General features: G+C 63.5%; 413 protein-coding genes, 12 tRNA genes, 1 other RNA gene and 9 pseudogenes (2 of these 435 running past the window's edge). 273 read left to right on the top strand and 162 right to left on the bottom strand.

The features are described from left to right. Positions 1-469: the 5' portion of an IclR family transcriptional regulator gene (locus tag ACTX90_RS06795; protein ID WP_424572180.1), read on the bottom strand. It extends 227 nt beyond the left edge of the window; the window shows 469 of its 696 coding nt (coding positions 1-469); its start codon is at positions 467-469; its stop codon lies off the left edge, out of view. Positions 470-748: 279 nt separating this feature from the next. On the opposite strand from ACTX90_RS06795, the gene ACTX90_RS06800 reads away from it, so the two are divergent. Continuing rightward, on the top strand, positions 749-2,119 hold the full coding sequence (locus ACTX90_RS06800; RefSeq protein ID WP_053797810.1) for an MFS transporter: 1,371 nt from the start codon (positions 749-751) through the stop codon (positions 2,117-2,119). Positions 2,120-2,238: 119 nt separating this feature from the next. Here ACTX90_RS06800 and ACTX90_RS06805 read toward each other — a convergent pair whose 3' ends face one another. Together ACTX90_RS06805 and ACTX90_RS06810 are read right to left on the bottom strand one after the other, a co-directional pair. Then, positions 2,239-3,252, bottom strand: a complete 1,014-nt coding sequence (locus tag ACTX90_RS06805) for a LacI family DNA-binding transcriptional regulator (RefSeq protein ID WP_113608144.1) — start codon at positions 3,250-3,252, stop codon at positions 2,239-2,241. 111 nt (positions 3,253-3,363) lie between these two features. Then, positions 3,364-5,043 (bottom strand): glycoside hydrolase family 13 protein, encoded by a 1,680-nt coding sequence (locus ACTX90_RS06810; RefSeq protein WP_113608151.1) that lies wholly within the window; start codon positions 5,041-5,043, stop codon positions 3,364-3,366. Positions 5,044-5,310: 267 nt separating this feature from the next. Here ACTX90_RS06810 and ACTX90_RS06815 point away from each other — a divergent pair, with 267 nt between their 5' ends. From ACTX90_RS06815 to ACTX90_RS06845, 7 genes are all read left to right on the top strand, one after another. Further along, positions 5,311-6,573 (top strand): sugar ABC transporter substrate-binding protein, encoded by a 1,263-nt coding sequence (locus ACTX90_RS06815; RefSeq protein WP_443443583.1) that lies wholly within the window; start codon positions 5,311-5,313, stop codon positions 6,571-6,573. A gap of 129 nt (positions 6,574-6,702) precedes the next feature. Beyond that, positions 6,703-8,298, top strand: a complete 1,596-nt coding sequence (locus ACTX90_RS06820; RefSeq protein ID WP_443443585.1) for an ABC transporter permease subunit — start codon at positions 6,703-6,705, stop codon at positions 8,296-8,298. Continuing rightward, positions 8,298-9,191 carry a sugar ABC transporter permease gene (locus ACTX90_RS06825; RefSeq protein ID WP_053797814.1) on the top strand — a complete coding sequence of 298 codons (894 nt, stop codon included), beginning with the start codon at positions 8,298-8,300 and terminating at the stop codon, positions 9,189-9,191. The genes ACTX90_RS06820 and ACTX90_RS06825 overlap by 1 nt, the downstream gene beginning before the upstream one ends. Positions 9,192-9,275: 84 nt before the next feature. After that, the gene (locus ACTX90_RS06830) at positions 9,276-10,265 is read left to right on the top strand and encodes an HAAS signaling domain-containing protein (RefSeq protein WP_424572183.1); all 990 of its coding nucleotides are present in this window, start codon (positions 9,276-9,278) and stop codon (positions 10,263-10,265) included. Between the two features lie 52 nt (positions 10,266-10,317). Beyond that, the gene (locus ACTX90_RS06835) at positions 10,318-11,061 is read left to right on the top strand and encodes a TetR/AcrR family transcriptional regulator C-terminal domain-containing protein (RefSeq protein ID WP_047118788.1); all 744 of its coding nucleotides are present in this window, start codon (positions 10,318-10,320) and stop codon (positions 11,059-11,061) included. Between the two features lie 173 nt (positions 11,062-11,234). Beyond that, positions 11,235-12,692 (top strand): MFS transporter, encoded by a 1,458-nt coding sequence (locus tag ACTX90_RS06840; RefSeq protein ID WP_443443588.1) that lies wholly within the window; start codon positions 11,235-11,237, stop codon positions 12,690-12,692. 85 nt (positions 12,693-12,777) lie between these two features. Then, positions 12,778-13,155 (top strand): META domain-containing protein, encoded by a 378-nt coding sequence (locus ACTX90_RS06845; protein ID WP_443443590.1) that lies wholly within the window; start codon positions 12,778-12,780, stop codon positions 13,153-13,155. A 22-nt stretch (positions 13,156-13,177) separates the two neighbouring features. On the opposite strand, the gene ACTX90_RS06850 is transcribed toward ACTX90_RS06845, so the two are convergent. The 4 genes from ACTX90_RS06850 to ACTX90_RS06865 form a co-directional block, all read right to left on the bottom strand. Next, on the bottom strand, positions 13,178-14,275 hold the full coding sequence (locus ACTX90_RS06850; protein WP_443443592.1) for a fatty acid desaturase family protein: 1,098 nt from the start codon (positions 14,273-14,275) through the stop codon (positions 13,178-13,180). A gap of 122 nt (positions 14,276-14,397) precedes the next feature. Next, entirely contained in the window at positions 14,398-16,038 is a 1,641-nt protein-coding gene (locus tag ACTX90_RS06855) for an ABC-F family ATP-binding cassette domain-containing protein (protein ID WP_443443594.1), read from the bottom strand. Between the two features lie 32 nt (positions 16,039-16,070). Further along, complete coding sequence (locus tag ACTX90_RS06860) at positions 16,071-16,736, bottom strand: phosphoribosyltransferase (protein WP_443443596.1); 666 nt, start codon at positions 16,734-16,736, stop codon at positions 16,071-16,073. A gap of 44 nt (positions 16,737-16,780) precedes the next feature. Continuing rightward, complete coding sequence (locus ACTX90_RS06865) at positions 16,781-17,257, bottom strand: HD domain-containing protein (RefSeq protein WP_424572188.1); 477 nt, start codon at positions 17,255-17,257, stop codon at positions 16,781-16,783. A gap of 140 nt (positions 17,258-17,397) precedes the next feature. Between ACTX90_RS06865 and ACTX90_RS06870 the strand changes: the two genes are divergently transcribed. Beyond that, positions 17,398-17,691 carry an META domain-containing protein gene (locus tag ACTX90_RS06870; RefSeq protein WP_047118795.1) on the top strand — a complete coding sequence of 98 codons (294 nt, stop codon included), beginning with the start codon at positions 17,398-17,400 and terminating at the stop codon, positions 17,689-17,691. A gap of 112 nt (positions 17,692-17,803) precedes the next feature. Here ACTX90_RS06870 and hpaD read toward each other — a convergent pair whose 3' ends face one another. The 6 genes from hpaD to ilvD (ACTX90_RS06900) form a co-directional block, all read right to left on the bottom strand. After that, positions 17,804-18,901, bottom strand: coding sequence for a 3,4-dihydroxyphenylacetate 2,3-dioxygenase (hpaD, locus tag ACTX90_RS06875; RefSeq protein ID WP_047118796.1), 1,098 nt, complete (start codon positions 18,899-18,901; stop codon positions 17,804-17,806). Positions 18,902-18,934: 33 nt separating this feature from the next. Continuing rightward, the gene (hpaE, locus tag ACTX90_RS06880) at positions 18,935-20,440 is read right to left on the bottom strand and encodes a 5-carboxymethyl-2-hydroxymuconate semialdehyde dehydrogenase (protein WP_047118797.1); all 1,506 of its coding nucleotides are present in this window, start codon (positions 20,438-20,440) and stop codon (positions 18,935-18,937) included. Between the two features lie 52 nt (positions 20,441-20,492). Then, positions 20,493-21,152, bottom strand: coding sequence for a GntR family transcriptional regulator (locus ACTX90_RS06885; protein ID WP_047118798.1), 660 nt, complete (start codon positions 21,150-21,152; stop codon positions 20,493-20,495). Continuing rightward, complete coding sequence (locus ACTX90_RS06890; RefSeq protein ID WP_113607875.1) at positions 21,152-22,654, bottom strand: fumarylacetoacetate hydrolase family protein; 1,503 nt, start codon at positions 22,652-22,654, stop codon at positions 21,152-21,154. Before ACTX90_RS06890 ends, ACTX90_RS06885 begins: the two co-directional genes overlap by 1 nt. Before the next feature lie 1,156 nt (positions 22,655-23,810). Next, the gene (locus ACTX90_RS06895) at positions 23,811-25,394 is read right to left on the bottom strand and encodes an HNH endonuclease signature motif containing protein (protein WP_113607874.1); all 1,584 of its coding nucleotides are present in this window, start codon (positions 25,392-25,394) and stop codon (positions 23,811-23,813) included. Positions 25,395-26,220: 826 nt separating this feature from the next. Beyond that, positions 26,221-28,149: a dihydroxy-acid dehydratase gene (gene ilvD, locus ACTX90_RS06900; RefSeq protein WP_053797826.1), complete on the bottom strand. Its 1,929-nt coding sequence runs from the start codon at positions 28,147-28,149 to the stop codon at positions 26,221-26,223. Between the two features lie 84 nt (positions 28,150-28,233). Between ilvD (ACTX90_RS06900) and ACTX90_RS06905 the strand changes: the two genes are divergently transcribed. After that, positions 28,234-29,013 carry a helix-turn-helix transcriptional regulator gene (locus ACTX90_RS06905; RefSeq protein WP_113607871.1) on the top strand — a complete coding sequence of 260 codons (780 nt, stop codon included), beginning with the start codon at positions 28,234-28,236 and terminating at the stop codon, positions 29,011-29,013. A gap of 21 nt (positions 29,014-29,034) precedes the next feature. On the opposite strand, the gene ACTX90_RS06910 is transcribed toward ACTX90_RS06905, so the two are convergent. The 3 genes from ACTX90_RS06910 to ACTX90_RS06920 form a co-directional block, all read right to left on the bottom strand. Beyond that, positions 29,035-29,292 (bottom strand): hypothetical protein, encoded by a 258-nt coding sequence (locus ACTX90_RS06910; protein ID WP_047118804.1) that lies wholly within the window; start codon positions 29,290-29,292, stop codon positions 29,035-29,037. Continuing rightward, positions 29,292-29,975 carry a hypothetical protein gene (locus tag ACTX90_RS06915; RefSeq protein WP_146956132.1) on the bottom strand — a complete coding sequence of 228 codons (684 nt, stop codon included), beginning with the start codon at positions 29,973-29,975 and terminating at the stop codon, positions 29,292-29,294. Before ACTX90_RS06915 ends, ACTX90_RS06910 begins: the two co-directional genes overlap by 1 nt. A gap of 131 nt (positions 29,976-30,106) precedes the next feature. Then, positions 30,107-30,811 (bottom strand): alpha/beta fold hydrolase, encoded by a 705-nt coding sequence (locus tag ACTX90_RS06920; RefSeq protein WP_181728167.1) that lies wholly within the window; start codon positions 30,809-30,811, stop codon positions 30,107-30,109. Positions 30,812-30,991: 180 nt separating this feature from the next. Here ACTX90_RS06920 and ACTX90_RS06925 point away from each other — a divergent pair, with 180 nt between their 5' ends. From ACTX90_RS06925 to ACTX90_RS06945, 5 genes are read left to right on the top strand one after another with little or no spacing between them, the layout of a single operon-like run. Then, entirely contained in the window at positions 30,992-31,732 is a 741-nt protein-coding gene (locus ACTX90_RS06925) for an NUDIX hydrolase (RefSeq protein WP_047118806.1), read from the top strand. A 58-nt stretch (positions 31,733-31,790) separates the two neighbouring features. Further along, positions 31,791-33,092: a quinolinate synthase NadA gene (nadA, locus tag ACTX90_RS06930; RefSeq protein ID WP_443443601.1), complete on the top strand. Its 1,302-nt coding sequence runs from the start codon at positions 31,791-31,793 to the stop codon at positions 33,090-33,092. After that, a complete protein-coding gene (locus ACTX90_RS06935) occupies positions 33,089-34,768 on the top strand; it encodes an L-aspartate oxidase (protein ID WP_443443602.1) in 1,680 nt (559 codons plus the stop codon). The genes nadA and ACTX90_RS06935 overlap by 4 nt, the downstream gene beginning before the upstream one ends. Continuing rightward, positions 34,765-35,631, top strand: coding sequence for a carboxylating nicotinate-nucleotide diphosphorylase (gene nadC / locus ACTX90_RS06940; RefSeq protein ID WP_443443603.1), 867 nt, complete (start codon positions 34,765-34,767; stop codon positions 35,629-35,631). Before ACTX90_RS06935 ends, nadC begins: the two co-directional genes overlap by 4 nt. Next, the gene (locus ACTX90_RS06945; RefSeq protein ID WP_424679179.1) at positions 35,628-36,773 is read left to right on the top strand and encodes a cysteine desulfurase family protein; all 1,146 of its coding nucleotides are present in this window, start codon (positions 35,628-35,630) and stop codon (positions 36,771-36,773) included. Before nadC ends, ACTX90_RS06945 begins: the two co-directional genes overlap by 4 nt. An 11-nt stretch (positions 36,774-36,784) precedes the next feature. Here the strand turns inward: ACTX90_RS06945 and ACTX90_RS06950 are convergent, their stop codons facing one another. Both ACTX90_RS06950 and ACTX90_RS06955 read right to left on the bottom strand, forming a co-directional pair. Further along, a complete protein-coding gene (locus tag ACTX90_RS06950; RefSeq protein WP_443443605.1) occupies positions 36,785-38,062 on the bottom strand; it encodes an MFS transporter in 1,278 nt (425 codons plus the stop codon). Continuing rightward, complete coding sequence (locus ACTX90_RS06955) at positions 38,038-38,442, bottom strand: MFS transporter (RefSeq protein WP_443443607.1); 405 nt, start codon at positions 38,440-38,442, stop codon at positions 38,038-38,040. The genes ACTX90_RS06950 and ACTX90_RS06955 overlap by 25 nt, the downstream gene beginning before the upstream one ends. 404 nt (positions 38,443-38,846) lie before the next feature. Between ACTX90_RS06955 and ACTX90_RS06960 the strand changes: the two genes are divergently transcribed. Next, entirely contained in the window at positions 38,847-39,356 is a 510-nt protein-coding gene (locus ACTX90_RS06960) for a GNAT family N-acetyltransferase (RefSeq protein WP_053799371.1), read from the top strand. Positions 39,357-39,384: 28 nt separating this feature from the next. Here the strand turns inward: ACTX90_RS06960 and ACTX90_RS06965 are convergent, their stop codons facing one another. Continuing rightward, a complete protein-coding gene (locus ACTX90_RS06965; RefSeq protein WP_443443609.1) occupies positions 39,385-39,990 on the bottom strand; it encodes a dihydrofolate reductase family protein in 606 nt (201 codons plus the stop codon). 123 nt (positions 39,991-40,113) lie between these two features. Between ACTX90_RS06965 and ACTX90_RS06970 the strand changes: the two genes are divergently transcribed. Continuing rightward, positions 40,114-40,590: an SRPBCC domain-containing protein gene (locus ACTX90_RS06970; protein ID WP_120990363.1), complete on the top strand. Its 477-nt coding sequence runs from the start codon at positions 40,114-40,116 to the stop codon at positions 40,588-40,590. Between the two features lie 78 nt (positions 40,591-40,668). Here ACTX90_RS06970 and ACTX90_RS06975 read toward each other — a convergent pair whose 3' ends face one another. The 6 genes from ACTX90_RS06975 to ACTX90_RS07000 all read right to left on the bottom strand — a co-directional run bounded on the left by ACTX90_RS06975 (position 40,669) and on the right by ACTX90_RS07000 (position 45,639). Then, entirely contained in the window at positions 40,669-41,127 is a 459-nt protein-coding gene (locus tag ACTX90_RS06975; RefSeq protein WP_231735968.1) for a MarR family winged helix-turn-helix transcriptional regulator, read from the bottom strand. Further along, positions 41,111-42,247: an LLM class flavin-dependent oxidoreductase gene (locus tag ACTX90_RS06980; RefSeq protein ID WP_443443610.1), complete on the bottom strand. Its 1,137-nt coding sequence runs from the start codon at positions 42,245-42,247 to the stop codon at positions 41,111-41,113. Before ACTX90_RS06980 ends, ACTX90_RS06975 begins: the two co-directional genes overlap by 17 nt. Positions 42,248-42,469: 222 nt before the next feature. After that, positions 42,470-42,844, bottom strand: a complete 375-nt coding sequence (locus ACTX90_RS06985; protein ID WP_047118814.1) for a flagellar assembly protein FliW — start codon at positions 42,842-42,844, stop codon at positions 42,470-42,472. Beyond that, a complete protein-coding gene (gene flgL, locus ACTX90_RS06990) occupies positions 42,841-43,716 on the bottom strand; it encodes a flagellar hook-associated protein FlgL (protein ID WP_047118815.1) in 876 nt (291 codons plus the stop codon). Before flgL ends, ACTX90_RS06985 begins: the two co-directional genes overlap by 4 nt. A gap of 9 nt (positions 43,717-43,725) precedes the next feature. Continuing rightward, positions 43,726-45,138, bottom strand: coding sequence for a flagellar hook-associated protein FlgK (gene flgK / locus ACTX90_RS06995; RefSeq protein WP_443443611.1), 1,413 nt, complete (start codon positions 45,136-45,138; stop codon positions 43,726-43,728). Between the two features lie 9 nt (positions 45,139-45,147). Next, positions 45,148-45,639 (bottom strand): flagellar protein FlgN, encoded by a 492-nt coding sequence (locus ACTX90_RS07000; RefSeq protein ID WP_047118817.1) that lies wholly within the window; start codon positions 45,637-45,639, stop codon positions 45,148-45,150. A 257-nt stretch (positions 45,640-45,896) separates the two neighbouring features. Here ACTX90_RS07000 and ACTX90_RS07005 point away from each other — a divergent pair, with 257 nt between their 5' ends. The 30 genes from ACTX90_RS07005 to csrA all read left to right on the top strand — a co-directional run bounded on the left by ACTX90_RS07005 (position 45,897) and on the right by csrA (position 70,625). Next, positions 45,897-46,715, top strand: coding sequence for a sigma-70 family RNA polymerase sigma factor (locus ACTX90_RS07005; protein ID WP_424679184.1), 819 nt, complete (start codon positions 45,897-45,899; stop codon positions 46,713-46,715). Positions 46,716-46,828: 113 nt separating this feature from the next. Further along, on the top strand, positions 46,829-47,695 hold the full coding sequence (locus ACTX90_RS07010) for a flagellin N-terminal helical domain-containing protein (protein ID WP_053797838.1): 867 nt from the start codon (positions 46,829-46,831) through the stop codon (positions 47,693-47,695). 147 nt (positions 47,696-47,842) lie between these two features. Continuing rightward, positions 47,843-49,147 (top strand): flagellar filament capping protein FliD, encoded by a 1,305-nt coding sequence (gene fliD, locus ACTX90_RS07015; RefSeq protein ID WP_443443613.1) that lies wholly within the window; start codon positions 47,843-47,845, stop codon positions 49,145-49,147. Next, positions 49,147-49,560 carry a flagellar export chaperone FliS gene (fliS, locus tag ACTX90_RS07020; RefSeq protein ID WP_047118821.1) on the top strand — a complete coding sequence of 138 codons (414 nt, stop codon included), beginning with the start codon at positions 49,147-49,149 and terminating at the stop codon, positions 49,558-49,560. Before fliD ends, fliS begins: the two co-directional genes overlap by 1 nt. Further along, entirely contained in the window at positions 49,553-49,876 is a 324-nt protein-coding gene (locus tag ACTX90_RS07025; protein ID WP_443443614.1) for a hypothetical protein, read from the top strand. The genes fliS and ACTX90_RS07025 overlap by 8 nt, the downstream gene beginning before the upstream one ends. A 123-nt stretch (positions 49,877-49,999) precedes the next feature. Further along, complete coding sequence (locus ACTX90_RS07030) at positions 50,000-50,341, top strand: flagellar basal body rod protein FlgB (protein WP_047118823.1); 342 nt, start codon at positions 50,000-50,002, stop codon at positions 50,339-50,341. Beyond that, the gene (locus tag ACTX90_RS07035) at positions 50,338-50,733 is read left to right on the top strand and encodes a flagellar basal body rod protein FlgC (protein WP_047118824.1); all 396 of its coding nucleotides are present in this window, start codon (positions 50,338-50,340) and stop codon (positions 50,731-50,733) included. The genes ACTX90_RS07030 and ACTX90_RS07035 overlap by 4 nt, the downstream gene beginning before the upstream one ends. Continuing rightward, on the top strand, positions 50,733-51,038 hold the full coding sequence (gene fliE, locus ACTX90_RS07040) for a flagellar hook-basal body complex protein FliE (RefSeq protein WP_052772314.1): 306 nt from the start codon (positions 50,733-50,735) through the stop codon (positions 51,036-51,038). The genes ACTX90_RS07035 and fliE overlap by 1 nt, the downstream gene beginning before the upstream one ends. An 8-nt stretch (positions 51,039-51,046) precedes the next feature. Beyond that, the gene (gene fliF, locus ACTX90_RS07045; RefSeq protein WP_443443996.1) at positions 51,047-52,639 is read left to right on the top strand and encodes a flagellar basal-body MS-ring/collar protein FliF; all 1,593 of its coding nucleotides are present in this window, start codon (positions 51,047-51,049) and stop codon (positions 52,637-52,639) included. Then, entirely contained in the window at positions 52,636-53,658 is a 1,023-nt protein-coding gene (gene fliG / locus ACTX90_RS07050) for a flagellar motor switch protein FliG (RefSeq protein ID WP_113607855.1), read from the top strand. The genes fliF and fliG overlap by 4 nt, the downstream gene beginning before the upstream one ends. Next, the gene (locus ACTX90_RS07055) at positions 53,648-54,256 is read left to right on the top strand and encodes a FliH/SctL family protein (RefSeq protein WP_443443617.1); all 609 of its coding nucleotides are present in this window, start codon (positions 53,648-53,650) and stop codon (positions 54,254-54,256) included. The genes fliG and ACTX90_RS07055 overlap by 11 nt, the downstream gene beginning before the upstream one ends. Next, positions 54,253-55,581, top strand: coding sequence for a FliI/YscN family ATPase (locus ACTX90_RS07060; RefSeq protein WP_443443619.1), 1,329 nt, complete (start codon positions 54,253-54,255; stop codon positions 55,579-55,581). The genes ACTX90_RS07055 and ACTX90_RS07060 overlap by 4 nt, the downstream gene beginning before the upstream one ends. Beyond that, positions 55,581-56,003: a flagellar FliJ family protein gene (locus ACTX90_RS07065; RefSeq protein ID WP_424572211.1), complete on the top strand. Its 423-nt coding sequence runs from the start codon at positions 55,581-55,583 to the stop codon at positions 56,001-56,003. Before ACTX90_RS07060 ends, ACTX90_RS07065 begins: the two co-directional genes overlap by 1 nt. Further along, positions 56,000-56,821 (top strand): C40 family peptidase, encoded by an 822-nt coding sequence (locus ACTX90_RS07070; protein ID WP_443443621.1) that lies wholly within the window; start codon positions 56,000-56,002, stop codon positions 56,819-56,821. Before ACTX90_RS07065 ends, ACTX90_RS07070 begins: the two co-directional genes overlap by 4 nt. A 17-nt stretch (positions 56,822-56,838) precedes the next feature. Then, positions 56,839-58,281: a flagellar hook-length control protein FliK gene (locus ACTX90_RS07075; RefSeq protein WP_443443623.1), complete on the top strand. Its 1,443-nt coding sequence runs from the start codon at positions 56,839-56,841 to the stop codon at positions 58,279-58,281. A gap of 17 nt (positions 58,282-58,298) precedes the next feature. Next, positions 58,299-58,841: a flagellar hook assembly protein FlgD gene (locus tag ACTX90_RS07080; RefSeq protein ID WP_443443625.1), complete on the top strand. Its 543-nt coding sequence runs from the start codon at positions 58,299-58,301 to the stop codon at positions 58,839-58,841. A 57-nt stretch (positions 58,842-58,898) separates the two neighbouring features. Next, positions 58,899-60,077, top strand: a complete 1,179-nt coding sequence (locus ACTX90_RS07085; protein WP_047118830.1) for a flagellar hook protein FlgE — start codon at positions 58,899-58,901, stop codon at positions 60,075-60,077. Positions 60,078-60,144: 67 nt separating this feature from the next. Beyond that, positions 60,145-60,384, top strand: coding sequence for a flagellar FlbD family protein (locus tag ACTX90_RS07090; RefSeq protein ID WP_047118831.1), 240 nt, complete (start codon positions 60,145-60,147; stop codon positions 60,382-60,384). A gap of 15 nt (positions 60,385-60,399) precedes the next feature. Continuing rightward, complete coding sequence (locus ACTX90_RS07095) at positions 60,400-61,212, top strand: motility protein A (protein ID WP_113607847.1); 813 nt, start codon at positions 60,400-60,402, stop codon at positions 61,210-61,212. After that, on the top strand, positions 61,209-62,048 hold the full coding sequence (locus tag ACTX90_RS07100; RefSeq protein ID WP_443443627.1) for an OmpA/MotB family protein: 840 nt from the start codon (positions 61,209-61,211) through the stop codon (positions 62,046-62,048). The genes ACTX90_RS07095 and ACTX90_RS07100 overlap by 4 nt, the downstream gene beginning before the upstream one ends. A gap of 97 nt (positions 62,049-62,145) precedes the next feature. Then, positions 62,146-63,063, top strand: a complete 918-nt coding sequence (locus ACTX90_RS07105; RefSeq protein ID WP_231735967.1) for a flagellar motor switch protein FliM — start codon at positions 62,146-62,148, stop codon at positions 63,061-63,063. 2 nt (positions 63,064-63,065) lie between these two features. After that, positions 63,066-63,812: a flagellar motor switch protein FliN gene (gene fliN, locus ACTX90_RS07110; protein WP_047118835.1), complete on the top strand. Its 747-nt coding sequence runs from the start codon at positions 63,066-63,068 to the stop codon at positions 63,810-63,812. A gap of 2 nt (positions 63,813-63,814) precedes the next feature. Further along, positions 63,815-64,333 (top strand): FliO/MopB family protein, encoded by a 519-nt coding sequence (locus ACTX90_RS07115; RefSeq protein ID WP_047118836.1) that lies wholly within the window; start codon positions 63,815-63,817, stop codon positions 64,331-64,333. Next, entirely contained in the window at positions 64,330-65,163 is an 834-nt protein-coding gene (gene fliP / locus ACTX90_RS07120; RefSeq protein ID WP_047118837.1) for a flagellar type III secretion system pore protein FliP, read from the top strand. The genes ACTX90_RS07115 and fliP overlap by 4 nt, the downstream gene beginning before the upstream one ends. 3 nt (positions 65,164-65,166) lie before the next feature. Next, positions 65,167-65,442: a flagellar biosynthetic protein FliQ gene (locus ACTX90_RS07125; protein ID WP_047118838.1), complete on the top strand. Its 276-nt coding sequence runs from the start codon at positions 65,167-65,169 to the stop codon at positions 65,440-65,442. Beyond that, positions 65,442-66,206 carry a flagellar biosynthetic protein FliR gene (fliR, locus tag ACTX90_RS07130; protein ID WP_053797854.1) on the top strand — a complete coding sequence of 255 codons (765 nt, stop codon included), beginning with the start codon at positions 65,442-65,444 and terminating at the stop codon, positions 66,204-66,206. Before ACTX90_RS07125 ends, fliR begins: the two co-directional genes overlap by 1 nt. After that, entirely contained in the window at positions 66,203-67,294 is a 1,092-nt protein-coding gene (locus tag ACTX90_RS07135) for an EscU/YscU/HrcU family type III secretion system export apparatus switch protein (RefSeq protein ID WP_443443629.1), read from the top strand. Before fliR ends, ACTX90_RS07135 begins: the two co-directional genes overlap by 4 nt. A 15-nt stretch (positions 67,295-67,309) precedes the next feature. After that, entirely contained in the window at positions 67,310-69,361 is a 2,052-nt protein-coding gene (locus tag ACTX90_RS07140; RefSeq protein ID WP_443443630.1) for a flagellar biosynthesis protein FlhA, read from the top strand. Then, positions 69,345-70,316, top strand: coding sequence for a hypothetical protein (locus ACTX90_RS07145; RefSeq protein ID WP_443443632.1), 972 nt, complete (start codon positions 69,345-69,347; stop codon positions 70,314-70,316). The genes ACTX90_RS07140 and ACTX90_RS07145 overlap by 17 nt, the downstream gene beginning before the upstream one ends. A gap of 48 nt (positions 70,317-70,364) precedes the next feature. Continuing rightward, the gene (csrA, locus tag ACTX90_RS07150; RefSeq protein ID WP_047118843.1) at positions 70,365-70,625 is read left to right on the top strand and encodes a carbon storage regulator CsrA; all 261 of its coding nucleotides are present in this window, start codon (positions 70,365-70,367) and stop codon (positions 70,623-70,625) included. A gap of 477 nt (positions 70,626-71,102) precedes the next feature. On the opposite strand, the gene ACTX90_RS07155 is transcribed toward csrA, so the two are convergent. Then, positions 71,103-71,351 (bottom strand): hypothetical protein, encoded by a 249-nt coding sequence (locus tag ACTX90_RS07155; RefSeq protein ID WP_053797858.1) that lies wholly within the window; start codon positions 71,349-71,351, stop codon positions 71,103-71,105. A gap of 531 nt (positions 71,352-71,882) precedes the next feature. On the opposite strand from ACTX90_RS07155, the gene ACTX90_RS07160 reads away from it, so the two are divergent. After that, a complete protein-coding gene (locus tag ACTX90_RS07160) occupies positions 71,883-72,806 on the top strand; it encodes a PRC and DUF2382 domain-containing protein (RefSeq protein ID WP_424572225.1) in 924 nt (307 codons plus the stop codon). A gap of 54 nt (positions 72,807-72,860) precedes the next feature. Next, positions 72,861-73,622, top strand: coding sequence for a hypothetical protein (locus ACTX90_RS07165; protein ID WP_443443635.1), 762 nt, complete (start codon positions 72,861-72,863; stop codon positions 73,620-73,622). 77 nt (positions 73,623-73,699) lie between these two features. Here ACTX90_RS07165 and ACTX90_RS07170 read toward each other — a convergent pair whose 3' ends face one another. Further along, positions 73,700-77,158, bottom strand: coding sequence for an efflux RND transporter permease subunit (locus ACTX90_RS07170; RefSeq protein ID WP_443443636.1), 3,459 nt, complete (start codon positions 77,156-77,158; stop codon positions 73,700-73,702). A 215-nt stretch (positions 77,159-77,373) separates the two neighbouring features. Between ACTX90_RS07170 and ACTX90_RS07175 the strand changes: the two genes are divergently transcribed. Together ACTX90_RS07175 and ACTX90_RS07180 are read left to right on the top strand one after the other, a co-directional pair. Continuing rightward, the gene (locus ACTX90_RS07175; RefSeq protein WP_443443637.1) at positions 77,374-77,841 is read left to right on the top strand and encodes a hypothetical protein; all 468 of its coding nucleotides are present in this window, start codon (positions 77,374-77,376) and stop codon (positions 77,839-77,841) included. 1 nt (position 77,842) lies between these two features. After that, positions 77,843-78,133 (top strand): hypothetical protein, encoded by a 291-nt coding sequence (locus ACTX90_RS07180; RefSeq protein WP_047118849.1) that lies wholly within the window; start codon positions 77,843-77,845, stop codon positions 78,131-78,133. A 90-nt stretch (positions 78,134-78,223) separates the two neighbouring features. Here ACTX90_RS07180 and ACTX90_RS07185 read toward each other — a convergent pair whose 3' ends face one another. The 3 genes from ACTX90_RS07185 to ACTX90_RS07195 all read right to left on the bottom strand — a co-directional run bounded on the left by ACTX90_RS07185 (position 78,224) and on the right by ACTX90_RS07195 (position 82,768). Then, the gene (locus ACTX90_RS07185) at positions 78,224-79,714 is read right to left on the bottom strand and encodes a malate:quinone oxidoreductase (RefSeq protein WP_443443639.1); all 1,491 of its coding nucleotides are present in this window, start codon (positions 79,712-79,714) and stop codon (positions 78,224-78,226) included. Between the two features lie 87 nt (positions 79,715-79,801). After that, the gene (locus ACTX90_RS07190) at positions 79,802-81,658 is read right to left on the bottom strand and encodes an ABC transporter substrate-binding protein (protein ID WP_443443640.1); all 1,857 of its coding nucleotides are present in this window, start codon (positions 81,656-81,658) and stop codon (positions 79,802-79,804) included. A gap of 177 nt (positions 81,659-81,835) precedes the next feature. Next, complete coding sequence (locus tag ACTX90_RS07195; protein ID WP_424572231.1) at positions 81,836-82,768, bottom strand: 2-hydroxyacid dehydrogenase; 933 nt, start codon at positions 82,766-82,768, stop codon at positions 81,836-81,838. Between the two features lie 172 nt (positions 82,769-82,940). Between ACTX90_RS07195 and ACTX90_RS07200 the strand changes: the two genes are divergently transcribed. From ACTX90_RS07200 to ACTX90_RS07230, 7 genes are all read left to right on the top strand, one after another. Continuing rightward, positions 82,941-83,013: transfer RNA gene (locus tag ACTX90_RS07200), tRNA-Lys, on the top strand. Between the two features lie 47 nt (positions 83,014-83,060). Continuing rightward, positions 83,061-83,133, top strand: a tRNA-Lys gene (locus ACTX90_RS07205). 352 nt (positions 83,134-83,485) lie between these two features. Then, positions 83,486-87,598, top strand: a complete 4,113-nt coding sequence (locus ACTX90_RS07210; protein ID WP_443443642.1) for a LamG-like jellyroll fold domain-containing protein — start codon at positions 83,486-83,488, stop codon at positions 87,596-87,598. A gap of 246 nt (positions 87,599-87,844) precedes the next feature. Next, a tRNA-Lys gene (locus tag ACTX90_RS07215) sits at positions 87,845-87,917 on the top strand. A gap of 64 nt (positions 87,918-87,981) precedes the next feature. Then, positions 87,982-88,476: a thioredoxin-dependent thiol peroxidase gene (gene bcp / locus ACTX90_RS07220; protein ID WP_424572233.1), complete on the top strand. Its 495-nt coding sequence runs from the start codon at positions 87,982-87,984 to the stop codon at positions 88,474-88,476. Between the two features lie 90 nt (positions 88,477-88,566). After that, positions 88,567-88,651, top strand: a tRNA-Leu gene (locus ACTX90_RS07225). Positions 88,652-88,807: 156 nt separating this feature from the next. Next, positions 88,808-89,398 carry a MarR family winged helix-turn-helix transcriptional regulator gene (locus ACTX90_RS07230; protein ID WP_113607832.1) on the top strand — a complete coding sequence of 197 codons (591 nt, stop codon included), beginning with the start codon at positions 88,808-88,810 and terminating at the stop codon, positions 89,396-89,398. On the opposite strand, the gene ACTX90_RS07235 is transcribed toward ACTX90_RS07230, so the two are convergent. Both ACTX90_RS07235 and ACTX90_RS07240 read right to left on the bottom strand, forming a co-directional pair. Further along, positions 89,395-90,873 carry an SDR family oxidoreductase gene (locus ACTX90_RS07235; protein WP_047118855.1) on the bottom strand — a complete coding sequence of 493 codons (1,479 nt, stop codon included), beginning with the start codon at positions 90,871-90,873 and terminating at the stop codon, positions 89,395-89,397. The two genes, ACTX90_RS07230 and ACTX90_RS07235, sit on opposite strands and share 4 nt — an antisense overlap. Then, on the bottom strand, positions 90,870-91,682 hold the full coding sequence (locus ACTX90_RS07240) for a TspO-related membrane protein (protein WP_443443644.1): 813 nt from the start codon (positions 91,680-91,682) through the stop codon (positions 90,870-90,872). Before ACTX90_RS07240 ends, ACTX90_RS07235 begins: the two co-directional genes overlap by 4 nt. A gap of 111 nt (positions 91,683-91,793) precedes the next feature. Between ACTX90_RS07240 and ACTX90_RS07245 the strand changes: the two genes are divergently transcribed. The 8 genes from ACTX90_RS07245 to idi all read left to right on the top strand — a co-directional run bounded on the left by ACTX90_RS07245 (position 91,794) and on the right by idi (position 98,109). Next, the gene (locus tag ACTX90_RS07245; RefSeq protein WP_053797870.1) at positions 91,794-92,300 is read left to right on the top strand and encodes a MarR family winged helix-turn-helix transcriptional regulator; all 507 of its coding nucleotides are present in this window, start codon (positions 91,794-91,796) and stop codon (positions 92,298-92,300) included. A 7-nt stretch (positions 92,301-92,307) separates the two neighbouring features. Next, complete coding sequence (locus ACTX90_RS07250) at positions 92,308-93,402, top strand: polyprenyl synthetase family protein (protein WP_443443646.1); 1,095 nt, start codon at positions 92,308-92,310, stop codon at positions 93,400-93,402. Between the two features lie 2 nt (positions 93,403-93,404). Next, complete coding sequence (locus ACTX90_RS07255; protein WP_443443997.1) at positions 93,405-94,382, top strand: phytoene/squalene synthase family protein; 978 nt, start codon at positions 93,405-93,407, stop codon at positions 94,380-94,382. Further along, on the top strand, positions 94,372-95,970 hold the full coding sequence (gene crtI, locus ACTX90_RS07260) for a phytoene desaturase family protein (protein ID WP_443443648.1): 1,599 nt from the start codon (positions 94,372-94,374) through the stop codon (positions 95,968-95,970). Before ACTX90_RS07255 ends, crtI begins: the two co-directional genes overlap by 11 nt. Beyond that, the gene (locus ACTX90_RS07265) at positions 95,967-96,314 is read left to right on the top strand and encodes a lycopene cyclase domain-containing protein (RefSeq protein ID WP_113607829.1); all 348 of its coding nucleotides are present in this window, start codon (positions 95,967-95,969) and stop codon (positions 96,312-96,314) included. Before crtI ends, ACTX90_RS07265 begins: the two co-directional genes overlap by 4 nt. Continuing rightward, a complete protein-coding gene (locus ACTX90_RS07270; RefSeq protein WP_047118859.1) occupies positions 96,304-96,651 on the top strand; it encodes a lycopene cyclase domain-containing protein in 348 nt (115 codons plus the stop codon). Before ACTX90_RS07265 ends, ACTX90_RS07270 begins: the two co-directional genes overlap by 11 nt. Continuing rightward, entirely contained in the window at positions 96,648-97,508 is an 861-nt protein-coding gene (locus ACTX90_RS07275) for a prenyltransferase (RefSeq protein ID WP_424572242.1), read from the top strand. The genes ACTX90_RS07270 and ACTX90_RS07275 overlap by 4 nt, the downstream gene beginning before the upstream one ends. Before the next feature lie 79 nt (positions 97,509-97,587). After that, complete coding sequence (gene idi / locus ACTX90_RS07280; RefSeq protein ID WP_443443651.1) at positions 97,588-98,109, top strand: isopentenyl-diphosphate Delta-isomerase; 522 nt, start codon at positions 97,588-97,590, stop codon at positions 98,107-98,109. Between the two features lie 82 nt (positions 98,110-98,191). Here the strand turns inward: idi and ACTX90_RS07285 are convergent, their stop codons facing one another. After that, on the bottom strand, positions 98,192-98,581 hold the full coding sequence (locus ACTX90_RS07285) for a hypothetical protein (protein ID WP_161449410.1): 390 nt from the start codon (positions 98,579-98,581) through the stop codon (positions 98,192-98,194). A gap of 91 nt (positions 98,582-98,672) precedes the next feature. Beyond that, entirely contained in the window at positions 98,673-100,184 is a 1,512-nt protein-coding gene (locus ACTX90_RS07290; RefSeq protein WP_443443653.1) for a putative bifunctional diguanylate cyclase/phosphodiesterase, read from the bottom strand. A 274-nt stretch (positions 100,185-100,458) separates the two neighbouring features. Here ACTX90_RS07290 and ACTX90_RS07295 point away from each other — a divergent pair, with 274 nt between their 5' ends. The 3 genes from ACTX90_RS07295 to ACTX90_RS07305 are packed head-to-tail and all read left to right on the top strand — an operon-like array spanning position 100,459 to position 105,978. After that, entirely contained in the window at positions 100,459-102,366 is a 1,908-nt protein-coding gene (locus ACTX90_RS07295; RefSeq protein ID WP_443443655.1) for a cellulose biosynthesis cyclic di-GMP-binding regulatory protein BcsB, read from the top strand. Continuing rightward, entirely contained in the window at positions 102,356-104,059 is a 1,704-nt protein-coding gene (locus tag ACTX90_RS07300; protein WP_443443657.1) for a hypothetical protein, read from the top strand. The genes ACTX90_RS07295 and ACTX90_RS07300 overlap by 11 nt, the downstream gene beginning before the upstream one ends. Then, the gene (locus tag ACTX90_RS07305; RefSeq protein WP_443443659.1) at positions 104,056-105,978 is read left to right on the top strand and encodes a glycosyltransferase; all 1,923 of its coding nucleotides are present in this window, start codon (positions 104,056-104,058) and stop codon (positions 105,976-105,978) included. The genes ACTX90_RS07300 and ACTX90_RS07305 overlap by 4 nt, the downstream gene beginning before the upstream one ends. A 103-nt stretch (positions 105,979-106,081) precedes the next feature. Here the strand turns inward: ACTX90_RS07305 and ACTX90_RS07310 are convergent, their stop codons facing one another. Further along, positions 106,082-106,543 carry a hypothetical protein gene (locus ACTX90_RS07310; protein ID WP_053797881.1) on the bottom strand — a complete coding sequence of 154 codons (462 nt, stop codon included), beginning with the start codon at positions 106,541-106,543 and terminating at the stop codon, positions 106,082-106,084. A 512-nt stretch (positions 106,544-107,055) separates the two neighbouring features. On the opposite strand from ACTX90_RS07310, the gene ilvD (ACTX90_RS07315) reads away from it, so the two are divergent. The 12 genes and pseudogenes from ilvD (ACTX90_RS07315) (at position 107,056) to ACTX90_RS07370 (ending at position 123,104) form a co-directional block, all read left to right on the top strand. Continuing rightward, positions 107,056-108,759, top strand: a complete 1,704-nt coding sequence (ilvD, locus tag ACTX90_RS07315; RefSeq protein ID WP_443443661.1) for a dihydroxy-acid dehydratase — start codon at positions 107,056-107,058, stop codon at positions 108,757-108,759. A gap of 299 nt (positions 108,760-109,058) precedes the next feature. Further along, on the top strand, positions 109,059-110,942 hold the full coding sequence (locus ACTX90_RS07320) for an acetolactate synthase large subunit (RefSeq protein WP_047118869.1): 1,884 nt from the start codon (positions 109,059-109,061) through the stop codon (positions 110,940-110,942). A 3-nt stretch (positions 110,943-110,945) separates the two neighbouring features. Beyond that, positions 110,946-111,464 (top strand): acetolactate synthase small subunit, encoded by a 519-nt coding sequence (ilvN, locus tag ACTX90_RS07325; protein WP_443443663.1) that lies wholly within the window; start codon positions 110,946-110,948, stop codon positions 111,462-111,464. A gap of 143 nt (positions 111,465-111,607) precedes the next feature. Next, entirely contained in the window at positions 111,608-112,639 is a 1,032-nt protein-coding gene (ilvC, locus tag ACTX90_RS07330) for a ketol-acid reductoisomerase (protein WP_047118871.1), read from the top strand. A 231-nt stretch (positions 112,640-112,870) separates the two neighbouring features. After that, positions 112,871-112,981 (top strand): annotated as a pseudogene (locus ACTX90_RS07335) (SAM-dependent methyltransferase); the annotation flags it as partial. 59 nt (positions 112,982-113,040) lie between these two features. Beyond that, complete coding sequence (locus tag ACTX90_RS07340) at positions 113,041-113,172, top strand: class I SAM-dependent methyltransferase (protein ID WP_368733727.1); 132 nt, start codon at positions 113,041-113,043, stop codon at positions 113,170-113,172. Between the two features lie 24 nt (positions 113,173-113,196). Next, positions 113,197-113,370 carry a hypothetical protein gene (locus tag ACTX90_RS07345; protein WP_237562356.1) on the top strand — a complete coding sequence of 58 codons (174 nt, stop codon included), beginning with the start codon at positions 113,197-113,199 and terminating at the stop codon, positions 113,368-113,370. 135 nt (positions 113,371-113,505) lie between these two features. After that, a pseudogene (locus ACTX90_RS07350) lies at positions 113,506-113,782 on the top strand (IS5/IS1182 family transposase); the annotation flags it as partial. 1,305 nt (positions 113,783-115,087) lie between these two features. Beyond that, complete coding sequence (locus ACTX90_RS07355) at positions 115,088-117,490, top strand: helix-turn-helix transcriptional regulator (RefSeq protein WP_443443665.1); 2,403 nt, start codon at positions 115,088-115,090, stop codon at positions 117,488-117,490. Between the two features lie 2,120 nt (positions 117,491-119,610). Continuing rightward, positions 119,611-119,919, top strand: coding sequence for a response regulator transcription factor (locus ACTX90_RS07360; protein ID WP_237562368.1), 309 nt, complete (start codon positions 119,611-119,613; stop codon positions 119,917-119,919). Between the two features lie 332 nt (positions 119,920-120,251). Continuing rightward, a complete protein-coding gene (locus tag ACTX90_RS07365; RefSeq protein ID WP_443443999.1) occupies positions 120,252-121,700 on the top strand; it encodes a sugar transferase in 1,449 nt (482 codons plus the stop codon). Between the two features lie 238 nt (positions 121,701-121,938). Continuing rightward, positions 121,939-123,104 (top strand): annotated as a pseudogene (locus ACTX90_RS07370) (IS256 family transposase). Between the two features lie 774 nt (positions 123,105-123,878). Here the strand turns inward: ACTX90_RS07370 and ACTX90_RS07375 are convergent. Then, positions 123,879-124,892 carry a sulfotransferase gene (locus ACTX90_RS07375; protein ID WP_443443667.1) on the bottom strand — a complete coding sequence of 338 codons (1,014 nt, stop codon included), beginning with the start codon at positions 124,890-124,892 and terminating at the stop codon, positions 123,879-123,881. A 1,652-nt stretch (positions 124,893-126,544) separates the two neighbouring features. On the opposite strand from ACTX90_RS07375, the gene ACTX90_RS07380 reads away from it, so the two are divergent. From ACTX90_RS07380 to ACTX90_RS07405, 6 genes are all read left to right on the top strand, one after another. Beyond that, positions 126,545-128,101, top strand: coding sequence for a hypothetical protein (locus ACTX90_RS07380; RefSeq protein ID WP_443443669.1), 1,557 nt, complete (start codon positions 126,545-126,547; stop codon positions 128,099-128,101). Between the two features lie 127 nt (positions 128,102-128,228). Next, positions 128,229-129,626, top strand: coding sequence for a lipopolysaccharide biosynthesis protein (locus tag ACTX90_RS07385; RefSeq protein ID WP_443443671.1), 1,398 nt, complete (start codon positions 128,229-128,231; stop codon positions 129,624-129,626). A 153-nt stretch (positions 129,627-129,779) separates the two neighbouring features. Continuing rightward, positions 129,780-131,357, top strand: a complete 1,578-nt coding sequence (locus ACTX90_RS07390; RefSeq protein ID WP_161449422.1) for a glycoside hydrolase family 26 protein — start codon at positions 129,780-129,782, stop codon at positions 131,355-131,357. Positions 131,358-131,721: 364 nt separating this feature from the next. After that, positions 131,722-132,348 (top strand): hypothetical protein, encoded by a 627-nt coding sequence (locus tag ACTX90_RS07395; protein WP_443443673.1) that lies wholly within the window; start codon positions 131,722-131,724, stop codon positions 132,346-132,348. Then, entirely contained in the window at positions 132,345-132,818 is a 474-nt protein-coding gene (pssD, locus tag ACTX90_RS07400; protein WP_368733724.1) for a PssD/Cps14F family polysaccharide biosynthesis glycosyltransferase, read from the top strand. Before ACTX90_RS07395 ends, pssD begins: the two co-directional genes overlap by 4 nt. Further along, entirely contained in the window at positions 132,815-133,390 is a 576-nt protein-coding gene (locus tag ACTX90_RS07405) for a glycosyltransferase (protein WP_161449424.1), read from the top strand. Before pssD ends, ACTX90_RS07405 begins: the two co-directional genes overlap by 4 nt. Before the next feature lie 6 nt (positions 133,391-133,396). Here ACTX90_RS07405 and ACTX90_RS07410 read toward each other — a convergent pair whose 3' ends face one another. From ACTX90_RS07410 to ACTX90_RS07430, 5 genes are read right to left on the bottom strand one after another with little or no spacing between them, the layout of a single operon-like run. Continuing rightward, positions 133,397-134,317, bottom strand: a complete 921-nt coding sequence (locus ACTX90_RS07410) for a glycosyltransferase family 2 protein (protein WP_443443676.1) — start codon at positions 134,315-134,317, stop codon at positions 133,397-133,399. Beyond that, complete coding sequence (locus ACTX90_RS07415; RefSeq protein ID WP_443443678.1) at positions 134,310-135,134, bottom strand: YveK family protein; 825 nt, start codon at positions 135,132-135,134, stop codon at positions 134,310-134,312. Before ACTX90_RS07415 ends, ACTX90_RS07410 begins: the two co-directional genes overlap by 8 nt. After that, on the bottom strand, positions 135,131-136,000 hold the full coding sequence (locus ACTX90_RS07420) for a sulfotransferase family protein (protein ID WP_443443679.1): 870 nt from the start codon (positions 135,998-136,000) through the stop codon (positions 135,131-135,133). Before ACTX90_RS07420 ends, ACTX90_RS07415 begins: the two co-directional genes overlap by 4 nt. Next, entirely contained in the window at positions 135,993-137,216 is a 1,224-nt protein-coding gene (locus ACTX90_RS07425; protein ID WP_161449428.1) for a hypothetical protein, read from the bottom strand. Before ACTX90_RS07425 ends, ACTX90_RS07420 begins: the two co-directional genes overlap by 8 nt. After that, positions 137,213-138,481: an O-antigen ligase family protein gene (locus ACTX90_RS07430; RefSeq protein WP_161449429.1), complete on the bottom strand. Its 1,269-nt coding sequence runs from the start codon at positions 138,479-138,481 to the stop codon at positions 137,213-137,215. The genes ACTX90_RS07425 and ACTX90_RS07430 overlap by 4 nt, the downstream gene beginning before the upstream one ends. 616 nt (positions 138,482-139,097) lie before the next feature. Between ACTX90_RS07430 and ACTX90_RS07435 the strand changes: the two genes are divergently transcribed. Both ACTX90_RS07435 and ACTX90_RS07440 read left to right on the top strand, forming a co-directional pair. Continuing rightward, positions 139,098-143,909, top strand: a complete 4,812-nt coding sequence (locus ACTX90_RS07435; RefSeq protein WP_443443682.1) for a PKD domain-containing protein — start codon at positions 139,098-139,100, stop codon at positions 143,907-143,909. A gap of 196 nt (positions 143,910-144,105) precedes the next feature. Beyond that, a complete protein-coding gene (locus ACTX90_RS07440; protein ID WP_443443684.1) occupies positions 144,106-145,872 on the top strand; it encodes an SLC13 family permease in 1,767 nt (588 codons plus the stop codon). Positions 145,873-145,942: 70 nt separating this feature from the next. On the opposite strand, the gene cysC is transcribed toward ACTX90_RS07440, so the two are convergent. Next, positions 145,943-146,818: an adenylyl-sulfate kinase gene (gene cysC / locus ACTX90_RS07445; RefSeq protein WP_443443686.1), complete on the bottom strand. Its 876-nt coding sequence runs from the start codon at positions 146,816-146,818 to the stop codon at positions 145,943-145,945. Between the two features lie 453 nt (positions 146,819-147,271). Between cysC and ACTX90_RS07450 the strand changes: the two genes are divergently transcribed. The 4 genes from ACTX90_RS07450 (at position 147,272) to serA (ending at position 152,064) form a co-directional block, all read left to right on the top strand. Further along, entirely contained in the window at positions 147,272-148,021 is a 750-nt protein-coding gene (locus ACTX90_RS07450) for a 3'(2'),5'-bisphosphate nucleotidase CysQ (protein WP_443443688.1), read from the top strand. Between the two features lie 37 nt (positions 148,022-148,058). Continuing rightward, positions 148,059-148,982, top strand: a complete 924-nt coding sequence (cysD, locus tag ACTX90_RS07455) for a sulfate adenylyltransferase subunit CysD (RefSeq protein WP_443444001.1) — start codon at positions 148,059-148,061, stop codon at positions 148,980-148,982. A gap of 1 nt (position 148,983) precedes the next feature. Beyond that, positions 148,984-150,234 (top strand): sulfate adenylyltransferase subunit CysN, encoded by a 1,251-nt coding sequence (gene cysN, locus ACTX90_RS07460; RefSeq protein ID WP_443443690.1) that lies wholly within the window; start codon positions 148,984-148,986, stop codon positions 150,232-150,234. 234 nt (positions 150,235-150,468) lie between these two features. Continuing rightward, positions 150,469-152,064 (top strand): phosphoglycerate dehydrogenase, encoded by a 1,596-nt coding sequence (gene serA / locus ACTX90_RS07465; protein WP_443443691.1) that lies wholly within the window; start codon positions 150,469-150,471, stop codon positions 152,062-152,064. A 328-nt stretch (positions 152,065-152,392) separates the two neighbouring features. Here the strand turns inward: serA and ACTX90_RS07470 are convergent. Both ACTX90_RS07470 and ACTX90_RS07475 read right to left on the bottom strand, forming a co-directional pair. Further along, positions 152,393-152,634: pseudogene (locus tag ACTX90_RS07470) on the bottom strand (integrase core domain-containing protein); the annotation flags it as partial. A gap of 81 nt (positions 152,635-152,715) precedes the next feature. Beyond that, a pseudogene (locus ACTX90_RS07475) lies at positions 152,716-153,867 on the bottom strand (DDE-type integrase/transposase/recombinase); the annotation flags it as partial. Positions 153,868-154,241: 374 nt separating this feature from the next. On the opposite strand from ACTX90_RS07475, the gene istA reads away from it, so the two are divergent. From istA to ACTX90_RS07490, 3 genes are read left to right on the top strand one after another with little or no spacing between them, the layout of a single operon-like run. After that, positions 154,242-155,513, top strand: a complete 1,272-nt coding sequence (gene istA, locus ACTX90_RS07480) for an IS21 family transposase (RefSeq protein WP_443444003.1) — start codon at positions 154,242-154,244, stop codon at positions 155,511-155,513. After that, positions 155,510-155,824 (top strand): hypothetical protein, encoded by a 315-nt coding sequence (locus tag ACTX90_RS07485; RefSeq protein ID WP_443443693.1) that lies wholly within the window; start codon positions 155,510-155,512, stop codon positions 155,822-155,824. The genes istA and ACTX90_RS07485 overlap by 4 nt, the downstream gene beginning before the upstream one ends. Continuing rightward, complete coding sequence (locus ACTX90_RS07490; protein ID WP_443443695.1) at positions 155,817-156,584, top strand: ATP-binding protein; 768 nt, start codon at positions 155,817-155,819, stop codon at positions 156,582-156,584. The genes ACTX90_RS07485 and ACTX90_RS07490 overlap by 8 nt, the downstream gene beginning before the upstream one ends. Before the next feature lie 286 nt (positions 156,585-156,870). Here the strand turns inward: ACTX90_RS07490 and ACTX90_RS07495 are convergent. Then, positions 156,871-157,329, bottom strand: a pseudogene (locus ACTX90_RS07495) (IS110 family transposase); the annotation flags it as partial. Between the two features lie 577 nt (positions 157,330-157,906). Between ACTX90_RS07495 and ACTX90_RS07500 the strand changes: the two are divergent. Next, a complete protein-coding gene (locus ACTX90_RS07500; RefSeq protein ID WP_443443697.1) occupies positions 157,907-158,917 on the top strand; it encodes an NYN domain-containing protein in 1,011 nt (336 codons plus the stop codon). Between the two features lie 57 nt (positions 158,918-158,974). After that, positions 158,975-160,525: a methionine--tRNA ligase gene (metG, locus tag ACTX90_RS07505; protein ID WP_443443699.1), complete on the top strand. Its 1,551-nt coding sequence runs from the start codon at positions 158,975-158,977 to the stop codon at positions 160,523-160,525. A gap of 88 nt (positions 160,526-160,613) precedes the next feature. Here metG and ACTX90_RS07510 read toward each other — a convergent pair whose 3' ends face one another. Beyond that, positions 160,614-161,306 (bottom strand): response regulator, encoded by a 693-nt coding sequence (locus ACTX90_RS07510; RefSeq protein ID WP_443443700.1) that lies wholly within the window; start codon positions 161,304-161,306, stop codon positions 160,614-160,616. A gap of 6 nt (positions 161,307-161,312) precedes the next feature. Further along, positions 161,313-162,533 carry a sensor histidine kinase gene (locus ACTX90_RS07515; RefSeq protein WP_443443702.1) on the bottom strand — a complete coding sequence of 407 codons (1,221 nt, stop codon included), beginning with the start codon at positions 162,531-162,533 and terminating at the stop codon, positions 161,313-161,315. A gap of 202 nt (positions 162,534-162,735) precedes the next feature. Between ACTX90_RS07515 and ACTX90_RS07520 the strand changes: the two genes are divergently transcribed. From ACTX90_RS07520 to thiL, 12 genes are all read left to right on the top strand, one after another. After that, positions 162,736-163,794, top strand: coding sequence for a 3-isopropylmalate dehydrogenase (locus tag ACTX90_RS07520; RefSeq protein WP_443443704.1), 1,059 nt, complete (start codon positions 162,736-162,738; stop codon positions 163,792-163,794). Between the two features lie 114 nt (positions 163,795-163,908). Then, complete coding sequence (locus ACTX90_RS07525; protein WP_443443706.1) at positions 163,909-165,003, top strand: branched-chain amino acid aminotransferase; 1,095 nt, start codon at positions 163,909-163,911, stop codon at positions 165,001-165,003. Positions 165,004-165,078: 75 nt separating this feature from the next. Next, positions 165,079-166,146 (top strand): UDP-glucose 4-epimerase GalE, encoded by a 1,068-nt coding sequence (gene galE, locus ACTX90_RS07530; RefSeq protein ID WP_443443708.1) that lies wholly within the window; start codon positions 165,079-165,081, stop codon positions 166,144-166,146. A 47-nt stretch (positions 166,147-166,193) separates the two neighbouring features. Next, positions 166,194-166,958, top strand: a complete 765-nt coding sequence (locus ACTX90_RS07535; protein WP_443443710.1) for a fumarylacetoacetate hydrolase family protein — start codon at positions 166,194-166,196, stop codon at positions 166,956-166,958. A gap of 161 nt (positions 166,959-167,119) precedes the next feature. Then, on the top strand, positions 167,120-168,625 hold the full coding sequence (gene gltX, locus ACTX90_RS07540) for a glutamate--tRNA ligase (protein WP_443443712.1): 1,506 nt from the start codon (positions 167,120-167,122) through the stop codon (positions 168,623-168,625). Positions 168,626-168,642: 17 nt separating this feature from the next. Further along, positions 168,643-169,407 carry an HAD family hydrolase gene (locus tag ACTX90_RS07545; protein ID WP_443443714.1) on the top strand — a complete coding sequence of 255 codons (765 nt, stop codon included), beginning with the start codon at positions 168,643-168,645 and terminating at the stop codon, positions 169,405-169,407. 109 nt (positions 169,408-169,516) lie between these two features. Beyond that, a tRNA-Gln gene (locus tag ACTX90_RS07550) sits at positions 169,517-169,588 on the top strand. A 49-nt stretch (positions 169,589-169,637) separates the two neighbouring features. Next, a tRNA-Glu gene (locus tag ACTX90_RS07555) sits at positions 169,638-169,713 on the top strand. A 34-nt stretch (positions 169,714-169,747) separates the two neighbouring features. Further along, positions 169,748-169,823 (top strand) — tRNA-Glu (locus tag ACTX90_RS07560). A gap of 95 nt (positions 169,824-169,918) precedes the next feature. Beyond that, positions 169,919-171,688, top strand: coding sequence for a dynamin family protein (locus tag ACTX90_RS07565; RefSeq protein WP_443443716.1), 1,770 nt, complete (start codon positions 169,919-169,921; stop codon positions 171,686-171,688). After that, a complete protein-coding gene (locus tag ACTX90_RS07570) occupies positions 171,685-173,328 on the top strand; it encodes a GTPase (protein WP_443443718.1) in 1,644 nt (547 codons plus the stop codon). Before ACTX90_RS07565 ends, ACTX90_RS07570 begins: the two co-directional genes overlap by 4 nt. 75 nt (positions 173,329-173,403) lie before the next feature. Further along, the gene (gene thiL, locus ACTX90_RS07575; protein ID WP_443443719.1) at positions 173,404-174,366 is read left to right on the top strand and encodes a thiamine-phosphate kinase; all 963 of its coding nucleotides are present in this window, start codon (positions 173,404-173,406) and stop codon (positions 174,364-174,366) included. Positions 174,367-174,385: 19 nt separating this feature from the next. Here thiL and ACTX90_RS07580 read toward each other — a convergent pair whose 3' ends face one another. Then, positions 174,386-175,111 carry an IclR family transcriptional regulator gene (locus ACTX90_RS07580; protein WP_443443721.1) on the bottom strand — a complete coding sequence of 242 codons (726 nt, stop codon included), beginning with the start codon at positions 175,109-175,111 and terminating at the stop codon, positions 174,386-174,388. A 113-nt stretch (positions 175,112-175,224) separates the two neighbouring features. Between ACTX90_RS07580 and leuC the strand changes: the two genes are divergently transcribed. From leuC to ACTX90_RS07610, 6 genes are all read left to right on the top strand, one after another. Next, positions 175,225-176,673: a 3-isopropylmalate dehydratase large subunit gene (gene leuC / locus ACTX90_RS07585; RefSeq protein ID WP_443443723.1), complete on the top strand. Its 1,449-nt coding sequence runs from the start codon at positions 175,225-175,227 to the stop codon at positions 176,671-176,673. Between the two features lie 14 nt (positions 176,674-176,687). Next, positions 176,688-177,293, top strand: coding sequence for a 3-isopropylmalate dehydratase small subunit (gene leuD, locus ACTX90_RS07590; protein WP_161449935.1), 606 nt, complete (start codon positions 176,688-176,690; stop codon positions 177,291-177,293). A gap of 301 nt (positions 177,294-177,594) precedes the next feature. Next, entirely contained in the window at positions 177,595-178,914 is a 1,320-nt protein-coding gene (murA, locus tag ACTX90_RS07595) for a UDP-N-acetylglucosamine 1-carboxyvinyltransferase (protein WP_443443725.1), read from the top strand. A gap of 13 nt (positions 178,915-178,927) precedes the next feature. Beyond that, complete coding sequence (locus tag ACTX90_RS07600) at positions 178,928-179,692, top strand: lysophospholipid acyltransferase family protein (RefSeq protein ID WP_443443727.1); 765 nt, start codon at positions 178,928-178,930, stop codon at positions 179,690-179,692. 63 nt (positions 179,693-179,755) lie between these two features. Next, positions 179,756-180,757, top strand: coding sequence for an NAD(P)H-dependent glycerol-3-phosphate dehydrogenase (locus ACTX90_RS07605; RefSeq protein ID WP_443444004.1), 1,002 nt, complete (start codon positions 179,756-179,758; stop codon positions 180,755-180,757). Next, a complete protein-coding gene (locus ACTX90_RS07610) occupies positions 180,757-181,869 on the top strand; it encodes a D-alanine--D-alanine ligase family protein (RefSeq protein ID WP_053797935.1) in 1,113 nt (370 codons plus the stop codon). The genes ACTX90_RS07605 and ACTX90_RS07610 overlap by 1 nt, the downstream gene beginning before the upstream one ends. 109 nt (positions 181,870-181,978) lie before the next feature. On the opposite strand, the gene ACTX90_RS07615 is transcribed toward ACTX90_RS07610, so the two are convergent. Further along, complete coding sequence (locus ACTX90_RS07615) at positions 181,979-182,500, bottom strand: DUF3515 domain-containing protein (protein ID WP_443443729.1); 522 nt, start codon at positions 182,498-182,500, stop codon at positions 181,979-181,981. A gap of 66 nt (positions 182,501-182,566) precedes the next feature. Between ACTX90_RS07615 and ACTX90_RS07620 the strand changes: the two genes are divergently transcribed. Genes ACTX90_RS07620 through rsmD form a run of 4 tightly spaced genes read left to right on the top strand, consistent with a single transcriptional unit; the run spans position 182,567 to position 187,406 of the window. After that, positions 182,567-183,625, top strand: coding sequence for an LCP family protein (locus ACTX90_RS07620; RefSeq protein WP_053797937.1), 1,059 nt, complete (start codon positions 182,567-182,569; stop codon positions 183,623-183,625). A 21-nt stretch (positions 183,626-183,646) separates the two neighbouring features. Further along, positions 183,647-184,615, top strand: coding sequence for a DAK2 domain-containing protein (locus ACTX90_RS07625; protein ID WP_053797938.1), 969 nt, complete (start codon positions 183,647-183,649; stop codon positions 184,613-184,615). Continuing rightward, the gene (locus ACTX90_RS07630; RefSeq protein ID WP_053797939.1) at positions 184,605-186,794 is read left to right on the top strand and encodes an ATP-dependent DNA helicase RecG; all 2,190 of its coding nucleotides are present in this window, start codon (positions 184,605-184,607) and stop codon (positions 186,792-186,794) included. The genes ACTX90_RS07625 and ACTX90_RS07630 overlap by 11 nt, the downstream gene beginning before the upstream one ends. 18 nt (positions 186,795-186,812) lie before the next feature. Next, complete coding sequence (rsmD, locus tag ACTX90_RS07635) at positions 186,813-187,406, top strand: 16S rRNA (guanine(966)-N(2))-methyltransferase RsmD (RefSeq protein WP_053797940.1); 594 nt, start codon at positions 186,813-186,815, stop codon at positions 187,404-187,406. Here rsmD and ACTX90_RS07640 read toward each other — a convergent pair. Continuing rightward, positions 187,374-188,156, bottom strand: a complete 783-nt coding sequence (locus ACTX90_RS07640) for a spermidine synthase (RefSeq protein WP_053797941.1) — start codon at positions 188,154-188,156, stop codon at positions 187,374-187,376. The genes rsmD and ACTX90_RS07640 overlap by 33 nt on opposite strands. Continuing rightward, a complete protein-coding gene (locus tag ACTX90_RS07645; protein WP_053799388.1) occupies positions 188,153-189,361 on the bottom strand; it encodes an aminotransferase class I/II-fold pyridoxal phosphate-dependent enzyme in 1,209 nt (402 codons plus the stop codon). The genes ACTX90_RS07640 and ACTX90_RS07645 overlap by 4 nt, the downstream gene beginning before the upstream one ends. Positions 189,362-189,473: 112 nt before the next feature. On the opposite strand from ACTX90_RS07645, the gene coaD reads away from it, so the two are divergent. The 10 genes from coaD to ACTX90_RS07695 all read left to right on the top strand — a co-directional run bounded on the left by coaD (position 189,474) and on the right by ACTX90_RS07695 (position 198,714). Further along, a complete protein-coding gene (gene coaD / locus ACTX90_RS07650) occupies positions 189,474-189,944 on the top strand; it encodes a pantetheine-phosphate adenylyltransferase (protein ID WP_053797942.1) in 471 nt (156 codons plus the stop codon). Positions 189,945-190,028: 84 nt separating this feature from the next. After that, entirely contained in the window at positions 190,029-190,928 is a 900-nt protein-coding gene (gene galU, locus ACTX90_RS07655; RefSeq protein ID WP_053797943.1) for a UTP--glucose-1-phosphate uridylyltransferase GalU, read from the top strand. A 159-nt stretch (positions 190,929-191,087) separates the two neighbouring features. Further along, positions 191,088-192,110 carry an LCP family protein gene (locus tag ACTX90_RS07660; protein WP_053797944.1) on the top strand — a complete coding sequence of 341 codons (1,023 nt, stop codon included), beginning with the start codon at positions 191,088-191,090 and terminating at the stop codon, positions 192,108-192,110. A 102-nt stretch (positions 192,111-192,212) separates the two neighbouring features. Then, positions 192,213-193,100 carry an ABC transporter permease gene (locus ACTX90_RS07665; protein ID WP_443443735.1) on the top strand — a complete coding sequence of 296 codons (888 nt, stop codon included), beginning with the start codon at positions 192,213-192,215 and terminating at the stop codon, positions 193,098-193,100. A gap of 148 nt (positions 193,101-193,248) precedes the next feature. Then, positions 193,249-193,968 (top strand): ABC transporter ATP-binding protein, encoded by a 720-nt coding sequence (locus ACTX90_RS07670; RefSeq protein ID WP_443444005.1) that lies wholly within the window; start codon positions 193,249-193,251, stop codon positions 193,966-193,968. 7 nt (positions 193,969-193,975) lie between these two features. After that, positions 193,976-195,013, top strand: a complete 1,038-nt coding sequence (locus ACTX90_RS07675) for a glycosyltransferase family 2 protein (RefSeq protein ID WP_053797945.1) — start codon at positions 193,976-193,978, stop codon at positions 195,011-195,013. Then, entirely contained in the window at positions 195,013-195,831 is an 819-nt protein-coding gene (locus ACTX90_RS07680; RefSeq protein ID WP_053799391.1) for a CDP-alcohol phosphatidyltransferase family protein, read from the top strand. Before ACTX90_RS07675 ends, ACTX90_RS07680 begins: the two co-directional genes overlap by 1 nt. Before the next feature lie 41 nt (positions 195,832-195,872). Beyond that, positions 195,873-196,763, top strand: coding sequence for a glycosyltransferase family 2 protein (locus tag ACTX90_RS07685; RefSeq protein ID WP_082344727.1), 891 nt, complete (start codon positions 195,873-195,875; stop codon positions 196,761-196,763). A 63-nt stretch (positions 196,764-196,826) separates the two neighbouring features. Continuing rightward, positions 196,827-197,288 carry an FAD synthase family protein gene (locus tag ACTX90_RS07690; protein ID WP_443443738.1) on the top strand — a complete coding sequence of 154 codons (462 nt, stop codon included), beginning with the start codon at positions 196,827-196,829 and terminating at the stop codon, positions 197,286-197,288. A gap of 61 nt (positions 197,289-197,349) precedes the next feature. Continuing rightward, positions 197,350-198,714, top strand: coding sequence for a stealth family protein (locus ACTX90_RS07695; RefSeq protein WP_082344728.1), 1,365 nt, complete (start codon positions 197,350-197,352; stop codon positions 198,712-198,714). Between the two features lie 154 nt (positions 198,715-198,868). Here ACTX90_RS07695 and ACTX90_RS07700 read toward each other — a convergent pair whose 3' ends face one another. Together ACTX90_RS07700 and ACTX90_RS07705 are read right to left on the bottom strand one after the other, a co-directional pair. Beyond that, entirely contained in the window at positions 198,869-201,574 is a 2,706-nt protein-coding gene (locus tag ACTX90_RS07700; RefSeq protein ID WP_443443740.1) for a bifunctional glycosyltransferase/CDP-glycerol:glycerophosphate glycerophosphotransferase, read from the bottom strand. Positions 201,575-201,899: 325 nt separating this feature from the next. After that, a protein-coding gene (locus ACTX90_RS07705; protein WP_443443742.1) for an IS3 family transposase occupies positions 201,900-203,110 on the bottom strand; the annotation gives its coding sequence in 2 pieces (ribosomal slippage) (positions 201,900-202,864 and positions 202,864-203,110; 1,212 coding nt in all). A 565-nt stretch (positions 203,111-203,675) separates the two neighbouring features. Between ACTX90_RS07705 and ACTX90_RS07710 the strand changes: the two genes are divergently transcribed. The 6 genes from ACTX90_RS07710 (at position 203,676) to mutM (ending at position 209,577) form a co-directional block, all read left to right on the top strand. Next, positions 203,676-205,349, top strand: a complete 1,674-nt coding sequence (locus tag ACTX90_RS07710) for a stealth family protein (protein WP_443443744.1) — start codon at positions 203,676-203,678, stop codon at positions 205,347-205,349. A gap of 61 nt (positions 205,350-205,410) precedes the next feature. Continuing rightward, a complete protein-coding gene (locus ACTX90_RS07715; protein ID WP_053797950.1) occupies positions 205,411-207,024 on the top strand; it encodes a LicD family protein in 1,614 nt (537 codons plus the stop codon). Positions 207,025-207,206: 182 nt separating this feature from the next. Then, a complete protein-coding gene (locus ACTX90_RS07720) occupies positions 207,207-207,728 on the top strand; it encodes a YceD family protein (RefSeq protein WP_082344730.1) in 522 nt (173 codons plus the stop codon). 2 nt (positions 207,729-207,730) lie between these two features. Further along, complete coding sequence (rpmF, locus tag ACTX90_RS07725; RefSeq protein WP_013348816.1) at positions 207,731-207,934, top strand: 50S ribosomal protein L32; 204 nt, start codon at positions 207,731-207,733, stop codon at positions 207,932-207,934. A gap of 3 nt (positions 207,935-207,937) precedes the next feature. Beyond that, a complete protein-coding gene (gene rnc, locus ACTX90_RS07730; protein ID WP_053797952.1) occupies positions 207,938-208,636 on the top strand; it encodes a ribonuclease III in 699 nt (232 codons plus the stop codon). A gap of 11 nt (positions 208,637-208,647) precedes the next feature. After that, positions 208,648-209,577, top strand: a complete 930-nt coding sequence (gene mutM, locus ACTX90_RS07735; RefSeq protein ID WP_053797953.1) for a bifunctional DNA-formamidopyrimidine glycosylase/DNA-(apurinic or apyrimidinic site) lyase — start codon at positions 208,648-208,650, stop codon at positions 209,575-209,577. A gap of 3 nt (positions 209,578-209,580) precedes the next feature. Here the strand turns inward: mutM and ACTX90_RS07740 are convergent, their stop codons facing one another. After that, positions 209,581-210,396 (bottom strand): serine hydrolase domain-containing protein, encoded by an 816-nt coding sequence (locus ACTX90_RS07740; RefSeq protein WP_443443747.1) that lies wholly within the window; start codon positions 210,394-210,396, stop codon positions 209,581-209,583. Between the two features lie 151 nt (positions 210,397-210,547). Here ACTX90_RS07740 and smc point away from each other — a divergent pair, with 151 nt between their 5' ends. Further along, positions 210,548-214,123 carry a chromosome segregation protein SMC gene (gene smc / locus ACTX90_RS07745; RefSeq protein ID WP_443443749.1) on the top strand — a complete coding sequence of 1,192 codons (3,576 nt, stop codon included), beginning with the start codon at positions 210,548-210,550 and terminating at the stop codon, positions 214,121-214,123. Positions 214,124-214,224: 101 nt separating this feature from the next. Here smc and ACTX90_RS07750 read toward each other — a convergent pair whose 3' ends face one another. Continuing rightward, entirely contained in the window at positions 214,225-215,463 is a 1,239-nt protein-coding gene (locus ACTX90_RS07750; protein ID WP_443443751.1) for an MFS transporter, read from the bottom strand. A gap of 167 nt (positions 215,464-215,630) precedes the next feature. Here ACTX90_RS07750 and ftsY point away from each other — a divergent pair, with 167 nt between their 5' ends. Together ftsY and ACTX90_RS07760 are read left to right on the top strand one after the other, a co-directional pair. Next, entirely contained in the window at positions 215,631-216,821 is a 1,191-nt protein-coding gene (ftsY, locus tag ACTX90_RS07755) for a signal recognition particle-docking protein FtsY (protein WP_443443753.1), read from the top strand. A gap of 133 nt (positions 216,822-216,954) precedes the next feature. After that, positions 216,955-219,087 carry an acyltransferase family protein gene (locus tag ACTX90_RS07760; protein WP_443443754.1) on the top strand — a complete coding sequence of 711 codons (2,133 nt, stop codon included), beginning with the start codon at positions 216,955-216,957 and terminating at the stop codon, positions 219,085-219,087. 30 nt (positions 219,088-219,117) lie between these two features. On the opposite strand, the gene ACTX90_RS07765 is transcribed toward ACTX90_RS07760, so the two are convergent. Then, the gene (locus tag ACTX90_RS07765) at positions 219,118-219,768 is read right to left on the bottom strand and encodes a DNA-3-methyladenine glycosylase (protein WP_443443756.1); all 651 of its coding nucleotides are present in this window, start codon (positions 219,766-219,768) and stop codon (positions 219,118-219,120) included. A gap of 126 nt (positions 219,769-219,894) precedes the next feature. On the opposite strand from ACTX90_RS07765, the gene ACTX90_RS07770 reads away from it, so the two are divergent. Together ACTX90_RS07770 and ACTX90_RS07775 are read left to right on the top strand one after the other, a co-directional pair. After that, positions 219,895-220,539: a hypothetical protein gene (locus ACTX90_RS07770; protein ID WP_443443758.1), complete on the top strand. Its 645-nt coding sequence runs from the start codon at positions 219,895-219,897 to the stop codon at positions 220,537-220,539. Positions 220,540-220,807: 268 nt separating this feature from the next. Next, entirely contained in the window at positions 220,808-222,028 is a 1,221-nt protein-coding gene (locus tag ACTX90_RS07775) for an ammonium transporter (protein WP_204677260.1), read from the top strand. Between the two features lie 859 nt (positions 222,029-222,887). Here the strand turns inward: ACTX90_RS07775 and ACTX90_RS07780 are convergent. The 5 genes and pseudogenes from ACTX90_RS07780 to ACTX90_RS07800 form a co-directional block, all read right to left on the bottom strand. After that, positions 222,888-223,817 (bottom strand): GT-D fold domain-containing glycosyltransferase, encoded by a 930-nt coding sequence (locus ACTX90_RS07780; RefSeq protein ID WP_443443760.1) that lies wholly within the window; start codon positions 223,815-223,817, stop codon positions 222,888-222,890. A 206-nt stretch (positions 223,818-224,023) separates the two neighbouring features. After that, positions 224,024-225,063: pseudogene (locus tag ACTX90_RS07785) on the bottom strand (IS110 family RNA-guided transposase); the annotation flags it as partial. Positions 225,064-225,476: 413 nt separating this feature from the next. Then, the gene (locus ACTX90_RS07790; RefSeq protein WP_443444062.1) at positions 225,477-225,710 is read right to left on the bottom strand and encodes a transposase; all 234 of its coding nucleotides are present in this window, start codon (positions 225,708-225,710) and stop codon (positions 225,477-225,479) included. 81 nt (positions 225,711-225,791) lie between these two features. Next, positions 225,792-225,848: pseudogene (locus ACTX90_RS07795) on the bottom strand (hypothetical protein); the annotation flags it as partial. Between the two features lie 39 nt (positions 225,849-225,887). Then, positions 225,888-226,610, bottom strand: coding sequence for an IS110 family transposase (locus tag ACTX90_RS07800; protein WP_443443761.1), 723 nt, complete (start codon positions 226,608-226,610; stop codon positions 225,888-225,890). Positions 226,611-227,724: 1,114 nt separating this feature from the next. On the opposite strand from ACTX90_RS07800, the gene ACTX90_RS07805 reads away from it, so the two are divergent. From ACTX90_RS07805 to ACTX90_RS07820, 4 genes are all read left to right on the top strand, one after another. After that, positions 227,725-229,209: a M23 family metallopeptidase gene (locus tag ACTX90_RS07805; protein WP_443443763.1), complete on the top strand. Its 1,485-nt coding sequence runs from the start codon at positions 227,725-227,727 to the stop codon at positions 229,207-229,209. A gap of 167 nt (positions 229,210-229,376) precedes the next feature. After that, on the top strand, positions 229,377-230,939 hold the full coding sequence (ffh, locus tag ACTX90_RS07810; RefSeq protein ID WP_443443765.1) for a signal recognition particle protein: 1,563 nt from the start codon (positions 229,377-229,379) through the stop codon (positions 230,937-230,939). After that, positions 230,926-232,152, top strand: a complete 1,227-nt coding sequence (locus tag ACTX90_RS07815; protein ID WP_443443767.1) for a hypothetical protein — start codon at positions 230,926-230,928, stop codon at positions 232,150-232,152. The genes ffh and ACTX90_RS07815 overlap by 14 nt, the downstream gene beginning before the upstream one ends. A gap of 99 nt (positions 232,153-232,251) precedes the next feature. Next, positions 232,252-233,442: a hypothetical protein gene (locus ACTX90_RS07820; RefSeq protein ID WP_443443769.1), complete on the top strand. Its 1,191-nt coding sequence runs from the start codon at positions 232,252-232,254 to the stop codon at positions 233,440-233,442. A gap of 85 nt (positions 233,443-233,527) precedes the next feature. On the opposite strand, the gene ACTX90_RS07825 is transcribed toward ACTX90_RS07820, so the two are convergent. Next, complete coding sequence (locus ACTX90_RS07825) at positions 233,528-235,240, bottom strand: AMP-binding protein (RefSeq protein ID WP_424679301.1); 1,713 nt, start codon at positions 235,238-235,240, stop codon at positions 233,528-233,530. Between the two features lie 171 nt (positions 235,241-235,411). After that, the gene (locus ACTX90_RS07830; protein ID WP_443444006.1) at positions 235,412-237,121 is read right to left on the bottom strand and encodes an AMP-binding protein; all 1,710 of its coding nucleotides are present in this window, start codon (positions 237,119-237,121) and stop codon (positions 235,412-235,414) included. Between the two features lie 230 nt (positions 237,122-237,351). Between ACTX90_RS07830 and ACTX90_RS07835 the strand changes: the two genes are divergently transcribed. Further along, positions 237,352-238,221 carry a VOC family protein gene (locus ACTX90_RS07835; RefSeq protein ID WP_424679303.1) on the top strand — a complete coding sequence of 290 codons (870 nt, stop codon included), beginning with the start codon at positions 237,352-237,354 and terminating at the stop codon, positions 238,219-238,221. An 87-nt stretch (positions 238,222-238,308) separates the two neighbouring features. Here the strand turns inward: ACTX90_RS07835 and ACTX90_RS07840 are convergent, their stop codons facing one another. The 3 genes from ACTX90_RS07840 to ACTX90_RS07850 all read right to left on the bottom strand — a co-directional run bounded on the left by ACTX90_RS07840 (position 238,309) and on the right by ACTX90_RS07850 (position 241,054). Then, positions 238,309-239,889, bottom strand: coding sequence for a glycosyltransferase (locus ACTX90_RS07840; RefSeq protein ID WP_443443772.1), 1,581 nt, complete (start codon positions 239,887-239,889; stop codon positions 238,309-238,311). 9 nt (positions 239,890-239,898) lie between these two features. After that, on the bottom strand, positions 239,899-240,105 hold the full coding sequence (locus ACTX90_RS07845) for a hypothetical protein (protein WP_443443774.1): 207 nt from the start codon (positions 240,103-240,105) through the stop codon (positions 239,899-239,901). Between the two features lie 163 nt (positions 240,106-240,268). Continuing rightward, entirely contained in the window at positions 240,269-241,054 is a 786-nt protein-coding gene (locus ACTX90_RS07850; RefSeq protein ID WP_443443775.1) for a hypothetical protein, read from the bottom strand. On the opposite strand from ACTX90_RS07850, the gene ACTX90_RS07855 reads away from it, so the two are divergent. Further along, entirely contained in the window at positions 241,035-241,292 is a 258-nt protein-coding gene (locus ACTX90_RS07855; protein ID WP_053797969.1) for a hypothetical protein, read from the top strand. The two genes, ACTX90_RS07850 and ACTX90_RS07855, sit on opposite strands and share 20 nt — an antisense overlap. A gap of 227 nt (positions 241,293-241,519) precedes the next feature. On the opposite strand, the gene ACTX90_RS07860 is transcribed toward ACTX90_RS07855, so the two are convergent. Continuing rightward, positions 241,520-242,578 carry a thermonuclease family protein gene (locus ACTX90_RS07860; RefSeq protein WP_443443777.1) on the bottom strand — a complete coding sequence of 353 codons (1,059 nt, stop codon included), beginning with the start codon at positions 242,576-242,578 and terminating at the stop codon, positions 241,520-241,522. 243 nt (positions 242,579-242,821) lie between these two features. Between ACTX90_RS07860 and cls the strand changes: the two genes are divergently transcribed. After that, positions 242,822-244,309: a cardiolipin synthase gene (cls, locus tag ACTX90_RS07865; RefSeq protein ID WP_443443778.1), complete on the top strand. Its 1,488-nt coding sequence runs from the start codon at positions 242,822-242,824 to the stop codon at positions 244,307-244,309. A 3-nt stretch (positions 244,310-244,312) separates the two neighbouring features. Here cls and ACTX90_RS07870 read toward each other — a convergent pair whose 3' ends face one another. The 4 genes from ACTX90_RS07870 to efeU all read right to left on the bottom strand — a co-directional run bounded on the left by ACTX90_RS07870 (position 244,313) and on the right by efeU (position 248,983). Next, entirely contained in the window at positions 244,313-245,497 is a 1,185-nt protein-coding gene (locus ACTX90_RS07870) for a thiolase family protein (RefSeq protein WP_443443780.1), read from the bottom strand. Between the two features lie 136 nt (positions 245,498-245,633). After that, on the bottom strand, positions 245,634-246,899 hold the full coding sequence (gene efeB / locus ACTX90_RS07875; protein ID WP_443443782.1) for an iron uptake transporter deferrochelatase/peroxidase subunit: 1,266 nt from the start codon (positions 246,897-246,899) through the stop codon (positions 245,634-245,636). Positions 246,900-246,909: 10 nt separating this feature from the next. Beyond that, a complete protein-coding gene (efeO, locus tag ACTX90_RS07880; RefSeq protein WP_443443784.1) occupies positions 246,910-248,061 on the bottom strand; it encodes an iron uptake system protein EfeO in 1,152 nt (383 codons plus the stop codon). Positions 248,062-248,107: 46 nt separating this feature from the next. Then, positions 248,108-248,983, bottom strand: coding sequence for an iron uptake transporter permease EfeU (gene efeU, locus ACTX90_RS07885; protein WP_443443786.1), 876 nt, complete (start codon positions 248,981-248,983; stop codon positions 248,108-248,110). Positions 248,984-249,437: 454 nt separating this feature from the next. Here efeU and ACTX90_RS07890 point away from each other — a divergent pair, with 454 nt between their 5' ends. From ACTX90_RS07890 to ACTX90_RS07905, 4 genes are all read left to right on the top strand, one after another. Beyond that, positions 249,438-249,623, top strand: a complete 186-nt coding sequence (locus ACTX90_RS07890) for a hypothetical protein (protein ID WP_443443788.1) — start codon at positions 249,438-249,440, stop codon at positions 249,621-249,623. Beyond that, a complete protein-coding gene (locus ACTX90_RS07895; protein ID WP_424679314.1) occupies positions 249,616-250,446 on the top strand; it encodes a hypothetical protein in 831 nt (276 codons plus the stop codon). The genes ACTX90_RS07890 and ACTX90_RS07895 overlap by 8 nt, the downstream gene beginning before the upstream one ends. Beyond that, a complete protein-coding gene (locus ACTX90_RS07900; protein ID WP_443443789.1) occupies positions 250,439-251,266 on the top strand; it encodes a hypothetical protein in 828 nt (275 codons plus the stop codon). Before ACTX90_RS07895 ends, ACTX90_RS07900 begins: the two co-directional genes overlap by 8 nt. 68 nt (positions 251,267-251,334) lie before the next feature. Further along, positions 251,335-253,266, top strand: a complete 1,932-nt coding sequence (locus ACTX90_RS07905) for an HNH endonuclease signature motif containing protein (RefSeq protein ID WP_443443791.1) — start codon at positions 251,335-251,337, stop codon at positions 253,264-253,266. Positions 253,267-253,339: 73 nt separating this feature from the next. On the opposite strand, the gene ACTX90_RS07910 is transcribed toward ACTX90_RS07905, so the two are convergent. Continuing rightward, complete coding sequence (locus ACTX90_RS07910; protein WP_053798023.1) at positions 253,340-253,969, bottom strand: LysE family translocator; 630 nt, start codon at positions 253,967-253,969, stop codon at positions 253,340-253,342. Positions 253,970-254,229: 260 nt separating this feature from the next. Here ACTX90_RS07910 and rpsP point away from each other — a divergent pair, with 260 nt between their 5' ends. The 16 genes from rpsP (at position 254,230) to ACTX90_RS07990 (ending at position 268,062) form a co-directional block, all read left to right on the top strand. Further along, positions 254,230-254,640 carry a 30S ribosomal protein S16 gene (rpsP, locus tag ACTX90_RS07915; RefSeq protein WP_047118964.1) on the top strand — a complete coding sequence of 137 codons (411 nt, stop codon included), beginning with the start codon at positions 254,230-254,232 and terminating at the stop codon, positions 254,638-254,640. Between the two features lie 2 nt (positions 254,641-254,642). Continuing rightward, positions 254,643-254,885, top strand: a complete 243-nt coding sequence (locus ACTX90_RS07920) for an RNA-binding protein (protein ID WP_047118965.1) — start codon at positions 254,643-254,645, stop codon at positions 254,883-254,885. 143 nt (positions 254,886-255,028) lie between these two features. After that, positions 255,029-255,571, top strand: coding sequence for a ribosome maturation factor RimM (rimM, locus tag ACTX90_RS07925; protein ID WP_053798022.1), 543 nt, complete (start codon positions 255,029-255,031; stop codon positions 255,569-255,571). Next, positions 255,571-256,395: a tRNA (guanosine(37)-N1)-methyltransferase TrmD gene (gene trmD, locus ACTX90_RS07930; protein WP_053798021.1), complete on the top strand. Its 825-nt coding sequence runs from the start codon at positions 255,571-255,573 to the stop codon at positions 256,393-256,395. The genes rimM and trmD overlap by 1 nt, the downstream gene beginning before the upstream one ends. A 259-nt stretch (positions 256,396-256,654) precedes the next feature. Next, on the top strand, positions 256,655-257,014 hold the full coding sequence (rplS, locus tag ACTX90_RS07935; protein WP_053798020.1) for a 50S ribosomal protein L19: 360 nt from the start codon (positions 256,655-256,657) through the stop codon (positions 257,012-257,014). A gap of 13 nt (positions 257,015-257,027) precedes the next feature. Then, entirely contained in the window at positions 257,028-257,675 is a 648-nt protein-coding gene (gene lepB, locus ACTX90_RS07940; RefSeq protein ID WP_053798019.1) for a signal peptidase I, read from the top strand. A gap of 483 nt (positions 257,676-258,158) precedes the next feature. Beyond that, complete coding sequence (locus ACTX90_RS07945; protein ID WP_443443792.1) at positions 258,159-260,240, top strand: hypothetical protein; 2,082 nt, start codon at positions 258,159-258,161, stop codon at positions 260,238-260,240. A gap of 437 nt (positions 260,241-260,677) precedes the next feature. Then, positions 260,678-261,379 carry a signal peptidase I gene (lepB, locus tag ACTX90_RS07950; protein ID WP_053798017.1) on the top strand — a complete coding sequence of 234 codons (702 nt, stop codon included), beginning with the start codon at positions 260,678-260,680 and terminating at the stop codon, positions 261,377-261,379. Between the two features lies 1 nt (position 261,380). Continuing rightward, the gene (gene rnhB, locus ACTX90_RS07955) at positions 261,381-262,124 is read left to right on the top strand and encodes a ribonuclease HII (protein ID WP_113607993.1); all 744 of its coding nucleotides are present in this window, start codon (positions 261,381-261,383) and stop codon (positions 262,122-262,124) included. Further along, positions 262,124-262,444: a DUF2469 domain-containing protein gene (locus tag ACTX90_RS07960; RefSeq protein WP_047118974.1), complete on the top strand. Its 321-nt coding sequence runs from the start codon at positions 262,124-262,126 to the stop codon at positions 262,442-262,444. Before rnhB ends, ACTX90_RS07960 begins: the two co-directional genes overlap by 1 nt. A 96-nt stretch (positions 262,445-262,540) precedes the next feature. Beyond that, entirely contained in the window at positions 262,541-262,906 is a 366-nt protein-coding gene (locus ACTX90_RS07965) for a YraN family protein (protein ID WP_113607992.1), read from the top strand. Further along, a complete protein-coding gene (locus tag ACTX90_RS07970; RefSeq protein ID WP_443443795.1) occupies positions 262,903-264,444 on the top strand; it encodes a YifB family Mg chelatase-like AAA ATPase in 1,542 nt (513 codons plus the stop codon). The genes ACTX90_RS07965 and ACTX90_RS07970 overlap by 4 nt, the downstream gene beginning before the upstream one ends. 37 nt (positions 264,445-264,481) lie before the next feature. After that, positions 264,482-265,738: a DNA-processing protein DprA gene (dprA, locus tag ACTX90_RS07975; RefSeq protein WP_443443796.1), complete on the top strand. Its 1,257-nt coding sequence runs from the start codon at positions 264,482-264,484 to the stop codon at positions 265,736-265,738. A gap of 31 nt (positions 265,739-265,769) precedes the next feature. Then, positions 265,770-266,762 carry a tyrosine recombinase XerC gene (locus ACTX90_RS07980; protein WP_047118977.1) on the top strand — a complete coding sequence of 331 codons (993 nt, stop codon included), beginning with the start codon at positions 265,770-265,772 and terminating at the stop codon, positions 266,760-266,762. A 141-nt stretch (positions 266,763-266,903) separates the two neighbouring features. Continuing rightward, entirely contained in the window at positions 266,904-267,407 is a 504-nt protein-coding gene (locus ACTX90_RS07985) for a DUF3145 domain-containing protein (RefSeq protein ID WP_047118978.1), read from the top strand. Between the two features lie 415 nt (positions 267,408-267,822). After that, positions 267,823-268,062 carry a VOC family protein gene (locus ACTX90_RS07990; RefSeq protein WP_342352859.1) on the top strand — a complete coding sequence of 80 codons (240 nt, stop codon included), beginning with the start codon at positions 267,823-267,825 and terminating at the stop codon, positions 268,060-268,062. A gap of 14 nt (positions 268,063-268,076) precedes the next feature. Here ACTX90_RS07990 and ACTX90_RS07995 read toward each other — a convergent pair whose 3' ends face one another. The 6 genes from ACTX90_RS07995 to aceE form a co-directional block, all read right to left on the bottom strand. Continuing rightward, a complete protein-coding gene (locus ACTX90_RS07995; RefSeq protein WP_047118980.1) occupies positions 268,077-268,652 on the bottom strand; it encodes a dihydrofolate reductase family protein in 576 nt (191 codons plus the stop codon). Between the two features lie 151 nt (positions 268,653-268,803). Then, the gene (fabF, locus tag ACTX90_RS08000) at positions 268,804-270,051 is read right to left on the bottom strand and encodes a beta-ketoacyl-ACP synthase II (protein ID WP_047118981.1); all 1,248 of its coding nucleotides are present in this window, start codon (positions 270,049-270,051) and stop codon (positions 268,804-268,806) included. Between the two features lie 129 nt (positions 270,052-270,180). Beyond that, positions 270,181-270,426: an acyl carrier protein gene (locus ACTX90_RS08005; protein WP_047118982.1), complete on the bottom strand. Its 246-nt coding sequence runs from the start codon at positions 270,424-270,426 to the stop codon at positions 270,181-270,183. Between the two features lie 218 nt (positions 270,427-270,644). Continuing rightward, positions 270,645-271,568 carry an ACP S-malonyltransferase gene (locus ACTX90_RS08010; protein ID WP_047118983.1) on the bottom strand — a complete coding sequence of 308 codons (924 nt, stop codon included), beginning with the start codon at positions 271,566-271,568 and terminating at the stop codon, positions 270,645-270,647. 165 nt (positions 271,569-271,733) lie between these two features. Further along, complete coding sequence (locus ACTX90_RS08015; protein WP_113607974.1) at positions 271,734-272,942, bottom strand: PucR family transcriptional regulator; 1,209 nt, start codon at positions 272,940-272,942, stop codon at positions 271,734-271,736. Between the two features lie 133 nt (positions 272,943-273,075). Beyond that, on the bottom strand, positions 273,076-275,865 hold the full coding sequence (gene aceE / locus ACTX90_RS08020) for a pyruvate dehydrogenase (acetyl-transferring), homodimeric type (protein ID WP_443443797.1): 2,790 nt from the start codon (positions 275,863-275,865) through the stop codon (positions 273,076-273,078). A 319-nt stretch (positions 275,866-276,184) separates the two neighbouring features. Between aceE and ACTX90_RS08025 the strand changes: the two genes are divergently transcribed. From ACTX90_RS08025 to ACTX90_RS08065, 9 genes are all read left to right on the top strand, one after another. Beyond that, positions 276,185-276,601, top strand: a complete 417-nt coding sequence (locus tag ACTX90_RS08025) for a DUF3052 domain-containing protein (RefSeq protein ID WP_231735959.1) — start codon at positions 276,185-276,187, stop codon at positions 276,599-276,601. After that, the gene (locus ACTX90_RS08030; RefSeq protein WP_053798012.1) at positions 276,602-277,051 is read left to right on the top strand and encodes a redoxin domain-containing protein; all 450 of its coding nucleotides are present in this window, start codon (positions 276,602-276,604) and stop codon (positions 277,049-277,051) included. A 97-nt stretch (positions 277,052-277,148) separates the two neighbouring features. Beyond that, positions 277,149-277,224: transfer RNA gene (locus tag ACTX90_RS08035), tRNA-Val, on the top strand. Then, a complete protein-coding gene (locus ACTX90_RS08040) occupies positions 277,188-277,520 on the top strand; it encodes a hypothetical protein (protein ID WP_113607973.1) in 333 nt (110 codons plus the stop codon). The genes ACTX90_RS08035 and ACTX90_RS08040 overlap by 37 nt, the downstream gene beginning before the upstream one ends. A gap of 56 nt (positions 277,521-277,576) precedes the next feature. Beyond that, complete coding sequence (locus ACTX90_RS08045) at positions 277,577-278,710, top strand: AI-2E family transporter (RefSeq protein WP_113607972.1); 1,134 nt, start codon at positions 277,577-277,579, stop codon at positions 278,708-278,710. A gap of 98 nt (positions 278,711-278,808) precedes the next feature. After that, positions 278,809-278,884, top strand: a tRNA-Val gene (locus tag ACTX90_RS08050). Positions 278,885-279,081: 197 nt separating this feature from the next. Beyond that, entirely contained in the window at positions 279,082-279,264 is a 183-nt protein-coding gene (locus ACTX90_RS08055) for a hypothetical protein (RefSeq protein ID WP_146956155.1), read from the top strand. Between the two features lie 176 nt (positions 279,265-279,440). After that, on the top strand, positions 279,441-279,662 hold the full coding sequence (locus tag ACTX90_RS08060; protein ID WP_146956153.1) for a hypothetical protein: 222 nt from the start codon (positions 279,441-279,443) through the stop codon (positions 279,660-279,662). 43 nt (positions 279,663-279,705) lie between these two features. Then, a complete protein-coding gene (locus ACTX90_RS08065) occupies positions 279,706-279,900 on the top strand; it encodes a CsbD family protein (protein ID WP_047118988.1) in 195 nt (64 codons plus the stop codon). 171 nt (positions 279,901-280,071) lie between these two features. Here the strand turns inward: ACTX90_RS08065 and trhA are convergent, their stop codons facing one another. Next, on the bottom strand, positions 280,072-280,764 hold the full coding sequence (trhA, locus tag ACTX90_RS08070) for a PAQR family membrane homeostasis protein TrhA (RefSeq protein ID WP_082123887.1): 693 nt from the start codon (positions 280,762-280,764) through the stop codon (positions 280,072-280,074). Positions 280,765-281,073: 309 nt separating this feature from the next. On the opposite strand from trhA, the gene ACTX90_RS08075 reads away from it, so the two are divergent. Beyond that, positions 281,074-281,997 (top strand): HNH endonuclease family protein, encoded by a 924-nt coding sequence (locus ACTX90_RS08075; protein ID WP_235359897.1) that lies wholly within the window; start codon positions 281,074-281,076, stop codon positions 281,995-281,997. 84 nt (positions 281,998-282,081) lie between these two features. Here the strand turns inward: ACTX90_RS08075 and ACTX90_RS08080 are convergent, their stop codons facing one another. Further along, complete coding sequence (locus ACTX90_RS08080) at positions 282,082-282,345, bottom strand: GlsB/YeaQ/YmgE family stress response membrane protein (protein ID WP_047118990.1); 264 nt, start codon at positions 282,343-282,345, stop codon at positions 282,082-282,084. Between the two features lie 318 nt (positions 282,346-282,663). Between ACTX90_RS08080 and ACTX90_RS08085 the strand changes: the two genes are divergently transcribed. Together ACTX90_RS08085 and ACTX90_RS08090 are read left to right on the top strand one after the other, a co-directional pair. Next, complete coding sequence (locus ACTX90_RS08085) at positions 282,664-283,182, top strand: gluconokinase (RefSeq protein ID WP_053798009.1); 519 nt, start codon at positions 282,664-282,666, stop codon at positions 283,180-283,182. A 52-nt stretch (positions 283,183-283,234) separates the two neighbouring features. Next, positions 283,235-284,656: a GntP family permease gene (locus tag ACTX90_RS08090; RefSeq protein WP_047118992.1), complete on the top strand. Its 1,422-nt coding sequence runs from the start codon at positions 283,235-283,237 to the stop codon at positions 284,654-284,656. An 88-nt stretch (positions 284,657-284,744) separates the two neighbouring features. Here the strand turns inward: ACTX90_RS08090 and ACTX90_RS08095 are convergent, their stop codons facing one another. Continuing rightward, positions 284,745-285,476, bottom strand: a complete 732-nt coding sequence (locus tag ACTX90_RS08095) for a FadR/GntR family transcriptional regulator (RefSeq protein WP_443443801.1) — start codon at positions 285,474-285,476, stop codon at positions 284,745-284,747. A 208-nt stretch (positions 285,477-285,684) separates the two neighbouring features. On the opposite strand from ACTX90_RS08095, the gene gnd reads away from it, so the two are divergent. After that, the gene (gene gnd, locus ACTX90_RS08100; protein WP_113607970.1) at positions 285,685-287,124 is read left to right on the top strand and encodes an NADP-dependent phosphogluconate dehydrogenase; all 1,440 of its coding nucleotides are present in this window, start codon (positions 285,685-285,687) and stop codon (positions 287,122-287,124) included. Positions 287,125-287,305: 181 nt separating this feature from the next. Then, entirely contained in the window at positions 287,306-288,856 is a 1,551-nt protein-coding gene (locus ACTX90_RS08105) for a carbohydrate-binding domain-containing protein (RefSeq protein ID WP_443443803.1), read from the top strand. 2 nt (positions 288,857-288,858) lie between these two features. On the opposite strand, the gene ACTX90_RS08110 is transcribed toward ACTX90_RS08105, so the two are convergent. After that, positions 288,859-289,443: a TetR/AcrR family transcriptional regulator gene (locus ACTX90_RS08110; RefSeq protein WP_053798004.1), complete on the bottom strand. Its 585-nt coding sequence runs from the start codon at positions 289,441-289,443 to the stop codon at positions 288,859-288,861. A 100-nt stretch (positions 289,444-289,543) separates the two neighbouring features. On the opposite strand from ACTX90_RS08110, the gene ACTX90_RS08115 reads away from it, so the two are divergent. The 4 genes from ACTX90_RS08115 (at position 289,544) to ACTX90_RS08130 (ending at position 292,453) form a co-directional block, all read left to right on the top strand. Continuing rightward, positions 289,544-289,930: a DUF1304 domain-containing protein gene (locus tag ACTX90_RS08115; RefSeq protein WP_047118997.1), complete on the top strand. Its 387-nt coding sequence runs from the start codon at positions 289,544-289,546 to the stop codon at positions 289,928-289,930. 68 nt (positions 289,931-289,998) lie between these two features. After that, a complete protein-coding gene (locus tag ACTX90_RS08120) occupies positions 289,999-291,009 on the top strand; it encodes an NADP-dependent oxidoreductase (RefSeq protein ID WP_047118998.1) in 1,011 nt (336 codons plus the stop codon). A gap of 43 nt (positions 291,010-291,052) precedes the next feature. Further along, positions 291,053-291,661 (top strand): class I SAM-dependent methyltransferase, encoded by a 609-nt coding sequence (locus ACTX90_RS08125; RefSeq protein ID WP_047118999.1) that lies wholly within the window; start codon positions 291,053-291,055, stop codon positions 291,659-291,661. A gap of 429 nt (positions 291,662-292,090) precedes the next feature. Then, positions 292,091-292,453 carry a hypothetical protein gene (locus ACTX90_RS08130; RefSeq protein ID WP_113607967.1) on the top strand — a complete coding sequence of 121 codons (363 nt, stop codon included), beginning with the start codon at positions 292,091-292,093 and terminating at the stop codon, positions 292,451-292,453. Between the two features lie 139 nt (positions 292,454-292,592). Here ACTX90_RS08130 and ACTX90_RS08135 read toward each other — a convergent pair whose 3' ends face one another. The 3 genes from ACTX90_RS08135 to ACTX90_RS08145 all read right to left on the bottom strand — a co-directional run bounded on the left by ACTX90_RS08135 (position 292,593) and on the right by ACTX90_RS08145 (position 295,811). After that, positions 292,593-292,892 carry a hypothetical protein gene (locus tag ACTX90_RS08135; RefSeq protein WP_443443806.1) on the bottom strand — a complete coding sequence of 100 codons (300 nt, stop codon included), beginning with the start codon at positions 292,890-292,892 and terminating at the stop codon, positions 292,593-292,595. A 130-nt stretch (positions 292,893-293,022) separates the two neighbouring features. Next, the gene (locus ACTX90_RS08140) at positions 293,023-293,550 is read right to left on the bottom strand and encodes a GNAT family N-acetyltransferase (RefSeq protein WP_443443808.1); all 528 of its coding nucleotides are present in this window, start codon (positions 293,548-293,550) and stop codon (positions 293,023-293,025) included. Beyond that, positions 293,550-295,811: an ATP-binding cassette domain-containing protein gene (locus ACTX90_RS08145; protein ID WP_443443810.1), complete on the bottom strand. Its 2,262-nt coding sequence runs from the start codon at positions 295,809-295,811 to the stop codon at positions 293,550-293,552. Before ACTX90_RS08145 ends, ACTX90_RS08140 begins: the two co-directional genes overlap by 1 nt. Before the next feature lie 139 nt (positions 295,812-295,950). On the opposite strand from ACTX90_RS08145, the gene ACTX90_RS08150 reads away from it, so the two are divergent. After that, positions 295,951-297,231, top strand: a complete 1,281-nt coding sequence (locus ACTX90_RS08150) for a dicarboxylate/amino acid:cation symporter (protein ID WP_443443812.1) — start codon at positions 295,951-295,953, stop codon at positions 297,229-297,231. A gap of 79 nt (positions 297,232-297,310) precedes the next feature. Here the strand turns inward: ACTX90_RS08150 and epsC are convergent, their stop codons facing one another. The 3 genes from epsC to msrA all read right to left on the bottom strand — a co-directional run bounded on the left by epsC (position 297,311) and on the right by msrA (position 299,619). After that, positions 297,311-297,895: a serine O-acetyltransferase EpsC gene (epsC, locus tag ACTX90_RS08155; RefSeq protein WP_053797996.1), complete on the bottom strand. Its 585-nt coding sequence runs from the start codon at positions 297,893-297,895 to the stop codon at positions 297,311-297,313. Positions 297,896-298,058: 163 nt separating this feature from the next. Further along, positions 298,059-298,994, bottom strand: a complete 936-nt coding sequence (cysK, locus tag ACTX90_RS08160) for a cysteine synthase A (protein WP_047119006.1) — start codon at positions 298,992-298,994, stop codon at positions 298,059-298,061. Positions 298,995-299,091: 97 nt separating this feature from the next. Next, positions 299,092-299,619, bottom strand: a complete 528-nt coding sequence (gene msrA / locus ACTX90_RS08165; protein ID WP_113608000.1) for a peptide-methionine (S)-S-oxide reductase MsrA — start codon at positions 299,617-299,619, stop codon at positions 299,092-299,094. A 131-nt stretch (positions 299,620-299,750) separates the two neighbouring features. Here msrA and ACTX90_RS08170 point away from each other — a divergent pair, with 131 nt between their 5' ends. Both ACTX90_RS08170 and ACTX90_RS08175 read left to right on the top strand, forming a co-directional pair. Continuing rightward, positions 299,751-300,701, top strand: a complete 951-nt coding sequence (locus ACTX90_RS08170) for a Nif3-like dinuclear metal center hexameric protein (protein ID WP_082344738.1) — start codon at positions 299,751-299,753, stop codon at positions 300,699-300,701. Positions 300,702-300,711: 10 nt separating this feature from the next. After that, on the top strand, positions 300,712-301,104 hold the full coding sequence (locus tag ACTX90_RS08175) for a VOC family protein (RefSeq protein ID WP_443443814.1): 393 nt from the start codon (positions 300,712-300,714) through the stop codon (positions 301,102-301,104). A gap of 7 nt (positions 301,105-301,111) precedes the next feature. Here ACTX90_RS08175 and ACTX90_RS08180 read toward each other — a convergent pair whose 3' ends face one another. Then, positions 301,112-301,900 (bottom strand): YaaA family protein, encoded by a 789-nt coding sequence (locus ACTX90_RS08180; protein WP_053797994.1) that lies wholly within the window; start codon positions 301,898-301,900, stop codon positions 301,112-301,114. Positions 301,901-302,026: 126 nt separating this feature from the next. Here ACTX90_RS08180 and ACTX90_RS08185 point away from each other — a divergent pair, with 126 nt between their 5' ends. From ACTX90_RS08185 to ACTX90_RS08215, 7 genes are all read left to right on the top strand, one after another. Further along, positions 302,027-303,454: a dihydrolipoyl dehydrogenase family protein gene (locus ACTX90_RS08185; protein WP_047119010.1), complete on the top strand. Its 1,428-nt coding sequence runs from the start codon at positions 302,027-302,029 to the stop codon at positions 303,452-303,454. A 61-nt stretch (positions 303,455-303,515) separates the two neighbouring features. After that, an RNA gene (gene rnpB / locus ACTX90_RS08190) (RNase P RNA component class A) lies at positions 303,516-303,872 on the top strand. A 186-nt stretch (positions 303,873-304,058) separates the two neighbouring features. Next, positions 304,059-305,516 (top strand): glyceraldehyde-3-phosphate dehydrogenase, encoded by a 1,458-nt coding sequence (locus ACTX90_RS08195; RefSeq protein WP_443443816.1) that lies wholly within the window; start codon positions 304,059-304,061, stop codon positions 305,514-305,516. 184 nt (positions 305,517-305,700) lie between these two features. Next, the gene (locus ACTX90_RS08200; RefSeq protein WP_443443818.1) at positions 305,701-306,429 is read left to right on the top strand and encodes a hypothetical protein; all 729 of its coding nucleotides are present in this window, start codon (positions 305,701-305,703) and stop codon (positions 306,427-306,429) included. A 49-nt stretch (positions 306,430-306,478) separates the two neighbouring features. Further along, on the top strand, positions 306,479-306,880 hold the full coding sequence (locus tag ACTX90_RS08205) for a hypothetical protein (RefSeq protein ID WP_113607960.1): 402 nt from the start codon (positions 306,479-306,481) through the stop codon (positions 306,878-306,880). A gap of 55 nt (positions 306,881-306,935) precedes the next feature. Beyond that, on the top strand, positions 306,936-307,562 hold the full coding sequence (locus ACTX90_RS08210; protein WP_443443819.1) for a hypothetical protein: 627 nt from the start codon (positions 306,936-306,938) through the stop codon (positions 307,560-307,562). 12 nt (positions 307,563-307,574) lie between these two features. Beyond that, a complete protein-coding gene (locus ACTX90_RS08215; protein WP_443443821.1) occupies positions 307,575-308,618 on the top strand; it encodes a winged helix DNA-binding domain-containing protein in 1,044 nt (347 codons plus the stop codon). On the opposite strand, the gene def is transcribed toward ACTX90_RS08215, so the two are convergent. The 9 genes from def to ACTX90_RS08260 all read right to left on the bottom strand — a co-directional run bounded on the left by def (position 308,615) and on the right by ACTX90_RS08260 (position 316,446). Then, positions 308,615-309,187: a peptide deformylase gene (gene def, locus ACTX90_RS08220; RefSeq protein WP_047119016.1), complete on the bottom strand. Its 573-nt coding sequence runs from the start codon at positions 309,185-309,187 to the stop codon at positions 308,615-308,617. The genes ACTX90_RS08215 and def overlap by 4 nt on opposite strands. 26 nt (positions 309,188-309,213) lie before the next feature. After that, the gene (locus ACTX90_RS08225; RefSeq protein WP_047119017.1) at positions 309,214-310,362 is read right to left on the bottom strand and encodes an acyl-CoA dehydrogenase family protein; all 1,149 of its coding nucleotides are present in this window, start codon (positions 310,360-310,362) and stop codon (positions 309,214-309,216) included. 448 nt (positions 310,363-310,810) lie between these two features. Continuing rightward, positions 310,811-313,486, bottom strand: coding sequence for a LuxR C-terminal-related transcriptional regulator (locus tag ACTX90_RS08230; RefSeq protein ID WP_443443823.1), 2,676 nt, complete (start codon positions 313,484-313,486; stop codon positions 310,811-310,813). Between the two features lie 288 nt (positions 313,487-313,774). Then, positions 313,775-313,999 carry a hypothetical protein gene (locus ACTX90_RS08235; RefSeq protein ID WP_424572421.1) on the bottom strand — a complete coding sequence of 75 codons (225 nt, stop codon included), beginning with the start codon at positions 313,997-313,999 and terminating at the stop codon, positions 313,775-313,777. After that, positions 313,897-314,289, bottom strand: coding sequence for a DUF2306 domain-containing protein (locus ACTX90_RS08240; RefSeq protein WP_424572412.1), 393 nt, complete (start codon positions 314,287-314,289; stop codon positions 313,897-313,899). Before ACTX90_RS08240 ends, ACTX90_RS08235 begins: the two co-directional genes overlap by 103 nt. 22 nt (positions 314,290-314,311) lie before the next feature. Continuing rightward, on the bottom strand, positions 314,312-315,298 hold the full coding sequence (locus tag ACTX90_RS08245; protein ID WP_443443826.1) for an NAD(P)-dependent alcohol dehydrogenase: 987 nt from the start codon (positions 315,296-315,298) through the stop codon (positions 314,312-314,314). A 107-nt stretch (positions 315,299-315,405) separates the two neighbouring features. Beyond that, entirely contained in the window at positions 315,406-315,636 is a 231-nt protein-coding gene (locus ACTX90_RS08250; protein WP_120990825.1) for a helix-turn-helix transcriptional regulator, read from the bottom strand. After that, complete coding sequence (locus ACTX90_RS08255) at positions 315,636-316,058, bottom strand: hypothetical protein (protein ID WP_113607952.1); 423 nt, start codon at positions 316,056-316,058, stop codon at positions 315,636-315,638. Before ACTX90_RS08255 ends, ACTX90_RS08250 begins: the two co-directional genes overlap by 1 nt. Before the next feature lie 312 nt (positions 316,059-316,370). After that, positions 316,371-316,446 (bottom strand) — tRNA-His (locus ACTX90_RS08260). Between the two features lie 151 nt (positions 316,447-316,597). Between ACTX90_RS08260 and orn the strand changes: the two genes are divergently transcribed. From orn to ACTX90_RS08285, 5 genes are all read left to right on the top strand, one after another. Then, positions 316,598-317,209, top strand: coding sequence for an oligoribonuclease (orn, locus tag ACTX90_RS08265; protein ID WP_443443828.1), 612 nt, complete (start codon positions 316,598-316,600; stop codon positions 317,207-317,209). Between the two features lie 160 nt (positions 317,210-317,369). After that, a tRNA-His gene (locus ACTX90_RS08270) sits at positions 317,370-317,445 on the top strand. 227 nt (positions 317,446-317,672) lie between these two features. Then, positions 317,673-319,310, top strand: coding sequence for a polyprenol phosphomannose-dependent alpha 1,6 mannosyltransferase MptB (gene mptB / locus ACTX90_RS08275; protein ID WP_231735957.1), 1,638 nt, complete (start codon positions 317,673-317,675; stop codon positions 319,308-319,310). After that, entirely contained in the window at positions 319,256-320,893 is a 1,638-nt protein-coding gene (gene mptB / locus ACTX90_RS08280) for a polyprenol phosphomannose-dependent alpha 1,6 mannosyltransferase MptB (protein WP_146956149.1), read from the top strand. The genes mptB (ACTX90_RS08275) and mptB (ACTX90_RS08280) overlap by 55 nt, the downstream gene beginning before the upstream one ends. Then, positions 320,880-322,199, top strand: a complete 1,320-nt coding sequence (locus ACTX90_RS08285; RefSeq protein ID WP_053797978.1) for a glycosyltransferase family 87 protein — start codon at positions 320,880-320,882, stop codon at positions 322,197-322,199. The genes mptB (ACTX90_RS08280) and ACTX90_RS08285 overlap by 14 nt, the downstream gene beginning before the upstream one ends. Positions 322,200-322,289: 90 nt before the next feature. Here the strand turns inward: ACTX90_RS08285 and ACTX90_RS08290 are convergent, their stop codons facing one another. Both ACTX90_RS08290 and ACTX90_RS08295 read right to left on the bottom strand, forming a co-directional pair. Then, entirely contained in the window at positions 322,290-323,744 is a 1,455-nt protein-coding gene (locus tag ACTX90_RS08290; RefSeq protein WP_443443831.1) for an HNH endonuclease, read from the bottom strand. A gap of 129 nt (positions 323,745-323,873) precedes the next feature. After that, a complete protein-coding gene (locus ACTX90_RS08295; RefSeq protein WP_443443832.1) occupies positions 323,874-325,340 on the bottom strand; it encodes a DUF2079 domain-containing protein in 1,467 nt (488 codons plus the stop codon). 214 nt (positions 325,341-325,554) lie between these two features. On the opposite strand from ACTX90_RS08295, the gene ACTX90_RS08300 reads away from it, so the two are divergent. From ACTX90_RS08300 to ACTX90_RS08310, 3 genes are all read left to right on the top strand, one after another. Then, complete coding sequence (locus ACTX90_RS08300) at positions 325,555-326,655, top strand: VanZ family protein (RefSeq protein WP_443443833.1); 1,101 nt, start codon at positions 325,555-325,557, stop codon at positions 326,653-326,655. Between the two features lie 150 nt (positions 326,656-326,805). Beyond that, positions 326,806-327,576 (top strand): DUF2637 domain-containing protein, encoded by a 771-nt coding sequence (locus ACTX90_RS08305; protein ID WP_053798028.1) that lies wholly within the window; start codon positions 326,806-326,808, stop codon positions 327,574-327,576. A 129-nt stretch (positions 327,577-327,705) separates the two neighbouring features. Further along, positions 327,706-328,800, top strand: coding sequence for a GTP pyrophosphokinase (locus tag ACTX90_RS08310; RefSeq protein WP_047119046.1), 1,095 nt, complete (start codon positions 327,706-327,708; stop codon positions 328,798-328,800). On the opposite strand, the gene ACTX90_RS08315 is transcribed toward ACTX90_RS08310, so the two are convergent. Then, on the bottom strand, positions 328,776-328,943 hold the full coding sequence (locus tag ACTX90_RS08315) for a hypothetical protein (RefSeq protein ID WP_443443835.1): 168 nt from the start codon (positions 328,941-328,943) through the stop codon (positions 328,776-328,778). The two genes, ACTX90_RS08310 and ACTX90_RS08315, sit on opposite strands and share 25 nt — an antisense overlap. Before the next feature lie 179 nt (positions 328,944-329,122). On the opposite strand from ACTX90_RS08315, the gene abc-f reads away from it, so the two are divergent. Then, complete coding sequence (gene abc-f, locus ACTX90_RS08320) at positions 329,123-330,724, top strand: ribosomal protection-like ABC-F family protein (RefSeq protein WP_443443836.1); 1,602 nt, start codon at positions 329,123-329,125, stop codon at positions 330,722-330,724. Between the two features lie 12 nt (positions 330,725-330,736). Continuing rightward, positions 330,737-331,168, top strand: a complete 432-nt coding sequence (locus ACTX90_RS08325) for a hypothetical protein (protein WP_443443838.1) — start codon at positions 330,737-330,739, stop codon at positions 331,166-331,168. 62 nt (positions 331,169-331,230) lie between these two features. Here the strand turns inward: ACTX90_RS08325 and ACTX90_RS08330 are convergent, their stop codons facing one another. Genes ACTX90_RS08330 through ACTX90_RS08340 form a run of 3 tightly spaced genes read right to left on the bottom strand, consistent with a single transcriptional unit; the run spans position 331,231 to position 332,801 of the window. After that, positions 331,231-332,130: an SURF1 family cytochrome oxidase biogenesis protein gene (locus tag ACTX90_RS08330; RefSeq protein ID WP_443443839.1), complete on the bottom strand. Its 900-nt coding sequence runs from the start codon at positions 332,128-332,130 to the stop codon at positions 331,231-331,233. After that, complete coding sequence (locus tag ACTX90_RS08335) at positions 332,131-332,376, bottom strand: hypothetical protein (protein ID WP_047119050.1); 246 nt, start codon at positions 332,374-332,376, stop codon at positions 332,131-332,133. Then, positions 332,376-332,801: a DUF3099 domain-containing protein gene (locus ACTX90_RS08340; RefSeq protein ID WP_047119051.1), complete on the bottom strand. Its 426-nt coding sequence runs from the start codon at positions 332,799-332,801 to the stop codon at positions 332,376-332,378. The genes ACTX90_RS08335 and ACTX90_RS08340 overlap by 1 nt, the downstream gene beginning before the upstream one ends. 216 nt (positions 332,802-333,017) lie before the next feature. Between ACTX90_RS08340 and ACTX90_RS08345 the strand changes: the two genes are divergently transcribed. Both ACTX90_RS08345 and ACTX90_RS08350 read left to right on the top strand, forming a co-directional pair. Continuing rightward, positions 333,018-333,740 (top strand): beta-ketoacyl-ACP reductase, encoded by a 723-nt coding sequence (locus ACTX90_RS08345; protein WP_047119052.1) that lies wholly within the window; start codon positions 333,018-333,020, stop codon positions 333,738-333,740. Positions 333,741-333,784: 44 nt separating this feature from the next. Next, positions 333,785-334,534, top strand: coding sequence for an SDR family oxidoreductase (locus ACTX90_RS08350; protein ID WP_082124051.1), 750 nt, complete (start codon positions 333,785-333,787; stop codon positions 334,532-334,534). 71 nt (positions 334,535-334,605) lie between these two features. Here ACTX90_RS08350 and ACTX90_RS08355 read toward each other — a convergent pair whose 3' ends face one another. Next, entirely contained in the window at positions 334,606-335,061 is a 456-nt protein-coding gene (locus ACTX90_RS08355; protein ID WP_120989482.1) for a MarR family winged helix-turn-helix transcriptional regulator, read from the bottom strand. Positions 335,062-335,129: 68 nt separating this feature from the next. Here ACTX90_RS08355 and ACTX90_RS08360 point away from each other — a divergent pair, with 68 nt between their 5' ends. Next, positions 335,130-335,762: a maleylpyruvate isomerase family mycothiol-dependent enzyme gene (locus ACTX90_RS08360; RefSeq protein ID WP_443443841.1), complete on the top strand. Its 633-nt coding sequence runs from the start codon at positions 335,130-335,132 to the stop codon at positions 335,760-335,762. A gap of 16 nt (positions 335,763-335,778) precedes the next feature. Next, positions 335,779-336,189 (top strand): DUF1304 family protein, encoded by a 411-nt coding sequence (locus ACTX90_RS08365; protein WP_443443842.1) that lies wholly within the window; start codon positions 335,779-335,781, stop codon positions 336,187-336,189. 73 nt (positions 336,190-336,262) lie between these two features. Here the strand turns inward: ACTX90_RS08365 and ACTX90_RS08370 are convergent, their stop codons facing one another. Both ACTX90_RS08370 and serB read right to left on the bottom strand, forming a co-directional pair. Further along, the gene (locus ACTX90_RS08370) at positions 336,263-338,008 is read right to left on the bottom strand and encodes a VanW family protein (protein WP_443443843.1); all 1,746 of its coding nucleotides are present in this window, start codon (positions 338,006-338,008) and stop codon (positions 336,263-336,265) included. 162 nt (positions 338,009-338,170) lie between these two features. Next, positions 338,171-339,091, bottom strand: coding sequence for a phosphoserine phosphatase SerB (gene serB, locus ACTX90_RS08375; protein ID WP_161448269.1), 921 nt, complete (start codon positions 339,089-339,091; stop codon positions 338,171-338,173). A 176-nt stretch (positions 339,092-339,267) separates the two neighbouring features. On the opposite strand from serB, the gene ACTX90_RS08380 reads away from it, so the two are divergent. The 7 genes from ACTX90_RS08380 to ACTX90_RS08410 all read left to right on the top strand — a co-directional run bounded on the left by ACTX90_RS08380 (position 339,268) and on the right by ACTX90_RS08410 (position 345,859). Further along, on the top strand, positions 339,268-340,053 hold the full coding sequence (locus ACTX90_RS08380) for an ABC transporter ATP-binding protein (RefSeq protein WP_161448268.1): 786 nt from the start codon (positions 339,268-339,270) through the stop codon (positions 340,051-340,053). 31 nt (positions 340,054-340,084) lie between these two features. Beyond that, positions 340,085-340,891 carry a sulfite exporter TauE/SafE family protein gene (locus ACTX90_RS08385; RefSeq protein ID WP_047119060.1) on the top strand — a complete coding sequence of 269 codons (807 nt, stop codon included), beginning with the start codon at positions 340,085-340,087 and terminating at the stop codon, positions 340,889-340,891. Then, the gene (locus ACTX90_RS08390) at positions 340,884-341,729 is read left to right on the top strand and encodes a TrmH family RNA methyltransferase (protein WP_443443844.1); all 846 of its coding nucleotides are present in this window, start codon (positions 340,884-340,886) and stop codon (positions 341,727-341,729) included. The genes ACTX90_RS08385 and ACTX90_RS08390 overlap by 8 nt, the downstream gene beginning before the upstream one ends. Positions 341,730-341,873: 144 nt before the next feature. Beyond that, positions 341,874-342,131: a type B 50S ribosomal protein L31 gene (locus ACTX90_RS08395; protein WP_047119068.1), complete on the top strand. Its 258-nt coding sequence runs from the start codon at positions 341,874-341,876 to the stop codon at positions 342,129-342,131. Positions 342,132-342,426: 295 nt separating this feature from the next. After that, on the top strand, positions 342,427-343,401 hold the full coding sequence (locus ACTX90_RS08400) for an MDR family oxidoreductase (protein WP_443443847.1): 975 nt from the start codon (positions 342,427-342,429) through the stop codon (positions 343,399-343,401). 52 nt (positions 343,402-343,453) lie between these two features. Then, positions 343,454-344,509, top strand: coding sequence for a lipoate-protein ligase LplAB (gene lplAB / locus ACTX90_RS08405; RefSeq protein ID WP_113606216.1), 1,056 nt, complete (start codon positions 343,454-343,456; stop codon positions 344,507-344,509). Between the two features lie 600 nt (positions 344,510-345,109). Next, on the top strand, positions 345,110-345,859 hold the full coding sequence (locus tag ACTX90_RS08410) for a Fic family protein (RefSeq protein WP_443444007.1): 750 nt from the start codon (positions 345,110-345,112) through the stop codon (positions 345,857-345,859). Positions 345,860-345,925: 66 nt separating this feature from the next. On the opposite strand, the gene pepN is transcribed toward ACTX90_RS08410, so the two are convergent. Continuing rightward, a complete protein-coding gene (gene pepN, locus ACTX90_RS08415) occupies positions 345,926-348,571 on the bottom strand; it encodes an aminopeptidase N (protein WP_443443849.1) in 2,646 nt (881 codons plus the stop codon). A gap of 174 nt (positions 348,572-348,745) precedes the next feature. On the opposite strand from pepN, the gene ACTX90_RS08420 reads away from it, so the two are divergent. Genes ACTX90_RS08420 through ACTX90_RS08430 form a run of 3 tightly spaced genes read left to right on the top strand, consistent with a single transcriptional unit; the run spans position 348,746 to position 350,224 of the window. Further along, positions 348,746-349,312, top strand: coding sequence for a hypothetical protein (locus ACTX90_RS08420; RefSeq protein WP_443443851.1), 567 nt, complete (start codon positions 348,746-348,748; stop codon positions 349,310-349,312). A 29-nt stretch (positions 349,313-349,341) separates the two neighbouring features. Continuing rightward, positions 349,342-349,752 carry a VOC family protein gene (locus ACTX90_RS08425; protein WP_443443853.1) on the top strand — a complete coding sequence of 137 codons (411 nt, stop codon included), beginning with the start codon at positions 349,342-349,344 and terminating at the stop codon, positions 349,750-349,752. A 7-nt stretch (positions 349,753-349,759) separates the two neighbouring features. Next, positions 349,760-350,224 carry a hypothetical protein gene (locus ACTX90_RS08430; RefSeq protein WP_443443855.1) on the top strand — a complete coding sequence of 155 codons (465 nt, stop codon included), beginning with the start codon at positions 349,760-349,762 and terminating at the stop codon, positions 350,222-350,224. 12 nt (positions 350,225-350,236) lie between these two features. On the opposite strand, the gene ACTX90_RS08435 is transcribed toward ACTX90_RS08430, so the two are convergent. Further along, positions 350,237-350,668: a hypothetical protein gene (locus tag ACTX90_RS08435; RefSeq protein WP_113606220.1), complete on the bottom strand. Its 432-nt coding sequence runs from the start codon at positions 350,666-350,668 to the stop codon at positions 350,237-350,239. Positions 350,669-350,725: 57 nt separating this feature from the next. Continuing rightward, the gene (locus ACTX90_RS08440; RefSeq protein ID WP_181727994.1) at positions 350,726-351,283 is read right to left on the bottom strand and encodes a GNAT family N-acetyltransferase; all 558 of its coding nucleotides are present in this window, start codon (positions 351,281-351,283) and stop codon (positions 350,726-350,728) included. Positions 351,284-351,407: 124 nt separating this feature from the next. Here ACTX90_RS08440 and ACTX90_RS08445 point away from each other — a divergent pair, with 124 nt between their 5' ends. After that, positions 351,408-351,866: a VOC family protein gene (locus tag ACTX90_RS08445; protein WP_443443856.1), complete on the top strand. Its 459-nt coding sequence runs from the start codon at positions 351,408-351,410 to the stop codon at positions 351,864-351,866. 516 nt (positions 351,867-352,382) lie between these two features. On the opposite strand, the gene ACTX90_RS08450 is transcribed toward ACTX90_RS08445, so the two are convergent. Next, entirely contained in the window at positions 352,383-352,601 is a 219-nt protein-coding gene (locus tag ACTX90_RS08450) for a hypothetical protein (protein ID WP_146955786.1), read from the bottom strand. A gap of 7 nt (positions 352,602-352,608) precedes the next feature. Between ACTX90_RS08450 and ACTX90_RS08455 the strand changes: the two genes are divergently transcribed. Both ACTX90_RS08455 and ACTX90_RS08460 read left to right on the top strand, forming a co-directional pair. Then, positions 352,609-352,908, top strand: coding sequence for a hypothetical protein (locus tag ACTX90_RS08455; protein ID WP_113606223.1), 300 nt, complete (start codon positions 352,609-352,611; stop codon positions 352,906-352,908). Beyond that, positions 352,898-353,083, top strand: a complete 186-nt coding sequence (locus ACTX90_RS08460; RefSeq protein ID WP_146955788.1) for a hypothetical protein — start codon at positions 352,898-352,900, stop codon at positions 353,081-353,083. Before ACTX90_RS08455 ends, ACTX90_RS08460 begins: the two co-directional genes overlap by 11 nt. Before the next feature lie 297 nt (positions 353,084-353,380). On the opposite strand, the gene ACTX90_RS08465 is transcribed toward ACTX90_RS08460, so the two are convergent. Beyond that, complete coding sequence (locus ACTX90_RS08465; RefSeq protein WP_161448251.1) at positions 353,381-355,402, bottom strand: acyl-CoA dehydrogenase family protein; 2,022 nt, start codon at positions 355,400-355,402, stop codon at positions 353,381-353,383. A gap of 55 nt (positions 355,403-355,457) precedes the next feature. Next, on the bottom strand, positions 355,458-356,111 hold the full coding sequence (locus ACTX90_RS08470; RefSeq protein WP_244910769.1) for a TetR/AcrR family transcriptional regulator: 654 nt from the start codon (positions 356,109-356,111) through the stop codon (positions 355,458-355,460). 66 nt (positions 356,112-356,177) lie between these two features. Here ACTX90_RS08470 and ACTX90_RS08475 point away from each other — a divergent pair, with 66 nt between their 5' ends. Genes ACTX90_RS08475 through ACTX90_RS08485 form a run of 3 tightly spaced genes read left to right on the top strand, consistent with a single transcriptional unit; the run spans position 356,178 to position 359,668 of the window. After that, complete coding sequence (locus ACTX90_RS08475) at positions 356,178-357,473, top strand: acetyl-CoA C-acetyltransferase (RefSeq protein WP_443443859.1); 1,296 nt, start codon at positions 356,178-356,180, stop codon at positions 357,471-357,473. Continuing rightward, positions 357,473-358,810 carry a 3-oxoacyl-ACP reductase gene (locus ACTX90_RS08480; protein WP_443443861.1) on the top strand — a complete coding sequence of 446 codons (1,338 nt, stop codon included), beginning with the start codon at positions 357,473-357,475 and terminating at the stop codon, positions 358,808-358,810. The genes ACTX90_RS08475 and ACTX90_RS08480 overlap by 1 nt, the downstream gene beginning before the upstream one ends. Next, entirely contained in the window at positions 358,811-359,668 is an 858-nt protein-coding gene (locus ACTX90_RS08485; protein WP_443443863.1) for a MaoC family dehydratase, read from the top strand. 60 nt (positions 359,669-359,728) lie between these two features. Here the strand turns inward: ACTX90_RS08485 and ACTX90_RS08490 are convergent, their stop codons facing one another. Together ACTX90_RS08490 and ACTX90_RS08495 are read right to left on the bottom strand one after the other, a co-directional pair. Further along, a complete protein-coding gene (locus ACTX90_RS08490) occupies positions 359,729-360,919 on the bottom strand; it encodes a glycosyltransferase (RefSeq protein WP_443443865.1) in 1,191 nt (396 codons plus the stop codon). Positions 360,920-360,981: 62 nt separating this feature from the next. Further along, positions 360,982-361,962 (bottom strand): alpha/beta fold hydrolase, encoded by a 981-nt coding sequence (locus tag ACTX90_RS08495; protein ID WP_443443866.1) that lies wholly within the window; start codon positions 361,960-361,962, stop codon positions 360,982-360,984. 279 nt (positions 361,963-362,241) lie between these two features. Between ACTX90_RS08495 and ACTX90_RS08500 the strand changes: the two genes are divergently transcribed. Further along, positions 362,242-362,326, top strand: a tRNA-Leu gene (locus ACTX90_RS08500). A 168-nt stretch (positions 362,327-362,494) separates the two neighbouring features. Here ACTX90_RS08500 and ACTX90_RS08505 read toward each other — a convergent pair. The 3 genes from ACTX90_RS08505 to ACTX90_RS08515 form a co-directional block, all read right to left on the bottom strand. Continuing rightward, the gene (locus tag ACTX90_RS08505; RefSeq protein WP_443443868.1) at positions 362,495-364,006 is read right to left on the bottom strand and encodes an FAD-dependent oxidoreductase; all 1,512 of its coding nucleotides are present in this window, start codon (positions 364,004-364,006) and stop codon (positions 362,495-362,497) included. Between the two features lie 112 nt (positions 364,007-364,118). Next, positions 364,119-364,760, bottom strand: coding sequence for an NADPH-dependent F420 reductase (locus tag ACTX90_RS08510; protein ID WP_047119086.1), 642 nt, complete (start codon positions 364,758-364,760; stop codon positions 364,119-364,121). 119 nt (positions 364,761-364,879) lie between these two features. Further along, on the bottom strand, positions 364,880-366,163 hold the full coding sequence (locus tag ACTX90_RS08515) for an Nramp family divalent metal transporter (protein ID WP_047119087.1): 1,284 nt from the start codon (positions 366,161-366,163) through the stop codon (positions 364,880-364,882). Positions 366,164-366,418: 255 nt separating this feature from the next. Between ACTX90_RS08515 and ACTX90_RS08520 the strand changes: the two genes are divergently transcribed. The 5 genes from ACTX90_RS08520 (at position 366,419) to ACTX90_RS08540 (ending at position 372,053) form a co-directional block, all read left to right on the top strand. Beyond that, positions 366,419-367,084, top strand: coding sequence for a response regulator transcription factor (locus ACTX90_RS08520; protein ID WP_047119088.1), 666 nt, complete (start codon positions 366,419-366,421; stop codon positions 367,082-367,084). Then, a complete protein-coding gene (locus ACTX90_RS08525; RefSeq protein WP_443443871.1) occupies positions 367,081-368,511 on the top strand; it encodes a sensor histidine kinase in 1,431 nt (476 codons plus the stop codon). Before ACTX90_RS08520 ends, ACTX90_RS08525 begins: the two co-directional genes overlap by 4 nt. A 1-nt stretch (position 368,512) precedes the next feature. Then, the gene (locus tag ACTX90_RS08530; RefSeq protein ID WP_443443873.1) at positions 368,513-369,469 is read left to right on the top strand and encodes a TAXI family TRAP transporter solute-binding subunit; all 957 of its coding nucleotides are present in this window, start codon (positions 368,513-368,515) and stop codon (positions 369,467-369,469) included. Between the two features lie 86 nt (positions 369,470-369,555). After that, the gene (locus tag ACTX90_RS08535; RefSeq protein WP_047119091.1) at positions 369,556-370,872 is read left to right on the top strand and encodes a M20/M25/M40 family metallo-hydrolase; all 1,317 of its coding nucleotides are present in this window, start codon (positions 369,556-369,558) and stop codon (positions 370,870-370,872) included. A gap of 41 nt (positions 370,873-370,913) precedes the next feature. Beyond that, a complete protein-coding gene (locus tag ACTX90_RS08540) occupies positions 370,914-372,053 on the top strand; it encodes an acyl-CoA dehydrogenase family protein (protein WP_424573699.1) in 1,140 nt (379 codons plus the stop codon). Positions 372,054-372,086: 33 nt separating this feature from the next. On the opposite strand, the gene ACTX90_RS08545 is transcribed toward ACTX90_RS08540, so the two are convergent. Further along, entirely contained in the window at positions 372,087-372,326 is a 240-nt protein-coding gene (locus ACTX90_RS08545) for a DUF5703 family protein (RefSeq protein WP_443443875.1), read from the bottom strand. 44 nt (positions 372,327-372,370) lie between these two features. Between ACTX90_RS08545 and ACTX90_RS08550 the strand changes: the two genes are divergently transcribed. From ACTX90_RS08550 to mshC, 3 genes are all read left to right on the top strand, one after another. After that, on the top strand, positions 372,371-372,580 hold the full coding sequence (locus tag ACTX90_RS08550; protein ID WP_047119094.1) for a hypothetical protein: 210 nt from the start codon (positions 372,371-372,373) through the stop codon (positions 372,578-372,580). A 79-nt stretch (positions 372,581-372,659) separates the two neighbouring features. Continuing rightward, on the top strand, positions 372,660-373,484 hold the full coding sequence (locus ACTX90_RS08555; RefSeq protein ID WP_047119095.1) for an undecaprenyl-diphosphate phosphatase: 825 nt from the start codon (positions 372,660-372,662) through the stop codon (positions 373,482-373,484). A gap of 127 nt (positions 373,485-373,611) precedes the next feature. Next, a complete protein-coding gene (gene mshC, locus ACTX90_RS08560) occupies positions 373,612-374,877 on the top strand; it encodes a cysteine--1-D-myo-inosityl 2-amino-2-deoxy-alpha-D-glucopyranoside ligase (protein WP_053798062.1) in 1,266 nt (421 codons plus the stop codon). 36 nt (positions 374,878-374,913) lie between these two features. Here the strand turns inward: mshC and ACTX90_RS08565 are convergent, their stop codons facing one another. Then, positions 374,914-375,822: a proteasome assembly chaperone family protein gene (locus ACTX90_RS08565; RefSeq protein WP_120989441.1), complete on the bottom strand. Its 909-nt coding sequence runs from the start codon at positions 375,820-375,822 to the stop codon at positions 374,914-374,916. A gap of 95 nt (positions 375,823-375,917) precedes the next feature. Here ACTX90_RS08565 and ACTX90_RS08570 point away from each other — a divergent pair, with 95 nt between their 5' ends. From ACTX90_RS08570 to ACTX90_RS08645, 16 genes and pseudogenes are all read left to right on the top strand, one after another. After that, positions 375,918-376,631, top strand: a complete 714-nt coding sequence (locus ACTX90_RS08570; RefSeq protein ID WP_047119098.1) for an HAD family hydrolase — start codon at positions 375,918-375,920, stop codon at positions 376,629-376,631. Further along, positions 376,628-377,755 (top strand): site-2 protease family protein, encoded by a 1,128-nt coding sequence (locus tag ACTX90_RS08575; protein WP_443443878.1) that lies wholly within the window; start codon positions 376,628-376,630, stop codon positions 377,753-377,755. Before ACTX90_RS08570 ends, ACTX90_RS08575 begins: the two co-directional genes overlap by 4 nt. 27 nt (positions 377,756-377,782) lie before the next feature. Then, positions 377,783-378,880 carry a tRNA (adenine-N1)-methyltransferase gene (locus ACTX90_RS08580; RefSeq protein ID WP_113606237.1) on the top strand — a complete coding sequence of 366 codons (1,098 nt, stop codon included), beginning with the start codon at positions 377,783-377,785 and terminating at the stop codon, positions 378,878-378,880. A gap of 181 nt (positions 378,881-379,061) precedes the next feature. After that, positions 379,062-380,696 (top strand): proteasome ATPase, encoded by a 1,635-nt coding sequence (gene arc / locus ACTX90_RS08585; RefSeq protein ID WP_443444008.1) that lies wholly within the window; start codon positions 379,062-379,064, stop codon positions 380,694-380,696. Further along, the gene (gene dop, locus ACTX90_RS08590; protein WP_113606238.1) at positions 380,693-382,306 is read left to right on the top strand and encodes a depupylase/deamidase Dop; all 1,614 of its coding nucleotides are present in this window, start codon (positions 380,693-380,695) and stop codon (positions 382,304-382,306) included. Before arc ends, dop begins: the two co-directional genes overlap by 4 nt. A 149-nt stretch (positions 382,307-382,455) precedes the next feature. After that, positions 382,456-382,560: pseudogene (locus ACTX90_RS08595) on the top strand (ubiquitin-like protein Pup); the annotation flags it as partial. A 70-nt stretch (positions 382,561-382,630) separates the two neighbouring features. Further along, positions 382,631-384,004: a Pup--protein ligase gene (pafA, locus tag ACTX90_RS08600; RefSeq protein ID WP_443443881.1), complete on the top strand. Its 1,374-nt coding sequence runs from the start codon at positions 382,631-382,633 to the stop codon at positions 384,002-384,004. A 118-nt stretch (positions 384,005-384,122) separates the two neighbouring features. After that, positions 384,123-385,055, top strand: coding sequence for an FKBP-type peptidyl-prolyl cis-trans isomerase (locus ACTX90_RS08605; RefSeq protein ID WP_120989439.1), 933 nt, complete (start codon positions 384,123-384,125; stop codon positions 385,053-385,055). A gap of 37 nt (positions 385,056-385,092) precedes the next feature. After that, positions 385,093-385,488 (top strand): FKBP-type peptidyl-prolyl cis-trans isomerase, encoded by a 396-nt coding sequence (locus tag ACTX90_RS08610; RefSeq protein ID WP_053799402.1) that lies wholly within the window; start codon positions 385,093-385,095, stop codon positions 385,486-385,488. A gap of 99 nt (positions 385,489-385,587) precedes the next feature. Further along, positions 385,588-387,591, top strand: coding sequence for a helix-turn-helix transcriptional regulator (locus ACTX90_RS08615; RefSeq protein ID WP_047119104.1), 2,004 nt, complete (start codon positions 385,588-385,590; stop codon positions 387,589-387,591). After that, entirely contained in the window at positions 387,592-387,951 is a 360-nt protein-coding gene (locus tag ACTX90_RS08620) for a hypothetical protein (protein WP_047119105.1), read from the top strand. Positions 387,952-387,983: 32 nt separating this feature from the next. Beyond that, the gene (tatA, locus tag ACTX90_RS08625; RefSeq protein ID WP_047119106.1) at positions 387,984-388,199 is read left to right on the top strand and encodes a Sec-independent protein translocase subunit TatA; all 216 of its coding nucleotides are present in this window, start codon (positions 387,984-387,986) and stop codon (positions 388,197-388,199) included. Positions 388,200-388,274: 75 nt separating this feature from the next. Next, positions 388,275-389,075 carry a twin-arginine translocase subunit TatC gene (gene tatC / locus ACTX90_RS08630; protein ID WP_082344748.1) on the top strand — a complete coding sequence of 267 codons (801 nt, stop codon included), beginning with the start codon at positions 388,275-388,277 and terminating at the stop codon, positions 389,073-389,075. Positions 389,076-389,151: 76 nt separating this feature from the next. Next, positions 389,152-391,938: a DEAD/DEAH box helicase gene (locus ACTX90_RS08635; RefSeq protein WP_113606242.1), complete on the top strand. Its 2,787-nt coding sequence runs from the start codon at positions 389,152-389,154 to the stop codon at positions 391,936-391,938. Between the two features lie 69 nt (positions 391,939-392,007). Next, positions 392,008-393,615 (top strand): amidohydrolase, encoded by a 1,608-nt coding sequence (locus ACTX90_RS08640; protein ID WP_443443884.1) that lies wholly within the window; start codon positions 392,008-392,010, stop codon positions 393,613-393,615. Positions 393,616-394,011: 396 nt separating this feature from the next. After that, positions 394,012-394,740: a polyprenol monophosphomannose synthase gene (locus tag ACTX90_RS08645; protein ID WP_047119110.1), complete on the top strand. Its 729-nt coding sequence runs from the start codon at positions 394,012-394,014 to the stop codon at positions 394,738-394,740. A gap of 149 nt (positions 394,741-394,889) precedes the next feature. On the opposite strand, the gene ACTX90_RS08650 is transcribed toward ACTX90_RS08645, so the two are convergent. The 6 genes from ACTX90_RS08650 to zapE form a co-directional block, all read right to left on the bottom strand. Then, on the bottom strand, positions 394,890-395,237 hold the full coding sequence (locus ACTX90_RS08650) for an RNA polymerase-binding protein RbpA (RefSeq protein ID WP_047119111.1): 348 nt from the start codon (positions 395,235-395,237) through the stop codon (positions 394,890-394,892). A 188-nt stretch (positions 395,238-395,425) separates the two neighbouring features. Beyond that, on the bottom strand, positions 395,426-396,352 hold the full coding sequence (locus ACTX90_RS08655) for an SPFH domain-containing protein (RefSeq protein WP_113606244.1): 927 nt from the start codon (positions 396,350-396,352) through the stop codon (positions 395,426-395,428). Between the two features lie 64 nt (positions 396,353-396,416). Beyond that, the gene (locus tag ACTX90_RS08660) at positions 396,417-396,890 is read right to left on the bottom strand and encodes an NfeD family protein (RefSeq protein ID WP_047119113.1); all 474 of its coding nucleotides are present in this window, start codon (positions 396,888-396,890) and stop codon (positions 396,417-396,419) included. Between the two features lie 104 nt (positions 396,891-396,994). Next, on the bottom strand, positions 396,995-397,843 hold the full coding sequence (locus ACTX90_RS08665; RefSeq protein ID WP_047119114.1) for a putative RNA methyltransferase: 849 nt from the start codon (positions 397,841-397,843) through the stop codon (positions 396,995-396,997). Further along, the gene (locus tag ACTX90_RS08670) at positions 397,843-398,481 is read right to left on the bottom strand and encodes a peptide deformylase (protein WP_047119115.1); all 639 of its coding nucleotides are present in this window, start codon (positions 398,479-398,481) and stop codon (positions 397,843-397,845) included. Before ACTX90_RS08670 ends, ACTX90_RS08665 begins: the two co-directional genes overlap by 1 nt. A 2-nt stretch (positions 398,482-398,483) precedes the next feature. Beyond that, positions 398,484-399,521, bottom strand: coding sequence for an AFG1/ZapE family ATPase (gene zapE / locus ACTX90_RS08675; protein ID WP_160309082.1), 1,038 nt, complete (start codon positions 399,519-399,521; stop codon positions 398,484-398,486). Positions 399,522-399,848: 327 nt separating this feature from the next. Between zapE and ACTX90_RS08680 the strand changes: the two genes are divergently transcribed. Then, complete coding sequence (locus tag ACTX90_RS08680) at positions 399,849-400,205, top strand: ArsR/SmtB family transcription factor (RefSeq protein ID WP_060617011.1); 357 nt, start codon at positions 399,849-399,851, stop codon at positions 400,203-400,205. A 305-nt stretch (positions 400,206-400,510) separates the two neighbouring features. On the opposite strand, the gene ACTX90_RS08685 is transcribed toward ACTX90_RS08680, so the two are convergent. From ACTX90_RS08685 to ACTX90_RS08695, 3 genes are all read right to left on the bottom strand, one after another. Then, positions 400,511-401,101, bottom strand: a complete 591-nt coding sequence (locus ACTX90_RS08685; protein WP_443443888.1) for a dihydrofolate reductase family protein — start codon at positions 401,099-401,101, stop codon at positions 400,511-400,513. Between the two features lie 181 nt (positions 401,102-401,282). Continuing rightward, a complete protein-coding gene (locus ACTX90_RS08690; protein WP_120989432.1) occupies positions 401,283-401,846 on the bottom strand; it encodes a dihydrofolate reductase family protein in 564 nt (187 codons plus the stop codon). An 86-nt stretch (positions 401,847-401,932) separates the two neighbouring features. Further along, positions 401,933-402,925 carry an arsenic resistance protein gene (locus tag ACTX90_RS08695; RefSeq protein WP_424677886.1) on the bottom strand — a complete coding sequence of 331 codons (993 nt, stop codon included), beginning with the start codon at positions 402,923-402,925 and terminating at the stop codon, positions 401,933-401,935. Positions 402,926-403,041: 116 nt separating this feature from the next. Between ACTX90_RS08695 and ACTX90_RS08700 the strand changes: the two genes are divergently transcribed. After that, a complete protein-coding gene (locus tag ACTX90_RS08700; protein ID WP_053798079.1) occupies positions 403,042-403,425 on the top strand; it encodes a DUF3054 domain-containing protein in 384 nt (127 codons plus the stop codon). Here the strand turns inward: ACTX90_RS08700 and ACTX90_RS08705 are convergent. After that, positions 403,405-403,947, bottom strand: coding sequence for a hypothetical protein (locus ACTX90_RS08705; RefSeq protein WP_052772366.1), 543 nt, complete (start codon positions 403,945-403,947; stop codon positions 403,405-403,407). The genes ACTX90_RS08700 and ACTX90_RS08705 overlap by 21 nt on opposite strands. Before the next feature lie 5 nt (positions 403,948-403,952). After that, positions 403,953-404,546 carry a sigma factor-like helix-turn-helix DNA-binding protein gene (locus ACTX90_RS08710; RefSeq protein WP_053798081.1) on the bottom strand — a complete coding sequence of 198 codons (594 nt, stop codon included), beginning with the start codon at positions 404,544-404,546 and terminating at the stop codon, positions 403,953-403,955. A 162-nt stretch (positions 404,547-404,708) separates the two neighbouring features. Here ACTX90_RS08710 and ACTX90_RS08715 point away from each other — a divergent pair, with 162 nt between their 5' ends. Continuing rightward, positions 404,709-404,990: an Lrp/AsnC family transcriptional regulator gene (locus ACTX90_RS08715; protein WP_047119123.1), complete on the top strand. Its 282-nt coding sequence runs from the start codon at positions 404,709-404,711 to the stop codon at positions 404,988-404,990. 81 nt (positions 404,991-405,071) lie between these two features. On the opposite strand, the gene trpD is transcribed toward ACTX90_RS08715, so the two are convergent. After that, complete coding sequence (trpD, locus tag ACTX90_RS08720; protein ID WP_053799403.1) at positions 405,072-406,139, bottom strand: anthranilate phosphoribosyltransferase; 1,068 nt, start codon at positions 406,137-406,139, stop codon at positions 405,072-405,074. Between the two features lie 287 nt (positions 406,140-406,426). Here trpD and ctaE point away from each other — a divergent pair, with 287 nt between their 5' ends. The 5 genes from ctaE (at position 406,427) to ACTX90_RS08745 (ending at position 410,986) form a co-directional block, all read left to right on the top strand. Beyond that, complete coding sequence (gene ctaE, locus ACTX90_RS08725) at positions 406,427-407,065, top strand: aa3-type cytochrome oxidase subunit III (RefSeq protein ID WP_082123897.1); 639 nt, start codon at positions 406,427-406,429, stop codon at positions 407,063-407,065. Between the two features lie 76 nt (positions 407,066-407,141). Next, on the top strand, positions 407,142-407,936 hold the full coding sequence (gene qcrC / locus ACTX90_RS08730; protein WP_047119124.1) for a cytochrome bc1 complex diheme cytochrome c subunit: 795 nt from the start codon (positions 407,142-407,144) through the stop codon (positions 407,934-407,936). A 70-nt stretch (positions 407,937-408,006) separates the two neighbouring features. Further along, the gene (gene qcrA / locus ACTX90_RS08735) at positions 408,007-409,059 is read left to right on the top strand and encodes a cytochrome bc1 complex Rieske iron-sulfur subunit (RefSeq protein WP_047119125.1); all 1,053 of its coding nucleotides are present in this window, start codon (positions 408,007-408,009) and stop codon (positions 409,057-409,059) included. 2 nt (positions 409,060-409,061) lie between these two features. Beyond that, positions 409,062-410,732 carry a cytochrome bc1 complex cytochrome b subunit gene (gene qcrB / locus ACTX90_RS08740; protein WP_047119126.1) on the top strand — a complete coding sequence of 557 codons (1,671 nt, stop codon included), beginning with the start codon at positions 409,062-409,064 and terminating at the stop codon, positions 410,730-410,732. A gap of 116 nt (positions 410,733-410,848) precedes the next feature. Then, positions 410,849-410,986 carry a hypothetical protein gene (locus tag ACTX90_RS08745; RefSeq protein ID WP_157359282.1) on the top strand — a complete coding sequence of 46 codons (138 nt, stop codon included), beginning with the start codon at positions 410,849-410,851 and terminating at the stop codon, positions 410,984-410,986. Between the two features lie 264 nt (positions 410,987-411,250). Here ACTX90_RS08745 and ACTX90_RS08750 read toward each other — a convergent pair whose 3' ends face one another. From ACTX90_RS08750 to ACTX90_RS08775, 6 genes are all read right to left on the bottom strand, one after another. Beyond that, positions 411,251-412,033, bottom strand: a complete 783-nt coding sequence (locus tag ACTX90_RS08750; protein WP_443443894.1) for a GntR family transcriptional regulator — start codon at positions 412,031-412,033, stop codon at positions 411,251-411,253. 112 nt (positions 412,034-412,145) lie between these two features. After that, positions 412,146-412,547: a cytochrome c oxidase subunit 4 gene (locus ACTX90_RS08755; protein WP_047119128.1), complete on the bottom strand. Its 402-nt coding sequence runs from the start codon at positions 412,545-412,547 to the stop codon at positions 412,146-412,148. A 2-nt stretch (positions 412,548-412,549) separates the two neighbouring features. Further along, entirely contained in the window at positions 412,550-414,268 is a 1,719-nt protein-coding gene (gene ctaD, locus ACTX90_RS08760) for an aa3-type cytochrome oxidase subunit I (protein WP_047119129.1), read from the bottom strand. A 5-nt stretch (positions 414,269-414,273) separates the two neighbouring features. Further along, positions 414,274-415,161, bottom strand: a complete 888-nt coding sequence (gene ctaC, locus ACTX90_RS08765) for an aa3-type cytochrome oxidase subunit II (protein WP_047119130.1) — start codon at positions 415,159-415,161, stop codon at positions 414,274-414,276. 212 nt (positions 415,162-415,373) lie between these two features. Further along, complete coding sequence (locus tag ACTX90_RS08770) at positions 415,374-415,748, bottom strand: HesB/IscA family protein (RefSeq protein ID WP_047119131.1); 375 nt, start codon at positions 415,746-415,748, stop codon at positions 415,374-415,376. A gap of 134 nt (positions 415,749-415,882) precedes the next feature. Beyond that, entirely contained in the window at positions 415,883-417,292 is a 1,410-nt protein-coding gene (locus tag ACTX90_RS08775; RefSeq protein WP_047119132.1) for a dipeptidase, read from the bottom strand. A gap of 69 nt (positions 417,293-417,361) precedes the next feature. On the opposite strand from ACTX90_RS08775, the gene ACTX90_RS08780 reads away from it, so the two are divergent. After that, the gene (locus ACTX90_RS08780; RefSeq protein ID WP_047119133.1) at positions 417,362-417,955 is read left to right on the top strand and encodes a DUF3043 domain-containing protein; all 594 of its coding nucleotides are present in this window, start codon (positions 417,362-417,364) and stop codon (positions 417,953-417,955) included. A gap of 537 nt (positions 417,956-418,492) precedes the next feature. Here ACTX90_RS08780 and ACTX90_RS08785 read toward each other — a convergent pair. After that, entirely contained in the window at positions 418,493-419,557 is a 1,065-nt protein-coding gene (locus ACTX90_RS08785; RefSeq protein WP_443443898.1) for a quinone-dependent dihydroorotate dehydrogenase, read from the bottom strand. 60 nt (positions 419,558-419,617) lie between these two features. On the opposite strand from ACTX90_RS08785, the gene ACTX90_RS08790 reads away from it, so the two are divergent. Then, positions 419,618-420,649, top strand: a complete 1,032-nt coding sequence (locus ACTX90_RS08790) for an alpha/beta hydrolase (protein ID WP_443443900.1) — start codon at positions 419,618-419,620, stop codon at positions 420,647-420,649. Here ACTX90_RS08790 and ACTX90_RS08795 read toward each other — a convergent pair. The 3 genes from ACTX90_RS08795 to leuA form a co-directional block, all read right to left on the bottom strand. Then, the gene (locus ACTX90_RS08795; RefSeq protein WP_047119136.1) at positions 420,646-421,452 is read right to left on the bottom strand and encodes an isoprenyl transferase; all 807 of its coding nucleotides are present in this window, start codon (positions 421,450-421,452) and stop codon (positions 420,646-420,648) included. The two genes, ACTX90_RS08790 and ACTX90_RS08795, sit on opposite strands and share 4 nt — an antisense overlap. After that, positions 421,449-422,198 (bottom strand): DNA repair protein RecO, encoded by a 750-nt coding sequence (recO, locus tag ACTX90_RS08800; RefSeq protein WP_443443902.1) that lies wholly within the window; start codon positions 422,196-422,198, stop codon positions 421,449-421,451. The genes ACTX90_RS08795 and recO overlap by 4 nt, the downstream gene beginning before the upstream one ends. A gap of 103 nt (positions 422,199-422,301) precedes the next feature. Further along, entirely contained in the window at positions 422,302-424,044 is a 1,743-nt protein-coding gene (gene leuA / locus ACTX90_RS08805) for a 2-isopropylmalate synthase (RefSeq protein ID WP_443443903.1), read from the bottom strand. A 199-nt stretch (positions 424,045-424,243) separates the two neighbouring features. Between leuA and ACTX90_RS08810 the strand changes: the two genes are divergently transcribed. Beyond that, a complete protein-coding gene (locus tag ACTX90_RS08810) occupies positions 424,244-425,515 on the top strand; it encodes an FAD-dependent monooxygenase (protein ID WP_443443905.1) in 1,272 nt (423 codons plus the stop codon). An 82-nt stretch (positions 425,516-425,597) separates the two neighbouring features. On the opposite strand, the gene era is transcribed toward ACTX90_RS08810, so the two are convergent. From era to ACTX90_RS08830, 4 genes are read right to left on the bottom strand one after another with little or no spacing between them, the layout of a single operon-like run. Next, on the bottom strand, positions 425,598-426,560 hold the full coding sequence (gene era / locus ACTX90_RS08815; protein WP_047119140.1) for a GTPase Era: 963 nt from the start codon (positions 426,558-426,560) through the stop codon (positions 425,598-425,600). After that, positions 426,550-427,839, bottom strand: a complete 1,290-nt coding sequence (locus ACTX90_RS08820) for a hemolysin family protein (RefSeq protein WP_047119141.1) — start codon at positions 427,837-427,839, stop codon at positions 426,550-426,552. Before ACTX90_RS08820 ends, era begins: the two co-directional genes overlap by 11 nt. Before the next feature lie 5 nt (positions 427,840-427,844). Continuing rightward, a complete protein-coding gene (gene ybeY, locus ACTX90_RS08825; protein ID WP_047119142.1) occupies positions 427,845-428,318 on the bottom strand; it encodes an rRNA maturation RNase YbeY in 474 nt (157 codons plus the stop codon). 11 nt (positions 428,319-428,329) lie between these two features. Then, positions 428,330-429,358 (bottom strand): PhoH family protein, encoded by a 1,029-nt coding sequence (locus ACTX90_RS08830; RefSeq protein ID WP_443443908.1) that lies wholly within the window; start codon positions 429,356-429,358, stop codon positions 428,330-428,332. 302 nt (positions 429,359-429,660) lie between these two features. On the opposite strand from ACTX90_RS08830, the gene ACTX90_RS08835 reads away from it, so the two are divergent. Next, entirely contained in the window at positions 429,661-430,587 is a 927-nt protein-coding gene (locus ACTX90_RS08835; protein WP_443443910.1) for a GerMN domain-containing protein, read from the top strand. Between the two features lie 81 nt (positions 430,588-430,668). Here the strand turns inward: ACTX90_RS08835 and ACTX90_RS08840 are convergent, their stop codons facing one another. The 3 genes from ACTX90_RS08840 to hrcA form a co-directional block, all read right to left on the bottom strand. Next, positions 430,669-431,442, bottom strand: a complete 774-nt coding sequence (locus ACTX90_RS08840) for a 16S rRNA (uracil(1498)-N(3))-methyltransferase (protein WP_443443912.1) — start codon at positions 431,440-431,442, stop codon at positions 430,669-430,671. A 3-nt stretch (positions 431,443-431,445) separates the two neighbouring features. Further along, positions 431,446-432,567, bottom strand: coding sequence for a molecular chaperone DnaJ (dnaJ, locus tag ACTX90_RS08845; RefSeq protein ID WP_053798093.1), 1,122 nt, complete (start codon positions 432,565-432,567; stop codon positions 431,446-431,448). A 66-nt stretch (positions 432,568-432,633) separates the two neighbouring features. Further along, positions 432,634-433,647, bottom strand: a complete 1,014-nt coding sequence (gene hrcA, locus ACTX90_RS08850; protein ID WP_443443914.1) for a heat-inducible transcriptional repressor HrcA — start codon at positions 433,645-433,647, stop codon at positions 432,634-432,636. Between the two features lie 127 nt (positions 433,648-433,774). On the opposite strand from hrcA, the gene ACTX90_RS08855 reads away from it, so the two are divergent. Further along, positions 433,775-434,644, top strand: a complete 870-nt coding sequence (locus ACTX90_RS08855) for a DUF3097 domain-containing protein (RefSeq protein WP_443443916.1) — start codon at positions 433,775-433,777, stop codon at positions 434,642-434,644. A 145-nt stretch (positions 434,645-434,789) separates the two neighbouring features. Then, positions 434,790-435,137 (top strand): DUF4870 domain-containing protein, encoded by a 348-nt coding sequence (locus tag ACTX90_RS08860; RefSeq protein ID WP_231735948.1) that lies wholly within the window; start codon positions 434,790-434,792, stop codon positions 435,135-435,137. Positions 435,138-435,166: 29 nt separating this feature from the next. On the opposite strand, the gene hemW is transcribed toward ACTX90_RS08860, so the two are convergent. Further along, positions 435,167-436,396 (bottom strand): radical SAM family heme chaperone HemW, encoded by a 1,230-nt coding sequence (hemW, locus tag ACTX90_RS08865; RefSeq protein WP_113606264.1) that lies wholly within the window; start codon positions 436,394-436,396, stop codon positions 435,167-435,169. 4 nt (positions 436,397-436,400) lie between these two features. After that, positions 436,401-438,245, bottom strand: a complete 1,845-nt coding sequence (gene lepA / locus ACTX90_RS08870) for a translation elongation factor 4 (RefSeq protein ID WP_047119150.1) — start codon at positions 438,243-438,245, stop codon at positions 436,401-436,403. A 110-nt stretch (positions 438,246-438,355) separates the two neighbouring features. On the opposite strand from lepA, the gene ACTX90_RS08875 reads away from it, so the two are divergent. Further along, the gene (locus ACTX90_RS08875) at positions 438,356-438,946 is read left to right on the top strand and encodes a type II toxin-antitoxin system PemK/MazF family toxin (RefSeq protein ID WP_443443917.1); all 591 of its coding nucleotides are present in this window, start codon (positions 438,356-438,358) and stop codon (positions 438,944-438,946) included. A 169-nt stretch (positions 438,947-439,115) separates the two neighbouring features. Beyond that, a complete protein-coding gene (gene rpsT, locus ACTX90_RS08880) occupies positions 439,116-439,376 on the top strand; it encodes a 30S ribosomal protein S20 (RefSeq protein ID WP_047119152.1) in 261 nt (86 codons plus the stop codon). A 159-nt stretch (positions 439,377-439,535) separates the two neighbouring features. Here the strand turns inward: rpsT and holA are convergent, their stop codons facing one another. The 5 genes from holA to leuS are packed head-to-tail and all read right to left on the bottom strand — an operon-like array spanning position 439,536 to position 447,038. Next, on the bottom strand, positions 439,536-440,528 hold the full coding sequence (gene holA, locus ACTX90_RS08885) for a DNA polymerase III subunit delta (protein ID WP_443443920.1): 993 nt from the start codon (positions 440,526-440,528) through the stop codon (positions 439,536-439,538). Between the two features lie 33 nt (positions 440,529-440,561). After that, positions 440,562-442,832: a ComEC/Rec2 family competence protein gene (locus tag ACTX90_RS08890; RefSeq protein ID WP_443443922.1), complete on the bottom strand. Its 2,271-nt coding sequence runs from the start codon at positions 442,830-442,832 to the stop codon at positions 440,562-440,564. A gap of 10 nt (positions 442,833-442,842) precedes the next feature. Next, positions 442,843-443,562 carry a ComEA family DNA-binding protein gene (locus tag ACTX90_RS08895; RefSeq protein WP_120989419.1) on the bottom strand — a complete coding sequence of 240 codons (720 nt, stop codon included), beginning with the start codon at positions 443,560-443,562 and terminating at the stop codon, positions 442,843-442,845. Between the two features lie 15 nt (positions 443,563-443,577). After that, a complete protein-coding gene (locus ACTX90_RS08900) occupies positions 443,578-444,516 on the bottom strand; it encodes a DegV family protein (RefSeq protein WP_443443924.1) in 939 nt (312 codons plus the stop codon). A gap of 32 nt (positions 444,517-444,548) precedes the next feature. Continuing rightward, positions 444,549-447,038: a leucine--tRNA ligase gene (leuS, locus tag ACTX90_RS08905; protein ID WP_443443926.1), complete on the bottom strand. Its 2,490-nt coding sequence runs from the start codon at positions 447,036-447,038 to the stop codon at positions 444,549-444,551. A gap of 274 nt (positions 447,039-447,312) precedes the next feature. Between leuS and ACTX90_RS08910 the strand changes: the two genes are divergently transcribed. Both ACTX90_RS08910 and ACTX90_RS08915 read left to right on the top strand, forming a co-directional pair. After that, positions 447,313-447,816 (top strand): hypothetical protein, encoded by a 504-nt coding sequence (locus ACTX90_RS08910; protein WP_443443927.1) that lies wholly within the window; start codon positions 447,313-447,315, stop codon positions 447,814-447,816. 88 nt (positions 447,817-447,904) lie between these two features. Beyond that, a complete protein-coding gene (locus ACTX90_RS08915; RefSeq protein ID WP_443443929.1) occupies positions 447,905-449,719 on the top strand; it encodes an HNH endonuclease signature motif containing protein in 1,815 nt (604 codons plus the stop codon). A 76-nt stretch (positions 449,720-449,795) separates the two neighbouring features. Here ACTX90_RS08915 and glpK read toward each other — a convergent pair whose 3' ends face one another. The 3 genes from glpK to ACTX90_RS08930 all read right to left on the bottom strand — a co-directional run bounded on the left by glpK (position 449,796) and on the right by ACTX90_RS08930 (position 453,818). Next, complete coding sequence (gene glpK, locus ACTX90_RS08920) at positions 449,796-451,316, bottom strand: glycerol kinase GlpK (protein WP_047119160.1); 1,521 nt, start codon at positions 451,314-451,316, stop codon at positions 449,796-449,798. 31 nt (positions 451,317-451,347) lie between these two features. Then, positions 451,348-452,076 (bottom strand): MIP/aquaporin family protein, encoded by a 729-nt coding sequence (locus ACTX90_RS08925; protein WP_443443931.1) that lies wholly within the window; start codon positions 452,074-452,076, stop codon positions 451,348-451,350. A 65-nt stretch (positions 452,077-452,141) separates the two neighbouring features. Then, entirely contained in the window at positions 452,142-453,818 is a 1,677-nt protein-coding gene (locus tag ACTX90_RS08930; RefSeq protein WP_443443932.1) for a glycerol-3-phosphate dehydrogenase/oxidase, read from the bottom strand. A 107-nt stretch (positions 453,819-453,925) separates the two neighbouring features. Here ACTX90_RS08930 and ACTX90_RS08935 point away from each other — a divergent pair, with 107 nt between their 5' ends. The 4 genes from ACTX90_RS08935 to ACTX90_RS08950 all read left to right on the top strand — a co-directional run bounded on the left by ACTX90_RS08935 (position 453,926) and on the right by ACTX90_RS08950 (position 457,392). Continuing rightward, the gene (locus ACTX90_RS08935) at positions 453,926-454,933 is read left to right on the top strand and encodes a sugar-binding transcriptional regulator (RefSeq protein WP_082123902.1); all 1,008 of its coding nucleotides are present in this window, start codon (positions 453,926-453,928) and stop codon (positions 454,931-454,933) included. Between the two features lie 10 nt (positions 454,934-454,943). Continuing rightward, complete coding sequence (locus ACTX90_RS08940; RefSeq protein WP_047119164.1) at positions 454,944-455,813, top strand: alpha/beta fold hydrolase; 870 nt, start codon at positions 454,944-454,946, stop codon at positions 455,811-455,813. A 280-nt stretch (positions 455,814-456,093) separates the two neighbouring features. After that, positions 456,094-456,843, top strand: coding sequence for a glycosyltransferase family 2 protein (locus tag ACTX90_RS08945; protein ID WP_443443935.1), 750 nt, complete (start codon positions 456,094-456,096; stop codon positions 456,841-456,843). A 6-nt stretch (positions 456,844-456,849) separates the two neighbouring features. Continuing rightward, on the top strand, positions 456,850-457,392 hold the full coding sequence (locus ACTX90_RS08950; RefSeq protein ID WP_443443937.1) for a hypothetical protein: 543 nt from the start codon (positions 456,850-456,852) through the stop codon (positions 457,390-457,392). Here ACTX90_RS08950 and ACTX90_RS08955 read toward each other — a convergent pair. The 3 genes from ACTX90_RS08955 to coaBC all read right to left on the bottom strand — a co-directional run. Next, positions 457,389-459,353, bottom strand: coding sequence for a primosomal protein N' family DNA-binding protein (locus tag ACTX90_RS08955; protein WP_443443939.1), 1,965 nt, complete (start codon positions 459,351-459,353; stop codon positions 457,389-457,391). The genes ACTX90_RS08950 and ACTX90_RS08955 overlap by 4 nt on opposite strands. Positions 459,354-459,358: 5 nt before the next feature. After that, on the bottom strand, positions 459,359-460,564 hold the full coding sequence (gene metK, locus ACTX90_RS08960) for a methionine adenosyltransferase (protein ID WP_047119167.1): 1,206 nt from the start codon (positions 460,562-460,564) through the stop codon (positions 459,359-459,361). Positions 460,565-460,640: 76 nt separating this feature from the next. Further along, on the bottom strand, positions 460,641-461,373 hold the 3' portion of the coding sequence (gene coaBC / locus ACTX90_RS08965) for a bifunctional phosphopantothenoylcysteine decarboxylase/phosphopantothenate--cysteine ligase CoaBC (protein ID WP_424572888.1). 494 nt of this gene lie beyond the right edge of the window; the window shows 733 of its 1,227 coding nt (coding positions 495-1,227); the start codon falls outside the window, past its right edge — the gene reads right to left on this strand; it ends in the stop codon at positions 460,641-460,643.

Raw genomic sequence — 461,373 nt, forward strand, 5'->3', positions numbered from 1 at the left:
TCTCTGTATCCAGCGCCTGCCACTGTTCCTTGGTGTACATAGACTGGATGGCGATGCCTGCGGCGCCGACGTCCATGCCGTGCACGGATCCGGGCCGGTGCACGATGGCGCTGTGCGAATGCAGCGGTTCCACGGATTGCAGCGTGGTGCACAAATCGTGTTCCCACACCGCGAGGAACGCGGTCATGGAGAGCTTGTTGGCCAGCGTGGTCAGTTCGGGCGTCGCCGCGGCCTGCAGATCGCGCTGCACCGAACGAGCCAGCACGGCAAGTCCGGAGGCGGGTCGGATAAGCCCGGCCTCGTCCCGGCTCAGCAACCGGTGGTTTTCCAGCGTCCGGATAATGCGGTAGGCGATCGAGCGGTGCACTTCGAGCTCGGCGGCGACCTCGGCGATGGACAGGTAGGTCGATGAGGCGGCGACGATTTCCAGCACGCGAATGCCTCGGGAAAGTGTCTGTGAAGTTGGCATGTCGATAGTCATTCTGGCGCGGGGCGGACCAGGGACAGGGCCGGGCACCGTTGGTTCGAGCGAATGGGGATTCTGGTCCTCGTGTTCTCTATTAGAACAGATTGTCCGGACGGTGCGGTAATTTCGCGGGTAACCCGGGGATTTATCGTGACCCGGACCTCGCTGCCATGAAATATGCATCACTCCATGTTGTGAGGTGATTCACTTGTCGTTTATAGTGTTGTCTACGTAACTGTCCGAACGGTCGGTAACTTAATTCGCATCAAGGGATCATTCACTATGTCTCAGAACGTTTCGCGCACTCAGGAGGAGCGCCGGGTCCTTGCCGGCACCCTGGTGGGCACCACGATCGAGTGGTACGACTTCTTCATCTTCGCCCAGCTGACGGCAACGCTGCTGACTCCGCTGTTCCTCGCCCCGCTGGGCGAATCGAACCCGGGTCTGGCACAGATTCTCTCCTTCGCCATGATCGGCATTTCCTTCTTCTTCCGCCCGCTGGGCGCCATCGTCGCCGGACACCTCGGTGACCGCTACGGACGCAAGCGCATTCTGGTCCTGACACTGATCCTGATGGGTGTAGCCACCGCGTTGATCGGTGTGCTGCCGACCTACGCTGCCGTGGGCATCGCGGCACCGATCATGCTCGTGGCGCTGCGCATCATCCAGGGCTTCTCGGCCGGCGGCGAGTGGGGCGGCGCGGCCCTGATGGCCGTTGAGCACGCCCCGAATAACCGTCGTGGCTACTTCGGTGCCTTCCCGCAGATCGGTGTGCCCCTGGGCATGATCCTGGCGACCGGTCTGCTGTACGTCCTGCGCATTTCGATGACTCCCGAGCAGTTCCAGGCATGGGGCTGGCGCATCCCGTTCCTGATGTCCGTCGTGCTGATCATCGTCGGCTACATGATCCGCCGCGCGGTGGAGGAATCCCCGATCTTCAAGCAGATGGCACTGCGCAAGGCTTCGGAGCACACCCCGCTGAAGGAGCTCATGCGGAGCAACTTCAAGCAGGTGATCCAGGCCGCACTGATCTTCATCTCGAACAACGCCGCCGGCTATCTGGTGATCGCGTTCTTCATCTCCTACACCACGTCCGTGCTGAAGATGCCGGTCGCGCCGGTCCTGCTTGCGACCACCATCGGCTCGTTCGGCTGGCTGATCTTCACCTTGGTTGGCGGTTGGCTGTCCGACGTCATCGGCCGCCGCGCGACATTTGTGATCGGCTACGCGCTGGTGTTCGTCTGGATGATCCCGATGTTCCTGCTCGTGAATACCGGCAACATCATGCTCTACGGCGTGGCGGTCTTCGTATTGACCATCGGTCTGGGCCTGTCCTACGGGCCGCAGTCGGCCATGTACGCCGAGATGTTCCCGGCGCACATCCGCTACTCGGGCATCTCCATTGGCTACGCGCTGGGTGCGATCCTCGGCGGCGCGTTCGCTGCCACCGTGGCGCAGATCCTGCTCGAAGCCACCGGCAACTCGATCTCCATCGCCATCTACATCATGGTGCTGACCATCATCTCGGTGGCGGCTGTGCTGTGGGTCGGCGAGACCCGCGGGCGCAACCTGCACGTGGAGGACATCGACGAGGAGCTGGCGGCCGCGGCCGCCCACGAGGCAGAGGTCGAGCGCAAGCACCACTCGAACTAGTCTCAGCCGCCGATGCCGGCGCAGCTATCCAAGGCCCAGGCGGCCCGCGTTCGACGCGGGCCGCCTGGCCCTTTTCGGGACGTAAACCTGGGAGCAGATAGGGCTGCTTCCAGGAGTGGCTAATGGTCGGCCGGCGGCCGGCTGGTGGAGTTGCGTACGATCAGTTCGTGGCCCAGCGTGTGGGCCCGTGCTGGTTCCTCCTTGCGGATGGCGCGCAGCAGCATCGCAACGGCGAGTTCACCCTGCTCGTGCGGAAGCTGCCGGATGGTGGTCAGTCCGAAGAACTCGGCCAGTTCGTGGTCGTCCACGCCGACCACCGAAAGCTCGCGGGGCAACTGCATCCCCAGATCCCTGGCAGCTAGGATGGCGCCGATAGCCATTTCGTCGCTGGCTGCGAAGATGGCGGTGGGACGGGCATCCGGGTTTCCCAGCAGCTGCTTGGCCACCGTGTATCCCTGGGCCATCGTGAAGTCTGCGCCGACGCACAGAGCCTCATCGAGGTCGATGCCAGCTTCGGCCAGCGCACGTTCGTAGCCGATGCGCCGGTGGGAAGGGACACGGAAATCCACATCGGTTTCCGATGAACCACCGATGTAGCCCACCCGGGTGTGCCCCAGGGACAGCAGGTGCGCAGTGCCCAGCGCGGATACCGCTTCGTCGTCCACCTGCAACGTCGGGACACCCGGCAGCGGACCACCTACTCCGACCAGCGGCTTGTCCAGTGCGTGCAGGGCCACCACTTCGGTCTCGCTGAGTTCGACGTTCACTGCGATAACTGCGTCGACCCGTTGGCGCTGCAGGAAATCGGAGAAGATCTGGTGCCGCTGTGCGGGATCCTTGGTCAGCTGGTAGAGCGTGGTGTCGTAGCCCTCGCGCATCAGGGCCGTGCAGATGCCCTCCAGCACGCTGGCGTAGAACCAGTGGTTGATTACCGGTACCAGCACGCCGATGTTCCGGGTGCGCCCGGAGGCCAACCCCGAGGCGGTGGAAGATACCACGTACCCCAGATCGTGGGCGGCCTGCTGGACCGCGGCCAGCGCGCTAGGGGAAACGTTGCCGCGTCCGGAAAGCGCGCGCGAAACGGTCGCCACGGAGACGCCCGCGGCTCGGGCTACGTCCTTGATGCCGGCCAAGAAATTCCTTCCGACACAGTGGTGGATGAAAATACAATATAGGTTTGACTGGGCGCGACGGAACCGGGAAGGCCAGTCGCGCCCTGTTCACCAGACTACCTGCTGGGGCGATCAGCCGCGTAACCATACAGTGGATTCCGCTGCGATCTGCCGTTCCGACGGCTGAGGTGCGCTGGAGGCGATGACGGTCAAGTCTATGGTGCAGGCAGGCAGCTCGCGCTCGGAGCCTGCGAAGCTGGAGACCACCACCACGTCATTGTTCTTGAAGGCCAGAACGTCGGGGTCGCCGGTGTCCAGCCATTCCAGTGTCCCCAGCCCCAGATCGTGATTGCGGCGCAGTCGGAGCAGAGATATGTAGAGGTTCAGGGTGGAGTCGGGGGTCGCGCTTTGAACGTCCCGGGCGTAGTCTTCCCACCCCGCGGGCTGCGGCAGCCAGCTGTTTCCAGTAGGGGAGAAGCCCGCAGCGGGTGCTCCTGTTTCCCACGGAATCGGCACCCTGCACCCGTCCCTGCCGTAGCGTTTGCCGTTGGTGCGGAACCACGTGGGGTCCTGGCGCGCCTCGTCGGGCAGCTCGACGACTTCCGGGAGCCCGAGTTCCTCGCCCTGGTACAAGTAGGCTCCGCCGGGCAACGCGAGCATCAGCGTGCTGGCGGAACGGGCGCGGCGCAGGCCGATGGCGGGATCCGGGAGGTTCGGTGTCAGTGGGCCTATGCCCTCGCCTTGGGGATTGTCCTCAGTTAGCGCGAGCCTAGTTGCATGGCGGACCACGTCGTGGTTCGAGAGCACCCAGGTGCTCGGTGCGCCGACTGCTGCGAACTCCTGCAGCGATTCGTCGATCGTCGCGCGGATTTGAGCGGCGTTGAAGCTACAGGACAAGTACGGGAAATTGAAGGCCTGGTGCATTTCGTCGGAACGAACCCATTTGGCCATCAGGGATAACGGGCTGACCCAGGCTTCCGCGCAGAGCACGCGATCACCTTCGTATTCATCCAGCACCTTGCGCCAGTCGCGGTAGATTTCATGCACTCCATCTTGGCCCCACCACGGGGCCAGCTCCTCGGTGCCGCCCATCGACGCAGCGGCCGGGTCTACCACGTAATCCGGCAGCCCATCGGATTTGATCAGTCCATGGGCTACATCCACCCGGAAGCCGTCCGTTCCGCGGTCCAGCCAGAACCGCAGCACGTCGCGGAACATCTCCCGGACCTCATCGTTGTGCCAGTTGAAGTCCGGCTGCGAAGAATCAAAGATGTGCAGATAATATTGCCCCGGGGTGCCATCTGGGTTGACTGTCTGCGTCCACATGGGACCGCCAAATACCGATTCCCAGTTGTTCGGAAGCCCCGCATCCGGCGCATCGTGGAAAATGAAACGTTCACGCTCCGGGGACCCCGGTGCGGAGGCTAACGCTTTCTGGAACCACGGATGCTGATCCGAACAGTGATTCGGCACCAGATCCACGATGACGCGCAGCCCCAGCTCGTGGGCGTGGGCAATCATGGCATCGAAGTCTTCCAGCGTCCCGAACAGGGGATCCACATCGCAGTAGTCGGAGACATCGTAGCCGGCGTCTTTCTGGGGGGATTTGAAGAAGGGGGACAGCCAAATGGCATCGACCCCGAGGTCTGCCAAGGATTGCAGCCGTGCAGTGATTCCTGGTAGATCACCCATGCCGTCGCCGTTCGCATCAGCGAAGGAGCGCGGATAGATCTGGTAGATCACCGAGGAGCGCCACCAATCGGTAGCCGCCTCGGGCTCTCGGGTCTCTGCGAGGGAGCGGATTTCAGTCATGACGGTAACCATAAACGAATTTTCGGCATATGTAAACGCTTACATTATTGGCCTAGTAGACGCCGCTAGGTGTTGCCTGTTTTGGGGAATCTGGCGCGAAAATGACTGATTTACATGAATTTCTTGTCAAAAAGCATGATCTATGCCACTCTGGAAACGCTTACATTCGAGTTGTCACTCGCACTCGAAAGAACCGACCGGCCCATACCGCGGTGACTCGCAGTCGATCCGGTCCTCTGGACAAAGTTGTCACGAAAGGACACCCCCATGATGGTGAACAAGCGCTCCCTTCTTCTGGGTGGGGCGGTGACCGCAATTGCGGCGCTATCCCTGACCGCCTGCGGTGGTTCGAACAGTTCAACCCCGCAGCCTTCGGAAACGGCTGCGCAGTCCTCGCCGGCCGCCGCCGAAGCAGGATCGCTGACCGTGTGGGTCGATGCCAACCGCGAGCCGGTCCTGAAGGATGCCGCAGCGGATTTCCAGGCCAAATCGGGCGTCAAGGTCGATCTGGTGATCAAGGACTTCTCCAAGATCCAGGAAGACTTCCTCAAGCAGGTACCAACCGGCAAGGGCCCGGACATCACCATCGGTGCCCACGACTGGCTGGGCAACCTCGTCAACAACGGCGTAGTCCAGCCGGTCGAGCTTGGCGACAAGAGCGCGGACTTCCAGGATGTCGCCATCGACGCGATGAGCTATGAGGGCAACACCTATGGCGTCCCGTACGCAACGGAGAACCTCGCACTGCTGCGCAACAAGGATCTCGCCGACAAGGCCCCGGCAACCTTCGACGAGATGATCGCCGAGGGAGAGAAGGCGGGCACCGAATTCCCGTTCCTGGTACAGGTATCGGAGCTGGGCGACCCGTTCCACGCCTACCCATTCCAGACCTCCTTTGACGCTCCGGTGTTCGGAACCGATGAAAACGGCGCCTACGACGCCAGCGACCTGCAGATCGGCAACGAGGGCGGCCTGGAGTTCGCCCAGTGGCTCGCCGACCAGGGCGAAGCGGGAACCTTGAAGACTTCCGTGGACGCTGACATCGCCAAGGAGAAGTTCATTTCCGGCGATTCGCCCTTCCTGCTGACCGGCCCGTGGAACGTGGAAGCGGCCGAAGACGCCAAGATCGACCTGGCCATCGACCCGATCCCAAGCGCCGGCGGCGACGAAGCACAGCCATTCGTGGCAGTCCAGGGCTTCTTCGTCTCCTCCAAGACCGAGAACCTGCTGGCAGCAACGGAGTTCCTGACCAATTACATCGGCACCGCCGAGGTCCAGACCAAGCTCTACGAAGTGGGCAACCGTCCGCCGGCCAACAAGGAAGCCTTCGAGGCGGCCAAGTCCGATGAGACCATCGCGGCCTTCGGCGCGGTCGGCGAAGACGGCGTTCCGATGCCGAACATCCCTGAAATGGCAGCCGTGTGGGAATTCTGGGGCGTCGCCGAAGCAGAGATCATTTCCGGCAAGGCCGAACCGGCCAAGCGCTGGAAGCAGATGACCGCCGATATCGAAAAGTCCATCTCAAAGTAACACCGCCGCACGTGCGCGTGCCGGACGTGTCGGGGCGGCAATTTGCCGTCCCGACACGCGACCACATCCTCGGCACGGCCTACGCCGTACCGCAAGTTCGCCGACCTCCGACCCAGGAACAAGCCACAGATGTCACTGACCCACCAGAAGCCGCCGCACAGCAGCGAGCCTGAGCAGGCCGACGCGCTGTCCCCGGCCGCCAAGCGGCTGTCCACCGCAGCATCAACCTCCACCGGCTTGATCCTGGCCAAGATCGCGATGATCGGCATCGTGGACGCCACCGCCATATTCGCGCTGTTCACCGCGATCGGCCGCGAAGCCTGGGCGATCGCCGCGGTGGTCGCCGTGATCACCGCGGCCATCAACGTCGTGTATTTCAAGCGGGGCTGGCTGCCGGCCAAGTACCTGCTGCCGGGCACCATCTTCCTGCTGATTTTCCAGGTGTTCGTGATCGGCTACACCGGCTATATCGCCTTCACCAACTACGGTTCGGGCCACAACTCGGACAAGGACGACGCAGTCATGGCGCTGCTCCAGTCCAACCAGAGCCGCGTCCCGGACTCCCCGGGGCTGCCCGTGACGGTGCTGGATGACGGCGGTGAATTGTCGCTGCTGGTCGAGCGCGACGGGGTGCAGATGGCAGGCACCACGGAGCAGCCGCTGGAGCCGATCACCGCGGATGAGCTTGCCGGATACACGCAGCTCAGCTTCGCCGACCTGCTCGGCCGCCAGCAGGAAGTCACCTCCCTGGCGGTGCCGATGAGCGATGACCCGGCCCAGGGGTCGCTGCGCACCTCCGACGGGCGCACCGCCTACCAGTACACGTCGAACCTGGTCTACGACGAGGCCGCCGGAACCATGACGGACTCCACCACCTCGGTGGTCTACAGCGACACCGGCGTCGGCGCCTTCACCGCCCCGGACGGCACCCAGCTGATGCCCGGCTGGTCGATCAACGTGGGCTTCGACAACTTCGCCAAGGCCTTCACCGACTCCTCCATTCGCACCGCCTTGGGATCGGTGACCGCATGGACCTTCGCCTTCGCCCTGCTGTCGGTGGCCACCACCTTCTTCCTGGGCCTGTTCCTGGCGCTGGTTTTCAACGACCTGCGTATGAAGGGCCGCAAGATCTACCGAGTCATCTCGATCCTGCCCTATGCCTTCCCGGCGTTCCTGGGCGGCCTGGTCTGGGCAGGCATGCTCAACAAGGATTTCGGCTTCGTGAACCAGGTGCTCTTCAGCGGTGCGCCGATCCCATGGCTGACCGATCCGTGGCTGGCGAAGTTCTCCGTGCTCTGGGTCAACCTCTGGCTCGGCTTCCCCTACATGTTCCTGGTCTGCACCGGGGCGCTGCAGTCGATCCCGGATGAACTGGCCGAGGCGGCCAAGATCGACGGTGCCAAGCCGTTCCAGGTCTTCCGCCTGATCAAGCTCCCGCTGCTGCTGGTCTCTGTGGCCCCGCTGCTGATCAGCTCGTTCGCGTTCAACTTCAACAACTTCAACGTGATCTACATGCTCACCGAGGGAGGACCGCGGCTCGAAGGGGCAGGGCTCAACGTGGGCTCCACCGACATCCTGATCTCCATGGTCTACAAGGTCGCCTTCGTCGGCTCCCAGCGCGACTACGGCCTGGCCAGTGCATTCTCCATCATCATCTTCGTGCTGGTCTCCGTCATCGCGGTCATCAGCTTCAAGCAGACCAAGGCTCTGGAGGAGCTGAACTAATGTCGACGCAAACTCCCGTCCAGCAGCCCGCAGCACGCCGCAGCTTCGGAAAATGGTTCGCTACTACCGGTTGGCGCCACCTGATCGGCGTGGCGCTGTGCATCTACGCGGCGTTCCCGCTGCTCTACGTGCTCTCGGCGTCGCTGAACCCCAACGGAACGCTGCTCTCATCCAACGGGTTGTTCACCCAGCTCGGCCTGCAAAGCTATGTCGACCTGTTCCGCAACGAGCAGCGGCCCTTCGCCGCCTGGTTCGGAAACACCCTGCTCATCGGGTTGACCACCGCCGCCGCTTCGGTATTCCTCGGCGCACTGGCGGCCTACAGCTTCTCGCGCATGCGTTTCACCGGGCGCCGTTTCGGATTGGTCAGCCTGCTGGTCGTCCAGATCTTCCCGCAGCTGCTGGCAGTCGTGGCCATCTTCATCCTGCTGACCTCGCTGGGCGATGTGTACCCGGCCCTGGGGATCGACAACAAGATTGCACTAATCATGGTGTACCTGGGCGGAGCGCTCGGCGTGAACACCTACCTGATGTACGGATTCTTCAACACCATCCCGGTGGAGATCGACGAAGCCGCCAAGATCGACGGCGCCGGCCACGCCAGGATCTTCTTCACCATGATCCTGCGCCTGGTCGCACCGATCCTGGCCGTGGTGGGGCTGCTGTCATTCATTTCCAGCACGTCGGACTTCGTCATCGCCTCGGTTGTGCTCGTCTCGCCGGAAAACCAGACACTTGCGGTGGGGCTGTACTCCTACGTGTCCGAGGAGTTCACTTCCAACTGGTCGGTGTTCGCCGCCGGGGCGGTACTGGCGGCGCTGCCGGTCATGGTGCTCTTCCTCTTCCTGCAGAAGTACATCGTGGGCGGTTTGACCGCCGGCGCGGGAAAATAGCGCGTCGCCCCCGTGCAGCTGGAGCGCGCCGCGCGAACCGCCAGACGATCGCCAACTCTCAGGCTGGCCACGTAAGCTGGATGGATGCAATCTCATCTGCCGCGGGCCGCGCGCAACTATCTTGAACAGCTGCGTCGGGAATTGAGTTTTCTTTCCGACGCCGAGCGCACCGAGATCCTTGCACATACCCGCGAACAGATATCCCGGCTACCCGGCAAGGGCCGGCGCAAGTCCGAACTGCTGCGCCGCCTGGGGGAGCCGGCTGCGGTCGCCGCCGGGTTCACCCCTACCGAACCAACGGAGCTGAAGGTCAGCAGCGGCCGCCAATTCCTGACCCGCATTCTGGCCTGGCCGATCTTCGCGCTGTCGGTGCTCACCGCCGCGCTGCTGGTGCTCGGTTCGCAATTTGTTGCGCTCGCCGAGCCGTTGTCCTTCGGCTACGTCGACGGCACGATCTTCGGCACCCTAGCCGAGCTGGAATTGTCGCTGGGCTCCGCGGTGATGATTTTCGCCTTCATCCCGGTGCTCTTCAGCCTGCTGCCGCTGGTTGTCCACGGAATTCCCGGCCTGATCCTGCAGGTCATTGGAGCGTTGGCGACCACCGCCGCCTGCGTACTGGGACTGGCGAGCCTGGGCGCGTTCCTCCTCCCGCTGGCGGTGCTGCTCTGGGCGCAGGTGTTTACCCCGCTGCTGATGATGCGCGGATCCATGGCCAGCCCCGGTCCGGCCTGGCTGATCTGCGCTTCCGCGGCCCTGCTTGCGGCCATCGGCTACACGACCTACCGTGGCCTACAGGGCTTCACCGGGAATGCGTGGCTGATCCTTGTTCCGGCGGCGGCGCTTGCGGCCCTGGCGCTGCTGCTTCCGCTGCGGCGGCGCTGGAGCCACATCGCATTGATCGCCACCGGCCTGCTGGTCATGGTCGCGGGCTTCATCGCGGCGCTGCCGACCACCTACGAAGCGCCGCTGCTGTGGCCGTGGCTTGCCGGGGCGATGTCCTTCGCCGGCGGCCACCTGGCCCTGGCCGCCGGCATGTGGCATGAACGGGCGCGAAACCTGCTGGCGCTGTTGTAACCAGGGGTCGTTGCCGGATGATGGACGATGAACACCGTGAAAGGGAAGCCAGATGAGCGACGTGGATCGCACTGAAGACGATACTCCGGTGAAGCGGGGGCGGGGACGCCCGCGCAAGGACGCCTCCCAGGTTCCCATCACCAAGGAAGCCATCGCTTCCGAAGCGTTGAAGATCATCGGTTCCGAAGGCTTTACCGCGCTGACCATGAACGGCCTGGCGGGACGGTTCGGGGCCACCTCGCGGGCGTTGTACAACTACGTGAGCGACCGGCAGGAGGTCGTGAACATGGCGGTGGAGCTTTTCATCCGCAGCACGCCGTTGCTGGAGTTCGACCCGGTCAATTGGCGTGACACCGTGCGCAAGTTCTACCGGGTCAGCCGAGCGCTGTACCGCACCTATCCGCTGGTTGCGGTGGTTCCGATCTCCGAGCGCGTGGAGGTGGACGGCGGACCGCGCTACATCGAGATGATGGAACGGCTGCTGCGGTTCTACACGGACATGGGCTTCGAGATGCCGCAGGCGCTGACCCTGATCCGGGCGTTCAGCCGCGACATCATGTCATTTGCCCTGCAGGCGGACTACTTCCTGGACCGTGTCCCGGAAGGCCGGAACGACTACATCTCCCGTGTGGTGCCGCAGGCTTGGCTGGAGCGCTACCCGGAGGCCGAGGCCCCGCTGGTACGCGAATCCCTGAAACAGCCGCGCATGGACAGCGACGACCTGTTCGAAGAGCTGCTCCAGCTGCGCATCCTCTCCATCCAGGGAATGCTGGACGCGCTGCCAGCCGCTGACTGACCAGAGCAAACGCCAGCCCCGCAGCAGGTGCGGGGAATATCCCGGTGCCTCCGGACGCTATACCCAGCGCGTGCCATGAACCGCCCGGCGGCTTCGGCGCGCACCGAACCAGCTCCGCCAGCCGTTGTCCGAAAGTTGCCATGCCTGCCATCCAGCCCCCGCAAGACCCCCCGTTGGCTGCCGAGGTTGCGCCCGCCGCAGCCGCCATTCCGGCGCCTGGGGCGCTTTCGCCGGCCGGACGCTGGAAGCTGCTCGGTGTGCTGCTGGCCGTCATGTTCATGTCGCTGGTCTCGGTCAGCATCGTCAACGTGGTGCTTCCCTCGATCGAAACCACCCTGCAAGCCACCGAGGCCGACATGCAGTGGGTGCTCGCCGGCTACGCGCTGACCTTCGGCGTAGTGCTGGTAGCCGCCGGGCGTGCCGGGGACCTGCTGGGCCGCGGCATGATGTTCATCGCCGGCGTCGTGATCTTCACGCTGGCTTCCGTGCTGGCCGGGCTGGCCGCCGACCCGCTGATGCTGAACATCGCCCGCTTCGTCATGGGCGTCGGCTCCGGCCTGCTCAACCCGCAGGTCATGGGCCTGATCCAGCAGCATTTCACCGGCGCGGAACGCGGACGGGCCTACGGGCTGCTGGGCACGGTCATCGGATTCTCCGTGGCCATCGGCCCGGTGATGGGCGGGGCGCTGATCAACTGGCTGGGGGCCGAGGCAGGCTGGCGCTCCACGTTCCTGATCAACGTGCCGATCGGGATCATCGCGTTGCTGCTGGCAGTCATCTGGCTGCCGCGTCCGCTGTTCACCAAACCCTCCGGTCGGCTCGATCTGGATCCGGTGGGCGGGCTGCTGCTGGCGCTGGGCATCTTCGCCTTCCTCTTCCCGTTCGTGCAGGGTCGCGAGAACCCGTGGCTGTGGGCCCTGCTGCCGGTGGCGCTGCTGTTCATGCTGCTGTGGATCGCATGGGAGAAACGCTACAAGGCGCGCGGCGCGGCCCCGATGGTGGACCTGGCGCTGTTCAGGGTGCGCAGCTTCACCAACGGCACAGTAATCGCCGGCCTGTACTTCATGGGCGTGTCCAGCGTCTGGGTGCTGGTGGCCGTCTACACCCAGCAGGCGCTGGGCTTCAGCGCGCTGCAGGCAGGGCTGATCGCGCTGCCAGCGGCCTTGCTCTCGGCGCTCAGCTCGAACGTCGCCGGCCGCTACGTGATGACCGCCGGGCGCCGTCTGGTCATCGGCGGCACGCTCAGCGCGCTGTTCGGGCTGGTCGCCACGGTGGCCGTGGTCGAGCTGGAAGCGCGCGGGATCGTGAGCATCTGGTGGATGCTGCTCTCGCTGGCGTTCATCGGCGCCGCCCAGGGCTTCATCATCTCCCCGAACCAGGCACTGACCCTGATGGAGGTACCCGTTCAGAACTCTGGCTCCGCCGGCGGGCTGATGCAGACCTCGCAGCGCGTGGGCACCGCCGTGGGCATCGCGGTCATCACCGCCGTGTTCTACGGCATGAACCAGGTTGTCGGCTACCCCCTGGCGATGACGCTGTCCTTCGCCGCCACGGGCCTGCTGGTGATCGCCACGCTCTGGGTCGCCGTGGCCGACTGGCGCCACGACCATCACGGAGCCCAGCCTCAATAGCAGGGCTGGCACCGCAGGCCGAAACGACGCTCCGGGTCTGCGATTGCACTGGTCAGCGCGCTAAGCGTGGCTTAAGCTGGAAGACATGAAACGACTTGCAGGATTGATGGCAGCAGGAGCGCTGGCGCTGAGCCTGGCCGCATGCGGATCGAGCAGCGGCCCGGCCGAACAGGCCCCGGCGAGTCTGGACGGCACCTGGGGCGCGGAGGCCGAAGGCCAGCCGTGGCTGAACCTCGGCTCCGACGGCAAGATCAGCGGCAGCGACGGGTGCAACAACCTCATCGGCCAGTGGACCGAAAAGGACGGCACCGTGGACTTCGGCGCCATGGGCAGCACCCAGATGTACTGCGAGGGCGTCGATTCCTGGCTCGGCGGGGCCGCCACCGCCACGATCTCCGGCGACAAGATGACCTTCTCGGATGCCAAGGGCGACCAGATCGGCACGCTCACACGCGGCAAGTAGCCGGACCGGAGCCAGCCGGTCCCTAGCTGCTGCGGTATCCGGAAATCATGGGGCACTCGAACGGGTCGCGGCCCGAAAGCCCGACCTTGTTCAAGTAAGAGATGACCTGGGCGTAGGACTCGCGGACGCTGGCCACGGTGTAGGGGATCCGGTGCTCGGCGCAGTAGCTGCGCACGATCCTTGAAACCCCTGCCAGATTGGCGCGCGGCATCGAGGGGAACAAGTGGTGCTCCACCTGGTAGTTCAACCCGCCGTAGACGTGCGAAAGCACGCTGTTGCCGAAGCTGGAGCGAGCCAACACGTTGCGTCCCGTGAGCACCTGGCGCGAGAAGAAGTCGATGCGGGCGTCCGCGGGCACCAGCGGCATGCCCTTGTGGTTGGGCGCGAACGAGGCGCCCATGTAGATGCCGAAGACAGCCAGCTGCACGCCGAGGAAGGCGAAGGCCATGCCCATCGGCAAGAGGAAGAAGACGGCGCCCAGGTACAGGGCAATGCGCAGGCCGATCGAGATCAGTTCGCGGCGGCGGTGCTTCACCCGCCGGCCGACGAACAGGTACTTGATCGACTGCAGATGCAGGTTCAGCCCTTCCAAGGTCAGCAGCGGGAAGAACAGGTAGCCTTGGCGCTGGGTGATCCACTTGAGCAGGCCGCGCTGGCGCTTCGCGTCGGCCGGCTGGAACGAGATAGTGTCCCATTCGATGTCCGGGTCCTTGCCGATGGTGTTCGGAGTTGCATGGTGTTTACTGTGCTTGTTCATCCACCACTGATAGCTGATACCGACCACGAAGTTGGCCAGGAAGCGGCCGAGCTTGTCGTTGGTTTTGCCGGAAGCCAGGATCTGGCGGTGCGCCGCTTCGTGGGCCAGGAAGGCGAACTGGGTGAGCAAGAGGCCAAGCGCGGCGGCCATGAGCAGCTGGAACCAGCTCTCGCCCAGCAGCAGCATGCCTGCCACGGTGCCCGCCAGCAACGCGGCAAGCACGATGCCGATGCCCAGGTAATGCCCGGGCCGGCGCCGGATCAGCCCGGCATCGCCGACCAGTTTCTTGACGTGGAAAAAGCTTTTGGGGTCTCCGGGCCGCACCGAGGGAGCGGGCGATGGTAAAACGGGAGTGCTACTCAAGTTGGATCCTTGGGTGTGGCAGCTGTCGACGTCTCAGTCGTAAAGAACTGAAAGTCTCGGCTCCTCTGCGTTTCACTGTACGGCAGATTGCTGAGCGCCCGCTGGTCGATGACGCAGCCGAGCTAGAAGGCGGCGGACAGCTGCCCGTCCAGCACCTGCCAGCGCGCGTCCAGCCGCACGTTTTGAAGCATGCGCCGGTCGTGGGTCACCAGCAGCAGCGCGCCCTGGTAGGCCTCCAGCGCTTCTTCGAGCTGCTCGATGGCGGGCAGGTCAAGGTGGTTGGTGGGTTCGTCGAGCACCAGCAGGTTCACCCCGCGCGCCTGCAGCAGCGCCATCGAGGCGCGGGTGCGTTCGCCGGGGGAGAGCTTGCCCACCGCGGACGCCGTCTGCTCCGCCTTGAGCCCGAACTTGGCCAGCAGCGTGCGGGCCTCCGCCGAGGAGTACTCCGGCACCGCCGCTTCGAACGCCTCGCCCAGCGGCAGCTGCGCCGGCAACTGGCTGCGCGCCTGGTCGATCTCGCCGATCAGCACCGAGGCGCCCAGCACCGAGCTTCCGGCGTCCGGGGCCAGCCGGCCGAGCAGCAGGTTCAGCAGCGTGGACTTGCCCGCGCCGTTCGGGCCGGTGATGCCGATCCGGTCACCGGCGTTGACCTGCACGCTGGTAGGGCCGAACGCGAAACCGCCCAGCGAAACCTGCGCCTGGTTCAGCGTGCACAGCACCGAGGAGCCGCGCGGGGCGTCGGCGATGGAGAACTGCAGCACCCATTCCTTGCGCGGTTCGGCCACCTCGTCCAGCCGGGCAATCCGCGATTCCATTTGGCGCACCTTGGCTGCCTGCTTCTGGGAGGATTCGCTGTTGGCGCGGCGGCGGATCTTGTCGTTGTCCGGGGCCTTGCGCATCGCGTTGCGCACGCCCTGCGAGGACCATTCGCGCTGGGTCCGGGCGCGCGCCACCAGATCCGCCTTCTTCCCGGCGTACTCGTCGTAGGCCTCGCGCGCGTGCCGGCGGTTCACGGCGCGCTCCTCCAGGTAGGAGTCGTAGCCGCCCTCGTAGACGGCGACCTGGTTCTGCGCTAGGTCGAGTTCGATGATCCCGGTGGTGCAGCGGGCCAGGAACTCGCGGTCGTGCGAGACCAGCATGACCGGGGCGCGCAGCGCCATGATGAACTGCTCCAGGCGCTGAAGCCCGGCCAGGTCGAGGTCGTTGGTCGGCTCGTCGAGCAGCACCACGTCGAAGCGGGAGAGCAGCAGCGCGGCCAGCGCGACGCGCGCCATCTGCCCGCCGGACAGCGCCGCGGTCTGGGTGTCCAGCGGCAGCGTGAAGCCCAGCTCCGCCAGGGTCTCTGGGATCCGGTCCTCCAGGTCCATGGCGCCGGAGGCCATCCAGGTCTCGAAGGCCGCCGCGTAGGCGTCGTCCGCCCCTGGTTTGCCCTCGGCCATGTCCTGCGCGGTGGCTTCCATGGCCCCGGTCGCCTGGGCGCAGCCGGTGCGCCGGGCCAGGTAGGCGGCGATGTCCTCGCCTGCGAAGCGCTCGTGCTCCTGGGGCAGCCAGCCGATGAACGCGCCGTCCGGGGCGGTGGACACCGAGCCGCCCTGGGGTTCGTCCACCCCTGCCAGCAGGCGCAGCAGCGTGCTCTTGCCTGCGCCGTTCACCCCGACCACCCCGTACACATCTCCCGGGGCGGCGGTGAAATCCAGGTGCGCGAAGAGGGTACGGTGGGCGTGGCCGCCGGCGAGGTCCTTGGCGACGAGCGTTGCAGTCATGGACTCAATTCTAGGTGGGTTGCCGGCACTGCCTAATTCCCTGCCGCGCGCAGCAGCCGCAGCGCCTCCTCGCGCTGCACCGGGGCGAAGTCCTGGTAGTGGGCGCCGACCGCCCGGAAGTCCGGCGGCTGCCAGGCGATCACCACCTGGTCGGCCGGATAAGCCAGGTTCTGCACCAGGTCCGACGGGGCCACCGGGGCCGCGACCACCACCAGCTTGGGCTTCAGCCGCCACACCAGATCCAGCGCGGCCAGCATCGTGGAGCCGGTGGCGATGCCGTCGTCGCACACCACCACCTGCTGCCCTGCCAGATCCGGGGCGTAGGGCTTGAACTCCCCGGCCAGCTCCATCAGCTCCCGGGTGGCGCGGAATTCCACGGATTCCAGTTCGGATTCACCGAAGTAGCGCAGCGCCCGCCGGTGGATCTCCTGGTCGAGGTAGCGTCCGGACGCCAGCCCGTAGCTGGCGATCGCGCCGAAGGCGATTTCCGGGTTGCTCGGCACCCCGAGCTTGCGCACCGCCAGCGCCCCGAGCCGTCCGCCCAGGCTGCGCGCGACCTCGGACGCCACCGGCACCCCGCCGCGCAGCAGCCCGAGCACCGTGTAGTTGCCGGCGGGCAGCTCGCTGGCCAGCGCCATGCCCAGCGCGGCGCCGGCATGGCTGCGATCCCGGTATCCCTCGTGCGATTGCTGGGCCATGCTCCCAGTCTTGCCCAAAGCATCACAAAGTCAATGCTCCTGCGTCAATGTTCCGGCCGAACACCCAGCAGCTGCGCAGTGCGCGCGTACTTGGCCGCCAGCCGCGCCCGGGTGTGTTCCGGCAGCAGGCTGGTGCGTTCCGGGTCGGTGTTGTCGGCCAGGTCGGCGCGCTTGACCAGCATCGCCAGCGGGTTGGCCAACACCCCGGTGCAATACTCTTCCAGGCTCTGCCCGGGCCGTTTGCTCAGCAGCACCACGGCATCGCAGACCTCCCGGGGGATGCCGGCTGCGGAAAGGTCCGTGGCGCTCACCTCGCAGTCCTCGATGACGTCGTGCAGCCATGCCGCGGCCACCGCGTACTCGTTGCCGCCAAGGCGCCGGGCATGCTCGGCGACCCGGGCCGGGTGGCCGATATAGGCGGCGCCGAGCTTGTCCGTCTGGCCCTGGTGGGCCTTGGCGGCGATGGCGCGGGCCAACGCCACCACGTCTTCCCGGCTTGTTGCCGGCTGCCGGTTGTCCATTGCGCTCCTCTTGGGTTGCCCGGGTTTGGGATGCCGGGGCTTGGGATGCAGAATTTCTCCTGGGTCCCACGCTAGCAAGTCGGTGCGACACCCGGGGTCGATTCGGCGGAAGCCCGGGCACGGGGACTACCCTCGGTGGTATGGATGAAAAGATGATCGCGCAGTGGGGGAGCGAGGCCGCAGGACAGCCCTCGCTGGTGCTCTGGGAAGACGGCCGGGCCAGCGGTTCGGATGGCTGCAACCGGCTCATGGGCTCGTGGAGCCGTGAGGGGGACGGCTATCTGTTCTCGCAGATGGCCAGCACCATGATGTATTGCCAGGGGGTGGACACCTGGCTCTCAAGATTGGCCAGCGCGCGTCAGGTCGACGGGCAGCTGGTCATCAGCGACGCGCAGGGCCGTCAGATCGGGCGGCTGGCCCCGCTGGAATCCTGAGCCGCCCGGGATTGCGGGCCCCGGGATGCAAAAAAGAACTGCGGTTCGCACAGTGTGCGAACCGCAGTTCTTCACGTAGCAGCCAGGGAAGGGCTGCATTCGCGCGAAGGGTTTAGAGCTGGTTGCCCAGCTTGAAGCCCTTCGAAGCCTGGCCGTGGTACGAGCCGTCCTCGTCGCCGGCGCGGGTGTAGGAGAAGCCGTCGGCGCCGATGGTGACTTCCAGTTCGGAGTCGTCGGTGCGCTCGATGATTTCCTGCACGTTGCCGTCCAGGTCCAGGACCTTGGAGGCCTCGGTGTACCACGAAGGCACAACCGGGTTGCCCCACCAGTCGCGGCGCTGGTTATCGTGGACGTTCCAGGTGATGGTCGGGTTGTCCGGATCGCCGGTGTAGTAGTCCTGGGTGTAGATCTCGATGCGGTGGTCGTCAGGATCCAGGATGTACAGGTAGAACGCGTTGGACACGCCGTGGCGGCCCGGGCCGCGCTCGATGCGGTCCGAGATGCGCAGGGCGCCCATCTTGTCGCAGATCTGGATGATGTTGTGCTTCTCGTGGGTGGAGAAGGCCACGTGGTGCAGGCGCGGGCCGTTGCCGCCGGTCAGCGCGGTGTCGTGCACGGTGCCCTTGCGGTGCATCCAGGCTGCGTAGGTGGTGCCCTCGTCGTCCTGGATGTCCTCGGTGACGCGGAAGCCCAGGTCTTCGAGGTACTTGCGGCCGCGCGGAACGTCCGGGGTCACCTGGTTGAAGTGGTCCAGGCGGACCAGCTCGCCGGCCGAGTACAGGTCGTAGCGCATGTGCAGGCGCTCGACGTGGGTGGTCTCGAAGAAGAACTCGTACGGGAAGCCCAGCGGATCCTCGACGCGCAGGGCGTCGCCGATGCCCTTGACGAAGCCGTCCTTGCGGCGCTCGGTGCGGCAGCCCAGCTCCTGGTAGTAGGCCTCGGCCTTGTCGACGTCCTCAGGGGTGCGCACGCGGAATGCCATGGCCTTCAGCGCGGCCACCGGGCCCTTGGTCAGCACCAGGTTGTGGTGGATGAACTCCTCGAAGGAGCGCAGGTAGATCTGGTTCTCGTCCTCGTAGGACACGTGCAGGCCCAGGACGTCCACGTAGAAGTTGCGGGACTTGGCCAGGTCGGTGACGACCAGTTCAGCGTAGGCGCAGCGCAGGATATCCGGTGCTGGTGCGACTGGCTTGGGGATTTCGTTGCTCATTGGGTTGCTCCTTTGCAAGCAGAAATTTTGTGGTTAGGCGCCGAACTTCGGGGTGTGGACATCGCCCAGGGTGATGTGCACTGCCTGCTGGTCGGTGTAGAAGTCGATCGAGCGGTAGCCGCCTTCGTGGCCCAGGCCCGAAGCCTTCACGCCGCCGAACGGGCTGCGCAAATCGCGCACGTTGTGCGAGTTCAGCCAGACCATGCCGGCTTCGATGTCCTGCGCGAAGTTGTGCGCGCGCTTCAGGTCGTTGGTCCACACGTAGGCAGCAAGGCCGTAGCGGGTGTTGTTCGCCAGCTGAAGGGCTTCCTCGTCGGTGTCGAACGGGGTGATGGCGACAACCGGGCCGAAGATCTCTTCCTGGAAGATGCGGGCATCCGGGGCGACGTCGGCGAACACGGTCGGTGCGACGTAGGAACCGTTCTCCTGGCCCTCGGGCAGGTTCTCCGGGCGTCCGCCGCCAGCCACCAGGCGGCCTTCGGACTTGCCGATCTCGACGTAGCTCATGACCTTGTCGTAGTGCTCAGGGTGCACCAGCGCGCCGACCTGGGTGGCCGGATCGTGCGGATCGCCGACCTTGATGTTCTTGGCGCGGGCCGCGTAGGCCTCCACGAACTTCTCGTAGATGCCGCGCTGGACGAGGATGCGGCTGCCGGCGGTGCAACGCTCGCCGTTCAGCGAGAAGACGCCGAACAGGGTGGAGTCGATGGCCGCGTCGAAGTCGGCGTCGTCGAACACGATGGCAGGGGACTTGCCGCCCAGCTCCATCGACATGCCCTTGAGGTTCTCGGCGCAGTTTCGGAAGATCAGCTGGCCGGTGGAGGACTCGCCGGTGAAGGAGATCAGCGGGACGTCCGGGTGCTTGACCAGCGCGTCGCCTGCGTCTTCGCCCATGCCGTTGACCAGGTTGAAGACGCCCTTCGGCAGGCCGGCTTCCTCGAAGATGGTGGCCCACAGCGAAGCGGACAGCGGGGTGAACTCGGCAGGCTTGAGCACGACTGTGCAGCCCGAAGCGATCGACGGGGCGAGCTTCCAGGACTCCAGCATGAACGGGGTGTTCCACGGGGTGATCAGGCCTGCGACGCCGATCGGCTTGCGGTTCACGTAGTTGATCTGGGTGCCCGGCACCTTCAGCGCGGTGTCGTGCTGGGCGACGATCAAGTCGGCGAAGAAGCGGAAGTTCTCCGCGGCGCGCTGGGCCTGGCCCTTGGCCTGGGTGATCGGCAGGCCGGTGTCGAAGGTTTCCATCTCGGCCAGGCGGTCCTGCTGGGCAACGACCGCGTCGGCGATCTTGTACAGCACGTTGGCGCGCTCGCGGGCCTTCATCTTCGGCCATGGGCCGTTCTTGAATGCCTCGGTGGCAGCGGCCACGGCGGCGTCGATGTCGGCCTTCTGGCCGGCTGCGGCGGTGGTGTACGCGGTGTTGGTCACCGGGTCCAGGACCTCGAAGGTCTCGCCGCCAATGGAATCGACGAATTCGCCATTGATGTAGTGCTGGATCTTGGCCGGCAGATTTTCTGGAACGAAGTGCTTGCTCATCAGCGGGCATTTCCTTTCGTGCGGTGTGAAAAATTGGTGCGGGATAAGTTTTCTAGATGGCGCTGGGCGGCATTCCGGCCGAAGCCAGGTACGCGTTCAGCGTGTTCGCGCGGTGCGCGCGGCATGCAGTCTCGATCTGCGCCGGGGTGGCGTGGTTCGCGATCAGCTCCAGCAACGCCTCGTGCTCCTGGACACTGGCCTTGGCCCGTGACGGGATGTGAGTGAAGGAGCTGGCCCGCATGGCCGCCAGTCGGCGCCAGCCGCGCTGGACCAGGTCCAGGATGTGCGGGTTAGGGCACTGGCCGTAGAGCAGCTTGTGGAACTCGGTGTTCATGCGGGTGAACGCGACCGGATCGAAGTCCTCAAGGCACTGGCGCATCGCATCGTTCAGCTTGCGCGCTTCGGCCAGCCACGCGGCGTCCATCGCGTCGGCTGCCAGTGCGGTGGCGGCCGGTTCGATGATCATCAGCGTCTGCATGGTGTGCAGGTAGAGCGTGGAATCCACGTGGGCGACGGTCGCCCCGACGTTGCGGGTGAAGTGCACCAGCCCTTCAGCCTCCAGCCGGCGGATCGCCTCGCGCACCGGGACCACGGAGCAGCCCAGTTCGTCGGCAATGGTGCCCAGCACCAGGCGGTAGCCCGGGGAGTAGGCGCCATTGACGATGCGCTCGGAGACCAGCTGGTAGGCGGCCTCGGACTTGGAAGCGGTCATTACAGCGCCCATGAGTCCAGGTCCGGGCTGCCTGCATCCTTCCAGGCATTGAACTTGGTCTTCCACTCGGCGTTCATCGGGAACAGGCCCTCGATGCCGTGGCCGCGCTTGACCATAGCGAAGATGAACTCGTCGTTCTCCTCGGTGGCCGCCGCCTCGGCGGCGATCTGCTCGACCATGGCCGGCGGGATCACCACGATGCCGTCGGAATCGGCCACGATCACGTCGCCCGGCTGCACCGAGACTCCGCCGCAGGCGACGGTGATATCGCGGTCCCAGGCCACATGCTTGCGGCCGAGGACTGCCGGGTGCGGCCCGTTGTGGAAGACCGGGATATCCAGGTTGCTCACGGCATCCAGGTCGCGCACGCCGCCGTCGGAGATGATGGCCGCGGCGCCGAGCTGCTGCGAACGCAGTGCCAGGATGTCGCCCAAAGTGGCCGAACCGGTCTCGCCGCGGGCCTCCATGACCAGGATCTCGCCGTCCTTGACCGCGTCGATGGCCTGCTTCTGCATGTTGTAGCCGCCGCCGTGGGCCTTGAACAGGTCTTCGCGGTTCGGGATGTAGCGCAGGGTGGCGGCGGTGCCGATCACGCGCTGCATGCCCTTGGTGGCGCCGGAAACCTCGATGTTCACGTTGTTCATGCCGTGCTTGCGCATGGTGCCGGACAGGGTTGCGGTCGCGACGGAGGCCAGCTGCTCGCGGATGGCGTCGGTCAGCACGTCCTTGCCGGTCAGCTTCGGAGCCAGGCCGGCGGACTCGCGGTCGCCGTAGGCGTCTTCCTTGTCCTTTTCGTTGACCTTTGGCTGGTTGCCAAAGTCAGCGAAGGTAGCGGTGCCTTCCACTGCGGTGGTCTTCAGCTTGCCGGTGGTGGCACCGGAGACGAGGTCGGTGACCTCAACCTCGACGATGTCGCCCGGGAAGAAGACGGTGGACCCGGCAGGGGTGCCGGTCAGGATGATGTCGCCGGGCAGCAGGGTCATCTGCTGGGACAGGTCTGCAACGATCTGCGCGAAGGAGAACAGCAGCTCGGAGGTGTCTGCGTCCTGGGCGATGACGCCGTTGACCCAGGTCTGCACGCGCAGCTTGGCAGGGTCGACCGAAGCGGCGTCAAGTGCCATAGGACCCAGCGGGGTGTAGCCGTCGCCGGACTTGGAGCGGATGTTCGATCCCTTGTCCGCGTACTTCATGTCGTGCACGCCCAGGTCGTTCGATGCGGTGATGGAGCCGACGTAGCTCCAGGCATCCTCGACGGAGACGCGGCGGGCTGCCTTGCCGATGATCAGTGCGATCTCACCTTCAAAAGCCAACAGCTCGGTGCCGGCCGGGCGCTCAACGGTGCCGTTGGTGGCAGCCAGGGAGCTGGAAGCCTTCATAAAGTAGCTCGGGAACTTCGGGGTGCGACCGCGCTGCGCTGCACGCGAAGAGTAGCTCAGGTGTACGGCCAGAACCTTTCCTGCCTGGCTGAAGGTTTCCTCGGTGACCGGAATCGGAGTGCTCATCGGTGAATTGCCCACTTTCGTCGTACATGATCTCGTACATCAAATCGTATACGATCAGTGTGCTCTCAATCTCAGGGACTGTCAAGATGGCAATCCACAATTGTTTTCCGGGACCGGACCAAGGGCTCCCAACTCCAGCGATTCCGCGGGTTTCGACAAGTGATTTAATTCTTCGCGGTGCCGTAACGCGAGGAGCTAGAGGCATACGATCCAAACGTCGATTGGGCACTGGTAAATATCTCGGTTTGTGTGCGATTTCCACGGTGTTCATCTCAGTTTGCCCGTGCCTGCCAAGATGCTTTTATCGTGGCGTGGCGGATCGAATACGTGGAGACGTCGCCATGGACCACAAGCGAACTGCCGGTGAAAAATGAACAGAAAATGTGTTCAGTTCCTGTAGGAGCGCTTCGCTGACCGGCACGACGCCCGAATATCAGGTATCCCTCGTAGCACCTGAAACAGGCGATGCGCAGGGCGGGTGGGGAAAGCCAGCGCCCGAGCTGCCGGTTCGCCGTGCATTCGAGACGCTCTGGGGAACGTCCGGCAATTGGCGATCCGAGAGCCCCGTCCTGCCGATGAACAAAAATAATGCTCATGCTGCAATCCGCTGTTGCCAGGGAGTTGGATTTACGCGGTGCATCTACTTACTTCTGGATCTCAGCACTCCGGACCTATCTTTCAGGAATCCATGCGACCCGAACATGACGATAATTCAAATCCAGAGCGCGTGATGGCGGAAAGTGAACAGAATAATTGTTCACAACAGTGCCGGCGGGGGATGTGGGTGGATGGTGTGCCGTGCTCTTAAAGCGGCGAGTTGTCCAACCTGATATTGGTGAACCCCTGCAGGGTTGCGGCAAATGACTAGAGTCGGCGACAACTAATAACGCGGTGGAAATGAACAGAATTTTTGTTCATTTAGCAGGTCGCTTTTGCTCGATCAGAGAAAATGCAGAAACCGTAGGCGAACTGCCGCCGTCCATTGAATCAATAATTCGTTCATGCGAGGATGGCAACTACTCGCGGCGCTGAACCGAATCCAAAGCACACGAACATGTCAATTGACATGTTGTTTTCTGCCTTGAATCCATACGTAGGCTCGACGATGTGAGGCTGTGGAACGGGGCAACAATCCTGTTTTGGAAACTCGCAAGAGCTAGTTCGCGTCTACTTCAGGCGGTTCTTCGAATTCGTACCCCAGAACTTTCCTTACGCGGTCTGTGAGCTCGATGTCGAGACGTTGCGGGGTGCGATCTGCGTTGAAATCGAAGTTCTGAACGCTCGTCACTGATCCTGGAATTTCGATGCATGTCTGCCCATGAGGAGTGCGCCACATGACTGAGCCATCGGGGAGGTAAGTGTAGTTCCAGCCCAAAGCGTGCTTGAACATCTGATGTCGTTTGCAGCAAAGCTTGGTGTTGGTGCGGTTGGTTCCGCCGCCTTTGGCCCAGTCATCGATGTGTTCAACTTCGGATCGCTCTGGCAAGCGGTTGCATCCCGGGAACTGGCACTGCGTATCCCGGAATCTAAGCAGGTCTCGAAGAGCTTGCGGTGGGCGGTACTTCTTGCGGTCGACGTCGATAACGGCGCCGCTCCACGGGTCAGTCAGCAATCGAAGCATCGACGGGGCATCCGCCGCCAGCTTCAAAGCCGTTCCAATCGGGATTGGACCGTATCCTTCGAGGTCTGCCAAGGCCTTTCGAGGATCTGCCAGCATCTCGACAGCCGGAATCGTTACGGCCACCTTGGTTTTCAGCGTACTGCCGCCGCCCTCCGGCCAACCGTCCAGCAAGGCGTCCCTCAGTGTGTCGTATCTTAATTGACCGCGTGTTCGGGGATCTTCGGGATCGACGTTTGAAACGACATGATGTTCGACGGTGTTTACCACTGAAATGATATCTTCCGCTGGGCCGCGAAGTTGCGCGACCGCCATACCGTCTTTCTCCATCCACCAACGCAGATCCCGGGTTTCTTTTGCATCTTTGTGGCGTTCGTCGATTGGCTTCGGGTGCATCTTTTCGTGAAGCCGGCGTGCCCGTTGCCGGACGGCCGAATCGCTGGCGTGTTTGGCAAATGGCAGCAGGAGTTCTTCCATGCGGTGCACGTCTTCAGTTTCGAGGTCCTGAGCATTTTTGATGATCTCGCGCGCGGTCTGAGTTGTAATTTCACCGGCGCTCAACGCATTCAAGGTTTCAAGGCATAGATGCCGCAAACCTTCAGCCATGATGAGTTTATTGGAAATGTGATTGTCTGTATCTCTCATGGCGATGGATGCTTCGGCAACAAACGAGGAGCGTGCTATTTCTTGGTCATGTGGGGTGACGCGATAGTAGCCTGCAGACAAATTCGCCAGAATGTCGTCGGCGAAGACACCCATTTCCGCAAGTTGTTCAGGGGTAGGTTCGTCCTCTGCTTGAATGCGGTTGTCGCCGTTGGATTGGAGAGCGACACCTCGCGCGAAGAGTTCGTAGGTGTCCGCCATGAGGACTGCCTCGCTAGCATCCAGCATGCTGCGGAGCCTGCTAAGCATGGCCAGTTGGTCTAGCCCGACGGCCAGGTCTTGGGCAGGCATCTGCTTATTGAGTTCGGTCAGCACTTCCAGGGGACCGGTGAAGTACTTCTGACGCTGAATAGCCGCGCCCCATGTACCTGTCGTTTGGACGGTGTCCCTCAACCCCGGTGCTTCAATCGGGAGGCGGTGGGAGTCGTCGTCATTCTCGAAAATATCTCTGATACCCATAACTTAATTGTCCTCCGTCTTCCGACAGTATGGGTAAGTATCTACGACTTCGGGATATCTCATTCCTGATCGATAGGGATCAGGTTCGATTCAAAATCATGGTGGTGGCGTCGGTCTTCGCCCTGGAACACCCAAGGGCCTAATCGTGACTGGATGCCTCCGAAGAGAAGCTTCCGATTGTATTTCGACATCCCCGTCACGATCTTGGCCGAATCCGCTCTTAACTCATGTCGGGCGAAGTTATCTGAATCCGTGAACCACTGCCATGGGGTGACCATGGAACCGTAGGCCTCGGTGGGAAGCATTCAGGTGGCTTCGCTCGACGTCTTTCTGGAGGAATGCCAGAACGATGAAGCTCAAAAATTCGTCAAGGACTGAATCCTGCGAGAGTTATTCTTGGTGGAATTTCGAAAGACTCTCCTATCCGCAAAAGAGTTCTGACATGCATTTTTATCGGACAGTGGTGCGGAATCATTCCCAAGGAAAGAGTTATTTTTAGAAAACCGCGTCACGAAGCGGCAGTGAAGCACTCTTAACTGGTGAAAGACGAAATCAGCCGCACAACGAACTCATGCCATGGGGATGGCGCAGTTCAGGAATTGCACTTGGGGGTGCGCGGAGAGATTTTGTCTTGTTGGATGCATGCTCACTTGGGGGTGGGAAAGTATCTCGACAGGCCTGGGACTCACAATGGATGAGTCCCAAGTCATTTGTCGTTTCTGGGCCTGTCGGCATCATGCAGCCGAGCTAACGGGCCCGCAAATGCGCGAAGGGCTCGGAGCATTCGATCTGAATGCTCCGAGCCCTTCGCGGCTGTCAGTACGGGTTAGGCCTGTGCGGTTGCTGCCGTACGTTCTGCTGCAGCAGCGCGCTCGTCGGCCTCGCGCAGGGCGCGCTCCACGCGGTCGACGTCGCGCACCGCGCCCTTGTCCGCAGACAGGGCCATAGCGGCGTAGGCGCGCAGCGCAGGGGAAACCACGCGCTCGCGGTTGGCCGGGCGGTAGCCGGTGGTGGCCAGCAAGCGCTCGCGGCGCTCGGCCAGGACGTCGTCGGAGACATTCAGGGTCAGGCCGCGGGTCGGGATGTCGATCGAGATCGAATCGCCGTCCTCAACCAGCGCGATGAGTCCGCCGGAGGCCGCCTCGGGGGAGACGTGGCCGATGGAGAGGCCGGAGGTACCGCCGGAGAAGCGGCCGTCGGTGATCAGCGCGCATTCCTTGCCTAGGCCGCGGCCCTTGAGGAACGAGGTCGGATAGAGCATTTCCTGCATGCCCGGGCCGCCCTTGGGGCCCTCATAGCGGATGACGACCACGTCGCCGGCCTTGACCTGCTTGTTCAGGATCTTTTCGACGGCCTCGTCCTGGGACTCGCAGACCACTGCCGGGCCGGTGAAGGTCCAGATGGAGGGATCCACGCCGGCGGTCTTGACCACGGCGCCGTCCACGGCGATGTTGCCGCGCAGCACGGCCAGGCCGCCGTCCTTGGAGTAGGCATGCTCGACCGAGCGGATGCAGCCTTCGGCGGAGTCGGTGTCCAGGTCCTCCCACTGGGCGGACTGGGAGAACGCGGTGGAGGAGCGCACGCCGCCTGGGGCTGCGTGCCACAGGGCGAGGGATTCCTCGGTGGCCGCACCGCCGCGGATGTCCCAGGCGTCCAGCCATTCGCCCATGGTCTTGGAGTGCACGGTGTGCACGGTCTCGTCCAGCAGGCCGCCGCGGCGCAGCTCGCCGAGGATGGCGGGGATGCCGCCGGCGCGGTGCACGTCCTCCATGTAGTAGATCTTGCCGGCGCCTGCCGCGTTCGGCGCGACCTTGGCCAGGCACGGCACGCGGCGGGAGACCGCGTCGATCTCGTCCAGGCCGAACTCGACGCCGGCCTCGTGGGCGGCGGCGAGCAGGTGCAGGATGGTGTTGGTGGAACCGCCCATGGCGATGTCCAGGGCCATGGCGTTGCCGAAGGCCTGCTCGGTGGCGATGCTGCGCGGCAGCACCGAGTCGTCGGATTCGCCGTAGTAGCGGTTGGAGATCTCGACAACCAGCTTGCCGGCGTTCTCGTAGAGGTCCTTGCGGGCGGTATGGGTGGCCAGGGTGGAGCCGTTGCCCGGCAGCGACAGGCCCATGGCCTCGGTCAGGCAGTTCATCGAGTTCGCGGTGAACATGCCGGAGCACGAGCCGCAGGTCGGGCAGGCCGATTCCTCGATGCGCAGCAGGTCCGCGTCGGAGACGTTCTCGTTCACCGCCTCGGAGATGGCGTCGACCAGGTCCAGGGTGCGCACGGTGCCGTCCACCAGGGTGGCGCGGCCGGATTCCATCGGGCCGCCGGAGACGAACACGGTCGGGATGTTCAGGCGCAGCGCGGCCATCAGCATTCCCGGGGTGATCTTGTCGCAGTTGGAGATGCAGATCAGCGCGTCGGCGCAGTGGGCGTTGACCATGTATTCGACCGAGTCGGCGATCAGGTCGCGGCTGGGCAGCGAGTACAGCATGCCGCCGTGGCCCATGGCGATGCCGTCGTCCACCGCGATGGTGTTGAACTCGCGCGGGATGCCGCCGGCGGCGGTGATCGCCTCGGAGACGATGCGGCCCACGGGCTGCAGGTGGGTGTGGCCCGGAACGAATTCGGTGAAGCTGTTGGCCACGGCGATGATGGGCTTGCGGCCCAGATCTGCGCCGTTGACTCCAGCCGCGCGGAACAGGGCGCGGGCGCCTGCCATATTGCGGCCATGGGTGACGGTGTGGGAACGAAGTGTGGTCATTGCATAATCACATCACAGGTTTTGCCGCAGACCCAGACGGTGACAATACTAGTAGTACTACTACCAGATGACGATGGGACGCCGATGAACGCTAGTCAGCGCCGCAGGGAGGAGCTCGCCGGTTTCCTCAAGGACCGACGTGCCAGGGCGGACCGCGCCGCGCACGGCCTGCCGGCGGTGGGCCGCAGCCGGCTGCGCGGGCTGCGCCGGGAGGAAGTGGCCACGCTGGCCGGCATCAGCGTCACCTGGTACACGTGGCTGGAGCAGGCCCGAGACATCAACCCCTCGCGCCAGGTGCTGGACTCGCTGGCCAGGCTCTACCGCCTGACCCCGGTGGAGACCACCTACCTGCTATCGCTCGGCGGACACCGCGACACGATTCCGGCGGCCTCCGAGGGCATGACACCCGCGCTGCAGCGGCTGCTGGACGCGCTGGACTTCCCTGCGTTCCTGCTCTCCGCTGACTGGACCATCATCGGATGGAACGTGCACTATGCGCAGCTGTACCCGCGGATTCAGGCGCTCGACGAGGAGGACCGGAACCTGCTCTGGCTGGTATTCACCGACGCGGCGCTCCGGCAGATGCTGCCGGACTGGGCGGAGCAGAGCCGCGGGTTCGTGGGGAGTTTCCGCGCCGAGACCCGCGGTTGGCTGAATCCGGCGGGGGAGAGCGGCATCGTCGCCCGTGTGTCGGCGGCCTCGCCGGAATTCGCGGCGATCTGGAAGGAGCGCGACGTGGCCGGCTTCGGCACCCGCGAGCGGCTGTTCAACCACCCGGCCAAGGGGCTGACCCGCTACGAACAGCACAACCTGATTCCGGCGGAAGCCTCGGACTTGACGCTGCTGTTCTACGCGCCGCTGTAGCGTCGCTTGTGGCAAGTGGGACTATTCGCCTGGAATTTGGTACTTGATCAGAGCCTTCATATTAGGGCTCAACGTGATGGTCGGCGAGAAAGCCACCGCATTTTTCGCGTGCTGCCTGGCTGCGAACATGGCCAGATAACTGAGCACTTTTGAGTGCACGTTGTCATCTGGATCGACAATGATGTATTCGTCATCGCCGCGTTTTTCGACGTGCAGATCTGGGGCGGACACTTCGTCTTCGACGATGATTTCAGCATTCCGATTTCGTCGTGTGGCCATTATTTCCACCGTTTTCTAGATGCTCTTGTCCTAAGTCTAGCTTTCGTCCGAACGTCACGTAAGCCGGTGAGTATGCCGTCCCAGACCGGTTCGCGCGCATCGACTGTTGCGCTGTTGTTCGAATTTTCAGGCGAGGTTGTAGACTTCCCTGGCCCTGAGATGTCATCCGAAATGATCCGGGACATAGCTCCCAGCATGGCGGCCTCACTTCGCGATACGAACCAGCCATCACGATGTGATTTCTTGAAATGGCGAAATGCCCTGAGGCGTCCCAGCACACTGCTTGATTCGTCAGGCAACGATGAATGCGGCTCGACTGGCTTCGCTGTCAATGGCGGCTCAGGTTGGGCCGACGGGCCATTGCGGTTATTCGAATAGCGAGGATTCTTGAACACCCATGGTTTTTGGGGGCCGTCAAGAGTTCCTAGTATCAGGGAACCCAATGCCTGATCCGTGGTGGAATCACTTTTTGCCAGTTCGATTCCGTATTGGACGCGCTTCCGCCACTGACCCGCATGGTCGACCCTTGTGCGGAGCTTGAATGTCCGGAGTGCGGCCAAGGCTGCGATAAATCCAACCAAGGCCGGCAAAATGGCGCCCCAGGAAGCCAAGGCCGAAATGCCTGGTGTCATCCAAATCCAAGCGGAATTGAAGAATTCCTGCAGCCAGCTGAAGAAGTCCATATGGCGACGATAGTCGTGACCAGCGGATCAACGGTGAATCGCGCTTCGAGAAGTGGAGAACCCTTTTGGCCGCGGACCTCGCTCGACAGGTCGTGAGGTCCGCGGTCAAGGTGCCAGCGTTTCGACGTGGGTTAGGCGCCCAAGAACTCCAAGGTCTTTTCCTTGAATTCCCGGCTCGTGACGGCGTTCGCATGGTTGCGTCCGGCCAGCCAGAGCACCTCGTTGCGGGTGCCGGCGTTCTTGAGCAGGCGGCGCAGCTGCGGCATCGTGGTGGCCAGGTCATCGAGGTCGCCGGCGACCAGCAAGGTGGGGGTGGAGGGGATCTTGCTTTCGGGTTCGAAAGGCTCGGTCTTGATGCCCTCGATCAGCTTGAACAGCGCTTCGGCATCGTTGGACGGCTCGGCGGCGACGATCTGCATGATGGACGCGGTGAGGTCGTCGTTGATCTCCTCGCCGCTGGCAAGGAACTTGCGGGCCTGTTCGATCTCGAAGCCGGCGAGCATGTCGTTGGCGCCCGGGCCGCCCATGACCAGGTGCTCGACCAGATCCGGGTTCCACGCGGCGAATTCCCATGCAAGGCGCGAGCCCAGCGAATAGCCCAGCACGTCGACTGGACCTTCGTCCAGGTCAATCACGATGGCTGCCAGCGCCTGGCGGATCTGGCTCGGAGCCCAGCTGCCTTCGTTGCGGTGCGGGTCGGTGCCGTGGCCGGGAAGGTCGACAAGCAGGACGTTGCGGCCATGGTCGGTGAAATAATTCGTCCACCGGGCCCGTTCCCAATTCGATTCGCCGGATGAGGCGAAGCCGTGGATGAGCAGTACGGATGGTCCGCTCACCTCGGAGTTTGTGCGAATGACGCGGAGATTCAGATCAAGGGTCATGCTACCGATCATAGGCCACAAAACAGGTAAACATCGTCTTGCGCTAGCGCGACGAGGTAGTTAATGTCAGAATGACTCTAACGCGGTCCGGACCGCGGAAACTGCTGGAAAACCTGAAACGGGGCATCACACCTGATGACATCGGTACCAAGCTGGGCAAACGTCGACGAACGGCGGAACATGCCGCCGACGCTGGCGGTGTCCACGGTGATCCTCGGCATCCGCGAGGGCGTCGAGGGCGGGCCGGACAAGCTGTGCCTGCCGCTGGTGCGCCGCATCCGCCAGCCGCACGCGGGATTGTGGGCGCTGCCCGGCGGTCCGGTGGGGGCGCGCGAGTCGCTGGGCCAGGCGGCCGGGCGCACGCTGGCCGAGACCACCGGGCTGCGTCCGAACTACCTGGAGCAGCTGTACACCTTCGGGGACATCGACCGCTCGCCCACGCACCGGCTGGTGACCATCGCCTACTTCGCGCTGATGCACGTGGACCAGGTGGGTGCGACGGTGCGGGACGAGAACGTTGCCTGGTTCGACATCGATGATCCGCAGATCGCGCGGATGGCCTTCGACCACCGCCAGATCGTGGACTACGCGCTGTGGAGGCTGCGCAACAAAACCGAATACGGGCAGATCGCGCACCGGCTGCTCGGCGAGCGCTTCACCCTCGCGGCGCTGCGCGGGGTGTACGAGGCGATCCTCGGTCGCCGACTGGATCCGGCGAACTTCCGGCGCACGCTGAACTCGACCGCCAGCGTCGAGGCGACCGACGAATACCAGGCCGGCGGCAAGCACCGCCCGCCGCGGCTCTACCGCTACGTCGGGCACGGGCCCGATCCGCTGCAGGTCGACCCCCTGCAGGTCGAGCCGCCGCAGGGCTGAAAAGCAACTTCACCACACTTTTTCAACTAGACCGTTGAATCCCTGAAGGGGGAGCACCATGAGCACCAACACCATCTTCACCGACGCGGCTTCGGCCCAGCACAACGCCTCGGTCGCGCAGAACATCGCGCGGCTGAACCTGCTGGCCCCGGGCTCCACCTGCTCGGACGATTTGAAGTCCAACCCCTGGGACACCCCCGGCGGCTACGGCCCTGGCGCCTCGGAAGCGGACGAGGTGCCTGCAGGCTACCCGGTGCAGGGCAGCATCCCGCAGGAGTACCTGAAGGCCAGCGATCAGGAGCTGGACGCGCGCATCCTGGCGGCCAAGGAAACCCTAGGCGAGCGCGCGGTGATCCTGGGCCACTTCTACCAGCGCGACGAGGTGGTGAAGTACGCGGACTTCGTCGGCGACTCCTTCCAGCTGGCCAACGCGGCGCTGACCCGCGAGACGGCGGAGGCAATCGTCTTCTGCGGCGTGCACTTCATGGCGGAGACCGCAGACATCCTCACGCGCGATGACCAGGCGGTCATCCTGCCGAACCTCGCCGCGGGCTGCTCCATGGCGGACATGGCCGACGGGCCGAGCGTCCAGCAGTGCTGGGACGAGCTGACCGAACTGTACAAGGACGAGGAGGACGACGGGCGCCTGCCGGTCATCCCGGTCACCTACATGAACTGCTCGGCTGAGCTGAAGGCGTTCGTGGGCCGCAACGGCGGGCTGGTGTGCACCAGCTCGAATGCCGCCACGGTGCTTGAATGGGCGTTCGAGCGCGGCCGGCGCGTGCTGTTCTTCCCCGACCAGCACCTGGGCCGCAACACCGCCAAGGCCATGGGCGTGCCGCTGGAGCAGATGCCCATGTGGACCCCGCGCAAGGCGCTGGGCGGCAATGACGAGATGACCCTGCGCGATGCCAAGGTCATCTTGTGGCACGGCTTCTGCTCGGTGCACAAGCGCTTCAACCCGGGCCAGATCGCGAAGGCGCGCGAGGAGTACCCCGGCGTGCGCGTGATCGTGCACCCGGAATGCCCGATGGAGGTCGTGGACGCGGCCGACGAGGCCGGCAGCACCGACTACATCCGCCGCGCGATCGCCGACGCGACCGAGCCCACGGTGTTCGCGATCGGCACCGAGATCAACATGGTCAACCGGCTGGCCGCCGAGTACCCGCAGCACACCATCTTCTGCCTAGACCCGGTGATCTGCCCGTGCTCGACGATGTACCGCATCCACCCCGGCTACCTGGCCTGGGTGCTGGAGGAGCTGGTCGCCGGGCGCGTGGTCAACCGGATCACCGTGCCCGCCGAGCAGCAGGGCGACGCGAAAATCGCCCTGGAACGCATGCTGGCCGCCCGGCCATGAGCGCCGCGGGGGAGAAGCAGCTGGTCATCATCGGGTCCGGGGTCGCCGGGCTGACCGCGGCGCTGCAGGCGGCGGCCGCCGGGGCGCACCCGGTGCTGCTGACCAAGGACCGGCTGGGGGACTCGAACAGCGAGCTGGCCCAGGGCGGGCTGAGCGCCGTCACCGCGCAGTCCATCGCCGCCGGGGACTCGGTGGCCGCGCACGCGGCTGACACGCTGGCCGCCGGCGCCGGGCACTGCGGGGAAACCGCGGTGGACTTCATGTGCGCCTCGGCCGCCGAGCTGGTCGATGCGCTGGAAGGCCACGCGGTCGCGTTCGACCGCACCGAGGGCGGCGGCTACCAGCTGGGCCTGGAGGCAGCGCACAGCGCCCACCGCATCCTGCACATCCACGGGGACGCCACCGGGGCGGGGCTCGTTGCGGCCCTGTCCGCCGCGGTGCTGCGCGCCCGCGACGCCGGCGAGCTGACGGTGCGCGAGCATGCGCTGGCCACGTCCTTGGTGCTCGACGAGCGCGGTGCGGTGGCCGGGGTCGAGGTCCTGCAGCACGGCACGTCGCACCGGATCGAGGCCGACGCGGTCCTGCTGGCCACCGGGGGACTGGGCCGGCTGTACGCCGCGACCACCAACCCGGCATGGGCCACCGCGGACGGGATCGGGCTGGCGGCCCGGGCCGGCGCGGTGATCGCCGACGCGGAATTCGTGCAGTTCCACCCCACGCTGGTCGACCCGGCGGCCTACCCGGAGGCCGGCATGATCTCCGAGGCGGTGCGCGGGGAGGGCGCGGTGCTGGTCACCGGCGCCGGCGAGCGCTTCATGCCCGCCGAGCACCCCGATGCCGAGCTGGCCCCGCGCGACGTGGTGGCCCGCGGCATCCACCGCCAGCTGCTGGCCGGGCGCCGGGTGTACCTGGACGCCCGCGGCCTGGACGCGCAGCGTGGCGCCGGCTTCACCGCACGGCGCTTCCCCTCGATCACCGCACGGCTGGCGGCCTGCGGGCTGGATCTGGCCGCGGACCTGGTCCCGGTGGTCCCTGCCCAGCACTACGCCATGGGCGGGATCACCACGGACACCAGCGCGCGCACCACCGTGCCCGGGCTCTACGCGGCCGGCGAATGCGCCAACACCACGGTGCACGGCGCCAACCGGCTGGCCAGCAACTCGCTGCTGGAGGCGATGGTGTTCGCCCGCACCGCGGTGCAGGCCATGCTTTCCGACGATCCCGGGGCCTGCGCGGACCTCGATGGGCTCGACGGGATGGCCGTCGCCCAGCTGCCGACGGCGCTGTCCGCGCACGGCGCGGCCGAGGCCCCGCTGGACCTGGACACCCTGCAGCGCGAGGCCAGCGAGGCCATCGGCGTGTACCGCACCGGCGAGCAGCTTCAACGCTTCGCCGAGCTGCTGAGCGCCTCCGCTCCGGTGGCCGAGTCCCCGCGCGGGCAGCTGGAGCTGGAGAACCTGTGGCTTGCAGCCCGCTTCACCACGGCCGGCGCGCTGGCGCGCGGAGGATCGCTCGGCGCCCACCATCGGCTGGACTCGGCGCCCGGGCAATCGCAGCCTGCCATCCGCTACGGCTGGCAGCTGAATTGTGCCGAACGAACCGCCGAACGAACCGCAGAGCAACTTTCCGCACCCCTGAGCACTTCAAGCACGAGCAGCAAGGAACACACCGCGTGAACGCACCCATCCATCCCGTCCCGCTGCGCGTGATCGACCGCATCATCCACCTCGCGCTGGAAGAGGACAACCCCCGCGGGGACCTGACCGCCGACACCATCGTTCCGGCCGGGGCGGTCGCCACCTGCCGGGTGCGCGCCCGCCAGCCCGGAATCCTGGCCGGCGGCACGGTCTTCGCCCGCGCCATGCACGCGGTGGACCCGGGCATCGCCACCACCCAGCTGGTCGCCGAGGGGCGCACCTTCGCGGCGGGGGACACGCTGATCGAGGTCAGCGGCCCGGCGGCCTCCATCCTCACCGCCGAGCGCGTGGGGCTGAACCTGCTGCAGCGCCTGAGCGCCATCGCCACCGCCACCGGTGAGCTGGTCGCCCTGGTCGCGCACACCAAGGCGCGCATCGCCGACACCCGCAAGACCACTCCGGGGCTGCGCGCGCTGGAACGCTACGCGGTGCGCTGCGGCGGCGGAGTGAACCACCGCGACAACCTTTCCGACGCGTTCATGGCCAAGGACAACCACCTGGCCTTGTTCGATACCCCGCAGGCGCTGACCGAGGCGCTGCGCGGCGTGCGCGCCAGGCTGGGGCACACCACCGCCATGGAGGTGGAGGTGGATTCCATCGACCAGCTGCCGGCGGTGCTGGAGGCGGGGGTGGACGTGATCATGCTTGACAACTTCGACCCCGCTGACATCCCGGCGGCCATCGAGCTGATCGCCGGGCGCGCGATCGTGGAGGCCAGCGGCAACATCAACGCCGGCACGGTCGCCGCGGTGGCCGAATCCGGGGTGGACATCATCTCCTCGGGCGCCATCACCCACTCGGTGGCGGCGATCGACCTGGGACTGGATATGGTTGTCGAATGATCTACATGGACGCCGCCGCCACCGCCCCGCCGCGCCAGGAGGTGCTGGACACCGTCTCGCCGCTGCTGACCCGCGACTTCGGCAACCCCGCCTCGCACCATGAGGCGGGGCACCAGGCCCGCCGGGCCGCTAACTGGGCGCGCGCCCAGGTCGCCGCGCAGCTGGCGGTGCGCGACGAGGAAATCTACTTCACCTCCGGCGGCACCGAGGGCGCGAACACCGCGGTGATCGGCGGCGCGCTGGGCAATCCGCGCGGCCGGGTGGTGGTAGCCAGCGCCATCGAGCACCCCGCGGTGCTCGAAGCCTGCCGCTACCTGGTGGACTTCCACGGTTTCACGCTGCGGCTGATCAACGTCACCGCCGGCGGGCTGGTGGACCTGGAGCATGCGGCGCAGCTGATCGACGACGACGTCGCCGTGGTCTCGGTGATGGCGGTGAACAACGAGGTCGGCACCATCCAGCCGGTGGCGCAGGTCGCCGCGCTGGCCCACGCGGCCGGCGCGCTGATGCACACCGACGCGGTGCAGGCCGCCGGATGGCTGGACCTGGCGCCGCTGGCCGCCGCGGTGGACGCCTTGAGCATCTCCGGGCACAAGATCGGCGGGCTGAAGGGCAGCGGGGCGCTGTACCTGTCGGGGAAGGACCGCTTCGTGCCGCTGCTGCATGGCGGCGGGCAGCAGTCGGGCATGCGCTCGGGCACCGAGAACCCGGCGGCCGCCGCCGGCATCGCGGTGGCCCTGCAGGTCTGCGCTTCCCAGCGCGCGCAGGGGATGGGCGAGGGCTTCGGCAGCTACCTGATCGAGAAGATCACCCGCGGACTGGAAGCCAAGCACCCGGGCAGCGTGCAGCTGACCGGCAGCGGGCAGCAGCGCATCGGCGGCATCGTGTCCTTCGTGTTCCCGAAGACCGCGGGGGAGACCGTGCTGATCGAACTGGAGCGCAAGGGCGTGCTGTGCTCCTCCGGGTCCGCCTGCGCGGCGGGCTCCACCGATCCCTCGCCGGTGCTCACCGCCATGGGGTACCAGGAGCAGCTGGCGCACACTGCGGTGCGGCTGTCCTTCGGGCGCGGCATCAAGGAGAACGAGCTGAGCCAGGTGGCCAACGCGGTCATCGCCGCGGTCGGCGGGCTGCTGGCCGCGTAGGCAGGTGCATCCTAGCGATCACTTGCCGCGGCCAGCCGGGTGGCGACCCGCTGGGCAAAGAGCAGGCGCCAAGCGCCCACGGCGCCGAGCAGCAGGAAAAACGCCGCGGCCAGCATCGACAAGCGGGTCGCATCGGAGAAGCCGGCGGAGAGGGCGTCGATGGTCGAAGCGGTGTCTTGCCCTCCCGGGGGCTGCAGGCGCAGCTGGGAGATGGTGGTGCCGGCGCTCTGCCGGGTCGACTCGGCCAGCTGCGAGGCCTGGTCGGCGGGAACCAGGGCGTCGTCCAGCCGCGAGGGCAGGGTGATGGCCAGCGCCGCGGAGAGCACGGCGCCGGAGATCGCGGTGCCCAGCGCCGAGCCGATCTGGCGCACGGTGCTCTGCGTGGCCGAGCCCTGGCCGGAAATCTGCACCGGAACCTCGGCCAGCACCGTGCCGGTCAGCTGCGCGGAGGCAAGTCCCAGGCCCAGCCCGTAGACCACCAGGGTGACCGCCACAGCCCACACCGACACCCCGGCGCTGAGCACCAGGGCCAGCACCAGCACACCGGCGGTTTCCAGTCCCAGTCCCAGCAGCACGGTGCCGGCAGGCGAGAGCACCGCGGCCAGGTGCCGGGCCGAAGCTCCGGAGAAGAAGGCGCCCAGCGCCATCGCGGCCAGGATGAAGCCTGCATGCAGCACGCTCAGCCCCAGCGCATTGACCAGGAACAGCGGCAGCACAAACAACAACGCGAATTCGCCGATGGCAACACTCGCGGCCGTCAGGTTGCCCCAGGAGAACGTCTTGTGCTCGAACAAGCGCAGTTCCAGCAACGCGGCGCGGCCGTTGCGGGCACGGTGCCGCTCCCAGAAGATGAACAGCGTGATGGCCGCAACCGAGACCAGCAGCGCGATGCCGGGCAACGATACCGCCGCATCGGCCGGCCAAGTGAACGAGCCGATTTTCAGTTCCTTGGTGGGGGTGATCCAGCCGGCGTCCGGTCCTTCGATGATCGCGAACACCAGCGCGCCCATGCCCAGCGCGCTGAGCAGCGCCCCGTCCACGTCCACGCCGCGGCCGGTGGTTCCGCCCTTGGTTTCGGGCACGAAGATCAGTCCCAGCACCAGCAGCACGGCGCCCAGCGGCAGGTTCACCAGGAAGATCCAGTGCCAGGAGGCGTATTCGGTGAGCAGGCCGCCGGCCAACGGGCCGATGGCCGCGGCGCCGGAGATCACCGCGCCCCATACGCCGAAGGCGGCGGCGCGCTGCTTGCCCTGGAACAGCGAGTTCACCGTGGACAGGGTGGAAGGCATGATGCTCGCGGCGCCGATGGCCTGTACCGCGCGGGCGGCCGCGGCCCGGCGGCATCCGCATTGGCCGCCAGCAGCGAGCCGCCCATGAATACGAGCACGCCGAGAATGAACATCTTCTTGCGGCCCCAGCGGTCGGCCAGGCTGCCGGTGGACAGCAGCAGCGCCGCGAGCACCACCGCATAGAGGCTGTTGACCCACTGCGCGTCGCCCAGATCCAGGCGGATGTCGGCGATGATGGTCGGCAGCGCCACGCCGACGATGGTGCCGTCCAGCACCACCAGTCCAAGGCCTGCGGCCAGGATGCCCAGCGCCGCCCACGGGTGCGCTGCGGAGCGGGGGACGGCGCCGGGTGCGGTGTTTCGTGTTTTGTCTGTCGTCACGTCTCTGGCCTCTGGTGGTTGCTGGTGCGCCGGCGTGCTGCCGTGCGGTGTGCCTTTAATTCCTGATCGTAATCCGGGAAACCGAACTGGTCATCCACCAAATGGTTGAATGTGGACAACGTTCGGGTCCTCTTACAGAGCGGCAGCCAGCGCTGCGGCCCGGCACCAACGCAGCGCGCCGCGCGGTGCGATGCACGGACATGGCCAACCTCCGGATGGTGCGCTGATGGTGAACGCCTCATGGCACCTGCCGGCCGCTGCGCACAAGGGCAGGCCGCCAGCGGATGTGCGTTGTGGCCTGCAGGAATCCGGGCGGGACGGGTGCGGAAGGAGCAGGGGGAGCAGGCCGGGCAGTAGCAAGATTCGATTTACCAAGACGATGCTGGTTTGGTAGGTTGGCGATCATGCAGATTCGTCCAGAGGGCTTCGATGACCGGGCCGCAGTCTATGCGGTGACGCATGCGGCTTTTGCCGGAATCGATCCGATGGTCGAGCCCGAGGAAGTCGGGCTGCTGCAGCAGCTCTTCGACTGCGAGGGCTACGATGCGCGCTTTTCCATCGTCGCGCTCGACGACGCCGTGGTGATCGGCCATGTCATCGCCACCTGGGGAAGGGTCGATGGGCAGCAGATGCTGGGCCTGGGCCCGCTGGCCGTGGCTCCGGAGTACCAGCACCGCGGTGTCGGCTCGATCCTGATGCAGCAGATCCACGACGCCGCGGAGAACGCGCAGCTCAGCGGTATCGTGCTGCTCGGCTCGCCGGGCTACTACCACCGCTTCGGCTACGAACCGGCGTCCCGCCGCGGCATCATCCCTAGCGACCCGACCTGGGGCGAGCACTTCATGGTGCGCGTGTTCGACGAGAGCGCACTGCCACGCGGCGACTACCGGTACGCCAGCCCCTTCGGCTGCTAGGGCACTCGGCTCCGAAGCCTGTGCCGGGTCAGGCGGATTCCCGCGGTGCGAGATCGTAGATCACGTGGGTGACCAGCCCGGTGCTGCGCGAGGAGCGCGGGATGAACTCCTGCCCTGACACGCCCTCGAAGAGGCGCTCGCCGGAGCCCAGCAGCTTCGGGGAGATGTGCAGCCGCAGTTCGTCCAGCAGCCCCGCGTCCAGGAACTGGTTGATGGTCGACGCTCCGCCGGCGATCGCGACATTCTTCCCGCCGGCCGCCTCGCGCGCCAGCTGAAGCGCCTGGCGGATCCCGCCGGTCACGAAGTTGAAGACCGTGCCGCCCTCCATGGCCAGCGGTTCGCCCTCGTGGTGGGTGAGCACGAAGACCGGTGCGTGATACGGGGGATCCTCGCCCCACCAGCCGCGCCAGCTGCCCGAGGGCGCCCCGCGCTCGGGGCTGAACATGTTCCGGCCCATGATGTAGGCGCCTGCCTCCAGGATTCCGGCGCGCTCCGCGGCGTCGTCGTCCCGGGCTTCGAACTGCCATTGGTGCAGCTGTTCGCCGCCGCGGCCCAGCGGCTGTTCAAGGCTCTGCTCCGGCCCGGCCACGAAGCCGTCCAGGGAGATCGTGACGTCGCAGGTAACCCGTGCCATGATGCGCTCCATCAGCAGGTCGAGAATCCGATGGCGACAGGATAGCAGGAGTCATGGACACTGCGGCTGGGAATACGCGACGGGCTCTTGCCCCGCTGGGAGCACGAGGTGTAGAAAAGTGCCGTGAGTCACGACCCAGCCCCCAGCCAGCTGTCCTTCAGCGTTTCGGGACACATCGCCAAGACCTGCACCCAGGTGTACGAGGCGGTGGCAGATCCCGAGCAGCTCTCCGCCTACTTCACGACCGGCGGCGCCAAGGGCCGCCTGGAAACCGGCGCGACCGTGAGCTGGGACTTCCACGACTTCCCGGGCGCCTTCCCGGTCAAGGTGCTGGAAGCCGAGGTTCCGCGGCGCATCGTGCTGCAGTGGGAAGCGAACCATTCCGCGGCGCCTGACGCGCAGAACACCGTCACCTTCGACTTCCAGCCCCAGGACGACAACTCGCGCACCAAGGTCGTGATCACCGAATCCGCGTGGCAGGACACCGCCGAGGGCGCCACGGCGGCCTTCGGCAACTGCGAGGGCTGGACCGGCATGCTCGCGGCCATGAAGTGCTGGCTGGAATACGGCATCGTGCTGCGCGAGGGCTTCTACAAGTAGCGGCGGCCGGACGAATAACGCGGCAACGCCGGCGGAACCGCCCCGCAGGACTGGATCCGCCGGCGTTCGGCGTGCGCGCTACTGGATGGCGCTGCGCAGCTTGGAGGTCAGCTGCTGCAGCTGGATGAACTCGTCTTCGCTCAGCGCCGTGCCGATCTGCTCGTAGATGTGCTTGACGTGTTCCCGGCCGATCTCCTGCTGGACCGCCAGCCCCTTGGGAGTCAGCGACAGCTGCATCGCGCGCTGGTCGGTCGGGTCGGCCTCGCGGGTGATCAGGCCCTTGTCCTCCAACCGGGTGACCATGCGGCTCAGGCTCGGCTGCGAGATCAGCAGGTAGCGGTTCAGGTCGACCAGGCGGCTGCGGCCGCCCGGGCAGATGCGAAGGTTGAACAGCACATCGTATTCGCGCATGGAGAGCTTGTGGAACTCCGGCTTGGCGCTGACCTTCCTCATGACGGCCACCTGCGCCCGGAAGAGCGACTCCCAGGCGTCGATGGTGACCTTCACGGGGGCGGGGGTGTTACTGGTCCCGGTCACTGACTTCAGGCTCCTTTGGGGCGTTGGCTTGCTCAGCCTTCAGTTTAGCCTCACGAGCGGCCACGAGGCCTGCATGTGTCGGTGCCGGGGTCAGGTCCTTCGGCGCGCGGGCGTCCATTTCCCTGCGCAGCTCGGGCAGCACGTACTCGCCGAACATGTCCAGCTGGTTCAGCACGGTCTTCAGCGGCAGGCCCGCATGGTCAATAAGGAACAGCTGGCGCTGGTAGCTGCCGAAGTACTCCTGGAAGCTCAGCGTCTTCTCCAGCACCTGCTGCGGGGAACCGACGGTCAGCGGGGTCTGGGCGGTGAAGTCCTCCAGCGACGGGCCGTGGCCGTAGACCGGGGCGTTGTCGAAGTACGGGCGGAACTCCTTGACCGCCTGCTGCGATTCCTTGGCCATGTAGAACTGCCCGCCCAGGCCCACGATCGCCTGGTCGGCGCGGCCGTGACCGTAGTGCTCGTAGCGCTCGCGGTACAGATTGATCAGCTGCTGGTAGTGCTCCTTCGGCCAGAAGATGTTGTTCGCGAAGAAGCCGTCGCCGTAGTAGGCGGCGATTTCCGCGACCTGCGGGGTGCGGATCGAGCCGTGCCAGACGAACGGGGCCACGTCGTCCAGCGGGCGCGGGGTGGAGGTGAAGTTCTGCAGCGGGGTGCGGAAGCGGCCTTCCCAGTTCACCACGTCCTCGTCCCACAGGCGGCGCAGCAGGTTGTAGTTCTCCACGGTTAGGTTGACCGAGTCCTGAATGTTCTTCCCGAACCACGGGTAGACCGGGCCGGTGTTGCCGCGGCCGAGCACGAGGTCGGTGCGGCCGTTGGACAGATGCTGCAGCATGGCGAAGTCTTCGGCGATCTTCACCGGGTCGTTCGTGGTGATCAGCGTGGTCGTGGTGGACAGGATGATGCGTTCGGTCTGCGCCGCGATGTAGGCCAGGGTGGTGGTCGGCGAGGAGGAGAAGAACGGGCGGTTGTGGTGCTCGCCGATGGCGTAGACATCCATGCCGATTTCCTCGACCTTTTTGGCGATGGCGACTTGGGCGTCGATGCGTTCCTTCTCTGTTGGCACACGACCGGCGGTGGGATCGCGGGTGATGTCACTGACTGAGAAAACTCCGAACTGCATGCCTACTCCTATTAGCTGGTGAAACGTCGCATCGTGTGCTCGTCTCCAATTTATATTCATATGCATGTAACAACAAGTTGAGGCGTCAATTATTCCCGAGGTGGGAAGCTGCGATGCAGAGACCAAATCGGATTCCGCCTGAATCGCTACTGGGCAGTATCCAGGCGGAAAAGAAAACTCCGCCGGAAGGAAAGTAAACAATCCTTCCGCCGGAGTTCGAGGCTAGGCGCTCAGGTCATGGCGCAAAGGCCAATCCTGCGATTCAAGCAGGACCTGGGCGCACTGCCCGGTGTCGTCGTTGACCAAGAGCGGCGCGAAGAGGTTGGCGCTGGGTCGCTGGTCGGCGGTGTTGACCACGGCAAGGACCAATCGCGCGTTCTGCGCCGGCCGGCCGACCGCCGCCAGGTGGTCTTCGGAGAACTGCGGTGTGTAGTGCGGCAGGTGCACTGCGGTCTCGAGGACGAACCAGCGCAATGATGGCGCCTCGGGGGATGACAGCGCAAAGAGGCCCGGGGCGCCGTCGACAGCACAAAGCTCCAGCGTTTGCGCCTGCGGGAATCCGGGCAGGGCGGAGGACGGGATCAGTTTGCGGCTCATCGCAGGAAGTCCATGAGTGAAGGCTGCAGGGTGCGGGCCGCGGCGGACAGCGCCGCCTGGTAGGCGACCTCTTGGCTCTTGAGCTCCAGGATGGCGGTGGCGAGGTCGATGTCCTCGGTGCCCGCGCGCCGGGCCTCGAGGTTGACTGCATCGCCCAGCAGGCTCTGCTCGGCCGTGCGCACCGTGGCGTGGCTGGCGCCGACGGAGGCCTGGGTGGCAAGGATGTTCTGCAAGTGGGCATCCACCGTTTCAAGTCGTGAGGACACATTGACGCCATTGCGCAAATCCTGCGCGATGGAGGAGATGAGGCTGAAGACGCTGTCCGGGCCTTGGCCGAAGGCGGCAGCGCCGTCGGCGTCCACGCGCACCGAGGAATTCGGCCCGATCCGGCGCAGGACCTCGCTGCCCTGGGAGAACTGCAGGTTCTCATCCAGCGCGCTGCCGGCATCCGAGGTGCCGGCAAACAGGAAGCGCCCGCGGTACTGGGTGTTGGCCACCCCGACCATCTGCTCACGCAATTGGTCGAGTTCAAGGGCGATCGCTTCCCGGGCCTCCGGTCCGAGCGCTCCGTCGTTGGCTCCTTGGGCAGTCAGGTCGCGCACCCGGTGAAGCAGGCTGGTCGCGGCGGACAAGGCGACGTCCGTGGAAGACAGCCAGCCATTGGCATCCGCTGCGTTCCGGGAAAACTGCGCGTTCTGGCGCTGCTCGGTGCGAACCGCCATCGCCTCGGCGGCCCCCGCCGGGTCGTCGCTGGGCCGGCTGATCTGCTTGTTGGAGCCGATCTTGTCCTGGATCGTGGCCAGCCGGGCGGCCGCGGCGGCGAGGTTGCGTTCGGCATTGAAGCTGAGCGCCGACGTGGTAATGCGTGTCATCTGCAGGTCCTATCGTCCAACACGGCCGGTGCCATTGATCAGGGTGTCCAGCATTTCGTCCAGTGCGGTGAGCACTCGGGCAGCGCCCTGGTAGGCATGCTGGTGGCTGAGCAGGGCGATGTTCTCCTCGTCCAACGACACCGCGGAGGCGCTGTGGCGCGCGGTGACGGCACCGTCCGCGGCCATCGCGCTGGACAGCGCCTGGGTTGCCTCGGCGCGGCTCGTGGTTCCCACCTCGATCACCAGCCGCGACCACAGCGCGTCGGCGCCGTCCGGTGCCTTGCCCAGCTCGGCCAGCTTCTGGGCGTTCGAGCCGTCCAGCGCGCCGCCGCCGGGCAAGCCGGTGGCCAGCTGGGACCCGTCGTGGAGCAGCACCTTGATGCTGCCGGCTGGGTTTGCCGGATCGATGCCGAAGAAGTCGCCGCCAGGCGTGCCGGCACTGGTCAATCCCGAGTGGTGCACCTGGTTGACCGCCTCGGCAAGGCGCAGGGCGATCCGGTCCAGCTGCGCGGCAGCCTGCGCCAGCGGCCCCGAGCTGTAGGAACCGGTGGCGGGGGAGAGCACCGCGAGCCCTGCCGCGATGCTGCCGGCATCCAGCGACACCTGGTCGTCAGGCCGGTGCGACCAGCGCACGGAGACCGCGGCGTCCTCGCTGTTCCGGCCTCCGGACAGCTGCAGCGAGCGGGCAGTAGTCCCGGTGACCAGGGGGCTGCCCTCCAGCAGTACGTCCACGGTTCCATCGGGCAGCTCGCGCACGCTCGCGCCGGACAGCTCGGCCAGGCGCTCGACCAGCTGCGAGCGCTGGTCGAGCAGCGCAGCGGGCGAACCACCGGCGGCGGTGAGCGAACGGATCTGCCCGTTCAGCGCCGCGACGCCCTGCGCGGTGGCATTCAGATCGTCGATGCGGGTGCTCAGGTCCTGGCGCTGGGAGGTCCACTGGCCGTTGATCTCGTCATCCATCTGGACGATGCGGTCGACCGCCGACTGCGCGCGCTGGAGCAGCACGGCCCCCGCGGCGGCGTCGCCTGGCTGGCCTGCCACGTCTTCCCATCCGGCCCAGAAATCGTTGAGCAACGCGGAGAGGCCGTTCTCGCCCGGTTCGCGCAGGATTGATTCGAGATCTGCCATCGCATCGGCGCGCACCGAGCTCTGCGAGGCCAGCGCGACGGTGCCTCGGACGCGGGCGTCCAGGCTGGCGTCGGCCAATCGGGCGATGCCGGTGAACACGACGCCTTGGTCGATGCGCCCGGACGAGGTGATCTTGCCGGTGGAGGCCACCGCCCCTGCGGATTGGAACTCGGCACGCTGCCGGGTGTATCCCGGGGTGGCGACATTGGCCAAGTTGTTCCCCGCAACCTCCATGGCAGCTCGCGCCGCGTTGAGCCCCGACAGGGCGGTATTCAGGCTCCCGAAGGTGCTCATCTGGATTCCTTAGACATTGGTGTCGAGTATGCGGGCATCGGTGCCTGGAACATCGGCCGCTCCGCTGCGGCCATAGGTCGATGCCGAATCGCCGAGGTTCGCAAGGGTTTCCTGGGCCGAGCGCTGAGCGGCTCGGAGGAACTGCTCATTGGCGTCGCGAGTCGCCGCGATGACGTTGGTGTATTCATGGATCGCCGTCAGATGGGAGGTGAGGATCTCTCCCCACGGCCCCACTGGCGCGAGCGCAGCCAATTCGGAGAGCGACGAGTCCGGGTCGCCGCCCCAACTTTCGGCCACCTCGCGGGCGACCAGCGTGCGTTCCAGGCTGGTATGGTGCATGCGTTCCAGCACATGTTCGATTTCTCGAGTCGCTGCCGAAAGCCATTGCGTTTTGCCGGCAATGAGCAGTAAATTCTGTTCCTCGAGTTTGAAATGGAGCAGTTCAAGGCATTCCCGTTCCTTGAACAGGAGCGTCGACAGCTCATTTACCCGATTGGTCATGATTCTCCAATTCTGGCATTTCCCCAAAATGCCTCGATAACCAATAGTATCGGCGGCGAGTGGAAGACGGTTAGCGGCGCCGGGTCGCCAGGCGCCTACGAAGGCCCGAAAAACTGGAGACAATACGTCCGAAAACGCCTCATAAATAGCGTTTGTCAAAAACCCTCATGTAGTTCTAATGTTAGTTCGCGTGGCCGATTGTCTAGTTGGGGTAGACACATAGCCAATCGCACTCTGAGATAAAGGACTCCGGCACAGTGGAGCTTGAAGCACGCAATGAATTGGTTTTGGCAAACCTCCCCCTTGTCGGATATCTAGCAGCTGAACTTTGCTCGAAAGCGACGCATCTTTCGCGCGAAGATCTCGTCTCCGTCGGCACCATCGCGATGATCAGCGCTGCCGAATCATTCGACCCCTCCCGTGGAGTGCCTTTCGGCGCCTTCGCCCGCCGCCGGATCATGGGTGCCTTTGCCGACGATATGCGTTCGAACGATTGGGCGACCCGTGGGGCGCGCCAGAAAATCACTGCAACCCGCAACGTCCAGGAAGCCTTGACCGGTGTTCTGGGACGCCAGCCATCGGAGCATGAGTTGGCCGACGCCATGGGCGTGAGCAGCGCGGACGTGCGCGCGGTGATGGCCGATGCCGAGCGCAGCGTGGTGGCGCTGGAGGAAACCATGCATGACAGCCTCCTGTCCGAGATGGGAATCCCGGAGGAAAACATCCTGCACCGCGAACGCATCAGCGTGATCCATGCGGCCGTGCAGTGCCTGCCCCAGAAACTCCAGATCCTGATCCGCCGACTCTTTTTCGAAGGCGCCACGGTCAAGCAGATTGCTGCCGAGGCGGGCGTGACGCATTCGGCAATCTCGCAGCAGCGCACCGTCGCCCTCAAGCTGCTGCACGAAGCCATCCAGACGCATTACCTCACCGACCGGCCGCCCGTCGTGCAGCCCAAGCTCACGAAGTCCGCCCAGGCGCGGCGCGACAGCTACCTCGACGAGTTTGCCCACCAGGCAACAGGCGGACGCTTGGACGACTGGACCGGTCCGCCGATGACAGCGGATATTGCGTGATGTTCGAGGTGGAAGCATCCCGCTAACCGCTCGCGGAGTACGGCCGATAGTTGTTCACGAGGTCCATGGACGGACCTAGGTAAACAACACCCGTTCTCACGGAGGAAAACATCATGGGTATGCAGATCAACACCAACCTCGCGGCGCTGAATGCTCACCGCAACCTGTCCAACACCCAGAACGACCTGTCGAAGTCGCTGGAAAAGCTGTCCTCGGGCCTGCGCATCAACCGCGCGGCAGACGACGCCGCCGGACTTGCCATCTCCGAAGGCCTGCGTTCGCAGGTCAATGGCCTGAACGTTGCCGCCCGCAATGCCCAGGACGGCATCTCTGTCATCCAGACCGCTGAAGGCGCGCTGACCGAGGTCCACTCGATCCTGCAGCGTGTGCGTGATCTGGCAGTACAGGCCGGCAACGACTCGAACAATGCGGAATCCCGCAAGGCCATCACCACCGAAGTCACCGCCCTGGTCGACGAATTGGGACGCATCGGCGACACGACCAACTTCAACGGCATCAACCTGCTTGATGCCACTGCCGGCTCAACCGGCAACGGCGTCATGTCCTTCCAGATCGGCGCCGGCACCGGCGGCGACAGCCAGATCTCGCTGGATCTGAGCCAGGGCGGCATCGACATCAAGACCCTGGCCACCGATTTGAAGGCCGCGATCGTGACCACCGACGGGTTCGCGTCGGCCTCGGTTGCGGCAGCGACCATCGGCACCGTCGACACCGCCATCACCAGCGTGTCCAGTGGTCGCGCGGCCTTGGGCGCAGTGCAGAACCGCTTTGAATCGGCGATCAACTCGCTGAATGTGTCGCGCGAAAACCTGCAGGCGGCCGAGTCCCGCATCCGCGACGTGGACATGGCCGGCGAGATGGTGAACTTCACCCGCTCGAACATCCTGTCCCAGGCTGGTACCGCCATGCTTGCTCAGGCCAACCAGTCCAACCAGGGCGTCCTGAAGCTGCTGGGCTAACCACCCGCTGGCTAGCCGCTGCCGGCCACGCGCGTCGGCGCGCCGGAATCCGGCAGCCTGGCGCCCCGCGCCCGGAAAGAGGCCGAAAGGCCCTTTCCGGGCACGCGGGCACGTACATCATCTTTCACAGTCCGGGAGGCAGTATCCGTGGGAATTTCTCTTGATGGCCTGGCCAGTGGATTGGACACCGCCGCCCTCATCAAGTCGCTGATGCAGGTCGAAGCGATTCCCCAGACCATGCTGAAAAATCGGGTCACCGCAACGCAGACCATGGTCTCGGCGCTCCAGTCGCTGAATACCCGCGTCGCGGACGTAGCCAAACTTTCGGCCACCCTGGCCAAACCCGAGGCGCTGCAGAAATTCACCTCGGTATCCAGCTCAAACTCGATCACCGTGAAGACCTCCGACGGGGCCGCGACTGGATCTCTGGAATTGACCGTCGGCCAGCTCGCCCAGCAGCAGGTCACCGTCACCGGACCGCTCACCGAATGGGACAGCTCCTCCTTCACGCTGAGCTCGGCCGGCAAGGACTACAGCATCACCGCCGTCTCCGCGTCCCTGGACGACGTGATCACCGCGGTCAACGCTTCCGAGGCGGGAGTCAAGGCCGTCAAATTCGCGGTCGGCGACGGAACGTACCGCGTGCAGTTCACCGCGGACGCCAGCGGAGCGGCGAATTCCTTCTCATTGGCCGGCACGGCCGTTCCCTTCACCCAGATCCGTGCCGCGCAGGATGCCACGGTCACGCTCTGGGCCGGCAGCGCCGCGGAGCAGACAGTCAGCTCCGCGTCGAATACCTTCGCCGGGCTCATGCCGGGTATCGACGTGAGCGTTTCCAAGACGTCGAGCGATCCGGTCACCCTCACCGTGCAGCGCGACATGGCAGCCGCCGCCAAGGAAGCCTCCTCCCTGGTGGACTCGCTGAACGGACTGCTGAACTTCATCTCCGCCAACTCCTCGGTCACCATCGGCACCGGTGGCGCCACCAGCGGCATGATCTTCACCGGCGACAGCATGGTCCGAAGCATCACGCAGCGCCTCACGGATGCGGCGATCAGGCCGGTGGACGGGCGTTCGCCATCGGAAATCGGCATTTCGATCACCCGAGAGGGAAAACTCGATTTCGACGAAGAGAAATTCACCAAGGCGCTGAACGCCGACCCAGCGCGGGTGCAGTCGGCCTTCGCCACCCTGGCCAAGCGCGTGGAAACTGTCAGCAGCGAACTGTCCGACAAGTATTCCGGGGACATCAGCTCGCGCATCAAGGGGCAGGAAACGACGATCACCCGGCTCAATGACCAGATCTTGAATTGGGACCGCCGGCTGGAAAGCCGGGAAGCGAGCCTGAAGCGCATCTATTCAGCCCTGGAAGTGCAGCTGAGCAACATGAACGCCCAGCAGTCCTACCTCGCTTCGCAACTTGCCTCGCTGCCGAGCACCAAGGAGAAATAATGCTCAATCCTGCCCAGAAGATCGCGCAACTAAACCGGGAGGCGATCCTTTCCGCCAGCCCGGCCAAGCTGCTGACCATGCTCTACGACCGGCTGATGGTCGACCTGCATCGGGCCAAGAGCGCCCAGGACTCGGCGAACTGGGGCGCAGCGGCAGAGAACCTGCTGCACGCCCAGGCGATCATTGCCGAGCTGTCCTCCAGCCTCGACGACTCGGCGTGGTCCGGCGGCGCGGGGCTGCGATCCCTCTACGTTTTCGTCACCCAGCTGCTCATCGATGCGAACATCCAGCGCAACATCCAGCTCACCGCCCAGGCCATCGAGTTGCTCAAGCCGCTGCAGGAAGCATGGCACGAGGCCGCGGCTTCCCCAGGCGGCCCGGCAGTGCAGCACGCGGGGGTCAACGTTGGCTGAAGTACTTGCATCGCAGTGCAGCACCTGGGACCAGCTGCTCGACGAACTTGAGGCCCGCTGCGCCCGTCTGGCCGCCGCGCTGCACGTGGACGCACAGCTCGTCGACCTGGACATCGCCGCCTGGAAGGCCCCTGAATCCGGAATGCCGCTTCCAGCCCGGCTTCGCCAGCGCGCCGCCGAGGTCCTGGGGCAGCTGGGCGAGCTGATCGATGCCTACGCCCGACGCAAAAACGACATCGCCGCCCAGCTCAGGGCCGTTGACAGCGTGCCCCGTCCGCCAGCGGACGCCGCCGTGTACCTTGACGCGGTTGGCTAGGGAATTCGGCTAACCGGGCCCGCAAAGCAACCGATAGTTGCTTCTGTCATGGGGGAGCATGGATCGCTCGCAAGCCCCGTTGCCCACGGATGGGCCCAGCTGAAGACTCTGGAGCGACACGTCTTGTTTGAATCTGTGACCTCTGCAGCGATGGAGAGCGCCCTGAACGCGCTCTCCCTGCGCCAGCGCGCCATCGCGAATAACATCGCGAACGTGAACACCCCGGGGTACCAAGCCCGTCGGGTGGACTTCGAGTCCGCGCTGGCCGCATCGATTTCGCAAGGCAGCGGCGAGGCCGTCGCCAGCACCAACCGGTCCCTGGAACCCACGCGGCTGGACGGCTCGAATGTCAACCTTGACACCGAGACGCTGTCCAACGTGGACACCATGCTGCGCTACCAGTTCGCGACCCAGGCCGCTTCGGGCACCTTCAGCTCCATCCGCACCGCATTGAAGGGCAGCTGATGTTCGACGCCATCGGAATCGCCGGAACCGGCCTGACCGTCCACCGCAAGTGGCTGGACGCGGTGTCGGACAACCTGGCCAACGCCAACACTGCGCGCAGCACCGACGACGAGGCTTTTCGCGCCCAGTACGTCCTGGCGCGGGCGGGGGACGACGCCAACGGGGTGTACGTCGCGGGCATCGAACGCGGCGACGCCGAGGGCCGGATCGTGCACGAGCCCGACCACCCGTTGGCCGATGCCGATGGCAACGTGCGTTATCCCGATATCGACCTGTCGGAACAGATGGGCTCCCTGATCCTTGCCCAGCGCGGCTACCAGGTCAACGCCGCCGTGGTCGACCGCGCCCGTGAAAGCTATCAAGCCGCCCTGCAGATTGGACGTGGCCAGTAATGAACTTCGAGATCACCCCCGTGTCGGCCACCACCCCGACAACCCCTGCCGGCTACCGCCAGGCGGAACCCCGCAGCAGCGACGGCTCGGCCTTTGCCGCCACGCTGGGCAGCGCGCTGGCCGAGGTGCAGCAGCTGCAGTCGACCTCCAACGACCTGTCGCTCAAGGCAGTCACCGGCGAACTGGCCGACATCCATACCGCGACCCTGGCCTCCGCGCGCGCCTCGCTGGCCCTTGAAACGGCAGCGACCTTCCGCAACCGCGGCGTGGAAGCCTTCAACGAGATCATGAGGATGCAAGCCTAGTGGCAACCATGCCCAAAGCCCTGGTGAAGCTCGGAGAAAGCATCCGCGGTTTCACCCTTGCCCAGCGCACCATCGCCGTCATCGGCCTGGCCATCGTGGTGCTGGGAACCGTCGCGCTGGTGAGTTTCGCCAGCCAGCCGAAGATGACGCCGCTGTTCACCGGGCTCTCCGCCGAGGACGCGTCGGGCATCGTCGAGCAGCTGCAGGCCGACGCGGTACCCTATGAAATCACCGGCGCTGGCGGAACCATCCTGGTCCCGCAGGAGAACGTGTACGAAGCGCGGCTGAAGGCCGCCACCGCCGGCCTGCCCACCGCGGGCGCCGGCGGCTATTCGCTGCTCGACCAGATGGGTGTCACGGCCTCCGAGTTCCAGCAGGACGTGACCTACAAGCGGGCGCTGGAGGGCGAACTGGCCTCCACCATCATGGCCCTGGACTCGGTCAGCATGGCGTCGGTCAAGCTCGCCATCCCGGAGCAGACGGTGTTCGTGGACTCCGCGACCACCCCGACCGCGTCGATCTTCGTCCAGCCCAAGCCGAACACCACGCTCACCGCCGACCAGGTGCAGGCCATCGTGCACCTCACCTCCGCCGCGGTGGACGGATTGAAGCCTGCCGACATCTCCGTCGTCGACTCGAACGGCACCCTGCTCTCGGCCGCCGGCGTTGGCGTGGAGGGATCTGCCGGCAAGCAGGCCTCGGAGTACGAGCAGCGTGTGGGCTCCATGATCCAGACGATGCTCGACCGCGTGGTCGGCCCCGGCAACGCGACCGTGGCGGTGGCCGCCGATGTGTCGCTGGAATCCGCGGAGCGGACCGAGGAAAGCTTCAGCGCACCCAAGGACAACCCGGTATTGGCTGAAAAAAGCAAGAAGGAAGACTACCAGGGCAGCGGCAACGGCAGCGGCGAAGCGGGTGTCCTGGGTCCGGACAACATCGCGGTGCCCAGTGATGAGGCCAAGGACGGGACGTTCACCTCCTCCGAAACCGACCGGACCAACGCGGTCAACAAGGTCACCGAGAACCGGCTGGTGCCTTCCGGGAACCTGAACCGGCAGAGCGTTTCGGTTGCGCTGGACGCGCAGGCCGCCTCCGGCCTGGACGTGCAGGAGCTGACCGCCATGATCAGCGCCGCCGCCGGAATCGACACCGGGCGCAAGGACACCATCAACGTCTCGGTGCTGCCGTTCAGCACCGAATCGGCGACCGCGGCGCAAAACGCGCTGACCGAGGCCTCCGACGCCGCGAAAGCCGCACGGGACGCGGAGCTGCTGCGCACCCTGGTCATCGCCGGATCGATCGTGCTGGTGCTGGTCCTGCTGGCCGTCTACCTGCTGCTGCGCCGCCGCAACCGGCACAGCAGCGAGCTGGTGGATTTGGGCGAGCTGCGCAGCCTGCGCGAGCCCAGCGCGGCGGTGTCCGTCGTGGCCGACACCCCGACCACCACCATCAGCCAGATCCCCGCCACCGTCAGCACGCCGCACGTTCAGCAGCTGGACGCCCAGACCAAACGCGAAGAACTGAGCGCGCTGGCCGCGCAGAACCCCGCCAAGATGGCCCAGCACCTGCGCAGCCTGATGGATTCAAAGGGTGATGCATGAGCCAGGAAACAGATAGCACGCCCCGTGAACTGAGCGGAATCCAGAAGGTCGCAGTGGTGCTGATGCAGCTGGACCAGGATCAGGCCGCCGAGGTGATGCGCCAGTTCAACGAATTCGAATCCGAGGAGATCGCCGCCGAGCTGCTGCGCCTGCGGCGGGTGGACGACGAGGTCATCCAGCGCACCTTGGGGGAAGTCCACGAGCTGGCCACCGCGAGCCTGGTCGGCGGCCGTGACGCGGCCTCCGGCCTGCTGGAAGCGTCGTTCGGCAACGAGAAGGCGACCATCGTCATGAACCGGCTGTCCTCCTCGACCGCCGGCAGCAGCTTCGAGTTTCTCGAAGGAACCGATGCGGCCCACCTGATCTCGCTGCTGGACGGCGAGCTGCCGCAGACCGCGGCCCTGGTGCTGGGCTACCTTCGCCCCGAGGTCGCCTCGCAGGTGCTCGCCGGGCTGCCCTCGCAATTGCGCACGCAGATCGCCGCGGCGCTGGCGACCATGGGTACCGCGGTTCCCGAAGCTGTCCGGGTGGTCTCCGAGGAGCTCAAGCGGCGCACCGGCAGCCTGGTCGCCCGCCACGAACCGGTGGAACAGGTGGGAGGCATCCAGCCGCTCGTGGACATCATCAACCGTTCGGATATCGCCGTGGAAAAGGAGATCCTCGCCTCGCTGGGCCAATTCGACGCCGCGCTGGCCGAGGAGGTCACTTCGCGGCTGCTTTCCTTCGCCGACCTGCTGCGTTTCGAGCGCCGCGACATCCAAAGGGTGCTGCGCGGAGTCAACGCCACGACGCTGGCGTTCGCACTCAAGGGCGCGGCCGACGAGCTGGAGGCGGTCATCCGCGAGAACATCTCCGAACGCACCGCCGAGCTGTTGGACTCGGAAATCGCGGTCATGGACCGGGTGCGGGTCTCCGAAGTCGAGGCGGCCCGTGCCGATATTGTGCAGCAGATCCGCGCGCTGGAAGCCAGCGGCGAAATCACCGTCCGACGCGGCGACGGAGACGACTTTGTCTCCTGAACAGAATTTCCGTCCCGTGGCCTTCCGCTCCCTGGACTCCGCGCCGCAGGAACAGGTCCTGGCGCACGCGCGTTCCACCGGCTACGCCGAGGGCTACGCGACGGGGATCCGGGCCGCGGAACAGGCGGCCCGGGCCCAGCGCGAAGCCGTTGAGCTGCAGGCAGCCCAGGCCCAGGCCCGGCAGGCCGAGGAACAGGCCCAGGCCTTGGCCGCCCTGCGCGCCGCCGGCCGGGCCGTCGCCGCGCTGGCAGTTCCGCCGGTGCAGGAATCCGCCGCTGCGCTGACCGCGGCGGCCGTGGAACTGGCCGAAGCGATCATCGGGCAGGTGCTGTGCGATGAGCAGTTCGCCGCCCGCGCGGCGATGGAACGCGCAGCGAAGCTGTCAGGCACCGAGCCGGTGTGCGCGGTGCGGCTGAACCCGCAGGACCTGCAGCTGCTGGGACGGAAGACACTTCCCGGCACCGGGATCGAGCTGCGCGCGGATGCGGCGCTGTCCGCCGGGGACGCCGTGGCGGAGCTGGAGCACGGATTCCTGGACGCGAGGATTTCCACCGCGCTGCGCCGGGCCAAGGACGCGCTGTGCGGCGGTGCGCCATGAGCGCGCCGGCGCACCACAACCTGCTGCAGCCGCACTGGGCGCAGGCGCTGTCCGCCGCGGCACCCGAACGCGTTGGGGTGGTGAGCGAACTGATCGGGCTGGGCCTGGGCGTGCAGGGACTGGACGCCCCGGTCGGGTCGGTGCTCAGCGTCGGCACGGAGGAAGTTGCGGTCGACGTTGTTGCGGCCACCGGCCGCGGGCTGCACTGCATGCCGCTGGCCTCGCTGCAGCGGATCCGGCTGGGGGACCCGGTGCGCCGCGGACGCCACGGGCACTTGGTGCCCGCCGGGCCGGGGCTGCTGGGCCGCGTGCTCAACGGCCTGGGCCAGCCGATCGACGGACTTGGCGCACTGGGCGAGCACGAGCTGGTCCCGATCGAGAATAACAGCCCGCCGGCCATGGAACGCCACCGCATCACCCGGCCCCTGCCGCTGGGGGTCAGGGTGCTGGACACCCTGTGCACGGTGGGCGCCGGGCAGCGCCTTGGGCTTTTCGCCGGATCCGGCGTCGGCAAGTCCTCGTTGCTGTCCATGATCGCCCGGGGGACTACGGCGCAGCTGAACGTCATCGCGCTGATCGGTGAACGCGGACGCGAAGTGCGCGAATTCCTCGAAGACGACCTGGGCCCCGAAGGCCTGGCCCGGTCGGTGGTGGTGGTCTCCACCGCGGACGAACCCGCCCAGATGCGGCTGCGCGCGGCGCTGGCCGCAACACGCATCGCCGAGCATTTCCGCGCCTGCGGCATGCAGGTGCTGCTCATGATGGACTCGCTGACCCGCGTGGCCATGGCGCAGCGCGAGATCGGGCTGTCGGCCGGCGAGCCCCCGGCGACCCGCGGCTACCCGCCCTCGACCTTCTCGCTGCTCGCCCGGCTGCTTGAACGGGCGGGCACCGCGCAGCAGGGAGCGATCACCGGAATCTATACGGTCCTGGTGGACGGCGACGACCACAACGAACCGGTGGCCGACGCGGCGCGCTCGCTGCTGGACGGGCATGTGGTGCTGGACCGCGCCTTGGCGGTGCAGGGGCATTTCCCGTCCATCGACGCGCTGGCCTCGGTCTCCCGGCTGGCCTCGAAAATCAACGATCCCTCCCGCAAGGCCGCCTCGGGGCGGCTGCGCCAGGTGATGGCGGCCGGGCGCAGCGTACAGGACCTGATCGACGTGGGGGCGTACCAGAGCGGCTCGAACCCGCTGGCCGATGCCGCGGTGGAGCATCGGCTGGCCATCGACGCCTTCCTGCAGCAGCCGCTGGATGAAGGCTGCCCGGTCGACGAATCATGGGCGCAGCTGACAGCGCTGCTTGCCCGGTTGGGAGTTGAATGATGAGCCGGAAATTCTCGTTGGCATCCCTGCTGCGGTTGCGGCAGATCGGCGAACGCCAGGCGGCGCGCGCCCTGGCCGAGGCCAACCAGGCGGTGCGCGCCCACACGCTGCAGCGCGAGCAGACCCTGCAGGAACTGCACGGCAGCGCCAACGATCCGGTGGACAGCGCATCGCTGCTGGCCATTGCCGCCGCCCGGTCTGCCGGGCGATCGGCGCTGGCGGACCTCCAGGCGCTGGAAGCCCAGCTGGACGAGGACCGCGAGTTGGCGGCCGAGGCCTACCGCGCACAGCGCCGCGGGGTGAAAGCGCTGGAAAAACTCGAAGCCCGCCATCACCAGGCGGTGCAGCACGCAGATCTTGCCCGGGAGCAGCACCTCCTTGACGATCTGGCAGGAACCGCTCGGGAAAGGACTCGACAGTGAGCTACGCTGACGTCGCCGCGCGTATCGGGGCCATCGAATCCAACTTGGCCCGGGTGACCGGCTTTCCGACGCCCGCCGCGCCTGAAACCAGGTCTGCCGCCACCGCGGGCAACGTTCTGGGCGGATCCCTGCAGGGGACGGCGAATGCCGCGGCGAACAGCACCAATGCGGGCGTCACGTTCGATTCCCCCGCCGGAACTGAGTTCCAGCAGGTGCTCCAGAATGCCCTGGATGCCTCGGCGAACGGCGCCGCGCCCGCAGCTGCCGGCGCCGGACCTGCCAGGGAAGCGGAGCGGGGACAGCGCGAGGCAGTTGGCAAGACTGCAGCTACCACGCGTGCGCAGGGCGCCTCCGAACCTGCGGCCGCAGGGGGCATCGACGGCGCCAGGGTGGTCGCCGCGTCGAAAAAGTACTTGGGAGTGCCCTATGTCTGGGGAGGCAACAACCCGAAGGTGGGCCTTGACTGCTCCTCCTTTGTCCAGCACACCTTCCGCGATCTGGGGATTCAGCTCCCGCGCGTCGCCAGGCAGCAAGCCAAGGAAGGCACCGAGGTGCCGTCGTTGGCCCAGGCCAGGCCCGGCGACCTGATTGTCACCCGCGGTGGCGGGCATATCGGCATCTACCTGGGTGGGAACAAGATGATCCATGCCCCGCGGCCGGGCGAGAGCGTGAGCATCCGCGAACTGTTCGAAACCGACAAGGACATCATGACCATCCGCCGCATCGTGCCATCGGAGGCAGCCGCGAACTCCGGTCCAGCTGACGCGCGGGCCGCGCAGCGGGCACTGTTCGACAGCGCGCGGGCGGTTTCACGATGACCAGGATCCCCTCCACCTTGCCGCTCCAATTGGCGGACTCTCCGGCACCTGTCGCGCAGATGCCGCCGGGCCAGGCTTCGGGAGCGCAGCGTTTCGCCGGGCTGCTGGCCCGGGCCGGGGATGAGCCGGCGGCCGCACTGGATCCTCGGACCCTGCCCGTGCCGGAGCCGGATCATCGCGCACTACCTGCAGAAGCCGCAGTCCCGCCCGCCGCGCCGGAATCATCAATGCCGCCGGTTCTCGCGCAGAACCTGTTGCTGACCATCGAGCTGCCTCCCGAAACCAGCGGGGGAGCCGGGCCTGGGTCCTTGCCGGTGCTCGACCGCGCGTCCGGAGGGACCGAATCCTCCGGGGCAGCCGAGCAGCAGGGCAAGGTCCCTGTCTGGATCCAGCCGATGGACGGCCCCGCCGCAGGCTTTACGCTGCCGGTGGAGCCTTCGGCTGTTCCTGCTTCCACGGGGCGCATCGCCCGGACCGAGATGCCGCCCGGCGCGGCAATACCGAGCGCCGTCCCGGGGTCCGCCGTGCCTGCAGTGACCGCCCCCGCCGGCGCGCAAGCGGCAGGGCGGATGCCTGCCGGCACCCTGATTCCGGGTGCTGTCGGGACGATTCCTGTGCAGAACCCCGCGACCGCGACCGCAACCGCGCTGCCGCAGAACGCTGTTGGCGGCGGGAGAGAAGCAGATGCCGCCCCGCTCGAGGTTTCCGAGGGCCAAGTTCCCCGCGCGCTCCCGCACCAGCATGCACCCCAACTGCCCGAGGTTGCCGTGGCCGGTGAGCCGAAACCAACAGGTGCGGTCGCCGCAGGAGCAGGGGAGCGGCTTGCGCAGGCCCCGCCCGAATCGCCGCTTCCCGCGGTGGCGCTGGCGAGCGCTGGCAACCTGCAGGGAACCGCTCCGCCGCAGCGGGCTGACGGCCTGCCACCGCTGGAAGAGGTCCCGACCGCACGCCCGGCATCCGTGCACCCGCCCTTGCTGAAGCAGCTCACCGCGCCGCTCGTGACCGTCCTCAGTGCCGTCCCTGGCCAGCGAACCATGAATATCCATGTGGCACCGGAAACGTTGGGACCGATCACCGTCAGCGCTCAGCTGGGTCCCTCCGGACTTCGGGTCGACTTGTCGGCACCGACCGATGCGGGAACCCACGCCTTGCGTGCCTTGCTGCCGGAACTGCGCCGTGAGATGGCAGCGCTCGGGCAGGGCAGCGTGCAGGTGCTCTCGCCAGAGAATGCCGCGTCCACGGGGAACACCGGTTCCGGTGCGGGCCAGGGATTCGCCGGCTCCGGCCAGGGGCACTTCCAGCAGCGTCACCCCGACAACGCTCCCGCCCGGCAGCATCCGAGCCCTGGAATCCCACTGGCCGAGGGCGCGGATACCGCCCCTGCAACGGAGAATCCAGCCCTGCCTGGCACACCCGCTCCACCCGCTCGCCCCGTCGCCAGGCTCGACCTGCTGGCCTAACCGAAAGACCTCCGACGATGACTATCAGCCCCCTCGACGCATCAGGCGGCACGGCAGCCGCCGCCGCCAGGCAGCGTGTTCCCAAACAGACCATGGACTCGGAAGTGTTCCTGCACCTGCTGGTCACCCAGTTGGCGAACCAGGATCCCAGTGCGCCCATGGACACCAATCAAATGATTTCCCAGACCGTGCAGCTGGCGTCCATGGAACGGCTCAACACGCTGACTGCCGCGCAGCAGACCTCGCTGGAAGTCCAGCAGCGCACCGCGGCCTCGTCCTTCATGGGACAGCACGTGACCTCGGCTGACCAGCCGCCGGTGGAAGGAATCGTCACCGCGGTCACCTTCACTGCCAACGGACCGGTGCTCAGCGTGGGGGAGAAGCAGATTGCGTTGACCACCGTGATTGCGGTCCGGGACCCGCAGAAGACCGAAGCCCCCGCTGCGGCGCCGGACAACGATCTTCCCGAAAACACCAGGTCTCCTGAGGAAGCTGCCCCCGCGAACCCCAACGCGGCGGCCTCCTTGCCAAACTCGTTGCCCAACGTATTGCCCAGCTAGGCCGCCGCCGAGCTGCCCCATTAAACAATTAAATTCCACTCACAGAAAGCCCCCCTCATGCTGCGTTCACTTTATTCGGGAATCTCCGGCCTTCGCGCCCACCAGACCATGCTGGATGCCACCGGCAACAACATCTCGAACGTCAACACCACCGGGTTCAAGTCGTCCTCGGTGCAATTCCAGGACACCCTCTCGCAGCTCACCCAGGGCGCCACGGGCCCGGCCGCCAACCAGGGCGGATCCAACCCGGCCCAAGTGGGTCTGGGCGTGCAGGTCGCCGGCATCTCCACCAATTTCGCCCAGGGGTCCAGCCAGAACACCGGCCGATCCACGGACATGATGATCTCCGGCGACGGATTCTTCATTACGCGCTCGGGCGGCACGACCTCGCTGACCCGCGCCGGCGCCTTCGACTTCGACGCCAACGGGCGGCTGGTCAGCCCGGACGGCGGACTGGTCCAAGGCTGGATGGCCGGGGCCAACGGGCAGCTGGCGACCGGTGGGGAACTGAGCGACATCACCCTGCCGAACAACCTCATCGCTCCGGGCACCGCGACCGGCAAGGCCAGCGTCGGCGGCAACCTGCCCAAGGACACCGCAGTGGGCGAAAGCCTGGTCCGCGATGCCCAGATCTTCGCCGCCGACGGATCCGAGCACACCCTGACCCTCACCTTCACGCGGACCGCCACCGGCTGGAGCGTGGCAGGCAAAAACGGCGCCAGTGGAGCGACCGCCACCCAGAACCTGACCGAAGACGCCTCCGGGAACCTGTCCGACGCTGTGCTCAGGGTGGGCGCGGTGGCCGTGGACCTGGGCAGCCTGACCAGCTTCGCGGAACTGAACACCGCGAGCATCTCAGGGGTCGACGGCAACAAGGCCGGCACCCTGGAAGGATTCACCCTGGGGGCAGACGGCACCCTCACCGGCAGCTTCTCCAACGGCGCGCAGCAGGTGGTTGCGCAGATCGCCATCGGCAACGTCACCAATCCTGCCGGGCTGGAAAAGGCCGGCGGGTCCTCCTACACACTGACGGGCAACTCCGGCACCCTGCAGTTGGGAACCGCCGGCAGCCCGGGTTTCGGAAAGTTGGCCGGCGGCATGCTGGAGATGTCGAACGTGGATCTGTCCCAGGAATTCACGAACCTGATTGTCGCCCAGCGCGGGTTCCAGGCCAACGCCCGGATCATCACGACCAGCGACGAGCTGCTGCAGGAGCTGTCGAACCTCAAGCGCTAAGCGCTCCGGCTAACGTCCGGCGCCCGGGCGCCGACAGTTGACAGTGGACTAATGAGGTGAGGGCACCATGATCGTGTTAACCAGGTTGAACTCCACCCGGCTGGCCGTGAACGCGGACCTGATCGAACGGATCGCGCAGTCGCCGGACACCGTGGTGGTGATGGCCAACGGCGCCCAGTACGTGGTGCGCGAAACCCTGGACGAGATCATTGCCCTGACCGTCGACTACCGGGCCCGGGTGCTCACCGCGGCCCGCACCGCAGCCGCTCAGGCTGCCGGTGCGGCGCCGGCTCCCGGAGCGCCTTAATAAGGGGAGATATCCATGGATCCGGCAACAATTATCGGCTTGCTGCTCGCCTTTGGCGCGATGTTCACCATGCTGTTCATGGAGGGCGCCAGCCTGTCCTCCATCCTGTTGCCCGCACCGATGATCATCGTGTTCTTCGGGACGATCGCGGTGGGCATCGCCAGCGGTACCATCAAGGACATGCTCGCGGCGTTCAAGGCGCTGCCGCAGGCGTTCCGAGGCAAAATCGGCAACCCCCGGGATCTGGTCGAGCAGCTGGTCCACTTCGCCGAGGTGGCGCGGCGCGACGGGCTGCTGGCCCTGGAAGCCGAGGTGGCCAAGGCCAAGGACCCGCTGGTGGCCCGCGCCCTGCAGGCGATGGCCGACGGGGTCGACGCCGACGACCTGCGCGACATGCTCGAAGACGACATCGACACTCAGGAGCGCGAGAAATCCGTGGCCAGCAAGTGGTTCGCCACTCTGGGCGGGTACGCGCCCACGGTGGGGATCATCGGCACCGTGGTGTCCCTGACCCACGTGCTGGAAAATCTGTCCAAACCCGACGAGCTGGGGCACATGATCGCCGCCGCTTTCGTTGCGACCCTCTGGGGACTGGTCTCGGCGAACTTCATCTGGCTTCCCATCGGGGCGAGGCTGGGACGGCTGGCCGAACTTGAATCCGAGCAGCTGAACCTCGCCGTCGAGGGGCTCATGGCCATCCAGTCCGGCACCCCGGCACTCGTGCTGCGTGAAAAACTCGAAGGCATGCTCCCGGCCGACTCGGCCAAGGCTTCGGGATCCAAGGACTCCATCAGGTTGGCTGAGCAGGACTTCGAGGAAGCCGCATGAGCCGTCCCGGATCATCCCGTGCCGCGGGGCGTTCGCGCCGCCGCAGGCGATCGGCGCAGCAGGGCCATTCCGAGAACTCCGAGCGCTGGATGGCCTCCTACATGGACATGGTGACCGTGCTGATGTGCCTTTTCATCGTGCTGTATGCGATGTCCACGGTGGACCAGGACAAATTCGCGGCCTTACGCAATTCGCTGGCCACCGGCTTCGGCGTCCAGGAAACCCAGTTCGCCGATACCGCCGAAGGCATCGTGGTCCCGGCCGATATGGCCGGCGCCCAGGGGCTGCTCAGCACCGGCACCGGTGAGGAACTGACCAGCGAGCAGCTGGAAGCCATGGCCAGCGCGGAAACCCGGAAGCTGCTCAAGCTCAAGGAGCAGATCCAGGACGCCCTGGTCGAGCAGGGCTACCCCGATGCCGCGGTCTACCGCATCGACCAGCGCGGCTTGACGGTGCGGCTGGTCAGCGCCGAAACCTTTTTCGTCCCCAACAGCGCCGAGCTGACTCGCCATGCGGGCCGGATCATCGACGCCATCGGACCGGTGCTGAAGCAGGCGAACCTGAACATCGCCGTGGAGGGCTTCGCTGACGTGCGCCAGCCGGTCCATCCGTATCCGACCAATTGGGAGCTTTCGGCGAGCCGGGCCACCGGCGTCCTGCGGGTCCTGGTGGAGGACGGCGGCATCAAGCCGGGCAGGATCTCCTCGGTGGGCTACGGCGACGCTCGGCCGCTGAAGGACCGGGGGGACTTGTCGCTGAACCGCCGGGTGGACATCGTGGTGCTGTCCAACAAGAGCGAGGCGGTTCGCGAGAAACTCCCGGAACTCGATGGATAGCACCCCTGGGCGATGACAAAACTATGTCGGGGGCTGGCTGTCAATTGCCTGCCGAAACCGGCTAACGATCAGCGCCCGGCTGCCGAGAGTAGCCACCGTGACATCTTTGCCTTTGGGAGGCCCGGGCTACGGCGTGCCGCGGGATACCACGTCCGCGCATGCGCTGGCCGAAGTGTACGACTTCCGCCGCCCCACGACCCTTGCCCGTGAACACGCGCGTGTGCTCGAACTTGCCTTCGAGACCTTTGCGCGCCAGTGGGGTACCCAGCTGACCGCCAAGATCCGGGTGATGTCGCAGGTCAGTTTCGAATCGGTGCAGATGCAGACCTATGACGACTACGTCGCAGGATTGCCGCCACTGACCACCATGGTGCTCTGCGCCGCCGAAAGCACCGAGGCTCGCAGCGTGCTGCAGTTCCCCGCCAGCGAGGCGCTGAGCTGGGTCTGCCACATGCTCGGCAGCCATGCCCCCGGCGACCTGCCGGACCGGGCGTTCACCCGCATCGAAGCGACGCTGATCCGCTCGTTGATGGGCGAGGCGCTGGAGGACCTGCACTATTCGCTGGGAACGCTGCTCTCCGAACGGCTTGTCGTTGCCTCCATCGCCCACCAGTCGCAGTTCGCCCAAGCCGCCGCGAAGTCGCAGGTGATGATCGTCGCCCGGCTGGGGATCAGGGTGGGCGAGCGCAGCGCCGGCGCCTCGGTGGCGCTGCCGGCCGAGCTGCTGCTTGAACAGCTCGGCGAGGCCAACCCGCGGTCCGACGCGGAGAACTCCGAAGAGCTGCTGGCCCAGTCCCTGGGGACGGTCCCGCTGCAGGTGCAGCTGTCCACCGTCCCTAACCTGGTGAAGCCCCAAGCAATCCTGGAGCTTGCGGTGGGAGACGTGCTGCCCCTGGGCCACCGCGTGCACCAGCCCTTTGACTTGCTCGCCGGCGGGCACCGCGTCGGTACCGCCGCCGCGGGATCGCGCGACGGCCGCGCAGCCGCCGTCATCGTCACGAATCAGGAAAGTTAACCATGCCAGCCTTCAACGAGACCTCCGCGGTCCTCCACTCCACCGCGCTGTACACCTCCGCCGCCCAGGCGCTGGCCGCGATGCTGCCCACCGCCACCTCGCTGAGCGCGGTGCTGCACACCGGGCCGCGGCAGGACTGGGTCGCCTCGGCTGCCGGGGCTGTGCTCTGCGCGACCTTTGTCGGGGAGCAGTCAGCCGACGTGGTGCTGCACGTGGCCGAGCGCGAGCTTGGAGGCTCCTCCGAACGCCGCACCGCCCGCGTGGGCACCGAGGACCTGCTGCGCCCCGCGCTGGAAGCTGCAACCGGCGTGCTGGGCATCGGGGTGCTGAGCCTGGAATCCGGCGAGAACGCCCAGGGCACGCTCTCCGCGGCAGACACGGTGGGCTTCATGCTGCGCACCCAGTCCGGGGAGAACGCCGGTTTCTTCGCCCTGCGCCTTCGCGAAACCGCCCCGGTCTCCGGCCCGGCCCCCTCCGCCGAGGAGCCGGAGGACATGGCCAGCCGGCTGGGCCGCATCTCGAATGTGGAGATGGCGCTGACCGTCCAGATTGGACGCACCAGATTGTCGGTGCGCGATGTGCTGAACCTGGAACCGGGCGCCGTCATCGAGCTTGACCGTTCCGCCGGGGCCCCGGCGGACGTACTGCTCAATGGACGGCTGATCGCCCAGGGCGAGGTGGTAGTCATGGACCAGGACTACGGCGTACGCATTACCAAGATCCTTGACATGGATTCGGCGGGCGCCTGAGCGTGGACGGCATTCTCCTGTTCCTGAGGGTAGTGCTCTCGCTCGCCGCGGTCTTCGGCCTGCTGCTCTACCTGCGAAGGAAATTCTCCACCCGTCTCGGCACCCCGGGCAGCTCGCTGTTGTCAGTGGTGCAGCGGCAGCCGCTGGGCCCGAAATCCTCGGCGGTGCTGATCGACGTCGAGGGCCGGCGCTATCTGCTGGGCGTCAGCGAAGCCGCGGTCAACGTCATCGACAGTTATGACGCCCCCGCGGCAGCGCAGGTCGCCGAATCGGCCACGCAGCCCGGGCAGCCTGCCGCCGGCCCGGTGCTGGTTGACGATCTGCCGGACGGCGAACAGGACCGCGACACCCCGCCGGCGGCGCCCACCCGCAAGAGCCTGCGCGCAGTGAACGCGTTCGAAGCCGAGCTGCGCCGCAGTTCCCAGGCCTCCACGCGCCCGGGTATGCTCTCCGGCTCCATCCTGGACGTCCAGACCTGGCGCGACGCCCAGCATGCGCTGCGCCGAGGGCCGCGCCGGTGAGGCGCCCCCGGGCGAACCGGGGTGCTGCCGGGTCCGGGAACCAGCTGCGGCTGCTGGTTGCCGCCGTACTGGCCGCCGCCTACCTGGCCTGGTTGCTGCTGGCCGCCCCGGCGGCCTTGGCGACCCCCGCCACCCCGGAGCCTGCCGTGCCCGGCGGCGGCATCTCGGTGGACATCAACGGCCCGAACGGCACCCCGAATTCCGCGATCGTCACGCTGATCGCCATCACGCTGCTGTCGGTGGCCCCGGCGTTGCTGCTCATGATGAGTTCATTCACCAAGATTTTTGTGGTGCTGGCGCTGACCCGCAACGCGCTGTCGCTGCCGAGCATCCCGCCCAACCAGGTGCTGGCCGGGCTGTCCCTGTTCTTGTCGTTGTTCATCATGGGGCCGGTCCTCGGCCAGATGAACGAGCTGGGAGTGCAGCCGTACCTGTCCGGGGAGCTGGATCTGAATGGAGCGCTGGACATCGGCATGGAGCCGCTGCGCGACTTCATGCTGGCCCATACCCGGGAAGCGGACATCGCGCTGATGACGCGCGCCGCCCAGCTGCCCAACCCCGCAAGCCCCGCCGATGTTGACTTGACCACCCTGATCCCGGCGTTCATGATTTCCGAGCTGCGCGCAGCATTCATCATCGGCTTCGTGATTTTTGTGCCATTTTTGGTCATCGATCTGGTTGTCGCCTCCGCGCTGATGTCCATGGGCATGATGATGCTTCCTCCGGTGATGATCTCGCTGCCGTTCAAGATCCTGCTGTTTGTGCTGGTCGACGGGTGGTCGCTGATCATCACCGCTTTGGTCGGTTCCTACCAGATTGCAGGCGGGTGAGCCATGGATTCCAATGCAGTGCTGGACATCGGGCTCTCCGGGCTGATGCTGGCGGCCAAGCTGGCCGCCCCGGTGCTGATCACCTCGCTGGTGGTCGGCTTCGCCATCTCGCTGTTCCAGTCGATGACCCAGATCCAGGAAGTCACGTTGTCCTTCGTGCCCAAGGCGGTGGCAGTGGCGGTGGCGCTCGTGGTCTGCGGGCACTGGATGATCTCCGAGGCAGTGCTGTTCACCCACGAGCTGTTCGGCAAGCTGCCCCTGCTGCTGGATGGCAGCTGATGCATTTCACTCTGCAGCTGCACTTCCTTGAGGTGCTGATGCTCGCCGCCGTGCGCATCACCGCCTTCCTGATGCTCGCCCCGCCCTTTTCCCACAACTCGATCCCGCTGCGCATCAAGGGCATGCTCGGCGTGGCCCTGGCCCTGACGGTGACCCCGAAACTTGCCCCGGACTACGTGTCGCCGAACACCGCCGGGTACCTTGGCCTGCTGGTGCTGGAGCTGGCGGCCGGGGCCTGCATGGGATTCATGATCCTGCTGGTTTTCGCCGCGGTGCAGTCCGCGGGCAACCTGATCGACCTGTTCGGCGGCTTCTCCATGGCCCAGGGCTTCGACCCGCAGTCCATGGTCAACGGCGCCCAATTCGCCCGCTTTTTCCATTTCGCCGCGCTCGCGCTGCTGGTTGCCTCCGACGGCTACCAGTTGGTGTTGGCCGGGGTGTTCACCTCGTTCTCCGCGGTGCCGCTGGGCGCCGGGCTGGCCTTGTCCGGCGCAGCGCAGTCCCTGGCCGCCGCGGTGCCGCAGATGTTCGTGGCGGCCGTCCAGATCGCCGGTCCGCTGCTGGTGGTCCTAGTGCTCGCGGATTTCGGGCTGGGGCTGCTGACCCGCGCCGCACCGGCGCTTAACGCGTTCGCCATGGGCTTTCCGCTGAAGATCTTTATCACCCTGGCCCTGGCCGGAACGGTGTTCGTGGTGCTGCCCTCCATCGTCTCCGCGCTGGTGCGCGATGGGCTGGAACTGCTGCCGGCGATGGTGCCGCGATGACGCAGGACTCGGGGGAGCGCAGCGAAAAGGCGACCAGCCAGCGGATGAAGGAAGTCCACTCCAAGGGCAAGATGAGCCGCTCGCAGGACCTGGCCGCCTGGCTCGGACTGGGCGCCGCGGCCCTGATGGTGCCAGGAGTGCTTGGACGGGCCAGGGAAGCCGGGGCAGTCCACTTCGCCGCGCTGCGCCCGCTGGCCGCGCACCCGGACCCCGAGGCAGCGGTGGCGCTGCTTGCCCAGTCGCTGGGATCCATGGCTGCGACAGTGGGCCCGCTGTTCCTCGTGGGCCTGGTGGTTGTGATCGCGGTATCCGCGCTGCAGGGAGGCATTCGTTTCCGCCAGTTCCGGTTGGATCCGTCGAATCTCAATCCGGTTGCCGGGCTGTCCCGGGTGTTCGGCTTCGCGGCACTGTGGCAGGGGATCAAGGCGCTGCTGAAGGTCGCGGTGATCGGGCTGGTGCTGTGGCTGGTGGTGCAGTCCCTGATGCCGATGCTGCTGCAGTCCGGGGCGCTGCCGTTGTCCTCCCTGCTGAGCACCGGAGGACAGGGGGCCGGCTGGTTGATCCAGGCTTCGGTGGCCGCCGGGCTGGTGCTGGCCGCCGCGGACGTGCTGGTGGTCATGCGGCGCAACCGCAAGCACACGCGGATGACCCGCAAGGAACTGACCGACGAGCACAAGCGCAGCGAAGGGGACCCGCTGGTGAAGTCCCAGCGCCGGGCCCGGCAGCTGGCGCTCAGCCGCAATGCGATGATCGCCGCCGTGGCAGATGCCGACGTGGTGATCGTGAACCCGACCCACGTGGCGGTCGCCTTGCGTTATCAGCCAGGCATTTCGGCGCCCACCGTGGTGGCCAAGGGGGCAGGGGACATCGCCGCCCGACTGCGCGAAGTGGCCGCCGAGCACCGGGTTCCGATGATCCGGGACATTCCGCTGGCGCGCGGCCTGCACGCGCAGTGCGACGTCGGCGAGGAAATCCCCGCTGACAGCTACACCGACGTGGCCAGGGTGCTGGCATTCGTCATGAAACTCAAATCCCGCGGCGCCTCCTCCGGCATTCATACCGCACCCGCCGCCGGATCCGGCAGCTAGCACAGGAAGACCTCGATGAACTACTCGCAATTGTCCAAGATCGCCGTGCCGGTGGGCGTGGTGGGCATCGTGCTGCTGCTCGTGGTGCCCATCCCCGCGGCGCTGCTCGATATCCTCTTTGCCACCAGCATCCTGCTGTCCCTGGTAGTCCTGCTGCTGACCATGTTCGCCAAGCGCCCGCTGGACTTCTCGGTCTTCCCCTCGTTGCTGCTCGTGGCCACGCTGCTGCGCCTGGGGCTGAACGTGGCCTCCACCCGGCTGGTGCTCGGCCAGGGCTATGCCGGCGAGGTGATCGAGGCCTTCGGGCACATCACCATCGGCGGATCGCTGGTCATCGGGTTCGTCATCTTCCTGATTCTGGTGGTGATCCAGTTCGTGGTGGTCACCAAGGGCGCCGAACGCGTGGCCGAGGTGGGCGCGCGGTTCACGCTGGACGCCATGCCGGGCAAGCAGATGGCCATCGACGCGGACCTGAACGCCGGGCTGATCACCGACAGCCAAGCGCGGGAGCGCCGCGCGGAAGTCGCCGCGGAAGCCGACTTCTACGGGGCGATGGACGGCGCGAGCAAGTTCGTCAAGGGCGATGCGATCGCCGGCCTGGTGATCATTATCATCAACCTGCTTGGCGGCATCGGCATCGGCATGCTTTCGCGCGGCATGGAGATCGCCGACGCGTTGAACACCTATGCGCTGCTGACCATCGGCGACGGCCTGGCCACCCAGATTCCGGCCCTGCTCATGGCGGTCTCCACCGGTATGATCGTCACCCGCTCCAACTCGGCCGACGACATGGGTGCCACCGCGTCGGCGCAGCTGGGGCAGTCGCGGGCGGCGCTGCTCATTGCCGGGGGCTGCGCCGTGGCGCTGGCGCTGGTGCCGGGCATGCCCAAACTGCCTTTCGTATTCATCGGAGGGCTGCTGCTCTGGTTCGCCGGCAGGATCAAGGCCCGGGACGAGAAAGAGGCGCAGGCCGCCGCGCAGGCGGCGGCGGAACCGCAGGGCGCCGCCCCGGAGACCCCGGCCGAACTGCTTGAACGCATGAAGGTCCATGCCATCGAGGTGCAGCTGGCAGCAGACCTGGTGGACGTGGTCAACGGCGGCGGAGACGACCTGTTGGCCCGGGTGCGCGCCCTGCGCCGGCGCATCGCCATGGACCTGGGCATCGTGCTGCCCCCGGTGCGCACCCGCGACAACGTGGAGCTGCCCCCTGCCACCTACGCGATCCTGATTGCCGGGGTGGAAGCCGGGCGCGGCACCGCTCCGCGCGGCAAGGTGCTGGCCCTGGGCGACCAGCTGGATTCGCTGCCCGGACAGCTGGTCCACGAGCCGGTGTTCGGGCTGGCCGGCAAATGGGTGCCCGCCGAATTAAGGCATACCGCGGACATGGCCGGAGCTACGACGATCGACCGGATCTCCGTGATCATCACGCACCTGTCGTCCATCGTGCAGGAACAGGCCCCGCGCCTGCTCACCCGCGAGGACGTGCGTGTCATGACCGACGCGCTGCGCGAGCAAAGCCCTTCCGCAGTCGAAGAGCTGGTGCCCTCGTTGCTCTCTCTTGCTGAAGTGCAGCGCGTGCTGCAGGGGTTGCTGGGCGAAGCCGTGGCCATCAACGACTTGGCGCGCATCTTCGAAGCCCTGTCGCTGCAGGCGAAAACCGGCACCGCGCCGGAAAACCTGATCGAGGCTGCCCGCGAGGCGCTGGGTCCGGCGATCGCCGCGAAATACCTGCAGGGATCCACGCTGCGGGTCGTCATGATCGACCCGGTGGTGGAGCAGGGAATGCTGGAAGCCCTGCGCCCGGGGGACGCCGGAAGCCAGATCATGTTCGATGCGCGGAGGCTGGAAGCGGTGCTGGACTCGGTCAAGAAGATCGCAGCCGACCTGCAGAACCGCGGTGTGTCAGCCGTGCTGGTGTGCGCGCCGGCGCTGCGGCCCGCGGTGCGTCGGCTGATCGGCCCGGCCTCTGGGTTGGACGCGGTGCTCTCCTACCAGGAGGCCACCGCCGGCGGGGCCCAGATCGAGACGGTAGGGGTGGTGCGCGGTGCCGATGCAATATCTGCTTAAGGGCCGCAGCCTGCAGGAGCTCCAGGACAAGGCCATTGCGGACTTCGGTCCGCAGGCCTATCTGGTCTCGGCGGAAAAAATCACAACCCCGCGCGCAGGTGGCCTGCTGCGCGAATTCCACTACGAAGCGGTGATCCAGGTCCGTGAGGAACCAGTCCCGGCACCGGTGCGCCGCCATAGGCTGGTCCCGGTGCGCCGAGGTCCGTGGAAGCCCGCGGAGCCGGCTCCTGCCCGTCAGGCGCCGGCCGCTGCCCAGACCGTGGTGGGCCAGCTGCTTGAACGCGCCGAGGCTGCCGAATTGCAGCTTGCCGGTCAAGGATCCGAACCCGCAAAGGCCGTGGATTTCGACGCGGTGCTCGATGCCCAGAGTTTTTCCCTATACCCGGCGGCGGGCCGGCGGGCGGCGAACCCGGAACCTGCTGCACCTGCCCGGCAGCCGCAACGCAACGCTGCGACGACCACGACGAATCAGCAGGTCTTCCGGGGACAGCCGGGGGATCTGGTGCTGCTGATCGGCAAGGACGCCGACGCTCTCACCGCGTCCATGCTTCTGGACGACGGGAGCAACCTGATCGCCCAAACCGAGCCGATGGCTTCCGGCGGCCCTGCGGCGCCCGGAATCGGCCAGGGCCGTCAGGTGCGGATAGTTGCCGGCCGACGAGCGGCGCTGGAGGCCCGGGCCGCGGCGGTGGCCGAGGAAACGTGTGTGCTGCTTGCCATGCAGCTCGCGGCGGCAGGTAGCCAAGCCGAGCAGGAGAAGATTCGCAGTGTGGGCGCGGATCAACTGGTGCTGGTGGTCGATGCACGCCTTAAGGCCGAGGACACCGCCATCTGGGTGGGGCAGGTGGCCGAACATCACGCGGTAGCGTGCATTATCGCGTTGTATTCGGACCAAACTTCCACTCCTGAAACCGTCGAATCGCTGGGGTACCCGGTGCTCAGGCTGCCCGACTGAGGGCTTCGTGGTGACACCCGAACTCTTTCGGACGGATATGATAGTCAGGTGCTGGTACTCACTCGGAAAGTCGGAGAACAGGTCCTGATCGGCGAGGGCATCGTAGTGACGATCCTTGAGTCGAAAGGCGATTCGATCAAGGTAGGAATTGACGCGCCCAAGGGTGTGAAAATCCATCGTGCCGAAGTCCTGGCCGCAGTGATCGAGGAGAACCAGAAGGCCTCGGCCAGCGATCATGCCGCAGCCGCCCGGCTTGCCAACCTGCTCGCCGCCCCAGCTTCCCGGCCGCCCGCCGGCGAGACTGACTAGCGCCGGCAAAGGCCGCGCATGCGACACCTTCGCAGTGGCGATGACATAGCCCGTCGCCGTGGCCTCCATGATAACCCTGGGTGCCGCGATTTCGACGTTCGAATTGCCCGAACCGTGCCGGACCAGCACCTCAAGTTCGCGTCCGGTCAAGGTTGCGACAAATGCAGCGGGCAAGGCTAGGTCGATGTAGTCTTCCTCGCCGAAGGCCGTCAGGATCAGGACCGTGGCTGCGTTGCCTTGGGTGCGCTGTCTTGGGTTTGCCGCTTCTCAAGCACCGAGGGCCCGTCAAACTGGGGCATGCGGAGGTCCAGCAGCATGACATCCGGTTCCAGACGCTGGGCATGCCCGATGCAGCGGTAGCCGTTTTCCAACCCGTGACGATCTGCACTGTATTGTCCGTGCACAGGACTGTGCGCAACCCGGCACGGATCGAGTTGTTATCCTCGGCAACGAGGACGCGGACGGGATCGGTTTCGTTCAGGGGCATCGGCAGTTCTCCTTCAAGGGATGAAGATGCTCTGCGGAAACCAGCACGTAGCTCAGCAGCCTGGTGCGTGCCGCGTAGTAGCAACAGGTGGATTCCGACGGTGCCATGGTCGAGGAGATGGTGAAGAACGGCTTTTCCAGTCCCGGCGCGTCAACCGACCGCGCAACCTCGGAACAGTCCATGCCCACCGAGATGTTACAGAAATCTTCCACGGACAGGGCCACGACCTTGTTGTCCACATTTTGCAGGGCGTGAAAACCGCTGAACTAGAATCTTCCGAAGAACGCCGCCACCTTCATGGCCACTGGTGCGGCCGGGTCCTACGGTTCAGGACCGCGCTTTAGATAATTGTCGCCTGGGGCGCTTCTGGCTGCCGGGACGGCCCGATTCGCCCGCCGCGATGCCTGAAACAAACGGCCGAGAACGAACGGCAAAATATGGCACCGAACCGGTGGCGATGGCAGAAGATTTACAAGTTCACAGTCGTTGCCAAGGCATCGTCCATGCGGCTGCAAGACAGCGGACCCGGCCAGAACGCAGGGTGCAATAGTCGTACCTGCCGGTGCTTCCTGCTGAAGGGAAAACGGTGGCCCAAGGGCATCAACGCCGCCTTGGGTACGAAATATCCACGCTCCGGCTGCCGCGCAATCCGCGGCGCCGGATGGATCGATGGTACGACGTCACGCCCGGCATGGGCGCAGGATCATCCGTGAAGCCAACGCTTTCCGGAATATCGAACTACCGAATACCGCAACGGGAGGAACGAAATCATGATTGACAAGCACCAGATTGACGAATTGCTGCACCACGACGGAACAGTCGTAGGAGCCGACGGGGAGAAGATCGGCAAGTTCGGCCAGGTCTTTTTGGATGACCAGACCGGAGAACCGCAGTGGGTCACCGTGCGCACGGGGTTGTTCGGACTTTCCGAGAGCTTCGTCCCGCTGGATGAGGCCAGCGTGGACGGCGACACCGTGACCGTGCCATTCGACAAGCAGACGGTCAAGGGCGCACCGCGCATAGACGACCAGGACGGGCATTTGAGCCCGGCAGACGAACAGGAACTCTACCGCTATTACAACCGCGCCTACGATGCCACGGGGCCTGAGGGAATCGAAGCAGACCGCGGCACGGGAATGGATCGCGAGTCCGGCATGGACCGCACCGCCGACGATCCATTGGGCGGCGGTGTCGGCACCCTGGCACCAGGCGAGAGCGCGGGCGTCCAAGACGAGATGGACCCGGTTCGCGGACAGGACGAGCCAGTGGCGGGCCATGGCGCGGACCAGTCCATGACCCGCTCCGAGGAACAGCTGCGTGTCGGGACCGAGTCGGTGGAGACCGGGCGAGTCAGGTTGCGCAAGTACGTGGTCACCGAGGACGTCACGACCACGGTTCCGGTCAGCCACGAGGAAGTCCGGGTGGAACGTGAGCCGCTGGCCGGAGACGGCGCCGCAGGCGTGGCCGGCGAGACCGAGCTTGGCGAGCAGGAAGAAGAAGTCACCCTGCATGCCGAACGCCCGTTCGTGGAAAAGGAAGCCGTTCCGGTGGAGAAAGTCAGTTTGGGCACCGAGACGGTCACCGAGGATGAGCAGGTGACCGAGCGGTTGCGCAAGGAAGAAGTGGAAACCGAGGGGGATTCCGGACGTGTGGATCCGGCGAACCGCGACCGGTCCCGGGATGACGGGATCTAGCCCGGGCCGCCTGTCGCAGGGCGACGGCCCAGGCCAAGTCAGCTAGGAGGAATCATGAGCACCAGTGCAGGAAACGATCCGCGCGGCGAAGGCGCGTCGGAACCAGCGCACCGCAAGCCGATGGACGACGACAGGATGCGGCCCCGGGACCGGGACGCGGCCGAAGGTCGGAATCTCGCGGGCAGCGAACGGTACGAGCCGGACGCGACGCCTCGCTCTGACCGGCCCGGGGCGCAGGATCCGCCGCGAGGCCTGAATGCGGCACTGGAAAGGGAAAAGCACCTGTACGGCGGGATGAAGATCGGCTCGGCCTTCTTCGGCTGGCTGAGCGCCACCGGCATGGGCGTGGTGCTCACCGCCCTGGTGGCCGCGGCCGGGGCGGCGGTCGGGGTCAGCACCGGAACCAACCCGGATGAGGTGGCCCAGAGCCTGAACCAGGACCCGCAGACCGTGGGAATGCTCGGGATCATCGTGCTGGCCGCCATCGTCCTGGTCTCCTACTACTGCGGCGGCTACGTGGCGGGGCGGATGGCCCGCTTCCACGGAGCCCGGCAGGGTGTGGCGGTCTGGTTGTGGGCGCTGGTGATTTCCGCTGTTGTCGCCCTGCTGGGCTGGATCGGCGGCAGCCAGTACAACGTGCTGGCGCAGGTCAACAGCTTCCCGAGGATTCCGGTGAACGAGGGCACGCTCAGCGCGGCGGGCATCATCGCCCTGGTGGTCGTCGCCGCGGTGGCGCTGCTGGGAGCCGTGCTCGGAGGGCTGGCAGGCATGCGCTTCCACCGCCGGGTCGACAAGGCGGGGAGCCAGGTCAGCTAGGCCCAGGATCGGTGCACGGCAAAGCCGGGGCGGGAGCATCAGTCGATGCACCCGCCCCGGCTTCTGCGCGCCGCGGCCTAGCGGCTCGTGCGCGGTTCCCCGGAAGCGCCGGGATCCCCGGAATCCGGCTGGTCCTGCGCGGATCCGCGCAGCATCTGCTCGAATTCCTTGCGCTCCTTGCGGGAGAGTGGCAACTGGCCGGTCGCCGGGTTCACGATCTGGCCGCTGTCCTTGGCCGCCTCGGAAGCGGGCTTCGGCGCGGGAACCGCATCCGCGCCGGACTGCTTCCTCGGCTGCTTCGGGGCCTTGGCCGGCTTGGCGGGCTTGTCTGACTTGCCGGGCCTGGCCGCGACGCCGAGCTGGCCGGACTCGCTGTCCCGACCCGGCGCGATGATGCGCGCGGTCGCGCCGTCCATGGCAGCTGCCAGGTCCTCAGCCGAGGTCGCCTGGCGCTGCGCGTCGCGGCGGGCAAAACGGCGCTGGGCGGAGCGCTCCTTGCGGGATTCGACCAGGTGGTAGAGCACCGGCACCAGCACCAGGGTCAGCAGGGTGGAGGAGACCAGACCGCCGATGACCACCACGGCCAGCGGCTGCGAGATGAAGCCAGACTGCCCGGTGAGGCCCAGCGCCATCGGCACCAGCGCGAAGATGGTGGCCAGCGCGGTCATCAGGATCGGGCGCAGGCGCTGGCGGGCGCCGTGCGTGATCGCGTCTTGCAGGCTCATCGCCGCGCGTTCGGGCGTCGCATGGCGGTACTGGTTGATCAGGTCGATCAGCACGATCGCGTTGGTGACCACGATGCCCACCAGCATCAGCATGCCGATCAGCGACGGCAGGCCCAGCGGGATGCCGGTGGCCAGCAGCAGGCCGATCGCGCCGGTGGCGGCGAACGGGATGGAGACCAGCAGGATCAGCGGCTGGACCAACGACTTGAAGGTCGCCACCATGATCACGTAGACGATCGCCACGGCCGCCAGCAGCGCCAGGTAGAGCTGGTTGAAGGACTCGGCCTGCTCGGTGGCCGCGCCGCCGATCTCCGCGGTCGCGCCCTCGGGCAGTTCCACGTCGGCCAGGCGTTCGGTGACCTGCTTGGAAACCGAGCCGAGCATGTTCTCCTGCGGCGTCAGCGACACCGTGGCGATGCGCTGGCCGTTGGAGGTGGTGACCTGGCGGACCACGTCGGCGCGTTCAACCGTGGCCAGGTCCTGCAGCTGCTTGACCCCGGTGGCGGTCGGGATCGGCAGTTCCTGCAGCTCCTTCAGCGAGGTCAGATCCAGCCCCTCGCCGATCAGCACCTGCATGTCGGTGAATTCCAGGCGCAGCGTGCCGGCCGGCACGGGGGAGACCTGGGAGGCCACGATGCCGGACAGCTCGGTTTCGGTCAGCCCGGCCGCGGCGGCCTTCTTCGCGTCGATGTCGATGCTGACCTGCTCGCGCATCGCGGAGAGGTTGTCGCTGAGCTGGGTGACGTGCTCGGTGCCTTCCATGGCGGAGCGCACCGCGGCGGTGGCCTCGCGCAGGATGTCCTCGTTCGGGGCCTTGACCTCCACGGTGACGTCGGAGGACATCATGCCGCCGGAGCTGCCGGAGAAGCTCAGGGTCGAGTCCTTGGGCAGGGCCAGCTGATCCAGCTCGGCGCGCACGGTGTCGGCCAGCGCCAGCTGGTCCGCGTCGGGGTCGGTGATCGCGGTGAAGTTCGCGGTGTCCGAGCCGGAGGAGAACATCGCCGCGAAGCCGCTGGCCGAGCCCACGGTCATCTGCACATCGGTGATGCCCTCGGTCTCGCGCAGCACGGCCTCGACCTTCTCGGCCTGCTTGCGGGTGGCGTCCAGCGAGGTGCCCGGGGCCATCTTCTGGGTGATGGAGATCGAGTTCTCGCCGGTGTTGCCCAGCAGGTTGGTCTGCAGCAACGGGGTCATCGCCACGGTGCCGGCCAGGATCAGCACGGAGGCCAGCAACGTGATGACCGGGTGCTTCTGCGTTCCGCGCAGCACCGGGGCGTAGGCGCGCTGCATCCAGGACTTGTCCTCGGCCAGGTGCACGGTGTGGGTGGCGGCGCTGCCCGGGCGGTGCGGCAGGAACCAATAGGCAAGCACCGGCACGATGGTCAGCGAGACGACCAGCGAGGCAAGCAGCGCGATGGTCATGGTCATCGCGAACGGGCGGAACAGCTCGCCGGCCATGCCGCCGACCAGCGCGATCGGCAGGAACACCGCAACGGTGGTCAGCGTGGCGGCGGTGATGGCCCCGGCGACCTCCTTCACCGCCAGCAGGATCGCCTGCGACTTGGATTCGCCGTGCGCCAGGTGGCGCTTGATGTTCTCGATGACCACGATCGAGTCGTCCACCACGCGGCCGATCGAGATGGTCAGCGCGCCCAGGGTCAGCATGTTCAGCGTGTAGCCGCCGGCGTTCATGCCGATGAAGGTCACCATCAGGGACAGCGGGATGGAGATCGCGGTGACCAGGGTGGAACGGATGGAGAAGAGGAAGACCAGGATGACCAGCACCGCGAAGCCCAGGCCCAGCGCGCCCTCGGTGGTCAGCGACTCGATGGAGGACTCGATGAACGGGGCCTGGTCGAAGATGGTGGTGATCTTGGCGTTGGAGCCCAGCTCCGCCTGCAGCTCGTCGAGCATGCCGGTGATCTGGTGGGACAGGGCCACGGTGTCCCCGTCCGGGGTTTTGGTGATCGCCACCGAGAGGGTTTCCGCGCCGTTGGTGCGGGTGATGCTGGTGGCCGCATCGGCCTGGACCGACACCTTGGCGACATCCTGCAGCAGCACCGGGCCGTTGTCTGCCGGCAGCGGGATTTCCTTGATCGCGGCCAGCGTATCCGGGGCGGAGCCGGCGATCACCGGCAGGGTCAGGCCGTCCACGTCCATGGTGCCGATGGGCATCGGGGAACCGGCGTTCTCGATGCCGTCCTTCAGGTCGGCGACCGTCAAGCCTTCAGCGCGCAGCTTCGCGTCATCCGGGATGACCGCGATGTGCTGGGAGGAACCGCCGGAGACCGAGGCTTCGCGCACCCCGTCGATCTTCTGCAGCTTAGGCAGCATGATGCGCTCGACGTCGTCGTTCAGCGCCTCCAGCGACTTGTCGGAGGAGACCGCCATCTGCATGATCGGGAAGTCCGCGATGGAGCCGGCGAAGGCCGTGGGTTCGACGTCCTCGGGCAGGCTCGACTTGGCGTTGGCGATCGCCCGGTCCACCTGGGAGCGGGCGCGGTCCATGTCCGTGCCGTACTCCAGCATCAGCGAGATGCGGGTGAATCCGGTCTGCGAGGTCGCGGTCGAGGATTCAAGGCCCTCCACCGCCTGCAGGGCAGTCTCCAGCGGGCCGGCGACCTGCTCGTCGATGACCTCGGGGCTCGCACCCATCTGGGTGGCCATGACTGCGATCTGCGGGAATTCGAGGGAGGGAATGAGCTCCTGCTTGAGTGAACTCATGGAGATGACGCCGAAGACGGCGGCAAAGACCGTGACCAGCGCGATGAGCGCACGGTTTTTCAGAGACAAGATGGCCAAGCGCTGCATGCGGGTATGGTCCTAGCGGTGTCGCGAAATGGGGTGGATCAACTTAACTCTAGTTCGTTGGCCGAAAACAACCGAAAATCCACGAGGGTTTGAGCCGAAGATCATCCGAATGGAGGATACTTGCGGCGACGGGTTGCCTAGCCAGCCGGGCGTTCGGCACCGGCTGCTGTGGATAAACAATTTCCGGGTGCCAATTATCCGAATACCATGCAGGGATGGAGATCGATTCTCTCTGGGAATGGATGGGGCCCGGCATTGAGGGCCTGGGCGAGTTTGCGCCGGCGGTTGCCCCGATAGTTGCGGCAGCCGCGGCGTGGGCCGCCGTTCGTACCTTGCGACTGCGGACTCGCGTGGATCATGCTGACCAATGGTGGAAACGTGTTGAATATGCGATCCTGCTTCTCGATAGCGAGAACCAGGCCTTGCATGCCACGGGAATAAGCTTGTTGAAGGTCCAGGCCGGAACTGCTGCGCCTGAGCTTGCGTGGAAAAACGGCAAGGACATCGTGAAATACGGATGGAGGGCAAGAACCCGGTGGCATGTGAACCGGGCGGAGCTGGCGATAGTCAGGTCGCTGGCTTCCGAACTGATTGCGGCTGAGTTCGTTGTTGAAGACCTGAGCAACCCGTCAGCGGAAGGCCACAGCCGAACTGACCATCAGCGCGAAACTGAAAAGGAATAACATGGAAGCACATGAAGAAGGTGAGTGGGCCATGACCTCACGATCAGTGGGCAATACCGATACGCCGGAGCTGGCGCTGACATTGGACGAAGTCGAGCCCGGCATCTTCGTGGTGCTGGATAGCCGTGGTGTTCAGTTGAGCAAGCCGCTTCCGATTTCGAGATTGCGCAGCCTGGCGAAAGATGCGGAATTCGTGGCCGACCTCAACAAGAGGCTGAAAATGCCGAATGAGAACTATATCGATGTACTGCTCCAGCTGCGGCCGCAGCTGGAATACCGGCGTGCTTCCTGAATTTGTTGTCTTCCGAGCAATGCGGTGCTGGCGGAAACGACTGATGGCCCACACACCAGCTGGTGTGTGGGCCATCAGTTGAGGCGGCGACTAGTTCAGTCCCAGCGCCTTGTCGGTGGCTGCCTTGACCTCGGCGTACAGTGCCGGGTTGTCGTTCAGCTTCTGGCCGTAGGAAGGAACGATGTCCTTCAGCTTCGACTCCCAGCCGGCGAACTGCTTCGGGAAGCAGCGCGAGAGCAGGCCGATCATGATCGGGGTGGCGGTCGATGCGCCTGGTGAAGCACCCAGCAGGCCCGAGATCGTGCCGTCCGAGGAGGTGATGACCTCGGTGCCGAACTGCAGGACGCCGCCCTTCTTGGCATCCTTCTTGATGACCTGCACGCGCTGGCCGGCGGTGATCAGCTCCCACTTGGAGCCGTCGGCCTGAGGGAAGTACTCTGCCAGCGACAGGTCCTTCTTGGCGCGGGACTTGAGCACTTCCTTGATCAGGTAGGTGGTCAGGTCCATGTTGTCCTTGGCCACTGCAAGCATCGGGATGATGTTGTGCGGGCGCAGCGACAGCGGCAGGTCCATCTGCCCGGTGGACTTCAGGAAGTTCATGGAGAAGCCGGCGTACGGGCCGAACATCAGCGAACGCTTGCCGTCGACGAAGCGGGTATCCAGGTGAGGAACCGACATCGGAGGGGCGCCGACCGAAGCCTGGCCGTAGACCTTGGCGTGGTGCTGGTTGATGATGGTCTCATCGGTGCAGCGCAGGAACTGGCCGGAGACCGGGAAACCGCCGAAGCCCTTGATCTCGTCGATGCCCGACTTCTGCAGCAGCGGCAGCGCACCGCCGCCGGCGCCGACGAACACGAACTTGGCCTTCACGGTCTTGACCGCGCCCGAGGCCTTGTCCTTGACAGTCAGTTCCCAGCCGGCGCCGTCGCGCTTGAGGTTCTTGACCTTGTGGCCGAAGTTGATCGAAGCGCCAGCTGCGCCCAGCGAGTTGGTCAGGTCGGCGGTGAGTCGACCGAAGTCAACGTCGGTGCCGGAGACTACGCGGGAAGCTGCAACCTTCTGCGACTGGTCGCGGCCCTTGGCGACCAGCGGGGTCCACTCGTTGATGGTGTCCAGATCGTTGGTGATTTCCAGTTCGTCGAACAGGACGTTCGGCTTCAGGGCGTCGTAGCGGGTCTGCAGGTACTTGGAGTGGTCTTCGCCGATGACGAAGGACATGTGCGGCAGGGCGTTGATGAAGCCGTTGCCTGCCACGCGCTTGTTCTCAACTGCCCACGCGTAGAACTGGCGGGATATCTGGAACTGCTCGTTGATGCCGATGGCCTTGGCGGGATCCACGGAACCGTCGGCCTTCGCCGCGGTGTAGTTCAGCTCGCACAGTGCCGAGTGGCCGGTGCCTGCGTTGTTCCACGGGGAGGAGGATTCCAGCCCGGCCTGGTCAAGGTTTTCGAAAAGTCCGATAGACCAGGTTGGTTCCAGCTGGTTGATCAGGGTGCCCAACGTGGCACTCATGACGCCGGCTCCAATTAGTACTACGTCAAAAGATTCGGTTGACGTTACAGAAGGCACGAGGATCTCCATCGACAGTGATACTTTGCTCTAACCCAGAGTAGACCTATATCCCCGCCGGTTAGAAATCCTTAACTGACTAAGATGGGTCAGTGGTGGCTAACTTGAGATAGCCGGTGAATTGCTCATCTGGACATCGGCGTAGCACTCGTTGAGCATCGGCGAGGACGGGTAGAAGGCCACGTTGGGGTTGAAAGCCAGCGCCGAAATGGGGAATACCAGTGGAAGCAGCGGCAGGTCGTAGTTCAGCGTCTGCAGGATTGCGGCATAGGCGGCAGTGCGCTCCTCGCCCCGATCCAGCGAGCGGGCGGCGAGGATTTGTGAGTCAAGTAACGCCGAGCTGTAGCCGAATTCATTGGCCTTGCTGGACAGGATGCCCGATAGGAAATCATCCTCGCTGCGATAGCCGCCGGAATAGCCCAGCAGGTGCAGGCCGGTGAACCGGTTCGAGCGCACGGTGTCCACGTAGCCTTCGGTCCACGGAATCGGGCGCGGACGGATCCGGATGCCGACCTTGGCCAGGTCCTCGGCCAGCTGGGCGAAAACGCGCTCGGGCAGCGGCAGGTAGTTCCGCGAGACGCGCAGCGGGTAGGCGAACTCGATCTCCTCGCCCCGGTAGCCGACCTGTTCCAGCAGCTTGAGGGCGGTGTTCTCGTCGTGGTTGTAGCGCGCCTCGGGTTCCGGCACCGACAGCGCCGGCGGGATGATGCTCGCCGCGGCCTTGGTGCCCTGGATGAACAGCTTGCCGGCCAGCTGGCCGCTGTCCACGGCGTGCGCGATGGCCTGGCGGAACTCGCGCTTGGCCAGCCACTTGTTGCGCAGGTCCATGCCCAGGTAGAGCACCGAGAACGGGTCGCGCTGCACCACCAGCTTGGCGCTGCGCACCAGGTCGCGCATGACGTCCACGGACACCAGGTCGAAGCCGTCGATCTCGTCCGCGCTCATGGCGTTCTCGCGGTTGTAGGGGGAAGGCACGGAGGAAATGAGCGCCACCTGCGGGTGATGGCTGTTCGCCTCAAGGCGTCCGCGGTTCCAGTAGTCCTTGAAGAGCTCCAGCCGCACCGTCTGGTCCTTGTGCGAGATGAAGCGGTAGGGGCCGGTGCCCATCGGTGCGGTCAGCAGGGACTTGGCAGGGTTCGCCTTGGGGCCGCCGGTCAGCGTGGACGGGGCGGCGATGGCCATGCCGGGCAGCGACAGCGCGTCGATCAGCATGGGCAGGCGGCGGCGCAGCGTCAGCGTCACCAGGTACTTGCTGGTGGCCTTGACCGAGCCGAAGTAGCTGGCGCTGCCGGCGGAGGACTTGCCGGTAAACAGCTCCTGCTCGAAGATCGGCTTCAGTGCCGCGAGCTGCTCCAAACGCTGCTGTTGCGCGGCCAGGTCGCGTTCGGTGGGTGGGTTCTCATCGTCGACCTTGAGCTGCAGGTCCTTTTCGGAAGGGAGCTTGGGGATGTCGTCCACGTGGTGGAAGACGTCGGTGAAGCCCTGGCTGGAGTAGTCCGAGAGCTCCCGGGGCAGCGAGGCCCAGCGGGTGAAGTTCGCAACCACCGCTTCGGCGTCCATCTCGGTGCCGTCGTGGAAGAGGACTCCCCGGCGCAGGGTGAAGGTATAGGTGAGCCCGTCCTGGGACTGGGTCCAGGATTCGGCCAGGCCGGCGATCGGGCTGCCGGTGTTGGCGTCGATGGAGATCAGCGTTTCGTAGATCTGCCGCGAGATGCGGAAGGACTCGTTGTCACCGGTGATCGCCGGATCGAGTCCCGACGGGGGAGCGGGGGCCGCCAGGCGCAGGGTGCGCAGAACCTCGGAGGCCGCCTCGGTGGCCGTCGGCGAAGCCGTCGCGGAGCTGTTCGGCGACGGGGTGCAAGCGGTGAGGGCCAGGGCTGTGCTCGCCAGGGTGCCGGTCAACAATGCGCGTCGTGAGACGAGGTTTTGCGGCTTTTCGGGCACGATGCGGCTCAACTTCCTAATCTGGCAGGCAGGGCTCCCCGAGGCGCACCGCGACGGCATTGTGCGAGTGCGCAAGGACCGCGGGATGCTCAGGGATATCTATCAAAGATAGCGCAACGAACTGGCGGCACCCCGTGAACCTGCCGGGGATGCCGCCAATGAGATCAAAATGTTAGCAATAGCTCGTGGCTAGGGGCGGTGCACCAGATTCTCGCCGTCCTGCCCCTGGGACCAGGCCTGCAGCTGGCGCTTGAGCAGCTTCACCATCCGCGGGAAGAACGCCTGGGTGTTGCCGCCGTTGTGCGGGGTGATCAACGCGTTGGGGCACTTCCACAGCGGGTGGTCCGACGGCAGCGGCTCCGGGTCGAAGACATCGGAGGCGACGTTCAGTCGTCCGCTGGAGACTTCGGCGACCAGCGCGTCGGTGTCGACCACCGGTCCGCGGGCGACGTTGACGATGGTCGCCCCGTCCGGCAGCTTCGCCATGAGCTCGGCGTCGACCAGGTGATGGGTTGAGTCGTTCAGCGGAACGATGAGGATCAATACCTCGATCTGGCCTGCGAAGTCGGCCAGCTGCTCCGTGCTGTAAACCTCTCCGTGCTCGTCGGTGCGCGCGGTCGAGCCGAAACGCAGCAGGTTCACCTCGAAGGGGTCCAGCCGCTTGCGGATTTCCTCGCCGATGCCGCCGACACCTACAAGGCCGACGGTGCGGTCGGCCAAGCCCGGCCAGCGCATCGGATTCCACTGTCCATGGTCCTGGTCGCGGACGGAGGTCGGGAATCCGCGCAGCGATGCGAGGGCCAGCCCGAGGGCGATCTCCGCGGTCGCTGCGGCGTGCACGCCCGATGCGGTATTGATTTTCGCGCGGTCGCCGATCATGTCGACCATTCCGTCATAACCGGTCGTCTGGGTCTGCACTACCGAGACATTCTCGGCTCTGCGGACATTCTTCAGGAATTCCGGATCTGCCATATAAGGGAAGATCGCGATGTCGATGTCTTCCAGCGGTGAATCCGGGTCTGATTCGAGGTCCCAAATAACCGGTTTCAGGTTCGCGGGCAGTTCTCCCACGGCGTCGAGCAGCTCTTGGGTGGGGAAGGAAACCGTGCGTTGGGTAGTCATGAATTCACTCTACAAAGTCCGTGGTCGCGGTGGTAGTAACCCCTAGTCATCTCATGTAATGAAGCTCACCGCAGAAAAGAGGGCTCTCGATTTGCACGAAGCTCAAAAGCTGGTAGAGTTTTATCTCGTTGCGAAAGCGCGAAGCCCAAAAGCTTCTAGAACATCGCAGCGGGCGCCTCTAGCTCAATTGGCAGAGCAAATGACTCTTAATCATTAGGTTCCGGGTTCAAGTCCCGGGGGGCGCACGAACAATTTCTTTGTTCTAGAAGTCATTGTTTACACAAATGAATATGCGCCTTTAGCTCAATTGGTAGAGCAAATGACTCTTAATCATTAGGTTCCGGGTTCGAGTCCCGGAGGGCGCACAAGCAAGGTCAGACTTAGGTCTGGCCTTTTGTGTTATCTACCCGAGGTTCTCCTTGGGGCGACGACTTGCAGGTTGCGTTGTTTCCCGCCATCGGCCACGCAGCGGTGATGCCCGTGAAATTAACAATATTCTGATCAAAAATAACAGTTTTCATTGACTCTTCCGCAGAACTTCAGGAAATTTTCGGAATGAATCTCCAATTCACTTCGCACTTTAAGTGCACAGGTAGTGCTCGTTAGTGAAGATTAATCGTTAAGTCACTCGATATTCGTGAATTAACATCTTGAGTTCGATTGGCCTCCGTAGCTTTGCCAAGGTACCCGGCTCGTACCTCGTAAAGAAAAGAGACCATGAAAACTCAATCTACGACTCTCGCTTCGTTGCTCGTAGGCGCTTCGGTGCTGACTACTGGTGTGGGGCTGGCTCCCGCTGCATGGGCGGCACCGAGCACGGTGACAGCTGACCTATTGAATGTCGACTTCTCTACGAAGTCCGCTGAGGATCAGGCCCAGGGAAGAATTCTGCGTACTTTTGGTGCACCGTCGCTACAGGTCGACGAGCAGAACGGCAGAATAAGCGCCGATTTCGACGGTGCTGATGATGCCTACTCCTACGAGTTGGCCGAGGCGGATTACGACAAGCTTGCTGATTCGTTCTCCGTTGAGTGCTCCGTGAAATTCGATGGAGAACTGCCTTCCAAGGAAGTGACCTTTTGCGGCAACAAGCAGGGTGGCGGTTTCGCCCTGACTGCCAAGAACAGCAAACTCGACTTCATGCTGCATGTGGATGGCTCCTATAAGCGTGTTTCCACCTCGCTGCGCACTGACCAGTGGTATCACGTGGTGGGCTCCTTCGACGGCAAGTCCATCAAGCTCTATGTGGATGGCCAGATGGTGGCTGAAACCCCCGCAGTCGGCACCATGACTCCTGTCGATCCGCGGGCGCAGAATATGGTGATTGGAGCGGATAGCGCCGTCGGAAAGAGCGAGGCTTTCGCCGATGTCGTGCTGGGGCAGGCGCGACTTTACAGCGAGGCGTTGCCAGCCGCCCAAGCTCTGTCACTAAGCGATGAATTCCACACCATGCCCGAAGCGCCTGAGGCAGACGTATTGAATATCGATTTCGCGGACGGTTCAAGCATCGATAGTTCCCGCGGTGTGAAGGCGGACATCTATGACGAGCCGGTCATTGCGAAGGACGGCGCGATGGGCAAGCACGTGGCCAGCTTCGATGGGCAAAATGACGCACTGGCCTACCCCCTGGGAGACCAATATGAATCGCTCTCCCAGGGGATGACCCTTGAATGCGTCTTCCGCTACGACGGCGACACCACGGCTACCGGTGAAAAGAACCTCTGCTCCAACAAGGAAGCAGGGGGATTCTCGCTGAGTCTGGTCGGCGACAAGCTGTCCTTCATGCTGCATACCGGCGCCTATCGCTCGGCGACCGCAGCGATTGAGAGCGGTCGCTGGTACCACGCAGTCGGAGTCTTCGACGGCAAGCAGATCAAGCTTTACCTCAACGGAAAGCTCGTCGCGGCCCAGGAAGCCAGCGGTTCCACCGTCACCTGGCCGCCGAAACCCGAAGCGCACAACTTCGTGCTGGGCGCCGATTCATCCAATGGCAACGTGCAGTTCCACGGCAAGTCGAAGATTGCTGCAGCCCGCATCTATAGCCAGCCGTTGGCGCCGCCGCATATCGCTTCGCTGAATGCGCAAGCGCTCGGCCACTCAAAGGGTCTGGCTGCAGGGATCGAGTCCAGCACTCCGGCTGCCGGCTCCAACATCACCAAGGCCTCGGAATTCCAGGTTGAATGGAACATCCAGGATCTGGTTGGCGCGAACGTGGAATACACGCTGGATGGAGAGCCGATTGAACCCGGCGATCCGATTGCCGGAATGACTGAAGGCAAACACCTCATTGAGGCTTCAGGAACCGATGTGTTCGGCCGTGGCATCTCGCAGCAGATCGAATTCACCTCCGGAAGCATCCCCGAAGGCAACGGCACTCAGACCGGTCAAGGCAAGGGCACTGTGACCTTGTCGGCCAACGCCACCAATCCCGACGGCGGCGATGTGCATTCCACTTTCTACGCCGGCGAAACGAGCATCGCCAAGGGCGGCACCTCCGGGGTCATCTCGCAGCTGCCGGAGACGCTGGACTTCGCTGCCGGGGACAAGTCTCGGACGCAAAGCATCGAGGAAGCGCTTCTTCCCGGAGATGAATCACTCTTCTCCAGCGAAGCGACCAGCGAAGGCTCGATTCCATACCAGCGTTTCGCTGTGGCAGCCGATGCGAAGGCGGCGGAGCAGAGCGTGCGCTGGAGCGGGCAGCTTGACCCGCAGCGCGAAGCGCAATTGCGCGTCTGGAACCAGCAGAACTCGGCCTGGGACCTGGTGGCCAGCGGCCGCGGTGTCAGCGATGGCCTGTTGACCTTGGACGGAGGGATCTCCGCCGAGCACGTAGCGGACGGCGAGGCACAACTGCTGGTCACGGCCCATGATCCGTTTGCCGACGACCTCGATGAGCCGGTGCGCGGAGAATTCGAAGACCCCGACGGCTACGACTTCTCCATGGTTCATTTCACCGACACCCAGTACCTGGCCGAAGGCGCAGTAGAGCAGGAGTACTCGGCGGAACAGCAGAAGGTCTGGGCTGAAGCCTACAACGCGATTCCGCGCTGGATCGCCGAAAATGCCGAACAGCGGAAGATCGAATACGTCAGCCATACCGGCGACATCGTGGAGAACTGGCATAAGGACGTCTACGCCGACGAAGAAACGCAGCGCCGCATCGCCGAACGCGAATTCGAGTTCACCTCCGAAACGCAGCGCATTCTGGACGAGACCGGCATACCCAACGGCGTACTGCCGGGCAACCATGACAATCGATCGGGCAAGGATGTAGGCCCGGACAACTTGTACAACCAGTACTTTGGTCCGGAACGCTACGAGTCCTTGGAAAACAGCCAAGGGTGGAAGCAGGCGCAGGCCAGCTACCAGTCCTGGGCGCCTGGTGATAACGACAACCACTACGATCTGTTCAGTGCCGGAGGGTTGGACTTCATCGCCCTGTACCTGGGCTTTGATGTGACCGAGGCGGAAATCGCCTGGGCCAACGACGTGCTTGCGCAGTACCCGGACCGCAATGCGATGCTCATGACCCACGCCTACAACAAACCGAGCATCAACGCCGACGGGCGAGGCGCCGCTTACTCGCACGACGGCAAGCGCATCTCCGAAGGAATCCTGGAGAAGAACAAGAACATCTTCCTGGTGCTTTCCGGCCACGAGCATGGGGTGAGCATCCAGGTTCGCAAAGACGTGGGGCAGGCTCAGAACAACGTCGTCGAGTTGCTCGCCGATTACCAGTTCTACGAAGTCGACGCCGAACAGCTCGGCCTCGCGGGCATCGACGGGCGCAACCCGCAGGACATGCTGCGTTTCGGCTCCAGCTACCTGCGTATGCTCCAGTTCGACGTTGAGCGCTCCGAGCTGGCAATCGACACCTACTCGCCGATGCTCGGCGATTTCGGTGCCACCGAATACGACGATGAAAACCGCTACGACGGCACCGAGGACGAGCTTCGCCTGCCGATCCAGTTGCAAACGCGCCAGACCAGCTTCAGCACCGATGCCGTCATGTCCTTGGCGCCCACGGGCGAGGTGATCGGTGAAGCGACGGCGCGTTCCGGCTGGCCGGCGTCGGTCGTCTGGGCGGGGCTCACCGAGGGAGAGGTCTACTCCTGGTACGTCACCAGCGTCGATGCGCAGACTCAACAGGATCTGGCTCCGGGGCAGGTGCGCCAGACGGGTGTGTTCACGGCCAGTGCGGCAGGTACCGACACCGTCGCTCCGGAGCTGACCATCCCGGAAGGAACCACGCTCGCAGTGGGAGATGCGTTCGACCCAATGGACTCCGTGAGCGCCGTGGACAACACGGATGGCGATGTCACGGGGAATATCGAAATAGTCGGATCTGTGGATACGGGCGCGCCGGGCAGCTATGCGCTGACCTACACGGTCCAAGATGCCAACGGCAACCAGGCCATTGCTTCGCGTGTGGTGGTCGTGGAAGGCTCGCCGGCTCCGGAGCAACCGGAGAATCCTGAAGACGGCCAGGGCAGCGGCATGGACGAGGATGGCGCCGACGTACCGGACCTGGAGCAGCCGTCGCCGACCCATCCCGCCGTTCCGGAGTCCGGAGACCCGGCGCCGGATGAAGAGCAACGGCCGTCCCAAGAACCGTCGGCGGATCCATCCGCCGATCCTTCGGGAAACGCCGTGGAAGGAACTCAGAACGGAGAGCAGGACTCCGGACAGGAACCCGAGGGCGGGGAAGATGAGCGCGACTCTCTGGCCGCGACAGGAGCCTCCGTGGTGTGGACCTTGCTAGGTGCTCTGGTTCTGACCGCCGCTGGAGCTGCCGCGCTGCGACTACGCCGCCCGACCGGCCGCCGGTAGTGTTCCGGGCATTCGGCCGCTGGGAGGTCGGGCCCCCAGCGGCCGAATGTGCTCCAAGACACGGGATGACATTTGGGCGTTTACCGTTGCCGAGCGCTGGTGGCGGAAGCGGGAATAATGATCTGACTAGTGGTTTCATGTCGACCAATGGGTGTTGCTGTACGATTTTTGATTTTCTGCGACTTCTGCGTATGATTATCTACGTCGCAAAGACCGGTTCGAAAATAACTAGTCAGAGTGAAGTTAGCGCCTTTAGCTCAATTGGTAGAGCAAATGACTCTTAATCATTAGGTTCCGGGTTCGAGTCCCGGAGGGCGCACAGCAGATCCGGCCTGATTCATCAGGCCGGATTTTTTGTATAGCTACGAAACGAGGTTTAACCGATGAGCACCGCCGCAGCACCAACCGAACGACTCTCCGTCGGAGATCTGGCCCCGAACTTCACCCTGAATGACTCGAACGGCAACGCTGTCTCGCTGTCCGACTACCGAGGCAAGAAGACCATCGTGTACTTCTACCCGGCCGCCTCCACCCCGGGCTGCACCAAGCAGGCGTGCGACTTCCGTGATTCCATCGAGTCACTCACCGGCCTCGGCTACCAGGTGCTGGGAATCTCCCCGGACGGCGTCGCCAAGCTTGAAAAGTTCGTGGCCAAGGAAGAACTGAACTTCCCACTGCTGTCTGACGAGGACCACGCTGTCGCCGAGGCCTATGGAGCCTGGGGCGAGAAGAAGAACTACGGCCGCGTCTACGAAGGTTTGATCCGCTCGACCATCGTGGTGGACGAAGACGGCAAGGTCCAGCTCGCGCAGTACAACGTGCGAGCCACCGGGCATGTCGCAAAGCTCCGCCGTGACTTGGGAATTGACCCCAAGTAATAGCCGGTGCAGTCGATTTCTTATCGACTGGCACTTCCGCTACACTAAATGAGGTCGTCATTCGGAAATCCGTTTTCCGGTGTAGCGCGAGCGAGTATGGCGGAATTGGTAGACGCGCTGGATTTAGGTTCCAGTGTCTTCGGACGTGAGAGTTCAAGTCTCTCTACTCGCACCAATGAAAACCCTGCGAACCGATTTCGGTCGCAGGGTTTCCGCATTTCACCGCAGTCTTCAGCATGCCCGGAAGCCTCAGGGCTTACCATCGAAGAAACGCCGGTAGGCCGCGGCCGAATAGGAGACTGCGCGGGAAATGAATTGGATAGGGGGAACGGTGAACGAGCGAAAGCTGCCCACGATGTATGGTCTGGCGGAATCCGACCCGGACCAGAACCTGATCAAGCGCGAGGGAGTGAGCCCGGAAGCCTTGGAGCAGATCGACCGCATCATGGCCGAGATGGGACGCATGCGCCAGCTTGAACGCCAAATCATGCGCAATTCCCAGAGCTTCATGAAGCTCAATGAGACCGACATGCGCGCCCTGCGCATGCTGATTTCCGCCAAGCACGCCGGCACCGCAGTCACCCCCGGCCAGCTCGCCCGCTATCTGGGTATTTCCAGCGCATCGGTCACCAAGATGATCGACCGGCTGATCGAGGGCGAGCATGTCGCACGCCGCCCGCATCCCACCGACCGCCGCTCCTGGTGCATCGAAGTCACCGGGCCGACGCACCTGATGGCCCGCCAGCAGGTGGGGCGCCACCATGCGCAGCGGTTCGAGGTGGCGCGGGAGTTCACCGACGCCGAGCGCGAGGTGATTATCAGGTTCCTCGCCCGGACCTCGGATGCCATGGAGGACAGCATGAACGGCGCGCAAACCGCTCTCGATGATCAGGGCAAGGAACCTGAAGCCGGTCAATCCTAGGGGCTCGTTCCCTCGGCCTGCTGCACGATGCTCTTGAGCATGCCGGAGAAGATGAATGCGTGGAACGGGCTCACCGACCACCAGTAGGCCCGCCCGGCCAGCCCGCGGGGCACGAAGATCGCCCGCTGGGTGACCTGGACCCGCTCGCCGGGCCGCTGCTCCAGGCGGAATTCAAGCCAGGCCTGGCCTGGAACCCGCATTTCCGCGCGCAGCCGCAGCAGTTGGTTGCGTTCCAGCGCTTCGACGCGCCACCAGTCGACGACATCTCCCAAGGCCAGGGTGCTGCGCGAGCGGCGCCCGCGCAATAGGCCCACCCCGCCGCTAAGCTTGTCCATCAGCCCGCGGATCCGCCACAGGCTCGGGAACACGAAATAGCCTGATTCCCCGCCGATGCGTCCGATGACCTGGTAGAGGTCTGCGGGATCAGCCTGTGTTTCCATGGTCCGCTGGTCGATGTAGATCTTGCGTCCGGCCCACTGCGGATCCGAGGGCAGCGGCTCGGCCGGCGCCGAGACCGGATGCGCGGTGGCCCAGCTGGTCTCCACCGAATCGGAGGCGATCTTCTCCAGGGCCAGGCGCACCGCGTCCGGGTAGTCGGTCAGTCCGCCCTCGGGTGGGGGGATCAGCTGATCGATGCGGTGCGAACCCATGACGCAGTCGTGCTGCAGCGAGCCGACCAGTGCGGTGGCCAGGGTGTGCGGCAGGGGAGTGACCAGGTTGACCCAGTGCGACGCCAGCTGCGGGGTGAGCACCGGCAAGGCCCAGATCCTCGGCTCGCGCAGCCCCGCCACCTTGGCGTAGATGCGCATGAGGTCCGCGTAGCTGTAGGCGCGCGGCCCGCCGATGTCGAAGGTGTCGTTCACCGGAGTGTCCAGCTCGGCACAGGCAGCCAGATAGTGCAGGGTGTCGCGCACCGCGATCGGCTGCACCCGGTTTTTCACCCAGCGCGGGGCCGGCATTACCGGGAGCACGTCGCTCAGGTGTCGGATCATCTCGAAGCTTGCCGAGCCTGACCCGATCACCAGCCCCGCCTGCAGGATCAAGGTATGAAGCCCGTCCGGATCCGGGTTCCTGTCCTGGAGCACCTCGCCCACCCGCACCCGGGATGCGAGATGCTCGCTCAGTTCGCCCTCCGGGTGCAATCCGGAGAGGTAGATCAGCTGGGCCACGGATTCTTTCCTGGCGCAATCGGCCATGGTTTGCGCGCAGCGCTCCTCGTCGGACATGAAGTTTTTGGTGCCGGACATTGAATGCACCAGGTAGTAGACGGTGTGGGCCCCGCGGCAGAATTCGGCCACCGCGTTGGCATCCTGCAAGCTGCCCTCGACCACCTCGACCTGGTCCCGCCACGGCACATCGCGCAGCCGCTGGGCGTCGCGGGCCAGCACCCGGACGCGGTGTCCTCGGCGCAGCAGCAGCGGAACCAGCCGTCCGCCGATGTAGCCGGTGGCTCCGGTGACGGCTATCAGCTTCACGGCAGGCTCCGTTCCTTGCGGGCGCGCACCGCGACGGCGAGCGCCGCCAGCAGCACCAGGCCGGCGATGGCCAGTGCCGAGATGCCGACGAGCGTGGATTCATTGGTTCCCGACAGCCGGCTGGCCCCGATCCATGCCAAGCCCCAGGCGATAGCCGCCGCGGGAGCCAGCTGGCCCCGGGTGTAGCCGGTCAGCGCCACTGCGATGGCGGCGGCCACGATCAGCAGGACGATTGCGGCCGCAACGGGCCAGGAGGCGTTGGCGCCGATTCCCAGCGAAGAAAGCCACGCGGCGGTGTTCGCCAGGCTGGCCACGCAGACCCAGCCCAGGTACACGCCGAAGGTGATCCACATGATCCAGTGCTCGGTCCGCGTCGCGCTGCCGTGGGTGCGCAGGAGCATGACGACCCAGACCAGCGACGCCAGCAGGATGAAGATGACTGCGACGCTCACGGCGAGCCATCCGGCCTGGGCGGTCAGGATCCAAGCCGCGTTCAGCAGGGCCGACAGCGAGGCCGGGCCGCGCAGCCGGTGCAGGGTTTCGGATCGGGTGCCGGCGGGAGTGAATTGGTATACCGCGAAGACGGCAAGGCCTGCATAGACCAGGGACCAGATGGAGAAGGCGGGGCCGGCCGGTGCCAGCAGGGTGGCATCCGCGCTGAGGTATCCGCCGGCGGCATTCTGGATGGGGGTGCCGCCGGCGGCGCCGCTGCCCAGGAATGATCCGTAGATGGCCAGCGCAATGGCGAGCGCGGTGCCTATTTGGGCCGCCAGGACTGGCCGGCGGGGGACTGCTATCGACTGCTGCATGATCCATCTCCTTGGGTGTCAGCTGAGAAACTTTCCGGGAAGAGTCGACAAATCCGAATACTTAAACCATGATGTATCTAGACAGGCTAAATATCAACCAAGTGAGATACCATGCCAGAGAATTCACAAGTTCCGCCCGACCCTCAGGTCTCCACCGGGGACCTCTTCCGGCTGGTCCAGCAACTGTGCCTGTCCTACGACCTGGCTCAAAATCGTTACCGTTCCCAGCTTGAGCTCAATGATTCCGACCTGCGGGCACTGAACCTGCTGCGGACGGTGGATCCGGTGAGCCCCGGGACCCTGGGGCGCTACCTGGGCCTTTCCTCGGCCGGCTCAACCACCGTGCTCGACCGGCTTGAATCGCGCGGGTTCGTCTCTCGGCATGCGCATGGCGCAGACCGCCGCCGAACCGTGATCGGGCCCGGGGCCAACTATCCGCACTGTACAGGTCCGGGGTTGGCGTTGCTGCGCAATCTGCATAGACTCTGTGAACAACTCGACGAGCCCGGCCGCGTCCGGGTTGCCGACTTGCTGCGGCAGGCCAGCGAAGAGCTTGCCGCATCCTCCCTGCCGGCCGCCGGGCCGGCACCGACGCAGACCGATGAACCAGCGAAGTAGGGACACCATGACCACACATGCAGACCGCACGGACACCCAGTCGGCGCAGCGCAGCGTCGCCTTCGCCGATGACGCGACGCTGTCGGAAATCTCCGGCCATCTAGGACACCTCACCGCATCGGCTCGCCAGCGGACCGCCAACTACTCGCGGCACGCGGCGCAGCTCTGGGACCAGCTGGGCGAGCGGCTGGCTACCGGCAAGCTGGCCAGACCCGGCCTGGTAATGCTCGGCTACGAGGCTTTCGGCGGGCGCAACCGCCGCCGGGCGCTGGACCTGGCCTGCGCGTTCGAGCTGCTGCACAACGCGCTGATCATCCACGACGACATCATCGACCGCGACTTCCTGCGCCGCGGGGCGCCGACCATCTCCGCGGTCTACCGCGACGAGGCCTCCGGCTACGGGCGCAGCCGCACCGATGCCGAGCACGTGGGCAACAGCGCCGCGCTGATCGCCGGAGACCTTCTGCTGACCGAAGCCATCAAGGTCGCGGCCCGGGCCGCTGCGGGGCTGGACAACGAGGAGCAGGTCGAAGCCTGCTTCTTCCAGGCCATCGAGCAGGCCGGCGCGGGGGAGCTGGAAGACCTGCTCTACTCGCTGCACCCGCACCCGGCCACCACGGCCGATGTGCTGCACATGGAGGAGCTGAAAACCGCAGCCTACTCGTTCCAGCTGCCGCTGCAGGCCGGAGCGCTGCTGGCTGGGGCCGATGCGCTGCAGGCGCAGCTGCTCGGAGCCATCGGGTCCAAGCTGGGGGTCGCCTACCAGGTGATCGACGACGTGCTGGGCACCTTCGGCGATCCGCAGGATACCGGCAAGCCCGTCGATTCGGATCTGCGCGAATTCAAAAGCACCATCCTGCTTTCGCTGGCTGCGGAGAATCCCGGTTTCGCGGTGCTGCTGCAGGAATTCCGCGCCGGCAACGTCGCAGCGCAAGAGGTGCGCCAGGCGATGGCCGAGCAGGACGCGGAGGCCTTCGCCCGCCAGCTGGCCCGCCAGCTGTGCACTTCAGCCACCCGTTCGGCGGCCTTTTTGCGCCTGCCCGAAGACGCCCAATACCGGTTGCACCACTGCACCCGGCTGATCCTGGAAAGGAGCTGGTGAGCATGGCCGCGGCCCGCCCCACCGCCCTGCAGACCTACTCCCGCACCGCGGCCCGCAGCGCCCGGCTGGTGCTCGGGGAGTACTCCACCTCCTTCTCGCTGGCCTGCCGGATGCTGGATGCCGCCAGCGCCGCGCATATCGCGAACATCTACGCCCTGGTCCGCCTCGCCGATGAGGTGGTGGACGGCGTCGCCAGCCAGGCCGGCCTGAACCCGCAGGCGGTATGCGACTGCCTGGACGAGTTGCAGGCGCAGACGGCCCTGGCCCTGCAGCGCGGCTACAGCACGAATCTGGTGGTGCATGCCTTCGCGCTCACCGCCCGCGAGACCGGCATCACCGAAAAGCTCACCGACCCGTTTTTCGCCTCGATGCGCGCGGATCTGAGTGTGCACCGGCACAGCGAGCAGAGCCTGCGCGAATACATCTACGGCTCCGCCGAGGTGGTCGGGCTGATGTGCCTGCAGGTGTTCCGCGCCATGCCCTCGGCCCCGGCCGAAACCCCCGCGCAGGCGCAGCTGGCCGAGCGCGCCGCGCGCAGCCTGGGCGCAGCCTTCCAGAAGGTGAACTTCCTGCGCGACCTGGCCACCGACAGCCGGCAGCTGGAGCGCGTGTACTTCCCGGGGATCGATCCCGAGCACTTCACCGAAGCGCGCAAGCGGGAGCTGGTGGCTGACATCGAGACGGACCTGGCCCATGCCCGCGCCGGGCTGCCCTATCTGGCGCCGGCCGCGGCCCGCGCGGTGCGCATGGCCCACGACCTGTTCGCCCGGCTGAACCGCCAGCTGGACAAGGCCCCGGCAGAGCAGCTGCTCACCGCGCGCATCTCGGTCTCCGCACCGCGCAAGGCGCTGATCGCCGCCCGCGTGCTTGCCACGGGGCACCGCTGGCGCGCCCCCGACCCCGGCCCCAATCCCGGGCCCGCCGGGCAAGCCCCGCACGTGGCGCAGCTTCCGTTGAGCGGGGGACCGCATGCAGCCTGAACCCAAGCACGTCGTGGTCATCGGCGCCGGATTCTCCGGCCTGGCCAGCGCCGGCCTGCTCGCCGCGCGCGGCCACCAGGTCACCGTGCTCGAACAGCACGAGCACGTGGGCGGGCGCTCCGGGCGCCTGGAACGCGAGGGCTTCCGCTTCGACACCGGACCGTCCTGGTACCTGATGCCCGAGGTTTTCGAGCACTGGTTCGCCCTGATGGGAAGCAGCGTGCAGGAGCAATTGCAGCTGCGCCGGCTGCCGGTGGGCTACCGCACCTTCTTCGAGCACGACGCCGAACCGGTGGACGTGGGCACCGGCCAGGCGGCGCGCGAGCTGTTCGAGCAGCTGGAACCCGGCAGCGGCGCGAAACTGGACACCTACCTGGCCCGCGCCGCGACCGGCTACCAGCTGGCCTTGGAGCACTTCCTCTACGACGACTTCCACCACCCGCGGGGCCTGCTGCGCCCGAGCATCCTCAAGCACCTGCCGCAGCTGCTTCCGCTGCTGGCCGGCAGCCTGCACGGGCACATCGCCCGGCGCTTTTGCAGCACACCCGCCCGCCAGATCCTGGGCTACCCGGCGGTGTTCCTGGGCTCCAGCCCGCGGCGCACCCCGGCGCTCTACCAGCTGATGAGCCACCTGGACCTGAGCCAGGGGGTGCAGTACCCGCTGGGCGGGTTCGCCGCCGTGGCCGACGCGATGGCCGACCTGGCCCGCAGCCACGGGGCACGCATCGAGCTCGGCGCCACGGCCACCGGGATCGACACCGGCCAGAATCGTGATGGACACAATCCTGCGGTGCGCGCGGTGCGCTGGATCGACGCCGAAGGCCGGGAACAGCACACGACGGCCGACGTGGTGATCGGGGCCGCCGACGCCCGCCACCTGGATTCCACGCTGCTGCCGCAGCAGCTGCACACCCACACGGCCAAGCGCTTCGAATCCCTGGACCCGGGCCCCAGCGCGGTGCTTCTCTGCTTGGGAATCACCGGCACGCTGCCGCAGCTGGAACACCACAACCTGCTGTTCACCAAGGACTGGGACGACAACTTCGCCCGCATCCGCGAAGGCCAACCGCTGCGCGGGGAAACCAGCATCTACGTGTGCAAACCCAGCGCTACCGACCCCGGCGTCGCGCCGGCCGGATGCGAAAACGTGTTCATCCTGGTTCCCGCCCCGGCCGCGGCCGCCTGGGGAACCGGCGGACCCGACGGGCAGGGGGACCCGGCCGTGGAGCAGGTCGCGGACGCAGCCATCGACCAGCTGTCGCGCTGGGCGAAGATCCCGGACCTGCGCGAGCGGATCATCGTGCGCCAGAGCATCGGCCCCGAGGATTTCGCACAGCAGTACGGCGCCTACCGGGGCGGAGCCCTGGGCCTGGCGCACACCCTGCGCCAAAGCGCCATGTTCCGCCCGTCCAACCGCAGTTCCACCGTCGACGGGCTCTACTATGCAGGCAGCACCGTCCGCCCCGGCGTCGGGGTGCCCATGTGCCTGATCAGCGGCGAGCTGGCGGCCAAGGCCGTCGAGGGGATCAGCGCCCCGGGCGCGCTGGACCCGGCAGGCTTCGCGACCCGGGACAGGACGGCCCCATGATCTACCTGCTCATTCTGATCGCCCTGCTGGGTTGCATGCTGCTGTGCGACGCGAAGGGCAAACTGTTCATCTTCCGCCACCCATTGCGCGCGGTGATCGCCCTGGCCGCAGGCACCGGCTTCTTCGTCCTGTGGGACGTGCTGGCCATCGAGCGGGGCATCTTCCTGCACCGCGAGTCCGAGCTGATGACCGGTCTGATGGTGGGGGACCAGTTCCCGCTGGAAGAAGTCTTTTTCCTGCTGTTCCTGTGCTATTCATCGATGATCGTGGTCACCGGCTGGCCGGTGGCCACCACCTGGCTGCGCCGCACACTGCAGCGGAAGGGAGCGGAGAATGTTTCTTGAACTCAGCCTCTGGTTCACCGCCGCCGCAGCGCTGACACTGGCCGCCGCCCTGCTGGTCCGCCGGATCCCGTTGCGCCGGGTCGCGGGCCAGCTGGGAGCGGCGCTGGCCGTCATGGTGGTGCTGACCGCCATCTTCGACAACCTCATGATCTACGCCGGGCTCTTCGACTACGGCCAGCACACGCTGACCGGCGTGCGCATCGGCCTGGCGCCGATCGAGGATTTCTTCTACCCGGTGTGCGCGGTCCTGTTCGTCTCCGGGCTCTGGTGGCTTCTCTCAGCCGCCCCGCGCGACCAGGACACGAGACCGGAACCCACCGCGAGGAGCGCACGATGATCAAGGAACTGCTGCTCACCTCCCGCCCGATCTCCTGGGTGAACACCGCCTACCCCTTCGCCGCCGCCTACCTGCTGGCCGGCGGCGGAATCGACTGGAAATTCGTGGTCGGCACGCTGTTCTTCCTGATTCCCTACAACCTGCTGATGTACGGGGTCAACGACGTGTTCGACTACGAATCGGACCTGCGCAACCCGCGCAAGGGCGGTGTCGAGGGCGCGCTGCTCGCGAAGGAATCGCACACGGCGGTGCTGCGCTGGTGCCTGCTGGCCACCGCGCCCTTCGTGCTGGTGCTGGCGCTCGCCGGGACGGCTGCTTCGAACCTGGTGCTGCTGGTGTCGCTGGCCGCGGTGCTCGCCTACAGCGCGCCGAAGCTGCGTTTCAAGGAACGCCCGGGCCTGGACTCGGTGACCAGCGCGGTGCACTTCGTCTCCCCGGCGGTGTACGGCTGGGTGCTGGCCGGCACCGCCCTGGGCGCCGCGCAGTGGCTCGTCTTCACCGCCTTCCTGTTGTGGGGCATTGCCAGCCACGCGCTGGGGGCCATCCAGGACATCATCCCGGACCGCGAGGCTGGGCTGGGATCCATCGCCACCGTCAGCTCGGCAAGGACCACGCTCTATCTGGTGCTCGGCGCGTACCTGACGGCGGGCATCCTGCTGTTCGCCTCGCTGGACGGGCTGCCCGCGCTGGCCGGCTTGCTGGCCATTCCCTACGTGCTTAATGTCCTGCCCCACCTGGGTGTCACGGATGAGACCTCGGGGAGCGCCAACAAGGCCTGGAAGCGGTTCCTGTGGATCAACTACGTCTGCGGGTTCCTGCTGACCATGCTGATCATCGCGGTGCTGAGTTTTGGGTGAGCTACGCGGCACCGCCGCGTCCGGCAGCCCTGGCGAGCCCGGGCCCCGTGGCCGCGAAAGCTCGGGTACGGTTGAGATCATGGACGTAATCCTGCTTTCAGAGACCGGCGAACCCATCGGCACATGTCCCAAGGAACTTGTACACACTACCGACACGGCCCTGCACCAGGCGTTCTCCTGCCATGTTCTCAATACCGAGGGACAGGTGCTGGTCACCCGCAGGTCGCTGGACAAGAAAACCTGGCCCGGGGTCTGGACCAATTCCTTCTGCGGCCACCCGCAGCCCGGCGAGTCCTTCGAGGACGCCATCAGCCGCCACGCCCAACGCGAACTGGGCATGAAGATCAGCGGCCTGTCCGTGGTGCTGCCCGACTTCCGCTACCGGGCGGTTGATGCCTCGGGCATCGTGGAAAACGAGATTTGCCCGGTGTTCACCGCGGTGATCGACTCGGAGCTGGCTCCGGCGCCCGATGAAGTCATGGACTACCACTGGGTGGATCCGCTGCAACTGGGCAGGGCCATGACCGCCACCCCCTGGGCGTTCAGCCCGTGGCTGGTCACGCAGGCCCCGGACATGGACCTCTACGGCCTTCGCGGCTGAACCGCCATTACTCCGCCGTGCTTGCAGCTGGCCCCGGACACGACGTCCAGTCGTGTCAGGGGCCCAGCGGCGTTGCGGCGGCTCAGCGCTGGCCGAGGTACGCCAGCGCGGCGGCCCGTGCGGTGAAGTAGCGCGAGGTGATCGCGTCGTCCAGCTCGGGCAGGATGAAGCCGGCAAGCACCTCGTCCATCAGGCTCTCGCCCAGGAAGGCCAACCGTGTGGGTCGTGAATTGGAGGACAGGACCCCTGCGACCTCAGGGCAGACATTGCTCAGGCCCGAAACGTTGATCAGCACCCGCGCTGGATGGCTGCCCGAATGATGCTGCAGGCTCTGCACCAGACGCGCGGTGTCGTCTGCGCCGAGGCTCATGCCCGGGCTGAAGGTGACTTCGAGAAGTTTTCCCGGTAAGCGCGTGATGCTCCACGCCCGCGCGGATGTGCCGGTCGCTCCGGCCATTGATGATTGATTCATAGATCCCCATATGCTCAGTGTGAACGGGGCCCCGCCGGGTGCCGCGAGTGCGAGTCAGGCCACCGGGGGATTGCTCCCGCATATGCCCAGTCTACCCACGCTCAGGAGGGAGCGAAGCACGTTTCGCCGAGGCGCCGACGTGGTAGCCCTGCGCTGTGCCCACTCCCAGTGCCCGCAGCGCCTGCGCCTGCTGGTCGGTGCGCACCGCCACGGCAATGCAATCCAGTGCCAGGGCATCGGCCATGGCCACGATCGCGCGCAGCACCTCGTGCTTGACCCGATCCGTCTCGATGCCATTGGTCAGGGACTTATCGAGCTTGATGCCGCCTAACGGCAGTCTCGCGAGATAGCCGAAGGACGAGTATCCGGCACCGAACTTGTCGAGATACACCTGGATGCCCAGCTCCCTGAGCTTGCGCATGGTGCGCAATTCCGCGCCGTCTTCCGAGATGAAATGCCCCTCGGTGACCTCCAGGACCAGGTTCGCGGCGGGCATTTGCAGTACAGCCAGCTCCTTGGCCAGCTGCGCGGCGAACGCATCCTCCCGCAAAGCGATGTGGTTGATATTCAGATGCAGGCGGCAGTCCGCGGAAATTTCCCCGCTGCGGCGCCACGAGGAGAAATCGTCCAGTGAATTGCGCACCATGCGGTGGCGCACCGCCGGCAGCAACCCGGACTGCTTCGCCAGAGGTACAAAGATCTCAGGCGGGATCAGGCCCTTCTCCGGATGATCCCACCGGGCACGGGCTTTATACGCCAGGACGCGTGAGGTTTCAAGATCGACGATCGGCAGGTAGTCCGCGTAAATCTCCTCGGTGCGCACCGCACTGCGCAAGTCCGCGATCAGCTGGGACTTGGTGACGCGCTCGACGAGCATGTGCTGCGCGAAACGCTGGACCTTGTCGGTTTTGGAACGCTTGGCCTCGTACATGGCGGTGTCGGCCTGCTGCATCCATTGCTCGGCATCCAATGACGCATCCGCCTGGGCGTAGCCGATGCTCACCCCGGGATTGATGACGATTGACTCCAGAACCATCGGCTGGTTCAGCTCGGCCAGCAACCGTGCGGCAAAGCCCGGGGCATCGGAGGAGTCCAGATGCACCAGCAGCGCGAATTCGTCCCCGCCCAGGCGCGCCGCGACATCGGTGTCGCGCACGATGCGCCGCAGACGGGTGGTGATCTCCTGCAGGACCAGGTCGCCCAGATGGTGGCCGTGGGTGTCGTTGATGAGCTTGAAGGAATCGAGGTCCAGCACGAACAAAGCGCTGGCAGGCTCACCGCGGGACACCTCGGCAAGCTGGGAATCAAGATGCCGGCCCAGCTCCGCCCGGTTGGCCAGCCCGGTCAGCGGATCGCTGTAGGCCAGGATCCGCAGCTGCTCTCCGGCCGATTCGAGCTGGGCGGTGCGCCGGACCACCTGTTCGTCGAGCCGGCCATAGAGTTCGGACAGCCGCGCGGACATGGCGTTGAACCCCACGATAATCGCATCGATGCCGTCGCGCCGGCTGCTGGGTTCCAGAAACGTCCTGAAATCCCCGGTAGCGGTGCGAAGGATTGCGTCGATGAGCTCTTTGATCCTCGGGTCATCGGCCGACTCATGCACAGGTGCGTCCCTTCATTGTCCGGCTTGTGTCCAAGCCAACTAGAGTTCTAGCACATTATTTTTTGTTTTTGCCCATAACGGTCAGTAGTTTTAGAGTGCGGAGTTTGACAGGCCGGTCCGGAAACGGTCCCGGCGGCAGCCACGACGTGCACACTGCTCTGGGGATTGCAGCACGCTGGATCGGGATTGCCGGGTCTTTCTAGGTGGGGTACCGCAGCTGTCTGTGTCCTAGCCACCGGTCTCGAAAATTTCGGGCCCGGCCCTTTGGAGAAATGTGAACCGAAAAATCCTGGTCCCTGTCCTCGGCTCCGCGCTCATGCTGAGCCTGCTGCCTTCGGCACCTGCGCTGGCCGATGAATCCGTGAAGGTCAGCCAGCCGGCCTCCACCAGCGACACCGGAGCTTGGGCAACCGTTACGGTGCCCGTGGCACAGGGGCTGAAGCCTGCGTCGATCAAGGGCCGGGTCTCGACCACGGCCACGGACGGGCAGCTGCAGCTACGCGTCGGCAAGGACATCATCAAGTCCCTGCCGGTCGCCCAGTCCGGCGCATTCGACCTGCCGCTGAACGCGAAGCACGCGGCGGAGAACGGCACCTTGGATGTTGCGGTCCGCTGGCTTCCCGAGTCCCGGGAAGGCCGCTGCCTGAGCGTCGAACCGCAGCAGGTTGAGCTCTCCCAGGTACAGCTTCAGGCTGCGGGCGAGGCCAAGGCCCCTGAATCGGTGGCGCAGTTTTTTGCAAGCTCGCCCGGCTCGGTGTCCATCCAGGGTGAAGGCGAAGCCTCGCAGGCTGCGCTGAGCGCGGTCCCCGCTCTGGCCGCTGCCTTCCCGTCCGCCGATATCGCCTGGAATGCCGCGGATGCGGATTACACCGTCGCCTTCGAGCTCGCAGAGCAGGGCATGAAGCTTGCCCTGGATCGCGCCGGAACCACCTTGCGGATCAGCGGGACCGCGGAGCAGCTGGCAGAGCTCGACACCGTGATCCGCAGCCGGGCACTCACCCTGGCGGTCGGCCGCCACGTAGACGCCGAGTCAGCGCCGGTCCAGGGCGAGCGCTGGACCCCGGCGGAGGTGATGAGCTTCGCGGATCTCGGCGCCACCGCACCGAAGCTGGAGGGCTACGGCCAATCCTCGCTGTACATCGGAGTGGACGAGGCCCAGCTCGGTTCAAGCCTAGACGGAGCCCAGGTGCATCTGTCCGGGACGCACAGCGCCATCCCGGAGAATACCGAAGCGGCCCTGAACGTGTATTGGAACGACCAGCTGGTCGATTCCTTCGTGCTGGATCAGAGCACCGCGCTCAACGCGGACATCCAGATCCCGCAGTCGCTGGTCACCTCGCGCAACGGCTTGCGCCTCCAGCTGGATGCCGCGGCGCAGGGCGCAAACTGCGCCATCGCCGGCACTTTGCCGGTCCAGGTGCATCTGGATGGTAGCGCCAGCACCGTGACCCCGCAGTACGGCGCGGGCCGCGCCGCGGGATTCGAGATGCTGCCGCAGCAAACCGCAGGCGAAGTGGGCCTCGCCCTGGGCGCCGGGACTTCCGCGGAGACGGCAAATGCGCTCGCCACCAGCCTGCTGGCCTCGTTGCAACAGGCCAGCGCCGTGCCGTTGCACGTGCAGAACCTTGCCATCGAGGATGTGGCCGGCTCGCCGCTGAGCACCGTGGTGGTGGGAGGCGAAGCGCAGCTTGCCGATGAGCTCGGCGCGCCGTTGCGCCTGGAACGTTTCCGCACCATCGAATCCTCCGTGCTCTCCGCGGGGGTGGGCACCGAGGAGCCGTACGCCGCGCTGCAGGCCTTCGAGGATTCGGGTCGCGCCGTGCTGCTGGCCGGCGGCTGGTCGCCAGACGGAACAGCCACCGATGCGCTGTATCACGATCTAGCCGACCGGGTGGCGCCAGCCGCCGGCGGCTGGTCTTCGCTCTCGCGCAACCTGCTGGTCGCGCAGGAGGGCGCCGCGCCGGTCCTGGTGGAAAGCAATGCGTTGATCCCGCAGGATTCGCTCACCGACGACTACCGCCCCTACGCCTGGTGGGCGGCCGGCGGCGTCGCGGCCCTGGTCCTGGCCGGTCTGGCTGGCGCGTTCGCCTTGCGCAGGTCCAACCGCCGAGCCAAGGCGCAGGCGGCCGCGGAGGCGGCAGCCGGCGGCCCGCAGTCCGTAACCTCATCCAATGAGCGCTAGCACCGGCACGGCCCCGAAACAATCAATAGTTTCGCGGCTGCAGCGTGCCTGGCGGCTGCTGGGCGCCCCGCCGGAGGTGCGCAAGGTGCCCGGCTCCGTGCTGGTGGCGCTTGCCGCCGGGCTGCTCGGACTGGCGGCCAGCGCCGTCACCGTGCCCAGCGGCTGGGCCATGGCCTACTCCGACGCCCAGAGCCACCTGACCATCGCGCGACGCGTGATCGACTCGATGGCTCCCGGCTTCGAACAGCTGGGCACCGTATGGCTGCCGGTGCCGCACCTGCTGCTGATCCCGCTGGTGGCGATCGACCCGCTCTTCCATACCGGGTGGGCCGCGGCCCTGCTGGGAAGCGCCGCCTTGTCCGGTACCGCCGCGGGACTCTACCGCATCGCGGCCCGTCTGGGCATCGGCCGTGCCGGCCGCCTGGCGATGCTGGTTCTGCTGCTGGCCAACCCCAGCGTGCTGTATCTCTACACCACGGCGCTGACCGAACCGGTGCTGCTGCTGTTCCTCGTCGCCGCACTGTCCGGATTGAGCCGCTGGGCGCTGGCGCCGCGCAGGATGAGCGCCGGGGAGCTGGCGGTCTTCGCCGGAATTCCCACCGCGGCGGCCATGCTCTCGCGCTACGAAGGATGGATGCTGGCGCTGACCGGCACCATTTTCGTGTGCGTGGTGACCCTGCGACGTACCCGTTCGCTCCAGCAGATGATCATCATGGCCGCCGGATACGCATGGATTCCCGCGCTGGCGGTGTGCTGGTGGCTGGCCTACAACTGGGGGATCTACGGGGACCCGTTGGAATTCATGTTCGGCCCCTACTCGGCCGGCGCCCAGCAGTCCTCTATCAGCAGCAGCGGCCTGCTACCCACCAAGGGCAATTTGGGGCTGACCCTGCTCACGTTCCATTCCTCGGTGCTGGGCACCGCCGGAGTGCTGCTGCTCGTGCTCGCCGGTGCGGGCCTGCTGGTCGCCGCCTACCGGTGGCGCCTGCAAACGCCGGGGCTGGTGCTCTGGCTGACCTCCAGCGCCTATGTCTTCGCGGTGGTGAGCATGTACTTGGGCCAGACCGCGATCAACAACGCGCATTCGCTGCCCAGCACCTGGTGGAACAACCGCTTCGCCATGACCGCCATGCCGTTTTTCCTGCTGGCGGCGGCGCTGGCAGTGGACGCCGGCGGGCAGTGGCTCACGCGGAAGGACAACTGGCGACTTCAGGCGCGGCAGGTGCTGCGCGCGGGCGCGGCGGCCGGGCTCGGCGCGGCAGTGCTGCTGCAGCTTGGCTGGTGGATTGCCGGTCCCGTCGATCGCGCGCCGGTGCTGGCCGAGGCCGCCATGAGCGCCGGCTCCACCCGGTATTCCACCGAGGCGGCGCAGTGGCTGGCGCAGAACTACGACGGCGGCGGGCTGCTGCTTGATGAAAGCGCCCGAGGCAACGCGATCGTGCCGCTGCTGGGCATCGATATCTCGCAGATCTTCCTGCGCGCCTCCGGGGACAACTTCACCCAGGCCCTGGACAACCCGGCGGCGCATGCCCGCTGGGTGCTGCTGAATGTCGAAAAGGACGGGGCGCCGGTCAATTCAGGGCCGGTGGACCTGGTCGACCAGGCGTTCATCGCGCGGCCCTCTGCGCGGGCCAGCTACCGAACCGTCTACACCTCGCCCACGCACGCCGTGCTGCAAAGGATCGATCGATGAACTCCGCCTACAAGCCCTTGGGGCAGCTGCTGGTGGATCAGCATCTGGCAACCCAGTCCGACATCGACCGGGCCTTGGAAGACCAGCGCCGCGAAGGCGGACTGCTCGGCCGCCACCTGCTGCTGGCCGGGGCCGTGCAACGCCGCGACATGTACGCCGCGCTCGCCGGACAGTGGGGCACCACGCTGGTTGACCTGGTCGAAGATCCGCCGCAACCGGATCTGCTGGCGGAACTCGACCATGAATGGGCATTGTCTTCGGCCTGGCTGCCCTACCGGCGGCAGGATGACGGGCGGATCACGATCGCTACCTGCACTGCGCCGACCCCTGCCGTCCTGGCGGAAGCCCGGCAACTTCTCGGCGCGCCGGTGGATGTCGTGGCGACGACCGACTGGGACATCCAGCAGGCGCTCCAGGCGAGCTTCCGCCGGGAAATGCTCTATGACGCGGCGGACCGGCTGTCCGTGGACGATCCCGCCCAGTCAGCGAAAGTCGCATTGACAATTTGGCAAATGGTCCTTCCCGCGATCCTGCTGGCGGTGTTCATCGCCGGACTCGTGGTGGACTTCCGCCGGACGATGATCGTGGTCCTCTTCGCGGCGAACATCAGCTTTGCCACAAGCATCCTGTTTAAGACGGTTGCCAGCATCAATGCCCCGATCCAGCGCGCCCGCCGCCGGCTGGCCGCGCGCAGGCTCGGGCTGTGGCGGAAGCGCTACGGGGTCAAGGCACCGAGCACGGATCGCATGCCCGACGACGAACTGCCGATCTACACCATCCTGATCCCCGCGTTCCACGAGGCGAACATCATCGCCAAGCTGCTGGAGAACATCGGCGCGCTGGACTACCCGAAATCCAAGCTGGAAGTGTTGCTGCTGCTGGAAGAAGACGACCAGGAAACCATCGCCGCGGCCAAGGCGGCGGCCCCGCCGAGCAATGTGCGCATCCTGGTGGTCCCGCGCGGGGTGCCGCAGACCAAGCCCCGTGCCTGCAACTACGGATTGGCGATGGCCAATGGAGAGTTCGTGGTGATCTATGATGCGGAGGACCGGCCGGAACCGGACCAGCTTCGCAAGGCGATCGATGCGTTCCGCGAAGACGAGCGGATCAGGTCGCAGGTTGACGGCACCGTGCGCCCGCTCGTGTGCGTGCAGGCGGCGCTGAACTATTTCAACGCGGAGCACAACGTGCTCACCAAGATGTTCGCGGTCGAGTATTCGCATTGGTTTGATTCCATGCTTCCCGGCCTTGAAGGCACGGGGATTCCGCTGCCTCTGGGCGGCACGTCCAACCACTTCCGTGCGCGCCAGCTGCGTGAATTGGGCGGCTGGGATCCGTGGAACGTGACCGAGGACGCCGATTTGGGGCTTCGCGCCAGCGTGCGCGGCTTCCGGGTGGGCATCATCAATTCGACCACTTGGGAGGAGGCCTGTTCGAAGGTCCCGGCGTGGATCAGGCAGCGCACCCGGTGGATCAAGGGCTACATGGTGACCGCGGCGGTCAACATGCGCCGCCCGCTGCGTTTCGCCAAACGCACCGGGCTGGGCGGCGCCGTCGGCATGATCGGGTTGATTGCCGGAACCCCGCTGGCGTTCTTGGCGTATCCGCTGGTGCTTGGTTTCACCATCGTGACCTACATCGGCGTGCAGTTCATCGGCCTGGATCTTCCCCAAGGCCTGCTCGCCCTGGGCTGGGGCACCATGATCTTCGGCAACGCCATGATGATTGTGGTCTCCGGTATCGTCGCGTGGCGACGCTACGGTGCGCGGGTGGCGGCCTTCGCGCTGCTGAACCCCGCTTATTGGGTCTTGCATTCCATCGCGGCATGGCGCGCGGCCTACCAAATGGTCCGTACCCCGCACGTGTGGGAGAAGACCCCGCATGGACTGGATGAAGAGGACGAGTTCCTGGCCAGCTGAGCAGCCGCGGTGCGCAACAGCCCCGGCATCCTGCCCCCTTTGGGGTGCGGGATGCCGGGGCAGTGGCGTCGGGGTTGTTCTTTCCAGGCCTAGGTGCGGGCTGTTAAACGAAGTTCTCGGTGCCCTCGATGGTGTTCATGAAGTGGTCCATGAAATCCGCGAAGTCCTTGGCATCGTCTTCCTGGTCGATGACCGCCGACAGCGAGACGGCGTCATCGAGCTGCAGATCGATGCCCGGGTGCAGCGGGATGGAGAATCGGAATACCCGTCCGGTGGAGGTCGCTACCTCGTACTCGCCGTCATTGAGCAGGGCGAGCTGGTTGACGTTTGTGTTGTTGATCGTGATGGCGTCTTCGGAAGCGGTGAGATCGCTGGAGTTGACCGGCGCGAGGACCAGCTCGGCCGGCTGCCGGCGATAGCCGATGACTTTGAGCCCCCCGGAGCCGGCGATGCCGGTTCCAGCCACCAGGTTGTAGCTGGCGAAATTCGGGATCTGCGAGTCGAAGACATGGTGCAGGCGGGTCTTGACTTGCTCGGTCGGGTTCTCGGCTGGGCTGGTGTCCATGTATCTCACTCTACTAAGTAATACCTACAGGTCGGTGAGGCAGCGGGCTGGCCACATGGAATTCTCAGGTGAACGACACCAGATCAGCGGTTAGTGGCCCGAGCGCACCGAGAATATTTCGTGCCGTTGCGCTCCGCTTGCCGTAGCACCGAGGGGCCCTGCCTACGTGCCTGCAGGTGGTGTACCGGGCGCACGCAAGGCAGCGGTGGCGATGGGGGCGACACGACGTTGGGCTTGTCCCATCGGAGCGGAATAGAGTGCCACGGCCCATGAATCCTTCACCGGGAACAGGGAGGCAGGAGGGGTTGGAGGACGGGGAGGAGGAAGTGCGTCAGCATTTTCCGCTTGCCGGCCGGGCATGCGTGCCACCGCAACAAGACCAGGAGAAGCGGCGTACCTTCCCGGAGTGCAGCGTTTTGGGCAATCTGATCAGTGCTTTCGGCAACCTATTTGTGTCATGTGCGCGTCATGGGTTGCCCAAGTGGTCATATTGACTCCTAGAATGATGTTTTATGAGCCATGACTCCAGCCCGGACATCAAGCCGCGGTCGCGTGCAGTGACCGACGGCATCCACGCTGCTCCGTCGCGCGGCATGCTGCGCGCGGTCGGCATGGGGGATGAGGACTTCGCCAAACCGCAGATCGGCATCGCCAGTTCGTGGAACGAAATCACCCCGTGCAACCTTTCGCTGAACCGCCTGGCGCAGGGCGCCAAGGAAGGCGTCCACGCCAGCGGCGGGTTCCCAATGCAGTTCGGCACCATCTCCGTTTCCGACGGCATCTCCATGGGCCACGAGGGAATGCACTTCTCTCTGGTTTCCCGCGAGGTCATCGCCGACTCGGTGGAAACCGTGATGATGGCCGAACGCCTCGACGGCTCTGTCCTGCTGGCCGGCTGCGACAAGTCGCTGCCCGGCATGCTGATGGCCGCCGCCCGGCTAAACCTTTCGGCGGTCTTCCTCTACGCCGGCTCCATCATGCCCGGCTGGGTAAAGCTGGAGGACGGCACGGAAAAGGACGTCACCCTGATCGACGCCTTCGAGGCGGTGGGCGCCTGCGCCGCCGGCAAGATGAGCGAGGCCGACCTCGAGCGCATCGAGAAGGCCATCTGCCCGGGCGAAGGCGCCTGCGGCGGCATGTACACTGCCAACACCATGGCCTCCATCGGCGAGGCGCTGGGCATGAGCCTTCCGGGCTCCGCCGCCCCGCCCTCGGCCGACCGCCGCCGCGACATGTTCGCCCGGCGTTCCGGCGAGGCCGTGGTCCAGATGCTGCGCCAGGGCATCCGCGCCCGCGACATCATGACCAAGCAGGCCTTCGAGAACGCCATTGCGGTGCTCATGGCCTTCGGCGGCTCGACCAACGCGGTGCTGCACCTATTGGCCATCGCCCGCGAGGCGGGGGTGGATCTGCAGCTGTCGGACTTCAACCGCATCGGCGACAAGGTGCCGCACCTGGCGGACCTGAAGCCTTTCGGCCGCTACGTCATGAACGACCTTGACCGCATCGGCGGCGTCCCGGTGGTCATGAAGGCGCTGCTGGATGCAGGGCTGCTGCACGGGGACTGCCTGACAGTCACCGGCAGGACCGTGGCGGAAAACCTCGCGGACATCGCCCCGCCCGATCCGGACGGGAAGATCCTGCGCGCCATGCGGGACCCGATCCACCAAACCGGCGGCATCGCGATCCTGCACGGGACGCTGGCCCCCGAGGGAGCCGTGGTGAAGTCCGCTGGCTTCGACGCGGATGTCTTCGAGGGCACCGCCCGCGTCTTCGAGCGCGAGCAAGGCGCCCTGGATGCGCTGGACCGCGGCGAGCTGCAGGCCGGGGACGTGGTGGTGATCCGCTACGAGGGGCCCAAGGGCGGGCCCGGCATGCGTGAAATGCTCGCCATCACCGGCGCCATCAAGGGGGCGGGCCTGGGCAAGGACGTCTTGCTGCTGACCGACGGCCGGTTCTCCGGAGGCACTACGGGCCTGTGCATCGGGCACGTGGCTCCGGAGGCCGTGGACGGGGGACCGATTGCGTTCGTGAAGGACGGGGACCGGATCCGCGTGGACATGCAGGCGCGCAGCTTCGACCTGCTGGTCGACGAGGCGGAACTCGAAGCCCGCAAGGTCGGCTGGGAGCCGTTGCCCGCCAAGTTCACCTCCGGCGTGCTGGCCAAGTACGCCAAGCTGGTGAAGTCGGCCTCCACAGGCGCCTATTGCGGTTAGCGGCCGCGGGGAAAATCAGAAGTTCGTCCGCGGGTGGGCGTGTCATGCGTCCACCCAATGGACATTCGTCTCATATAATGAGATAGCACGGGGTGCGAGTTGATCTTTACCACTAGGTAAAGAAAGATTAGACACATGCAAACAACCACCGATGTACTACTAGTTATCAGGCGCGGAGCCTGAGAACAGTTCTGCCGCCAAGCAGGACGTCGGTGACGCGCAGCCCCCTTTCGTCAGCAGTGACGGCCGTGGGGCGTTTTTTATGCGCAGATGAAGAGATAGAAATGGAAAGGATCCAGATGAGCAACTCCACACCCGCCAATCCGGCGTCGGTTGCGAAGTCAATTAGTCGACCCAAGGATGCCGCCGCCGCTGTCTCTTCCGTCGTGGAAGCTTCGAACCCGGTCCAGGGTCCGAATAACATCGTTGCTCCCACGCAGATGACGGGCTCACAAGCCATCGTCCGCTCGCTGGAAGAATTGGGCGTCAAGGACGTCTTCGGGTTACCAGGCGGGGCCATCCTTCCCACCTATGACCCGCTCATGGACTCGACCAAGGTCAATCACATCCTGGTCCGCCATGAACAGGGTGCCGGCCATGCCGCACAGGGTTACGCCATGGTTAGCGGGGAAGTCGGCGTCTGCATCGCCACCTCCGGACCCGGCGCAACCAACCTGGTGACCGCACTGGCGGACGCCAACATGGACTCCGTGCCCATGGTGGCGATCACCGGCCAGGTCAACAGCGCCTTCATCGGCTCCGACGCGTTCCAGGAAGCCGATATCGTCGGCATCACCATGCCGATCACCAAGCACGCGTTCCTGGTGACCGACCCGGAGGACATCCCGCGGGTCATGGCCAGCGCGTTCTACCTGGCGCAGACCGGCCGTCCCGGCCCGGTGCTGGTGGACATCACCAAGGATGCCCAGACCTCGCAGATGACCTTCTCGTGGCCACCGAAGGTCGAGCTGCCCGGCTACCGCGTGGTCACCCGCGGCCACAACAAGCAACTGCGCGAAGCCGCCAAGCTGATCGCCGGCGCCACCCGCCCGGTGCTCTACGTGGGCGGCGGCGTCATCAAGGCCAACGCGCACGAGGAACTCAAGGCCTTCGCCGAGTTCATCAACGCCCCGGTGGTCACCACCCTGACCGCCCGCGGCGCGTTCCCGGATTCGCACCCGCAGCACGTGGGCATGCCGGGCATGCACGGCGCCGTTTCCGCGGTGACCGCCCTGCAGCAGTCCGACCTGCTGATCACCCTCGGCGCCCGCTTCGACGACCGCGTCACCGGCGTGCTGTCCTCGTTCGCGCCGAACGCCAAAGTGATCCACGCGGACATCGATCCGGCGGAGATCTCCAAGAACCGCGTGGCCGACGTGCCGATCGTGGGTTCGCTGGACGAGATCATCCCGCAGCTTATCGAGGCCTGCCAAACCCGGTTCGAGACCGAGCCGCAGCAGGACCTGTCCAACTGGTGGTCGCTGCTTGACCGCCTGCGCGAAACCTACCCGATCGGCTACACCGAGACCCACGACGGCCTGTCTGCCCCGCAGAACGTCATCGGGCGCATCGGCGAGCTGACCGGCCCGGAGGGCGTCTACGTCGCCGGCGTGGGCCAGCACCAGATGTGGGCCGCGCAGTTCGTGAAGTACGAGCGTCCGCGCTCGTGGCTGAACTCCGCGGGCCTGGGCACCATGGGTTACTCGGTGCCAGCGGCCATGGGTGCCAAGGTGGCCCAGCCGGACCGCGTGGTCTGGGCGATCGACGGCGACGGCTGCTTCCAGATGACCAACCAGGAGCTTGCCACCTGCGTCATCAATAACATCCCGATCAAGGTCGCGGTGATCAACAACTCCTCGCTGGGCATGGTCCGCCAGTGGCAGACCCTGTTCTACGACGCACGCTACTCGAATACGGATCTGAACACGGGCCACGGCACCGCGCGCGTTCCGGACTTCGTGAAGCTGGCCGACGCCTACGGCTGCGTGGGTCTGCGCTGCGAACGCGACGAGGACATCGACGCCACCATCCAGAAGGCGCTGGAGATCAACGACCGCCCGGTGGTCATCGACTTCGTGGTCTCCGCGGACTCCATGGTGTGGCCGATGGTCCCCGCCGGAGTGAGCAACGACCAGATCCAGATCGCCAAGGGCATGACCCCAGAATGGGAAGAGGAAGACTAGAGAATGGCAAAGCACACGCTGTCCGTGCTGGTCGAAGACGTTCCCGGCGTACTCACCCGAGTTGCCAGCCTCTTCGCCCGACGTGCGTTCAACATCCACTCGCTGGCCGTGGGACCCACGGAAATCGAGGGCATCAGCCGCATGACCGTGGTGGTCGACGCCGAGGGGGACTCCCTGGAGCAGGTTACCAAGCAGCTGAACAAGCTGATCAACGTCATCAAGATCGTGGAGTTGCTGCCGGAATCCTCCGTGCAGCGCGACCACATCATGGTCAAGGTCCGCGCCGACGCCTCCACCCGGCTGCAGGTCACCCAGGCCGCTGAGCTGTTCCGCGCGTCGGTGATCGATGTGGCCACCGACTCGCTGGTCATCGAGGCCACCGGCAACGCGGCCAAGATCGAGGCGCTGCTTTCGGTGCTGGAGCCCTTCGGCATCCGCGAGATCGTCCAGGCAGGAACCCTGGCCGTGGGCCGCGGTTCCAAGTCGATGAGCGACAGGGCCCTGAAGAGCCTTTCGGCCTAGCGCCGGAGCGTGTCCGAAGAAGGCGAATATGACTTCTTCGGACACGAACACCAAATTTCACAATCCAAGGCACCAGACTTGAACATAGATGCTGGTGCCAGCAACAGAAACTTCCGTTCCGAAACAACCAAGGAGCAATTCACATGGCTGATTTGTATTACGACGACGACGCAGACCTTTCGATCATCCAGGGCAAGAAGGTAGCCATCATCGGCTACGGCTCCCAGGGCCACGCGCACGCACTGAGCCTGCGCGACTCGGGTGTGGACGTCACCGTCGGCCTGGCCGAGGGCTCCAAGTCCCGCGCCAAGGCCGAGGCCGAAGGCCTGAAGGTCGCCACCGTTGCCGAGGCCGCCAAGTGGGCCGACGTCATCATGATCCTGACCCCGGATCAGGTCCAGGCCAAGGTCTACGCCGACTCGATCGCCGAGAACCTGGAAGAGGGCAACGCCCTGTTCTTCGGCCACGGCTTCAACATCCGCTTCGGCTTCATCCAGCCGCCGGCAAACGTCGACGTGGCACTGGTTGCCCCGAAGGCTCCGGGCCACACCGTGCGCCGCGAGTTCGAGGCAGGCCGCGGCATCCCTGACCTGATCGCTGTGGAGCAGAACTACACGGGCGGTGCAAAGGACCTGGCACTGTCCTACGCAGCTGGCATCGGCGGCACCCGCGCCGGCGTCATCGAGACCACCTTCACCGAAGAGACCGAGACCGACCTGTTCGGCGAGCAGGCTGTGCTCTGCGGCGGTACCTCGCAGCTGGTGCAGTACGGCTTCGAGGTGCTGACCGAGGCCGGCTACAAGCCGGAGATCGCCTACTTCGAGGTGCTCCACGAGCTGAAGTTGATCGTCGACCTGATGTGGGAAGGCGGCATCGCCAAGCAGCGCTGGTCGATCTCCGACACCGCGGAGTACGGCGACTACGTCTCCGGCCCGCGCGTCATCACGCCGGAGGTGAAGGAGAACATGAAGGCCGTCCTGGCCGACATCCAGTCCGGCGCCTTCGCCAAGCGCTTCATGGATGACCAGGCCAACGGCGCCAAGGAGTTCCTGGAACTGCGCGCCAAGGGCGAAGCCCACCCGATCGAGACCACCGGCCGCGAGCTGCGCTCGCTGTTCTCCTGGATCTCGGACGCTTCGAGCGATGACTACGTTGACGGCTCGGTAGCCCGCTAAGCGGAACCTGACCGGGTAGTCTTCACGACCAAGGCGCCTGTTGCCGGCATGATTAATGCCGGCAACAGGCGCCTTGTCATTCTCCGGGAAATTTCAGGTCTGGTCACTAGGCTCGGTGAAAACCCGAGGAGATGACCGGTGGCGACGGAGACCAACTACGACGATTTCGCGCAGGACTATTCGGATGAGAACGAATCCAGCCTGCTGAACGCCTACTATGAGCGACCCGCGATGCTGGAGCTTGACAGAGACGTTGCCGGGCGCAGAATCCTGGACATCGGCTGCGGGTCGGGACCGCTGGCGGCGGCGCTCGTGGAACGCGGGGCTCGTGTCGAGGGATTCGATTCGAGTGTTGCGATGATCAATCTGGCACAGCGCAGATTGGGAGAGAGCGGGTTCGGCTGCGCGTCACGTGGTTTGCGGAATATCTTCCCTACGCTGCGAACACATTTGATGATGTGGTGACTTCGCTGGTCTTCCACTACTTGCCGACGTGGAATGCGGCCTTGATGGAAGTGCACCGGGTTCTCTAACCGGGCGGCCGTTTGATGCTCTCGGTGAATCATCCACTCCTCTATCCCCGGAACCATGCGGGCAAGGACTACTTCAAGCCGACCCAATACACTGACGAGTTCACCTTCAAGGGGCGGCGTGCCGAGCTAACCTTCTGGCACCACCCCTGGCAGGTCATGGCAGATGCGTTCCTGAAGGCTGGGTTCCACATCGAGTGAATCTCGGGACCGCCGTTTTCCAAGTAAGCTCCGGAAGAGATCCTGCCCGAGAACCAACGCGAACTCGACGCGTTCTTGAGCTTTGACTTCGTTTCGCTTCGAAGGCGAACAACGGGGTAGTCGTGTGAAGCAATCGACAGTGCCAAGACCAGAGTCCTGCTCACCGAGCTGGGTTGCGATTAGGAGATCAGCATCAAGGGCGAGCCCCTTCAAACCGGGCCCGCGAGGTGGTGGAGCGAACCAATGTGTGGCATACGGCTGGTTCGAGAAATGGGCGATCTGCAGCGAGCACAAAGTCCATGTCGTTGATGCCATGATCAGCCTCGCGAACAGTGTGATCTTGATCCGCAGGCTGATCGGGGCAGCGTGGGTGGCATATCGGTGGGAATTGTGGCTTATTCGAAAGCTTTAGCGTCAGTTTTTCTCTATTGGCGTGAACTCATACATATCTTGAGGTCACCACCCTAAAAAACCGTAGAACCGGTTTAAGGCATTCTTCCATTCCCGTTTACAAAGTGATTGAAATTGCTATTCTTCACGCATCGCGCGTAGATAGGTGAAACCCGCAGGTCCATCACGACTATTAAGCCATGTGCATCTCTGCGTCCTTGCGGTAATTTTCCTGCCACAATTCGTTCATCGACTTTTGAGCAAAGTTGGTGCCGACGAGCAACGCTCGCGCCTGCTCCCGTCTTGAACGATGGTCTGCGACGTGATGTCGTAGATATTTTATCCGGCTGCCTGCTACGAAACAGCCACTCGCAGCTTTCTCGGGAGGCATTCAATGGAGTTCGCACCGGTCCGGCCACTGATCGATGCCGATGAAAACTGCGGTCTTGAATGCCTGCACCCGATCGGGAGCCGAGGTGACGATCGAGCTGTTTGCCCAAGCATCCAATCTCCTTGAGTACCATAACACCGAGGGTTCCTGGTCGAGCTGCGTTTGCTCAGCATTGACGGGACCACCACAGAGGTTGCTGACACGCCCTCCACTGAACAGTCCTGACGGAGGTCCAGGAAGCTACTCCGGGTACAAAATTGTATTGCCTCAGAGAAGGATCTTTGGATCCGTGGAATGCGATATTCATGCCAACGTTGGGGCAGTTCACAGATCGTACTTGTGGCCGAGAAACACCATCTATTCCAGCTTGAATAACAAGCTTGGTGCCGCAATGATCCTCATGACGGACCTCGGTGTCTTCAGCTATCAGACGTTCAAGGCCAGTCGCTCTATAGGCTGCGCGTATGCTCTGGCTGTTGCATGGACGCCTGGTGACGCTTGTGCATTGGGATTTTGAAAACGACATATATCTATCGGCTGTGTTTGAGGGAAGCAGGAAGTGAAGGACAATGACTACCGTGTCGCTATCAGGCATCAGACCAGCGAACCCCTGCTGGCAACCAGCATCCTGGATCGCGGGCAGGCTAATGCCGGACAACTGTCCGAAGCCCATGCGAAATGGTGGAGATTGGGCTGAACTTCAAAGGAAGTTAAACCGCTTATCATCGAAGAACCAATACTCAGAATGTCACTGTTGCATTGTGATTCAAGTATTCGAAGGATTGAAGATACTGCTATTTTCGCGACTTACGCCGGATTACTTTGGACCATTATACTGCTTCCCGCATGAACTGTGAGTAGAATTACTCCTTAACAACCAAATGGGTGGCAGGGGAAGCTGCCCAGAATTATCCGAATCTTGGGGGACTGGGGTAAATGGTGGAATTTGGGGACGCATCTATATGGCTTGCCGGTTGGTCTGGGATGCCCTGGACCTGTCTGCACGCCGACAGATCGATCAGTGCGAATCGTGAACTTGCTGGCCGCGAACTGGCGAGACTGGCAGACCAGTCAACTCCGTCCGGTTTGGTGTTCCGCGGGTTTTTTGGTAGTGGAAAGCGGGATTTGATCGAGGGCTATTTGGCCGAGACTAATTTCGAAGCCGAACATGTCTGGATCAGTGGAAGTCGTTTCGCGCAGACCATTGAGTACGGAGCAATTCAGTTCTTGCTAACTGAAGTAAGCGCGTCTGACATTGAAAGCCCCTTACACGTGTTCTCTGCACTACGCAACAAGCTGAGTGCTGGTAAGCCCAGCATCGTGGTGCTTGAGCATTGCGGGCTAATCGACCCGCTGACCGTTGCCGTCTTGGCACAGCTACAAGGCAATGGCCTGATTCATCTAATCGTGATTGATGATCAAGTGGATCCTTTGCCACACGATATTGAGGTTATGATTTCCAGCCAAGTCATGACTCTTGTGCCGCTGGACCTTCTATCTCTTTCTGAGGCGCGGGAAAAGATGGAAGAGCTGCTAGGAAAACAGATTTCCGCCCATGCAGCTATCAGTCTGTGGCAGTTCACCGGCGGCAACATCCAGTCTCTACAGGCGGCTGTGCATGACGCTCAAACTTCCGGTTATATTTCGTATATTGATGAAACTGCGGTCTTTGCTCCTGGACCTCCTCCGGTTGGCAGCCGGTTACGCCAGTTGGCTTCGGCACGGATGAAAAATCTGAGTCCCGGCGCAGCACGACTGCTTGGTGACCTTGCAAATGTACGTAGCCGTCTGCTTGACGGAGAACTGCCGGCGCTGAGCGAACTTCAGCGCCACGCTTTGGTGCGTGAGGCGGGAGCTGGAATGTGGAAGGTGGCAATTCCATCGCTGCAGGCTGTCCTAAGCGACGAATTAACTGGATCCAGGCCACGAGCCGACCAGAGTGCGTGGGGTGCGTTGAAGGAGCGTCTTGCCAAGTTGCAGGCTGGGCAGCAGACTGAGCAAGCGATTATAGAGCTTGGCCGATACCGGCTGGACGCCGAACGAAGTTGCCGTATTGATCAGAAAGATGACGTACGCTCGACCTTACTCATGGCGGAGCTTTTGCTGGGTGCTGGACGCCTGGAAGACGCGGGTAAGGTGCTCAATGGGTTGTCGCCCCTGGGTAGCTCAGAACGATGGGATGGTCTGGACAACTGCCAGCGGCACCTATCGCTTGCACTGGCTGCCGAACTGGCTGCGCGCCGGAACGACCTCGACTTTGCCCATGCAGTGCTTGATGAATTGGTATGCAAAGCTTCTTTCTGTTCTGGCCCTCGACATGAACTGGGCTGCTGCATGGCGGCGACGGGGAGGTCACTGCTTGATACATTGCTGCAGGTTGGGCGTTGGAGCGATTGCCGGCATTTGATCGCCTGCATCTTAGAGGGCGGTGCTGGGGAAGATGCTGAACTCGTCCGTCACGCGGAGGCTGCGCAGGTTCTGCTGGAGGCGCTAACCGGTAACAGAAATTTTGCCTTGGGACAAATGCGACCTTTATTCGCTCAAATGATGAATTCAGGCGACTCCCTGGATCAGGAGACAGCCGGACTCCTGAGTGAAGTGACCAGGTTTATCCCTGAACAGACGAACTTTTATGAAGAGCCGCTGGCAGAGATGAAAGCCGAGTCTTCGTCCTTGCTAGGTCTGATCGCTCGATCGGTGAGGGCTTTTAGCCAGGCCGAATTCTCTATGTTGGAGCAGATAGCTGGTGACATGGAGGAACGCGGAGATCGGCTTTTAGCCTCTCACCTGTATGCTTGGGCGTTGCGATCTGCCGATGGCCGACAGGCTGCCCAACGACTAGAGGACTTACAAGTGGGGCAGTGTAATGATCTGTCGAGCGCCTTTCGCATATTGGCCTCTGCGGTGCTAACTAACGATCTCGTATTGGTGGCCCAGGGCATGGACAAACTGGCAGTTCTTGGGTACGTGTGGCATATCACCGATGATGACAGCCCGCTGTTCAGGCAGCTCTCTCCGGCACAGAAACGGCAGATCTCGCGGAGCAATAAGGCCTCAGCGGCAGATAATCTCGCTGCCAAGGATCTAGTCGGAGTGCTCGACAATGTAATTCCGTCCTATGTCCCAGAGCTGACTCGGCGTGAGCGCTTCGTCGCCATGGCGGCCGCCAGCGGATTGACTAATCAGCAGATTGCGCGCAAGGCAAGTGTGTCTGTGCGCACCGTGGAAGGGCACCTCTACCAGGTGTATTCAAAATTAGGCATCAACAAGCGAACCCAGTTGGCGGATCTGGTGGCCGCTCAGCGGAATGAACTTTCCAAGGAGTGCGGACAAGCGTGACGAACTGGGCACAAGAAGAATATGCGCTACTGCTCGACAGTCTCAGATCTCCGAATTCAGGGGGAGTCTTGCTGCGTGGGCCGATTGGTGGCGGCACATCTCACATGGTTCGCCAAGCCATTGGTGAGCTGGAGGCGGATTTTCCTATACTGCGCGTGATGTGCAGCCCAAGCTTGGCCAGTCTGGACTATGCCGCGTTGGCTCCGCTGCTTTCATTGGATGACGGGGTCCATTCCTTGAGTACGGCGGGGTTGTTACGTGAAGCAATAATCGAGGCACGCGCGCGCTTGAGTCAACGAGACGGGGCTACGAGATTACTTGTGGTAGTTGAGGACGCGGACTACCTGGATGCTGCCAGCGCCTATATTCTTGGCCAGCTAGTGTGCTCGGGGCTATTGGTCCTCCTGGTACAAGGTTTCGCCCAGAACACGGATAACGTGATTCTGGATGGATTGTCGACGGTAGCCCGACTGGAACAGTTATCCTTGGAGCCGTTGGACTCGCAGGGCGCCGCCCGTCTCATAGGGCAGGAGCTTGGTGGGCCTGTCACCGGCGGGACTGTGGAATGGATGCATTTCCAGTGCGCAGGGCTGCCGGATTTACTGCGAGAGTTCACGTCGTTGTTGGTGCGTCAGGGTGTGCTGATCAACACCGGGTCGTACTGGACTACTCGTGGCATCTCGTATGACACGGACCCTCAGTCCGAGCAGGCAATGCTCAGTATGGCCCGGCGCCATGCATCGCCTACCAACAGACTGTTATTTTTCCTGTCGCTGTGCGGCCCGCTGACCCGTACCCAAGTGGACCGGCTGTGCCCCGGAGCTTTGGCTAGCCTCGGCAACTCGGAATTGGCTGAATTGCAAGAGCTATATGTCGCGACCACTTCCGAGTTCTTCGCTAGGTCCCTGCGTGCGGCGATAGACCTCAACGAGCAAAGCGAACTTGTTCAGGAGGTCCTGGCAGTGAGCCCGGGAGATATTAACAGTATGAGGATGCTTTGTGCTGCGCTGAGCTGTGGCTGGGACCCGGAACATGTCGACATCTTAAATTTGGCACGACATGCAATGGCAGCTGAAGACTACGAAGCCGTCACTGATGCCTATACCTTGCTGGATGTTCAAAAGCAGCAAGCTATCGCCGAACTTGCGCATGTTTGCGAGCTGATCATGGACCGCGCCGCTCCTGGACTGCGTGGGGATCTCTTTGAGATGGAGATTTATCGGGCTTCGCCGGCGACATCGAATCAGGACAGAGCCAATATCGGGGCCAACCCGGTCGACGAACAGCTGCACCGTGGCCTCAAGCATGCACTGTCCCTTTTGATGGCCGGTGATGTCGCTGGTGCGTGCGCGCAGGCAGATCATATCTTGGATAATGATCTCAACAGTGTGCTCCCAGCCAGCCAATATCGGCTGCTTGCCGTGGCGGTGAAGGCACGAGCCTTAATCGTGGCAGGCCGATCCAGCGAGATGATCCGACTTCTAACGAGATTTGACTCCGGGGGTGTGAACGGGCGGTATCTTTCGCACGGAACGCTCTCAGTGCTGACCGCCTTTGCTCAGTGCCAGCTCGGAAAGGTTAGCACCGCCCGCGATCTGTTACAAGATGCGCTACCTGAACTGTTGAACTACGATCCTGCGGGTGTGTTGCCTTTAGCCTTGATTGTCCGCGGAATTCTACGGGGGACCGAACAAGATTCTGCTACCGTGCATGTGACGGCGGGGGACGAATTGCACGCCGAAGCCCGTGAAGCCTGGGCCTTACTCCGCCGAGCTAATGCAGCCCGGGAGCGCAAACTGTTTTTCAGTGTGGACATTTTTCAGCTTAGGGCGCTAAATGGTCAGAATCACGAATTAAATTGTCCGCACTTTTCACCGACGACAGATGCTGGGATTTTCGCAGTATCAGCGTCCTACCTTGCCTGGCGTAGCACTGGCATAGGGCAGAACGTGCACCGTGATGGATTTGCGGAATCCCAATTTCCGGTCCCTCAGGAATGTGCGTTGACCGTGGTGGAAAAGTTGCTGTTGCAAACGGTGATACCTGGTGACGTGGAAGAGCAAGAACTGCTCGCGCAACGACTGTTCGAAGACGGTCACGTAATGCTCGCAATCGATTTGATGGCGAAAGTGATTTTGGCTCTTGCTGAATCTTCCGGTGTACGTCGGCGCGGCAGTGCTATCCGTCGTGTACACGGATGGTTGCACAGCCTCGGGGAGAAGCCATCAGGGCAGATCAGGTACGTACTCGAGAAGTCGGGGCTAACGTCTCGTGAAGAAGAAATCGCAACTTACATCCGGCAGGGTTTGAGCAACCGCGAAATTGCGCGGCAGTTGACCGTGTCTCAGCGTACGGTCGAGGGGCACGTTTATAGAATTTTTGCCAAATTAGGTGTCACTAACCGCAATGAGCTTCAACTCTGCTATTGATCCGCGTATTAAATACCTAGGCTTTTCTGATGGAACAAGTATGAGAACGCCTAGCTCTGCCCCTCCATCGGAATAATAAGGTACCAGCCTACTCGTGAGGTATTCACCCCCAAATTCATAAACTGGACCCACTTTGTACATGGAGTTGTCACTCTCATGGCAAATACGGAAATTGGGGAATTCTAAGGCAATGGGGGACTATCAGACTCGTACACCGGGGGATCACGAGAAGCTAAGGTTCCATTCGGTGTCATGATGTCGGTGCCGCCGGCAAGGAGTGTGGCGTGTCTAACACGTACGGAGTTTGGGGGAAGCCGGGGCTGGCCGGGCAAGTGCATGGAAGGGCTAGAAGTTCGGGAACTTCCCTTGCTTGGCCGACGGACGCGCGAATCACATCTGCTACTTGGCGAAAGCGTTTTACAAGGCGGCTCGCGATATCAGACACAGTTCTGTTGGTCGTTATCACTACCATTCTATGGTTCGCTTTGCCAGTACCTGCGCCAGTTGATCTAGCCGTGAATATTGCCAGCATGGTGGTACTCTTACTCGCGCTGACACTGATGCGAACCCGTACCACAGAAGTCATCGGCATTGGTGTCAGGGAGTACAAGAGGGTCGTGGACGCAGCCGCACTGTCTGCCGGACTGGTAGCGGTGGCCATCATGATTTTCGAAGTCTACGACTCCCGGCAGGAATTGCTGATCTTCTATCCAACGGCGCTTGTGGTCTTGCTGGCGAGTCGCTGGCTTTGGCGAAGGTGGTTGCTTGCCAAAGCGGCGCAGGGATATGCGTTGTCACAAGTGCTAGTCGTAGGTGGCACTGAAGACATCGCATACGTGGTCCGCCAATTGCGCAAGAATGCCGAAGCAGCTTACAAAGTGGTTGGGCTGCTCGCAGACCAAGAGTGCAACGAGAAGCTTGTGAGCATCGGGGTGCCGGTGCATCAGGGGCTTGACTCCCTTGAACGCGCCGTGGAGGATACCGGAGCAGATTCGGTGATTGTGGCTGGCCCGCTGGAAGGCGGGAATACGGCACTTAAGGATCTGAGCTGGAGGCTTGAGCGCACCCGCACGAACGTGGTGGTGGTGTCATCTCTAACCAACGTGGCCGGTCCACGGATCAGTACGCGCCCGGTCGAAGGATTGCCGCTGATGCACGTCGAAATGCCTAGCTTCGTTGGTGGCCATCACGTAGTGAAGCGGGCAATGGACATCATATTGTCGTCCATTGCTCTGGTTTGCTTGGCACCAGTAATTGTTGTCCTCGCATTGCTGGTCAGACGAGACAGCTCCGGCCCTGTGTTCTTCAGCCAGGTACGTGTTGGGCAGCACGGGAAGACCTTCCGCATGTACAAGTTCCGGTCCATGGTAGTTAACGCAGAAGCCGAGCTCGAACGGCTCAAGGCGCTCAACGAGGGCAACGGAGTCTTGTTCAAGATGCGTGAAGATCCGCGGGTTACCCGTGTGGGCACGTGGCTACGCAAGTATTCGCTTGACGAGCTGCCTCAGATCTACAACGTGTTGCGGGGAGACATGTCTTTGGTTGGGCCCCGCCCACCACTACCCAGCGAAGTAGAAGAATATCGTGGGCACACCGGGCGCCGGCTTTTCATCAAACCGGGCTTGACCGGACTCTGGCAGATCAATGGGCGTTCTGATCTGGACTGGGAAGAAAGCGTGCGTCTGGATCTTTACTACGTGGAAAACTGGTCAGTTACCGGAGATCTGATGATCATGTGGCGTACTTTCAAAGTGATGCTGAAGCCTGAGGGTGCATACTAGCTTCAGGTGGAACTTTGGAAATCGACACTCCGATATGGGCGGGTGGATGGCGCAGTTTGAGTCGTCCGCCCGTCTTTTGACTGAGCCTGCTGAAAGTTCGGTCGTGGCGCCGAAGACGTGGTTCGACATGGTGATGTTGAAAGTTGCCTGTCAGATTGTGTAAGACCCCTAGTCAATTGATTGAAATAGACTATGAAAACACGCTATGACCATCCAGTAAGACCAGGCCGAACAGAGCATGGAAAACGCCTCAGACATCGCCGAGAAGATCGCAGCCCTTTGCTCCATGGACGCCGTCAAGGAATCCGGGGCCTTCGACGAGCTCATGGGATTCATCGACCGCGGCGAGATCCAGCTCGACGGCAAAGACGGGCAATATCGCAGCAGTTCGTCCGTGCCGGCCTGGAACGCGGCCTGAAATCCGAGCTGAGCAGCCACCTGGGCTACGAGCAAAGCGAAGCCCACGGCCGGTTCCTCCCGAACTCCCGCAACGACTCCTACCCGAAGACCGTGTCCACGATCGGAAGGGGATATCGACACTGCAGATCCCCAGGGACCGGGCCGGAACCTTCGCCCCGACGCTGGTGCCCAAGGGCTCACGCCGTATACCGGCAGCCTGGACGAAATGATCATCTCCCTACTACGCCGGCGGCATGAGCGTGCTGGATATCGCCTACCACCTGGAAACCACGGTCGGCACCCAGCTCTCCCACGACACCATCTGAAAAGATTACCGACGAAGTGCTCGACGAAGTCGCCGCCTGGCAGGAACGGCCTCTGGAGGAGTTCTGCCCGATCCTCTACCTGGATGCGCTGGTGGTCAAGGTCCGCGATGGGCACCAGGTGCGGAACAAGGCAGCCCATATGGCTATCGGCGTGACTGTGGAAGGTATCAAGCACGTGCTGGGCCTGTGGGTCACGGAGAACGAGGGGGCGAAGTTCGCAGGCGCTGTGTCTGCGCCCAACTAGCCAACCGCGTGGTCAAAGACGTGCTGATCGCCTGCTGCGACGGGTTGACCGGTTTCCCCGGAGGCGATCGAAGCAACCTGGGCGAAAGCGATCGTGTAGACCAGCGTGGTGCATTTGATTCGAGCGGCGAACCGGTTCGTCTCATACGGCGACTGCCGGGCGGTCGGCTCGCAGTTGAAGAGCTTTTACACGGGACCGAGCATTGAATCAGCGGGCAAGGCACTGGATGATTTCGAAGCGTCCGAAGGATGGCGGAACTATCGGACGGCGGCGGGGAAGAGGCTCTGGCTGGCCACCTGCACTGTCGAGGACATCGAGCTCGAGAGCGGTTCAAGGGCGCGCGCAGAAGGCGAGGCGAAGCGCGAGGGCTGGAAGCAGGTACTGCAGCAGCTGGCGCTGACGTACCCGGGGCGAGTTGGTCGGTACTTGACTTAAGTATTATGAAGCCTTTAAAGGATGCTTTATTTGTCAGCCGCACAAATTGGCTTTCACATATATGACTCTGAATGGCAAGGGAGGCTACGTGCTATTCCGCGCATTTGTCATCGCTGAACCCCACCGCCGGCAATGATTCGACGCTCTGCCATCGCACCTTAACGCAATACATTCTCGGGATGTCATCGCCCGCGAATCATTGACAGTGGTTTCTTCGCCCGGCTCATCGGGTTTCTCCTACTCGGTGCCTCTTTCGAGAAAATCAACGCCAGCACTTGCTCAACCATCTACATCCGAAGCGATCGTGAGGAATGGGTCCAGGGCGTGACTTCTTCGACCTGAAATGGCTCGGACCTGAAGCCGGCGAACGCACCGTCGGCTTGGACGTGGAAACGCGTCGTTGAAAATCCGAGATTGAAACGTCACGTGGTGGGCAAGCGGTGGCACCGGTAAACGGCGGCATGACTAATTGGTCAGTTCCATTGGCTATAAGTCGTAGCGGAAGTCGCTACTTGTGATTTCAGCCACGCTTAAACACCTGTATTTGACTCTATGGTTAAGTAGGAACTACGCGTGTATCGGTCAAAGATTGTGAATATTGTATGTAAATAGGTGGTAGATCGGGACTCGAAGCATGGGTAGTCGAAGTTCCGAGCGGTGTACCCAGACACTGCGAATCCCGCCTCAACGGACGGGACCGGCGACGTAGGAGTTCCGCAAGGAATTCACCCCCCAGCCGTCGTCGGTCCCCCGTTTTTGACTTTCGGATAAGGCTTAACGGCCAACGATTCTAGCGGCCTTGTAAGCCACTCGCATCGGGAAGCTGAGTACGGATGCGATGGCCCGATCTGTTCGTGGCATTTTTGATTTCCATGTTTCGTCTAGTTTCAACTTAACTTCGCCGACCTTGAAGCGCATGGGGTTACCTGCCACAGTGTGGTGCACTTGCAGGTCAATTTGACCGTCGGCCAGTTCAGGTAACAGTTCGCTGGATTTGGCACCGGCGAACCGGGCGATTTTTTCTAATGTTGTATGTGGTGCGCGCATGAAGTCCTCGTAGTGCACCGTCATCACAGGAACCTTGAATAGGGCCAGAGCGTGAAACAGCAACGAGTAGCTGGTCCAGTTGACCATGGATTCCAACACCGAGTACCGGGGCATGTCCTGCATGCGGTCACCGGTTTCTGGTCGCTTGACCACCTTTGACCATGAGTAGGCTACGCCGCGCGGGTCACGGACGACGAGGACGCAACGCAAATCGATGTTGAGCGAACGCAAGAAATAAGCATAGGCAGGGTGCTTACTGGAATCAACGAGTATATCGGCTCCGGTTACTTGTTTTGCCGCGGAGTAGAGCCGGTCCAGTCGTTCAATGAGCCGTTCTCTAGCATCACGACGTGGAGCTAAGGCAAATTGACCAGTCAGTTCTGGGATGAAGCGGTTGCGCACGACACCGAGTCGGTCCGAGATCGCAACTTTCGTATCCACTTTGTCCCATCCGCCATATGCTTCCGCCCCAATCGCAGTCCACATTGGGCAGTCGGCGAATTTGGACGAGCAACCGCATAGTTCATTGTCATGCAGTCCGCGTTCCCAGAGATGGATTACTTCGCCGAGTCCGCTGAATCCTTCACATTGAGCCAGGCAGCGCTCCAGTAGCGTTGAGCCACTACGCCCGAATCCACCTAGCATGAGAACTTTAGGCCGTGAGACCGGTTGCTTGGTTTCGTGTGTTTGGCCGGCGACTGTCACCGAGTGCCGATCATCGAATTTCCCCAGCAATTCCACGATTCCTCCAAGATTTATTTCCGTATGTGACGTGTTCCAAAGATTTCACGAACACTTCTAATAAGTTTCCCACCCATTGACCGTGATGGGTAGGGTTTTTGGAAGTCGTCCTGTGACGGTGCTTTGCCAATTCGGGATTGGTCCAATTTTTTCGTTGATAAGATCATTGAGTGAACACCTGTAGGCGAATTTAAGGTCCCTGCGTTTTCGTCCCCGACTAACTTTCTATAGGCTTAGGACTTGGGGTCCTGGATATTGAGTAAATGCCTATCATAAACTGGTGCGTTTGGGGACTAATTGGTGAAACATCGTCAAAATTCTTATTCAATCAAGGTATCCAAAGCTAGCATGTAAAAGCGTCAAACGCTGGAATATTGAATGACCTGACGAGTTCTTGTGGTCGCGGGCCCTCGTGATTGTCCATTGCGGGGCAGCCCAAGCCGAGGCCAAGTTGGATTTCCTTGTGACGAAGCACTATCAGCTTATCCATTGAGCGGAAAACTTTAATTCGACCTGCGAATCGCCATGGAACTTAGCTGACCGCTAAGTAAGTATGCCTGATCCAATATTGAATTTATGGTCCAGTGCATCGAATGCCGCTCTTCATAGGGGTAGAACGTGTGAAAATTAGAGTTGATCCTCTGCATCCTTTTGAACTAACGTGGCTTTGAACTCCGTAATTCCATATAATTTGCTAGATGTTGACGGCTAGTGTTTCGTGTGAAAAGCTAGAGAAATCTTTTGCTAGCAGTGTTGAAGTTCCCGGTCGTTCGGACCAGGCTCTGTATCACATGATGTGCGAGAAATGCTTTGCGAGATATGATAATAGGATCGCAAGAGTGGGCTCGTCAACCGAAAAGTATTTACACTAAATCATGGCGCGGAATTTCCATTGTTGCCTGGTTCTTTCGACGTTTACTGAGTCACCCAGCAAGCCGGTCTGTAGGTCGCGGAGGGAGCCCATGGAGGCAACTTGCTAATTTGCTGGGTTTCATTCGGAATCCGTTATTTATTTTTCCCTCGTCGTCGACGCGAGCTTGGCGCCGATGCGTGCAGGAGTCGGAAGATTTGGTGGCCCAAATCAGAATCATGGGCGGAGAGTCTTAGCTACCTGAGTCCGGATCCTGGCTGGTAGGTGGATTCCATCAGGTTTATTCGGGGCCAGCATTCGCTCAGTAGAGCGGCACGTCCAGTTGGGCATGGGGCAAGTTTCACCGCTGCGTTCCCGGCCGATCTAAACGCGTTGACTCGCGTGGATGGGGAGTTGGCATTTTCCATCTCCTTGTTCTAGGCATCGTGATCGGCAGGTCCATGGTTATTCCGGTCTCAGATTGCATTGATTCAGTTTAGGTTGCAACTCATCGTGGGCGTTGTCCGCGTACGGCTGATGGACATTGTTGCAAGTTGAGGTTTCACGAACCGACGTGGCCAACATGTCTCTCGTTGCAATCAAGTCCTTGAACAATCGAAAACCGGCTCGTAGTCTCGACCGATGAAGGCGTCTGATGGTTCCTTGGTCCAAGGAAATCTTAGGACACGCAACGAGAATTCGAAAGCTAATTGAACGAATCCGTTCCGACTACAGGTTGCATATGTCACAATGACTAGAACGGGGAAGTTTCTATTTGGGGCCCCGGAAACTGGGGGTTTTTATGTCTATTGACAATGTGCAGGGGAATATTTTTCTTAGGCGGGCGCTGTCGCGGAAGTGGCATCTCGTTGTTTGGCTGACTGTTTTGGGGCTAGCCTTGGGAACAACGAGTTTTTTTCTCACGCCAAGAACGTATACTTCGACCGCAACGGTTTTTCTGAATCAGTTGGTTGGAAATCCGTTCTCGCCGACCACGCCAACGTCTCGGACGGAGCAGTTGGCGGCCTTGACCACCGAGTCAGGCGTCGTACTTACGGATGAAGTCATTCAGGGTGCTATCGCGTCTTCTGAGCTGTCTAATTACACTCCGCAAATGTTAAGGTCTGCCACAAAAGCGACTGTTCCATCGAACTCGCAAGTGATGGACATTTCGTTCAGCTCTTCGTCGCCAACCGAAGCTCGACAAGGTGCTCAGGCGCTGACCGAATCATTCCTGACCTTCCGGACCAACCGTGCGCAGCAGGTCGTGGATTCTCAGGAAACGTTGTTGGCAAGCCGTGAGCAAGCCGTCAGCGCATTGTTGGATACGGCTAACAAGGCTTATGACGTTGCCAAAAATGCAAATGCTGCGCAGGCTTCGTTGATTGATCTTGACCAGCAAGTTCGTCTCTATGCTCAGGAACTGGCTTCAGTTAAGGTTGAGCGGACCACGAATGCGAACTCATCTCTTGACCCGGGCAGTATTATCGGACCTGCCAATGAGCCTGCATCGCCTGACGGCATCAACGCTCTACTGATCGCTTTTATGCTGTTGGTCTTGGGTGCAGGCGCGGGCCTGCTCTGTGCGCTCGTCGCCGAGCATGCAGACAGCAGGATTAGAGATACGCAAGATTTGCAGCGCCACGGTTTGCCGCGCGCGTTGGGGGTGCTGGCTGGCCCCATGACCCAGGGGCAGTTGAAAGAAGCCGCGCTGGAACAGTACCTGGCTCTGGTACCGGTCCTAAGCAGGCTCATGCAGATGCCCGGCAGTATTGCATTGGTTGGACGACAAAATAGTGAGGAAGTCCATGCCATCGCCGTTGGAGTCTCGATCGCTTTCGCGCTTCGTGGCAAGCGGGTGTGTTTGGTCAGTACGTCAACTTTGTCGCGGAACTACGCAGCGCGTCCGGGACTAAGTGATGTGCTTGCACGGGAGATATCACTAACCGACAGCTTGCAAGTCACTGACTATAGGCTCGGCAGTGTCGCGTTACTTCCAGTCGGAACTCAAGAAGAGTCGCTATCCGTGCTGGTCCAGCCGACAGTCTTGAACGAGTTGACTCAGGAGCTGCAAGGGGATTTTGATCTGGTCCTCTATGTAGCTTGCGAAACTGATACCGTGCTGGCCTCGACCGTGGCTTCGTGCTCGGATCAGACGCTCATGGTTATTCCCACAGACAAGACGCGCGCGCCGGAACTCAGCTTGGCTACCGATTATCTGTCCCAGCGTGGCGCGCAGATCGCGGGTTGCTTGATGTATTCAGCACCGTGGGTCTTGGCCAGCGAAAAGGAACTCGTGGAGGGATTCGAGTCGCACGCTCGCTTCAGGCTGCACGAACGGTCATCCAATGCCAGCTGATAACAGGCAGTCATCACCTGGTAGAGAGCAAGAAGAACCAGTACTTAAACGCCTAGCTAGCTCCGGTGCCGCCAACACCGGAGCTGCGCTTTTGGGCTCGGTCGCAAACTTCCTACTGATAGTTCTAGTGACCAGATTCTGGTCAACAAGTGATGCGGGCGTGCTCTTCGCCGCAACATCCTTCTTCAATATCGTGCTGGCGCTGGCGCACTTAGGCTCTGACCAAGGAATGGTGCGCTTTATTGCTTGGAACTCGGCGCACAGCGGCAGCGGCGGCAGCCGGCTGATCATCAAGGTTGGTATGCTGCCAGCTTTGGCAATGGCCATTTTCGTCATGGTCATTTGCCTGGTCTTCGGAAGCCCACTGTCTTCGATGCTTGGAGCTGACGATGTCACGGACGGCCAGGCCCTTGTATGGGTTTTAGTGGCTTTTCTTCCTGTGGCGGTGCTATACGAACAGTTTCTTGCCGTGTGCCGTGGATTCGCTGTCATGCGCCCTACGATTGTAGTGGAACGGGCACTGCGACCCATTCTGCAGGTCCTCTTGATACTGGCCATAGGGATAAGCGGTGGAGGAATCATGTTGCTGGCCGTGGCCTGGGCCATTCCCTACGCAGTGTGCCTGATTTTGGCTGGAGCCGCACTGCTCAAAGTCCTCAAGGAAAACCCTGACCATTTGTCGTCGCCGTCTACGGAACACGTCGCTGTGGTCCGAGATTTTTGGAAGTTCACTGCCCCGCGTGGTCTTGCCCGGCTGGCCCAAGTAATGATTCAGCGTTCGGACGTGATCGTGGTAACTATGTTGCTCGGTCCTGCGCCCGCCGCTGTCTACACCGCGGCCACCCGTTTCCTTGTCCTAGGGCAGGTCGCGACCAGCGCACTGCAACAGGTCAGTGAGCCGCAACTGGCCAAGTTGCTGTCCGCTTCAAGGATGAAGGCAGTTGTCGTGGTCACTCGCCAAATGACACTGTGGTCTATTGTCTTCGTGTGGCCGGTCTACCTGCTATTCGCGGTGCATGCCGCAACCTTCCTCGAGTGGGTTTTTGGCGCAGAGTACGGCCAGGGGGCACCAGTACTTAGAGTCTTGTGCTTCGCGATGTTGCTAGCCACGGCCATCGGCCCGATGGACGTTTTGCTTCTGATGGCAGGACGTAGCAGCCTGTCGCTCATGAACGTCACGATAGCGCTGATCCTGGATCTGCTCCTTTGCCTGTACCTGATCCCTATGTACGGAATTATGGGAGCTGGTATTGCTTGGGCGGTCGCGATCATCGCGAAGAATGTCTTGTGTGTCTGGCAAGTACGCAGACACCTTGGGGTGGGCCTTTCCATCGGTGCGCTGAAAATGTGGTTGCTTTCACTTGTGGGAATTTTTGGGGTTGCAGGCTCGCTTGCCTATCTCCTTCCAGGGCAACCATGGGTGTCCGTAGGCTTCTCGGTCTTGACTGGTATCTTCTACCTGCTATTTTTGTGGCGTAAGCGATCCTTGTTGATGTACTCCGGAGATCCGACGTTAGGGGGTTAGTGCGGCGAATCGACTTCTGTGGGACGTCTATGAGTTGGGTAGGTGGTCAATTTGCATTACAGTTTGATAACGATTGGTCGATAGTCGACCAAACGGTTTGTCTGCATGCTGGGGGCGGCTACCGCAGGAAAACAACACTGGAGACAGAAACATATGGCGAATGCCACACCAATGTCGTGCTCCCGCGTTCCCGCTGGACGCAAAGCACTTACTGCAACTCTTGCTGGGACCATCATTGCTGCAAGCCTGACCTTTGCGGCACCAGTTGCCCAGGCCGCTACCGCGGATGGTGCAGCAACTGCTGACACCTACACCACATCGACCCGTGCGGACCACACGAATGGCTCAAGCACCAAGGTTGCGGTAGGGGATAATTCAGGGGCCAACCGGGTTGGCTACCTGCGCCTGAATGCGACCCAGGCAGTCGAATCCTCGGACACCGTCACCTTGACGCTAGACGTGACTGGTGGAACTGCAGGCGAATTGCGCATACTGCAGGGTGACGACAGTTGGAATGAAAGCAACCTATCGCAGTCCAATGCTCCTAAAAGCGGCAAGCTGCTGACTACCTTAAAGGTCAGCGGTAGCGAGCAGACATTGAGCGCAGACCTGACCGGTGCAGTTTCCAAGAATGGTTCCCTGAATCTGATTCTGGAGCGCACTGATGGTGGCATTACCCGGATTTCCTCGCGGGAGACCTCCAAGGCGCCATCCGCCTCATTCGATCGTGGCAACAGCGATTCGTCGACCGGGGGCGGATCGAAATGCACCGTGTCCTCCATCTTGGTCCCGAGCTGCGGTGTGTGGTTTGGCGCTTCCGCTAATCCCTTGAACGGCGAGTCCTGGGACCAGGCGCTGGCGAACTTCGAAAAGACCTCTGCCGAAGACATGGATATTGCGCACTACTACAAGCGCGGCCAGAGCTCGATGTTCCCAAATTCCGTTGAGCTCAAGCGCCAAAATGAGTCCGGTTCCAACCGCATCCTGTTCTACAACTGGAAGCCGAGTGGCTTGACTTGGCGACAGGTTGCCGACGGTGCAGCTGACGGCTACCTCAAGAAGCTGGCTCAGCACATGAACCAGAATGCGTCAGAGAAGTTCTTCCTGTCGCTCAATGCTGAGATGGAGGACGAAGTCAACGCGACTGCCGGTTCCGGCCAGACTGCCAAGGACTTCGCGGACTTCTTCAGCCACACGGTCAAGGTGTTACGTGCTAATGGCGCAGACAACATGGTGACCGTCATGAACTACACCGGCATCCAGAAGTGGGGCGAGATGCCCTGGTTCGACGACTTGTACCCAGGTGATGGCGTTGTTGATTGGATCGCACAGGATCCATACGCATTCGGCAAGCCTCCGGTATGGCTGACCGATATGGAAGGTATGGTCAACCGCACCAACAATCCAAAGTCGTGGCCGGGCTTCTATAATTGGGCTGCTGCCGAGCACCCGACCAAGCCGCAGATGCTGGGCGAGTGGGGCGTGGATGAGGATCCGGCCTACCCGACCTACAAGGCTGACTTCTGGAAGACTGCGGAAGCACAACTTAAGGACCTGCCGAAGCTCAAGGCCTTGGTTTACTGGGATTCGACTGGAGTGACTCCGAGCGGCGAGAAGCTGCCTGTGGGACTGACACGAGTTGATTCAAAGGGCAGCTCGTTGTCTGCATACCGCGACTTCGTCACCTCGGACTACCTGACAGTGGCGGGTGACAGCCACTTTGGCAACTAGTCGCCAGGGATAGCTCATAGGGGGCGGTCCATTGCAAAATGCAATGGACCGCCCCCTTGCTCTGTCTGAACGCCGATCTGTGTGCTCAGGCTTCCTTTGAGATCGGCTGCCACCGAAGAATTGCCGCTCAAAGAAAGTAATTCTTTTCCGGCGGTGAGTTAAGCTGCCCAGCTCACCCTCTATCCCCGTGAATCATCACCGACTAAACTGTTGTTACCGGTGTGAGCGGGAACATATTTCGCAATGTCTTATTGGGGGGACCGGCGTGAACAAGGTTTTGGCATGCGCTGTAGCAGTAGTATGCGTGGGGGCACTGGTTAGTTGCTCCAATGGATCGAATACAAATTCATCCGATGGCACGTCGATGACGAAAGAAGCCAGCGGCCTTGAGTCGTCACCTGGACCAGACAGCAAATCCCAAACTGGGAGCGGTTCGGGGCAGGACTCCTCAGATCTGACCACGGAGGGGGCCGATTCGGGAGATGGCGGAGGAACGCCAACACCCGAGCCGCAAGCGGATCCTCTGGAACAGCTAGAGTTGAACGACCATGGCAATGAGCAGGTAGACAAGGGCGAATCCGCGATCTTTCAGGACCTGTCTTCCGACGAAGAATATGCAAAGTTGACAGCCACAAATGTGCGAACGAACTTCAAATGCACGGCCGACGACGCACCGGAAAGTATCAATGGCCAGTACGTGGCGCTCTCCTTCGATGTCAATGCCTTCGACGCCCTGAACAATTCGGGATTCACGGAGCTGTACTTTTCCGTCCATGACTTCCGGGCCTGGGACGGCGATGGAGAAAAAGTCATCGATGTTGTTGGAAATGCAGAATCCTGTATATCAGAAGACGAACGGATCCAAACACCAATCCTGCCCGGAAACGAAGCTTCAGGTCTGGTGGTATTGGATGTTCCCGAAGGAGATGGTAGCGCCAGCTTCACGCTTGGCGGCTTCGAAGGAGCCTACGGTTGGGAGTGGTCCTGGTGAGCGAGAAAGCACAGAACGAAATGAAGATCATGTTCGTTACTTCACCTGGTGGGCATCTTGCCCAGCTGTTGCCACTGCGGACCTGGTGGGAGCAGCATCACCGGTCCTGGGTGACGTTCAAGCGTCCCGAGGTGGAAACGGCGCTTGCCGATGAACAGGTCACGTGGTGTTACTGGCCGACGACCCGCAATATTCCAAATGCGATCAAAAACCTTGTCCTCGCAGTGAGAACTTTGCGGCGCGAGCGTCCCGACGTCGTCATGTCCGTTGGAGCCGGAGCCAGCGTCCCCTTTTTCATCATTGCCTATATCATGGGTATTCGCACCGTCTATATGGAGTGCTTTGACCGGATAACAATGCCGACTCTTAGCGGGCGAATTTGTTATCCGATCTCGGATCTATTCTGCGTCCAGTGGGAGGAACAGAAGAAATACTATCCGGAAGCTGTGAACATTGGAGCGGTGCTGTGAACGAGATCAAAAGCTATGACCTAGTTGTATCCGTAGGCACCGACCACCACTTGTTCAACCGACTGATTGATTGGATCGATTCGTGGGCTGCTGAGCAATCTGATGCGCCCACAGCATTCGTCCAGCATGGTGCCAGCCGAGCAGCCGCCTTCGGTACAAATCGGGACCGCTTGCCACGGGCAGAGCTGCTGGAGATCTACCGAAATGCCCAAGTTGTCGTGGTCCAAGGTGGCCCGGGATCAATTTTGGATGTGCGCGAGGTCGGGGTGATCCCGCTGGCAGTGCCCCGCGTACCAGAGTTGAAAGAAGTTGTTGACGGACACCAGATTGAATTTACCCGAGTAATGGCCGAGCATGGCAACGCGGTCTTCGTTGATTCCGAGGATGAATTGCATCGCATGATTGATGAGGCATTCGCGAATCCTGCCGGCTTCCGTACGGAACCAAGAGTGGCTGCGCCCCAGGCAGCTGGCGAGGCGCTGGCCACCGAACTGGACAAGGTCAGGGTACGCAACGATCGCTCGGTGCGCACCCTGTTCCGCAAGATCCGGCAGATGGCCACCGGGAAATAGGCTGTGTCAGATACCTCGTCCTCGCTCGTTGAGCCGATTGACAACCCACTGGGAGTTCAAAGCACCACTGGCTACACCGAGGGCGAGGTATCCGCGCGGTTGGCGCCAGTTCAGTCGGATCGACTGAGCCGCAGCTTTCACCCCCTCACTCCGTTTGCCTCGCAATGAAGCCAGGGCAAATGCGCGCTGTCCCTGTAGCCATGAGGCAGTATGCTGCGAGGTTAACAGCTCAGGATGCTTGCCGATCAGGTAATTGATGCCAGCCTCCATTGCTTCCCAGCGCCGTGAAAAGTAGGAGCCTCCTCGGTGCCACAGCACGTCCACGGCTGCTCGGGGCAATACCATGATCCTGCCACTCTTGGCCGCACGGATCAGGAGGTCATAATCTTCTCCGTAACCGTAGGGGATAGACTCATCTACCAGACCGAGTGTATTGACAAGGAAGTCATGGCGAAAGACGTAACTAGATGGATGGGCGCCGGTCATCCTGTCTCGAGTAATATCCTCGGAATGGATTTGGGTACCCTGAGGCACTCGGGTGATCAGCTTATCCCCGTAATGGATCTCGATCCCGGCCACACAGCCGTCGGCGTCTTCCTCCAGAATGAGCTGGACTTGCTCGTGCACTTTGGACGGCTTGAATGCGTCATCGTCGTCACAGAAGGCCACTAACTCTCCGGTTGCGGCGAGGATCCCGGAATTCCGGGCACCTGCGAGGCCGGGGGAGCGCGTGTTGGTGCGAACCGTAACGCGCCGATGTGCATCACCCCCGGCCAGAGTGTAATCAGGGGCGTGGTTGTCGTAAACGACCTGTACCTCGATATCCCCTGGATAGTCCTGATTGCGAACGCCATCCAGTGCTTGACGCAGAAGTTCGGGACGATCTTGTGTCGCAATCACGACGGTGACAGTGGGATGGCTAGCCATGGAGATCCACCTTTTCCCTTTCTATGAGTTGTTGCACTTGCTTGCGCTTCCGCAGGTGCCGTGGGGCGACGATCGACGATGCGACCAGCGCCAGACCCAGTGCGGATGCCAAGAATATTGCCCGGCCGCGGCGATTCGCCTCGGTGGGCATTACGGCTTGGCGCGAGACGAATCCGGCCGACGGCGGCAGGTTGTCAATGGCAGAAATCGCCGCCTGTGCCTCGGCCAGTTCGACACCCAATTGTTGTGCCAGTTCCCGACGCTGCAGGCCCTCCAGTCCGGAGCTGCCAATGGACGCCAGCTGCGATTGTAGCGACAGTTCAGTTTCTTCCAGCTCTTTCCGCGATACCTCGTTCTGCTCCGTTAGCCGTTGCAAGCGGGCTGACAGGAATCTCTCGGTCAACATCGTCACTGCACGGTAGGCGAGTCGTGCGTCGGGATTGGAGACTTTTAGCTGCAAAAGACGGGAATTGATCAACGGATCGATGGACAGGTCATCAAGCAGTCCCGAAGAACGACCCGGATAGTCTAGGAGGCGTGCAGTCTCTCCTAGTACCGCGTCCGAATACAGAATCTGTACTGCCGAGTCGATCGAGACATCTGACTGGGTGTCTGCGTTCGTGCTGCCGGTCACGGCGATAACCACTACGTCCGTGCGCGCGGTGAACTGAGGCGTTTGGGCCAAGAATGCTCCGGTCGCCACCGTAATGGCGATCAGGAAGCAAGCCACGGTACGTCGCCAGGAGCGCAATGGCCGGCGCAAGGTCGAAGCAAGCGTTTGACTTTGATCCTGGCCGTGCAACGCGAAGAGTGTCATAACATCCAGCTCGGTCGGTAGCCCAGGTAGTCGGCGAGTTCCTCGTTGTCTTCGTCGTAGCCAGATACCAGTGCAGCACGCAGATCCAGATCCAGCTCACCGCTGGGCCGTGCATTGGAATGCACGATTTCGTCGGGTCGCCATGGATCCAGACCGATTTTTTGAAGAAGGTCGTCCCAGCCCTGAAGGCCGGGGCGGAAGAAGGCATCCGAATCCAGCACTGTGAGCTTGCCTGGGCCTAGTGCTGCTTCGGCTCGGCGCAACTGCCGGGCGTAACGCCCGCGGGCCACATACCCATAGTGCTGGTGATTGTAGGACTGGTAGGTGGGGTCAGCGATGATCCGATCTTCCTCGCCGTCAAGCCGCTCGTCCTCGGCAGCAAGTGCCTCGGTAAAGGAAAGCGTCTCAAATCCGCGACCTCGCTCTTGCTTATAGGCGGAGAACGCCCGTTCCACGGGGTCCCGCAGCAGCACAATCACTTGGGCTTGCGGGGCGACCTGGGCGATACGCTCCATCGCCAAGGGGTGGAACAGATAGTAGGGGCTGGCTTCCCCGCTGACCAACTTGCGAGCTCCCGGGCGGGACAGCGGGAAGTGCGCTGCGTAGAAATTTGAACCCCGAGCGTAACGGTCGGCGGTGTCGAAGAAGTGGATGCCCTTGTTCATGACCGGCGGTTGCACTTGCGGGTGGCGGGCCAGCATTCTGAACAAGCTGGTTGTAGCGCAACGCTGGGCACCGGCAATGATGAACGCAGGGGACAGGCGTAGCCCGGCGGTCATCTGCCCCAACCCGAGCAGGGTCGTACGGGCCAACTGCCGTGCAGAGTATTTCAGGGTGTCTTCGACAACGAATTCCTGATTAGACATTGATAGTTCCTCCTTGGGTCAACGTGAGCAGTTCCCGGGCCAGACGTAGGTGCCCAGCCCCCAATGCAAAGGTGTCCGTGACGTTGTACTTGGCACCGTCAGCGATGAACCTCGTCGCTAGCGCGGCCAGGTACATGAGCGGCAGCAATTGAAGGTGCTCGTCATGATGTGCCAGGTTTCCTTGCAGGCGCAGGACGCCTGCCCGCAGATCGGGCGCGCCGAATGCTTTAATCGCTGCAGCCGCTGTCGGATTAGCACGCAAGAGTTCGTGGACGGCAAAGTGGTACAGATCCAGCCCGGCGGGCATGTCGCCGCTGAAGCGTTCCCAATCCCAGACGAACAAGTTCTGGCCCTGCCGGGCCATATTCCAGGGACCGAAGTCTCCATGCGCCCCGCCAAAGCGCACGGGAATGGTGGGAAATTTCTGAACGAGATCCGAGAGCAATATTTCAATCTCGCGTGCTTCGGGAACTTGGACGGCACTCAGGGTTTCGCGCAGGCCTGTCATCCAGGGTGAGCCGTCAACCCAAGTGCTATATGTGCTGGCGGTGTTGACGATCGCTTCGGCCGCACTGGCCGGCAGCCACAGGCGGCGCTGTCGCACATCAGGTCGCAGCGCGCTCATCACCAGTAATGGGTTGCCACCGAAATCTGCCAGCGCGATGGGCCGGGGAGCGCGGAACGACGGATTATTCTGCCTCTGGACGGCCAATAGTGCCTGATGCTCGTCGTTGATCAACTGGGATGCCAGTTCACCGAGTCCGAGCTTGGCGAATCCAATTTCCTCTCCATCCGTGGAAAAGACGGAGAGCACAGGCTTGCGGTTCGCCCGGGCCGACCCTGTCATCAATCCGAGTAGCACTGGTTGCCCAAAGATTTCGGAAAGGGTCTGTTCGATGGAATCGCTCGAGTCGTGGATCCCGATCCCCGAGGGCATCAAGACCTTTCCCCAGCGCCTTTGCAACAAATATCCCAGGGCAGTTCGCCTTCCGGTATGGACGAGGGTGTCCGATGCACAGGGCCGTTGAACTGTCAGCGAGGCCGCCGCTGCAGATCCGGCAGGTACAGCCAACCGCGGGTTGGCCCCAGAGGGCACGAACCTGTAGCCCTGTGCTTCGGGGTCCAGGCGTTGCGTAAAGCTAAGGCTCGCGTTCGGATAAAGATGACGTAAGGTGCCTACCATCGTGTCGAGTCGTTCGCTGGTCACAGATGTCATTGGTTGCCGAGCCCTTTCATCGTCAATTCGTTGTCGGGATTAGCCGCGTGCCGCCACGAGATACCGACGGCGATCATTAGCAGGAAGAGTGAAGTAGTCATGATGTCGTATGTCGGAAGGACACACAGGTAGAAAATTGCCGGGTAGATCATGGTTCGATGCACGGGATGACGAGCGCGTAGAACCGGTCCGAAATGCTTGGTAAAGAACACGAAAAACAAAATCGTGCCGAGGATTCCTGTGCAGAAGATCAGAAACCACAGGCTGCCCTGCGTGCCCAGTTGTGGCGGGTTGCACTGGTGACAGTCGGCAGTTGCGCCGGCAGCTATGGAGAAGAAATTACCCTGGCGAGTCCGAGTGGAACCGAAGCCGATAATCGGTGAGTGTTCCAGAACGACCTGGATTGTATATTCGGCGAGGTTGGTCCGTCCGCTATTACTATGCGGATTCTCCAATCGCGTTTCGACGATATCCCACAGCGGTGTATAGAGCAGGACGAGTGCTCCGCCGAGTGCAGCGAAGAGCGTGGTCGCCAGCGCCATGAACCGTCCCGACAAGGCAAGGCGGATGAGCATAAAAAGGCCCATTGCTATCAACCCCAGCCACATGGCCCGGTTCAGAGAGAGTACAGCAGGTGGAATCGAGGCCAGCAGTCCAAACCAGAGTAGTGTCCTAGCTACGGGTTTAGTCGCGTATCGGAACGACAACAAGTAAAACGGAAGTAGGATCCCGAAATTTGCGCCCCAGGAATTCGCATAGTCGAATGGAGCCATCGGGCGGGGGCTATCATAACCAAGAATGTCCTGTACTTGCGCCAGCCCCGGATGAATCTGTGATTGCACAAAAGTAACGGAAGATATTGATTTTGGCAGCAGTATTTCCAATACAGACGGGAAATCTAATTCGCTCAGGAAAATTCCTGCGTAGCCGCCCATGACTGTGTACATGAACAGGCTTCCAAGTGCCAAGACTAAGGCACGGTCTGGCAAAAGGCGTCGAGAGGAGTTTCCGATGAACAACATGACGGCCGTTGCGGCGAGCATCCATAGGATTCGAAACGCCCAGCTCAAAATCCGGGATGGGCCGGATTCCGACATGAGCCCAGGCACCGGAACCCACAAAGTGAGTACGCCGATGAAGGCGACACCTAAAAACAGTGACCAATAGATAAATCCAGGGGGCACCTTGATGCTAGGCAGTTTCAAAAGGTAATAGGCCAGAAGACCCCCGACAGCTAAAAAGCCGAAAGTGCTCAGGCCGAGCAACCACCAAAGTGGAAAGCTGAAGAAAAAGACCAAAAGTGGCCATGACGCATTACGCGTTGGCCACCCGGATGCCCGCGGCGAGCGCAAAGCACCGGAGGCCACGCGGGATCCCCCAAAGCTACGTGGCATCATCGGTTTACATCCCCAGTTCAAAACCGATTATCGGAAACAGCGAATTCCCAATAAATTTCAGATGTCAGTCAGCGTATCGCTCCGTGTCGGTGCTGGGAAGGTCTCGATCGGGTCAAAACGTGAATTCTCGACTTTTCCAAGTAGTTTTATCTGAGAACAGGTATGAAAATACATCTATCCCAAGTGGTTGTCCCGCAGTATTGAGAACTGCTCAATGACCTGAAAATCTGAGGTGAACTTCCTGAATCTCACCTGATTACCGATTTGACCTGCGTGGACGCTATTAGCAAAGGGCGCTGACGGTTCTGGTTCGCCCAAAGCCTGGGAGAAATGTTTATAGGTAGCCAGAGACAATTTCGGGTACACCTGTCGCTGGTTCCCTGTTCTTCCCCGTCGTGCTCCTCGTGATAATTGGGGAAGTGGTCGGAGCTCATTCCGGTTCACGCTATTCAAGGCACATCTCGGAGATGGCTTGGGGGAGCAAATGAAGATCAAGAGAATTATCGCAGCCGTTGCCAGCGTGGCAGTGGCTGCGGGCATAGCTGGGCTATCGGCTGTGCCAGCGCAGGCCTCGGAACAGGAGTACAACTCAGTTGTGTCTTCGTCGCCGGCATCTAACACGCCGCACGTCCTGGACGGCATTGTTTTTTCTGTAGCAGAGGTTGGGGACCTCATTGTCCTGGGCGGTTCGTTCACTCAGGTGCAGGCGGCAAATGGTGGACCGGTACTTTCCCGTAATCGGATCGTGGCGTTTAACAAGAACACGGGTGCAATTAGCACTGGCTTCGTACCAAATTTTAACAGTACCGTGCGTTCCGTTGTGGCTTCGCCCGACGGGAACTCTGTATATGTGGGGGGGCAATTTGGCACTCTGAACGGCGCTTCAGTACCGAAGGTCGTGAGGCTGAACACCGCGAACGGTGCCCGTATCACGCAGTTCAATACGGGCAATATTGATGCGGTCGTCCACGACTTGAAGCTCGTCGGTAATCGTATGTTCATCGGTGGCGAATTCGCTACCGTGCGAGGCCAAACCCGTACTGGTTTGGCGGAGGTGAATGCCACGACGGGCGCCTTGTCGGACGCGACGAATGTGGTATTTGCTGGAACCCACAACGGCGGAAGCACCTTCGTCCACAAGTTCGACGTCAGCCCAGACGGTAAGACTCTAGTCGCCACAGGTAATTTTTCGACCATTAATGGTCAGGACCGTGTTCAAGTAGGCGTGCTAGACCTCTCAGGGGCGAACACAGTGGTGGCTGATTGGCATACAGACCGCTGGAAGCCCATGTGCTATTCAGTTTTCGCATATTATCTGAATGATTTGGATTGGTCGCCCGATGGAAGCTATTTCGTCCTGTCATCGATGGGCGGATACGGCAGTGGGCCACCGACCCTGTGCGACACGGTTTCACGGTGGGAGGCCGACGACGCTGGTAACCAGATCAATCCTGCGTGGGTCGACTACACGGGCGGCGACAGTGTCTACGCAGTGGAGGCAACTGGCGAAACTGTGTACTACGGTGGGCATATGCGCTGGATTAACAACCCCTTCCGCGCTGATGCCGCAGGGCAGGGTGCGGTAGACCGTGAAGGCATCGGGGCGCTGAATGCCAGCAACGGCATGCCGATCGACTGGAACCCAGGACGTGACCGCGGTAGAGGTGTGTTTGACTTGCTCGCTACCTCGCAGGGACTGTGGGTGGGTTCGGACACCGACCGGATTGCCCGTTACATCTACCGTGGACGCATTGCGCTCTTCCCTTTGGCCAACGGATCTCAGATTCCGCAAGCAGACGAGGTGGAGTTGCCAGTAGACGTATTACAGGCTGGCGCTTCAAATGGCCCGACCGATCCCCGGTATCTGTACCGATTGAACACCGGCGGTCCAACCTTGTCTGCAACGGATTCGGGCATTGACTGGATTACCGACAACACGGCCCCCGGCAGTAACTACCGGACATCAGGCAGCAACGTTGCCAGCTATGAAGCTGTAGGTTCACTGGATGGATCGGTGCCACAAACGACTCCGATCGGTTTGTTCTCCGACGAACGCTGGGACGCAGCAGGCGGCAATCGGCTGGAATATGCCTTCCCTGTGGACAACGGAAAGAACGTCCAAGTGCGCATCTATCTGGCTGACCGCTGTAACTGCACAACCGCGCCCGGCTCGCGAGTCTATGACGTGAACGTCGAGAACCAGCTCGCGTTCGACAACGTGGACATCAATGCCAATCCTGGACACAACATCGGAACGATGATTAGCAAGAATGTTGTCAGTGACGGCAATATTAACATCTCGTTCGATCATGTGACGGAGAATCCTGCGGTCTACGGCATAGAAATCGTGGATCTGGATGCGCAAGCTCCAGTGGAGGACAGCACTGTTCCCGAGGTCTACTTCGATGGCAGTCAATCCGCCTCGAAGGGGGCAACCGAGCTGAGCAGTGATGTTGGCTGGGAGCAGGTACGCGGTGGATTCATTGGCGACGGCAAGGTCTATCTCGCTATGTCCAACGGAACGCTCCAGGCGCGCAATTACAACGGCGCAAGCTTAGGCGGAGCGACATCGCTTGAGCTATACGGTCTGACCAACTTCTCAAGCGAGATCCAGCAGATGACCGGGCTCTTCCTGGCCAACAACCGGATCTATTTCACGCTGGCGGGGGACGCCAACCTGTATATGCGCTATTTCGACCTGAGTAGCCAGATTGTAGGCGCACAGCGTTTTACAATTGCATCGGCCGCCTCGTCGGGCATCGATTTCAGACAGGTTCGCGGCATGTTCCTGATCGGCGACACGATGTACTATGCGACGCCGAACGGTGCATTGAATGCTGTGGATTGGGCGCAAACTGCCACGGACGGAGCTCCGAATGGTGCAACGCGGGTAGTAAGTAACCCAGATGACAACGGCGTATTCTGGGCGGCCAACGCTCTGCTGGCCATGGACAGTGATGGTGCGCCACCGTTGCCCAACCAGCCCCCTACCGCTGTTGCCGGGGGAGACTGCACGGGCTTGACTTGTAGCTTTACCGGCAGTGGATCGAATGATCCGGACGGTGATATTGCAAGCTATGCTTGGCAATTCGGCGACGGAGAATCCGGAACGGGTGAAGTCGCCGAACATAACTACGCTGCTGCGGGAACCTACACTGCTACGCTGACGGTTAGTGACGCCGACGGGGCTACCGCCACAGATGAGGTCACCGTGGAGGTCACCGAACCACCGAATGCTGCGCCTGAAGCCGCGATCACCACGACATGTGATCAGCTGGCCTGCTCTTTTGATTCAGTCACCTCATCGGATTCCGATGGTGAGATTGTGTCGTGGGCCTGGACTAGTTCAGATGGTGGCTCCTCTTCGGACGCGATCTTTGAACACGAGTTCGCTGCGGCGGGAACTTATCAAGTTACGCTCACCGTCACGGATGATGACGGGGAGACCGACAGCGTCGAGGTAGACGTGGAAGTTTCCACCACGCCGAATGAGCTGCCGACCGCAGCGTTTAGTGTGGACTGCGTCTATTTGTCTTGCACCTTCGACGGCACGACTTCCTCGGATCCGGATGGTACCTTAACCGGATACTCGTGGGAGGTTGATGGTAGTGCGGTGGCCACAGGAATGGCGGCGACGTACGTGTTCGGGGCCGAGGGAACCTACCAAGTGACCCTGACGGTAACGGACGATTCTGGGGCGACCAACGCTATCACCCAACCCGTGAGCGTAGTTGAAGACACAGGTCCGACGCCGGGCAATGAAGTCGCTTTCGTGAACTCTGCGGCGAACCCAGGCACGGCTACGACTCAGTCGCATTCTGTTGGCATCCCTGGTGATGTTGAGGAAGGTGACCTGATGATTGCGGTGCTCTCGCTTAACAGCGGCAGCAACAATATCTCCACCCCCAATGGATGGGAGCTACGCGCAGGCGCAGCAACCACTTCGATGAGCGGTGCCGTATTCTCCAAAGTAGCTACGGCGGGGGATGCCGGCAGCACACTCAGCGTAAATGCTGGTACTTTGGCCCGTGGGTCGCTGGTCCTTTCTGCGTATCGAGACGCGACGGTGCAGGCCGCATCCTTCGCCATGCAGGCTCAGGTTGGATCGGCAGCTGGGCATACCACCCCTGAGCTGGCTTCGGCACCGACCAGTTGGCTGTTGTCCTACTGGGCGGACAAGACGGGATCGACCACCAGCTGGTCGGTTCCGAGCGGTGCTACTGCACGCCAGACCGGTGCGGGAACTGGCGGGGGCCACCTCTCGTGGCTGCTGGCCGACTCGAACGGACAGGTGGGCAGTTCCACTGCTGGAGGCCTGACTGCTACTGCCGATTCCGCCACGGCAAACGCCGTGATGGCCTCGGTGGTGCTGGCAGCCACGCAGCCTTCGGGCAATAATGCAGATCCAACCGCTTCGTTCAGTGTCGATTGCGAGTTTCTCTCTTGCTACTTTGATGCCAGTGATTCAAGTGACCCGGAAGGCGCCTTGCTTGAGTATGTCTGGAGTGTAGACGGGGTGGAAATCGCTCAGGGTCTGACCGCCACCTACCAATTCCCGACAGCCGGAACCCATTCGGTGGAACTGACGGTCTCCGACCCTCAGGGCGGTTCGGATTCCGTCAGCCAGGAAGTGGAGGTTTCTGAAGACACTGGCACCACGCCCGACGCCGAGGTGACATTCGTGGATTCAGCCGAAAGCGGTGGCACCTCAAGTGCCATGACGCATTCGGTGGCGATCCCGGCGTCGGTCCAAGCAGGCGATCTGCTTGTCGCAGTCTTCTCCACTAACCAGTATTCGGAAGCCATCAGTGCACCGAGCGGCTGGGAACAGCACGCGCAGGCGGCAACGGCCTCCATGCAGTCGGCGATGTTCTCCCGGGTGGCTACTGCCGCAGATGCAGGGGCCACGCTCAACGTGACCTCCGGAATCTACGCTCGTGGCACGTTGGTGGTCTCCGTCTACAGGGATGCGCAGGTCTCCGCGGCCTCGTTCACCATGGAAGGAGAGACATCGTCTAAGGCAACCCACGTGACGCCGGAGGCGACGGCAGTCGCGGGGGACTGGGTATTGTCCTACTGGGCTGACAAGTCGGCCTCGACTACGGCCTGGAGCATTCCTTCCACGCAGGCGGAGAGGCAAACTGGTGCTGGGGCCGGCGCGGGTCATCTTTCCTGGATGCTTGCGGATTCCGGTGACGAGGTTTCTGCAGGCACGGTGGGCGGCCTGACCGGAACTGCCAACTCCAGCACCGCCAACGCTGTAATGGGTACGGTGGTGATTTCAGCGCAAGAATAGCCGAGCGGCGTGGCCAGTAGATGGAGCAGGCCCCGGATGCTGAATTCAGCGTCCGGGGCCCTCTCGCGTCAGGAACATGAAGTTTGAGTGGACGTGAGGCCCGGTCAATGCGAAAATGTGGTCGGAAACATATTTGGGAATGTTTTCGAATTTACGGTCCTTGATCGAGGGCCGATAGCAATACAGGGGGAGTATTGTGATTGATTTTGATGCCGTTTTTACCATGGTTGTCGTAGCACTGGTGCTCATCATGCTGGTCGTGACCCGGCTGTCGGCGGACATCGTTGTGATGGGTGCGGCCCTGGTGTTGATGCTCACCGGGATTCTAGCTCCGGAAGAGGCCTTGAGCGGGTTCTCTAACACCGGTGTTCTCACGGTGGCGGTGCTCTACGTCGTGGCGGCGGGGCTTACCGAAACAGGTGCGGTCCAATGGATCGCGCAGAACCTATTGGGAAGACCTACTAGCATTCGTGGGGCGTACGCTCGGATGTTGTTACCGGTCGGCGGGTTGAGTGCCGTTTTGAACAACACCACCGTGGTGGCCATGTTGCTGCCTGCAGTCCAGGAGTGGTCCCAGCGCCAGCGCCTGTCATCGGCCAAGCTGCTCATTCCGCTCAGCTACATGGCGATTGTTGGCGGCACAATGACCCTGATCGGTACCAGCACTAACCTGATCGTGGGAGGGCTGCTGAAATCCCAGAAAGACGTTTCACTGCAAATGTTCGACATCACGGCTGTTGGTTTGCCGTTGACCGTCGCGGCCGCGCTTTTCATCTACGTTTTTGGGAAACGGCTGCTGCCGGACAGGCCGGGTGCATTGGAGCAGCTTGAGACGGCTCGCGAGTATGCGGTGGGCTTCACAGTGTTGCCGGACGGGCCAATTGCTGGCAAATCAGTAGGCTCGGCAGGTCTGCGTAACTTGTCGCACGGCTATCTGGCCCGGATTCACCGCGAGGATCATCTGGTCATTGAGGTCACTCCGGAGACCATGATTGATCCGTTGGATGAGCTGGTCTTCATCGGGGCGCCGCAGTGCGCCCAGGAACTACGCCAAATACGCGGGCTGGTACCCAGCGCAGGAGACGTGGATAAACTTCCGGTACGCTTCGCCGAGCGCCGCCTAGTAGAAGCCGTCGTCGGTGCCGACTGTGCCAGCTTGGGCAAGACGGTGCGCGAATCCGGATTCCGTTCCAGGTATGAGGCGGTCATCCTATCGATATCACGCAATGGGGAAATGCTCCGAGGAAAAATTGGTGACGTAAGGCTGCGCATTGGCGATACGCTCTTGATGGAAACGGGGACGAACTTCGTCACCCGCTTCCGCGATCGGCGTGATTTCATGCTGGTGTCCAACCTTACCGATTCCGCCCCGGCCAACTATCGCAAGGCGCCATGGGCGATCTTGATTCTTGTAGCCATGGTGCTGCTCAATGCCTTCGGTGTCCTCGAAGTTATCCAGGCGGCCTTGCTGGCCGCGGCAGCAATGCTGGCCACGGGATGCCTCGCTGCGGGCAATCTGCGCCGGCATATCGATCTGCAAGTCATTATCGTAATCGCTGCATCCTTCGCCCTGGGCGAGGCAATGGTGAAAACCGGAGCGGCACAGATCGTGGCCGAGACGCTGCTATTTGACGGGGTTGGAGCCTTTGGAGCGCTGACCATGGTCTTTGTGGTGACGGTGATCTTCACCGAACTACTGACCAATAATGCGGCCGCAGTCCTGGTCTTTCCAATTGCCATGGCGGTGGCCGACTCCGTGGGAGCGAACTTCATGCCGTTCGCAATTGTTGTCATGATTGCGGCGTCGGCCAGTTTCATCATTCCGATTGGCTATCAAACTAATCTGATGGTTATGGGGCCGGGTGGGTATAAGGTCATGGACTTCATACGCATTGGTGTGCCGATGAGCATCATATCCGGTGTGGTGACTCTGACCGTGGTTCCGCTGGTCTGGCCGCTGTAACAGTCCTTAACATCAGTGCTGGTGGCCCGGCGACCGGGCCACCCGCACTGCCGTGGGCGAGGTTAAGCCCCTACTTTTCCATGAGCGCCAGAACTTGGTCCGTGGCGTCCTGCAAGGTCAACGACCCTAGGTCCAATCGCAGAGCTGGAGCCGAAGGCACCTCGTAGGGCGAGTCAATGCCCGTGAAATCCTTGATATCTCCCGCACGGGCCTGGGCATACAGCCCCTTGCGGTCTCGAGTCTCGCATACTTGCAGTGGTGTCGAGACATGGACCAGGTGGAAGGTTGCACCGGCTTGTTCGGCCAGTTCCCGCACCCGCTTGCGTGTCTCATCGAAAGGGGCGATCGGGGCACACAAGGCGATCCCGCCGGCCTCGGCGACGCGCGCACCGATCCAGCCGATGCGTTCGACGTTCGTTTCGCGGTCCTCGCGTGAAAAACCAAGCCCCTTGGACACGAATCGTCGGACGTCATCCCCATCCAGCAATACGGGTCGTAAGTGCTGGTGCTGCAGTCTTTCGCGCACACTACGTGCAAGGGTTGACTTTCCTGAACCAGACAGGCCTGTGAACATCACTACGATGCCGCCAGTTTCGCCGTGTGCCGTTGATTCCTTGCCGCGCAAATCACGCAGCACCGGGGCATCTAATCGCGCCAGTACTTGACCCATATCGCAGTGCTCTGGAACCACTACGTGAGCTACGCGCACTTCAGGCAAAAGGTGGCCAGCAGCCTGCAATTCGGACAGCAACCGCGCGTAACTACTTGATGAGGCATCGGTGCTGCCTGCCACCAGGAGCAGTACGTCGCCTGCAGACATAAGGCCTTTCAAACTAGCTAGTTGCGCCAGGCTGGGGGCCCGGTCCATCAAGACGACACCGGCGGCACCGGTCAACGGAGTGGTTAGTCTGAATTCGCGGCCTGGCCCATGCTCGGCTTCAGCCAATCGCGTAAGTTGGAGTCGCTCGTCGCCGGTCGCCCACCTCGCTTCTGCCAGCGGGGTGCCATCGGCGTCTGCCAAGGTCAGCCGTGAAAAATCGGTCCGTTCACCTACTTGCCTGGCCAAACGATCATGGAAAGTTGCAGCCCCGTGGGCTGGAGTGTCCCGCTGCAAACCTCCGAGCAACAATTCCAGTTCGTCTAGGAGCGCTCCGTCAATTTGTACCAGCGGCCCCCGTAGCTCAACCCCAGATAATTCCCTCATATTATTTTCCCCCTAGATTACGTCCCCACACCCACGATAAGTGGCCGGTGAGAATTCGGCCAGCAATCTGCCCAAAACATACAAATACTATTTACGCAAAAGGCTTTATCCTTTTCTGTTCACGGGCTACGATGGTCGCAAGACTTGTGCGCATGGGGATGTGCACACGGCCCGATTTCGGGCAGAGGGGACAACATGGGGGATATCAATCAGGCCGCCGAATTCGCTAGGCGGGCTGGCGACGTTCTAATGCGTTTGCGAGCAGAAGCCGAAATTTCTGGGTTGGCGGGACAAGAGCTGAAAAATGCCGGAGACCGCGCCGCGCAAGATTTTCTGGCGCAGCAACTACGGCGCTACTATCCGAACGATGCAGTACTTTCTGAAGAAGCTACGGATGATTCTGCGCGCTTGCACAGCGAACGGGTATGGATCATTGACCCGCTGGACGGAACCCGGGAGTACTCCGAGTTCCGAAAAGACTTTGCCGTACACGTAGCACTCTGGGAACGCGGCGAGCTGACTGCCGGCGCAGTGGCATTGCCAGGCCGCGGAGAAGTTCTCACCAGTCAGCCACAACCCGGTGGTTTGCATCTGCAGAAGGACAGTCTGCGTATAGCGGTGTCCAGAACCAGGGCTCCCGAACTTGTGCACTGCATCGGTAGCGAACTTGGAGCGACTCTGGTGCCCATGGGCTCCGCGGGGTACAAGATTTGCTCGCTGATCCGAGGTGAAGCTGATATCTACCTGCACGCGGGCGGGCAATATGAATGGGATTCCGCAGCGCCCGTCGCCGTCGCACAGGCCTACGGCTTACATGCCAGCCGGATAAATGGTGACCCGTTGGAGTACAACATGCCCAACCCTTACCTTCCGGATTTGCTCATCTGCCATCCGCAGCATGCGGGCCGGATTCTGGATCTCATCGGCAGTTTCGAACCTGCCTAGGAACAAGACCATGACGATCGAATTGGGGGATCACTCGATGAAGCTGCAAACTGCCAGCGGCATGAAATACCGATTGGATCAGCTCTCCGCATTGGAAGCTGAAGCTATTTACATCATTCGGGAGGTGGTCGCGGAACTTGAACGTCCGGGGCTGCTATTCTCAGGTGGCAAGGATTCTGCCGTGCTGTTGCATCTTGCAGCCAAGGCCTTCGCGCCTGCAGCTATTCCTTTCCCAGTGGTGCACATTGATACGGGACATAACTTCCAGGAAGTTCTTGACTTTCGAGATGCGGAGGTCGAGCGCAGGGGCGTGCGCCTCATTGTCGGGTCCGTCCAAGAAGCGATTGATGCCGGACGAGTGGCCGAGGAGAAGAATGGTTCACGTAACCGCATCCAGACTCCTGTGCTGTTGGAAACAACTGAAAAGCACCAGCTGAATGCGCTCATGGGCGGAGCCCGCCGTGATGAGGAGAAGGCCCGAGCCAAGGAACGCGTTTTCTCCTTCCGCGACGAGTTCGGACAGTGGGATCCAAAGAACCAGCGTCCAGAACTGTGGAACTTGTACAACACGCGATTGAACTTCGGGGAGTCCATCCGCGTCTTCCCGTTGTCCAATTGGACCGAGCTCGACATCTGGAACTACATCGACCGTGAAAACGTGAAATTGCCGTCACTGTATTTCGCTCATGAGCGCGAGGTGTTTGAACGCAACGGCATGGTCTTTGGTGTCCATGAATTCTGTCGTCCACGCGAAGATGAGCCGGTTTCAGTGCGTACAGTGCGATATCGCACCGTCGGGGACGCAAGCCTGACAGCTGCGGTCGCCTCCGAAGCGCGCACCGCCGCAGACATCGTGGACGAGGTCGCCGCGACCCACATTACTGAACGAGGGGCAACCCGCGGCGATGACCAAGTCAGCGAAGCGGCCATGGAGGATCGGAAGAAAGAAGGGTATTTCTAAAATGGACCTGCTACGCATTGCCACTGCAGGATCGGTGGATGACGGTAAGAGCACGCTGATTGGGCGACTGCTGTTTGATTCCAAGGCGATTTTCGCTGACCAGTTGGATGCAGTGGAGAAGACGAGTGCTGAGCGCGGCAGTGAATACACGGACCTCGCTTTGCTCACCGACGGTTTGCGTGCCGAGCGAGAGCAGGGGATCACGATCGACGTAGCATACCGCTACTTCGCCACTCCGCGGCGCAAGTTCATCGTTGCCGATACCCCCGGGCACATCCAGTACACCCGGAATATGGTCACCGGTGCCTCCACCTCGGATCTGTCCATCGTTCTCGTCGACGCTCGAAAGGGCATGGTGGAGCAGTCTCGCCGTCATACCTTCCTAGTGTCCCTGCTGAGAGTGCCGCACCTGGTGATAGCTGTCAACAAGATGGACCTTGTGGGTTGGTCGGAAGAGGCTTTCGAGGAAATACGACGTGAGTTTGTCGATTATGCCGCACGGCTAAACATCGTGGACGTTACCGTAATTCCGGTCAGTGCACTGACCGGTGACAACGTGGTGACCCGCTCCGAAAATATGCCTTGGTACCAGGGCGCCTCCTTGATGCACCATCTTGAGACCGTACAGGTTGCAAGCGACCAGAACCTTGTGGACGTTCGTTTCCCTGTGCAGTGCGTCATCCGACCCCATAACAACGATTACCACGACTATCGTGGATACGCGGGCCAGGTTGCCAGTGGGGTGTTGAAAGCCGGAGACCAGGTGACAGTGCTACCCAGCGGCTTACCAGCGACTATCAAGGAGATATCCACTGCCGATGGGACTGTTGATGAAGCGTACCCACCGATGTCCGTGACAGTCAGGTTGGAGGAAGACATCGACGTCTCGCGTGGCGACATGATTGTTCGCCCGCACAACCAGCCGAAGGTTGCGCAAGATTTTGAGGCGATGATCTGCTGGATGAGCGAAAAGCCGATGAACGTGGGACAGAAGCTAACCATCAAGCACACCACGAAAACAGCGCGGGCGCTGATCAAAGATCTGAGGTACGGCCTGAATATCAACTCATTGCACCGTGATGAGACTGTGTCCGGGCTGCAGCTCAATGAGATTGGACGCATACAGTTGCGCACCACACAGCCTCTACTGGCCGATGAGTACCACAGGAACCGTCAAACCGGTGGGTTCATTTTGATCGATGAGGTCACCAACAACACGGTGGCCGCAGGGATGATTCTGAACGCGCAGTAGTGGAAACCTACGAAAAGTCAGACTTGCAGCGGGTGTGGCGCCATGTGGCGTCACAATAAATCTGGATATCCCGACTAAGTGAAAGTTTTCACAAAGTTGGCATTTGGTGCGTAACATGCGCGAATTCAAGGCAAGCGAGCCGCAGGGGAGCGCTAGGCTTGATCTCGGAAGCCTGCATCCTGAGGGGCGACCACGAAAGCATCAGCCAAATGAAATCGCAAAGGTGCCACACCCGTGTCTGATAACAAGCCAATCGTACTTCTGGCCGAACAACTCTCACCCGCAACCGTAGCGGCGCTCGGTCCCGACTTTGAAATTCGTCAGACCGACGGAGCGGACCGCTCCCAGCTGCTCGAAGCCATCGCGGATGTCGATGCCATTCTCGTCCGCTCGGCTACTCAGGTTGATGCCGAGGCCATCGCGGCGGCAAAAAACCTGAAGGTCATCGCCCGCGCCGGAGTCGGATTGGACAACGTAGACATCAAGTCGGCCACCCAGGCCGGCGTCATGGTCGTCAACGCACCAACCTCGAACATCATCTCGGCCGCCGAGCTCACTGTCGGCCACATCGTATCGCTGGCTCGTCGTATTCCAGCTGCGAATGCCTCGCTCAAGGGTGGAGCATGGAAGCGCAGTTCGTTCACCGGTGTGGAACTGTTTGAGAAGAAGGCCGGAATTATCGGCCTTGGCCGCATCGGCGCACTGGTTGCCGCCCGCCTCCAGGGCTTTGGAATGGATATCATCGCCTACGACCCCTACGTGACTCCAGCACGAGCTTCCCAGCTCGGTGTAACCCTGGTCACCCTGGACGAGCTTCTGGCCCAAGCGGACTTCATCACCATCCACATGCCGAAGACCCCTGAAACCTTGGGCATGCTCGGCAAGGACGCGTTCTCCAAGATGAAGAACACCGCCTACGTAGTCAACGTAGCCCGTGGCGGACTTGTTGACGAGGACGCGTTGTATGAAGCACTCAAGAACGAAGAGATTGCCGGTGCAGGCATTGACGTCTTCGTCAGCGAGCCAAGTACTGATCTGCCGTTCTTCGAATTCGACAACGTCACCGTCACCCCGCACCTGGGTGCGTCTACCGATGAAGCCCAGGAAAAGGCGGGCGTCTCCGTCGCCAAGTCTGTACGACTGGCTCTGGCCGGCGAACTCGTACCAGACGCTGTCAACGTCGCCGGCGGCGTGATCGACGAGAACGTCCGCCCGGGCATCCCGCTGATCGAGAAGCTCGGCCGCATCTTCAACGCGCTCACCACCGGATCGTTGACCAGTATCGATGTGGTTGTCGCCGGCGAAATCGCCGAGCTGGACGTCAAGGCTTTGGAACTGTCCGCGCTCAAGGGTGTATTCATGGACGTTGTCTCAGACCAGGTTTCCTACGTCAACGCACCGGTACTTGCAGAGCAGCGCGGTGTAGCAACTCGTCTCATCAAGACCACCGATTCACCTGAATACCGTAACCAGCTGACTATCAAGGGTTCCAGCAACGAAGGCGCGCAGCTGGCCGTAGCCGGTACCTTGACCGGTCCGAAGCAGATTGAAAAGCTCGTGGGCATCAATGGGCACGAAATCGAAATCCCGATCTCAGATCACATGATTGTTGTCCGATACTCCGACCGTCCCGGCATCGTCGGTTCTTTGGGTAATGTGTTGGGCGAGCAAGGCATCAACATTGCCGGTATGCAGGTTTCACGCGATGAGAATCGTGCTGAGGCGCTTGCCGTGATCAATGTCGATTCCGCTTTGCCCCATGGCGTGCTCGATGTTGTAGGCACCGCAATCGGTGCCAGTGTTGCACGTGAGATTAACTTGGCAGACTAGCTCGATGTTCTTTAGGCTGAGGTTGTCCCAGTATTGAGTAACGCTGGGACAACCTTGTTTACCCAAGGGGTCACATTTGAACAGGAGCCAGATCTATCAGTAGGTTATGGCTCTGCAGCAGGGTCTTTGCTCAAGCGCATCGGTCTGGGCGCCCTAGGCCTGAAGGATGTGCTGATGGACGCAATTTTTCACTTTTCCCTGTTGGCGCCGAATTTGGCTATAATGCTTTCCTTCAGTCCGTGGTGGTTCTCGGCTGACGCTCTTCCGGCTCGGCAGACAGACGCATCTAGACTCGCATGCGATCGATAGTGGAGGCGTGATATTTATGTCAGGCGGTCAGCGAAAGCATGTTCCTGTGCCGTTCAATACGTTTATGATCGCCTCGAAGAAGCTGTTCAAACTCCACCGCAGGGACCATCCCCAGTTCGAATGCAGTCGACGACAGTCGTAAAAATCCTCAATCCACCAAGCCACTTTCTGATTTGCTTCCGCCCGGGAGCCCCATCAGCGCCGGTCATAGAATTCAGTCTTCAACGTCGACCAGAATGACTCACTCATTGCATTGTCCCAACTTCAAGCTGCACCAGCTTTGTGGCCAGCCTGGACAGGCTCGCGCTGGCGCTTGCCCAGCATAATCACGAGCCCGACACAATCTGAGTAGAGATTATCATTGCTGATCTTCGGCCTGGAATGCGATTTGAGCACGTCCAGATCCGCCAGCAACGCCGCCACCGGCTTCGAGGTCATCGACGTGCCACGGTCAGCATGGACCACCTTGGGGATCTGGTCGGTGGCGAATACCTGCGCGATAAACTCACGCGCCAATTCCCCGGATTCACGGGCATGGACCTGGCAACCGACGATGTAGCGCGAATAGATATCGATCATTACGTACGCGTCAAAGTAGGTCCCCTTGGCCGGCCCAGCGAGTTTCGTGATGTCCCAGGTAAACACCTCACCAGGCTGGTACGCCACCAGTTCCGGGACCTTTCGGGCTGGATGCCGGGCCTGCCGGCGGCGTTCGGCCACTTGCTTCTCACGGCGCAGCAGCCGATACATGGCCGAGACCGAGCCTAAATACGTTCCTTCAGACAGCAAGGTGGCGTAGATCTGCTCGGGTGCCTGGTCGATGAACCGCTCGCTGTTCAGCGTCTCCAAGATCAGGGCTTCCTCCTGCGCGGTGAGCTTGTTCGCCGGCGCCGGACGCGGTGCTGCAGCAACCGGCCGCGGAGCCCGGGCAGCTTGCTGGCGACGGTGCATCGTGGCCCGGCTGACCCCGGACAGGGCGCTGGCCTGCCGGGTGGGTACCCCGCCGCCGAGCAGCTGCTGGTAGGTGTCGGTGAGCAGGCTGCGTACTTCTACTTGGAATCCGCGCTCTTTTCAGATTTGTTCCAAGAGCGCGTGCGCTTTTCCCATGATTTCCAGGGCGGTCTGCGTGGTGGCCAGCTTCTGCTCGCTGGTGGCTAGCTGCTTTTTCAGTCGGGCAATTTCGGCTTGTTCCTTGCTCAGCTTGCCCTTCGTGGCACCGGCGCTGCCGGTGCTGGCGGGGTTGTTCCCGTCGAGGATTCCCGCGTCGCTCAGCCTGCGCCACTCCACGATCTGCGAGGAATACAACCCGTTGGCGCGCAGGTAGCCGCGGCCTTCGCCGGTTTGAATGGCTTGTTCGTAACCGTGCAGGTAGGCGAGCTTCTGGGCCGGGGTGATGGTGCGGCGCTGCGGTTGCTCCGGGCGGGGCTGGGTGGAATCCATGGTCCCATTCTCCGGCATGGTTCCGCTGCTTGCATGGATGGAGGCGATGCTCATGGTGGAGGTTAGTCCTGTTCTCGCCCTGTCTGGGGAGGGTGGTTTGCTATGAATCGGTGGTCTCACTCAACCCTGACAGACAGGGATTCGACAGCGGGTGCCGGTGAGGCGTGGGGTTTCTGGTTTGTCGGTTAAATGGGACACGGTCGTCGCAACTCCTGTTTGATCAGGGTGTTGCAACGACCGTTAGAACCCAAGTGCTATTCAGTCCACGCACTATCACTACTGCCAAATAGCATCAGCGGGTAGTGCCGTTCCGACGACCTGGTAGTGCCGTTCTGGATACATGGTAGTGTCCGGGGCTCTTTCGTGACGGGCTGACCTGATCGTTGCATAATTCCATGCGGCGATCAGTTCAAAGGAGAAATACCTTGGTGGATTACCACGCCATCATGTCCTTGCTGGCCAAGGGCAGAACCTACAGCGAGATCACCGCTTCGGTGGGATGCTCGCATCGCGACGTCGCGACGGCCAAGCGCACCATGACCGCCGCTGGCATCACGCCGCAGCGGCTGGCCGCGCTCAGCGCAACCGACATCGAAGACCTGTTCCCGGACCAGCGCAAAGCGGTCTCCGAACAGTATGCGGACCCGCAGTTCGCCCAGGTCGTCAAACAGATGAAACACAATAGGTTCTTCACCCTGCAGCAAGGCTGGGTCAACTACCTGGCAGGAACCAGCACGGGGAAGAAATACAGCTATTCGCAGTACTGCGAACGCTTCAACCGGTTCGCTGCGGCCACCGATGTCGTGGCCACCTTGCAGCACGAGCCGGGCAAGGCGATGTTTGTGGACTGGGCGGGACCAACCCTGCCGGTGGTTGCCCTGGCCACCGGACAGACCTGCAAGGCCTATTTCTTCGTGGCGTCCTTGCCGTATTCCGGGCTGGTGTTCTGCCAAGCGTTTAGCACGATGAAGCAGGAGTCCTGGAATCAGGCGCACGTGAACGCGCTGTCTTTCTATGGTGGGGTTCCCCAGCTGATCGTCCCGGACAACGCGCGCACCGCTACGCATAGGCGTCGAGGCAAGGACTCCGAGGTGGTCGTGACCGCAGCGTACCGCCAGCTGGCAGAGCATTACCAGTGCGCTATCGTGCCGGCCAGAAAGAATCGCCCCCGCGACAAGGCGCATGTTGAGCGGATGGTCCAGGCGGTGGAAACCCGGATCATCGGCTATCTGGCCTCCCAGACATGGTCGTGCTTGGACGAGCTCAATGATGCGGTGCATGAGCGGCTGGTGGATCTGAACGACCGGTTGCGCCGGGTCAACGGGAGCACCCGGCGTGAGCTCTTCGAGGCGGAGGAAGCCGCGTTGCTGGCGCCATTGCCCGATGATCCGTTCGAATCGGTGGAATACAAGCAGTTGAAGGTGGGCAGGAATTACCACGTCACTAGCGACTACCAGCATTATTCGGTGCCCTATGAGCTGGCAGGGAAGATCCTCTCGGTGCGGATGACCGCGCGCACAGTAAGCATGTTTGATGGGCAGGTTAAGGTCTGCGAGCATGCGCGCAAGACCGGGCGGCGAGGCAGTATTCGACCGAACTGGCCCACGCTCCTGAGCATCATCAGCAGGTGCAGGGATTATGGTCCAGGGAATGGTTCGTCGCCGGGGCTAGGGCGTTCGATCCGGCCACGGTCCAGGTGATCACGCAGATCCTGGATCGCAGCAAGATCGAGGCTCAAGCCTTTCTGGCCTGCCGCAATATCCTTTCGGAGCTGGGCAAGAAGAAGACGCTGCTGGAGCACGCATGCCAGGAGCTGCTGAACGTGAACGGTTATCCCACCTACACCTCGATCAAGCGGGTTATGGCGACGCTGGCCCTAGCCAGGGAGCAGGCCGCCGCCGTGCCGCCGGCGCCGCAGAACGTGAAGGATCTGAGCGGGGTGAAGGACCTGCCAGGGGTTTTCGTGCGCGATGCCCAGCACTACCGGGGGTTCGGTGATCGCAATGCTTAGCATTGAGGATCACCAGAAAATCAAGGAGCTTCGCCTGACGGTGTTTGCCGAGAAGTTCTTCGAGTTGGTTCAGGATGAAGCCAATGACAAACTACTGCCGGAGGAAGTGTTCATGGCCGCGGTGGAGCATTCCTTAGATGCACGCCGTTCGAACCGGGTCGACCGATTGATCAAGCAAGCTCGCTTTCCGCTGCCGCAGGCCTCGATTGCCGAACTGCATTACGGGCCGGGACGGAAGATCGATGAGGCGCGGATGAAACGCTACGCGATGCATCAGTGGCGGCATGATCCGACGAATTTGCTAATCATCGCGCCCAGCGGCGGCGGGAAAACCTATGTTGCTTGCGCTATCGGTATAGCCGCCTGCCACAGCGAGCATTCGGTGATCTATATACGGATGGACGTGCTGGCTAGGAAGTTGCTGATCGCGCGCGAGAGCGGTCGGGACCATGACGCGTTGTTGGAGAGATTACGGGAGGCTGACCTGTTGATCGTCGATGACTTCCTCACGGTGGGTTTTGACCAGAACATCGCCAGTGATGTTTACGGCGTGCTGGCGGATCGGGAGCACCGGCTGCCAACGGTGATCGCCAGCCAGACCGACCCGTCGTATTGGGTGCAAGTGATGCCAGACCGGGTGGCCGGGGATTCCATCGTGAACAGGTTGGCGAACAACACGAGATGGCTGCTGTTGGGAGATGCTGACATGCGCAAGTTGAAGCATGAGAAGGCGCGGGAGTCGGCTGACTTCTGGGAATAGGTTTGCCGTCCGTTCCCTGAGGGCTCGTCCCGAGCCTTCTCCTTCATAGCGTAGTGGCTCAGAGCCCCTCACCGGGTTCTGAGCCACTACGGAGTGCTTCGTGCGGTACTACCAACTAGTCGGAATCGCGCTACCGCGTACCCGGATTTCGTCCTACCAGGTCGCCGGAACATCACTACCAAGAGACCCTATTTGGCACGTGGGGTTTCTGGTTTGTCGGTTAAATGGGACCCGGTCGTTGCAACTCCTGTTTGGACAGGGTGTTGCAACGACCGTTAGAACCCAATCGGTTTGCGGTTCGTTGTCTGTCCAGCCGACGGCGACGTGTCAGCAGGATGCTGATAGCAGCTCGGATGCCCTCAGCGCGCGGCTGCAGCAACAACGCGGTTTCGGTGCCAAGGATGCTCAGGGCACCTGCTGTGGCGTCAATTTCATCGGTCTTGCCGACACCGGCGCGTGCCTGCTTGCGCGGCGGCTTCCCCTCCACCACAACAATCCCTTCACCGTTCAACATCCGAGTGATCGATGCTCCACATGCCCGGGTTCCTTCCACAGCTGCCAAAACGCGATGCAGGGTATCGCGTCGAATCCACGCGATGGCTCGATGCATCCCTGCATCGGTCACCGGAAACGATCCACAAGCGGTGCGTGCTCGAGTTCTGGTGCTAATGATCGCGTAGGTATGCGTGCGGGCACGGGGATCAATACCAATGAAGAAATCGAATTCATCAGCGACGATAGTCATGACGGTAATCCTCGATCCAGTTGACGGCTGTTATGGAGGCATCGGTCTGGAGGGGTTCTTGCCAGGCGCTTCTCTAATGAGGCACGCATCCCAAGGTGTGGCCATACTTTTATCAGCCATGGTAAGAAGCCCGACCGATGCCGACCCGTCAGGCCGGACACATCAATGACAAGGCACAGGGATAAGAAATCCCACGGCCAGAAAAGGTGTGAGTCACGCCGAGACAGGTTGACATCGATCTTGCCAGCGGGTATCAAACCTGCCAATTCCATTAGAGAAAAGGTGATCCCTCGATCTGGTGATTTAGAGCTTCGACAACTTCTATTTTTCCAGTTCAGGTCACCTTTTCTTCTTTTAATTCAGTTAATGACTGTCGTTGTCATGAAATACCCGGGTTAGTTTAGTGGACTCGGTATTTACATTGAGCGTCGGCGGAGTCCTGCGAGAAGATTCTGCGTAATATGCGGTCTGCTTGGTTCGCGATTCTTCGAACTCCGGGCATTTTCATATTCTCGTGTACTCTACCGAGTCCCCGAGCCAGTCTGTTCGTTTCGGCTTCTTACCGTACGATCAGACTATGCCAAGCCAAACAGCAATATTTATCGATGCCGGATTTCTGCTTTCGTTAGGTGGCCATCGAGCAGCGGGCACCACCTTGCGGTCCGCTTTCACCACACACTACGAGTCACTAGTGCGGGGGATAGTCCAAACTGTTAAAAAGAACACGGGTCAGAGCAATTTGCGGGTTTACTGGTATGACGCTTCGAAGGACGGGTTATTTACCGAACAGCACAAGCGAATCGGGCTAATTTCCGGGGTCAAAGTTCGGTTGGGTCGTATCTCATACAACGGCGAACAAAAAGGCGTTGATTTGAGATTAGCCTTGGATCTCGTCGGAGTTGCGCGAACTCGGGCTGCTTCTATTGCTTATCTTGTGTCCGGAGATGACGACTTGGCGGAAGCTGTTGAAGAAGCGCAGGACCTCGGGATGAAGGTTGTACTCCTTGGTGTCAAAAAGCCAGAAAGCAGATTGGGAGTGGCTTCAGTAGCTGAGCATCTGGCGCTGACCGCTGATGCGATTGAGACAATCCCTGACCAACTTTTAGATTCAGTATTTACTCGAGTCATCGAGTGGGACCAAGCCCATTCGGAGAAATCAGCTCTAATTGCTGGGACAACTCCCGGTTCAGTTCGCGGAATCTCCGACGCAAAAACTTCGGTGCCGACGCCGGCTGTCATGGCGCAAAAAGCTGTGCAGCAGAATTTCGCTGACCCTAAGACAGTTGCAGAAATTATTTACTCCAGTGGCTCAGGCCGACAAGGCTATCAAGGAAACGCGGCCTACGAGCAAAATGAGCTTGCTGCAGCCGAAGAAATTGGCGGCAAGGTAGCAGAATCTTGGCTGGCAGTAACTACCCAGGCGGAAGTTCTCGACCTTCTTGCTGACAAACCTCAACTTCCGTTAGAAATTGACCGGACTTTACTAAAAGACTGTGCTCAGGTTCTAGGGGAGTGGACAACAGACCAGCAAAAGATCCGGCGGGTGCTACGTAGTGCGTTTTGGGAGTACCTTGATCGTCTCATGTGACGTTTGTCGAGCCTTGTATAATCAACTTTCCCGGCGGGACTAAGGTAAATTTAGATCGTGACTTCTCAGCAGAAACCCTTTTACGCAACTACTGCAATCTCCTACCCGAACGGTACACCGCACATCGGACATGCCTACGAAGTAGTGGCAACCGATACCTTAGCGCGCTTCAAGCGTTTGGATGGCTTCGATGTCTTCTTCATGACTGGCACTGATGAGCATGGCCAGAAGATGATGCAGACCGCGGAAAAGGAGGGGATCACCCCTGCCCAGCTTGCGCAGCGAAACTCGGATGCTTTCCAAGCGATGAACGATGAGCTTGGAACGAGCTATGACCGTTTTATCCGTACCTCGGACGCAGATCATCATGCAGCTGCGCAGGAGTTGTGGCGCCGCATGGAAGCGAACGGCGACATCTACCTGGATAAGTATGCTGGCTGGTACTCAGTTCGAGATGAGGCGTTCTACACCGAAGAGCAGACCGATGTGCGAGACGACGGAATTCGCTACGCTACGGAAACCGACACTGAAGTTACCTGGACTGAGGAGGAATCATATTTCTTCAGACTCTCCAAGTATCAGGACAAGCTGTTGGCATACTACGAAGAGAATCCTGACTTTGGCGCACCTCGTTCCCGTTTCAATGAAGTTGTCCGTTTCGTAGAAGGCGGTCTAACCGACCTTTCCATTTCACGCACCACTTTTGACTGGGGAATCCCGGTGCCGGGCAACGAGAAGCACGTTATGTACGTGTGGGTGGATGCCTTGACGAACTACTTGACCGGCGTTGGCTTTCCAGATGTCGAGTCGGCCTCCTTCCAGAAGTACTGGCCAGCGGACGTCCACGTGATCGGCAAGGATATCTCACGATTCCACGCCATTTACTGGCCGGCGTTCTTGATGTCCGCGAAGCTGCCGGTTCCCAAGCGAGTCATGATCCACGGCTTCTTGCATAACAACGGTGTTAAGATGTCCAAGTCGTTGGGCAACACCGTTTCCCCTGAAAATTTTGTTACCAGATATGGCTTGGATCAGGTTCGGTACTTCTTCTTGCGTGAAGTACCATTTGGTGCCGATGGAAACTACAACCACGAAACCATCGTTGCTCGAATCAATGGTGACTTGGCGAACAACTTCGGTAATCTTGCTCAGCGTTCGCTGTCGATGATAGCCAAGAACTGCGGGGGACTGGTGCCAACTCCCGGAGAATTGCTGACGGCTGATACCGAGATTCTTGAGGCCGCCGCGAAGCTGTTGGAAATCAACCGGGAGGCCTACGACCGCCAGGAATTCAGTCGAGCGCTTGAGGCAGTATGGCATGTTCTGGGAGATACCAACGCGTACTTCGCAGAGCAGGAACCTTGGAAGCTCAAGAAGACTGATCCAGCACGCATGGAGACCGTACTCTACGTGACAATCGAGATTGTCCGCCAAGTCGCTATCCTGCTCCAGCCGGTGCTTCCCCAAGCCATGACCTCCCTGCTCAATGTGCTCGCGGTGGGCGAAGGGTCAGCCCGCAATTTCGAGAACTACGGAACTTCATTGGTTCCCGGAACCGAACTACCGGCCCCGGCCCCGGTGTTCCCTCGCTATGAGGAAGAGAAGTAAGCTTCGTTCATCGTGCTAAAACGGCTGCGACACTATTCCTATCAATCGTTTAGAATAGTGCCGCAGTCGCTTTTGACTTGTTTCCGATTTAAGGGCTGGCCACCCCGGTTTGGTAAGCAATGACCACAGCCTGGACTCGATCCCGTGCGCCAAGTTTTGCCAAGATATGGCCCACATGCGTCTTAACGGTTGCTTCCGACAGGAAAAGCCTTTCGGCAATTTCAGGATTGGATTGCCCCTCTGCGATGAGTCCGAAGACTTCACGTTCGCGTGGGGTGAGCGACTCCACCGCTGATATTAGGGAGTTATCAGCCTGCGCCACAGTCCGTTTCAAGATGGGTGCCATATGGTTCAGCAAACGCCGTGTCGTTGAGGGCGCGATGACTGCGTCTCCGCGGTTGACCGTACGCACCGATTCGAGTAACTCCTCCGGAGGAGCGTCCTTGAGGAGAAATCCGCTGGCTCCTGCTTGAATGGCACTCAGTGCATACTCGTCCATGTCGAAAGTCGTCAGGACAATTACCTTAGGTCCGTCCGCAGCTTTCTTCGCGGGGTCCAGCAGGCGCTCGGTGGTCTGTATCCCATCCATTTCCGGCATCCGCACGTCCATCAAGATGACATCCGCTTGTTGCAAGGAGGGTGTTGCGAGTGCTTCGCGTCCGTTGCCTGCTTCGGCGATGACTTCCATATCCGGCTGGGAATTGATCAACATTCGGAATCCACTGCGTACCAGCAACTGATCATCAACAAGCGCGACCTTGATTGTGGTGCCTGACGTCATCGAGCGTTAGTCCTCCGAGTAGGGAATGAATACAGAAACTATGAATCCTCCGCCGGTTCGCGGAGAGGCCTTGCAGGTTCCATCGTATAGTGCAACGCGCTCGCTCATACCTTGCAAACCGTAGCCTTGCCCCTCGAAGGTCAAGGAGCCGGCACCGCGGCCATTGTCTTCAATAACGAGGTTCAATCCCCGAGATGTCCAATTTAGTTGTACCGAGGCGGCGGTGTTCGGCCCTGCATGCTTAACTACGTTTGTGAGTGCCTCCTGCACGCTTCGATAGGCGGTTAGCTCTGCGCCAGCTGGCAGTTCTTTTCGTGGTGAGCCTGAGTAACTGAATTGAACTTTCAGCCCGGCAGTTTCAGCGTTCTGGATAAGATCCGGAATATTGGCCAAGGCCGGCAAGGGGCGGTTCTCAACCTCTTCATCCTTGCGCAAGACGCCCAGCAGGCGGCGCATTTCGCGGAGAGACGCACGTCCAGTATCGGAGACGGTTTTCAGGGTGGTGATCGCTATTTCCGGATCGTTGACGGCGGCGTAGCGGGCGCCGTCCGCCTGAGTGATAATTACGGACAAGGAATGCGCGACGATGTCATGCATTTCACGTGCAATGTGGTTTCGTTCATCAGCGGCAGCCAGGTCGCGTTCGATGATTCGCTCTTTTTCAAGTCGATCCGCGTGGTCCTGCAATGCTTTCATGGTCAGGCGCCGGTTGCGGGCGAGGTCGCCGAAGGTCCAAGAGACTGTGACCACGAGCGCCAGGCCCACGAACGAGATCATTGTGTCGAAACTGATGAACGTGAATCCACCGGTCGGCGAGCTACCGCTGTTGAACATGCTCAAGGTCGCGAGAAGTGCTCCCAACAGTCCGAACCCCAAAGTGGTAAATGATTGCCAGCGCTTTCCATAGACAGCCATCGTGTAGACCATGATCGGAACCGACAGCTGGGACGGCAGCACCAGTCCGCCGAAGGCCAGCTGAAGTAGATGTCCGAACGTGATGATCAGCGTCGCGACCCATGGTTTGGCGCGGCGCATCATGAGGGGCGCAGTTTGCATCAAGGAGATGGCTACGAGCGAAAGAGTCATGAGCAGGGAACTGCTGAAGCCGATGGTCGCCGTCAGCAAAAGGCATAGCAGCGTGAAAGCCAATCCCGTTGCAAAATCGACTTTGCCGGAATTTTCGCGAATCCACCGATCAATACGGCGGTGCGGGTTTGAAAAAATCAACTACGCCTCTGAAGTTCGTGAAAAGTGCCGAGTGCACGCGACCTCTAGCCTGAGCGAAATAGCGCACATCATCTTATTTTAGTGCTCTGTGCATGGGGGAACCTCATCCTGGAGTTTGAGGTTTTAAAGTTGAGATTTCACCATTTCTCATAATTTGAGATGAGCTCTCACATGTTGGACTCTGTTCGGTAGGCTTGGACCCATGGGAAAAGTTTTTGAAATTGCAGTCATTCCTGGGGATGGCATTGGACCAGAAGTCGTCGCAGAGGCCGTCAAGGTCTTGAACTTCGTCACCAACGGCGGCGAGAACGAGGTCAATCTGACCAACTACAAGCTGGGTGCCGAACATTGGCTCGAAACCGGTGAAACCCTGCCCGAGGAGACGCTGGAGAATCTCAAGAAGCACGACGCCATCTTGTTCGGAGCGGTAGGCGCCGCTCCTGGTGATACTCGTATTCCTTCCGGGCTCATTGAGCGTGAAATGCTGCTGAAGCTGCGCTTTTCGCTGGATCACTACGTGAACTTGCGCCCGTCGAAGCTTTATCCTGGCATTGAAAGTCCTCTGGCCAACCCGGGAAACATCGATTTCATAGTGGTGCGCGAAGGTACCGAAGGTCCGTATGTGGGCAATGGCGGGTCTGTCCGTACGGGCACTGCGCACGAGATCGCCACTGAAGTATCCGTGAATACGGCGTTTGGCGTCGAGCGTGTCGTTCGAGATGCGTTTGCGCGAGCTTCGCGCCGGGAGCGCAAGCACGTGACCTTGGTTCACAAGCACAATGTGTTGGTTCACGCCGGTCACCTGTGGCGCCGGACCGTGGAAGCTGTGGCGAAGGAGTTCCCTGAGGTGACGCACGACTACCTGCATGTGGATGCCGCGACCATCTTCCTGACCACCGACCCTGCCCGCTTCGACGTCATCGTCACGGACAACCTTTTCGGCGACATTTTGACAGACCAAGCAGGCGCCATCACCGGTGGCATCGGCTTGTCGGCCAGTGGCAACATCAATATGTCCCGAACCTACCCGTCGATGTTCGAGCCGGTACATGGCTCCGCCCCAGACATTGCCGGCCAGCAAAAGGCCGACCCGACCGCGGCGATTCTGTCCGTTGCCTTGATGCTTGATCATTTGGGGCTGTCTGAAGAATCGAAGGCTGTCGAGCAGGCAGTTGAAAAAGAGATCACTTCACGTCAGGAATTGACCGATCGCCGCACCACCAGCGAAATTGGCGATGCAATTGTAGCCCTGCTGGCATAAGCTAAAAGGGAAGTTCCCGGTACGGATGTATCCGGTAGCTAATCCACAAACGGGTGTTCCGCAACTTTGTGGGACACCCGTTGCTCGTACATGAATTAGGAAGTCCAAGGTTAGATGGAATTCACCGAAAATCTCTCAACGAACCGCAAAAGCGCCGAGGACCGGGCCAAGATTCTTGCCGACCCGGGCTTCGGGGACTTCTTCACCGACCACACCGCGGTCATTGACTGGTCGGCCAACGGTGAAGGCCATGGCGGTACCTGGCATGACGCCCGCATCGAACCGTACGGCCCCATCGCGATGGATCCGGCGGCCTCCGTTCTGCACTACGGCCAGGAAATCTTTGAAGGCCTGAAAGCCTACCGTCATGAGGACGGATCCGTTTGGACGTTCCGTCCCCATGCAAACGCAGCGCGACTGAACAAATCGGCGGCACGTCTCGCCTTGCCTCAGCTTAACGAAGACGTATTTGTCGAGTCGCTGCGAAAGCTCGTGGCATCCGATATCGACTGGGTTCCAACAGGTGATGGCGAGGCGCTCTACCTTCGTCCGTTCATGATTGCCACCGAGGCATTCCTGGGCGTTCGCGCAGCACGCGAAGTTTCCTACCGGGTCATCGCATCGCCGGCAGGTAACTACTTCGGTGGAGAGCTGAAGCCTGTGGCAATCTGGGTATCCCAAAACTATGCACGTGCAGGCCGAGGTGGAACCGGTTCCGCCAAGTGCGGCGGAAACTATGCGGCATCGCTCGTGGCCCAGCTTGAAGCTGAAGACAATGGCTGCAAGCAGGTTCTGTTCCTTGACCCGTTCAATGACAATGCGGTAGAGGAACTTGGCGGAATGAACGTGTTCTTCGTTACCAGGGAGAACAAGCTGGTCACCCCTGCACTGACTGGAACCATCCTCGAAGGCGTTACCCGCTCGTCCGTAATCCAGCTTGCCAAGGACCGGGGAATGGAAGTCGAGGAACGCCGAATCACCCTTGATGAATGGCGTGAAGGCGTTGCCAGCGGCGAGATCACCGAGGTCTTCGCCTGCGGTACCGCAGCTGTGATTACCCCGATCGGTGTTCTGAAGAACGGTAACGAGCTGATCGGTGACGAAGACGCCAAGGCTGGCGATGTCACCATGTCGATCCGCGAAGAACTGCTTGGCATCCAGCGTGGAACGGTTGAAGACCGTCATGGATGGCTGGAGCGTTTGGTCTGATAGCGGAAGATAAACGTAGAATTGGCTGTGCAATGCTTATTGCACAGCTAATTCGTTTTAAGTGAGGACTTCGGCATGCACGTTTTGGTTACCGGTGGAGCTGGATATATTGGCTCGCATACCGTCCTTCTGCTTTTGCAGGAAGGCTACCGCGTTTCCATCATCGACAACTTCAGCAATTCATCACCGGAGTCGATTCGACGAGTTACTCAGCTTGCAGGGCGAGCACCAGAGCTGCACAACATTGATTTGCTTGACGCTTCTGCAGTGAACTCCATTTTTGAAGCCCTGCGGCCAGACGCCGTGATTCATTTCGCTGGGCTGAAGGCTGTAGGTGAGTCCGTATCCCAGCCCCTTCGCTATTACCGCAACAATGTTACTGGTACGCTGAATCTTTTGGATGCGATGGAATCTGTTGCCTGCAGGACGCTTGTTTTCAGTTCATCTGCAACTGTCTATGGCGAGTCGACTGCTTTGCCGCTCGTCGAATCAACACCTCGGAGTGCTACGAATCCATACGGCCGCACGAAGCTCCACATCGAAGAAATGCTCGAGGAATTGGCGGTCTCAGACCCGCGATGGTCCATCGCGAATTTGCGGTATTTCAACCCTGTCGGCGCGCATGAATCCGGCGAGATCGGAGAGGATCCCCAGGGTATCCCTAATAACCTCATGCCGTTCGTGGCCCAGGTCGCCGTCGGCGTGCGAGAAAAGGTCTATGTTTTCGGTGGCGATTATCCCACTGCAGACGGGACCGGAGTTCGGGACTACATCCATGTAATGGACCTCGCGGCAGGCCACCTTTCAGCTCTGAACTACCTGCAGGAGTCCAAGGGCGCGCATGTTTGGAACTTGGGTACGGGTGCTGGCTCCAGCGTGCTGGAAGTCATCGAAGCGTTCGCACGCATTTCGAATCGACCGGTGCCATACGAGATCGTGGAACGGCGTGCGGGTGATGTCGCTGAGAATTACGCTGATGCCGAGAAAGCCCGTCTTGATCTTGGGTGGAAGGCCGAACGTGGGTTGGAGCAGATGGTGGGCGACATGTGGCGTTGGCAAAGCAACAATCCCGCAGGATTCCCGGACCTAGAGTTCCGCGAAATGACGGAAGAAGAACTGAACGCATTCATCAACGGAAAGTAAGCTGTCGCTGTGTGCCAAGCAGGGGCAGAGCAAGTTAGGGTTTAGAAATGCGCATTGCACGATTTGTAGTTGACGGCGACCCTCTTTACGGTGTCGTCGACGGAGAAAATATTCATGCACTTGCGGGGGATCCGTTCTTCCAAGGCATTAAGACCACTGGTGCTGTCCACCAGCTGGACGATGTTCGGCTGGTGGCGCCAATTATTCCGCGATCCAAAGTCGTCGGATTCGGTCGCACCTACAGCGAACACGCCAAGGAGTTAGGCAACGAGGTGCCTCCGGAACCACTGATGTTCCTGAAGCCGAATACTTCAGTCGTTGGACACGGAGAGCCGGTAACCCTTCCCGGATTTTCACAAGAGGTTTCCTTCGAAGGCGAGCTTGCGGTTGTCATCGGCCGGATCTGCAAGGATGTGCCAGCAGAAAAGGCCAGCGACGTCATCTTCGGATACACGATCGCCAACGACCTCACTGCCAGAGACGCCCAGCGCACCGACCCGCAGTGGGCCCGGGCCAAGGGATTCGATGGCTCGTGCCCGCTCGGGCCATGGATCGAAACCGAACTGAAAGACCCGGACGACGTAGCGATCACCACGCGCCTGAATGGCGAGGTCCGCCAGGACGGTTCCACGCGGGACATGATTTGGCCTGTTTCCGAACTCGTTGCGCGGGCGTCCGAAGCCTTCACCTTGCTTCCCGGCGATGTCATCATGACAGGCACTCCTGCAGGCGTCGGACTAGTCAACGCCAGCGACATCGTTGAGATCGAACTTGAGGGACTCGGAACACTGAGGTCGGTTTTCCGTCGATAACGTGTTTTGAGTAAATGTGGTTTTTCATTGGAACTGGAAAAGCCACCATCTTGCCATCATGAATTTGGTGGTACCGCAAGGGCCCCCGGTCGCGAATGTGACCGGGGGCCTTCGTGGATCGAATTCGGCAAGCTGGCCCGAAGGTTTAGAATGGAACCATCATGACTGATCTTTCGCTGATTCCACCCGTGACCGAAGATACTCCCGTTCGCGTCCGTTTCTGCCCATCGCCTACCGGCACTCCACACGTAGGCATGATTCGCACGGCCCTGTTCAACTGGGCCTATGCCCGCCATACCGGTGGCAAGATGATTTTCCGTATCGAGGATACCGACGCGAAGCGCGATTCCGAGGAAAGCTTCAACCAGGTTCTGGACGCACTGGACTGGCTGGGCATCGATTGGGATGAAGGCGTCAACGTGGGTGGTCCGCATGAGCCGTACCGCCAGTCGCAGCGCGGCGACATCTACCAGGATGTCATTGCCAAACTTCGCGAGGCAGGCCACCTCTACGAGTCCTACTCGACTCCGGAAGAAGTCGAAGCGCGTCACAAGGCCGCCGGCCGCGACCCAAAACTGGGTTACGACAACTTCGACCGTGAACTGACGGCAGAGCAGATCGCTGCGTTCAAGGCCGAAGGCCGCGAACCGGTACTTCGCGTACGCATGCCGGACGAGGATGTTACCTTCACCGACCTGGTCCGCGGCGAGATCACTTTCAAGCAGGGGAGCGTGCCAGACTACGTAGTGGTTCGCGCCAATGGCCAGCCACTGTATACGCTGGTTAATCCGGTGGATGACGCGCTGATGGGAGTGACTCACGTGCTGCGCGGCGAGGATCTGCTGTCCTCCACGCCGCGTCAGGTTGTCCTCTACGCGTTGCTGCACGATGTAGGCGTTGCCAAGTACATGCCACGATTCGGGCACCTGCCGTACGTGATGGGCCAGGGCAACAAGAAGCTTTCCAAGCGCGATCCTGAATCGAGCCTGTTCCTTCACCGCGAAAATGGTTTCATTCCCGAAGGCTTGCTGAACTACCTGGCACTGCTTGGCTGGTCTTTGAGCGCGGATCAGGACATTTTCAGCAGCGAAGAACTGGTCAAGGCTTTTGACGTGACCGACGTGCTGTCGAATCCTGCACGTTTCGATGTGAAGAAGGCCGAAGCCATCAACGGCACCCACGTTCGCATGCTGGAACCGGAGGACTTCCGAAATCGCCTGGTTCCCTACCTCCAGGCTGCCGGCCTTGTAGGTCAAGAGCTGACCGACCGCGAAAACGAGATCCTCGACCAGGCCGCGCCTCTGGTGCAGGAGCGCATCGCTCTTCTGGGCGAAGCAGCAGACATGCTCGAATTCCTCTTCAAGAATGATGACGAAATTGTCGTCGAGGAAAAGGCGCTCAAGGGTATGCCGGCCAACCTGGATGACGTTGTCAGTGCCTCGATTGAAGCTTTGGAAGGCGTGAAGAACTGGAACGCGGAAGAGATCCAGAATGCACTGCGGACCAAGCTGGTTGATGAGATGGAGCTGAAGCCACGCCAGGCATTCGGTCCTGCGCGAGTTGCCGTTTCCGGCAAGCGTGTCTCACCTCCATTGTTCGAATCCATGGAGATCCTCGGCCGGGAGTCGAGCTTGAACCGTATGCGTACCTTCGGCGCCTCGCGGTAACAGGAAACGCTAATTTCGTGAACGAAGTACCTAACGCCTTGGATGGATCTGCCAACAGATCCATCCAGGGCGTACTTTTTGACATTGATGACACTCTGGTAGACCTTCGAGCAGCCGCTATTGCAGCTTTCCTGGAGCTTACAACCGAAGAGCTCAGACACGTAGATGCTTCGGAAGCAAGCGTCGTTGCCGCAGCTTTTGCCGATGACAAGGCCGGAGCCTACGAACGCTACATGGCAGGTGAACTGACTTTCCTGGAGCAAAGGGAAATTCGCTTGCGATTCTCCCTGGGGCTCGTGAATGCCGAAGCGCCGGCAGGGGAGTTATACCAAGCGTGGGCCGAGACCTATGAGAAGACGGTGCGTAGCTATTGGCGCCCGTTTGAAGATGTCGTGCCCCATTTGGATCAGCTCCGAGCCATGGGCATTCCCTTCGGTGCCGTTAGCAATAACCTTGAGTCGTACCAGCGGGCCAAGTTGGAAATCGCTGGTCTTGAAGGATTCGCTGTGGTTGTTGGATCCGATACGGTCGGCGCGCCGAAACCTGCGCCTGCACCGTTTCTGGCAGGCTGCCAGCAGCTTGGTATCCATCCGCAGCAGACGCTTTACGTGGGGGACAACCCGGTCAATGACTACGAAGGAGCACGCAATGCGGGACTCCCAGCAGTACTGCTGGACCGCGAGGCTTTTCATGAGGATTTCCTCGGACTTCGAATCCGTGATCTCTGGGGCTTGGCGGAGTTAATCGGTGCAGGCTTCGACAGTTTTGTCGCCGATTCCTAGGGGAATCGTCGATTTGTATTGATCCCGGAACGTCGGTATAGTTATATCTCGTGCTGAGGCGATCAGTGGGAATTGAATTATCAATTCAGTCTGAAAGCCCAAGTCACATTGGGATATGGTGTAATTGGCAACACAACGGTTTCTGGTTCCGTCATTCTAGGTTCGAGTCCTGGTATCCCAGCGCTTCATCAAAAAACATTTGATGAGCTAAGGAGAAATTCTTGGCATACGGCCCCATCGTATAGCGGCCTAGTACTCCGCCCTCTCACGGCGGCAACACGGGTTCGAATCCCGTTGGGGTCACCAAGCTTCTTCTCAGGTCTCCCGCAAGGGAATATACGGCCCCATCGTATAGCGGCCTAGTACTCCGCCCTCTCACGGCGGCAACACGGGTTCGAATCCCGTTGGGGTCACCACACAAGTCACAGGTAAATCTGTGGCTTGTTGTATATCCACCCAAATCTGCCCGATATGTTTCAAATAACGTCCTTTCATAGGGCAAGATGGTCACATGGAGGCAAATTCGGAATCCCGCTCGGCGGGCGGCGCAGCTACCCCTGAGGGTTCAGGCTATGCGCTATCCACCATCAAGCAGCTTGCATCGTTGAGCTCCGTACTAGATGGGCTCACCTTTCTACTTTCCGCATCCAATCCGATGCTGTCCAGCGAAATACTCAGAGTCAAGACGATTCACCAGATCGCCGACTACCTAGTGCCTCGGCTGGAAAACCTCCACGCACCACTGCTCATTGTCGTGGGCGGTTCCACCGGTGCAGGGAAATCCACTCTGGTGAATTCGCTGCTTGGCGAGACCATCAGCGCCTCGGGTGCCGTCCGCCCGACAACCCGCGTTCCGGTGCTCGCGTACAACCCGTCCGATGCGTCGTGGTTTGAAGATCGACGAATCCTCCCCGCGCTGAGAAGGTTGTCGTATTCCGGGAATCAACCGGATGACGCCAACGCAAAAGCGCAGGCAGTGCAACTCGCTCCACACGCGAAAGTCCCCTCCGGGATTGCCCTTATTGACGCGCCGGACATCGATTCCATTTCGGACGAAAATCGTGCTCTGGCAGCGCAGCTTTTGAATGCAGCGGACCTTTGGATATTCGTCACGACTGCCAACCGGTATGCGGATGCGTTGCCTTGGGACCTGCTCACGGAAGCCGGTGCCCGGAACATCACTGTCAGCATCGTGCTCAATCGTGTGCCCGCGGGTGCGCAAACCGAAATTCTTCCTGATTTGGAACGACTGCTCAGAGATAGGGAACTGGGATCTTCGGCCGTTCACGTGATTCAAGAAATGGAGCTTGACCAGCAAAAATTATTGCCCCAAGCGCTGACGCAACCAATTTCGAACTGGCTTGACTCGCTGGCCGGAGATGCCCAGGAACGCAAACGCATCGCCTTACAAACCCTTGACGGTGCACTTAGGCGGTCCGTTGCGGACGTGAACGAGCTCTACGCGGAACTCAAGGACCAGGAAGCGCAACTGCAGGAACTGCTCCTCGGCGTAGACCAGCGTTTCGACCAAGCCATGGACGTGGTGAAATCGGCGCTGAAGGATGGAACCCTGCTCCGCGGAGAGATCTTGGCTAGATGGCAGGATTTCGTCGGTGCAGGAGAACTGCTGCGTGGAATTGAAGGAAGCGTAGGCCGCATCCGCGACCGTATTGGTTCATTTTTCTCCGGGCGACCGCCGGCAAGCAACAGGGTTGAACAGGCGATTGAAACGGGCCTGCACGCAATATTCGTCGCAGAAATTACCGAGGCCGCCGACAACCTCGACCGGGTCTGGCGTACCACCCGCATTGGGCAGGAACTCAGCCGCGCACTGCCCACCCCCAGGCTGCCCGCGGATCTCAGCGAGTTGGCAAGCCGCAGCGTGCGCGAATGGCAGAATGACATTCTCACCATGATTCGTGAAGAGGGTGCGGGGAAGCGAAAGACTGCCCGCATGGCGGCATTCGGAGTGAATGGCATTGCAGTCGTCCTCATGGTTGTCGTTTTCGCATCGACGGCGGGGCTAACCGGACTGGAGCTCGGTATCGCCGGGGGATCTGCTGTAGTCGGCCAAAAACTGCTGGAAGCCATTTTTGGTGAGGACGCCGTGCGGCGGATGGCGGCCAGGGCCAGCGGCATGCTCGAAGAACGCGCACGCGAGTTGATCAATGCCAACGCAGACGTTTACCGAAACGTCATCAAATCCTGCCAGCAACCCGAAGAATTGGAAGGCCTGGCTGAGTTTATTCACGCCCAGGGCCAGAAAGGCCACCACGTATGAGCGAGCGCAAGGTACTCAGGGCTCAAGCCAGTCTGTCGGGTCAGATCGATTCGATTTCCGAGGCGATGAAGCTTGGAGAATCGTACCTCGACCCGCAAACTGTTGATTTCGCAGCACTGGTTGTCTCGCGCGCCGAAGCCCGTCGCCAACTGTCCTCCGACCATGTGGTCATCGGGCTCTTCGGAGCTACGGGTTCCGGCAAATCAAGTCTCTTCAACGAATTGGCGGGAGCACAGCTCGCCCGGACCGGGGTCATTCGTCCGACTACAACGAAAACCATCGCGGCGATCTGGAACCCGGAAGGTTCCGGAGAACTGCTTGATTGGCTGGAAGTTGATGATCGGCACGTGGTCGACTCGATGTTCGGAGCCACCACAGCGCCGCGCGGCACGACCCCGAGCGGAGGCCTGATCCTCCTAGATCTTCCGGACATGGACTCAACGGCACTGGAGCACCATGAAATTGTGGAAAGACTGTCCGGGCAGGTCGATGTCATGGTGTGGGTGCTGGATCCGCAGAAGTACGCTGATGCCTCCATCCATCAAGGCTATCTTGATGGTTTGGGATCCCATGGGGGGAACTTGCTGGTGGTGCTGAACCAGATAGACCTCATCGCGGCATCCGATCAAGCGGCAATCCAGAAATCCTTGACGGGACTTCTTGCCCAGGACGGATTCCGGGGACTGGAAATCCTTCCGGCTTCATCGCGAACCGGCGAAGGCATCGATGCATTAAGAACGCGGATCGCCAAACTCGCGGAAAACAAGGCCTTGTCAATTCGACGGCTCAAGGCCGATGTCGACCAGGTCATACATCGACTCGTTGCCGAACTCGGCGCGGAACAGGTCAACCTGCCTGGGAAGCTCGACCAAGCCGAGCTGGAACAAGGAATCGCCGCTGCCCACGGGGTGGACCTGATCGCGGACGCGGCCGAGCGCTCCTACCTGCTTCGCGCTTCCTCGCACACCGGCTGGCCGTTGACGAGCTGGGTGATCCGCTTCAAGAACGACCCATTGAAGAGGATGAACCTCGGGCGAAACCACGAGCATCCGGAACTGGCCCTGACCTCGCGGCCCCCGCTGTCCGTGGCGCAATCTGCCACTATCAAGCAGTCGGTCCACACCTACCTGTCCAAGGCTACGGACGGGATGCCGGTGGGTTGGTCGGAAGAGCTCAGGACAAGTACCACGGATCACCTTGACGAGTTGGACCAGGATATTGACGTGGCCATAGCCACCACAGACCTAGCGATTGACAAGAAATCCTGGTGGTGGCCGTTGACGAAGGTTCTGCAATGGGCGTCGATTGTTGTTGCCTTGGGCGGCGCCCTGTGGCTCGGTGCCCTCGCCGTGGCGGGGTATCTTCAGTTCGCTGTTCCGCAGCCTCCGAAGGTCGAAAGTTTTCCCATTCCCACCTTGATGCTCCTGGTCGGGTTACTGCTCGGTATTGTCCTCGGCATCGCCGGTTCATTTGTCAATCGAATGGTCGCTAAGATGAAGAGAAAGCGTGTGCACCGGAACCTTGAGCGCTCCGTTGCGGGCGTTGTCCGCCAGCACATCGTGGATCCTGTCGCTGCGCACCTGGACCAGTTCAACAGCTATGCGGATCTCATCAACCAGGCCGCGAAGAAAGCCGATTAATACTCAGTGACGAATCACCAAGCTAGCAAGCTCCCGACCGTCGGCGACTTAGGGGAGCAGGGAATCCTTGACGCCATGCTGCCTCTCCTGGACTCCAAACAGGCACCCCTGGGCCCAGGCGACGACGCCGGAGCCCTAGCCGTTTCCGGTTCGGAAGTTGTGGTGTCCGTCGACACTCTTGTCGAGAATCAGGACTTCCGGTTGTACTGGGACAGCGGTTTCGAACACAAGGCCTTCGACATCGGGTGGAAGTCGATCGCCCAGAATGTTTCAGACATCAATGCCATGGGAGGCGTCCCGACAGGCGCCGTCATCTCCCTGTCCCTGCCTGAAAGCACCAGCATTGAATGGGTCAAGGAATTCTCCAGGGGCATCTCCGCTGCAGTTCAAGGGCTCGGTGCGGGCCGTCTCGCGGTGATTGGCGGAGATCTGGGCAAGGCTGCCGAAATATCAGTGACTACTACCGTCATCGGAGAGTGCGAGCACGGCAAGGTGCTCAGGAGCGGCGCCACGCCGGGGGACCGCATAGCCATCGCGGGACGTCTGGGATCGGCCGGCGCTGGACTGGCGGTACTCGATGGCAGCACGCAATGGCAGACGTGGAATCGTTCGGTCCGCAGGATCGTGGATTCCCAGTGCAAACCAACCCCGCCGTTGGAATCGGGTCCCCGGGCGGCCGAAGCCGGCGCGAGCGCCATGATGGACATCTCCGATGGACTGATCCGGGATGCTTCGCGTCTGGCCAAGGCCAGCGGCGTCAACCTTAACCTGAACGTCGACTCGCTGAAGCACTTCGCTGCTCGCTTGGAGCCTGCGGCAGTGCTGTTGGGTGCGGATCCGATGCTGTGGGTCCTTGAAGGCGGAGAAGACTTCGGACTGCTCGCGGTGTTCCCGCAGGGTGCCTCGATTCCTGAAGAATTCACCGTCATCGGCGACGTCAGCGCCCAGACCGGTCGACGTGCCCTGGTGAAAATCGACGGGCAGATCGTCAACGGAGCCCGCGGATTCGACCATTTTTCCGAGGCCATGAAGCGCTGAATCGAGACCTGCACTCGGTTCAGTGGCGTTCAGTCTGCACCCGGAGCAATTCGGACAGCTCGTTCGCTGCGGCAACTACGGCTTCATGGTAGATCTTTCCCGGCTGGCGGGTCAGGCGTTCAATAGGGCCGGACATCGACAACGCGGCAATGACGCGACCGGACTGGCCCCGGATCGGGGCTGATACCGAAGCAACCCCGGGTTCGCGTTCGCCCAGCGACTGCGCCCACCCGCGCCGGCGTACACCGGCAAGTATCGTCGGCGTGAACCGTGCATGATGCAGGCCATCGATCATTCGTTCATTGTCCTCCCAAGCCAAAAGCACCTGCGCAGCGGATCCAGCTTTCATGGAGAGCTGGGTGCCCACGGGGATGGTATCCCGCAGACCCACCGGGCGTTCCGCACTGGCGATGCACACACGGAAGTCTCCCTGCTTGCGGAAGACCTGCGTGCTCTCACCGGTTTGGTCCCGGAGCTTGAGGAGGATCGGTCCTGCGGCGCTGACCAAGCGGTCCTCGCCGGCGGCGCTGGCAAGTTCGACCAAGCGGCTACCCAGTTCGAAACGCCCGTGCAGGTCCCTTCCAACGAGCCCATGATGGGCCAGCGACTGCGCAATTCGATGGACGGTTGGCCTGGAAATCTGGGTCAGCTCCACCAGTTGTGAGAGCGTGGTTGGGCCATTCTCCAAGGCATTGAGAATGGCGGCTGCCTTATCGAGTACGCCTACGCCGCTACCTGTTGTCATATCTCGATTCTCCCGTCTCAGCATTTGAGATTCAAGTCCGCATACTGGAAATGTCCTTCTGTGAAGTGTCAAAGTTGAGATATCAAATGAACGTAGCTTGAGGAGTGTGTCGCATGTCTGCCACGCAGCCGCCACAGACACTGGCCGAGAAGGTCTGGAACGCGCATGTTGTGCGCCGTGGAACCGGTGAAGGCGAAGCCCGCCAGCCGGATCTTATTTACATCGATTTGCACTTGCTGCACGAGGTGACCTCTCCGCAGGCATTTGAAGGACTGCGTCTGGCAGGCCGCCAGCTGCGCCGGCCTGATCAGACCATTGCCACGGAAGATCACAACACGCCCACGCTTGACATCGACAAGCCCATCGCTGATCTGACGAGCCGGACCCAGATCAACACCCTGCGGGAAAACTGCAAGGAGTTCGGCGTGCGCCTGCACTCCCTTGGCGACAAGGAACAGGGAATCGTCCACGTCGTTGGTCCGCAGCTGGGATTGACCCAGCCGGGAATGACCGTGGTCTGCGGCGACTCCCACACGTCGACCCACGGCGCGTTTGGCGCATTGGCCTTCGGCATCGGCACCTCCGAGGTCGAGCACGTGATGGCGACCCAGTCGCTGAGCTTGAAGCCGTTCAAGACCATGGCGATCAACGTCGAGGGCACCTTGAAGCCGGGCGTCACTGCCAAGGACATTATCCTTGCGGTCATCGCCAAGATCGGCACCGGCGGCGGCCAGGGCTACGTCCTCGAATACCGAGGCTCCGCCATCCGTGCCTTGTCCATGGACGCGCGCATGACCATTTGCAACATGTCCATTGAGGCAGGCGCCCGAGCCGGCATGATCGCTCCGGACCAGACCACCTTTGACTACGTCAATGGACGTCCTCACGCCCCGCAGGGCGAAGACTGGGACGCCGCCGTTGCGGAGTGGAAGCAGCTGCACTCGGACGAGGGTGCCCAGTTTGATGCAGAGGTCTTCCTGGACGCGGATGAACTGGAACCTTTCGTTACATGGGGCACGAACCCGGGCCAGGGTGTGTCGCTCTCTGCCACGGTGCCAACTCCGGAAGACTTCGAGGACGAGAACGACCGCAAGGCCTGTGAGCGCGCCTTGGAGTACATGGGTCTGACTGGCGGAACTCCCATGAAGGAAATCCGTGTTGATACCGTCTTCCTGGGCTCTTGCACCAACTCCCGAATGGAAGATCTGCGAGCAGCCGCCGCGGTGGTCAAGGGCAAGGAAAAGGACCCCAACGTCCGCATGATTGTTGTCCCAGGCTCGGCCCGCGTCCGCTTGGAGGCTGAAGCCGAGGGCTTGGACCAGATCTTCAAGGACTTCGGCGCCGAATGGCGTTTTGCTGGATGCTCCATGTGTCTCGGCATGAACCCAGACCAGCTCGCAGAAGGGGAGCGTTGCGCCTCGACCTCGAACCGAAACTTCGAAGGACGCCAGGGCAAGGGCGGGCGCACCCACCTTGTCTCCCCACTGGTAGCAGCCGCAACGGCAATCCGCGGCACGCTGTCCTCGCCAAGCGACCTCGTCAACACTCCGGTAGCGGTCTAGGAAGGATCACCGTCATGGAAAAGATTGTTAGCCACACCGGAATCGGTGTACCACTGCGTCAGAGCAACGTCGACACTGACCAGATCATCCCCGCCGTCTATCTTAAGCGCATCACCCGCACCGGGTTCGATGATGCCTTGTTCGCCGGGTGGCGCCGCGATGAGAACTTCATCCTGAACCAGGAGCCATTCAACGAAGGTTCGGTTCTTGTGGCCGGCCCCGACTTCGGCACCGGTTCGTCTCGTGAGCACGCAGTCTGGGCGCTGAAAGACTACGGGTTCAAGGCAGTCATTTCGGCTCGTTTCGCGGATATCTTCCGCGGCAACTCCGGGAAGCAGGGGCTGGTAGCCGCCGAGGTCGCCCAGAGCGACATCGAATTGATCTGGAAGGAACTGGAGAACAACCCGGGCACCCAGGTCACGGTTGACCTGGAATCACGCACGGTACAGTGCGGATCCATTTCCGCGCCATTCCAGATTGACGACTACACGCGGTGGCGCTTGATGGAAGGCCTGGATGACATCGGCCTGACCCTTCAGCATGAAGAGGACATCACCGAATTCGAGGCTGCACGTCCTTCGCATAAGCCGAAGACGCTTCCAGCACGATTCGCCGACTAAACGGCAGCATCTTGGCTGCGGCATCAAGCTGATCTTGACGCTCTGCCATGGTTCCCCGGACGGCCCGTTCGGCATTCAGTTCAATGCATTGTGCTGAATGCGAACGGGTCGTTTCCTGTTTGGATGTTCCACCGATGTATTCCTTGAATTCAAAGGCTGAAAGCATCCTCACAATACCCACGCCACGCGACTATCGGTCCCATTTCATGCTGTCTTAGGCGGTATGCTTACTTAGTCCTGCTAGTTCACGGCCCGCAGGCTGGAGCAGGCAATAACGACTACGCGATGAGGTATTTCATACATGGGTAAGATCCTGACGATCCATGGCGGTGTGCCACTTGAAGGCACCGTACGAGTCGGCGGAGCTAAGAACCTGGTTCCCAAGGCCATGGTGGCGGCGCTGCTAGGCGATACGCCTTCGGTGCTCCGCAATGTGCCAGAGATCAAGGATGTTACCGTCGTTCGCAGCCTGCTGGAGATCCACGGGGTCAAGGTCGAGCAGGATCCGGAAACCGGCGACCTCACCATGGACCCGAGCCAGGCCAAGTCGGCCTCCAACCAGGCAATCGATGCCCACGCCGGCGATTCGCGCATCCCGATTCTTTTCTGCGGCCCGCTGATCCACTCGCTGGGTGAGGCATTCATCCCGGACCTCGGCGGATGCCGTATCGGCGACCGTCCCATTGATTTCCATCTCGAAGTACTGCGCGAATTCGGCGCGGTCGTGGACAAGGCCACCGACGGTATCCGCATCTCCGCACCGCTGGGCCTCAAGGGCGCAAAGCTCCATTTGAAGTACCCGAGCGTCGGCACCACCGAGCAGGTGCTACTCTCTGCCGTTCGCGCCAAGGGTGTCACCGAAGTCAGCAATGCCGCCATTGAGCCGGAAATCTTGGATCTGATCTCGCTGTTGCAGAAAATGGGCGCCATCATTTCCGTGCACCGCGACCGCGTGATCCGCATCCAGGGCGTCGACAAGCTCAACGGCTACGAGCACACCGCGCTGCCTGACCGCAACGAGGCCGCCTCGTGGGCTTCCGCAGCGCTGGTGACAAAGGGCGATATCTTCGTCCAGGACGCCCAACAGCGGGACCTGACCGCCTTCCTTCACGTCTACCGCCAGATCGGCGGCGAGTTCGAGGTCAAGGCCAACGGCATCCGCTTCTACCACCCAGGTGGCGACCTGAACCCGTTGATCCTCGAAACGGATGTCCACCCCGGCTTCATGACCGACTGGCAGCAGCCACTGGTGGTCGCACTGACGCAGGCCAGCGGCGTTTCGGTCATCCACGAGACCGTGTACGAAAACCGCTTCGGATTCACCGATGCACTGGTGCATATGGGCGCTACCGTCCAGGTGCACACCGACTGCCTGGGCTCCACCCCGTGCCGCTTCGGCCACCGCAATTTCAAGCACTCGGCAGTGGTAGTCGGACCTGCCAAGCTGGTTGGTGCGGAAATCGATGTCCCGGACCTGCGTGGCGGATTCTCCCACCTGATTGCGGCCTTGGCCGCCGAGGGAACCAGCAAGGTCACCGGTATTGAGCTGATCAACCGAGGCTACGAGCACTTCATGGACAAGCTCACTGCACTTGGCGCCAATGTTGAACTGAGCGAATAGAGGATACCGGTCCGTGGTTAAAATCCAGGCTCCCGGCGAAAGCCCGCGCACCAAGCGTATTTTCAATGTTCTGGGTAATATCGTCCGCCCGCTGATGAACTCCCTGATGGGCAAGACCTGGAAAGGCTTTGAAAACCTTCCACAGGGCGGATATATCCTGTGCCCGAATCATTTAACCGAGATTGACCCGCTGGTAGTCGGGCATGCCGTGTACAGCCATGGCCGCCTGCCTCGCTGGATGGCGAAGGAATCCTTGTTCAAGCCGCCAGTGCTCGGATGGATCCTTCGTGAAACCGGCCAGATTCCGGTGGCGCGAAGCGCTGCCGGGGCCGGCGACTCGTTGAAGGCCTCGAAAAAGGTCCTGGACGCCGGGGGCGTCGTGGTGATCTACCCCGAAGGCACCCTGACCCGTGATCCCAATCTGTGGCCTATGGTGGGACGAACAGGCGCCGCCCGTCTGGCACTGCAGACAGGTGCCCCGGTTATCCCCATGGCCCACTGGGGTGACCAGGAGCTGCTGCCGCGTTACTCCAAGAAGATGTACCTGTTTCCCCGCAAACACGTGACGGTATCTGTTGGCCAGCCGGTAGACCTCGAAGACTTGCGCAATGGGCCGCGTACTCGAAAAGTCCTTGAAGAAGCTACCGAACGCATCATGGCATCGATTACCGAGCTTCAGGCAGAAATTCGCGGCGAAACCCCGCCGGAAAAGCCGTGGGACCCCAGCGAGCATGGACAGGCTCGGACCGGTCGCAGCTTTGAAAACCCGGACAAGTAAATACACGTCAGCTACGTCGAAAGAAGAATCGTGACCAAGCCTTTACCACGCAAGATCGCCGTCATGGGCGCCGGAAGCTGGGGAACCACTTTCGCAAAGGTGATGGCAGACGCCGTGGCCGAGCACAACATTGCGGTTCAAATCTGGGCTCGTCGGGACGATGCTGCGCATGAGATCAACGAACGCCACACCAACTCCCGCTATCTGCGCGACACAAAGCTTCCGCAGAACATTTCCGCATCCTCCGACCGCCGAGTAGTCCTGACCGGGGCGGACCTGGTGGTGCTGGCGATACCTTCCCAGTCGTTGCGGGCAGAACTGGACGGGTTCAAAGACCTCATCGAGCCGGACGCAGTAGTTCTGTCGCTGATGAAGGGACTGGAACGCGGCACGGATTTGCGCATGAGCCAGGTGATCGCAGAAGTCGCAGAACTGCCGGAGAACCGGATCGCGGTCTTGTCAGGCCCGAACTTGGCGATGGAGATCGCTCGCGAGCAACCCACTGCTTCCGTCGTAGCCTGCACGGATGAGCAGACGGCCAATTGGATCGCCCAGCTGTGCTCCGCTCCGTACTTCCGCCCCTACACTAACGATGACGTGCTGGGTGTCGAACTCGGAGGCATCGTCAAGAACATCATCGCGTTGGCCGTGGGCATGTGCGACGGTATGGGCATGGGGGACAACACCAAATCCACCGTCATCACCCGCGGCCTGGCGGAAACGACTCGACTGGTCTTGGCATTGGGCGGACGACTGGACACGTTGGCCGGCCTTTCCGGCTTGGGTGATCTGGTGGCTACGTGCTCGTCCTCGTTGTCGCGCAACAACACCGCCGGGCGCCTTTTGGGGCAGGGGCTCTTCCTCGACGAGGTTAATGACCGTATGTCGCAGACTGCCGAGGGAATTAAATCTGCCCGAGCAGTATTCGACCTTTCCCGAACACACGGTGTTGACATGCCTATTACCGAGGCTGTCGTCATGGTGCTTGAAGGCACGCTGAGTGTTGAAAACATGGCGGAGCGTCTGCTGGCTCGCGAATTGAAGTCTGAAGGAGAACTGCAGTAATGACTGAACGCAAACCACGGGTTCTGCTCCTGTTCGGTGGCCGCTCCTCCGAGCATTCGGTATCTTGTGTCACCGCCGCCGGCGTGATGCACGCAATCGACAGGGAACGCTTCGACGTTGTGCCGGTGGGCATCACGCGTCAGGGCGAATGGACGCTCCTGACCGAAGATCCGCAGGACTGGGCTCTCAACACCGGTTCCTTGCCGGAGATCTCTGATGTCGACAATCCGGTGCAGCTCTCAACCGACCCGAACAAGACGTCGTTGATGTCCCTGTCGAAGTCGGTTGTTTCCGAGCTCGGTGAAATCGACGTCGTCTTCCCGTTGCTGCACGGCCCGTTCGGCGAAGACGGTTCGATCCAGGGCATGCTTGAAATGGCCGGATTCTCATATGTTGGTTCCGGTATTGCTGCAAGCGCCATGGGCATGGACAAGCATTTCATGAAGGTAGTTTTCGAAAGCGCCGGATTCAAAGTCGGCCCGTACGAAGTCATTACCAACAAGCAATGGCTGCGAGACAGCGACTCGGCACTCCAGCGTTGTGAGCGCCTGGAGTACCCGTTGTTCGTCAAGCCAGCCCGTGCCGGTTCGTCGGTAGGAATCACCAAGGTCGATGTCCCTTCGGAGCTGAGGGACGCCATCGAGGTTGCGCGCCGCGAAGACCCCAAGGTGATCGTGGAGCAGGGAATTATCGGCCGAGAGATCGAATGCGGCGTCCTGGAAGGCCGCGGCTCGACTCCGTCACGCGCTTCGCTGCCGGGAGAGATTTCGGTTGCCGACAACGGACACACGTTCTACGATTTCGAGGCGAAATACGTTGACGGTGCCGCAGCGAAACTAAGCTGCCCCGCCCAACTCAGCGACGAAGCCACGATGCAGATTCGGGAACTTGCGGTCAAGGCCTTTGACGCCATTGACGCCGAAGGCCTCTCGCGAGTTGATTTCTTCTACACTCCTCAGGGCGAGTGGATTATCAATGAAATCAACACGATGCCCGGGTTCACCCCGTCCAGCATGTACCCGCAAATGTGGGCCAAAACGGGCATCGACTACCGTGAGTTGATTGACGAGCTGATTGCGCTGGCCAGCGAACGCAGGATCGGTCTGCGCTAAGCGGCCTGAGATGAAAAGCGTCTTGCTGTAACCTCTGTGAAAATGGGTTACAGCAAGACGCTTTTCCGTGAATAATATTCAGATTTCCGGCTCGGCCCCCGGATTCCTACTAGAGCTGCTCGTCCTTCTGAATGCTGACGCACTGTTTCTCAGCAGGAATGCGCGAAGCCGCGTCAGACAGCGTAGCCAGAACCGTGCTCGATGGGATGACCTGGGGATCCATAATGATCTCCGTTGCGGGAGTACGACCGTAGGTGGTCAGGGTCCAAACCCCGTCGTTGCCTTCGTGAGCGATCCAATCGACATCATTAACCGACACGCACGGATCAGTTGTCGGGCCGGGGACCTCGACACCGCACCGCAAAACCACCTGCGATGGGTCGCCCCACGCTGAGGTTGCTTGGGACGAGGTTGGGCGACGCTCGGCGTCTCCCACGACTTCTGGAAGTACCACCATCATTTCGGCGCACAGCGGATTGGCAGCGTCGGGAGCAGCATCAACGGATGCAACAGATTCACATGCGGCCAGACCTGGTGCGACGAAAGTCAATGTGGCGATCAACGTCGCGGTTCGACCAAATTTTCGATTAAGTTTTGGTGACGGTTCCGGGTTCAGACTGATTTTGGACACGTTGTAAGCCTACCGTGCGAATCTGAAAGATAAGATGTATTGAGTTGAATCCGTGAAAGGTAGCATATGTCATTCGAAGAACAGCCAACGCGTTCGCGCACGAAGAAAAAGAAGCGAACCGGGCGAGTAGTCCTTCTGAGCATCCTGTCGTTGGTGGTCATCGCCGCACTAGTCGCTGGTGGATACGCCTGGAATCTCGGACGTACATTCGATGACAACAGCCAAAAGCTTGAAAACGCTTTCCCCGCCGAGGAAACTCGCCCGGAAGTCAAGAAGGAATCCGAGAACGCGCTGAACATCCTGCTTCTGGGTAGCGATACCCGTGCGCAACGCGACAGCGACGAGCAGGACGATGATTTTGCCACGCTGCCCAATGGTGGTCGTTCCGACACCATGATGCTTGTGCATATTCCGTCGGATCGTTCAGGTGTTTTCGTGACGTCAATTATGCGTGACACCTGGTTGGATCTTCCCGGCATTGGTGAAGCCAAGATCAACCGTGCATTTGCGAACGGTGGCGTAGCTAAGGCCGTTGAGACTCTGGAAGGCCTTTTCGGCGTTCGAATTGACCACGTGGCTTCCGTTGACTTCGAAGGATTCAAGGGACTGACCGACGCTGTTGGCGGCGTGACCATCAACAACCCGATTGCTTTCCGTCCAATTCACAACAAGAACTTCTACTTCCCGGAAGGCGTGCAGAAGCTCAACGGTGAAGAAGCCCTGGCCTTCGTACGCGAGCGCAAGGCGTTCACCGGTCCCGGCGGAAGCGACTACCGGCGCGTCAAGAACCAGCAGCTGTTCGTCAAGGCGCTGCTTGGCCAGGTCTTGTCGAAGGACACTCTGACGAACCCGGTGAAGATTCAAAATGTGGTGAGCGAATTCGCGCCATTCGTGGCCGTTGACGACACGCTGGATGCAGGCAAGGTAGTTGAAATCGCTTCGTCGATGATCAATATCAGCACCAGCGATATGGAATTCTTCACCCTGCCAAACAACGGTCCTGGCCGCTCGGCCGATGGACAGTCGATTGTCATCCCAGATATGGATACGATTAACAAGTTTGGAGAAGCACTCCAGAACGATACGGTTGACGAATTCGTAGCATCTACTGACCTGTCTCAGTAACCATTGAAGGAACCACTCTTTATGACCACCCAGAAACTTGATACTTCGGTTCGCGCAATTCGCCATTGGCTTGCGCGCAGTGTCAAGAGCCTGGGCAATCATTCAGATCGGCTCAATGCCATCAACGTCTTTCCAGTTGCCGACGGTGACACGGGGAGCAACCTGTACCTGACCGCACGTGCCGGTCATGACGCCGTCAGCAAATTGGAAAGCGATGACATTGGAGGATTCCTAGAAGTTGCCGCGCGCGCCGCCATGGAATCCGCGCGCGGCAACTCGGGAACCTTGCTGGCTGTCTTCCTCAGCGGACTGAGCGAGCCGTGGCAGGGCCAGGAACGGCTGACAGCACCATTGCTGGCACTGGGGCTCGAACGGGCGAAGGTTCGTTCCTGGTCGGCGCTGAGCGAGCCAGTGGAAGGCACCATGCTTTCCGTGATCAATGCGCTGGCCCTGGCCGCGGCTTCCACGCTGATGCACCTGAAAGTCGACAAAGACAGCCGTGCCGCATTGGACACCTTGCTGACGCAAATGACGCAAGCCGCCAGATTGGCTGTCAAGGGCACAGAAAGCACCCTGCCAAGCTTGGTCAAAGCAGGTGTTGTCGACGCAGGAGCTGTCGGCATGCTGGTTATCGTCGACGAGCTTTGCGCCGCCATCCGAAACGAACGCACTGAATTCGAGGATTACGAGGGATTCCACGGTTACAGCGTTCAAGACCCGCACGTCCATTTCGATTTCGAGGAAATCGAGGGTGTGGAAGTCATGTGCACAGTGGCGCTGGATGCCTTGGGCGCGGCAACACTTCGAGGCCAACTGGATGCTTTGGGCAATTCGGTAATCATGTCCCCGGTGAACCAGCTTGAAGAAGACACCTACCGATGGCGGGTGCACGTGCACGTGGAGGATCCCGAAGCGGCCTTGGACCTCATTCGACAACAGGGCAACCCGGTAAACATCAGCGTGACCGATCTTTGTATTCATGACGGCTGAAACTACGATTCAAGATTTCGAGAACTCGCCGCTGTCCAAGATGCTCGGCGCCAAGAACGCAACGGCTTTGGAAAAAGCGTTCGGCTACGGCACGGTAGGGGAGTTCCTCCGGCATTTTCCTCGGCGGTACGTCGAGGTAGGGGAACTGACACCCATCGCGGAGCTTCCCTTTGATGAACATGTCACGGTGGTGGCGCAAGTCGTCAACATCAGTCAGCGCCAAATGCACTCGCGCAAGGGATTCATCTTCGAAGTCACCGTCAGTGATGAGCTAGGCGACGCCGGCCAGCAGCTGAAGATGACGTTTTTCAACGGTTATCAAGCCCGCACGGATTTGCTGGTTGGAACCATTGCCATGTTCAGCGGCAAAGTCGGTTGGTACCAGGACCACCTTCAGCTGAACCAGCCGGACTACGCAGTGCTCGATGAGGCGTCCCAGGCGGATCCTCGACCCATTCCGATCTATCCTGCCTCGGCCAAAATGCCGAACAAGAAGATCCGTGACCTGATGGCATACCTCATTGAGCAGATGACGGAAGAGAATCTCCCGGAGTTTCTTCCGAAAGAGCTATTGGATGCCCACCACTACCCCCTGCGGCACCAAGCCTATGCCAACCGCCATTCTCCACGTGAGCTGAAGAACGCTTACGTTGCCCGCCAACGTTTTGCCTTCGAAGAAGCATTCCTGCTCCAGCTCTCGCTTGCCGAACGAAACCGCCAGATAGGCACCCAGCACTCCATCGCAAGGCCCCGCCGCACCGGTGGGCTGGCCGACAAGTTCGATGCACAGCTGCCATTCGTTCTCACCGAGGACCAGCAGCAGGTCGGGCTTGAGATCAGCCAGGATCTAGAGCTCAACCACCCGATGCACCGTTTGCTGCAGGGCGAGGTGGGCTCGGGTAAAACTGTGGTTGCGCTCCGTGCGATCCTCCAAGTCATCGACGCGGGCGGACAGGCCGCGTTGCTGGCACCCACCGAGGTCCTGGCGGCACAGCACTACGCGTCGATAACCAAGATGCTCGGCACGCTGGCCGACCCTGGCCTCTTCGGCGAAGGGGAAGGAACTGGTGTTGCGCTGCTGACAGGTTCGGCGAAAACCGCCCAGCGCCGGGAAGCACTGCTGGGGATCGCCAGCGGTGAAACCGGCTTGATTGTCGGCACCCACGCGCTGCTTGGCGAACAAGTGAGGTTTGCGGAACTCGGCCTGGTCGTTATCGACGAGCAGCACCGGTTCGGAGTCGAGCAGCGCGATGCCCTACGTGCCAAGGGCAATGATTCAGTACCCCACACGCTGGTTATGACGGCGACTCCAATTCCCCGTACTGTCGCCATGACGGTGTTCGGCGACTTGGAGACCTCAACGATCAAGCATCTTCCCGTTGGCAGGGCGCCGATTTCCACCCACATCGTTCCGATGCAGCTCACTGGATACAGGAACCGCCTGTACACGCGCATCAGCGAAGAAGTCGCGAAGGGCCACCAGGTCTATGTTGTCTGTCCGCGCATCAGTGATTCAGCTGGCGAGCAGGGCGTCTTGTTGGCAACCTACGAGGATACCTCTGCGCAGTCGATGAGTGTCGAGAAGATGCTTGAATTGCTCGGCGGCTTGCCCGAGTTCAACTCGATCAAGGTTCAGGGATTGCATTCGCAGCTGGATTCCGGGGACAAGCAGGGGATCATGGACGCGTTTGCCGCGGGTGACATCGACGTCCTCGTTTCAACGACGGTCATCGAGGTGGGCGTGGATGTGCACAACGCGACGCTGATGGTGATCATGGATGCCGAACGTTTCGGAATTTCGCAGCTGCACCAGCTGCGCGGCCGTGTGGGCCGTGGCGGCTTGCCCGGTACGTGCCTGCTGTCAACGTGGCTGGATGCGGATCATCCGTCGGTAAATCGGCTGCGGGTCATTGAATCTACCCTCGATGGTTTCGAACTGGCCGAAGCAGACCTGGCGGAACGCAAGGAAGGAAATATCCTGGGTGTCCAGCAATCCGGAAGCCAATCCACCCTTCGCGAACTGAGCATCATCAAGGACCGGGCCTTGATTGAAAAAGCCAGGGATGATGTCCGGATCTTAATGGGTATGGCGTCCTGGCACGAAAAGTATCCGGCGCTGCTGGCGGCGACCAAGAATTGGGTTGATGAATCCACCCGCGAATTCCTTAACAAGAACTAACTGAAAGCTGCAAGAACGATGAGCCGAATCATTGCCGGCGCGGCCGGCGGCAACCCGCTGAAGTCCGTGCCCGGCGACGCTACGCGCCCGACCACCGACAGGGTGAAGGAAGCACTATTCTCGCGGCTGGAGAGCTGGGAGATCCTGCAGGGAGCTCGTGTACTTGACCTGTTCGCCGGATCCGGCGCTTTGGGGTTGGAAGCTGCGAGCAGGGGAGCCCGGCAAGTGACGCTCGTTGAAAAAGCGCCCAAGGCCGTGTCAGTGTGCCAGCAGAACACAACCTTGGTCAACAAGGCCCTGAAGAGCGAAAGGGCATCAGTCCAGCGCGGATCCGTCGATTCGGTTCTCGACGGCTACTTTGACGAACAAACGAGCAAACCAAGAAAAACCTTCGACGTGGTCTTTTTGGACCCGCCCTATCCTTTGACCGAAGCTGAGCTTGAAACCACGCTGTACAAAGTCTCCCGGGTGCTTGCCGACGATGCGACAGTTATTGTTGAACGATCCAGCCGGTCTCCTGAACCGGTTTGGCCTGAACTGGTTCAGCGGTTCGCCGACAAGAAGTATGGGGAGACGCACTTATGGTTTGCCGAACCCGTCCAGCCCGAGTGAGTGCTTGATCTCCGACGGGAAGGGTCCCGCCGCTTGGCATTGAGCGATGCTTGACTCATCCAGACGCTTTTTGGATGCAGTCAGTATCAAGTTTCCGGGGTATCGCCTGCTGAACATTTCAGGTGAGGAACTCAACATGACAAAGGCAAAGTTTTGTTGGGCCGCTGCTACCTGCCGATCCGTGAACGCCAGTGGCGGATCGTCGCCTATGTTGATGAACAACAGCCCCTGGTCATCAAGCGCCGTGAACAGCTCCGAGTAGTACTCGGGGACGGTCAGATGCTCGGGAGCTTCCGGGCCGCTGAAAATATCGACGATTATGACATCGAATTTCTGGCCGTAGAGCTGGCTGGCCAGGACCTCGCGGGCGTCGGCAACGATTGTTCGGAGGGAACAATTTGTCGGCAACGGGAGCTGCGTCAACACGAAATCGAGAAGCTCCCGCTCGATGTCGACGGCCACGTGCGTACTTGCTGGAAAGACTACGCTGGCCCAGCGCGCGAGGGTAAGCGCCCCAGCGCCCAAGTGGAGCATACGCAGCGGTTCGCTTGGCTCTCGAAGTACCCTGAGATGATTGGCGATCCTGGCTAGATATTCATAGAAAACTTCTTCCGGATGGGCGAAGTTCACATGGGATTGTTCCGCTCCGCCAATCGCCAGGATCTTTGCCCCGGGTACCAGGTCGTCATCGTAGATTGTTGCATGCTCTTGGACGAATCCGAGCCAACGCTTCTGAACCGCACCAGTCATTGGGCCAGCTCCGGCAAGCCGCGCAGACGCTGGGCCGCTTCGATGATCACGCTTTCCTTCTTGCAGAATGCGAACCGCAGCAAAGACGAGTAAGCCTGCCGGTTTTCCGGGTGTACAAAAACTGACATTGGTATTGCTGCTACTCCTAGTCGCTCGGGAAGCAGCCGAGCTAGGTCGGTTGCGTCTTGATAACCCAGCTGACTTACATCGGCCACAAGAAAATACGTTCCCTTGGGGCGGAAAACAGGGATTCCAGACTCTTCCAAACTGTCGGCCAGGAGCCCGCAAGTGTGGCTCAGCGAAGCGGCAAACTGTTGGAAGAAGTCGTCTGGGAGCGACAGCGCTTGTGCCACGGCTGGTTGAAACGCTGGCCCCGACGAATAGGTGAGGAACTGCTTAACTGTTCTGACGGCGGTGATCAGTTCTTCAGGCCCGGTAGTCCAGCCCACTTTCCATCCGGTAAACGAGAATGACTTGCCCGCTGAAGAGATCGTGATCGTCCGTTCGAATCCGCCGGGCAAGGTGGCGATCGGAACATGGCTTAGCCCGAACGTCAGGTGCTCGTAGACTTCATCGGAAAGGATGATGCAGTCATGCTGATGAGCCAGCGTAATGATCTCATTCAATACGTAGTCGCCAAACACCGAACCGGTTGGGTTGTGCGGATTGTTCAGGATAATCATCCGCGTATTGTCGGTTACCGCGGCGCGGAGCTTGGCCAGATCTGGTTGAAAGTCCGGCAATTCCAGCTGGACCACATTGTGTTTGGCGTTCGCTAGCCCAATCATGGCCGCATACGAGTCATAGTAGGGCTCGAACGTGACAACCTCGTCCCCAGGGCCGACGAAGGCGAGAATCGCGGCAGCAATCGCCTCCGTTGCTCCAGTGGTGACGACCACCTGGGTTTCCGGATCCAGATCGAGACCGTAAAATCGTCTTTGGTGGTCGGCAATGGCGCGGCGGAGGGCCGGTATTCCAGAACCAGGAGCGTATTGGTTTGCGCCTGCAGCGATCGAATCGAGCGCTATTTGGCGAATGGCTTCCGGCCCTTCAGTATCCGGAAAACCCTGGCCCAGATTCAGCGCATTGTGCTTGTTCGCAAGTCCTGTGATTTCTTCAAAGATCGTCACCCCCGGCGCGCCTGTCGTATCCAAGAGGTTCGCGCCGTGTGCTGTTCGCTGCCAAGGGGTGAAATCGTTGCTCATAAACCTATTATGGATCCGGGGCAGGAGCGGTCGGGTATTCAAAACGTCACTTCGTTACTTGTATTTATCGGCAATTCACGTTTTGACCGATACTTCTTGATACATTCAACATATGCGTAGAGCCGTTTGCCCAGGATCCTTTGACCCGATTCACAATGGTCATGTCGAAATCATCGCTCGAGCCGCCAGCCTTTTCGATGAAGTGATCGTTGCGGTATCGACGAATTACTCAAAAAATTATCGATTCAGCGAAGATGAACGAGTCGCCATCGTCGAGGAAACTGTCGGCGGTCTCCGTGGCGTCTCAGCTCTTCCCATGGGCCAGGGACTGCTTGCCGACTTCTGTAAGGAACAGGGAGCCGAAGCCATCGTCAAGGGCCTTCGAAGCACGGTCGACTATGCATATGAAATTCCCATGGCAACGATGAATCGTCACCTGACAGGTGTCGAAACAGTGTTCCTGCAGGCAGACACTCGATTCACCCATCTTTCGTCATCACTTCTCAAGGAAGTCCAGACGTTGGGCGGCGATGTTGCAGAATACTTCCCGCGAGCTGTGATGAAACGGCTAGAGAGAAAATAGTCTAAAAGTTTGTATTTCTACCCTGTAGATATATGCTGGTAATTCTGTAGTATCACTCGCAATCTCTGATAGGTCGCTTAATCAATGACTCATCGTCCAATTACAAAGGCAGTCATTCCAGCTGCAGGTCTCGGAACCCGCTTCCTCCCTGCAACCAAGGCTATGCCAAAGGAAATGCTGCCCGTCGTCGACAAGCCGGCCATTCAGTACGTGGTTGCCGAAGCGGTCAAGGCAGGCTTCAGTGACCTGCTCATGGTCACGGGCCGCAACAAGCGTGCTCTGGAGGACCATTTCGATCGTGTCCCGTCCCTTGAATACTCCTTAGAAGCCAAAGGTGACAAGAAGAAACTGGACGCCATTCACGAAGCTACTCACCTTGGTGACATCCACTATGTGCGGCAGGGGGATCCAAAGGGCTTGGGGCATGCTGTCCTTTGTGCAAAGCAGCATGTGGGCAATGAGCCTTTCGCAGTACTGCTGGGAGACGACTTGATCGATGAGCGGGATGAGCTGCTTTCGATTATGGCCGAAGTGCAACAAAAAGTTGGTGGCTCAGTGATCGCGCTTATGGAAGTTGCTCCTGAGCAGATTAGTGCTTACGGTTGCGCGGACATTACATCCGTCGCTGGCGAGGACTTCGTCAAGGTCAACGGCCTAGTTGAAAAACCCGCCGTCGAAGATGCTCCCAGCAACTTGGCGATTATTGGTCGATATTTGCTGCACCCGAGGGTATTCGAAGTTCTTGAACACACCGCACCAGGTCGAGGCAACGAAATCCAACTTACCGATGCGCTGCAAGTTCTTGCGGGCGCTGAGGGCGAGGGATCGGGCGTACACGCGGTCGTGTTCCGTGGTCGGCGCTACGACACCGGTGACAAGCTTAGCTACTTGCAGGCAAACATCACTCTTGCCGTAGACCACGAAGACCTCGGCGAAGGCCTTAAGTCCTGGCTAATGGAATTCGTCGCCGAACTCGAAAGCTAGAGTTCATTGAAGGCTACTCAGGATAATCACATTTATCTTGGGTAGTCTTTTTCATTGCACGAAGTCACCTGGACAGTCCGTTGGCTTCGACGGATATTTCTCGGTGGGGTAGAAGTGAACGCAAACGATCCAAGTCAGCACTACTTAGGCTCTCGTAGCATGAGCTTCGGAGCCGCGCGGCGAAAGAAGAAGCGTGTTCGCGCTATTGTACTTTCTGCGGTGGGAGTACTTCTCATTGCTGTGCTGGGTGCAGGCTATTATCTCTTCAACTTGCAACATGCCTTTAATTCCAAAACCAACACCATCGCTCTGAACTTCACGCAGGAACAAGAGGACGCGCGGCCGGTTAGGGATCCAGATGACGGATCGATGAACGTCCTCTTAGTCGGCGTTGACCATGCAGATGATGACTCCGATCGATCAGCTGCCCTGGACGGGGCGGTTAGCCAGCGCAGCGATTCTATGATGCTCGTGCATATTCCGGAGGACAGGTCCCAGATTTATATCATGTCCGCAGTTCGTGACATGTACGTGGATATTCCGGGCTATGGGAAAAATAAGCTCAACGCGGCCGTTTCGCTCGGCGGTATTCCGCTACTGGTGCAGACCATGGAAGGCCTTTTCGACACCAAAGTTGATCATATAGCCATGATCGACTTTGGCGGATTCAAAGAATTGTCCACTGCCCTTGGTGGTGTGACGGTTCAGAATGACATCCCTTTCACCGCGCACGATACCGATTACTTCTACCCGAAAGGCGAGATTAATCTGGAAGGGGATCGGGCTCTGCGTTTCGTCCGAGAACGTAAGTCATTCACCAACGGCGATTACCAACGTGTCGCCAACCAGCGGAAATTCATAGCTGCTGCCGCAAATCAAATGTTGTCTGCCGACACACTTGCCAACCCCGTCAAGCTTTACGACATTGTTGACAAGGTATCGCCATATTTGACCTTCGACAGCAGCTTCGATGCCGCGACGCTGGTCGGTTTGGGTATGCAGCTCAAGAATGTCGACACGAACAATCTTGCAATGTTCACAATGCCAACTGCAGGCAGCGCCACAAGTGCAGATGGGCAGTCCATTGAGCTACCTAGCGAGCAGGCTATCCAACAAATCCGGGAAGCTCTGAAGACCGACGCAATGGACGAGTACCTTAAGGAAAATCCACCCCAAGAATAGATTGAACGAGTGATGGGCGCTACAGTTGCCTGCTCTTAGTTGGGGAAGTCGTCGAAAACCTGACCCGATCTACTAGACTTTGAACATCTGTGCTTGTAAAGCATGAAGAAGTTGGTCGAAGACAATGAGGATAATTCACACATGACAGTGGCAGAGGAAGCCGACAAGTTTGGCTTGCACCGTGTGGGTGCCCGCCCAACGTTGGCCAGCTACCTGAAGCAGACCTGGGAACGGCGTGAGTTCATCTACGAGCTAGCCAAGGCTCGTGTTCAGAAGCAGAACCAGCAGAATCGCTTGGGCATGATCTGGGTTGTACTCAAGCCGACTATGAACGCCATCATGTATGGCGTTATTTTCGGTGTCCTGCAGGGAGATAGCAAAGGACCTGACTTTCCAGTTTTCGTCGTTATCGGAGTCTTCCTTTTCGAGTTTTTCACGAGCTCAATGAATGGCGGCGCGAAGTCGATCACCGGTAACCAAGCTCTGGTCCAATCGTTGTCCTTCCCCAGACTGACGTTGCCAGTCGCTCAGGTCACTCAGAATCTCTTGACCTTGATGCCCATGGTCGTAGTCATGTTCATCTACGCGATAATCCTCGGCACAACACCCAAGTGGACCTGGCTTGTCATTATCCCGTTACTCATGATCTTCAGTGTTTTCAACATGGGCATTGCCCTGATCTGCGCTCGAATCACCGTGCATATTCGTGATTTCACCCAGATCCTGCCGCTGATTACCCGCATGCTGTTCTACACCTCGGGCGTACTCTTCAGTGTCGACCGTATCTTGAACCACTGGCCCTGGCTGGTGCAGATATTCGACTTCCACCCGTTGTATCAGACGCTGCAAATCGCTCGGGCAATGATCATGAACGATGCCACCTACGATCCTTTCGCTTGGATCGTGGTTTCCGTCTGGGCGCTGCTGGCGCTCGGTTTCGGACTCATTTACTTCTGGAAGGCTGAGGAGCTTTACGGCCGTGCCAATTAGTTTTGACGATTTAATCAATCCCGGGCTCCATCCGGAGTACGAACCTGCTCCGATTTTCTCCGATGACACGTCGTTCATCGATGTAGTTAAGCCCGAAGATATCAAGTCCTCCACACTCACCATCGATGAAACGCGTCAGCCGGTCGTCATGGTGGACAACCTCCACGTCAAATACCAGGTATTTTCGAGCGGTAAGGCGGTGGGCACTGCAGGGGCGAGGCGATTGCTGCAGCCGAAGATGCGGGGAGTTCGGACCGTCCACGCACTCAAGGGTGTCTCCTTCGTCGCGTACGAGAACGAATCGATCGGCATCATCGGTTCTAACGGATCCGGCAAGTCGACCTTGTTGCGAGCTATCACGGGGCTCACACCGCCTGCTTCAGGGGCCGTCTACGCCCGCTCGAGGCCGAGCCTGCTTGGCGTTGGCGCGGCGCTGATTCCCGATCTTTCGGGCGACAAGAACATTACCCTCGGCGGCTTGGCTCTCGGCTACAACCGTCAAGAGGTTGAAACCATGCGTGAGGAAATCACGAAATTCGCCGAGCTCGAAGAGTTCATTGACCTGCCCATGCGCACCTACTCGTCAGGTATGGCCGCTCGTTTGAAGTTCGCAATTGCGGCGTCCAAGCAGCATGACATTCTGATTGTCGATGAGGCATTGGCTGTCGGTGATGCCAAATTCCGCAAGCGCAGCGAAGCCAAGATCCGTGAGATCCGAGAAAACGCCGGAACAGTATTCCTAGTATCGCACTCCATGAATTCCATCAAAGAAACTTGCAACCGATGCATCTGGATTGAAAAGGGTGTCCAGAAGATGGACGGCGACCCGGACACGGTCATCAAGGCGTATCAAAAGCACAAGAAGTAAGTGACAGATGACTGACTATCCTGGCGTCTCATACGTCATGCCGGTACTGAACGAAGCCGATTATCTGCGTGAGGCTGTTCAATCGATCCTTTCGCAAGAATACGAGGGGGACAAGGAACTAGTTCTTGCATTGGGACCAAGCAGCGATACAACCAACGCGGTTGCGGAACAGCTGGCGTCCGAAGACTCCCGTATTATCCTCGTCGATAATCCCAAAGGCCGGACTCCCAACGCACTGAATCTTGCCATCGGCAAGTCAACCCAACCCATCATCATGAGGGTTGATGCGCATAGCGAGCTTCCGCCCCAATACACCCGTCGAGGAGTCGAGACCCTGTTCCGCGTCGGCGCTCACGATGTCGGTGGACTCATGGATGCCAAGGGCAAAACGCCAATACAGCGAGCGATTGCTGCCGCTTATCATTCGAAATTCGGATTCGGGGGCCCTGCCTACCACTCGGGCGCACCCGAGGGCGAAGCTGAATCCGCTTACCTCGGAATTTTCAGACGCGAAGTTTTCGATAAAGTCGGCCTGTACAACGAAGAAATGTGGCGCGCCCAGGACTGGGAACTGTGCCTGCGGATCCGCCAGGCAGGTTATAAAGTCTGGTTCGATCCCGAGCTCAAGGTCGGCTACTACCCACGCGATAATTTCAAGGCGCTGATTCGCCAGTCATACGCTTCGGGCACATGGCGTGGCGAAATTGCCAGGCGCTACCCTGAAGGCAAGTCACTGCGTCACGATTTGCCGCCACTATTGCTCCTCGGCGTCACCGCAGGTCTTGCAGCGACGCTCGCTGCCCCGTTCGTCAAGGGAAAGCTGCCTAAGACTGCCCGAGCAGGATTGAATCTGCTCCAGGCCGCACCGATGGTTTACGCAGGTGCCACGGTTGCCGCTGGCATTGCCTCCAATGCTGAGAACCTCGGCGAAAAGCTTCTTGCTTCCGTCGCCTTCAAAAGCATCCATTTGCCCTGGGCAGCAGGCTATGTGAAGGGCCGAGTCTTTGGAGCGGCCGGCACCTTGGACCGAGGACGAGTTAAATGATGGTTGAACGTCCAAAAAATCCAACCTTGGATCAACTGCGTGCAGTGTGCCAGCCCCCTGAAGTTAGGGCTCGAAAGAACGCTGAGCACTGGACAGCGGAACTCTACCTTCGCCATATCTCGATCTATCTGACGGCAGTATTGGTTCGAACGCGAATCACCGCCAACGGAGTCACCGGACTGATGATCCTTGCTGGATGGTGCATGTCGCTGGCATTGCTGATTCCGGGGATCTGGGGCCCTTTGCTGGCGGTCATACTCTCGCAAATTCAGCTGTACTTCGACTGCTCGGATGGCGAGGTTGCCCGCTGGCGGGCGTCGCAATCGCCGCGCGGAATCTTTATCGACATGGTCGGGCACCACACGACCGAAGCGCTGATTCCCATTGCACTTGGCTTCCGCGTATTCAATGAACTTTCTGGCGATCCTGCAAGTGCAGACCAAGCCTGGCCAACCCTTTTCATGGCCGCGTGCTTGTCGGTTCTCTTGGTGCTCAACCGATCCCAGTCATTAATGGTCCATGCTGCGCGCGGCATGGCAGGTCTGGGCAAGCTGCCGGATACCGCTGCTGCCCGTGCCGTACCGACTACCACGGTGATCGGCCGGCTGCGTTCCCTGGCGCGCTTCCTGCCATTCCACAAACTCCTGCATGCAGTTGAGCTCAGCCTGATTATTCTCCTGTGCTCCATCATTTCTGCTGCGCTGGGTTCACCTGGCAGCGCTGAGAAGTGGATGATCTGGATCCTGCTGCCGGCTTGCATACTCGTGAATATCGGTCATTTTCTTTCCAATATGGCTTCATCGAGGCTCAAAGCATAGACATGGAATCATCAAACAGCTCAAACGGAAGGTTTCCCGGCATGGAGACTACAACCCTGCCCTCCATTGGTGTCGTGGTTCTTACAATGGGAAATCGACCTGCTGAACTGCGTCGTGCACTGGATTCTCTCCTTGCCCAAGAACACGTATCGATCGACGCTGTTGTTGTTGGCAATGGCTGGGATCCCACCGGGATTCCAGAGACGGTTAAAACTCACCATTTACCGGAAAACTTAGGTATCCCAGCTGGACGAAACGCTGGTGTCACTCAGGTCTCGGGTGAATTCTTATGTTTCCTGGACGATGATTCGTGGTTCTTGGACAATGAGTTCCTAATCAATGCCGTTCGCAGATTCGAAAAGTACCCGAAATTGGGATTGCTGCAGCCGCGAATAACCGATCCGGAACATGAGGATCAAAACCCGACACGGTGGATTCCTCGCCTCAATAAACGAACGGCCGTTGAGCCGAGCAAGGTTTTTCACGTCGGGGAAACGTGCTTGGTGACGAAACGAAAATTGTTCGACGAGACCGGAGGCTGGGCGGGCGGTTTTTGGTACGCGCATGAAGGGATCGAGCTTGCTTGGCGGGTTTGGGACACCGGTACATACGTTTGGTATGCCGGTGACATGAGAATTGGGCATCCGATCGTGGATCCGCGTAGGCACGATGAGTTTTACCGGCTTAATGCACGAAACAGAGTGTGGCTGGCTCGGCGAAATCTTCCTGTCCCGTTTGTGTGGATTTATCCCCTTTCATGGATGCTCATCGAATGCCTGAGATTGCGGAAAAACAAAAGCGGCGTGAAACAATATCTCTTAGGATGGACGGCCGGTTGGAAGGGAAGCCCATGGTACTTGGAACCACGGCCTAAAATCTCTTGGCGTACCATCATCCGAATGTCATTGGCCGGGCGCCCGCCCGTTCTCTAAACGAGAGCATTCGAGACTGCTCATTGAATCACTATGCACGTTGAACGTGACTTGGAGGTAAACATGACGAAAACCGTACTAACTTACGGTACTTTTGATCTTTTCCACATTGGCCACTTGAATATACTCAAGCGGCTACGTGAGAAGGGCGACCGGCTGATCGTTGGCGTCTCAACGGACGAATTCAACGCGATCAAGGGCAAGAAGCCGGTAGTTCCATTCGAGCAACGCCGTGAAATTGTCGAGTCGATCAAGTATGTCGACCTCGCTATTCCAGAGGAAAACTGGGAGCAGAAGCGCCTGGATATCAAGAAATACGATGCGAAGGTGTTCGGGATCGGTGAAGATTGGAAAGGAAAGTTTGACGATCTCGGGGACGAAGTTGAAGTCGTGTACCTGCCCCGCACCGCTGGCATTTCTACGACTGAGATGAAGCGAGTGCTCAGCGAATTCGACGAACGCCATGTCGAGTCGCTCAAGAGCACTCTGGATACGCTGAGTCAGATCGTCAAGGAATTGAGCTAAGACCATAAGGAACGCCGGAGGCGTCGCAAGAAGTCGATCACGAGTAGCAAAGGGGAGGGTCATGCTCTCAGGATGGCGAGGACGAATCGGGCGCGTAGTACCCGAACCGCTGGTGGACAAGGCTCTGGACCGGATGTTCAAGAGCGCAGGTAGCCGGCAGCCAGTCACCGTTATGTCTTTGCGCCGGTCTGCTGAGGAACTCTCGATGGCGGTTGCTCGTCAGCTGGGTATAGAGTTCACGCGTGCGTCCAGTACCCTTCCCCTGTGCGTAGATGCCGCCCGCTGGCCGCATTTACTCGAAGCCTTCGGGGATGCAGGGATGTCTGTCCGGTCGATGCACCAACAACATTCTTACGCGGCTACCTCCGTCTGGAGCGTGAGCATCCGCGATAACCAGTCGGAAGGCATAGCGGATCTTCGCGGCGCCGGTGCAATCTGGCAAGTATTTCCGGGCCGAATCGAATTGCCGCTGGACGCTCAGGACTTCGACGGTAACATTGATGCGGTATACACATGGGTCGACGCGGACGATCCGCAGTGGGCCGAGAGCTACCGCAGTGCGCTCGCGGAATCTGGCCGAGACACCGGTGATAGCGCAGTCAATAGCGCTAGGTTCGAATCACGTGACGAACTGCGATATTCACTGCGATCGCTTGAGCTCAACCTTCCCTGGATCAACAAGATCTATCTGGTTACTGCAGGGCAGCGTCCGGCATGGCTCAAAGAGGAACACCCGAACTTGGTGCTGATTGACCACCACGATATCTTCACGGACCCCGAGAGCACCTTGCCGACGTTCAATTCGCATGCGATTGAATCCCAGCTCGCAAATATACCGAACTTGTCGGAGCAATTCATTTATGTCAATGACGACGTGTTTTTCGGACGTTATCTGCACCCCAACACCTTCTACGGTCCTGCAGGCCAAGCCAAGTACTGCATGACGGGATCACACTTCTCACAGGCGGAGGACCCTGAACTTCCGGTTAACAAAGCGGCGGCAAACAACAGGCAAGTAATAGTTGAGCGCTTCGGGCGTACCACCTCACGCAAATTCCAGCACGTGGCCCATCCGCAGAGGCTGGAAGTCCACCGTGAACTTCAGCGGGAGATGCCGAACCGGATCGCGCAAATTGCAGGGAATCGCTTCCGTTCCGCGGATGACCTGTCCATTCCGTCCTCGCTCGCCCATCAGTACGCGGCGCGTTTGGGGTTGGGCTACCCGACCACGGTGAACTACAGCTACATTGATATCGGCTCGCATGCTGCGCCTCTTGATTTCCTTCGTCTTGCACGAAACAGGAATGTGGACATGTTCTGCATCAATGAAGTGCTGACGCTCAAAGGCGCTCCCGATCGTTCGGAACTAGTACGTAATTTCCTGGCAGCCCGCTTCCCATTGCCTTCTTCCTTTGAGATTGTATAAAGTCGTACGTGACGACTTGGTTAGAGCGGTATACGGTATGAAGACCTTCTTCGCATGCGTGCCGAGCCTCACAAGTTTGAGGTAAATACGAGTTTGCCCCGGAACCATTTGGTTCCGGGGCAAGCCTGTCAACGTGCCGAGCTGGCTGGTTATTTTAAAACTCCAAGACTTCCCTATTTTTCGCGGGGCGGATCAGTTTTCTCATCTCTTGGTAGACTCGCTCAGAGTTGGCAGTATCCAAATACCTAAATGTTGCTTCAGTCCTGGCCCGGTAAAGAGAATTCAGTCCTTCAACGACACACTCAATGGTAGCGTCAACTGCGGAATCAGTATCCGTCGTCACGGGCCCGAAACCGTCGGTTTCGAAATTAAAGTAGCCTACATCGTATGTGTGGGATCCTGCTTTGATTGCTTCTTGGTCAAACTGGAAGTAAACCACTGGAACTTTACCGTAAGCCGCCTCGAATGCCGTCGACGAATAGTCGGTAACTAAAACAGCCGACTCGTGGACGTATTCTGCGAAGGTCTGCCTGTCCCAGTCAAGGATCTCGACATCTTTGTTTAGATTCATGTCGCCCACATAGTCCGCGAGCGACGGATGGGGCAAAAGTCCCACTTTTAGATCATTTGCAGTAGCGATATCTTGTAGTTCTTTACTGTTCAAGAAGCTTGACCACGATTTAGCGTAGTCCGAGTCTGAAAACCCTTCCAAGCGTGTGCGTCTTCCTTGTGCGTCGGAGGGGCCCACAAGGCTTTGTCGCCAGGTAGGCGAAATCAGTATCCACTTCTTTCTCGCGCTACCAGTAGGCACGAGGAGCGCGTCATGCCGAGGAAAACCAGTGAGAACAACTTCTTTACTCGAAAAGCGGTATGCTGTGTCATTGCCTACAATCGATTTATACTCATCCACGGTGCTTGTGATCAGCAAATCGATTTTTTTTCCGTTAAACCAGTAGGACAAATCGTGGTCGGTAACTCCGTGCTGAAGGAAGACGAACTTCCACTTACCTCTCGATGCGAGTTTTCCTTCAAGTGGGTTCGTTACGAACTTATCTAGATGCGACGAGGCATAGACTTGGGCATTCAGTAGTGCAATTTTATGTTCGTCAGTTCCGTGAGCTATGAGCCTAAAGCCTTCCTCAGCAAGTCGAGTCCAGTCGCTTGAATCCTTATCTAGGACAAACCAGGAATTCACTTTAGGGTGATTTTGCTTCACGTGGCGGTACAGATGTTCCGCATTATCATTAGCCCTGAAAATTCGGTCCATAAAAATCCAGCAATTATCGAATTTGGCGGCATATGCTGGAGAATCTGAAAGTTCTAATAGTCGGTCGTCGTGACTTTTTGGGGCTGGTTTAGGTTTTCTGAAGAAGCGGATTTTTGCCTGAATCTTCTTCCTGAGGGATCGAGGAACGGAAGATTCAGATGTGACGACTCGTGGCTGGGGAACCTTTCTTGAGGTTATGTCAATTCCTGCCAATGCTTTGCTGACTGTGTAAGGACGTAAGGTGTAATGCGAACGGGTACGTTTCCCGAGTACCAGTTCTCGTTTACGCTCATCTATCGATACATCGAATGTTCCGTGCGCTGGGATCCAAATGTATCGATGAGAGAATAGTGTGCGGCCAAAGAAATTCATTGGCCGTATTTTAGAATGTTTGGGAGTGACTGATAATCCTTTATAGGTAATTCTCTCCTGGGGCAGGTCACCCGAGAAAACATAATGTATCAAAGTCATGTGGCGATCTACGTCAATAGACTCAACATAGACTTTTTCTGGTCTTGCGTTATTGTCTTTGTAGCCGAGAATTAGTGCGTCGCGGAGATCAAAGTCTGTGGGCATGAGGTCAAACTGCATGACAGACGAAACGGAGATATTTTCCATGACTTTGCCAATGTAGTCATGAAATTTTTCTTTAACATCGAATTCCAATCTACGCGATGGGGCCCCAACTTTGCGGTCGCCTCGGAAATACCAGAAAATGTCATAAAGCAGCAACATCTGAAGCCACTCGGGTACGGAGCCATGGATAGACTTGGCAATATTCAGCAGATCAAGATGGCCGACCTCAAGCACCTTTCCATACTTTTCGGGTTTCAACGCGGAGGTCTGAACCGAGGAGGTACCTGCAGCGCGTCGCCGGTAAAAATAGGAGGATTCTGCGCAAATTCCTATAATTGGATCTTCTTGCTTCAGCAGGTAGGAGGACACGAAATGTGCGTCTTCGAAACTAAAAGTCAATTCCTCATTAAAGTAATGCTCAAGCCGTATCAATTCGCTACGGCGAACAACTGCAGTTGCTCCACTCATATGGAAAAAATTGGGAGATCTATTCAGATTGACGAATCTGTTTCCGTCTCTGAATCGCCTGTCCAACGGGTGTGCGTGTGAAATCTGCCCCGTGGCTTCGTCGAATGAAACGATTCGTGTAGCGTACATAGAAGCTGTTCCATTTAGGTCTTCAGCCATGAATGAAATTAGCTTCGCGAAATAATCATCGGCGAGATAATCATCGGGATCGCAGAAAGTTATCCATTCAGACGTGGTGTGTCGAATCCCTAAGTTTCTCGCTGAGGCTTGGCCCCCGTTAGGTTTGACAAGAATCTTGTGAACAATGGATGTACTTGCTGACCATTCGCGGATCATCTTTTCGGAGTCATCTGTAGAACCATCGAGAACAAGTATGACTTCGATCTGATCCGCTGATTCTTGGTTGTTTATGGAGGTCAGAAAATCTTCGAGGTAGTCTTGTACGTTATAAATTGCGGAGACGACTGAAACTTTCGGGGCTATGCCGACAGAATTAGGGCCGGCAGCCTGGTCATGCGTGGTATGGATGAGATCAGGATTCGAGTTCACAGTGTTCAATTGTAGGTGGTACTTGGAATGCTGTCAGATCATGTTGACGGCTCGGTCAAGGACTGCAGATATTAGTTTCTAGGAACTCAGCGTCGACCGATGATTCGGGTGAGCTTCATGACAGCGCACACCCGTGGGCATCAATGTCTGCTTAGGTTAGAGATGATATTGGGATCCCAGATCAGCTCGTAATACTAAGTGCCAACATCTCAGGGGTGTCACACCACTCATGCTGGCCCTAGCCATTCGGCCAGTTCTTCTGGCTGTTGAGTGTGTGAGCTGGTCAAGTTCTTGAGACACGATCTTTGATCTTTTCTAAATATTCTCAAGCCGCCAAAGCTAAAGAATGTCTTTCCTGGTACGAGTCCAGAACTGCCTGGGGGCTAAGCCCTCCATTAGCTGCATGCGGTCGTTTCCGGTTGTGCCAAACCTCGATGTATTCCATCACCGCGGTCCGCGCTGCCACCCTGCTGGTGAACGCTCGGTGATGGTACATTTCGTTCTTGATCGTCGAGAAGGTTAACTCGGCGATGGAATTATCCCAGCACACCCCGGTGCGCCCCATCGACTGCCGCACGCGGTGGGCAGCGCACCATGCCTGGAACGCGTTCGAGGTGTACTGCGTGCCCCGGTCCGAGTGGAACACGCTGCCAGGCTGGATAAAGCCCCGCGACGCGGCAAGCTCCATCGCGTCAATAACCAGCTGAGTTTGCATGTTCTCGCCCATTGACCAGCCCACGATCTGACGCGAATACAAATCGATGACCGTCGCTAAATACAACCAGCCTTCGCCGGTGCGCAGGTAGGTGATATCGCCAACCAGTTTCGCCCTAGGACGGCAAGACCGGAAGTCGCGCCGGCCGAGCTTATCGACCATGTGGTTCTTGATATGCGCCGTCCGGGCCTGGTGGTCACGTACTGTCGTGGTCTTGAACGCGCTCATCCGCTTGGCCTGGATTCCCAGGTCTTTCATGATCGAGAGCACCGTGGACTTCGGGATCTGTATGTTCTGGTTGTTGCGGAGCAGGTCCACCAATTGGCCGGCCCCAGCAACCTGGTTGGATGCTTCGAACTCGGTATGGACCAGTTCGGTGCGGCGCATGCGCAGTGCTTTGGCCTCGCTCAGCTCCTCGCAAGGGTTCAGCCACCTGTAATAGGATGCCCTGGATACCTGCAGTTTCTGGCACATCCAGTTCACCGGGTACTGGCCGGTATGGGCTTTGATGAAGGTGAAGATTGCGCTTATTTCTTGCTGTTCGAGGCGAAATAGGCGCTGACATCTTTTAAAAAGTCGTTCTCCCGTTTCACCTCCAGCAGTTCCTTGCGCAGCTTTTCGTATTGGGCCCATTCCACTGGTCCGCGTTCCTCGGTTTCCGCTTCGGGGTGCTCGGTGCGGTAAGCGCGGACCCAGTTGCCCAGGGTCCCTTCGTTGATGCCTAGAGAGGCTGCGACCTCGACCAGGCTCTTCTGGGAGGAGATCACTAGTTCGACTGCTTCGGCGCGGAACTCCGGGGTGAACTTCTGACGTTTGGACATGCACTCATTCTCCTACGAACGCGTGTCTCACAACACCATGGCAACTCAGTGGCATCGCTTTTATTACTTGAGCTATAGTAGTGGGTCGCAGTCATTTAGTCTTGAGTATTGCACCGCGGCGCTCATGCATGGGCGAATTGTTGACGCTATCCTAGTTAATGCCAGCGGCTGACGCCTTGCCGGACTGGATTTCCAGTTCGGCCACATGTACGTGAAGACAATCGAGCCCAAACGTTGAGATACCCGGACTTGGTAGGATTGAACGATCGAAAGGGTGAATCGATCGGTTGGTCAGTTGAGTACTGGGCGGAATCTGGATTGGCTTTCTAGTATCAACCTGCAATCAAATTTGAAGCCAGAAGGCGACCTGTATGCCTATAGATTGCTCACTGATGAATTCACTGGGATCGAGGTTACGTCCACGGCGTTCGCGTCGTAGGCGATCAGAAGGTACAACAGTGGATCTGTTCCGCGATGCAGGTGAGCTTGCTCGGTCCTACTGGAAAATCAATGAGATCTTTCAGTTGACAGCGACCGAAAGAATCCTCGGAAGCTAGGAGAAAAAGTGAACAACGGATCACCGAGTTCAGTGGCGTTTAAAGCCAAAGACACGCTAAAGCGCCTCATGCCAATGTCTGCGTACCGTAAGGTCCGCAGCACAGGGCTCCGTACGCAAAAGAAGCTAACGCGGGTTCGCCAGCGCGCGCTGCTGGAACTGAAACGAGACCGCCGTGCTGAATTCTCCTGCGATGTCGTGCAGGCGAATGGCCTGACCTGGAAGCTCGGTGGCCAGGAAATGCCGGCTGACCGGGCTAGCAGCAACTTCCAGCTGGTAACAAACGCCCTAGAAGCGGCAGGAATCTCCTGGTGGTATCTGGGCACCGGTAACTACCAAGCCGCGTTCATCGCCGTGAGCGCCGCAGATCGCGCCCAGGTACGCAGGGCTCTGTCCCAAATTGATTCCGGTGAACCACTGTATGTGCGATCCGGGACACATGGAACAGTTCTGCCGGCCAGCTCGCTGAGCAGCGAGCGACTATGGGATGACGAGGACGTGTTCAGTGTCTTCACCCCGCAACGTTTCAGAAACTCAACTCTGGCCTACGGCGCAGAGCGCGGCTGCCGGATAGAGTTCTGGGAATTCGGGCAGGGCGAGGAAGCCGGGCAAGTTATCGCTCCACGGGAGAACCGCGCCGCGCGTCTGCTCTCGGTGGCAGATGTTGAGCTGGTGCAGGTCGAGACCGTATTTGGAAACGTACCAACCCCTGTTGTGCTGACCGAACGCATGGTCGATGACATTACCTTCCCAATCGACGCGGTCTACACGTGGGTTGATGGGGATGATCCGAACTGGATCAACTCCAAGCGCCGGCGCGAGGCCGACCTATCGGGCGCCGAGTACCACGAGGAGGCCAACCACGAGGCGAGGTTCCGCTCCCGAGATGAACTGAAGTACTCGTTGCGTTCCCTGCAGATGTTTGCACCGTGGTTCCGCAAGATCTTTATCGTGACGGCCGGACAGGTACCAGTCTGGCTGGACACCAGCGATCCTCGGATTAAGATTGTTGACCACAAGGACATCTACCCGGAGGGCGATTGCCTTCCGACATTCAACAGCAACTCGATCATCTCTCGCCTGCACCATATTCCTGGACTGAGCGAGCACTACGTCTACATCAACGATGATGTTTTCTTCGGACGCGATCTGGGGCCGGAGCGGTTCTTCACCCCCACGGGCATAGCCAAGGTATCTCCATCAAATAACCGCCGACCCTTCGGAGAGGCGACTTTGCTGGACGAACCGCACTTCAACCTGACTCGTAACATCCGTCGGCTGCTGAAAGAACGCTTTGGCGTGACCGTATCGCGCGCCATCAAGCACACCCCACATCCGCAGCTGAAATCCGTGCATTTCGAAATGGAAGCGGAGTTCAAGAGCGAGTATGAGCAGACCTGGGCAAGCCCTTTCCGTGACCATCGGGACATCGTGGCCGATCAGTTGCATCACTACTATGCACAGATCATCGGACGGGCAATTCCTACGCGCCTGCGGTACCACTACATCAATATCCTTGATGACAAGTACCGTCTGACCATGGAGAACACACTCAGATTGCGCGATCGCGACACCTTCTGCATCAACGATGCGCCGGTGGCCGGAGCAACACCTATTGACGACGAATTCGTCACCGAATTCCTCGAGTCCTATTTCCCCGTGAAGTCGGATTTCGAGAAGTAGAGTGGATGGATTGGACACGAACGATGAGGCTTAGTGCCTACAGAGCTGCAAGGGCAAACTAATGGGCAACATTCTCAAATGGTTTTCGGATAAGGCCAAGAAATCGCGCGTAGGCAAGATTGACGCGTGGGATAAGGAATCCATACGCGGCACAATTTTTACTCCGATCGATCCAGAAAAGCCTGGGGCAGCGACACTGCTCATCAACGACATGCCAGTGGTAGAAAGGCCGATCTCCATTCAGGGCGACGGCCCCCTCGGCTTCAGCATCGGGATGTACGATGTCTGGCGTTTCGCCAGCAAGGAAGACCAGATCTCCGTTCGCTACGGAGATGAGACCTTGCCTCTTCCCGATGGCAGCTTGTTCTTCCATCCTCGGAGCAATGGCAAGGAGGATCTTGAGCAGCTGCGCCTTCGCTTCGCTTCAGGGCAGCATTTCGACAAGCGCGGACGGATCATCGCCGGGAAGCTGACCAAGGACCAGGACCACGCGTGGCAAGACGGGGTAATGACCCTGTATGCGGAAGTGGATAAGGTGATCCGCGAAGTGACCGGCTCGTCCTCATTCGTCTTCAGCGGCACTCTGCTGGGTTACGTGCGCGACAATGGATTCATTCCGCATGACAAGGACATGGACTGCGCCTATTTGAGCGCAAAGGACAGCGCAGCGGATGTGGCGGCAGAGTTCGCCTCTCTCGGGGAAGCGCTGATTGCGGCGGGGTACTCTGTCACGCCCAAGGCTTCTTGCATCTCGGTGCGCCGGCTGACCGGTTCGAAGGTCATGGTGGATATCGCGCACTTGTTCATTAGGCCGGACGGCAACGTCGGCTTCCCGTTCGGGCGCGTGGGCACGGAGGATGTGCCCGTCAGCGAGTTCTTGCCCGTAGGTGCCGGACAGCTAAGTGGCTACCCAGTAGGAGTTCCGGCCCGGCCCGAGCTCGTAGTTGAGCACATCTACGGGCAGGACTGGCGGATCCCGGACCCGGGGTTCAAATGGAGCGAGCGCCGCCGTAGCCGCGACCCGCAGCCGCTGCTTGACTACTCCCAGCGCACTCGCATCGCGATGGACGACCTGTATTCACGGCCCGAGACCACCGAGCCTTCCTCATTCGTTGGCTGGCTAGCCAGCACTGCGATGCTGCCCCGACTGGCCGTTGCATATGATTTGGGTTGCGGCAATGGGCGCGATCTGGGCACCCTGTCCACCCTCGCGGACCGAGTCACCGGCATTGAGCGCGGTACCTACGCTGTGGCGGCCGCACGCGAGCTTGCCTCTGATAACCCCGCAATTACCGTACGGCATGATGACTTGCTGGACGACGGGTTACTGGCCAGGCTCGCTGCTGAAGATGCAGCTGACGCACCCCGGCTGTTCTACGCCCGCTTCCTGCTCAACGGCCTGACACAAGCCGAACAGGAAACTTTGCTCGTGTCCCTGAGCGCGGCCCTGCGCCCTGGGGACCTGCTGGCTTTCGAGCACCGCACGACCGAAGATGAGCACCTGAAGAAGGCGCGTTTCCGCTCCTTCCGCCGTTTTATCGAGACTCAGGACTTCATTCGGCGTTTGAAGGACCTCGGCCTTGAGGTGTCCCATCACGAAGAAGGTACTGGACTTTCGCCTTTCGAGCGCGAGGATCCCCACGTGGTGAGAATCATCGCATACGTACCGAAATAAGGCCTTGCATCGGACGCTGGTTTGGTTAGAGATGCGCCCGTGGGTTAAGATGAGATGTCGGACTATGTTCTATAGGAGTCATCATTAGCGATAAGCGTTCTGATCGATCGTCACATGGCGAAGTCGATCGCAACTCGCCTTTGGTTCTATCAGCCAAGGAGCTCGGCCGTTCGCCTGGCTCGATGAAAATTCTTAGCGAGCAGGTTCCGGCACCCACGGATGTGGGAAATGCACTCATCGGTATTCGTGGAGGATCTGAGCTCGACTTAGATCTTCGCCTTGAAGCCGTACATGAGGGGATTCTGGTATCGGGTACCGCTACCGCACAGATTGCGGGGGAATGTGGACGTTGCCTGGAGCCCATCAAGTACGATTTCGCGGCTGATATTCAAGAGCTCTTCTACTATGAAGGCAGCGAAGAATTCGAAGACGATGATGAAGTGGATCAGTACTGGGTCGTTGGTGACTTGATTGACATCGACCCGGTAGTGCGGAGCGCAATTGGGACCGCACTGCCATTCCAGCCGGTTTGCCGGGAGGATTGTTTGGGTCTCTGCAGTGAATGCGGAGTGAATCTCAATGATGAACCCGAACATCACCATGAGGTACTGGACCCGCGTTGGGCAGCGCTTGCGCAGCTGGCCGACATTGCCGCAGAAGATGTGGCACCCGATAATACGTCAGACAAGAGAGAAGAGAAGTAGTCGTGGCTGTTCCAAAGCGGAAGATGTCCCGTGCGAATACTCGTGCACGCCGTTCTCAGTGGAAGGCTACCGCGCCTAACCTGGTTAAGACCGTTGAAAACGGTCGCGTAACTTACAGCCTGCCTCACCAGGCAAAGGTTGTCACCGACTCGGCCGGTACCGAGCTGTTCCTTGAGTACAAGGGTCGCAAGGTCGCAGACGTCTAAGACATGTCTTCAAAAGAAGAACTGATGAAGCGTCTCGGAATCGACATCGATTCCGAGACGCTTCGTCTTGCCCTGACCCATCGTTCGTATTCGTACGAGAACGGTGGAATACCAACCAACGAACGCGTCGAATTTCTTGGCGACTCCATCCTCGGTTTTTCGGTTGCCGAATACCTCTACAAGAAGTATCCGGACCTTCCCGAAGGCGACCTGGCCAAGCGCCGTGCCGCAATCGTCAGCACCCGTGCCTTGGCCATCATTGCCCGGGACCTCGGAGTAGGGGAGCACATCTTCCTCGGACGCGGTGAAGCTCAATCCAACGGTGCCAATAAGGCTTCAATCCTTGCAGACACCATGGAAGCCTTGATCGGCGCCACGTATCTGGATCAGGGAATGGATGCAGCTCGTGCGTTGGTCCTTCGGTTCGTGACGCCCTTGCTGGAAGACGTTCGCCTTCTTGGCGCGGCGACTGACTGGAAAACTGTCATCCAGGAAGAAGTCGCAGCCAAGAAACTTGGTGAGATGCGCTATCAAGTGACCGGATCCGGTCCTGACCATGCACGTACCTATGAAGCAACGCTTGTAATCTCTGACGAGCCTTATGGCAGCGGCCACGGCCCGTCGAAGAAGGAAGCGGAGCAGGAAGCTGCTCGCAACTCCTGGCTGCAACTGCACCCTGGCGAACAGATTCCCCGAAGCTAGGGTCGGTTTCATTGCCGGAATTACCTGAAGTTGAAGTAGTCCGTGTCGGACTGGACAAGTGGGTTCGGGGCCGCCGAATTGAATCGGTGCAGGTCCTGGACCCACGTTCGGTCCGCCGGCACCACGACGGCCCACTCGATTTCGAACATTCCCTGACTGGTTGCACAGTAAGTACCGTCGCCCGACGTGGAAAATTCCTGTGGATGGAGCTTGACGGACTCCCGGAGCCAGCTGCTTTGATGGCCCATCTCGGGATGAGCGGGCAGCTTCTCGTCGAAGAGCCTGCAGCTCCCGACGAAAAGCACCTCAAGGTTAGACTGACTCTCAGCGACATGCCTGACGCGCCCGCCGAGCTGCGATTCGTCGACCAGAGGATATTCGGCGGCATGTTCCTTTCGCCGCTAGCAGCAACCTCTGATGGCGGCCCTGGCGGTGCGGGCAGCATGAGCAAATTCATCCCGCAGGCCGCCGCCCATATTGCGCGAGACGTACTGGATCCGGTGCGAAGCGCGGAAGATCTCTATACCTCCCTGCGCAAAAAGACGACTCAGCTCAAACGCGCAATCCTTGACCAAGAAGTCATCTCGGGCGTTGGAAACATCTATGCCGACGAGGCGCTCTGGGCCGCCGGGCTTTCCGGCCTGCGAAACACTGCCACCATCCGCCGCTTCGAGGTAACGCTTCTGAATGAGGCGCTGATTGACGTGATGACCCGTGCGCTGGAAGCTGGCGGGACGAGCTTCGACTCGCTCTACGTCAACGTCAACGGCGCCAGCGGCTACTTCTCCCGATCCCTGAATGCCTATGGGAGAGAAGGGGAACCATGCCTTCGATGCCTAGAGGAAGGACGCCAGTCCTTGATCCGCCGCGACCCCTTCATGGGGCGGTCCTCTTACAGCTGCCCTGTATGCCAACCGCGGCCGCGGCGAATCCCCAGATAAGTTTTAGGCTGCGTAGGCCTTGAGCACACGCTCGTTATAGCCTGCCCACGCATCCGCCGCCCACGGTCCGAAATTGCGGTCTGTGAGGGTCACGCAGGCCAGACGGTCTACGGGATCCACCCAGAGGAACGTTCCCGATTGGCCGAAATGCCCAAAGGTCTGGGAAGGATGCGACGCTCCGGTCCAGTGCGGATTCTTCGAAGAACGAAGCTCGAATCCCAAACCCCAGTCATTCGGGTTCTGCCGTCCATACCCGGGCAGGATGCCAGCCAAGCCCTCAAAATGGACCCGGGTTGCATCGGACAGGGTCTCCGGAGAAACGAGTGTCGGGTTCAGGAGCTCGGCCGCGAACTTAGCAAGATCCGCCGCGCTGGACCGACCATCCTTTGCGCAGCTTCCCGCGATTTTGGTGGAATTCATGCCGAGCGGAGCGAAAACCGCCTCCTGCGCGTAGTCGGCAAAGTTGATTTCTGTTTCCTGCTGCAGGTGTTCGGCCAATTTTTCGAAACCGTAGTTAGAGTACCCGCGTTTGGCGCCCACCGCGAAACGGATGACATCTGAATCGAAGTCGTACCCGGCGGTATGAGCCAGCAAGTGGTGGACGGTAGATCCTTCAGGCCCGGCAGGATCTTCCAGGTTGATCGCTCCTTCTTCCAAGGCAATCAGGAACGCATAGGTGCTGAGCAACTTGGTGACCGAAGCCAAGGCATAGACCTTGTCAAGGTCGCCGTGCTGGCCAGCAATTGCTCCCCGCCCATCGATGACAACAGACACTGCGTTGTCCACCGGCCAGTTTTCGATCTCTGATAAGACGTCCACGAAATGATCTACCCCTCGTTTTTGCTGAGCTCAAGGGCGAGCAGAAACCGGTTTTCACTGAGTCGTTTCGATAGAATCATCTCGGAGAACATGGTCTGCGCGTCCATGACTAACACTATCGATATCGGGCCGAACTTAGGAATTTCACGCTGTGCATCTGAAGACTCTTACCGTTCGCGGATTCAAGTCTTTTGCTTCGGCGACCACTTTTGAGTTCGAGCCGGGCGTTACGGCTGTTGTCGGACCCAACGGTTCGGGCAAATCCAATGTCGTTGATGCCCTGTCCTGGGTTATGGGGGAGCAGGGGGCCAAAACGTTGCGCGGCGGCAAGATGGAAGATGTCATCTTTGCCGGAACGTCAGGGCGTCCGCCGCTGGGACGTGCCCATGTCTCACTCACCATCGACAATACCGATGGACAGCTTCCCATTGACTACGCCGAAGTGACCATTTCGCGAACCCTGTTCCGTGCAGGCGGCTCCGAATATGCAATCAACGGAAATTCGTGCAGATTACTGGACATCCAAGAACTGCTGTCCGACTCGGGGCTGGGCCGTGAAATGCATGTCATCGTCGGACAAGGCCAGCTGGACAGAATTCTCCATGCCACCGCCGAAGACCGGCGTGGCTTCATCGAGGAAGCCGCCGGGGTGCTCAAGCACCGGCGGCGCAAGGAAAAAACGCTGCGCAAGCTGCAGGCGATGCAAGGCAATTTGGACCGGCTGGAGGACCTGAACTCCGAAGTCCGCCGCCAGCTGGCACCCTTGGGCCGCCAGGCAAAGATTGCCCGCAGAGCGCAGACGGTGCAATTGGACGTACGTGATGCAAGGGCACGCCTGCTGGCCGATGATCTTGTGTCGCTGAACAACAAGCTGGCCCAGGACATCAACGACGAATCCAAGATCCAGGCGCAGCAACAGGACGTCGCCTCCCGGCTGGAACGCGTCCGCCGTCAGGTGGCAGAGCTTTCCGAGCGTGCCGAGATTCTCACCCCCAGGCTCGAAAAGATGCAAGGAACCTGGGTTGCGCTTACCACGCAAGCTGAGCGTTTTCGCTCGCTCACCGCGTTGGCACGTGAACGGGGGAAACTGCTCGAAAGTAATCAGACACATTTTGATTCCAGCCGTGATCCAGAACGTTTGGAAGCTCAAGCCGAGCGTCTGAACGAGGAACTCGAAGAACTCGTTGAAGCCGTCGAAGACCGCCACGAAATCCTCGCCGAAGCCATCGAAGCCAAGGAACACGCCGAAGAACAGTCGCGCGTAGAACAGCAGCGCATGGCTGCCATGCTGCGCGCAGCGGCGGATCGCCGCGAGGGGATGTCCCGCCTTGCATCGCAGGTGGCGTCGGCACGCAGCCGCGTTGACGTGACACGCGCGGAAATTTCCCGTCTGCAAGACACCGTCCAATCATTCGATGCCGATCTTGCTGCTGATGCGCGCTCACACGAAACGGTGAACGCTGAACTGGAAGAACGGCTCCTTGACGAGCGTCAGCTGAACGACGTCTTCGAAAATGCCGAAGCAGTCTTCACCCGTCTGTCAGAACAGCAGGGCCGGGATACCCAGCGAGAACGCGAACTGTCGGTCCGGATTTCCGGTCTTCGTGCGCGATTGGAGGCCTTGAAACTCAACGCGAAACCGGATGACCAATCCGCACATTTGCTCGAAGGTTCGCCGGACGTCCTCGCCGGCCGGCTCGGGGAGCTACTGGCCGTCAATGAAGGCTATGAACAAGCTGTAGCCGCCATCCTGCGCGACACGGCGGAGCACCTGGTGACTGAAAGCGCAGCTGACGCAATTGCCTTGATCCGGCAATTGTCACAGGAAGATTCCGCCAGTGCGTCCTTCGTCCATGCCGATGTCCCGAAGGTGTCCACCCCTGATCTTGGTGAGCTGGCCATTACGGCACGGGACATCGTGAGTTCAACCGAGAAGTTCTCAAATCTCTTGGACAACATCTTTGCCGATCACTATGTTGTCCCCGATCTCGGATCCGTCGAGCAGATACTCGCGGCGCATCCGGAAGCCAAGATCACCACGCTTGACGGCGTATCTTTTGCAGGGCTCCACAGCTCCATTGGAGACTCGGCTGGAGCATCGTTGATCGCCCAGCAGGCCTTGGTCGAGCAAACGTCAGCTGAGCTAACCCAAGCACAGGAGGAGCAAAAACAGCTGGAAGCACAAGTGGCGCAGCGCGCTCCGGTGCTGTCCGACGCGCAGCAGGCAAGGAACGATGCGTTGAGCCAGCTGGCTGAATCAGACGCTGCAATCGACGAGTTGTCCAATTACCTGGCCCGTCTGGGGCATAAGCTCCGTTCGGCGCAATCCGAGAAGGAGTCCTTGGAATCAAGGCTGGACGCGGCCGTTGAAAAACTCGAAATCGAACAAGAATCCTACGAGGAAATCAGCGAGCGCATGGAGATGGCTTCGACGGATTCGGAGGAGGAACCTGTTGACGATGCCGCCCGCGCTGCCTTGGCGGATGCCGCGGCGGCCGCCAGACAGCAAGAACTTGAAGCCAGGCTCGCGCTCAGGAGCAGCGAAGAGCGAGTTAACGCGTTGCGCTCCCGAGTCGACGGCTTGCGCCGCACCGCGGCTGCCGAGCGTACCCATCGGGAGGTGGCACTGCAGCGCGCCACCGAACGTAAAGCCCAAGCAGCGAAGGCCCAGCGCGTGGAACGCGCGTCCGAACGAGTGCTTCGATTCATTGAATTGTCGTTGACAATGGCCGGCCAGGAACGTGATGAACTCTCGGTCAAGAAATCTGAACTTGAAGAGCTATTGGGCAGCAACAGAACCGAGGCTGAGCAGCTTTCCGCTGAACTCGGCCGACTGGCCGATGCTGTGCATCGGGACGAAATACTCCGCGCCGAGCTGCGCATCAAAATCGAGAACCTTGAAACGAAATCTCTTGAAGAGCTGGGGTATACACCGGATCACTTGATCGCGAATTTCGGCCCGGATCAACTGATCCCCGAAGCTGCCGACCCTGATGACAAGTGGGCCGAACTTCGTGTCAACGTTGACGAGGACGGCAATGTCGTGGGCACGAAACCTTTCGACCGCGTGGAACAGGAAAAACGTCTCAAGAAGGCCGAGCGCGATCTTGCGGCGCTGGGCAAGGTCAACCCATTGGCTCTGGAAGAATTCGCGGCCCTGGAGGAGCGGCACAAATTCCTGGCCGGCCAGCTTGAGGACCTGAAGAAGTCGCGAGGGGACCTGCAACAGATCATCAAGGACGTGGATTCCCACGTGGAGCGTGTCTTCACCGAGGCCTACAACGACACCGCGGTGCAGTTCAGGCGCATCTTCGACCGGTTATTCCCCGGGGGAGAAGGGCAGCTGGTCCTCACCGATCCGGAAAACATGCTCACTACCGGCATCGAGGTTGAGGCGCGCCCGGCCGGCAAGAAGATCAAGCGGCTGTCGCTGCTATCCGGCGGTGAACGATCACTAACCGCAGTGGCATTGCTGGTGGCCATCTTCAAGGCGCGTCCTTCGCCTTTTTATGTCATGGACGAGGTGGAAGCCGCGCTCGATGACGTAAATCTGGGACGACTCATTACGATCTTCGAAGAGCTTCGGGAATCATCGCAGTTGATCGTGATCACGCACCAGAAGAAGACGATGGAAGTCGCGGATGCCTTGTACGGTGTAACCATGCGCGGAGACGGTGTCTCAACTGTGATTAGCCAGAAAATGGAGCGTCGGAGTTCCGACGCGTGACCATATTTTCCCGGGTTCGGTGAGGTACTGAAAGCAGTATCGGTGCCGGGAATTGAAGCTCGGTTCAAAGTAATTTCTTGCCCAAGGGTCAGAATTCAGGGCTATCGATCGTCGGTAGGAACTGGTTTCGTGGTCTGTGGCACCAGCAACCAAGCAATAACGCCGACCAAGCCCACTACAGCCGAGACGCTGAATGCCAGCTGGTAGCTCCAGAAGTCCGCCATGGCACCGGCAATCAGCGGCCCAATGATAGAACCCAGATCCTGGCACATTTGGAACCCAGCCAGGGCCTTTCCGCCGTTGCGGCCCGAGCCGATGACGTCTGCAACGGAAGCCTGCTGGGCTGGCCCCAAGGTTCCTGCGCCGAAGCCGGCGATCACTGAACAAATCACGAACCCGGCAAGCGACGTGAAGAAGCCCATCGCGCCGATGCTCACAATCAGTACGCTCATGCCAATCAGGACAGGGATTTTCCGTCCGATACGGTCGGTGAGCTTTCCAGAGAAGAGCAACGCGCAACCGTTGCCCACGGCGAAGATGGCCAAGGAGATTCCCGCGACGGACTGCCCCTGAGCTTGGCCAAAGACCGCAAGCGCGAACAACGGGATCATGCTGTTGCGCACTCCGAAAGCCAGCCACCCATAGCTGAACCCGGAAAACAGTGCTGCCCGGTAGGTGGGCGATCCCATGGCCTGGCGCATGGTGACAACTTCGATTGCAGTCGCAGCACTCACTGGATTCTTGGCCCGTTCGTCAAGATCCCGCCGACGGCCCAACGCCATGTAAACCACCATCGCAGCAATTACCAAGGCGATACCGTAAATCACGAAAGGAAGGCGCATCCCCAGCGGGGCCAAGACAGTGCCCAAAACCGGACCAGCCACATTGCCCAGCAGGAACGATCCCGCATACAAGCCGGAAATTCTGCCCCGGGACTCTTCGGGAGACAACCTGGCAATCAGCGCCATTGCGGAAATGGTGAACATCGTGGAGCCGAATCCTCCCAATCCCCGGGCCAGCAGGAGCTGAGTGTAGTCCTGCACTGCTGCGCAGAGCAGTGTCGAGACCGCGACGAGCAGCACGCCGGTGACGTAGATGCGAGGCTCGCCCAGCTTGCCCACGAGCACGCCCGCCACTGGGGCGAAGATCAACCGGGTGAAGGCAAAGATGCTGACAATCACGGTCGCCGCGGCTGCACCTACATCGAAACTCACCGCATACTGGGGGAGGACCGGTGCAATCAAGCCGAAGCCCAGCGCAATGATGAACGCCGCAACCAGCAGCACCCGTATTTCGGCCGGAATTGGAGGGCGAGCAGGAGCCTTCTGGGTAAATGCCATAATCATCGCCGCGACGCCAGGACGCTGCCTGCGGCGGTCAGCCTTTCTGTCAAGAACTAGTGGTCTGAGGACCACATGCCATTCTATGTCTTTCCCAGCAAAGTTGCCGGTAGACGGTTTGATCACTGAAGCCGGGAAAACGCCGAAGATATGAGACGATTTAGAACGTGACCGATTCGCTATTACTTACCATCATCATTGTCGCGGTCGTTGTAGTGGTGGGCATTGTTGCCACCGCCTTCGTAGCCAAGGGCCGCAAGCCTAAGACTCCATACACAACAGAGCGTGACGCTGACGACGTTCCCAGCGCCACCGTTGCTGGAGGCGAAACTGACACCCTCGAAGGCTCAGCCGCCACCACGGATGCAACCGAAGCGCCTGTTTCAGTCGTTGAGCCCGAGAACCCAAGTGCTCCAGCACTGGATGTTCCTGAACCAGTTCAAGGGCGCCTAGCCCGACTGCGCGCACGGCTGACCAAGTCCAACAACATGTTCTCCAAGGGCCTGCTGGTTCTGCTCAGCCAGGACTCCATCGACGAGGACGTCTGGGACGAGATCGAGGAAACCCTGCTGCTTGCAGACCTCGGCACCGAGCCGACGCTGGAACTTGTCGACGCGCTGCGCGAACGAGTGAAGGTAGAAGGCAGCCGCGACCCACAGCGGGTCAAGGCCATGCTCCGCGAAGAACTCCTCAAGTTGGTTGATCCAAGCCTCGATCGCTCCTACCTCCCCGAGCCGCATCCTGACCGCCCTAGCATCATCATGGTGGTTGGCGTCAACGGCGTCGGCAAGACCACGACCATCGGCAAGATGGCCCGCGTATTGGTAGCAGAGGACAAGGACGTGCTCCTTGGCGCTGCGGATACCTTCCGTGCCGCAGCTGCCGAGCAGCTTGCCACTTGGGGCGACCGAGTCGGCGTGCCGACGGTTCGGTCGGACATCGATGGAGCAGATCCTGCGTCTGTTGCGTTCGAAGCCGTGTCCGCTGGCATCGAGCAGGAAGTCGATATCGTCATGATCGACACCGCCGGTCGACTGCAGAACAAGGTCGGACTGATGGACGAGCTTGGCAAGATCAAGCGTGTCGTTGAAAAGAAGGCAACGGTTGACGAAGTGCTGCTGGTGCTGGATGCAACCACCGGCCAAAACGGCCTCGCACAGGCCAAGGTGTTCTCCGAGGTTGTCAATGTCTCCGGCATCGTGCTGACCAAGTTGGATGGCACCGCCAAGGGTGGAATCGTAGTCGCGATTCAGCGACAGCTCGGTGTGCCGGTGAAGCTCGTCGGATTGGGTGAAGGCCCTGATGACCTAGCTCCGTTCGACCCCGAAGCGTTCGTCGACGCGTTGCTTGGGGGCTAGTATTGGTTTCTGGCCAGTTGCTCTTGGATGTTCCAGGAGCAACTGGCCAGTGGCATGTCCAGCAACATGCCGGTGGCGGAAGCCCCGCAGAATTTTGAACTACCGTAGATAATCAAGGGAGAACGTTCTACCCGTGAGCAGCGCACAACCTATCGCTGGATTGTCAGCTCCAGGACGGAAAAAGTCAGTATTCCGTGCCGATATACAGGGCTTGCGAGCCCTGGCAGTCGGCGTGGTAGTCATCTACCACTTCTGGCCCAAAGTCCTGCCCGGGGGATTCATCGGCGTTGACGTTTTCTTCGTGATTTCCGGTTTCCTTATTACATCGCACCTGCTGACCAAGCCGCCGCGCAGGATACGGGATATCGGCCAATTCTGGATGCGCCGCGTTAAGCGGCTTCTCCCTGCGTCATTTCTGGTGATTCTCGTCAGCCTGTTTGGCGTGTGGCTTCTCGCGCCTGAAACACTCTGGCAAGACTGGGGTCTCCAAGCCGTAGCCTCCACGTTCTACTTCCAGAACTGGTTCCTCGCAACTTCAAAGGTTGACTATCTAGCTGAAGGGGACGCGCCAAGTCCGTTCCAACACTTCTGGTCGCTGTCTACCGAAGAACAGTTCTACCTGGTATGGCCGATTCTCATTGGTTTGCTTGTGCTTCTAGCTATCCGCTGGGGAAGGAAAACCCAGCCGGTCGCTCTTACCGGCATTGCGTTCATCTTCGCGGTGTCGTTGGGGTATTCGGTGTACGCTACCGCTACGGATCCAGGCATCGCCTATTTCTCGACCTTCACCCGTGGATGGGAATTCGCTGCTGGCGCTCTGGTAGCTGCCTTCGGTGCACGCGCCCATGCTCCTAAATCAGATGTGCTGAGCTCGATTGCCGCCTGGGTAGGGTTGGGAGCCATCGTCTTAAGCGCACTAACCTTTAATGGAGAAATGTCATTTCCCGGAGCAATCGCCTTGCTACCGGTAATGGGTACGGCACTCCTGCTTCTTGCGCATGCTACGCATCAAGCTTCGCCACAGCTGCTGCTCGGCAACAAACCTGTACGCTTTATTGGCGATATTTCCTACGCTATTTACCTCTGGCACTGGCCTCTGCTTGTTCTTTTGCCTTTTGCGGTTGCCGATTTCGGGGTCATAGAACGGCTTTTGACACTTGTGCTGACCGTACTGCTAGCGGCGTTGACACAGGTGCTGGTGGAGACGAGATTCCGCAAGTTTATTGACACATCACGGATCATGTCTGCTCCGAGATTCTTGATTGCTGGCTCTGCGACTCTGGCCATCATTGCCGGAGGGTTCTATACGGTGAGCGGTCAAATCATGGAGGATTCCATGGATATCACCGCTTCGATCGAACGTGTTGAAAAATATCTCGGCGAGGACTGTATCGGACCAAACGCCGTCACAGCGAATTGTTCGTCTGGCGAGGGGATTTCCGAGCAGTTCAAGGCTTTAGCGCCTGCCCCAGTAGTAGCTAAGACCGATAAGCCAAAGGTTTACGCCGACGATTGTTTTGCCTTAGAGGGCGAGGACTTTTCCAGAAAGCCTGTTTGTCATTATGGAAAAGGCGAAGTGAAGGTGGCTCTGATTGGAAATTCTCATGCTGGCCATTGGTTCCCAGCTGTTGAACCGATTGCTACGCGGCACGGTTGGTCGTTGGACACTTATCTAATCAGCCGATGCGCCGTTAATGGTGAACGCCAAAAGTTTGATACTGAAAGGCGAATCCAAAGCTGCGTGGACTATGACTCTTGGGTTCTGGAACAAGTAACAGCAAAAAAATATGATCTCATCATTACCTCAAGCCGTCAGTCTTTGCCTTTAGACGGATATACCTATGAGCAGGCTCTAGAACCGTCGCGGCGGGCGTTCGATTCAACGCTGGATTCGTGGACGGCAACCGGAGCGGAAGTCGTTGTGATCGCTGACACGCCATTCCCTGGAGCCACCGTCAAGAACGTTCCGGACTGCGCAGCAGAAAATATTAATCAGCTTTCGAAGTGTAGTGGTGCTAAGGCCAAATGGATGCCAGCAGATCCGTTGGCTGATGCAGCGAAAGCAACTTCAAATGACCGAGTAAACTTGGTCGATTTGAACGACTACCTTTGCAGTGATGGAACGTGCTATGGCGTCGTTGGAGGAATGATCACATTCTGGGACCAATCGCATTTGAGCAATACCTACGCACAGGCACTGAGCCCAATGCTGGAACAACAGTTGCAAGACAAGATTTCGACATTGGACCTTTTTGCGACTAAGTGATTCTCTGATCGAAGCTTGCGAATAATATGTTCAAGCCCGTGGCGCATTGCGCCCGGGCTTGAATGCTGAAACGGACTTGTTTCCCGAAATCCAGAATCTCCATGGGAACTGTGGACCGCCGGCAATACCCGCGACACCGACGCGGGGCCCGGAAGCAATGGCCGCAGGAACCCGAGTTCGCGTTTCCACGATGAACGGCGCAGCGAGAAGATCCAGTCCATCATGCTGCGGGCGGTTGACGCCCAGCGCCGCGGCAAGATTTCCCGGACCGCGCGCCAGATCGCGGTCCAAGAGCGTGGCCGGGTCGGTTCCAGATGGACGTTTGCGCAGCCTGCGTTCCCTAGCGAGCTCCCGTCCGTCGATGATCTCCCCGGAGCGGATCAGCACCCCGGAGGCGATGCCGGCAGGCGAACACACCAAATTCAGCGCGAAGTGCATTCCGTAACTGAAATAGACGTAAGCATGCCCCGGCCCCAGGAACATCGAGGCGTTGCGCTGCGTCTTGCGGTCCTTGGAATGGCTCCCGGGGTCATAGCGTCCGCTGCTTCCCATTCCCATGTAGGCCTCGACTTCGGTGATGCGCAGGCGAACGGTGCCTTCAGGGCTGCTTAAACCGATTACTGCTCCGAGGAGCCGCGGTGCGACCTCAAGCGCGTCCGCGGCGAAGAACTCACGATCCATGTCTCCAGTATTGCAGTGCGAACTTATTTTGTCGGTAATCAATGCCAAGATGATGACTGCCCGGCGACAGGGGGTTGCCGGGTACTTGCACTTGGATGATTGGGGGATTATCGTGAAGAAATCGCGATGTCCGTTGCCTCAGTAGTTGCGGCGCTTGTTTTGGCCGGCTGTGGAGTGTCCACCGAAGAACATGAGGCCGTGCAGGCTTCGGCTGCCGCGGTGACCGTTGAGAAGCAGGAGCTGGAAACCCAGCTGGCTGACACCACGACGAAGCTGACCGCGGCCCAGGCCGAGGCCGACGAGCTGCGCAGCGCAAATGACGAACGCGAAGCAGCGGAAAAGGCGGAGGCCGAGAAGAAGGCCAAGGAGAAGGCAGAGAAGGAAGCCAAGCAGAAAGCCGAAAAGGCCAAGGCCAACAAGGCCAAGAAGATCACCAGCCGTGAACTGGCGCAGATCGTGAAGAAGCCCAGCTCGCACCTGAACAAGAACGTGATTCTCTACGCGCGGGTCACCCAGTTCGACTCGGCCACCGGGCCATGCACCTTCCGCGCCAACGTCAGCCATGCACACGCCGGTAAGTACGATTACGAGCATAATACGATTTTCAACGCCGGCGACGGCCTGGCCAACTGCGACATCCTGGACGATGTCGTGGCCGAAGACATCGTCAAGGTCACCGTAACGGTGTCCGGTTCGCTGACCTACGACACCCAGGTCGGCGGTTCGACCACCGTACCCGAGATGCAGGTCGTGAAGATCACCCGCCTGTAGCGCACAGCAGTTCACCACACTACCGCGGCAGCCGTTCATCGGCTGCCGCGATTTTCGCATGGTGCGATTTTTGAAACGCATCGGTAACACGGCGGGAAACAGACCGTTACGCGCGGGCTCGCTTTGTCACGCATTCGAAACGAGCGGTGGAGGAAGGCGAAACATCGGTGGCCAAGAATTATGTATTGAGACGAACGCCGAGTAATCCGGTTAAGTCAACAGAAATTATTCACCGATACACCAAACACCGTGAGGGGATGTGGACTAGATGGAGCTGGATGTCGCCAGTCTTTGGATCTTGATCGCCGCAGCACTCGTTCTACTGATGACACCGGCGCTCGGGCTGTTCTATGGGGGAATGACCCGGGCCACCGGCGTGGTCAACATGATGCTCATGAGCTTCTCCGCGGCGGCCATCACCGCAATCGTCTGGGTGCTGTGGGGGTACTCGTTCTCCGCCGGCGAACCGGCCATCGCCGGAATCATTGGCAACCCGATCAGCGACTTCGCCCTGCACAATACCCCGGAGTCCGGTTTGCTGGCGGCGGGCTTCGCCGGAACCTTCGCCATGATCTCCGTGGCCATCATCTCCGGAGCCATCGCGGACCGTTCTCGCTTCGCCCCGTGGCTGATGTTCGTTCCCCTGTGGGTCACCCTGGTGTACGCGCCGGTCGCCTTCTGGGTTTGGGGCGGCGGCATGCTCTCCGCCGACGGGTTCCTGGGCAAGATCTTCGGCGAAGCCATCGACTTCGCCGGCGGCGCGGTAGTCCACACCAACGCCGGTGTGGCGGCCCTGGTCCTGGCGCTCAAGCTCGGCCAGCGCCACAACTTCCACGACCGCCCGCAGCCGCACAACACTCCGCTGGTGATGCTCGGCGCAGGACTGCTCTGGTTCGGCTGGTTCGGATTCAACGCCGGTGCCGCCACCACCATTGAGCAGGCCGGACTCATCTGGGTCAACACCCTGGCCGCCCCGGGTGCCGCGGTGCTGGGCTGGATCATGGTGGAGAAGCTGCGCGGAGCCCGCCCGAGTTCGCTGGGCGTCGCCTCCGGCCTGGTCTCCGGCCTGGTGGCCATCACCCCGTCGTGCGCTGACATCGCCCCGTGGGCCGCGATGCTGCTGGGCGTGCTGGCTGGCGCCGGCTCGGCCTGGGCCGTGAACCTCAAGTGGAAGCTGGGCTACGACGATTCGCTCGACGTGGTCGGCGTGCACCTGGTCTCCGGCGTCATCGGCACCCTGTTCCTCGGATTCTTCGCCATGCCGACCGCAGAAAGCGCTGGCGGCCTGTTCTACGGCGGCGGATTCGCCCAGCTGGTCTCCCAGTTCATGGCACTGCTGGTGGTCATAGTGTTCTCCGCGGCCATGACCTGGGTCATCGCAACGGTGATCGAGAAGATCAGCCCGTGGCGAGTCCCGGCCGACATTGAAATCGCCGGCATCGACGCCGCGGAACACAACGAAAGCGGGTACCAGCTAATGACCAAATAGCTGGAGTGTACCGCTGGATCACAGCCATCAAAAAGAGAGGGAACCAGGTCCTTGACCGCAAGGAACCGCACTAAATCACCGGTAGGGCATGTACCTGCCGGTGATTCTGTACATGGAAGAAACCTTGCAAGCAGCTGGTCGCCATATAGTCCAAACTGGTACCCGAAAAACACCACGTTAGATAACGGCTGCCCTCATCATCATAAGCGTTCGCAGGTTCCGAATCTGTCCAAACGGTGTTCCCGAGCACTCGGGTGGAGAGCCTTAAATTCAATCCGCCCCACCAGCGAATTGGTCGCGAATCACTGATGACGTGATGCAGCCGAAGATCAAACGGCCGGAGAGCCGTTGTACCATGCTGCCGTCATTCGTACACGACGGGTCCAAAAATTGGGATTTGCCCGGGAACAGTCTCCACCCGCCGTCCGCGTCGACCGTGATTGAGTTTTACAGCATCTTCATGGGCAGCAAGACAAAACTGCACATTAGCTACTACAAGTGAAGTTAAAGACAGGAAACCGACATTCCCATTAGCGAAATGGCAGAAGTGGCGGTTCACAATCCATCGGTGGAGTCAACTCCTCCGGGGGATCCAAAACCAGTCCGGCCTCAAACCAGCAACGAGCTTCTGGAGATCGGGTAGCCGATAGGTGGAAACACCATGTGGGTTTGCGACCATAGATTGCTTTGGAGAGTGAAGGCAAAACTTCTTCGACCACCGTTCGGATCTCGGTAACACGGAACGCCTCGATGACATTCGATGTGACATCGATGGAACAGTGTCAACTGACCATGTGGTGGAGCCGCAATCGATACGCTCAGTGCAAGCTTTGGAAGAGCGTTCTATTTTTGATCAATTTTACCGTGTGACGGGGATGTCCTCCGGGAACAGCCCTCCTTCGATGACGTTCTCGTAGCTCGAAGAGATATGGCCTATATCGAGGGCCTGTATCCCACGCCGGGCAAGCATGTCTGCTGCAACGGTTGCGGCAGGACCAAGTGAAATGAGTGCCAGGTCATTGCCTGCGTCCTCTATTTGCTGGACGATGCGTTCAATGTCGTTGTAAGCGTCGGTGGAGGTGGAGAATAGTTCGGTAGTCTTCCCGAGATTATTGAACAAGGCAGGGTGCAGGCCGAATCTGGAGCCTTCGCCAGTGACTATGGTTGCATCCCTGTTTTCCCATACGGAACGCCAAGCCGACACCGCTTCCCTGCCGTGAAGTTCAAAGAAGATGGGCCGCGTGATATGCGAATTAACGCATCGGTCAAGGTTGCTGGCAAGTGGTTCCACAAAGTTCCAAACTTCTGCGTACACGGTTGACCAGTGAGTGCCAAAAAAGGCATGAGGCATACCAACCAGGGTGTCATCTGAAGGGTTGGTTAGTACTTCGCGAAGTGACTCCATGAGGGCAGGACTGTTGCGGTGGAACTTGATGCTAAATTCGCTTCGATACATGAGCCTGAATTCACCGTCACCGAAACGAGCGAGGCTCTTACGCTCCTGAGAAATAGCGCGAACACTTTCAAGAAATCCAAGTTGCTTACTTTGCAGAAGATTAAATACCCGCTGCTGGACCGGAGCCATGACTGCCGCCCGAATGTTCTCGCTGACGTCGCGCAACTTCTTCGAATCTGAGCTAAGAGAGTTCAAAACTCTTAACATCTCTGAATGCTGCTTAGCCAGTTGATCATTTTGCTGGGTTAGGCGTTTGGCAATGACTTTCAGAGCACTCAACTCAGCCTCTCGGTAAGGGGGCAGTAGGTGGGAGATTTTCGACCTAAGCGACATTCGTGCGTCCTTTTCGGAGGCTAGACGTAACGGGTATGACGCAATTCGCGACATTCGAATCAATACTAATTCATTTGTTTCCCGCGAGCTGGTGAGAAGTTCGTTATAACCCCTGGAAGGAGTAATAATCCGAGACGGATGGCTTGCCATGAGGCGTGGAGAGTGAAGTGGGCCAAAGATTCTTGGGGGTGTCCCTATGTATTTTGTCAAGCAGCATCCACCACCGGAGCATCGTCAAGCGACCCGTCCCGGATCATCGCGAACAACACCGTCAGCCTGCGGTGGGCCAACGCGATGAGCGCCTGGTTATGACGTTTTCCCTGGGCCCAATTCCGGTCGTAATAGGCGCGGCTGGCAGGGTCGAAACGGATCGCAGCGAACGCCGAAAGGAACAACGCTCGCTTCAATCTCTTGTTGCCTTCAATGGCTGACGCGTTCGGACTTGATCGAGGTGCCCGACTGGCGGGTGACGGGCGCCAACCCAGCATAGGAAGCCAAGGCGGCGGCACTATCAAAGGTCTTGCCGGAGGTCTCGGCAATGAATACCGCAGTGGTCCTGACCGCAACCCCGGGCATGGACGTCAGGACCGGGCAAAGAGGGTGGGCCTCCACCATAGCTTCAAGATGCGTGGCCACGTCCGCCCGCTGAGCATGCAGAGCGATCAGCTGCCGGGCCAGATGGGGAGTGACCAGCCCGGCGGCCTCGGTGCCAACCACGACCACTGTTTGCTCATCCACGGCGTCCAGGATGGCGCCGGCCCAGGAGGTGTGCCGGCGGGCTCCGTGCTTTGTCAGCTTCGCATCGATCCTGGCCTTGCCGGCATGCTTCAACGCTGCTGGGATAGGCCAGGCGGCGAGGACTTCGAGCACCGCATCATGCTCCAGCCACGGACCCACCACCCGCTCAAGGCAGGGGTGGATTTGGGTGAATAGCCCGAGGATCCAGTTGCTGGTCTGGGTGATCTGGCGGGAGAGATCCAGGTCGAAGCCGGTGAGCATGCCCAAGGGCGGCTTCTTCCTCGTCCGAGACCTTCAGGCTGCGTAGCGTATGCGGCATGGTGCGGGCCGCGTCAGCGATGATGAACGAGTCCTTTTCGTCGGTTTTGGCCGTGCCCGGATACATGTCCGCGATGCGTCGCATGGTCAGCCCGGGCAGGTAGGCCACGGTGATGCCCAGGTGCTGGGCGACCGCGACGGCCAGGGCGCCGATGGTGGCTGGCTGATCCACGACTACTAGTACGGATCCTTTGACACTGCCTTGGCACCATGGGACTCCTCGTGCTCACCGGGCTCAACTGCTGGGGGCGCAGGCCTTCATCAGTTGGACACCTTCGAACAGCTGATATGTAGAAAATCTTGTCAAGAGGCATAGGGGTACTGATCCCGAACAATTTTCAGAAGCGTTCGGGATCAGTACCCCTTCTGGTACCGCTACGGGGTCGGTGAAGTGTAGGCGAGTCGTATCGACGACAAGGTCAGACTGATATTCGCGTGTTGGTTAACGCATGACGATTGTTCGGCTGGAGCCTGCCAAGGTCTAGGATCGAGCGTCACCAGCACTGCTGCTGGCGGCTCATAGCTGTGACTTGGATTTGCTCCTCGTGCTCCCTAACCACTTCACGACCGTGGGCAACGGTACGTTTATCCTGGCGACCACGATCAGGCAGCCACCACGCTCTCACCGGCGTAGGCCGGCTTGCGCTGCCCGGCTTCTTGCACCTCCGAGGCCACGGCCCAGCACCAGCCGGCAAACTCCCGGGCAATGGCCGTATTCGCAATGACGCTCCGGACCCCACGCCGCTCAAACTCGGCCCACCGATCAGCCAACCGATGATTGCCCCTCAACGCCATCATCCGGGTGGCCGAATCAACCAGGTCCAGCTGACGGGCCATCCTGATTCCGGGCCTGGTGAACGCGGGCTTCTGGTGCCAAGATGCTTCGATAAGCAGTCTGCGGGCATAGGTGTTCCCCGCCTTCGTAATCGAGCCTTGGGATCGTTTTTGTCCGGACGAATGCTCACTGGGAACCAACCCGAGGTACGAGCCGATGCTGGAACCGGTGAACCTGGTTCAGTCCCCGATCTCCACCGCCAACCCGAATCCGGTGCTCACCTGAATCCCGCGGTAAAACATCAGGGCGTTGATCACCCCGGCGTATTCGCAGCCTGCACTGACCTGGATGATGTGCTGGTCGATCCGGGCCAGATGCCCACCCAAGGTTTCGACTATCTCCACGTCCGACTGGTAGGAGAACTCGGTGCCCGGCTGCTCGAAGTGCTGGCAGTGCAGCCAAGCCAGGTGATTGCTGGTCCATTTCGTGCCGTCGGGGTAGCGATTCCCGTGGCGCAGCAGCAGGGCGTTGAGCTGTTGCTTGGACTGGGCCAGGGTCTGTTGTGTTTGCAGCCGGGTGCGCGATAAGTCCCGCAGGGCTTCTTGCTCAACGGTGGGGATCCGCACCGCGGTGACTTCGCCCAGGGACAGCATTCTGGCCAGTCCCAGTGCGTCGCGTTGATCGTTTTTGATGTGGTCGCCCGGGGCCCGCAGGAGCTTGGACGGGGCGGCAATGATGCAGTTGACGCCGCGGTCGCGCAGGTAGCGGGCCAACGGGTAGCCGGTTGGTCCTGCCTCGTAGACGACCTGAGTGTCTTGGGGGAACTGCTGCAGCCAGGAGAAGACGACTTCTGGCTCGGCGGACATTTTGGATCGTCTGATTTCGCCGGTGGCTGGGTTCAGTGCGCAGGCGGAGATGGTCTGGGCATGGACATCCAAACCGACGTAGGTACTCTGGTACATGTCGGGGCCTCCCTGAATTGCCTCAAATGTTGGCTCTCCCAGTGAACACCCACAGCCCACCGGGCCGGAAGGTGCTGTCCGTTGGGTAACCCACGAAAGATTGAGCTGTGGTGGCCCCGACGCTACCTTCCCCTCATATTGTCTAGGCCGGTGGATGGCTACCGGCGCCTTCGTCACCTACGCGCTCTCCGTGTCCTAGCAGGGCTCGTGACGGGCTTTCGCCTGAGACGTGGCGTTCGCCGACCCCTGGCTGAGGCGGAAGAATACCAGCACGAGGAAAGCGCCGATCGTAGCAATCATCCTGAGGTACTCAAATTTCTTATGGGCGGTGACGCCTAGGGTACCGGCAATTTGGCCGTGATGCTCCGGTGCGGAGGCGTGAGTCGGATATCGATGTTCGAAAAGTAGTAGCAGAGGGCTATGGCCGTGGTTTGCGATTTGCCGGAGGACTGCAGATAATTGCGCACGAATCTGAATTCCTAACGGGAGGAGCGCCATAAGCTGGTCGACCGAGTGGACTCTTTATAAACTCAGATCCGGGGACAGAATCGAACGATCGAACGGCTGCGCAGACAGTCGGAAAGTCTAACGCTGAGTAGGCTGACCTTACGCACCGGCGGTCGCTGTATCCGCAGTCTGGACGTCCGCGGGACGCCCGAATACCACTATCGACTGACAGGGTTCAGCGGTTTCGCCGTACTCTGCACCATCGGTTCTCGCCCAACCGCCGAAATCGAACAACGGCGAAGGATGGGTGGTGGAAACTGGTATATGGAGTGGAGCAGGTTTCAGTCGCGTGATCTTAGCAAATTCGGTGGTGACGCGGTACAGGGCAGTGGCCCTGGACCAGCCTGTCCCGGTGCGGAGGTTATCCCGGAGGACGCCTTTTCGCATTTGGTGTCCCTGGAATCCTTCGGGGCGAAGCCTTTGCCGATCGGGTGGTGTGTTTTCATCGAGAGTACCTGTCTGATTTCCTTTGCAGAGCACTGTCCTTGATGGAACGCTTGATTTTTCGCGAGCACTTTTAATGACTCAACGCGAACTCTGGCTATGTGGGCCCGGAGTCGATACGCTGGAGGCCACTTTGGATTTGCAGTTTGGGGACTGGCAAATTATGAAAAGGCGTCATCAGGTAAACCATGAACCGGCTGTTCCGGGGAGGCCGCGCGACAACAAGCGCGCGCTGTACGGGGCGGCCAGCCTCGTGCTGGCACTGGGCATCTCCGGCACGCTGGCCACACCGCTCATGGCCGGCCCGGATCATTCCCGGGCCGCGGGCATGGAAGCGTCTGCCGCGGCACTGATGGATTGGGAGATCACCAGCGACGCGGTCCACGTCGACCCGTACGCCCCGCTGGCGGTGTTCGGCGGTGCTGGACAGGTCCTGGACATCGACGGGCGTCCCTCCTTCATGATGAAAAACGCGCAGCGACCCGGCCCCGCCGCGCCGACTGAGCAGCTGGTCGGCGGCCCGCAGGCCCCCGGCGCGCAGATCCGTGCGGAAAACGCCTCCACCTTGCTGATCGGCGAGGTCGGGCAGATCGGCCGGCTGCCGGGCGGGCTGGAACTGTTGCCGCCGGTCAAGACCCGGCGGATCTCCAGCCCCTACGGGTGGCGCGCGAACCCGACCGGCCCGGGCAACCAGATCCACATCGGCCAGGACTATCCCATCGCCTGCGGGTCCCCGGTGTATGCCAGCGAGGACGGCATTGTCACGGTCTCGTCCTGGGCGGGGCACTCCGGAAAACGCATCACCATCGACCACGGCCACAACGTGCAAACCGGCTACAGCCACAATTCGGTGCTCATCGCCGCGGTAGGGCAGAGGGTCAAGCGCGGAGAGCTGATTGCCCGCTCCGGGACCACCGGCAACTCCACAGGCTGCCACGTGCACTTCGAGGTCATCATCAACGGCCGCTGGCACGATCCGCGCAACTACCTGCCGCTGAACCCCGGACAGGCCCAGGCCATGGTCGACTCCCGCCGGTTGACGGTTAGCGCCAACAGCGCGCCGAAGGGCAGCAAGCCTTCGGCGCCAGCGAAGGAACAGAAGCCTTCCAAGGACACGCACGACAACCCGGATGTCGTGGTGCCCGAGGACGACACCCCGATGGTTCCCAAGCCCAGCCCGGCACCGACCCACCAGCCTCCGTCCAAGGACAAGCCCAGCGCCACACCGAAGCCGAGCGCTACTGCCAAACCCAGCGCTACACCCACGCCGAGCGCTACGCCGAAGCCGACCAAGCCGACCAAGCCGACCAAGCCTGCCAAGCCCACCGCGACGGCGACCGAGGAACCTTCAGCCTCGCCGACCCAGAGCGGCACCGCCACGCCGACAGCGCCCACGCCTCCGAATAGCGTGAAGCCCAGCGCACCATCAACACCGACCGGCACCGCGACGCCGCCGAGCCAGCCGCAAGCGCCCGGCGCACCGGTCACCCCGGTGAAGCCGACCAAGGCTCCTGCGGTTCCGGACACGCCGGCGGCGACGCCTCCCGCCAAGGCGCCGTCCACGCAGAAGAGTCCGGCCGCGGATTCCCCGCCGGCAACGGAGCCGGACGCCGCCGCCCGCACCCCCGGCCGGGTGGACGCGGAATGACCCCTGGGGACGGGCGCCGCCGCCGTGACGCGCCGGAAAACGGATTTCACACGGTCTTGGGTGCGCCGCCGGTTAGCCATGTGGCGGATTGTTGATATTCTTGGTAGTCGAGTCCTGTGCGATTTTGTTTGCGCACCACAAGACCTATCGAAAGAAGTGCCCGGCACGTGTTTAATTCACTTTCCGATCGCCTGACAGCAACCTTCAAGAACCTGCGCGGCAAGGGCCGCCTGTCCGAGGCAGACATCGACGGTACCGTCCGCGAAATCCGTCGCGCCCTGCTGGACGCTGACGTTGCCGTCCCGGTGGTCCGCGCCTTCGTGGCCCAGGTGAAGGAACGCGCGCTCGGCATCGAGGTTTCCGAGTCGCTGAACCCGGGCCAGCAGGTCGTCAAGATCGTCAACGAGGAGCTCGTGGCCATCCTCGGCGGCCAAACCCGCCGGCTGAACCTGGCCAAGAACCCTCCCACGGTGATCATGCTCGCCGGCCTGCAGGGCGCCGGCAAGACCACCCTGGCCGGCAAGCTGGCCAAGCACCTGAAGTCCGAGGGCCACACCCCGATGCTGGTGGCCTGCGACCTGCAGCGCCCGAACGCGGTCAAGCAGCTGCAGATCAACGGCGAACGCGCCGGCGTGCCGGTCTATGCACCACACCCGGGCGTCTCCTCCGAATTCGACACCCCGACCGGCGATCCGGTGGCGGTGGCCCGCGACGGCGTGGCCGAGGCCAAGGCCAAGCTGCACGACATCGTCATTGTCGATACCGCCGGCCGCCTGGGCGTGGACACCGAGATGATGGCCCAGGCCGCGAACATCCGCGCCGCCATCGACCCGGATGAAGTGCTCTTCGTCATCGACGCCATGATCGGCCAGGACGCGGTCAACACCGCCCAGGCCTTCCACGAGGGCGTGGACTTCACCGGCGTGGTGCTCTCCAAGCTGGACGGCGACGCCCGCGGCGGCGCCGCCTTGTCGGTGGCCTCGGTGACCGGCAAGCCGGTCATGTTCGCCTCCACCGGCGAGAACCTGGACGACTTCGAGGTCTTCCACCCGGACCGCATGGCCAGCCGCATCCTGGACATGGGCGACGTGCTCACCCTGATCGAGCAGGCCGAGAAGAACTGGGACAAGGGCGAAGCCGAGCGGATGGCGAAGAAGTTCGCCGACCAGGAAGACTTCACCCTGGACGACTTCCTCGCCCAGATGGCCCAGATCAAGAAGATGGGCTCCATGAAGAAGCTGCTGGGCATGATGCCCGGCGCGCAGATCTCCCGCCAGCAGCTGGAGCAGTTCGACGAACGCCAGATCGACCGCGTGGAGGCCATCGTCCGCTCGATGACCCCGCACGAGCGTGTGGCCCCGAAGATCATCAACGGCTCGCGCCGCGCCCGTATCGCCAAGGGTTCGGGTGTCGCCGTCTCCGAGGTCAACCAGATGCTTGAGCGCTTCGCCGAAGCCCAGAAGATGATGAAGAAGATGGCAGCCGGCGGCGGCATCCCGGGCATGCCGGGTGCCGGCAAGGGCGCCGCCCGCAAGGCGAAGGCCAAGGGCAAGGGCAAGAAGCAGGTCAAGTACGGCAACCCTGCCAAGGCCGCGCAGGCCCAGCTGGAATCCCAGCAGAAGAAGGCCTCCGCGCCGTCCGGCGCCGCCTTCGGCCAGGGAGCCCAGGACTTCGACCCGTCGAGCCTGAACCTGCCGGCAGGCTTCGAGAAGTACCTTGGCAAGAAGTAGCCACGAGTCGCCACAGGGCGGCGTCCGGTCCGAAACGCTGGTCGCCGCCCTGACTCTTATCTTCGAGGACACCGAAGTCCTGGATGCCGAAGGCGCGGTGCGCCGCGTCCTGGCCGAGCGGGAGGCCATTTCCCTGGTCTCCGAAGCAGTGCCGTGGAACGGGCTGGTGCTCATCGAGGTCGGCATCGCGGTGGATCCCGAGGGGCTGATCCTGCTGGCCAACGCCGACGGGAGCGCCCGGTTGGGGCAGCAGGTGGAGGACTTCGCCCTGGCGCTGAAGCTCGGCACCGGTGCGTTGTACGCGGACCAGGACGACTATGAGGTCCAAAGCGGGGAACCGATCCAGGATGAGCGCCTCGGGCAGATGCCGCCCGGGCGCACGCTGCTTGCCGGGGCGCTGACCGAGGCTGACATGCAGCTGCTGGCCGCGGCCTCCAAGACCGAGTGGAACCTGCTGCTCTCCGAGGACCCAGAGCGCACCTCCATCGCCGTGCATGACGGGTTCCTGGTCGGCAGGTACCCCGGCGCGGACCAGTATCCGGCCGTCATGATCAGCCGCTGCGGCCCGCGCTATACGGCCAGCTTCTGGTTCCCGCAGCAGAGCTCCAAGCTCTCCGGGGAACCGGCCTGGGTGCATATCTGGCCGGTGGCCGCCGGCCCGGCGGTGCAGCCTGCGGCCGGAACCGCCGCTCGGGCGCAGCTGCAGCTGCTGGAAACCCGCTACTTCGCCACCGACCCCGCGGAACTCGACGAACTGTCCTCCATGAAGGTTTCTGGCGAGCATATCGAGATCCTCAAGCGTGTGCTCACCGGCGCCGGCGGCCAGCAGGCAGCTGAGCAGGTGCTTGCCGCCTTCGGCCACGACCCCAACGCGGCCCGGTACCTTTCCCAGGCCAGCTTGCCCGAGGGCTCGAGATTGATTCAGCCGATGGGCTTCGGCAAGGCCCTGGGCCGGGCCGTGGCGATGGAGGCCCGCAAGAGCAGTGCCGCCCCGCGCTGGTTCAATTCGATGTCCTGGAAACCGTGGCTGCAGCTGTGCTGGGGCCTTATCGAGGCGCTGGTCTTCACGCTGATGCTCGCCGGCACCGACTGGGACCGGCCCTGGGTGGCGGCTTGGCTGGTTGTCGTAATCCTTGCGGTCGGCTATGTGGATGCTGCGGGCAACGTGGTGTTCGGCGCGGTGCGCTGGGTGCGGGGTATGCGCCGGCGCTAGCGGCGGCCTGCGGCGGGGCAAATCCGCGGCGGGCGCCCGCCGCGCGCCTATGATTGAAGCTAAGCACCAGTCCCACCCATCCCAAAGGGGTTTACCTTCGTGGATTCCAGCGAGTTCAGCTACCTCAACATCGAGTTCATTTTCCTGGGCGACAGGCCCGACGCGGCCGAGGTGGTGCGCACCGCCCTGGCCGACCGGCGCCTGCTGGGCTTTGTCGGCGGCACCGTTGAACGCGAGCACGCTACCGAGGTCGCGGCGCAGATCGCCACGGTCAGCCCGGCCCGCGACGCGGTGCTCTACCGCGTGGACGCCAAGGGCAAGCTGCGCGAAGGCTCCCGGGTCACCAAGCTGGTGCACGAGCTGAAGAACTCCACCGAAGCCGACTACGTGCTGCTGGACGGCGAGGAAATCGACGGCCCGACCCCTGAAGAGGACCTGCTGGGCGACTACGGGGCCACCACCGAGCTGGTCCACGGGCGCAAGCTCAAGGGCTCCGAGCTCGTGGCCGCCTCCGGCCTGGAGGAGAACGTGCTCACCTTGTGGAACCACGGCACCGGGCTGATGGCCATGTCCGCCGAGCCGGTGTCCACCGCGACCATCGCGCGCTCAAACCGCCCGTTCCTCTCGCTGACCCGCAACGGGAACACGCTCAGCGCCCTGGTCACCGGTGCCGGCTCCCGGCGCGACTTCTTCCCGAAGGCCGTGCACTACCACGTGGATCTGGAACGCACCACGATCATCGAGCCGGAAGCCGGCAGCCCGGCCGCGCAGCGGCTGGCCGAGCTGGAATTCTCGCTGCTGGGCTGGGAAACGGTGGACGACCAGACCCTGGGCGAATTCCTCAGCGACCAGTCCAAGCTGCAGGAGGCGCTCGCGTTGGTCAAGGCGCCGGGCAGCCTGAAGAGCTTCAAGCGCTTCGTGGCCCTGCTGGGCTTCGATCCGCGCAGTGTGGACTACCTGACGGGCAAGCCGCTGCCGGAGAACATCCGCGTAGTCGCCACCGGCGGCCCGGTCAAGACCATCAAGGCCGCCCTGGCCGAGCACGAACGCGAGGCCAGCGGCTTGGCCAAGCTGCTCTACCGCGGTAGCTGGGGTCCGAAGGCGCTGATCACCTCCAGCCTGGCGGTGCTGGGTTCCGGGGCGCTGGCCCACCTGGCGCTGGCCAAGTGCTCCAAGCTGTCTTCGGTTCCCAAGCCGCTGCGCAACCTGCTGATGATCGCCTGGTACGCCGACGGCCTGTTCTACCTGGGCGGGGGAATCCTAGGCGCGGTGAAGGCGCGCGGCAAGTAGCCGCACCCCGAATTTCGCATACAAAACCCGAAGGGCTCGGACAGCGTGGCTGTCCGAGCCCTTCGGGTTATGCGCCGTCCCGGGCTCAGCCCAATGACTTCAGCGACGGGAAATCGGTGTCCCGGTACTCCTTCGGCGGCACCTCGCCCTTGGCATGCTGGTCGCTTTCGGCCAGGCGCAGCTCCACGCGCCGGATTTTGCCAGAGATGGTTTTGGGCAGCTCGGAGAATTCCAGGCGGCGGATGCGCTTGTACGGGGCCAGGTTCACGCGGCAGTAGCCCAGGATGCTTTCGGCGGTCTCGGCGGTGGGCTCATGGCCCGGCGCTAGCACCACGAACACCTTCGGCACCGACAGCTTCATCGGATCCGGCGAGGGGACCACGGCGGCCTCGGCGACCGCCGGGTGCTCCAGCACCACCGATTCCAGCTCGAAGGGGCTGAGCTTGTAGTCGCTGGACTTGAACACGTCGTCCGCGCGCCCCACATAGGTCAGCACACCCTCCGCGTCGCGTTCGGCGATGTCCCCGGTGCGGTAGACCCCGCCTCGGGTGGCCTGATCGGTTTTCGCCTGGTCCTCGAAGTAGCCCTTCATCAGGCCCACCGGCCGCGGGTCCAGCCGCAGGCAGATCTCGCCGACTTCCGCCAGCTGGCCGGTGGTCGGGTTGCGCAGCTCGATCTCGTACCCGGGCATCGGGCGCCCCATGGCGCCCACCTTGACCGACTCTCCCGGAGGGTTGGCGATCTGCACGGTGGTTTCGGTCTGGCCGTAGCCGTCGCGGATGACCTGGCCCCAGGCGTTGCGCACCTGCTCGATGACCTCGCGGTTCAGCGGCTCGCCGGCGGAGACCAGCTTGCGCGGGGGAGTGCGCAGCACCGAAAGGTCGGCCTGGATGAGGTAGCGCCACACCGTGGGCGGGGCGCAGAAACTGGTGACGTTCTCGACATCCATCTGGTGCATCAGCGCCTTGGGGTCGAAGCGCTCGTAGTTGTAGACGAACACCGTCGCCTCGGCGATCCACGGGCCGAAGAAGTTGGACCACGCGTGCTTGCCCCAGCCCGGGGAGGCAACGTTCAGGTGCACGTCGCCCGGTTCCAGTCCGATCCAGTACATGGTCGCCAGGTGGCCCACCGGGTAGGACACGTGGGTATGCTGCACCAGCTTGGCCTGCGAGGTGGTGCCGGAGGTGAAGTAGAGCAGCAGGGTCTCGTCCGCGCGCGTGGGGGTGTCCAGCGCGAAGTCCGCCGGGGCCTGATGGGAGTCGTCGAAGTGCAGGGTGCCTTCACGTGCTTCGCCGCGCACCTGGACGGTGGTGTAGTCGCCGGGCACCTGCTCAAGCTTGGGCAGCTGGTCGTAGCTGGTGACGATCCAGTTGGCCTTGCCGCGTTCAATGCGGTCGGCCAGGTCCACGCTGGTCAGCTGCGTGGTGGAGGGGATGATGATGGCGCCCAGCTTCATGCCCGCGAGCATGATCTCCCACAGCGCGACCTCGTTGCCGAGCATCACGATCATGGTGTCCTGGCGCTTGAACCCGTTCTCCGAGAGCCAGCGCGCCACCTGGGTGGAGCGCCGCGACAGCTCGGCCCAGCTGTAGCGGGCGCTGCTGCCGTCCGGCTCGGTGAGGATCAGCGCCGGGGTGTCCGCGCGCGCCGGATCCTTGGCCACCGCGTCGAACCAGTCGTAGGCGAAGTTGAAGTCCTCGAACTGCGGCCAGCTGAAGGCCTTGCGCGCACCGGCGTAGTCGTCGCGGTGGGCCAGGAGGAGGTCGCGCGCCGCACGGAACTTCTCGGTGTTACTCATCAGAGTCCTTTCGGCGGCAGCTGGACTGCACGGTGAACAGGGTGAACGTTTCCTTGATCAATATACTCTGGTGCTCACTTTGGACGAATTGTTGCGTCAGGTTGTGCGGTCGACTTGCGCAACACGTGCAATATTGATCAATACGACACCCTGCCGCCAGCACTCCCGGTGTCAGCTGGATTTCAATCCCGGGAAGTCGGTGTCCCGGTATTCGGTGCCCGGAGCGGTGCCGCCGCGGTGGCGTTCCTCCTCCGCCCGGCGCAGCTCCACCCGGCGGATCTTGCCCGAGATGGTTTTGGGAAGCTCCGCGAATTCCAGGCGGCGGATCCGCTTGTAGGCGGCCAGGTGCTCGCGGCAGTAGGCAAGGATGCTCTCTGCCAGCTGAGCCCCGGCGGTGTAGCCGGCGGCCGGCACCACATAGGCCTTGGGCACGGACAGCCGCAGGTCGTCCGGCGCGGGAACCACTGCCGCCTCGCCAACCCCCGGATGCTCGATCAGCACCGACTCCAGCTCGAAGGGGCTGAGCTTGTAGTCGCTGGACTTGAATACGTCATCCGCCCGCCCCACATAGGTGAGCACCCCGTGCTCGCCCCGCTCGGCGATGTCCCCGGTGTGGTAGACCCCGCCGTGGAATGCCTGCGCGGTTTTCTCCTCGTCCTCGAAGTAGCCGTTCATCAGTCCCAGCGGCCGCGGATCGGTCACCAGGCAGATCTCCCCGGTGTCCGATTCCTGCCCGGTCAGCGGGTCGCGCAGCACCACCTGGTAGCCGGGCATCGGGCGGCCCATGGCGCCGATGACGATCCGCTCTCCGGGCGGGTTGGCGACCTGCACGGTGGTTTCGGTCTGCCCGAAACCGTCGCGGATGACCTGGCCCCAGGCACGCTGCACCTGGTCGATGACCTCGGCGTTCAGCGGTTCGCCGGCCGAGACGAGCTTGGCCGGGGGAGTTGCCAGCTGGGTCAGGTCCGCCTGGATCAGCAGCCGCCAGACGGTGGGCGGGGCGCAGAAGCTGGTGACCTTCTCGCGGGCCATCTGCTCCATCAACGCTCCGGCGTCGAAGCGTTCGTAGTTGTAGACGAAGACCGTCGCCTCGGCGATCCACGGGGTGAACAGGTTGGACCACGCGTGTTTGGCCCAGCCGGGGGAGGCGACGTTCAGGTGCACGTCGCCTGGCTCCAGGCCGATCCAGAACATTGTGCTCAGGTGCCCCACCGGGTAGGACACGTGGGTGTGCTCCACGAGCTTCGCCCGCGAGGTGGTGCCCGAGGTGAAGTAGCGCAGCAGCGGTTCTTCGGCGCGGGTCGGGGATTCCAGGGTGAACTCCGTTGGCGCGGTGAATGAATCCGCGTAGGACAGGATTCCCTCGGCCGGGGTGCCGCCGATCTGCACCAGTGTGAAGTCCTCCTCCAGCGAGGCGAACTTAGGGGTCTCGGCTTCGTTGGTGATGACCCAGGTGACGTGTCCGCGCTGGATGCGGTCGCTGAGGTCCGCGGGGGTCAGCTGCGTGGTGCAGGGGACCAGGATGGCGCCGAGCTTGATGCCTGCCAGCATGGTTTCCCACAGCTCGACCTGGTTGCCCAGCATCACCGCGATGGAATCCGAGCGGCGCACCCCGGAATCGCTGAGCCAGCGGGCCAGCTGGGTCGAGCGCTCGGACAGCTCGCGCCAGGTGCGCCGGGTCGAGGAGCCGTCCAGCTCGGTGATCACCAGTGCCGGGGTGTCGACGCGCTGCGGGTCGGCGGCAACCTGGTCGAACCAGTCGAAGCCGAAATTGAAATGGGTGAAACGCGGCCAGGAGAAATGCTCGCAGGCGTGCTGGTAGTTCTCGCGCCACGCGATCAGCTGATCCCGTACCGTGCGGAATTCCTCGGTCACACCCATTTGCATCCTCCAGCTCGCAGATTCGCCGCCCATTTCCTTTGTGATGACGGTCACTGGCCAATATACTTTGACGTCCTATCAAAGGGGAAGGGTTTCCGCTCGCGGGGTGTCGTGCCGCGGCCACAAAATTGGGATGTGGGGCACATTTGAATTAAAAGATTGAAGCTTCAACTAAAGAGGCGTACTCTGGAATCAAGCAAGACAACCCGCCCGCAGAAAGGACGCCGACCATGGCACCCCTGAAGGAAGACAAGCTCTCCGCGCAGCTGTCGATGAATGCCGTGCAGCTCAAGGTCGGCGACCTGGACATCATGAGCACCTACTACCAGCAGGCCCTCGGTCTGGAAGTGCTCAAGGAAAGCGCCGCCGGCACCAGCCTTGGACGCGGCGCCGAAACCCTAGTCCAGCTTACGCCTGCCCCCGGGCTGCAGTTGCCGGCTCGCGGCGAAGCGGGCCTGTTCCACACCGCTCTGCTCTTCAAGACCCAAGCCGATTTGGCCGCCACCGTGCTGTCCGCCGCGCAGTACAACCAGAGCAGCTTCGTGGGCAGCTCGGACCATCTGGTCTCCGAGGCCTTCTACTTCACCGATCCGGAAGGCAACGGTATCGAGCTCTACTTCGACCGCCCGCGGGACACCTGGACCTGGACCGGAGACCAGGTCTCCATGGACACCATCTACCTGGACCCGAACAACTTCCTGAACACCCACCTGAGCGAGGAAGCTGTCGCCGGGCAGAAGCGGGCTGGCGCCGAGGTAGGCCACGTCCACCTGCAGGTCGGCGACGTCGCGACGGCCCACCAGTTCTACGTCCAGACCCTGGGGTTCGACCAGACTGCGGCCCTGGGCAACCAGGCGCTGTTCGTCTCCGCCGGCGGCTACCACCACCACATGGCCATGAACGTCTGGAATTCCCGCGGCGCAGGACCCCGCAAGGACACCCTGGGCCTGGGCGAGGTGCTGATCAACGTCCCGACCCAGGACGAGATCGGCAAGATCGCCGAGCGCCTTGACTTCGCCGGTGTGCAGAATCACCACACCGGATCCGAGCTGCAGTTCAAGGATCCGTGGAACAACCAGCTGCGCGTCGCCGTGCGCTAGGCACCTGCCCGCCGCGCCGGTCGGAATCCACAGCACCCGGGCAGTGCTCCCTGCGGAGCGCTGCCCGGGGGCATTTTGAGGCAGGTGTCAGCCGCGCTTGAAGGACAGGTTGTTGTAGGCAGTCAGGTACGGCACGAGCGCCGGGTCTGCAAGACGCAGGCGCTTGGTTTCCGAACGTGTGCCGAGGCTGAATTTCACGCTCGCGTCGCCAATGGCGTCGGCCACCCTGGGCTGGGCCAGGATCCCGGTGCTGATGGCGAACGCCGCGCTGTCCGCAGCCGCCTCGCTGGCCGGGATGCTGGCGACGACCTCCTTGGAGTCGCGCCCGATGAGCACGAGCTCGAACTGCCCGTCCACCGGAGCCGGAACCCCATGGGCGAAGCGGATCTTCACGGATCCGTCATGGAAATCCATGCCCTGCAGATCTGCGGTGAACTCCGGAAGCTTGTCCGGCGCACCTGCCTGCTTGAGCTGTGCGGCTTTGTTTCTGGTGTCCACCCACAGCCCTACGATGTCGCGGCGGGCCCAGTCCTCGGCAAACTGGCTCGCCTTGGCGGACATGCGGGCGGCGAGCTGGGGGTCGCGGATCAGCAGTTCGGCCTTGTCCGCCATCGCGGTGATGTCCCCGTGGGGGACCAGGAAGCCGTTGGCGCCGTCGGTGATCGAATCCGCCGGGCCGAAGTTGATGTCGAATGACACCGGCACGCAGCCCTGCTGCTGCGACTCGATCAGCACCAGCGCCTGCCCCTCGTTGGTCGAGGTCAGCAGGTGGATGGCCGCCGAGGCGAAATGCCGGGGCAGCTGGTCGGAGTATCCGTGGAAGATGACGTTGTCCCGGACTTCAAGTTCGCCGGCCAGCTGCTCCAGCGCGCCGAGCTGGGCGCCGTGCCCGACCACATTCAGCGTGGGATCCAGCCCACGCAGCTTCAGCTCGGCAACCACCCTGATCGAGGCCGCAACGTTCTTGTTGACCGGCAGCGAGCCGGCGGCAATCAGATGCGCGGGGTTTCGCTGCGGCCGCGGGGGATCGACATGTCCGCTGCGCACCGGGTTGGGGACGACAAAAGTGCGTTCTTCATCGCCGAAGCGCTCCACGTAGGCGCCGCGCTGCGCTTCGGTCAGGAAAACGAAACCGTCCCACTTAGTCCGCTGTTCGATCATCGGGGCGTGCCCCTCGGCCAGCTGGCCGGTCAGCAGATCCTGCCCCGCCTTGACGTGCGTGCTGTGGAAGGCGAACAACTTGGGCACATGCACCGTTTTCCAGGCGTTCAGGAACTTGGCCGAGAACTTGCTGTCGACCACCACCGGCGCCTTGTCGTGGTCCACCACCTGCGTGAGCCAGTAGCGATACAGCGCCCCGGCGCTGGTGAAGCGCGCGGTCACCCGACCGGCTGCTTCAAGCACTTCCAGCAGCCTCCGCTCAACGTCCTGGGAGCGGAACTTCGTATCGGTGAGGAACGCCGACCCGTCCCGGCGGAAGTAGGTTTTGCGTTCGGCCGACCGCTCCGGTCCCGCCCAGCTGCTTTCGCTGAATACTGCATCGTCCGAGTCGAGGTAGCTGATGTTGGACTCAACCCGGAAATCCGTGTGCTTGGGGGCGAATTTCGCCGCTGCGAGTTTGGCCTGCGGTTTCAGCGGATGCTCGGCCATGTGTTCGTAGAAATTCACATGGCGGACCTACTCCGAAAGCTTGCCTCGTTCGCGCAGGCCCTGCAGCAACTCGGGATAGGCGGAATCCGCGTTAAACGTCACCACGGAGGCATGCCCGTAGCGTTCGGCAAACGCCGCGGCTCGCTGGAGGCAGACGGTGGTCATGCCGCCGAATTCATGTTCCACCTGCCAAGTCACCATGTATGCGTCGAGGGGCGCCGTCTGAACATTCACAGTTTCAATCCTCAAGATGATTCACCGGGATTCACCCGCACCCGGGTGAGGTCGATTAGTTGTCTACGCTACGTGAAGAACCGGCAGGTTTGGCGCAGGCGCGACGTGGTGACGCCTCGGCGGCTCGAAGTTTCACCCGGGGTCCAGGTGCGAGAATCCCAGACTATTTCACGCTGAATTCGAAACGTCCTCCGGTCGAATCAACCAGGCAGAAACCGGGCTCCCCTTCCACAGCCAGCATGCAGGCGCCAAAACCGATGATCTCCACCCCGCCGGTGCTCGGGCGCTCTTGCAGCAGCCGCTGCAGGAAAGCCTTCGCCTCATCGCAGCTGAGCTGGGAATTCCCCAACTCGTAGGTGTACTTTGCGCCGACGCAGGAGGCCGCTTCGGTGCTCGCTTCACCCAGCGGAGGGGCCGTGAACTTCTTGATTTCCTTCAGCGACAGCATGACCGACTTCAGCTGCTTGTACTCCTCGGTTTTGGCGTAGGCCCTGACGCGGGCTGCCCCGGTCAGGCTTGGATCCACTCCCGTGAGCTGCTGATCGTCTTCAATTACCCGGTAGAAGGTGGCGCTGCTTGACTGCGAAGGGCTGAAGACCCATGGCAGGACGTCTGCGACTTCAAGCTGGTTCTTCTTACCCATGGCCAAGCTGATGGAGGTCCCGGTGCTGCCCTTGGAGGTGGCGAAAACATACGACTGGCCATTAACCGCCTTGTCGCTGAAATCGATGATCTCATTGTGCACCTGCGTCATGGGCGGCTCGCCATGAGCGTAGTATTCGATGCCGGTGCTCAGCACCGCCATTTCCGCTCCCTTGGCATTGCGGATGCTATAGGTCGACTTGAGGTCCTCGTGCACTTGGCCTTCGAAGTATTCGCCGGTCTCAACAAGGCTCCAGTCCGCCGGCATCTCAAGTTCGAAATGCCCCTTGCCTACCTTGTGCTTCACGGTCGCCGCGGTCTGCGTAGTGGCGCTCGCCGATACCGAATTGGTTGGCGTGGCTGACGCGGAAGACGCGGAAGACGCGGAAGCCGTGGCAGAGGTGGAAGCCGTGGGCGAGGGGTCCGGCGAAGGTTGCGATGGCGATACGGAACACGAGCTGAGCGCAAGCGCCAGGGCCGTGGCAGCTGAGGCGGCCGTGAACCGGCGGGTGATGGAAATGATGGTTTCTCCCCATGGATGCTGAAGTCTGCTTGTCATCGTGGCGTACCGCGGTGCGGTACTGCGACGGTATTGATCCTAGGGGCGAATGGGACTTTGTCTCCGATCGGTGGATAAATATGACACCGGCGGAACAGGAAATCGGTTTGAAAATAAGCAATGCCCGGCACCCGGATCACGAGGATCGGGGTACCGGGCATCCAACGGGAGAATCGGCAGCAGGCAAGCTGCTGGGCTATCGGCCGCCTGGTATCAGCAGGGCTTCCAGGTCTTGCCGCCGGGTGCGTAGCACCGCGGCCCGGTGTAGTTGGAGTAGGAGCTCTTCTTCGGAGCCGACTTCTTTGGCTGCGTGCGCGGCTTCGAGTACGACTTCTGCGCGGAATAGCGCTTCTGCTGCGCCTTCTGGGCGGCCTTCGCCGCGGCCTGCTGTTCGGCTGCCCGCTGCGCGGCGGCCTCGGCTTCCTTCTTGGCCTTGGCTTCGGCTTCCTTCTTCTTGCGCTCCGCTTCCTTGCGCTGCTTTTCCTGCTCCACCAGTTCTGCGCGCTGTTCCTTGTGGAAGGCCTCCAGCTGCTTGGTGTCATCGATACGCGTGGAGAGACGGGAAATATCGCTCGCATAGCGGCCGCTCATCAGCGCATGGGTCACCGGGTGCGTGGCAGACTCCACCTTGTTCAGGGAGCTCTTCACCGCCAGGCCCACGCCGACCGCTGCCGCGGCTTCGCCCATGAGCGATTCGGCTTCCTCTATGCTGTCTGCCGGCAGCGATGAAACCTCGGAGAGCGCGGTGTCCGCCTCGTCCAGCTGGGCCGGGATAGTGCATTCCACGGATGGGTCGAACAACCCTTCGCCGGCATCGACAGCCTTCTGCTCGGCGGCCAGTACTTCGTCGTAGAACTTCACATTCGGCTCGTACTTCACGGCGACGCCCAGGCCGGCCGCCGCGATGGCGCTGTTGACGAACAGGTCGTCCTTGAACACGCCGGCCAGGGTCCGCCCGTAGCGGTCCTCGCGTTCGATGTCGTATTCCAGATCCACCTTCTCGCCGGGCTTCAGCAGCCTCTCCAGGTAGTCCGTAGCTTCCGGGCCCATGCATTCGACGGCCTTGTCGGGATCCACGGTTTCGGGGGTGTCGATATTCAGCAGCCGTACCCGCGTTTGCTCGCCTGCGATTTCCAGATCCACGGTGTCGCCATCGACCACACGGATGACCGTGCCGTGGGAATCCGAATTCGAGGTGGTGGCGTAGACGGCCCCGCCGGCGACCAGCGAGGCGATGACGCCCGCTGAAATCCATCCAGCTCTTTTGCTCATGGTGCTTGTTTTCCTTGTGGTGCGGGTGATGGGTGCAGCGATAAGTGCTGCGGCAAGTGGCTTGCACCTTCAATATATCTATTTGCCAGCCATGGGGCTCTTATAAGTCCGGGCACCGGCTGAGAGGTTGAACACCCTCCGGTTGCGCGTAAACTGCGGGAAAACGCGCACGTGGACATAGGATCTCGTACGGGGCCGCTGTTGGCCTTCCGGTTGCGCATCGTGGAGCTGAGAGGCAGCGCATTGAATACAGCTGACGAAGTTGGCGTGGTTTTCCTGATCCTGCATCTGGTCATCGGCCTGACCGCCGCCATCGTCATCTCCTCGCGGCGCAAGCCGACCACGGCCATCGCCTGGATCATGACGATCATCTTCATCCCGTACCTGGGCGCCATCGCCTTCTTCCTGATCGGCTTCGGCCGGCTTCCGCGCCACCGCCGGGAGAAGCAGCGGCAGGTCAACGAGCTGATGCACGCCGCCTCCGGGCTCAGCGGGCACCGGGCGCAGTTCGACTCACCTGACTGGCTGGCCCCGACCGTGGCGATGAACGAGAAGCTCGGCGCGCTGGGCATGGTCTCGGGAACCTCCGCCACGCTGATCGGCGGCTACGAGCAGTCCATCGCCTCCATGGTCCGCGCGGTCGAGAAGGCGCAGTCATTCATCCACGTGGAGTTCTACATCCTGGTCAGCGACCAGACCACCGGCGAGCTCATCGCCGCGCTGGGCCGCGCCGCCGCCCGCGGGGTCGCGGTGCGGGTGCTCTTCGACCACGTCGCCACCCTGACCCTGCCGCGGCGCAAGGAAACCATCCAAGAGCTGGACCGGCTGGGCATCCAATGGCACCACATGCTGCCGCTGAAGCCGCACAAGGGCCAGTGGCAGCGTCCGGACCTGCGCAACCACCGCAAGCTGCTGATCGTGGACGGGGAAGTGGGCTTCACCGGGTCGCAGAACCTGATCGACTCGACCTACCTCAAGCCCGGGAACCTACGCCGCGGCCTGCATTGGAAGGAACTGATGGTGCGGCTGGAAGGCCCGATCGTCAGCGAGCTGGACGCGGTGTTCATCACCGACTGGTTCAGCGAAACCGACGAGCTGCTCGAAGGGGAGACCTACCAGGTGCGCGAGGCAAGCATCCACCATGAAACGCCCAGCGCCCACCAGTCGCGCACCGTGCACGGGCTCGACGCGCAGGTGATCCCCAGCGGCCCGAGCTTCGAGAACGACAACAACCTCAAGCTGTTTGTCTCGCTGATCCACAATGCCCGGCGCCGGGTGAGCATCACCAGCCCCTACTTCGTCCCGGACGAGGCCACCTTGCAGGCCATCATCACCGCCGCCTCCCGCGGGCTGGCGGTGGAGCTGTTCGTTTCCGAGGTCGCCGACCAGGCGATGGTCTACCACGCGCAGCGCTCCTACTACGCCGACCTGCTGGCCGCCGGGGTGAAGATCTACCAGTACCCTTCGCCCACCGTGCTGCACTCCAAGCACTTCTCGATCGACGACGAGGTCGCGGTGATCGGCTCCAGCAACATGGACATGCGCTCCTTCAGCCTGAACATGGAGGTCTCGCTGCTGGTGCGCGGGGCGCAGTTCGTCGCCGAAATCCGCAAGGTCGAGGACGGCTACCGGAAGATCAGCTTCCCCATCGACCTTCAGCGCTGGAGGCGGCGGCCGTGGCGGGAGAAGATCCTTGACTCGCTGGCCCGGCTGACCCCCGCCCTGCAGTAGTCCTCAGGCCCGCTTCAGCAGCGCCGCGATGCCCTGGCCGCCGCCGATGCACAGGGTCACCACCGCATGCTCCAGATCCCGGCGCCGCAGGTCCAGCGCCGCGCGCAGCGCGAGGATCGCTCCGGTGGCGCCCACCGGGTGGCCCAGCGCGATGGCCCCGCCATAGGGGTTGACCTTGCAGGGCTCCAGCTGCGCGTCGCGGATCACCGCCAGCGCCTGAGCGGCGAACGCCTCGTTCAGCTCGAACACATCGATGTCCTTCGGGCCCAGCTTGGTCTCGGCGAACAGCTTGCGCAGCGCGAAGGTCGGGGCGTAGCCCATGTAGGCAGGATCCATGGCGGTCACCACCACGTGCTCCACCGTGGCCAGCGCCGGCAGCCCGTGCGCCCGCACGTACTCGCCCTTGGCCAGCACCAGCGCCGCCGCCCCGTCGTTCACGCCCGAGGAGTTGCCCGCGGTGGCAGTGCCCTCGGGGGAGAAGGCCGGCTTCAGCGCGGCCAGTGATTCAAGGCTCACGCCCTGCCGCGGATGCTCGTCGACATCCCGGCCCTGACCGCCTACCAGGCTGTGCTCGATGATCTCCTGCGCGAAGGCTTGACGGGCGATCTGGCTGCCGGCCAGCTGCTGGGAGCGCAGCGCGAACTCGTCCTGGGCCGCCCGGCCCACCTGGTACTTGCGGGCCACCGCATCCGCGGTGGTTCCCATGTGCTTGTTGCTGAATGGGTCGGTCAGCATGGCCAGGGTGCCGTGGCGCAGCGTGCGCGGGGCCAGCGAGCGGGCCTGCCCGGCCGAGTAGTCGAGGTACGGCAGGGTGGTCATCGACTCGTTGCCGCCGGCCACCGCCACTTCGCTGGCGCCCACCACCAGCGACTGGGCGGCGCTGAACACCGCCTGCAGCCCGCTGCCGCACAACCGGTTCACATTGAACGCGGTGGTCGACTGCGGCAGGCCGGCGCCCAGCGCCACCCGCCGGGCGTTGTAGGACTCCGGGCCCACCTGGCCGATGCAGCCCATCACCACCTCGTCCACCGCCTCGGGCTCCAGCCCGCTGCGCTCCAGAGCACCGCGGACGGCCGCCGCGCCGAGCTGCGCGGTGTCAAGCTCCCGATACATGCCGTTGAATCTGCCCACCGCGGTGCGCGCCCCGGCCAGGATGGTGATCTTGTGCTGCTGCAGTACCGTGCTCATGGGACCCTCCGCTTCGAAACAGCTGTTCCGCCCTGCCGATGTTCGACCCAGTCTAGGCACGCCGCGGCGCAGGCAACAGCGGGCCCGCGCGATCCCATGGGGAAAGATCGCGCGGGCCCGCAGCCTGCTCAGGTCTTCAGCCCTCGAAGAGCTGCTGGCCCAGGTACTGTCCGGGTTGGATGCCCGGCGGGATCGCGTAGAGCCCGGAGGAGGTGTGGCGCAGGTACTCGTTCATCGCGTCATTGGCGCTCATGGCCTTTTGCAGCGGCACGAAGTGCGTGCGCGCGTCGATCACGAAGGCGATGAAGAACAGGCCGGCGTCCAGCCGGCCCAGCCCGTCCGAGCCGTCGGTGTAGTTGAAGCCGCGGCGCAGCATCCGCGCCCCGTTGTGCGCGCTGGGATGCAGCACCGCCACGTGGGAGTCCACCGGGATGATCGGCCCGGCCGACCCGGCCATCGCGAAGTCCGGCTCGCTGAACTCCTCGCCGCCGGACAGCGGAGCGCCGGTGGACTTGATGCGGCCCACCACGTTCTCCTGCTCGCGCAGCGCGGAGCGGTCCCAGGTCTCGATCTGCATGCGGATGCGCCGGGCCACCATGTAGGTGCCCCCGGCCATCCACGGCTGGTCGGTCGAATCCTTGCCCACCCAGACGTGCTTGGCCAGCGCGTCGGCGTCCTCGGCCAGGATGTTGGCGGTGCCGTCCTTGAAGCCGAACAGGTTGCGCGGGGTCTGCTGCGCCTGGGTGGTCTTGGCCGTGCGGCCGAAGCCGATCTGGCTGAAGCGCACCCGCACCGTGCCGAAGCCCAGCCGCGAGAGGTTGCGGATCGCGTGCACCGCCACCTGCGGGTCGTTGGCGCAGGCCTGCACCACGATGTCCCCGCCGCTGCGCTGTTCCTCCACCATGTCCCCGGAGAAATGCGGCAGCTCGATCAGCGCCTCGGGCAGCTTGCCCTCCAGTCCGAAGCGCGGCTTGCCGTGCTCGTCGACGAACAGCGAGCGGCCGAAGCCCACGGTCACCGTCAGGTGCGCGGCGCCCAGGCCCTCGGCCTCCCCGGTGTCCGCCGGCGGGGCGTCGTAGGAGCCGGTGTCGGCGCCGCCCACCGGCTGCCCGGCGGCCATCTGCTCGATCGCCGCGGTCCAGTCCCTGAGCAGCGCGACGAGCTTGCCGCGGTCCTGCGTGGTCACGTCGAAGCCGACGATGTGCATGCGGTCCTGGGCCTCGGTGGTGATGCCCGCCTGGTGCTCGCCGTAGAACTCGATGGTGTCGGTTGCCTGCTTCTCGGGCAGCTGCCCGCCGAAGGCCGCGGCGGCCAGCGCGCCCACGGCAAGGCCCGCGCCGCCGGCGCCGGCCCCGGTGAGCAGCAGCCGCCGGGAGATCCCGGCCTTCTTCTCTTCGCCCATGGTGCCCGCCCTACTTGACCACCGCGGCGGTCAGGCGGGAGAGCGGCTCGGATAGGGCGTCCACCCCGGCGGCCAGCTCCTGCACCTGCTCGGTGCCCAGCTGATCGTAGTACTTGAAGCCCTCGCCCACGCGGTAGGCGTCCAGCTGCGCCTGCAGCTTCTCGAAGTTCTCCTTCAGCTGCGCATCCAGCTCGTCATCGGTGCCCTCCAGCAGCGGGGCCAGGTCCTCGTAGGCGATCTTCGCGCCCTCCAGGTTGGCCTGGAAGTCCCATAGGTCGGTGTGGGAGAAGGCCTCCTCCTCGCCGGTGACCTTGCCGGTGGCGACCTCGTCCAGCAGCTCCTTGGCGCCGTTGGCCAGCTTGTCCGGGGTGAACTCCAGCGCCTGGGCGCGCGTGACCAGCTCGGTGGTGTGCTCCACGAGCCCATCCGCGATCTGCTGGCGCTGCGCCTGGCTCATCTTGGTGTAGCCCTTCGGGGCCCACAAGTCCTTCTCCGCGCGGTGCCAGCCGGTGAACTCCTGGCCCTCCTCAAGGTCCGCCTCGCGGGCGTCGAGGATCGGGTCCAGGTCGCCGAAGGACTCGGCCACCGGCTCGATGCGCTCCCAGTGCATACGCACCTGCGGGTAGAGCTGTTTGGCCTCGGCTTCCTCGCCCGCGGCGAAGGCCGCCGCGAAGTCCTCGGTGCCGGCCAGCAGCTGCTGCGACTGGTCCTTGACGTAGGAGGCGTACTGGTCCACGGCGGTCTGCTGCAGCGCGGCGCGGTCCGCGGAGACCTCCTGGCCGGCGGCCGCGGCGGTCACGGTGAACGGCGAACGGATGCCATCGCCGACCATGCCCGGCTTGCAGGCGGCGAAGTAGCTGCCCTCGGGGGCCATGACCACCAGGTCGCGGGTCACGCCGGGGCCGATGTTCTCCACCTCGCCCACGATGCGCAGGCCGTCCTCGGCCAGCAGGTAGAACTCGTTGACCTTGGTGCCCTCGTTCTTCACGGAGAACTTCAGGGTGCCGCCGGCGGCGGTGCCGGTGGCCAGGGTGCAGGCGTCGTCGCTCGCGGTGACGGCGATGGAGCCGTCCGCGCTGGCGGTGGCGTTGTTGTCGGTGCAGCCGGTCAGGGCCAGGGCGCCGAGCGCGAGCAGGGCGGCGGGTGCCAGGAACTTGGTCATGGGTGGTGGATCCTCGATAGTGCCAATGGTTGGTGCGGTGCGCCGCTCAGGCGTTTTCCGGAGACTGCGCTGGCGATTGCGCGGACGACTGCGTCGCCGCCGGCTTCGGCGCGGGCTTGGTCCCGGAGCGCAGGGCGCGCAGGTAGAAGAACATCACCGGCACGATGTAGAGCGCCCAGGCGGCCACCTGCAGCACGGTCATCGCCGGGGTGAAGTTGAAGATGCCCTGGAGCAAGGTGGCTGCCACGCCCGAGGGCGGCAGCTGCGCGCTGAGGTCGAAGGCGAGGTTGTTGATGCCCGGCAGCACGGCGGCTTCCTGCAGGTCGTGCACGCCGTAGGCGAGCACGCCCGCGGCGACCACCACCAGCAGCACGCCGGTGTAGGCGAAGAACTTGGACAGCTGGATCTTCACGATGCCGCGGTGCAGCAGCACACCGAGCAGGATCGCGGTGGCGATGCCCAGCCCCGCCCCGAGCAGCGGCTCCCAGGTCTGGTCGCTGGTGCGCGCCGCGGCCCAGATGAACAGCGCCGTCTCCAGGCCCTCGCGGCCCACCGACAGCGCGCCGACGATGACCAGCCCCCAGGCCGGGCCGTCGGCCGCCTTGTCCACCTGCTGCTGCAGGTCCTTGTTCAGCGTCTTGGAGGTCTTCGCCATCCAGAAGATCATCCAGGTCACCAGGCCCGCAGCCAGGATGGACAGCGTGCCGCCGATGATCTCCTGCGCCTGGAAGGTCAGCCCGCTCGGGCCGAAGGTCAGCAGCGCGCCGAAGCCCAGCGACACCGCGACCGCGACGCCCACGCCGGCGTAGATGCGCGGCAGCAGGTGCCGGCGGTTCGTTTTGGTCAGGTACGCGATCAGCAGGACCACGATCAGGACCGCTTCCAGTCCCTCGCGCAGACCGATCAGGTAGTTTCCGATCATCTTGTGCTGCCTTCATCTTCTTGGCGCTCCCGCGAAGGGGTATTTGTCGATCGCGGGTGACCGCTGGAACCCGCGATTGCGATGCGGGCCACAGGTCGATCAGTCTAAGGTTAGCCTAAACAACTACCTGCGAAAAACGATCAGAGCAGATTAGCTTTCCCTGAAATGCCGTCAAGCGCATTAGCTCGACAGCTGCGCTTCACCTGTCGTCATCAACGTTTTTGACGCACCGCGTGGCGATGCCCGGCGCAGTGAAAGCAAGTAGAAGGCGAGCACCGCCCGCTGACCCGCAGTTTCTTTCATCAGCCTCCGGAGAAAGTCAAAGCTTCTTCTGTCATTTTCCTTATTTCGCTTCTTCCGGTCCCACCCAGCGGTACCCGATGGAAGTTTCAGCGATTTGTGCGGTGATTCTCGCCTCTTTCTGCTTCATATTCCGGCTTGCTAATCTCTGCGCATGAGTGAACTGAGAACTACGCCGCGCACACCGAACCGCGGCGCGCGGCAACGGGCGCAACACCGGGCGGCCCCGGACACCGTTCGGAGGGCGATCCGCTTGCCGATCAACCCTGTGGCGGCCGCGCTGATGCTGTTCGCCTCCTTCGGCGTAGGGCTCTGCGCTGCGCAGGCCCGCCATGGGTGACTTCGCCGGGGGCGTCCGCGGGCTGGCGGCGGATGTGGGCGCGGTGATGAAGCTCCTGCAGCGGTTACTGGCTGCGGCGGGAAAACACGTGGCGAGCTCCTCCGGCATTCACTGGGTCCCGCTCCCGGCCATCGGCTGCGCGCTGGCTTCCGGACTGCTTCTGCTGGTGTCCTCCGGATTCCAGCTGGCTGCCTCCAACTCCCGCTGGATCACACACGCAGCGGGGGTGGGGGACTACGCCATCGAGGACAACCGTTTCGACTACTACCTGGCCGCGGACCCGGTGATCCTGTTGCCCGGCACCCACCTGCCCTTCGGCATCGGCATGCTGCTGCAGGCCGCCGGCTTGGCTTTCCTGACGGCCGCCGTGCTGATGCTGCGCCCGCGGGCCAGTGCCGCCGTGCTCCACGCCCAGCTGCTGCTCGGCGCTGCCGTCGCCGCCGGATTCGCCTTGATCGGGGCCGATTCGCTGCGCATCGCGGCCACCGGCCAGATCAGCGAGGCGTCCGCCACCGACTGGCTGGTGGTTGCGATCGTCTTCCTGACGTCTCCTGCGCTGCTGGCGCTGGGCATCATGGCCTGGCTGCGGCTCCCGGCTGTGGGGATCGCGATGCTGTTCGCCCAGTGCGCCAGCCCGATCGGCTACCTGGCCATCGCCGTGCTCTTTGCTCCGGCGATCACCGGATACGCCCCGTACGATGCAACCCCCGGGACTGAAACCATCGTGGCGATCGGCAGCGTCGCCGCGGGAGCCGCAGCGCTCCTGGCCGCGGTGCAGTTGATCCGCAAGAGACTGAGTGGAAGGGACAGGAACAATGAGTGAGTTCGCCACCGACCTGCGCCAGCTACGTGCATCGAGCTGGACCGCCCTCAAATCCACCCCGAGGTGGCTAGGCGGAACCAGCGCCGCTACGCCACAGAGCTGGGCCGCGGTGATCTTCGCCTCGGGTGCGGCATTGTTCTTCGTTGCCTCCTGCTGGTTCCAGCTGTCAGCGGCCCATGCCCGCTGGATCACCTTTCCGGCGGGCCTCAGCCCCAGCGACCTGTCCGTGGAAGACCACCTGTACGACTACTACCTGGCTTCCGAACCCTTCGTGATGATTCCCGGCATCAGCTTTCCCTTCGGAATCGGAATGCTGCTGCAGGCTGCCGGGGTGGTGATGCTGACCATGTGCCTGCTGTCCCTGCGACCGCGGCAAAGCGTCTGGCGCCTCTGCCTGTATCTGATGCTGGGACTGCTGCTTTCCGCCAGTTGCGCGATCATCGGCTACGAATCCCTGCTCACCTCCCGCAACGGGACACCGCCCCACGAGTCGGGACGCACGGCGCTCGCCGACACGCTGTTGACGCTGGGGTTCTTTGCGGCGATCGGTCTGTGCCTGCTGTGCGCCAGGCGTTGTCCGGCACTCAGTCTCGCGGTCTTCTTCACCCTGGGCACCAATGTCCACGGGTACATGTTCGCCTGCTACATCGTCGCCCCGCTGCTCACGTTCTATTCCTCGCATGACACCACCCCGGGCACAGAGACAGTGGTGGCCCTGTCCACGGGACTTTCCGGGCTGCTACTGCTTGTAGCTGCGTGGCTGCTGATCCGTTCGAGTAGCAACGACTGGGTAGCTGGGGACCAGCTGTCAGAGAACTAGATTCAGGTTTATCCACACCCCGCAACCACCTCCCGCCGCCACCCGTAGACCCGGCGCAGGCTGGGGCCATGAGTATCCACCAGCTCGCCGCAGCACTCCAGGTCCTGCACAACGCCATCACCACGAGCATCCCGCGCGGCGCGGCCGCCGCCCTGCTCGAGGTCATGGCCTCGTGCTGCGCCCTGCTGGCCAAGCTCTCCGAAGCCCTGCGCGGCATCGATGACCCGCGGGTCGCCGCCGCCCACGCCCACCTGATCGAGCAGCTGTTCCACGACACCCAGCGCGAGCAGCTGCGCAGCCAGATCCATCTGGAATCCACCGGCGCGCACCTGCTCGAAGACGACGAGCTGGACGCCCTGCGCCAAGCCAGGGACCAGCACGCCTACCGGCAGCTGGACCTGGCAACGGCCCCGCGCCTGCACGCGGGCCGCGCCCACTACACCAGCACCGCGGACTTCGCCGCGGCCTGGCTGGGGCTGAACTACTACGGGGCCGCGTCCCGGCTGCACGATGCGCACCTGCTGATCGCCCGCCGCGCCATGGACGGCGGCACGCTGACCCCGCGGCTGGCCGGGCTGGCCCGGCTGTACCAGGCTCCGGGGGCCGTGGACCCGCGCCGGATCGCGCAGGCGGCCCGGGCACTGGACAAGTTCGAACCGGCCGACACCTGCTTCGAAGGAATCCCGCTGCCGCCGACCGCCCGGCACGCCGACGGGGCACTCATGGAAGAGCACGTACTCGCCGCCTTGGCCGAGCCGAACCGCACCACCAGCGAGAAACAGGTCTCCACCTTGATCTCCGACTACCGGCGCGAGCACGGCAAGCAACGAGCCCCGGAGACCGGGATCTTCTTCCGCGGCACCCGCGCCGGGGTGGACTGCTACGACCTGCGCGCGGCGGGGGAGCAGGCCGAGCAGTTGCGCTCGTTGATGGGGCAGGCGGACAACCCGCGGACCCAGGCCGGCAAGGCCGCCCGGGCCGCCCGGGCCGGTTCCTCGAACCCCGACCGCTCGGCGGCGGACGCCGAGGCAACAGAACGCGGCGAGGTGCAGACCGACCCGTTGTTCAGTTCGGATGCCCCGGCTCCCGACTGGTCCGGCATCAATTCCGGCCCCGACAGCAGCCCCGATGCCGGTCCCGGCCCCGATGGCGGCACTGGTGGCGGCCCGGCCGAGGAAGGCCGGGAGAATCTCATTGACTTTGATACGTGGCATAGCGCGGGCAAAGGCTCGCAGGGTGCCTCGGAGGGCCAGTACGGCCAAGACATCTCGGAGAGCCAGCACGCTCAGGAGTCCTCCGAGGGCCAGGAAGGCCAGGATTCCGGGGGTGCGGAAACCGGCCACGAGGATGCAGGCCATGGCTTCGGGGATGCCGCCGGGCAGCCGCGGACCGAGTACAGCGACCAGGACCCGGAGTTGGGCGGCGACGCGGACGTGCCGCCGGCCCAGCGCCGGTTGAACGCGTTCCTCGCAGCACTCAGCTCCGGTCATCAGGGGCCGGGGGCGAAGACCATCGCGCCGCGGGTCGGGATCCACATCCAGCTCAAGGCCCTGGAGGATTTGCGGCACCCCGAAAAGCTCACCTCGACCACGGATCACGGGGTGGGGCTCGACGCGGCGGAAACCGGGAGGCTGATGTGCGAGGGAGCGATTTACCGGGTGATCTTCGGGCCCGACGGGCAGCCGCTGGATGTGGGGCGGACCCAGAGGTTCTTCACCGAGGCGATCAAGCGGGCCGCATTGGCCCGGGACCGAGGGTGTATTGTGCCCGGGTGCACCGCGCCGCCGGAGATGCTTGAGTGCCATCATGATGATTGGTGGGAGCATGGCGGGAAGACCAGTTGCCGTAATGCGTCGTGTTTGTGCCGTCGGCATCATTTGGCGATCCATGCCGGGTTGCTGACCTTGGTCAAGATCGGGGGATTGGCGTATATCTTGTTCCCGAAGCATGTGGATCCGTTGCAGATACCGCAGCGGAACCGGCTCTACACCGCTGCCTAAAACCCATGTATTCATCGTTTGGCTGAGAATTCCTTGAGCGAGGCATCTCCACGACAGATCAGCGGCACCGAACCTAAGGCTTGGAGAGCGCCACCTTGACGCCGAAGCCGACCAGCACGGTTCCGGTAATCCGGTCCATCCATGTCACGGCCTTCGGGGTGCTCAGCCATTTGCCGGCCAGCGAGGCACCGAGGATCAGCACGCCAGCCCAGGCCAAGGTCATCGCCACATGCACCGCCGACAAAGCAATACCCATCAGCAGTGCGTTGGCATCGGCCGGCGTGAACTGGGGAATGACAGCGATATAGAAGACGCCGATCTTCGGGTTCAGCAGATTGGTCACCAACCCGGTGCCGTAGGCCTTCCATTTGCTGCTGGCCACGGCAACGTTCGTTGGCTCCAGTTCCCGTCGCCGCAGCGAGCGGTAGATCATTTGGCCGCCCAGGAACATCAGGTACGCGGCACCGGCGTAGGTCAGGATTTGGTAGGCGAGCTGGGAGGCGGCCAGTACCGCAGATGCCCCGGCGGCCGCAATGACGCCCCAGGCGAAAACCCCGGAACAGATTCCGAGGGCGGCCACCAGTGCGTCCAGCCTGCTGCGCGTGACCGCCGAGCGCAGGATCAGCGCCGTATCGACGCCGGGGACCAGCGTCATCAGCGCGGCAACGACGGCGAAGGAGAGCAATGCGGAAGTGACGGTCATACAATAAATCGTAGAGCCCGCCGAGCCGGCTGCTTCCGCTCCGAACCCGGAGTGATGAACCTCATTCGCAGAACCGGCACGCAGGTGTCGGGAATAATTGGTTTGAGCGCCGGGTCTCTGGCATAATTGCAGGGTACTCGATTTGTTATGGACCCTCTCTCCGTTTCGAATCCTGTCCTTTTAGAACCAGGTCAGTAAGGCCTGCCCCACAGGTGCACAAAGCTTGGTTCGACCATGTTGAGAAACAGGAGACCACAAAAGTGGCCGTAAAGATTCGTCTGAAGCGCTTCGGTAAGATGCGCGCACCTTTCTACCGCGTTGTCGTCATGGACTCGCGCGCCAAGCGCGATGGCCGTGCCATCGAGGAGATCGGTAAGTACCACCCGACCGAGAACCCTTCGATCATCGAGATCGATTCGGACCGTGCACAGTACTGGCTGTCCGTTGGCGCTCAGCCAACCGAGCAGGTACACGCACTGCTGAAGATCACCGGTGACTGGCAGAAGTTCAAGGGCATCGATGGCCAGGAAGGCACCTACAAGGTTGCCGAGCCTAAGCCAGCATTCGTTGCTCCTGAAAAGGGCTCGGTTATCCTCAAGGAAGCCATCACCAAGAAGGCTGAAAAGCCAGCTGCCGAAGAGGCAGAGGCTGAAGCTACCGAGGCTGAGTAATCATGCTCGTTGACGCGCTAGACCACTTGGTCCGTGGGGTTGTCGAGGAGCCGGAGGACGTTCAGGTTGCCCTGAAGTCCACCCGCCGCGGCGACCTGCTCGAAGTACGTGTGAATCCTGATGATCTCGGTCGCGTGATCGGACGCCAGGGTCGCACTGCACGGGCACTGCGCACAGTGATGGCAGCGTTGGCCAAGGAGCCGATCCGTGTTGATGTTATCGACACTGATCGTCGCCGAGGCTGAACAACTTAGAGGCCCGGCCTAGGCCGAGCCTCACCACTCAAGGAGTTTCCGCTCTACAACGCGGGAACTCCTTTAGTGTTTCACCCCAAAATTTTTATCCTTCACCATCTGAAGCCATCCACCGAAGAAAAGGTTCAGCGAACATGCGATTGCAGGTAGCCCGCATCGGCAAGCCCCACGGCATCCGCGGCGAAGTCACGGCCCAGGTCCTTACCGACGCACCCGAAGAGCGCTTTGTCGCCGGCGAAGTCCTGCATGTCACCGACGGCCCGGTTGAGTCGCTGACCATCAAGAACGCGCGTTGGAACAAGGCAATCCTGTTGCTGTCATTTCAGGAGATCGCGGACCGCAACGCCGCTGAGACGCTGCGCGGCGCCCGCCTGGAGATCGAGGTCGGCGAGGAGCCGGAGGACGACTCGGACGAGTGGTACGAGCACGAGCTGCAGGACCTGAAGGTCATGCACGACGGCGTCGAGGTCGGCGTTGTCACGGCGCTGCGCACCAACCCCGCCCAGGATCTGCTGGTCTTCGAGAACGCCGACGGCGAGGAAATCTACCTGCCGTTCGTGGACGAATTCGTCCCGGAGATCGATACCGAGGCCGGTACGCTGACCATCACCCCGCCTCCGGGCCTGCTGGAGCTGAACTCCGAGGATTCGGAGCAGCCCGAGGGGGAATCCAAGTAATGCGCCTGGACGTCATCTCGATCTTCCCCGAATACCTGAACCCGCTGCAGCTTTCGCTCATCGGCCGCGCCGCGGCAGACGGCATCCTGGACCTGAACGTCACCAATCTGCGCGACTTCACCACCGACAAGCACCGCAAGGTGGACGACACCCCGTACGGCGGCGGCGCCGGCATGGTCATGATGCCCGAGCCGTGGGGCCAGGCGCTGGACGCTGTCCGCGCCAAGGCTCCGGCCGACAAGAAGCCGGTGCTGATCGTGCCTTCGCCCGCAGGGGCGGTCTTCAACCAGCAGATGGCCTACGACCTCGCCGAAGAAGAGCATCTGGTCTTCGCCTGCGGCCGCTACGAAGGCATCGACGAGCGCGTCATCGAGTACGCGCACGAGAACTTCACTGTCATTCCCGTCTCCATCGGCGACTATGTCCTCAACGGGGGAGAAGTCGCGGTCATGGTGATGGTGGAGGCCATCGGGCGCCTGATTCCCGGTGTCATCGGCAACCCCGAGTCGCTCGTCGAGGAATCGCACTCGGATGTGCTGCTGGAGTACCCCGTCTACACCAAGCCCGCGTCCTGGCGCGGCCGCGAGGTTCCCGAGGTGCTGCTGGGCGGCAACCACCACCGCGTAGCCCGCCACCGCCGCGACGAGCAGATCAAGCGCACGGCCGACCGCCGGCCGGACCTGCTCACCCAGCTCGACGTGGAAAGCCTGAACCGCCGGGACCGCGATGCCCTGTGGCACAGCGGTTTTGCCGTGGTTGAAGGCGAGATCCTGCCCAAGTCCCAGCTCGATTGGGCTACCGGCGCAGGAACCGAATCCGAATAAACTCCTCGCGAGGCCAACATCACTGCGGATTGCTCCGCCGCGGTGTTCACCTCAGGGACATTTATATGGCAAAATTGACTCTTGGTGTGTTTTGTCCGAATCCTGCCGCAGGGGGATCCCGGACTTCAAGAACCGCCGCATCGGTTGCTAAAGCCAGCCGGTGGTAAACGTTCCGGGGAGTTCGGCGCCGTTTCAGGCGCTCGAAGAGCCCCGCTACGAGGATTCGGTGACCTGCGGCATTGATCCTAGGAGATGCACAATGCATATTCTTGACTCTTTGGATGCAGCTAGCCTGCGTTCCGACGTTCCTGCTTTCGGTCCTGGCGACACCCTCAAGGTGCACGTCAACATCATCGAAGGCAAGAACTCCCGTGTTCAGGTCTTCCAGGGCTACGTACTGGGCCGTCAGGGCCGCGGCGTAGGCGAGACCTTCACCGTCCGCAAGGTTTCCTTCGGCACCGGTATCGAGCGTACCTTCCCGGTTCACTCCCCAATCATCGAAAAGATTGAGGTTGTGTCCAAGGGCGACGTGCGTCGTGCAAAGCTGTACTACATGCGCGATCGTCACGGCAAGGCTGCTCGCATCCGCGAGAAGCGCGACTTCGGCGGCAAGAAGTAATCTGCGTTCTTCCATGAAGCAGATTGCTCGCCCTGAAGCGGCAATCACGAAGCGCCGGGCCTTTTACTGGGTCTGGCGCTTCGCTGTTCTTGCTGTCATTTGCGCGTTGGTCGCCGTGATCATCATTCGTGCATTTTTCGTCGATGTCTTCAGCATCCGCTCGGATTCGATGCAGTCAACGCTGAACCCGGGCCAGGCCATCTCAGTGGACCGACGCGCCTACGACGACGCCGAGCCCCAGCGCGGGGACGTCATCGTATTCGACGGTCGGGGATCGTTCTTGCCCTATGCCCGATCCTCGGTGGTTGACGACCTCGTGGGCGCCTTCAAGCTTTCGGGCAGCTCCCATTCCTATGTCAAGCGCGTGATTGGGGTGGGCGGGGATACCGTTAAATGCTGTTCGGCCGACGGCCGCGTCACCGTCAACGGCGAACCGATCGACGAGCCCTACCTCTTCAACGGCGATGCGCCAAGCGACATGAAGTTCTCAGTCGAAGTTCCTGCTGGCCGCGTTTGGGTCATGGGGGACCACCGTTCCGTGTCGCAGGATTCCCGATCGTTGCTCGGAGCCAGCGGCGGCGGCATGATCAGCCTGGACCGCATCAGCGGACGGGTAACCGGGATCATCTGGCCCATGGAACAACGCTGGGATATCCCTTGACTCCGCGTCCTTGACCGCGTGCTGTGGCCGCAGTACGCAACCTACGCAGGGTGTAGGCACCGCCTGAAGTGTGACACTGGTCAATCTCTGCTTATCATGCCCCAGAAAGTCCTTCTGACCTGATGCGGTTTGTCGTCTCCTGTGTGCGTCACTAGGAAATTCCTGCTTGGGCATGCCATGTACAGGACGCCATGTCCGTTAACTTACCGCATTGGATTATTCGCCGTTGATGTGGGATGAATAATAGCCAAGAGTCGCCCGTAATCCACCATCGGATACCAGGGCTGATTGAATTTCGTCCTAAAAATATATTCGGACTGAGAATGTTGCGACTGAGGATTTATATTTTCGTTTGATCTGCCATTTGAAACGTTTGATTGAATCCGGATAAAGTTTCGTTTCGGCAATGAATCTGACTCTTGCCATGTGCGCAATGCTCGAGACGCGCAGGAACTCGCATCTTAATCTCCGGGAGCAGAATCAATGCCAAAACTGAATAGTAGAACCGGGCAACGGCGACTTGCTGCTGCAGCGGCCACCGCTTTAGTCGTGGGCGGAAGCTTCCTGCCTGCCGGTGCGGCGCAGGAAGTTTCCGAAGAGATGCCCGACGCGCCAAGCTCTCCGGCAACTGGGCTTCCCGGCTCTTCCGCTCCCGTATCCGTCCAGACCACCCCGGTCAGCGCCCCGGCCGGGGGCCTGGACGATGCCGAGGGGCTGCGCAAGGCGGTCGAACGAGACCTGGGTCAGACGGTCGATGAATTCAACGAGGAAGCCAAGGCGTCACAGAACGCCGCCCGGATTCGCGAGGAACCCGCTTCCGACGGCATCATGGCTTCGGCCAGCGTCGAGAACGGCAAGGCCGCAATCACGGTTGCCGAAGAAGATGAAGCCGAGGACAAAGCAAACGTCGAGGCCAGCGCAGCGGAACCTGCGGCAATCATCACCGACCTCGGGCCGGTCAACGACGTGCAAGAGGTCTACGAAGAAGTCCTGGACGCCGTCAAGCCCTCCGAGCTCTCGCGGCTCACCGCCATCATGGAAACCTCGGACGGGCTGCAGATCCTGGCATCGGGTTCGAATGCCCAACCGGTCGAAACCAGTCCCACCCCTCGGTCGGCGTCCGTCGAGCCGTCGTTGACCCTGGAACAGTTCGTCGAACTGGCACCGGGCGTCGAGCTGGTGGAAGGATCGGGCCCGGCCCGGAGCTCAGCCGACGAAAACCTGCTCGGGGGCATGGCCTATTCGGTCGTCAATTTTTCATCGCAGGTACCTGATTTCCAGTTCTGCTCGACCGGATTCAATGCCTGGTCGCCCACCGGTGAGGACGCCGTCCTCACCGCAGGCCACTGTTCCTTTGACGGCCATGGCACCATTCTGGGCCTCATGGAGCAGACCGCACCCAACGAAATGGGCCCGGCCGGCGCACCCCTCGGTAACTTCGGATTCAGCCAGTTCGGAGGGATGGGCAACTCCGGCATCCCACAGTCAGCGCTTGACGGCCTGGACGAGGAGGAACAGGACAAGGTCCTGGATGGCGTCGAGCCAGGCACCGACATCGCTGTCGTCGACGAAATCAACCCGGCACTGAAACTTCCCGCCGCCGTGACGAACTGGACTGTCCATGGCCCGCACGCCGATTCGGTCGAACTGACCGGCGTCTCCCGAGCCGTTCTTGGCGACTCGGCCTGCTCCAGCGGCCGGACCAGCGGCTGGAACTGCTCGATCATCGTTGGCGTGGGCGTGTTCTTCGTGACCGGCTACAGCAACGACCAGCGTCCGGTCTGGGGCTATGCCATGGAGAACCCCGGCCAGCAGGTGGTGGACGAGGGCGACTCCGGCGGGCCGATGCTGGTCGGCGCGAGAGCCGTGGGCATCACCTCGGCCTACAGCGAGGGCCCGGACGGAATTGGGAAAACCGACGACGACTTGGCGTTCTACACTTCGCTGGCCGATGTCATGGCCGAGGGCTACATCGAGGGCTACCAGGTCAAGTTCCGCGTGAACGCGCCGGAAGTCACCTCCGTGGCCAATGGCGGCGAGGTGGTGGCCGGCAAAATGCTCGCCGGTACCGTTGCCGAAGCTTCCGAGGGGACCGTCGTCGGGGTCGGCGTGGGTTCGGAAGCCGTCCAGACGGTCGAGGTGTCCGCCTCAGGTGACTTCTCCTTCCCGGCCCCGGACAGGGAAGGCCCCTTCGAGTTCACCCTCAAGGCGGTCAACGGCTTCAACTCCTCCGAGCAAGTCGAAGCAGCTGCCATCGTGGTGCTTCCCGAGCCGACATTGGCACCGTCTCCCACCGAGGAGCCGAGCCAAGGGCCGAGCCAGTCGGCGACCCAGGACGTGGAACCGACCCGGGAGCCGACCCCGAGCGACAGCGCGACGGCTTCGGTGGACGAATTCGAAACACCCGGCTCTCCGCAACCCACCGAGCCGACCCGGGCCCCTTCGGCCGAGGCTGAGCTGGCCGATACCGGGTTCCGCGGCGTTTGGCTGGTCCTGGCCAGCGGCGTGCTGGCGGTCCTGGGGGCTGCGCTGCTGCTGCGCCGCAGATCCCGACGTCACGGTTAGGGGAGCATGTTCCCCCAGTGGCCGCCTCTCGGACACCCTGGCAATGCCCCGCAAGCGCTGAAGACGGCGGGGCATCGCCATGTGGCATACATGTGCCTACGAGGTGGCTCTGCGGAACGGCCGGGAGCCTCGGGTGCACCTCCCGCGGCACGCCGACGGTTCCGCCGGTAGACGGGGATTAGACATGGGAAGCACACATACGGCACGGCGGCTGCAGGTGCGGCTGGCCGCCACGGCCGCCGTCGTCGCACTGGCCCCGGCCACCGTCGGCACCCCGTCCGGCTAGCGCCGCCTGCCGGAGTTCGCGCCCGGTGGCCGCGGCCGGAGCGGCAATTATCTGGGCAATTCGTGCGTGCAGCGTGCCACGTGGCGCCGCCGCGCGGCTGCGTACGTAAGATGGAGGGTATTGACCACCAGCGAAAGGGACGCACCCAGCCGTGAGCGCCGAATCAGCCGAAAGTCCGCAGCAGGGCGGACCGCTCTACAAACTCTGGCGCTTCATCCGGGAGATCGTGATCATCGTCGCGATCGCCCTGGTGCTGTCCTTCGTCATCAAGACCTTCTTCTTCCGCGCCTACTACATCCCGTCGGGCTCCATGGAGAACACCTTGCAGATCAACGACCGGATCTTCGCGAACCTCATGGTCCCGGGCCCATTCGAGCTGGAGCGCGGGGACGTGGTGGTCTTCCGCGACGACCTTGACTGGCTGCCGCCGCTTGAAGCCCAGCCCACCGCGGTGGAATCGGCGCTGTCCTTCGTCGGCATCCTGCCCGCGGCCGGCGAGCAGTACCTGGTCAAGCGCATCATCGGCACCGCGGGGGACACCGTGGAGTGCTGCACCGTCGACGGCAGGCTGAGCATCAACGGCACCCCGATCGACGAACCCTACATCTACCCCGGGAACACCCCCAGCGACATGGCCTTCAAGGTCACCGTGCCGGAGGGCAAGCTCTGGGTGATGGGCGACCACCGCGCCGAGAGCGCCGACTCCCGCTTCCACCCGGATGTCCAGGGCGGGTTCGTGGACGTCGACTCGGTGCAGGGCAAGGCCTCGGTCATCTCCTGGCCGCTGTCGCGCTGGGGCACCATCGACTCCCACGAGGAAGTCTTCGCCGCCGTCCCGACCCCGGGGAACTAGCATGCCCGCCACCGCGTCCAGAACTTCCAAGTCCTCCAAGGCCACCACGCTGGAGCACGAGCGCGCCCTGGCCGCCGCCCACGGCGTGCGCTTCATCGGCGCGGCCGACGAGGTGGGCCGCGGCGCCCTGGCCGGACCGATCAGCGTGGGCGTCACCGTGATCGACATCCAGGCCGTGACCGAATTCCCGCAGCTGCGCGACTCCAAGCTGCTCACCGCCGCCAAGCGCGAGGAACTGGTTCAGCCGGTGCGCGCGTGGGCGGCCGGCTACGGCGTGGGGCATGCCTCGGCCGCGGAGATCGATCAGCTCGGGGTCACCGGGGCGCTGCGCCTGGCCGGCACCCGCGCGGTGGCCGCCTGCGCGGTGGCCCCCGAGGCGGTGCTGCTGGACGGCAGCTACGACTGGCTGAGCGCCCCCGAGCAGGATCTCTTCGACCTGCTGGCCGCGGACCGCGAACCGGTGGGCCTGCACGTACCGGTGCGCACCATCGTCAAGGGGGACATGACCTGCCAGGCGATCGCCGGCGCGTCGATCCTGGCCAAGGTGGAGCGCGACGGGATCATGGCGCAGCTGGCGTCGGCGCACCCCGCGTTCGGCTGGGAGGTCAACAAGGGCTACGCCACCGCCGCGCACCGCGAGGCGATCGTCGCCCTGGGCCCCTGCGACTACCACCGCAAGAGCTGGAACTTGACTTCCGGCACGGGCAAGGACGAAGGTAAACCCACAGGATTGAAGGCAAAGTGATGGCTGGCGACGAACTGGAAAACTACGAGTCCGACATGGAGCTGCAGCTGTACCGCGAGTACAAGACCGTGGTCGGGCTGTTCAACTACGTGGTGGAAACCGAACGCCGCTTCTACCTGGCCAACCAGGTTGACGTGAAGACGCTGTCAAACGCCGGCGAAGTCTACTTCGAGCTCACGCTGACCGACGCCTGGGTCTGGGACATCTACCGCCAGGGCCGCTTCGTGAAGGCAGTGAAGGTGCTCACCTTCAAGGACGTCAACGTCGAGGAGCTGAACCGCGACGAGTTGCAGATCCCCAAGGAGGGGCTGGAGAGCTAACCGCGTTCTCCACAATCCGCGCCCCGCCGCACCGGCCCCGCCCCGCAGCCCCTGAGACTGGTCTGAACACGCACAGACCGATTCAAGGAGGCGGCGATGACCACTCAGCAGCAGGAACTCGGAGCCCGGGGCGAGCAGGCGGCCGCCGAGCACCTCGAAGCCGGCGGCTACCGGATCCTGGACCGCAACTGGCGATGCCGCAGCGGCGAGCTTGACCTGGTGGTCCGCGACCCGGCCGGCGCCCTGGCCGCGGTGGAGGTCAAGACCCGCTCCTCCCAGGGGTTCGGCACCGCGTTCGACGCGGTGAATCCCGCGAAGTTCGCCCGGCTGCACCGGCTGCTGATCGCCTGGTGCAAGGCCCACAGCGCCTACTGCCCGCAGCTGCGGGTGGACGTCGTCGAGGTCTATCCAGCACCCGGCGGCTCCTTGGCCTGCCGGCACCTGCCGGACGTGCGCTCATGAGCACCGCCCGCACCCACGCGATCGCCTTCCAGGGCGTGCAGGCGGCGCTAATCGAGGTGGAGGCCGACTTGGGCAACGGCATCCCCGGCTTCGTGATCCTCGGCCTGCCCGACGCGTCGCTGAACGAGGCGCGCGAGCGGATCAAGGCCGCCGCGCGCAACACCGGCATCCCGATCGCCAACCGCAAGCTCACCGTCAACCTCTCGCCGGCCACGCTGCCCAAATTCGGCTCCGGCTTCGACCTGGCCATCCTGGTCTCCGCGCTGTCCGCGGACCGGCAGATCTCCCCGCCTCCGAACACCGTCTACCTGGCTGAGCTGGGGCTGGACGGCATGCTGCGTCCGGTGCCCGGGGTGCTTCCCGCCGCCCAGCTTGCCGTGGCACTTCGCCTGCCGAACCTGGTGGTCGCCCGCGGCAACGAGGCCGAGGCCCGGCTGGTGCCCGGAGCCCGCGTATTCGCCGCCGACCACCTGGGCCAGGTCCTCATCCACTGCGGGGCCGACGCAGCGGGGCTGAGCATCAACCTGCGCCATGCAGCCGGGGCCCGGCAGCCTGACGCGCCCGCACCCCCGGAGCCCACCGACCTGTCGCTGGTCAACGGGCAGGGGGAGGCGCGCCTGGCCTTGGAGCTCGCCGCGGCCGGCGGGCACCACCTGATCATGGTCGGGCCGGCCGGCGCGGGCAAGACCCTGCTGGCCAGCGCCCTACCCGGAATCCTGCCGCCGCTGGATGACCTGCAGGCGCTGGAAGCCACCGCGGTGCACTCGATCACCCACGGCTCCGAATCTCCCATCGCCGCGCTGCGCCGCACCCCGGCATTCATCGCCCCGCACCACACCGCCTCGCTCACCGCACTGATCGGCGGCGGCACCCGGCGCATGGTGCCCGGCGCGATCACCCGGGCGCACCACGGGGTGCTGTTCCTGGACGAGGTGGCGCATTTCAACACCGGCGTGCTCGACGCGCTGCGCCAGCCCATCGAGGAGGGCTGCATCACCCTGGACCGCACACGCGGCCACGCCCGGCTGCCGGCCCGCTTCCAACTGGTCATGGCTTCAAATCCCTGCCCCTGCGGGAGGAACTACGCCGCGGGCACCGGCTGCACCTGCACACCGATGGCCCGCCGCCGCTACTTCGCCAGGCTCTCGGGACCGATCCTGGACCGCACCGACCTGCAGGTGCGGCTGAACCCGGTGCCCGGCGGACAGCTGGTCGGGCAGCAGGCCAACGAGTCCAGCGCCGTGGTGCGCGACCGGGTGCTGGAGGCCCGCGCCCGAGCCGCCGCCCGCTTGCAGGGCTACGGCGTCGGCTGCAATGCGCAGATCCCCACCCGGATCCTGCGCCATGAGCTGGACTACCCGATGGCCACGCGCCGCGCCGTGGAAGCCGCCGCCGAACGCGGCGGCCTCTCGGCCCGCGCCACCGACCGCCTGCTGCGTCTGGCCTGGACCGTCGCCGACACCCAGGGCCACCAGCGCCCGGCGCCGGACGACGTCCAGATCGCCGCCCACCTGCGCCAGAACCTGCACACCGCCTAGCTGTATTGCACCTAGCCCCGGGACAAGGAGCACCATCATGAGCACCGCACCGCAGACCCCCGCCCGGCGGCAGGACGCCGTCGGCCACCTTCCGCACACACTGTGCCTGGCCGCGCTGAACCAGCTGGTCGAGCCGAACGACGTCACCGCCGCGGCCCTGCTGGAGCTGATGACCCCGGCAGAGCTGCTGGCCCTGATCCGCCGCGAGGACCATGTGCCGCTGGACCTGGGGCTGAAGCTGGCCGAGGCCACCGGCCGGCAGCCGGCCCCGAATTCCGCCCAGGACCTGCGCGTCGCGCTCACCCGCTGGCGCAAGCGGCTGCCCTACGCCAACGAGCATGCCGCCCTGCAGGCCATGCAGCGCCTCGGCGGGGGACTGCTCACCAGCCAGGACCCCGGCTGGCCAGCCCAGCTGGACGACCTGGGCCTGAGCCGGCCGCTGTGCCTGTGGTGGCGGGCGGCCGACCCGGGGAACCTCGGCGGGGACCGCGAGCGCACGGTGTCCATCGTCGGCTCGCGCGACGCCAGCGACTACGGCAACCAGGTCACCTTCGAGCTGGCCCGGGCGCTGGGGCTGCAGGGCTTCACGATCGTTTCCGGCGGCGCCTACGGGATCGACGCGTCCGCCCACCGCGCCGCGCTGTCCCACGACGGCTGGGAGTTCCCGAACCCGCCGACCGCCACGTTCCTCGCTGGCGGAGCAGACCGGCTCTACCCGGCCGGAAACCACAACCTGCTCGAGCAGGTCATCACCCGCGGCGCGCTGTACTCAGAGGTGCCGCCGGGCACCACACCGACGCGTTTCAGGTTCCTGAACCGCAACCGGTTGATTGCCGCCTTCAGCCGGCTGACCATCATCACCGAGGCGCGGCACCGCTCCGGGGCGCTGAACACGGCAAGCCATGCCGTGGAGCTGGGCAGGGATGTCGCGGCGGTGCCCGGCAGCGTGTTCTCGCCGAACTCGGCGGGCACCCACCGGCTGATCCGCTCCGGAGCCGCCGAACTGATCTCCAGCCCCGCCGAGGCGGCCGAGCTGCTGGGCCTCGGGCCAGACGCACCCGCCGGCGTTGCCGCCAGTGAACCGGACGACCCGCGTCAGCGTCCGGTGGACGGGCTGCCCGCGGAGGTCGGCATGCTCTACGACGTCTTGTCCTTCACCAGGCCGATGAGCCCGGATGAGATCTCAGCGCGCAGCGGCGTCACGATCCTGCAGACGCTGCGCGGGCTGTCCACCTTGCAGGGCCGCGGCTTGGCGGTTCGCAACGACGCGGGGTGGAAGCTGGCGCGCACCTAACCCGCAGGTGCGTCGCGGTATCCTCGAAGGGATGAAGCAGGACACCAACGCCACCAAGACCCCGCAGCTGCCGGCCTCGTTCGCCGAACCGGTCGCCGACTATCTGGATTACCTGCGCTTGCAGCGCGGGCGCAGCGAGAACACGCTGCGCGCCTACGAGGTCGACCTGCGCACCATGGGCACGTTCCTGTACTCCACCCGGCAGGTCAGCGCACCGCACCATGTCGACGTGGAGATGCTGCGCGAGTGGCTGGCCAGCATGCACGAAGCGCAGATCTCGCGCACCACTATCGCGCGGCGCATCTCCTCGGTGAAGAACTTCTTCGCCTGGGCGCTGAAGCACCAGCTGGTGGCCGAGGATCCGGCCCTGCGCCTGGCCGCGCCGAAGAAGGAGCGCCGCCTGCCGCATGTGCTGCAACCCGGGCAGATCGACCGGCTGCTCGCGGATACCGGCGAGCACACCGGACAGGACGGCGCGGCGGACGATGAGGCGCCGCAGAGCCCGCAGCAGCTGGCGGTCCACGCCCGCGACCGCGTGATCGCCGAGCTGCTCTACGCCTCGGGGCTGCGCATCAGCGAACTGGTCTCCTTGGACGTGAAGGATCTGGATTTCAGCCGCCGCACGCTGAAGGTTGTCGGCAAGGGCAACAAGGAACGGATGGTGCCGTTCGGCAATCCCGCCCAGCGGGTGCTGACCTCCTGGCTGCTGACCCATCGGGCCGTTCTGGTCGACGAGGAAAAGGCCCAGGGCGCCCTGCTGGTCGGCGTGCGCGGCGGCAGGTTGAATGTGCGCCAGGCCCGCGACGTGATTTCGCAGGCGCTGAAATCGCTGGGGGATACCGCCGCCAGCGGGCCGCATGCCCTGCGCCATACGGTGGCCACCCATTTGCTCGATGGTGGAGCGGATCTGCGCGCAGTCCAGGAGTTCCTCGGCCACGCGTCGCTGGCCACGACCCAGCTCTACACCCATGTTTCGGTGGACCGGCTGCGCCAAAGCTACCGGCAGGCGCACCCGCGCGCCTGAGGGAATCTACCAATTCCCTCCTAATTACCCTCCCGAGTAGCGAAAAGTGCTGTTCATCGGGCAAAATGGAACTATCGGCGGTAGCTGCACCACCACGATGTTGACGTAGGGGAAGACGATCAACACCGTACGGAGGATGGCATGTCTGCACCGATGACCAGGGGCGTAATTTATATTCATTCCGCCACTGCTGCGCTATGCCCACATCTGGAATGGGCAATCGGGTCCGTGCTCGGAAAACCGGTCAAGATGGAATGGACCGAACAGCACGCTGCACCCGGCTTTCGTCGTGCCGAAATTGAGTGGGTAGGACCCCAAGGCACTGGCGCGTTGCTGACCAGCGCAATCCACGGGTGGCAGCATCTGCGATTCGAAATCACCGAGGACCCGAGCCCGGGCGTCGACGGCAGCCGCTGGTCGGTGACCCCGGATCTGGGGATCTTCCACGCCACCATCGACACGGCCGGCAACGTCATGATCAGCGAAGAGCGCATCCGCTGGGCCTATGAAAAGGGCGACGGCAATCCCTCGATCTTCTACCAGGAAATGTCCATTGCCCTGGGCGAGGCTTGGGATGAGGAGCTCGAACCCTTCCGACATGCAGGGGAGAACTCCTCTGTTCGATGGCTCAACCAGGTGGTTTAGCCACTGGTTAACTAGTCTCCGAGTCTGCGCGAGCCGGCCCGGATCCAGCCCCGGTGGTGCGGGGTTGTTACCTAAAACAAAATGCGATCCCCCTGCGGGGGATCGCATTTTGTGCATCTGCCTTCTGACGACCCTCTGGTGCTAGGATCGATCGTGATGAAGACCAGTCAGGCCACCACAGGCCGCTCCCGGAACGGCCATCTGGTCGTTCCCTGATCCGCGCTCCTCCCTGCGTATGCACCTTCCAAGCACACCGGAAACCGTACAACGAGAGGGAAACATGACCGCGCACTTCAACCACACCATCATCGCCTCGACCGACGCGGCCCAGATGGCCGAGTTCTACATCGAGCTGCTGGAGGCCGAGCGGTAGCCCTCTTGGGGGCCGTTCCAAAACATCGGCATCGGCGGCGGCGTGCTGCTGCAATTCGCCACGCCGCCAATGCAGTTCCCGCCGCAGCACTACGCATATCTGCTCGATGATGCGCACTTCGATCGGGCCTGCGCGCTGATCGGCGCGCGCGGGATCGAGCACTGGGCCGATCCGCAGCGCCAGCTGGCCGGGCAGATCAACCGCGAGCACGGCGGCCGGGGCGTCTACCTGCTGGACCCGTCGGGCCACTACCTCGAGCTGATCACCCGGCCCTATCTGTAGCGCAGGAGCGCAGATCAGCGCAGCACGTCGAACACGTTCTTCTGGATGCCGTTGGAATAGACGGCGGAGTCGACGAGCTTGAGCTTCTGCGCGTCCAGGTCGGCGCCGCTGAACAGGCGCTTGCCGGCGCCGAGCAGCACCGGGAAAACCAGCAGGTGGTAGCGGTCGATCAGGTGGTGCTCCTGCAGCGAGTGGACCAGCGTCGCGGAGCCGTGGATGCTGATCGGTCCGCCGTCGCTGGCGCGCAGCCGGGCCACGTCGGAGGCCGAACGCAGGATCGTGGTTTCGCCCCAGTTGTCCACCAGGTCCTTGTCCTTGAGCGTCGTGGAGACCACGTACTTGGGCATCGCGTTGTAGCCGGGGAATTCCTCGGTCATCGCCGGCCAGACGGGGGAGAAGGCCTGGTAGCTGCGGCGCCCCAGCAGCAGAGCCGTGGCCTCGCCCTGTTCGGTGCCCTTCATCTCGTAGGCGGCCGGGTCGAAGTCCACCGAGCTCATGGTCCAGCCGGAGTTGCGGTAGCCGGGTTCGCCGCCGGGCGCCTCCATGACCCCGTCCAGCGAGATGAATGCGGTGGCGATCAAGGTGCGCATGATGCGGCTCCTAAAAGGTGGAAAATGATCGGTGGCCTGTCGAGATCGAGCGTAGCAACGCCCGGCGCCCGGCGACAATAGGGACGTGCAGTTAACGCGCCGCGGGCCGGAACCGAATGCTCGGTTCCGGCCCGCGGGGGCACAGCTGCTGCTAGATGCTGCGGATCGCGACGACGGCGTTGTGGCCGCCGAAGCCGAAGGAGTTGTTCAGCGCGACGATCGAGCCCTCGGCCGGCAGGTCGGCCGGAGCGCCGGTGACGACGTTCAGCGGGATCTCCGGATCCTGGTTGTCCAGGTTGATGGTGACCGGGGCCTTGCGGTGGTAGATCGCCAGGGTGGTCAGCACGGACTCCACGGCGCCGGATGCGCCAAGCAGGTGGCCCATCTGCGACTTGGTGGCGGAGACCAGGACATTGTCCAGCTGGTCGCCCAGGGCGGCCTTCAGCGCGGTGTACTCGGGCTTGTCGCCTACCGGGGTGGAGGTGGCGTGCGCGTTCACGTGCACCACGTCCTCCGGCTGGATGCGGCCGTCGTACATGGCGGCCTTCAGCGCGCGGGTGGCGCCCAGGCCCTCCGGGTCCGGCGCGGTGATGTGGTAGGCATCGGCGGTGACCGACGAGCCTGCCAGCTCGGCGTAGATGCGGGCGCCGCGGGCCAGCGCGTGCTCCTCGGACTCCAGCACCAGTGCGCCGGCGCCTTCGCCCATCACGAAGCCGTCGCGGTCCACGTCGTACGGGCGCGAAGCCTTGGCCGGATCGTCGTTGCGGCGCGAGAGGGCGTGCATGGAGGAGAACGCTGCAATCGGCATCGGGTGGATGGCGGCTTCCGCGCCGCCGACCATGACCACGTCGGCCTTGCCGGCGCGGATCAGCTCCATGCCCACGTGCATGGCCTCGGTGCCCGATGCGCAGGCGGAGACGGGGGTGTGGGCGCCGCCGGCGGCTCCCAGGTCCAGCGACACCGCGGCTGCCGGGCCGTTGGGCATCAGCATCGGCACGGTCATCGGCAGCACGCGGCGCGGGCCCTTTTCCTTCAGGGTGTCCCAGGCGTTCAGCAGCGTCCAGACGCCGCCGATGCCGGTGGCGAAGGCCACGGCAAGCTTGTTGCGGTCGACGTCGTCCTTGGACAGGCCCGAGTCGGCCCAGGCCTCGCGGGCCGCCACGACGGCGAACTGCGTGGACGGGTCCATGCGCTTGGTCTCCGGGCGGGTCAGCACCTCGGAAGGCTGCACGGAGGCGCGGGCGGCGAAGGTCACCGGCAGGTCGTATTCCTCGACCCAGCTGTCTTCCATGGTTGCGGCGCCGGAAACACCCTTCAGGGCGTTCTCCCACAGGGTAGGGACGTCCCCACCGATGGGGGTGGTGGCTCCGAGACCGGTGATCACTACTTTGCGCGCCATCATCAAACTCTCTACTGGGGTACAACTTTGCTGTTTAAAATTTGTGGGGGCCGGCTTGACGTACCGGCCGGTGTGCACGGCTTGCCCGCACAACGGTGTGCCAGCGAAAAGTTCGCTGGCGGAATGCTGCTAGGCCTGGGCGCCGGCGATGAAGTTCACGGCGTCGCCCACGGTCTTCAGGTTCTTGACTTCCTCGTCCGGAATCTTGACCTCGAACTTTTCCTCGGCCTCAACGACGATGGTCATCATCGAGATCGAGTCGATGTCCAGGTCCTCGGTGAAGGACTTGTCCAGCTGCACGTCTGCTTCGTCCAGGCCGGTCTCCGAGTTAACGATTTCGGCGAGGCCTGCCAGGATTTCTTCGTTGCTAGCCATGGATGGCTCCTTTTCTCATGATGCCGGAGGGATCCGGTCGTTGCTCTGGATTCATGCCCGCGGTAACGGGCCGTGATCCGACTGTTCGAAACCCTCTCCGCGTCCCGTGCGGGGCACGGACAGGGTTTCACCGCTTAAAGCTTAGGCCAGATGGCCCTCGCCGGTTGGGCGATGACGCGTCAAGCGGGCGAAAAATTTCAGCTGGCGCGGTGCGGCGCCTAGTTGGCGGTGTGCTCGGCGATGAACTCGCGGGCGGCGTCCAGGTCCGCGGGGGACTTCAGGGCCATGCCCTTCACGCCCTTCAGTCCGCGGCGGGCCAGGCCTACCAGGGTGCCGGCCGGAGCCAGCTCCAGGATGCCGGTGACGCCCTGGGCTGCGAGGGTCTGCATGCACAGGTCCCAGCGGACTGGGCGGGATACCTGGGCCACCAGGGATTCGAGGTTGGCCGCACCCGAGGCGACAGCCTGGCCGTCGTAGTTGGACAGTAGGGTGGTGGCCGGCTCGGCGGGGGCCAGGGTGTCTGCCAGTTCCTGCAGCACGCCGACGGCCGGGGCCATGTGCGCGGTGTGGAATGCGCCGGCGACCTTGAGTGGGATCACGCGGGCCTTGGCCGGAGGGTTCTCGCCCAGCGCCGCCAGCTGCTCCATGGTGCCTGCGGCGACGGTCTGCCCGCCGCCGTTGGCGTTGGCCGGGGTCAAATCCAGTTCGGCCAGGCGGTCAAGGACCTCCTGCGGGTCGCCTCCGAGCACTGCGGCCATGCCGGTCGGGGTTGCCGCGGCGGCTTCGGCCATGGCGTTGGCGCGCACGCGCACGAAGTTCATTGCGTCGTTCTCGCTCAGCGCGCCGGCCAGGGCTGAGGCTGTGATTTCGCCGACGGAGTGTCCGGCCAGCACGGAGTTGGCCGGAAGCTGCTCGCCGAACAGCGCGCGGGCGGTGATCAAGCCGGCGGCCACGATCAGCGGCTGCGCCACTGCGGTGTCCTTGATGGTCTCCTCGTCGGAGACGGTGCCGTGCTCGATCAGGTCGCGGCCGGTGATTTCGCTCAGCGAGGCAAGATGCTCACGCACGCCGTCGACGTCGAGCCACTCGGAAAGAAAACCTGGGGTCTGGGAGCCCTGTCCCGGGCATACGATTGCTAACACTCTTACAGCTTTCCAAAGATTGCGGCCTCGTGGCGCGTGGTCACGCACCAAGCTCGCGGTCACGGATTGTAGGTTTCCTACAAAAGCCTAGCGCATGGGGGAGGCAAAAACCCATGTAACGCCGCTGCATGACGGTCCGGCAACTGTGCGGAACCGCCAAAAGCGCTACTGGCCCGAGTCAGCCAGGCGCCCCACCACCAGCGCGCTTTGCAGCACGAAGGCGTCGCGCGGGGACAGCGGATCCCAGCCGGTCACCTCGGAGACGCGCTTGAGCCGGTAGCGCACGGTGTTGGCGTGCACGAACAGCCCGCGCGCGGTGCCTTCGAGCGAATGGCCCAGGGCCAGATAGCTGGACAGCGTTTCCAGCAACCCGTTGGAGGCCTGCTGCAGCGGCCGGTAGACGCGTTCGAGCAGCGCGGTGCGCGCCAGCTCGTCGCCGTTGAAGGCGCGTTCAGGCCACAGGTCATCGGCCCCCACCGGGTTCGGCGCCTGGGGCCAGGCGCAGGCGGCGGCGTAGCCCGCGATGGCTGCCTGCGCGGCCTGCGGCATGTCGGTGACCGTGGCGGCCAAGGGGGAGTAGACCAGCGGGCCGGGCCCGAAGAAGCGGGCCAGCCGGCCCAGGTCTGCCTCCTCGAACTTGGTGTCCGAGAGCATCAGCACCGAGCGGTCGCCCAGCACGCTGACCAGCGAGTCGCGAGCGTATCGGGTGGCCAGGCGCCGGATGGCGGAGACGAAGCTGACCGAGTTCGAGCCCGGGGTGGCGCCGACCAGGATTCGGATGTTGCTCTGCGACTTCCAGCCGATGGCGGCCAGCCGGGAGGAGAGCGAATCGTGGCCCTCGCCGTGGAGCACCGCATCCACCACGTGGGCCTCCAGCCGGGAGTCCCAGGCGCCGCGGGTTTCGGCCGCGCGGGCGTAGACGTCGGCGGCGGCGAAGGCGACCTCGCGGGAATAGCGCAGCACCGCTTCGCGCAGGGCCGCCTGTTCCTTCTCCGGGGCGATGTCCGGGACTTGGGATTCGACGACCTCCACGATGGTGCGCAGCAGGCCCAGCGCTTTCTGCAGCGAGATGGAACGGGTCAGCTCGGTCGGGGCGGCGCCGAACACGTCGGTGACCACCCAGGACGGGGTGGAGGAGGGGTCCTCGTACCAGGTGACGAAGGTGGAGATGCCCTTCTGCGCGATCAGGCCCAGGGCCGCGCGCTCGTTCGGCTCCAGCGAGCGGTACCAGGGCAGCTGCTGGTCCAGGTACTTCAGCGCGGTCGTGGACAGCACGCCGATGTGGTTCTTGAGCCGCTTGACGGTTTCGGCGCTCGGCGCAGTGCGGGCTGCCCGGGCGCGCGCGGCGGCGATCGATTCGGTTTCTGGGACCATGCCTTCAAGTTTAGCGTTGCGCCTTCGCCTCAGATCCAGCGGTGCCCGAGCCAGCGGTTAACGGCAAGCTGCCCTGCCCGAAACATGTTCGGGCAGGGCAGCTCATTCGCGTTCGAGGTGGACGATCCCGCGCTTAGGCGTCGCCGCCGGCGTTGCCGGACTTGCCGGCGTTCGGGTTGTTCAGATCGTACTTGGCGTGCGCCTTGATGGCCGAGTCGGCCGCGATCTCGCCGCGCTCAACCAGCGAGTGCAGGGTCTGCACCACCAGCGAGTGCGCGTCGATCTTGAAGAAGCGGCGCGCCGCCGAGCGGGTGTCCGAGAAGCCGAAGCCGTCGGCGCCCAGGGTGTGGTACTCGCCCGGGACGTACGGACGGATCTGCTCCGGCACCGCACGCATGTAGTCCGTGGTCGCGATGAACGGACCGGTGGCCGAGGACAGCTTCTGGGTCACGTACGGCACGCGGCGGGCCTTGGACGGATCAACCAGGACCTGCTCGTCGGCGTGCAGGCCGTCGCGGGTCAGCTCGTTCCACGAGGTCACGGACCAGACGTCTGCGGACACGCCCCATTCGTCGGCCAGGATCTTCTGGGCTTCCAGGGCCCACGGCACTGCCACGCCCGAAGCCAGCAGCTGCGCGCGCGGGCCGTCGGTGGTGGCTTCCTTGAGCAGGTAGATGCCCTTCTCGATGCCCTCGACGTCCACGTTCTCCGGCTCGGCCGGCTGATGGATCGGCTCGTTGTACACGGTCAGGTAGTACATCACGTTCGGTTCCTCGTGGGTTCCGCCGTACATGCGCTCCAGGCCGGAACGCATGATGTGGCCGATCTCGTAGCCGTAGGCCGGATCGTAGGTGATAACCGCCGGGTTGGTGCTGGTCAGCACCGGCGAGTGGCCGTCGGCGTGCTGCAGGCCCTCACCGGTCAGGGTGGTGCGGCCGGCGGTGGCGCCGATGATGAAGCCGCGGGCCATCTGGTCGCCGGCGGCCCAGAACTGGTCGCCGGTGCGCTGGAAGCCGAACATCGAGTAGAACACGTAGATCGGGATCAGCGGCTCGTTGTGGGTCGAGTAGCTGGTGCCCGCCGCGGTGAACGCGCCGACGGCGCCGGCCTCGTTGATGCCCGGGTGGATCAGCTGGCCCTGCGGGGATTCCTTGTAGGCCAGCACCAGGTCGCGGTCCACGGACAGGTAGTTCTGGCCGCCCGGGTTGTAGATCTTGGCAGTCGGGAAGAACGCGTCCATGCCGAAGGTGCGGGACTCGTCGGGCACGATCGGCACGATGCGGTGGCCGAATTCCTTGTCGCGCATGAGGTCCTTGAGCAGGCGCACGAAGGCCATGGTGGTGGCCGCCTGCTGCTTGCCCGAACCGCGCTTGGCGATGGCGTAGGCCTTCTCGCCCGGCAGGGTCAGCTTGACGTCGGATTCCTGGCGGCGCGACGGCACGGAGCCGCCGAGCTTGGCACGGTGCTCCATCATGTACTTGTACTCGGCCGAATCCTCGGACGGGCGGTAGTACGGAGGCAGGTACGGATCGGCCTCGAGCTGCTCGTCGGTGATCGGGATGCGCAGGTGGTCGCGGAAGCCCTTGAGGTCCTCGAGGGTCAGCTTCTTCATCTGGTGCGTGGCGTTGCGGGCCTCGAAGTGCGAGCCCAGGCCGTAGCCCTTGACTGTCTTGGTCAGGATCACGGTCGGCTTGCCCTTGAACTCGGTGGCTGCCTTGTAGGCCGCGTACACCTTGTGGTAGTCGTGGCCGCCGCGCTTGAGATTCCAGATCTCATCGTCGGTGTAGTCCGCGACCAGTTCCTTGGTCTCCGGGCGCTGCCCGAAGAAGTGCTCGCGCACGAACGCGCCGGACTCCGCCTTGTAGGTCTGGTAGTCGCCGTCCGGGGTCTGGTTCATGACGTCGACCAGGGCGTTGGTCTTGTCGGCTTCGAGCAGGGCATCCCACTCGCGGCCCCAGACGACCTTGATGACGTTCCAGCCGGCGCCGCGGAAGAAGGCTTCCAGTTCCTGGATGATCTTGCCGTTGCCGCGCACCGGGCCGTCAAGGCGCTGCAGATTGCAGTTCACCACGAAGGTGAGGTTGTCCAGCTTCTCGTTGGCCGCCAGCTGCAGGAAGCCGCGCGACTCCGGCTCGTCCATTTCGCCGTCGCCCAGGAAGGCCCAGACGTGCTGCTCGGAGGTGTCCTTGATGCCGCGGTTGTGCAGGTAGCGGTTCAGCTGGGCCTGGTAGATCGCGTTGGCCGGGCCGATGCCCATCGACACGGTCGGGAATTCCCAGAAGTCCGGCAGCGAACGCGGGTGCGGGTAGGAAGGAAGCGCGTGGCCTTCCTTCGACTTCTCCTGGCGGAAGCCGTTCATGTCCTCTTCGGACAGGCGGCCTTCGAGGAATGCGCGGGCATACATGCCCGGCGAGGCGTGGCCCTGGAAGAAGACCTGGTCGCCGCCGCCCGGGTGGTTCTTGCCACGGAAGAAGTGGTTGAAGCCCACTTCGTACAGGGTCGCGGCGCCTGCGTAGGTGGAGATGTGGCCGCCGACGCCGATGGAAGGCTCCTGGGCTCGGTGCACCATGATGGCAGCGTTCCAGCGCATGAACGCGCGGAAGCGGCGTTCGATCTGCTCGTCGCCGGGGAACTCGGGCTCCTGGTCGACGGGGATGGTGTTCACGTAGTCGGTGGTGGTCACCATCGGCACGCCAACGGACTTGGCGCCGGCACGCTGCAGGAGCGAGCGGATGATGAACTGGGCGCGCTCGGTGCCCTGGGTTTCGACGAGTGCGTCGAACGAGTCCAACCATTCCTGGGTTTCCTCGGGATCCCGATCGGATAGCTGGTAAGTCAAACCACTACGGATCTGGGAGATGTGTTCCTCTACAGCCACTGAAGCTCCTTGATTGAAATTGCGGCTCCGCCGCGGTGCAGACATTTTTCTGCCGTGCAGCGGGATGGGACATCGGGTGCAGTAACACTGGAGTGGTGTGTCCTGCTCGGTTCACTGCCTACTCTAATGAATCGAAAGCCGAAAAATCGACGAGATTTTTGGGCAAAATAGCATTAAATAGGCTATTTTAGGTGACTTGTGCAACAGTGTGCAGGAGTCAACGCTAGATTGACCCTGTCAAATTGGTCTGCATCACTTTCTGGCGGGCGATATTCGTTCGGCGTGTTATTGCCGTAGCGCTTGAATGGAGCGACGAAACGGTGTTTCGTTGGTAGTAACGCTTTGCACCATCAGGAGGAATGAAGTGAGCGACGCCGTATCGGCAAACCTGGAGTCCGTTAAAAAACTGGGCTTCAAGAATGAAGACCTTATCCAGGAACTGGGTTACGACGATGACGTGGACTACGATCTTCGCGACGCGATCGAGGACACTATTGGTTCAGAGCTGCTCACCGAAGAGGATCACGACGTCGTTGATGCAGTGATTTACTGGTGGCGCGATGGCGACGGAGACCTTGTCGACGCGCTGATGGACTCGCTGAGCAACCTCGGGGAGGGTGGCATCGTATGGCTGCTGACCCCGAAGCAGGGTCGCGAGGGACATGTGTCCCCATCGCTGATCCAGCAGGAAGCTCCGAGCGCCGGGCTGCACGTGACTACTACTGAGGGTGTCTCGGCCGACTGGTCGGCCATTCGTTTGGCACCGCGCAAGAAGAACTAAATGATCGAAACGGGTTCACGCCTGTTCGACTTCTCGCTGGAAAATCAGTACGGTGAAATGATCACCAGCACCGGGCTGTCCGACGGCCGGGTGCTGGTTGTCTTCTATCCGTGGGCATTTTCCCGCGTCTGCGGCTCGGAATTGGCGCAGCTCCAGGAGCATCTCGAGTACTTCGCCAACCGTTCGGTGCGGGTTGTCGCGATTTCGGTGGATCACAAGTTCGCGTTGCGAAATTATGCCGAGGCGTTGGGGATCCAGTTCGACCTGCTGGCCGATTTCTGGCCTCATGGTCGAGTGGCGCGGCTAGCCGGCGCGTTCGACGAGCGGCAGGGCGTGGCGACACGGCTGTCGATTTATCTTGAAGACGGGATAGTGCGTCGAACTTTCACCAGTGAAATGACCCAGCCGCGCAGCCTGGAGGACTATCGGAGCGCCATCGACAAAGCGTAGAAGCATTGCGGCGCGTTCGGGAAACGCCCCGATTTGCGCAGAGCTGGAAAGCTCTGTAAAGTAATTCCTCGTTGGCTTGCAAAAGCTGATGTGGTTAGGGCCTTTAGCTCAGCTGGTAGAGCGTCACGTTTACACCGTGAATGTCATCGGTTCGATCCCGGTAGGGCCCACCAATTGGAACCCAGGTTCTCGATTTACTATCGAGAACCTGGGTTTTTACGTTTCCGCGCTCCGTGACTTTAGGGAATTATTCTCCGAGGATTCGTTCCAGCGTTTCGGCCGCGTCCAGACTTCCCTCGTTGGCCAGCCGCACGTCCACGCCCAGCTGATGGACCGTGTTTCGCCGCTGGTAGCTCAAGGCCTGCCAATGGTTTTCCGGTCGATTGCCCTGGAGGATGGGCTGGGAGTGAAGGACGCCTTGCCTGGAAACAACCAGCACATGGTAGCCCTCGACTTGGGCATCGACTAGGACATATTAGGCCGTCGACTGTATCCAGCCGGCAGCCTGGACGGTAGGGTACTGCCATGAGCATGGATTCGAAAGTGCCGGATCACCGCGGGCGGCGCACCTTCACCCTGAGCAGTTTTCCCAAGGGCCTGGCCGTGGTACCAGGACAACCGTTCGCCACTGGATTCATCATGGCCGCGGGAGCATTGCTCGCGGTCGGCTTGGCCATGGTCGTAGTCTCGATGTCGTCGGTGCTCATGTCCATCACACTTGCGCTCTTCCTCGCCTTGGGTATGACGCCGGCCGTCAACGCGCTCAAGGGACGCGGCATGCCCCATGGCTGGAGCGTGTTGACCGTTATCGTGGCATTTGTCCTCCTCATGATCGGTATTGCGGCGCTCGTTGTTCCCGCGATCGTCCGCCAATTCACTGAGTTCCTCGCAAGCATCCCGCAGGAAATCGACGCGATCCAAGCCAGCCAGTGGTACACGGAGCTTTCCGAGTCCATGGGGTTCAACGCGAGTGAGCAGCTACTGGCGGCCTTCGAAACGTACTTCACCGCAGAAAACCTGCTGGCACTGTCCGGGGGCGTGCTGCATGTCGGCATGGGCATCGTCAATGGGATCTCGTCAGCTTTCCTGGTGATCGTCTTGACCCTGTATTTCGTCTCCACGTTGGATCCGATGAAGCTGGCCGTCGCGCGTCTGGTGCCGGCCTATCGGCGCGAGAAGTTTTCGACGACGCTGAATTCGATCGTTTTCGCCGTCGGCAAGGCGGTTGCTGGGGCCGTCACGCTGTCGGCCATCAACGCCGCAGTGGTTCTGGTGATTTTCCTGCTGCTCGGCTCACAAGTAGCAGTCTTATTCGCCTTGATGGCGTTCTTGATTACCCTGATTCCGATGATCGGTTCGGTTCTGTTTCTTATCATTGGCACTTTGGGCGCATTGCTCATCAGCCCATCGGCGGCGCTGGTATTCCTGATTGCCTATTTCATCTATGTCCAATTGGAGGCATATCAAGTTACGCCTCGAATCATGGGCAAGGCGGTAAATGTCCCCGGCGTCTTGGTCATTATCGCCGCCATGACCGGCGCCGCGCTGATGGGCCTGTTCGGAGCCTTGCTTGCCATCCCCATCACCGCCTCGATCCTGATCGTCGTGCGTGAAATAGTGATCCCCAAGCGGGACGCGCAAACCGAGCCACCGTCCTAGAGATGTATGTCACGGAGTCCTGACTTGCGTGGATGCAGGGTTCCCCGTAAAGTTATTCCCTGTTGGCGCGGGGAAATATCCTCGGCTGGCAATGCCAAGGGCCTTTAGCTCAGCTGGTAGAGCGTCACGTTTACACCGTGAATGTCATCGGTTCGATCCCGGTAGGGCCCACCAAATATGAAACCCGCTCAAGCGATCTTCACGATCACTTGCGCGGGTTTCCTCTTTCCAGAAGCCTTAGGTCGGTGGCGGCCCCAGAGTGAATTAGATGTCGTCTGAGGTTCTACTTTCCTCGCAGGAATCCAGGCCAAGACTGCCATGCCGGTCGGCCCGTCTGGTCAAAAGCGTGGAAGCATGGCGGCTAGACCTGAATGAGCATTTTCAAGCACCTAGACTCCCACGCGTCGGTGCAAATTGCTGTGCGTGAGAAAGTCGGTTTTATTGACTTTCCTGAGGCAAGAAGCGAATTTCTGCTCCGTGACGAAGTATTACTTGGCCATATTGAAACAATTGGAGCGCTTTACTCCGATTGTCGGCAGGCGGCTGTAGTCTAGCAACAGTGATAGTCGCAGGATCCGGACAAACCGGGGGGCGTAGTCCGGAGCGGCATACGGTTTGCGTGGATATGGGGATAGCCACGAATACCTTCACTCGCAAGAGAACCCCACCAAGAAATTGGTGGGGTTTTCCGCGTCCCGATGGAAAGAGCTGCTGAAGTCTACGTAGAACATTGGCCAATAATGATGTTGTTGACTCGGATTCCAACCTCATGATTCGGCGGGCAGAAGATTGCCATCCATCGGCCCGTGAAAGTGAAGCTTGTTTAGATAACCTGGTTGCCCGCGACAGCGGCCTTGAGGATATCCGCCTGTTCCATGCGTCGCAAGCAAGTGCTGGTTTTTCGGGTTTCTATTCAGCAGCTACCCACCTGATCCGGAAGCTAAATTGCTAGCGTGAGATAGTACGAAGTTCCAGCGACAGTGAGGAAAACGCACATGAGTTTCGGGGACAAGATCAAGAACAAGGCACAGGAAGCCAGCGGCAAGGTCAAGGAGAAGGTCGGCGACGCTACCAACAATGAAGACCTGCAGGCCGAAGGCCTCGCCGACCAGGCAGCTGCCAAGACCAAGCAAGCTGGAGAACACGTCAAGGACGCAGCCAAGAACATCAAAGACGACTTCACGAAGTAAGCCTGCGACTGGCGACTAAACCTCGAACGCCCCGGACACTGATGAAGTGTTCGGGGCGTTTTCGGCCGCAGCGGCATGGCCAAAGTCCAACGCACGGCGCCGACCCGCCCCCTCGGGGAGCTGGTCGGCGCCGTGCGTTGTCTGGTGACCGTGGACTTCGCGGAGCGGATCCTACAGGGCTACCAAGAGCACTGCTGTCCAGTGGCAGAGGAAAGCAAGAATGGTGCAGGCATGGAACAGCTCGTGGAAGCCAAAGATTTTCGGCAGAGGGTTGGGGCGTTTGGTGGCGTAGAAGACAGCGCCAACGGTGTAGGCGAGCCCGCCTGCAACGATCAGGATCATGACCGCAGGATTTGCCGCCCAGAACGCCGGGAGATACATGACGGCGCCCCATCCCAGCAGGATGTAGAGGCTGACGCCGACCCAGCGTGGAGCCCACGGCCAGAACGACTTGACGGCAATTCCAGACAGGGCCCCGGTCCAGATGATCGAAAGCACGATGATCGCCTGCTTGGGCGGAAGCGTCAACGAGGCGACGGGAGTATAGGTACCGGCAATCAACAAGAAGATGTTCGCGTGGTCCGCTCGGCGGAACAAGCCCATGATCTTATCCGTCCAATTGCCGCGATGATATAGCGCGGAGGTGCCGAATAGGGTGATCGAGCTCAGGGCGAAGACGGCGGTAGTCCATTCAGCCAGGTGTCCGTCCGCCAGCACGATGAGCAGCAGACCCATGATGATGATGCCCGGCGTCGACCACGCGTGGATTAATCCCCGCCAGCGAGTCCTCTCGGTGCCCTGGACTGCCAGTTGTCGAAGTGGGCGTTTCGGCTGCTTGGCAGCTGACAGCGTAGGCGAAGTCATGCGAATCCTTTGGTCCTTCGGGCGTAGCGCCCAACTGCTTGCAGTCTACGGCACCTCTCTGGCAACGTGCTGTGCCCAACGGAATTCCGCTGCGGCGGGACGCGGTGAATGAAGTATGAAGACTAAGAACTTGCAGATTTCATCAACGTTCCCCGGATGTCGGCGTCATTGGCTAAACTCTCTCGTGGCTGGGGAATTCTTCGTCCATCTGCAAGGGCGAATGAGTTATGGCTGTGCCCGCTAGGGGCACCATCACTCAAATTTTCAGAATGGGGAAATATGCTGCGCCGCCTTTTGGCCACAGTATCAGTGAGCGCATTGGTGCTCGTCGGATGTTCTGCTCCCGGGGCGGACACGCGCACCTCGGCGCAGGCCGTCGGGGAATCCGCAATATCCGCGGTGCAACCGCTTGAAGCGGAACTGGTTTCAACGAAATCGAAGGCGGTCAAGCCCGGCGCCAAGCTCAACGGCCCCAAGGCGCTGACAGTCCTGAATACGCTGCCGGTGAAGGGCAAGGCGCCGGCGACGGGGTACAACCGCAATGCCGAATTCGGCAACGGCTGGAAGGACTTCGACAAGGACAAATGCGATGAGCGCCAGGAGGCCCTGTCGCGGGACATGTCCAAGGTGAAGTTCAAGGACAAGAAGAAGTGCACGGTGGCTTCGGGAACCTTGAACGACCTCTACACCGGCAAGAAGATCAACTGGAAGGTCAAGTCGGGCTCCGTCGACATCGATCACGTGGTGGCATTGAAGAATGCGTGGATTTCGGGCGGCCAGAAGCTTTCGCAGGCCCAGCGCCAGGCCTTGGCCAACGATCCGCTGAACCTGATCGCGGCCGATGCCTCGGCCAACCGCCAGAAGGGGGACAAGAATGCCGCCGAATGGCTGCCGAAAAACAAGTCATTCCGCTGCCAGTACGTGGCTACCCAGATCAGCGTGAAGAAGAAATACGCGCTCTCGGTGACCTCGTCCGAAAAGAAGGCCATGAGCAAGGTCTTGAACTCCTGCAAGAACCAGAAGGCCGCCAAGGTCACCCCGATCAAGCCTGCCGGTTCCTCGAAGCCGAGCACAACCTCCAAGCCCAAGGCGCCGGGCACGGTGAAGGGCTTGGTTTCGCCCGGAGCGTTCTGCAAGAGCGCTGACAAGGGCAAGAAGGGCAAGTCGAAGGCTGGCAAAACCTACACCTGCAAGTCCTCGAAGAGCGAAAGCCGTTTGCGCTGGCGCATATAACTGAGCTCGTCCCGGTTTCGTAGCCGGGCACGCAATGACCCGCAGGTCGGCGAATACTGCCGTCCCTGCGGGTCATTCGTTCAGTCAGTGCGCCGTGCGCTTGGTGACCAGTCCCCAGATGAACAGGACCACCAAGGCGCCGGCGATCGCCAGCAGCCACGTTGACAGGTCCCAGAATTCTTCGAGGCCTTTGTTGAAAATTACGCTGCCGAGCCATCCGCCGAGTACGGCGCCGACGACTCCCAACAGCAGGGTCGCGATCCAGCCGCCTCCCTGCTTTCCGGGCATGATGGCCTTTGCGATGGCACCGGCAATCAGTCCTAGAAGAATGAAGCCTAAGAATCCCATTGTTTACTCCAATGCTCTTTGGTTCTAGCAGTCCGGGTTGACCGGCTTGATCGTGAGAATACCCCTCGATAAATGAGCTGGTCTGCAGGCGGTGCGAATTTCTCAGAATTCCCCAAGGAATTGGACTCCAACAGCTTGAGGCAGCCCTTGGAAATTACGCCGCAGACAGCTGACCTGCGCGGATCCAAGGGCGGGAGGCCAGCCAGGAGAACTTGCTTGACATCACAGGGGCTGACTTTTAGTCTGTATAAATATGATTTTATGAATCACTGGATCACTAAAGTCTGATTACAGGGTTCATGCACAATGGAGTGACACATGACTGAAATGATCCCTCCCATCGTGGTGATGGGTGTTTCCGGCAGCGGCAAGTCGACCATCGGCGACTTGCTGGCCCGCCGGCTGGAGCGGGCCTTCATCGACGGGGATTCGCTGCACCCTCAGTCCAACAGGGACAAGATGGCCGCCGGCCATGCCTTGGACGACGCGGACCGCGCACCCTGGCTTGAAATCATCGGCCTGAAGCTGGCCGAGACCAACCACGCCGGAAGCCCGATCGTGCTGGCCTGCTCCGCGCTCAAGCGTTCCTACCGGGACCTGATTCGGGCCCATGAGCCCTCCACCCTGTTCGTGCATCTGTCCGGCGGCAAATCCCTCATCGGGGAACGCATGTCGGCCCGCGACCACGAATTCATGCCCGCCTCGCTGCTGGCAAGCCAGCTGGCCACGCTGGAAGAACCCGGCAGCGACGAGCGGGTGCTCACCGCCGACATCACGCAAACCCCCGCGCAGATCGTCGACGCACTGCTCGCGGCCCTTCCCGCACCGACCGCTTAGGCCGCGTGGCCTGGACACCCATCCCTCACGCTCGACTTGATCAAGGACGACAATGACAACTGAGCTCGAACTCAACTGGACGCTGGGCACCCCCGCGCTCCTGGCCCTGGCGGCCGCGGCCATCGCCGTGCTGCTGGTGCTGATCATCCGCTTCCGCGTCCACGCCTTCCTGGCGCTGGTGATCACCAGCCTGCTGACGGCGATCGCCGCAGGCATCCCGGCCGGCTCCATCATCTCCACGATGACCGGCGGCTTCGGCAGCACGCTGGCCAGCGTCGCCCTGTTGGTCGGCCTGGGCGCGATGCTCGGCCGCATGCTGGAAACCAGCGGAGGCGCCGACGTGCTGACCAACTGGCTCATCGGCAAGTTCGGCGAAAAGCGCGCTCCGCTGGCGCTGTCGGTGGCCTCCCTGCTCTTCGGCTTTCCGATCTTCTTCGACGCCGGCCTGGTGGTCATGCTGCCGATCATCTTCACCGTCGCACGCCGGCTGGGCGGCTCGCTGCTCACCTACGCGATCCCGGCCGCGACCGCCTTCTCTGTGATGCACGTGTTCGTGCCGCCGCACCCGGGTCCGGTGGCCGCCTCCGGCCTGCTGGAAGCCAACGTCGGCCTGGTGCTGCTGCTCGGCTTGCTGGTCGCCGTCCCCACCTGGTTCTTCGCCGGCCACCTGTTCGGCAAGTTCGTGGGCAAGAAGTTCGACATCTCCGTGCCGAACATCCTGGATGCCGCACTGGGCGGCGCCAAGCCGGGCGAAGCCGATCCGTTCAAGTCTTCCCCGTCGGTGGGCACCGTGTTCAGCCTGCTGCTGCTCCCGCTGCTGCTGATCTTCATGAACACCGGCCTGAACATGCTCGGCACCGCCGGCGTGGTCGACCCCAAGGCCGACTGGGTGCAGTGGCTGCGCCTGTTCGGTGAGACCCCGGTGGCGCTGCTGGTCACCGTGATGCTGGCGATCTACCTGCTGGGCTTCCGCACCGGCAAGGCCAAGACCCTGATCGAAACCGTGGTCGACTCGGCGCTGGGCCCGGTGTGCTCGATCATCCTGATCACCGGCGCCGGCGGCATGTTCGGCGGCGTGCTGCGCGCCAGCGGCATCGGCACAGCCATCGCCGACTCGCTGGAATCCGTAGGTCTGCCGCTGATCATTGCCGGCTTCCTCATCGCCGCGATCGTGCGCCTGGCGCAGGGTTCGGCCACCGTGGCGCTGACCACTGCGGCAGCCATCGTGCAGCCGGCGGTGCTGGCCGATGCCTCGCTGAGCGCCTTCCAGGTCGCCACCATGGTGCTCGCTTTGGCCGCGGGCTCGGTGTTCGCCGGCCACGTCAACGACTCGGGCTTCTGGCTGGTCTCGCGCTTCATGCAGATGGACGTGCCGACCACCTTGCGCGTGTGGACCGTGGGCCAGGCGCTGGTCTCGGTTGTCGGCTTCGTCTTCGTGATGGTGCTCTACGGCATCGCCACCGTGCTCGCCTAGCCGGGCCCGGACCGCATAACCACACGATCCCGCTGTGCGCACCATGCAAGGTGCACGCAGCGGGATCCTTTGATTTTGCGCCGGGGGATCAGCTGGTCTTGGCCGGGTTCACGAACAAGCGCGGCTCGTTCTCCCACAGGCTGGAGATCTCGTTGTGCGTGCGGCGCATGATGCTTTCCATATTTCGCCGGGCCGCGGCCGGGTCGGAGTTGGAGATCGCGTCCGCCACCGACTGGTGCCACAGCAGCGCCTCCTCGTGGGGGCGTTCGGGCATCAGGCCCAGCTCGGTGCGCCCGCGCAGGATTGCGCCGATCGGGGTGGACAGGTTCGCGAACATCTCGTTGCCGCTGGCGGCCAGCACCAGCGCATGGAAGCGGATGTCGAGTTCGAGGAAGCGGCGCAAATCGCCCTGGCGTCCATAGTGGTTCATCTGCGCCGAGATGAGCATCAGTTCCTTGCGCATGTCCTCCGGGGCGACCTCGGCGGCCAGCTCGGCGGCCATCGGTTCGACGGAGATGCGCAGTTCGGTCAGCGAGCGCAGCTGCGCGCCCTTCTGGTCGCTGGCCAGCCGCCAGCGGATCACGTGGTCGTCGTACGGGTTCCAATGCTCGGCGCTGAGCACCCGGATTCCGACGCGTTTGGTGCTGTTGACCAGGCCGCACTGGGCCAGGACGCGCACCGCCTCGCGGATCACCGAACGGGAGACCTGGAGTTTCTGCTCAAGATCGGCGGCCAGGATGATGGAGCCGCGGGGAATTTGTCCGCTGACGATGCGGGAGCCGAGGTGCTCAACCACATGAGCGTGCAGACTAGTTGCCATGACGCCAGTTTAGCCAATGAGCAGGCGGCGTTGGCTATCGCGGGCCCTGCCACGCGTAAACAAATATGTTTTAAGTGCGTGAGTGCTCTGGGAAACGCCTGTCGAACCCTTGTAAGATGGGAGGGTCACGTGGTCGTGATCTGAGACCGTGACTGTTCCGGTCTCTGTTCCCGGCCCACCTCCCGGTAATTGATGGAGACTTATTTTTATGCCTGCACAGATTGGTGTCACAGGTCTGGCCGTGATGGGTGCGAACCTCGCTCGCAACTTCGCCCGCAACGGATACACCGTCGCCCTGCACAACCGCTCGGTCGCCAAGACCGACGCGCTGCTTGAGGCCCACGGCGATGAAGGCGACTTCATCCGCACCGAATCCCTGGAAGAGCTTGTCGCGAACCTCGAGTCCCCGCGACGGGTGATGATCATGGTCAAGGCCGGCGGCCCGGTCGATTCCGTGATCGACCAGCTGGTTCCGCTGCTGGATACGGGTGACATCATCATCGACGGCGGCAACTCGCACTACACCGACACCCGCCGCCGCGAGGCTTCGCTGGCCGCAAAGGGCCTGCACTTCGTCGGCGTCGGCGTCTCCGGCGGCGAAGAGGGCGCGCTGCTCGGCCCGTCGATCATGCCCGGCGGCTCGGCCCAGTCCTACGAGGCCCTGGGCCCGATGCTGGAGAAGATCTCCGCCAAGGCCGATGACGGCGCCCCGTGCTGCGCCTGGATCTCCACCGACGGCGCCGGCCACTTCGTGAAGATGGTCCACAACGGCATCGAGTACGCCGACATGCAGGTCATCGGCGAAGCCTACGACCTGCTGCGCAGCGCCGCCGGCATCGAGCCGGCCGAGCAGGCCAAGATCTTCGCCGACTGGAACCAGGGCGACCTGTCCAGCTTCCTGATTGAAATCACCGCCGAGGTCTTGGGCCACACCGACGCCGCCACCGGCAAGCCGCTGATCGATGTCATCCAGGACTCCGCAGGCCAGAAGGGCACCGGCCGCTGGACCGTGCAGTCCGGCCTGGACCTGGGCTCCCCGGTCTCCGCGATCGCCGAATCCGTGTTCGCCCGCTCCCTGTCCTCGCAGCGCGAGATCCGCGCCGTGGGCCAGAGCGTGCTGGCCGGCGAGACTACCGAGGTCGCGCTGCCGGAGAACTTCGTGGAGGACGTGCGCCAGGCGCTGTTCGCCTCGAAGCTGGTTTCCTACGCCCAGGGCATCGACATGCTCACCTCGGCTGCCGACGAGTACAACTGGGAACTGAAGCTGGACGAGATCGCCGGCCTGTGGCGCGAGGGCTGCATCATCCGCGCCGCCCTGCTCAAGGACATCATGGCCGCTTACAAGGGTGACGCGAAGCCCGCCAACCTGCTGTTCACCCCGGCTTTCTCCGAGGCCATCGCCAAGGCGGTTCCGGCCTGGCGCCGCGTGGTGGCAGTGGCGGTGCAGCTGGGCATCCCGGCACCGGTGTTCTCCTCTTCGCTGGCCTACTACGACGGCCTGCGCCGCGACCGCCTGCCGGCGGCCCTGACCCAGGGACTGCGCGACTTCTTCGGTGCGCACACCTACCGCCGCACCGACAAGGACGGCACCTTCCACACCCTGTGGAGCGGGGACCGCTCGGAGATCGAAGCAGAAGACACCCACTAGGTCTTCTGGCGCCTAAAGCCGGCCGGGCAGGGGAATTTTCCCCGGCCCGGCCGGCTTTTGCGTATTCCCGGCGAGCGCCGCCGGCTGGATTCATACGTGCGGCTTTTGCGCTGAACAGAGCTGTCACAGACTGGCGGAAAACAATGGGTACTGCCCCTTCAATTTCCCCGAGGTTGACCCCATGAAGTTCCCGTTCCGAACCAAGGCCCTGGCATCGGCTGCGGCCCTGTGTCTGGCCTTGGCCCTGGCCGGATGCTCCGCAGGGTCGATGAAAACCGTGTCCGAGGTGACCGGCAACAGCACCTTCCAAAGCGCCGCAGTGCCCAGCGCCTCGCCCGACACCAGCACCGCCTCGGCCAAGGACGTCATCGAGGACACCCATTTCGACGCCGATGACCTGCACTGGGACGCCTCCGCGGAAACCACGCTTGTGCTGGCAGACTCTGGATCGACGGCCGCGGGGGAGAACGCGAAGGAGGTCTCCGTGTCCGGCGGCACCGTGAGCATCAATGCCGCGGGCACCTACCGCGTCTCCGGGACGCTCGGCGACGGCCAGCTGGTGGTGGATGCCCCCAAGGATGCCTTGGTGCGGATCATCCTGGACGGCGCGCACATCACCTCGTCCACCGGCCCCGCCATCCTGGCCGCGCAGGCGAACGAGGTGCTGCTGTACCTGGAGGAGGGGACCGGAAACTCCGCCAGCGACGCCCCGAGTTATGCGGACACCGCCGCGGACGCACCGAACGCCGCGATCTACTCGATGGCGGACCTGACCATCGCCGGGCGCGGCGAGTTGTCCGTGGAGGGCAACCACCAAGACGGCATCGCGAGCGCTGACGGGCTGGTCCTGGATTCCGGGCAGGTCACGGTGGCCGCCGCTGATGACGGGGTGAAAGGCAGGGACTACGTGCTGGTGCTCGGCGGCAACTACACCGTGACCGCCGCCGCGGATGGCATCAAGTCCACCAACGACGCCAGCGAGGACCTCGGCTGGCTGCACCAGTACGCCGGGCAGCTCACCGTCTCCGTGGGGGACGACGGCCTGAAGGCCGAGACGGCATTGAGGATCAGCGGCGGAACCGCCGTGGTCAGCGACTCGACCGAAGCGCTGGAAGCGGCCATCATCGATATCTCCGGCGGCACGGTCAACGCCACGGCCGACGACGACGGACTGAACGCCTCGATCGCCGGGGGCGGCGCGCAGCAGGCGGGTGATTTCCACTTGGAGATCTCCGGCGGGGCCGTGACGGTTAACGCCGAGGGCGACGGGCTGGACTCCAATGGCGGCATCGCTATATCCGGCGGGCAGATCGTGGTCAATGGTCCGACCGGCGCCGGCAACGGGGCCATCGACGCGAACGGGGAGATGACGATCACCGGCGGCGTGCTGGCGGCGGCTGGCAGCGGCTCCATGGCCCAGGGGCCCAGCGGTTCATCCACCCAGGGCGGGCTGCAGGTCCCGCTGGGTTCCGCGGTTCCCGCAGGCACGGTAATCCAGATCGCTGACTCCGCCGGAACGCTGCTCGCCACCTTCGTCACCAGCAAGCCGACCGAAAACCTGGTTTATTCCTCAAAGGACATCGTGAACGGCCGCAGCTACACGATCTCCACCGGCGGGAGCGCCCAGGTGGCAGCGGGCCTGGGTGCCGGGCAGCTGGACGGGGCCAAGCCAGTTGCAACTGTCACTGCGGGCCAGTATTCCTCGGCTCTGGGCGGTCCCAGGGCACGTTGACCCTAGGCGCGGGTTTGCGCCAGCTGCCGGGCCGACTCGATCAGCCGCGCGGCCTCCACGGGGCTGATGCGCACCAGGGCGAAGGCTGCGACCACCAATCCGGTGACCGCCTCGGCCAACAGCTCATGGCGCTGTTCATCCAGACCCGGGGCCGCGGCCCGCAGTCCGCGGGAGAACGCGGCGTGCAGTTCGGCGCGGTAGGCGCTGATCGCCTCGCTGACGTGTTCGTCTCGGGCGATCGGCGCGTTGGCGCTGTTGATCAGCAGGCACCCGTTGGCGGCCGGAAGCGACTCGGGCTTCTGGAAAATTTCCTGCGTCGCGGCCAAGTACTCGTCCAGCGCGTGGGCGGACACCGCGGTGCCGGCCAAGTCTGCAAGGCGCGGCCGAACCACTTCCTCCAGATAGCTGTCGACCGCCGCGTCGAACAGGCCGCGCTTGGAACCGAAGGAGTTGTAGATGCTCGAACGGCTCAGCCCGGTGGCCGCTTCGAGCTCCGGGACGGATGCCGATTCGTAGCCGCGGGACCAGAAGACGGAGCGCGCCCGGCGCACCGCCTCGGCGCGGTCGAAGGCCAGTGTTCGAGCCATCACAGTCCTTTCCCTTTTCGTAACGACCATTTCAGTATATATTGCAATGGTCGTTACAGATAAAGGTCCGCGGCACCTGCCGCCGAGGGAAGGCGCACTCATGATCATCATTTCGCAGGTCCTTGCGCTTGCAGCCGCGCTGCTCCATGTCTACATCTTCCTGATGGAGTCGCTGTGGTGGGAGCGACCCGCCACCCGCAAGGTCTTCGGCACCAGCGTCGCGGAAGCCCATGCCACCAAGGCCTTGGCCTTCAACCAGGGTTTCTACAACTTGTTTCTGGCGATTGCCGTGTTCGCCGGGCTGGTCTTCCAGCTCGCCGGGCAGGCGGCCGTGGGTTCGGCCCTGGTGTTCACCGGCCTTGGCTCCATGCTGCTCGCGGCCCTCGTGCTGGCCATCTCCAGCCCGGAGAAGTCAGCCGCAGCCCTGAAGCAGGGCACCTTGCCGCTGCTGGGACTCATCTTCCTGGCCCTCGGACTGATCCTCTAGCGCACCGATCAACTTGCCGACCCGGGCAATCTCCGGATTACCTGACAACAGAAAGGGAACATCCACCCATGTCCAACACCACCAGCACCCAGATCCTGCTCGCCTCCCGCCCGACCGGCTGGCCCACCGAGCAGAACTTCCAGTTCCGCACCTCCGAACTGCCCGAGCTGGCGCCGGGGCAGGTGCGCGTGCGCAACGAGTTCATCTCCGTGGACCCCTACATGCGCGGGCGCATGAATGATACACGCTCCTATGTCGCCCCGTACCAGATCGGCGAGCAGATCACCGGCGGCGCCGTCGGCCGGGTCACCGAATCGATGTCCGACACGCTGCCCGTCGGCACCTTGGTCACCCACCAGCACGGCTGGTCCGACACCGTCCAGGATACCGCCGAGCGATTCACCGCGGTCCCGGAAATCCCCGGCGTGCCCAGCTCGCTGCGGCTGCACATGATGGGCATGACCGGCCTGACCGCCTGGGTCGGCCTCACGGTGATCGCCGGGATGAAGGAGGGCGACACCGTCTTCATCTCCGGAGCCGCCGGCGCGGTGGGCACCGCCGCCGGGCAGATCGCCCGGCTGCTGGGCGCCAAGCGCGTCATCGGCTCCGCCGGCAGCGCCGAGAAGGTCGCGCTGCTGACCGAAAAGTACGGCTACGACGCGGCCTTCAACTACAAGGACGGGGACGTCGCCGGCCAGCTGGCATCCCTGGCGCCCGAGGGCATCGACGTGTTCTTCGACAACGTCGGCGGCGAGCACCTAGAAGCCGCACTGGAGAACTTCAACGACGGCGGTCGCGCCGCGCTGTGCGGAGCGATCTCCAGCTACAACACCACCGAGGCGGCCCCCGGCCCGCGCAACATGGCGAACCTGATCACCCGCGGGCTGAAGCTGCAGGGCTTTACGCTGGCCAACTACCTGCAGCATTCCGGCGAATTTGCCGAGCGCATGGGCCAGTGGTTCACCGACGGACAGATCGCCTACGACGAGACGATCGTGGATGGGATCGAGAACACCGTCCACGCGTTCATCGCCATGATGCAGGGCGAGAACACCGGCAAGATGCTGGTGCGCATCTAGCCGCAGGCCTGGGCGGATCGCAGGTTGTGGGAAACTGGGGGACATGACTGGTCCTGAAGAAAACCTCTGGCTTGCGGCCGTCCGCAACAACCCCGACCACGCGGCGAACTACGCTGAACGCTGGCGCGGCTTCATCGCACAGGGCCGCGACATCCACGGCGAGGCGCGCATGATCGACGCCATGGCCGACCGCGGTGCGCGCATCCTGGATGCCGGCTGCGGCACCGGGCGCATCGGCGGCTGGCTGGCCGAACACGGCCACCGGGTGCTGGGTGTGGACCTGGATGCGCAGCTGATCCAGGTGGCCCGCGAAGACTATCCGTTCGTGCGCTGGCAGCAGGGCAACCTGGCCGACTTCACGCTCCCCGAGGGCCCGGGGGAGCTGACCGAGTTCGACCTGATCGTCTGCGCCGGCAACGTGCTGACCTTCCTGGCCGCCGGCGAGCGCCTCCCGGCGCTGACCCGGCTGCGCGGGCGACTGGCCGAGGGAGGCCGCCTGGTCGTAGGCTTCGGCGCCGGACGCGGCTACGAGTTCGATGATTTCCGCGCCGACGCTGCGCGGGCCGGGCTGTCGGTGGACCAGGAATATTCCACCTGGCAGCTGCATGCACCGAATGGCGACTTCCTGGTCGCGGTGCTCAGCGCCGCGTAGCCCGGCATCGGGTCGCTGGGGTCGAAAGAGCCGGACTTTCGGCGACCGGTAGCAGTGCCATTGCGAACGCCCGGGGCTTCGGATCCGTGTCCTTCACGTCGACCGACCCGGGCGGCTGGCATGGAATCCGCCACTCGCGCCGGGCTCCGGAATCGATGTATGGCATTGCCTGGAAATTTCGGCAGTCGTTGCCGAAAAACCATGGATCCAGGCGCAGGGCAAGCCTATAATTGCGAATCTTCATTGGTGATCGCCCACCGTGCGGCGCTCAGGTGCGCTCCACGGGCAATTCCGCGACCACGTAGCCTTTTCGGGTATTCATGATCTCCATCCATTCTTGCTGGAGGTTTTGAAAAGTTGCGTACCGCATACAAGGTTCTTGCGCACGTCATCTCTGCAGTGGTCGTTGTCCAAGCAGCCACCATAGGTATGACGACTTTCCTGATGATCCAGGCGATTGGTGCCGGCGCCACCATGAGCGAAAGCGATGCGCCGGTTGCGGCGATGCTTCACGGCATGATCGGGCAAACGATCATCCCGATCCTCGTGCTGGCGCTGATCGTCGTCGCCCTGTTCGCCCACGCAGGGCTGAAGTGGGCTTTGTGGCTCGCCGCGGCGGTGGCCGTCCAGATCGCCATTGGTATCTTGGCCTTCGACGCTCCATGGGTCGGATTGCTGCATGCGGCCAATGCATTCACGGTCCTGGCCCTGGCCGAGGTCGGTGCATACGCCGTGGCCCATGCGCCGGCCTACGTGCCGCACGCCAAGGCCTCGATGCGTCCAGCCACCTAGTCCGGCCAGTCGAGCCGCTTCGTAGGTGAAGGCCCGACCCACGGAATTCCAACCGCGGGCAGGGCCTTCGGCTTGCCCGACCGGGCTGGCCGGCTTGCGGTTCCCTCGAACACGAAACAAGGCCCGAAGCCGACTGAGGCTACGCAGGCTCGATGCGCATGCCGGAACCTCTCATGATGCCGCGCTCTGCCGTGAAGCAGGCGAGCGCGGCTCTGAGCTCATCCATTGCGTAGGGTGCGCCCCCGACGAAGCCGCGCGGCATCCTGAGGCCATTCAGATTGGCGATGTCGCGCTCGGAGACGCGCCATTCGATGACGGCGCGGCCAGTGTCCTCGAAGTTCGGCATGTCGATATAGATGCCCCAAGGCGTCAGGTGCGCGTCGTAGCCGAGCTCGTCGACCAGAAAATCGACTACCTGACGGCGCTTGAAAGGCTCCATGAGCTTGAGTTTACGGCACCTTGCGGGTTGCTGTTTGGAGGGTCCGTTTGGCCCCGACCTGCACCATCACCGGAACCGTCCCGGACGGCGGCAAGGTCAGCTCCGAGTCCTCCTTGGACGTCGATCTGGGCTAGGAAATGGATCCAGGGTGCGGCGGCTGCCCGACGCTCAGCATCCGCACCTCGGTGATGCCCGGGATCGCAGGGTCGGTCATCGTGGTGCCGTCCGGCGCGAAGCCGTTGCGCCGGTAGAAGGCAATGGCGCGGGCGTTGCCCTGCGCCACCCACAGCACGGCCGGCGCAGTTCCCAGCACCGCATCCAGCAGCGCCCGGCCCGCCCCCGTGCCGTGGTGCTCGGCCAGCACGTAGAGGCTGTAGAGCTGGCGGCCCACCGGAAGGCCGGCCGCCGCCTCGCCGAAGGGCTTGGCGGCCATCGCGAATCCCAGCAGGCCGCCGTCCGATCCCTCGGCGAGCGCTACCTGGCAGGCCGGATCGGCCAGCACCCGGCGCCACTGGGCCAGCCGGGAAGCCTCGTGCTCCGGGGTGAAGAAGCTCGCCGGCAGCATGGCCGAATAGGTCTGCTTCCAGCAGAGCACCTGCACCCGGGTCAGTTCCCGTGCATCCGCCGGGCCCGCAGCGCGCAGCGTGAATGGCACCATCAGTCCTTCACGTACGCGGCCAAGTGCTCGCCGGTCAGGGTGCCCGCGGCCGCCAGCTGCGCCGGGGTGCCTTCGAAGACCACGGTGCCGCCCTCGTGACCGGCGCCCGGGCCCAGGTCGATGACCCAGTCCGCGTGGGCGATAACCGCCAGGTGGTGCTCGATCACGATCACCGTGTTGCCCTCATCGACCATCTCGTCCAGCAGGGCCAGCAGGCGCTGCACGTCGGCCAGGTGCAGGCCGGTGGTCGGCTCGTCCAGCACGTAGGTGCCCGCGCCCTTGCCCAGGTTGATCGCCAGCTTCAGGCGCTGGCGCTCGCCGCCCGAGAGCGTATTCAACGGCTGCCCGAGCTTCAGGTAGCCAAGGCCCACCTGGTTCAGCCGTTCAAGCATGGCGGCGGCCTTCTTGATCTTCAGCCGCTGCGCGGCGGCCTCGATGCTCAGGTCCAGCACCTGGGCGATGTTCAGACCCTCCAGGGTGTATTCAAGCACCTCGGGCTTGTAGCGCTTGCCCTCGCAGATCTCGCAGGGCAGCGCCACCCCTGCCATGGACACCAGGTCGGTGTAGGTGAAGCCCACGCCGCCGCAGTGCTCGCAGGCGCCCTCCGAGTTGGCGCTGAACAGCGCCGGCTTCACCCCATTGGCCTTGGCGAAGGCCGCGCGGATGGGTTCCAGCAGCCCGGTGTAGGTGGCGGGGTTGGAGCGGCGCGAACCGCGGATCGCCGACTGGTCCACCACCGCCACGTCCTCGCGCTTGGAGATCGTCGAATGGATCAGCGAGGACTTGCCCGAGCCGGCCACCCCGGTCACCGCGCACAGCACCCCGGTGGGCACATCCACGTCCACGTTCTTCAGGTTGTGCAGGTGCGCCCCGCGGATCGGCAGCGGCTCGCGCCCCGGGCGCACCGAAGCCTTCAGCGGGATGCGGGTGGAGAAGTGCCTGCCGGTCAGCGTGCCGCTGGCCAGCAGTCCGGTCACGTCGCCGCTGTAGGTGACCTGTCCGCCATGCACGCCGGCCCCGGGGCCCAGGTCGATCACGTGGTCGGCGATCTTGATGACCTCCGGCTTGTGTTCGACCACCAGCACGGTGTTGCCCTTGTCGCGCAGGTCTTCGAGCAGCCGGTTCATGCGCTGGATATCGTGCGGGTGCAGGCCCACGGTGGGCTCGTCGAACACGTAGGTGACATCCGACAGGGCGCTGCCCAGATGGCGGATCATCTTCACGCGCTGCGCCTCGCCGCCCGAAAGGGTCCCGGCCGGACGGTCCAGCGAGATGTAGCCCAGGCCGATCTGCACCATCGCCTCCAGCACCGCCTTCAGGTTGGCCAGCAGGGGAGCGGCGGCCGGAATGTCCAGCTGGTCGAGTTCCGCCAGCAGGTCCGAGACCTGCAGCGCAGTCATGTCCGCGATGCCCAGGTTGTTGATCTTCGAGGCGCGGGCCTTCTCGCCCAGCCGCGAGCCGCCGCAGGCCGAGCACGGCGCGGTGGTGGAGATGCGGGCGATCCAGTCGCGGATGTGCGCCTGCTTGATCTCGCGGCCCGAATGGATGTAGTTGGACTTGATGCGGGTGACCAGCCCTGAATAGCTCATGTTCGCGCCGTTCAGCTTCACCTTCCCGGCCTGGTCGTAGAGCAGCCGGTGAAGCATGTTAGCTGGCATGTCGCGCAGCTTGACGTCAAGGTCCGCCTGGGTGCCGGCGGTCAGCGTCTGCCACAGCCAGGCGCCGGGGGCGAAGTTCGGGGCGGTGATCGCGCCCTCGTTCAGGGTCTTGTCCCAGTCCAGCAGCTCGTCCAGGTCGATGCTCGCCTCGGTGCCGAAGCCCTCGCACACCGCGCAGGCGCCCTCGCCCAGGTTGAAGGAGTAGGCCCCGGCGCCGCCGGCGCTGGGCACCGAGTAGCGCGAGTACAAAACGCGCAGCAGCGAGTAGGCGTCGGTGGCGGTGCCCACCGTCGAGCGCGAGTCTGCGCCCATGCGCTCCTGGTCCACCACGATCGCCGCGGACAGGTTTTCCAGCACCTCCACGTCGGGGCGCGGCATGGAGGGCATGAAGGTCTGGATGAACGCCGTGTAGGTCTCGTTGATCAGCCGCTGGGATTCGGCGGCGATGGTGCCGAAGACCAGGGAGGACTTGCCGGAGCCGGAGACCCCGGTGAAGGCGGTGATGCGGCGCTTGGGGATGTCGGCGTCGACGCCCTTGAGGTTGTTCTCCCGCGCCTGGCGGACGCGGATGGTGTCGTGGGTGTCTGCGGGGTGCTGGGTCATGGAAACCAGCCTACTTAACACCGGACCCGCGCGGGGAAATTTCGGTGCGCCCCGGCCACCCTCTATCATTGTTTGGTGCGCTGCGACACAATCCGCGGGCGCATCGCATCGCTTTGACCTCTCACCCCAAAGGAACCTCATGAAGCTGCTGAAATCGATACCGCTGCTTGGCTGGATTGTCCTGGCCATCGTGGCGGGCATTCTGCTCGGGCCGGTCATGCCGCTCTGGCTTGGTAGCACCTTCCTCACCTACAACTCGATCTTCTCCGGCATCCTGGGCTTCGTGGTGCCCCTGATCATCTTCGGCCTGGTCGCCCCGGCCATCGCGGAGCTCGGCAAGGGCGCCGGCAAGTGGCTTGGCCTCACCGCGGTCGTGGCCTACGGCTCGACCTTCGCCGCCGGCCTGCTGGCCTACTTCACCAGCATCTGGCTGTTCAGCGGCCCGCTGGCCGGAGGCGGCGTGGAAGCCATCACCGAGGGCGAGGGCTCGGGCTTCGAACCCTTCGTGACGCTGACCGCCTCGGCCTCCGACTCGGCCACCGCCATCGTCCTGGAGCCGGTTTTCGGCGTGATGACCGCGCTGGTGCTGGCCTTCATGGTGGGCGTGGGCATCACCTCCTTCCACTCCAAGGTGCTCTTCCGCGGCGTGGTTGAATTCCGCGCGATCATCGAGGGCGTCATCCGCCGCATCATCGTGCCGGCCCTGCCGCTGTTCATCTTCGGCATCTTCCTTGACCTCTCGGCCAGCGGCTCGGCCGTCGTGGTGATCCAGAAGTTCCTGCTGGTCGCCGTGGTCTCCTTCGCGCTGACCCTGGTGGTGCTGCTGCTGCAGTACACCATCGCCGGTTCGATGAACAAGCAGAACCCGTTCAAGGCGCTGTGGAACATGCGCGACGCCTACTTCACCGCGCTGGGCACCTCGTCCTCCGCCGCCACCATCCCGGTGACCCTCGCTTCCACCAAGAAGAACAAGGTCGCCGACTCCGTGGCAGGTTTCGTGGTGCCGCTGTGCGCCACCATCCACCTGTCCGGCTCGATGGTGAAGATCACCTGCTTCTCCATCGCCGTGCTGCTGCTCACCGGCGGCGACGTGTCCTTCGGCTCCTACCTGCCGTTCATCCTGATGCTCGGCGTCATGATGATCGCCGCGCCGGGCGTCCCCGGCGGCGCGATCGCCGCGGCAGCCGGCCTGCTGCAGCAGATGCTGGGCTTCGGCGAGGTCGAGGTCGGCCTGATGTTTGCCGCCTACATCGCGCTGGACTCCTTCGGCACCGCGACCAACGTGACCGGCGACGGCGCGATCGCGATGATCATGAACAAGCTGACCCGCGGCAAGCTCGGCGTCCAGGCGCAGGATCCGTCCGACGAGTCGGTGGAACTGCTTGAAGGCCAGAAGCCTTCGCACCTGCTCGGCGAGTAGTCCACCAGCGCCAACGGCACAGCGCCGGTACCCCCTGGGTACCGGCGCTGTGCCGTTGGTGCCTTGGCGCTGCCGCAGGCTAGATCCACATGGCCGGATCGATGTACTCGGCCGGATCGACGGCCGGCTGGCGCTGCTCGGGGGTGCGCGGGCGGTTCTGCGCCGGGATGCCGGTCACGATGGAACCGGCCGGCGCGTCCTTGACCACCACGGCGTTCGCGCCGATGGCCGAATCAGCGCCGATGGTGATCGGGCCCAGCACCTTGGCGCCGGCGCCGATGACCACGCGGTCCTCGATGGTCGGGTGGCGCTTGACCTTGGCCAGCGAACGGCCGCCCAAGGTCACCCCGTGGTACAGCATTACGTCGTCGCCCACCTCGGCGGTCTCGCCGATGACGATGCCCATGCCGTGGTCGATGAAGAAGCGGCGGCCGATGGTCGCGCCCGGGTGGATCTCGATGCCGGTGATCGCGCGGTTCGCCTGCGAGAGCAGGCGCGCTGGCCAACGCAGCGCGGGGTTCTGCCACATGCGGTGGGCAAGCCGGTGCATCCAGATCGCATGCAGGCCGGAATACACGAAGAAGTTTTCCACGTCGCTGCGCGCGGCCGGATCATGGGATCGGGCGGTGGCCAGGTCTTCACGTAGCCGGGAGAAGAAACTCATGAACTCTACCTTAGTGGTTGGTCGTTTTCGTGACGGAAATACAGATGTCACACAGCAAATCGGCGCGAGCCGCACCATTGCGAACCCTTTAAGGTTCAACGGTGGCTCGCGCCGATTTATTCACTTTTCGGCGAACTTCTTTTCAGATCTCGCGCAGGGCAGGCTAGCCGCGGATGTCGTCGAAGAGCAGGGTGGAGATGTAGCGCTCGCCGAAGTCGGGGATGATCGCCACGATCAGCTTGCCGGCGTTCTCTTCGCGGGCCGCGACCTGCAGGGCGCCCCAGACGGCTGCGCCGGCGGAGATGCCGCCGAGGATGCCTTCCTTCACGCCCAGCGCGCGGGCGGTGGCGACGGAGTCGTCGATGCTGGCATCCAGCACCTCGTCGTACAGCTCGGTGTCCAGCACCTCGGGGATGAAGTTGGCGCCCAGGCCCTGGATCTTGTGCGGGCCCGGCTTGCCGCCGTTGAGGATCGGGGAGTCCTTCGGCTCCACGGCGACCAGCTGCAGGTCGGCCTTCTTGGACTTCAGGTAGCGGCCGGCGCCGGTGATGGTGCCGCCGGTGCCGATGCCTGCGACCAGCACGTCCACGGCGCCGTCGGTATCTTCCCAGATTTCCGGGCCGGTGGTCTCGGAGTGGATCTGCGGGTTCGCGTCGTTGGCGAACTGCTGGGCCCAGATGGCGTTCTCGGTGGTGGCCACGATTTCCTTGGCCTTCTCGACCGCGCCGCGCATGCCGTCGGCACCCGGGGTCAGCACGATCTCGGCGCCGAAGGCGCGCAGCATGACGCGGCGCTCGGTGGACATGGTCTCCGGCATGGTCAGGATGACCTTGTAGCCACGGGCCGCGCCGACCATGGCCAGGGCGATGCCGGTGTTGCCGGAAGTGCCTTCGACGATGGTGCCGCCGGGCTTCAGCGAGCCTGACTTCTCGGCGGCGTCGACGATGGCCACGCCGATGCGGTCCTTGACCGAGTTGGCTGGATTGTAGAATTCGAGCTTGACCGCGATGTTGCCTGGCAGGCCTTCGCTCAGGCGGTTCAACTTCACCAGCGGGGTTCCGCCAACTACTTCGGTGACATTGTTGTAGATCTTGGCCATCTTCTATGCAATCCTTACGTGACTTGTCTGCAAGCGTGTTCCGCGGTGCGCTGACCGCGAATGGTTCATATCCAACACTAGTGGGGCGGCTGGGCGCTCAGGCCTCGTTTAGCCATTGAGCGTAATATTTCCTGACTTTTGCGAGCTTTGGGTCGATGATGGCCCGGCAATAGCCCGCCCGGGAGTTGTTCGTGTAGTAATCCTGGTGGATTTCCTCGGCCGGGTAGAAATCTTTCGATTCTTCCATTGCGGTGACGATCGGATCGGGGTATAGGCCCGCGTACTTGTCGATGGCCTTCTGGAAGGTGGCGCGCTGCTGCGCGTCCAGCGGGAACATGGCCGAGCGGTACTGGGTTCCCACGTCGTAGCCCTGGCGGTTCAGGGTGGTCGGATCGTGCATGGTGAAGAACATGTCCAGGATGACTTCTGCGGGCACCACGTCTTCGTCGAAGATCACCGCGAGTCCTTCGGCGTGGCCGGTGGTTCCGGTGCACACCTGGTAGTAGTCCGGATCCGCGGTGTGCCCGCCGATGTAGCCCGAGATGACCGCGGCCACCCCCTTGGTGCGCTGGTATACCGCGTCCAGGCACCAGAAGCAGCCGCCGGCCAGCACGAAGGTGGTCAGCCGCTTGCCGTCGACGTCCAGGCTGGCAGTGAAATGATGGGGCGATTGAATGCTCAGAGTACTCACACACATCCCAACGTCGCGGCGTTGCATTCTGTTCCGTCGCCGGTTCCAGCGCGTAGGCTTGGCATATGCAGAGCAAGGCAAACAACTCGCACGAACCCCAGCCTCAAGATGCCGCGGTGGCGCCTCCTGCGCTCAAGCCCGTTGCCGAGGAGCCGGCGGACCAGCAGGCGCGCACCAGCGCCGGCGCTGCGACCCTGGGCAACGTCCTGGAGGCAGCCGAAGAACTCTGGCCGCAGTCCCTGGCCGAGGACTGGGATGCTGTCGGACTGGTGGCAGGGCGCACTGGCGCGCCGGTGTCCAAGGTCGTGCTGGCCGTGGACCCGACCCTCGCCGTCATCGAGGACGCGATCGCCCGCGGCGCCGACCTGCTGATCACCCACCACCCGCTGCTGCTGCGCGGGGTCACCCAGGTGGCCGGCACCAACTTCAAGGGCGAGGCGATCCACCGGCTCATCGAGACCGGGACCGCCTTGCTGACCGCGCACACCAATGCCGACAGCGCCGTGGGCGGGGTCAACGACGCCCTGGCCGACGCCTTCGGGCTCAAGGACTGCGTGCCGCTGGTCGAATCCAAGGACGGACTGCCCGAGGAAGGGCTGGGCCGGGTCGGCTTCCTGGACAAGCCGATGAAGCTGGAGGACTTCGCCGAACGCGTCTACACCGTGCTGCCGGCCGTGGCCGGCGGCATCCGCGTGGCCGGCGACCGCACCGGGCTGGTGCGCAAGGTCGCGCTGTGCTCCGGGGCCGGGGATTCGCTGTTCGATGCGGTGCGTTCGCACCAGGCAGATGTCTACGTCACCGCCGACCTGCGCCACCACCCGGCCAGCGAGGCGCGCGAAGCCGCCGGGTCGGGCTTCCCGTACCTGATCGACGTCTCGCACTTCGCCTCCGAGTGGGTGTGGCTGTCCTCCGCGGCCAAGGCCCTGGGCAACGTGCTGCGGGATCTGGGCCACGAGGTCGAGATCGAGGTTTCCCAAGTCAATTCCGACCCTTGGGACTTCATCCTCACCCCTTAAGGGGACGCCGATGCTGCATCATCTGGAGCTGTGGGTCCAGGACCTGGAAACCAGCGAGAAGTCGCTGGGCTGGCTCTTGCTGCACCTGGGATTCGAGCTGGAATCGCGCTGGAATGCCGGGGTCAGCTACCGCTACGGGGATTTCTACATCGTGCTGGAATCCGGGCCCGACGTGGTGCCCGGCGCCCACGAGCGCACCCGGGCTGGGCTGAACCACCTGGCCTTCAAGGCAGGAAGCCCCCAGCAGGTCGAGGCGTTGGCCGCCGACGCGCTGGCCCACGGCTTCACCCTGTTGTTCGCCGACCGCCACCCGTATGCCGGCGGGCGGCAGCACTATGCCGCCTACCTGGCGGACGAAGCGGGATTCGAAGTCGAGCTGGTCGCCTCGGACCAGGTGGGCTGAGTCGCGCTCAGGCCACCTTGTTCACGGTGGTGAACTGGTGGTCCTCCGGAAGCAGGATGTTCAGCGCCGTGCCCTTCTTGTCCTCGATAAGGCTCGCCTCCCACTTGGTGGAGGCCAGTTCCAGCAGCTCCTGCGCCGTGGTGGGCGCCTGGGACTGCTGCACCAGGAATCGGGCGACCTCGCCGCGGGTGTGCTTGGCGAAGTGCGAGACCACCTTGGGGGTGCCGTTGCGCAGCTGGAAGACGTTGACCGCCACGGTGTTCCCGGCGGCAGGCTTGTATGCCGCCGCATAGGTGCTGGAGCGGGCGTCGACGACCAGCTGCCCCTCGGCCGCCTGGTCGAGCACCGCGCTCATGCGCTTTTTCCACCAGCTGGCCAGCTTGCCCAGCGGCTCGAGCTTGACCGACATCGACAGCCGGTACGGCGGGATCCGGTCGCCGAAACGCACCGCGCCCCACAAGGCAGAGACCACCACCACCGAGGCGTCGGCGCGCCGCTGCGAAGCCTCATCCAGGCTCGCATAACCCAGGGCCTCGAACAGGACCCCCGAGTAGATGTCGTGCGCGCGGGCCGCCGGCTCGGTGTGCAGCTTGATATTGCGGGTGACCTCGGTGGCCAGCGAGGCCCCGACCCCGAGCAGTTCCAGCGCGTCATCGCGCGCGGAAACCTCCGACAGCGCCGAAATCACCAGCTCGCGGTCCGCGGTCAGTTCGGGGAACGAGAGCTCAGTCAGCTCGAACGGGGTTCCGGCGGCGTGGGCGGTCTTGCCTTCTGAAGGCGGCAGCAAAATAAGCACGCTCTCCAGCTTATCGCCACTGAGCCTCCGGCTGGGCATCCGCCTGCGCCCCTATCGCCAACGCCCCGGTCTCACTAGGCTGAGGCCCCAGGGGCGGGTGTGCCGCTCCCAGGACAAGGAGGGACCATGCAGGATCCAGCGAAGACCGCGGCCGACTTCGATCTCATAGTGATCGGCGCCGGGCCCGCCGGGGAGAACGCCGCCGACTACGCGGCCAGGGCCGGGCTGTCGGCGGCCATCGTCGAATCCGAACTGGTCGGCGGCGAATGCTCGTACTGGGCGTGCATGCCCTCCAAGGCGCTGCTGCGCAGCGGCCAGGCGCTGGATGCGGCCCGGCGGCTGCCCGGCGCGCAGCAGGCGCTGACCGGTTCGCTCGACGCGCCCGCCGTGCTGGCCCGGCGCGACGCCTTCACCAGCGGCTGGAAAGACGACGGCCAGGTCAAGTGGCTGGAATCGGCGGGCATCACGCTGCTGCGCGGCCACGGCCGGCTGGCAGGGGAACGCACGGTCCAGGTGGGGGAGCAGGCCTACACCGCCCGCGCGGTCGTGCTGGCCACCGGTTCCGCCCCGGCGCTGCCGCCCATCGACGGGCTGGCCGACGCCGAGCCTTGGGGCACCCGCGAGGCCACCTCGGCCCAGCAGGTCCCGGCCCGGCTGATCGTCATCGGCGGCGGCGTGGCGGGAACCGAAATGGCCTTCGCCTATGGTTCGCTTGGCGCCCAGGTCACGGTGCTGGCCCGCGGCCGGCTGCTGGGCTCCGAGGAACCCCATGCCGGGGACCTGGTGGCCCGGGCGCTGCAGGCCAGGGGTGTCGACGTGCGCGAGGGCGCCACCCCGGCACGCGTGGACCGCGGCCCCGACGGCGTGGTCAGCGTCCAGCTGGAGGACGGCGCCGTGCTGCAGGCCGAGGAACTGCTGGTGTCCACCGGCAGGAAACCCAACACCGCCGATCTGGGCCTGGAGGAACTCGGCATCCAGCCCGAGGCCCTACGCGAGGTCGACGACACGCTGCTCGTTCCCGGCACCGATTGGCTGTATGCGGTGGGCGACGTGAATTCCCGCGCCCTGCTCACCCACCAGGGCAAGTACCAGGCCCGCGCCGCCGGAAGGGCGATCGCCGCCCGGCTCACCGGGAAACCGCTGGCCGACGATCCCTGGGGCGCCCAGGCAGCGACCGCCGACCACGGCGCCGTGCCGCGGGTGGTGTTCAGCGATCCGCAGGTCGCAGCCGTCGGGCTGACCGCAAAGCAGGCGCGCAGCCAAGGCCTGGACATCGTGGTCATCGAGCACGACCTGGGGTCGGTGGCCGGGGCCAGCCTGCATGCCAGCGGGTATTCCGGCCGGGCGACGCTTATCGTCGACAAGGCCCGCTCGGTGATCCTCGGCGCGACCTTCGTGGGCCAGGACGTCGCCGAGCTGCTGCACGCCGCCACCATCGCGATCGCCGGGCAGGTGCCGATGGAACGCCTGTGGCACGCGGTGCCCGCCTATCCGACCATCAGCGAGATCTGGCTGCGGCTGCTGGAGGACTACTTCTACCCGCAGCCCGTGTGAGCCAGTTCGCCGGCGGCACTGGACACGATGTTGTTCGCAAAGGTACTAGACTAGTGGTGAATGGGATGGCCAGACGGTCGCGTGGCAAGCAATTGTCCCGAGGAACGTCCGGGCTCCACAGAACAGGGTGGTGGGTAACGCCCACTCGGGGTAACCCGCAGGCCAGTGCCACAGAAAATAGACCGCCAGGTTCTCCTGGTAAGGGTGAAACGGTGGTGTAAGAGACCACCAGCATCCCGGGTGACCGGGATGGCTCGGTAAACCCCACTCGGAGCAAGGTCAGACAGACTGCGTTACGAGGGCTGTTCGCCCCATGCAGTCGGGTGGACCGCTAGAGGCTGTCGGCAACGGCAGTCGTAGATAGATGACCGTCACCGCTTCGGCGGGACAAAACCCGGCGTATCGGCCATCCCATTCGCACACTCCAGAACGGTGAGATGATTCACAGGCGCAAGCCTGTGGAAACTCCGTGCACCGACTAGAATGGAAAACGTACTTGCGGGGATGATCCTGTTACCCCGCACCACCGCAAAAGCAATGGTGCTTCTCTCGGTGCCAACCGGCTTTATGGATCTGCAAGCCGGCTGATTTGGAAGGATTCTCTGTGACCCAGCAGTCTGTCGTTGTCCAGGAAGAATGGAGCGGGCGCGAAGAGCTCGCCGAGGCCATGATTCCACTGATCGGACGTCTCTACCGCAAGAACAATGTGGTGACCTCCATCTACGGCCGCAAGCTGATCAACCAGTCCGCCATCGATATCATCAAGGCCCACCGCGTGGTGCGCCGCATCGACGGTGAAGAGCTGGACCTGAATGCCACCAAGGCAATTCTCGATGTCATTGAAACCCTGAACGTTGGTTCGGTTTCCGTCGACCTCGGCCGCCTGAACAAGAAGTTCGTCGAGTCCGGCTCCGCCGACCTGAACGAATTCGTCTCCGCTGAGCTGGGCGCCAAGGTCGGCCAGGCCGGCGCCACCGACGCCGAGCCAACCGACGTGGTCCTGTACGGCTTCGGCCGCATCGGCCGCCTGCTGGCCCGCATCCTCATCGAGCGCGGCGGCTACGGCCTGCGCCTGCGCGCCATCGTCGTGCGCAAGGGCTCGGATGACGACATCATCAAGCGCGCCTCGCTGCTGCGCCGCGACTCGGTGCACGGCCGCTTCGACGGCACCATCACCGTGGACGAGGAAAACAACACCATCCTCGCCAACGGCACCCTGATCCAGGTCATCTACTCGAACGACCCGGCCACCATCGACTACACCGCCTACGGCATCGACAACGCCATCGTCGTCGACAACACCGGCCGCTGGCGCGACGAGGCAGGCCTGTCCCAGCACCTGCAGTCCAAGGGCGTTGCCCGCGTGCTGCTGACCGCACCGGGCAAGGGCAGCCTGAAGAACATCGTGCACGGCATCAACGATTCCGACATCACCGCCGATGACAAGATCGTCTCCGCCGCATCGTGCACCACCAACGCCATTACCCCGGTCCTGAAGGCCCTGAACGACAAGTTCGGCGTCATCCACGGCCACGTCGAGACCGTTCACTCGTTCACCAACGACCAGAACCTGATCGACAACTTCCACAAGGGCGAGCGCCGCGGCCGCTCGGCGGTCCTGAACATGGTGATCACCGAAACCGGTGCCGCCAAGGCCGTCTCTAAGGCCCTGCCGGAGCTGGAAGGCAAGCTGACCGGCAACGCCATCCGCGTTCCTACCCCGGATGTCTCCATGGCGATCCTGAACCTCAACCTGGAGACCGCCACCGACAAGGACGAGCTGAACAACTACCTGCGTGAAACCTCGCTGGGCGCCGAGCTGCACAAGCAGATCGACTACATCGACTCGCCTGACGTCGTCTCCACCGACTTCGTCGGCTCGCGCCGCGCCGGCATCGTCGACGGCCTCGCGACCATCGCCACCGGCAAGAACGCCGTCGTCTACGTCTGGTACGACAACGAGTTCGGCTACTCCTGCCAGGTTGTCCGCGTCATCGAGACCATGGCCGGAACCCACCCGGCAGCGGTGCCTGCAGTGAAGGCCCAGGCAGTCACCGCCTAGTCTCTTCGCAGCGATACGCTCCACCAAGGGGCCGCACACCCGTGCTTCGGCACGCGGGGTGCGGCCCCTTTGGCGTCCTTCGGACGCGTCCCGCGCGGGAAATCCGGTGCTGGCGGCTCCGCGGAGGCCGCCAAGGAGTAGAGTCGCAACCCATCGGGGCAAGAAACGCGGCAAGGGGGCTGCCATGGCACCGGGACATGGCGCCGAGCTGAGCGGGACTGGACGCGTCGAGGCTTTTCCCGACGGGGTGCTGGCAGCCGTGATCCACGCCGGATCGTTCCTGCTGACCCCCGTGGTCTTTTTCGCCCTGCAATACCATCTGCCCAAGCGGCGGCCGCACCTGCTGTGCGAAACGCTCGATGCCCGGCAGACGCGCTCGATCCTGCTTCGCGGCCTGGTATCGATGCCCATCTACGTGCTGGCCGCGGCGGCCGCACTGCTCTCTGCCTATCTGACGCTGGGCATCTGCATGGCCATGGGGTTGTTCTATTTGTTGCGCACCGCGGGCAGCGGGGTTCGGAGGGCCGCAAGCCCGCTGTACACTCTGGAAATGCCGATCGAGCTGAAATCCATGCTGTGCCGGGTCACCGGGGAGGTGTTCGGCCGGGGTTTCATCGTGGTCGAGGACGCCTCCCGGGAGAACCCGCCGCAATACTCGGTGCTGGTGCGCAACTGCGGGACCGGTCTCGCCGCGGTGATCAGGATCGACCTGATCCGCTTGGACGTCGATTTCCCGGACCACGATGTGCGGACGGGCATTGTTGACGATGATGACAACGAGGCCGGCAAGGAAGCCGAGCTGCACCGCCTGTGCCGGCTGTTCCGCTCCGGGACGACTCCGGTAGTCCACGTTGAGGCTGACGGGCAGCGATGGCAGATCGGACGCCGCGTCTCCCGGGTGCCGAATCCCTGACCCGCCGGAATACTCGAGGCTGCGTCGGAGGCGGAGGTAGGCTGGTGGCATGCCAAACGAGCTCACCACGCGGCTGGATCGCGTCGTCGCGGCGACCTTCGCCGAGGGCTTCAGCGTCCTGGAAACCGACCTGCGCGAGAACCCGCCGCGGTATTCGGTGCTCGTCGGCAGCACCGCGGATCCGAGCTGCACCGCATTCATCCGTCTCGACGGCGTCTGGCTGGAGGCATTCATACCGGAGCTCGGCGTCCACTGCGCGCTGCTGGATGACGAATCCGACGCGGACTTCGACCTCGGCAGGCTCTGCCGCGCGCTGCGGGTCTATCTTCGCGGCGAGGCGCGCATTGAACAACGCCGGCGCTTTCTGCGTCCGGGAGCAAAGACCACGGTGCATATCGATCTGGAGGGGCGGCGTTGGAGCCTGGGCCGGAACCGGTGGAGCCTGACATAGTCCCGGCGGCCGGAAATCTGTTGCCAGTGGAGGCGTCCTGTGCCAAGCTCGGGGCATGATGCGATCAACGAACCCGGCCCTGCGCCAGAGTTCGTGGCCTGCGGACATGTCGCTGGCCATGGACGACCACGGGCAGCCGATCCGGATGCTGCTGTTCATCCGGCACGCCTGGGGCCTCGCTGAAGACCTCGCCCTGCCCGAGCTGAACCCGGTTCCCGAAACGGGGTCCTCCGCCATGCCGGATGAAGCCGCACGGATCCTGTGGGAGCGGCGGTGGATTCGCACCTGGTCGAACGCCTGGGGCGTGAAGGCGCACGGCGCCCATCGCGTCCCCGGACTCGCGGCCCTCACCACGGCAGCGAGCCGCGCCACCGACAACGATGCCTGGACCGCGCAGTACGGACGCGAGGGGATCGACCTCACCGCATTCGAGCAATGGGAACAAATGTTCGATCCCTTGCTGGGTATCGACCTCGACCCGGTGCTGCGCGGCCCCCAGGTGGAACCGGTGCTGGTCGCCGCGTGGGAGCGTGGGCTGACGGATCTCACGGTGGTGCCTTGGGCCGGGTACTGCATGCACAAACTCAGCGATTCGCACCTGGTGACCTCCTTCGACACCGCCGCCAGCTGGTCCCTGCTCAGGCAGGCGCTCGCCGAGTGGATCCGCACGCCGCTGGCATAGGATGCGATCTCGATGACCGAGCACCTGCCGCCGCGGCGCATCCTTCAGCTGCGCATGGCGAACCAGCTGCTGCTGGAACCTGCCGGCTCCATCCCCGCGTCCGCGGAACGCATGCTGGCGCTCCAATCCCAGGACCTGGCAGCCGGGCGCTACGCGCTCGCCCAGCGTTCGGGAAAGGGCATCGGCAGGGCGCGCATTGACGCGCTGTTCGCCTCGGGGGAACTGGTGCGCTCCTGGACCATGCGCGGCACGTTGCATATCTGCGCCGCCGCCGACGTGCGGTGGCTGGTGCGGGCCACACGCCAGCGCACGCTCAAGGCCATGGGCTCGCGCCTGCGCGAACTGCAGATCACCGCGGCCGGCATCGACGCCGCCGGGACGTTGATCGCCGCCCACCTGGAAGAGCGGGGCCACGCGAGCCGTGCCGGCCTGTTCGACATGCTCAACGAGCGCGGAATCCAGACCTCCGCGCAACGCGGGGTGCACCTGCTTATGTGCCTGGTCATGGAGGGCCTGCTGTGCCTGGGGCCGGTTCCCGAGGGCGCGGGGCTCGCCGGCCAGGACTTCATCCTGCTTGATCGCCTGGCCGCACCGGACCTCCAGCCCGCCCAGCCGTTGCAGGAGCTGCTCAGGCGCTATCTGGCGGGCCATGGACCTGCCAGCATCAGGGATGCCGCCTGGTATACCGGGCAGACGCTCACGCAGCTCAAGACGGCGGCCGCCGAGCTGGGTTCAGAGCTGCTCTGCGTGGGGCGGGACACCCACGGCGAGGAGCTCTACCTGCTCTTCGCCTGCCCGGCGCTGGCGGCGGATCTTCCCTCCAGGCTTCCGCTGCGCCTGCTGGGGCACTTCGACGAGTACTACCTGTCCTACGCGGACCGCTCGCTGGTCGCCGACGAGCGGCTGCGCGCGCAGATCGGCCCGGGCAGCAACGGCATGGTCAAGCCCTTCTGGCTGCGTTCGGGCAAGGCCGAAAGGCCGTGGAACGCGCGCACAGCGCCGACCGATCGACTCGGTGCGGCGCTGCATCAGCGGTATCTGGAGTTCAGGGCCTAGTGGCCGAACGGGTCCGCATCGGTGCCCGGAAGCCAGGTATTGCCCGGCACGCCCCAGCCGAGGGACTTCTTGGCCTTCTTCCAGCGCTTCTCCCAGCGCGGCTGCAGCTTGTCCACGTACAGCAGGCCGTCCAGGTGGTCGTACTCGTGCTGCATGATGCGGGCGAACCAGCCGTGCGCCTCGAAGGAGATCGGATTGCCGAACTCGTCAAAGCCCTCCACCTTGGCGTAGTCGGCGCGCTTGAGCGGGAAATCCAGCCCCGGCACCGACAGGCAGCCCTCGGAGTCGTCCTCGGCGTCGGGAACACCCTGGGACACCTTGGACAGGGTCAGCTTCGGGTTGATCACCACGCCGCGCTCCGGGGCATCGTCCTGGTCCGCGTAGACGTAGGTGAACATGCGCAGCCCCAGGCCGATCTGCGGAGCGGCCAGGCCTACGCCGTGCGCGGCATCCATGGTGGTGTGCATGTCCGCCACCAGGTGGCGAAGCTCGTCGTCGAACTGCGTCACCTCCACGGCGCGCTTGTGCAGGACGGGTTCCCCGTAGACGGTGATCTGCCGAATTGGCACGTGATCAGTTCCTTTCCAAAAAGTGCTTAGAGTGCTCGTCCAATAGTTTCACGCATGATCTCACTTGTGCCACCGAAAATGGTCAGCAAGCGGGATGCGGTGAACGACTGCGCGATCGGGTACTCCATGATGTAGCCGTACCCGCCATGGATCTGCAGCGCCTTGTCGGTGAGTTTTTTCGCGCTTTCACTAGCCCAAAGCTTCACCTCGGCCGCCTCCTGCGCGTCGAGCTCTCCCTCGTTGAACGCGAGGACCGCGCGATCGACGAAGGCCTGGGTGACATGCGCCTCAGTCTTCAGGTCCGCCAGCTCGAAGCGGGTGTTCTGGAAGCCGGTCAGCGCCTGGCCGAAGGCGGAGCGCTCGCCGGCATGGGCCAGGGCCTGGTCGAATGCGGCGGTGCAGATGGCGCTGGCCGCTACTGCGATCGCCAGGCGCGCCTGCGGCAGCTGCTCCTTGACGTATGCGAGCCCCTGGCCGACCTCGCCGATGCGATCGGCGTCGGAAACGCGCACCTCGTCGAAGAACAGCTCTGCGGTGTCGGAAGCGCGCAGGCCCATCTTGTCGAATGGCTGCCCGTTCGAGTAGCCCTCGGAACGCTCGACCATGAACAGGGTGAACGAATCCTCCCCGGCCCGCGCGGTCTGCCCGTCCGTGCGGGCCAGCACCACTGCCGCATCGCCGTAGGCGCCGTTGCCGATGAAGGTCTTCTGGCCGCTGACCAGCCAGTCGTCCCCGTCGCGCACAGCCTTGGTGCGCACCCCTCGCAGATCCGACCCGGCACCCGGCTCGGTGAAGGCGCAGGAGGTGATCGTGGATCCGTCCACGAACCGCGGAAGCCAGCGCTGCTTCAGGTCCTGCGACCCGTAGGCCAGCAGGTAGGGGAGCACGAGGTCGTCATGCAGGTGCAGGGCCAATGCCACCGCAAGGTGCCCTGAACGGACGAACTCCTCATCAAGCACGACGCGGAAGCGGTAGTCGTCGATGCCCATGCCGCCGAACTCTTCCGGCACCGCGAGACCGAGCAATCCGTTCTCCCCGGCGGACTGCCACACCTCGCGGGGAATCTGGTGTTCTTTTTCCCATTGCGCATACTTACCGGCGATCTGCCGGGCGTTGAACTCAACGGCAAGTTCGCGGAACTGTTCGTGGTCTTCTTCAAAGAGCGCGCGTTTCACGGAGAGACGCCTTTCGGACGGGGGCGAGGGGCTGGTTCGGGGCAGGCCACGTGCAATGACCTGACGAACTGTTCACTCCCATTATGGTCTCACCCATTGACATGCGCCTATTTACGACCGAAACTCTGTTGCCTACGTCATGTTTGAAGCAATAAGTCTCGAAAAACGCGGGTTTAGACACCTTCAAACCACCGATTCGAACATAGCTTCGAATATAGAGCGTGGCATGGCGTCACAAAGCTTAACGACAAGGTGCCAGCATCAATGATGCTGGCACCGGTCTGTATCGGTGGGAGTCATATGCGCTCATTGCGAGTGATTGCAATCGAAAATCCCGTGATCCGCTCCATCAACTACTGTGATTCCCCCAAGAACCCATCGCATAGGTTGATCGAACAAGAATCATCATATGCGTAAGTATGGACATTTAAGGAACAAAACCAGACGACTAGGTAGGCCATCGCTCGGAAATAGGTAGGGCTAGAGTATGCTCTGTGGCCGGGAGCACTTCATCATCCGTCGCGACAGGCTCCGCCAGCAGTTGCCGACGGTCCGTGATACCCAATTTCGCATACGAGCGCTGCAGGTGTCCCTCCACCGTACGCGGGGACAAAAACAGCTCCTGGGAGATCTCGTGATTGCTCGCCCCCGATGCGGCACGCACGCACGTTGCAAATTCACGAGCCGTCAACAGCGCTTCATCAACACGCGCCCGACCCAGTGCCGGCGTATTAACCTGTTCCAGCGGCTGGGCGATTTCGACCGAAAGCCCCAGCAGATGAGTGGCCACCGTGCGCCGGCCCAAAACCCGAGCACTCTCCGCGGCGCTCGCCGCCAGCTGGGCAGCCAGCAGTAGCTGCCCTCCATCGACATGGGCCTGCACAAGCTGTCCCACATTCAGCTCCGCCGGATCCTCAAGCGCCGCTTGATACCCCGCCAGCGTCGCCGCCAGCGGCCCCTGCACCTGCAACGCAGCTTCCGAAAGGCGTGAAGCATCGGCCACCAGCCCGCACTGCCACGCTTCGAGCAGCAGGCGCATCACCAGGTTCTTCCGGCCGAATCCTTCGGCCTCAGCAAGCAGCTTGTGCAGATACTCCTCAGCGGCCTGCTCGCCTTCAAGATCCAAAACCACCGACAGGAGCGAACGCTCGGCGATCGGGCGCAGGATCTGACCCGAAACCTCGGGCTGAGCACGCGACATGTCCAGGTAGTACGACGCCTTGGACCGGTCGCCCAGCAGGGAGGCGGCATACGCGGCAAACGCCGCTGCAAACCCCTTGACCAAATACGGGTCGCCCACCGACAGCAAGCCGATGGCCTGCTCCAACGCAGCCAAGGCCTGCGAAGCCAACCCGGACTCCAGATAGCCCATGCCGATGCTAACCATGACGTTCCCGTGATCGGCGTTCGCCTCCTTGAGATCGTCACCTACCGTCAACTGGGCAAACTGCGCAGGATTCATCCCCAGCGCGAACGCGATCGTCGGGAACGCGAAGACCAGTTCGGACCGAACCGAGGCAGGCCACGTCTTCCACTCCGGCGAGGACGAAATCCGGACGTACTCGGCCATCGCCTCCTCGGCCAACCCGGCGTAGGACTTCTCGATCAGCACATGGGCCAGGCATGCGGCCCGACCTTCACTGCGCAGCCCGGGCATCGACGCATACTCGCGCAAGGACGCGATATCAACAACCTTATTGGCCCGCGAGCGGATCAGTAGCAGATACGCGGCAACGCCTGGCGGATCGCCCGGGCGGGGTTCCAGGATCTGCTCAGCCACTGCGAGCCGCCCTAGACTTGCATAAGCGATCTTGGCGGCGACAAAGCGGATCTCCGGCGAACCCGTTGGCAGGTGCTCCTGCAGCAAGGCCAATGCGGCCTCCGGCTTGCCAAGCTCATACAACGCATCCGCGCGGGCAATCAGCAACGATTCCAGCTGGTCGGGGGAGTCGACTCGCTGCTGGTCCAGCAAATCGGTCAACGCGATCACCTGCGAGAACTGCCGCGCGCTGGTTGACTGCTCGACATCAAAGAGCAGCTCGCGAATCGGAACGGTCAGCCCCATCTCCAGCCGATGCCTGGTGAACCGGCTGCGCGAGGCCGAGTCGAAAAGTTCCCAGGACAGCTTCTCCTCGATGGTCTTGATATGCCGGCGCAGCGTGGACGAATCGAAACTGCTGAAAACCAGTTGCGAGGAGAGCCCCGCCCCCAGCCGGACGCGCTCCGTGCGCTCGCCGGTAATGGGGTTCTCCGAAACGAGGTCGAGGCGGACCAAGTCGGCGTCGATGGCATCATAGATTGACTGGCCCATGAGTTTGCGGGCCACCGGCAGAGTGACCGGACCCGTGACCGCCAGGAGTTCCAGGGCCTCCCTGACGTTTTCCGGCTGGTCGCTCAAGCGGGCGTTGATCAGGTCCGTGGTGCGTTTCCCATGCGGTGTCCAGGCCCTGTTGAGCGTCCAGTAGTCCTGCTGCTTGGTCAGCGCCCCGGTGGACTGGGCATCAAGGGCCAGCTCACGCAGATGCAGCGCATGTCCGCCGGAGAATTCCAGCAGCGAAGTGACCGCGCTCGAATTGACGGCGCCGCCGAGGATCTCGGAGAGTATCAGGTTCGCGTCGTCGTAGGAGAGGGGCGCAAGTTCTATGCGCATGAAACTCGGGGAGGAAATCAGGGAGCGCAGCTCCGAGGGCAGCGAACGTACTGCCGCCGTGGCGACCACCAGGCGAATGTTTCCGGCGGTAGCGAACTGCTTGAGGACAGCGGCGCTTTGCTGATCCACGTATTCCGCCTGGTCCAGGAAAATCCACTGGGTGCGTTCGCTCGTGGCTCGGCCGATGCCCGTGACCAGCTCCGTGGGCGACGTGCCTGTGGATCCGTTGGGCAGTTGGGTCGCGAGGACGCTCAACGTGGAAAAGGGAACGGAGCTCAGCGCTTTGGAACCGACAATCCAAATGAAATTGGATTCAATTCGATCCATCAGCTGCAGCGAAAACGTCGTGCGTCCAGACCCGACGTCCGCGATGATGAATATCGGACCGCCGGTGCGTGCTGCTTCGAGTGCCGTGTCCAGCGCTTTGACACGGGAAGGCAGTATGTCTCGGCGCTCAATATGGAAGCCAGTCATCCTACTAATATCAAACTCCCAGGTTGAGCCGGTCAAGTAGCATTGCCTCGCAACCCAAGTAGTTTTGAGGGTATTCAGTAGCGACTTTACTAGCAATAATGTCCCGGTCAACGGCTAGGATTTTCCGGTTATTCGACAGTTGGCGAAAATACGCGCGCAAAACTCAGAAGTTCATAGCGGCAAAGCCGTGCACGAACCAGAAGCTGAAATTCCTCACATGTTCGAAACAATAAGGCTTTTCTTCGTAACATTCCAAAAAAGCTCGATTTGCGTGAAATTAATCCAAATTCAATGTTCTCGAAAAGTTGTCGTCAACTGACTCAAATGAGTTTCTCGAACCTTCGGAGTAGCACCCATAACATTTCCAACGGTGTTTCCCGCACAGGTGGGGAACGCAGGGTCAATGACCTCTAAATGGCGGCTTGTGAGCTCCAACGCGGCTGCCGCTGCATTTTCTTCAACATGCGCAATTGTTGAGGCTTTCGGGATGGCGATGGTCCGGCCCTCGCGAATGGCCCAGGCGAGCAGGATCGGGGCCACGCTGGCTTGGAGGTCCTCGGCGGCATCGCCGCCAGCGCCAGCACCAGGCCGACGGCGGTGGCCGATCCGAACAGGAGGCGCACCGCGCGCACCGGCCAGCTCTGCTCGGGCACGAAGTCGTACATCTGCGTCATCCACAGTCCGCTCAACGCCATCGCCAACCCGGCCGGAAGCACGATCCGGCCCGCGATCCGGTGGTACCGCGGATGCCGGTCGCGAAGCCCGCGCAGGAATTGGAACGCGCCGAGCCCGCAGAACACCATCCCGCCGACAAGCTCCGCCTACTCATGACGCGTGTCTTTCCAGCGGCGAGATGGAGATGACGATTTTGCCCCGTGCGTGGTGGGTGCCCGCCGCGGCCAGCGCCTGCGGCGCCTGCTCCAGCGGGTAGATAGTGTCCAGCAGCGGTGAGATGCGTTGCGCGGCGAGCAGCACGCCCAGCTCGGTGAGCGCCGGCGCGGTGACCTTCCCCGTGAAGACGCGCACCCGCTGCGAAGCGATGAGCCCGTGCCACTGGGCCTTGAACACGCGCATCAGGGCGCCGCCGTCAGGCCCGGGAACTCCGCTGTTGGGCAGGATGGACCCGCCGGGCGCCACGACGCGGCGCCAGTCGCGGATGCGCGCGGCGCCCGCGTTGTCGATCACTGCGTCGTAGGGAATCGGCGTGTCCAGCGGGCTCGTGGTTTCGTAGTCCAGGACGTGCTCGATCCCCAGCGACCGCACCCGCTCGATGTTTCGCCCGGAGCACACCGCGATGACTTCGGCGCCGCGCAGCGCCGCCAGCTGCGCGGCGAACTGGCCGACGCCGCCGGCCGCTCCGGTCACCACAACCCGCTGGCCCGGGGCCACCCGCGCGACGTCGACGGCGCCCAGCGCGGTGGTTCCCGCAACTGGAACGGCCGCGGCATGTTCCGGGGATATCGCGTCGGGAAGCGGTGCGAGCTGGTGCTCCCTAGCCAAGGCGCAGTCGGCGAAGGTGGCGAGGCCCTGCCCGAACACCGGGTCGCCCGGCTTCCAGCGAATGACCCCGGGGCCGACGTCGGCCACCACACCCGCCAGGTCAAGACCGAGCCTGCGCCGGGCCGGGCGCTTCAGCCCGTGGCCCGGCCGCACCATGCGGGGCACGCCGCGCATGAGGAAAACGTCGGCCGCGTTGACCGAGGCGGCGGCCACCCGGACCAGCACCTGGCCCCTGGCCGGCTCGGGGACGGGCACGTCGCCCATCGTCAGGGTGTGGGCCTCGCCGTATACGGGCTGCAATAGTGCACGCATGGGAACTCCAAAAGGGTATGGGAAGCCCAGGCTCCGTGCCGCGGGCACGGTCCTTGGGCGGTGGGACGCCAGGGAGCTAGCGTTGCGCGGCGCTAGGCATCGGCGGGTCAGAACGCGTCGTCCCCCTGGTAGGAGAAGACCTCGTCGAGCGGGACGCGCAGTGACTGCGCGATTTGGAATGCCATTTCGAGCGAGGGCGAGTGGCGTCCCTGTTCGATGGCGATGACGGTCTGGCGCGAGACGCCGAGCGTGGCTGCCAGGCCGGCCTGGGTGAGCCCGAGCTCCGTGCGCAGATCGCGGATGCAGTTGGTGACCTTGGTGGGTTTGGAGCCGCCCACTAGAACCCCCTGCGGTAGGCGGACAGCGTGACGCCCGTGCTCACGACGGAGCCGAGGAAGGATCCGGCGAACAGCACCGTGGCAGTCCAGAAAAGCGGCGCGGCCAGGGCCAGCATGACAAGCGTTGCCAGCACGGCGACCCCCGTGAGGCCGCTGCCTGCGGTGGCCGCGTAGCGTTCGATCTCGTGGTCGCGGGCGTCGGTATGCGCCTCGCCGCGAACACGTATCCACAATACGAGCATGGCCAGCGCGTAAAGTCCGCCGCCGAGAATGAGGGCCCAGAGCATCGGACCCTGCCAAGCGACCTCGGCGAAGGGAAGCCCGTCCGAGGCCGCGCGGATGACGATGACGATCCAGTATGCGGCGAAGGTAGCGATGCTGAGGATGAGCCCCGCCCAGGTATACCGTTCTGTGAATGTCATGACATCTCCAGATGTAAATAATTTTTTACATCACAACCGCAGGACCGGGGAGCACGTGTGTCAAGAATTTCTACATGATTCAGAGTTCGAAAAACTGTAGACGTCCGCCGGGGTCAAGCTTGGGGTGGCTAAGCGCCAATGAGCTGGCTGGCCCCGCGAATCAGGAGCGTCGTTCGATGATTGTCGTGCTCGGCAAAAGGCGACCAGCCGGACCGACGGAATGCTGCGGAATATTGATGGGTGACATGTTCGGAATGAAAACGAGGTGCGAACCTCGACTGCGTCAACAGTCGAAGGTTCGCACCTCGATATTGGGGTGAGTAACGGGGTTTGAACCCGCGACCTTCTGGACCACAACCAGACGCTCTACCGACTGAGCTATACCCACCATGTTCACTTTGAACCTAGTCACAACGCGATTGCGTTTCAACTGAAGTCCTTGGCAACGAGAATTACTATACACCGAAACTTTGAGGAAACGCCAATTCACGTTTTCCGGTGCCGAACATGGCATTTTTAGGTGGGGTAAATTTGAGTTCATGCCTACTTCTGCAGAAAAACTTGTGTGGATCGATTGCGAAATGACCGGGCTCAGCCTGGAAAACGACGCATTGATTGAGGTCGCCGTCCTGGTGACCGACTCCGAACTGAATGTCCTGGGCGACGGGGTATCCGTCGTGATCAAGCCCGAGCCCCAGGCCTTGGAGCAGATGGGCGACTTCGTCCGCAACATGCACACCAATAGCGGCCTGCTCGAGGAGCTCGACGGCGGCATGACCATGTCCGAGGCCACCACCATTGTCATGGACTACATCCGCGCCTACGCCCCGGAGCCGAAGACCGCCCTGCTGGCAGGCAACTCTGTCGGCACCGACAAAACCTTCCTGGTGCGCGATATGCCTGAGGTGATCGAGCACCTTCACTACCGCATCGTCGACGTGTCCACGATCAAGGAGCTCAGCCGCCGCTGGTATCCCAAGGCCTACTATTCGGCTCCGGCCAAGGACGGCAACCACCGCGCCCTGGGCGATATCAAGGACTCGATCGACGAGCTGCGCTATTACCGCGCCGCGGTCATGGTTCCAGTGCCGGGTCCGACCTCGGCAGTAGCCGCGGGGATCGCCGCCGAGATCAAGTCGAACCCTTCCTAGGAGTCAATCGACGGCGCCCCGGCGGCGGGTGATGCAATCCACAGCCGCCGGGGGCGTTCGCAATTGGCCAGCACCGGGAAAATGTGTGTATAGTATTTCTCGTTGCCGAATGCGGGGTCACCACGCAAAAGCGTTTTGACTTGGTATGAAAGCGAACATGGTGGGTATAGCTCAGTCGGTAGAGCGTCTGGTTGTGGTCCAGAAGGTCGCGGGTTCAAACCCCGTTACTCACCCCAAACGATCACCCGGTCGGAAACACTGTTTCCGGCCGGGTGATTTTCATTCCCCGCCGGTTCCACGCGGCGCCGGAAATCCAATGGTGTGATTCGCTTCGCATGCGGGCTGTCGTCCGGGGTTGGCGCAGCCCTGCATGCTAGAGTTTCGCTTGATTCTTTGGTAATTTTGGGCGTCCTACGCCCGGCCGTGGGAGAAGTTCGCAGCGGGTCCGATTCGGCCTGCTGACATGCGCAAAGTACACGCGGCAAACCGCCGCCCCGAGCGGTTCGAGGACGGCGAAAGGGAAAAGATGGCGCCAGATATGCGGAAGGAATCCGCAGCGCGGCCAGCGGCAGACGCCCCGTCGGCGACCGCCCGCCGCGCGAGATTCGACCCGCTGTGGCAGGGGCTGCTTGGCTCGGTCATGATCGCCCTGGGATCCTTCGGCGTCGGCTGGCTGGCCAGCGTCTCTCCGATGAACCGCAATCCGCTGCTGATCGCCATCCGCACCGAATACGCCGGCGTCATTACCTCCACCGTGGTGCTGACCCTGGGCTGCTGGATCCTCTTCCGTGCCTGGCTGCGGCTGGGCCAGATCCACGCGGGCTGGGGCCCGGAATCGCTGAAGGCGGTCAAGAAAGCCGTCTGGATCTGGTCGGCGCCGATGCTGCTGGCGCTGCCGATCTTCTCCCGAGACGTCTTCGCCTACATCGGCCAGGGCCGTCTGGTCGACGCCGGGCAGGACCCGTACGTCACCGGCATCTCCTCGCTGAACAACTGGTTCCAGCTGGGCACCGACATCACCTGGGCGCAGGACGAAACCCCGTACGGCCCGCTGTTCCTGCTGCTTGAATACTGGGTGTTCCGCGCCGTCGGCTTCAGCCCCGACCTCTCGGTGCTGCTCTTCCGCCTGATCGCCTTCGCCGGGGTGATCCTGTGCCTGATCTACGTGCCGAAGCTCGCGGCCCTGCACCACGTCTCCGGGGCGAAGGCCGCATGGATCACCGTCGCCAACCCGCTGTTCCTGATCAGCTTCGTCGCCTCCGCGCACAACGACGCCGTGATGGTGGGCCTGGCCGTGGCGGCAACCTACTACGCCGCCACCCGCCGCGGCATCCTCGCGGTGGTGCTGATGACCGCGTCCATCGGCATCAAGCCGATCACCATGGTGCTGCTGCCGTTCATCGGCCTGCTGTGGGCCGGAACCGAGGCAAAGTGGCCGCGCAAGATCCTGTACTGGTGCTACACACTGGCGCTGTTCGCCGCGATCATGCTGGCCGTCGGGCTGGCCAACGGCTACGGCATCGGCTGGCTGAAGGTCATGCTGGGCACCGGCACCGGCTCGGTGCTGTTCGCCCCCGTCGGCGCCCTGAACGCGCTGCTCTCCGGGATCTTCGAGGCCTTCTCGCTGCCCACCAACTGGATCCTCCCGGTGCTGAAGGTCGGCGGGCGCCTGCTCTCGGTGGTGCTGGTGCTCGTGCTGATCTTCAAGGGCAAGCCATCGCACCTGGTGCAGCGCATGGCGCTGGCCTTCACCGCGCTGGTGGTGCTCTCGCCGATCGTGCAGCCATGGTACCTGCTGTGGCTGCTGCCGTTCTTCGCCGTGACCGGCATCCGCGACGACTGGCAGATCGTCTGGGTGTACTTCACCACCGCATTCTTCATCGCCTTCGGCGCCGCCGACCAGCTGTTCATCTGGCAGTTCCTCGGAGACCTCGACCCGTGGGTCAAGCACCTGTCCACCGGCATCTCCTGGGTCGCGATGTTCTACCTGGCCTACCTTGATCCGCGCACCCGTACGCTCTTCACCGGACTGGTGCCCTCCAAGCAATGGCTGAGGGTGTTCCGGGGCGGCCCCAAGAAGGGCGAGGTCGCGCCATCGTAGTCCCGATCCACCGCGAAAACCAACAGTCCGCGGCCGGACCGCGGCGACCGGGCCTGCAGGACTCTAAGGGGCCGATTCTCCAGGGGTTGCTGGCCTCGGTCATGGTCTCCTGCGGTTCCTGGGGCGTGGGCTGGCTGCCCTACGCCCAGGAATCCGTGCTTGCCCGATCCCCGCTGGTGCTCCCGCTGCGCGCCGAAACCGTCGGCGTCATCATCTGCACCCTGCTGCTGGCCGTCGGCACCGTGCTGATGTTCCGCGCCTGGCTGCGACTGCGCCAGACGACCAGGTCACTGGGTGCGCAGGCGCTTGGGCTGATGCGCCGGGCGGCCTGGACCTGGTCCGCGCCGATGCTGTTCTCCTTCCCGATCCTCTCGCAGGACGTGTACTCGTACCTCGGGCAGGGGCGGCTCATGCATTCCGGGCTCTCGCCCTACGAGAACTGGGTCTCCCAGCTTCCGGGCTGGTTCGCCCAGGGCGCGGACTCGCTGTGGGCCGAATCCTCCTCGCCCTATGGCCCGTTGTTCCTGATGTACGCACGGCTGGCCTACTTCGTCTCCGGGGGAGTCCCCGAGTACGGCGTGGTCATGATGCGGCTGGTCGCGGTGGCAGGCGTCGCGCTGTGCATCTACGCGATTCCGCGGCTGGCGCTCAAGCTCGGCGGCGATCCGTCCTGGACGCTGTGGGTCTCCGTGGTGAACCCGCTGTTCCTGATGAACATGGTCGGCGGCGTGCACAACGACGGACTGATGCTCGGCGGCGTGCTGCTGGCGTTCCTGCTGGTTTACCGCAAGCGCCGCGTGCTGGGAACCATCGCCATGGCGCTGTCGATCGCGATCAAGCCGGTGATGCTGCTGGCGCTGCCCTTCCTGGGCCTGGCGATGCTCAAGCCCGAGGCCCGGCTGCGTTCCAAGGTGCGCGTCTGGCTGTGGATCACCGTGCTCACCACCGCGATCCTCGCCGCCCTGGGCGCCGCCACCGGACTGTGGTTCGGCTGGATCAGCGGCATGGCCAGCTCTGGAGACGCTGCGTTCCCGTATGCGCCGGTGGGTCTGCTAGGCCTGCTGGTCGGCTGGATCGGATCGTTGTTCGGCGGGAGCATCAGCACCGTGGCCGGCGTGGTCTACGCGATTTTCAAGGTGGTCAGCATGGCCGTCATCGCGTGGCTGGCGCTGCGCAAGCCGTCGGGAAATCCGCTGCTCTACTCGGGCTACGCGCTGGCGGCCAGCGTGCTGCTGGCCCCGATCATCCAGCCCTGGTACCTGCTGTGGCTGATCCCGTTCTTCGCGCTGGGCAAGAAGTTCAGCGTCGGTCAGGAGCGCCTGCTCTACGTGCTGTGCCTGGTGCTGGCGATCGCTGGCGTCGTCGACCAGCTCTCGGTGGCGCAGTGGTTCTCCCTGCTGTGGATGCGGATCTTCGCCGCCCTGGTCGGCCTGCTCTGCGTGGCCTACATGGTGTTCATCGACCCGAAGACCGCGCCGCTGTTCGGCCACCTGGGACGCCGGCTCAGCCCGCGGACCCGCAAATTCCTACGTATTCCCAATCCAGAAGAAACGAGGCAACAGGACCGTGATGCAACCGGTTAAGACCCTGTTCAACGCCCGCGAGGCGACGCGTCCGGTGATCCTATGGCTGCTGGTCCTGACCGCGGTCGGCGCCGTCGTCGCGGTGCTGACCAAGCAGTGGTGCCGCGTGAACGCCTGGCCTGCGGCCGAGCAGCACCTGCACATGTGCTATTCGGACTTCACCCAGCTCTTCGGCACCCGCGGCATGGCAGACAAGCTGTTCCCGTACTTCACCGGACTGCCGCCGGAGCAGGCACTGGAATACCCGGTGCTGCTGGCCATCGTCGCCGGCGTGACCGCGATGATGATCCCCGGCATCGGGTTCTCCCCGGAGCGCCAGCTGGCGTACTTCGACCTGAACTCCGCGCTGTCCTTCATCTGCTGGGCAGTGATCGTCGTGGCGATCGCCTACGCCGCCCGGCATCGCAGCCGCGACGCCATCATGGTCGCGCTGGCTCCGGGAATCATCCTCACCAGCCAGCTGAACTGGGACTTGTGGGCCGTCATGCTCGCCACCTTGGGTCTGCTGGCCTTCTCGCGCAAGCACATCGTGCTGGCTGGCGTGCTGCTGGGCCTCGGAGCCGCCGCCAAGCTGTACCCGTTCTTCCTCTTCGGGGCGATCCTGGTGCTGTGCCTGCGCTCGGGGCGCATGCGCCACTTCTGGGTGTCGCTGGCGTCCGGCGTCGTTGCCTGGCTGGCAGTTAACGTGCCGTTCATGCTGACAGCTTTTGAGGAGTGGAGCCGTTTCTACACGTTCTCCGGGGACCGCCCGGCAGGCAACTCCTCGATGTGGTTGGCCTTCGCGGGGACCGGCATGTCGGGTTCGACCATGTCGCTGCTGTCCAACGGGCTGTTCGGCCTGGCCTGCCTGGGCATCGCCTACCTCGGGCTGACCGCCAAGCGCCGCCCGCGCATGGCCCAGCTCGCGTTCCTGATCGTCGCAGCCTTCCTGCTGCTGGGCAAGGTGTACTCGCCGCAGTTCGTGATGTGGCTGATCCCGCTGTACGTACTTGCCCGTCCGAAGTGGCGCGAATTCCTGGTGTGGCAGCTGGTGGAGGTATTCCACTGGGCGGTTGTCTGGCTGTGGAGCGCCAAGGCAGTGTCCGACGGAGGATACTTCGGTGGAAGCTGGACTATCGAGATCCTGTACGGTCTGGGCATCTTGGCCCACATGGTAATGCTGATCTATATCTGCATCAAGATCGTTGGAGATATCCGCAATCCTGAACGCGATGTCGTGCGCGCTGACGGAACCGACGATCCGCTGGCCGGGCCGATTGAGAATGCCGAGGATGCCTTCGTTCTGGGAGCAGCAAAAAATAGCTGAGACTTGAGCAAGCACGTCGGATGCCGCCGATTTTCCTTTAAGGGAAAATCGGCGGTTTCCTTTTGCCCGGAGAATTCTTAGGACGTGCTGCTACGGGTCGGGGTCTTCGAGGGGGTCTTCGAGTTCCTCCCGGGTCCAGGGTTTCCCGCGTACCCATTTGGACTGGGTGAGCAGGTCCGGGAACTGCCGGTGCCGGTACCCGGTCACCGGGGGAGCGACCGACTGGTAGTAGGCTCCGGTGCCGGGGTTGATCCGGATCGAGTGGGAGAACTCCCCGACGGGCACTTCGACCCAGTTGGGGGATTCCTTGGCCTTGTTGCATAACGCGCAGCGTCCGTCGGCGTTCAGCACGTTGGTCGGGCCGCCGAGGTGGTGCTGGATGACGTGGTCGACTTCTTCGACCAGTCCGTCGCAGTAGGGGGTGCGGCAGTGCTTGTCGCGGATCTTGATGAATTCCTTGAGTCCGGGCGGGAAGGCGCGGGCGGTGGAGTCCATGGCGATCAGCTCGCTGTCGCCGGGGGCGGTGTAGAGCCGCTGGATGTCGGGGAAGGTTTCGATGCGCGCGGCGAGGTCGTCGTGCGCGTCGGGGTAGTGGTGGAAGTAGTCCTCGTTGCGGATTTCCGCGCCGGCGATGAGTTCTCGGGCGTGCTGGGCGGGGATGTAGCCGTAGCCTTCGAGGTAGGCGGGGGTGCGGTCGCCGAGGAACAGGGTCTTGTCGGTCATGACCAGTTTGATGTTGAGGGCCAGGGGGAGTTTGTCGGGGTGCCCGGCGAGGGGGTAGGCGGTGAACAGGTCCGCCTGCAGTTGGGTGCGGGTGCGCGGGTCGCCGTGCTGGCGCAGCCGGCGGGATTCTTGGCGCAGGTGCTGTTGCAGGGCGGTGCCGGCGGCGAGGGGGAGTTTGCCGTTGACGCGGATGCAGTCGCGGTCCTTGGTGAAGCGCAGGTAGCGGTCGGTGCCCGCTTCCTTGATGCGGTAGGACTTGGTGTGGCTTTCGAACTGCAGGGTGTATTGGGTGACGGTTTCGCTGATCTGCTTGGGTCCCATGCCGTCGAACAGGTCCGGGGTGGCGCGGAAGTGGGTGTCGAAGGCGGTGCGGCGGGCGGCGTTGACGTCCTGCAAGGGGGTGAGGATGGCCATGGCCTGGGGTTCGGTGAGTTCCCCGAGGGCGAAGCGTTGGGCGAGGAAGGGGGTGTCTTCGGCGAGGATGCGGGCGTTGGCCAGGTAGGAGCGGTGGCCGCGGGGGTCGCGTTTGCGGGCCAGGGCGACGGTGCTGGCTGCTCCGCGGGTGAGGTCGTTGGCGTGGGTGCCGTTGTTCTCGTTGGTGCGGAAGACTTCTTTTTCCAGCTGGTGGGCGAGCATCGCTTTGAGGTAGTCGTAGCCGGCGGTCAGGGCGGTGAGTTCTTCGATGGCGGCGGCGCAGTCGGCGGTGCTGCCGCATTCGAGGGTGCGGGCGAGCTGGGTGGCCAGGGCGGTGAGCACCGCGGTGCATTCGGTGTGGACCGGTGGTACGGGCGGGCGGTGGCGTTGCTGCATTGCTTCGTACATGTGTTAATTGTACGGCGTTTGATCGAATAAAGATTCGAATATTGCCTGTGAATCTCGAGTTCGGGTTGCGAGGCCCTGCGGCTGGAAGGTACTCGGGCCCGGCACCCTGAGGGTGCCGGGCCCGGGAATCTACCGCTGCAGGTAGGAGGAGCAGACCGGGTCGACCGGGATGTCCCGGTGGAGCACCAGGATGCCCTGGTCCTCCGGGGCCACCGGCTTGAATCCCAGGTCGGTGGCGCGTTCCAGCGCCTGGTCCGGGGTCAGCGGATCCCATCCGCCCAGCTCCTCGACGTTGAAGTCGATGATCATCCAGCTGGAGAGGTCGTCGCCGATATCCCCGTGCAGCCCGACATAGGTGCGGGTGGTGAGGTGGGGGACGACGCTGTCGGCGGCCTCGATGCACACGCCGTCCGGGATCATCGCGACGGCCTTTTCCTTGGCGGCGATCAGTTCGGCCGGCGGCCAGCCCTGGCCGGTGACGGTTTTGCCCAGTGGGAAGACCATCGGGAAGAACAAGGTGGCGATGACCGAGATCGACAGCAGCCAGGCCGGGCCGATGAGGCGTGCGCGGCGCCAGTTGAAGCGCACGGCGAGCTTGCCCAGCACATGGACCGCGGACATGATCAGGATCGGGGCCATGATCGCGTCGTACTGGTAGACCGGGGCCCAGGTGTTCAGCCGGTCGTTGAACAGGCGAGAGAGGAACAGCGGGGCGCCGAGGATCACGTACGGCGAGGCGAAGGGCAGCAGCGCCAGCGGCACGAAGGTCAGCAGCCACAAAGCCCACTTGAGCTGGTGGTCGAACAGGATTGCGATCGACTGCAGTGGGTGGGTGACCAGGAAGACCACTGCCGCGCCTGCGGTGGCGCCCAGGGCTGTGTACTGCCAGTAGGAGAATTCGCCCTCGGGGGAGAACAGCGGGATGAGGTAGCCGGTGACCGCCAGGTACCCGAGCAGGCCGAGCGCCGCGGTGAGCGCGGCCTTGAGCCACTGGCGATGGAAGAGCAGTACGATTCCCACGGCCACCATGGTGATGCCCATGTCCTCGCGCACCAGCAGCAGGCTGGCGGAGAGCCCCGTAACCAGCCAGTAGCGGCCCTTGTCGAAGGCCCAGATGATCCACGCCATGATCGGCACGCCGAAGGCGATCTCGTGGAAGTCCCAGTTCACGATGGCCTGGAACGGCCACCACAGCAGCAGCGCGGCGCTGGTCAGCAGTGCGCCGAGGTGCCCGAAGCGCGGGCGGGTGAACAGGTACACCGGGATCGCGGTGGAAACCAGCAGCAGCGCCAGCACGATGCCCAGCATCCGCGGGTCGTTCCAGATCCAGTAGAAGGGCGCGAGCACCGCGAGGATGGGGTGGAAGTGGTCGCCCAGCAGGTTGAAGTCGACCCCCTTGACCGGCACGATCGGCGCCTTGAACATCGCGTACTGGCGCACCGCCTGGTCGAAGATGCCCAGGTCGTACCCGCGCGACTCGAAGCGCGCGAAACGCAGGGAGGAGTGGGCGACGTACAGGATTCCTGCCGCGAGCATGACCAGGCCGAGCTGCAGCTTGTGGGCGCCGGTCATGGGCGCGGGGGACGGGGTAGACATGGACTAAAGCTTATCGACTCGCCGCGGCAATGGGTGCATCGCCGGCCCGCCGCAGCCGGTGGCGCGGGCGGAGATTGCTCACGTTGCACCTGCCGGGGCGGGCAGAGTCCCCAGTCAATCCGCCGAAGCCATGGCGGAAATTCCCAGCGACCTTCCAGTGCCGGGGCGGCGCCCGGGGTGCGGCAGGAGGCCCGGGGTGCGGTTAGATGGAGATATGAACAGCATGATCTGGCCCGGAGCGGTTGCCATCCTCGGCAGCGTCCTCTTCCTGGGCGTCGCCGGCATCTTCCTGCTCGCCCTGCAGTACCGCCGCCACGGGCGCCTGTCCTGGCGCCGCACCATCACCACGGCGGCGGCAGCGCTCTACGGATTCGGTCTGTTCAGCTACACCATGCTGCCGCTGCCGGCCACGCGCGACGCGTTCTGCAGGCCCGGCGTCGCGGTCCCGCAGCTGACCCCGGGGCACTTCCTGAACGACTTCGCCGACGTCTACGCCCAGGTGGGCCTGCGCGGCCTGGCCACCAGCTTCACCCTGTGGCAGGTATTGTTCAACATCATCTTGTTCATGCCGCTGGGCATCCTGGCCGTGCGCTGGCTGCGCGGCAACATGTTCACCGGCATGGTGCTGGGCCTGGCCGCCAGCCTGGCCATCGAGCTGACCCAGTACACCGGCGTCTGGGGGCTGTACACCTGCGCCTACCGCGTCGCCGACGTCGACGACCTGATCATGAACACCTTCGGCGCGCTGCTCGGCGCGATCATCGCCTACCTGCCGGTCTTCGCCTTCCTGTCCTCCCCGCGCGAACCGCGGGCCGAGGATGCCCCGCCGCGCCCGGTCACCCGGACGCGGCGCGCGCTGGCCGACTTCTTCGATTCCTCCTTCACCGGCGCCGCGGTCTTCGTGATCGCCTCAGGCCTGAACCTGGTGGAGAAGCTCGGCGGCCCTGAGGTGGACCCGGGCCTGGTGAACATCTGGGTGCCGGCAGTTGTGGTGCTGTTCGTGTTCCTGCTGCCGAGCCTGGCCCTGGGGCGCGCGACGCTGGGCCAGCGCTGCGCCTGGATCCGCATCACCGGCGGCGACGGACGCGGCGCCGCGGCCTGGCGGGCCGGGCTGCGCACGATCCTGGGCTTCGGCGGCATCACCTTCTTCTTCCAGATCTCCACCAGCATCAACGACAATCCGGACCTGCCCTGGCTGAGCTCGGCGGTCATGCTCTACGCGGTGCTCAGCGCCCTGTGCTTCTGGCTGATCCCGCGCGCGCGGTCGCTAGCCGGGGTGCTCACCGGCACCGGATTCGCCGATCGCCGGGCCTGATCTGCGAAAGTGTGTGGACGAACACTGCGCACCCGGCGGGGTTAAACGCTAAAATGGATCCGGTGCCCGGTGTGCAAGCCATGCCGGCCGGCCCGACTCGCGTCAACTGAACGTCCCCGATAATGCGAAAGTACAGGTTCCAAGCGAAGCATGGAAGACAAGAAACCAGAAGTTCCGAACGAACCGCATAAGGCAGTGCTCGGAACCGCAGTCGGCGCCACCGTCCTGATCGCGATCGGCGCATTCGTGCTGTCCTTCGCGGCCCTGACCGATTTGGCCGAGCGCTCCGGCATCCAGTCGAATCTGGCCTGGATCTGGCCGATCATCATCGACGGCATGATCGTCGCCGCCACCGTGGCCATCGTGGCCCTGAACGGGTTCAACCGCCGCGCCATGATCTACCCCTGGTCCCTGCTGTTCTTCGGCGCGATCGTCTCGACCGCCGCGAACTCCACCCACGCCATCCTGACCGTCGACTCGATCGTGGACGGCGTGCCACCGCTGGTTTCCGCTCTGGTCGCAGCCATGCCGCCGATCGTGCTGCTGGCCATCACCCACCTGACCGTGCACATGTACCAGAAGAAGTCCGAGGCCGCGAAGCTGCGCGCCGAGCTGGAGTACGACGAGGAAAAGGAAAACGCCGAGAAGTACGGCGTGGCCTATGACGACGGCTACAACGCCGCGCTGACCGACGCGAAGACCGCCGAGGACGAGCGCTTCGCCCAGCTGGAGCAGGACCACCAGGACGACCTGGCCCGCGCCCGCGCCGAGGCGATCGCCGCGGCCCGCAACGACGCCAAGGTCACCCCGATCAAGCCCGCCGCGCCGGCCAACCAGACCGCCAAGTCCGCTCCGGCGGCCAACAGCGACGCCAAGGCCCCGTTGTACGAGGACATGGCCAAGCGCCTGACCCGTCCGTAACCAGGCATTCCCGCCACCTGCGGGAATCACCACCTCAAGTCATTCCCGAAGGGGCGCGGCCCGCGGGCTGCGCCCCTTCGGCTCTCCCCGTATAGGCCGCAGCGCCAGGTGTTCCAGGAGGCATCAGTGATGGATCCACAGCAGGAGACGACCGGCGACGGGTTCTCCGCGCAGATCGCCGCCGCGGTCGCGCAGTACGGCACCGTCAGCGGCGAGCTGCACTCGGTGCTCAACGCCATGAAGGCGAAGATCCGCCGATTGTTCGCGGGCAGCGAGGTGAAGCCGCTGTTCATCACCGGCCGGGTGAAGTCCACCGAGTCATTCCAGGCCAAGGCCTCGCGCCGGCTGCAGGAGAACGCCGACAGCGACCCGGTGCTCGAATTCCCCAACCCGCTGCGCGAGGTGCACGACATGGTCGGCATCCGCATCATCGTGATGCTGCCGCACGAGATCCAGCAGGTCGCCAGCCTGATCAAGTCGCACCGCGAGGCCTTCGACTGCCGCAGCGACCGCGAGAAGGACATCGGCTCGGTGGAATCAGGGACCTACGGCTACTCCTCCCGCCACCTGCTGCTCAAGACCCGCAACGAGCCCACCGTCCGCCGTTTCCAGGAGGCGCTGGGCAAAACCGTGGTGCCCAGCGGCAACTTCATCTTCGAGGTGCAGATCCGCACCATCCTGCAGCACGCCTGGAGCGAGATGGAGCACGACATCCGCTTCAAGCACCCCGGCGAGGCGGCCTGGAACCCGCAGATCGACCGCCACTTCACCGCCACCGCGGCGATGCTGGAAACCGTGGAGAACTACTTCACCGACATCGACGAGCTCTACCACCGGCTCAACGGCTACCACGACAAGAACGGGCTGGGCGCCGCGAAGCTGACCGGCGAGAAGATCGGCGAGATCTGGCAGACCCTGCTGCCGCACGTGGACCGCAAGCGCGACGACGACTGGTCCTGGGCCGCGGAGCTGCTCGGCGCCCACGGCATCGACGCGACCTGGCAGTTGGTCGGGCTGCTGGATGCGGAGGTGGTGCGCGAGGTGCGTGCCGCGCTGGACCACCGCTATTCGCCGGGTCCGGATCGGCTGCTGGACGACGTGCTGCTCTGGCGCTTCGGCAAGGCGCACATCGAGAAGACCAGCGGATCAGACCTGCGCCGCGAGGCGTCGCTGAGCCGCCGGCTGATCCAGATGAACGACTACCGCTCGTCGCTGAACGGCTGAGGCCCGGGCTCGGGGCCGGCCGGGTTCCAGGCGTAGAGGATGCCTGCCACCGGCAGGAACGCCAGCGCCGGCACCCACGCGAATACCGCCAGCGCGATCAGCGCGGCCGCCAGGACCACCAGTGCCGCCAGGTTCGTGCTCATGGTGCGCCTTCCTCTCAAGGTGGTGCAGATCATACCCCATGCGGCGGGCAAACGCCGGGGTGCGGCTGTCGAATCAAACACAGTTCGCCCCACCAGGGCCGTTGCACGGCTAAACTAGTTAAGTTGCCCTGTTGACGGGGCGCCAAAGTTTTTGCCGGACCCGCTGAAAGGCCCACCCTATGATTTCCGTAGCCAACCTCGAGCTACGCGTCGGCGCCCGCCTGCTGATGGACGAAGTGAACTTCCGCATCGACAAGGGCGACAAGATCGGGCTGGTGGGCCGCAACGGCGCCGGAAAGACCACGATGACCAAGGTGCTGGCCGGCGAATCGCAGCCCACCATCGGCGAAGTCACCCACAAGGGCTCGATCGGCTACCTGCCGCAGGACCCGAAGACCCCCGACATGGAGCAGCTGGCCCGCGACCGCATCCTCGGCGCCCGCGGCCTGGACATCGTGCTGAACAAGCTGGCCCGTACCCGCGAGGAAATGGCCAGCGAGGACGCCGCCGTCTCCGCCAAGGCGATGCGCCGCTACGACCGCTTGGAGGCCGAGTTCATCGCCGCCGGCGGCTACGCCGCGGAATCCGAGGCCGCGGCGATCTGCGCCAACCTGGATCTGCCCGAGCGCATCCTGAACCAGCCGCTGCGCACCCTCTCCGGCGGCCAGCGCCGCCGCGTGGAGCTGGCCCGCATCCTCTACTCGGATGCCGAAACCCTGCTGCTCGACGAGCCCACCAACCACCTGGATGTTGACTCCATCGTGTGGCTGCGCGACTTCATCAAGAACTACGCCGGCGGCGTGCTGATGATCAGCCACGACACCGGGCTGCTGGACGAGACCGTGAACAAGGTGCTCTACCTGGATGCCAACCGCGCCACCGTGGACGTCTACAACATGAATTGGAAGCGCTACCAGGTGCAGCGCGAGACCGACGAGCGCGCCCGCAAGCGCGAGCGCGGCAATATCGAGAAGAAGGCCTCGGTGCTGCTGGCCCAGGCCAACAAGATGAAGGCCCGCGCCTCGGGCGCTTCGGCGGCGCAGTCCATGCTCAAGCGCGTGGACCGCATGCTCGCCGGCCTGGAAGAGGTCCGCGCCCACGACAAGGTTGCCGCCCTGCGCTTCCCGGATCCGGCCCCCTGCGGCAAGACCCCGCTCATGGCCGAGGGCCTGTCCAAGGCCTACGGCTCGCTGGAGATCTTCACCGACGTCTCGCTGGCCATCGACCGCGGCTCCAAGGTCGTCATCCTGGGCCTGAACGGCGCCGGCAAGACCACGCTGCTGCGGATGCTGGCCGGCGTGTCCGAACCCGATACCGGAAGCATCGTGCCGGGCCACGGCCTGAAGATCGGCTACTTCGCGCAGGAGCACGACACCCTGGACCCGGAGGCGACGGTGCTGGAGAACATGCGCCGCAACGCCCCGGAGCACCTGGGCGACTCCGACGTGCGCTCGATCCTGGGCTCCTTCATGTTCGTGGGCGACGACGTGTCCAAGCCTGCCGGGGTGCTCTCCGGCGGCGAGAAGACCCGCCTGGCCCTGGCCACCATCGTGGCCTCCAGCGCGAACGTGCTGCTGCTCGACGAGCCGACCAACAACCTCGACCCGGCCTCCCGCGCCGAGGTGCTCGGCGCGCTGTCCACCTTCCCGGGCGCCGTGGTCATGGTCAGCCACGACGAGGGCGCCGTGATGGCGCTGAAGCCCGAGCGCGTGGTCATCCTGCCGGACGGCGACGAGGACCTGTTCAGCGAGGACTATCTGGAACTGGTCACCCTGACCTAGTAGCATGGCCGCATGACGGCCTCTCGCAGCGCAAGCGGCGCCGCCGGGATCCTTCTGGCGGCGCTGTTGTCTTCCGGGTGCTCCGCGGCGGAGGTTCCGCCCGAGGAACCCAACGCGAACTGGTCGCTGCTGGGAAGAAAGTCCCCGACGCCGCAGGACACCACCTTGGAGCTGGGTGTCGTGCGCGCGGCCTGCGCCGGAGGCCAAACCGGCGACGTGGCGTCCACAGACACCGAATTCGGCACCGAGCAGGTGGTGGTCACCGTCTACGTCCAGCCGCTGCCCGAGGGCGCCTACGACTGCCCGATGAACGACACCGTGCCCTATATCCTGGACCTGGGCCAGCCGCTGGGGGAGCGCGCGCTGGTGGACGGGGCCTGCCGGGATGCGGCGCTGTCCGGCACCCCCGCCTGCAGCCAGGACGGGCTGCGCTGGAAACCGTAGGCCGATACCTTATTAACGCCGAAACCGGCGGGAAGAAGCCTCTTCCCGCCGGTTTCGCGCGTTCAGCGTGCGTCGGTGGCGTCCTGCTGGTCGAGCAGCGCGTCCTCGATGGCCTCGTCGGTCAGCGAGCCGTCGCGGCGATGGACCTTGGGGCCCTTGGACCGGACCTTGCGCACCGTATGCACCGGCTCGTCGTAGCCCAGCGCCCGGGCCTCGGCCAGCTCGGCGGCTTCCTCCGCGTTGATCTTCTTCTGGGTGCGCGCCGCGTACCAGAAGCCGACGAACGCCAGCACACCGAAGATGTACCACTGGATCTCGTAGGACAGGTGCGGGCCCTCGTCCATGTCCGGCGGGTCCAGCTGCTGCGGGGCGCTGGCCGGGGCCGGGCTTTCCTCGTACATGATGCCGTAGGAGCCCTGCGCCAGCGGGTAGCCCAGGGCCGCCGAGTAGTCCTCCAGCTGGATGGTGGCCAGCTGGCCCTCCGGGGCGCCGCGGTCGAGCCGGATCTCGCCGGGCTTCAGCCGCGCCTTCACGGTGACTTCGCCGGCCGGCGGGGCCGGGATTGCGTCCGGGTGGCCGTTTTCCTGGTTGCCGATGGGCAGGAAGCCGCGGTCGATCACCACGACCTCGCCGGCGGTGGTCTTGAAGGGCACCAGCACCTCGTAGCCCGGGGCGCCGGCCTTGATGCGGTTGCGCACGATCCGGGTGTCCTCGGCCAAGTAGCTGCCGGTCAGCTCGACGGTGCTCCAGATCTTGTCCTCGGGCAGCGCCTCGAAGTAGTCCAGGGCGGCCTTGCCGGTCAGCGGTTCGGCGAAGTAGTTCTTGTTCACCCGCTCGATGCCGGTGAGCACCTCCTGGCGCCGGTCGGCCTGCCAGTTGCCCAGGGACACGCAGGCCACGGCGAAGACGGCGACCAGCAGCAGCCAGCCGATCCAGCGTGAGCTGGCCAGAAAACGATACATCTAGTGCTGTGCTCCTTCGGCGTCGTGCAGCGGCAAGGTTTCCTTGTACAGCAGCCGGTCCTTGAGGTAGGACTCCAGCCACTGGCGGTGCTCCGCGCAGGCCAGCCAGGTCTTGCGGCGTTCGGGGGTATGGATCTTCGGGTTGTTCCACAGCAGGCGGTACTCGGCGTCCTGGCGGCAGCCCTTGCGGGAGCACTTCACCGGGGCTTGGGCCTGCTGGCCCGACAGCGATCCGAGCAGGTCCATCAGTTCTCCTTGCCGTTCGCGGTATCGTCCCCCGGATCCCGTGGCGGCTGCTCATCCTCGACCAGCGTGCCGTCGATGATCTCGGCGCCTTCCGGAGCCGGGGCAACGTTTGCGTGCCCGCCCTCCAGGGCCTCGGGACCGGTGGGCTCGTAGAACTCTGCCGGCGGCTGGCGGCGGGTGATATCCGCGCCGCCGTTGGCGATCACCACTGCCACGTAGGGCAGGAAGATCGCGCCGATCAGGAAGAACCAGCGCAGCCAATCCGTGGTGAAGAACGCTAGGACGAAGCAGACCACGCGCACCGTCATCGTGATCGTGTATTTGCGCACACGGGTATCCTGCTCGACGGTGTGGGACTCGCGGGCTTCGGTAATGCGATGCACGTGGGGCTCGTCCGAGCCGTGGTGCGCGTGCTGGTGCGACATTGAGTGGAACTTCACTTCATCGGGGCTGGGGTCGTTCCATTGTCTCACTCACGGCTGCGAGAATCGAATTTCTACCGTACGTCGAAGCGGTAAAACCAGCTGGTAACTAATAGGATTGAATTCAGAAGCAGCTACTTACCTAGGCACAGCGCACACCACGGGTCCGTCCGGCGGCAGCCGGAACGGCATTTCGGCGTGCGTGAACGGAGATATACATTGACTACTGAACCAGAAACTGGCCGCAGCGTCCTGGTGACCGGCGGAAACCGTGGAATCGGCTTGGCCATCGCCCGCGCCTTCGAAGCCAACGGCGACAAGGTCGCCATCACCTACCGCAGCGGCGAGGTCCCTGCCGGGCTGCTGGGTGTGAAGGCCGATGTGACCGACGCCGAGTCCATCGACGCCGCGTTCAAGGAAGTTGAAGCGGCCCACGGCCCAGTTGAGGTTCTCGTCGCCAACGCGGGCGTCACCAAGGACACCCTGCTGCTGCGCATGAGCGAAGACGACTTCACCTCGGTGATCGACACCAACCTGACCGGCGCCTTCCGCGTGGTCAAGCGCGCCGCCAAGGGCATGATCCGGCTCAAGCGCGGCCGCGTCGTGCTGATCTCCTCCGTGGTGGGCCTGTACGGCTCCCCGGGCCAGATCAACTACGCGGCCTCCAAGTCCGGTCTGGTGGGCATCGCCCGCTCGCTGACCCGCGAGCTCGGTTCGCGCGGCATCACCGCCAACGTGGTCGCCCCGGGCTTCATCAACACCGAGATGACCTCGGTGCTGCCGGAGGAGACCCAGAAGGGCTACCTGGCCAGCATCCCGGCCAACCGCTTCGCGGAGCCGGAGGAAGTTGCCAACGTCGTGCGCTGGATCGCCAGCGACGAGGCCGGCTACATTTCCGGCGCGGTCATTCCGGTTGACGGCGGCCTGGGCATGGGCCACTAGCCCGTAGCCCCCGAATTTTTCCCCATTTTAAGGAGTATGTGAAGTTGAGCGAATACAAGGGTGCAATCGTCACCGGTTCTTCCCGCGGCATCGGCGCTGTCACCGCGCAGCTGCTGGCCGAGCAGGGTGTCGGCGTGGTGGTCAACTACCGCGCCAAGGCTCCGCGCGCGAACAAGATCGTCGCCGCCATTGAGGAGAAGGGCGGCCAGGCCGTCGCCGTCGGTGCTGATTTGACCACCGTCGAGGGCCGGCAGGCGCTGGTTGACGCGGCGGTGGAGAACTTCGGCTCGCTGGATGTCTTGGTGCTCAACGCCTCCGGCGGCATGGAGACTTCGATGGGCGAGAACTACGCGCTGCGCCTGAACCGAGACGCGCAGGTCGAAATGCTGCAGGCCGCGCTGCCCAAGCTCAGCGAGGGCGGCCGCGTGGTCTTCGTGACCAGCCACCAGGCGCACTTCATCAACGAGGTCTCCACCATGGACGCCTACGACGCCGTGGCCAAGTCCAAGCGCGCCGGCGAGGACGCGCTGCGCGAGCTGATCCCGCTGCTGTCCCAAAAGGGCATCACCTTCGTGGTCGTCTCCGGCGACATGATCGAGGGCACCATTACCGCGACCCTGCTCAACCGCATGGAGCCGGGAGCCATCGAGGCCCGCCGCGAGCAGGCCGGCAAGCTGTACTCCGTGGAGGAGTTCGGCGCAGAGGTCGCCAAGATGGTCTTCGCCGACGTCGAAACCGGCCACACCGAGCTGGTCGGCGGCGCCGAGGACTTCCTGAAGCAGTCCGGCAAGTAGCCCGAGATGCCCTTGGCCACGGGGCGTCCGACCGTCACGGCCGGACGCCCCGTGCGCCATTTAATGCGGCTCTACTGCGGCCTGTTGGTCAGCCGTGCGAGAACCTGCAAGTCGCGCCGCAGACGGTCGTAACGGGCCGAACCCAGAGCCTGGCGCCATTCGCGGTCGATCCGCTGGATTTCCGCGGCCGCCACCTTGCCGGCCGCCAGGCCGCGCTCGTCGGCAATGACCAGGCTGGCCCGCGCGTCCACGGGATCGGGCACACGCCGCACATAGCCGTTGCGTTCCATGGAGCTGACCAGCACGCTGGCGGTCTGCTTGGTGATGTAGACGCGGCTGGCCAGCTCGGTGATGCGCGAGCCCTCGGCGGAGATCCGCTGGAACAGCCGTGCCTGGGGCAGGGTGATGTCGGTGTAGCCGGCGTCCTGCACCGCAGCGAACACCCTTTCCTCCAGTTCCCGGTAGGGAATGAACAGCAGCAGTCCGACGTTGAATGGCCCCGGATCCGTGGATTTTTCCCCTTGCATATGGTCAGTGTAACGAACTAATATTAGTCAGTAAAGCTGACCTTAAAGCTAGTGAAACGGGTGCCGCGATGCAACGGAATCGGATGTGGGAGCTGGTCGCCGAGCAACGCCTGCTGCTGGCTGGGCTGCTCGAAGGCTTGGACGAGGAGCAATGGAACGCCGATTCGCTGTGCCCCGGATGGCGGGTGCGCGACGTGGCGGCCCATGCGATCGCGCCGGCCACCACCGGCCCCGGCACGGTCCTGCGAGAGATGATCCGGACCCGCGGCGATTTCAACAGCATGGTCTTTTTCGACGGTAGGCGCCGCGGCGACGCGCCGGTGGAGCAGATCGCGGCGGACTACCGGCGATTCGCCACGTCGCAGCGCCGTGCTCCCGGGGCGGTTGGCGCCACCCCGCTGATGGACATCATGGTCCATGCTAGGGATATTTCCATCGCGCTGGACGCGGACTACCCGTCCATGCCGGTGGCGGGCGCGCAGGCCGGCGCCGAATTGGTGTGGAGGCTGCCATTCCCCTTCTACGCGCGTCGCAAGCTGGCCGGATATCGGCTGCAGGCGAGCGACGCCTCGTGGTCGGCGGGGGAGGGAGCCTTGGTTGAGGGGCCGATGGAGGCCCTGCTGCTGCTCCTGACGGGCAGGAATGCCTGGCTGGGCCGGTTGGATGGCCCGGGCGCGGAGCGCTTGCGATTGGAGTCATGAGGCCAGGGAGACGGCCATGGAAACACTAAATGTTGTGGGGCAGCTTGCGGCCCTCGTCAGCGCGCTGATCCTGATCGTGGTCGCGCCGCTGGAAATGTTCTTCTACGGGCGGCCCAAGGTGGCCAAGTTCCTGAGCGTCGATCCGGAACATGCCGATTCGGTGAAGCTGTGGTCCTTCTGCATCGGGGCGCGCAACTTGCTCTCGGCCCTGGGAGCGATCGCGGGCCTGGCGATGATCCGCTGGGGCGACCCGCTGGCGGGCACCGTGGTGGTGCTGTGCTTCTGCTGGTACATGCTGCTGGCCAGCCTGGCCATGGCCGCCGCGGACGCGATGGGCTACTGGAAGCCGCGCGGCGGCAGCATCAAGGGCACCGTTTCATCCAGCGTGCTGCCGCTGGTAGTGGTCGTGTCGCCGCTGTTCGCCTGAGAACGCTCGACGCGCAGCAGGGGCCGCGATTCCCGCCGATGTGGCGGAAGTCGCGGCCCCTGCACGATGGTGCCTAGTCGCAGACGATCTTGTTCCATGGGCTGTAGGTCCAGGACTTGGTCTCCGCCGGCAGCTTCTTGGAACCGTCGACGGTCTCCCGGTAGCGGGTGATGTCGATGCTGAAACCCTTGCGTCCGCCCGATTCGGGGATGCACTTCTCGGCCTTGTTGTGCACGGTCTTCGGGTCGGTCTGGTTGTACTTGCCGGAGCTGTCCTGGGTGACCTTCCAGTACTTGGTGGACCACAGGCGGGTGTGCACCGCGTCGCCGGAAACCCAGGCTTCGATCATCACGCCGTATGGGGTGTTGTTTTCCCAGATCATGTCGACCTGTCCCTCCCACAGGGTGGCTTCGCGGCCGGCCGGGTAGCGGTCGAACCAGCGCGAGTGCGGCTTGTGGGTGATGTCGTCGTAGCCGGCCAGGAAGCCGACGTTGTACATCTGGGTGGAGATCTGCGACAGGCCGCCGCCCACCGCTTCGGAACTGAAGCCGTTCTCCACCACGCCGGAGCTGTAGTAGCCGTTGGCGGTGGTGATCGGGCCCAGCGCCTGCAGCAGCGAGAAGCGTTCGCCCGGCTTCACGATGGTTCCGGTGATGCGCGCAGAACCCGCCTTCAGGTTCTTGGTGCGCACGGTGTCCGAGGCGGGATAGGGGGTGGAGAACTCGACGATCTCCTCCTTGATGCCCAGCTTTTCGGCGTCGGCGGTGGTGAAGTCCGCATCGCTTTCGGTCATCGCGACCTCGGCCTTTCGCGTTTCGGTTTGGCTGGCGGCCAGCACCTTTGCGCCCAGGTCCTTGGTTTCCAGCGAGATGCCCTTCACGGACTTCACGATGGTCGGCTTGCCGCCCTTGAGCACGATCTTCGCATCCTTGGCGGTGCTGGAGAGATCCGAGTTCTTGGTGGCCGCGAGGTAGAGCTTCTCGTCGTCCAGCGCCAGCTGCGGCTCGCCGTCCTTGGCCGAGTAGCTCGCGGCGGCGGCCATGGAGGCCGGGGAGATGGCGGTGCTCTTGTCCCCGGAAACCAGGGTGACGTCCTTCTTCAGCAGGGATGCGACCTGCGTGTCGTAGAAGGCTTGCAGCTTCTGCGCGGAGACCTCCGGGCTGGTGACCTCGGCCGGCAGCTTCATGGCCGGACCGGCGATTTCCCAGTCGGTGGCGATCTTCTCGGCGGACTTCTCGACGTCCAGGGCGACCCCGTCCACGGGCTTGGACAGTGTTGCCTGGGCGTCCTTGAAGGTGATGGTGCCCTCGGTGACCTTGGCGTCGGCCTTGGCCGCCAGCTTCCCAAGCTGGGCCGTCAGCTTGTCCTGGTCCACGTCGATGACCGCCTCGGCGGAGAAGTCTCCGGTCAGCCGTTCATAGAGCTTCACGGGGTTGGCTTCGAAATCGGTCAGGTCCGCAATGGTCTGCTCGACATCCAGGCTCAATCCGGCCTTGGCGGGGTCGAGTTCGTAGCCCTTGCCGTTGACGGTGGTCTCGATCGGCTCCTGCGCCAGCGGCACCACCTGGGTCTCCAGGGCGGTACGCGCTTCGTCCTGGTTCAGCGAACCGATGTTGACGCCAGCGATCGTGGCGTTCGCCGGAACCTGGGAACTGATGAAGGCCGCCGCGCCGAAGTAGGCGGCGGTCGCCGCGACAACACACGAACCGGCAATGATCCACGGTTTGGCCGTGCTCTTCCGCTTGCCGTCCTTGGGGTTTCCGGCAGGCGTGGCGGGCTGGAAGACGTTGGATGAATTCTCCGGTGTTGGGGTCTGCACTGGTCTATTGGCTCTTTCGAAAAGCGGTCAGATTACGGCACATACCCCGACAAGCTGCCTGGGTCAAGGGTTGCGTCACCTGAAATACTATCGGCTGGAACAACCAACAAGCCGATAACCAGCGTTTTCCGGGCTAATCGTTATCGACTTGTTGGATTTGGCCTAGTTCAGATCGTCCAGAACCAGGTCGGCGATGACGTCCAGGCGCGAGAAGTTGATCTGGGCCCCGGCCTTTTCCTTCAGGGCCGGCTTCGCGTTGAAAGCGACACCCAGGCCTGCGGCCGTGACCATGTCCAGGTCGTTGGCGCCGTCGCCGGCGGCGATCGTGGCGGCCATGTCGATGCCGTGCCCGGCCGCCCAGGAACGCAGCATCTCCTCCTTGGTGGCGCGGTCCACGATCTTTCCGTGCACGGTGCCGTCCAGCACCGCGCCCTCGATGCCCAGGGTGTTGGCCCGCGCGTGGTCCAGCTGCAGTTCCTCGGCCAGCGGGTCCAGGATCTGCTGGAAGCCGCCGGAGACGACGCCGACCTTGTGCCCCGCGGCGTGGAAGCGCTTGACCAGTTCCCGGGCGCCGTCGGAGAAGATGATGCGTTCGCCCACCTCGCCGAGCACGGTGGCCGGCAGGTCCTTCAGCGTGGCCACGCGCTGGATCAGCGACTGCGCGAAGTCCAGCTCGCCGCGCATGGCGGCCTCGGTGACCGCGGCGACTTCCTTTTCGCGTCCTGCATGGGCGGCCAGCAGTTCGATGACTTCCTGCTTGATCAGGGTCGAATCGACATCCATGACCAGCAGCAGCTGCGTGGCCCCGGTCAGGGCCGCGTCGACGACGGCGAGGCACACGTCGGACTCGGCCACGGTTCCGGCGGCCACCTGAGCGGCAAGGTACTCTGCGGCTGCCTGCCGCGCCCCAGCGCTCCGGGACTCGTCCAGCGCCACCTTGGCGACCAGGCGCTCGGAACTGGTGCGGATAGAGACTTCAGCGCCGGCGGGGACCAGCCCGGCGGCGCGGGCGCCGTCCAGCAGCCTGTCGAAGACGTTGCGGGGCAGCAAGGGGCGGGAGACGAAAACAAGGGTAGAGGCCATGGTTCCATTTTCGTCGGCGTGCGCCGTGCGACCAAAAATGACGTCGCGAGCCCGGGCACCCGCTGGTGTAGCCAACGTCATAGTCGGGCATGGCCGCGGCCGGCCCCGGGCTCGCACGGCGTTAAAGACGAAGCTAATTAGTGATTCGCAGGGTCGGAAGTCTAGGCTTAAATACCATGAGCGAAGTGCTAAGTTTCAATGATGTCAGCGTGGTGCGCGGGCGTAAAGACCTGCTCAAGGACGTTTCCTGGCAGGTCAACGAGGGCGAGCGGTGGATCGTGCTCGGCCCGAACGGAGCCGGCAAGTCCACCCTGATGAACATTGCCTCCACCCGGATGCACCCCACCCGGGGCACCGCGGGCATCCTGGGCGAGACCCTGGGCCGCGTGGACGTCTTCGAGCTGCGGCCGCTGATCGGCCTGAGCTCGGCCCTGGTCGCCAACTCGATCCCCGGCAGGGAGACCGCGTTGAATGTGGTGCTGACCGCCGCCTACGGCATGACCGGGCGCTGGCGCGAGAAGTACGAGAAGCTCGACGAGCGCCGCGCCTTCAGCCTGCTGCATGACTGGGGCATGTCCACCTTCATGAACCAGTCCTTCTCCAAGCTCTCCGAGGGCGAACGCAAGCGCGTGCTGATCGCCCGCGCCCTGATGACCGACCCGGAGCTGCTGATCCTCGACGAGCCGGCCGCCGGCCTGGACCTTGCCGGGCGCGAGAACCTGGTCGCCAAGCTCGGCGAGCTGGCAGCCGACGAGTACGCCCCGGCCCTGGTGCTGGTGACCCACCACCTGGAAGAAATCCCCGAGGGCTTCACGCACATCCTGATGATGCGCGAGGGCCAGGTGGTCGCCGCCGGCGAGATCGAGGCGACGCTGACCGAGGAGAACCTCGAAGCCACCTATTCCATGCCGTTGGCCCTGCGCCGCGAGGGCGGCCGCTTCTCGGCGTTCGCGCGCCGCTAAGAGACACCGCACCTAAGGGGAGTACCGCACCATGATCGAATTCTGGCGTGAAGCCCTGGTCTTCCTCGGAGGGCTGTGGGCCGGAACCATCAACACCGTCGTGGGTTCGGGCACCCTGGTGACTTTCCCGATCCTCGTGGCGCTGGGCATCGCCCCGGTCAACGCGGTGGTCTCCAACGCCATGGGCCTGGTCGCCGGGGGATTTTCCGGCGCCTGGGGCTACCGTCGCGAGGCGGCCAGCGTCAAGGGCACGCTGCTGAAACTGGTTCCGGTCTCCCTGGTCGGCGGCCTGATCGGCTCGCTGCTGCTGCTGAACCTGCCCGAATCGGTGTTCGGCGTGGTCGCCCCGATCCTGCTGGTGTGCGCCCTGGTGCTGGTGATTTTCCAGCCGCGGCTGGCCGCCTGGGCCAAAACCCGGCAGGCCGCGCAGGGCGGCACCGACCCGGACGCGGCGGACAAGGCGAAGATCCCGCTGATCCTGTACATCCTGGTGTTCGTCATCGGCGTGTACGGCGGCTACTTCACCGCCGCGCAGGGTGTGCTGCTCATGGCGGTGTTCGGCGTCTTCCTGCAGGCCTCGCTGCAGCAGTCCAACGCGATCAAGGTGATCCTCTCGCTGATCGTGAACCTGGTCGCGGCGGTCATGTACCTGGTCATCGCGCCCGAGCGCATCCACTGGATCATCGTGCTGCTCATCGCCGTCGGCTCGCTGATCGGCGGGTTCATCGGCGCCAAGGTCGGACGCAAGCTCTCCCCGGGCTGGCTGCGCACCGTCATCGTCATCCTGGGCCTTGTGGCCCTGGCGAACATGGTCTACAAGCTGGTGGCCGGTGCCTGAGTTCCCCGAAGAAATCCTGAACCCCGAGCGGATCCTGCACGTCGCGGACCTGCAGGACGAGCGGCTGGACGAGTACCTGCGCCTGTCGGAGGCGCACCTGCGCATGCGCACCGACGTGGAAAACGGCCTGTACATCGCCGAGAGCACCAAGGTCGTGCAGCGCGCGATCAACGCCGGACACACCCCGCGCAGCTTCCTGCTCGCGCAGAAGCACCTGGGCCAGCTCGTGGCGGAGTTCAACCGCTTCCCTGACGCGCCGATCTTCATCGGCGACGACGCGCAGCTGCAGGACCTGGTCGGCTTCCACCTGCACCGCGGCGCCATGGCCTCGATGAACCGCCCGGCTCCGCTGGACCTCGATGAGGTGCTGGCCGCCAGCTCCCGGGTGGCGATCCTGGAGGACATCGCGGACCACACGAACCTCGGGGCGATCATCCGTTCGGCCTCGGGCCTGGGCATCGACGCGGTGCTGCTCACCCCCAAATGCGTTGATCCCTGGTACCGGCGCAGCGCCCGCGTCTCCATGGGCACCGTGTTCGACCTGCCCTGGGTCCGCTTGGAATCCTGGCCGCAGGACATCGAGCGGCTGCGCGCCCACGGCTACCGGATGCTCGCCATGGAGCTGACCGAAAACGCCGTGCCGCTGAACGAGATCCAGCTGTCAGCGGGCGAGAAGGCAGCGATGATCCTGGGCAACGAAGGCCGCGGAGTGACCGACGAGGCGTTGGCGGCGGTCGACACGACAGTGATCATTCCGATGCACCGCGCGGTGGATTCGCTGAACGTTGGCGCCGCCAGCGCCATCGCCTTCTGGCATTTGTGCTCTTCGCCACGCTGAGCGGTTTTTGCCCAGCCCGGTGCGTGAGCTAAGATGGAATGTCTGTGTGTTTCGATCCACCCGGTGGGCCGTGCGCAGGCGCAATTTTCCGAGTAATCAGCTGCTGGCAAAATCCAGTGGCCACAAACAAAAAGGTGTATAGCTATGAAGGCTGATATCCATCCGCAGTACGGCCCAGTTGTCTTCAACGACCTGGCTTCCGGCGAAAAGATCTTGACCCGTTCGACCGCTACCTCGAACAAGACCATCGAGTGGGAAGACGGCAACACCTACCCGGTCATCGACGTCGAAATCTCGGCAGCTTCGCACCCGTTCTACACCGGCAAGCAGCGCATCATGGACACCGCCGGTCGTGTCGAGCGCTTCAACGCCCGCTTCAAGGGCTTCGGCGGCAAGAAGTAATTCTTCGCCCCTCGCAGGCTTTCACGGCGTGTTTCCAGATTTTCTGGAAGCACGCCGTTGCTGCTTTAACCGCAGATGCCCGCATTCTCCAAGGCGTCCCGGGATTAGCCGCATGCTCGCCGGGCAATCAGCCGGGGAGGTTGCCCGAGGCAACGGCCATTGGCTAGAGTCGTCGTATCGTGGTGCTTGCCGGACTTATCGGTCCTGGGCCCCCGTTGGATGCTTCGGCGCGACAGGGCCCGGATAACCACACGATCCATGCACCGACCGGGTAGCAAGTCAACAGGAGTAGAACATGCGCGCACTGCTCATCGAGTCCAAGGGCGCCGCGGCGCGTCTCACGGATGCCGATCCGGGCCTTCTTGCCGGCCCCGTCGAACTAGACGTGCTGTACTCCAGCCTGAACTACAAGGACGGGCTCGCCCTGACCGGGCAGGGCATTGCGCGCTCCTGGCCTTTGATCCCTGGAATCGATATTGTCGGACGTGTCACCCGGTCGGAAAGTCCCGAGTGGAACTCCGGCGACACCGTCATCCTCAACGGGTCCGGGATTGGCGAAAGCACCCATGGCGGGTATGCAGAGCAAGCGCGGGTCGCACCCGACTTCCTCGTCAGGCTTCCCGGCACGCTCGCCGCGCATCAAGCCGCGGCGATTGGCACGGCAGGGTTCGAGGCCGCGATCGCCGTGCAGAAAATCCTCGACTCGGCAGTGGCTCCCAGCGACGGCGAGGTCCTGGTCACCGGCGCAGCCGGCGGCGTGGGCTCGATCGCCTGCGCGCTGCTTGCCCGCCATGGCTACCAGGTGGTCGCCTCCAGCGGGCGCGGCGACGAGGAAGCAGCGTACCTTAAGGAGCTCGGTGCGCAACGGATCATCGACCGCGCGACGCTGGCCGGCGACGCTGGCGGCCCACTTCAAAAACAGCTCTGGGCCGCCGCGATCGACGTGGCCGGGGGCACCACCCTGACCAACGTGCTGGCCCAAACCTCGTACGGGGGACTGGTGGTCGCTTGCGGCATGGCCCAAAGCGCGGAGCTGTCCATTACCGTCTTCCCGCACATTCTGCGCGATGTCACCCTGGCCGGGGCCGACACCGTCAGCGCGCCGCTGGCCACCCGGACCCGGGCTTGGGAGCTGCTGGCCGAGGATCTCGATCTCAGCTTGCTTGCAGGGATGAGCACCACCATCGAACTCGAGCAGGTGCTGGACCGGGCCGAAGAGATCCTCGCAGGCCGCGTGCGCGGACGCACCGCGGTGCGCCTCACCGCGTGAGCGCCAAGGCCCAACCGCTCGTCGCGCTGGTGGTCAGGGATAGAATAGCTGCATGATGCATCACGGTGAATACAAGGTAGTCGGCGGCAAACTGGTCGTTGTGGATCTGGATACCGCGGATGAGGTGATCACCGCCGCTTCGCTGAACGGGGACTTCTTCCTTGAGCCCGATGACGCGTTGGAAGACCTGAATGCAGCGCTCACCGGGTTGCGCACCGATGCCAGCCACTCCACCATCCGCGACGCGGTCACCGCAAGACTGCGCGAGGGCGCGGTGATGTTCGGTTTTGATGCCGATGCAGTGGCCCGGGTGGTGCGCCGCGCGCTGGGCCACGCCACCAAGTGGGAAGACCATGACTGGCAGATCCTGGGCCCGGAGATCATACCGGTGGCCGAGCAGGTCGCCCTGGACGAGGTGCTGACCCGGCAGATCGCCAAGGGAGAGCGCAAGCCCACCATCCGGTTCTGGGACTGGGACGAATCCGCCGTGGTCATCGGCTCGTTCCAGTCGCTGCGCAACGAGGTCGACAGCCAGCAGGCCGAACATCACGGCATCAAGGTGGTGCGCCGCATTTCCGGCGGCGGGGCCATGTTCATGGAGGCCGGCAACTGCATCACCTATTCGCTCTACGCCCCGGAATCACTCGTGGACGGCATGAGCTTCGCGGACTCCTACCCGTTCCTGGATTCGTGGGTCATGGAAGCGCTGGCGAAGATCGGCATCACCGCGCACTACAAGCCGCTGAACGACATCGCGACGGCGGCGGGAAAGATCGGCGGCGCCGCGCAGAAGCGCCTGGCCAACGGGGCCATGCTGCACCACGTGACGATGAGCTATGACATCGACGCCGAGAAGATGACCCAGGTGCTGCGCATCGGGCGCGAGAAGATCTCCGACAAGGGCATCACCTCCGCGGTCAAGCGCGTGGATCCGCTGAAGTCGCAGACGCAGCTGACCCGTGGGGAAATCATCGAGGTCATGATGGACACCTTCGCGCAGCGCACCGGCGCGGTGCGTGCCGAACTGGACGAGAAGTCCCGCCAGGCAGCCCGCGAACTGGCCGCGACGAAGTTCGACACCGAACAGTGGACGGCCAGGGTTCCGTAACCCGGACGCGAGGCCGGGCGCGGTATTCGCTGGGAAGCCATTGGGCATGGAGCCGCCCTGTATTCCCGCATCTTGTGATTTGTGGGAATAGTAGGTGAAGCTCATTCCCAGACCCTGGAAGCTGCCTAGCCAATGGTCCGTTCACCGCGACCCGGAATCCAGGGTGAAATGCCGTCCCACATGGCCAGCTCTTGCCTTTGAGGAGATCGCGTGGCTGGTAGCTGCGGATGCGACTCATTCGCCCGGTAGCGACTGCGAGCCCGCGGCCCCTCTAGGGCCGCAGTTGTTCCGCAGATCGCGGATTGCGACCCGCGGGTTTCAGGGCGAACCTCTGCGCTGGTCGGAGAAGCCACGATCGAGACCGTTCGCTTCGACCGTGATCTGGGTGATGCCGCCGCACCGTTTGCCGCACTGCTGCTCCGAAGCGAGTCTGCAGCCAGCTCGCAGATCGAGAACCTGACCGTTGGCGCGCGGCGCCTGGCCTTGGCTCGATTGGGGGAGCGCCCCAGCGTCAATGCTGCCCTGGTCGCTTCCAATATTTCCGCCAGGTCGGAGGCAATCGACCTCGCGGAAAACCTCTGCAGCGAGAACATCCTGGCCATGCACCGCGGGGTGATTGAAAGCTCCGAGCCCCAGCTAGCTGGATGCTTCCGCACTGAAGCAGTGTGGATTGGCCGGAATTCCCCGCATTCAGCCATGCTTGATCCTCCGCACAAGGACAGGGTCGGCCCGGGCATCGCCGATTTGGTGCGGTTCATGCAGCGTGATGATATTCCCGCGCTGACGCAGACGGCCATTTCCCATGCGCAGTTCGAGACCATCCATCCCTTCCCGGAAGGCAACGGTCGAACCGGCCGCGCGCTGGTCGGGTCGATGCTGAGGAATAAGGGAGTTACCGAAAAGGTCACGATTCCGGTGTCATCCGGCTTGCTCACCGATACCGCGGCATATTTCGATGCACTCGGAGCCTACCGCGAGGGCGACATCGAACCCATCGTGGATATGTTCGCTAAGTCCACTTTGAGGGCGACTGGCAACGGCAGGAAGCTGGCCGCGGACATCCGAAATGTCCGCGAACAGGTTCTTGCGGGGTTCCTTCGGCCACCCGGCGAAGGCTTGAAGCAGGCAACGGAACTGATATTCCGCGAACCGGCCATGACCGCCCAGCTGCTCATGCACGCCACCGGCCAATCCTCCAGTACCGCCTACCGGAGTATCGAACGCATTGAGCAGGCGGGTGCATTGAAGGCCGCGGGCCATGTCAACGGGCAGAGGGCGTGGATCGCACCCAAAGTGATCGCTGCGCTTGACGACTTCGCAACCAGGGCTTGTCGGCGCGTGCGCGGATGAAATTGACGCCAGCCCCGGGCCGTTGCCGCTGAGTGCTCAGCGCAAGGCCCGGAGGCTGGCGGGTTGCTACCGGCTGGTGCGGCTGAAGGCCTGGGCGTTCAGCGCGCGCTGCAGCGCATCGCGCTCCTCGATGAGGATACGGCGCAGGGCCTTGGGGGCTGACTCGTGGCGTTCAAGCCATGCGGTGGCATCGGCCAGCGCGGTGTTCTGCTCGATCGCTCCCTCCAGGTCCTGGTTCATCGGGTACAGGCCCTCGATGACGCGGGTGGCGAACTCCATGCTCATGGTCTCGAAGACCGGCTGGATCGCCGCCCAGTAGCGCTGCTCGAACGGGGCCAGCAGCGAGGCCGAACCCATCGAGAAGCCCAGGGCCACCGCCGAGAGCGCGTCGTTGGACAGCGCGCCGTCCTCGTCGCGGGCCATCAACACGGTGTCGAAGGCGTGCTCCTTGACCTGGGCATCCGGGCGGGCGGCCAGCGCGGTGCGCACGGCGTTCAGCGCCACGCTGGTCGGGTTGGCCTTCGCGGCGGCGTGCATACGCTGCTCGGCGGCCTCGTCCAGCCGGCCGGAGGCCGCCAGCGCCACGTAGGAATCCCAGAGCAGCTGCTCGTCCACGGGAACCGCGTACTGGTTTTCGCCCTCTGCGAGGAATGCGTCGACGACCTCTCCGGCCACCCCTGCACGGGCCAGCTTGACCAGGGTGCGGGCGGTGGTCATCTGCTGGTCGCTGCCTGCCTCGAACCGGGTGAGCCAGCCGGTCAGCACGGCGGCGGCGCGGTCGCGCAGCCCGGCGCGCAGCTCCGGCGCGGCGTAGCGGGAGATCGTGGACACCAGCTGGTCGGTGAGCACGCCGAACACGCCGGCGTCGGCGACGGTGTGCGCGTGGTCCAGGATCGCGCCGGCGTAGCTCTGCGCGTCCAGGGTGGCCGAGCGCACCGCGTCCCACAGCGACGCCCAGCAGGTGGCGCGCGGCAGCGAGTCGGCCAGGCCGGAGAGGTTCGCCAGCAACGTGGCCCTGGAGGCGGGATCGAACTCTATCAGCGCGTAGGTCTCGTCCCCGTCGTTGGGCAGGACCAAGGCCGGAGCCGGCTGGCCGACCAGGAAGTCCAGGGGCGCGCTTTCGCCGGTAAGCTCCACCGACTGCACCGCGCTGCGGGTCAGCGCGCCCTCGGAGAGGGTGTAGGCGCCGACGGTCAGCACGTGCGGTCGGCGGATCGGCTCGCCGCTGATCGGGTCGGTGCCGAACTGCACGAGGGTCGCCTCGGTGACCAGCCCTGCCTCGTCCACCGCGTAGTCCACGCGCAGCTTGGGCACGCCGCTGGTCTTCAGCCAGGCGTCGGCCCACTGGCCCATGTCGCGGCCGCTGGCCGATTCAAGTGCCTGCAGGAAGTCATCCAGCGAGGTGTTGGAGTAGGCGTGGGTGCGGAAGTAGCTGCGCGCGGCGTCGCGGAAGGCGTCCGCGCCGACGAAGGCCGCCAGCTGCTTGAGCACGGAGGCGCCCTTGGCGTAGGTGATGCCGTCGAAGTTCTGGTCGGCTGCCAGCAGGTCGGGAATGTCGGCGACGATCGGGTGGGTGGTCGGCATCTGGTCGGCCACGTAGGCCCAGGCCTTGCGGCGGGCGGCGAAGGTGGTCCACGCGGTGGTGAAGTCGGTGGCCGCATCGTTGGCCAGGGTGCCGATGTAGTCCGCGAAGGACTCCTTGAGCCACAAGTCGTCCCACCACTTCATGGTGACCAGGTCGCCGAACCACATGTGCGCCATCTCGTGCATGATGGTGTTCGCGCGCTGCTCGTGCTGGCCCTCGGTGGCGTGCGAGGTGAAGACGTAGCGTTCGGTGAAGGTGACCAGGCCGGGGTTTTCCATGGCGCCCAGGTTGTACTCGGGCACGAAGGCCGAGTCGTATTTGCCCCACGGGTAGGGGTAGTCGAACAGCTCGTGGAAGTAGGCCAGCCCGCGGCTGGTCAGCTCCAGGATCTCTTCGCCGTCGAAGTGCTCGGCCAGCGAGGCGCGGCAGGTGGCTGCCATCTCGATGACCAGTTCCTCGCCGTCGGCCAGCTGCTGCACGTGCTCGTCGCGCACCACGTGGTACGGGCCTGCCAGCACGGCGGTGATGTAGGAGGAGATTTTCGGGGTGGGGGAGCAGGCGACGGTTTTGGTGCCGTTCTCGTGGAAGACCTCGTCCACGATCGGCTGGTTGCTCGCCAGATGCCAAGCCGAAGGACCGGTGAGGGTGAAGCGGTAGCTGGTCTTCAAATCCGGCTGCTCGAAGCAGGCGAAGACGCGGCGGGCCTCGGAGGGTTCGAACTGGGTGTAGAGGTAGGTTTCGCCGTCCTGCGGGTCAACGAAGCGGTGCAGGCCCTCGCCGGAGCGCGAGTAGATGGCCTGGCCGGTGATCTTCACGGTGTTCGGCGCGTCGGTGCGCAGCCCTGACAGGTAGATGCGGGCGTCGAGCACTGCGTCGTCCAGGTCGATCGGGTTGCCGTTGACCAGGACCTCCTGCACGGACTCGTGGATGAAGTCCACAAAGGTCTCGCCGCTGGCGGTGTCGAAGTTCAGCGTCGTCACCGACTGGTAGCTGGTGGCGGCCGGGTCGACCGCGTTGGAAAGATCCAGCTGGACCTCGGCGAAGTGCCAGGTGATGTCGGCGGCGCGCAGCGCGGCCTCGTCCCGGCGGAGGTTTTCATTCGGTGCATAGCGTTCTAGTGTGTCCACCACACCAGCTTAGCTGTGAAACAAGTGTTTGAGACTACTTGCACGGCAGAATTTTGGCCGGCCGCTTCAGCCTACCGCATGCCGTGGGGCGCGCAAGGCGCTGATTCGCCACCGATTCGGGGGTCGAATAGGGTTAAGCCAGAGAACGCAGGACAAGCAGGAACGGGAGTACCAGTGGACACCTTTATCAAGGGACCCTCCAAGCGCGACGTGGCAGGCATGAAGGCCGCCTTCGGCACGGTGTCGGCGGGCGACGTCGTCTCGGTGCTCTACAAGACCGCGCGCTTCGGCAACTTCCTAATCAGCGGGCAGGCCCACGCCACGGTACTCGACGACCTGATGGTCGGCGGGCTGAACGCCGCCGCGGCCAAGAAGACTGCCAAGGGGTCGGACGGCGAGGAGAGCGCGGTACGCCAGCCGGACAAGGACGTGCGCGCGTTCCCCGCGGAATTCGACGGCAGCTTCGAGCCGCAGGCCGTCGAGGCGGCGGACCTGACGCACGGCGACCTGGTGGTCGCCTCCTTCAGCCAGGAGCCCTACGGCGACTTCGTGGTCACCGGCGTGGTTACCGAGGCGGAAAACGACCACTCCTACCTGATGGTCGGTCCGTGGATCCTGCACACCGCGCAGGGCAACGCCCCTCGCCTGCTTCAGGTCCAGCTGGTCTCACCCGCCGGCACCCACGTGGCCCCGGTCCCGACCCGCCGTGGGCTGGTCGAGGTCGCAGAGCTCGACGGCTAGCCAGACAACGCAACCCGTAGGCACCGCCGATGAAACTCCACCACGTGCAGCTGTCGATGCAGCCCGGCGGCGAGCAGCGCACCCGCGAGTTCTACGCCGGAGCGCTGGAATTCACCGAGGTGCCAAAGCCGGAGGCGCTGCGCGGCCGTGGCGGGTGCTGGTTCCGCGCCTACGACGAGGGCGCGATCAGCGCGGAACTGCACCTGGGTGTCGACCCGGAGTTCGAGCCGCCTGCAAAGGCGCACCCGGCGCTGCTGGTGGCCGGCCGCGAGGAATTGGAAGCCATGGGCGAACGCATGCGCGCGCTGGGCTGCCCGGTGGATTTCAGCGAACGCACCAGCTTTGAAGGCTATGAGCGCTTCCATACGCGCGATCCCTTCGGCAACCGGCTTGAATTCCTCGCGCCGCTGCCTGCGGACCGGGTGGAAGGGGAATTGTAGTGGCCAAGTGGGACCTGCGCGGCTACGACCGCTCCTGGGGCTGGGGGACCGTTGCCTGCATCGCGCTGGTCTCCGCAGTGATCGCCTGTGGTCGGTCTGTTCCTCCGAGCGGCTGCCGGAGGAACTGGCCACGCAGTGGAACGAGCAGAATATCGCCGGCGGCTTCGAACCGCTGTTCGGGATCAACCTGCTGTTTTCGGCCACGGCCATCGTGTTGTGCGCCCTGGTCTGCGGGCTGGCCATCGCCCGCCGCGGCGCCTCGGCGTTGCTGGCCCGGGTCGGGGTTGGCCTCGGGGTGTTCTTCGCGCTGGGAGTCAACGCAATGCACCTGACACTGATCGCCTCCCAGCTGGATGCTCAGGACCCGACGCGGGTCACCATGGACCCTGCGCTGATGATCCCCACCCTGGGATTGGCGGCCCTGGCCGGGGTGCTCGCCTTCACCTTCTATCGGCCGCAGCCTGCCGCTTAGCGACTGAATTGCTCAGGCGGTGCGCTGCTTGCGGCCGAACAGAGCCAACGCTGCGCCGAGCGTGGCCCCGAACATCACCAGCACCGAGAAAAGGTAGAAGAACGTCGTATTCGCGGCGATGAACTGGGTTGCCCGCGGCCCGGTCTCCGGCATGTAGTCGGCGTAGGGCGCAGGCGTGGAAACCGCCAGCAGCAGCACGAAGCGCAGCACAAACGAGGCGGCGGCGATACCCAGCAGCACGATCAGCGCCTTGCGGGAAGGCAATCCCTTGGCGCCGGTGTCTGCGGGGAGCCGTTGGGCGGACATGATGAACAGAATGGCGCCCAGGGTCAGGCAGATGAACTGCAGGACTGCCGAGCTCGTGGTGAACATGGAAAGCAGTGCCGCCCCGACGCCGAGCCAAGCCAGCTGCCGCGAACGAACCATTTCCGGTTGGGGATTCATGGGGAGCCTCTTCGTTGTCGAACCACGCGGGTGACCACCGCGGCTGTCGAGGTCAGCCTACGTGGGTTCGGCCGCGAGGCGAAGCTGGACCAGCGTCATGCTGTGGTTGCGGTTCACAATCTCGAAACCTTCGGCCCGGAAGCTGCTGAGCACGCCGGTGAACAGCCCGGCGCTGTTTTTCGCATTGATCGCCGTGTCGGTGGGGCGGGCGCGCAGGAACTCGGCCCCGGCATCCCGCGCATGCCCGATCGCCGCGCGCAGCAGTTCGCGGGCAACCCCGCGTTTCCGGTAGCCGTCGCGGACCACGAAGCAGGTCAGCGCCCAGATTGAGTGCGCCGCCTGGTGGCCCCGCGGCTTGAATCGGGGATAGCGCGTGCTCGGCCCGACCTGCACCCAACCGGCGGGCTCGCCGTCCGCGTAGGCCACCAGACCGGCCGGGACCTCCTGGGTGCAGACCTGCGTCTGCAGCGCCAAGTCGTTGGCATCGGCGCCCTGGTTCCAGTTCTCGTCGATAAAGTACTGGCACTTGCACCAGGAAGGATCGCCGGTCATGCCGAAAATCTGCCGGATGTCGTTCAACCGCTCGGCATCTGCCGGAAAGATCTCGATGCTCATTCTGCCTGCCTGTTTCTCGTCTGGGAGCCGCCGAATCTGCTTGGACCCGTCGCACCGCGGGCGTAGCATGAGGCGCAATAACCTGCGCCTAAAGTACCGGAAACCCCGTGGAGAGGGAAGAGCCATGAGCCATGCACCAATGCCCCAGATCAAGAGGTTCGACCATGTCGGCGTCACGGTGTCGAACCTGGAAGCGGTGACCGAGTTCTTCGTGGAGCTGGGCCTGGAGGTCCAGGGAAGCCAGGAAGGCATGGAGGGGGAGTTCCTCGACACCGTCTGCGGCATCCCGGATTCGCGCACCAATATCGTGATGCTCGCGGTGCCAGGAACCGAAGTCTGCATCGAGCTGTCCAGCTTCGACCGCCCGGCGCCGGGGCCCGGACAGCCGGGGGCGATGGCCAACGAACTGGGTCTGCGCAGCCTGGCCTTCGAAGTGGAGGACCTGCCCCTGCTGGTGAGCCGGCTGCAGGAACGCGGCTACGGGCTGATCGGGGGCATCGGGGAATACGAGGGCATCTGGTCCATGGCCTACATCCGTGGTCCCGAGGGGTTGATCATCGCGTTGGCGCAACGACTATCGTAGGGCGACGTCCTATGCGGTGAATATCTTTTCAAAGACTACTTCGGGATTGCCCGAGCTGCAGTTAACAAGCTTCAACAATTCAAAGCATCGAGGCTCTGCTCCTCGACGCGTTGGCGTGGCATTGGCGCCTTTCCTTGGACGGCAGCAATCAACAGCCGACCTGCTGTGGTGGAAGTTCGCTTTCTGGTATTTCTGGATCTCAGTGGAAGCACAGTCCCTTTTGGGCATCACCCGCGATGGTCCAAAGATCTACCATGTATCGCACTCAGGAAGCCTGGATCATTCGTCCAATCAACGGCTCAGATACGGTCCAGCAATAGCACCTCCTGGAGACGGTTCCTGTTGAGCCGCCTAAGATATAGCGTGCTCAGCGGATTAGCGCTTCTGCTTTCCGGTATTTGTGGTCGATATTCCCATTAGCGATGCGCGGGATGATGAATTTCTGGCCCAATCTCGTTACACCGATATGCAGACAAATTCTAGGTTCCATGGAATACGGTATTGCCATGGACTCGGCTATCGCTGCAACTTTGGCAGTACAGCCGACAGGGCGGATTCATCCTGAGAATGATTAGAAGCGTCCCCCAGCACTTCGGTCGGGTTAAGAGAATTCCATTCGTCCTGTCTTTGCTGGCTTTCATTTTTTGGTTTTGCCCTGGCAAGGTAGCTGCCGCCATTTGTTCTGGATGATTCTTTCTGGCGGTCATTTTGGTCTGGGCCGCCAGCTGCAGGCATCTTCGCAGTGGCGGCCGCGAGTGTCGCGTACGCGGCAACGGTTTACTGCTCCAGTGTCACGAAGGCAACAGCGGCGGAAGAAAGCGCCAGAAAACAAGTTGAATGGGCAATCGACATGGCTGTGTCGGATTCGAGCGCCAAGCGCATAGTCGGACTTAGCTTCATCGACGTGCTGCTTGGGAAGCATGGTGCTGTCTTGGAAGAGTTAATGTACCAAGTGGTCCTGCAAGGTTCGGGATCGGTTGTAGACGATGAAGAGGCAGCAGGCGATAATGAACGTGAGGCAGATGATGACTATGCGATCTAGCGAAATAGGCTTTCTGAGCCAGCGAATTCAGTCAGGTCAGGCCGAACCGATTTCGGATTTCGAAAAAGAGCTGGCAGAAAAGATCATGCGCAAATACGAAGACAAGTACGGCCAAAAGAAGACTGCGGGATTCGTCGATCGTGAACGCCGTCAGGTTTTGCATCGAGCCAGCTAGTACTACGTCAACCGGTTTCGAGCCGCAATTCCACGAGCTGTCCTAGTTTGAGGGGTCTCGCTTCCTCATCCAGGAGCCATGGCGCAAAGAGCCGAGAGGAATTCTTTCCGGAGTTAGCGCCTCGACAGGCATATTGGATATCGGTCTTCCTTCTGCCCGCCTAATACCTGCTTGAAGTAACGTCCGACGTCGGTTGGCTGCTTGGCAGGCGCTACACGTACCCCTAAGCACTTGCGGGCCCCGCCATCCGGGAGGACGGCGGGGCCCGCAGGCATTCACGCGGTTCGGCGGTTCAGGCTAGGCCTTGGCGCCGCTCTTGCGCAGGGACTTCTCGCTGACCGGGGCGTTGTCGCTGGCGCGCAGGCGGCGGAAGTATTCCATCGCTTCGTCCTGGCGCTGGGCCTCGATTCCGGAGGAGATCTCCGCGCGCAGGTGCTCCTGGGTGTAGCCGAAGGCGTCGACCAGATCCTGCGCGTGCGGGCGCAGGCGGGCGAGCAGCCGGTTGACGTACTCCGGCAGGGTGCGGGCACGCTGCATGGACAGGCGCCCGTTGGCCAGGAACCAGCCCAGGTCGTCCTCGATCACGGTCAGCGCGAAGACGTCGCGCAGCCAGGTCAGCACCTCCTTGGTGGCCGGATCCTGGATCTTGGCCAGGGCGGCGGTGAAGGCCTCCCAGCGCAGCAGCTGTCCGTGGTCGCGGGCTGCGGAGATGAGCAGGTCCTGGTTCTCGTTGAAGGCATTGGCCGCCTTCACCGGGTCCTTGCCCGCGGCGCGCAGCGCGCCGGCGACCTCGACGACCTTGGCGTTGATGCGCTCGGTGAGCAGCGCGCGCTGGTTGGCGGGGTCCTTGAAGAAGTTCGCGCTCTTGCGCTCGTCGCTCACGTCGGCGAAGGACTGGCCCACGCCGCGCAGCCCGAAGCGGTGCAGGGCGGTGCTGCCGACCTGTTTGGCCACGTAGCGGGCCACCGCGCCGGTATCCAGCTTGCGGAACTCCGAGGCGTAGTCGGTGAGCAGGCGCTTGCCCACCAGCTGCAGCAGCACGTTGTTGTCGCCCTCGAAGGTGACGTAGATGTCCAGGTCGTTGTAGAGCTGGTTGAACCGGTTCTTGGCCATGTAGCCCGAGCCGCCGCAGGCCTCGCGCGATTCCTGGATGGTGTCCAGCGCGTCCCAGGTGCTCAGCGGCTTCAGCGCCGCGGCCAGGGTCTCCAGGTCCTGGCGGTCCTCGTCGGTGTCCTCGCGGCCGGAGAAGACGGCGTCGAACTTGTCCAGCAGGTCGTCGTGCGCGAAGGAGGAGGCATAGGTGCGGGCCACACGCGTGAGCAGGCGGCGCTGGTGGCGCTGGTAGTCGAGCAGCGTGGTCTCCTCGGTGTCCGAGGTGGAGTTGAACTGGCGGCGCTGGTTCGCGTAGGTCACCGCGATCTGCAGGGCGATCTTCGAGGCGCTGGTGGCGGCGCCGTCCAGCGAGACGCGGCCCTGGACCAGGGTGCCGAGCATGGTGAAGAAGCGGCGGCCCGGCGAGGCGATCGGGGAGCTGTAGCTGCCGTCGGCGGCGACGTCGCCGTAGCGGTTGAGCAGGTTGGTGCGCGGCACCCGCACCTTGGTGAAGTGCAGCCGGCCGTTGTCGATGCCGTTCAGCCCGCCCTTCAGGCCGTCGTCCTCGCCCCCCACGCCGTCCAGGAACTGCCCGTCCTGATCGCGGATCGGCACATAGAAGCAATGCACGCCGTGGTTCACGCCCTTGGTGATCAGCTGGGCGAAGACGGTGGCTGCCTTGCCGTGCAGCGCCGCGTTGCCCAGGAATTCCTTCCAGGCGGCCTTGAACGGGGTGTGGATGACGAATTCCTCGGTGTCCTCGTCATAGGTGGCGGTGGTGGCGACGGCTGCGACGTCCGAGCCGTGGCCGATCTCGGTCATCGCGAAGGCGCCGGGGGTCTTCAGGCTCATGGCGTCCGGCAGCCACTTGGCGTGGTGCTCCGCGGTGCCCAGGTGCAGGATCGCCCCCGCGAACAGGCCCCACTGCACGCCTGCCTTGATCTGCAGCGACGGGTCGGCGGCAACCAGTTCCTCGAAAGAGGCCAGCGAGCCGCCGTGGTCGTCGTGGCCGCCGAACTGTGCCGGGAAGGCGCGCTGCACCGCCTGCTCCTGGACCAGGATGCCCAGCTGCTGAAGCACGCGGGCGCGGTGCGCGTCCATCGGCAGCGAGGGGTCGCGCTGCAGCTCGGGGCGGGCGGCGCGGGCGCGCGAGGCCTTGCGGACCTCGGCGTAGGGGCCGAGAAGCTGCTCGGCCAGGGCCTTGACGTCGATGCGGGTCTCACTCATGTCGGTACCTTTCGTTCACTGCACAATGTTGACGGGTTGGGTGTCGGGATGGTTGCTAGCGGGCGGCGATGCCGTGGACCAGCCAGCGGCTCAGTTCGTCGGCCAGTGCGGCCAAGCTGGGTTTGCCGCCGCTCTCGGGCTGGCGCAGCCACTGCTCGCCGGCGGCGCGCACCATGCCCAGCGCCGCGCGCGGCCAGAGGCTGATCGCGGTGGCGCCGGCGGCGGCCGGCAGTCCGGTCAGCCGCTGGGCGATCAGCGAGCTGATCTCCTCGAAGAAGTCGTTCAGCGCGCCGGAGGCGTCGTCGGTGGCACCGGAGTCCCGGGGGACTGCGGTGACGAAGAAGTAGAGGTTGGGGGAGTTCGCCGCCAGTTCCAGGTAGGCGGTGACCATCGCGTGCAGCGCGCTGGCCTCGTCCTGCTTGGCCAGGCCCGCGGCGATCACCCGCTGGCGGAAGTCGTTGATGACCATCGCGCCCAGCGCCTGGCGCAGCCCTTCCTTGTCCCCGAAGTAGCGGTAGTAGACCGGCTTGGAGGTCTTGGCGTGGTTTGCGATCTCCTGGATGGAAACCTGCGGGCCGAGCTGGTGCACCGCCTTGCGGGCGAGCTTGAGCAGCTCCTCGTGGCGGGCGGTGCGGTGGGCCTCCCAGCGGGAGGCGCGGCCGTCGGCTGCCGGGTCGAATACTTCGGTGATCTTGTTCACGTTACTCACAGTATCATGTACTCTTGGTTACAGTAATACCTGTCACATCAAATTCCCTTTAGGAGTTCAACCCAGATGAGCCAGCCCTCAGTGCGCAATGCCGTGATCATCGGTGGCAACCGCATCCCGTTCGCCAGGTCAAACACCGCCTACGTCAACGCCTCCAACCAGGACATGTTCACCGCCGCGCTGGAAGGCCTGGTGGCGCGCTTCGGGCTGCAGGGGCAGCGCCTCGGCGCCGTCGCCGGCGGCGCGGTGCTCAAGCACTCCAAGGACTTCAACCTGGTCCGCGAATCCGTGCTGGGCAGCTCGCTGGACCCTGCCACCCCTGCCTACGACGTGCAGATGGCCTGCGCCACCGGCATGGAGGCCATCGGCTCGCTGGCCAACAAGATCAAGCTGGGCCAGATCGAATCCGGCATCGGCGGCGGCGTGGACACCACCTCCGATGCGCCGATCGCGGTCTCCGAATCGCTGCGCGGCATCCTGCTGGAGCTCTCCCGCGCCAGGTCCACCAAGGCCAAGCTGGCGGCGCTGGCCAAGATCCGCCCCTCGCACCTGGCGCCCAGCGCCCCGGGCACCGGCGAGCCGCGCACCGGGTTGTCCATGGGCGACCACCAGGCGTTGACCACCAAGGCCTGGAACATCACCCGCGAAGCCCAGGACGAGCTGGCGCTGGCAAGCCACCTGAACCTGGCCGCCGCCTACGACCGCGGCTTCTTCAACGACCTGCTGACCCCGTTCAAGGGGCTTTCGCGCGACAACAACCTGCGCGCCGACTCCACCCTTGAGAAGCTGGCCAAGCTCAAGCCCGCCTTCGGCAAGAACCTGGGCGAGGAGGCCACCATGACCGCCGGCAACTCCACCCCGCTGACCGACGGCGCCTCCACGGTGCTGCTGGGCAGCGAGGAATTCGCCGCCGCGCACGATCTGCCGATGCTGGCGAACTTCGTGGACTTCGAGGCCGCCGCGGTGGACTTCGTGCACGGCGCCGAGGGCCTGCTCATGGCCCCTGCCTACGCCACCGCCCGCCTGCTGGAGCGCAACAACCTGGCCCTGCAGGACTTCGACTTCTACGAGATCCACGAGGCCTTCGCCGGCACCGTGCTCGCCACGCTGGCCGCCTGGGAGGACGAGACGTTCTGCCGTGAGAAGCTGGGACTGGATGCGCCGCTGGGGGCCATCGACCGGGGCAAGCTGAATGTGAACGGCTCCTCGCTGGCGGCCGGGCACCCGTTCGCCGCCACCGGCGGGCGCATCATCGCCAGCACCGCCAAGATGCTGGCAGAAAAGGGCAGCGGCCGCGCACTGGTTTCCGTGTGCGCCGCCGGAGGCCAGGGAGTCGTCGCGATCGTGGAGGCACGCAAGTAATGGCAGACAAGTACATGGAACTGGTCAACACCGGCATGACCAAGAAGCTCGCGAAGCTGCTGGGCCTGCCGCGCCCGCCGCGGCTGCGCCGCTACGGGGAAACCACCCCGCTGCTGCCCGGCCCGGTGCTGGTGCTGGGCAGCTCGGCCCGCGCCCAGGAACTGAGCGACACGCTGATGGGCTGGGACCTGGACGTGCGCCGCCACGATGCCGGGGACGCGAAGCTGGGCGGGCTGGTGCTGCTGCTGGACGAGCTCACCCACCCCGAGCAGCTCTCGCCGCTCATGCTCGCCGCCGGCGCGGCGCTGCGCAAGCTGGTGCCCGGGGCCCGCGTGGTCTCGATTTCCCGCCCGGCGCTGGACACCGACGCCCCGGCCCTGGCTGCGGTGCGCCAGGGCATCGACGGCGCCATGCGCTCCTTGGGCCGCGAAATGCGCGGCGGGGCCACCGCCAACGGCATCGTGCTCACCGAGGGCACCGACCTGCTCAGCCCCGGAACCCTGGGCGCGCTGCGCTTCTTCTTCTCCGGACGCAGCGCCTACGTGGACGGGCAGTTCCTCACCGTGCGCAGCACCGACGGCGAGCTGCCTGCCGACTTCCGCAAGCCGCTGGCTGGCAAGGTTGCCGTGGTCACCGGCGCCGCGCGCGGCATCGGCGCCTCGATCGCCCGCACCCTGGCCCGCGACGGCGCCCAGCTGGTGGTGGTGGACATGCCCGCCGCCGGCGAGGCGCTGGCCGCGGTGGCCAACCAGATCGGCGCGACCACCCTGCAGCTGGACGTCACCGCGAAGGACGCCGCGCAACAGATCATGGACCACGCCATCGGCCGCCACGGCTCGCTGGACATCGTCGTGCACAATGCAGGCATCACCCGCGACAAGCTGCTGGCCAACATGGACGCGGCCCGCTGGGATTCGGTGATCGCGGTGAACATCGCCTCGCAGCTGCGCATGAACGAGGCGTTCCTCGCCGCCCAGCTGCCGGGGCTGCGCGTGGTCTCGCTGGCATCCACCTCCGGCATTGCCGGCAACCGCGGGCAGACCAACTACGCCGCCTCCAAGGGCGGGGTGATCGGCATGGTGCGCTCCAGCGCCAAGCTGTTCGCCGAGCAGGGCGGCTCCATTGCCGCGGTGGCCCCGGGCTTCATCGAAACCGAGATGACCGCCAAGATCCCGCTGGGCACCCGCACCGTGGCGCGCATGGTGCTGCCCTCGCTGATGCAGGGCGGGCTGCCGCAGGACGTCGCCGAGGCGATCTCCTTCCTCAGCTCGGACGCCGCCGCCGGCCTGAACGGCCAGGTGCTGCGCGTGTGCGGGCAGTCGCTGGTGGGTGCCTAGATGGGCGCCGAACTGGTCGAGCAGATCCCGTCCATGGGCTCGGTCTACGCCAAGGCGGTGAAGACCCTGGGCCGCAAGGGGCGCAATCCGGTGCTGCCCACCACGGTGCTGGTCCACCGCTCGGCCGCGGCCGACCCCGGTGGCCTGGATGCGTTCCGCCGCGCGGTCGGCGCCCCGGCCAACGGGGTGCTGCCCAGCCTCTACGTGCATTCGCTGGCCTTCCCGCTGGCCATGTCGCTGATGCTGCGAGGCGACTTCCCGCTGCCGCTGCTGGGCATGATCCACCTGCGCAACCAGGTGGCAGTGCGCCGGCCGCTGGCCGAGGACGAGGCCTTCGACGTGGAGGTGCGCAGCGAGAACCTAGCCGCCCATCCCAAGGGCGCGGCCTTCGACCTGGTGGTGCGCATCGTGGTGGACGGGCAACAGCGGATGGAGCTGCGCAGCACCTTCCTGGCCAAGGGCGTGAAGCTCGAAGGCGCCGTGCCGGAGAAATCGGTGCATGCTGCCTTCGATCCGCCGCAGCGCACCGCGTCCTGGACGCTGGATGCCGGGACCGGGCGGCGCTGGGCGGCGGTGGCGGGGGACTACAACCCGATCCACCTTTCCGCGCTGAGCGCCAAGGCGCTGGGCATGCCGCGGGCCATCGCCCACGGCATCTACCTGGCCGCCCGCGCGCTGTCCGGCATCGAGCCGGCGGCGGGCGAGTACCGCTGGAGCATCGAGTTCAAGACCCCGGTGGTGCTGCCGGCCAGCGTCGATCTGGCCTTCACCCGCACCGAGGCGGGCTTCGAGGTGGCGGCGTGGAGCCCCCGCAAGGGCAAACCGCACTTCGAGCTCACGCTACAAACGCAGGCCTAAGACAAGCAGCGTTGGCGCAGGACCTCTACGGTCCTGCGCCATCGCCGCTTGTGCGGGGGCTCAGCCGATCAGGGCGCCTTGCGCCATGCGGTAGCTGGCCAGCGAGGCCACCGCGGCCCGCTCCCAGGTGAACTCGCCCGAATGCTCCAGCGCGTCGTGCCCGGCCTGGGTGACCATCCGCGGGTTGCCGGCCAGCTCGACGAGCTTCTGCGCCCACAGCTGCGGGTCCGGTTCAGGCATGAGCCATCCGGAGTAGCCGTCGCGCACCGCGTAGCCCAGCCCGCCAACCGCGTTGGCCAGCACCGGGGTACCGCAGGCCTGGGCCTCGGCGGCGACCAGGCCGAAGGTCTCCGACAGCGAGGGCACCGCGACCACGTCGGCATTGGCGAAGACCGCCGCCAGCTGCTGTGGCTTCAGCGGACCGAAGAAGCGCACCAGGTCGTCCAGGCCCTCTCGCTGCACCAGCGCCTGCAGGTCGTAGTCGGCGCTGCCGGAGCGCGCCCCGAACAGCGAGGCGGTGATGCGCAGCTGCGGATGGCTGCGCCGGGCCCGGCCCATCGCCTCCAGCATCACGTGGGCGCCCTTGAGCGGCTGCAGCCGTCCGGCGTAGACCAGGTGCAGGTCGTCGGGGCCCAGCGGACGGCAGAGCTTGTCCTGCTGGGGGTGGAAGATGCGGTGGTTCACCCCAGGCAGCACCACGTCCAGCTTCTGCCGGTCCACCTCATAGAAGCGGGCCAGCTGGCGGGCCTCCACCGGGGTGTTGGCGATGACGCGCGAGGCCTCGGCCAGCAGCTGCTTCTCGGCCTCCTTGCGCGGCCCGGGCTCCTCGATGCCGGATTCGAATTCCTTTGCGGCGGCCGAGGTGTGCATCGAGACGATCAGCGGGGCGGAGAACTCGCGGGCCAGCTGCAGCCCCACCATGCCCGAGAGCCAGTAGTGGGCGTGGATGATGTCGATGTCCAGGCCGTGCAGGTGCGCGGAGATTGCGGCCGCGGCCGGGTCGATGATCTGCGGCAGGTCTTCCTTGTCCAGCTGCTGGTGCGCGGCGATCTGCACCTGGTGCATCCACACGCCCTCGGCGACCTGCCGGGATTCGGAGTCCGCGGCGGTGCGCGTGATCATGTGCACCTCGTGTCCCAGCGCGCCCAGCGCGAAGGACAGATTCTGGATGTACACGTTCATGCCGCCGGCATCGCCCGACCCGGGTTGCTGCATGGGGGAGGTGTGCAAGGAGAGCATGGCAATGCGCATCGGAGGGCTCCGGATTTCCTAATGAACGAACAGGCCGCGGCAACGGCCCACCCTTGATGCTATCAACTGAGCCGATCGAGCATCGTGTTGTTGGCTGACTCCCAGTGGGCTGTCATCTGCTCGCCTCCGTGCCCGTCGTGCTCGCAGATCACCAGCTGCGAGCCGGGCCAGCACCGATGCAGCTCGCACGCGGTGCGCAGCGGGCCAGACACGTCCTGCCTGCCGTGGACCAGGATCCCCGGGAGGTGCTCGATGCGGTCCATCCGCTCCAGCAGCGGCGGGTCGTTGAATCCTGCGTGCGACCAGAAATGCGTGGTGAGCCTGGCGAAGGCATGGCGGAAGCGGGCATCGTCCCAGCGCGGGTCGCGCACCACGGGATCCCGGCCCAGGGAAACATGCGTATCCTCCCACAGCGCCCAGGCCTGCGAAGCCGCGTCGCGCAGCTGCCGGTCGGGTGAGGCCAGCAGGTCGGCGTAGGCCTTGACGATGCGGCCGGAGCCGCGGGTGTAGGAGGGATGGTGGATTTCGGCGAAGCTCGCGAACTCGTCCCAGGCCTCGGGAAAGACCGCACCGACCGTCTCGGTGATCCAGCGGACTTCAGCCACGCTGGTGGAAGTGACCGCGAAAAGCACGAGGCCCGACACCCGTTCGGGATGGGCCTGCGCGTAGGACAGCGCGAGGGTGGATCCCCACGAGACGCCGTTGAGTACCCATTGCTTGATGCCCAATGACCTGCGCAGCCTTTCGATGTCGCTGATGAGCTTCGCCATGGTGAAGTCTAAGAGCGGCACCAGAGGATTGGCGGCGGAGGGAGTTGACCTGCCGCAGCCGCGTTGCTCGAAGGCGACGAGCCGGGTTCGTTCCAGGTTCCAGCGGTGGCGATAGCCGCTCGCGCCCAGCGTTCCGTCCGGGCCGCCGTGCAGGTACATCACCGGTTGGCCGTCGGGATTGCCCCATTGCTCCCAATGCATCTGGTGCCCATCGTCCAGGGGGAGCATGCCCGAGACATCGGGCTTAGCTGGCTTGTCGTGGTGTCCGCTCATGTCGCTCGCTCCTGGGCCCAAGTGTGGTGGATTGCCGGAATCGCTGCCAGCTTACGTCCGCAGGAACGGAAAACCGGAAATTCGGGTGAAAATGTTGTGACCCTTGACACGAATTTTCGCCACGATCGCTGAAACTGCCTACTCAACCGCGTTTATTCCGCGAAATTCCGGGAGTTTCGGCCTCTTCGGGCCGGCTGGCGCCCGATTGGAATTCACGCGGAAGCGGTGGTAAAGTTTTACTTCGTTGCCAGCGATAACAACGCGAACAACAGACAACCTGCGCGGGTGGCGGAATAGGTAGACGCGCCAGCTTGAGGTGCTGGTCCTCGAATAGAGGGTAGGGGTTCAAGTCCCCTTTCGCGCACAGGTAAATCCCCGGTTGACTTCGGTCAACCGGGGATTTTTTATATGCCCCGAACGGGGCTTATAGGCAAGAAACGGTGTCTGGCCCGGGCGCGTTCCCGGGCCGGACGTGCTTCAGAAGCGATGGTGCCACGCGGGGTGCGAACCCGATTCGCGAACTTCTCAAGAATCAGGCCTTGCCGCCCTGGGCGGCCGCCAATTCATTCTGAACGCTCGTTTCCTGGGCCGCGCTGATTCCGGCGCGGCGGCCGAAGAAGCTTCCATCGCCCAGGCTCGTGCCACTGGCGTAGCCTCCGGCGCAGACTCCCGAGGTGCAACGACCCGCCGCGAAAAGTCCCGGGATCGGTGCGCCCGAAACGTGCAGGACCCGTGAGTCGGCATCGGTCTGCAGCCCACCCAGGGTGAATCCTCCGGTGCGGCCGCGCAGGTCGATCGCGGCCAGTGCGCCCTGCAGCGGCTTGACCCACTTCTGGTTCTTGCCCAGCAGGGGATCAGTGCCCTGCACCGCGAACCGGTTGTACTGCTCGATGGTGGCCTGCAGGCTGCCCGCGGGCAGTCCCATCTCGGCTTCCAGCTCAGCGGCGGACTCGGCCACCCAGGTCGGCTGCATCAGCAGCTCCGGGCTGGAGGTCTCGCTGGCTGAGCCTTCCTCGAAGGCGGCCTCGTCGATGACCAGGAACGCCTGGTTCTCCTGGTGGAACAGCGTCGCCTGGCCGATCCGGCCCGGGTAGGTGTCCTCGGTGATGTAGCGCTGGCCGCGGCCGTTGACCAGGATGCCGCGCACCAGCAGCTGCGGATCGCAGAAGAACGCGACCTCGGTGGCGTCCATGTGGGCGGTGGCGGCGCCGATCGACTGGCCCATCGCGATGGCGCGCCCGTCGTGCGCCTCGATGGATGCGGCCGGGCGGCCAAGGATGCGCGGGGCGTTGGCGCGGACCATCTGATCGTTGTAGGCGAAGCTGCCCATCGCCAGGACCACGCCTTGGCGAGCCAACACGAAGACGTCCTCGCCGTAGCGCTTGGCCCCGACGCCCACCACGCGCCCGTCCTGATCGATGACCAGGCACTGGACGCGCAGATCGTATTCGGCGCGCACGCCCAGGGCCTGCGCGGTGTCGACCAGCGGCTTCATGAGCATGTAGCCGCCGCCCTGCTCGCCGGTCTTCTTGCCGGACATCTGCGGCACGTGCCCGCGCGGGGCCGGGGGAATCGAAGCGCTGAACGGGGCGGCGTTCTCGCCGCCTGAGTACATCAGCCCGTCGTCGTAGGGCGGCTCCCAGCCGGGCTGGCCCCAGAAGGACTCCTTGAAGACGACGCCCGCGTCCACCAGCCAGTTGTAGTGCTCCACGCTGCCTTCGCAGTAGGCGTCGATCTTGGCATCGTCGGTCCCCGGGCCCAGCGCTGCCTTCATGAAGGCCTTCATGTTCTCCGTCGTGTCCTCGAAGCCCAGGGCCTGCTGCAGCGGCGTGCCGCCGCCGAGGTAGATGAAGCCGCCGGCCATGGACGCGGCGCCGCCCCAGCCGCCTGAACGCTCAAGCACCAGCACCTCGGATCCGGCGCGGGCTGCCTCGATGGCGGCGCTCACCCCGGCGATACCGTAGCCGGCGACGACCACGTCGGCCTCGAAATCCCAGCTGTCGATGCTGCTGGCTGAAATGTTAAACGTGCTGGTGTCGGACATGCGTGGGCATCCTCTCGAAACGGACCAAAAGTAACCAGAAGATTAGCTGTGCGCGTTCGACTCACCGGGACCCAGTCCCGCTGGATGGAACCGTCTTGTCCGAGCAGCAGGCTTACCCGTCGGCTCCGACCAGCCGACGCAGGCTCTCGGCGTCCAGCACCTCGTTGAAGACCGGGCCCTGCGGTTCCAGCATGCGTCCGGCGGCCAGGTTCTTGAGGATCACCGGCGCGAAGCCGAGCTTGCGGACCAGCTGCGCCACCGCTTCGGCGGCTTCGGCATCGTCCGAGGCGATCCCCAGGGCGCGCTGGGCGCTGCGCCGGGAGGCCTTGTCCGCATCCAGGTCCCAGTGGCTGATGTGGTTCAGCGCCTTGACCACGCGGCAGCCCGCGAAACGGGCGGCGATGACCTCGCTGCTGGTAAGCCCGGACTCCAGTCCGTGCTCGAACCACTGCGGCAGCGGTTCGTCCTCCCAGCGGTTGGTGGCATCCACCAGGACGGTTCCGGCCAGCGTCTTCGGGTCGACGTCCTCCAGCTCCTCCTGGGGCACCATGAGCACCACGAGGTCCACACCTTGCGCCACGTCCTCGGCGGAAACTGCCCGGGCCTTGGTGGCGTACTGCGCCAGGTGGTATTTCATCGCGCTCGGCGTTCGGGTGGAGGCGATCTGGACCTCAAGGCCTTGCGCCGCAGCGACCCGCGCCAACGCGGTGCCGGCCCGGCCGGCCCCCAGAATTCCGAAATGCTTGATATCCATGGGATCCATTCTGGGTGTTTCACGGCCCGCCGGCCCAATCGCGCGCCCGTCGATTAAGACAGAAGGCTGCCGAACCATGCTTGGGGGCACATGGTTCGGCAGCCTGGGGAAACTGGAAGCTAGCCGCCGAAGAGCGGCGAGAGAGACTTCCAGAGCTGCTGTCCACCCAGGATGATGAACAGGATCGCGGTCACGGCCAGCGCGCCGTTGGTGTGCCAGCGGTTGGCCCATTCCTTGGGCACGCGCTTGCCGTTGAGCAGGCCGAGCAGGGTCACGGCCAGGAACGGCATGAACAGGGCGCCGAGCACGCCGTAGGCCAGGATCAAGGCGATCGGCTTGTCCAGCAGGAACAGCACCATCGGCGGGAAGGTCAGCCAGAGCACGTAGAACTTGAAGTACTTGCCGCCGGTCATGGTGTCCGGGTGGTTCGCTGGCTTCTTGCGCATGTGGCCCCAGAAGTCCGCGAACATCAGCGAGACGCCGTTCCACACGCCGATGATCGAGGAGAAGGACGCGGCCCAGAAGCCGACCAGGAAGCCGTTGCCCACCACAACGCCGTAGCGCTCGCGCAGCACGTCGGCCAGTTCCAGCAGGCCCTCGTCGCCGCCGGAGATGGCGACGCCCGCGGCGCGCAGCACCTCGGCCCCGACGATCAGCATGGCGATCACGAAGATGCCGGTCATGACATAGGCCATGGTGTTGTCGATGCGCATCACGCGCATCCACTTCGGCGTGTACCAGCCCTTTTCACGCAGCCAGTAGCCGTAGGCAGCCAGGGTGATGGTGCCGCCGACGCCGCCGGCCAGCGCCAGGGTGTAGACGATGCCGCCCTCGGGAATCCTCGGGATCAGGCCGGAGAACATCTCGGGGATGTTCGGCGCGGCGATGACGGCCAGGCCGACCACGGTGACGAACATGATGCCCACCAGCACCGCGGTGACCTTCTCGAAGAAGTTGTACTTGCCGAACCAGACCATGGCGAAACCTGCCAGGCCCATCAGCACCGACCAGATCTTCAGGTCGATGGCGGGGAACAGCGCCGCCAGCGGCATCGCCGCCGAGCTCATCGCGGTGGCGCCGTAGACGAAGCCCCAGATGATGATGTAGGGGCCGAAGTACCAGGTGGTCCAGCGTCCCAGCGTGCGCCATCCCTCGAAGATGGTTTTGCCGGTGGCCAGCGTGTAGCGTCCGGCGCCCTCGACCAGCACGATCTTCAGGATCACGCCCAGGATGACCGCCCAGAGCAGCGCGTAGCCGTACTGGCTGCCGGCCACGAGGGTGGCGACCATGTCGGCCGCGCCCACGCCGGTGGCGGCGACCACCAGGCCGGGGCCGACGATTTTCCATTTCGGCGGTGAACCGCCGTCGAGATCCGCATTCAGCGATCGCGTGCTTTCTGACATGTGAGCCAGTCCTTTACGAATGTCGATCATTGCCGGACCGTAGCCCGGCACCTCGGTCAGCCGCTGCGGCAGGAGTTCACCATTGAATGGCCGCGGGCTGGAAGAACATCTCCAAATCTAGGAGTGATGCCGGTTACGGCCAAGCTGGACGCGAAGAACTAACACTTCCTTAGGAAAGGACGTGACGCAAAGTACACGCAGGCCCCCGGCTGATAGAATTGACCAATTCAGAGCCCACTTATCCGAGGAACCACCGTGCACCTAATGGTCGTCGAAGATGACGATGCCGTCGCGCTGGCGCTGATCGATGCCGTGAACGCCGCCGGCCACGAGGCGTTCCGGGCGGCCCGCGGTGCCGACGCGCTGCTGCGGCATCAGCAGGCGCAGCTGATCCTGCTGGATCTGGGCCTGCCGGACATGGATGGGCTGGAGGTCCTGCGCAAGCTGCGCCAGGTTACCGAGGTGCCCATCGTGATCCTCACCGCCCGCAACGACGAACGCAGCGTGGTCCGCGGCCTGCGCCAGGGTGCCGACGACTACCTGGTCAAGCCGATCGGGCTGGCCGTCCTGCTGGCGCGCATCGAGGCTGTCGCCCGCCGCTCCCGGGTTCAAGCGCCCGACGCGGGTGTCCTGGCCGTCGGGGACCTGCAGGTGGACACCGGCAAGCGCGAAGCGGCCCTGGCCGGGCGCGAGCTGTCGCTGACCGCCAAGGAATTCGACCTGCTGGCGCTGCTGGCCCAGCATGCAGGATCCGTGGTCACCCGCGAGCAGATCCTGGATTCGCTGTGGGGCGACGCGTTCATGGCGGTCTCCCGTTCCCTGGACGTCCACCTGACCGGGCTGCGCTCCAAGCTGGACCGGCCGGGCATGATCGTCAACGTGCGCGGGGTCGGCTACCGCATCGAGGCCGTGGACGCGTGAGGCTGCGGGTTCTGGGGGTGCTCGGCTCGCTGCTGTGCCTGATCGCCGTCATCCTGGGCACGTTGATGCTGCAGAGCATCAGCCGGAACACCACCCAGGACGTCCAGCTCAGCCGGTTGGCTTCGGTGAACCGCTTTGTCGAGCTGGGCACCCACGCGCAGGATGCCACCGACCACGAGGAACTGCAGCTGGAAATGGACGCGTATTCGCAGCTGTTCGACGAGGGCCTGCTGATCAGCCTGGGCGGGCTGCAGTTCACTTCCGGCGGCATCGACCCGCTGGATCCGCAGGTCGACGCAGTGCGGCGCCGTGCCGCCCTGAACCTCGACCAGACCGGGATTCCCCAAATCAGCCCGTTCTCCGAGGAACCTGCCCTGATCGCCCGGCCGTTCGGGAACTCGACCCAGGTGCTGGGCTCGGTGGTCATGGAGGTCAACCTGGACGATGCCCGGCAGGCGATCCTGCAGAGCTGGGGAGCAGTGGTGCTGGTGTCGCTGAGCGTCTGCGCAGGCATGCTGCTGCTCGCCGAGCGGCTGACCGCCTGGGTACTGCGGCCGGTGCACCGGCTGAGCGACGCGGTGGCCGAGCTGGCCAGCACGCAGATCCCCGCCCCGCTGCAGGAAGCAGGCCCGCCGGAACTGCGGGCGCTGTCCCGCTCGTTTGAGAACATGGCGCAGATCGTCACCGACAGCCTGGCCCAGCAACGCGAGCTGATCGCCGAAACCTCCCACCAGCTGCGCAACCCGATCGCCGCGCTGCGGCTGCGCGTGGACCTGCTGAAAATGCGGCTGGGGGAGAAGGCCGACCCGGATGGAGTCGCCGCTGTGGAACGCGAACTTGAACGTGTTGAAATGCTGCTGGACGGGGTGCTGCGCCTGGCCAGCGCCGAGCACCGGCTCTCCGAGCGCAGCGCCGGCGGGGCAGTCCCTGCCGGCGCCGATGCCGGGACCGTGATCCCGGCCAGGCTGTTGACCGAGGAGGTCGAACGCCAAAGCGCGGCGGCCCGGGAACGCGGAATGCTGCTGCGGCTGGACCTGGATGCTCCCGGCAGCCGGACGGCCCGCGCAGTGTGCAACGGATTCGAGCTGCAGCAGATGATCGCCGAGGTGCTGGAAAACTGCTTCAAGTACGCCTCCGGGAGCCAGGTCGACCTCTCGGTGGCGGCCCGCGGGAGCGTCGTTGACGTGGTCATCCGCGACCACGGGCCGGGCCTGCCGGCCGCCGAGCTGGAGGCCGCGACCGAGCGCTTCTGGCGGGCCGAGACCTCCCGGCAGTCCCCGGGCACCGGGCTGGGCATGGCGATCGTCGACCGGCTGGTCCGGGCCAATGGCGGCGAGCTGCTTCTGGAAATTGCGGCGGGCGGGGGACTGCAGGTGACGCTGCGGCTGGCCGGGACCCAAGACGATGCTGGAGCGCAGGAGGCTTGAGATGAGCGGAATTCCCACCCGGCGCGCGGTGCTGGGCTACGCGCTGGCCGCCCCGGCCGCCGCGTTGCTTGCAGGGTGCACTCCGGGACCGCGCCATGACCGGCTGGACATCGCCGCCGGCGAAAGTGGCGGAATGTACTTCGAATTCGCCACGCTGCTTTCGCAGGCGCTGGTCCGCTATCGGCTCGCCGAGCACTCGTCCGCGCTGCAGACCGAGGCCAGCGCGCAGAACCTGCACCTGCTGGCCGAGCACGAGGCTTCGCTCTCGCTGGCCCTGGCCGACACCGTGGCGCAGTACCGCGCTGCCGCCAATGAGGGCAATCCGCTGGCGCTGGGCCGCGTGTACCAGAACTACTTCCACTGCATCGTGCGGGCCGACGCTCCCATCCGCACCCTGCCCGACCTGGCCGGGCGCCGGCTGGGAACTGGCGCGGCTGGATCAGGGACCTGGGTGACCGGGCAGCGCATCTTGGAAGAAGCCGGGCTGAAGTCGGGCGGAAATGCGCCGAGGGAAACCAAGCTCGGCTACGGCGACGGGCTTGCGGCGCTGGAATCCGGCCGGATCGATGCGCTGTTCCTCTTCGGCGGCATGCCCGTGGGTGCCGTGTCGGAGCTGGCCGCGCGGGTGGAGCTGCGGCTCATCGGACTGTCCTCCGTGCTGCCCGGGCTGCGGTCGCGGTATCCCGGCCTCTACGACCGGGTGATGATCCCGGCCGGAACCTATCCCGGCGTTGGACAGGCGCAGAGCCTGGGCGTCGCGAACCTGCTGATGGCGCCGGCCAGCTTTCCCGCGCAGACCGCGGGGCAGGTGGTCAGGCTGCTGGTTGAACGCGCCCAGGAGCTGATTCCGCCAGGCAGCGCCGGCATCCAATACCTGACCCCGCAGACGCTGATCAGCACCGCAGGGCAGCCGCTGCACCCCGGGGCCATCCAGGCCTATCGGGAACTTCATGGCTAGGCTGACGTGGTGTCATTTGTTGCGCGTATCGTTTAGCGCACTAGTGTTGAATCCACAAGCACCCGTTCGCGAGAGGAAGGCCTGCCATGCCGAAGCCTGCAGCTGTAGAACTCATGGAGAACGAAGCGGTCGACTTCTGCCGCCGACTGATCCAGATCGACACCACGAACTACGGCGGCAACAAGGGGGCCGGCGAACTGGAGGCGGCGCGCTACGTTGTCTCGCTGCTCGAAGAGGTCGGGCTGCGGCCGGAACTTTATGAATCCGCGCCTGGACGCGCGAATGTGGTGGTGCGCCTCAAGGGCTCGGATTCCTCGCTTCCGGCGCTGGTTGTGCACGGGCACCTGGATGTGGTCCCGGCGATCACCGAGGACTGGAGCGTGGACCCGTTCGGCGCCGAGCTCATCAACGGCATGATCTGGGGCCGCGGGGCGGTGGACATGAAGAACATGGACGCCATGATCATCGCCGCCGTCCGCCACCTGTGCCGGGAGCGGATCGTCCCGCAGCGGGACCTGGTCATCGCGTTTTTCGCCGATGAGGAAGCCGGCGGCGACTACGGGGCCGGATGGATGGTCCAGAACCACCCGGAGCTCTTCGACGGCGCCACCGAAGCCATCAGCGAGGTCGGCGGCTTCTCCGTGGAGATCAATGGCCGCCGCGCCTACATGCTGCAGACCGCCGAGAAAGGCATCGCCTGGCTGAAGCTCACCGCGCACGGCACCGCGGGTCACGGTTCGCAGATCAATACCGAGAACCCGGTGACGCGCCTGGCCGACGCGGTTTCGCGCATCGGAGGCCACCAGTGGCCGCTGTCCTATACGAAAACCACCCGGGCGCTGATGGAAAACGTCGCCGAGCTCGCGGGCCTGGAATTCACCGAGGAGGACCCGGCCCCGCTGCTCGAAGCGATGGGCAACGTCTCCCGGTTCGTCGGCGCGACGCTGCAGAACACCGCCAACCCCTCGGCGCTGGAGGCCGGCTACAAGCACAATGTGATCCCGGGGCACGCCGAAGCGCTGGTGGACTGCCGTACCCTGCCCGACGAGCACGAGCAGGCGGTCGCGAAAATCAAGGAGCTCGCCGGGGAGCACGTCGAGCTGTCCATGGTGCACGAGCAGGATTCGCTGGAGGTCCCCTTCGCCGGTTCGCTGGTGGACTCCATGGTCGAATCGCTGCTGGCGGAGGACCCGGACGCGGTGGTGCTGCCGTACATGCTCTCCGGCGGAACGGACAACAAATGGCTGGCAAAGCTGGGGATCACCGGCTACGGGTTCGCGCCGCTGCAGCTTCCGGCCGAACTCGATTTCACCGGCATGTTCCACGGGGTCGACGAACGGGTTCCGGTCGACTCGGTCAAGTTCGGCGTGCGTGTGCTTGAAAGCCTGCTGCGCAGCTACTGACACCCAGATTTCCAGACCACCGGATTCACAGGAGGAATACCTTGTCTATTGAAACCGTGCTCAGCGACGAGCTGCTTGAGCGTTTCCGCCAGCGTGCGGCCGGCTACGACACCGAGAACAGCTTCGCGGAGGAGGACTTCCAAGAACTGGCCGCGGCGGGATACCTGCGGGCGCTGGTTCCGGTCGAACGCGGCGGGCTCGGCTGGGATTTCCAGCAGCTGGCCCTGGCGCAGAGGCGGCTGGCCTCGGCCGCCCCGGCCACCGCGCTGGCGGTGAACATGCACCAGGTCTGGGCCGGGGTGGCCCACCTGCTCGCGGCCCGGGGCGACCGCCGCCTGGACATGGTGATCGACTGGGTGGCCAAGGGCGAGGTCATGGCGTTCGGCATTTCGGAGCCGGGCAACGACGCGGTGCTCTTCGATTCCAAAACCAGTGCGGTGACCCATTCCGACGGCTCGGTGTCATTCACGGGAACCAAGATCTTCACCTCGCTGTCGCCGGCGTTCACGCGTCTGGGGATTTTCGGCAAGGACACCGTCTCCGGCGAGCTGGTCCACGCGTTCGTCGAGCGCGGGGCCGGCGTGCGCTCGCTCGGGGACTGGGACACGCTTGGCATGCGCGCGAGCCAGTCGCACACCACCAAGCTGGAGTCGGCCACCGCTCCGGAGGCCTGGGTGCATTCCCGGGTGCCGGTGGGCCCGAACCCGGATCTGCTGGTTTTCGGCATCTTCGCGTCCTTCCTGACCCTGACCGCCAGCGTGTATGTCGGCATCGCCGAGCGCGCGGTGCAGCTCGCCACGGACTCCCTAGGCAAGCGGGTGCACCATGACGGCGTGAAGTATTCGCAGGACGTGCGGGCCCGGGGAATCCTGGCCGACGCCGCGATGCGGTCGCTGGCCCTCGACGCGTTGCAGCGATCCGTGGCCGGAGATCTGGAATCCGGTGTCGACCACGGTGCGGCCTGGTTCCCCAAGCTGGTCACGCTGCGCACCCTGGCTGGGCAGACTGCCCGGGAAAACGTCCAGGACGCCGGGCAATTGCTCGGCGGCGGCGCGTACTTCCGGGGCAGCGAATTCGAGCGGCTGTACCGCGACGTGCAGGCCAGCTGGTACCACCCGTCGAATGCGGCATCCGCGGCCAATACCGTGGCCAGTTGGCTGGTCGGGCCGCTGGAGTCATGACGCGCGGCAGTCGGCAAAACGGCGCTGATGCGGCTAGGGGAGCGGGGGCAGGGTGCTCTGGACCCGCATGACCCGGCGGCGCAGCCAGTACTTGTAGGCGCCGCCCTCGTAGCGGCAGGTGCGCATCAGTTCCCACTTGCCGTTGTCAGCATGCTCGCGCAGCGCAGCGCGCGCGACGCGCTTGGACTCGCCGGGAAAAGCGGTGATCACCATGTATTCGTAGCGAGAATCGTTTTCCTGGTGCAGCGGCGCCTTAATGACTTCCTGAAGCATCGAACCCCCTATCGGAATAAATGATTGCGTTGTAGCGTGATGCCATGAGTACTGATCCGAGCTACGCACTGCAGGCGCTCATCGCGCATTTGGAGCAACACCTGGCTGTGGTTTCCCAAAGCAGGGGATCGGCCGATGCCGCCATTGATACGGCTTTCGGGTCGCTCGCCGATGCTTTCGAAGACTACGAAGATGCGCTATACGAACAGTATTCCGAACTTCTGCCGTTCACGATACCTTCGGATGACCAGTGAGCACGACCACGGTATGAATTTTTCCCGCTCAGGTGTTTCCAGTGCGCTGCGCGCCGGGCAGGTGAAGTAATGTCGAGGGGTGAATTGGTTTGAAGCAGCTTTCCTTGGACTCATCCAGGGCCTGACAGAGTTCCTCCCGATCTCGTCCTCAGCCCACCTGCGCATCGTCGGCGAAATCCTTCCCAACGCCCAGGATCCTGGCGCCGCCTTTACCGCGATCACCCAGCTGGGCACGGAGACCGCCGTGGTGGTCTTCTTCTGGCGGGACATCGTGCGCATCATCGGCGCCTGGGGCAAGGCGCTGGTCGGCAAGGTCCCGCACTCGGATCCCGACGCGAAGATGGGTTGGCTGATCATAGTCGGCTCGATCCCGATCGCGGTGCTCGGCCTGCTGCTGGAAGACTACATCGACACCAACTTCCGTTCGCTGTGGATCGTTGCGACCACGCTGGTGGTCTTCGGCCTGATCCTGGCGATCGCCGACCACTACGGCCGCCAGACGCGAACCCTTGACACGCTGACCCCGAAGCACGGCATCCTGTTCGGCTTCGCGCAGGCGCTGGCCCTGATCCCCGGCGTCTCCCGCTCCGGCGGCACCATCACCGCCGGCCTGCTGATGGGCTACACCCGCGAGGCCGCGGCGCGCTATTCGTTCCTGCTGGCCATCCCCGCGGTGTTCGCCTCGGGCCTGTACAAGCTGGCCAAGTCCTTCGATGAGCCAGGCGTCTACACCCTGGCGCAGACCGGCCTGGCCACCTTGGTGGCCTTCGTGGTCGGCTTCCTGATCGTGGGCTGGTTCCTGAAGTTCGTCTCGCACCACTCCTACCGCGTCTTCGTCTGGTACCGCATCCTGCTGGGCCTGGGCCTGTATGTCGTGCTGGGAATGGGCCTGATCAACGCCTAGAATCCGCCAGCCGCAGGTGTCCGTGAAGCGATTCACGGACACTTCGCAGTTAACGGGAATAAACCCAACTCTGCTTGACTTGGACTTAAAGAACTCAATCGTCGCATCTGCGAAAGGACGTACAACAGTGCACGCGTGGAAATCCCCGGAAGTACCGCACATCGTGGGCTCCGCCCCGATCCTGGAGGTCTTCGACACCTCATCCGGTACCCTCCGGGCCACCGCCGAGGCGGCCAAGGCCAACGAGCCGGCCAGCCTGTATGTCTGCGGCATCACCCCCTACGACGCCACCCACATGGGGCATGCGGCAACCTATGTCACCTTCGACCTGCTGCACCGCACCTGGCTGGATAACGGCCGGACCGTGACCTACACGCAGAACATCACCGACGTGGACGACCCGCTGCTCGAGCGCGCCGAGGCCACCGGGGTGGACTGGCGCGAGCTGGCGGCCTCGCAGATCGAGCTGTTCCGCAGGGACATGGAAGCGCTGAACGTGATCCCGCCGCACCACTACGTGGGCGCTGTGGAATCCATCGACTGGCTGGTGCCGGTGGTCGAGCAGCTGCTGGACGCCGGACTGGCCTACACCGTGCCGGCCGGGGCCGACGGCGTCGAGGGAGACGTGTACTTCGACTCCATCGCCGCGCAGAACGACGCCTGGAAGCTGGGCACCGTCTCGGGCTACGACCGCGAAACCATGCTGGGCTTCTTCGCCGAACGCGGCGGCGATCCAGACCGCGCCGGCAAGCGCGACGCGCTGGATCCGCTGCTGTGGCGCGCCGCCCGCGAAGGCGAGCCGTCGTGGGAGGGCGGCAGGCTGGGCGCAGGCCGGCCGGGCTGGCATATCGAATGCTCCGTGATCGCCCGCCGCACGCTGCCCGCGCCGTTCACGGTGCAGGGCGGCGGCTCGGACTTGATCTTCCCGCACCACGAATTCTCCGCAGGGCACGCCGCAGCCGTCGACGGCAAGGCGCTGGCCCAGGCCTACCTGCACACCGGCATGGTGGGCCTGGATGGCGAGAAGATGAGCAAGTCGCTGGGCAACCTGGTGCTGGTCTCCAAGCTGCGCGCCGCAGGCGTGGAGCCGGTGGCCATCCGCGCCGTGCTGCTCTCCCAGCACTACCGCTCGGACTGGTTCTGGACCGACGAGCTGCTGGCGCAGGCCACGGAGCGCATCTCCGCCTGGCGTGAGCGTCTGGCCGGCACCGGGTTGGCCGAAGCCACCGCCCTGCTGACCCGCATCCGCGCGCGCATGGCCGAGGACCTGAACGCGCCGGCCGCGCTTCAGGCCATCGACCAGTGGGCCGCCACTGCGCCGGAAGGCGACGGCGAAGGCGAAGCGCTGCTGGTGGACGGGCTGGACGCGCTGCTGGGCCTGAAGCTCAAGTAGCCAAAGCGCACCGCCACGGGGCCCGGCTCCGGGATCCTAGATCTCGAAGTCGGGCCCCGAGCCGTCGGTGCGGTAGCGGCCGCGGCGGCGCAGGTAGCGTTCGAACTCGCGGGCGATGGTCTCCCCGCTGGCCTCGGGCAGCTCGCTGGCGTCGGTGGCCGCCTCCAGCTGCTGCACGTACTTGGAGACCTCCGGGTCCGAAGCGGCAAGCTCGTCCACCCCGAGCTTCCAGGCCACGGCGTCCTCGCGCAGCTGCTGGGCCGGGATCGACACCGGCAGCAGCTCTTCGAGCAGCTCCACCAGCGCCAGCTGCACCCGCGGGCTGGGCGCCTGCGCCACGTAGTGGGACAGCTGCGCCCACAGCGACATCGTCGGGATCCCGCTGCGCTGCAGCTCGATGCCCAGCACCGAGGGGATGCCGGTGGGCCCGGCGTAGCTGGAGGCGGTGATGTTGAAATGCTCCTGCAGCCCGGGATCGTCGCTGGCCATGGAGGTCGGCACCGGGCGGGTGTGCGGCACGTCGGCCAGCAGCGCGCCCAGGGTCAGCGCCGCGCGCACGTTCTGCGCGGCGGCGTGCTCCAGGATCCGGGCGCAGAATCCCTGCCAGCGGAAGGTCGGCTCCACCCCGAGCACCACCACCAGGTCCGCGTCGGCCCCCGGCTGCGCGATGCGGTAGATGTCCGTCTGCGGCCACTGCACCTCGCGGCCGCGCTCGGTCAGCTTCGAGGTGGGCCGGGTGAACTGGTAGTCGTAGTAGTCGTCCAGGCCGATGGTTGCCACATGCTCCGCGGCGCTGGTGTCAAGGATGCTGCGCAGCGCATCGCTGGCGGCCGAGCCTGCGTCGTTCCAGCCTTCGAAGGCGGCGACCAGCACAGCCGGGCGGCGCTCGTGATCGCCACCCGCGATGAAACCGTTGAGCGTCGGTACGTGGTATTGATCGGTCAACCGGGACTCCTTTGCGGGTTTCCTGTGAGGTTTCGGGCTTTCCCGGCGGGGGTGCCGAAACGGCTTAGCCCCACTCTTCCATCTAGAATGGACTCATGCCAAGCACCAGTTTTGCCTTTGACACAAATCTGCCGCCCGAAGGCCCGCACGCCGTGCTGTGGGACATGGACGGCACCCTGATCGACACCGAACCGTACTGGATCGCCGCCGAAGGGGAACTGGTGGCCGCCCACGGCGGCACCTGGGGCGGGGAGCAGGCCCACGCCCTGGTCGGCAGCGCGCTGCCGGACGCCGCCCGGGTGCTGCAGGCCGCCGGGGTAGACCTGCCGGTGCGCGAGATCATCGACACCCTCAGCGCCCGCGTGGCCGCCGGCATCCGCGAGCAGCTGCCGTGGCGCCCCGGGGCCCGCGAACTGCTCACCGCGCTGCACGCCGCCGGGGTGCCGCAGGCGCTGGTGACCATGTCGGAGCGCAGCATCGTCGCGGACCTGCTGCCGCTGCTGCCCGAGGGCATCTTCCAGGCGAGCGTGACCGGCGAGGAAGTCGCCCAGGGCAAACCGCACCCCGAACCCTACCTGCGCGGGCTGCAGCTGCTCTCCGAGCTGGCCGGCGCGCCGCTGGATCCTGCCCGCTGCATCGGCTTCGAGGACTCGGCCCCCGGCATCACCGCCGCCAGCGCCGCCGGCCTGCACGCGGTGCTCATCCCCAACGCCACCGACCCCGGGCACGGGCCGTGGCGCCGGATCGACTCGCTGGCGGGCCTGGATCTGCAGACCATGGCCTCCTGGCTGGCCCAGGTGAACGCATGAGCGAAGAAACCCGCAAGGCGCCGGGCCTCAAGCTCGGCAAGATCGGCGGCGTGCCGGTCTACCTGTCCTCCTCCTGGTTCATCATCACCGCGGTGATCACCGTCTCCATGGGCGTGCAGCTCTCGCAGACCGCGCTGATCCCGGCGGCCGGCGCCTACCTGCTGGGTTTCGCCTGCGCGGTGGCTATCGCGCTGGCGGTGCTGGTGCACGAGGTCGCCCACGCCATGGTGGCGCGCGCCTTCAAGTGGCCCGACGCGCACATCGTGCTCACCCTGATGGGCGGGCACACCCAGTTCGGCTCCTTCAAGGCCAGCCCCGGGGCCTCGCTCTGGGTGGCGCTGGCCGGGCCGCTGTCCAACTTCGCGCTGGCTGGCCTGGGGTGGGGGATCGGCCAGCTGGTCGAGCTGAACATCTACCTGCAGCTGCTGCTCGACTTCGGCGTGTACGCGAACCTGCTGCTGGGCGCCTTCAACGCGCTGCCCGGGCTGCCGCTGGACGGCGGCCGGCTGGTCGAGTCGATCGTCTGGAAGGCCACCGGATCCCAGTACAAGGGCACCATCGCCTCGGCCTGGGCGGGCCGGGCGATCGCCGTCGCGGTGGTCTTCTTCTTCGTGGCCTGGCCGTTTCTGCGCGGCCAGCAGGTGCAGATCATCACCGCAGTGGTGGGCCTGATGGTGGCCGTGTTCATGTGGCAGGCGACCACCGCGCTGATCGGGCATTCGAAGCTGATGCTGAACCTGCCCACCGTGATCGCCTCCGATCTGATGCAGCCGGCCAGCGCCATGGCCTCGGCCGCGTCCGTGGCCGACGTGCACCTGCGCCGGGCCCAGCGCGGCGGCCAGGTCATCCTGGTCGACCCGTGCGGCATGCCCGTGGGTGTGGTCGACGAGGCGGCGCTGGCCCGGGTCGATCCGGCGCACGCCGCGCAGGCGCCCGCGCTGGCGGTCTCCCGGGCGCTGGGCGAAGGCGCCGTGGTGGCCGAGGACTCCGACGGCCGCGAACTGATCGACTACCTGGCCAGCGTGCCCACCGCCGAATACGCGGTGATCTCCAGCCGCGGCGTCGTGGTCGGGCTGCTGCACCAGACCGACATCGTCAACGCGGTCACCGGCCGCAGGAAATAACCCCATTAAACTTCCAAGCACCAACCAATGAAGGACAACACCGTGAGCCAGAGTTCCGAGCAGCCCCAGCCAGCCGCCGCCCCGCACGGCGCGCACGCCCGCCGCGGCCCTTTCCGCGTGGGCGACCGCGTGCAGCTGACCGATGAAAAGCGCCGCATCAACACCATCACCCTGCAGCCCGGCGGGGAGTTCCACACCCACAAGGGCGTGCTGCCGCACGAGGACATCATCGGGCTGCCCGAGGGCTCGGTCATCGAGAACGTGGACGGCTTCCGCTACCAGGCGCTGCGCCCGCTGGCCAAGGACTTCGTGCTCTCCATGCCGCGCGGGGCCACCGTGGTCTACCCGAAGGACGCCGCGCAGATCGTGCAGTTCGGCGACATCTACCCCGGAGCCCGCGTGGTGGAGGCCGGCGTGGGCTCCGGCGCGCTGTCCATCTCGCTGCTGCGCGCGGTGGGGGACGGCGGCTACCTGCACTCCTTCGAGCGCCGCGAGGAATTCGCGGACATCGCCCGCGGCAATGTCTCCACCGTCTTCGGCGGGGAGCACCCGGCCTGGCAGATCTCCATCGGCGACTTCCAGGACCGCGTGGTTCAGCTGGAGGAGCCGGGCAGCATCGACCGCGTGGTGCTTGACATGCTCAGCCCCTGGGAGTGCCTGGATGCGGTGGCCACCGTGCTGGCCCCGGGCGGGGTGTGGACCAACTACGTCTCCTCGGTGACCCAGATGTCGCGCGTGGTGGAGGCCATCCGCGAATCCGGCCAGTTCACCGAGCCCGAGTGCTTCGAGACCCTGCTGCGCGGCTGGCACGTTGACGGCCTGGCCGTGCGCCCGGACCACCGCATGGTCGCGCACACCGCGTTCCTGATCACCACCCGCCGGCTGGCCGACGCCGCGAACGGCATCCCGAAGGCCAAGCGCATCAAGGAGCACTCCTACTCGGCCGAGGACCTGAGCGCCTGGACCCGCGACCACTCCGAGGAGGAGTGGACCGCGCAGGCCCTGGGCGAGCGCGGCCTGTCGGACAAGAAGCTGCGCCGCGCGGCGCGCGATGCGAACCAGGCGGTGCGCGTGCGCGCCGCCCACGCCGAGGACGCCGCGGCGGCCGCCGAGGAGCAGGACTAGCCGGTGAGCGGTCCGTCATCTGAGACGTTGCGTCTCAGATGGTGAATCAACGGCCCCGGGTGCGCTGAACCCGGGGCCGTTGTCCGTACGATGGAGTTAGCCGCACGCGGCGCGAACGAGTGTAGGGAGAAGTAACGTGAGCGAAAGCCTTGAGGCGCAGCAACTGGCGCAGCGCCTGCAGATGACCGAACGCCAGGTCAACGTGCTGCGGGACAAGAACCGCGCGCTGGACAAGCAGCTGGCCGGGATCGGCGGCAACAACCAGCGCCTGGTCGCGCTGCTGGAAACCACGCGCGAGCAGATCATCAACCTCAAGGCAGCCCTGGAACGCGACGGCGACGCCCCGTTCAGCTACGGCACCATCACCGCCAAGCACCCGCGCCGCCACCCCGAACCGGGGCTGGGCATCGAATCCACCGCGATCCAGGCCGTGGACGTCATGTACTCCGGGCGCAAGATGCGGGTGACTATCTCCCCGCTGCTCGACTTCGAGAAGCTACACGTGGGCCAGCAGGTGCTGCTCAACGAGGCGCTGGTGGTCATCGCCGGGCTGGGCTACGAGCAGACCGGCGAGCTGGTCACCATCAAGGAGCTGCTGAAGGACCACCAGGCGGTGGTCATGGCCCGGGCCGACGACCAGCGGGTGATCACCCTGGCCCAGCCGCTGCGCGAGCAGCACCTGCGTGTGGGCGACCAGCTCACCCTCGACCCGCGCACCGGGCTGGCCATGAGCCGCGTGCAGCTGACCGACATGCAGTCCCTGGTGCTGGAGGAAGTCCCCGATATCGCCTACTCGGACATCGGCGGGCTGAACTCGCAGATCGAGGCGATCCAGGATTCGGTCGAGCTTCCCTTCTCCCACCCGGAGCTCTACCGCGAGCACGGGCTGAGCGCCCCCAAGGGCATCCTGCTCTACGGCCCTCCGGGCTGCGGCAAGACCCTGATCGCCAAGGCCGTGGCGCACTCGCTGGCCCAGCGCGCCGCCGAGCGCAATGGCGAAGGCGCCACCCGCAGCTACTTCCTGAACATCAAGGGCCCGGAGCTGCTGGACAAGTACGTGGGCGAAACCGAACGCCACATCCGGCTGATCTTCGCCCGCGCCCGCGAGAAGGCGCTGCACGGCGACCCGGTCGTGGTGTTCTTCGACGAGATGGAATCGCTGTTCCGCACCCGCGGCACCGGCGTCTCCTCGGACGTGGAAACCACCATCGTGCCGCAGCTGCTGGCGGAGATCGACGGCGTGGAGCGGCTGGACAACGTGATCGTGATCGGCGCCTCGAACCGCGAGGACATGATCGACCCGGCCATCCTGCGCCCCGGGCGGCTGGACGTGAAGATCAAGATCCGCCGCCCGGACGCCGAGGGCGCCGCGGAGATCTTCGGCAAGTACCTCACCACCGACCTGCCCATCCACCCCGAGGAGCTGGCCGCCGACGCCGACGCGCAGGCCACCATCGAGCGCATGATCCGCGGCACCGTCGAGGCCATGTATTCCACCGCTCCGATCAACGAGTTCCTGGAGGTCACCTACGTGACCGGCGCCTCGGAGATCCTCTACTTCAAGGACTTCGCCTCCGGAGCGGTCATCCACAACGTGGTGGACCGGGCGAAGAAGCACGCCATCAAGGCGCTGATCACCGGCGGCGAGCGCGGGCTGAAGATGGAGTACCTGCTGCGCGCGGTGCGCGAGGAGTTCGCCGAGCACGAGGACATGCCCAACACCACCAACCCCGACGACTGGGCCCGGATCTCCGGGCGCAAGGGGGAGCGGATCAGCAACATCCGCTCGCTGGTGAACCAGCGGGGCGCCAAGTGAGCGCCCGCCGGCTGGTCGGGCTGGAGACCGAATACGGCATCATCCGCCCCGGCATGCCCAAGGCTAACGCCACGGTGCTTTCCGCGCAGATCGTCGACTCCTACGCCCAGCTGGTCGCCCAGGGGGATGCGCGGGTGCAGGGTGCGCGCTGGGACTACGCCGACGAATCCCCGCTGCAGGATGCCCGCGGCTTCGCCATCAACCGCGCCGACGCCCATCCCAGCCAGCTCACCGATGTGGAGCCGGATCAGCAGGAGGGCATCTGGACCGCGGAGTCCATCGCGCTGTCGGGCAATGACGCGCGCATCGGCTCCACCCTGTACCAGGAGAAGGACACCACCGACGTGGTGATGAACATGGTGCTGGGCAACGGCGCGCGCCTGTACGTGGACCATGCGCACCCGGAGTACTCCAGCCCCGAATCCACCTCGCCGCGCGCCGCGGTGCTCTGGGACCAGGCCGGCGACGAGGTGATGCGCCGCGCCGCGGACTCCGCGCAGCGCTTGGGCGGCGGGCAGCTGCTGCTCTACAAGAACAACACCGACAACAAGTCGGTCTCCTACGGCGCGCACGAGAACTACCTGGTGCCCCGCGCGGTGGAGTTCTCCGCACTGGTTTCCGGGCTCACCCCGTTTTTCGCCACCCGGCAGATTTTCTGCGGCGCCGGGCGCGTGGGCCGGGGCATGCTGGGCGAGCGCGCCGAATTCCAGATCTCGCAGCGCGCGGACTTCTTCGAGGCGGAGGTGGGGCTGGAAACCACCATCAACCGCCCGATCATCAACACCCGCGACGAGCCGCACGCGGTCTGGGACAAGTACCGCCGGCTGCACGTGATCATCGGCGACGCGAACCTGGGGCAGATCTCCACGCTGCTGCGCGTGGGCACCACCAACCTGGTGCTCAGCCTCATCGAGGCGGGCCTCGCGCCCGCGCTGGAGCTTGAGGACCCGGTGGCGGCGCTGCAGCAGATCAGCCACGACCCGAGCCTGGCAACCGCGGTGCGGCTGCGCGGCGGGCGGCGCCTGAGCGCCATTCAGATCCAGCGCGAATACCTGCTGGCGGCCCAGGGGTACTGCGCCTCCCGGGGGATCGAGGACGCCGACACCGCCGAGATCCTGCAGCGCTGGGAGGCCGTCCTGGATCTGCTGGAGCGCGATCCGCTGCTGGCCGCGGACCAGGTCGACTGGATCGCCAAGTACAAGCTGGTCACCTCCTTCGCGCAGCGCCACGGTTTGGGCCTGGATGACCCGCGGATCGGGCTGATGGACCTGCAGTGGGCGGACCTGCGCCAGGACAAGGGCCTGTACTACCGGCTCGCCGCGCGCGGGGCCATGCAGAGCTTGTTCAGCCAGGAGCAGATCAACCAGGCGGTCGCCGCCCCGCCGGAGGACACCCGGGCCTACCTGCGCGGCATGACCCTGCAGCGCTACGCCCCCTATGTGGTCGCGGCCAACTGGGACGCGCTGACCTTCGCGGTGCCCGGGGCGCGCCGGGTGAACCGGGTGTTCCTTTCCGAGCCGCTGGGCGGCTCGCGCAAGGACGTGGGCCGGCTGTTCGAGGCGAACCTGGAGATCGACGAGTTCATCAATAAATTGGCGCCGCGCGCCTAGAGCGAGCAGAATAAGAATCACTGCCGGTGCGTAATTCGCGGCAGCGCAGTTTCAAGCAGAAGGAGAGGGCCATGACCCAGGAAAGCTTTTCGTCCCGCCGGCAGAGCGAGACCCAGGAGCACGCCGAGCAGATCCAGGTCAACACCACCGGCCAGTCCGCCGGCGTCGACGACCTGCTCGACGAGATCGACTCGGTCCTGGAATCCAACGCCGAGGAATTCGTCCGCGGCTTCGTGCAGAAGGGCGGCCAGTAGCCTTCCGGGCTGCCGCCACCATCCATAGGCGCCGGACCAGGCGCCGCAGCTGAAGGGAAGTACTTTTCCAGTGGATCGCAGAATCTTCGGGCTGGAAACCGAATTCGGGCTCAACTACGTGCCGTCCGACGGACGCCGGCTGACCCCGGAGGACGCCGCCAGGCACCTGTTCCGCCCGATCGTGGCCTGGGGCCGCAGCTCGAACGTCTTCCTGGAGAACGGCTCCCGGCTCTATCTGGACGTGGGATCCCACCCGGAGTACGCCACGGCCGAATGCGACCAGCTGCTGCAGCTGATCGCCCACGACCGCGCCGGCGAGGCGCTGATGCTCGACCTGGTGGACCAGGCCGAGGACCACCTGGCCGAAGAGGGGCATGAGGGCAAGATCTTCATGTTCAAGAACAACGTGGACTCCGCCGGGAACTCCTACGGCTGCCACGAGAACTACCTGATCCCGCGCAAGATCGAATTCAGGCGCCTGGCCGACATGCTCATCCCGTTCCTGGTCACCCGCCAGCTGCTGTGCGGCGCGGGCAACCTGGTGCAGGTGGACGACGAGACCAAGTACGTCTTCTCGCAGCGCGCGGACCACATGTGGGAGGGCGTCTCCTCGGCGACCACCCGTTCGCGCCCGATCATCAACACCCGCGACGAGCCGCACGCGGACGCCGAATACCACCGCCGGCTGCACGTGATCGTGGGCGACTCCACGATGAGCGAAACCACCCAGCTGTTGAAGATCGGCGCCACCGACCTGGTGCTGCGGCTGATCGAATCCGGGGAGATCTACCACGATCTGCGCCTGGAGAACCCGATCCGCTCCATCCGCCAGGTCTCGCACGACTTCACCGGGCAGACCGTGGTGCGCCTGATGGGCGGGGACGAGCCGACGGCGCTGCAGATCCAGTGGGTGCTCTTCGAAGCTGTCAAGGAATTCGTGGAGCGCCACGGCGCCCACCACGACCGCGCCGAGCAAATCCTGGAACTCTGGGAGCGGGTGCTTACCGCCATCGAGTCACAGGACTTCTCCGCCATCGACAGCGACATCGACTGGGCCATCAAGCGCAAGCTGCTGCTCGGGTACGCGCAGAAGAACTCGCTGGAGCTCTCCTCGCACCGGCTGGCCCAGCTGAACCTGACCTACCACGACATCGACCCCGCCCGCGGGCTGTTCCACCTGCTGGCCAAGCGCGGGCTGGCCACCTCCGTGGTGTCAGACGAGCAGATCCGCGACGCCGTGGTGAATCCGCCGTCCACCACCCGCGCAGCGCTGCGCGCCAAGTTCATCCGCGCGGCCCGCGCCACCGGCCGGCGCTACAGCGCCGACTGGGTGCACATGAAATACGAGGAAGGCGCCGGCGGCATCGTGCTGGCCAAGGACCCGTTCGCGACCAGCAACCCGCAGGTCGACGAGCTGATCCAGATCATGAGCCAGCCCGTCTAGGGAGCTGGTGGAAAGACTTTTCACAGCAAGCCGAACTAGGCTTGCAAGCGAGCGCGTTCCGCTGACACGCAGGTTCGCCACGCAATTTTTGAAATACCGGAAGAACGAAAGTAGATTCGTGCGCAAAGTTTTGGCAGCAGCCGCCACCGCTTCAATCCTCGCCCTGGCCGCCTGCGGCTCCTCGAGCAGCAGCGAACTGGCCGACATCAAGGTCACCCCGGCCAAGGACGCCAGCACCGCTCCAGAGGTCAGCATCGACGCCCCCTTCCTGACCGAGAAGGACGAGGCGGTCAACGTGGTCAAGGGCGAGGGCGCCGAGATCAACCCGGGTGACACCATCCAGGTGAAGTCCGGGCTCTACAAGACCATCGACGGCAAGCTGACCAACGAGAACTTCACTGGCCAGGCCGCCCCGATGGTGCTGGACGACCAGTTCAAGCAGACCATGCCCTCGCTCTACAACGTGCTGATCGACGGCCACGTCGGCGACTGGGTCGCCTACTCGGCGATCGAGAGCGTCGACGCCAATGGCGCGCAGAAGACCCCGGAGCCGGGCAGCCGCGCCGAGCGCATCATCGTGATGACCATCGAGGGCACCACCCCGGCCAGCTCCAAGCTCTCCGAGGAGGAGACCGCGAAGCTGAAGAAGGAAGGCAAGCTGCCGACCGTCAGCTTCAAGGACAAGCAGCCCACCATTAACATCCCGAAGGATGTCGAGGCGCCCAAGGGCCTGGTCGTGGACGTGCTGGAGCAGGGCACCAAGGGCGAAGCAGCCACCGAGACCTCCACGGTCAAGGCCAAGTACCTGGGCGTCACCTACGCCGACGGCAAGAAGTTCGACGGCAACTTCGACGCCGACGCCACCCAGTTCGGCCTGAACCAGGTCATCAAGGGCTGGACCCAGGGCCTGACCGGCCTGAAGGCGGGCTCTAAGGTCATGCTGACCATCCCCGCCGATCTGGCCTACGGTGATTCCTCTACCGGCGGATCGCCCACCGGAACCCTGGTGTTCTACGTAGAATTGACCGAGGTATCCGCCGCGGCCGGCTAACAGCCAGCCGGACAACGAATATAGAAAGGCCGTGAACATGTCGTTCGGAGAACGCAACTACGACCGCACCAAGCCGGAAATCGACTTCCCGGGCACCGATGCACCCACCGAGCTGGTCATCACCGACCTGATCGAGGGCACCGGCGCCGAGGTCACCCCCGGCACCACCGTCCAGGCCCACTACGTGGGCGTCGCCTGGTCCACCGGCGAGGAATTCGACTCCTCCTGGGGCCGCGGCTCGACCCTCGACTTCCCGGTCGGCGTCGGCATGGTCATCCAGGGCTGGGACCAGGGCCTGCTGGGCATGAAGGTCGGCGGCCGCCGTCGCCTGGAAATCCCTTCGCACCTGGCCTACGGCGAACGCGGCGCCCCGGGCGCCATCGCCCCGAACGAAGCGCTGATCTTCGTGGTTGACCTGATGGGCACCAAGTAGCCAGACCGCTTGACGCAAAAAGCTGTGGCCCCGACATCTTCGGGGCCACAGCCGTCTTAAAAGTCTGCGGTCAACGCCAAAAATCGCTAGGGTTATCTCGTGAGCACAAAGCAATCTTCAGGACCGAGCAAGGCCGAGCGCCTGACCAGCCTCATCTACGCGTTGGCCACCACTCCGCGGAAATTCACCACCGCGATGATCGGGGAATACCTCACCCCCGAGGGAAGCGACTCCGCCCGCGAAAAATCAGTGGAACGGCTGCGCGAAGAGATCCGCAACGACTTCGGCCTGCGCCTGATCGCCGACGACGTCGACGGCGAGATGCGCTACAGCATCGACACCAGCGACTGGTTCCTTCCCGAGGTCAGCTTCACCCCGGCCGAATCGGCGATGATCTCCCTGGCCGCGAGCCTGTGGAAGGACTCCAAGCTGCAGGCCCTGGGCCTGAAGGCCGCCGCGCGGATCACCGGTTCCAGCGCCCCCGCGCCGGTCGCCCCGTTCGCAGGCTCGCTGCTGCCCCGGCTCTCGCTGGACGAGCCGAACTTCCGCGAATGCGCCCTCGCAGTGTTCAACCGCAAAACCGTCAAGTTCAACTACGTCACCGCCGGCAACGTCGAATCGGTGCGCGAGGTGGACATGTGGGGGATCGGCCAGCGCTTCGGCAACTGGTACTTCACCGGCTTCGACCACACCCGCGACGCCCAGCGCGTCTTCCGTCTCTCGCGCGTGGTGGGCAACTTCAAGACCACCATTCGGCGCGGCGGCACCAGCAGCGCCGGCTACCGGCCGCGTCCGGCGGACTTCAGCATGTCCCAGGTGCTGCTGGACTTCGACCTGCGCAATCCCGGGCACCTGGCCACCGTTGAAATCCGCGACGACGCCGCCACCCCGCTGCGCGTGCGAGCCCTGAACGGCGCCTCCAGCCAGAACCCGCTGCACATCGCCTATGCCGACCCCGAGTCCTTCGCCTCCGAGCTGGCCGCCTACGGCCCCGCGGTGAAGGTGCTCGAGCCCGCGCCGCTGGCCGAGCAGGTCGCCGCCACGCTGCGCGCCGCCCGCGACGCCCAGGTGCAGCTGGCCGGGGACCCGCGCATGCACAATGCCTCCTTCAGGGCGCAGCGCGCCGCCGGGCGCGGAACCACCGCCACCCAGGTGCTGCGCAACATCGACATGATCCAGTACGTGGTCTCCCACGGGGTGGTCGAGATCAAGGAGCTCGCCGATCGCTACCAGATGCCGGTGGACAAGGTCCGCGAGGAACTGGCGATGATCATGATGTGCGGCGTACCCGGAGGCCAGCACGACGAGCTGATCAACGTCAACGACGGGGACCTGGAGGCTGACACCGTCACCATCTCCAACGCCGCGCTGCTGGCCGAGCCGCAGAAGCTCGCCCCGCTGGAAGCCGTCGCCGTGCTCGGCGGGCTGAACGCGCTGGCCAGCATCCCCAAGTTCGAGCACCGCGAGGTGCTGGCCTCGGCGCTGGAGAAGATCAACGCTGCGGTGGCCCGCTTCGACGGCTGGAACGGCTCGCTGGGCTTCGCCCTGTCCCAGGTGCGCGAGCACGACATCCCCGCCCAGCTGGTGGATGCGGTGCTCGGCTCCCAGGTGCTCTCCATCGACTACTACTCCGCCCACTCGCAGGCGCACCAGCGCCGCGAGGTGGAGCCGGTGCGGCTGGTGGAGGACGGCGCGACCCAGTACCTGCGCGCCTGGTGCCGCACCCGCGAAGACCTGCTGACCTTCCGCGTGGACCGCATCCTGGATGCCGAGGCCACCGGAGAGGTCTTCGAGCGCGGGCCGCGCCACCGTGACGACGAGGAACTGGACATGCGCTACCGCGGCTCGGCCGAGGACCTGCAGGCGGTGCTCTACGTGGACGACGAGGAGCTGCCGGCAGTGGAGTCCTTCCAACCTTCGGAATGGTCGAGCTCGAAAATCGGCAACGGCTACCTGGCCAAGGTGCGGATCTCCTACGATCTGGTGCCTGCGCCGCTGGTGGCCCGCCACGGCGGTAAGATTGCAGTGATCTCTCCCGACGCTACGCGCGAACGCGTGCGCGAGTGGTTGGACGAAGCTATCCGGATGTATGAGGATAAATAAATGCTCCCTTGGTGGTTCTGGACCTTGCTGTGGACGGTACTCGTCCTGGCGACCCTGCTCTGCGCGGTGCTGGCCGGCTTCCGGCTGTTCCGCCAGGGCGTGAAGGTGTTCGACACGCTGGGGGAGGCCTCCGAGCAGCTGGGCGCCGAATTCGCCAAGCCCGGCACCGTCGTGGAGTATGCCGCGGTGGGCCGCCGCTACCCGCACGGCACCGCGGCAACCCACGCTGACCCGAAGAAAATCAAAAAGCTTTTGCGCAAGGGCAAGGCAGAACGCATCGAAGCGCGACGGGTGCGCCGCGTGGCGCGTCGCGCCAAGCGAGGCCAGGCACAGAACATGCGGGACTTGGGCCTGTTCTAACGTAGACTTGAACTTGAGAGAAGGGAATCCACATGGGTGGCTTGCAGGGATGGCACTTGGTCATCATTATCGTTTTGGCGCTGCTGCTTTTCGGCGCGCCGAAGCTTCCAGGACTGGCGCGTTCAATGGGCCAGTCGCTGCGCATTTTCAAGTCGGAAGTCCGCCAGATGAAGGACGACGACCCTAAATCGGAGACCATTGACGGAACCGTCAATGACTCGAATCCCAACGAAAAGAACAACTCGTAGACCTTTTCAGTGGGAACTAACGCTAAGAAACCCCCGCGGACGAAGAAGAAGCGGGTCAAAAACGACGAAGGGCGGATGTCTCTCAAAGAGCATCTCGTCGAGGCACGCAACCGGCTGTTCAAGTCGCTGATCGCTCTGGCGCTCGGCACCATCGCCGGCTTCTTCCTCTATGACCAGCTGCTGGCGTTGATCATCGCCCCGGTGAACGCCGCGGGTGGCGCGGTCAACTTCACGGCAGTCATGTCGCCGTTCGACATCATGATCAAGGTCGCGCTGTTCGTCGGCCTGGTGATCTCCTCGCCGGTCTGGATCTACCAGATCTGGGCGTTCATCGTCCCGGGGCTGAAGAAGAAAGAACGCCGCATGTCGATGGCCTTCGCGGCCGTCGCGGTTCCGCTGTTCCTCTTCGGCGTGTCCATGGCGTACTTCATCCTGCCGTTCGCGCTGCACTTCTTCATCGGCCTGACCCCGGTAAACTCCGAGATCCTGGTCACCGTCGACAGCTACCTGCCATTCGTCTTCCGGCTGCTGCTGGCCTTCGGCCTGGCCATGCTGGTGCCGGTGCTCATGGTGGGCCTGAACATGGTCGGCGTGCTGTCTTCCAAGGTGATCCTGAAGAACTGGCGCATCACGGTATTCCTGATAGCCCTGGTCGCTGCGATGGCGGCCCCGGGCGGCGACGCAATCACGATGTTCGCGCTGGCCGGCCCGCTGTTCATCACCTTCGCCGCAGCCACCTTGTTCTGCTACATCAATGACAAGAAGCGCGCCAAGAAGCAGAAGATCCAGGACGCGGAGAACGAACGCCTCGCCTCCGGCGCGGTATCGGACATCGACGCACCAAGCACCATCGAGGAACCGAACTCCAAGCTGTAGCCTCCGCTGCGGCGCACACCACCACCTCGTGTTTTCGGAAGCGGGTGACACCGTTTCCAGAAAGTGAACGGCCCCTGTGACTTCCCCCGCGGAACGCTACGCGAATTCCAAGGCGCGCCAGGTCGAATTCGGCACCAGCCTGCCGGACTTCCGGGCAACCCTCTCCTTCGACCTGGATCCGTTCCAGGCCGAGGCCTGCCGCAAGGTCGCCGAGGGACACGGCGTCCTGGTGGCAGCTCCGACCGGAGCCGGCAAAACGGTGGTGGGGGAGTTCGCGATCTTCCAGGCCATGGCCGAGAACCGCAAGGCCTTCTACACCACGCCCATCAAGGCGCTGAGCAACCAGAAGTTCACCGAGTTGGTCAAGGTCTACGGCCCGGAGAAGGTGGGCCTGCTCACCGGCGACACCTCCATCAACTCCGAGGCGCAGATCGTGGTGATGACCACCGAGGTGCTGCGCAACATGCTCTACGCGGACTCGCAGACCCTGGACGGGCTGGGCTACGTCATCATGGACGAGGTCCACTACCTGGCGGACAAGTTCCGCGGCGCGGTCTGGGAAGAAGTGATCATCCACCTTCCCTCCAACGTGCAGATCATCTCGCTGTCCGCCACCGTCTCCAATGCCGAGGAATTCGGCGGCTGGCTGGACACCGTGCGCGGGGACACCGACATCATCGTCTCCGAGGTGCGTCCGGTGCCATTGTTCCAGCACGTCATGGTCGGCCCGAACCTGGTGGACCTGTTCGCCGAGGACGTCGCGTTCGACAAGGTCGCCGAGGGCGACATCAAGGCCAGCGTCAACCCCGAACTGCGCAAGCTCGTGCGCAGCCACAGCCCCGGCGGGCGTGTGCAGCGCGGACGCGGCCGGGGACCGGCCCGCGGGCCGCAGCGCGCGCCCGGGCTCAGCCAGCGCGTCTCGCGCTCCTCGGTGATCGCCAGGCTCGACCGCGCCGGGCTGCTGCCGGCCATCTTCTTCATCTTCTCCCGCAAGGGCTGCGACATGGCGGTGCAGCAGTGCGCCATGGCGGATCTGCGCCTGACCACCAACGAGGAAGCCGCCGAAATCGCGCAGGCGCTTGACGAGGTGGCCTACCGGATCCCCAACGAGGACCTGGACGTGCTCGAATTCTGGAGCTGGCGCGACGGGCTGGTGCGCGGCTTCGCCTCCCACCACGCCGGCCTGCTGCCGATCTTCAAGGAAATTGTCGAGGACCTGTTCGCCCGCAACCTGGTCAAGGTAGTGTTCGCCACCGAAACCCTGGCCCTGGGCGTGAACATGCCGGCCCGCTCGGTGGTGTTGGAAAAGCTGGTCAAGTTCAACGGCGAATCCCACGTGCAGATTTCCTCGGGGGAGTACACCCAGCTCACCGGGCGCGCCGGACGGCGCGGCATCGACGTGGAGGGCCATTCCATCGTGCTGTGGAACCCCGACATGGAACCCGAGGCGCTGGCCGGACTGGCCTCGCGGCGCACCTACCCGCTGAACTCCTCGTTCCGCCCGACCTACAACATGTCCACGAACCTGTTGGCGCAGTTCGGCCGCGAGCAGACCCGCCAGATCCTGGAAAGCTCCTTCGCCCAGTACCAGGCGGACCGCTCGGTGGTGGGCATGGCCCGGCAGGTGCGCTCCAAGGAAGAGTCCCTGGCCGGCTATGCCAAGTCCATGGAATGCCACCTGGGTGACTTCACCGAATACCTGAAGCTGCAGCGCGAGCTGGCGGCGCTGGAGAAGACCGCCGCGAAGTCGCGGCGGCACGAGCGGCGCTCGGCCGCCGAGCGCTCCTTGCAGGCCGTGATCCGCGGCGACGTGGTGGACCTGCCCGGTGGGCGCCGCTTCGGCCGCGCGGTGATCGTCGCGCTGGATGAGGCGATGTACAACCCGAGACACACCGTGCTGACCGAGGAAGGCCAGCTGCGCCGGCTCTCCTCCGAAGACCTGAACGGGCCGCTGCAGATCGTCTCGCGCATCCGCATCCCCAAGGGATTCACCGGCAAGAGCCCCAAGGAGCGCCGCGACCTGGCCTCCTCGCTGCGCAACGCGATCTACGATCACCGCCCGCCGCGCCAGGACGCGCAGAGCTTCGACTTCGACGGCTCGGATTCCTTCGAGCGCGAGATCGAGAAGCTGCGCCTGGAACTGCGCGACCACCCGTGCCACGCCTGCTCCGAGCGCGAGGACCACATGCGCTGGGCCGACCGCTACTGGAAGCTGAAGAAGGACACCGACAAGGCCCGGCGCAACATCCGCGGCCGCACCAATACGATTGCCACCCAGTTCGACAAGGTCTGCAAGGTCCTGGAACAGTTCGGCTACCTGGTCCCGAGCTCCGGCGGGGAGGACTTCAGCATCACCGACGCCGGCCGGCGCCTGCGCCGCATCTACGGCGAACGCGACCTGCTCACCAGCCAGGTGCTGGAAACCGGCAAGCTGACCGGGCTGAAAGCCGAGGAGCTGTGCGCCGTGGTCGCCTTCCTGGTCTACCAGGGCCGGCGCGACTACGACAGGCCGGACCCGAAGATGCCCACCGAGAAGATCGCCGACATCTTCACCCAGACCATCAACATCTGGGGCCCGCTCTCGGACGCCGAGGAGGCGCTGGGCCTGGAGCCCACCGCCCCGCCGGAATCCGGGCTGATCTGGCCGATGTACAAGTGGGCTCGCGGCTCCAGCCTGAACAGCGCGCTGCGCGGCACCGACCTGGCCCCGGGCGACTTCGTGCGCTGGGCCAAGCAGGTCATCGACACCCTTGACCAGTTCGCCAAGAACACCGACCTGCCTCCTCAGCTGGTGCGCGGCGCCTACCAGGCAGCGGACAGCATCAAGCGCGGCGTCGTCGCCTATTCGAACGTGCTGGACTAGCGCGCCGCACCCGCAGATTTTTCGCGCCGGGCCCGCCCCGGCGGCTTGCAATGAAAAGGAAGTTAGCTCATGGCAAAAACCCTGTACCGCAACGGTTCGGTGTATTCGGCCGCTGACCCGTTCGCGACCTCGATGGTCGTGGACGGCGACACCGTGGCCTGGATCGGCGGTGAGGAGGCCGCGGGCCGCCACGCGGAGACCGTGGACGAGGTCATCGACCTGTACGGCGCGCTGATCACCCCGGCCTTCGTGGAGTCGCACACCCACCTTGCCGCGCTGGGCCGCACGCTGGCCGGAGCCGACCTTGGCACCGCCGACAGCGCCGCCGCGCTGCTGGCGCTGGTTTCCGAACGCGCCCGCGCCTCGGCCTCGCTGGTGCTGGCCCAGGGCTGGGACAACTCCTCGTGGGCCCAGCCGGAACTGCCGGGCGAGACGGAGCTGACCGCCGCCGCCGACGGGCGCGGCTACTATCTGGTGCGCCGCGACGTGCACAGCGCCCTGATCAACCGGAAGCTGCTCGACGAGCTGGACCTGGGCGACATCGCCTCGGGTGTGGTGCGCGGCGCCGAGCACGACGCGGTGCGCGAGGCCCTGGCCGGCACCGCCGCCGACGCCGACTACCAGCGCCTGGCCCTGGAGCACTACGCCTCGCGCGGCTTCGGCACCGTGGTGGAAATGGCGGCCCCGCACCTGGAAGGCCGCGCCGCGCTGGATGAGCTGCTGGCGCTGGACAACGGCGAACTTCCTGCGGTCTACGCGTTCTGGGGCGAACTGGTCTCCGACGTCGAGCGCGCCGACGAGCTGATGCGCGGCTTCCCGGCCGGCCGCGTGCTGGGCCTGGGCGGCGACCTGCGGGTCGACGGCTCGCTGGGCAGCCACACCGCCTACCTGCGCGAGGAGTACTCCGATGCTCCGGGCACCCGCGGCACCCTCTACCTGGAGCGCGAGCAGATTGCCGCCCACTTGGTCGCCTGCAGCCAGCGCGGCATCCAGGCCGCATTCCACGTGATCGGCGACGGCGCGCTGGACACCCTGCTGGACGCCTTCGACCTGGCCGCCGAGCAGATCGGCACCGCCAAGCTGCAGATGTGCCGCCACCGCATCGAGCACGCCGAGATGGTGGACGACACCGCCCGCCAGCGCCTGCTGCAGTACTCGATCATGGTCTCCATGCAGCCTGCCTTCGACGCCGCATGGGCCGGCGAGGGCGGCATGTACCAGGCTCGTCTGGGGCAGCGCGCGCAGGGCATGAACAACCTCTCCGCGATGCTCTCTTCCGGCGTGCCGCTGGTGCTGGGCTCTGACGCCCCGGTCACCGAGGTGGACGGCTGGAAGATCGTGCGCGCTGCGATGAACATGGCGGACGCCGAGTCCCGCATCTCCGCCCGCGCCGCCTTCCTGGCCCAGACCCGCTCCACCTACCGCGCCATGGGGGAGAACAACCCGCTGGCCGGCCAGCTGGTCATCGGCGCCCCGGCGACCTTCGCCGTGTGGAGCGCCTCGGAGCTGGCAGTGCAGACCCCGGACGTGCGCATCAGCTCCTGGAGCACCGACGCCCGCGCCGGCACCCCGATGCTCCCGGTCGTCGATGAGCAGATCCCCGCCTGCCTGCGCACCGTGCGCGCCGGGCGGATCCTGTTCGACCAGCTGGAAGCCGCGGCGGGAGCCTCGCTGTAGCCGCCGCGGCGTGTCTGCGGAAAATTCGCAATATTTTGTCTGACTTGAAGATATTAGACGAAGATTCTGGTCACCAGTCGGTTGACAGCCTGGGTGGGTCACCCATTAGGCTGTACTAAGCGCCTCTTCGTGATGCACCCAGCATTGTGTTCGAAATGACGCAATTTGAATAGCGATCCCCGGTGACCTTAGATAACATTTCCCAAGTTTTCCAACCTGTGAAATAGGGCCGAAGTCACTGGGGATCGTTGCGTTTTCCTGTGTCTGGGGCGATGCCCGCCGTGCCGGGTGAGTATACTTTGAATTTGGATCAGCCCTCATACCGCAGTATTCCGGGCATGCCCCCGTGCCCCCTGAGGGCTCATTGCAGCCGTTTACCAAGAAAGGTGCCGCCGAGTGCGCGTCATTACGATCATTCCGACCTACAACGAACTGGAATCCCTCCCGCTGACGGTCGGAAGGCTCCGGAGTGCTGTTCCTGACTCGGACGTACTGATCGTCGACGACAACTCGCCCGACGGCACCGGCGAACTGGCCGACAAGATGGCCGCCGAGGACAGCAACATCCATGTGCTGCACCGCACCGGCAAGGACGGCCTGGGCGCCGCCTACATCGCAGGCTTCGAGTGGGCTCTGGCCCGCGACTACGACGTGCTGGTTGAGATGGACGCCGACGGCTCGCACATGCCCGAGCAGCTTCCGCGCCTGCTGGAAGCCAGCGCCGCCGGAGCGGACCTGGTCATCGGATCGCGCTGGGTCAAGGGCGGCGAGGTCGTGAACTGGCCGCTGCTGCGCAAGATCATTTCCCGCGGCGGCTCCTTCTACTCGCGCACCATGCTCGGCCTGCCGCTGCGCGACATCACCGCCGGCTACCGTGCCTTCAAGCGCCAGACCCTGGAGGAAATCGACTTCGACGCGGTCGAGTCGCGTGGCTACGGATTCCAGGTGGACATGACCTTCCGCGTGGCCATGATGCGCAAGCGCATCGTCGAGGTCCCGGTGACCTTCGTGGAGCGCGAACTGGGCGCGTCGAAGATGAGCGGCAACATCGTTTTCGAAGCGATGTGGAACGTGACCCGCTGGGGTCTTGGCGCCCGCTGGAAGAAGCTGACTTCCCGCAAGTAGCATCCCCTCCCAAACCACTCGCGGCGGCCGCGAAGCCCAGGCTTCGCGGCCGCCGCATTGTTGCGCCCGGCCATGCCGGGCATTAAAAGACTGCGGGCCGGTTCCCCTTCCGAATCGGAAGGGGAACCGGCCCGCAGTGCCGCTGCTGCCTAGACGGCTTCGCCGCGCGAGGTGCGCAGCTGGGTCAGGCGGTCGGCCAGAATCTTCTCAAGTTCTTCTTCGCTGCGGCGTTCCAGCAGCATGTCCCAGTGCGTACGCACAGGCTTCTCGTTGCTGGCTTCCTCGGCCTTGGCCTCGCCGTGCACCAGCTTGGCTTCCTTGCCGGTCTTGGTGGTCCAAGTTGCCGGGATCTCTGCCTCGGCGGCAAAGACGATGAAGACGGTTTCACCCTCTTCGGTACGGTATTCGACGCGCTGACGGGCAGCCGGCTCCACACCTGCCTCAGATTCCATGCTCTGTGCACCCAGGCGCATGCCTCGTAGGCTGCGATCGCTCATGTTTTCCCTCCGCGATGTCTAAAAAATTCGCTACACGTACCAACGTTTGGCGCGCTGAAATAATTCCATCCCAAGTGGGGGAAGATAAATTTTCGCACCAAAACATCCATTATACGCGTCTGCGGCGAGGTGCAAGCTTCGCACCTCGCCGCAGCGTGGTTATTGATCTGTTCGGATCACCCGGGGAATCAGATTCCCTCGGTGGTACCCGGAGCGGTCGGGCTCTTGTCAGCGCCCGTTCCGCCCAGTGCTCCGCCGATGCCCTTGAGCGCTTCGGTCAGCTCGCTAGGGATCACCCACAGGGTGTTCGAGGTGCCTTCGGCCAGCTTCGGCAGGGTCTGCAGGTACTGGTAGGCCAGCAGTTCCTGGTCCGGGCGGCCGGCGTGGATTGCGTCGAACACCTTCTGGATGGCCTGGGCCTCGCCGTCGGCGCGCAGGATCGAGGCCTGCGCGTCGCCCTCGGCCTTGAGGATGGCCGCCTGGCGCTCACCCTCGGCCGTCAGGATGTCGGACTGCTTGGTGCCTTCTGCCGTCAGGATCGCGGCGCGGCGGTCACGCTCGGCGCGCATCTGCTTCTCCATGGAGTCCTGGATCGACAGGGGCGGATCGATTGCCTTCAGCTCGACGCGCGAGACGCGGATGCCCCACTTGCCGGTGGCCTCGTCCAGCACGCCGCGCAGCTGGCCGTTGATCTGGTCGCGGCTGGTCAGGGCCTCTTCCAGGTTCAGGCCGCCGACGACGTTACGCAGCGTCGTGGTGGTCAGCTGCTCAACTGCCTGGATGTAGTTGGCGATTTCGTAGGTGGCCGCACGCGGCTCGGTGATCTGGAAGTACACCACGGTGTCGATGGAGACGACGAGGTTGTCTTCGGTGATCACCGGCTGGGGCGGGAAGGACACAACCTGCTCGCGCAGATCCAGCAGCGGGAGCAGCCGGTCCACGAAGGGAATCAGGAGGGTCAGACCCGGATTGAGGGTGCGGTTGTACTTGCCGAGGCGTTCCACAATGCCCGCTCGTGCCTGAGGCACGATACGCACACTGCGTAGTAGCACGACGATCACGAAGATCGCCAGAACGACAAGGACGATGGTCAAGCCAAAGCCATTACCGGACATGGTTTGTACTCTCTTTCCTTGTGCTTGAGTGATAAAACATGGGGCGGAAAGCCGCTATGGCGGGTCAGCTTTCCGGGGCCTGGGGCGCGGGCTCCAGATAAGCGGTGGCGCCCTGGACGCGGCGGACCACCGCGTAGGTGCCGGGCATCATGGTGGGCGAGTTCGCCTCGGAGCGGGCCGTCCAGATTTCTCCGTGGATCTTTGCCGAGCCGGACAGGCGCGAGGTCGGCTCCAGGATCAAGGCGTCCTCGCCGATCAGGCGTTCGATATTGGTCCGGAAACCGTCCGGGGACTTTTTCAGGTGTCGCACGGCAATGGGTCGGACCAGCAGGATCATCAGCAGGGAGATACCGCAGAAGACGACGACCTGAAGCCACATGGGGCCGCCCAAGAGCGCGACCGCGACACCGCCAAGGGCCCCGACGCCGAGCATGATGAAGTACAAGTCGAGCGAAAGCATCTCGATGATCGCCAGCAGCAGGAACACCGCGAGCCAGATGACCCATGCGTTGCTGACGATCCATTCCGCCGTTGTCATGGCTTCCACCTTTGCTCAAATAGATCAAGGGCCAGTTGCGAGTGGCCTTTTCTCCATTCTGCCGTAATCAGCAGGGGAAAGGTGTAGTCATTTTGGGGTATTTTCTAGCCCTGCGGGACGAATAAATGTACGTCGAAGGATGCTGTGACGGTGCGACTTCCGAGGGACGCGGCCTTGGCGCGCAGCACCTCGGGGGACAGGTGGTGCCCGGCCGGTCCCATGAAGGCCAGGTTGAACAGGTCCTCCGGATCAAGTTCCATGGCGTAGCTCAGGTTTCGGGATCCCAGATGGGCCAGCTGCTCCGTGCCGAACTTCTCGACCAGTGCCTCCTGCTTGCCGCCGGCAATCGACAGCATGTCCAGCGGCTCACGGACTTCTTCCAGATGGTCAGCGGCTCCGGTGACGACAAGGCACAGCCCTTGCGGGCGCAGGACGCGGCGGAACTGCGCCGGGTTGTGCGGCGCGAAGCAGTTGAGCACGACGTCGCGGGACTCATCCCGGCTGGGGATCTCGCGCCAGACATCCCAGACGACGGCCAGCGTGTCCGGCAGCTTGGCGGCCCGGCGCATGGCGAAGCGGGAGATGTCCATGGCCAGCGCGTCCTTGCGAGTGGCCGGATGGCGGTCCAGGATTTCTCCCAGGTAGTAGCCGGTGCCGGCGCCGGCGTCGATGATATCCAGCTGGTCGGCGGGATGGTGCGCTGCGACCAGGGCTGCGAGTTCGGCGGCCAGCGGCGCGTAGTGCCCCCGGTTCTGGAAGGCCTCGCGAGCCAGCACCATCGGCGAGGTGTCTTCGAGGAAGTTCGTGCCCTTGCCGGTCAGGAAGTTGAAGTAGCCCTGCTTGGCCGCGTCATAGCGGTGGCCGGCGGGGCAGGCCAGTGTGCGGCGGGGTGCGATGGACAGCTCCAGCGCGCCGCGGCAAAGGGGGCAGAGCAGCGTGGTGGCGTCCTGCATCAGAATCCCAGGGTTTCTCTGGCGGAGGCCACCGAGAGCCCTTGGTGGCGCCACAGTTCGGTTTCATTGATGAGCGAACGGGTGGCCGCCTTGTCGATGTAGACGGTCCCGTACAGGTGGTCGGTTTCGTGCTGCACGATCCGCGCCTGCCAGCCGGAGAAGTCGCGGACTACCTGTTTCCCGTCGCGGTCCTCGTAGATGGCCCGGATGTCGGCAGGCCGGGTCACGACTGCCTGGAATCCGTCGAAGGACAGGCAGCCTTCGTAGAACTCGGCCGTGCGTGCGCCGCGCGCCTCGTAGCTCGGATTGAAGATCTCGAAGTATTCCAGAGGCTCTCGCTCGCGTTCGGCGGCCATGTCTTCTGGCAGGTTGTAGAGGTCTTCGAGCACGGCAATCTTCAGGGGGATGCCGATCTGCGGGGCGGCCAGGCCAACGCCGGGGGCGTCGTACATGGTGTGGCGCATGACGGCCAGCAGCTCGTCGAGCAGTTCCTTGGGCAGCTGCCCGGTGTAGCTGACGGCCGGCTGGCGGAGGACGGGGTGTCCCAGCTGGACGATCGGCACCACATTGTCTTCGGCCTGGCTGAGCACCTCGACGACCAGGTTTTCGAGTTCTTCGGGGGAGTAGGTGATGCTCATGGTTACAGGCCCATCCGTTCAAGTTCAATAAGTTTCAGCTGCGCCAGGCGTGAGGCCAGCCGGTCGCGTTCGGTGTCGTGGAGCATCGAGCCCAGGTGTTCGAGCCTGTCAGCGGTGTACAGGTGCAGCTCGATGTCGCGGTCGTAGAAGATGTCCAGGACGTTCGCCAGCCGGCGCTCCTCGTCCATGGGCAGGCCCAGGCTGGCCGGGATTCCCGTGATGTGCCAGCGGGTGAATCGCTGGATCAGCTCGAGGTAGTCCGCCGTGTTGCGTCGGGTGCCGCACAACTGGGCGAAGCTGATCCAGATGGTTTCACCCACCACGCAGGCAGGGCCGATCTCGTCGTAGCCGATCCGGATCAACTCGCGCAGCTCGGAGCCCGGTTCGGCGTTGATTCCCACCGACAGGGTTCCCGCACGGTATCCGTGCTTAAATTCCTGATCATCAGAATCCAGCGTGCGGTAGTCGACGGCTCCATTGAGTTCGAAGACCGCAAAGTTCTCGCGGATCGCTGCGATGGTGGGCTGCACCAGGTGGTGGAAGGCGTCGTCGTCGAGCAGCTTTTCCGGTTCGTAGTTCGAGGTGGCAACCAGGAAGATCGAATGTTCCGCGCAGTATTTGACCAACCGCACCATCAGCATCGCGTCGCCGGGTTCGGTGCAGTGGAACTCGTCGAAGACCAGGATCTGCAGCCCCTTGAGCTCACGCGCCAAGCCTTGGCTGAAGATCGCGCCCAGGCGCTGGCCTGGAACACGGTTTTTGGGGGAGTTCAGGTTCTGGAAGAACTCGTGGAAGTGGAACCTCGCTGTAGTTTGCGGCGGCAACGAGGCAACCAGCGCATTGATGATCAGCGTCTTTCCACGCCCCGGCGGGCCGAAGATATAGGCGCCGTGTAGGTCGCCCGAGAATCCGCTGGCCGCGGTCGAGCTGAGAGTGCCGATCAACCGCAGCTGCTGTGCGTCCGGGGACAGCTGATGGCCTTCGATATTCCATAGAATCCGGGCCTCAAGCTCTCTGGCCGGTGCTGTTTTCGGGGGCATGGAGGGCATATATAAATCTTCCCATCTGGCGCGTGGTTGGCCAATTTACGTGCTCCGTGCCACGCCGATCGAAACCTAGAACACCCAAAGGACGTCAATAGCGCAGAAACGCAGTCGTCAGAGTCGTATTACGTTAATTCGAACAAGAAGATTTATTCAGGGGAGTAGGTGCGGGAGAGCTGAATACAGTGACGATTCCTAAGATCTCTTCCTTGAACCTATCGCTTTATCCGCTTGCGTGACCATAATGGACTCACTTGCGAACGGGAAGCATGTATCGGCTCCGGGAAGGTCTCGGTGCCATTTGGATGATTGGGAGCGCGCGTCATGACCAGTGAATCTGTGGCTGAACCGATGCGCGACCAAATTATCGACAGCGACCTGCTGGATATGTCCGTGCTGGTGCTCAAGACTCTTTCCGACCCGGCGCGGCTGCAGATCCTGTGGGCACTATGTCACGAGGACCGTACGTTGTCCGAATTGGCCCAGCAGGTTGGCGTGACGCCGTCGACCGTCAGCCAGCTGCTGACACGTCTGCGGACGGCTGGAGTCTTGCAAGCCCGCAAGTCCGGGCGTCACATGATCTATTCGATGCGCGACGAGCGTGCACGAGAGTTCATCCGCCAGACTTTGGACTTTGCGCGGTACCGCATGGAGCAGCAGGCCGATGGTGAAGCTTCGTAGCGCGTATTCATTCACGTTGCTGAAACGCGATAAAAACAGGGAATGCAGTGGCTTCTACGGACATTGCCGATAAGCCGATAATCTACATTATGTAAAGTAGTGGAAATCTGACGCTCCCCAACCGACCAGGTACTGCCGGTTTAACCGTGCATGCGAGCATCGATTGGCGACGGCCTCAGGTCAGTGGATTCCTGCGCATAGTGATTGATCGGCAGCGACGATCCAGCGCTGTCGCCAGGCAGCCGTGCCGCTGTGATCCTGGGCCGCACCGTTCACCATCCCGGAACAAGAACTGCGTCCTGCGTTCAGGAATTCACAGATCGCTGGTAGGTCAAGATGGCGACGCCAGCTGGTGAAATCAGCGAGCCTGACAAGATAAAGTCCGTGCGGTGGCGGTCAACGCCGAAAAGTCGTTTGCCGGATCCGAGGACGATCGGGTACTGAAGTAACGTGTATTCATCGATCAGGTCGTTTTTCGCCAGGGCCTGCACCAGTTGGCCCGAACCGAAGACGACCAGCCTACCTTCGGTTGATTCCCGGACCTCGCGGACTCCAGAGGCCAGGTCTCCCCCGAGCCGCCGGCTGTTGGCCCATGCAAGCCGGTCGGTGTTCCGGGTGACGACATACTTGGGCATTCGATTCATTGCCGCGATGGAAGGGTCGGCGGCATCCGCCTGAGACCAAGCCTCGGTGAAGATGTCATAGGTCCTTCGGCCCAACAGTATGCCAGCTGCGGAGGTCGTCAGCTTGCGCATGACGGCGTCCACGGTGTCGTCACCTGCGGCTGCGGCCCAGCCTCCAGCAGTGAACCCACCGTCACGGTCTTCCTCTGCCGACAATGGCGCTTGCATGACCCCGTCGATACTGACGAAATTCACGGCGACTATGCGACCCATGCGAAGCTCCTTGTACGGTGAGTTGGATTACAGGCTTCCAGATGCCTTGAAGCCCCGCCAGAAGACGCCCAGTAACTCGCGTCCACGTACCGACCGGGGCCAGAAAGCAACCATGAACGTGTGGCAGTTGTGAATTGCCGGGTGCGGGTTTCCAGGATGCCGCGACAACCGGTCCATGCGCTCAACCCGCAAACCGGTACCTACCCATCGTCACTCCCCCGTCGAAGACTCGGGTTTCCACGAGTTCGAGGTGTATATACCGGTCGATCAAGGCGAAGAACGGGGTGCCGCCTCCGACAAGCACCGGATGCGTGACCAGGGTGTATTCATCGATCAGGCCCGCGCGCATGGCAGCGGAGGCAAGCGATGCACCGCCGATGCGGATGGAGCCGATGAACTGTTTCTTGAGCCTTCGGATTTCCGCTACTGCATCACCGGTAAACAGCCTCGTATTCCAATCAAGCGGAAGGCTGTCGGAAGCGAACACCATTTTGGGAGTGTCCCGCCAGTTGCGGGCATATTCAACCTGGTCTGGCCGGGCATCGGGGGCCTGGTCCCCCGTGGGCCAATACGAGCTCATGGTTTCCCACAGTTTGCGCCCGTATAGCATGAGGCTCATCGACTGTTCTTCCTCAAGCCACCATCTGAATAGCTCCTCGGTGGAAACGCCCCATGAAATATCCCCGTCGGCATCGGCGATGTAGCCGTCCAGACTCACATTCATGCCGTAGATCAGGCGGCCCATGGCTGGTACTCCCCTCTGATTGGTCTGCCCAGTCTAGACCCGTCGGACGGGTATTCAGCCAGGGCGGCTGGATCCGCCGAGGGCGGTCAGGAATTCGATGAACTGCCCAGACCGAGCTTCTCTGGAATCAGTCGAGGCACCACCTTGACATAGATCAGCATTCCGAGAAGTTCGATGATCGTCTGTGCCACTACAACGGCAGGCACCAGGGCAAATGGCTCAGGCATGGCCAGGGCCAACGGCAGGACGACCAGCGAATTCCGCGTGGCACCGGAGAAGACTAGTGCACGCCGAGCTGGCACTGCGAGCTTGAAGATGCGTGAGATTCCCTTTCCCAAGGGCAGCATGATGACCAGGAAAAGCACGTAGAGAGGCACGACCGCCAACAGACGGGAGAAATCGGCCTTGACCGAACTGGCCTGTGAAGCCACCACCAGGAACAGTACGAGGATCATCAGCGGCACCATGAGCAAATCCATCAGATCCTCGAGAACCTCGGCCGATCTGAACCTGCGGGCCAAAAGCTGCACCAGCATGGCTGAAACCAGCGGAACTGCTATCAGCCACGTGAATGCATGGACGAACGGTTCGGGGGTGACGACCTCACCCAATGCTCCGCCGGCAAACCAGGACAGATAGACGGGCAGTAGGACCACCTGGAGCAGCATCAATACAGGCGTGGCCGCCAGCAGCTGGTGGCCCGCTCCCCCGGCGATCCGGGTGAACACAATGACGTAGTCGACACACGGTGCGAGCAACACCAGCAGCAAGCCGATCAGCAATTCGGCATCTGCGGCAACCACGCGGCTCAGCAGCCAGCCAACCAGCGGAACCGCAAGAAAGTTCAGGATCACCACGGCCAGGAGGAACCGGATGTTGCGCAGAGCTCCGACGAGCCGGGTCAGCGGAATGGCGAGAAAGGTCGCGAAGAGCAACAGGCCGAGAACCGGATTGATTCCTGAATCCAGCTCGGCGGCCGCCTGAGGTCGCATCAGGCCGAACGCCGCGGCGGCCGCCACCGCAAGCAGGTACAAGGGCACCTGCCACTTTTGAAAAGTACGATTGGTGCGCTCCAACACTCGGGGATCCGCCTCTCTTGCCTGTGCCGTGATTCCGGCCTCTGCCGCCGCACCGCAACACCGTCCGGGCAATCAATTGATTCGTTGTTGCTGGAAGAAGAACCTAGGATAATTTCATGGCTCAAAAAATCCGTCAGTGGCCCGCTTGGGTTGCCATTGACCTTGTACTGATCGTTATCTTCGCCCTGCTCGGCCGCCGCGAACATGAGCACGGGCTCTCGCTTGGCGGGATCTTATGGACGGCACTTCCATTCTTAATCGGCTACGCGATCGTGACCCTGGCCTCGCGCCCGTGGAAAACCATTAACAACCTATGGCCCAGCGGAATCCTCATATGGATTGGAACCGTGGCTTTGGGCATCGCGTTGCGACTTGCGTTCAACGACACGGCTGCCGTGGCCTTCATCATCGTTGCCACGCTGGTACTCGGACTGTTCCTGCTGGGCAGGCGCCTAGTCACAGGGCTGATCGCCAAGCGCTCAGCTAAGCAACAGGCCTAATCCGTAAGCGCCGGCCGCTACAAGCCCGCTGGCGAAAGTCCCGAGGATGAACTGTTCGGCAGCTTGGTGGTTTTTCAGTTCAGCGAATCGGCCAAGCCCCTTGACGGCCAGGACGACCGCAGTCCCCTCGGGCCAGCCGGCCCAGAGCGTCCCCACGATCGCCGCACGTTCGAGAAGTCCGATCCACAACCCGCCACGCAGCGGCGACGGATCGGACTTTTCTTGTGCCGAGGGATCGGGATTTCGAGAGGCCAAGGTGAAAACCAATTCGGTGAACGGACCGCCGAAGGCCAAGGCAAAGAGCACACTCAGCGAAATCGCCAGGGTGGCCGGTACTGGCTGGTTGCCGTCGACCGCGTGACCCATGAGCCCGAAGACCAGCGCAGCCAGCACGAGTATTGCGGCGGCGATGGTAAGCCAAGTTCGGATCGAAGCGCGGCGTCCTTTTGCGTAACTGAGAAAACTCGCCGCAACAGACAGGCCGGTGGCAGCGATCAAAATGACCCAGGCAGTCCAGAACACGTGCGCTACTCCCCTATCCGCTTTAATTGGCGGCCAAGCGACTTGGCCGCCTCATCCATCATGCGGTTCGCCTCGAACCACAGGGCTGCTGACAGCCTAGACGAAACGGCCTGCTGCGTGATGCCAAGACGTGCGGCGATCTGTTGCTGGGTCATGCCTTCATCAGCCAGCGTTCCAGCCTCCCACGCCGTGGCGCGACGCTTGGATACGACCGCAGCTGTCAATTGCAACTCCGCTTCCAACCGAGTCGCTTCATTGGTTGGCCCATGCACTGCTAGATGCGCATTGGTGTTCTTGGCCCGCTCAACTGCCACCCTGGCGAATTCGAAAGCGGGCCCGCGACCTGCGCGCGTTTCGGCAGGCAAGGGCGTTTCAACCTGACCGAAGCCGATGCCAACGCTCCAGTCCCCCGAAGCCGCCATCATCACCGCAAGACGAATCGCTTCCGAAGCATCATCCATCACGGCTTGGATTTCGTCGCCGGCGGTTCGCTGGAACGGGCGGACCACCGATACGGTAGCATTGGCCTGTTTGACCAGTGCTTCAACCTTGTCGTCAGAGGAACGCGAACGCCTCTGATCAATAGTCAAGACAATCATGGAACAATGTTAAAACATTGTCTTCTATTTCACAAATCTTAAAACTTGTACCTCGGTAATTCTGGTCGTACTCGAAAAGCTGGAGTCTGACCCAATGTCGACTAAGGTTGAGTCAAGAGGATGGCCCAAAAGTAGGCGGGTCACGAGCATTGAGAGGTATCAATGGTTACCGCATTCGTAATGATTCAGACGGCTACCGACAGCATTCCTGAGTCCGCCCAGCAGATTTCGGAAATCGAAGGCATTCGCGAGGTCTACTCCGTTGCCGGCGATTGGGACCTGATCGCGATCGCACACGTGCACAAGCATGAAGACCTGGCTGAGGTTATCGCGAACAAGCTTTCCAAGATCCCTGGGATCAAAGCGACCCAGACGCATATTGCGTTCCGCGCGTACTCCACGCACGACCTGGATGCTGCGTTCTCCCTGGACTTGGGCGACTAAGCGCACCATCCAAAAGAGGCCTTGGTTCAACGCTTGTAATGCGTTGAACCAAGGCCTCGATTTGTTTTCCGCGGTATGTGGCTACCTACCGACTATCGCAGTGGTGGTTTGGGACCAAGTGGTTAGCACCTTGGCCGCGGCACCAGAGTCGATTGACCGCTTGGCCATGTCCAGGGCGGCTGCCATTCGGTCTTCGAAGCTACCCTCGGCCTGTTCATTGAACGCTACGATGCCAGCGGCCGCGTTCACAAGAACCGCGTCGCGCACCGGACCCGTGGAACCGTTGACGATGTCGCGTACAACCTGAGCATTATGTTGAGCGTCGCCACCGCGAAGATCCTCGAGCGTCGCTGGAGCGATGCCAATATCCTGAACATCGAAAGTGAACTCGTTGACCTGCCCATCGCGGACTTCCCAAACGCGATTCAGCGCGGTGGTGGTCATTTCGTCTAGCCCGTCCTCGCCCCGGAATACCAGGCCTCGAACACCGCGACTGGCCAAGACGCCTGCCATGATCGGTGCCATTAGAAGGTCTGAACAACCAATCGCTGAAGCACTGGGGAGCGCTGGGTTGGTGAGCGGCCCCATGAAGTTGAAGGCTGTCGGGATCCGGAGCTGACTCCGCGCGTTCGCCACATGCCGCATCGAAGGATGGAAGATATTGGCAAAGCAGAACGCAATCCCAACTTTGTCGTAAACCTCCACAAGCCGCTCGATTGGTACATCAAGTCGCACGTCGAGGGCTTCGAGCACGTCAGCGGAACCGGAGGATGACGACGAGGCGCGGTTGCCATGCTTAACGATATTGACCCCGGCGCCAGCGCAGACGAGCGTCGCCATGGTTGAAATGTTGACCGTATTCTGTCGATCACCACCAGTTCCAACAATGTCCAGAGTTGGTGCTTTGATGCTCAATGGGCGTGCATTGGCCACCATGGAGTCGACCAAACCAGTCAATTCGCCCACTGTTTCGCCCTTGGCGCGCAGCGCGACTAAAAAGCCAGCGATTTGTACGTCGCTTGCTTCGCCGTTCATGATTTCGTTCATTGCCCAGCCGGCTTCATCACGGCTGAGATCGCCGCCTGAAATCAGTGTGGACAGCAGATTTGGCCACGTTGGGAACTTTTCGTTTACAAGGCTCGTTGACACGTATGTAAGCCTAACGAGAAGCACGGAAATCGTTCTACTTCATGTCTTAAGAAGTTGTGTCTCCGGCCTCTGAAAACGGCACTTTGCAGGGAAGAATTACGCAACACAGGTGTTGCATAAGTAAATGTTTCGCGTGACTCGCCGAATCAAGCTCTACGAATTGTAGAAAGAGTTTGATTCGAACTTCCGCGTGTTTCCGCGGTTGTTGCGCTGATGTGGTGGAAGAAACCACTGTCAGACCCTTTTTGTATTGGTATCTGAGGGCCGTTTAGAGACATAATGTCAGTGTGACAACTGCGACTCATGCCCCAAATACGACGGCGCCACATGCGCCGAACCGCCCAAACATGGTGTCGGTGGGAACGATGGTGTGGCTCTCCAGCGAGCTCATGTTCTTCGCCGCCCTCTTCGCCATGTACTTCAGCCTCCGTGCTGCCGCGCCCGATCTCTGGGCGACTGAAACTGCCAAGCTGAACGTACCGTTCGCGCTGGTAAACACCTTGATTCTGGTGTCCAGCTCGTTCACGTGCCAGATTGGTGTTTTCAAGGCCGAGGCATTTAAGCCTCGCCGCACCGGCGGAGTGTTCAACCTCAAGGAATGGGGAATGATCGAATGGTTCATTCTCACCTTCATCCTTGGGGCTATCTTCGTTTCGGTCCAGGCCTACGAATACGCCGTCCTCGTTCATGAGGGCGTTGCTCTGAACTCGAACGGCTATGCTTCGGCGTTCTACATGACTACCGGCTTCCACGGCATTCACGTTGCCGGTGGCCTGATTGCATTCCTGCTGATCATTGGTCGTGCGATGCTCGCGAAGAAGTTTGGCCACTTCGAAGCAACCGGCGCCATCGTCGTGTCCTACTACTGGCACTTCGTTGACGTTGTCTGGATTGCTCTGTTCGCGATCATCTACTTCTTGAAGTAGGCAACTAACAATTCATCAGTTGCCTCCACAGAAGTACGGCAACACCACACCAAGAAATTAAGTGAGGAATCAGCAAGTGAAGGCTCTTTCGAAAAAGCGCCGCCACCCGCTCGCCGCTGTGGCCCTGCTGTTATTCGGATTGCTGATTACCGGCAGTCTCTACACTGCAGCGGGAAGCATCAGCGAAGCGAAGGCTGCGGACACCACCACTGCCTCGCAGTCGGATGTAGATGAAGGCGGAAAGCTTTTCGTCGCCAACTGCGCGACCTGCCACGGTATGAACGCTGAAGGAACCAACTCGGGTCCGTCGCTGATCGGCGTCGGCGCCGCATCGGTCGACTTCCAGGTTGGTACCGGCCGCATGCCGATGCAGATGCAGGGCCCGCAGGCCCAGGCGAAGCCAGTGCAGTTCACCGATGAGCAGATCTCGCAGCTGGCAGCATTCGTTGCCAGCCTCGGCGCAGGACCGGCAATCCCGGATGAGGAAAGCTTGGATACCACCAAGGGCGACGCCGCTCACGGTGGAACCGTGTTCCGCGTCAACTGCGCAATGTGCCACAACGCCGCTGCTGCCGGTGGCGCCCTGACCCGCGGTAAGTTTGCTCCGACCCTGGCTGGTGTCAGCGAGAAGCACATTTACGAAGCAATGGTTACCGGCCCACAGAACATGCCTGTGTTCAACGATTCGAACATCACCCCGGACGAGAAGCGTGACGTAGTCACCTTCCTGAAGACCATTGAAGCTAATGGTTCGGCCGGCGGCGTTGCTCTCGGTTCGCTTGGCCCAGTGGCTGAAGGCCTGTTCGTCTGGACCGCTGGTCTGGGTATCATCATCGCCTTCACCATTTGGTTGACCTCGCGTCCTTCCTAAGGCACTCGCGGCGTAGCGCCGCAAACATCACTACGTACAAAAATTCCTAACAGAAGGATGAGAGAGAAACATGGGCGACCATAGTCACGGCAGTCCCGAAAACTCGGGCACCGTTGCTAAGGCTGACGATGTGGCTCAGGACCGGTTCCCGGATCCAGGACTACCTCCGCACCGTCCGCGTCTCGCAGACCGCGATCCGCGCGCAGCCAAGCGACACGAGCGCCAAGTAGCGCTCCTATTTACCATCTCCATCATCGGCACGCTGTTCTTCTTCGTGTCCTACTTCGTCCTGGGCCACCTGGGCGACATGACTTTCGCTGAACTTCGTGTTCAGAACGCAGCTCTGGGCCTCGGCACCGCATTCGCGATGCTGGGTATCGGTGTCGGCATCGTTCACTGGGCCAAGACCCTGATGCCGGACCACGAACTGGTCGAGAGCCGCCACGAGATTCGCACCGAAGCAGATCGCCAGGATGCAGTCGAAATCGTTGACACCATCATCGAAGAGTCTGGCATCAAGCGCCGTCCGCTGATCCGCAACAGCCTGATTGGCGCCATTGCACTGGCTCCGATCCCTGCGATCTTCATGTTCCGCGACCTTGAGCGTTCCGGAAAGACCGCTGGCGAAATGGTCGAACAGCTGCGTCACACCATGTGGGACACCGGCGTTCGTTTGACCCGCGACCCATCGGGTACCCCGATCAAGGCTTCGGACGTACAGATCGGCTCGGCTTTCCACGTCATTCCCGAGGGTCTGAACGAGGCCGAGGACGTACTGAACGAAAAGGCCAAGGCCGTTGTTCTGCTGATGCGTATGGATCCACAGGAGATGAACATCTCCGAAGGCCGCGAAGACTGGAATGTCGACGGCATCGTCGCCTACTCCAAGATTTGCACCCACGTGGGTTGCCCCATTGCTCTGTACGAGCAGCACACCCACCACCTGCTGTGCCCTTGCCACCAGTCCACCTTTGACCTCGCCAACGAGTGCAAGGTTGTCTTCGGTCCGGCAGGTCACGCACTTCCGCAGTTGCCAATCATGGTTGACGCCGAAGGCTACCTGGTAGCCCGCAGCGACTTCCACGAACCGGTTGGCCCGGCTTACTGGGAGCGTGGTCAGTAATCATGGCGACTACTAACGAATACACTCCGTCGACCGCGACCGGCCGCTTGGCCAACTTCGTCGACACCCGCGTCGGAGCTTCGACCATCGTCAAGGAATTCGGTCGCAAGATCTTCCCTGACCACTGGTCCTTCATGTTCGGTGAAGTTGCGCTGTACACCTTCGTACTGCTGCTGCTTTCCGGCACCTTCCTGACCTTCTTCTTCGATCCTTCGATGGCCCACGTGGTCTACGAAGGCTCGTACGTACCGCTGAAGGGTATCGGCATGTCGACCGCAATGGCGTCGACGCTCGATATCTCCTTCGACGTGCGTGGCGGTCTGTTCATGCGCCAGGTACACCACTGGTCCGCGCTGCTGTTCGTTGCTTCCCTCTCCGTGCACATGCTGCGCGTGTTCTTCACCGGTGCGTTCCGTCGCCCGCGTGAGCTGAACTGGGTCGTCGGCGGCGTGCTGCTGATCATGGGCCTGGCTGCTGGCTTCACCGGCTACTCCCTGCCAGATGATCTGCTGTCCGGTAACGGTCTGCGCATCATCGACGGCGTGATGAAGGCCCTGCCTGTTGTGGGCACCTACCTGTCGATGTTCTTCTTCGGCGGAGAGTTCCCTGGCGAGCACGTGATCCCGCGTCTGTACTCGCTGCACATCATGATCGTGCCTGCGGTCATTATCCTGCTGCTGGTTATCCACCTGTTCATGGTTGTGACCCACAAGCACACCCAGTACCCTGGTCCGGGTCGCACCAATGACAACGTTGTTGGCTTCCCAGTGGGTCCTGTGTACGCGGCCAAGGCTGGCGGCTTCTTCTTCATCGTCTTCGGCATCGTTGCTTTCATTTCGGGTATCTTCCAGATCAACCCGGTCTGGAACTATGGTCCGTACGACCCGTCGCCGGTGTCCGCTGGTACCCAGCCTGACTGGTACATCGGATTCGTCGACGGCGCGCTGCGCCTGATGCCGGGTGTCCTGGGCGACTTCAGCTTCGTGTGGAACATTCCGTTCCCATGGGGCGACAACTCCTTGGTCCTCTCGGTGCTGCTGCCAGCCCTGGTTCCTGCAGGTGCCCTGTTCACGGTCATGTTCGCATGGCCATGGATCGAACGCTGGGTTACCAAGGACAACCGCGAGCACCACTTGCTCGACCGTCCGCGCAACGCACCGTTCCGCACCGCAATGGGCGCCGCTGGTGTTGTCTTCTACTGCGTGATGTGGGCAGCTGCCTCGTCCGACTTGATTGCAACCCACTTCCACGTCGCACTGAACGATGTCACTTACTGGCTGCGCGCACTGTTCTTCGTCGGCCCACTGGTGGCCTTCTGGCTGACTCGCCGCATCTGCCTGTCGCTGCAGCGCAAGGATCGCGAGATCGTGCTGCACGGCCGCGAAGCCGGCATCATCCAGATGTCGCCGGAAGGTGGCTTCTCGGAGAAGCACGAGGAAGTAGATGTCTACAAGCGTTACCTCCTGACCAACTTCAACGACAACCAGTACATCCCGGCCCAGCCGGATGCTGCCGGGCACATCTCCCGCAAGGAGAAGCGTCGTGCGAAGATCTCGAAGTTCTTCTTCGAAGATCGCGTCGCCCCAGTAACCCCGTCGGAGCTCGCAGCTGCCAAGGCAGCCCACGGCCACCACGAGGTTGAAGGCGAGAAGCAGGACTCGATCGAGAAGTAATCTCGACTCGCGTTAGTCACAAAACGAGGGACATACCGAAAGGTATGTCCCTCGTTTCGTTAACCCGCAACCCTGCAGGCCGCAGAATGACCGCTGAGGGCCTCAACAGTAGCCAAGTGGGTTCCTCGTCGGCCGGCGGCGTTCTGACCCTGCTACACGGGCACCAGGAGCTGTTGGCCATGGCAAGCGTTGACCGGATTGCCGACATCATCGAGTCCGTGCTGAGGGCTCAGCGCGGGACTCCCCCGCCGTGAAGTGCAAAGCTGGGACTTCGGCTCTCGTCGGCAGGATGCCCACCGCTGATCTGCTACTGGTCGGGAATCGCCACGCCCCGGATGTCTCGACAGCACTGATCTGGTCCCGCGCTGCTGGGGTTCCCGCACCTCGCGCTAATCGGAGGTTTGTAGATGCTCCGGGAGAACTTTCCAAGCGGAGGCTCCTGAGCAAGGGACGGTACAGCACCCAGAGTCGGATGGAGCACTCTCCCCGCCCGTGCCCTTGTCCATCAGGGTCCGCGGCTACACCGTGTCGGTATAATGCGGTGTGCCGGTTCCGAGGCGCTGCAGCGGCACGAACAGCTTGTAGCGGTCCGAACGGTACAAGGAGATCGAGTAGTCGGCCAGGCGTTCGCCGATGTAGGCGTAGCGGGTGATCTGCAGCAGGGGGAAACCGGGTTCCACGCCCAGCAGCTGCGCCTGTCGCTTGCTGGCGGCGGTGCTTTCGACCTGGTCCTCGCCCCACTCCAGAAGGATGCCATAGCGTTCGTGCAGGGCTTGGTAGAGCTTCGAGGGAGGTTCGCCGTCGACGAATCCGGGCACCAGATCGGCTGGCATGTAGTTTTCATCCAAGCTCATGGGGGTGCCGTCGGCCAGCAGGAGGCGCTTGAACTGCACGACACCGGTTCCCTCCTCGACCATGAGCTGGGATGCGAGGTTGGGGTTGGCCTTGATTTCGGAGAATTCCAGTACGTGGGCGTCTGGCACCATGCCTCGGCGCATCATGTCTTCTGAATAGGAGTGCAGACGTACGCGCAGGTCGAGCTTCTCAGGCACAACGAATGTTCCGATACCCACAACACGCTTGAGCACCTGTTCATCGACCAGCGCGTCGATTGCCTGCCGGATGGTCTTGCGGGCCACTCCGAAGTGTTCTGCGAGCACACGTTCTGGCGGGAGGCGGTAGCCGGGCTTGCAATCCTCGCGGGCATGGTTCTTGAGGATTTCTCTGATCTGTCGGTATTTGCTGACCTTGCTGTCCGGATCAAGAACTGCCTGCACGATCGGCTGCGGAGCATGGCGCACCGGGAACTCCTCCTCATCAACGCGCCTGGATATCAAGCGGGTAGGAATACTGCTGTTAAAAGACTAACGGGGTGACAAGCAATATTGCTTGTCACCCCGTTAGGGTTAGTGCCTAGTGTGCGTGGTCACCGCGGCTGTATTCATAAACCCAACCAACCAGTGCGATCACTGCCAGGCCTGCGCCTACGAAGAACACCCACCATCCAACGGCAATGCCGAGGAAGCCGATGGCTGCAGCGCCGGCGAGTACCAGTGGCCACCAGCTCCATGGGGAGAAGTGTCCAATGTCGCCTGCGTTCTCGTGGATCTCACCGTCGACGCGGTCCTCTGGACGAGGGCCGACACGGCGGGCGGTGAAGTACAGGTACCAGCCGACCATGCCGCACAGGCCGCCGGTCAGCAGCAGTGCAGGGAACCCGACGAGTTCCTGCCAGTTGGTCATGTAACCGTAAACGAAAGCCACTGGGATGAAGAAGAAAATTCCTCCCAGGAACATCCATGCTTCAACTTTCATCTTTACAGGTCCTTCTGATCAGCGGGGCCAAAGATCTTCGCTACCGGAGACTCTGGGGTGACGCGGCCGCTCAATTCCGGGTGGTGCAGATCCAGAGCTGGACGCTCCGAACGGATGCGAGGAATCGAGTGGAAGTTGTGACGTGGTGGAGGGCAAGAGGTTGCCCACTCCAGCGAAGCGCCGAAGCCCCATGGATCATCAACTTCAACCTTCTTGGCATTGCGGTGGGTGATCCAGACGTTCCAGAAGAATGGAATCATCGAAGCGCCCAGGATGAATGCGAAGACGGTGGAGACCTGGTTCATGGCAGTGAAGTTGTCTTCAGGCATGTAGTCGGCGTAGCGACGTGGCATACCCATGACACCCAGCCAGTGCTGGATGAGGAAGGTTCCGTGGAAGCCAACGAACAGCAACCAGAAGTGGATCTTGCCCAGACGCTCGTTGAGCATGTGCCCGGTCCACTTTGGCCACCAGAAGTAGAATCCAGCGAACATTGCGAAGACAACGGTACCGAAGACCACGTAGTGGAAGTGAGCCACAACGAAGTAGGTATCGGAAACGTGGAAGTCCAGAGCCGGAGCCGACAGGATAATACCGGTCAGGCCACCGAACAGGAAGGTGATCATGAAGCCGATGCTCCAGAGCATCGGGGTTTCAAAGGTGATCGAGCCGCGCCATAGCGTGCCGATCCAGTTGAAGAACTTCACACCGGTCGGAACCGCGATCAGCATGGTCATGAAGCCGAAGAACGGCAGTGCAACCGAGCCGGTGACGTACATGTGGTGTGCCCACACGGAAATCGACAGGGCAGCAATCGAGATGGTCGCGAAGACCAGGCCCTTGTAGCCGAAGATCGGCTTGCGGGAGAAGACCGGGAAGATCTCTGAAACGATGCCGAAGAACGGCAGCGCGATGATGTACACCTCAGGGTGGCCGAAGAACCAGAACAGGTGCTGCCAAAGAATGGCACCGCCCGTTTCCGGATCGAAGATATGCGCCCCGAAGCGGCGGTCAGCACCCAGTGCGAACAGAGCAGCTGCCAGCGGCGGGAAAGCCATCAGGATCAGCAACGAAGTGATCAGGGTGTTCCACGAGAAGATCGACATACGCCACATGGTCATACCTGGTGCACGCAGGCAGATGATGGTGGTAATGAAGTTCACTGCACCAAGGATGGTGCCGAAGCCCGACAGAGCCAGACCGAAGACCCACAGGTCTCCGCCGATGCCCGGCGAGAACGTGGTGTTTGACAGCGGTGCATAAGCGAACCAGCCGAAGCTGGCTGCACCCTGCGGGGTGAGGTAGCCGGCCAGCGCTACGGTCGAACCGAAGGCGAAGAACCAGAAAGCCAGTGCGTTCAAACGTGGGAAGGCCACGTCCGGCGAGCCGATCTGCAGCGGCATCATGACGTTGGCGAAACCTGCGAACAGCGGGGTTGCGAACATCAGGAGCATGACGGTGCCGTGCATGGTGAACAGCTGGTTGTACTGTTCCTTGGTCTGCAGGATCTGCATACCTGGTTCGAAAAGCTCTGCGCGGATCAGCAGCGCCATAACGCCACCGATGCAGAAGAAGACGAACGACATGATCAGGTACATGTACCCGATCTTCTTGTGGTCGGTCGAAGTAATGAAGTCGACGAAGAGGCGACCCTTGGACTTCGGCACAACGGCTGGGGCAATCGACTTCACGTCGTCAGTTGCATATTCAAACGTAGTCATAGCGATTACTCTCCTTCCCCTTCGTGCTTAACGATCACGCTGTTCACGGTGTCCGGACTGCGATCGTATTCTTCACCAATGTGTCCATCTTCCAGCTTGGCCATCTGAGCCTTGAACTCTGCCTCGCTGACAACCTTCAAGTTGAAGAGCATCTCGGAGTGGTACTCGCCGCAAAGCTCGGCGCACTTACCGTCGAAGGTACCTTCAACCTGTGGGGTCAGGTAGATGTGATTGGTCTTACCTGGGATCATATCCAGCTTCTGAAGGAAGGCCGGAACCCAGAACGAGTGGATGACATCGCGGCTGTTGAGCTGGAACTCTACCGACTTGCCAACTGGCAGGTACAGGGTTGGCAGAGTTTCCTGAATGCCCTCGGAGCCATCTTCGTTCAGGTGAGCCTGAATGCCGGCGTAGTGCTTCTCCTGGCCACCATCGAAGGTGTAGTTGAAGTCCCAAGCCCACTGCTTGGCGCGAACGTCGACGACGATCTCCGAGTCAACAGGCTTGTTGATGCTGTTAACCAGGTTGTTGTTGAAGCTAAAGAAGACCAGAACAAGGACCAATGGAATGGCCGTGTAGAAGATCTCCAATGGCAGGTTGTAGCTCAGCTGACGTGGGTAGCCAGTATCGTTCTTGCGGCGACGGTAGGCGATGATGCACCACAGCATCAAGCCCCAGGTCAAAACACCGATGACAACCACTGCAATCCACGAGTTAACCCAGAAGTCCTGGATTGCTGCAGTGTGGTTGGTGGTGTCGCGGTCCACGTTCGGAAGCCAACCGCGTTGAACTTCCGCTGAACATCCCGTCAACAGCAATGCGCTGGTGCCGACCAAGGCCAATACTTTGGCCTTGGCTTTACCGCGACTGCCGGTTCGGTCTTGCGAACTCACAGACGGCCCTTCCTCTTTGTTGGTGCAGAATGTGGTCTCCATAAGTCACCTCGCGAATTACTGCTTGCACGGTGAGGCGGCTTATGAAGCGAAACATAGTTTTACTACTTAACGTAGAGCTTACCCTCTCAGGGCCCAGAATACCGAAAAACGCCGCTGTTCAAACGAGAAATTTCTTCAACGTTTGAACAGCGGCGTTAGTTCCCTAGGGCCTAGTGGAAGGAATCTCCACAGGCGCAGGAGCCGGAGGCTGCGGGGTTGTCGATGGTGAAGCCCTGCTTGGAGATGGTGTCTTCGAAATCGATGGAGGCTCCGGCCAGGTATGGAACGCTCATCTTGTCGACGATAACTTCCACGCCGTCAAAGTCGCGGACCGCATCGCCATCGAGCATGCGCTCATCGAAGTAGAGCTGGTAGATGAGGCCCGAGCAGCCGCCTGGCTGAACGGCGATGCGCAGGCGCAGGTCATCGCGGCCTTCCTGCTCCAGGAGCGAGCGAACCTTGGCTGCTGCGACATCTGAAATATTGACGTCGTGAGTGGGGACCTCGGTTGGATCACCCTTGGTCTGGTCTACGGCTGCAGTCATCATTTCCTCCCAAACTGCTTGGCTAGGCACCAGGTTTCATCATTGTGACGGGCACCTGGGGCCTTTGTTCTTAGTTCTATCCTACGTCGGGGACCCAAATAAAGCTCCCCCTTGAACTGCGTCTATGACGCGGCTCATAGACCTTCGGAGTCAATCCGTGCCAGAAGCAGCGCCTCTGCCTCAATTGCATGCTGGAAATCTCCCAAATGCAACGACTCGTTTGCCGAGTGGGCTCGCGAGTCCGGATCTTCCACACCGGTCACCAGAATCTGAGCTTCCGGGAAAACGTCCGAAAGGTCGGCGATGAACGGAATGGAGCCGCCCAGTCCCATGTGAACCGGTACAACTCCCCAGGCTTGTTCCAGGGCCCACGAAGCGGCGCCATTGGCTGAGGCAGCCAGATCCGCCAGATAGGCATTGCCGGCTTCAACCGCCTTGAACTCCACTTCGGCTCCCCTGAGGTCCACATTCATGACGTGTTCCTCGAAGGCTTCCAGGGCCTTGGCTGGATCCTGCCCGGGTGCCAACCGCATTGAAACCTTGAAGCGCGCCTGCGGAATCAGGGTGTTCGAGGAGTGGTCGACACTTGGCATATCCATACCAATGACACTGAGCGCTGGTTTATTCCACAGGCGATCGGTGATCTTTCCCGTTCCAGCCAGCGAATAGGAATCGAGCGCACCGGAATCCCGGCGGAATTCAGCTTCATCGAAGTCGACATCCGCCGCGTCGTTGGACACGAGGCCCGCGATGGCCACGGCACCGTCCTCGTTGTGGAAGGTGGAGATGAGTTTCGCCGCCAGGATCGGGGCGTCGAGTATCGGACCGCCGAACATGCCAGAATGCACCGCATGGCGAAGCGAGCGCACGGTGATCTCCGCAGCACACATACCACGAAGGGAGCTTGTAAGCGCCGGGGTTCCTACGGCCCAGTTGCTGGAATCGGCGACGATGATGACGTCTGCCGCCAGTTTGTCCTGGTGGGCTTCGAGGAAGTTTCGGAAGGACGGCGAACCGGCTTCTTCCTCGCCTTCGAAGAAGTACGTAACACCGACGCCGAAGTCCGCCACCAAGTCCAGGACGGCGCGCAGGGCGGCGATATGGACCATGATGCCGGCCTTGTCGTCTGCGGCTCCCCGGCCGAAGAGCCGGTCTCCCACTCGGGTGGCCTCGAACACCGGCGTGTTCCAGTCCGCTTCATCGCCTGGAGGCTGTACATCGTGGTGGGCGTACAGCAGAACGGTTGGTTTGCCGGGGGCCGCCGGGCGACGGGCGACAACTGCAGGAGCTCCCATGGCGCCCGAATCGGTGGGTTCGCGCAGGATCTCAACGCTTGGCATGCCGGCGCCCTTGGCCAGAGCCGCGACCGCTTCGGCAGATTTTTCGAGGTTCGCTGGGTCGAAGGATTCCCACGCGATGCTGGGGATGGCAACCAACGAGGTCAACTCTTCGAGGATCTGCTCGAAGTTCGACTGGATGTGGTTCTTGAGGCTAGCTACGTCCACACCATGTGCGGAGGCCTCAGGCATTGAATTTGATGACATGCTTTCAGCCTAGCAATTCTTGTGGTTGCGAATGTCACCTGATGATTCAATCCCCGCTAGGATAGAGGGGTGTTTGGACGTAAGAAGGATGAATCTCAATCCCAAGTAAATGTGGAGCCTGTTGAGCAGGCTTCTGAATCGACCGACGGTCGTAAGGCTGGCCCGACGCCCAAGCGCAACGCGCAGCAGGCGAATCGCCAGCGTCCGTTGGTCCCGACTGACCGCAAGGCCGCGAAGGAAGCTGAGCGCCAACAGCGCATCGAGGCCCAGAATCGCCTGCGTGTTGCCAACGAAACCGGTGATGAACGCTACCTCATGGCTCGCGACAAGGGCCCGCAGAAGCGCTATGCACGCAACTTCATCGACTCGCGGTGGATGGTAGGCGAGTTCATGATGTTCTTCATCCTCGCCTTCCTCGTTGTTTCGCTGACTTTCAGCGGTAATCTGGCCGTACAGATGTACGTCCAGGGCGCCCTCTGGGTCCTGATTGCCGTGATCATCATCGAGGCAATCGTCACGACTTCGATCTTGAAGCGTCGTCTCGTCGCCAAGTTTGGCTCGCTGGATCGCGGTGTTCGCATGTATGCCACGATGCGCGGAATGCAGTTCCGCAAGTTGCGCCTGCCTAAACCGCAGGTCAAGCGCGGAGCATCGATCGACTAATCGATCCCGACAACTTCAAAGGGCGGATTCCACTCGGAATCCGCCCTTTTCTCTTGACCGAAATCGACATATTCCGCACGCGGCGCAACCTTTGGTGAGCCTCCCTGAGGATGGTTTCACCAGCTTTAAAGTTTGTCCTGTCACCCTTTCGCAGGCAGGCAGGCGTCCATTTACAAGGTCAGGGCTTTGATGGAGGCTGGAAATTCGTGAGCGCTATCAACGTCAGGCGCGCTTGGCCCGAGCTGACGGAGTCTGACGTCGCGAAGTGCGCGAAAATTGCTGGTTCGGCGAAATTTTCTTGTACCCGTGGTTACAAGTTCTCATGCGCACGTTTGAACAGAAATCTGCAAACAAGCTTTCAATCTTGTTTATTGGAAGACAAGACCCTTCGCGTGTCGATACTCCCCCGCATCCATGCAGCGTGGCCACATCGCCCAGGAGTGAACCAGCGGCGTTCAGTCTCCACGCTCTATAAAACGACGTAGCTTCGAACCGATTCGGTTCGAAGCTACGTTGTAGTGTTTGACTGTGCCTTGGTTAGAGCATTTGCTCCAAAGCACGGTTGATCGAGCGCGCCCAGAAAGGCCCCTCGTAGAGGAATGCGGTGTAGCCCTGCACAAGGTTTGCACCTGCATCCAAGCGGGCTTTCACGTCTTTCGCGTCGGTCACGCCGCCAACGGCGATGATTGCCATCTCGGATGGAACCAAGGCTCGAAGCTGGCGCAGGACTTCCAGGGAACGCTGCTTCAGCGGGGCGCCGGACAGGCCTCCGGCCCCGATCTTCTCGACCATCGCCGCGGAACTCTTCAGCCCTTCGCGTCCGATGGTGGTGTTGGTGGCGATGATGCCGTCGAGTTCCAGCTCGGTGGCGAGCTTTGCTACATCGGCGATGTCTTCGTCGTTCAGATCCGGTGCGATTTTGACGAGCAGCGGTACGTGCCGGCCTGCAACATGGTCGGCGAGTTCGCCGACCTCGGTCAACAGGGGACGCAGCGTTTCAACACTCTGCAGCAGACGCAGCCCCGGGGTGTTCGGGCTGGAGACGTTCACGACCAGGTAGTCGGCGTGGATGGCCAGCTGTCGGGTTGAAGCGAGGTAATCCCCCACCGCGTCGCCAAGCTCGACGACCTTGGTCTTGCCGATGTTGACGCCCACCACCGGACGATTTGCCGCGTAGTCCGACTTCAACTGCTGGCGAGCCTGCGCCACCCGCGCGGCAACAACCTCGGCGCCTTCGTTGTTGAATCCCATGCGGTTGATGACCGCGCGGTCTTCAACCAGACGGAACAAGCGAGGCTGCGGGTTTCCTGGCTGGGCTTGTCCGGTCACTGTGCCGATCTCGACATGGCCGAAACCAATGTCGCTCAAGGCCATGATGCCGGTAGCGCCCTTGTCAAAACCTGCGGCCAGGCCGAAGGGCGAGGGGAAATCGATCCCCATCACGGTACGCTTCAGCTTCGGAGCGGGAGCGAAGAATTTGCGGGCTGCCTTGGTCAATCCAACGCGCTGGGCGATCTTGATCGCATCGAAAGCGAAGTGATGGGCCTTTTCAGGATCCATCTTGGCGAAAACGTGCTTGAAGACCAAAGGATAAATGCGCATGGTTCCAATCTTCCCGTGAAATGGGGTCTGTAGACAACTTGAGGTCGGTAAGCTGATTTCATGACGGTCGCAGAACTTCTTCCCGCAGCGAGATGGCCTGAATTCCTGCCGTCCACACCGCCGGGTGTCTGGGTGCCCGATCCGCCGGGACCGGGCTACGAGTACCAGACCTTGGACTTCGGGTCCGACGCCGAGGGGCCGCTAGTCGCGACACTGGTGCGGTATGCGCCCTCCGGCTGGTTCCGGAAACTGGGCCGCCGGGCCAAGGGCGTGGTGTTGTCGGTTCACGGCTGGAGCGATTATTTCTACAACCGCGAACTTGCCGAGTTCTGGCACCACCGGGGCTACCACTTCTACGCCCTGGATCTGCGCCACCACGGTCGCAGCCTTCGCAAGGAGCACGAGCTTCCCGGATACATTTCGGCCCTGGAAGACCTCGACCTCGAGCTGGACGCGAGCCTTGGCATCTTGCAGCGCGAACATCCCGAACTGCCGGTGGTGGCGCAGGGGCATTCCATGGGCGGTCTCATCCTGAGCTTGTGGATCTCGCGCACTTCGCCGAACATCAAGGGCCTGGTGCTCAATGCGCCGTGGCTGGAGTTCCAGGGCACGGCGTTCCTGCGCGTGCCGATCAACGGGCTGATGGAAGCGATGTCGCGCAGCAATCCGCGGCGCAAGGTGTTGGCCAACCAGTTCGACCACTACTGGCAGTCGCTCAGCGACCAGGCCAGCGGCCAGTGGGATATCCATCCCATCTGGCGCCCCACCTTGGCCTTTCCCACCACTGCTGGCTGGCTGCACACGATCCTCAAAGGCCACGCCCAAGTGGCCCGGGGACTGAACCTGAGCCTTCCGATCCTGATGCTGACCTCGAAGACCTCGCATTTCAGCACCTCGTATTCCGAGCAGATGCAGCATACCGATTCGGTCATCGACGTCACCCAGACGCGCCTGCGCGCGCTGAAACTCGGCAGCTTCGTGACGCTCTCGGAACTCGACGGTGCCATGCACGACGTCTTCACCTCGGCGGAGCCTGCCCGCGCCACCGCGTTCAGGGACCTGAACCTGTGGCTGAAGATGCTTGACGGCTAGGCGCCGGGCTTGTCGATCGCGCCGCCGTAGCGGCGGTCGCGCTTGGCGTACTCTTCCACCGCGGTGAACAGGGTGCGGCGGTCGACGTCGGGCCACAACTGGTCAAGGAACACCATCTCCGCATAGGCGGACTGCCACAGCAGGAAGTTGCTGGTGCGCTGTTCGCCGCTGGTGCGCAGGAACAAATCGACGTCAGGCAGCTCCGGGGCGTGAAGGTACTTGCCGATAGTCTTCTCCCCGACCGAGGAAGCGCGCAGCTTGCCCGCGGCGACGTCCTTGGCGATGGCCGCCATGGCATCGCCGAGCTCGGCCCGGCCCCCGTAGTTCACGCACATGGTCAGCTGGCAGCCGGTGTTCTCGCGGGTCAGCTCCTCGGCTTCGCGCAGCTCGTTGATCACCGACTTCCACAGCTTCGGCTCGCGGCCGGACCAGCGGATGCGCACGCCCCAGGAATTCAGGGTGTCGCGCTGGCGGCGCAGCACGTCGCGGGAAAAGCCCATGAGGAAGCGGACTTCCTCCGGGCTGCGCTTCCAGTTCTCGGTGGAGAACGCGTACACGGAGACGTATTTGATGCCCATTTCCACGGCGCCCGCCATGACGTCCAGCAGCGCGGCTTCCCCGGCACGGTGCCCCTCGGTGCGCGGCAGGCCGCGCTGGTTGGCCCAGCGGCCGTTGCCGTCCATCACGATGGCGACGTGCTCCGGGATCAACTCCGTCGGGATCTGCGGCATGACCGGGTTCTGGGGGTGCGCGAAAGGTGCGACCGGACCGCGGCGGCCGGTGATCTTGGGCAGCTTCTTCATGATCTCTCCACATGGCGTAGGGACTTGACGGCACGCTCCAGGTGCCATTGCAGATAATTGGCGGTGATCTCCGCCGCTTGCTTGCGGGCGCGCGGCCCGGCCAGGGCGACGGTGTCCCAGTCCCCATCCAGCAGCGCCTGCAGGTACTGGATGGTCACCGGGTGCGGCGAGAGCGACCCCGGCGGGCGGCAGTCGGAGCAGACCACGCCGCCAAGCTGCACATGCAGCGCCTCGTGCGGGTCGGGCTTCCCGCAGCGCACGCAGTTGGTGAAGGACGGGGCCCAGCCGGCGATGGACAGGGCGCGCAGGATATAGGAGTCCAGCACGGCGCCGGGCTCCACCAGGTGCTTGGACAGCAGCGCGATCGCCCCGTGCAGCAGCCGGTACTGGCGCAAGTTCGAGTCGCTGTCGGCTTCCAGCAGCTTTTCGGCGATCTCCACCATGGCGGTGGCCACGGTGTAGCTCGGGTAGTCGGCGACCAGCAGCTGGCCATAGGCGTGGCGCAGCTGCGCCTGGGAGACGATGTCCAGGTTGCGCCCCATCACCAGCTGGGCTTCGACCTCCATGAACGGTTCGAGGGTGGCCCCGAGCCGCGAGGAGGTGCGCCGCACGCCCTTGGCCACCGCGCGCACGATCCCGTTGGGGGTCAGCAGCGTGATGATGCGGTCGGCCTCCCCCAGCTTGTGGGTGCGCAGAACGATGCCGCGGGTGCGGTAGCTCTTGGCGGCGAAACCTGATCTTGACACGTGCTCAATTCTCCCACCTGGCCACCGACAGAATGCCCAACGCCACGGCCAGCGAGGATGTGCCGGCCGTGGCGTTGATGACGTGCGCTTGCGGTAGCGGCGGCTACTTCGCGTCGCGGATCGCGCGGTTGACCGCGGAAACCACTGCCTTCAGCGCCGCGATGTTGGTGTTGGTGTCCAGGCCGACACCCCACAGGATGCGGTCGCCCACGGCGCACTCGACGAACGCGGCGGCGCGGGCGTTGCCGCCTTCGCTCATGGCGTGCTCGGAGTAGTCGAGCACGCGCAGGTCCACGCCGTCCTCGTTGAGCATGTGCACCAGCGCGGAGACCGGTCCATTGCCGCCGGCAGAGCGCTCATGCGGCGCGCCGTCGATGACCAGCTTGGCGTCCAGCTGGAAGCTGCCGTCCTCGTCGGAGGTCGCGGTGGCCGAGGCGATGCGGTAGTGGCCCCAGGTCTTGTGGTCCGAGCCTTCCTCGGCCGGCAGGTACTCGTCCTGGAAGACGTTCCAGATGGTCGAGGAGGAGACCTCCCCGCCCTCGGTGTCGGTCATCTTCTGGATCACGCCGGAGAACTCGATCTGCGCGCGGCGCGGCAAGTCCAGGTTGTAGTCGTTCTTCAGCAGGTAGGCCACGCCGCCCTTGCCGGACTGCGAGTTCACGCGGATCACTGCCTCGTAGGAGCGGCCGATGTCCTTCGGGTCCACCGGCAGGTACGGCACGGCCCAGACCAGTTCGTTCAGATCCTTGCCCTGCTCGCCGGCCTTGGCCTCCATGGCCTCCAGGCCCTTCTTGATCGCGTCCTGGTGGGAGCCGGAGAACGCGGTGAAGACCAGGTCGCCGCCGTATGGGCTGCGTTCCGGGACCGGGAGCTGGTTGCAGTACTCGACGGTGCGGCGGATGTGGTCCATGTCGGAGAAGTCGATCTGCGGGTCCACGCCCTGGCCGAACATGTTCATGCCCAGGGTCACCAGGTCCACGTTGCCGGTGCGTTCGCCGTTGCCGAACAGGCAGCCCTCGATGCGGTCGGCGCCTGCCAGGTAGCCCAGCTCCGCGGCGGCCACGCCGGTGCCGCGGTCGTTGTGCGGGTGCAGCGAAAGGATGATCGAATCGCGGTTGGCCAGGTTGCGGTGCATCCACTCGATCGAGTCGGCGTACACGTTCGGGGTGGCCATCTCCACGGTGGCCGGCAGGTTCAGGATCATCTTGTTCTCCGGGCTGGCCTCCAGCACCTCGGCCACGGCCTCGGAGATGCGCTTGGCGAACTCCAGCTCGGTGCCGGTGTAGGACTCCGGGGAGTATTCGTAGGTGATCTTGGTGCCGGTCATCTGCTCTTCGTACTTCTTGCACAGGCGCGCGCCCTGCACGGCGATGTCGACGATGCCGTCCTGGTCCTGGCGGAAGACGACTTCGCGCTGCAGGATCGAGGTCGAGTTGTACAGGTGCACGATGGCCTGCTTGGCGCCTTCCAGCGCCTGGTAGGTGCGCTCGATCAGGTGCTCGCGGGACTGGGTGAGGACCTGGATGGTGACGTCGTCCGGAATGCGGTTCTGCTCGATGAGCTGGCGCACGAAGTCGAAGTCGGTCTGCGAGGCGGACGGGAAGCCGACCTCGATCTCCTTGAAGCCCATCTGCACCAGCAGGTCGAACATCTTGTGCTTGCGCTCGGGGCTCATCGGGTCGATCAGCGCCTGGTTGCCGTCGCGCAGGTCGACGGCGCACCAGCGCGGGGCCTTGGTGATGTACTTGTCGGGCCAGGTGCGATCGGGAAGGTTGACTTCGATCTGATCCTGGAACGGAACATACTTGTGGATCGGCATGTTCGAAGGCTTTTGCATGTTCTGCATTTCGGTTGTCCCCTAGACAAAAAGTTGGTGCGTAGTTTGTGTGGGGCCAGACAAGAGCTTACTCCGCAACGAGGGGTCGGCCGAGGGACCACTAGCGGTCCGTTGGATCCTCGCAGCGGCTGATTAGTAGTAGAAGCTCGAAATGCACGTGTTGAGCATAACACCGGCCCGTGGCCCGCACTGAAACTGTTGCGCGTTTGTGTCACATTGTGGACTCGGAGGACGCTGGACACGGAGGCAGCGGCGGGCGAAGAATGGGACCATCGCCAGGGTCGCGGAAGGCAGGTGTCGCATGCGGGCGCTCATCGTGGGAGCGGGAATCGCCGGGCTGGTCGCGGCCCGGCAACTGGGCCTGGCCGGCTGGTCAGTGGACGTGCTGGAGCGCGCGCCAGAGCCGAGGCCGGAGGGATACATGATGGACTTCTTCGGTCCCGGGGTGCAAGCCGCCGAGCGCATCGGGATCTACCCGTATCTGGCCCAGGCGGCCTATCGGATCGAGGCCGCGGCCTATGTCGATCACGAAGGCCGGGAAACCGCTCGCCTGGACTACGCACGGTTCTCCCAGCTGGCGGGCGGCAACGTGCTCAGCCTGTTGCGGCCGGACATGGAAAACGCGGCGCTGCGCGCGCTCGGCGACGCCCCAGCGGGCAGCGTCCGCCTGCACTACGGGCACCGGGCATCGCGCGTCGCGCAGCAGCCGCGCTCGGTCGCGGTCGCGGCCAAGGACCGGCATGGCGAAACCCGATGGTTCGACGCCGACCTGCTGATCGGCGCGGACGGGCTGCATTCGGCGGTGCGCGGTGCGGTATTCGGTCCCGACTCCGGTTGCCTTCGGGATTTGGGTCTGCGCGCCGCGGCGTACATCGTGGACGAACCGGGGATCAACGCGGGAGCCCGAAACCGCTTCGTGCTCACCGACAGCGTCGGTCGCACCGCCGGCTACTACGGGCTGCACGACGGGCGCGTGGCCTGCCTGCTGGTGTACCGGGCGCTGCCCGGGGACCCGCAGAACGCCCGCGACCGGCTGCGCAGGCACTTCACCGGGCTGGGGGCAGCTGTGGACAGGCTGCTGGAATTGTGCCCGGAAGAGCCCTACGACGACGTGGTGGCGCAAGTGGTGATGCCGCGGCTGTCGCGCGGGAACACGGTGCTGCTGGGTGATGCCGGCGGCGCGGTGTCGCTGCTGGCCGGCCAGGGCGGATCGCTCGCGGTGGCGGGCGCCGCGGAACTCGCGGCCTCGCTAGAGCACCTGGAGGACCCGGAGTGGATCCCCGCGGCGCTGGCCGGCTTCTCCGCCCGCTGGCAGGTGACGGTGCGCACCGCGCAGGCCACGGGCCGGCGGGCCGCGGCAAGCTTCCTGCCCGCGACCCGCGCCGGGCTGCTGCTGCGCCGGTGGGTGGTCCGCGGTTCGAACGTACCGCCGATCGACCGGCTCATCGCCCGGCGCATCGTGGCGACGCTGGCCAAGTAGTAGTGCCCCTGCGGGCGTTAAGCGCGGCATCCGCCGCCGGGAAGCCGTATCCCGGCGGCGGATGCCGGTGAGGCGCTGCGGGCTAGAAGCCCAGGCGGCCGAGCTGCTTGGGGTCGCGCTGCCAGTCCTTGGCGACTTTCACGTGCAGGTCAAGGTACACCTTGGTGCCCAGCAGCTTCTCGATGCCCTTGCGGGCGTTGGTGCCGACCTCGCGCAGCCGGGAGCCGCCGCGGCCGATCACGATGGCCTTCTGGCTGGAGCGCTCCACGTACAGCGAGACGTGGATGTCCACCAGCGGGTTGTTCTCGCTGCGGCCCTCGCGCGGAACCATCTCCTCCACGACCACTGCCAGCGAGTGCGGCAGCTCGTCGCGCACGCCTTCCAGCGCCGCCTCGCGGACCAGCTCGGCGATCATCTTCGCCTCGGGCTCGTCGGTCAGCTCGCCGTCCGGGTACAGCGGCGGGCCGGCCGGCATCTGCTGCACGAGCACGTCGGCAACCTCCTGCACCTGGAACTCCTTGACCGCGGAGACCGGGACGATCGCGGCGAAGCCGTTCGGGCCGAAGTTCTGGTTGCCCAGCTCGGTCACGGCGATCAGCTGCGCGGCCAGCGCCTCGCGGTCCACCAGGTCGGCCTTGGTCACGATCGCGACGATCGGCTTGCGCTGCAGCTGCGCCAGCTGGGTGGCGATGAAGCGGTCGCCGGGGCCGATCTTCTCGTTGGCTGGCAGGCAGAAGCCGATCGCGTCCACCTCGGAGAGGGTCTCGGCGACCAGGTCGTTCAGGCGCTGGCCCAGCAGCGTGCGCGGGCGGTGCAGCCCCGGGGTGTCGACAAGCACCAGCTGTGCATCCTCGCGGTGCACGATGCCGCGGATGGTGTGGCGGGTGGTCTGCGGCTTCGCGGAGGTGATCGCCACCTTCTGGCCCACCAGGGCGTTGGTCAGGGTGGACTTGCCAGCGTTCGGGCGGCCCACGAAGGACGTGAAGCCGGAGCGGAAGCCCTCGGGCCATTCGCCCAGGGCGCGCGGGGTGTGGTTATCGCTCATCAGAGGATTCCTCGTCGTTCTCGATATGGTCTAAAGCGTCCTTGGCCAGACGCTCTACATGGATCTTGCCGATGCGGTTGCGGCGCCCCGCCAGGGCGACCACGGTCAGGCGCAGGCCGTTCACATCCGCGGTGGAGCCGAGCACGGGCACGGACTCCAGCGCCTTGGACAGCAGCCCGCCCACGGTGTCCACGTCCTCCTCGTCGATGAGCAGGTCAAAATGGTCTGCCACGTCGTCGATGGAGGCGCTGGCCACCGCGAACAGCGAGCCGTCCGGGTTTTCCACAAGCTCGGTGCGGCTGCGGTCGTATTCGTCGTCGATCTCGCCGACGATCTCCTCGATCAGGTCCTCCAGGGTGACCAGCCCGGCGGTGCCGCCGTACTCGTCGACCACGATCGCGAAGTGGATGGACTCCTGCTGCAGCTCCTGCAGCAGCTCCGCGGCGGACTTGGACTCCGGCACGAAGCGCACCGGGCGGGCCAGCTCGAGCAGGTCCTTGGCCTGCTGCAGGCCGTGGATCTCCCCGATCAGGTCCTTGAGGTAGATGATGCCGCGGATATCGTCGGAGTCCTCGCCGATCAGCGGGATGCGCGAGTAGCCCGAGGCCATGAACAGGTCCAGCGCGCTGTGGAAGGTGTGGTCGGAATCCAGCACCACCATGTCGGTGCGCGGCACCATGACCGCGCGCACGTTGGTTTCCTCCAGGTCGATGACCCCGGAGATCAGCTCCGCGGATTCCTCGTCCAGGTCCTCGCCCTCGCTGGCCCGGTCCACCAGGTCGCGCAGGCGCTCCTTGCCCAGGTAGCCGTCCTCGTCGGTGCCTCCGGGGCTCAGCGCCTTGGCGATGTTCGCCAGCCAGTTCGCCACCGGGCCCAGGGCGCGGCGCAGCAGGCGGACCATCGGGGCGGTGGCCTGCACCACGCGCTGCGCGTTGGAGCGGCCGTAGCGCCGCGGCGACATGCTCACCAGCACGAAGCCCAGGGCGGCCATGGCGATCGTGGCGATCAGCCCGGCGAGCCAGATGTTCTGGACCCGGGTGGACACCAGCAGCGCCACGGACACCGCGGAGGCGGTCTCGAACCAGACGCGCCAGAACTTGATGGCCTGGGCGTGGGATTCGGTGTCGTCCAGGATGGCGCTGAGCGCCTTGGATTCGGAATCCGCCCGCAGCCGTTCGGCGGCGTGGCGGGAAAGTGCGTAGAAGGCCGAGTCCGCGGCCGTGAGCACCGCCGAGCAGGCGATGAAGACGACGGCGAGAATCAGCAGGAGTATACCCACGGCGGTTATTCCACCGTTTCCTTCGGCGCCGGGCGCCCGGTGTAGGACTCCAGCAGGCGGCGCTGCAGGGAGAACATCTCTTCCTTCTCCTCGGGCTCCATGTGGTCGAAGCCCATCAGGTGCAGCAGGCCGTGCGTGGCCAGCAGCAGGATCTCGTCATGGGTGCTGTGCCCGCCGGCTTCGGCCTGCGCCTGCGCGACGCTCGGGCAGATCACGATGTCGCCCAAAATCCCCGCCTCCGAGGGGGCGTGCTCGCGCCCGGGGCGCAGCTCGTCCATCGGGAAGCTCATCACGTCGGTGGGGCCCTCCAGGTCCATCCACTCCACATGCAGCGCGCTCATCGCGTCCTCATCCAGGAAGACGATGGACACCTCGGTCTCCGGGTGCAGGTACATGGCGCTCATCACCGACTGCGCCAGCTTGTTCACGTCGGCCAAATCGACGTCGAACTCGGTTTCGTTGTTGACTTCAATGCTCATTGCTTCGCTGCTCACTTCGTATGTCGCGGCCGTTGGTGGCCGTTGCGGCGGTCGTCGTCCCAGCGGTCGTAGGCGGAGACGATGTCAGCGATCAGCCGGTGGCGCACCACGTCGCTGGCGTCCAGCCGGCAGATCGAGATGTCCTCGATGCCCTCCAGCACCTCGCTGGCCATGCGCAGCCCGGAGACCGCGTTGCCCGGCAGGTCGACCTGGGTGACGTCCCCGGTGACCACCATCTTGGAGCCGAAGCCCAGGCGGGTCAGGAACATCTTCATCTGCTCGCTGGTGGTGTTCTGCGCCTCGTCGAGGATGACGAAGGCGTCGTTCAGGGTGCGCCCGCGCATGTAGGCCAGCGGGGCGACCTCGATGGTGCCCGCCTCCAGTAGCCGCGGGATCGAATCCGGATCCACCATGTCGTGCAGCGCATCGTAGAGCGGACGCAGGTAGGGGTCGATCTTCTCGCTCAGGGTGCCGGGCAGGAAACCCAGCTTCTCCCCCGCCTCGACCGCCGGACGGGTCAGGATGATGCGGTTGACCTGCTTGTCCTGCAGCGCCGCGACGGCCATGGCCATGGCCAGGAAGGTCTTGCCGGTGCCTGCCGGGCCGATGCCGAAGGTCACCGTGGAGTCCTCGATGGCATCCACGTAGGATTTCTGGTTCACCGTCTTGGGCCGGATGGAGCGCCCGCGGCCGGAGAGGATCTTCAGCCCCAGCACGTCGGTGGGGGCGTCCCGGTTCCCGGCGCTGAGCATCTTGATGATCTGCTCGATGGTTTCCGCGCTCATCCGCGAGCCGCGCTGCGCCAGCGACCTGGCTTCCTCGGTCACCCGCTGCGCCTTGCGCACCTGGACCGGATCGCCCAGGAGGCTCAGGGTCGACCCGTTGGGGCGGAACTGCACGTCCGGGTAGGCGCCGGTGAGGATGCGCAGCAACTCGTCGTTCGGGCCCAGGGTTGCGATCATCAGCTCGGGAGTCTCGAACGTGATGGCCAGCGTCGCCGGCCCGGTCTCGGATTGCCTCTGGTTCTGTTCAACCTGCATGCAGTGCTTCGTGCCCCTTTTGAGCTCGGAAAATAAAAAACTTGCGCAAGTCCAGTCTAGCTAGTCCCCGGCTCCCAACGCGATACGTAGCGCTCCGCCGAGCGCTGAAAATTCTGAAACTAGTATGAAATGAATCTAATCCGAGCAGGTCGCAAAGGTATAGATTTGGTTACGGATTGGTAGGTTTGGCGAATTTCGGCCTCATCGCACACCTTGATGTGTCACGCTATATGAGCGCGCGGAACCACGTTCTCGTTCCGGGCGCCCAAGAATCCCCGCAGAACAGATGGACTGGTCCCAACGTGCAGCAGTGGTACAAGCGCCGAATCCCGCGACGTTTCGCGGCGACCGGCGTCATCGCAGCGGTGGCCCTGGTGGTCGGCTGCGGACTTGCCGCGCGCGACGACAGCTTCGAGATGCCTGCAAACTCCGCCGCCGCGGCGCAGGGTGTCCCGCAGGCCACCGATTCGATGGAACAGGCTTTCCCCGGGCAGAAGATGCCGGTCTACTGGCTGGAGAACACCGACTCGGGGGTCTACCTCTACCGCGAATACGCCACCGACACCCGCCACCAGGAGCCGATCGGCGACGCGATCGCCTACCTGCTCGCCGGGAAGTCGGCCGACCCGGCCTGGTACACGCACCTGAAGTCCACCGACGACGTCGGGGTCTCCATCGACAACCAGAACCTGATCACGCTGGACCTTCCGGCCAAGGTCTTCAGCGCCACGCTCGACGAGGGCCTGTCCGAGCGCGCCATCCAGCAGCTGGTGTTCACCGCGACCGCCGCGGCCTCCAACGCGGGCATCCTGGTCGGCGACACCCCCGCCAGCGTGCGCATCCTGGTCGACGGGAAGCAGAACGCCACCGTCTTCGGCGGATACCGCCTGCAGGACGTCTACCAGCGCGACGCGAAGTACATGGCCCCGATCTGGATCATCGACCCGCAGTTCGGCACCACCACCGCGGCGGGCGCCGTGAAGTTCCACGGCCGCACCTCCAGCTTCGACGGCGGCACCTTCTACTCCCTGCAGGCCAAGGCCGCCGACGGCCAGTCCAAGGTCATTACCGCCGCCAACCGGATCAACGACGAGAGCGTGGAGCCCGACGGATCCTTCACGCTGACCACCCGGCTGCCCGCCGGCAGCTACGCGCTGAGCGTCTGGGGCGAGGAAGCCGGCAGCAAGGCCAAGGTCGGCGAGACCAGCTCCGAGTTCACCGTGCGCTGAGCGCCGGCGCCCGCCCACCACCGAATAAACAGCGAATGCCGCAAACCCCTCGGGGTTCGCGGCATCCGCTGATTAATCCGGCTAGAGCTCGCCGAGCAGGTGGCGCACCAGGACCAGCGCGGCAGGGCCGGCGGTGGAGGCGCGCAGCACATGGCGTCCGAGCAGCGCCGGATGCGCTCCGGCGGCCACGAACGTGTCGAGCTCTGCATCGCTGATGCCGCCCTCGGGGCCGACGACCAGCACCACGCCGGTACCCGGCGCCGCCTCGGGCAGCCAGCCGGACACGGCTTGGGCCACCGAATCCCGCGCCTGCTCGTGCAGCACCAGCACCAGGTCGCCGGCGGCCGCGTGCGCGGAAATCGCCGCGGCCAGCGACTTGCTGGAGACCAGCTCCTTCACCTCGGGTTCGAAGCTGCGCCGGGACTGCTTCTGCGCCGAGCGCACCTGGGCGCGCCACTTGGCAAGCGCCTTGTCCGCCTTCGCCGCGTTCCAGCGCACGATCGAGCGCTCGGCCTGCCATGGGCGGACGGTGAAGACGCCCAGCTCCACGGCGGATTCCACGGCCTGCAGGTCGCGGTCCCCCTTGGACAGCGCCTGGATGAGCGTGGCTGGATGCTCCGGGGGCTGCTCCTGCAGCCGTTCAAGCACGGTCACCGTGAGCAGCTCCTTGGAGGCGGCTGCCACCTCGACCACCAGGCGCAGCCCGGTGCCGTCGAGCAGGTCCAGCTGCTCGCCGGCCTGGGTGCGTTTGACCGCCACCGCGTGGTGCGCCTCCGGCCCGGTCAGCGCCAGGGTGTCGCCCACGCGGGCCTCGGCCCCCTGCTGCGGGTCGATCACGAAACTGTGGTTGCTCATGGCCTAGCGCTGGTTCAGCTTGTCCCGCAGGCGCGAGAACATGCCGCCTGAATGCTCGACGCGTCCGGCGCTCAGCTCTTCGCCGCGCAGCGTGGCCAGCTGCTCGAGCAGCTCGCGCTGGGCGGCGTCCAGCTTGGTCGGGGTCTCCACCTGCAGGTGCACGATGATGTCCCCGCGCTTGCCGCCGCGCAGGCGCGGCACACCCAGGGCCGGCAGGGTCAGGGTGTCCCCGTCCTGGGCCCCCGGCTCCACGTTCAGGGTCTGCTCGCCGTCGAAGGTCTCCAGCTTCAGCTCGCAGCCCAGCGCCGCGGCGGTCATCGGGATGGTCATCTTGGCGTGCAGGTCGTTGCCGGAGCGCTCGAACACCTTGTGGCGGCGCACGTCGACCTCGACGAACAGGTTGCCGTTCGGACCGCCGCCCGGGCCTGCCTCGCCCTGGCCGCGCAGCTGGATGCGGGTGCCCGAATCCACGCCGGCCGGCACGTTCAGCGATTTGGAGACGTGTTCGCGCACGCGGCCCTCGCCGTTGCACTCGATGCAGGGATCCGGGATGGTGGTGCCGAAGCCGTGGCAGGCGGCGCAGGTTTCCACCGTCATCATCTGGCCCAGGAAGGAGCGCACCGGGCGCTGGACCTGGCCAGCGCCGTGGCAGATGGTGCAGGTGACCGGGCTGGTGCCCTCGCGGGTGCCGTCGCCGTGGCAGGTCTTGCAGGTGACGGCGGTTTCCATCTCCAGCGGGTAGACGGTTCCCTTGACGGCGTCTTCCAGGTCGATGGTGATGGTGATCAGCGCGTCGCGGCCCGGCTGGGTGCGGGACATCGGCCCCTGCGCCTGGCCGCCGCCGAAGAACTGCTCGAAGATGTCGCCGAAGCCGCCGAATCCGGCGCCCCCGCCGAAGCCCGGCTGGCCGTTGCCGTTCTCGTCGCCCGTGGCGTCGTAGTTGGCGCGCTTCTTCTCGTCGGAAAGAACCTCGTAGGCGCGGGTGACCAGCTTGAACTGCTCGGCCGCGTCCTCGCTGGGATTCACGTCCGGGTGGAGTTTGCGCGCCAGCTTGCGGTAGGCGCTTTTGATTTCCTGCGGGGTCGCGTCCTTGGCGACACCCAGGGTCTCGTAATGCGAGCTCACGATCTTCGCCGTGTCCTTTCCTTTAAAATTTCACTTCTCAAGTTGTGCTGCGAACCGGCCGCGGGGCTAGTTCGCCAAAATCTTCGACAGGTAGCGGGCCACCGCGCGCACCGAGGCCATGGAGGAGGAATAGTTCATCCTGGTCGGGCCGAGCACGCCGAGCTTGCTGCGCTGGTCGTTGCTGTAGGTGGTGGCGATGACCGCCGCGTCGGTCAGCTGCCCGTAGTGGTTCTCGGTGCCGATGGCCACGGCCAGGCCGCGCGAATCCGCCTCCAGTTCGGAGAACAGCTTCAGCAGCACCACCTGCTCCTCCAGCGCCTCGAGCACCGGAGTGATGCTCAGCGGGAAGTCCCCCTCGACGCGGGCCAGGTTCGCGGTGCCGGCCATGACGATGCGCTGCACGTTCGCCGCCTGCGCCATTTCCTCCAGCGACCGCAGCACGCTGCCCACCAGCGGCGTCTCGTGCTGCGCCGGAACCACTGCCTCGTTGCTCAGCGGGCCGACGAGGTCCGCCAGCCGGTGGCCGCCGAAGGAAGTCAGCAGCCACTGCTTGAGGTTGTCCAGCTCCTCGTCCGAGTACGGCCGGGTCACCGCGATCATGCGCTGGTCCACGGTGCCGTTGGAGGCGATCATCACCATCAGCACCTGGCCCGAGCCCAAGCCCACCAGGTCGAGGTTGCGCAGCTCCGCGGTGTCGTAGTGCGGCACCTGGATCATGGCAACCTGGTTGGTCAGCCGGGCCAGCAGGCGCACGGTGCTGTGCAGCATCTCGTCGAGGTCCTGCGAGCTGTCCAGGATCTTGTTGATCGCCTCGCGCTCGGCGCGCGACAGCGGCTTGAGCTCGCCGATCTCGTCCACGAAGCGGCGGTAGCCCTTCTCCGTGGGGATGCGCCCCGAGGAGGTGTGCGGGGCGGCGATCAAGCCCTCCTCTTCGAGCAGGGCCATGTCATTGCGGATGGTGGCGGCGCTGACCCCGAGGTTGTGCCGTTCGCGCAGCGCCTTGGAACCTACGGGCTCGCGGGACTGGACATAGTCCTCCACGATGGCGCGCAACACGTCAAGACGTCGTACTTCGCTCACGAAAACACCTCCCGGGAAACCACGCCCGCACAATTGGCACTCTAACCTGTCAAGTGCCAAGTCTAATACCTTCGGCAGTTGCTAGCATTGGATTTCGAGCGTATTCGATCACAGCGAAAGGCAGTCCGTGTCCAATTTCTCCTGGGGACCGCAAGACCTGAGTGCTCCGGCACCCAAAAAACTCCGCCAGGTGCCCGTTGAACGCGGCATAATCCTGGAAGATGCGGTCTCCGGCTGGGTCGGCGAGGTCGTCAAGACCGAGAAGTCCGGCGGCATGCGCGTGATCGTGCTGGAGGACCGCCACCGCAAGACCCGTTCCTTCCAGGCCGGCTTCGGCTTCCTGCTGGAGGGCGAACCGGTGGAGATCGTCGAACCTGTCGCGAAGGCCAAGGCGCCGAGCACCATGATCTCCGCCTCCGGCTCGCGCGCGGTGGCAGACCTCAAGGCCCGTACCGCCCGCGCCAGCCGCATCTGGGTCGAAGGCAAGCACGACGCGGAACTGGTCGAGAAGGTCTGGGGCCACGACCTGCGCGTGGAGGGCATCGTCGTCGAACCGCTGCATGGCGTCGACGACCTGGCCGGGGCCATCCGCCAATTCAACCCCTCGCCGACCCGCCGCCTGGGCATCCTGGTCGACCACCTGATTTCCGGAACCAAGGAAGAGCGCATCGTCGCCGAGGCCATGAAGGTCCCCGGGGCTGCGGGCAACGTGCTGATCCTCGGCCACCCGTACGTGGATGTCTGGCAGGCGATCAAGCCGGACACGCTGGGCATCAAGGCCTGGCCGGTCATCCCCCGCGGGACCGACTGGAAAACCGGCGTGCTGCGCGCCTTCGGCTGGCCGCATGCAACCGCCGAGGATATCGGCATCGGCTGGCAGCGGATCCTGTCCACGGTCAAGCACTACGGACAGCTGGAACCGGCGCTATTGGGTAAAGTTGAGGAACTAATCGATTTCCTTACCACGGAAGATTACGGTTTCCTAACAATTGACTAAGATTTGGACTTTCAGGGTGCCATTGGGCGGGGCGTCAGCGGAAGCTCGATATCATGGTGGAGAAGCCGCACCGTAAGACAAGGACATTTCCGTGACATCTCGCCAGGTACCATCATCTGAGAATTCGCGTTTCGAGGGATCAAACGTGTCCGCGCTGCCGCTCTCCCCGTCGGAAGACCGCCAGTGGGCCATGATGGCGCATTTCGGCGCGATCCTCGGCTGCATTCCCTCGGCCATCATCTTCGCCGTCTACCGCGACCGCGGCCCCTTCACCGCCCAGGAATCCAAGGAAGCGTTCAACTTCACCTTCCCGCTGACCATTCTGGCGATCGTGCTGAACATCCTGAACCTGCTGCCGGGCATCGGCTGGCTCTTCGCGGTCATCGCCGTGTGCCTGTGGGTCTTCATGACCCTGATGGGCGCGTATGCCGCGATCCAGGCAAACAAGGGACGCCCCTACCGCTACCCGATCAACCTGCGGTTGATGAAGTAGCGGCAGGGACGCCAGCGCTTGCGAACGTCCTAGAAATCCAGCAGCTCACGCACCACGAGGTCGGCCAGGAGCCGGCCTCTTTGCGTTAGCACGATGCGTCCGGCGAACGCTGCCTTGGCATCGATCAGCTCGTCGGCGATCAACCCGGCGACCTTGGTGCGGCCGGCGGATTCCAGTTCGCTGATCTGCATGCCGGAGCTGAGCCGGGTGAGCAGCATGGTGCGTTCGAGCTGAACTGCCTGCGCGTCGGGGAACTCGCGGCCGTGTCCGGGCGAGATGCCGCCGTCGATGCGCTGCTGGTAGGCGGCCGGGTGCTTGACGTTCCACCAGCGCAGCCCGCCGACATGCGAGTGCGCGCCGGGGCCTGCGCCCCACCAGTCCCCGCCCTGCCAGTAGGCGATGTTGTGGCGGCAGGCATGCCCTTCGCCGCGCGCCCAGTTGCTCACCTCGTACCACTGCAGGCCGGCGGCCTCGAACAGCTGATCGGCCAGCTGGTACTTCTCCGCGTGGTCGTCGTCGTCAATGTCCGGAACCTCGCCGCGGCGGATCTGCGCGGCCAGCTTGGTGCCGTCCTCGATGATCAGCGCATAAGCGGAGATATGGTCCGGCTCGTAGCTCAGCGCGGCCTCGATGCTGGTACGCCAATCCGCCAGCGACTCCCCCGGGGTGCCGTAGATCAGATCGACGCTGACATCCAGCCCTGCTTCGCGGGCCCAGGCCACGGCCTGCGGCACGCGCGCCGGGTCATGGGTGCGCTCGAGCACCTTCAGCACATGCGGCACGGCTGACTGCATGCCGAAGGACACGCGCGTGAACCCGCCGTCGGCCAGCTGACGCAGGCTTTCGCGGCTCACCGAGTCCGGGTTGGCTTCGGTGGTGATTTCAGCGCCGGGCTTGATGCCGAACTCGTCGCGGATCCGGCCGAGCACCGAAACCAGGTCCGAGGCGGGCAGCAGGGTCGGGGTGCCGCCGCCGAAGAAGACCGTGTCGATTTCGCGGTGCGGTACCCCGGAACGGTCAAGCACGCCGCGGGCGAAGCCGATCTCCTGGCCCACCGTGGCAGCGTAGGTGGCCTGGCTGGAGCCATTGCCCAGCTCGGTTGCGGTATACGTGTTGAAATCGCAGTAGCCGCAGCGCACCGTGCAGAACGGAATGTGGACATAAAAGGACATGGTCCGCTCCGCCGCACCGTGCGCGCACGCTGCGGGGAGCAGACCATCGGCCGGAGCCGGATCGCCGTCAGGCAATACTGAGGGCATCTAGCTACTTCTTCTTCGGCTCATCGGTGGACAGCGCGGCGATGAACGCCTCCTGCGGGACCTCCACGCGGCCAACCATCTTCATGCGCTTCTTGCCTTCTTTCTGCTTTTCCAGCAGCTTGCGCTTGCGGCTGATGTCGCCGCCGTAGCACTTGGCAAGCACGTCCTTGCGGATCGCGCGGATGTTCTCGCGGGCGATGATGCGCGAACCGATCGCGGCCTGGATCGGCACCTCGAACTGCTGGCGCGGGATCAGCTCGCGCAGCTTCGAGGTCATCATGGTGCCGTAGCTGTAGGCCTTGTCGCGGTGGGTGATCGCGGAGAACGCGTCGACCGTATCGCCCTGCAGCAGGATGTCGACCTTGACCAGGTCCGCGACCTGCTCGCCGTCGGCCTTCCAGTCCAGCGAGGCGTAGCCGCGGGTGCGGGACTTGAGCTGGTCGAAGAAGTCGAACACGATCTCGGCCAGCGGCAGGTGGTAGCGCATTTCCACGCGGTCCTCGGAGAGGTAGTCCATGCCGCGCATGGTGCCGCGGCGGGACTGGCACAACTCCATGACGGCGCCGATGAACTCGCTCGGGGCCAGGATGGTCGCGGCGACCATCGGCTCGTGCACCTCGAGGATCTTCCCGTCCGGGAATTCCGAGGGGTTGGTCACCGTGATCAGCTGCTTGTCCTCGCCCATGACCTCGTACACCACGTTCGGGGCGGTGGAAATCAGGTCGAGGTTGAATTCGCTTTCAAGGCGCTGGCGGGTGATTTCCAGGTGCAGCAGGCCCAGAAAGCCCACACGGAAGCCGAAGCCCAGGGCCACGGAGGTTTCCGGTTCGTAGATCAGCGCGGCGTCGTTCAGCTGCAGCTTGTCCAACGCGTCGCGCAGCGCCGGGTAGTCGGTGCCGTCCAGCGGGTACAGGCCGGAGAACACCATCGGCTTGGGCTCTTCGTAGCCGCCCAGGGAATCGGTGGCGGGCTTCAGCGAGTTGGTGACGGTATCGCCGACCTTCGACTGGCGCACGTCCTTCACGCCGGTGATCAGGTAGCCCACCTCGCCCACTCCCAGGCCCTTGGACGGGATCGGATTCGGGGAGGAGACACCGATTTCCAGCAGTTCGTGGGTGGTGCCGGTGGACATCATCTGGATGCGCTCGCGCGGTTCCAGCTTGCCGTCGACCACGCGAACGTAGGTGACCACGCCGCGGTAGGTGTCGTAGACCGAGTCGAAGATCATCGCGCGGGCCGGGGCGTCGGCCTCGCCGACCGGGGCAGGCAGCTGCTTGATGACTTCGTCCAGCAGCGCCTCGACGCCTTCGCCGGTCTTGCCGGAGACCTTCAGCACTTCCTCAGGCTCGCAGCCGATCAGGTTCGCCAGTTCGGCCGCGTACTTCTCAGGCTGCGCGTTGGGCAGATCGATCTTGTTCAGCACCGGGATGATCGTCAGGTCGCCCTCGATCGCCAGATACAGGTTCGCCAGCGTCTGGGCTTCGATGCCCTGGGCGGCGTCCACCAGCAGGATCGCGCCTTCGCAGGCGGCCAGCGAGCGGGACACCTCGTAGGTGAAGTCCACGTGGCCCGGGGTGTCGATCATGTTCAGGGCGTAGGCCGTGCCGTCGGCCTCCCATGGCATGCGAACCGCCTGGGACTTGATGGTGATGCCGCGCTCGCGCTCGATATCCATGCGGTCCAGGTACTGCGCTTTCATTTCGCGCGCAGAAACCACGCCGGTCAGCTGCAGCATGCGGTCGGCCAGGGTGGACTTGCCATGGTCGATATGCGCGATGATGCAGAAGTTACGGATAAGCGACGGATCGGTCGCGGCAGGCACCGGAGCGGTGCGGGCCAATGGAGACACCTAAACAGACCTCACTAGCAATGAGCAGACATGATTGAATTACGCCTATTCTGTCATGATTTGCGGGTGAGGACATATTCCCCGCGGCGCGCACTGATAGTTTGTGGTGCATGGCTTTGAATGCACAGAAGATATTCGACTTCATCCTCCGCGCGGTCAAGGAACTGAGTTCCTCCAGCACCAAGAGCACCAAATCGGGCGGTGCCAAGCCGCAGCGAAGCGGCGCCTCGACCTCCCATCGTCCCGCCGCGCAAAGCGCTCGACCCACCAACCACAGCCATCGACCCGCCCCGGCGGCGGGCACCAGCACGGAGTACCCCGGGGACTTCACCGGAACCGTCCGCTACGAGTACAACCCCAGCATGGACGGGGATGCAGACCCGGGAGAGATCGTCTGGGGCTGGGTTCCCTACGAGGAGGACCACTCCCAGGGCAAGGACCGGCCGGTGCTGGTCATCGGGCGCGAGGGCGGATGGCTGCTGGGCCTGATGCTCACCAGCAAGGACAAGAACAACTCGCAGCACCACAACCCGAACTACCTGGACATCGGCACCGGCTCCTGGGATCGCGAACGGCGCCCCAGCGAGGTGAAGCTCGACCGCATCATCCGGCTGTCCCAGGACGCGGTGCGGCGCGAAGGCGCAATCCTCGACGAGGACCGCTTCCGCAATGTGGTGAAGGTCCTAAACAACCGCCGCTGAGCGGTCGCCGTTGGGGGCCCGTTCTGCTAGAGTTAACTCTTGTGTGTCGCGCAGGTTGGGCGACACGCCCCCTTCGGGTCGCCATAGGTGCCCCACACCGCTCAGTCGATGGCCTGAAGGATGAACCCTCTACCGACCGTATAAGACGATAAACGAGAGAGTTTATTAAGTGGCAAACATCAAGTCCCAGAAGAAGCGCATCCTCACCAACGAGAAGGCACGCCTGCGTAACGTAGCTGTCCGCTCCGAGGTCAAGACCGTTATCCGCAGCGTGAACGAAGCTGTGGTTGCCGGTGACAAGGACAAGGCAACCGACGCACTGCGTCTGGCCGGCAAGAAGCTGGACAAGGCTGTTAGCAAGGGTGTTCTGCACAAGAACAACGCCGCTAACCGCAAGTCGGCCCTGGCCAAGAAGGTTAACGCCCTCTAAGCGCAGCTAGACTTTGCAACTCCCCCGGAACTTCGGTTCCGGGGGTTTTGTTTTGCCCTCTGTGTGCTGCACTCCGGGCAACCTGCAGCCGCTGCAGCTGTTCAGCCGGACTACGACGAAGGCGCCGCCAGTTTCTGGCAGCGCCTTGGTGGGTTCAGGCTAGTGGCGCGGGGCCTTGCCCGCGATGAACAGGATCGCGCGTTCCAGTGCGTAGCCCGGCGACCGTCCCCCGCCCTTGACCATGCGGTCGGTCTGCGCGATCGTCTCCACGCAGGCCGCCAGATCCGAGCGCTTCCAGCCGCGGGCCTGCTGCTGCGCCTGCTGCACCTGCCACGGGGCCATGCCCAGCTGGGAAGCCAGCACTGCGGCGGGTTCATTCACGCCCAGCACCTTGGCCAGCTGGCGCACCTTCATGGCCAGCGTGGCGACGATCGGGATCGGGTCGGTTCCGGTGCTCAGCGCGTGGCGCAGCGTGCGCAGCGCAACCTGGGCGTTGCCGGCGATCGCGGCGTCGGCGACCTTGAAGGCAGTGGCTTCCACGCGGCCGCCGTAGTACTTGTCGACCACGTCCTGGTCGATGGTGCCGGTGGTGTCCTGGATCAGCTGCGAGCAGCTGGAGCCGAGCTCGGCCAGCGAATTGCCGACCGCGGCGACCAGGGCCTTGACCGCGTCGTTGGTGATGCGACGCTTGGCGGCCTTGAACTCGGCGGTGACGAACTCGATCTTCTCCGCGTCCTTCTTCACCGGCTGGCAATTCACGATCACCGCGCCGGCGGCCTTGATGGCGTCCAGCAGCTTCTTGCCGCGGGTGCCGCCCGAGTGGTGCATCATCAGCACGTTCTCCGGCGCCGGGCTCTTCAGGTACGCCAGCGCGTCCTTCAGGAAGTACTCGTTCATGCTCGCCAGGTCGTGGATCTCGACCAGGTTCGCGGTGGAGAACAGCGAGGCGCTGGTGGCCAGCAGCAGCTCACCGGGCTCGTAGCTCTGCGCGTTCAGCCGGGTGTGCGCGATGTCCTCGCGGGAGGCGGCTTGGGCGCGCAGCAGTTCGAAGGCCCGGGAGGCGAGGTACTGCTCCGAGCCGGAGAGCAGGATCAGCGGCTGCGGGGTGAGGTCTCGCCAAGAGATCCCGGGATTGGCCTGGGCGCGTGCCATCGAACTCCTTAGTGCTGGGGCAATACTTCGATCCTACCGAACCGGCGCCCCCAGCGAGGCCGCGTGCACGCCGTCGGCATCCAATGTGAGCAGAACGGTGCCCAGCTGGTCGGTGCGCAGCACCTGGGCGCCCAGGCGCTGCGCAGTGTCGATGATGCCCTGGTTGGGGTGCCCGTAGGTGTTCTCCGCGCCGACCGAGACCAGGAACACCCGGGGCCGGGCGGCCTCGATCAGCTCCTGCCCGCCGTTGCGGGCGCCGTGGTGCGAGGCCTTGAGGATCGTCGCGTTCCCCTGCGGGCTGGCGGCGAGCAGCCGGTGCATGGCCTGCTCCTGCATGTCCCCGGCGGTGAGGAAGTCGATCTGCCGGTCCCCGCGGGTGAAGCTCAAGCGCAGCACCAGCGAGATGTCGTTCGGCTCGGCCCCCGGCACCAGGGCGGGATCCGGCCCGATGACCCGGTAGGACACGCCGTGCCCCTGCCCGGTGTCCCCCGGAACCAGCACCCGGTGCGGCTGCCAGAGCGCCTCGGGGAAGCCGGCGGAGACCAGGCGCTCCCCCAGCGTGATGCCCGAGGACTCCAGCTCCGGCACGCCGCCGAAGTGGTCGGCGTCCTGGTGGGTCATGAACACCTTGCTCAGCGTGGTGATGCCCAGCTGACGCAGGCAGCCGGAGACCCCGCCGCCCGGCGGCCCGGCGTCGATGAGCCAGCCGGAGGATTCGCCGTCGCGGACCACCAGCGCGTCGCCCTGCCCGACGTCGCACATGGCGATGGTCCACGGATCGTGCAGCGGGGGCTTCCAGAACAGCGTCGCCGGCAGCACCAGCGCGGCCAGGAACACCGCCAGCACCCCGAGCAGCGCCAGGCAGGTGAGGCGCACGCGCAGCCGCTCGGTCTGGCTGCCGGCGATGAGCAGCACGCAGAAGACCACCGCGATGCCCGCAGCGATGACGATGCCCGGCAGCCCCTCGGGCCACGGGCGGCTGGCCCCGGGAAGCCGCACTGCCAGGTGGGCGAGCTGCCCGATCGCCTCGACCGGCCAGCCGATCAGCCAGGCCAGGACGTGCGCTGCGCCGGGAATCACGGTGCACAGCAGCAGCGCGGCCACCCCGAGCGCCGTGATCACCGGCAGCAGCGGGGCCGCGAGCAGGTTCGCCGGCAGCGAGTAGAGGCTGAAGTCGGCGTTCAGCGCGATCACCACCGGCAGGCAGGTGAACTGGGCTGCGACGCAGATGGCCGTGGGTTCGGCCAGCAGCGCGGGCAGGATGCGTGCTGCCAGTTCGGCCAGCGGCGGGGCAAGCATGATGATGCCGGCGGTGGCAAGCACCGACAACGCGAACGCCGGCTCGGCGGCCAGCGATCGGTCCACGAGCAGCAGCACGGCGGCGCTGAGCCCCAGGATGCCCAGCGAGCCCTGGCCGCGCCCGGAGAGCAGCGAGAACACCGCGATCGCGCCCATCAGGCCGGCGCGCAGCACGCTGGGATCGGGCCCCACGAAGGCGACGAACAGCCCCAGCCCGGCAGCCATCAGCACCCCGGCCAGCACCCGGGGCACGGCGAACAGCCGCAGCAGCACCATCAGCATCGAGCCGACCAGGGCGATGTTCGACCCGCTGACCGCTGTCAGGTGGCTCAGCCCGCTGCCCTTCATCGCCTCGCCCAGGGCCTGGTCCTGCCCGGAGCGGTCCCCGTAGAGCATGCCAGGCAGCAGCGCCCTGGCGTTCGGCGGCAGCCCGACCAGCTGCGCGGCGAAGCGCTCCTTGAGATTCGAGGCGGGGGTGGGCAGCTGCCAGCTGGTGACCTTCGGCTCGCTGTCGGCCCGGGCCCACCAGGTGAAGCTGCCGGAGTCCTGCGCCGGCTGCAGCGAGGCGATCACGGTGAACTCCCGCGCGTGGCCCGGCAGCGGGGCGGCCAGGGCCAGGTGGATCGGGATCGGGCACCGCTGCCAGTGCCCGCGGTGCTGGTAGCCGGTCAGCAGGGCGGCGCCGGCGACCCCGCCGCCGTCGGCGGGCCGCGGCGGGTCCTCGAAGTGCGCGGTGATGCGGCGCTGCTGGTCCCCTGGTTCGGGCAGGGTGCATTCGGCGGCGCCGAGGTTCGTGCCGAGCACCGCCAGCGCGCCGAGCAGCAGCACCAGCGGGCCGGTGAACCACGGGGCCGCATGCGGCGCGTCGTGCCGGGCGCGCAGCAGCAGCGCGAACAGCCCGGCGAAGGCGCCCAGCAGGGCCAGCACCGCCCACCCCGGGGGCTGCAGCAGCGCGGCGAGCCAGGCCCCGGCAAGCAGCCACAGCCCGCGGAAGTCGGTGCGCACTACAAGCACCTCATGGCTGCACCAGCTCGCGCAGGTTGCCCAGCACCGCCGGGCCGATGCCGGAGACCGCGTCCAGCTCCTCCACGGAGGCGAACGGCCCATGGGCTTCGCGGAAGTCGATGATGCGTTGGGCCAGCGCGGGCCCGATCCCCGGCAATTCCTGCAGCTGCTGCGCGTCGGCGCTGTTCAGCGAGATTTTCCCGCCGGCGGCGCCGCCGTCCGTGCCATCCACCGGAGCGCTGGAGCCGGCGGCGGAGGGCGGGGCGGCCTGGGCGTCCGCGCTGCCGGGCAGCACGATCTGCTGGCCGTCGGCCAGCCGGGCGGCGAGATTCAGCAGTTCGGGGCGGGCGGTGCGCCGCATGCCGCCGGCCGCCTCCAGCGCGTCGACGATGCGCGCCCCGGCGGGCAGGGTGTACACCCCGGGCTTCTTCACCGCACCCACCACGTGCACGGTCACCGCGCCCTCGGAGTTCCCCGGCGCGGCGGTGCCCGAAGGCAGGGCGCCAGCAGCCGCCGTGCTCGGCGTTGCGGCGCCGGGCGGCGGCGAGGGGTCGGAGACCAGCGGCACGGTCTCAAGCTGCGTGGTGGTCGGCGGCGGGGCCAGCAGGATGGATAGCCCGATCCAGGCCAGCACCACCAGCACCAGCACGAGCACCGCCACGCGGCTCACGGCAAAACGCAGCCGCGAGGCACGTGGCGCGTACCTGCTGAAGAAGTCATGGCGCCCCATGGACCCCAGTCTGGGCTAGCCGGAGGCCGCAGGCCCCTGGTGCGGCGCGGGCTGTGGATACAGCGGGGCCACTGCCACGCCGAGCACCCCCATGCCGGTGTGCGCGGCCAGCACCGCCGGCAGCGACTCGATGAGCACCTCGCCCTCGCAGTAGGGGTTCAGCTCGGTGGCGATCTCGGTGGCAAGTTCCGCGGCGCCGAAGTGCATCACGCCCAGCCGCACCGGGCCCGTCGCCGCGGCGGCGTCGCGCTGGGCCAGGGCCACCAGTCGCGCCTGGGCGCGCGCGAAGGAGCGCGGCTTCTCCAGCGGGGCGATCACCCCGCCGGCGATGCCCAGGATCGGCTTGACGTTCAGCAGGTTGCCGAACACCGAGGACACCGCGCTGATCCGCCCGCCGCGGCGCAGCTGTTCCAGGGAGGGCACCGCGAAGTACACGCGGTTCACCGCCGCGCCGGAGGCGATCTGCTCCAGCAGGCCCAGCCCGGCGCCGGCGTCGCGCGCGGCGAGCACGTCGGCCACCGCGAAGCCCTGGGCCATGGCCACGGTGCGCGAATCGATCACGCCCACCGGCACCGGCGCCTCGGAGGCGGCCAGCCGGGCGGCGTCGACGGTGCCGGACAGCCCCGCCGAGAGGTGGATGGAGATGACCGCCTGGCAGCCGGCCTCGGCCAGCTGGCGGTAGGCGCGGGCGAACTCGCCGGGGGCCGGGCGCGAGGTCTTCACCGCCTGCCCCATGGCAAGGCCCATCATCAGGGCGGTCGTGTCCTCGCCGTGCACATGGTCGTCCACGATGATCGGGATGCCCAGCTGGATGAAGTCCGGGGCCTGCAGCAGGGCCGGCGGCAGGCAGGAGGCCGAATCGGTCACCACCCCGATCCGGGTGCCAGAAAGCCCACGCGGGGCCAGCAGCTTGTGCAGCCAGCCCGTGCGTGGGCTCTTGGATCGCTCAGTCATGTCTTGAGCTTACGGTACGCGTCGGGCCGGACCTACGGCGCCGGGACCACGTTCACGAGCTTCGGGGCGCGCACGATCACCTTCAGCGGCGCCTTCCCGTCGAGCATGCGCACGACGGCCTCGTGGGCCAGCGCCTGCTCGCGCAGCGCGTCCTCGGAGATGTCCACCGGGACCTCAAGGCGCGCGCGCACCTTGCCCTTGATCTGCACCACGGCGGTGACGGTGTCGTCCACCAGCAGCGACTCGTCCACGTCCGGCCAGGCGCTGGTCACGACGCTCGGGGCGTAGCCCAGCGCCTGCCACATGTCCTCCGCGGTGTACGGGGCGAACAGGCTCAGCAGCTGCGCGATAACGGTGGCCGCCTCGCGCACCGCGGGATCCGCGGCGCCGGCGCCCGAGTCGATGGTCTTGCGGGTGGCGTTGACCAGTTCCATGGTCTTGGCGATCACCACGTTGAACTTCCCCGAGTCCAGCAGCTGGGCGGATTCGTGCACGGTGCGGTGGGTGACCTGGCGCAGCGCCTTGTCCCCTGCCGCGTAGTCCGCGTCCGGCCCGCTGGCCACGTCCTGGGCGACGCGCCAGGCGCGGGCCAGGAACTTCTGCGAACCGAACGGCGAGACGTCGGCCCAGTCCACGTCGTCCTCCGGCGGGGAGGCGAAGACCATGGTCAGGCGCACGGCATCGACGCCGAACTTGTCAAGCTGCTGGCCCAGGTCCACGCCGTTGCCCAGCGACTTGCTCATGGCCTTGCCGCCGTTGAGCACCTGGCCCTGGTTCAGCAGCGCGCTGAACGGCTCCTGCACGTCGATCAGCCCCAGGTCGTAGATGACCTTGGTGAAGAAGCGGGAGTACAGCAGGTGCAGGATCGCGTGCTCGACGCCGCCGACGTACTGCCCGACCGGCATCCAGTCGCGCACGGCCTTCGGGTCGAAGGGGCCCTCGGTGTAGTTCGGGGAGACGAAACGCAGGAAGTACCAGGAGGAGTCCACGAAGGTGTCCATGGTGTCGGTGTCGCGCTTTGCGGCGCCGCCGCAGCTCGGGCAGGACACGTTGACCCAGTGATCGGCGGCCGCCAGCGGGCTGGTGCCCTTCGGGGCCAGCTGCTCGCCGCGCAGGTCATCGGGCAGGCGCACCGGCAGCTGGTCCTCGGGAACCGGCACCTCGCCGCAGGCCTCGCAGTGGATGATCGGGATCGGGGTGCCCCAGAAGCGCTGGCGGGACAGCAGCCAGTCGCGCAGGCGGAAGTTCACGGTGTGCTCGCCGGTGCCGGCGGCCTGGACGATCTCGATGGCCTTGGCGATCGCGTCGGCCTTCTCCAGGCCGTCCAGTGCGCCGGAGTTCACCAGCTCGCCCTCGCCGGCGGTGGCGATGCCGGTCTCGTTCGGGTCTTCCAGCCCGGTTTCGACGACCACGCGCACCGGCAGGTCGAAGGTGCGGGCGAAGTCCAGGTCGCGCTGGTCGTGCGCGGGCACTGCCATGATCGCGCCGGTGCCGTAGTCGGCCAGCACGTAGTCGGCGGCCCAGATCGGCAGCTTTTCCCCCGAGAGCGGGTTGATGCCAAAGCGCCCGGTGAACACGCCGGTCTTCTCGCGCTCGGTGGACTGGCGCTCGATCTCGGACAGCGCCTTGACCTGCTCCTGGTAGGCTTCCAGGGCTTCGCGGTGCTCGTCGGTGACCAGTTCTCCGGCCAGGTCCGCGTCCGCGGCGACCACCATGAAGGTCGCGCCGTACAGGGTGTCCGGGCGGGTGGTGAAGACCGGGATCTTCACCGCAGGCTTCTCATCGTGCGCCTCGATCTCGAAGGTCACCTCGGCGCCTTCGGAGCGGCCGATCCAGTTCTTCTGCATCAGCAGCACGCGCTCGGGCCAGTGGCCCTTGAGCTGCTCCATGTCCTCCAGCAGGCGGTCGGCGTAGTCGGTGATCTTGAAGTACCACTGGTTCAGCGACTTCTTGGTCACCTGCGTGCCGCAGCGTTCGCAGGCGCCGTTGACGACCTGCTCGTTGGCCAGCACGGTCTGGTCCTTCGGGCACCAGTTCACCGGGTGGTCCTTGCGGTAGGCCAGGCCCTTCTCGTAGAACTTGGTGAACAGCCACTGGGTCCAGCGGTAGTACTCCGGATCCGAGGTGTGCAGGCGGCGGTCCCAGTCGGCGGAGATGGCGTAGCGCTTGAAGCTGGCGGCCTGGGTGTCGATGTTGGTGTAGGTCCAGTCCGAGGGGTGCGCGTTGTTCTTGATCGCTGCGTTTTCCGCGGGCAGGCCGAAGGAGTCCCAGCCGATCGGGTGCATGACATCGTAGCCGCGCAAGCGCCAGTACCGAGCCACGACGTCGCCCATGGCGAAGGCCTCGGCGTGGCCCATGTGCAGGTCGCCCGAGGGGTAGGGGAACATGTCCAGGACGTAGCGGCGTTCACGCGTGCCGTCGTCGGCCGGCTTGAACACCTCTAGCTCGTCCCAAACCGGTAGCCACTTGGACTCAATGTCCTTGAAGTCGTAGGTTCTGGTCTCGTTCGTCGATGATGTCACTGAGCTCTTCTCACAGATTCGCGGAAAAATTTCCTGACGGAAAACTGGTTTCTGCTTCCAGACACAACAAAAGCCCCCAAATTTCCACTCGGGGGTACGGCCGTCAGGCCGCTCTTAGACTAGGTCGCGCTGGGAATACATAGGGTGATTCTATCGCACCCCGGGCGGTGCATGCCGCATCGATGAAGCGCAAGCTTGCCCACAGTCCGCGCCGCGGCACCTTCGCGCCTGAAACATCGATGCGGTCGATCGCGCCATCGGCCACAATGGGCTCATGATCCCATGCTTCCCGCGCCGTGCGCGCCGCGTCCTCGCCCCGGGCCTGGTGCTGCCCGTCGGCGCGCTCCTGCTCTCGGGCTGCGCCATGCTCGGCACCTACGAAGGGCACACCTGCGACGGCAGGAAACCTGTCGCCTCCCTGGAGCAAGCCGGCCGCCAGCTGGTCCAGGCCGCGTACGACCAGGACGTGGAAGCCGCCTGCCGGGTGGCAACCCCCTACGCCGGCGTCGAGCTGGAGCCGAGCATGCTCGGCAGGACCCGGGAGCTGCTGGCAGGCGCCGGGGTCACCCCGCAGAATGTGCAGGTGCTGGTCGGCGAGCAGATGGGCAGCTCCTATTCCGTGCTGCTGGGCAGCACCGAGGGAGAGGGCCGGGTCGCCGTCACCGGCCACGCGGTGTGGGACGCCGGCTTCACCATCTCGCTGCCCGACGACGCCTATCCGGAGCTGCCGCCGGCGCCTGGGGACCCTGCCTCGCCACCCTCCTCCGCGGCGCCCTAGGCCGCAGCCGGAAAATCGGCTGGCCGGGTTATCCACACTGCGCAGGCGCCTGCCCCCGCGCCGCCGGCTTCGGCCCGAGGCTGGATTCATGACCACCGAAGCCCTGCTCACCGCGCTGCACACCTTGTGCACCTCCCCGAAGCATCTGGGGACCCAGCTCACCGCTGGCATGCTGGTGCGCCTGGGCGCGCTGTGCCTGGCACTGTTCACCGCGCTCGGCCGGCTGGTCCACGAGACGCGCGATCCCCGCCTGGTCCTCGCCCATGCGCAGCTGGTGGAGCAGTTCGCCCAGCAGGTGCACCGCGAGCAGCTGGCCGGCGCGCTGGAGGCCGAGGTCACCGGCGCGGCCGGGCTCAGCCTGGCCACCTACGATGCGTTGCGCGCCGGAACCTGCGATCTGGAGGTCGAGCCCGAGTTCGCCACCGGGCGGGCTAGCTACAAGACCGCCGGCGATCTGCTCGCCGCATGGCTGGGCATCACCTATTTCGAGGCGCAACGCCGGATCGACGACGCGCACCTGCTCATCGGCCGGCGCACCGCCCAGGGCACCATCTGCGCGCCGCGCTTCGAGCACCTGGCCAGCATCTACGCCCAGGGTCAGGCCGACCGCCGCGCCATCGCCGGCACCGCCCGCAGCCTGGAGAAGCTCGAAAAACCGGACACCACCTTCGACGGGGTGCCCTGTTCGCTCACCGCCCGCGCGGCCGACGGCAGGCTGCTGGAGGAGCATGCAGCCGACGCGCTGCGCGAGCTCGGCCCGATCGAGGCGCGCAAGCAGATCGGCACGCAGATCAAGACCTACAAGGAGCTGCACGAGGAAAAGCTCCCGCCGGACCTGGGCCTGTTCATCGGGCCAGTCGTCCGGGGTGTGCACACCTTCACCCTGCGCACCCTGGCCGCCCACGCGGAGTACCTGCGCTCGGTAGCGGCCCAGTCCGGCAGCAAACGCACCAAGGCCGGCAAGCACGCGCGCAAGCCCGACGCGGATCAGGCCGGTTCGCCCGAGCCCCCGGACTCCCCCGCACTACAGGAATCCCCCGCAGCGGAGAATGAGGGCACCGCGTCCGGCGATCAGCGGCCGACGCCTGACTGGCTCCAGCCCGAGGGGCCGATGCCCGACTGGGCCGCGGAAGACCCGGAGCCCTCCAGCAGCGCGGACCAGCAGCCCGATCAGGAGTCCCCAGCGGGCGCCGCAGCGGATGATGACGGTCCGAAGCCCGATCCCGACGCCGAACCACATGAAAACGACGCCGAGGAGCCGGCCGCCGAGGAGCCGAACGCCCCGCTGCGCCGGCTGAACGCGCTGATGGCCATCCTCACCACGTCGTTCACGGGGAGCGCCGCGAAGCCGATCGTGCCGAAGATCCTGGTCTACCTGCGGCTCAAGGACCTGCAGAACCTGGCCGAGGCCCATGGCATCAGCGCCCACGGGGTGGACATCCCGCCGGGCGAGCTGAGAAAACTACTGGTCACAGCCCGGGTGATCCCGCTAGTGCTGGGCGGCAACAGCCAACCGCTGGACGTCGGACGCTCCAGGCGCTTCCACCAGGGATACATCAAGATGGCGGTGATGGCCCGTGATCGCGGGTGCATTGTGCCCGAATGCACGACGCCCCCGGACCTGGTGGAGATCGACCACTACAAGAAGCCATGGGCGGAAGGCGGCACGACCAGCGTCGACTCCGGGGCGGCGATGTGCTCCAACGAGCACCACGGCCGCCACTCCGGCCAGCTGAAAGTGGTCGACGTCAACGGGCTGCCGCATGTGCTGCTGCCGCCGCACCTTGATCCCGAGCAGAAGCCCCGGCGCAATACCTACTGGGGCGCCCTGCAGCTCGACGACGACCCGCCCGGCGGCGCTGGGCCCCCGGCCACGGATCCTCCCGCGGACCGGCGCGGGTGAACGAAAAAGGATCCCGGCCAACCTGGTGGTTGACCGGGATCAGTGGTCGGCCGACTGCTGGGCCGTCGGGAAAACGCTAGGCCTTGGTGTCTTCGTCGACCCAGTCGAAGGTGCGGGTGACGGCCTTCTTCCACAGCCGCAGGCTGCGTTCGCGCTCTTCGGCACCCATCACAGGCTCCCAGCGCTTGTCCTCTGACCAGTTCGCCTCCAGCTCGCCCAGGTCCTTCCAGAACCCGACGGCCAGGCCGGCCGCGTAGGCGGCGCCCAGCGCGGTGGTCTCGGTGACCTTCGGGCGGACCACGGGCACGCCGAGGATGTCGGCTTGGAACTGCATCAGGTGCTCGTTGGCGACCATGCCGCCATCCACCTTCAGCTCGGTCAGCGGCACCTCGGCGTCGGCGTTGACCGCGTCCAGCACCTCGCGGGTCTGGAACGCGGTGGACTCCAGGGCCGCGCGGGCGATGTGGTGCTTGTCCGCGAAGCGGGTCAACCCGACGATCGCGCCGCGCGCGTCCGAACGCCAGTACGGGGCGAACAGTCCGGAGAACGCCGGCACGATGTACACCCCACCGTTGTCCTCGACGTGGCTGGCCAGTTCCTCGATCTCCGGGGCGCTGGCGATCATGCCGATGTTGTCGCGCAGCCACTGCACCAGCGACCCGGCGACCGCGATCGAGCCCTCCAGCGCGTACACCGGGGCGGCGTCGCCCAGCTTGTAGGCCAGCGTAGTGATCAGCCCGTTGCTCGAGGAGACGATCTCCTGCCCGGTGTTGAAGATCAGGAAGCAGCCGGTGCCGTAGGTGTTCTTCGCGGTGCCCGCGCCGAAGGCGGCCTGCCCAAAGGTTGCCGCCTGCTGGTCGCCCAGGATGCCGGCGACCGGCACCTCGCGCAGCAGCTGGTTGGAGGCGACCGTGCCGTACACCTCGGAGGAGGACTTGATCGCCGGCAGCATCGAGGCGGGAACCCCGAAGTCGGCCAGGATCTGCTCGTCCCACTGCAGGGTTTCAAGGTTCATGAACAGGGTGCGCGAGGCGTTGGTGACGTCGGTGGTGTGCACGCCGCCCTCCGGCCCGCCGGTCAGATTCCACAGCACCCACGTGTCGGTGGTGCCGAACAGCAGGTCGCCGGCCTCGGCACGTTCGCGCGCCCCGTCGACGTTCTCCAGGATCCACTTGATCTTGGTGCCGGCGAAGTAGGTCGCCAGCGGCAGCCCGACACGGTCCTTGTAGCGCTCGATCCCGCCCTCGGCGGACAGCGCGTCGACGATGTCCTGGGTGCGGGTGTCCTGCCAGACGATCGCGTTGTATACCGGCTCACCGGTGTGCTTGTCCCACACCACGGTGGTTTCGCGCTGGTTGGTGATGCCGACGACCTCGATGTCGTGGCGGGTCAGGTTCTCCTTGGCCAGCGCGGTGCCGATGACCTCGCGCACGTTGTCCCAAATCTCGATCGGGTTGTGCTCCACCCATCCGGCGGCCGGGAAAATCTGCTCGTGCTCCTTCTGCCCCACGGAGACGACCTCTCCGGCGTGGTCGAAGACGATGGCGCGGGAGCTGGTGGTTCCCTGGTCAATGGCGATGACGTACTTGTTGCTCACTGTCGATCAACTTTCTCTAGTGGGTGCGGCATTACAGCAGGACGGCGACGGCCAGGCCGCCCAAGGCTCCGCCGGCCAGCGGACCGAAGACGGGAACCCACGAGTAGGCCCAGTCCGAGGACCCCTTGCCGGGGATCGGCAGCACCGCATGCGCAAGACGCGGGGCGAGGTCACGTGCTGGATTGATAGCGTATCCGGTTGCTCCGCCGAGGGATAGGCCGATCGCGACGACCAGCAGGCCGACCGCCAGCGGGCCGAGCCCGTGCGGCGTCCCGCCGAAGCCGCCGATCACGAACACCAGCACGAAGGTGCCGATGGCTTCGGAGACCACGTTCCACCCGTAGGAGCGGATGGCCGGGCCGGTGGCGAACACTCCGAGCACCTTGCCCTGGTTGGCCGGCTCGTCGAAGTGCTTCTTGTAGGCCAGCCAGGCGATGACGGCGCCCAGGAAAGCGCCGATGAACTGCGCGGCCACGTAGACCAGCGCGGTCGCTGCCGACTTCGGGATGCCTGGGGCCAGCTCGGTTGCTTCGGGGTTCACCATCAATCCCAGGGTGACCGCGGGATTCAGGTGGGCGCCGGACGGGGCCGAAACCCAGACACCGGAGAAGACGGCCAGGCCCCAGCCGAAGCTGATGGCGACCCACCCTGCGGCGCTGCCCAGGGTGCCCTTCAGCGAGACGTTGGCGCAGACGCCGGCGCCCATGAGAACGAGGATAAAAGTACCGGTGAATTCGGAAATGAACACTTGCATGGGCATCTTTGACCTTTGAGGTGATATCACATCCTGCCGGCGGCGATCTGCCGCCGGCAGCAACGGCAGGCTCAGTCCAGGTCGACCCCGTGGCTGCCTGCCAGGACCGAGATCGTATGGGCGATCTCGGCCTGGGTCTGGGTGTCATCCCAGCCCATCGGCCCAGCCAGGCAGCGTGCCGCCTCGCTGACCAGATCCTTGGTGACCAGGCCTCGGAAGGCCAGGTTGGTGCGGCGGATGAAGACGTCGATCAGGCGGCCTACCTGCTCGTGGGCGGCCATGTAGGCCAGCTCCTGGCAGGACAGCTCGTCGGAGTGCTGCAGCGCGGTGTCCTCGCAAAGCTGGGCCAGCACCGCGTCCGCTCCGGTGCCGTAGCGCTCGAGCAGCACCCGCAGGCGGTCGCGCCCGGCGGCGTTCTCGCGCGCGGCGTACCAGGCGGCCAGCTCGCCCTCGTTCATCGGGAAGTCCTTGCCGCCGCCGATCGGCACGCCGGCGGTGGAGCGGATCTCGCGCTCCCCCAGGAATTCCAGCGCCTTGCGGCCCAGGTTCTCGCTCAGTGCCCGGAACGTCGTCCACTTGCCGCCGATCAGCGAGAGCATCGTGGTGGTGTCGGTGAGCCGGGTTTCGCGCACCTGGTAGTCGCGGGAGACGAAGCCGGGGGCGGTGTCGTCGTGGTTCGGCAGCGGGCGCACGCCGGAGAACTTGTAGACGATCTGCTCGCGGCGCACGGTGATGCGCGGGAAGACGTGGTGGACCAGCTCGAAGAAGTAGTCGACCTCTTCCTCGGTGCACACCGCCGGCTCGGCCATGTCGTGCTCCAGGTCGGTGGTGCCCACCAGCACGCGCCCGAGCATCGGGTAGATCAGCACGATGCGCCCGTCCTCGTGCTCGAAGAAGATCTCGCGTCCGCCGGTGGCCGCGAGCAGCTCGGGGTGGTCCAGCACGATGTGCGAGCCCTTGGTGCCGCCGGTCCACTTGGTCTTCCGGCCCAGCTGCTCATTGGTCACGTCGACCCAGGCGCCGGTCGCGTTGATGATGACCTCGGCGTCGAAGTCGAAGCTCTGCCCGGTCAGCACGTCGCGCAGCTGCGCGGTGCCCCCGTCGACCCCTGCCAGTTCCACGTAGTTGCTGGCGCGGGCGTCCGGGTTGGCGCGCAGGCCTTCCTGCAGCACGTCCAGGGTCAGGCGCTCAGGGTTGTGCACCGAGGCGTCGAAGTAGGTCGCGGTGTACTTCACGTCGTCGCGCAGGGCCGGCAGGTCCTTGCGGGCCGCGGCGCCGGCCTTGAAGTTGTGCCACGGGGTGTTGCGCCCGCCGACTCCGGCGAACACGTCGTACATCACCAATCCGGCCTTGATCAGGGCGGCGCCGCGTTCGGTCGGCTTGCCGGACTTGTGGGTCACAAAGCGCATCGGAGCGGAGAGGATCCCCGAGAAGGTGGAGAAGATCGGGATGGTGGTCTGCAGCGGCTTGACGTAGTGCGGGGCGATCTGAAGCAGCGAATTGCGCTCCTGCACCGACTCGTGCACCAGGCGGAACTCGCCGTTTTCCAGGTAGCGGATGCCGCCGTGGATCATGTGCGAGCTGGCGCCCGACGCGCCTTGGCAGTAGTCTCCGCGTTCGACCAGCGCGACGTCGATGCCCTGCATGGCAAGGTAGCGGAAGGTGGCGACACCGTTGATGCCGCCGCCGACGACCAGAACCCGTGCCTGGGGCCGTTCGCGCAGTTTGGCCAGCTGTTCCCGATTCACGACGTGTTGCCCCTTTGTAACGATTGAGTAGTTCTACGGGTTAGTGTTGTCGGTAGTTTGCAAAGCGGTCAAATGAATTGCACAAACGTGCAGAAATGGTCAGATTGATGCAGAAACCACCCCCTGCAGGGCCCTACCGGCGCCCTGCGCATGACACATCCGTGCAGTACGGCACCCGTGAGAAGGACGCGCTGCGCGCCGCCCAGCTGTATTACCTGCAGGATTTGAAGATGGAGGTCATCGCCCGCGAGCTGGGCACCTCCCGCTCGACCGTCTCGCGGCTGCTCACCCACGCCAAGCGCACCGGCATGGTCTCGATCAGCATCTCCCCCAGCGCTGGAATGTCAGCCCAGCTCTCCGGCCGGCTGGCCGAGCGCTTCGGCATCAACGTGCAGGTGGTGCCCACCGACGGCGCCATGGACGACGCGGAACTGCTCTCCCGCGTCGCCGCGCACGCGGCGCACCAGCTAGGAGCGATGGTCTCCTCCTCGATGACGATCGGGGTGGCCTGGGGTTCGACCATGCAGGCGGTGTCCACCGCGCTCAGCTCCCACCCCACCCACGACACCGTGATCGTGCAGCTGAACGGCGCGGCGAACCCTGTCACCAGCGGCGTGCGCTACGCCAGCGAGATCCTCACCCGCTTCGGCGAGGCGTTCACCGCGCGTACCGAGCAGTTCCCGGTGCCGGCGTTTTTCGACCGCGCGTCCACGCGCCGGGCGATGTGGCAGGAAACCTCGGTCAAGCGCGTGCTCAAGGTGCAGTCGGAGATGAACCTGGCGGTGTTCTCGCTGGGCGCGGCCGGGTCGGATGTCACCTCGCAGGTCTACCGCGGCGGCTACCTGAGCAAGCAGGAGACCGCGCAGCTGGCGAAGATCGGTGTGGTGGGCGACGTGGCGACGGTGTTCTTCGACCGGCACGGGCACAGCTCCGGGATCGGGATCAACGCCCGCTCCACCGGGCCCGCGCTCGATACCCTGCGCCGGGTGCCGCAGCGCTTCTGCGTGGTGGCCGGCCGGGGCAAGATCGATGCCGTGCGCGGGGCGCTGAACGGCGGGCTGATCACCGATTTGGTGATCGACGAGGGCGCGGCCCTGGCGCTGCTGGACGGGTAGGATTTGAGGCATGAGCCCACGCACGCAACTTGTCAGCACGCACCGCCTCTTCGGCTCCGCCACCAAGGTCTTCACCTACCGGGCCGTGCCTGCCGAATCGCGCGGCGTGCTCTTCGCGGTGCACGGCTTCCGCGGCGACCACCACGGGCTGGACCGCATCATCGCCCAGCTTCCCGGCTACACCGTGGTGGTGCCCGACCTGCCCGGCTTCGGCAGCTCCAGCTCCATGACCCAGGCCCCGCACGACGTCGAGGGCTACGCCCGGATGCTCGACGTGCTGGCCGACGAGCTGCAGCTGGGCCCGGCCACCCACCTGCTCGGGCACTCCTTCGGGTCCGTCATCGCCGCCAGGCTGGCCGCCGGGCGCGACTTCGCCTCGTTGACCCTGCTCAATCCGATCTCCGAACCGGCGCTGGAATCCTCCCAGGCGCTGCTGGCGCAGCTGACCAGCGGCTACTACGCCCTGTGCGCGGCGTTGCCGGCCGGCATCGGCGAGCCGCTGCTGCGATCGAGGCTGTTCACCGACGGCATGTCGCTGGTGATGACCAAGAGCCGCGACCCGCAGATGCGCCGCTATGTGCGCGACCAGCACCGCGCGTACTTCGGCGGATTCCACTCCCGCGATACCCTGGCCGAAGCCTACCTGGCCTCGATCAGCCACACCGTGGGCGAATACTCCCGGGTCATCGGCATCCCGACGCTGATGGTCGGCGGGCAGCAGGACGAGCTGGGTTCCCCGGCCACCCAGGAGGCGCTGCGCGCCACGTTCGCCGACGCGCGGCTGCTGATGCTGCCCGACGTCGGCCACCTGATCCACTATGAGAAGGCGCCCCAGGCTGCGGCCGCGGTGCGGCGCTTCCTGGAGGGGCTCGGCGGTTAAACACGCAGCTGGGGCGGCGCCTGTCCGCGGCCCTCGTCATGAAGGTGTGACCCGCCCCGGCAGGCGCTAGAGTACCAGGCCGGCCCGCTATCTGCGTTCGCGGGTTTGGCCGGGGAAATGGGGGCGCATGGCATAGGGGGAATTAGCTGGGTCGCTGCGGCGGTGCCTGGGCCTGGTCCGCGCGCGGCTTTCACAACGCGGCATCCGAGCGTCGGACACCGGTCCCACGGCCAGCTCCGGCAGCGCGCGCGTCGCGGTCATCGTCCCGGTCTTCAACGCGATGCCCTACCTGGGCGAACTGCTCGACAGCCTGGCGGCGCAGGACCTGGATCCGGAGCACTTCGAGCTCATCCTGGTCGACGACGGCTCCACCGACGGCGGGCCGCAGCTCATGGACCGATTCGCCGCCGCGCACCCGCGCACCCGGGTGATCCGCCAGCGCAACAGCGGGTGGCCGGGCCAGCCGCGCAACCGCGGGCTGGCGGCCACCGAGGCGGACTACGTCTTCTTCGCCGATGCCGGCGACATGCTGGCCAGCCACGCCCTGCGCAGCATGCTGGACTACGCGCAGCTGCACCAGGCGGACATGGTGCTCCCGCGCATCGCCGGGCTCAACGGCCGCCCGGTGAACCGCACGCTGCTGGCCAAGAACAACCCCAAGGCCGAGCTGCGCGAGGTTTTCGCCACCCTCGCCCCGCAGAAACTCATCCGCCGCGCGCTGATCGAGCGCCTGGAGCTGCGTTTCCCCGAGGGGCGGGTGCGGCTGGAAGACGGCATCTTCATCACCGCCTGCTATCTGGCCGCCGAGCGCACCGCGGTACTGGCGGACGACGACTACTACTTCCTGCGCGCCCGCCAGGACGCCAACAACATCAGCGCCCGCAAGGCCGACCCGGAGGGCTGCACCCGGTCGGTGGCGCGCATCGCCGAGCAGGTCCGCGCCGCGCGGCTTCCGGCCGATCTGGAACAGGGCATGGTGCTCGACCTCTACCGGCGCAAGATTCTGCGCACCTACCGGCCCGGACGCTAGCTGGGGATGGGCCGGTGGCGGCGGCGCAGCTGGCTGCGCGCCCACGCGGGCTTCGTCGCACGCTTCATCCCAGCGCAGCAGGAATCGCGGCTTGGCTTCCCGCACCGGCAGCGCTCGGCGGCGCTGCGCACCGGGGATGCCCGGCAGATGCAGGCGTGGGCGCTGCTCGAGCAGCTGCTGGCCGCGCACTGGAATGTGCGGCAGGACAGGCAGGGCGGGCAAGCCGCAGGAGTCCCGCACTTCGTTCCTGCCGGCCCGCCGCCGCAGCTGGCCGAGCTGATCCTGCGCCCACGCCACGGCGGCGCGGACGCGGCCCTGCCCCTGCGCCCCGCGGCGGACGCGTTCGCGCTGCACGGCGGACAGGAGCTGCAGCCCTTGACCCCGGACATCTACGACGTGTACGTGCAGGCCAGCCACCGCCAGGTGCAGGGCGAACCGCGGCGCGTCCGGGTGGGCCGGCGCGACTGGACGGGACACCGCTTCTACGCGACGGTCAACGGCTACCTGAGCCTGGACGCCCGGCCGCGGGATGGGCAGGCCGTGGCCTAGAGGACCTCGTCGGGATCGACCGCGATGGTCGCCACCGGTTCCTTGGCCGCTGACATGCGGACGCGCAGGGCGCGCAGCGCTTCTGTGACCGCCTGGCCGTGCGCGTAGCTGAAGAACAGCACGTAGCGGTGCTCCACGGGCGGTCCGTCGATGATGCTCGGCCCGTGGATCGCGACCAGCGCCCGGATGTCATCGTCCAGCGCGGCGACCAGCCGTTCGGCACCGGGCCCGGAGACCAGGGCGCTGCGCACGGCCGGCGGCAGCCCGACCTCGCGGCGTTCGGCCAGCTCGCGGTCGGCGAATCCGGCGGCATCCCAGCGCACCAGCGCGGCGCCGGCCGGGCTCGGGCTGCCGGTGAGCACCACGACCCCGCTGCTGCGGGCCAGGCAGGCGGCGGTGAACCAGCGTGCGAGCACCTCCTCGGTGTTGCGCAGCGAATCGTAGGCGAGCATCTTGTCGGCATCCAGTAGCAGCACCGCGGCGTACCCGCCCTCCACGACGGGCTCGACGCCAGGGGTGGCGACCACCAGCGCCGGCTTGTCGCCCAGGCTCGCCAGCGGCTTGGCCCCGGTGGAGGAGAGCACCTTCACCTTGGGGAAGGCCAGGCCAAGCTCCTCGGCGGTGCGGTCGGCGCCGATGCTGGCGGCGCGCACGCGCGGCGAGCCGCACTGCCCGCAGCGGTAGTCGTGGAACTGCTCCCCGCACCAGCGGCAGCCCACATGCGACTGCTTCCCGGCCAGCTGCAGCGGTCCCTGGCACAGCCGGCAGCGCGCCGGAGCCCGGCAGTCCTGGCAGGCCAGCGCCGGCATGAATCCGGTGCGGGCGACCTGCACCAGCACCGGGCCGGTTTCCAGCGCCTTGGTGGCTTCGCGCCAGGCCAGCGACGGGATGCGCACCCGCGCCAGCAGCGGGTCGCGCCTCAGCTCGAAGTCGTTGGTGGTGGCCACCACACGAGGGGTGTGGGCACGCAGCGTGTCGCGCGGCAGCTTCAGCTCGCTGGCCCAGCCGGTGGCCACCAGCCGCTGGGCCTCCACGGAGCGCGACGGGGAAGCCAGCAGCAGCGAGATCCCCGCCTGCTGGCTGCGCAGCAGCGCGACCTCGCGGCTGTGCTGGTAGGGGGCGCGCAATTCGCGGTGCGAGCGGTCGGCGTCCTGCCAGATGATCATCAGTTCCAGGTCCGGCACGTGGCACAGGGCGGCGGAGCGGGTACCGACCACCAGCTGCACGTGCCCGCCGATGGCGCGCAGGAAGTTGCGGTAGCGCGGGGTCGGGCCGTCGTCGGCCTGCAGCCGCGCGTAGGACTGGGCGCCGAGCTGCTCGTCCAGGTGCGCGCACAAGAGGTCAAGGTCGCGCGCGTCGGGCACCACGATGAGCACCCGCGCCCCGCGCTGAAGCACCGGCCGCGCGGCATCCAGCAGGAACCCGGGCCAGGAGCCGTGGAAATTCGGCGCCCAGCTCGCCACCGCGCGCCGGGTGGCCCCGTCGGCCCAATCCTGCAGCACCGCAGAACCCTGCTCGTAGTGCTCCAGCTGGTTCGGGGCGTCCCCCAACGCCAGCGCCGGGGCGGTCACCAGCTCCTCGGCCTCGACCTTGGCCGCGCGGGTGGGCACTGCCAGGCGCACCACGTCCCACAGGGTCCCGGCGTAACGCGCGGCGACCAGCGAGGCGGCGGCCAGGACGTCCGGGTGCAGCACCACACTCTCGGAGATGATTTTCGACAGCGGGCGCAGCTTCATCGCCGGCTGGTGGTCCTCCAGCAGCTCGACGATGAACCCGGCCAGCTGCTGCGGGCCGAAGGGCACCTTTACGCGCACCCCGACCTGGGCTGCCGCGTGCATGGACTCGGGCACCTCGTAGTCGAAGAGGCGGTCCAGGTGCGGGACCGAGGAATCAATCAGCACCCGGGCGACCCGCTTGAGGCGGGCCTGGCCGGGTGCTGAGATGAGGGCGTCTTGCTCCACTGCTGCTAGGCGTTGAACCAGCTGCGCAGAGCGTCGACGCGGTCCAGCTTCTCCCAGGTGAAGTCATTGTCGTCGCGGCCGAAGTGGCCGTGCGCGGCGGTCTTGCGGTAGATCGGGCGCTTGAGGTCAAGGTCCTCGATGATGCCCAGCGGGCGCAGGTCGAACACCTCGTTGATCGCGGCGGTGATTTTCGCCGGGTCCACGGTCTCGGTGCCGAAGGTCTCCACGTACAGGCCCACCGGACGCGCGACGCCGATCGCGTAGGCCACCTGGACCTCGGCGCGGCTTGCCAGCCCAGCGGCCACGACGTTCTTCGCGACCCAGCGCATGGCGTAGGCGGCCGAGCGGTCGACCTTCGACGGGTCCTTGCCGGAGAAGGCGCCGCCGCCGTGGCGGGCGAAGCCGCCGTAGGTGTCCACGATGATCTTGCGGCCGGTCAGGCCCGCGTCGCCCACCGGGCCGCCGATGATGAACGGTCCCGAGGGGTTCAGGATCACCTTGGTGCTGGAGATGTCCAGCTCCGAGCGCTCCAGGATCGGGGTCACGACCTCCTCGAGCAGGTCGGCCTTCAGCGTGTTCAGCTCGTATTCGGAGGCATGCTGGCTGGAGACCACCACGGTGTCCACGGAGACCGGGGTGTCGCCGTCGTAGCCGATGGTGACCTGGGTCTTGCCGTCCGGGCGCAGCAGCGGCATGCGGCCGTTCTTGCGCATCTGGGTCAGGCGTTCGGACAGGCGGTGCGCCAGGAAGATCGGGGTCGGCATCAGCGAGGCGGTCTCGTTCGAGGCGTAGCCGAACATCAGGCCCTGGTCGCCGGCGCCCTGCATGTCGCGCGGGTCCTTGGCGATGCCTTCGCGGGACTCCAACGAATTGAACACGCCGTCGTGGATCTCCTGGGACTGCTGGCCGATCGAGACCGACACGCCGCAGCGCGCCCCGTCGAAGCCGTTGGCCGAGGAGTCGTAGCCGATGTCCAGGATGGTGCGGCGCACGATCTCCGGGATCTCGACGTAGCCGTTGGTGGTTACCTCGCCCGCCACGTGCACCAGGCCGGTGGTGGTCAGGGTTTCGACGGCGACCTTGGAATCCGGGTCCTGCGCCAGCATGGCGTCGAGGATCGCGTCGGAGATCTGGTCGCAGATCTTGTCCGGGTGGCCCTCGGTAACGGATTCCGAGGTGAAAAGACGTAGTTCAGGGGTTGTTGAAGTCACCTTTGTACTCTATCTGGTCGTATCGACCGGTTGGCAGAACTTGCTGCGTTCGTGACCAAGCGCTATATGGCGCGGCTCACTTTGCGTCGGCAACATGTCCGTTTATTTCGGCGGCGAGCTGCTCGATGACGACGCGGGCCACCTCGATTTTGCTTCCGGCGGCGCCCACAGCAGGCTTCCCGTCGGCGAACAGCACCTGCACGGTGTTGCTGTCGGTCCCGAAGGTCAAGTTGGCGCCCACCTCGTTGACCACCAGCAGCTCGCAGCCCTTGCGCGCGAGCTTCGCCTTGCCGTAGTCCAGCACGCTGCCCTGGTCGTCGCCGGTTTCCGCGGCGAAGCCGACGATCACCGGCGGCAGCTGGTCGTTCGCACCGCGGGCGCAGACGATCTCTGCCAGGATGTCGGGATTGCGCACCAGTTCGATGACCGGTGCCGAATGCTCGTCGCGCTTCTTGATCTTCGAGCCCTCGATAGTCGCCGGGCGGAAGTCGGCGACGGCGGCGTTCATGATCAGCGCGTCCTGCCCCTCGGCGTGGGCGAAGACCGCCTCGCGCAGCTCCAGCGCGCTGGAGGCGTGCACCAGCTCCACCCCGTGCGGGGCCGGCACCTCCAGGTGCGTGGCAATGAGCGTGACCTGGGCGCCGGCGTCACGGGCGGCCTGCGCCAGCGCCACGCCCTGGCGCCCCGAGGAGCGGTTGCCCAGGAAGCGCACCGGATCCAGCGGCTCGCGGGTGCCGCCGGCGGTGATCAGCACCTTGCGACCGGCCAGGATCGGCTCGGAGAGCAGGTCCTGGATGGACTCGAAGATC

The organism is Glutamicibacter soli (assembly GCF_052322135.1).
GTDB classification, from domain to species: domain Bacteria; phylum Actinomycetota; class Actinomycetes; order Actinomycetales; family Micrococcaceae; genus Glutamicibacter; species Glutamicibacter soli.

Coding starts and splice junctions, on each gene's coding strand:
- ACTX90_RS08240 (WP_424572412.1), bottom strand. CDS start 314,289: ATGGTGTTCTGCGGGCTCGGCGCGTTCCAATTCCTGCGCGGGCTTCGC.
- ACTX90_RS08255 (WP_113607952.1), bottom strand. CDS start 316,058: ATGACATTCACAGAACGGTATACCTGGGCGGGGCTCATCCTCAGCATC.
- ACTX90_RS06980 (WP_443443610.1), bottom strand. CDS start 42,247: ATGCAGTTCGGAGTTTTCTCAGTCAGTGACATCACCCGCGATCCCACC.
- ACTX90_RS07870 (WP_443443780.1), bottom strand. CDS start 245,497: ATGAGCACGGTACTGCAGCAGCACAAGATCACCATCCTGGCCGGGGCG.
- idi (WP_443443651.1), top strand. CDS start 97,588: ATGGACGTAATCCTGCTTTCAGAGACCGGCGAACCCATCGGCACATGT.
- ACTX90_RS07695 (WP_082344728.1), top strand. CDS start 197,350: ATGCTCTCAGGATGGCGAGGACGAATCGGGCGCGTAGTACCCGAACCG.
- ACTX90_RS07680 (WP_053799391.1), top strand. CDS start 195,013: ATGGTTGAACGTCCAAAAAATCCAACCTTGGATCAACTGCGTGCAGTG.
- ACTX90_RS08505 (WP_443443868.1), bottom strand. CDS start 364,006: ATGTCCGACACCAGCACGTTTAACATTTCAGCCAGCAGCATCGACAGC.
- fliS (WP_047118821.1), top strand. CDS start 49,147: ATGCTCAATCCTGCCCAGAAGATCGCGCAACTAAACCGGGAGGCGATC.
- ilvN (WP_443443663.1), top strand. CDS start 110,946: ATGGCAAAGCACACGCTGTCCGTGCTGGTCGAAGACGTTCCCGGCGTA.
- ACTX90_RS07905 (WP_443443791.1), top strand. CDS start 251,335: ATGAGTATCCACCAGCTCGCCGCAGCACTCCAGGTCCTGCACAACGCC.
- leuA (WP_443443903.1), bottom strand. CDS start 424,044: ATGCAGAACATGCAAAAGCCTTCGAACATGCCGATCCACAAGTATGTT.
- ACTX90_RS07310 (WP_053797881.1), bottom strand. CDS start 106,543: ATGGACACCAGCCCAGCCGAGAACCCGACCGAGCAAGTCAAGACCCGC.
- ACTX90_RS07780 (WP_443443760.1), bottom strand. CDS start 223,817: ATGTCGCTTAGGTCGAAAATCTCCCACCTACTGCCCCCTTACCGAGAG.
- ACTX90_RS06965 (WP_443443609.1), bottom strand. CDS start 39,990: ATGGCACGGGTTACCTGCGACGTCACGATCTCCCTGGACGGCTTCGTG.
- ACTX90_RS07630 (WP_053797939.1), top strand. CDS start 184,605: ATGACGGCTGAAACTACGATTCAAGATTTCGAGAACTCGCCGCTGTCC.
- ACTX90_RS06845 (WP_443443590.1), top strand. CDS start 12,778: ATGAAACGACTTGCAGGATTGATGGCAGCAGGAGCGCTGGCGCTGAGC.
- ACTX90_RS08125 (WP_047118999.1), top strand. CDS start 291,053: ATGACTGGTCCTGAAGAAAACCTCTGGCTTGCGGCCGTCCGCAACAAC.
- ACTX90_RS07525 (WP_443443706.1), top strand. CDS start 163,909: ATGGAATTCACCGAAAATCTCTCAACGAACCGCAAAAGCGCCGAGGAC.
- ACTX90_RS08295 (WP_443443832.1), bottom strand. CDS start 325,340: ATGTCTACCCCGTCCCCCGCGCCCATGACCGGCGCCCACAAGCTGCAG.
- ACTX90_RS07170 (WP_443443636.1), bottom strand. CDS start 77,158: ATGCAGCGCTTGGCCATCTTGTCTCTGAAAAACCGTGCGCTCATCGCG.
- ACTX90_RS07620 (WP_053797937.1), top strand. CDS start 182,567: ATGTCATTCGAAGAACAGCCAACGCGTTCGCGCACGAAGAAAAAGAAG.
- ACTX90_RS06810 (WP_113608151.1), bottom strand. CDS start 5,043: ATGACTGAAATCCGCTCCCTCGCAGAGACCCGAGAGCCCGAGGCGGCT.
- ACTX90_RS08895 (WP_120989419.1), bottom strand. CDS start 443,562: ATGGGGCGCCATGACTTCTTCAGCAGGTACGCGCCACGTGCCTCGCGG.
- efeB (WP_443443782.1), bottom strand. CDS start 246,899: ATGGGCGAAGAGAAGAAGGCCGGGATCTCCCGGCGGCTGCTGCTCACC.
- leuD (WP_161449935.1), top strand. CDS start 176,688: ATGGAAAAGATTGTTAGCCACACCGGAATCGGTGTACCACTGCGTCAG.
- ACTX90_RS07825 (WP_424679301.1), bottom strand. CDS start 235,240: ATGAGTAACACCGAGAAGTTCCGTGCGGCGCGCGACCTCCTCCTGGCC.
- ACTX90_RS07775 (WP_204677260.1), top strand. CDS start 220,808: ATGGAGCTGGATGTCGCCAGTCTTTGGATCTTGATCGCCGCAGCACTC.
- ACTX90_RS08425 (WP_443443853.1), top strand. CDS start 349,342: ATGAAACTCCACCACGTGCAGCTGTCGATGCAGCCCGGCGGCGAGCAG.
- ACTX90_RS07675 (WP_053797945.1), top strand. CDS start 193,976: ATGACTGACTATCCTGGCGTCTCATACGTCATGCCGGTACTGAACGAA.
- cysK (WP_047119006.1), bottom strand. CDS start 298,994: ATGGCCAAGATCTACAACAATGTCACCGAAGTAGTTGGCGGAACCCCG.
- ACTX90_RS08305 (WP_053798028.1), top strand. CDS start 326,806: ATGGAAGACAAGAAACCAGAAGTTCCGAACGAACCGCATAAGGCAGTG.
- tatC (WP_082344748.1), top strand. CDS start 388,275: ATGTCTCTCAAAGAGCATCTCGTCGAGGCACGCAACCGGCTGTTCAAG.
- ACTX90_RS06825 (WP_053797814.1), top strand. CDS start 8,298: ATGTCGACGCAAACTCCCGTCCAGCAGCCCGCAGCACGCCGCAGCTTC.
- ACTX90_RS08355 (WP_120989482.1), bottom strand. CDS start 335,061: ATGCAAGGGGAAAAATCCACGGATCCGGGGCCATTCAACGTCGGACTG.
- ACTX90_RS08575 (WP_443443878.1), top strand. CDS start 376,628: ATGAGCGAAGAAACCCGCAAGGCGCCGGGCCTCAAGCTCGGCAAGATC.
- ACTX90_RS07410 (WP_443443676.1), bottom strand. CDS start 134,317: ATGGCTAGCCATCCCACTGTCACCGTCGTGATTGCGACACAAGATCGT.
- ACTX90_RS07660 (WP_053797944.1), top strand. CDS start 191,088: ATGAGCTTCGGAGCCGCGCGGCGAAAGAAGAAGCGTGTTCGCGCTATT.
- ACTX90_RS08650 (WP_047119111.1), bottom strand. CDS start 395,237: ATGAGCGATCGCAGCCTACGAGGCATGCGCCTGGGTGCACAGAGCATG.
- ACTX90_RS07320 (WP_047118869.1), top strand. CDS start 109,059: ATGAGCAACTCCACACCCGCCAATCCGGCGTCGGTTGCGAAGTCAATT.
- qcrB (WP_047119126.1), top strand. CDS start 409,062: ATGGCGACTACTAACGAATACACTCCGTCGACCGCGACCGGCCGCTTG.
- ACTX90_RS08360 (WP_443443841.1), top strand. CDS start 335,130: ATGCAACGGAATCGGATGTGGGAGCTGGTCGCCGAGCAACGCCTGCTG.
- thiL (WP_443443719.1), top strand. CDS start 173,404: ATGCTGCCTCTCCTGGACTCCAAACAGGCACCCCTGGGCCCAGGCGAC.
- ACTX90_RS07135 (WP_443443629.1), top strand. CDS start 66,203: ATGACGCAGGACTCGGGGGAGCGCAGCGAAAAGGCGACCAGCCAGCGG.
- fliG (WP_113607855.1), top strand. CDS start 52,636: ATGAGCCAGGAAACAGATAGCACGCCCCGTGAACTGAGCGGAATCCAG.
- rsmD (WP_053797940.1), top strand. CDS start 186,813: ATGAGCCGAATCATTGCCGGCGCGGCCGGCGGCAACCCGCTGAAGTCC.
- ACTX90_RS06865 (WP_424572188.1), bottom strand. CDS start 17,257: ATGGACAACCGGCAGCCGGCAACAAGCCGGGAAGACGTGGTGGCGTTG.
- ACTX90_RS08545 (WP_443443875.1), bottom strand. CDS start 372,326: ATGCTTCAGGAAGTCATTAAGGCGCCGCTGCACCAGGAAAACGATTCT.
- ilvD (WP_443443661.1), top strand. CDS start 107,056: ATGAGCCATGACTCCAGCCCGGACATCAAGCCGCGGTCGCGTGCAGTG.
- bcp (WP_424572233.1), top strand. CDS start 87,982: ATGAGCACCGCCGCAGCACCAACCGAACGACTCTCCGTCGGAGATCTG.
- ACTX90_RS07890 (WP_443443788.1), top strand. CDS start 249,438: ATGAGTGAACTGAGAACTACGCCGCGCACACCGAACCGCGGCGCGCGG.
- flgL (WP_047118815.1), bottom strand. CDS start 43,716: ATGACACGCATTACCACGTCGGCGCTCAGCTTCAATGCCGAACGCAAC.
- ACTX90_RS07965 (WP_113607992.1), top strand. CDS start 262,541: ATGACCACTCAGCAGCAGGAACTCGGAGCCCGGGGCGAGCAGGCGGCC.
- ACTX90_RS07690 (WP_443443738.1), top strand. CDS start 196,827: ATGACGAAAACCGTACTAACTTACGGTACTTTTGATCTTTTCCACATT.
- ACTX90_RS08940 (WP_047119164.1), top strand. CDS start 454,944: ATGAGCCCACGCACGCAACTTGTCAGCACGCACCGCCTCTTCGGCTCC.
- ACTX90_RS08440 (WP_181727994.1), bottom strand. CDS start 351,283: ATGAGCATCGAGATCTTTCCGGCAGATGCCGAGCGGTTGAACGACATC.
- ACTX90_RS08915 (WP_443443929.1), top strand. CDS start 447,905: ATGACCACCGAAGCCCTGCTCACCGCGCTGCACACCTTGTGCACCTCC.
- ACTX90_RS07270 (WP_047118859.1), top strand. CDS start 96,304: ATGTTTCTTGAACTCAGCCTCTGGTTCACCGCCGCCGCAGCGCTGACA.
- ACTX90_RS08285 (WP_053797978.1), top strand. CDS start 320,880: ATGCAACCGGTTAAGACCCTGTTCAACGCCCGCGAGGCGACGCGTCCG.
- ACTX90_RS08900 (WP_443443924.1), bottom strand. CDS start 444,516: ATGACTGAGCGATCCAAGAGCCCACGCACGGGCTGGCTGCACAAGCTG.
- ACTX90_RS08055 (WP_146956155.1), top strand. CDS start 279,082: ATGAGCATTTTCAAGCACCTAGACTCCCACGCGTCGGTGCAAATTGCT.
- ACTX90_RS07125 (WP_047118838.1), top strand. CDS start 65,167: ATGGATTCCAATGCAGTGCTGGACATCGGGCTCTCCGGGCTGATGCTG.
- ACTX90_RS07060 (WP_443443619.1), top strand. CDS start 54,253: ATGAGCGCGCCGGCGCACCACAACCTGCTGCAGCCGCACTGGGCGCAG.
- ACTX90_RS06890 (WP_113607875.1), bottom strand. CDS start 22,654: ATGAGCACTCCGATTCCGGTCACCGAGGAAACCTTCAGCCAGGCAGGA.
- ACTX90_RS08145 (WP_443443810.1), bottom strand. CDS start 295,811: ATGACCCAGCACCCCGCAGACACCCACGACACCATCCGCGTCCGCCAG.
- ACTX90_RS07195 (WP_424572231.1), bottom strand. CDS start 82,768: ATGACTACCCAACGCACGGTTTCCTTCCCCACCCAAGAGCTGCTCGAC.
- ACTX90_RS08385 (WP_047119060.1), top strand. CDS start 340,085: ATGATCGAATTCTGGCGTGAAGCCCTGGTCTTCCTCGGAGGGCTGTGG.
- ACTX90_RS07175 (WP_443443637.1), top strand. CDS start 77,374: ATGGAGATCGATTCTCTCTGGGAATGGATGGGGCCCGGCATTGAGGGC.
- crtI (WP_443443648.1), top strand. CDS start 94,372: ATGCAGCCTGAACCCAAGCACGTCGTGGTCATCGGCGCCGGATTCTCC.
- ACTX90_RS08785 (WP_443443898.1), bottom strand. CDS start 419,557: ATGCGCATTTATCCTTTGGTCTTCAAGCACGTTTTCGCCAAGATGGAT.
- ACTX90_RS06860 (WP_443443596.1), bottom strand. CDS start 16,736: ATGGCCCAGCAATCGCACGAGGGATACCGGGATCGCAGCCATGCCGGC.
- ACTX90_RS06950 (WP_443443605.1), bottom strand. CDS start 38,062: ATGCCTTCCACCCTGTCCACGGTGAACTCGCTGTTCCAGGGCAAGCAG.
- ACTX90_RS08875 (WP_443443917.1), top strand. CDS start 438,356: ATGGCTTTGAATGCACAGAAGATATTCGACTTCATCCTCCGCGCGGTC.
- ACTX90_RS08665 (WP_047119114.1), bottom strand. CDS start 397,843: ATGCAGGACGCCACCACGCTGCTCTGCCCCCTTTGCCGCGGCGCGCTG.
- ACTX90_RS08115 (WP_047118997.1), top strand. CDS start 289,544: ATGATCATCATTTCGCAGGTCCTTGCGCTTGCAGCCGCGCTGCTCCAT.
- ACTX90_RS07240 (WP_443443644.1), bottom strand. CDS start 91,682: ATGCAGCAGTCGATAGCAGTCCCCCGCCGGCCAGTCCTGGCGGCCCAA.
- ACTX90_RS08790 (WP_443443900.1), top strand. CDS start 419,618: ATGACGGTCGCAGAACTTCTTCCCGCAGCGAGATGGCCTGAATTCCTG.
- ACTX90_RS07085 (WP_047118830.1), top strand. CDS start 58,899: ATGCTGCGTTCACTTTATTCGGGAATCTCCGGCCTTCGCGCCCACCAG.
- fabF (WP_047118981.1), bottom strand. CDS start 270,051: ATGGCGCGCAAAGTAGTGATCACCGGTCTCGGAGCCACCACCCCCATC.
- ACTX90_RS08315 (WP_443443835.1), bottom strand. CDS start 328,943: ATGAGCACGAACCTGGCGGCACTGGTGGTCCTGGCGGCCGCGCTGATC.
- murA (WP_443443725.1), top strand. CDS start 177,595: ATGGGTAAGATCCTGACGATCCATGGCGGTGTGCCACTTGAAGGCACC.
- ACTX90_RS08465 (WP_161448251.1), bottom strand. CDS start 355,402: ATGAGTGAGACCCGCATCGACGTCAAGGCCCTGGCCGAGCAGCTTCTC.
- ACTX90_RS08170 (WP_082344738.1), top strand. CDS start 299,751: ATGCAGAGCAAGGCAAACAACTCGCACGAACCCCAGCCTCAAGATGCC.
- ACTX90_RS08690 (WP_120989432.1), bottom strand. CDS start 401,846: ATGGGCCGCCTGATCTACGGCATGAATGTGAGTCTGGACGGCTACATC.
- cysN (WP_443443690.1), top strand. CDS start 148,984: ATGGACCTGCTACGCATTGCCACTGCAGGATCGGTGGATGACGGTAAG.
- ACTX90_RS07285 (WP_161449410.1), bottom strand. CDS start 98,581: ATGAATCAATCATCAATGGCCGGAGCGACCGGCACATCCGCGCGGGCG.
- trhA (WP_082123887.1), bottom strand. CDS start 280,764: ATGACTTCGCCTACGCTGTCAGCTGCCAAGCAGCCGAAACGCCCACTT.
- galU (WP_053797943.1), top strand. CDS start 190,029: ATGACTCATCGTCCAATTACAAAGGCAGTCATTCCAGCTGCAGGTCTC.
- ACTX90_RS08460 (WP_146955788.1), top strand. CDS start 352,898: ATGCGATCTAGCGAAATAGGCTTTCTGAGCCAGCGAATTCAGTCAGGT.
- ACTX90_RS07490 (WP_443443695.1), top strand. CDS start 155,817: ATGCTTAGCATTGAGGATCACCAGAAAATCAAGGAGCTTCGCCTGACG.
- ACTX90_RS07360 (WP_237562368.1), top strand. CDS start 119,611: ATGGCGAAAGTGATTTTGGCTCTTGCTGAATCTTCCGGTGTACGTCGG.
- ACTX90_RS07970 (WP_443443795.1), top strand. CDS start 262,903: ATGAGCACCGCCCGCACCCACGCGATCGCCTTCCAGGGCGTGCAGGCG.
- ACTX90_RS07010 (WP_053797838.1), top strand. CDS start 46,829: ATGGGTATGCAGATCAACACCAACCTCGCGGCGCTGAATGCTCACCGC.
- ACTX90_RS08400 (WP_443443847.1), top strand. CDS start 342,427: ATGCGCGCACTGCTCATCGAGTCCAAGGGCGCCGCGGCGCGTCTCACG.
- ACTX90_RS08365 (WP_443443842.1), top strand. CDS start 335,779: ATGGAAACACTAAATGTTGTGGGGCAGCTTGCGGCCCTCGTCAGCGCG.
- ACTX90_RS08230 (WP_443443823.1), bottom strand. CDS start 313,486: ATGACTGGCTTCCATATTGAGCGCCGAGACATACTGCCTTCCCGTGTC.
- ACTX90_RS08610 (WP_053799402.1), top strand. CDS start 385,093: ATGTCGTTCGGAGAACGCAACTACGACCGCACCAAGCCGGAAATCGAC.
- ACTX90_RS08770 (WP_047119131.1), bottom strand. CDS start 415,748: ATGACTGCAGCCGTAGACCAGACCAAGGGTGATCCAACCGAGGTCCCC.
- ACTX90_RS08015 (WP_113607974.1), bottom strand. CDS start 272,942: ATGGTCCCAGAAACCGAATCGATCGCCGCCGCGCGCGCCCGGGCAGCC.
- ACTX90_RS08475 (WP_443443859.1), top strand. CDS start 356,178: ATGAGCCAGCCCTCAGTGCGCAATGCCGTGATCATCGGTGGCAACCGC.
- ACTX90_RS06835 (WP_047118788.1), top strand. CDS start 10,318: ATGAGCGACGTGGATCGCACTGAAGACGATACTCCGGTGAAGCGGGGG.
- ACTX90_RS08490 (WP_443443865.1), bottom strand. CDS start 360,919: ATGCGCATTGCCATGCTCTCCTTGCACACCTCCCCCATGCAGCAACCC.
- ACTX90_RS07140 (WP_443443630.1), top strand. CDS start 67,310: ATGAACTACTCGCAATTGTCCAAGATCGCCGTGCCGGTGGGCGTGGTG.
- ACTX90_RS07830 (WP_443444006.1), bottom strand. CDS start 237,121: ATGGGTGTGACCGAGGAATTCCGCACGGTACGGGATCAGCTGATCGCG.
- ACTX90_RS08535 (WP_047119091.1), top strand. CDS start 369,556: ATGCCGAAGCCTGCAGCTGTAGAACTCATGGAGAACGAAGCGGTCGAC.
- ACTX90_RS07510 (WP_443443700.1), bottom strand. CDS start 161,306: ATGACGTCAGGCACCACAATCAAGGTCGCGCTTGTTGATGATCAGTTG.
- ACTX90_RS07250 (WP_443443646.1), top strand. CDS start 92,308: ATGACCACACATGCAGACCGCACGGACACCCAGTCGGCGCAGCGCAGC.
- ACTX90_RS07900 (WP_443443789.1), top strand. CDS start 250,439: ATGAGTGAGTTCGCCACCGACCTGCGCCAGCTACGTGCATCGAGCTGG.
- ACTX90_RS07610 (WP_053797935.1), top strand. CDS start 180,757: ATGACTGAACGCAAACCACGGGTTCTGCTCCTGTTCGGTGGCCGCTCC.
- ACTX90_RS08095 (WP_443443801.1), bottom strand. CDS start 285,476: ATGGCAACTAGTCTGCACGCTCATGTGGTTGAGCACCTCGGCTCCCGC.
- ACTX90_RS07255 (WP_443443997.1), top strand. CDS start 93,405: ATGGCCGCGGCCCGCCCCACCGCCCTGCAGACCTACTCCCGCACCGCG.
- ACTX90_RS08245 (WP_443443826.1), bottom strand. CDS start 315,298: ATGCGTGCACTATTGCAGCCCGTATACGGCGAGGCCCACACCCTGACG.
- ACTX90_RS07640 (WP_053797941.1), bottom strand. CDS start 188,156: ATGACTGGTGCGGTTCAGAAGCGTTGGCTCGGATTCGTCCAAGAGCAT.
- ACTX90_RS08330 (WP_443443839.1), bottom strand. CDS start 332,130: ATGTATCGTTTTCTGGCCAGCTCACGCTGGATCGGCTGGCTGCTGCTG.
- ACTX90_RS08935 (WP_082123902.1), top strand. CDS start 453,926: ATGCAGAAACCACCCCCTGCAGGGCCCTACCGGCGCCCTGCGCATGAC.
- ACTX90_RS07180 (WP_047118849.1), top strand. CDS start 77,843: ATGGAAGCACATGAAGAAGGTGAGTGGGCCATGACCTCACGATCAGTG.
- ACTX90_RS08840 (WP_443443912.1), bottom strand. CDS start 431,442: ATGAGCAACCACAGTTTCGTGATCGACCCGCAGCAGGGGGCCGAGGCC.
- ACTX90_RS06895 (WP_113607874.1), bottom strand. CDS start 25,394: ATGGGTATCAGAGATATTTTCGAGAATGACGACGACTCCCACCGCCTC.
- ACTX90_RS08700 (WP_053798079.1), top strand. CDS start 403,042: ATGGCTCAAAAAATCCGTCAGTGGCCCGCTTGGGTTGCCATTGACCTT.
- ACTX90_RS08755 (WP_047119128.1), bottom strand. CDS start 412,547: ATGAAAGTTGAAGCATGGATGTTCCTGGGAGGAATTTTCTTCTTCATC.
- efeO (WP_443443784.1), bottom strand. CDS start 248,061: ATGACCAAGTTCCTGGCACCCGCCGCCCTGCTCGCGCTCGGCGCCCTG.
- ACTX90_RS07860 (WP_443443777.1), bottom strand. CDS start 242,578: ATGAGCAAAAGAGCTGGATGGATTTCAGCGGGCGTCATCGCCTCGCTG.
- ACTX90_RS06945 (WP_424679179.1), top strand. CDS start 35,628: ATGATCTACATGGACGCCGCCGCCACCGCCCCGCCGCGCCAGGAGGTG.
- ACTX90_RS07535 (WP_443443710.1), top strand. CDS start 166,194: ATGCGCATTGCACGATTTGTAGTTGACGGCGACCCTCTTTACGGTGTC.
- ACTX90_RS08945 (WP_443443935.1), top strand. CDS start 456,094: ATGCCCTACCTGGGCGAACTGCTCGACAGCCTGGCGGCGCAGGACCTG.
- ACTX90_RS08110 (WP_053798004.1), bottom strand. CDS start 289,443: ATGGCTCGAACACTGGCCTTCGACCGCGCCGAGGCGGTGCGCCGGGCG.
- ACTX90_RS07300 (WP_443443657.1), top strand. CDS start 102,356: ATGAGCGCTAGCACCGGCACGGCCCCGAAACAATCAATAGTTTCGCGG.
- abc-f (WP_443443836.1), top strand. CDS start 329,123: ATGATTTCCGTAGCCAACCTCGAGCTACGCGTCGGCGCCCGCCTGCTG.
- ACTX90_RS08380 (WP_161448268.1), top strand. CDS start 339,268: ATGAGCGAAGTGCTAAGTTTCAATGATGTCAGCGTGGTGCGCGGGCGT.
- ACTX90_RS07960 (WP_047118974.1), top strand. CDS start 262,124: ATGGCTGGCGACGAACTGGAAAACTACGAGTCCGACATGGAGCTGCAG.
- rplS (WP_053798020.1), top strand. CDS start 256,655: ATGCATATTCTTGACTCTTTGGATGCAGCTAGCCTGCGTTCCGACGTT.
- ACTX90_RS08140 (WP_443443808.1), bottom strand. CDS start 293,550: ATGGTGCCATTCACGCTGCGCGCTGCGGGCCCGGCGGATGCACGGGAA.
- ACTX90_RS08550 (WP_047119094.1), top strand. CDS start 372,371: ATGAGTACTGATCCGAGCTACGCACTGCAGGCGCTCATCGCGCATTTG.
- ACTX90_RS07275 (WP_424572242.1), top strand. CDS start 96,648: ATGATCAAGGAACTGCTGCTCACCTCCCGCCCGATCTCCTGGGTGAAC.
- ACTX90_RS07670 (WP_443444005.1), top strand. CDS start 193,249: ATGGTGGACAACCTCCACGTCAAATACCAGGTATTTTCGAGCGGTAAG.
- ilvD (WP_053797826.1), bottom strand. CDS start 28,149: ATGACCACACTTCGTTCCCACACCGTCACCCATGGCCGCAATATGGCA.
- ACTX90_RS07835 (WP_424679303.1), top strand. CDS start 237,352: ATGGCACCCCTGAAGGAAGACAAGCTCTCCGCGCAGCTGTCGATGAAT.
- ACTX90_RS07065 (WP_424572211.1), top strand. CDS start 55,581: ATGAGCCGGAAATTCTCGTTGGCATCCCTGCTGCGGTTGCGGCAGATC.
- ACTX90_RS07750 (WP_443443751.1), bottom strand. CDS start 215,463: ATGGCATTTACCCAGAAGGCTCCTGCTCGCCCTCCAATTCCGGCCGAA.
- ACTX90_RS07715 (WP_053797950.1), top strand. CDS start 205,411: ATGGGCAACATTCTCAAATGGTTTTCGGATAAGGCCAAGAAATCGCGC.
- ACTX90_RS07920 (WP_047118965.1), top strand. CDS start 254,643: ATGCTCGTTGACGCGCTAGACCACTTGGTCCGTGGGGTTGTCGAGGAG.
- ACTX90_RS08290 (WP_443443831.1), bottom strand. CDS start 323,744: ATGTACGAAGCAATGCAGCAACGCCACCGCCCGCCCGTACCACCGGTC.
- rnc (WP_053797952.1), top strand. CDS start 207,938: ATGTCTTCAAAAGAAGAACTGATGAAGCGTCTCGGAATCGACATCGAT.
- ACTX90_RS07265 (WP_113607829.1), top strand. CDS start 95,967: ATGATCTACCTGCTCATTCTGATCGCCCTGCTGGGTTGCATGCTGCTG.
- ACTX90_RS06960 (WP_053799371.1), top strand. CDS start 38,847: ATGCAGATTCGTCCAGAGGGCTTCGATGACCGGGCCGCAGTCTATGCG.
- ACTX90_RS08660 (WP_047119113.1), bottom strand. CDS start 396,890: ATGACAACGGCGGAATGGATCGTCAGCAACGCATGGGTCATCTGGCTC.
- ACTX90_RS08065 (WP_047118988.1), top strand. CDS start 279,706: ATGAGTTTCGGGGACAAGATCAAGAACAAGGCACAGGAAGCCAGCGGC.
- ACTX90_RS08410 (WP_443444007.1), top strand. CDS start 345,110: ATGCACCGCGGGGTGATTGAAAGCTCCGAGCCCCAGCTAGCTGGATGC.
- ACTX90_RS06905 (WP_113607871.1), top strand. CDS start 28,234: ATGAACGCTAGTCAGCGCCGCAGGGAGGAGCTCGCCGGTTTCCTCAAG.
- ACTX90_RS08215 (WP_443443821.1), top strand. CDS start 307,575: ATGACCGAGCACCTGCCGCCGCGGCGCATCCTTCAGCTGCGCATGGCG.
- ACTX90_RS06815 (WP_443443583.1), top strand. CDS start 5,311: ATGATGGTGAACAAGCGCTCCCTTCTTCTGGGTGGGGCGGTGACCGCA.
- ACTX90_RS07160 (WP_424572225.1), top strand. CDS start 71,883: ATGATTGACAAGCACCAGATTGACGAATTGCTGCACCACGACGGAACA.
- ACTX90_RS08495 (WP_443443866.1), bottom strand. CDS start 361,962: ATGAGCGGACACCACGACAAGCCAGCTAAGCCCGATGTCTCGGGCATG.
- ACTX90_RS08210 (WP_443443819.1), top strand. CDS start 306,936: ATGATGCGATCAACGAACCCGGCCCTGCGCCAGAGTTCGTGGCCTGCG.
- ACTX90_RS08710 (WP_053798081.1), bottom strand. CDS start 404,546: ATGATTGTCTTGACTATTGATCAGAGGCGTTCGCGTTCCTCTGACGAC.
- ACTX90_RS08130 (WP_113607967.1), top strand. CDS start 292,091: ATGACGACTTTCCTGATGATCCAGGCGATTGGTGCCGGCGCCACCATG.
- ACTX90_RS07980 (WP_047118977.1), top strand. CDS start 265,770: ATGAAGCAGGACACCAACGCCACCAAGACCCCGCAGCTGCCGGCCTCG.
- ACTX90_RS07665 (WP_443443735.1), top strand. CDS start 192,213: ATGAAGAAGTTGGTCGAAGACAATGAGGATAATTCACACATGACAGTG.
- ACTX90_RS07090 (WP_047118831.1), top strand. CDS start 60,145: ATGATCGTGTTAACCAGGTTGAACTCCACCCGGCTGGCCGTGAACGCG.
- ACTX90_RS07625 (WP_053797938.1), top strand. CDS start 183,647: ATGACCACCCAGAAACTTGATACTTCGGTTCGCGCAATTCGCCATTGG.
- ACTX90_RS08715 (WP_047119123.1), top strand. CDS start 404,709: ATGGTTACCGCATTCGTAATGATTCAGACGGCTACCGACAGCATTCCT.
- ACTX90_RS08910 (WP_443443927.1), top strand. CDS start 447,313: ATGATCCCATGCTTCCCGCGCCGTGCGCGCCGCGTCCTCGCCCCGGGC.
- ACTX90_RS08830 (WP_443443908.1), bottom strand. CDS start 429,358: ATGCAGGTTGAACAGAACCAGAGGCAATCCGAGACCGGGCCGGCGACG.
- fliN (WP_047118835.1), top strand. CDS start 63,066: ATGCCAGCCTTCAACGAGACCTCCGCGGTCCTCCACTCCACCGCGCTG.
- ACTX90_RS07420 (WP_443443679.1), bottom strand. CDS start 136,000: ATGTCTAATCAGGAATTCGTTGTCGAAGACACCCTGAAATACTCTGCA.
- lplAB (WP_113606216.1), top strand. CDS start 343,454: ATGATGCATCACGGTGAATACAAGGTAGTCGGCGGCAAACTGGTCGTT.
- ACTX90_RS07770 (WP_443443758.1), top strand. CDS start 219,895: ATGTCCGTTGCCTCAGTAGTTGCGGCGCTTGTTTTGGCCGGCTGTGGA.
- ACTX90_RS07605 (WP_443444004.1), top strand. CDS start 179,756: ATGGGCGCCGGAAGCTGGGGAACCACTTTCGCAAAGGTGATGGCAGAC.
- ACTX90_RS07425 (WP_161449428.1), bottom strand. CDS start 137,216: ATGACATCTGTGACCAGCGAACGACTCGACACGATGGTAGGCACCTTA.
- ACTX90_RS08325 (WP_443443838.1), top strand. CDS start 330,737: ATGACGGCCTCTCGCAGCGCAAGCGGCGCCGCCGGGATCCTTCTGGCG.
- ACTX90_RS07380 (WP_443443669.1), top strand. CDS start 126,545: ATGTCTATTGACAATGTGCAGGGGAATATTTTTCTTAGGCGGGCGCTG.
- ACTX90_RS08030 (WP_053798012.1), top strand. CDS start 276,602: ATGATCGAAACGGGTTCACGCCTGTTCGACTTCTCGCTGGAAAATCAG.
- ACTX90_RS08950 (WP_443443937.1), top strand. CDS start 456,850: ATGGGCCGGTGGCGGCGGCGCAGCTGGCTGCGCGCCCACGCGGGCTTC.
- ACTX90_RS08395 (WP_047119068.1), top strand. CDS start 341,874: ATGAAGGCTGATATCCATCCGCAGTACGGCCCAGTTGTCTTCAACGAC.
- rnhB (WP_113607993.1), top strand. CDS start 261,381: ATGCCCGCCACCGCGTCCAGAACTTCCAAGTCCTCCAAGGCCACCACG.
- ACTX90_RS06885 (WP_047118798.1), bottom strand. CDS start 21,152: ATGACCGCTTCCAAGTCCGAGGCCGCCTACCAGCTGGTCTCCGAGCGC.
- ACTX90_RS07305 (WP_443443659.1), top strand. CDS start 104,056: ATGAACTCCGCCTACAAGCCCTTGGGGCAGCTGCTGGTGGATCAGCAT.
- hpaE (WP_047118797.1), bottom strand. CDS start 20,440: ATGAGCAAGCACTTCGTTCCAGAAAATCTGCCGGCCAAGATCCAGCAC.
- flgK (WP_443443611.1), bottom strand. CDS start 45,138: ATGAGCACCTTCGGGAGCCTGAATACCGCCCTGTCGGGGCTCAACGCG.
- ACTX90_RS06935 (WP_443443602.1), top strand. CDS start 33,089: ATGAGCGCCGCGGGGGAGAAGCAGCTGGTCATCATCGGGTCCGGGGTC.
- ACTX90_RS07450 (WP_443443688.1), top strand. CDS start 147,272: ATGGGGGATATCAATCAGGCCGCCGAATTCGCTAGGCGGGCTGGCGAC.
- ACTX90_RS07790 (WP_443444062.1), bottom strand. CDS start 225,710: ATGGCCCGTCAGCTGGACCTGGTTGATTCGGCCACCCGGATGATGGCG.
- ACTX90_RS08085 (WP_053798009.1), top strand. CDS start 282,664: ATGACTGAAATGATCCCTCCCATCGTGGTGATGGGTGTTTCCGGCAGC.
- ACTX90_RS07080 (WP_443443625.1), top strand. CDS start 58,299: ATGACTATCAGCCCCCTCGACGCATCAGGCGGCACGGCAGCCGCCGCC.
- ACTX90_RS08090 (WP_047118992.1), top strand. CDS start 283,235: ATGACAACTGAGCTCGAACTCAACTGGACGCTGGGCACCCCCGCGCTC.
- ACTX90_RS07100 (WP_443443627.1), top strand. CDS start 61,209: ATGAGCCGTCCCGGATCATCCCGTGCCGCGGGGCGTTCGCGCCGCCGC.
- nadA (WP_443443601.1), top strand. CDS start 31,791: ATGAGCACCAACACCATCTTCACCGACGCGGCTTCGGCCCAGCACAAC.
- ybeY (WP_047119142.1), bottom strand. CDS start 428,318: ATGAGCATTGAAGTCAACAACGAAACCGAGTTCGACGTCGATTTGGCC.
- ACTX90_RS07355 (WP_443443665.1), top strand. CDS start 115,088: ATGGTGGAATTTGGGGACGCATCTATATGGCTTGCCGGTTGGTCTGGG.
- epsC (WP_053797996.1), bottom strand. CDS start 297,895: ATGAGTTTCTTCTCCCGGCTACGTGAAGACCTGGCCACCGCCCGATCC.
- ACTX90_RS08510 (WP_047119086.1), bottom strand. CDS start 364,760: ATGGATATCAAGCATTTCGGAATTCTGGGGGCCGGCCGGGCCGGCACC.
- serB (WP_161448269.1), bottom strand. CDS start 339,091: ATGGCCTCTACCCTTGTTTTCGTCTCCCGCCCCTTGCTGCCCCGCAAC.
- ACTX90_RS07095 (WP_113607847.1), top strand. CDS start 60,400: ATGGATCCGGCAACAATTATCGGCTTGCTGCTCGCCTTTGGCGCGATG.
- era (WP_047119140.1), bottom strand. CDS start 426,560: ATGAGCGATAACCACACCCCGCGCGCCCTGGGCGAATGGCCCGAGGGC.
- ACTX90_RS08925 (WP_443443931.1), bottom strand. CDS start 452,076: ATGCCCATGCAAGTGTTCATTTCCGAATTCACCGGTACTTTTATCCTC.
- ACTX90_RS07565 (WP_443443716.1), top strand. CDS start 169,919: ATGGAGGCAAATTCGGAATCCCGCTCGGCGGGCGGCGCAGCTACCCCT.
- ACTX90_RS06820 (WP_443443585.1), top strand. CDS start 6,703: ATGTCACTGACCCACCAGAAGCCGCCGCACAGCAGCGAGCCTGAGCAG.
- ilvC (WP_047118871.1), top strand. CDS start 111,608: ATGGCTGATTTGTATTACGACGACGACGCAGACCTTTCGATCATCCAG.
- ACTX90_RS07165 (WP_443443635.1), top strand. CDS start 72,861: ATGAGCACCAGTGCAGGAAACGATCCGCGCGGCGAAGGCGCGTCGGAA.
- ACTX90_RS07185 (WP_443443639.1), bottom strand. CDS start 79,714: ATGGAGATCCTCGTGCCTTCTGTAACGTCAACCGAATCTTTTGACGTA.
- zapE (WP_160309082.1), bottom strand. CDS start 399,521: ATGCCCCCGAAAACAGCACCGGCCAGAGAGCTTGAGGCCCGGATTCTA.
- ACTX90_RS08150 (WP_443443812.1), top strand. CDS start 295,951: ATGAAGCTGCTGAAATCGATACCGCTGCTTGGCTGGATTGTCCTGGCC.
- mptB (WP_146956149.1), top strand. CDS start 319,256: ATGGCTGAGGGTGTTCCGGGGCGGCCCCAAGAAGGGCGAGGTCGCGCC.
- ACTX90_RS08080 (WP_047118990.1), bottom strand. CDS start 282,345: ATGGGATTCTTAGGCTTCATTCTTCTAGGACTGATTGCCGGTGCCATC.
- ACTX90_RS08670 (WP_047119115.1), bottom strand. CDS start 398,481: ATGAGCATCACCTACTCCCCCGAAGAACTCGAAAACCTGGTCGTCGAG.
- fliE (WP_052772314.1), top strand. CDS start 50,733: ATGAACTTCGAGATCACCCCCGTGTCGGCCACCACCCCGACAACCCCT.
- tatA (WP_047119106.1), top strand. CDS start 387,984: ATGGGTGGCTTGCAGGGATGGCACTTGGTCATCATTATCGTTTTGGCG.
- ACTX90_RS07910 (WP_053798023.1), bottom strand. CDS start 253,969: ATGACCGTCACTTCCGCATTGCTCTCCTTCGCCGTCGTTGCCGCGCTG.
- ACTX90_RS07685 (WP_082344727.1), top strand. CDS start 195,873: ATGGAGACTACAACCCTGCCCTCCATTGGTGTCGTGGTTCTTACAATG.
- ACTX90_RS07245 (WP_053797870.1), top strand. CDS start 91,794: ATGCCAGAGAATTCACAAGTTCCGCCCGACCCTCAGGTCTCCACCGGG.
- ACTX90_RS08515 (WP_047119087.1), bottom strand. CDS start 366,163: ATGTCAGAAAGCACGCGATCGCTGAATGCGGATCTCGACGGCGGTTCA.
- ACTX90_RS06925 (WP_047118806.1), top strand. CDS start 30,992: ATGACATCGGTACCAAGCTGGGCAAACGTCGACGAACGGCGGAACATG.
- leuC (WP_443443723.1), top strand. CDS start 175,225: ATGTCTGCCACGCAGCCGCCACAGACACTGGCCGAGAAGGTCTGGAAC.
- ACTX90_RS07985 (WP_047118978.1), top strand. CDS start 266,904: ATGTCTGCACCGATGACCAGGGGCGTAATTTATATTCATTCCGCCACT.
- ACTX90_RS07580 (WP_443443721.1), bottom strand. CDS start 175,111: ATGACAACAGGTAGCGGCGTAGGCGTACTCGATAAGGCAGCCGCCATT.
- hpaD (WP_047118796.1), bottom strand. CDS start 18,901: ATGAGCAACGAAATCCCCAAGCCAGTCGCACCAGCACCGGATATCCTG.
- ACTX90_RS08570 (WP_047119098.1), top strand. CDS start 375,918: ATGCCAAGCACCAGTTTTGCCTTTGACACAAATCTGCCGCCCGAAGGC.
- orn (WP_443443828.1), top strand. CDS start 316,598: ATGCCTACTTCTGCAGAAAAACTTGTGTGGATCGATTGCGAAATGACC.
- ACTX90_RS08300 (WP_443443833.1), top strand. CDS start 325,555: ATGAACAGCATGATCTGGCCCGGAGCGGTTGCCATCCTCGGCAGCGTC.
- dprA (WP_443443796.1), top strand. CDS start 264,482: ATGAGCACCGCACCGCAGACCCCCGCCCGGCGGCAGGACGCCGTCGGC.
- ACTX90_RS08105 (WP_443443803.1), top strand. CDS start 287,306: ATGAAGTTCCCGTTCCGAACCAAGGCCCTGGCATCGGCTGCGGCCCTG.
- ACTX90_RS06800 (WP_053797810.1), top strand. CDS start 749: ATGTCTCAGAACGTTTCGCGCACTCAGGAGGAGCGCCGGGTCCTTGCC.
- galE (WP_443443708.1), top strand. CDS start 165,079: ATGCACGTTTTGGTTACCGGTGGAGCTGGATATATTGGCTCGCATACC.
- ACTX90_RS07390 (WP_161449422.1), top strand. CDS start 129,780: ATGGCGAATGCCACACCAATGTCGTGCTCCCGCGTTCCCGCTGGACGC.
- ACTX90_RS08775 (WP_047119132.1), bottom strand. CDS start 417,292: ATGTCATCAAATTCAATGCCTGAGGCCTCCGCACATGGTGTGGACGTA.
- ACTX90_RS07945 (WP_443443792.1), top strand. CDS start 258,159: ATGCCAAAACTGAATAGTAGAACCGGGCAACGGCGACTTGCTGCTGCA.
- arc (WP_443444008.1), top strand. CDS start 379,062: ATGACCGAACGCCAGGTCAACGTGCTGCGGGACAAGAACCGCGCGCTG.
- ACTX90_RS07520 (WP_443443704.1), top strand. CDS start 162,736: ATGGGAAAAGTTTTTGAAATTGCAGTCATTCCTGGGGATGGCATTGGA.
- ACTX90_RS08205 (WP_113607960.1), top strand. CDS start 306,479: ATGCCAAACGAGCTCACCACGCGGCTGGATCGCGTCGTCGCGGCGACC.
- ACTX90_RS08175 (WP_443443814.1), top strand. CDS start 300,712: ATGCTGCATCATCTGGAGCTGTGGGTCCAGGACCTGGAAACCAGCGAG.
- ACTX90_RS08485 (WP_443443863.1), top strand. CDS start 358,811: ATGGGCGCCGAACTGGTCGAGCAGATCCCGTCCATGGGCTCGGTCTAC.
- ctaD (WP_047119129.1), bottom strand. CDS start 414,268: ATGACTACGTTTGAATATGCAACTGACGACGTGAAGTCGATTGCCCCA.
- ACTX90_RS08795 (WP_047119136.1), bottom strand. CDS start 421,452: ATGAAGAAGCTGCCCAAGATCACCGGCCGCCGCGGTCCGGTCGCACCT.
- ACTX90_RS08435 (WP_113606220.1), bottom strand. CDS start 350,668: ATGAATCCCCAACCGGAAATGGTTCGTTCGCGGCAGCTGGCTTGGCTC.
- ACTX90_RS08620 (WP_047119105.1), top strand. CDS start 387,592: ATGCTCCCTTGGTGGTTCTGGACCTTGCTGTGGACGGTACTCGTCCTG.
- ACTX90_RS07800 (WP_443443761.1), bottom strand. CDS start 226,610: ATGTACCAGAGTACCTACGTCGGTTTGGATGTCCATGCCCAGACCATC.
- ACTX90_RS08135 (WP_443443806.1), bottom strand. CDS start 292,892: ATGGAGCCTTTCAAGCGCCGTCAGGTAGTCGATTTTCTGGTCGACGAG.
- ACTX90_RS07995 (WP_047118980.1), bottom strand. CDS start 268,652: ATGCGCACCTTGATCGCCACCGCATTCATCTCGCTGGACGGGGTCATG.
- trmD (WP_053798021.1), top strand. CDS start 255,571: ATGCGCCTGGACGTCATCTCGATCTTCCCCGAATACCTGAACCCGCTG.
- ACTX90_RS08200 (WP_443443818.1), top strand. CDS start 305,701: ATGGCACCGGGACATGGCGCCGAGCTGAGCGGGACTGGACGCGTCGAG.
- ACTX90_RS07765 (WP_443443756.1), bottom strand. CDS start 219,768: ATGGATCGTGAGTTCTTCGCCGCGGACGCGCTTGAGGTCGCACCGCGG.
- rimM (WP_053798022.1), top strand. CDS start 255,029: ATGCGATTGCAGGTAGCCCGCATCGGCAAGCCCCACGGCATCCGCGGC.
- ACTX90_RS07500 (WP_443443697.1), top strand. CDS start 157,907: ATGCCAAGCCAAACAGCAATATTTATCGATGCCGGATTTCTGCTTTCG.
- holA (WP_443443920.1), bottom strand. CDS start 440,528: ATGGCACGCGCCCAGGCCAATCCCGGGATCTCTTGGCGAGACCTCACC.
- ACTX90_RS08655 (WP_113606244.1), bottom strand. CDS start 396,352: ATGTCCGGTAATGGCTTTGGCTTGACCATCGTCCTTGTCGTTCTGGCG.
- aceE (WP_443443797.1), bottom strand. CDS start 275,865: ATGTCTGCACCGCGGCGGAGCCGCAATTTCAATCAAGGAGCTTCAGTG.
- ACTX90_RS06910 (WP_047118804.1), bottom strand. CDS start 29,292: ATGGCCACACGACGAAATCGGAATGCTGAAATCATCGTCGAAGACGAA.
- ACTX90_RS08005 (WP_047118982.1), bottom strand. CDS start 270,426: ATGGCTAGCAACGAAGAAATCCTGGCAGGCCTCGCCGAAATCGTTAAC.
- ACTX90_RS07570 (WP_443443718.1), top strand. CDS start 171,685: ATGAGCGAGCGCAAGGTACTCAGGGCTCAAGCCAGTCTGTCGGGTCAG.
- ACTX90_RS07145 (WP_443443632.1), top strand. CDS start 69,345: ATGCAATATCTGCTTAAGGGCCGCAGCCTGCAGGAGCTCCAGGACAAG.
- ACTX90_RS07210 (WP_443443642.1), top strand. CDS start 83,486: ATGAAAACTCAATCTACGACTCTCGCTTCGTTGCTCGTAGGCGCTTCG.
- qcrA (WP_047119125.1), top strand. CDS start 408,007: ATGGGCGACCATAGTCACGGCAGTCCCGAAAACTCGGGCACCGTTGCT.
- coaD (WP_053797942.1), top strand. CDS start 189,474: ATGCGTAGAGCCGTTTGCCCAGGATCCTTTGACCCGATTCACAATGGT.
- ACTX90_RS08445 (WP_443443856.1), top strand. CDS start 351,408: ATGAGCCATGCACCAATGCCCCAGATCAAGAGGTTCGACCATGTCGGC.
- ACTX90_RS07415 (WP_443443678.1), bottom strand. CDS start 135,134: ATGACACTCTTCGCGTTGCACGGCCAGGATCAAAGTCAAACGCTTGCT.
- fliF (WP_443443996.1), top strand. CDS start 51,047: ATGCCCAAAGCCCTGGTGAAGCTCGGAGAAAGCATCCGCGGTTTCACC.
- ACTX90_RS07645 (WP_053799388.1), bottom strand. CDS start 189,361: ATGAGCAACGATTTCACCCCTTGGCAGCGAACAGCACACGGCGCGAAC.
- fliR (WP_053797854.1), top strand. CDS start 65,442: ATGCATTTCACTCTGCAGCTGCACTTCCTTGAGGTGCTGATGCTCGCC.
- ACTX90_RS06870 (WP_047118795.1), top strand. CDS start 17,398: ATGGATGAAAAGATGATCGCGCAGTGGGGGAGCGAGGCCGCAGGACAG.
- ACTX90_RS08185 (WP_047119010.1), top strand. CDS start 302,027: ATGCAGGATCCAGCGAAGACCGCGGCCGACTTCGATCTCATAGTGATC.
- ACTX90_RS08450 (WP_146955786.1), bottom strand. CDS start 352,601: ATGCCTGCAGCTGGCGGCCCAGACCAAAATGACCGCCAGAAAGAATCA.
- ACTX90_RS07895 (WP_424679314.1), top strand. CDS start 249,616: ATGGGTGACTTCGCCGGGGGCGTCCGCGGGCTGGCGGCGGATGTGGGC.
- gnd (WP_113607970.1), top strand. CDS start 285,685: ATGCCTGCACAGATTGGTGTCACAGGTCTGGCCGTGATGGGTGCGAAC.
- ACTX90_RS08580 (WP_113606237.1), top strand. CDS start 377,783: ATGAAGGACAACACCGTGAGCCAGAGTTCCGAGCAGCCCCAGCCAGCC.
- hemW (WP_113606264.1), bottom strand. CDS start 436,396: ATGCCCTCAGTATTGCCTGACGGCGATCCGGCTCCGGCCGATGGTCTG.
- ACTX90_RS08335 (WP_047119050.1), bottom strand. CDS start 332,376: ATGGACCTGCTCGGATCGCTGTCGGGCCAGCAGGCCCAAGCCCCGGTG.
- ACTX90_RS06855 (WP_443443594.1), bottom strand. CDS start 16,038: ATGACTGCAACGCTCGTCGCCAAGGACCTCGCCGGCGGCCACGCCCAC.
- ACTX90_RS08480 (WP_443443861.1), top strand. CDS start 357,473: ATGGCAGACAAGTACATGGAACTGGTCAACACCGGCATGACCAAGAAG.
- mptB (WP_231735957.1), top strand. CDS start 317,673: ATGCGCAAAGTACACGCGGCAAACCGCCGCCCCGAGCGGTTCGAGGAC.
- ACTX90_RS06915 (WP_146956132.1), bottom strand. CDS start 29,975: ATGGACTTCTTCAGCTGGCTGCAGGAATTCTTCAATTCCGCTTGGATT.
- ACTX90_RS06830 (WP_424572183.1), top strand. CDS start 9,276: ATGCAATCTCATCTGCCGCGGGCCGCGCGCAACTATCTTGAACAGCTG.
- lepB (WP_053798019.1), top strand. CDS start 257,028: ATGAAGCAGATTGCTCGCCCTGAAGCGGCAATCACGAAGCGCCGGGCC.
- ACTX90_RS07395 (WP_443443673.1), top strand. CDS start 131,722: ATGACGAAAGAAGCCAGCGGCCTTGAGTCGTCACCTGGACCAGACAGC.
- ACTX90_RS06985 (WP_047118814.1), bottom strand. CDS start 42,844: ATGAGCCGCAAACTGATCCCGTCCTCCGCCCTGCCCGGATTCCCGCAG.
- ACTX90_RS07435 (WP_443443682.1), top strand. CDS start 139,098: ATGAAGATCAAGAGAATTATCGCAGCCGTTGCCAGCGTGGCAGTGGCT.
- ACTX90_RS08680 (WP_060617011.1), top strand. CDS start 399,849: ATGACCAGTGAATCTGTGGCTGAACCGATGCGCGACCAAATTATCGAC.
- cysD (WP_443444001.1), top strand. CDS start 148,059: ATGAAGCTGCAAACTGCCAGCGGCATGAAATACCGATTGGATCAGCTC.
- gltX (WP_443443712.1), top strand. CDS start 167,120: ATGACTGATCTTTCGCTGATTCCACCCGTGACCGAAGATACTCCCGTT.
- ACTX90_RS08120 (WP_047118998.1), top strand. CDS start 289,999: ATGTCCAACACCACCAGCACCCAGATCCTGCTCGCCTCCCGCCCGACC.
- ACTX90_RS08310 (WP_047119046.1), top strand. CDS start 327,706: ATGGATCCACAGCAGGAGACGACCGGCGACGGGTTCTCCGCGCAGATC.
- ACTX90_RS07805 (WP_443443763.1), top strand. CDS start 227,725: ATGAAAAGGCGTCATCAGGTAAACCATGAACCGGCTGTTCCGGGGAGG.
- ACTX90_RS07720 (WP_082344730.1), top strand. CDS start 207,207: ATGAAAATTCTTAGCGAGCAGGTTCCGGCACCCACGGATGTGGGAAAT.
- efeU (WP_443443786.1), bottom strand. CDS start 248,983: ATGATCGGAAACTACCTGATCGGTCTGCGCGAGGGACTGGAAGCGGTC.
- ACTX90_RS08685 (WP_443443888.1), bottom strand. CDS start 401,101: ATGGGTCGCATAGTCGCCGTGAATTTCGTCAGTATCGACGGGGTCATG.
- ACTX90_RS08640 (WP_443443884.1), top strand. CDS start 392,008: ATGGCAAAAACCCTGTACCGCAACGGTTCGGTGTATTCGGCCGCTGAC.
- ACTX90_RS08340 (WP_047119051.1), bottom strand. CDS start 332,801: ATGTCGCACCAGCACGCGCACCACGGCTCGGACGAGCCCCACGTGCAT.
- ACTX90_RS08530 (WP_443443873.1), top strand. CDS start 368,513: ATGAGCGGAATTCCCACCCGGCGCGCGGTGCTGGGCTACGCGCTGGCC.
- ACTX90_RS08045 (WP_113607972.1), top strand. CDS start 277,577: ATGAGCATGGATTCGAAAGTGCCGGATCACCGCGGGCGGCGCACCTTC.
- ACTX90_RS07000 (WP_047118817.1), bottom strand. CDS start 45,639: ATGACCAATCGGGTAAATGAGCTGTCGACGCTCCTGTTCAAGGAACGG.